The sequence below is a fragment of the Hymenobacter tenuis genome (assembly GCF_054780495.1).
The window spans coordinates 1,143,366-1,604,738 of sequence record NZ_BAAGWF010000001.1; the positions used below are offsets into that span (position 1 = coordinate 1,143,366).

Below are 461,373 nucleotides of genomic sequence, written 5' to 3' on the forward strand. Positions count from 1 at the left end.
TAACGTAATCACGGGCCACTCTCAGCCTGATGATTATGAGTACCTGATTACAGCGCCCAAAGACATGCGGCAGCAGCTGATTTCCTTAATCCGGGAGGAGGTGCGCAACGCTAAAAAAGGCCTGCCCAGCGGGATTGTAATGAAGATGAACTCCTTGGAAGACAAGGAGATGATTGACGAGTTCTACAAGGCTAGTAAGGCCGGCGTGCCTATCCGGTTTATTGTGCGGGGCATTTGCTGCCTGCGGCCGGGCCGCGTAGGACTTAGTGAAAACATTGAGGTGCGCAGCATCGTGGGCGACTATCTGGAGCACGCGCGTATGTTCTATTTCCATCAGGCCGGACACCCGAAAGTATATGCCGGCTCCGCCGACCTGATGGTGCGTTCCTTCGACCGCCGCATTGAGGCCCTGTTCCTGATTGCGAATCCGCAGCTGGCCCTGGAGGCCATCAATATTCTGTATTTCAACCTTAAAGACAACCAGAATACCTACGTGATGCGTGAAGACGGCGCGTATATCCGGCGCCAGCCCGCGCCTGACGAGCCGATATTCAACGTGCATAAGGAGTTCTACCGCAAGAGCTTCGCGCAGGTGGCCGAAACGCAGCTGTTCGATGAGTGGCTGTCCTGCTCAACCATTCGTACATCGTCGGCCGAGGACAACAGCCAACCTTCTGACCCCGCTGGTGAGGAAGTAATGGCGCCAAACGAAGTAGTAGCCGCCACTACCCTGGAGCAGGAGCCCGACTCAGAAGCAGCGCTGGAGTAGGGTTTGCCCTGCTTCGATACCTAGTACGTTCCAACTCAAAACGCCCATCTTCTGCGCCTGCATGGCAAGCAGAAGATGGGCGTTTCAAATCAAGAATAAGGCTAGTAAACGACTGGCCCCTATTCTACTTCCGTGGGGCGGCTTTGCATGGCTGGTTTCGGGCAACCGGGCGTGTGGTCGTCGGAGGCGCGGATTTCGTCGAAGTGCTCTTCGAATAGCGTCTGCAGCATGCCATCCTTTAGGCCAATATCCGGCACAATCATCTCCTGAATTTTCGCCCATTCCATGGCCGACAGATAAATGTGGCCGGCAGGCACAATCACATCGGCGCGGTCGGGGTTCAGCAGCGCTACATTCACGCGCTCATCCATCGTCATACTAGTCAGCTGCTCGAGTATGGTGGCGATGCGCTTGCGGGTTACGGGCTTATCAAGCTGGGGCTGGGCCAGGCTGTAGAGCTTGTTGATGTTGCCGCCAGTGCCAATGGCGCGCGACACATGGTAGCGGCGGCCATTCTCGGTTACCCACTCCTCCATACGCTGCCAGGTTTCGCGCATGGCCTCGGTGCTGAGGCCGGCTTCTTCCTGTTGCATGCGCCGGATGCTGCCCACCTCAAACGACTGCGACGCGACTTTGCGCCGGTTGTGGTAGATGTTAAACTCGGTGCTGCCCCCGCCCACATCAATGTGCAGGTAGTGCTTTTTGTCTTCGAGCAGGTTCTCAATGACGCGGTTAATGTACGCCGCTTCGTCCTGACCGTCGATAATGCGGATGTCGATGCCTAGCTCCGCACGAATGCGGGCGGCTACTTCGGGGCCGTTTTCGGCGGTGCGCATGGCGGAGGTGGCGCATACCAGATAGTGGTTAGGCGCTACGTCGTGCACTTCCATCAGCAGCTTAAGGGCGTGCAGAAACTTGATGAACTTGTCTTGCTTTTTGGGCGAAATACGGCCCGAGGCAAATACATCTTCACCGAGCCGCAAGGGGTAGCGCACATACTCCACTCGCTTCAGCCGGTACCGGTCGCCGTAGTGGAGTACTGCCGAAATCTGGCACCTTACAGCGTTGGATCCGATATCAATGGCGGCCAGTTTCAGGAGCGGGTAGTCCATGCAGGAAAGGGGTGTAGCGGAAAGATGACGGCGTAAATATAGCCGTTCAGGTCAGGTAGGCCACCTGGTTGGGGTAGTAACCGGAAGTTTGATTTCGCCTTGCGGCAAACTGCTACCTAGCAAGACGTCGGCAACTTGCTAATTATCAATTCGAAAACCTAGCCCAAACTGAATCAGGCCATTTTCCGGGGACTTCTGGTACGATACCGACAGGGCCAGCTGATCGGACACCGGCGCCACGTAGAAGCCCGCGCCGTAGCCGTCGTGCCAGCCATCCGGCGAGGAGCCTTTGTAGTACACGCGGCCTTTATCATAGAAGCCAAACACGCCGTAAGAAAACGGCAGGAAAGAGGTTTGAACGCGACCGAGGGCTAGGCGCAGCTCTGTGTTCAGGTATAGGCTGGCGTCGCCGGTGAAGCGCGTGCGGTAGTAGCCGCGCAGGTTTTCGCGCTGGCCTAGGCTAGTGAACTTGTAGAACGGAATATCGTCGTCGTTGCCGTAGTTGCGGCCGCCACCGCCCTTCACTACTAGGGTCACGGGAATGCCAAGCCGCGCCGTGCCGTAGTATTCCGCGAAGCCCTGCGTGAGGCCGAAGTTGCCCTTGTTGCCATTCAGCTGGTGATACGTGTCGTGCTGCACGAGTAGGCGCACGCCGCGGCGGGCAAAGTTCTGCCGGTCTCGCAAGTCTACATCCAACAGGGCGTTCACTCCAATCAGCCGCTGAAAATCGACGTTGGGAATGCGGTCGTCTGGTACGGGCAGCTGGCCGCGCTCCAACTGGCCCAGATAGCTGCTGCCGGCGTAGCTGGCCGTATACTGCTCGTAGCTCGGGCCAATGCGGAACAGGCTGCGCTGCCAGAACTGGCGCTCCGTAAAGGCATTCAGTGTGAAGCCTTTGTAGCGGGCCTTGTAGAATTTATCGTCGTAAAGGTCTTGGTCTTTTTGCGTGTCGTTGCCTAGGCCGAAGAAGTTGTAGAACGGAAAGAAATTGCCGTACTCAGTGCGGGCGCCCACATCCCACTTCTTGAAGGCGTAGCGGTGGCGCGTAGCCAACGAAACCTGAAAGTTGCCGCCGCTTGATCCGCGAATGTCGAAGGAATACAGGTTTTTGAAACCAGGTTTGCGGAAGCCTTGGCGCACAAAATCGGCCCCGGCACCCACTCCAATACCATCGTTGGCATTCACAATTACAGTTGCGCGGGGCTTGTAGCTATTGTACTCAAACGCCTCCCGGTCGTAGCCGTTTACGTCGGGCCGCGTGGAGGTTCGGTTGTCGCTTTCGGAGCCTAGCTTCAAGTCGGTGTCTGGCACATCGTACACCTTCGTGAGCGTGCGAAGGCCGCTTACCTGGGAGTTATCCGTAATCTGGTCCTTGCCCTTGCCACCCACAATCCTAACCAGCACGCTCTGGCGGGCAGAGCCAGTTACAGTAAACACATCCTTACCATCCAAGCCGTACAGGCTGATTTCCTGGGTTTCTTGGGGCTTGAAGGTGCGGTCGAAGAGTGCGTCGCCTGCCGGCTCGTTGCCTTCTTTGGCTTTATCGAACATCTGCACCCGCACCTGGCCATCGGGCTGGCGCTCTACCCGAAATACTTCGGCTTTGTTAGAGCCTACTACATCCACGCGCTTTGCCAGCAACAGGTAGTAGGTATCCAGCGCCTTTGGTAACTGCTGGGCGCGGGCTTTGAGCTTGCGGTTGAGCTCGTCGGTAGAGAGAAGCTTTAGCTCGGGCGGAAGGGTAGCAGTTGCTTCATCAATGGCGGCTGGCGTGATGCGCTCCTGCATGTAACGGGCTATGTCCTGCCATTGCTCGCGGCTCAGGCTCTGCAGCAGAAACCGGTCGAGGTGGCGGGCCGGCCAGTTTAGGCTTTTCATATCATGGAACTCGCCCTGGAAATCCTCAATGCTGGGTACGGCCCACTCGCGGTTGGCCAGGTACGTCAGCACGCCGTTCCATTTCGTGAACGACTGGTCCCGGTCGCGGGGAATGGGCTTGTACACCGTCTGTTTGCCTTGTTTGTAGCCAGCCCATTTCCAGTTGTCTTCGTGCTTGCCAAAATCGGCCACCAGCATATCGAAGGCGCGGGCGCGGCCCAGGGCTACGGCATCAATACGGTTGTCATTGTCTTTGTAGAGCTGGCGGAAAAAGCTGAACGAGCGGCGTACGTCATCGGCGCCGCCAAAGCCCGGCAGGTTGGGCTTGGGGTCAACGGGGCGGTCTTCCAATGTGCCCAACAGGCCGGCATATTCGGCGCGGTAAGGCCCTAGCTGATTGTTATCGGGCAGCACAAACAGGCGCGGCCGCGCATGCAAAATATCCGTCTTATCGAGCAGGGAACCGGTTACTAGTGCCGAATACGGATGAGCAGTAGGGGTAATATCACGCAGGACATCAGCCGCAAAAGAGTTGCGCAGTTCCGGGGGCAGAATGCGCGTCACGTCTTTGTCTACCGAGCGAAAAACATATTCTGAGGAGTCGGCCGCAATTAGTTTAAGCGAAGTTGTCTGGCGCCCACCCCCGCGGCCAAACGGGCGCAGGCCGCCTTTTTCACTAGCTAGGTTCAGGGTCTGAACCTGCACGGGCTGCGTCCAGGAGGTACGATAGAGGTCACCAAGCCAGAAGCGGGAAGAGCCCGTACCAGCGTATTGTTTGCCCGCTGCTAGCGTTTGCGTAGGCTGAAAGGGGGCGTCGGGTTTGGTGGCCGCGACACCTTTCGGCGCCGAAGGGCACTCCGGGATAAAGCTGTTCACTGGCACATTCGACAGCCGGGGCTGCTGGCACGCCGACTGGAACAGCGTGGCCGAGTAGGCTTCGCGCGCCGTAGTTCCTTCGCCTGTGAACGTATAAAAGGTGGTTTTTACCGTGCCGTCCTCGTAATACTCAAGTTGGGAAAAGCCTTCGGCTGATGCATTGAACTGGGAATTGTGGTTGGTCCCGACGTGCTGTTTCTCAGCAAAGGACCCCGACACCAGATGGTAGCTGCCCTCGGCCTCCGTTAGCTGCAGGCTGCAATCATGGGCGGCTGCATACACCGCACCAGGGTGTTCTTTCAGCGTATTGAGTATCTCTTTCTGGAACTGCTGATAGGCGGGGTAGGCCATGTCGCGCGGCGAGCCTACATTTTGGCGGTAAGCAGCATAGAGCGTACCTGCCACTGGCGGCAGCAAGTGCCGACTCAGCGGCATGCGGCCACCATACACGCCGTTGCTGAGTACAGGCTGATGACCAATCAACAGCACATTGCGGCCTTTGGTATCATCGAGCACATCTTGTAGCTGCTCCCGGAACTCCTCCTGAGTCAGGGTTTTGCAGTCGGTATCGGGAGCTTCGGGCCGATCGAAGGGGTGCGTCCACCAGGGGGTGTTAATGGCTACTAGGCGCACCAGGGGCGCGACATCTATAATTTCGGGGCCGGGGCAGCCGCCGGTAGGCACGAAGGCATTCTGGCCGGGTAGCTTTTCCTCAATGTACTTTTCTAGGCGACGTACGCGCTTCAACCCATCGGGGCCGGAGTTAGCCCAATCTTTATCACCGGGCACAAAGTAGAGCTTGCCGTTAGGCAGATTCTGCACTAGCGCAAGTAGGGCATCAATGCGCGCCGTCTGACTGGTTTGGGTTGAGTCTTTGGGGCTGCCTAGGCCTTCATTGCCAGCAATGTCGCCCAAATGAACTACCGTAAACGGAGTAGTTTGGCGGACCAGGGTCTCGCGCAGGGTCTGTAACCGGGCAGGAGAGAGGGTAGAAGTGGCGGTGTTGCCAAGTAGAAATACGGTGTGGGCCGGCGCCGTTACCTGGGCTGCAGCCGTAAGGGAGGCTGTTAGGGCTAGGCTGGTCAGCAGGGTATGCGGGTAGCGTAGAGGCATAGGAGGGGAGTAGTAGAGCTTGTTCTACGGATAAGCTTGCTTTCAGATTTAATCCGGCTTTAATTTCTGAAACCGGCACCGTAGAGCTTACTGACAGCCTCAGTTTCGCCGCTCCGTCAGCCTAGTAAGCAGGCCACTACAACGGCCTCTTACCGTTGCAGGCCTGCCTTATGCGCGTAGTAAGGTGTTTGCTACTTTCGGAACGCCTGTGGTAGCCGGCTCGGAAATAAAGTGCAGATTAGGGCGAGACGTTACCGGCGGACGACTGGGGTCGATGATATAAATTGGGGTAGCGGGATGTACGTAATCTACTAGGCCCGCCGCCGGATATACCTGCAGGGAAGTGCCCACCACCAGAAATACATCGGCCCTGGCGGCTTCCTCAATGGCCTGCTCCATCAGCGGAACGGCCTCGCCAAACCACACAATATTGGGCCGGAGCTGATGACCTTTTTCGCAGTGCTCGCCCAGGTCAATCCGGTCGGTTTCCATCGGATAAATCAACTGGTCGAAATAGGAGCTGCGGGATTCGAAGAGTTTGCCGTGTAAGTGCAGTACCCTTGTTGAGCCGGCGCGCTCATGCAGGTCATCTACATTTTGCGTTATAATTACTACCTCGAATTCGTCCTCCAAGTGGGCCAAAGCCAGGTGTCCGGCATTGGGCTGAGCGGCCCGGGCGGCAGCACGGCGCTGGTTGTAAAACTCCAGCACTAGGCCCGGGTTTTTGGCCCATCCTTCCGGAGTGGCTACGTCTTCTATGTGGTGCCCTTCCCAAAGCCCATCAGAGCCTCGAAACGTAGCCAACCCGCTTTCTGCTGAAATTCCGGCCCCGGTCAGGGCTACTAGTTTCCTTTTCATAGCTGCCTAGTGAAGTACAAGTTGAAAGGACGATACTCAGGCCCCGAGGGTTTTTGTTTCACGAAGGGCTAGGGTGCTGCGTTATTCAAACCGGCCCAGTTCCTGCCGTCGAAACGTCCATTCCGGGGTGCTGACTTGGCTGGCTGTAGGGTCGAGCAGAAACCAGGCGCCGAGGCCAGTGGTATCCCATGGGTTCTGCAATACGTGCATCTGTTGGGCGGGCATGTAGCTTTGAGCCAGCAGCGCAATGCGGCGGCCCGTGCCAGCTTGCGTAGCCACATCCAGCACCAGCACTGCATGGCCCGGCGAGCCGCCCCGAATCAGCACGTCGCCGGGCTGTACCGCGGCCAGTGGTACCGGCGTCAGCTCCCGGCTCAGCGACAAGGTGCCAGCATACGTGAAAATCTGGTCGAGGTAGCGCCGGAACGTGGGGTGTGTGGGCGCTTCTTTTTGCCGTACCGCAGGCAGTACTTTTTCGCCCTTCACCTGGAAGCCTGTGCCCTGGTACCAATCCTGAAACCGAATGTCGTGGCCGCTGGTGAGGTGGAAATGTACTAGGTCGGGGTTCTGGCTAAAGAGGTACTCCGCCCGCAGTCGGATGACGGCATCGGCGCACTGCTGTAAGTCGCGGGTACCTACATCCAGGTTCACTACAGCCGCATGCACATCCTGGCGGTCTTTGGGCTGCCCATTGTAGAGCGAAACCGGCGTGCCAGCGGGCAGCAATGGCAGGAAACGGAGCCAGTGCCCGAAGGAGCCGGGCAATACCGCTACCCGCTGGTAGCCGTTGGGCACAGTAAAACGAGCCACCACCGTCTGGCGCGAGTTGTATTTTCCGGCCGGCAGCCAGCGGTAAACGGGCGTACTGGGTGGAGTAGGAGCAAGCGGAAATGAAACGGCTGCATCACCCCCAAGTACTAGGCCGCAAACGGCACCAAACCTGCCTAATACACTTCTCAATTTCATACAGAAAATACAGTATAGTAATCAGCTAATGAAACGTAGCAATCAGCTGGTTAGTACGTGGTAATCTATCATAAAAAAACGCCTCTACTTGCACAGTAGAGGCGTTTGCACTAAATATAGTAAGAAATCTATTTAACCTTGCCAGTTGCCTTCTTGGCCGTAGTTCCAGTAGCCTTTTTGGCGGCTGGTTTCTTAGCAGCGGGCTTCTTGGCGGCAGCAGCTTTTTTCGCCGGCGTATCTGCTTTCTCGCTGGCTTCCGGAGCGGCTTTTTTAGCGAATCGTCCGCCCTTAGCAGGTTTGTCGGGGGTAGCGGCAGCGAGTTCCAAGCAACGCTCTAACGTCAGATCAGCCGGCTCTTCGCCTTTCGGAATCTTCACGTTTTTCTTGCCCGCCACGATGTACGGCCCAAACCTGCCATTGAGTACCTGTATCTCAGGGTTTTCCGGGAATTCCTTGATGAGCCGCTCGGCGTCTGCCTTGCGCTTGGCCTCAATCAGGTCAACTGCTTCCTGGGCCGTGATGGTGTGCGGGTCCTGCTCTTTGGTGAGCGAGTAGAACTTGCTGTCGTGGCGGATATAGGGCCCGAACCGACCTAGGGCAGCCGTCATGTCCTTGTCCTCAAACTGGCCTACTATGCGGGGCAGCTTAAACAATTCCAGGGCCTCTTCCACCGTGATGCTTTCGATGAACTGGCCTTTCCGCAGGCTGGCGTACACGGCCTTTTCCTCTGAGCCTTCCTTTGGTTCAATCTGAACATACGGTCCAAAACGACCTAAGCGCGCCGTGATTTTCTGGCCCGTTTCCGGGTGCGTCCCGATTTCGCGGTTGCTGCCCAGCGTGCTCCGCTCAATATCCTGGCCACGCTCCACCGTTTCGTGGAATGTGCCGTAGAAGCCCGCCAACATATCAGTCCAGAGCTCCTGCCCATCAGCAATGCGGTCAAATTCGTCCTCAACCTTTGCCGTGAACTGATAGTCGACAATCACGGGGAAGTGCTCAACCAAGAAGTCGTTCACAACCATGGCCGTGTCCGTTGGGAACAGCTTGGCTTTATCAGCACCGTAAGTCTCGGTTTTCACTTCGGTTTTCACCGCGTCGCCTTCCAGCGTCAAGACGTGAAACTTGCGTTCCTTGCCTTCTCGCGTATCTTTTTCTACGTAGCCACGCTTCTGAATCGTGCTGATAGTGGGAGCGTAAGTAGAAGGACGACCAATGCCCATTTCCTCCATTTTCTTCACCAGAGAAGCTTCCGTGTAACGCGCCGCCGGCGCCGCAAAGCGCTCCGTAGCTCGCAGTTGCTGCAGCGGCAGCTCCTGGCCCACGCTCAACGGCGGCAGCCCCCGCGAAAACGATGATTCGCCGTCCTGCTCATCCTCGTCTTTCGACTCAGCATACGCTTTCAGGAAGCCTTCAAACGTGATAACCTCGCCGGTTGCCGTGAGGGTAACGCCCGGCTGCGTACTGATGCCAATAGTAGCCACGGTGCGCTCAATCACAGCATCAGCCATCTGCGAGCCGAGGGCCCGCTTCCGGATCAAATCATACAGACGCTGTTCCTGCGAATCGGAGCCCGCTTTCACCAAAGCAAAGTCGGTGGGGCGAATGGCTTCGTGCGCTTCCTGGGCTGAGGCTGACTTGGTTTTGAACTGTCGGGTGTGGGCGTACTCAGCACCGTAGGCGTCCGTAATGGCGTCTTTTGCCGCCGCCAGCGCGTCCTGCGACAAGTTCACGGAGTCAGTCCGCATATAGCTGATCTTGCCCGCCTCGTACAGCTTCTGCGCTACACTCATGGTTTGAGCTACCGAGAAGCCTAGCTTCCGGGACGCTTCCTGCTGTAGAGTAGAGGTAGTAAATGGCGGAGCTGGGCTACGTTTGCCGGGTTTTTTCTCCAGGTTCTCAATGCGGTAGGCAGCGCCAACGCACCGAGCCAAGAAGGCTTCGGCTTCTTCGCGGGTTTTGTAGCGGGTAGGCAGTTCGGCCTCCAGCACTGCGCCCCGCCCGGCGTCAAACTTAGCCACCACGCGGTAAGCCGAAGACGTTTTAAAGTGGCTGATTTCCCGCTCACGCTCTACAACCAGCCGCACCGCCACCGATTGTACCCGGCCGGCCGAAAGGCCCGTCTTTACTTTTTTCCAGAGTACTGGGCTCAATTCGAAACCCACTAGGCGGTCAAGCACGCGGCGTGCCTGTTGTGCATTCACTAAATTCAGGTCTATTTCCCGGGGCGAGGCAATAGCGTTGAGAATAGCATTTTTGGTGATTTCGCGGAAGACAATCCGCCGCGTTTTGCTATCATTTAGATTCAGAGTTTCCGATAAGTGCCAGGAAATGGCTTCGCCTTCACGGTCATCGTCACTTGCTAACCATACGGTGTCTGCTTCTTTGGCCAGTTTTTTCAACTGGCTGATTATCTCGCGTTTATCGGCCGAAACTACATACGTGGGCTTAAAGCCATTGGCAATGTCGATGGCATTGTTATCCTTGGGCAGGTCGCGCACGTGGCCAAAGCTAGACTTGACAATGAAGTCCTTGCCCAGGTAGCCTTCTATAGTTTTGGCTTTGGCCGGAGATTCGACGATGACTAAATTTTTGACCATAGGGGTGGGATACGCTAGGCTTGTTTCGATAGGAAACGGTCAGGGCAGCGCAAAAGTTGAATTTTGCCGCAAAGATGCTGGAATAATCCGGCGTACCATGAGTTGCTCAGCAATATGCACTTTCTACACCTTATAATAAGGTAGCAGGTTTGGCCTGCCAGAGCAGCAACCACTTCAGATTCCGCGGGTTAGTGATTTTGACGAAGTTTTCAGGAAGTATGGCGTCAAAATGCCTCTATCTGCTACCTTTGCTTATTCTGGAACCATGCCTTTCAAGGTTCCGTTTGTGCATCGCCTCGCTTTCGGGGTTTCGCCACCACTCTGCAGTTTATGGCATCAGCTAAGACGCCCAAAACCACCCGCCCGGCAAACGCCACGGATGATACTCTTGAATCGGCTGTTGACGCAGCTATCAACGGCAATGGAACGCCTACGCGTTCCAACGACAACCTGACGCGCAAGCGGGGGGCCGCTGATTCTATGCATTACGCCCAGGACTCTGATTATGTAAATGATCAGCTTAACCGCGTATTGTATGCGCTCGACGCCTTTAAAAAAGGCGACGTCTCGGTTCGCTTAACCAAACAGAACGACGACATCTTCGCTGAAATAGCCGAAGCCTACAACTCCATGGTGGAGATGATTGGTGGAGTAGGCGGCGAGGTGTCGCGCATTTCGAAGGTGGCTGGGGTAGAGGGTAACCTCAAAGCCCGTGCTTCCGCTGATAATGCCGCCGGTTTCTGGCGCGACATGATCAACAATATCAACGGCCTCGTTGACAGCATTGCCGTTCCGGTATTGGAAGTAGGCAAAGTACTGAAGAACATCAGCAAAGGAAACCTGGATGAAACCTTCCAGATTCCGGTGTCCGGTGACTTCAAAGTCATGGCCGAAACCATCAACAAAACTATCGATAACCTGAACCTGTTCGCCGGCGAAGTAACCCGCGTGGCGCAGGAAGTAGGTACGGAGGGTAAGCTCGGCGGTCAGGCTAGTGTACCAAACGTGGGTGGTATCTGGAAGGAACTAACGGACAACGTAAACTACATGGCCTCAAACCTGACCTCTCAGGTACGAGACATTGCCAACGTAGCCACCGCCGTAGCCCGCGGCGACTTGAGTCAGAAGATTACGGTAGATGTAAAGGGCGAGCTGCTGCAGTTGAAGCAGAACCTGAACCAGATGGTGGACTCGCTCAACCTGTTTGCTGGCGAGGTAACCCGCGTGGCGCAGGAAGTAGGTACCGAGGGTAAGCTCGGCGGTCAGGCTAGTGTACCAAACGTGGGTGGCGTATGGAAGCAGCTAACGGACAACGTAAACACGATGGCCTCGAACCTGACGCTTCAGGTGCGAGACATTGCCAACGTAGCCACCGCCGTAGCAAAAGGTGACCTGACCCAAAAAATCACCGTGGACGTGAAAGGTGAGCTGCTCCAGCTGAAGCAGAACCTGAACCAGATGGTGGACTCGCTCAACCTGTTTGCTGGCGAAGTAACCCGCGTGGCGCAGGAAGTAGGTACCGAAGGCCGCCTAGGTGGTCAGGCTTCAGTACCAAACGTGGCCGGCGTGTGGAAAGAACTGACCGACAACGTAAACTACATGGCCTCGAACCTGACCCTACAGGTACGAGACATTGCTAACGTGGCCACGGCCGTAGCAAAAGGCGACTTGAGCCAGAAGATTACGGTAGATGTAAAGGGCGAGCTGCTGCAGTTGAAGCAGAACCTGAACCAGATGGTGGACTCGCTCAACCTGTTCGCGGGCGAAGTAACCCGTGTAGCATTGGAAGTAGGTACCGAAGGTAAACTAGGTGGCCAAGCGAGTGTGCCAAACGTGGCGGGCGTATGGAAAGAACTGACCGACAACGTAAACTATATGGCCTCAAACCTGACCCTTCAGGTGCGAGACATTGCTAACGTGGCCACGGCCGTAGCCCGCGGCGACTTGAGCCAGAAAATGACCGTGGATGTGAAAGGAGAAATCCTGGAGCTGAAGAACATCCTCAACCAGATGGTGGACTCGCTCAACATCTTCGGTGACGAAGTAACCCGCGTGGCGCGTGAAGTAGGTACCGAAGGCCGCCTAGGTGGCCAGGCCAGCGTGCCTCGTGTAGGTGGTACCTGGAAGGAACTGACCGACAACGTAAATACAATGGCCTCAAACCTGACCTCTCAGGTGCGGGACATTGCCAACGTGGCCACGGCCGTAGCAAAAGGTGACCTGACCCAGAAGATGACAGTGGATGTAAAAGGCGAGATTCTCGACCTCAAAAACATCCTGAATCAGATGGTGGACTCGCTCAACATCTTTGCTGGCGAAGTAACCCGCGTGGCGCGTGAAGTAGGTACGGAAGGTATTCTGGGTGGTCAGGCCAATGTGCCAAGCGTTTCGGGTACTTGGAAAGACCTTACCGACAACGTAAACACGATGGCCTCGAACCTGACCTCTCAGGTACGAGACATTGCCAACGTAGCAACGGCAGTAGCCCGCGGCGACTTGAGCCAGAAGGTGACGGTAAACGTACGCGGCGAGCTGTTGCAGCTGAAAGAAAACCTCAACCAGATGGTGGACTCGCTGAACACGTTCGGCGACGAAGTAACCCGCGTGGCGCGTGAGGTAGGAACGGAAGGCCGTCTTGGTGGCCAAGCCGTAGTACCCAACGTACGCGGTACCTGGAAAGACCTAACCGACAACGTAAATACCATGGCGGCCTCGCTGACCTCTCAGGTGCGAGACATTGCTAATGTAACCTCCGCCGTAGCCCGCGGTGACTTGAGCCAGAAGGTATCGGTAGACGTTAAAGGCGAACTGCTGGATTTGAAGGACAACATCAACGTGATGGTGGACTCACTGAACGTGTTTGCTGGCGAGGTAACCCGCGTGGCGCAGGAAGTAGGTACCGAAGGCCGCCTAGGTGGTCAGGCCAATGTGCCGAACGTATCGGGCGTGTGGAAAGACCTGACCGACAACGTAAACACAATGGCTGCAAACCTGACAACGCAGGTACGAGGCATTGTGAAGGTAGTAACGGCGGTATCGCAGGGTGACTTGACCCAGAAACTGACCCTAGACGCCAAAGGCGAGGTAGCAGAACTGGCCGAAACCATTAACCGAATGGTGGACGACCTGAACCGACTGGCCGTGGAAGTTAGCCGCGTAGCCAAGGTTGCAGGGGTAGAAGGCAAACTGACCGAGCGGGCCACGGTAACCGACGTATCGGGCTCCTGGAAGGAACTGGTTGACACGCTGAACGGTCTTATCGAATCCATTGCCTCGCCGGTACTGGAGGTAAGCCGCGTGGTACGTGCCATTTCGGAAGGTGACTTGACGCAACAGGTAGAGATTCAGACCACCGGTGACATTCGTGCCATGGCTGACGCTCTGAACCTTGCCGTAGATAACCTCAACGAACTGCTCGGCGAAATCAACGAGTCGTCGCAGATTGTAGGTGAGTCGTCGGAGGAAATGGTGGTGAAGGGGCAGGAGATGAGCCGAGTAACGGTTGACGTGGCCTTGGCCATGCAACAGATGGCGGAAGGTGCTCAAAACCAAGCTCTCAAGACCGACCAAGCCTTTAAACTGATTGAAGAAATCATGCAGGCCACTAAGGAAACTGCAGGTAAAGCCGATGTCGGTATTAAAGCAGCAATCCTGGGTGAGCAAACCTCACAGCTTGGTCTGAAGACGGTAGCGGAAGTGGTGAAGAACATGGAGGAAATCAGCTCAGCTGCCGCCCAGACCTCTAAAACCATCGAAGTACTTAGCACCCGTTCGCAAGAAATCAGCAAATCGCTGGGCGTAATCACCGATATCGCTTCACAAACTAACCTGCTGGCACTAAACGCAGCTATTGAAGCAGCCCGCGCCGGGGAAGCTGGTCGTGGTTTCGCAGTAGTAGCCGAAGAGATTCGCAAGCTGGCAGAAGGCTCGCGCAAATCAGCGAACGAAATTGCTACCCTGGTAGAAGACGTAAAGAAGGATACAACCTCTGCAGCATCGGCTATCAGCACCATGGAAGGCCGAGTGTTAAAAGGGAAGAACGCTACGTTCGAAGCCAGCTCGGCCTTTAAGAACATTGCTACCAGCTCTGGTGAAACGCTACGCACTTCTCGCGACATTCTGACGGCTACCGAGGTACAAAAGACCTCGATTGGCGACGTAGTAAAGTACGTAGAAGAAGTAGTAGCTATTGCTGAGCAAACAGCATCGGGTACGCAACAGGTAGCAGGCACAGCCAAGCAGCTCTCCACGAGCATGCAGGAACTGACCACCAGCAGCCAGAACCTGACGGACATTGCCGATGACCTGCAACTTGGTTTGTCTGCATTCCAGCTGATGGAAGACGTAGAGCCGGAGCCAGAGCCGGAGCCAATTCGTCGTCGGGTACTAGCCCGCCGCGGGGTTCCAACCCCTCCGGCACCAGTAACGGCAGCTACTACCCGCCAAAATCGGCGAGCTACTGCTGCAGCTGAAGCTGCGGTGGCTCCCGCCCGCAAATCTGCCCGACGGGCTAAGCAAGCAGGTACTCCGGAGGGTACCACTCAGGAGCAAGCGCCAGTTGCGGAAGTCCGGAAGGGTAGTGTCCGTCGGGCCGCTGCCAAAAAGGCGGCTACTGAATCAGATGCTGCCACTGCTGCCAAGGAAGCGCCCAAGGCTCGGCGCACGAAAAGCAAAGCTCAATAAGTCTTGTATCTGAGCCCAGGGCCACAAACATAGAGTTGTGGCCTTGGTGCTTGCGTTATCATATCAGGCATGCCTGAGTCAGAAAAGAACGTCAAACAGGATCCGATTATCCAGCTCATTGTTTTCCGGCTGGGTGGAGAGGAGTACGGCATCCGCATCGAGCAAGTAAAGGAGGTAACTATTACTCCCGAAATTGCCCGTATGCCTAAAACGCCGTCATTCGTGAAGGGAATTGCTAACCTGCGCGGTGATATTATTGCTGTCATCGACTTAGAAGAGCGGTTCCAGCTACGGCCCGGAGGTGAGGAAATGCCTTCTACTTCCTACACTATGGCTATTGAGGCCAAGGATTATACCATCGGTATTATGGTGCGGGAGGTACCGCAACCCCTTTCCATTCCGATGTCTATTATTGAGAAGGCCCCGGAATTTATCCAGGACATGAATATTCATGACAAGTATATCGAAGGCATTGCCAAGGTTGAGAGCCGTATTATTGTTGTTCTAGATATGCTGAAGCTGCTCTCGCCGTCTGAAATCATGCTATTACAGGCCAAAGCGGAATCTTCTACTACCAGCACCCGTACAAAAGCGTAGTTCAGACGTACTGTTCAGCTCCTTTTTCCTCATTCTGCATTCCGCTTTCTTCATGAAAAACCGCATCCTCATCGTCGACGATTCCTTCTACATGCGTACGATGCTTAAGAATATGCTTACCGACGCCGGTTACGAGGTGGTAGGAGAAGCAGCCAATGGGCAGCAGGCTATGGAAATGGCTTTGGCTACTAAGCCCGACCTGATTACGCTTGATGTTATTTTGCCCGATAACACGGGCCTTGATGTACTGAAAGGCATCCGCCAAGAGCAGCCCGACGTGAAAGTGGTAATGTGCTCAGCTGTTGGGCAGGAGGTAATTGTAAACGAAGCGTTGGAAAGTGGTGCTACTGCCTACATCGTCAAGCCTTTCTCTGAAGAGAAAGTATTGGAGATTGTAACCAGCGCCCTGCAGGAGTCTGACTCCGAGCCTTCCTAGTACCACTGCTTTGCTTACGCCCCGTTGCCCCATTAGGTGGCGCGAGGTTTTTCAATACGCGTTTTCACTCTAGTGTCCGTTTTAGCCCCTCCTTTTACGTTACTGCTTGGCACCCTGCCCACCTTCGTGCGGGCAGAGCTGATGCGGCTGTTAAGCCCGGACCCAGACCTGTCTGTGGCTGGCATTGCTGCGTCAGTGAAGGAGTTGCCGGCGTTAGCGCGTAAGGTACGGCCGGGAGTAGTGCTAGTGGGAGAAGATTCTCTGCTAAGCCTGGAGTTATTGCAGCGTCAGTTTCCGGTTCCTGTACTACTATACAGCACTAGGCCTCCGCTACCGGCCATGCTCCGCGAAGCAGCCCGCCTAGGGGTGTATGACTACATAACCGCCGCTCCCGTAGCCGGAACCGAGCTGGCTGAATGGCGTCGCTTGCTAAAGCGAAAACTGCTGGCGGTCCGGCCTAAACTGGTCGCCCCAAAAGCCCATATACCCACAATCCGTCAAACGATTCTTCCTCTGCAGCCTAAAGGCGTAGTGGTATTGGGTGGCTCAACCGGAGGGGCTCCGGCCGTAGCGGCTATTCTGCGCGGCTTGCCTGCTACCTTTCCATGGGCGGTGCTGGTGGCGGTGCATCTACCCGAGCATTTCACGGAGTCATTAGTTGAGCGCTTGCGCCGGGCTAGTGCCCTGCCCGTAGTAGCTGCTACCAACGGAACCCGGTTACAGGCCGGCCAAGTAATAGTAGCACGCGGTGGGCAGAATATGGTGATGAGTGCAGTGACAGACAGTCCGTGGCCGGGTTGGCAAACGCTATTTGCCAACGAAACGACCCTCGATGTACCCTCAATCGACTTACTCATGCACTCAGCAGCCCGCACAGTAGGCCGTAATGTACTGGGTGTGGTGCTAACAGGTCTCGGCCAAGACGGTACAAAAGGAGCCGGTACTATTCGTCAGCACGGCGGGGTGGTAGTGGCACAAGACGAAGCCTCATCAGCCGTTTTTGGCATGCCCAAAGCGGTTGTTGCTGCAGGCAATACAGATGCCGTGTTGCCACTTTCTGATATTGCCGGGTACATTGTGCGCCACGCGCAACCGCACAAGGTGGGGCTGTTGGGTCGCTTTTCTTCGCTTTCTCAATCGGTAACCGCACGATGAAATCGAGAGAGCAAGAGTACCGCGAAATCTTCATGGCTGAGGCGCTCGAGTATTACGACGCCATGAGCCGCCACATTAGTGAGCTGGAGCGGAACCCCGCGGATGAGCCTGCCCTGAATGAGTTGTTCCGACTCATGCACAACCTCAAGTCCAACTCCCGGGCCATGGGCTACAACCCTATTGGCGAGCTGGCCCATCACATGGAAACTATCTTCGGGCTTATTCGCAGCAAGGAGAAAGCCTTTACCGGCTCCGTTGTACCAGTGCTCTTCAATGGCATTGATACAATTGGGGAAATGATTCGGGCCGTTGGTGCTAACGAGGAACTACCTCAGGTAAACCGGCTGATGGAAAACCTCGACCTTCTGGTACGGGGAGAAGAACCAAACCTGGAGGCGGAGGAAGAAGAGGAAGACGCCACGCGTAAAATTGAGCTTTCCGACCTGGTGTACATCCAGATTCGCAAGCTTGACCATTTGCTTAACCTAGTAGGAGAGCTGATCATTGACCGTGACCGGGTCCTGACCCTGGCCCAGGAAATCGGCAACCCGTCCCTGATGACGGCTGCAACCCATCTTTCGCGTATTGCCGACGAGCTGCAGTACAGCGTGATGGATGCGCGACTGGTAGGGGTGGGCTCTCTGTTTAATAAATTTCCGAGGGTAGTACGAGACGTTGCGAATACCGAGAAGAAGGATGTAGAGCTGACGGTGGTTGGTGAAGACATTCAGATTGACCGGAATATTCTGCAGATCATTACCGATGCATTGCTGCACTTGGTGCGTAACGCTATTGGCCACGGACTTGAAACACCCGAAGAACGAAAAGCAGCCGGCAAACCAGAACAAGGTCACCTCACGCTTTCGGCCCAAGCCGAGCGCGACGATGTACTTATTCAAGTGCGCGACGATGGCCGGGGCATTGACGTAGCCAGTGTGCGCCGCAAAGCAATTGAGCGGGGCTTGGTGTCGGCGGAAGTTGCCCGTACCCTGAACAACGAGGCCGTGCATGCTTTCTTGTTTGAGCCGGGTTTCTCCATGGCCAGCGAGGTAACTGAAATTTCGGGCCGGGGCGTTGGCCTTGATGTGGTGAAGATTGCCATTGACTCACTAGGCGGTCAGCTGCGAGTAGAGTCCGTATTAGGGCAAGGCACAACCTTCTCGTTGGTGCTGCCTACCTCTATTGCGGTTAAAGGCGCGCTGCTGTTTGAGCTTGACCAGCGCAGCTACGCTATTCCGCTTATGCACACCGATTCGGTGGTTTCTCTGATGCCACGGGATTTTAACGTGGTTGGCGGGGTGCTGCTGACGCGGGTGCAGGATGAAAATGTGCCGGTGGTTTCGCTGCGCCGTTTGCTCCACAATGGCGACGGGCAATTAGCGCCTGCCACCAAAGAAGACCTTACCGGTCGTCAGGATATCATCATTGTCAACTACAGTAACCGCCGGCTGGGCCTGATCGTTGATCGGTTCCTGCGGCAGCAGGATATTGTGGTGAAGCCAATGAGTAAACCGCTGGATACCATTGACTTGTTTGGCGGCGTTACGCTGTTGGGTAGCGGGCAAGTGTGCCTGGTGCTCGATGTGCCCGCGTTAACTCGACTGTTTCTAGCCAAACGACCGTAATTCACGTATTGCAGACCTGTAGCGGCCGGCTTCGGCTTGCTGCTCTTTCAAATAACTCCTATGGATTTGCACATGACGGAACTGGAGCGGGATATAATCCGCGAAATCCTGAATATCGGACTGGCTCGCGCCGCCGATTCATTCGCGGTTATCGCCCAGGAGAAGGTGTTGCTGGAAGTGCCCAATCTGGATATTGTTTCCGGTAAAACTATCCTAGAAAAGGTGCGCGACCTGCAGTCAGGCCACGTCATCATCCAATCCGATATTCGTGGCGACTTCAACGGCACGACCCTCATGTTTTTCTCGGGGCAACACGTGCAGCGGCTTTCGCGCGTGTGTCTGCGCATGAATACTTCCGATTCCACGCAAATCGATGAGATGCAGGAATCGTTGCTGCTAGAAATTAGCAATATCATAACCGGAGCGCTGGTAACACAGTTGGCCAATATTCTGAAGGCCAGCATTTATGGCGCGCCACCTAAGCATCCGCGCGGCGATATGGCCGAGGCCCTGAACAGCCTGCTCCTGAATCGCCCCATGGTGCAACCGCTTATTTTCTCGGTAGTTACGCAGTTCTCGGATAAAGAAAATTCTGTAGAACTGCCCCTGATGATCTTCTTCGACCGCGACACGTTCGACAAGATTTTGGACATTATCCGTACCTACGATTTTATGGGCGGGCAGCAGGCCGGTTCGTAAATTTGTCAACGCCACGGTTCCGGGCACTTTGTAGTGGCTCCTGACGCCAGGTAGTACGCCAGAATGGCGCTACTTCCTGAGGTGCGGGGGCCACTGCCGTTTCTGGGCCATTCATTCCTTCTCCTCTCACTTCATTTGTATGGCTACTTCAGCTTCTTCCCTAGAAGAAAAACTCGCCAATTTTGACCCAAACGCCCTCGGCGACACTGCCGGTGGCGTGTTTGGGCTGCCATTTACGCCTGCTGAAGCGCAGGTAATTATTGTACCTGTACCATGGGAAGTAACGGTATCGTATCGGGCTGGTACGGCTGCAGGCCCGGAAGCTATCCGGACGGCATCGTTGCAGGTTGATTTGTATGACCCGGATTTGCCAGACGCTTGGAAAATGGGTCTGGCCATGGAAGAACCGGATGCCAAAATAGCCGCCGAAAGCCTGGAGCTACGCCCCATGGCGGAAGAGTACATTGGGTGGCTGGAAGAGGGAGAGCCCGAAGAAACCCACGCTACCTACTCGGTGGTACCCAACCGCCTTAACCAGCGCGGTGAGGCCTTGCTAGGGTGGCTCAAGAAAAAAACCGGAGCTCTGCTTGATGCCGGTAAGGGGGTAGTAGTATTGGGCGGCGACCATAGCACGCCGCTTGGCTATCTGCACGCGCTGGCGGAACGCCATGAAGAGTTCGGTATTCTGCAGATTGATGCCCACTGCGACCTGCGCCCCGCGTACGAGGGCTTCGAGTTTTCGCATGCTTCTATTATGTACAATGCCCTGAAGCTACCGCAAGTGAAGAAGCTAGTGCAGGTGGGCATCCGCGACTATTGCCAGCAGGAAGCAGAGTTCATTCAGCAGAGCAACGGCCGCGTGGCCCTGTTCGCCGACCGGTTTCTGAAGGCGGAAATGCTTGGCGGTAAGTCGTGGAAGAAGGAGTGCAAAAAGATTATTGCCCAGCTTCCGCAGAAGGTATACCTCAGCTTTGACATTGACGGGCTGGACCCCAAGCTTTGCCCCGGCACGGGTACGCCCGTTCCCGGCGGCCTGGAGTTTGAGCAAGCTCTATACCTGATCCGGATGGTGGTACGCTCGGGCCGCACTATTATCGGTAGCGACCTGAACGAAGTAGCCCCCGGTGATACAGAGTGGAATGCCATTGTAGGAGCCCGCTTGTTGTACCACATGGCCAACTGGATGGGGGTTTCGCAAGGCCGCACGAAGGCCATTGAAGTAGAGAAATAAGGCGCTACGCTCGCACAAGGTGGGAGGCCGCCGAAGAAGAGAGAAATTCGCTCTTTTTCGGCCGCCTCCCACTTTTTTCTGCTTATTACGTACAATATTCAACTCCCTGAATTCTGTACTTCTCTCACCTAACCTCGTCTGTGCCTTATGGGCTTCATTCTCAAGTTTATCCTGTCGGCCATTATCACGTATGTGCTGGCCAAATTTCTGCCGGGCTCCCATATTGATGGGTTCACGGATGCCATCATTCTAGTGATTGTGCTGGCCATTTTGAATGCGGTGGTCAAGCCGATTCTGAAGATTATTGGCTTGCCTATTACCATCCTGACGTTGGGACTTTTCCTGTTTGTAATCAACGCCCTTATCGTGATGCTGGCTAGCTACCTGCTTTCCGGCTTTGAGGTGGATGGCTTCTTCTCGGCCCTCATTTTTAGCATTGTGCTGTCACTGGTAACCTCGGTTATTGATATGGTGACGGACCGCGGATAGTACTAGGTCCTGATAAACGACAAACCCCGACTAGTTTAGCGCTAGCCGGGGTTTGTCGTTTATCGAGGCCTAGTAAATTGCTTGTTACACAAGTTGTTGCGGCGCCTGGGCGGCCCGTCTGCGGCGCAGCATACGTACAACCAGCAGCAACATGATACCCAGCAACAGGAGGGGCCACGCCGTGACGAGAGCGAGGACCAATCCTGTCATCAGTTCCCAGCCGTTGTAAAACGATTCGGCCAACCGGCTTCGGAAGGAAAGTACCGGTGCCTCTGGGGCGGGCAACGTCAGGATTTGGAAATAGGAGAGCGTGATGGTGGAATAGGCTACTTCATCATTGAGCGTTTTCAGGCGACTTTCTGTTGACTCAATGTCTTCCCTAGTTTCCCCAATCTTGGCCTCGATTTCCAGGATATCAGTTATTTTCTTGGCTTGGCTAAGTAGCGCAATATAGCGCTGCTCTACGGCGCGCTTGGTACGCAACCTAGCCGACACATCTGCATGCTCAGCCGTAACATCATCGGTGCTGAGGGTTTTGGACTCCAGCGTGCCTAGCCCGTTAAGGCGCGCCAGCAGGGTTTGAAAGCGCGACGGAGCCACCCGAATTTCCATCTGATGATTCCACCGCCCATTCTCCCGGACTTCCGAGGCTTGCTCTACAAAGGCACCTAGGGCCTGTGTGAGGCTGTCCATGCGCGCATTGGCACGGGGCAAATCTTCCACCCGAATGCGTACATCGGCATGGTACACCAGCTTCCGATTGGCTGCCGGCACAGCCGATGGTTGGGCAGCGCCGCTGGCAATGCTCTCTTGCGAGGGCGGCCCGGGAGCTTCCGGGGCAGCAGGAGCAAGAGGAGGAGCTTCAAGTGCCATCACCTGAATGTTCCGGTCTTCTTGTGGGGCTTGGGCTCCATCTTTGTTTTCTTGCTGGCCGCTGCAGGCTGTTAAAGCCGCGCCGGCCAGCGCTGCCAGTAACCTCGTTCGAATACCCATAAAACTATCTGAAATAGAAAACAAGAACCCCCACTAGCTGCCATCAGGTGGGTAACGGCACTAGATTCTGCTTTAGTATCTGGTTTTTAGGATGCACGGGCGGTAACGGGGTAGGTCGATGCCGCTGAGCTACGCCGGTGCCAGCGGTAAGCAGCCCACCCAGCAAAGCCTAACAGCAGAGGCCAGCAATACGCCCCAATTACCAGCACCGAGCTCAACAGGTGCCAGCCAACGCTCCAGCCTTCCTGCAAGCGCATAAAAAGCGGTGTGGCCGTCGAAAGGTCAGCAGCGCTACGAGGCTGGTAATACGTGAGCTGAAGTGTTGCTAGGGCCGCTTGCTGCGCCAGCAGTTGGGCTTCGGCGGGAGGGTAGTACGAGGTAGTAGTGTCGGTTAAGTTAGTAGCACTGGCACGGGACTTCGCTAGCTCGGCCGCAATGTCCCGGGAACTGAGGTCCTTGCTTCGGACGGTGCCAAGCTGGGTTAGAGCGGCTGTGAGGGTCAGGAACTGCGCAGATGGAACCCGGACGGTGAGCTTCTGCTGATGGCGTCCTGCATCTGTGGTTTCATGGGCATCGGTGAGGTAGGCGCCAAAATGGGTTAGGGTGCTGTCGAGGCCGAATGTAGCTTGTTTGAAATCGGCCACTTCTAGCTCCATTTCACCCTGGTATATTACCAGGTGCCCGGCCGCTCGCCACAAGCGGGCCAGCGGTACATCAGTGGCAGATGGGCTTGCAGTGGAGGTCGGAACTTGTGCAGCTGTGGCCGCATCTGGAGCGGGAACGGAAAAATCAGAATCTGCGGACGCGCACTGCGTCAGCATCAGCCCCAACAGTGGGAGCAGATACACATACTTTTTCATCGGATAGGAGGGAAGAAGAATGGGATGAAAAAAGCTGCGCAGCTTCTGGCGGTTTATACCCGGGAGCTGATAACGTAACCCAGCGGTACGTCCTGAAAAGGGCGAAAGTGTTTCCCGGCCGCTGGCCATAACCTAAAACCGCCCGACCCTTTCAGAAAAGGCCGGGCGGTTTAGGAGAAAGTAAGGGGTAGTAACTAATAGGCTAGATGCGCCGAATGTGGGCCCCCAGCGCCGTGAGGCGCTTATCAATGTTTTGGTACCCGCGGTCAATCTGCTCCACATTTTCAATCACGCTGCGGCCATCGGCCGAAAGCGCAGCAATAAGCAACGCTACCCCGGCGCGAATATCGGGCGAGGTCATGGTGATACCGTGCAGTTGGTTGCGCTTGTCGAGGCCGATAACGGTGGCGCGGTGCGGGTCGCAGAGAATGATTTGCGCGCCCATGTCGATGAGCTTGTCCACGAAAAACAACCGTGACTCAAACATTTTCTGGTGAATAAGCACCGTGCCTTTGGCCTGAGTAGCCACCACCAGCAGCACGCTCAGCAGGTCGGGCGTGAGGCCAGGCCACGTATGGTCGGAAATGGTCAAGATACTGCCGTCGAGGTAGGTAGCAATTTCGTAGTTGTCCTTTGCCGGTACATAAATGTCGTCGCCGCGGAATTCGAGCTGAATGCCCAGCTTGCGGAACGTGTCCGGAATTAAGCCCAACTCCTGAATCTGGCAATCCTTGATGGTGATTTCCGAACCCGTCATGGCCGCCAAGCCTATAAACGAGCCGATTTCAATCATATCGGGCAGCATGCGATGCTCCGTGCCACCTAGGCGCTCCACGCCTTCAATGGTGAGCAGGTTCGAGCCGATGCCGTTGATTTTAGCGCCCATCCGCACCAACATTTTGCACAGCTGCTGCAAATACGGCTCGCAGGCGGCATTGTAGATGGTGGTTATTCCCTCGGCCAGTACGGAGCCCATCACGATGTTGGCGGTACCCGTTACGGAAGCCTCATCGAGGAGCATGTAATTGCCCTTCAGGCGGCCTTCGGTGCTGATGCGGTAGAAGTCTTTGCCTTCCAGCGTGAGCTTGCCGCCTAGCTTCTCTAAGCCAACGAAGTGCGTATCGAGGGGGCGGCGTCCGATTTTGTCGCCGCCGGGCTTGGGTAGCTGGCACTTGCCGAAGCGAGCCAGCATGGGCCCCAGAATCATCACGGAGCCGCGTAAGGAGCGGCCCTGCGCCACAAACTCCTGCGTATCCAGGTAATCCAGGTGCACGTCATCGGCCTGGAAGCGGTAGGTATCGTTGGCGAGCTTGCCCACCTTTACGCCCATATCCCGCAGAAGCTCAATGAGTTTGTTTACGTCGCGGATGTCCGGGATATTGGAAATCGTAACGGGCTCATCTGTGAGCAGCACGGCACACAGAATTTGGAGAGCTTCGTTTTTGGCGCCCTGAGGCACGATTTCACCTTTCAGCGGCTGACCGCCGATAACTTCAAAAGAGGCCATGAAAAAGGGAGCTGGTAGCGGTAAGCTAGTAGCTGTTGGCTAGTGTAAAAGAAAAAATACGCCGGACTGTGCTCTGCTGCTTTCAGGATGTACCTAAAAACAGCGCGGCTCCTTATTGCGGTGGTTGTTGTGGTTCTTGGCGGCCTTTTTTGCCACCACGCCGCTGTTTGTCGCGGCGGTTATTGTTGTTGCCACCTCCGCGGCGTACGTCTCGGTCCTGCTGTTGGCGGGGCTGAGGCACCACAAACGGCGCGGGCCGGCTGCCAACGGCGGGGATAGAAAATTCAAACAGATTCTGGGCTTCTACCTGGTCGGCATCTAACACCAACTGTCCGCCTGAAAGCTCTTTCAGGTGCTTCAGAATAGTGACATCCTTGGCGTTTTCCTTGTTGTGCGAGCGGTACAGGAACTTCATGGTGCGGCCAATGACGATGGTTGCCTGCTCACGTTCCGCTGGGTCTTCAATGGTCAGGGCTTTCTCGATGAGCTGGTCAACGGCGCGGCCATAGGCGCGAAGCTTGGGGCCTTTGCTAGGGTAGGCTACCCGCTTAGGGGCTGGCAAATTGGCCTGGGCTACCAGCGGAAATGGCGCATCTACGTCCAGCTCGCCATCAGCCATTTCAAAAATATGATTCCATACTTTTTGCTGGGAATCAGGTTGGTCGCGGAGGGCGGGCTGAATGCGGAAAATAAGCTGCACAATTTGCTGTGCCCGGCGCGTACGCTCGGCACGGTCTTCCACGTCGCGCAGTTGCTGCACAAGCTGGAAGGTGCTCTGGCCGTACTCACGCTGGAGCAGCTCGTGCTTATGAAGAGAAGGTAAGGTCATGAAAATGGTATTCGGAGGGCCAAATATACGCCAAACCTTGCCCCTTTGGCATCCTATTTTGCACAGGAAGGCCAGCGGCAAGGTCAGGCAAGAAGGAACGACGGGCTACAGCCGTGCTACAAGTATCTAAAGTAACGCGAATATGGCAATTTGGGTACACCTCCAGGATAATCCGCCGGCCCACGGAGTACTTGAGTTCCTTACAAACAGCAACTCAGATATACCATGGGCCGGCGGTTTCAGCTCTAATTTTGTGCTAGTGTACCCGCAGCTTGGCAAAGCTCAGCAGTAGGGTTTTTTCGCCTACTTCCTCAAACAGGATAATGGCCTTGGTAGAGCCTGATACAGTTTCAAGCTTAGAAACGGTGCCAAACCCAAACTTGGGGTGTTCCACGCGCTGCCCGGTTTGCAAGTTGCTCGTGTCGGAGGGCTTGAAGTCAGCGGGAGGAGAGTACTTGGTAGCTACAGTTTTGCGTGGCGCCGGCGGTACTAGGTTGCTGCGCCGCTCAAACACGTGTCCAAACGGCGACTCACCCGGGCCAGTACTGCCAACAGGGCCCGCCGAGAATTTGAAGTCGACGTATTGTGGGTCAATTTCATCCAGAAAGCGGCTTTTCTCGCAGCTGCGCAGGTTGCCCCACTGGTAGCGCGATGTGGCATAGCTCAGGGTCAGCTTCTTCTCTGCTCTGGTAATGGCCACGTAAAACAGGCGACGCTCTTCTTCCAGGTCAGCCCGCGAGGTAATCATCATCTGCGACGGGAAGAGGTTTTCCTCCATACCCACGATGTACACGTTCCTAAACTCTAGGCCTTTGGCCGAGTGAATCGTCATCATGGTCACCTGCTCACCCTCGCTCTGGGCATCCTTCGTGTCGGCATCGGTTACTAGGGCAATATCCTGCAGGAAGGAGCCTAGCGTTTTATCCTCGCGCTCCGGATCTTCCACGAAGGCCTTGATGCCGTTGAGCAGTTCCTGAATGTTTTCGTAGCGCGAAAGGCCCTCGATGCTTTTATCGGCATAGAGTTCCTCAATCATGCCCGAGTTTTTGGCAATGAACTTGGCTGCCTCAAACGCGTCGTCCTTCGCGGCTACCGCGGTGTAGGCCTTAATCTTCTCGGCAAAATCAACAATGGGGTTGGCGGCGCGCGTTGGCAAGAACTGATCGGCGTTAGCTACCACTTCCCAGATGGTGTGGTTTGATTCCTCAGCCGCGTTGATGAGCTTGGCAATGGTCGTATCCCCGATGCCGCGCTTGGGGTAGTTGATAACCCGGCGCAACGCCTGCTCATCATTGGGGTTTACCGTCAGGCGCAGGTAGGCTACTAGGTCCTTGATTTCCTTGCGCTGGTAAAAGCTCAAGCCGCCCACAATCTTGTACTTGATGTTGAGCTTGCGCAAGGATTCCTCCATGGCCCGGCTCTGGGCGTTGGTGCGGTACAGGATGGCAAAATCATCGTACGACAAGTGATGGTTCATCTTGTCCTCGTAGATGCTGTTGGCCACCAGCTTGCCTTCCTCGTTATCCGAAGCGGCCTTCAAGACCTCAATCAGGGGGCCTTCCTCGTTATCCGAGAATACATCTTTGCGCAGCTGGGCCTGGTTGTTTTTGATAACCGAGTTAGCGGCCCGCACAATGTTCTTGGTAGAGCGGTAGTTCTGCTCCAGCTTGAACACCTGCAGCTCCGGATAGTCCTTCTCGAAGTTCAGAATATTCTGAATATCAGCGCCCCGAAAAGCGTAAATGCTTTGGGCATCGTCGCCTACCACGCAAATATTCCGCTCTTTAGCCGCCAGCTTGCGCGCAATTAGGTACTGCGAGTAGTTGGTGTCCTGATACTCGTCGACCATCACGTACCGGAACATGTTCTGGTACTTGTTGAGCACATCCGTGTGGTCCTTGAACAGTACGTTGGTTTGATACAGCAGGTCGTCGAAGTCCATGGCGCCGGCCTTGAAGCACCGGTTGGCGTACTGCTGGTAAATCACGCCGAGCTTAGGGCGCAGTGCGGCCTCATCGTCCTGGCGGATAACTGGGTCGTTGAGGTACTGCTGCACCGAAATCAGCTTGTTTTTCGCTGCTGATATCCGCCCCAGTACCATGTTTGGCTTGTAGAGCTTGTCGTCTAGCTCCAGCTCTTTCAGAATCTGCCCAATCAGCGTTTTGCTGTCCTGGGTGTCGTAGATGGTAAAGGAGCGAGGGTAGCCGATTTTATCGGCCTCGGAACGCAGGATGCGGGCAAAAATGCTGTGGAAGGTGCCCATCCAGAGGTTTTTGGCGTTCGGGCCTACCACCTTCTCAATACGGGCGCGCATCTCTTTGGCCGCCTTGTTGGTAAAAGTCAGGGCCAGGATATTGAACGGGTCAACGCCCTGTTCGAGCAGGTTGGCAATGCGGTACGTGAGCACCCGGGTTTTGCCGGAACCAGCGCCTGCTATAATCATGCAGGGGCCGTCAATTTGCATCACGGCAGCTGCCTGCGAGGGGTTCAATAACGAATGATAATCAAGTGCCATGCGTGTCAGTCAGATCGGAAACTAAGCTTTTTGGCTTGTTAGCAAAGGTAGGGCTTTCGGGTGGGGTATTGAAACGCCGAAGAGGTAGTACTTCGCCTCCACTGCGGCTCGGCGCAAAGAACAGCGCGGTTCAGCCGCAAAAGGCCCCTAGTCCTAACCAAAGCGCCGACAGATTCGTTGCCAGCGGTTCTGATTCTGATGCTACTGCCGGCCCAAACGCCAGACAACCAAACAGCACAGCATAAGACGCTCTTGTATCTTCGTGCGGTGAATGCTGTTGCTACCCCCGCTAATCTGGTCAAGTTCCCGATTTCCTTGCTCTGCCTTTCTAAAAGCTGGGGCGGATTAGAGCTCAATACCGTGCGTTTCGCGGACTGGATGCAGCGCCGCGGTTGGCCCGTGCAGATTATCACGCTAGAAGCTTCGCCTATTGCCGCCCGGGCCCAAGAGGTAGGCGTGCCGGTTGTGTTCCTGCGCAATCCATGGAAAGCGGCCGACGTTCCGGCCGCCGGGCGCCTAGCCGGCATCCTGCGGGCTTTCGGCACCCAGGTGCTGGTGGTCACCCGCAACGGCGACCTGGGTTTGGCAGTGCTGTGCAAAACACTGCGGTTGCCTGCGCTGCGGGTGGTGTACCAGCAGCACATGCAGCTGGGCCTGCCGAAGCGCGGACTGCTGCACACGCTACGCTACCGCGCCCTCGATGCCTGGCTTTCTCCGCTGCCCGGCCTAGCACGGCAGGTGCTGGAAAAAACGCGCCTCGCGGCCAGTAAGCTGCATGTGGTGCCGCTGGGCATCGAGCTAGAAAAGTTTGCCGATCCGGCTCTAACCCAAGCCCAAGCTCGAGCGCAGCTCAACCTAACGTTGCCCGATGATGTTGTGCTACTAGGCCTCATTGGCCGCTTTGATGAAGGGAAAGGGCAGGATTTTGTGGTAGAAGCGCTGGCAGGGCTGCGCCAGCAGTATCCGCAGCTGCACTTGCTGCTGGTTGGCGAATCGACCCGCAACGAGGGCAATGCGTACCGCCAAGCTGTGCTGGCAAGGGTTGAGGCGTTAGGGCTAGCTAGCGTGGTGCATGTGCGGGAGTTCACGCCCCATCCGGAGGTAGCGTATCGCGCCATGGATATTTCTATCACAGCTTCCGTTAACGAAACCTACGGCATGGTCACGATAGAGGCCATGGCCACAGGGCTACCTGTAGTGGCGTCTGCCACCGGGGGCACGCTGGAGATAGTAGAAGAAAACAAAACCGGCCTGCTATTTCCGCTGCGCGATGCTGCTGCTTTCGCGCAAGCTATCCGACGGTTGGTGCAGGATAAAGACCTAGCAACACGGCTTGGTCAGCAGGCCCAGAGGCAGGCGCTGGCTACGTATTCGCACCAGCGGCAGTGCGAGCTGACGGAGAAAGTGCTGTGGGCGCTGCGGTAATTCAGGTATCTTTGTGCCTTGTTTGCTCGCCCGGGAAGGCACCAGCAGCTGGCAGTAGGTGTTAGCACCCATTGGGCTAGGAAACCCGAGCAAACAGTAGCACATGATTCAGATTCAGAATACCCTGATTTCCGACGACGTTCGGGATAATTTTTTCGTTTGCAACCTCGAAGCCTGCAAAGGTGCCTGCTGTGTAGAAGGTGACCTGGGCGCGCCCTTGGAAGACAACGAGCTGCAGATTCTGCAGAACGAGTACGAAGCCATCAAGCCGTTCCTTACCGAGGCTGGCCGTCAGGCTATCGAGGAGCAGGGCCTCTACATCAAAGATTGGGAAGGCGACTACAGCACTACCACCATCAACGACCGGGAATGCGCCTATGCATTATATGATGAGCGTGGCATTCTGAAGTGCGGCATCGAGCAGGCCTACCTGGCGGGCGCTACTAGCTTCAAAAAGCCCATCAGCTGCCACTTGTACCCCATCCGGATTACCAAGTACGAAGGATTTGAGGCCCTCAATTACGACCGGTGGACGATTTGCTCACCCGCCTGTTCCTTTGGCGCCAGCCTAGGGGTGCGCGTGTATCAGTTCCTGAAAGAGCCGCTTATCCGCAAATACGGCGAAGAATGGTACGGCGAACTAGTGCACGAAATCGAGCATACGGTTCCTGAAGTGTAACACACCAATACTACAACAAAAAGGCCGGCGCACATGCGTCGACCTTTTTTGTTGTGTTGCCGATAGCCGGCAGCCAGTATGAACCCAGGGTAGAGTGGTTTGGCTGCTGGTAGGGGCTAGTGGTTGGAAAGAACTTGGGTGCAAAAAAGGGCTAACCACTTGGCTAGCCCCTTTCTGGGAATCACTCACATGTGAAGCTTTTAGCAGTTATTGCCACGTATCGGTACGCGTTTGCGTAGTGCCCGATGGGGTGAAGGTGCGGTTGGAGCCGCCTTCATAGAGCACATTGCCGGCGCCATCTTTACGGATGTATTTGTACTGCACTGAAACGCCACTGGTCAGGTTCACGGTGCCGCTCCACTTCGGATAGGCCGCGCCGCTGAGCTTGATGGCATTTGCCGTGTTCCAGCTGCCTAGCTGAGCCGTGCTGCCCACCACGTACACATCCTGGCCCGATACTGTGTTGCTATAGGTCACGTTAAACGTCACGGCCGTGGTGCCTGTGGTAGGAGGAGGCGTAGTGCCGCCTACCGTGCCGGGTACCCATACGGAGTAGCTGCGCGCATTTACCGGAAATACGCCGTAGCCGTTGGCATCAGTCGTAATGGTGCTGGTGCTGTTGCCGGTTTTGTCGGTGAGGGTTGCGCTCTTGAAGGGGGTAGTAATACCCTTGGTGCGCGCTGAGCCACCATCGTTCAGTAGCACGAGCAGGCCGGCGTGCGTGGCATCGCCCGAGCGGGAGTAGGCATACACATCGGCGTCGTTCACGCTCGTGTACTCAAAGCCGGTGCCGTAGGCGTTAGCCCGACGAATTTCCGTGAGCTTCTTGATCTGGGCGCCGAGGCCGTAGTTGTAGTAGTCTTTGTAGAAAACGCAGGGGTAGCCTTTCTCGCGAGTCAGGATGTAGGCGTAGGCCAGCATCTTGAGATTGGTAACCGGCGAGTAAAGCGCGCCAGGGTGGTCGGTGTCGTGGTTATCTACAAAGGAAACCGACAGCGGGCCATTGGCTTCGGTGAAGCCGGCAAACTGCAGGCCGCGCATATCCCAGCTGCCATTACCGTTGCTCATGTCGGCAAACGTGTAGTGCAGCGGTACATCGAAGAGGCTGGTGCGGCCACCGGTAGCGGCGGCATAGTTTTTCAGCTCGTTCAGGTCGCGGAACCAAGCTTCGCTCACGGCAAAGCGGGTGCCCTTCACGTTATCCAACCACCGGTTTATGTAGCTGGTCTGAATGTGCTTGGTAGCGTCTAGGCGGTATCCATCTAGGCCGAGCTTGTTGGTAATCCAGTTACCCCACGTAATGGTTTCGTTGGCGTTGTTTACGTCGGCATACCGGATTTCGGAGCCTAGCAGGTTATCGTACGCGTCGCCGTTGGCGTAAGGTTGGAAATCGTAGGAGTACCACTGATACCAGCCATTATTAGGAGCCTGCTGGGTAGCGCTGAAGTTGTACCAGTGCCACTTGTACGAGCTGTAGGTGTTGTTGCGGCCCGGGTACGTGAAGCTGGTGTACACGTTGTACTGGTTGTTCGCTAGCTCCTGGTTATCAGCAAAGGTCAGGTGGTTCATCACCATATCCTCGTACACCTGAATGCCCTGGTTGTGCAGCGCCGTTACCGCCGACTGCAGCTGCCCGATGGTGCCGTAACGCGTAGGGATGGTGCCTTTCTGGTTGAATTCGCCGAGGTCGTACCGGTCGTACACGCCGTAGCCTACGTCATTCACGCTGCCACCTTTGTAAGCCGGTGGTATCCAGAGTGCCGTGATACCGGCTGCCTTTAACTCAGCTGCCTTCGAGCCCAGATTCTGCCACCATGAGCCAGCGGGGTTGCTGATGGGTACATCCCAATAAAAACCTTGCATCATTACGCCATTTGCAACAACGGCATTGCTGCTGGTGCTGGCTGTAATTGGGGCCGGGGGAGCCGGCGTGGCTACCTCTTTGTTGCAGGCCGAAAATAGCGTGCCCGCAGTCAGCAGCCCCCATAGGGCCACCACTGATTTTGTTTTCATTCGAGTGGGTGTTTTGGTTGGTAGTAGAAGAACAGTGCAAGTATAGAGGAGCTCAATATTAAATATGTAATACTATTTTGGCTATTCGAAAATTAATAGTGAGTGGTTACTAACCTGAATTTGACCGGTTTTTTAACCGGATTGATGCTTTGTTATCCTGTTTTAGTCAATTATTGGTGCAACTTTCAAGCGGTAATGTTCTGTTTACAATTAATGGTGTTGTGTTGATTTAGTGCAATTTATGCTTGGCAACAAAAAAGGGTCTGACCCCTACGGATCAGACCCTTTTTAGCTTCTTAAGGAAGTGCCTCTTACAGCTCCGAAAAGTCGAAGGAAGTTTCCAGGAATTTGGTGGTGAAGTCTCCGGCCTTGAACTGCTCGTTATCCATGAGCTTAAGGTGGAACGGAATGGTTGTCTTAACGCCTTCTACCACGAACTCCGACAAGGCGCGTTTCATCTTCACGATACACTCCTCGCGGGTTTGTGCTACCGTAATGAGTTTGGCAATCATCGAGTCGTAGTTTGGCGGAATCTGGTAGCCAGCATATACGTGCGTATCTACGCGTACACCATGGCCTCCGGGGATGTGCAGCACCGTGATTTTGCCGGGTGAGGGGCGGAAGTTGTTCGCCGGATCTTCAGCGTTGATGCGGCATTCCATGGCGTGCATCTTGGGCGTATAATTCTTGCCCGTAATCGGAATGCCTGCTGCTACCTTGATTTGCTCTTTAATCAGGTCGTAGTTGATAACTTCTTCCGTCACGGGGTGCTCCACCTGAATGCGGGTGTTCATCTCCATGAAGTAAAAGTCGCGGTTAGCATCCACCAGGAACTCGATGGTGCCCACGCCTTCGTAGCCGATAGCGGAAGCTCCGGCAATGGCTGCGGCACCCATCCGCTCACGCAAATCATCCGTCATGAAAGGAGAGGGGGCCTCTTCTACCAGCTTCTGATGGCGGCGCTGAATGGAGCAGTCGCGCTCCGAAAGGTGGCACACATGGCCGTACTGGTCGCCGCACACCTGAATCTCAATGTGACGGGGCTCCACCACGAACTTCTCCAGGTACATGCCATCGTTGCCGAAAGCTGCTTTGGATTCGGTACGGGCGTCGTTCCAGGCCTTCTCAAACTCGTCTTCGGAGTTGATAATGCGCATACCGCGTCCGCCGCCGCCGGCTGTGGCCTTCAGGATAACGGGGTACTTAATTTCGCTGGCTATTTTCTTGCCTTGCTCCACGGAATCAAGCAGACCAACCGAGCCTGGAATGCAGGGCACCCCAGCTTTGATCATGGTGGCTTTAGCCGAGGCTTTATCACCCATCTGATTAATCATCTCGGGCGTGGCCCCGATGAACTTGATGCCGTTTTCCTGGCAAACCCGCGAGAACTCTGCGTTTTCCGACAGGAAGCCATAGCCTGGGTGAATGGCGTCGGCGTTGGTGATTTCAGCCGCCGCAATCAGGGTAGGGATGCTCAGGTAACTTTGGGCGGAGCTAGGAGGCCCAATGCACACGGCTTCATCCGCAAACCGAACGTGCAGGCTTTCCTTATCGGCCGTCGAATACACGGCCACCGTTTTGATGCCCATTTCCTTGCAGGTCCGAATTACGCGCAGCGCAATTTCGCCCCGGTTGGCAATCAGTATTTTTTTGAACATGAGTGGGGTCTGGGGGCTAGGGAGCGTGGGGTCTTGAGGAAAAAGGGAAGGGCCTTGCGGAGTTAGGGCTAGCCTTGTAACAAGCGTAAACCCTACTTCCCCAAGACCCCAAGACCCCAATCAATTACATTGGCTCAATCAGGAACAGTGGCTGATCGTACTCCACGGGCGAAGCATTTTCTACCATTGCTTTAACCACACGGCCAGCCTGCTCTGCTTCAATTTCATTGAACAGCTTCATGGCTTCAATAATGCAGATCACCTGACCTTTTTCTACTAGGTCGCCTACTTGCACAAACGCCGGCGAGTCGGGGCTGTTGCTGCGGTAGAAGGTGCCAATCATCGGGGCTTTCAAGGGCACATAGTTACCACCGGCAGCTTCTGCAGCCGGAGCCGCAGGAGTTGCTGCCGGAGCAGCTGCGGGTGCCGGAGCTGCTGCCGCGGCCGGAGCCGCTGGGGCTGCGGCAGCAGCCGGCTGAGACATCATCCCGCCGCTTACCACTTTCGTGTTGGGCTCGCGCTGAACCGAGATTTTAAATTCGTCGGTTTCGATGTTGACTTTGTTCAGACCCGACTTGGCAATGAAGTCGATGAGTTCCTGGAGTTCTTTGGCTTTCATGGGGGCGACAGTGGGCTTATTGGGCTGCTTACTTGACTCTTTCGACATAGGAGTAGTCGCTCGTCTTGATGCGAATTTTGGTGTCGGTATCAATAAACAGCGGCACCTGAATGCGGGCCCCCGTTTCTACAATGGCGGGCTTGAGCGTGTTCGTGGCGGTATCGCCCTTTAGGCCGGGCTCCGTGTACGTTACCATTAGCTCCACCGTGGTGGGCAATTCGGCCGTAAGCGGCTGCTCTGTTTCGGCGTGGAACAGGATGGTAACTACTTGGCCTTCTTTCATCAGGTCGGCGAAGGGGACCATAGCTTCGGGCAACACTACCTGCTCAAACGATTCATTGTCCATGAACGTGTAGCCGTAGTCGTCCTTGTACAGGTACTGGTGCGGGCGCTGCTCTACGCGGGCAGTTTCCACTTTCACCCCAGCGTTGAAGGTGTTATCAAGTACGCGGCCGGTTTTAATGTTGCGGAGCTTGGTGCGCACAAAAGCCGGGCCTTTGCCGGGTTTTACGTGCTGAAATTCGGTGATGACGTGCAACTCGCCGTTGTAGTTCAAAACGAGCCCGTTGCGAAAGTCTGCGGTCGTGGCCATGGTGGGAAAGAGAAATTAAAAGAAGAAAATCCAAAGAAAAGTCTGGCGGAAACGACCGGCTCAGCTCTGCATCTTCAACATTCAGAAAGAGAGTTACTAGGGTGGAAACGCAACGTGCCGTCCCGAAAAGTTGGCGGGGCGGCACGTCGGGAGTGCAAGTATAGAGGTTTTCTGGTTTCGCGCCGCCGGAATTAGGCAGCCGCAGGTCCAGGCTTCGGATCATACGCCCATTTCAGGTACAGCGCACCCCAGGTAAAGCCGCCCCCAAAGGCCGCAATAATGAGGTTGTCGCCTTTGCGCAGCTTCGACTCGTAGTCGGAGAGGCACAGCGGAATGGTACCGTTGGTGGTGTTGCCGTACTTATGAATGTTGAGCATCACCTTTTCCGGGCCAATGCCCACGCGGTTTGCCGTAGCATCTATAATGCGCTTGTTGGCCTGGTGTGGCACCAGCCAATCAATAGTTTCAGGGTTCAAACCATTGCGGTCCGCTACCTGTGCGGCCACATCGGCCATGTTTTTTACAGCAAACTTGAAAACAGCTGCGCCTTCTTGGTGTACGTAATGCTCCCGGTTTGCTACTGTCTCCGCTGAGGGCGGGCGGCGGGAGCCACCAGCTTTCTGGTGCAGATACTGTTCGCCATTGCCATCAGAATGCAATTCCTGGTCGAGCAGACCTAGTCCATCCTGGTTGGGCTCCAGCAACACCGCGCCGGCGCCATCACCAAAAATGATGCAGGTAGAGCGGTCGGTGTAGTCGATGATGCTCGACATTTTGTCGGCGCCCACCACAATTACCTTTTTGTAAGTGCCGGTGGCAATAAACTGTGAGCCCGTTGCCAGTGCGTACATAAAGCCTGAGCAAGCCGCCTGCATATCAAAACTGAAGGCTTTAGTAGCCCCCACCGCGGCCGAGATGATGTTGGCAGTAGCCGGAAACACCAAGTCGGGAGTGGTAGTAGCGCAAATAATCAGGTCAATGTCGGCGGCCGAGGTGCCGGTTTTAGCCAGCAGCTGCTCTACCGCTTTTATGCCCATTACGGAGGTTCCCTGGTTTTCGCCCTTCAGAATGTGCCGCTCCTGAATTCCGGTTCGGCTCATAATCCACTCGTCAGTTGTCTCGACCATTGTTTCGAGCTCCTGATTAGTAAGCACGTAGTCGGGCACGTAAGAGCCGACTCCGGTGATGGCAGCGGTAATCTTCATTAGAGAGGGAACGGAAAACGCGGCAAAAGGAAAAGTCCGGCTCAGCTGCCGGACTTGTGTCGCTCTTAAGATTTAAAGGTGGCTTTTATCTGGTCGGCGATGCCAGAGCTAGCCATTTGGTACCCTTGCAACAGCATATTGCAGATAGCTTGAGGTGTGCTTACTCCGTGCCCGATGATGGCATTATCGTTAATGCCCAGGATAGGAGAGCCCCCAACAGCTTCGTAGTTGAACTGGTCAAGGAAGGGGTCGTGGATGTTCTTTTCGGCGAGGATGTCGTACACCGACTCTGCCATTTTGAGTACCACGTTGCCGGTAAATCCGTCGCAGACAATAACGTCCGCTTTGTCATTAAACAAGTCGCGACCCTCGATATTTCCGATGAAGTGAATGTGCGGATTCACTTTCAGCAGCTGGTAGGCGGCCTGCGTATTGGCGGTGCCTTTGCCTTCTTCTTCCCCCAGGTTCATCAAGCCAACTTTAGGCTTTTCGATGCCTAGTACATGCTGGGCATAGAGGGAGCCTAACTCACCAAACTGCTCCAGCATTTCGGGCTTGCATTCGGCGTTGGCACCTACATCCAGCATGATGCCTAAGCCACCGTGCGTCTTGGGAACAAAGTTAGCAATGGCCGGGCGCATAACCCCCGATACCGCCTTCACGCTGAACATAGCTCCCACCAGCATAGCGCCGGTATTGCCCGCTGAGCAGAACGCTTCTACTTCGCCGGTGGCCAGCATACGGTAGCCTACGGCAATGCTGGAATCTTGCTTTTGCTGGTAGGCTTTTGCCGGGTGCTCGCCCATCTCAATGATTTGCGAAGCAGGTACTAGTAAAAGGTCGGTAGCGGCAGCACCATGTTGGGCTAGCAGGGGGCGTACGGCGTCTTCCTGGCCGATGAGCACTATCTGAGCCTTACCGGCTAGCGCTTGAGCGGCCAGTACGGCTCCATCGACGGCGGCCTGAGGAGCAAAATCGCCCCCCATTGCGTCCAGGGCTATCTTCATGAACGGAGAATCAAAGAGGTCCGGGAGAGAAGCTATGCGGGGCACCAAAGCTCCGGATTACTACCTGCTGAAGCAGCTAGGCAATAATCCGGAGGCCAATGGCTTTACCGCCGCATAGGTAAGAAAGCGGCTAACGAACGACTATTCTTCGTCGTTGTCGGTAGCGACCGGAGCAGCTACGGGAGCGTAGTCTTTGATGGCTACTTTACCGTTCAGGTACAGGTCACCGTCAACTACGTACGCTTTGTGACGCAAGTGCAGTTCGCCGGTCGTCGAGCACATAGTTACGGCTTTCGGAGTCAGTTTGTAGTGGCTACGACGTTTGTTACGGGTAGCGGAGGAGGTCCGGCGCTTAGGATGTGCCATGGTTGAAAAGGGGAATTAAAAGCAAAGAGAAAATTTACAAACGGAAGTCAGCAGGGCGCGCGCCTAGTTGAGGTTGCGCAGCGCATTCCAGCGCGGGTCGTTGTCGTCATCCTCGTCATCTTCGCCTTCCTTACGGGTAGTGAAAATGAGTTTGGCGTCGGCATCGGGGTTTTCATCGGGCTCATTCTGGAAGCGCGGGTGCAGCTTCTTCATGGGCAAGGCCAAGCCGATGTAATCAAAGAGGTGTTGGGCCAGGGGCAGCGTCTGGGTATCGGGCGTGATTTGCAGCACGTTGTCATCCAGTTCTAGGTTCTGGTCGCCGAAGCGCACCAGCAGCTGCTCGTGCGCTTCCACCTTCTGGTCAAACTCATCCAGGCTACGGTCGCAGATCTGGCGCACGGTGCCGTGCAGGTCAAAATCCACGGTGATGAGGCGCTCGGTTTTGGTGAGCGTCACATCAGCCTGAACGTTGCCATCCGGAATGAGCTCCTGGTCAAACTGCTCAAAAAAAGCCTTGTCCAACGTAAACGCGAAGTGATGCGTTTTGTCGGCCAGACGGGCAATGTTGATATCGAATTTAGGATCCTTCTTCACGGCTAATTTGTAGCAGGGGGCAAAAGTAGAAAGTTTTCCCCGTTTTGTAAAAGCAGAAGCGCTGTAGAGAGGCTGGCTAGGCGTTTTTAAGAATGAAATCTGGCGGAATGCCCAGTCGCTCATACAGCCGCTTGGCCAGATCCAGGGTTACACGGCGCTTCCCGCTAAGAATTTGCGAAAGGCGACCCGCTGGTACTTCCAGCAACTCAGCCAGCTCCTTTTGCTTGAGCCGCATCTGTTGTCGTTTCAGCTCAATCATTTCGGCCAAGGAGGTTGGAAGGTTGGGGATGGGTAGTAAGCCCAACTGGCCTTCGTACATATCAAGGGCCGCAATCAGCTCTCTAAACTCTGCCTCCAGTGTTGCATTCCCCTCAAAACCAGCCGCCACCAATGCATCCAGGCGGCGCAGGGCAGTTCGGTAGTCAGCGGGAGTGTGAAGCGTCATGTAAACAGAAGAAAGAACAGCAACCGCTGCTGTACCCAGGATTTGTGGCTGCAAACTTACCAGCATTATTCCAAAACCACAAACAATATTTCGATTTTGGAAAGAATCTTTCCGAAAGCGTTAGAATGTGTGGTGAAGTTGCTACGGTGCCAATTACAAAAAACCGCTCCGGCTGCTGTTCAGAGCCGAAGCGGTTTGTATGCTTTGGAGGGCTAGTGCTGGCTACTCCTGTCGGCCACCACGTGGGGCAGGCCCAGGTATTAGGGGCTTAATTTCGGCCAAGGCTTTGCGTTGGCGCACTAGGTCGCAGGCCATATACAGGGCTTCCCGGAAAGACGTTTCGTCGGCCTTGAACTGGCCCGCCAAGCCATAGGCAGTGCCGTGGTCGGGAGAGGTGCGGATGACGGGCAAGCCAGCCGTGAAGTTGACGCCGCGTTCAAAGGCTAGGGTCTTAAACGGTATCAACCCCTGGTCGTGGTAGAGGGAAAGTGTGGCATCAAACTGCCGGAACTGGCCGGTGCCGAAGTAGCCATCGGCCGGGAAGGGGCCGTAGGTAAGGTGGCCTTCCTGCTGAAACTGCTGCAATACCGGTGTAACGGTTTCGGCTTCTTCGGTGCCTAGTAAACCGTTTTCGCCAGCGTGCGGGTTTAGCCCGAGCACCGCAATGCGCGGCTTCTCGATACCGAAATCCTGCTTAAGGGAGTTCAGCAAAATGCGCAGTTTGGTAGTGAGCAGTTCCTTGGTAATACGGCCCGGTACATCCTTTAGCGGTATATGACCCGTGACAGTGGCTACTCGCAGGTCTTCGCTGGCCAGCAGCATTAGGCTTTCTTTGGCTTCAAAGAATGAGGTCAGAAACTCGGTGTGGCCGGGGAAGCGGAAGTCATCGGCCTGGGTGTTTTCCTTGCTGATGGGGGCCGTAACCAGGGCATCGAGCAAGCCGGCTTTTAGGTCGCGGGCAGCGGCCAGCAGGCTCTGGCGGGCTGCGGCACCGCTGGCCGCGCTGGGTTGGCCGGGCGTGAGCGTGTAGTCTTCGTCCCAGCAGGTAACAGCGTTGTGCTTGCCGGGCGCAATATCCGCGGCTTCGCGCACCTGCCGGAACGTGAGCGGGTCGTGGTTTGCGTCGGCCGGAAAGTCGTCGAAGAGTACAGTGGCCGTGCCGTACACAACGGGCGTGCAGTACTTCAGCAGCCGTTGATCAAGAAAGGTCTTATATATGATTTCCGGTCCGATTCCGGCCAGGTCGCCGACGGAAATGCCAATGCGTGGAAGCATGGGAGGTAATTAGAATGGAGGGAACAGGTGAGAGCCGGTTACTAGGCCCGCTTTTTCAGGAACTCATACGTGAGGCGCACGGCCGTGCCGGTTCCACCTTTACCACGGTACGAGTCGGGGGCAGTAAGGAAGGCCGGCGCGGCAATATCGAAGTGAACCCACGGGTAGCCCTCCGTGAAGCGCTCCAAAAACTTACCGGCTGAAATGGCGCCGGCTTCGGCTTTGCCCATGTTGCTGAGGTCGGCAATGCTGCTCTTGATGTGGTCGGCGTATTCATCCCACAGCGGAAACTCCACGAGGCGCTCGTGGGTGGTGTTGCCGGCTTGCTTTAGGTCCTGCATCACGTTTTCCTCGGCGGTGCCCATAAACACAATGCCTTCCTGGCCAATGGCACGAGCGGCCGATCCGGTAAGCGTTGCATAATCGAGCACCAACTCGGGGTTGTATTTTTTGGCAAACGCCAGGGCATCGGCCAGGATCAGGCGGCCTTCGGCATCGGTGTTCATTACCTCTACCGTCAGGCCGTTGTACATGGTAATCACGTCGCCGGGGGCCAGGGCGGGGCCGCCGGGGCGGTTGTCGGTGGCCGGTACCAACCCGATAACGTGCAGTGGAATCTGGTTTTTAGCAAGCGCCGTGAGTACACCTACTACCACCGCCGAGCCGGCCATGTCGCACTTCATCAGGTCCATGCTGTTGGGCGTGGGCTTTAGGCTAAGTCCGCCCGTGTCGTACACTACGCCTTTACCCACCAGCACAATCGGCTTGGCATTGGTGGCGCCGGCGGGCTTGTACTCCATAATGGTGAAGGTAGGCGGCTCGGGGGAGCCCTGGTTTACTGCCAACAGGCCACCCATGCGCAGGGACTCAATGCGGACAAAGTCCAGCACCTCTACCTGAAAACCGGCCGCTTCGCCGGCTTCCTCGAAGCGCTGGGCTAGCTGCGTAGCATTGAGGTGGCTGTAGGGCATGTTTACTAGGTCGCGGGCCAGATATACCCCTTGCAAGATGTTGTCTAGCTCCTGCACTTTTTCGGTGCTCAGGTGCGGGCCCACCAGCGTAATCAGCTGGAGGTCGGGAGTTTTTTTCGATTTCTCGTCGGTTTTGTAGCCTTCGAACTGATACGCGGTCAGGGCGATGCCTTCGGCCAGGGCTAGGGCCCCGTTGGCGGTCAAGTCGTTAATAAATAGCTCCGGGACTTTATCGGCTTTCAGGCGGGCGTGCAACTGGTGCCCGGCTTTGCGCAGGGCTTCGCAGGTTAGTGCTTCCGTCTTTTTCTCTTCTGCCACCACGTAATAATGGCGGTGCGTGTACTGGTTCACGCTGATTAGCTTCTCGTCGGCCGTGAGCTGGGTTGCCACGTAGGTGCGGGCTGCCTCGGGCAAATCGGCGGCGGCGCTGATGGGCAGTTCTTTGGTACCGGCTGGCAGAATGAATACGGTATCCGCGAAGGAGGGAAAATCGGCGGCGTATGCGAGGGATAAAGGCATGATTCTAAGTCCGTAAAGCCAGCTGCTACCCCCGTTTGCAGCGCAAAGCGCTGAGAAACGGCCGCTGCCGGCGTATCTTTGGGCGTGAAGGTAGGCCACTTTGGGCATATCCGCTACCTGCTCTCACAAGCTGCGCGGTTGCCTTCTGCAAGCACCCTAGCAAAATCGTTGGGGAACAGCGTATACGCGAGAACGTCTTCCTCCAGCACCCGCTGACGGCCACGTTGTCGGTCGGGCCACCCATTTAATTTTACGCGCATGGATTCCGTCAGAGCCAAAAAGCACCTCGGGCAGCACTTTCTCAACGACCCCAACATTGCCCGCAACATTGTGGAAGCCCTGCGCCTGCCCGATGACGTGAAAGAGGTGCTGGAAATTGGCCCCGGTATGGGCGTGCTCACCCAAACCCTGCTCCAACACCCCGAGTACGAAACGGCGGTGGTGGAAATTGACCGGGATTCAGTGGAGTACCTGGGCAAGCATTTTCCGGCGCTGGCGGGGCGGATTTACTCCCAGGATTTTCTGAAGATGGACTTGGGTAAGCTCTATGACGGGCGACCCATCAGCATCATTGGTAACTTTCCCTACAACATCAGCTCCCAGATTTACTTTCAGGTGCTAACTCACCGCCACCAGGTACGTGAGTGTGTGGGCATGATTCAGAAGGAGGTAGCCGACCGCCTCGCCGAAGGGCCCGGCTCCAAAACCTACGGTATTCTGAGCGTGCTGCTGCAGGCGTTTTACGACATCGATTACCTGTTTACGGTGCCGCCGCATGTATTTAGCCCGCCGCCCAAGGTGCAGTCGGCCGTCATTCGCCTCACCCGCAACCAAACCCAACAGCTGGCCTGCGACGAAAAGCTATTTTTCCAGGTAGTAAAGCAAGCCTTCCAGACCCGCCGTAAAACGCTGCGCAACGCTCTTAAGCCGTTCGGTATGCTTCCAGAAACTACTACTGACCCCATTTTTGATAAGCGCGCTGAGCAATTGAGCGTGCAAGATTTTGTGGGCCTTACGAAACACGTTCAGGAGCACAAGGCAGTTTAACCATGCGCCCCAAAGCTAGGGTTGGACTTGCGCTGGCAGCTAGTGTGGTTGCCGTACTGAGTTGGAATTTCTGGAAGGCAATCCAGACAATGGATCAAGGAACTTGGGAGCCGCTAAGGCAAGCTCCCGGTTACCATGTTAGAAACGACTATGAAGGCCGCACGTCATTAGGGTATCAAAACCACTGGTGGCAAGAGCCTCAAACTATTGTGGGTGGGTTTTATGATTTTCGTCGGGTAAGGCAACAAGTAGTAGGGTACGATGCTGAACTTAAACTACACGTGTCAGTTGATGCGGCAGCCCGAAGTAGCGAAGAATCGGAAGAATCTTTGACCTATTCCCAGGCTTCGGTAAGTGCCGAAAACGAAGAAGCTACTCGTCATTTCTAATTCATATTTTTCACACGAAAAATGTCCCTCTGCCTCGTCATCGACGAAATGCACCCGAGCTTGCCCGATTTGCTGCAGGAATTGGATGTGGAACTTCATTACCGCCCCGACCTGCGCCCCACGGAAGTAGCGGCGGCGCTGGCGGCGCATCCGTACGATGGATTGATTGTGCGCTCCAAAGTGCGCGTAAAGGCCGCGCTGCTAGCCAACGGGCCGCACTTACGCTACGTATGCCGGGCTGGCGCTGGGGTGGATAACATTGACGAAGAGGCCCTGGCTGCGGCCGGTGTAACGCTACTCAACGCACCTGAAGGCAACCGCGACGCCGTGGGGGAGTATGCTGTGGGTCTGTTGCTGGCTCTGTTCCGAAACATTGTACGCGCCGACCGCGAAGTGCGGGCCGGAGAGTGGCGCCGCGAGGCCAACCGAGGCGAGGAAATAGGCGGCAAAACCATCGGGTTGCTGGGCTACGGCCATATGGGCAAAGCCTTTGCCCGCCGCCTGCAGGCCTTCGACTGCACCGTGCTAGCCTACGACCACGACCCCAACGTGGAGCTTAACCACCATGCCACCCTAGTAAGCTTAACGGAGCTGCAGGAGCGGGCCGAGGTGCTGAGCCTGCACATTCCGTATTCGGAAGCCAACCATCATGTGGTAAACGAAGAATTTCTGGCGGGCTTCCGCAACCCGTTGTGGTTGCTGAATACGGCCCGCGGCGAAGTGCTGGACCACGCGGCCTTGGTGCAGCGGCTACGAACCGGGCAGGTGCGGGGCGCGGCCCTCGATGTGCTCGACAATGAAAAGCTTGCAACCCTCACGCCAGCGCAACAGGCGCGCTTTGAGTACCTGCGTACAGCTCCAAACGTAGTGCTGTCGCCGCACGTGGGCGGCTGGAGCTTCCAGAGCTACGAGCGAATCAACCAGGTGCTGGCGCGGAAGCTACGCGAATTTCTGCGAGCCTAGGGGAGTTGCGCCGGGTAAGAGTGCTTAGCAGGGCACGCGCATTATTTGTCCGGTTTTCGTATATTTGCCTAAACCTGTTCGGGGAGAACGGCCAGCCACGCTGGCCGTTCTCCTTGTTTTTTGAGCTTACATCACCCCACCATGTCTACTATCAACTACTACACTCCGGAAGGTCTTCAGAAGCTGAAGGATGAGCTTCAGGACCTCAAAATCCGCGGCCGGGCCAAAGCAGCAGACGACCTGCGCGAAGCCCGTGACAAAGGCGACCTGAGCGAAAATGCTGAGTACGACGCGGCCAAGGAAGCTCAGGGCCTGCTCGAACTTAAAATCTCCAAGCTGGAAGAAATCGTGGGCAACGCCCGCGTACTCGACGAAACCAACCTCGACCTCACCAAGGTGCTCATTATGAGCAAAGTGAAGCTCAAGAACCTGAAGAACAACATGGTTCTCGACTACACTTTGGTGGCGGAAGAAGAAGCGAATCTGGCGGCTGGTAAAATCTCCGTGAAGTCGCCCATCGGCAAAGGCCTGCTAGGCAAGTCGGCCGGCGATACCGCCGAAATTACCGTGCCCGCTGGCAAGCTGCAGTTTCAGATTCTGGAAATCAGCCGGTAGCGGCGAAATTGTGAAGTTGTGAAATGGTGAGTTACCTGTTTCACCGCACAGAATACACAAAAAAGGGCGAGGCTACGGCTTCGCCCTTTTTGCGTTTTGCCTCGTACTTTGGCTGAGCTGAAAGGCGGTTGCTGCTGTAGCTGCTTGCCTACATTCCTGTTCCACCTCTACTTCACCTTCCTTCATGCCTTCTATTTTCTCACGTATCGTGTCGGGTGAGCTGCCTGCCTACAAAGTAGCGGAGGACGACCACCACCTAGCGTTTCTGGATATTACGCCCCTAGTAGAAGGCCACACGCTGGTAATCCCGAAAAAGGAAACCGACTATATCTTCGACTTAGCCCCGGCTGAGCTGGCCGCTTTACACCTGTTTGCGCAACGCGTAGCCAAGGGTGTGCGCGCTGCCGTGCCGTGCAAGCGCATTGGGGTGGCAGTTATCGGGCTTGAAGTTCCGCATGCGCATATACATCTCATTCCGATGCATAACGTGTCGGATATGAACTTCGCCAACCCCAAAATCAAGGTAGCCGAGGCCCGCATGAAGGAGCTGGCAGCGGCTATTGCCGCGAAGGTTCCGGCCGCAGAGCATGGCCATGAGGCAGCTTCTTTGGCGCCTCTGGATACCAAAGGCGGCCGCGAAACCACCGAAGTAAATGAAGCTGCTACCCCTACCAAGGCTGGCAACGATGCCACACTGGAGCAGCTGCAGCACCTCACCAAGGGCCTGGTATTCATGAGCGAATCGGATGCGCCGCTGGAGCCCGTTAGCTTTGATGCGCCCGCCGGCGGAATTACGGACGCCGCCCTGGCCAAGCTGGCCGGCGCACCTGCTGATGCTAAAGTGGAAAAGCAGGAGCTTACTTATTTTCTGCGCAACCACACCGCCGATAACGGTGTGCTAGGCAACCCCGAGCAAGCCAACCGCTTCAAGGGCCTGCAGATGTACCTGAAGCAGGAACTCAACAACGTGCAGGTGTACCGCTTGGGCAGTGGCCCGCAGGTGCCCGTGCTGGTGCTGGGCGAAGCCGAAGGGGGCAAGCTGGCCGGATTCAAAACCGTACTGACGGAGACCTGATACGACCCATCAATCCCTAGGTCAACAAAACGCCCAAACCTCTCAGAAGGGGTTTGGGCGTTTTGCTGACCTAGCGATTCAAATTATGTGAAGTAGCTAGTTGCCGTGCCCACTCTACTAGGCCGGCGGGGGCAGTAAACCAGGTTCTGGTTTTTTGCGCTTATCCTGCCTTCGGATGCGGTTTTCCTGCTCGAACACCTTGGTAAGCACCATGAAGTAGGAGAGGAGCAGCGGCCCCAGCACCAGGCCCAGAATGCCAAAGATTTCCACGCCAAGCACTACCCCCGCCAGCGTCACCAACGGGTGAATATCGCCCATGCGGCGGGCCAGCACAATGCGCAGCAGGTTGTCGATGTTCATGATGACCACTACGCCCACAATGAGGATGCCCACGCCCTGGCCCGTGTGCCCCTGCGTAAGCTTGATGATGGCTGCCGGCCCCCATACCAGCGGCGTGCCCAGCACCGGTATAAACGCCATAAAAAAGGCCACCACGCCCCAGAACAGCGCATCGGCAACGCCGAAGATTTGCAGCGTGATGCTGGTAAGCAGCGCCTGCACCAGCGCAATAATTGCCTGCCCCAGCACATTAGCATTCACGTTGTTTTTCAGCGAGTCGCCGAGCTCGTGCATGGTGCTGGGCCGAAACGGTAGGTAGCGCCTGAGGCCCCGCAAAAATCCTGCTTCCTGCACAAACATGAAGTACAGCGTGAACAGCATCAGCCCGATAATGACGGTGAAGTGCAGCAACCCGCTGGCCAAGGACGGAATCCGTTGGCTGAGCCAGCTGACGCTCTGCTGTAATAAGGTGCGCACGCCTTGCTCGTTGGTGAAGGTGTAGCCGGTTTTCTCCTCAATTTTGTGCAGCACGGCCATAATCTGGCTGGTGTCTTGGCCGTAGGTTTTGATGCGGTCAATCAGCATCAGGCTCAGAGCCATGAATGGCAGAATTATGACGACAAAGGAAAACACCAAGATGCCGATGGTGACTACCTGCCGGTTCCAGTGGCGCCGGTGCACCAGCCCCACAAACCATGGTCGAAACACCACGAACAGAATACCCGCGCCCAGAAAGGCCGTGATGTAGCTGCCCAGCCCAACCAAAATCAGCACGGCTAGACCCACCAAGCACAAAATCAGTAAAATGTATTGCTGACGGGCGGTGTAAATGTTTTCGGAGGAGGGAGGCATGAATCGGCGCTAAACGCGAAGGGTGAACTAGGCGGTAAAATACGGATTCATGCGGCCATCAACACACAAAAACGCCCCTTCCTAGTGGGGAAGAGGCACTGTATATCGTATTTCTGTTGTATTTACTTTAATCTTCTACCCCAGAGCGCCGGGCCAAGGCCGCTACGGCTAGTCCCATCAGGGCAATAAGGGCAAAAGAAACCCGCAAATTAGTGGCTCCGGCCACCAAACCAATAACGGGCGGCCCGAGCAGAAATCCGGCAAACCCCACCGTGGTAACCGCCGCCAGCGCCACCCCCGGCGACATGGTTTTCGAGCGGCCCGCGGCCCCATATACCAGTGGCACCACCGAAGAAACCCCAATACCTACGAGCATAAATCCGATAGTGGCCGGTATAAAGCTAGGAAATAGCACGGCTATCAGCAGCCCGGTGGCTTCCAGCAACCCGCTCAGTACTAGGGTGCGTTGGCGGCCAAACCGGTCAGCAAACCAGTCAGCTACAAAGCGGCCGCCGGCCATGGTACTCATGAAGGCGGCAAAGCCCACGCCTTCCAGCGAGCTATCGGCCTGAATGACTTTGCGGAAATACACGCCGCTCCAGTCGAACATAGTACCCTCACAGAGCAACGAGCAAAACGCCAGCACCCCCAGCAGCAGCAATGACTTGTCGGGCAGTACGAAAATGGGAGCATCAGCATCGCGCGGAGCATCGGCGGGCAACAGGTACGGCCGGGCCAGCACCACGCCCGCCACTACTAGGGCGGTTACAAGCAGAAAGTGGGGTAGTGGGGCTACATTATTGGCAATGAACAACGTAGCCAGCGCCGCACCAGCAAAGCCCGCTAGGCTCCACAGGCCATGAAAGCTGGCCATAATGGACTTGCTGTAAAGCGCCTCCACACCCACGGCCTGGGTATTGATGCTGATGTTGGCCATGTTGCTGGCCAGCCCGAAAAACGCCAGTGCTACCATAAGCAGGGGCGTAGTACTTGCCAGCCCCAGCAACGGCAGAAAAGCGGCGTAGAGCAGCAAGCCCACAATGGTCAGCGGGCGGCTGCCAAAGCGTGCTACCAGCCAGCCCGTGAGCGGCAACGAGGCGATAGAGCCCACCGGAACCGCCAGCAGCACCCCGCCCAGCTCCGTATCGGAAAGGCCTAGCTCTTGCTGCACCGTTGGGATGCGGGCCGCCCACGTCGAGAAGCACAGGCCCTGCAACAGAAATGCGACGCTAACCGCCAAGCGGTGCGTGCGCCGGGGGCGTAGTTCAGGTATCGGAAGAGTTTGAGTAAGCATGGGTAGAAAGGGCGAAGCACTGCCGGCTGGTCAAAAAAACACCCATCTAGCCCCTGTGCAGGAGCAAGATGGGTGGGAGATAGGTCAGAGAAGTGCAGGAACGACGCAGTGGGAGGCGTCGGCTGCAAAGGTCGGGAAAATGTGCGGCTTACTTGGTATCCGCAACGGCCCTAGTGTACGCGCGGCCCACAGGTTGTGTTGCTGAGGAGCTGTGTCTGAGGTTATTGTTGAAAGATTAGCGCACTGCGCCAGCATCCACTTGGGCTTCCAGCTTTTCTTGTACCGCCAGCGGTAGTTTGCTGAGCAAGTCAAGGCCTGAGGCGGCTTCAATAGCATCTACGCTCACGCGGTATTGGCTCCAGTCGGGGCTCACAGATTGGTCGTTGGGGGTGTCAACGGCCAATATGCGGGCCTGGCCGGTAGCAATTCGCTGCAAATCGTTGGAGCCTTCGGGTAAAATTACGAGCACCTTCCAGACGCGAGCCGGCACCGTTACCCGGCCCTGGTCGATGGTCGTCATGCGGCCGTTCTGGCCGGTGCCGCCTTTGCCATAGCTACCCATGATGATGTACACTTCCTTGCCCTGCTTTACTTGGCCCCGGGTCCATTCTTCCAAGTCGCTCCAGGTGCGCTGGTTGTTGTTGCCGGCCTGCGGAATCATGTTGGTCATCAGGAAGGTAGCCGAGTTGTCGTCGAGCTCCGTGGTGCGGTCGGCAGAGGGGCAATTATGGCCTTTATCGAAGCCCGAGCCCGTGTAAGAGTTGCGCGAAACCTGATAGAACTGGCGGGGCAAAGCTGGGTCGGGGCGGAAATCATCCTGGCGCGGGGCCGAGCCCATCCAGGCGCGGTTCAGGTGCCAGCTTACCCAGGTAGGCGTGCCACGCTGGGCATTGTAGCCAATGGCGAACTGGGGCTTGACCAGCAAATAGTTGGTAGGCATGTTCACATCGGCGGTTGCGCCGCTGGGGTTGCCTAGGGCCATGTTGTCGTCGCGGCTGGTTACCACGGCTTCAGCCTGGGCCGTGGTGGCGGAGGGCAGGCTGGAGGATGTAGTAGGCTTTGGGCTGGGCGCGGGGCTAGTAGTTCCTGTAGCCACCGAGCCGCCGGCTACTGCCGCGCCGTTGGCGGCTTCCAGGGCAATGTCATCAATGTTCAGGCGGCCCTTGCCCGTATCCGTTTTCCTGATTTCCAGCCGCAGCGCACTAGCTGCGCTCCCCTGAAAGGTTGTTACAATGAGTTTGGGGCCACGCGCCTGCACAGGCTGGCCAATGCGGCGGAAGGTGCGGCCGCCATCTACGCTCCCCCACAGCTCCCAGGTGCTAGCGGGGTCAGAGCCGTAGGCGGCGCTTTTAATCCGGATGGTTTGCACGCCCTGAGGCGCATCGAAGTTCATGCGCAACCGGCCCTGGCCGCGCAGGCGGGCTGCGTGCTGACCGTTCTTGTGGTCCTGGTCAGAGGAGCCAATCAGCGCATCCTCGAAATGCCAGGAGCCAGAAGCCAAGTTCTCATCCCCAGCAGAATAGGCGCCTTTCTCCGCGCTTTCAAATGTTTCCGGAAAGCGGCCCCCGCCTTGGGTAACAGCACTACCTCCCGACTCCACCGGAATAGCGGGCGGCCCGTCGTTGGCAGCGGCGGAGGGGCGGGAAGTAGTTTCAGAGGAGTTGGAGGAGCAGCCTAGGGTAGTAAGGCTAAGCAGCAAGCCAGAAAGCAGGAGCGAGGAGAGGCGGCGCATGTGCGAAGTAAATTAACGAGGCGAATGTAGCGGAAGCCGCGGGTTTTGACGAACAGTTGAGGCGGGTTCCGGCTCGTCATCCGGCTGGGTGCGGCCTTCAGCTGGGGTTTTTCGCCCCAGGTTAGGGAAAGATTCCTATCCTTGCGGGTGCTGGCTGCGTAGGCACTAGCTGCCTCCAACCCTGAAACTGGCCCGGCTGCTACCCCTTTGACGGGCCGCAACCGTCTGGCTTCTCATTCCATCGGTATGACCAAAACCGTTTTTATTGCTTCTGCCGAGCCCTACAGCGGGAAGTCGCTCGTGGCATTGGGTCTCGTGAATTTGCTGCTCGGGCAGGCCCAGAAGGTAGCGTACTTCAAGCCCATCATTGCCGCCGCCGAACCTCAGGACCCGCATATTGCTACCATCCTCAGCTACTTTAAGCTCCCGCAGGCCTACGCCGATACCTATGCCTTCACGCGGCCCGAGGCGCTGCGCCTTATGGAAGATGATGCCCAGGGCGAGCTGATTGATACCATCATTCACAAATACAAGCAGATGGAGGAGCAGTACGATTTCACGGTAGTAGAAGGCAGCGACTTCCTGGGTCCTGGCACGGCGTTCGAGTTCGACGCCAATGTGTCTATTGCCAAAAACCTGGGCGTGCCAGTCATCATGATTATTTCCGGTGATGGCAAAACCACCGCCCAAATCGTTAGCTCCGTCCTGACGGTGCTGCGCAGCTTTGAGGCCCGGGAGGTGCAGGTGCTGGCGGCTGTGGCCAATCGGGTGCCTGCTGCCCAGGTAAACGACGTGCGCGAACTGCTCCGGAACCAGCTGCCCGCCGAGTTGCTGCTGGCCGTAATTCCGGAAGATATCAACCTGCTGCACCCCACCATGCGCGAGATCCAGCAGGGCCTGCAAGGGAAGTTGCTCTTTGGCGAGGCCGAGCTCAGCAACCAGGTAGATAACTACGTGATTGGGGCCATGCAGCTGCCCAATTTCCTGAACTACCTCAAGGAAAACGTGCTTATTGTAACCCCCGGCGACCGGGGCGACATCATTATTGGGGCGCTGCAAGCCAACTCCTCGGCCAGCTACCCAAGGGTGGCGGGCCTGGTGCTTACGGCAGGCTCCGTGCCCGAAGAACCGATTCAGCGGCTGATTGAGGGCTTGCCGGCGGTAGTGCCTATTCTGGCCGTCACTACGGGTACGTTCGAGACCAGCACCCAGATAGCGGCCATCAAGTCCCGCATCAGCTCCGAGAACCCCCAGAAAATTCAGCTGGCCATCCAAACCTTTGAGCGGCACATGGATGTCCGAGCCCTGCAAGAGCGTATGGCCCGTTACCAGCCTGAGGGAATTACGCCGCACATGTTCCAGTACCGGCTGCTGCAATGGGCCAAAAGAAAACGCCAGCACATTGTACTACCCGAAGGCAATGACGACCGGATTCTGCGCGCAGCGGCGCTGCTGCTGCACCAGAATATCGTCGACTTAACCATATTGGGTAATCCGCAAGAGGTAGCGGCTTCTGCCAAACGACTAGGCCTCAACCTGCCGCAAAACGAGCATTTGCAGGTGCTCGACCCCGTGCATTCTGCCTATTACCCCGGCTACGTGCAGGCGTTTTATGAGCTGCGCAAAAGCAAAGGCGTGAACGAGGATATGGCCCGCGACCTGATGCGCGACGTCTCATACTTCGGGAGCATGATGGTGCAGCAAGGCCACGCCGATGGCATGGTGTCGGGGGCGGTGCACACTACGCAGCATACCATTCGGCCGGCCCTGCAATTCATCAAAACCAAGCCAGGGGTTTCGGTGGTATCGTCGGTGTTTTTCATGTGCCTGCCCGACCGCGTAGCAGTGTTCGGCGACTGCGCCGTGAACCCCAACCCAACCGCCGAGCAGCTCGCCGAAATTGCCATTTCATCGGCTGAAAGCAGCCAGGCTTTTGGCATTGAGCCGCGCATTGCCATGCTCTCGTACTCCTCGGGCACCTCAGGGGCCGGCGCCGATGTAGAGAAGGTGCGCCAGGCCACAGAGCTGGTTCGCCAGCTGCGGCCCGACCTGAAAGTAGATGGCCCCATTCAGTACGATGCCGCCGTGGACCCCATCGTGGGTCGTCAGAAACTGCCCGACTCCGAAGTAGCCGGCCAGGCCAGCGTGCTCATTTTCCCTGATCTGAACACGGGCAACAACACCTACAAAGCTGTGCAGCGCGAAACCGGCGCTTTAGCCATTGGCCCCGTATTGCAAGGCCTCAACAAGCCCGTCAATGACCTCAGCCGTGGCTGCACTGTTGATGATGTGTTTAATACCGTGGTCATTACCGCCATTCAGAGCCAGCAGGGGTAGCAAGCAAGGCGCAGGGGCCGGGGCGGCGGATACGAGCTATCCAGCGTACTTTCCTTTAGCTTGCTGCCCAAATTACCCTAGTACCCCATTTTTGCAACCCAAACAGAGCACTCAACACACCCTATGCCTTCAGGACTTTTTGCTTTACTAGATGATATTTCGGCGTTGGTGAAAGTCAGCGCGGCCAGCCTCGACGATGTGCCGGCGCAGGTAGCCAAAACCACCGGGAAGGTTTCCGGCATTGTAATAGATGACACGGCCGTTACGCCCAAATACGTAGTGGGCCTTGACCCTTCCCGGGAGCTCTCCATCATCTTCCAGATTGCCAAAAAATCACTCATCAATAAGCTGCTTATTCTAAGTCCGGCGGCCTTGGTGCTGGGGTATTTCGCTCCTTGGGCTATTACGCCCATTCTGATGCTGGGCGGGGCGTATTTGTGCTATGAGGGGTATGAAAAGGTGCATTCCATGTTCAGCAAGCACCACGAGGTAGATCCTGAAAGTGAAAATGTAAAAACGATTACCCCGGAAGAGCTAGAGCAAGAGCGGGTGGCCGGCGCCGTCAGAACTGACATTATCCTGTCGGCCGAAATTATGGCCATTGCCTACAGTCAGGTAACCGGCCAGCCGATTGTGAACCAGATTGTGGTGATGGCGGCCGTGGCTGTATTTATAACGGTGGCCGTGTATGGCTTTGTGGGTTTGATTGTGAAGGCCGATGATTTTGGTGTGCATCTGGCCAAGGATAAGCACGGCCCCGCCACCCAGAAATTTGGCCGGGGCTTAGTAAAGTTTATGCCGCATTTCCTGCAGATTCTGAGCTACGTAGGCACTGCCGCCATGCTGTGGGTGGGTGCCGAAATTATTGCCCACGGCATTCCGTTTACCGCCCACTTACTGCACGACCTGGAAGAAGCCCTAGCCGATATGCCGGCAGTAGCCTGGCTGGCCAAGGCCCTAGCCTGTGGTATTGGCGGACTTATCCTGGGTTTCTTTATTGACCAAGTGGTTCGGCTGGTGAAAAAGGTACTGCCCAGCAAAAGCTAAGGGCACTTACACTGCCGCGCGAAACCGGCTCTCACGTTACTTTCCGCATGAACATATTTGTTGTTAACTCCGGTAGCAGCTCCATTAAATATCAACTGTTTCGGTGGCCCACGCAGCAGCCGGTGTGCAGCGGGCTGGTGGAACGCATTGGGTATGCCAATGCCGTCATCACGCACAAAGTGTTTAGCTCCGTTGCCACTCCCGATGCGCCTCAGGAAGTCCGTAGAACGCTGGAGTTGCCCGACCATGAGGCCGGCCTGCGCGAAGTAGTGGCCCTGCTCACCGACCGGGAGCAAGGCGTACTGCGCGACCCCGCCGATATACACGTGGTGGGGCACCGCGTAGTACACGGCGGGGAAAGCTTCGCGGCTACTACCATCATTACCGATGATGTGAAGGCGGAAATCCGGCGCTTGTTTGCCCTGGCCCCGTTGCACAACCCCGCCAACCTAGTGGGCATTGAGGTAGCGGAACGCATTTTCAAGCAGGCCCGGCAGGTAGCCGTGTTTGATACGGCGTTTCACCAGACCTTGCCCGAACCGGCTTTCCGCTACGCCCTGCCCGAAAAGCTGTACACCGAAGAGCGCATCCGGGTGTACGGCTTCCATGGCACCAGCCACCAGTACGTGGCAGCTCAGGCTACTAGCTACTTAGGCAAGCCCGATGCCCGCCTGGTTACGCTGCACCTCGGTAACGGCTGCAGCGCCGCCGCCGTGCGCGCCAACCGCTGTCTCGATACCAGCATGGGGTTTGGGCCCCTCAGCGGCCTAGTAATGGGCACCCGCACCGGCGACCTGGACCCTTCTATTGTACTTCACCTGATGGGGCAGCTTGGTTACACTGCCGAGCAAATCAGCACCCTTCTTAACAAGGAAAGCGGTATGCTCGGCCTCACAGGCTTTAGCGATATGCGCGACATCACGAAGGCCCGCCAGCAAGGCGATGCCCGCGCCGCCCTAGCCTACGACCTGTATGCGTACCGCATTCGCAAATACATTGGCGCCTATGCTGCCGTGCTGGGCGGGCTCGATGCCTTGGTGTTTACGGCCGGGGTAGGAGAGAACGACGCGTTGGTACGGCAACTGGCCTGCGAAGGGTTGGAGTTTCTCGGGATTGAACTCAATGAGCAGGAAAACCAGCAGCGCCGCCCCGGTCTCCGCGAAATCAGCCCCGCAGGTGCCCGCGTGAAGGTGCTGGTAGTGCCTACCAACGAGGAACTGGAAATTGCCCGGCAGTGTGCGGAGCTGCTGGCAGGGTAGCGGTCCTTACCCCCGCAGAAAGTCAGGGTACACCTGCAGGCACACGGGCGCCTTCAGCTCCACGCTGGCGCCAGTGGGGGTGAGGCGGCCGGTTTGGGCATCAGCAAAATACGTCACGATGGTATCGGACTGCTGGTGCGCTACTAGCACAATGAGGCCGCTGGGGTCGAAGGCAAAGCTGCGGGGCGTTTTGCCGGGCAGCATTACGTGCTCTACCAGGCGCATGCGGCCGCTACCCTCCTCCAGGCTGTAAACCGCCAGGCTGTTGTGGCCGCGGTTAGAGCCGTACACAAACTTGCCGTTCGGCGAGACGTGCACATCGGCGCAGGCATTCCACCCCGAAAAGCCCTCAGGCAGCGTCGAAATGGTCTGGATTTCAGTGAAAGTGCCCTCAGCGGCGTTGTACGCCAGAGCCGTCAGGGTGCCGTTCAGCTCATTAATGAGGTAAGCGCGGGGCTGGGTAGGATGGAAGGTAAGAATGCGCGGCCCCGCGCCGGGATTGGCCTGAAAAGCCGGCGTGGGCTGGATCTGCCAGGTGCCACGGGCGGCATCCAGGGCGTAGGCGTACACGGTATCGGTGCCTAAGTCCACGGCAAACACAAACCGTCCGGCGGGGTCGGGCAGCAGGCAGTGGGCGCGGGCATGGGGCTGGTCTTTATGAGGGCCGCTGCCGGTGTGCTGGCCCGTAGCCGAGGCTGGTTGCAGGCGGCCATCGGGCCCAATGGGCAGGGCGCCAACCGAGCCGGTACCGTAGTTGGCCACCAGCGCGTTGCGGCCTGAGGCATCCAGGCTGATGTAGCACGGAATGGTGCCTGCCGAGGCCTGCTGGTTTAGCAGCGTCAGGCTGCCGCTCTGCTTATCAATGGCAAACGCACTCACGCCCCCGTTAGGCGTGCCCTGAAAATTATCAACTTCATTCACGGCGTAGAGGTAGCGGTGCTGGGCATCTACGGTCAGAAACGAGGGACTGGCTCCGCCCTTGGCGCCCATAACGCGGGCTAGCACTCCGGTATCGGGGCTGAGGCGGTAGAGCACAATATTTTCCTGGTCGGCGGGGCCATAGGTGCCCACATATACTAAGCTAGACTGCCGCGTGGCACTAGTCCCCGTGCGGGCGCAAGCCGCCAGCAGGGCACTGCCCGCTAGCCCAAACCCAAGGGTGTACAAGAAATTGCGGCGGCTAGGATTGGATACGGACATAACAAGTAGGGAAGGTGAGCACAGGAAGTAGGATCAGTAGCGTAAAAATGAGGATATAAATGCAACAATGCCTAGTCTGCCGCAACGCCTGGTAGCAATCTGTGTCGTTGGGCGCTACCTTGCTACTTAGCGTTTTCCCCCTTTGCTGCCTTTATGATAAAACTATTACCCTCCCGGCTGGTGCTGGCCGCTGCCTTGGCGGGCGCATCGGTGCTTACCGCCTGCAACTCCTCCGACAAGCCTACTTCCGGCACGCCCGAAACCGTTGATGCGGACTTCGACCGGTACAAGCAGCGCTTCATTGACTCCCTGTGGTATTATAACCCCGAGTGGGCCTCCTCGGCCGGCTACCACCGCTACGATTCTCTGCTGGTGATACCCACGGCCGGGCGCCGCCAAACGGAAGCGGCGGCGTTGACGCGGCGGCGCCAGGAAATGGAAATCTTCCAGGTCGAAAAGCTTTCTATCAACAACCAAACCGACTTCCGCCTGCTGGAAAACTACCTGCAGTCGGCCCGCTTTTACGCCGATACGCTCCGCGACTGGCAGTGGAACCCGGCGGGCTATAACCTGGGCTCCTCGGTAGCCGAAATCCTCAATGGCCGCTACCACCCACTGGAGCGCCGGCTACTGGCCATCAGCAACAAAATCAGCCGCTCGGCCGATTACTATGAGGCCGCCAAGCAAAACATCCGGACGCCTACCCGCGAGCACACCAACCTAGCTATTCGGCAAACCAAAGGCGGGCTGGAAGTATTTGGGAAAGCGCTGCAAGACTCGGTAGCGAAATCGGGCCTGACGGCGGTAGAAAAGAAAGACCTGACCGACCGCATTGCTACTACCAGAATGGTGATGGATGGCTACCTGCGCTTTCTGCAGCAGGAGGTGCTGCCGGCCGGTAAATTCCGCAGCTTCCGCATTGGCAAGTCGCTCTTCGACCGCAAGTTTGCCCTGGATATTCAGTCCAGCTACTCCGCCGATGAGGTGTACCGCAAAGCCCAGCAGCACCGCCAAGAACTGCTCCACGACATGGGCAAGCGCGCCGCACGGCTCTGGCCTAAGTACTTCCCTGGCCAGCCCGCACCTGCTGACTCACTGGCTCTTATCAAGCAGGTTATCGGAAAGCTTTCTGAGCAGCACGCTACCCCCGCTGGCTTTGTGCAGGCCGTACAGGACCAAATGCCGACGCTGGTAAAGTGGGTGGATGACCATAAGCTGCTCACCCAGGACCCTACCAAGCCGTTGGTTGTTCGCGAGACGCCGCTGTATATGCGCGGCAGCGGTGCTGGTGCCAGCATCTCGGCGCCTGGCCCCTACGATAAAGCAGCCAACACCTACTACAACGTAGAGCCCCTCACGGGCTGGCCCGCCGCCCAGGCCCAAAGCTACCTGCGCGAGTACAACCAGTATACGCTCCAGATTCTTAACATCCACGAAGCCATTCCGGGGCACTACACTCAACTGGTGTACGCCAACCGCAGCCCCTCGCTGGTGAAGTCGATTTTTGGCAACGGCGCCATGATTGAGGGCTGGGCCGTGTACACCGAGCGCATGATGCTGGAAAGCGGCTACGGCGGCAACACCGACGAAATGTGGCTCATGTGGGACAAGTGGAACATGCGCGTGACCCTGAACGCCATCCTCGACCATGAGGTCCACGTCAACAATATCTCGGAGCAGGCCGCCGTGGCTATGCTGCAGCGCGATGGTTTTCAGGAAGAAGCCGAGGCCCGCAACAAGTGGCTGCGCGCTACCCTAAGCCAAGTGCAGCTCAGCAGCTACTTCACGGGCTCCACTGAAATCTATAATTTGCGCGAAGAGCTCAAGAAACAACAGGCCGCCGAGTTCGACCTTAAGCGCTTTCATGAGCAGTTTCTGAGCTACGGCAGCGCCCCGGTGAAGTACATCCGGCAGATGATGCAGAACAATAACTAGTGCGCCTGCCTTCTCGTTAAAAAACCAAAACCAGCCCTGGAAAGGAATTTTCTGGGGCTGGCTTTTTGTCTGCAGGAGAAACCTCCACGTCGGCTTTTTTACGCAGCTGATCCTATGATTCTCCACCACTACCTGTTGCATGAAAGTTATTGACACCAACGATGAGGGCCTGCGCACCCTCGTCCACGATTTCCCCCGCGTACTAGCCAAGTTCACGTCGAAGAACTGTCCGATTTGTGACCTGCTGACTCCGCCCTTCGAGAAGATGTCCGTTGACCCTCGCTATGGCAATACCACTTTTCTGCGCCTGAATTCCGACGAAAACCCGGTGGCCCGCAAAATGATGGCTACGAAAGTGGCTCCGTTTTTTGTGGCCTACTGCCGCGGCCGCCTCACGGAGTGCGACACGCTGCAAACCGAAGAAGAAGTACAGCTGATGCTCACGAAGCTGCAAAACTGCTCTGATACCACTTTATAACGCCGCCGCACCTAGTGTTTACTAGGGTGCACTGGGCCGCGAAGCCACATTGGGAAACCCGATGTAGTTTCGCGGCCATGTTTTTTATCTTATCTAAAGTTCTAGATTTTTTGCTGTCGCCGGCGGTGTGGCTGGTGGCACTACTGGTGCTGGCAGCCCTGTTGCGGACTTCGCGCTGGGGCAAAGGCTTGCTGCTGGCGGCGCTTGGGCTGGCCCTGGTTTTCACAAATAGTGCGCTTTTAAACGAGGCAATGCTGGCCTGGGAAGTGCCGCCGGTGCGCCTCTCGAAGCTGGGCCACCACGATGCTGCTGTGCTGCTTACGGGCATTACCGGCGGGCGCAAAGCCCCCCACGACCGGGTGTACGTAACCCAAGGCGCCGACCGGCTGCTACACACCCTGTGGCTCTACCGGGCTGGGCGCGTGCGCAACATCATAGTTTCGGGTGGCTCCGGGGCTTTATCTGGGGTGAAAACGCGCTCCGAGGCCGAGGAACTCCGGATTCTGTTGCGGCTGGCTGGAGTGCCGCCCCAGGATATTCTGCTGGAAACGGAAAGCCGCAATACCCGTGAAAACGCCCTAAATACCAAGGTCCTGTTGTCCCGTCATCCTGAAATCAAGTCCATCGTGCTGGTTACCTCCGCCTTTCATGAGCGGCGTGCCCTAGGGTGCTTCCGGAAGGTAGGCCTGCGCCCGGTGGCTTTCCCGGCCTCGTACTACTCCACTGACCGCCAGCCGACACTTTCCTACTGGTTGGTGCCTAGTGAAGAGGCTTTCCGGCTGTGGAGCATACTGCTACACGAACTATCGGGGTATGTTGTGTACCGCCTGCTAGGGTACGCCACGTAGCTAACTACTGCTCCTGGTTCTGGCCTTATACCGGGCTAGTGGGTTGGGCGTGGTGCTGCAGCCACTGCTCAAACTCTGTGGCCACAATGCGTTGCCCCGTGATGCCGGTGCTGGCATCAGAAGCCAGGAACATAATGGGCCGCGCCAGTACGGTGGGTGTCAACAAGGTGCCGCGCTGCTCAAAGCTCTCGGGAATCATGCCGGTTTCGGTGGCGCCGCCGGGTAGCAGCATGTTCACATCAATGTGAAAGTCGCGCAGGTCTTCGGCCATAATCAAGGAAAGCGACTCGGCACCGGCGCGGGAAGGCCCGTAGGGGATAAAGCCTTTGCGCTTCATGGTGTCGTGATTCATTGAGATGTTCACAATTTTCCCCCGGCCCTGGGCTACCAGCAGCGGCGCAAAGCCTTTCGCCACCAGAAAATACCCCGTTAGGTTGGTGTCGAGCAGGTCGCGGAAACCGGCGGCGCTAACTTCATAAAACGGCTGCGGGGTCGTGAGAAAATTAGGGTTGACGGTGCGCATCCCAATGCCCGCATTGTTCACCAACATATCCAGCCCGTCCCAATTAGCGCGCACCCACTCCACGGTAGCTGCAATAGAGTCTTCGTCGCGTACATCTAGCACGCGGGCCGATACAGGGCCGGGCAGGTGCTCCAGCCGAGAAATAGCCTCATCGAGGGAGTGGCGGCTGCGGGCGGTAATCAGGACGGTGGCCCCGGCGCCGGCTAGGGCCTGCGCCATGGCAAACCCTAGGCCGCTAGAGGCACCGGTAATAACAACTTTCTTTCCAGTAAGTGAAGTAGGCTCCATGCGGTAAACTTGGGTAGAAAGGAGAAGGCTCGGTATCCGTACGATAGAGAGGTGAGCGGAAGATGTACCAGGCCATAAACTTTTCCGGCCCGCCCCAGGTTTTACCAGCTTCCGCCGCACATCAGAAGCACGCGTTGGCCCTTGCTGACTAGGGTATGTTACGGCATCAACCCTAGCACGCCCAACTGGCCCAACGCTGTACCCGGCATTCTACCTTGATTTACACCCATGACTACATCTCAGCTAGCCAATCTGCCACTTTCTGTGCTCGATCTGGCGGCCATTTTACAGGGCCAGACGCCCGCCGATACCTTCCGACACAGCGCGCAGCTGACCCAGCACGCCGAACAGTGGGGCTACACCCGCTACTGGCTGGCCGAGCACCACAATATGGCCAGCATTGCCAGCTCCGCCACCGCCATCCTGATTGGGCACATTGCTGGTGCAACCTCTACTATCCGGGTGGGCTCGGGTGGGATTATGCTACCCAACCACGCCCCGCTGGTGGTAGCTGAGCAGTTCGGGACCCTGGCCTCGCTATACCCAGGCCGTATTGACCTGGGGCTGGGCCGCGCCCCGGGCACCGACCAGGTAACGATGCAGGCCCTGCGCCGCGACGCCCGCAACTCGGTCAACGACTTCCCCGAAAACGTGCAGGAGCTGCGCACATATTTGTCGGCGGAAAACCGGACGGCCAAGGTGCGTGCCGTGCCCGGCGAGGGGCTGGATATTCCGGTGTGGCTGCTGGGCTCCAGCACCTATAGCGCGCAGCTGGCGGCTATACTGGGCTTGCCGTTTGCCTTCGCCAGCCACTTTGCGCCTACCTACTTAGAAGAAGCCCTGCGCCTGTACCGCAGCAACTTCCGGCCTTCAGCCCAGCAGGCCACGCCGTATGCCATGGCTTGCATTAATGTTATTGCCGCCGACACCGATGCGGAAGCCGAACGCCTGGCTACTTCTTTCTATATGTTTGCGCTAGGTATCATTCGGGGCACAACCCACCCATTGCAGCCACCCATCGAGACCATGGAAGGCTACTGGACCGACTACGAGGAAGCCGCCGTGCGCCAGATGATGACCTACGTGTTCGTGGGCGGCCCCGAAACCATAGCCCGCAAGCTCGACGCCTTTATCACCAAAACCAAGGTGAATGAGCTGATGGTGGTGTCGCACATTTTCGACCCTGCCGCGCGCTTACGCTCCTATGAAATTCTGGCAGAGCTAAAAGGGCAGGTGGCGGCGCCGTTAGCTGCTGCTGCGCAGCCAGTGGGCGCCTAGGCTTCAGGAAGCCGCAAACCGGCTTTGCGCTAGCATGCTACTACACCAAAACACCCGGCTCTACAGTCGGGTGTTTTTTGTTGGGGCCGAGGCGTGGGGTTTGACTTGCTCCGGAGGCTAGTGGTAGGCGGGGCGTGCTGGTTTCGGCGTAGGAAGTTTATCCAGCGCCAGAATCTGGTCGCGGTAAGATGGGGGCAGCAGCAGGGTTTTCACCCATTGGCTGAGGGCTAGGTGCTGGGTGTGGCGGTACAGCGGCACAATGGGCTGTAGCCAGGAGCGGGAACCTAGCTGGAGCAACTCCCGCACTAGTTTGGGCGCCACCAGGCGCTGGCCTTGCAGCAACAAATGGTAGCGCAACGGGCCCAGATGTTTTCGGTATTGCTGGTACAGGTCGGTGGTGAAGCGGCTGGGCGCTAGGTCCTGGGTGAGGTGCAACTCTCGGTCAGTGAGCCAGGCAGAGTAGGTAGTGGGCAAGTCCGGAATGCCCATGCGCTGGCCAACCCGCCCAAATACCTCAAACACTTCTGCCCGTTCGGCCACCGTCATGGGCCGTTCCAGCAGCTCAAAGGCCCGGATAGAATAGTCGATGAGCATGTACAGCACGTCGCGGTAGGCCCAGTCCGGAATGCGCTGGCCCCGCTGCGCTTCTACAGCCCCATGAATGGCCGCAATGGTGTCAATAGCCCGCTCGGCGCCGGCTCGGTTGGCAAACACAATCTGGCGGGCGTACTCTACGGTAGAGAACAGTCGGGCCAAGGGGTCGGCGGGAAGGCGGCCCGTGAAGTACAGCCAGTCAACGGCCTTGTTCACGGCAAACTCGGCGGCGGCGCCCGCAAACACAAACAACACAATATCGGCCTTGCCCCAAATAGCGCGCACCACCGAATCTTTCGCAACGAAATACTCCATATTCTTCTACCTACTTCTGAAATCACCAACACCAACCCAACGCAGTAGGTGCTTATTCTGAACGGGATGAGTGAGTTGTCTAGCTATAACCGAAGTAAGCTCATGGTGCAGAGCCGGCGGTCGGCATGGCATTCCTGAGGTTAAGTGTTCAACTTGTTTCGGTTATTTGTTGAATTGCAAATAACTTTGAATTGCAAAGTAAACATAATATTGCCAGTTATCTATCCGCTTATCATGGTTAGTAGAAATAGGGTTGGGTATGGGCTGCTCCTGGCCCTGACGATGGTGCTGGGCCTGGCATCTCGCCGGTTCGGGGCATCACTTCCTGCCTGGGTAGCTGCCTACGCCGGCGATACGCTATGGGCGCTGCTGGTTTTCTGGCTGGTGGGGGTTTGCTGGCCTCGTTGGCCTAGTAAACGGGTTGCGGTGCTTGCTGCTGGGTTTGCCGTAGCCATTGAGCTAAGCCAGCTTTGCCAAGCGCCGTGGCTACGTGCGCTGCGGCACACAACGCTGGGCAGCCTAGTGCTAGGCCATGGCTTTTTGTGGAGCGACCTGTTGTGCTACGCAGTGGGAGTACTCGTTGGGCTAGGAGCAGAGCGGTTGTGGCTGCCCGAAAATGCAAGCCAAACTTCGTCATAATCAGGCAGCCGTACGCCAATGGTGTGCAAGTGGCCTAGCGACTGGCCTACTAAAAACAGAACGTCATTCCGAGCGCAGTCGAGGAATCTCGCGTGCTGACGTTGTACTGGTAACTCAACATCAGCACGCGAGATTCCTCGACTGCGCTCGGAATGACAGTTACTTTGGTAACGTCAGTTAAGCGAGATGCTTCGGTCCTTGGCTGGATGCGCCGCTGCTCAACAGGACAATACTACTGCACGCGTGATAAAGCAGATGAAGCTAAGGATGGCCAGCGGTTTCTCATGTGTCACTACCCCCGCCTGAGCCGCCAAGTCGCTTCAGCTGGGAGCAAGGGGTTTGCGCAACTGCGGGGGCTAGTACTTACTCCACTTTTTTCTTGGCTTCAGGAGCACTTTCCCTGGCTATCCAAATCGACTTCTGGTTGACGAACTCCCGAATTCCCAGGTGAGAAAGCTCCCGGCCATAGCCCGACTTTTTCACGCCGCCAAACGGCATTTCCGGCGCCGACTTCACCATGCTATTCACGAACACCGCGCCGGCCTCTACGCGCCGCGCCAGCTCTTGGCCGCGTTGCACATTGCGGGTCCAGATGGAGCCACCCAGGCCAAAGCGTGAGTCGTTGGCCAAGCGAATGGCATCATCGGCGTCTTTAGCTTCCAGAATAATGGCCACGGGCCCGAAGAACTCCTCTTCGTAGGCGCGCTGGCCGGGCTTCACGTGGCTGAGCATCATGGGCCGGAACAAGGCCGTGCCAGGCTTGCTCTGGCCGCCGTACAACTCCACTTTAGCGCCCTGTTTCACGGAGTCTTCTACCTGCTTAGTGAGCTCATCGGCCAGGTCGGGGCGGGCCAGCGGGCCGTATTGCGTGCTTTCCTCGAGCGGGTCGCCGGTGCGGAACGCGAGTAGGTGCGTTTTCATCTGGGTCACAAACTCCTTCACTACCTTCTTTTCCACGATAAACCGCTTGGCTGCAATGCAGCTTTGGCCGGCGTTAATCATGCGGGCCTGGGCCGCAGTTTTGGCAGCCAGCTCCAGGTCGGCATCGGCCAGTACAATAAAGGCATCGGAGCCGCCCAGCTCCAGCACCGTTTTCTTGATTTCGCGGCCGGCAGTAGCGGCCACTTGTGCACCAGCCGGCTCCGAGCCGGTGAGCGTTACGGCCCGTACCCGGTCGTCTTCAATCAGCTTACTTACTAGGTCAGAGCCGATGAGCAAGGTGCGGAAGGCGGCAGGAGGGAAGCCGGCATCGTGGAAAATCTGCTCCAGGGCTAGGGCGCACTGCGGCACGTTGGAGGCATGCTTGAGCAGACCCACGTTGCCGGCCATCAGGGCGGGCGCGGCAAAGCGCACCACCTGCCAGAATGGGAAGTTCCAGGGCATTACGGCCAGCACCACGCCAATGGGCTCGTGTGCAATAAAGCTGAGCTGGGCTTCGGTCTTGATTTCTTCGTCGGCCAGAAACTGCTCGGCGTGGTCGGCATAATAGTCGCAGGTGAGGGCGCATTTCAGTACCTCAGCCCGGCCATCTACAATAGGTTTGCCCATTTCAATGGCCATCAGGCGGGCCAGCTCGTCCTGCCGCTCGCGTAGCAGGTCGGCGGCGCGGTGCATCAGGCGGCTGCGGTACGAGAAGGGGGTAGTGCGCCACTGGCTGAAGGCACGGTGGGCCTGGCCCAGAATGCGCTCTGTTTTAACCCAGCTAAAGGCACGAAAGCGGCGCTCTACGCGGCCGGTGTAGGGGTTGAAAGATTCAATGGCCATAGGAAAAGGAAAGGAATAGGAACTTAAGTGAAAGAGTAGCAACCGGTAAGCCAGCCCTGCTAAACAAGCCTGCTAGGCCAATGGTTAAGCTCAACCGCGGCAACTTCGGCCCGGCAAGGGGCGTAGCAGCAGAACGATAGCGCTTACTATATACTTTGTTCTGTAGCAGCGCGCCGAAATTTAGCTTTATCCTGTACTTTCGTTCCATCTGTGGGGCGGCTACCTGCCGCCTTGCCTCCCTTAGCTGCTGCCCGTGTCTGTTCCTACTCCTGAGTCGGCTGCCCTTGAAACTGAAGTTCTGCTTGTGCAACGTTTGCGCGACCGGGACGAGGGCGCTATGACCATCTTCTACGACAAGTACTCCGCAGCCCTTTACGGCGTGATACTGCGCATTGTAAAGAAAGAAGAAATTGCCGAGGACGTGTTGCAGGAAGCCATGGTTAAAATCTGGCACTCCTTTCCCTCCTACGACGCCAGCAAAGGCCGTTTGTTTACCTGGGTGATGAACGTGTGTCGAAATTTAGCCATCGACAAAATCCGCTCGCGAGAGTACCGCGTAGGTAGTCGTACGCAGCCCATCGAAGAAAGTGCAGCGCTGCGCCAGGCCGCCGAACCTTCGTTCCGGCCTGAGCACATTGGTTTGCAGGAAATGACGCGCCAGCTGAATCCGGAGCAGCGGCAAATCGTGGACCTGCTTTATTTCGGCGGATTTACGCAAAGTGAAGTGGCAGAAGAACTCAGTCTTCCGCTGGGCACCGTGAAAACCCGGGCCCGGGCGGCTATCAAAGTACTCTCTAAACTGATTCGGTAATCGTGAACATACAGGAGTATATCGAATCTGGTATCCTTGAGGAGTACGCCCTGGGCGTGCTTAGCGAGGCCGAGCGCGCTGACGTAGAGCGCGTCGTGCGGGAACACCCGGAAGTTTCTCAGGAACTCAGCAACATTACCCTTACTCTTGACGCCTACGCTGAAGCGCATGCCGTAACGCCGCCGGCTGGTATGCGGGAGCGGGTGCTACAAGGCTGGCAGCAGGCCATTCAGGCAGCGCCGGTGCCCGTAGCGGCAACGCCCCGCATGGTTGCCTCGGCTCCCGAGCCTAGTGCCCCAGTAGCGCCGGCTCCCGGTGAGGCTGTAGTACGCCAGATGCCTGTGGAAGACGCCGGCCGCTCTCGTACCCGCTGGATGATTGCTGCCTCGGTAGCCTTGCTGGTGCTGAGCGCCCTAGGCAACTACTTGCTCTATAACCGCCTGAAACAAACCGAAGCCAGCCTCGAAGTTGCCCAAACGCAACAGTCGCGCTACGCGGCTACCCAGCAGGCGGCCCTCAACGAACGTGACCAGCAACTAGCAGTACTGCGCAGCGCAGCTTTCCGGGCGGTAGAGCTGAAAGGCACACCCAAAGCCCCCGAGGCCTTGGCCCGCGTGTACTACAACGCCAAGACGAAAGCCGTGTACGTGGATGTCCGCAACTTGCCTGCGCTGCCCTCCGGCAAGCAGTATCAGCTGTGGGCTCTTGATAATGGCAAGCCCGTAGATGCCGGGGTGCTGGCCTCTACTACCGCCGCCGGCGACAGTATTCAGCAGATGAAAGACATTGCCAGCGCTCAGGCCTTTGCCATGACGGTAGAGGATGAAGGTGGGGTAGCATCGCCCACGCTGAGCACCATGACGGTTATCGGCAACATATAGCCTAGTGGCTGATTAGCACTACAGCGAGGAGCAGGTTGCCTAGGCGGCCTGCTCCTTGTTTGGCATAAGGAGTGCGGTTTTGGTGTATCTTCCGGCCTACTTTACCCTCATTCCCGTGCACGGAACCATCTTCACGCTCTTAAAACGCTATGTTCAGACGCAGTATGACCATAGCACTTGGCTGCGGCTACTAGAGGCTTCCGGGCTGTCGGCTACCGACTTCGACCACAAGGAGGTGTACCCCGATGAGCACATGTACCGGCTGGTAGGAGAGGCCGCCGTCATGACGGGCCTTTCAGCCGACGAGCTCCACGAGAAGTTTGGCGAATACCTAGTGCCAGACCTGATGTACATGTACCAGAAGCTGGTGAAGCCGGAATGGACCACTCTGGATATGCTGGAACACACAGAAGGAACTATGCACAAGCAGGTGCGCAGTGAGCACGTGCAGAATGCGCCGCCCGTACTGAACGTAACCCGAGTTTCGCCCGATGAACTGTTTATCGACTACGTGTCGGCGCGGCGTATGGGCGCGCTGGCCGTGGGCATTGTGCGCGGCATAGCGGCGCACTACGATGAAGCCGATGCAATACTGGTAGAACCCACCACCAGCGAAAATGGCGAAAAAGTCCGGATTCGGGTGCGGCGCATAAAACCATAGTGCGGAGTTTGCGCTTTGCAGTGGGGTAGTAGCTTACGCTGCACCGGGCCTGAAAATCCAGTTGCTGCAGTCCTTCCGTTTATCTTCTAAAGCACACGTTTTATGAGCACGTATTATAACCCGGCCGACTTGGCCAAATTTGGCAACATCACGGAGTGGCAGCCTGAAATGGGCAACAAGTTCTTTGCCTACTACGCCGAAGTATTCAAGGACGGCGCCCTCACGGAGCGCGAAAAATCCCTGATTGCCCTGGCCGTGGCGCATGCTGTGCAGTGCCCCTACTGCATTGATGCCTACACCACCGACTCCTTGCAAAAGGGTGCCGATGAAGCCCAAATGATGGAAGCCGTGCACGTAGCCGCGGCCATTAAGGGCGGCGCGGCGCTGGTACACGGCGTGCAGATGATGAACAAAGCCAAAGAGCTGAGTATGTAATAACAACCGGCGAAGAAGCCCGCGCTGGCAAGAATACCGAACCGGCTCCCTCGCCAAGTAGTTAGTAATTCATGACCAAGTCTCTTCAGGCCCGGCACGCCCCGCTCTCCGATACGGCCTACCAGCTCACCGTGCTCACCCAGGCCGATGTGGAAGGTGCGTATCTGCCTTCCTTTGCCAGCAAGCTGCGCGAAAGCGGCCTGCTGCCGTTGCGCGCTACGGGCCTGAGCGTGATGCAGCTGAACGTGGGCAAAATGTGCAACCAAACCTGCCGCCACTGCCATGTAGATGCCGGGCCCGACCGCACTGAAATCATGACCCGCGACACCATGCAGCTGTGCCTGGATGCGTTGGCCCAAACAGAGATTGAGGTAGTAGACCTGACGGGTGGCGCGCCCGAAATGAACCCCGATTTCCGGTGGCTGGTGGAGCAGATATCGGCGTTGGGGCGCGAAACCATTGTGCGCTGCAACCTCACCATCATTGTGGCCAACCCCAAGTACCACGATTTGCCGGAGTTTTTTGCACGGCACCGGGTGCGGGTGGTTTCATCGTTGCCACACTTCTCGGCCGGCCGCACCGATGCCCAGCGCGGTGACGGGGTGTTTGAGCGTTCCATTCGGGCCCTGAAAATGCTGAACGCCGTGGGCTATGGCGTAGAAGGGTCGGGCCTGAGTCTGGACCTAGTGTATAACCCGTCGGGGGCGTTTATGCCCGGCAGCCAAGCAGGTCTGGAGCGCGAGTTTAAGCAGCGGCTGGGGCGGGAGCATGGCATCGTGTTCAACAATCTGCTCACGATTACCAACCTGCCGGTCAGCCGGTTTCTGGAATATCTGCTGGAAAGCGGCAACTACGAAAGCTACATGGCCAAGCTAGTAGATGCCTACAACCCCGTAGCGGCCGCCAACGTCATGTGCCGCACTACCCTCAGCATTGGGTGGGATGGGCAGCTCTATGACTGTGACTTCAACCAGCAGCTAGACCTAGTAGTGGAAGCCAGCGCCCCGCAGCACATCCGCGACTTTGCCTATGCGCCTCTTGCTGAGCGTGCCATTGTCATCAATCAGCACTGCTACGGCTGCACGGCCGGCGCCGGCTCCAGTTGCGGCGGCGCTACCACCTAGTAGCAATGCCCTATTGTGCTTACCCATCTTCGGTGGCTACCTATATGAAGCGAAGCACCAGCCTGCTGCTGGGGTTGCTGCTGACTACGGCCCTTACGGCCTGTGGTCAACAGAAAACCGACGCACCCCAAACTCCTGCCATGTCGGCGTACGACCAGATGCTACGCGTGCTTTACAAGCAAACAGTGCCGGTGGTGCAGCCCGCCGCCCTAGCCCATGATTTGCAACAAAGCCCCCAACAAGTGCTGCTACTAGATACGCGCAGCCGCGCCGAGTTTGGCGTAAGCCACCTGCGCGGCGCCCGCTTCATCGACTACGACCATTTTCGGGACACCGACCTGCGCCAGATTTCGCGCACCCAACCAATTGTGGTGTATTGCACCGTAGGAGCGCGCAGCGAGCAGGTGGGAACTTGGTTGCAGGAGCAGGGCTTTCGGAATGTGCGCAATTTGTACGGGGGTATTTTTCAGTGGGTGAACGACGGGCTAGGGGTTGTGAATGCGCAAGGCCCTACCACCAAGGTGCACCCGTATTCTGTGCTGTGGCGCCCTTGGCTGAAGCAGGGCGTCGCGAGCTACGAGTAAGACGTATCCGGTTTACTAGGTACTTCTCGTCATTAAACCTGTTCATCTTCAGCTCCTGTTACCGCTTCCTTGCTACAACGTGCTCACCTTATCTTGTTTGCCCGGTACCCGGAGCTGGGGCGCGTAAAAACCCGGTTGGCCGCCGATATTGGCGCGGAAGCAGCTTTGGCCGTGTATAAGGGGCTAGTAGCGCACACGCGGGCCCAGGTAGCTCCGCTGGATGTGCACAAAACTGTATGGCTGGCTGAGGCCGGCCCTTTGGCTGACTGCACCGAGCCCTGGCCTGACTACGAGCAGCAACCTCAGCCGCCCGGCGACCTGGGAGCCAAAATGCAGGCCGCTTTCACCCACGACTTCGCCCGCCAGGCTACGGCAGTAGTTATCATCGGTACTGATTGTCCGGGCCTGACCACGGCTCATGTAGCGGAAGCATTTGCGGCCTTGCAAACCCACGATGTGGTGCTGGGCCCGGCCCTGGATGGCGGCTATTACCTGCTCGGAATGAAGCACCTGTGGCCGGAGCTGTTTCAGCAAAAGGCCTGGAGCACCGATACGGTACTCGCCGATACCTTGGCCGATGCCGCCCGCCTGGGGCTGCGGCCCTACCTGCTGCCCGAACTACAGGATATCGACACCGGTGCCGACCTGCTCGCCTGGCAGCAGCAAACTAAGCAGAACATTTAGGGCCGGTTTGCGCGTATTGTAGCCCACTCACTCGTACGCCGATCCTCTGCTTCATGCGCCACGCCTTCCTCGTATCTGTTACTTTCCTGACTGCCTCCGGGCTGCTTTCCTGCCGCTCGGAGCCGGAGCAGAAAGCGGTAGTACAGCCCGCGTCGGCACCTTTAGCAAGCCCGCTAACGCAGCGGGGTGGGCCGTTTCAGCAGCAGTGGGCGATGGATAAGCTCTGGGAAGATGGCAAAGCCGAGGTAGCCACCTATGCCGCTGAGCGTATGATATATGGTGAGGCCCGCCAGTTTGAGTACACCCTGATTACGGTAAAGGAAGAGTTTAATCAGGAATTCAACGTCAAGACGGATGATTACACGCGCAAAGACAAATTCCCGGTAATCAAGGTCAACCAGTTTTGCAGCATTCCTACCGATAAGTACCCGTATCACTTCCTGACCTCGTTGTTCTTTCGGCGCGACCAGCCCATTCAGCTGCACAAGCTGACCAGCTCCTCGCAGGAGTGGTGCGGCAACACGTTCAAGGCCGTATCTGACAACGGGTTGCAGTATCAGCAGAGCTATTCTTCGTACTGGGATGGGCAGGGCACCGGCCAGCGCCAGCTGCGCCGCGATGCCTTGTTTGAGGATGCCTTGCCGTACACCTTGCGTACCCTTCGCTTTGCGCAGAAGCCTACATTCACTACCCACATCTACGAGCTGCAGCAAACCAACCAGGCCGCCGTGCCCCGGCTCTACAAGGCCCAAATTCGCACCGAAGATGCCCAGACGGCTGATACGCCGCAGCCCGCTTGGCGTGTGGTAGTAGTGCTTGATGAGAAAAAGCAGAACACGTACTGGTTTGCCAAAGAGTACCCCAACCTGCTGCTGCGGCAGGCCACCTGGGATGGGCGCTCATTGCTCCTGAAGCAGGTAAGCCGGTACGCCTACTGGCCCCAAACTCCACCCGCCATCGCTCCTCCGGACACAGCTACGGTACCTGATCGGGCCTCCTGAGGCTAAACCGGCCTTGGCGCCAATCGAGGGCTAGTACGCCCAGCACTACTGCATACTCCAGCCCCACCAACCACAGGTTCTCGGTGTAGGTGCTGGTTTGATACGCAGCATACGACAGCCCCACCACTCCCGACCATACCAGCGCGTAGCGCAGCCGGGTAAATACGCTCAGCATCACCAGCGGCGCGATGTACCACGGATGTACAGTTGTGGCCAGCAGAAAATACAGCGTGAGCAGCAACAGTAAGGCCCGCGGCAACGTGGCCCAGCTGGGGCGCCGCTCCAGGAACGCTATGGCCAGTCCGCCTGCTGCCGTGGCCAGGCCTAGTGCCGGCCCTAGGCTTGCTATTGTGTTGTACCCTTTCAGCCACTGCCCCACGGCCCGGAGCAAGTAGTAAACACTGGCGTTGAACTCAAACGAGCGGAAGTACAGGCCCAAGCTGTTGCCGAGGTTGCGGCCCAGCTCCGCGGAAAGCAAGGGCGCAAATAATACCACCAGCCCAGCTCCCAAGGCTACTACAAACAACGCCAGCCCGCGCCTGCTCAGGCGGCGCAGCAGTAACGGAAGTAGCAATAACGGGAGCAGCTTGGTGGCAACCGCCAGCGCCAGTGCGCCGCCCGCTACCGCCCGTTGCCCCCGCGCCAGCAGCCAAAACACCAGCAGCAGAAAGCAGATGACCAGTGCCTCGAAGTGCACATTACCAGTCAGCTCTAGTATCACCAGCGGATTAAGCAGGTACCACAACGCCTGTTGCTGAGGCAATCCGAACCGCTTTAGCAGAGCTAGTAACAAGGCTGTAGTGGCAATTTCAGCCAGCAGAATTACTAGCCGTAACACCGCTACAAAGCCCTGCTCAGAAGTTGGGAAAAGCGTGGCTGCCACGCCAAAAACCGCTTGGCACACCGGCGGATATACGGAATAGTAATGTGGCGAATTCAGGCGCGGATACCAGTTGCGCAACTGCTCCAGAACGGCAGGTGGCACGGCCCCTGTACTAGGTGTCGTCTGGGGTTCAACTGCTTTATCAATTAATTCATCGGGCCGAAACTGGAAGGGATTCAGGCCATGCGCCACGAGAGTGCCATCCCAGCGGAAGCGGTGATAATCGTCGGAGAGATGGGGCAGGGCCGGGAGCCAGAGCAGGCGAAGGAGCAAGGCCAGTACTAGGCCTTGGCGGAGCGGCAACTCGCTTTTTACTAGCCCGATATACGTGGCAAAGGCCACGGCCACTAACCCTAGCAGCAAGCCAAAACTGGTGCGCGGAGTGGCATACGCCAGCAAGCTGTAAGCGCCCGCACTCAACACAATCAGTAGGCTGCGACTAGCAAAGCTCACGGGCGAGGCAATAGAAGGAAGTGGAAAATCAGAAAGAAACCCTGCCGAGAGGCATCAGGCCGCGTGGCGCCAGGAGTAGTAAAATACCAGACCGTAACCCGTGGCCAGCAGCAGATGCGTAGGCAAAAGTCCGTACTCCTGTAGGTAAATGCCCGCCCCGATGCCCCCCACAAAGTACAAAAACAGCAGCCCCTCTAGCAGCGTGAGGCCACTGCGCAGCCGGCTGGTGCGGTACCGGGTTTGCCAAGCACTTTGCCCCTGAAGCAGGCCTAGCTTCGGGGTGCGGATAAAGGCTGTGCGCTGACCCAGAAACCCCAGCACCACGGCCCGTGCGTTGTGTAGCCCCAGGCCCATGGAGAAAGCCAAAAACAACAGCAGGTGCGCCACAAACCCCGGCCCCGAGCGAAGTTGCCGGTCGATGGCGGCGCGCTGCCAGGCGGTGCGGAAGTAAAACACCAGCGGCACCAACGTAACCAGAAACAAGGAGGCCATATAGAACGCCGGCCGCAGCTCCGGCACCCGGGCCCGCACCACCACCAGCGGCACGCTCAGCACCGATAGTAGCAGAATGGCCACGAATACTGAGCTGTTCAGCAAATGGAACGTGGCCTGCAAACGGGTGCGCCACGGGAAAGCAGAGCGCCACACTGCGCCCAGGTGCTTGCGGGCGGTTTCAGCGCCGCCCTTGGTCCAGCGGAACTGCTGCGACTTAAGGGCATCCATGGCGGCCGGCAGCTCGGCGGGGGCCGCTAGGTGCGGTAGGTAGCGGAAGTGCCAGCCCCGCAGCTGGGCACGGTAGCTCAGATCCAGGTCTTCGGTGAGGGTATCGGCGTGCCAGTTGCCGGCATCCTCAATGCAGGCGCGGCGCCAGATGCCGCCCGTGCCGTTAAAGTTCAGAAAATGTCCGCCGGTTTCGCGGCCCACCTGCTCCACGTAGAAATGCGCATTTAGCCCAAACGCCTGCAGCCGAGTGAGCAGGGAGTCCTCTTCGTTCAAGTGGCCCCACCGCGTCTGGACCACGCCGGTGCGCGTGTGTTCCGCGTCATCCAGAAAGAAGTGCGGCACTGCCTGGCTCAGAAAATCGGGCGGGGGCACAAAGTCCGCATCGAAAATGGCAATTAGCTCCCCATCGGTTAAGGCCAGGCCATGGGCTAGGGCACCGGCCTTAAAGCCCGTCCGGTTGGGGCGCCGCACGTGGTCGATGCACAGGCCCTGGGCCCGGTAGTGCGCCACACGGGCCGCGGCCAGCGCCACGGTTTCGTCAGTAGAGTCATCGAGCACCTGAATATGCAGCCGGCCGGGTGGGTATCTCAGGGCCGCGCAGGCGTCAATGAGGCGTTCCACCACGTACAGCTCATTGTAAATAGGGAGCTGAACCGTCAGGCGGGGCCAGGTGGCCGGTGGGCCCGGGGTGGGGCGGGGAGGAGCTGCATACGCTTGGCGGGCCAGTCGCGTAAGCTGCCACTGTACCACGCTAAATCCCAGCAGCAACAGCAGGCACAGGCCATAGAGCACTACCAGCAACAGGGACAACACAAGCATTACGCGAAGAGAAGTAGAACTAAAGAAGCGGGTTACAGCCTGGGCAAGGGCTAGTGAAGCAGAAAGGCACAGGCTATAAATACCGGAAAATCGTCCAGAGGATTTTGTAGCCGGCCCCCAGCGTCCCCTTCACCGTCCCCGACACCTTGCTAACCCCAATGCGGCGGCGGTAGCGTACGGGCACCTCCGTGCAGCGTAACCCCAGCTTCGCGGCTTTCAGCTGCATTTCTACCGTCCAGCCGTATGTGGTATCCTGCATGCCAATACGCTGCAACGCCTCCCGCCGGATTGCCCGAAACGGCCCCAAGTCCGTGAACCTAGCCCGGTACAGCAGGTGCAGCAGGCTAGTGGCCAGCCAGTTTCCGAAGATTTGCTGGGGCAGCATCGAGCCAGATTCCCGCTCACCCAGGGCCCGCGAGCCGATAACCAAGTCGGCTTCCTGGCGCAGCAGCGGTGCTACCAGTTGCGTCATGTCGGCGGGGTAGTCGGAATAGTCGCCATCCAGAAACACCACAATATCAGGCTGCTCCGGAGCCGGCCGGTTAAAGCAGCGGGCCATGCCGGCCAGGCAGGCGTGGCCGTAGCCGGGCCGCGGCTCGTGCACTACCGTAGCGCCGGCCGCCGCCGCCACGGGGCCCGTCTGGTCTGAGGAGTTGTTATCCACCACAATCACCTCCCGCACGAGCCCGGCCGGAATTTCAGCCAGCACCCGGGCAATGGATTTCTCCTCATTATATGCCGGAATGATGACGTCGATGACGGGAGGAAGCGGCGCAGAAGAGACGGTCATGAAATTACAGCTTGAGCCCGCAAAGATGCGCAACTGTGCTGCTTTCCTCTTCACGACGCGCCCACAAACCTACTGGGCTCGTCAAATGAACTGCGTCGTAATGAAACAAGGCAACATTTTCTAGAGTTAGTATTATTGAACCTTGCGCATACGGCGCACTCTGAACCTCGCTATTGAGTGTTCGGGCTTACCATTTGTACGTTTGTGGCTGTTGCAGAGCCCTTGCTCTTGTAAGGCTACCAACTGGTACCCCACGAGTTTACTGCCTTGCCATTACCTGTTGTTATGAACACATTGCCTGATTCCCTTATTCCGCCCGACGACCAGGAGCGGCTCCAAAGCCTGCACTACTACCAGATAACCAACACTACCCCCGAGCGCATTTTCAACGAGTACGTGGAGCTGGCTGCGCAGGTGTTTAACCTGCCAATTTCTTTGATTTCACTGATTGATGAGCACAAGGTCTTTTTCAAGGCCAACCTGGGTTTGCCTGGCCTGGAGCAGTTGCCCCGCACTGATAGCCTGTGCTCGGCGGCCATTCTGCAGAATCAGGTGCTGTCCTATAAGGATCTGAACGAGAATAGCTGCCGCCTGATCAACCCCGATACAGCTCAGGAAGCGGGGTTGCGCTTTTATGCCGGCGCTCCACTGCACATGCCCGATGGCAGCAACATTGGCACCATGTGCATCATTGGCCGGGAGCCACGTGAAATTACCCCCGGAGAGGAAAAGCTGCTGATGGCCCTAGCGGAGTTGGTTAGCCTCACCATCTCGCTGCGCCAATACTTTCTCTCCAGCAACCGGGAATCAGACTGGCTCGTGACGCAGGCCGAGATTCAGGAACTGCTGCACGACCAGGCCGCCATGGTCCGCTACCTCACTGCCCGCCTCGGAACCCTCACTTACAATGCGGCGGAGTTGGAAGCGGCTCAGAACCGGCTGACCCCGTTGCGCAACCTGCTCACGAAGCGGCTAGCGGAATTTGCCAGCGTCCTGACCGAATAATCTGATTATCCCTCGTATTTCCGATTCATGTCCGGTTTGTTTCAGAGCGTATTGGAGCGCGCCCGCCAGGAAAAAAAGCTGCTGAGCCTGCGCACCAGTCATACTGAACCTGGCCGCTTTGCCATAGGCTACGTGTTGAGCTTCTCGGAGGAGGTAGTGATGCTGCGCGTCATCAACCGCGACGGGATGCCCACGGCCATCCAATCGTTCAATATGATGGATGTGTTTCAGCTGACCTTTAACGACCAGTACACCCGGCACGTAGAGTTCAAGGCCGATAACCTGGATAAAGTGTACGGCGGCATGAAGTCGCCGGCATTCCTCGACGAGCCCGACCTAACGATGCAGCTGATGCTGGAGCGGGCCCTCCAGGCCGGGCAGCTGGTGAATGTGTACACTCACCTGGGCCTGAATTACTACGGCTACGTGCGCCAGTTGAGCCCGGAACAAGTCTTGATGGAGTGCTTCAGCGAATACGGCACTCCTGATGGGCTAACCGTATTTCGCCTCGAAGACATCCGCAATTTTATCTGGAGCAACGAGGATACCCGCGTGCTGGAACTACGCCTGAAACAGAGCGGCGCAGCCCAAGGCTAGCCCCTCCGCAGCTTCAAACCCCTGGGTACTGAGCGCAGGCCTACCAACTCTTTCCCTATGTCCAAATTCTTGTTCGGCCTAGTAATCACCCTGGTGCTACTGGCTTCCACTGCACAGGCTCAAACCGCAGTGCCCGCTTCCTTGAACGCTACTCTCGAGGGCTACGAGTACCCGTATCCGGTAAAGTATTTGTCGCTTTCTCTGGAAAGCCAGCCGGTGCGCATGGCGTATATGGAGGTAGCGGCCGGCCGCAACGCCAACGGCCGCACCGTGGTGTTACTGCACGGCAAAAACTTCTTCGGGGCTTACTGGCGCGAAACCATCAAGGCCCTGGCGGCAGCCGGATTTCGGGTTGTAGTACCCGACCAGATTGGCTTTGGCAAGTCAGATAAGCCAGTAATTCAGTATTCGTTTCACCAGCTGGCCCACAACACCAAACGCCTGCTAGATACGCTGGGCGTAAAAAAGGCCGTGATTGTAGGCCACAGCATGGGCGGCATGCTGGCCACGCGGTTCGCCTTGCTGTACCCAGAAATCACAGAAAAGCTGGTGCTCGAAAACCCCATTGGGCTGGAAGATTACCGCCTGGGTGTGCCCTTCCAAACGGTTGCCCAAACCGAAGCCGCCGAGCTGAAAAGCTCTGAAGAAAGCATCCGGAAGTACCACGCCACATACTACCCCCACGGCTACCCCAAAGCCCACGACGAGTGGCTGCTGCCCCTGGCCGCCCAAACCCGCCACCCCGACTTTCCGAAGGTTGCCCGCGCCAACGCCCTCACGTTTCATATGATTTACCAGCAGCCAGTGAGCTACGAGTTTAGCCGAGTGGCAGTACCCACGCTGCTCATCATCGGGCAGGACGACCGCACCGTGGTGGGCAAAGGACTGATTAAGGACCCTGCGGTGCTCGCTAAAATGGGCCAGTACCCGGAGCTGGGCCGCCGCACCGCCGCGCAAATAAAAGGTGCTAAACTGGTTCCACTAGCCGGTGTAGGCCACATTCCGCACCTGGAGGCACCCGCCAAGTTTCAGGCGGCGCTGCTGGCGTTCCTGAAGTAAGAGCTACTTCCGATTGGGGTATGCTACTTCACTCACGCACCGAAAGCCAATAGTAGGCGCTGGGCCGCTGTAAGTGCCGCGCGCTTTAATGGTACAGGCTTCCAGCGAATCAAGGTAGCTGCCGCCTTTTGTGACTCCGGGCTCTTGCACCATTTCCGCAGCGTTGCCAAGTTGATGAAAGAGGCCAAACAGAGAGGCCGCATAGGAATAAACATAAACGGGAGTGGGCGCTGCAAGGAAGTAAGGAGCGGTTAAGTCTCGGTGCTGAATAGTAGGAAGTAGCGGTTTTCTACGATTAAATACCTGAATATCCTTTTTAATCTGCTGCACCGACTCAGGGCTCCGAGACCGGGTTTTTAAGTATAAGGCCGCGTTAGGATTCACCTGAACATTCTGTTCCAAGCATGTAGTGCCAAAGGGCTGTCCCGAAACCGCACCGGCTGCATATTCCCATTCGGCCTCAGTAGGAAGCCGGTAAGTCACGCGCACATAATCGGTGGCCAAGGTATCTGGTAATGTATTGGCGCGGTTGGGCTGGCCTTGCCAATAGGCAGTAGTAACTTGGTTGCTTCGCCACTTGCAGTATGCCTGCACCTGCTCGTAGCTGATGCCAACCACCGGGTAAAAATGATAGAAGGGATTAAGGAAGTAGTCCGGTACTGGTAAGGCCGATTTGCTGGGCCACATTTGTGCTGCTAGCGCTGCTTTTCCCTCAAATTCTAACCGACGAATGAACTGTTGCCAGGCTAGGTTGCTTACTTCTGCCTCATCTGGCCGAAACGCCACGCCTGCCAGCAGTACATTGCCTGGGGCGAGCAACGTATTACTAGGCAAGGCTTTAGCGCTAGCCTGTAAACGGGCTAGGGTATCCTTGGTAGTAAACCGACATGCAGCCATTTTAACTACCTGAAAGTCAGGTAGACCTTTGTAGGCGCGCTGGAGAGGGCCTTCTATATCAATGGGGCCCGGTGGAAGGGGTTGCAACTCTTCATCGGGCCAAGCGGTAAGTCCTTGGCCAATAATAGCTAAGCCCGTGTCGGGGCTATAGCGGCCTGGCATGTTACTGGAGGGCGACACTGCTACGCAGCTCACTACTAACCCAGTGATCAGCAATGAGAAGGTATAGGAAAGCAAAATTCGCATAAGCGAAAACTACGGGTTTAACTTAAAATCCGTAGGCTTTCGGCCGAAATAAGCTGCGAGCCTTGGTAGCGGCCGTCCTGCGGGCCGTTTTCGAGGTTGAGTACGCCCCGGGGGCAGACGGTGCTGCACACGCCGCAGCCCACGCACGCCGCCCGAATGATGGGCTCGCCGCGCTGCGCATATTGCTTTACATCAATACCCATTTCGCAGGCGTTAGAGCAGTTACCACAGGAAATGCACTGGCCGCCATTGGTAGTAATCCGGAAGCGAGAAAAGTGCTTTTGCAGCAGGCCTAGGTAGGCTGCCATGGGGCACCCAAAGCGGCACCACACCCGGTTACCTAGCAGGGGGTAGAAGCCCACGCCAATCACTCCCGAAAAAACGGAGCCAATAGCAAAGCCATAAAAGCGCGAAAGGGGCTCGGTAATGGGTTGCAGAAACGGCGCCGCACCCGAAGCTCCCAGCCACAGCAGCGCCGTGAGCAGCACAATAAACACCAAAATGGGGTAGATAAGCCGAACTTCCCAGCGCCAAGCGTTGCGGCTTTTATCGGAAAGATGCCGGTAAGGGTCGCCGGCAGTTTCGGCCAGGCCGCCGCAGCCGCACACCCACGAGCAGTACCAGCGCTTGCCGTAGAAGTAAGTGAGTATCGGCGTGGCCACAAACGACATGACCGCGCCCCAGAACACCATGAACACGCCCAGCCCAGGTCCGCCATCTTTCAGCAAATAGCTGACGGTGCCCGGAAACAGATAATCGTATTTCAGGGGCCAGAAGTAGCTGAAGTAGTATTCGGGTTTTTGCAGGGCTAGTAGTAAGCCGGGCAGCAGAAAGGCAAACCCCAGCTGGAAAAACATCACCGATACCGTTCGGATGCGGTGGTAAGGGGAGTGGCGGTATTTCCAGAGGGCGCGGCCGCCCATTACTAGCACAGCCAGCGTGTAGAAGGTGCCGTAGAGAAACCACTGGTCGGAGGGGCGGTGGCGCAGGGCGTGGCTGGCGGGGTCGAGGGCGTGTACTAGCTGGTTGAGTGGGCCGAAGTTGCCCTGGCCATCGTCGGAGCTAAACCAGTACAGCACCACATAAAACCCCGTGAGTACTACCGCCGTCAGCCAGGCCAGCGCGCCACGGCCGGTGCTGGAGCGTAGCCACAGGTTATCCTGGCGCACTCCGGCGGGCTGTCGGCCAAACTTGAACGCGGCCCAGCCCAGGGTTCCGGCACTGAGCAACCCTAGGGCCGCGTAAAAGCACAACCGGGCCCGCACGGCATCGGCATCAAACGCCACAGGTAGCAACAGCAGCAACCCCAGGCCCACCAGGGTCAGGAGCAGCTTTTCAGCGGCTGATACCGGAGTAAGCGGCGCCGCTTCCGATGGAGCAAGAGTACGAGTCAGCATACAGTAGCGAGAGCAGGAAAGGGCAGAGAGGTAAGCCAAGCAGAACGAATTCCGGCAATAGCCTACGGCGGTTGGGCAGGTTGAGAAGCCTAGTGATGGTGGTGCTGGTGCGGATCCTGGGGCTTGCCAAACAGGTTCAGCAACGAGCCGAAAATGTAGAGGCCCAGCCAGCACAGGTACAGCCAGTTGTAGCCCTCGGGCTGAGGCTGTTTCAGCAGACTGATAATTAGTTGCGCGGCCCCACTCATGACAGCGCCCACTAGGGCTATGTACTGAAAGCTGTTGAGGGCGCTGGGCCGATAAAGTTTAGAAAAATCCATGCGGAGCAAGAAATAGAAAAGCCTAGGCCGAAAGATACACCAAACCCAACGGGCGGTCAGGAGTTCAGGGCGCGGAAAGAAAACAACCCTTTGCGGCGACGCAACACTACCTGGTGCTGCGGAAACTGCTGGTTGAAGGCTACCACAATAGCCGCTTCGTAGGTTCGGAAAAACTCGGGGTCGAAGTTGGCGGCGCCCAGCTGAGCCAGCACGGTGGTTACGGGTGTTTGGGCGCGCAACCACTGGTCCCATACGTCGTGGCGCTGACGCAGGCCCAAGGCATTCATGCCCGTTACGGCCAGGCTAGCATCGGCCTTAAAATTCAGGCGCAATAGGTGCTGGCCGTTGGGGTGTTGCCAGCAGAATGTGTGTTCACCCGTAGGCAGTTGCGGCGGCACGCGGCCATAGGTCTGGAATTCGAGGTCGAAAAACTTAGCCGAGTTGTACCAGGGGCCGCGCTGGTAGGGGGTAGGCTGCCCGCAGATGGTGTGTGCCACCGTTTCGCCTTGGTGGCGGCCGGTGTACCAGAGCTGCTCCACGGCTGCTTCGCCTGCCGGCAGAAAGCGGTGCTGGGCACAGTCGCCGGCGGCGAACACATCCGGCTGGTTGGTTTGCAGCAACTCATCTACCAGAATGCCCCGGTCGGTTTCCACGCCGCCCGTGCGCGCTAGGGTCACATTCGGCTCAACCCCCACGGAAAGCCCCACCCACTGACACGCCATTTCCTGGCCCGCAGTGGTACGTATGGCCCGCACGCGGCCGGCCGCATCCGGCAGTATTTCAGCTAGCTCAGTAGTATAGTGCACCTGGATATGATGCGCCCGCAACTGCCGATGCACGAGCGCGGCTTCCTCGGGCGGCAGCACCGAGCCCCAGTAATGCGTGTCGCGCACCAGTAGCGTAACTTCTATGCCTTTGGCGCTCAGCATCTCGGCCAGCTCCACACCAATCAGGCCACCACCTACTACCACCGCCTGCCGCACGCCATGGGTTTCGCGCGTCATCCGTTCCAGATCAGGCAGCGTTACTAGGCCCTGCACCCCGGCCAAGTCCTGCCCTGGCCAAGCGGCACGCCGACCCACGGAGCCCGTAGCCAGCAGCAGCTTGTCGTACAGGATACTAGCCCCCGTACTGAGCTGAACCGTCTTTTGCTCCGGCACAAAGCTAGTGGCCGTGGCGTGCACCAGCTCCAGGCGGTTTTCTTGCCAGAACCAGTCTTCGTAGGGCTTGATATCCTGGAGGCGCATGTGGCCTAGGTACACGTACATCAGGGCGGGCCGGGAGATATGGTGCGGGCTTTCCTCCGATACCAGCGTAATGCGGGCTTCGGGGTGCAGACGCCGGGCCGTGAGGGCGCACGTAACGCCCGTGATGCCGTTGCCGATGATGACCAGATGCATGAAAGCAGAATTATAAAAAGCGGGTAGCTCGCCAAAGCTACGCCGTAAGTCCGGAAGTGGTTCTGGCTGGCTCAGAACTCCAACCTCGGGTAGCAGCAGCCGTACAGGTATAGTATCCACCACTTAAACTGACCCTTGCATGATAACGCCGCAAAACGAAGTCGATAACGATAATGAAAACCAGAACCTGGCGGAAAATACCGCGAACGTAACTCCTTATAACGAAGAGCAGGAAAAGGAGAAAGAGTTTAAAAAGATGATGAGCAACGGCAAGGAAGCCAACGACCCGACGGCGTTTCGCCACACTGGGGCCCGCGGCTACACCCAGCGCTCCGACCAGAAAGATCAGCTCGAGAACCTGCACATTAATGGAGCCGAAGGCGTGCCGCAGGGCGGCAACGAGCACCACGAAGCAGGCGAGCAGGCCAGCGGCCCCGGCTTTGAAACCGAAGGAAGCTATGAACTGGATTACAAGCTCCGGACCCGTGACCAGGAGTTCGGCGAATCGGCCCCTAGCGGGCCGGCTACCCCAGTGCAGGAGTAAGCCCCGACCAGCCAGTAGTATACCCCAGCTTACCGCAAACGCCCGTCAGGTTCCAGTAATGGGAACCTGACGGGCGTTTGGTTGCAGAATGTACCTGAAAAAGTGCATTAGAATGCCTAATTGGCAAGAAAACAAATTCCAGAAAGAAGAAATTGAAATTAGGTTAGTGGCAGATTTTGCTTTTATCTTTAAGGGCCGATGCTGTTTTTGTGGCCTTTTGAACTCCGGTTGAAGGTGCTTTGGCAGGTTTCGGTGGTGCAATTCCCACTCTGCTCTTTTTTTAATCAAACCCGGTATGGATGCCAACACTACTACCCCTATTGAAGACCAAGATCAAGCAGCTCAGGAGCTAATCAGCGAGGAAGAAGAGCTTTCCTCCGGCAACAGCCGCCTGGCCCTTATTGTCGGCGCTATTTTGGCGTTGGTTATCCTGGGCTACGTGCTGCTGCCCGCCCAAACTACTCGCCGTATTGCTAACGCTATGCCCATTATGGAGCTGGGCGAAGCTACCGTAACGGGCACCCGCATTAAAGAGGAAGCGCCGAAAGAAGCGGCCGCTGACCAGGAGGAAGACGAGGACAAAACCACCCAAGACGACAAAGAGAAGCTCTCGGCAGCTGCCAAGGCCGCAGCGGCTAAGGCGGCAGCGGCTAAGAGCCCAACCGGTGGGCCCGCTGCTCCTGCCAATGAGCAGCAGGAAGCCGTGGCTGCGCCCGTGGCCGTAGAGGCAGTACCCGAGGCTCCGGCCGCCGTGGAAGCCGCGCCCGCCAACGTAACCGTTTCGGGCCGCATCCTAGACGAAAACGGCCGTCCGCTGGCCGGCGCTACGGTTATGCTGAAAGGCTCGCGCAAAGCAACCGGCACCGATGCCAACGGCAACTACAGCCTCGAGCTACCCGCCGGCGACAACACGCTGGTGTATGGCTACGGCGGCTACGAAGACCAGGAACTGCGCACCCGCAACGTGCATACGCAAAACGTAACGCTGGTTCCGCGCGAAGGCGCCAAGCGTCGTCGTCGCTAGGGCTGGTTAAGTCGCCAGGTTTGGTTAAGCCGTAAACCCAAAAAAGCCCCGCTGAAATAGTTTCAGCGGGGCTTTTTTGGGTTTGTGCTGTTTTATGCCCTAGTCGGGAGCATTATCAGCGAAACGCTTGCGAAACAGGAAGTACACCGGTAAGCCCAGGGCCACGAGCAGCAGCCCGCCCCGCGAGTACTTGGCGGTATCGGGCGCTACCAGCAGAATAACGCAGAACGTTAGGGCCAGCACTACATAAATGCCTGGCAGCACGGGGTAGCCCCAGGCCCGGTACGGGCGAGGCGCCTCGGGGCGCGTGCGGCGCAGCACAAAAATGCCGATGATGGTGATGACGTAAAACAGGATTACCGAGAACATAACGTAGTTCAGCAACTCTCCATATGAGCCCGAAAGGCACAGCAGGCTAGCCCAGAGGCACTGCGCCCACAGCGCCCGGCTGGGTACACCAGCGGCATTTAGGCGCGCAAGTCCCCGGAAAAACAACCCGTCCTTCGCCATAGCATAATAAGCGCGGGCACCGGAAAGAATGATGCCGTTATTCGCCCCAAAGGTGCTCAGCATAATCAGCACGGCCAGCACAATGGCGCCAGCGGGCCCGAGCACATGCTCGGCCACGGCGGTTGCTACCCGGTCATCGGTGGCATACATGATGCCCCGGCCCGCTAGGGTAGTAGCATCGGGTGAGCCAGCGAGCGGCAGCACCAGCAGGTACACGATGTTGGAGAGGATGTACAGGGCCGTTACGATGGCCGTGCCTAGGGCCATACTGCGCACCAAGGTCCGCTCGGGGTTTACAATTTCTTCTCCGGCAAAGCCAATGTTGTTCCAGGAGTCAGAGGAAAACAAGGAGCCCGTCATGGCCATCCCAATGGCTACTACCAGCCCCGACATGCTCAGGGGCATCGGAGAAAAGGACATGCCAGGTGCCGGGTGGCGCACCGCCGTCCACATATCCTGGAAGTTGGCCTGCACCGCCTCGGCATTCAGGCCCAGGGTAAGGCCGCCCAGAATAAGCAAGGCCAGCGCCACCAGCTTCGTGGAGCCCAGCACGTTCTGAATCAGCTTACCGGCCCGCACGCCCCTGGCGTTGATGGCCGTGATGCCGATGATGAGGATAATGGCTAGCAGCTGCACGCTGCTGAACTCAAAGGTGTAGCTGCCGATGCCGGGCAAGGAGATAGGCTCTGCCTTGAAGAGCACGTTCTTCACGCTGAACCACGGCATGAGTACACCGGTAAACTTGGCAAACGCTACGGCTACGGCAGCAATAACCCCCGTCTGGATGACCAGAAACAACGACCAGCCATAGAGGAAGGCCACGAGTTTGTTATAGGCCTCGCGCAGATACACGTACTGGCCGCCTACTTTCGGGAACATGGAAGCTAGCTCGCCGTAACTGATGGCCCCCGCCATGGTAATTACGCCGGTCAGCAGCCACACCACCAGCAGCCAGCCACTGGAGCCAACCTGCCGCGCAATGTCGGCGGAAACGATAAAAATGCCGGAGCCAATCATGCTCCCCGTCACAATCATGACGGCATCAAACAGCGTAATGGCCCGCTGAAATTGGCCTTGTTTCTCAGACATACAGGAAGAGTAGGAAGTGTTTCAGGCCGGAAGATAGAAAACTGGCTTCCAAACCTGGGCTTTACCGTACAGCTACTTCGTCTACTCCCGCCCGAATCCCTATTTTTGCCCGCCCACCTTTGGTTTCTGCATGTCGCAACGAGTACTGGTATTTTTAACGGGTCTGTTGCTGCTAACTGCCCTGGGCTCGTATGTGTACTACCGCCGCACCGTGGCGCGCGTGCCCGTTGACCCCTGGTCGTTGGTTCCGGATAATGCCGTGCTGGTGGCCGTCACGCGCGACCATACCACGCTGGTGCGGCATCTGAAGGAAACCCAGCTCTGGGACAACCTCACGGCCGTGCGCTACTTCCAGCAAGTTGAGGACAACCTCGTCATGGCCGATAGCCTCACGGGCGGGCGCAACGTGGTGCTGCGTTTCCTAGGCCGAAAGCGGGTCTTAACCTCCCTGCACGTGATGGGGCCGGGTCGGTTTGATGTACTGTTTCAGGTGCCTATTGGCAGTGTGCGCGAATACCGGCAAGTGCGCAGCCTGCTGGAAGGGCTGGGCCGAAGCGGCAGCTTTCAGGTAACCACCCGCGAGTTTCTGGACCAGGTACTTACCGAGGTACGGCCCCGGGAAGGCGGTGAAGGCGTTACCATCCTCAACTACCGCAATCATTTGCTGCTGAGCGCCAGCCCCACGTTGGTCGAGGCCGTAGTTAGGCGCCTGCAAACTCCCGACGCGCCCACCGTGGCCGCTGAGTTTCAGAACACCGACTACTTTAAGCTGCGCGATGTAGATGCCACGTTGCTGCTGAACCAGCGCCGGCTACCTCACCTGCTAGGGGTGTTTTTCCGGCAAGAGCTAGGTTCCGAAATGACCGCCATTGCCAGCTTGGCCCGCAACGAAATGACGGAAATGCGGCTGGCTGGCAACAAAGTAGCCTTCACGGGCTTCGCTAACCCCGAAACCACCCGCGACGGCCTGCACCAACGCCTGGTTGGGCAGCCCGCCCAACGCCTGCACATGGCCGAGGTGTTGCCCCTGCGTACCGCCCTAGTGGTGCACCTGGGCCTTGGCAAAGCAGCCGTACTGCGCGGCCCCCGGCCCACACCCACCCCTGCCGACTCGCTAGCGCCGGCTGTGCAGCCACTGCTCGATAGCCTCACGGCACAGCTCAGCCAGGAGGTAGCATTATGCTATCTGGCTACGTCCTCGGCGCGGGTGCGCCCCGGCAAGCTGGCCATTGCCTACACCGCTACCCCGGCCAGACTGAGCATTCTGTTGGGGCAGCTGCGGCGCCTAGTAGGAGAGAGCCCATCGTTTGTGCGGGTGGGGCCTTACCAGATATACAAAGCCGGTGTGCAAGAGCTGCCGCAGCAACTGCTGGGGCCTATGTTTAAAGGGTTTGCCCAGCCCGTGGTAGCGCAGGTAGGAAACTACGTGGCCTTTGGCGATGACGAAGCTGCGCTGCGTCAGTGGCTGACCGATGTCGCCGCCGGCGAAGTCTGGACCCGCTCCCCAACGCAGGTAGCCTTTCTGCAGGAAACCCAGCCGCTGGCCCGCCTGAGCGTGCTCATGGACACCCGCAACTGCTGGAACCTGCTGTTGCGTGGCTTACAGGAAGAGCGCCGGGCCGGGCTGCTGCGCAATGAATCCTTGTTTAAGCGCTTTCCTCAGATCTCTTTGCAGTGGGTACCCGCCGCCAACGAGCAGGAGCCCGATGCGCAGTACTTCACGCAGTTTGTGCTGCGGCATCCGGCGGTAGGGCCCGCCGTAGCCCGCCCCCAGAATCCGAACGGTACGGGCAGCGTGCTGGATTTCAAACTGCCTCTCAACAGCTCGCCGGAGCTGGTAACGGTAGCGGGCGCTAAGCTGCCCGGCGTACTGGTGCAGGATACGGCCCAGGTGCTGCACTACGTAACCCCCGACAACGTAGTAGCCTGGTCTGATACGCTACCCGGGCCGGTGGTAAGCTCTCCGTACCGCATGCCGGGCGCAACAGGCTTTCTGCTGGCTACCCCCAACCAACTATTTCAATACAACAACAGCGGGCAGGTGCAGCCAAATTTCCCACTGAACCTGCCAGATACGGTGCGGGCTACGTCCTTGAGCGTATCGCCGGCCAGCGGCAAAAGTCCGCAGCGGCTGTTGGTGGCGGGCGCTAGCGGCAACCTGTTTCTTTACGATACGCGGGGGCGGGCATACCCCGGCTGGCAGCCCAAGCAAATGGAGTTCCGGCTGGCCTCGCCGCCCCAGTACCTTACCATCGATGGCCGCGACGTGGTAGTGGTGTTGCTTGAAAACGGCTACATCTACGCCCTCGACCAAAGCGGCAGTACCTACCCCGGCTTCCCGATTAGTGTGGGGGCGCGGCTAGCAGGTGGGGTGCTGGTAGAGGCCGGTTCTACCTTGCGCCGCACGCGCCTCACGGTGGTCAGTCAGCACGGCGAGCGGGTGAGCTTTACCCTGAGCGGCGATATTGTAGCCCGCAGCCGGGTAGCCACCTGGAGCCGTACTTCGGTATTTCGGCTTATTCCGGATCAGCAGCAGCGCAGCTACGTAGTGGTGCGCGAAGAAGGCGGGCGACTAGCCCTGTTTAGCGCCTCAGGTCGGCAAGTGCTCAGCCAGACGTTCGTGACCTCAGCGCCGCGGTCGGTGCAGTTTTTCAGCTTTGGCGCCGTGCGGGAGGTATATGCTCTCACCGAAATTGGGCCGGGCAAGGCGTACCTCTACGATGCCCGCGCACGACTTATTGGGGGCCAGCCCTTCGATAGTACCGTGCCCCAGGTTGGGCTCACCCACGACCCTAGTACGAATGTGTATCACCTTTTCCGGGTTGTGGCCAACGAGCTGCGCCGCACCGATGTACGCTTGGAGCAGTAGCTGAAAAGCCCGAGGCGGTTCGCGGAGTTTACTACCCTAGTAAAACCTGCAAACCGCCTCGGGCTTTTGTCTTTTTAACGCCTGGAGAGCCAGCCTTTTCGGTAAAAGTACGTGAGCTGCACTATCACAATAAGTGTCAGGACGCCCAGCAGAACCGGATAACCCCATGGACTATACAGCTCCGGCATGTTGAGGGGGTTGATGCGTCCGTCGGGGGTTTCACGCTGGAAGTTCATGCCATAGAGGCCTACCACAAAGCTGAGCGGAATAAAAATGCTGCTGATAATGGTCAAGACTTTCATGACCTCGTTGGCGCGGTTGCTCTGGTCCGACATGTAGAGGTCGACGAGGCTGCTCACGGTTTCCCGGTAGCTTTCGGCCAGATCGAGGGCCTGAATGGCGTGGTCGTAGCAGTCCTGAAAAAACACCTTGATTTCCTCGGGCACTTCCTCCTCCGACATCCGAAGCAGCTCGGCAATCTTTTCCCGCTCCGGATACACGAGCCGCCGAAAACGGACAATATCCTTCTTGATGCGCAGAATCTGGCTGAGCACGCGTCGGTCGGGGCGGCCATGAAAGATGCTTTCCTCCAGCGTTTCCAAGTAGTCGCCGATGGCGGCCATGGTGGGGTAATAGTGGTCGAGTACCACGTCGGTGAGGGCGTAGGCCAGGTACAGCGGCACTCGCCGCCGAATGGAGCTGCGGCCTGAGCGCAACCGGGCCCGCACCGATTCCAGACAGTCTTCGTAGTCGTCCTGAAAGGTGAGCACGTAGTTGTCGCCGGTGAAAATAGACAGCTGGTCGTCGTCAATATCGAGGCGAGGGGTAAACTCGGTCATGCGCGACACCAGAAACAGGCCGTGCGTGGTTTCCTCCACCTTGGCCCGCTGGTAATCACCCAGCACGTCTTCCATCTGCAGCGGATGAATTTCAAAGTCATCCTGAATGCGCTGCATCATGGCCAAGTCGTCGTAGCCGCGGATGTCAATCCAGTGTTTCAGCTCCGGGTGTTGGCGGAAAAAGGCTAGCAGCTCATCGTAGCTGGCATATTGGCGCTCTTCAAAAAACGTCTCGCTATAGGAAATTAGAACCAAACGAGGCGGAAGCGAGTCCTCCCGGATAACCAAGGTACCGGGGCGCTGACCTACCTGCTGTTCCCGGGCCTGGCGCGTGGCGTCATGGTCAGCAACGCCGCGCCCATGCAGCGGCCCTTCCTCGTCATCGTCAGGAGGGAAGGGTACGAAGGGCGCCTGGGGCGGAGCAGAAGAGGTGGAAGGGGGAGTCATGGGTAGAAAGCGGTAACCAAACAGATGAGGCAGTTTACGGGATTCAGCTTAAAAAGCGTTGTGCCGGGCCTGGTAAATTACGAGGGTAGCCTGTAGTGCCTGGGGTGGGTGCCCTTCCGGCACCTGCCTGCCTAGGGCGTTCGGGGCCGTAAACCTAGCCGGCCACGCTGGAAATCGTTGTACTTTCGTGCCCCTCTTCGCCTAATTGCCCTGCTGTTGTTACCTTCCGCTGATGCTGCTGCCGCTGTTGTGCCGCTACCAGGCCCGAACCCAGCCCACCTCTACGGAGTACGGCTCCTGATGGGTCTGGCGCCGCTGCCCGTCCGGCCCCTAGCGTATACGCCTTGGCTATACCTCACGCCGGCTCATTTGGCCCGGCAGCAGAGCCCCGGTGAGCGGCTGCATTTCTTTCTGGAAGACGCCGCAGCCAACCTTACGCTGGCGCAAGTGCACGTATTTCTGAGTGCCGATGGCCAGCTTGGCCGAAGCCCTTGGCAAGCACCGTTCGGGGCCGTTCAGGCGGCTTCGCAGGTATCGGCTGAGCTGTTGACGAGCTTTCTGCAGGAAGTTGAACGGCAGCTCACCGAGCGGGGCGTTCGCCGCCTCACGCTACGGCCTCACGCGTTTGCTTACGATACGCCCGCCAGTGCCAGGCTTACGCAGGTGCTGCAGCGGTTGGGCTACGAAGTGGTATTGGCCGAAATAAACAATCACCTGCCGTTGCAACGCGAGTTTGCACAGCACCTGCACCCCTCAGAACGGCGGCGGCTTAAAAAGTGCGAACGGCATGGCCTGCGGTTTGAGCAGGAGCCACCCCTGATTCTGCCGCTGGCCTACGAGTTTTTGCAGCGGTGCCGGGCTGAAAAAGGGCAGGGCCTTTCGCTGCCCCTGGAGCGGCTACAAGAGCAGTTTCAGGAGTTTCCTGATAACCATTTCCTGTTTTCGGTGCGCGATGCACAGGGCGAGTGGGCTGCCCTCACGGTGGCCATTCGGGTGAACGAGGAAGTGCTGTATAACTTCTATCCGGCTAGTCCGCTGGCTTACAACATGTTTAGTCCAATGGTTCTGCTGAATGCCGGGCTTCATGCCTTCGGGCAGGCTAGCAACATGCGCCTGCTCGACCTAGGAACCTCCACGCTGCCCGAGGGCCTCAACCAGCCGCTGCTGCAGTTTAAGCGCCATTTAGGTGGGGTACCCAGCCTGAAGCTCACGTTTGAAAAGCAGCTGCGATAATATGCACTCGGTTTGAGCCTTTGTACGGCCTAGAGTGGAGGTAGCTGATTGAAGCAGGAGAGGTTTGAGCTGGCAGAAGGGCTAGTGCGGTCAGCGCGGCGTTGGTGCCTGTGCTATCTTGCAGCTCATGGCCGTTCCTGTTGCTCCATCTACTTCTCAGCCTGAAACCCGCGCGGCCGTACTAGGGCGCTTCCTGCGCGGATCGGTAGGCTCCGGAGTGGCAGTAGGAGCGCGCGCGGCCGGTGCGCTACTACTTAACAAGCTGCTGGCCGTGTACGGCGGCCCGGGCGGACTCACGCTGCTGGCGCACTTCCAGAACCTGATGGCCCTTTTCACCACGCTGCCCAACGACGGGATTCATGTGGGCGTGGTGAAATACCTGGCGCCGCTACGGCCGGGCTCGGGCCGTTACCGTGCCTGGTTGGGGGCGGGGTTGGTGCTGAATACTGGGGCTTTGCTGCTAGGAGCCATGGCCCTGGTGCTTCTGCCAGGCCCATTGGTAGGCGTATTCCAAATGAATTTCGCGTGGACCTTGGGCCTCTTGCTGGGGCTAGTGCTGCTTACCGGGCATGCGTTTGTGGTATCGGTGTTGCTGGCGGCTGGGCGGCTGCAGGCGTATGTAGGCCTTACAGTACTGCTAAGTTTGCTGGGGCCGGCTGCAGTAGCGCTGGTACTGGCCGGCAAGGCCTCTATCCCGATGGCATTGCTAGCCTACCTATTGGCCCAAGGTCTTACGCTGGGGCCGGCCCTGGTGGTGGCGGGTCGGGCCAAACTGCTGCCCCCTTTGCGGGGCCGCGTAAGCCGTCAGGCTGTGCGCACGCTCGGCCGGTTTCTGGTAATGGCTTTGAGCGTACTGCTTTTCGGAAAAAGCATTGACTTCAGCTTGCGCGAAGTGCTTATTCGGCAACTCGGACTGGCGCAAACCGACCTCTGGCAGGCCGTGGCCAAGCTTTCTGATAACTACACCATGGTGTTTTCGGCAGTAATGGGCAGCGTGTACTACCCCCGGTTAGCCGCGCTAAGCACCCAACCGGCCTTGCAGCGCCAGCTGGTGCGCACCGTGCTGAGTGCCCTAGCAGCTATCCTGGCCGTGGGGCTGGGCACGCTGTGGCTGGTGCGGGGCTGGCTGCTGCCACTACTGTTTGATGAGCGCTTCGCCAAAGCCGGCTTCCTGCTGGCGCCCCAGTTACTCGGCGACTGGGCCAAATTCCTGACCTGGACGCTGCTGTTTCTGATGATGGCGCAGGCTAAGGTGGGCCGGTATGTAGCAGTGCAAGCGGGCTCGGCGGTGCTGTATGCTGCGCTGCTGGCGGTGTTGCTGCCCCACTACGGCTTGCTAGGTGCGCCCCTGGCGCATGCGGCCCGGTTTGGGGTGCTGCTGGTAGCTAGCGCTGTTTATTTTCGCGGATATCTGCGCCCCTGATGCATGGCTAGTTTCCCCGCTGCTTCTGAGCTTTCTGCCAATTCGCCGCTGCCGCTGGTTAGCATTGTGGCTACCTGCTACAACCACGCGCCCTTCCTGCGCACTGCCCTCGACTCCATTCTGGACCAAACTTACCCAAACATCGAAGTAGTGCTCCTGGATAATGCCAGCACCGATGGCAGCTCGGCCATTTTGCAGGAATACGCAGCGCGCTACCCCCACTGGCAATTCCAACTGCTACCCGAAAATATAGGCCTGTGCCGGGCTTTCAACCTGGGCTACCGGCGTTCTAAGGGGGAGTTTGTCGTTGATTTTGCTACCGATGATGTGCTGCTTCCTGAGCGCCTCACCCAGCAGGTGGCCTTGTTCCAACAGTTGCCGCCGCACGTTGGGGTAGTGTACTCCGATGCCGAGCTGATTGATGAGCAGGGTCGGCACTTGCGCTACCACATTCGCCGCGAGAACGGCCGCCTGTTCCCGCAGCCGGCTTCCGGGGAGGTGTTTGCCGAAGTGCTGCGGCGCTATTTCATCAGCACGCCCACCATGCTGATGCGCCGCGCTACCCTCGATGCGCTCGGTGGTTTCGATGAGTCATTGTATTATGAAGACTTTGATTTCTGGGTGCGCGCCGCCCGCGACTGGCATTTTCAGTTTCTGGATGCCGTAACTACCCAAAAGCGGAAGCACCCGCAGGCCATGTCGGGCACGGCCTACCGCCCCAACGACCCGCACCTGGATTCTACGGTAGCTACCTGCCGCAAAGCCTTCGCGTTGTGCCACACTGCCGCCGAGCGGGAGGCGCTGGCCGTGCGGGCACGCTGGGAAATGCGCCAGTGCGTGCGCCACGGCAGCCATGCACACGCGCTGCAGTTTGCGGAGGTGTTGCGCCAAACCGGCTACTTCACCTTGCTTGATCGGCTAGTAACCGCCTGGAGCCGCTGGCGTAGCTAACAGAGCAACGCTTACTGGATCCGGTACAACGCCACGCGCCCATCCTGGGCTACCAGACGCCGGGTTGGGAACTTCGCCAGCACCTCATCCGCCGTATAGCGAATCACGTTGGGCACCAAATCATCATTGCTGAGAATAGCGCGGTTGAGCAGGAGCCAGGTAGGGCGGCCAGCTACCGGCCGAAGCGTGTCATAGGCAGCGTAGGGCAGAAACCGCAGCCCGGAAGGCACCTGAAAGCCGTAGGAAAAATCGTAGTTGCGCAGCAGAAAGTCATCGGCCAGCACAATGCCACCCGCTGCACCGCGCAGCTCGCGCTGCAAGAGCCGGTGCTGGGCAAAGTACTCCGAGCGGCTGGGTTTGGTAATGAAATACGCGGGCCGGATGCTCAAACTCAACGCCAGTACTAGCAGGAAAAGTCCGGCAAACCCGGTAGTGCCCGTCCGCAGCCAGGGAAACCGCAGCGCGTATCGGCCACCAAGCAGCGCCACCGCCACCAAGTACAGCCCCGGCAGCCCATACAGTACCGAAAGGCTATTGTGCAGCCAGGCTGCCGCCGCCAGCAGCCCCAGCGCCAGCCAGCCGGCCCCGCGCCCCGTCCGGACGAATTGCTCCGCTCCGAAGCCAGCGGCCAGGCACAGCGGTGGCAGAATGGGCGTGAGCATGCGCGGCAGCAATGAATTGGGGTTGTAGTAGGTGAGGGAGGTGCTGCCTACCCAGTACAGGGCCAGCGAAGTGCCCGCCAGCGCCACCCAAAACCGCACCTCACTGCCCTGACTTTGACGCCATTGGCTGGCGGCTCGTACCGCCAATAACACCGCAATGCCCAGCCCTATGCCCAACAGCATAGCCGGCGGCTGCCAGGTGATGCGAGCCCACAAGTCGGAGCGGCCGAGGGAGTAGTTATGGTGCTTGAGCTTTTCATTGGTGTGCTCTACCACGTGCAGCGGGTATAGCGCGTCGTGGGCTACCAGATGATAGAAAGCAAAGTATAAGGTCAATAATACAACGCCCGCTAGCAGACTGGCACTCCAGAACTGGAGGTGGCGGCGGTACCATACGTCGCGCACCAGCACCAGCGTATAGAAGGGGAGGTAGTAAGCAATGGTTTCCTTGCTGAGCAGGGCTAGGAAGCTGAGGAGGGCAAAGCCAATACCCCAGCCCACCGGAAAATTCTGCTCACGGCGCCGGCCTACTACTAAGGCTGTTGCGCTGGATAAAGCAAAGAATAAGAGAATGTTATCAGGGTACAGGTAATTTGCTAGATTAAGCGCAAAATAGTGGAGGCCAAGCAGAAGTATAGCCACGCTGGCAGCCACAGGAGCGTGACGCCGGTACGCAAACCAGATAAGCCCGAGGGCCCCGAGCGTGCACAGCAGCGGCCAAAGCGTGGTGGAAATTATGCCAACGCCAAAGAGGGAATAGAGCAAGGCTACCGGCCCAAAAACCAGGAAGCGGTTGTGCAGCGGATTATGGTCATCGTGGCCGGGAGGCGGTGCCACCTGAAAGGTGTCGCTTACCAGCTGATGGGCGTAGCGGGCGTAGGCGTGGTCGTCGAAATCATAAATGCCCTCGTGGGTAAACCAAAAATACGCGAGCGTGAAAAGCCCGACGAAAACCAACGTAAGCGTAGGCAGATGGGTGCGTTGCAAGAAACCAGACTACAGATGATACAAAACCCAAGGCGCCGTTACCTGCTCAGCAGCCGCCAACCCAGGCCGCAGCAAGTTCCGAAAGAAATTGGGCTGACCGGCAGTGTATTTTGGCCTTATCGGTTTTGGCTACCTTGCGGCTTCTTCCTTAGCTAGTATATGTTTCGATATGAAAGCCAGAATTAATGAGCGTGAGGTGCAGTATTCAATTGAAGGAGACACGCACGCTCCCGACGATCGGGTGCTGCTGGCCCACAGCATTGACCTCTCGGCAGGGACTACGTGGGCGGCTGAGGGCTATGTAGTAGCGCCCTTCTTGGCGCCTGAGCAGCAGGAACAGTTGCGGGCCGGGCTGGAAGAACTGGTGCGGGAAGCAGTGCAAGCTACCGGCCTGGAGGTGCCCTCACACATGCCCATGACCCTGTACCATCAGTTGATTGGCCATGATCAGGCTCGGCACTTAGAGGTGGTGCGGCAGCTCAAGGAAATTCAACAGACGAAATTGCCGGTACCCGCCTCGGTGCTCGAGGCCCGCGTAAGTGAGCTTTGCGGCCGACCAGTGCAGGCCCACAACCCCTTTGAAGAACTAGAGGTGTTTCATATGCGCCTGGTGCGGCCCGGCCGCTCCGATAATAACCCCCTGCACCGCGACGTATGGCTGCCCGACTACGATGACTGCATCAACATTTACGTGCCCGTTTGCGGCAGTACGCCACAGTCCTCGCTGAGTCTGGTGCCCGGCAGTCATTGGTGGCCCGAAAGCCGCACCAGCCGCACGCAGGGCGGGGCCGTGTATAACGGCGCTACCTATACGGTGCCCGCCGTAACCAGCGCCCCCACCGAGCTGCACCTAATTCGGCCCAACCCAGGGCTACAGGAAGTGCTGCTGTTTTCGCCCTACTTGCTGCATGGCGGGGCCGTAAACCTGAATGAGGACGAAACCCGCGTTTCGCTGGAAATGCGCTTCTGGCAGAAATAGTGCTGCCAGTTCGAGGTTCAGAATAGCCTAGTAACCTATTACTTGGCAATAGAAGCTCCTTCCGTAGTAAGCTGGTACAGCTCTACACGTCCATCCTGAGCTACCAAGCGCCGGTGCGGAAACCAGCTTAGTACTGAGTCGGGAGAGTAGCGAATAAGCTTGCGCGTAAGCTCGTCGTTAGAAAGGGTAGCTCGGTTCAGAAGCAGCCATGCCTGTTGCTGCGGGCCTAGCTGCACCGAGTCGCGCGACCAGTACCGGCGGTATTGTAGGCCCGGGGGTACTCGAAAGCCATAATAGAAGTCATAGTTGCCAATCAGATAGTCATCGACAAACACTACCCCTTTGGCCGGCCCCAAGAGGTGCTGACGGATGATGCGGTTCTGGGCAAAGTGCTCCGATACAGATGGCTTCTGCATAAAGTACACCGGGCGGATGGCCAAGGTGCCGGCCAGCACGGCCATGGTTGCCGCCGCCAAACCGGCCGAGCCTGGGGCCAGCAGAACCGGCCAGCGCCGCCAGCCCACGGCCAGCCCAACCACCAGCAAATACAGGCCCGGCAGCGCATACACCACCGAAAGACTGTTGCGCAGCCAGGCCGCCATGCCCAACAGCACTATTCCAGCCAGCAGCAGGGGCCAGCGCTGGTGCTGCCGCAGCAAGTAGCTGAGCCCAAAGCCAGCCGCTAAAGCCAGCGGCGGCAGCAGCGGCGTGGTCATGCGCGGCAGCAGCGTGATGGGGTTGTACTGGCTGAGCGAGGTGCTACCAACCCAGTACAGCAGCAAGGTGCTGCCCGCCAGCGCCAGCCAGTATAGCCGGTCAGAGGAGCTAGCAGGCGGGCGCGGGGTTTCGTGGCGGGTTGGCAGCGCGAAGCAGGCTAGCAGCAGCATGAGGCCCAGGCCTGTGCCTACCAGAAAAGCAGCTGGCTGCCAGGTGATGCGGGCAAGCAGTGCGGCCCGGTTGCCAACCAGATAGTTGCCTTCTTTCAGAAAGTTGTTGGTGTTTTCGATGAGGTGAACCCGGTAAAGCGCATCGTGGGTGTAGTACTGATAGAAGCCCAGATAAGCCGCCAATAGCATAGCGCCCACCGCCATTGCCACCCCCCAAAACCGTCCGTTCCGCCGGTGCCAAACATCGAGTAGCAGCACGCCGCCATAGAACGGCAGGTAGTATACAATCGTCTCTTTGCTGAGCAGCGCCAGGAAGTTGAGGCTGGCAAAACCGGCTCCCCAACGCGCGCTGGTTTGCGAGTTCTTTCGACCTAGTAATAGCGTTGATGCGGTGCATAAGCACCAAAACATCAGTATGTTATCCGGGTAGAGATAATTGGTTAAGTTAAGTGTGAAGTAGTGTAAGTTTAAGAGAAGAATAGCGGTAGCGGCCACTACCGGTTCCTGCCTGCCATACAAACGCCAGATAACAATAGCGCACCCCAATGTGGCCAGCAAGGGCCATAGCGTCGCGCTGAAAATGTTGAGCCCGAACAGCGCAAAGAACACGGCCACCGGCCCGAAAATAAGCGGGCGTTCTTTCAGCGGGTCGTGGAGCAAGCCCAGCGGGTCGGGCTCTACGCGGAAGGTGCCGGAGAGCAGTTGGTGCGCGTAGCGGGCATAGAAATAATCGTCGAGGGCATATAGGCCTTCATGAGTCAGCAGGAAGTAGGCTACCGTGAGCAGCACCACCAGCAAGAGCGCTAGCGTGGGAAGGCGGGTGAGGATTCGGTTCACGCTGCCAAGATAGGAGGTGAAGTCGCCTCAACGGGCATAATGAGTGAGGTCAGCAGGTCGCCGCACCCACTAGGGCATCGGCCGACCCGCCCCAACTACTTATCTTGCGGGCCATGATGCTGCGCCGCTTCTCTCTGCTCCTGCTACTACTGCTGTTACTACTGCTGAGCGGATTGGGACTGGGCGTGTACTCCGAAACCAACGACGACCTGGCCATTGTGGCCCTGCTCCGGGGCAATACGGCCGCAGCGCCCGTTGAGGATCTGCAGCTCTACTTTCATGGCTATGCTGCCGTGTGGAGCCGCTTGTACCAGGCCTTTCCTGCTGTGCCGTGGTATGCGCTTACCTTGTACGCACTGCTTTATGCCGCTACTGTACTGCTTTTTGCGGTGCTCCATCGGCTGCTAAGCCCTAAAATCGGTACATGGCCAACGTGGGGCTTGCTGGTGCTTTTCTTTGGGGTGGCGTGGCTGGAGCATGGCTTCTGGTTTAACTATATGCGGGTGCCGTTGCTGCTGGCGGGTACCGGCATTTTGTTTGCCGCGCAGCGCGCGCCGGCCCGGTGGGCTTTGGCGGTAGGGCTGGTTGCTTTTGCGCTTGCCTGGCTGATCAGGCCTAGTGCGGCGGTGTTCGGGGCGCTGGTGGCCGTGCCTGGCGCTTGGTGGCTGGCGCGGCTCCGGGCTGCGCCAGTTCTGGTTTTGGCCGCTGCGTGGGCCCTAGGGGGCGCACTGTGGTTGAACCTCACCTGGAGCCCCGCAGCCGCTACCTTCCGGCGCCTCGATGTGCTCAAGTCTAACCTCCAGGATTTTCAGCTGAAGGCTCCGCCACGCCATCAACTTACCGCTTCCGATAGCCTGGCCTTGGCCGCGACCCAACACTGGATGATGGCTGACTCTAGCCTCGTGAATGAAGCGGTGCTGGCGCGCGTAGCACCTTTGCCCAGCCCCAGCTATTTTCTGCAGCACATTGCGCCCAGCAAGTGTAGGGCTGTGCTAAGGCAAGTGCCCCGCGACTATTTTCCGATGCTACTGTTGCTAACCGTTTCAGCAGGCCTGGCCCTACGGCTGCCGGGGCAGCACCGCATATTTGGGTTGGTGCAGCTGGGGTACCTAGGGCTGCTGCTCGGGCTGGGTACAATCTTGAAGCTGCCCCCCCGACTTGCTCTGCCTTTGCTGGATTTCTGGGCACTCAGCAACCTGGCGTATCTGTTTCAATCAATAGAAAAAAAGACTGCGCTAACTTCTGCAGGGTGGGTGCTGCTAATGGTGCTGGGCGTAGCGGCGGTGCCGTATGGCTACAAAACGTGGCATCGGAAAGCAATATTAAGCCAGGAGCGGGAGCAAAACATGCAATTGCGGCAGGAGCTAGGTGCTGGCCTTACCGCAACGTCAATAGTGGTTTCTGATGCATTTGAGCAGTGCTACAAGGCCCAGTCGCCGTTTGCAGAAGCGGTTTTGCCGCCTGGCAAACTGCTATCGGTGGCAGGCTGGCCCACATTGCATCCTTCGCAACCGGCCCTGCGGCAGCACCTCACTGGCATCCGCGACTTTACGGGGGCTTTGCGGCGCCTAAGCACGCGGCCCACCTTAATTTGGCTCCTGACGCCAACCGGGGCTGCCATTCTTAACCGCCAACTGGCGTTGCGTGCCCAACCAAACACGCCTAGGGTGTGGCTGGAGCCAAAGCCCCGCAACGAAATAGGACGTTTCGGCGATGCCCAGCTGTACCAAATGCGTACAGAATTCCCGCTGTAGCAAACCAAGGCCAAAATTTTATAGGGGGCAAAATGACTTATTCTGCTTTGAGCGGGGTATGGAAAATATACCTTTGAGCTCCTATATTACTCTCTTCACCACCCTTTGCCATGATTACTGCCTCCGTAACCTCTCGTGGGGAAGTGCTTCAGCATATTGAGCCCTTCCTGAAAGAAAACCTGGGTACGTTCCTGAAGAGCGTAGAAAACAGCTGGCAGCCCTCCGATTATTTGCCCGACCCCCGCGACGAAAACTTTTTCTCGGAGGTAAAACTGCTGCGCGAGCGGGCCAAAGAACTAAGCTACGATTTACTGGCTGTGCTCATCGGTGACACCATTACCGAAGAAGCCCTGCCAAACTACGAAGCCTGGTTTCATCAGCTCGACGACCTAGGGCGCGACCCCAACAACGGCTGGGCCCAGTGGATCCGGGGCTGGACCGCCGAGGAAAACCGCCACGGTGATTTGCTGAACCGCTACCTGTACCTCTGCGGCCGCGTAAACATGCGCGAGTTTGAGGTGAGCACCCAGTATCTCATTGCCGATGGCTTTGACTTAGGCACGGCTCACGACCCCTATCGGGCGTTTGTGTACACCAGCTACCAGGAAGCGGCTACCAACCTCTCGCACCGCCGCGTAGGTACCTTGGCTCGCAAAGCCGGCGACGCGCAACTGTCAAAAATCTGCGGCATGATTGCCGGCGACGAAACCCGCCACGCCCGCGTGTACCAGACGTTTGTGGAGAAGATCTTTGAAGTAGACCCATCAGAAATGATGCTGGCTTTCGAGGACATGATGCGCAAGAAAATTGTGATGCCCGCTCACTACATGCGCGAGATGGGCGTGGAGATGGGCAAAACCTTCGGCCACTTCACCGATGCTGCGCAGCGCCTAGGCGTGTACACCAGCCAGGACTACACCGATATCCTGGAAGGCCTGATTACTACCTGGAAAGTTGACCAGATTACGGGTCTGAACGCCGCTGCTGAAAAAGCACGCGACTACGTGATGGCCCTGCCCAACCGCCTGCGCCGCGTAGCCGACCGTATGCCCGTTCCGAAATTAGAATACAAGTTTAAGTGGATTGAGTAGCAGCTAATTTCTGTTACGTGAGCATAAAAAAAGCCCCGGCCAAGTAGTGGCCGGGGCTTTTTTTATGGTAGTAAGCAAACCAATTAGGGCTTCGCGTCCATTAACTGGCCCATTACTAGCTTGCCCGTGTTGTCGAGGGTGTACTCAACGGTGCGGGTGCTGGGGGTAGCGGGCTGCGTAGCGCTGGCATCAGCGGTGCTAGTGCTGGTTACCGGGAATGTGCGCACCAGTTTATTGCCACTGATTTGGTAGGTGTCTTGGCCCGTGTAGCCAATGCCCGCCGTGCCGGCTGGCGTGCCCGGGAACGAAATGGGGGTGTAACCCCGCTCGGCAAACTCAAAAATATAGAGGCCACCGTTGGCGCGCTTGTTATCGGTCATGATGAACAGCTCGGGCTTGCCGTTGCCGTTCAGGTCGCCGGAAGCAATGTTGGTTACAGCGCCGCTCACTTCTAGGCGAAGTGGGTCAATGGTTTGAGCTGTGCCGCGGTACGAGCGTACGCTCACTACACGGGGCTCCTGCGAGCCGAACGTTTTCACCACAAAGCGGTGGTCGCCCTGCGTTATTTCACGGTTAAAAGTTACGTCGCTGTCATCAACAGTAGGCGTTGTAACAACCGTGTCAGAAGAAGCTTCGCTTGTCACCTGGCGCGTTGAGTCGCAGGAGGAAAGCGTGGCGGCTACTGCAGTTGTAGCCAGCAACAGGCGTGAGATAGAAGAAGTAGACATGACGGAAAGAGAATTAGGGAATATGCTGAGTAAGCCTATGGCTTTATTTCAACGGGAGAGAAAGCAGTCATTTTAAACGCAATGTAGATACATTGAGTTGTATTTTTTCTATTGCAATTTCATTAAATGGTTACTGATCAGTAATATATTAACATATCAATGTATAGACAAATATTAGGCCCGTCAAAGTGCTAAAACGGCTATTTTTCTAGCCTACGCCTCAACTCGAACCCCTTTCCAGAAGGCTACTCGGCCCTTGATTTTGGCAGCGGCTTCTTTGGGCTCAGGATAGTACCAGGCCGCGTCCTTGTTAAGCTCCCCGTTCACGCGTAGGGAGTAGTAGCTGGCGCGGCCTTTCCAGGGGCAAGTGGTGCCGGCAATGCTATCCTCAAAGAATTCGCGCTTGATAGAATCGGCCGGGAAATAGTGGTTGTTTTCCACTACTACAGTATCATTGCTTTCCGCAATTACAGTGTTGTTCCAGATGGCTTTCATGGGGTTAATGTAAAGTGATGAGGAGAAAAAGGGAGGTAGCTAGAGCCGGGTTTAAGCCGTACGCAGGCATAGTAAACCGCTAGGCATCAGGCACGGCTAAACCGTTCTGACCGCCTCGGGGCGAACCAACGCTTGGTGCCGAGGCTTGGCCAGTTGCCACTACACTGAACATTGCTACCCCGGCGGTTGTTCTCAAAGCTCATTCTCCTATAGTTATGTCCGCAGGCTTTCGTTTTCGGGATTACGTGCCCGAGGAGTCGACTGAAAAAGGTTTCGACTCCCTCTTCAAGATATTCATGCAGCTTATCACCATCACTAGCGGCGACGTAGGTGAGGCCCTCTCATGGTTAAATGAGCTGGATAAGCAGTACGGCCTCACCGATGATGGCTACGGCATGGGCGACTTCATCGAGGACCTGAAGAAAAAGGGCTACATCGATGAAAACGAGCAGGAGCCAGGTTCCTTCAACATCACGGCCAAAAGCGAGCAAACCATCCGCAAGTCGGCCTTGGAAGAAATCTTTGGCAAGCTCAAGAAGTCGGGGCAGGGCAACCACCGCACGCCCCACACCGGCCAGGGCGACGAGCAAAGCACCGATATGCGGGAGTTCCGCTTCGGCGACTCCTTGGACCAGATTTCCATGACGGAGTCCATTCGCAATGCCCAGCTCAACCACGGCCTTGGCACTGGCGAGTTTATGCTCACGGAAGGCGACCTGGAAGTGCGCGAAAATGAGCATAAGAGCCAGACCAGCACGGTGCTCATGATCGACATTTCGCACTCCATGATTCTGTACGGCGAGGACCGCATTACGCCCGCCAAAAAGGTGGCTATGGCCCTGGCCGAGCTGGTAAAGCAGAAGTACCCCAAGGATTTCCTCGACGTCATTGTGTTCGGTAACGACGCCTGGCAGATTGAGGTGAAGGAGTTGCCGTACCTGCAAGTAGGGCCGTACCACACCAACACGGTGGCGGGCTTGGAGCTGGCCTTGGATCTGTTGCGTAAGCGCAAAACGCCCAACAAGCAGATTTTCATGATTACCGACGGCAAGCCTACTTGCCTGAAGGAAGGCAACGGCTACTACAAAAACAGCTTTGGCCTCGATCGGAAGGTAGTAAACAAGACGCTGAACCTGGCCGCTGCTGCGCGCCGCCTGAAGGTGCCCATCACGACGTTTATGATTGCCTCCGACCCGTATCTGCAGCAGTTTGTGGAGGAGTTTACGCAGGTAAACCAGGGCAAAGCCTACTACAGCGGCCTGAAAGGGCTCGGCCACCTCATCTTTGAAGACTACAAGCGCAACCGCCGCAAGTCGGTGTAAGCTGGTGCTCTTTACAAACACAAAAGCGTCCGGAGCTGAAAGGTCCGAACGCTTTTGTGTTTTAACTCAATCGGTTTGCAGCTAGCGAGAGGCTAGGGCGCCGCCATCTTCCGGGGTAGCATTTTTGATTTTGGGCACCGACTGCAGGTACGCGAAAATGGCATGCACTTCGTCGTCGCTGAGGGTTGAATACTTGGGCATGGGGTAGGCGAGCGGTCCTTTCGGCGACATTCCAAACTTCACACTCCTGGCAAACTGCTCCTCGGTCCAGTTGCCGATGCCGGTTTCCGGGTCGCCGGTGATGTTGCGCGTTACCACTTCCTGCTTCTCCAGATTCAGCATGCGGTTGCCGCCGCCCAAGTAGCCCTCCGATTTTTCGGGTTCCATCGGATTGTTGGTTTTGAAATCCTTGCTGTGGCAGTCGTAGCACTTGTAGCGGCCCACCACAAGGTAGCGCCCGTAGGTCACAGCGTTTTCCGCTGTGGGAGCCTTTACTTCGGCCGCCGGCATAGGCGTGGGCTTCATCACGCTATTGGTAAGCGCTTTCAGCAGAAACGACGGTTCCTGCTCCTTAGAGGGGGTAGCGTTGGGCTTTACAAGGGCATTGTCAGAGCGCAGAAAGGCAATAAGGCTGTTCACGTCTTCATCCGACATCAGGGCAAAGCTGGGCATCACGACGCGGTAACGCCCATCGGGCCCAATGCCTGTGCGCAGCAGCGTGACTAGTTGGGCATCCGTCCAGCGTCCAATGCCGTGGTTGGGGTCTTGGGTGATATTGGCTGCATACACGCGGCCAAACTCCGGCGGAATATCCAGCAGCTCATGCCCGGAAAGGGATTGGGTTTCGCGGTTGAGGTGGCAGTCGGCGCAGGTAGAAAGCACCAGCTTCTCGCCCAACTCTACCCGGCTGGGGGTGCTGGCCACGGTGCGCGGCGTCAGGGCCGGAACGTCATAATGCGGAATACCCCGTGTTTGAATAAACAATGCTACCCCGGCGGCCAGCAGCAGTAGCACGGCCACTACCAAGCCCACAATTTTTAGTCCTCGTTTCATAATAGTATTGGTTAGTAGCTACTTAAATAAACATATAGTTTGATTAATATACAAGCAAAATGAGTTTGAAATACCCCAAAACGGAATTGCTATTACCTCCCTAATTTCTTGGTCGAACCAACGGCCCTACTTGGTAGTTGTACTACAAGCAAAGCGCCATCCCAAGCTGTACTATCTAGTAGAGCTTTCGTATACAGAGCGCTACTTACTCCCCTGTATGACTCAACCCGACATCCGCACCCTCGGTGCCCTGAAGAAATCCGGCTATAAGCCCCGCTCCGTAAAGCAGGAGCTTCGCGACAATCTGATTCAAAAGCTCCAGAGTAAGGAAGATGTGTTTCCTGGTATTTATGGCTACGAGGAAACCGTAATTCCGGAATTGCAGCGCGCCATTCTGGCTGGCCACCATATCAACCTGCTGGGCTTGCGCGGCCAGGCCAAAACCCGCATTGCGCGCCTATTGGTGGGCTTGCTCGATGAATTTATTCCGGTCGTGGAAGGCTCGGAACTCAACGACGACCCGTTGCAGCCGCTGTCGGTGTTTGCCAAAAATCTGATTGCAGAGCACGGCGACAACACACCCGTAAGCTGGCTGCACCGCGACGAGCGCTACACTGAGAAGTTGGCCACGCCCGACGTATCGGTAGCCGACTTGATTGGCGACGCCGACCCCATTAAAGCCGCTACGCTTAAGCTGCCGTACTCTGATGAGCGAGTGATTCACTTTGGTTTGATACCGCGTGCGCACCGCGGCATTTTTGTGATTAACGAGCTGCCCGACTTGCAGGCCCGCATTCAGGTGTCGCTGTTCAACATTTTGCAGGAAGGCGACATCCAGATTCGTGGTTTCAAGGTGCGCTTGCCCTTGGATATCCAGTTTGTGTTTACGGCCAACCCCGAGGACTACACCAACCGCGGCTCCATTGTAACGCCGCTCAAAGACCGCATCGACGCTCAGATTATCACGCACTATCCCAAGAGCATTGAAATCGGGAAGCGCATTACCAAGCAGGAAGCTCGCATTAAAGAAGAGCAGAAAGGCATGGTAACCAGCAACGAAATCGTGCACGACTTGGTAGAGCAGGTGGCCGTAGAGGCGCGCGCCTCGGAGTTTGTAGATGCCAAGTCGGGTGTTTCGGCTCGCCTCACCATCTCTGCCTATGAGCAGGTAGTGGCAGGGGCCGAGCGGCGGGCTCTTATCAATGGCGAGAAGAACACTTATGTGCGCGTCGGCGACTTTATTTCGGCGGTACCCGCCATTACGGGCAAGGTAGAGCTGGTGTATGAAGGCGAGCAGGAGGGAGCTGGCATTGTGGCCGAGAAGCTGATGGGCAAAGCCGTCCGGACGCTATTCCTGACCTACTTCCCTGATCCCGACAAAGCCAAAAAGCTGAAAGGCCGCCCCAGCCCCTACAAAACGGTGCAGGAGTGGTTTGGTAGCGGCCACACCGTGGATATGCTGCATGATGCTTCCACGAAAGACTACCGCACCGCCCTCGACCAAGTGCCCGGCCTGCGCGACATCGTGACGGAGCTGCACCCTAATGAGGACGCGGAAACCACCTACTTCCTGATGGAGTTCCTGCTGCACGGCCTGGCCGAATACAGCTTGATTTCCCGCAACCGCCTCACGGCCGGCGCGCAGTTCAAAGACTTGCTTTCCTCGATGTTCACTATGCCTAGCTTCGGCGAAGATGACGATGACGAGGAAGACGAAAAGCCCCAGCGCGGCCGTCGTCGCTAGGCCCAAGCCATCGTACTAGGCCTAGAAAAGAAGCCAACCTCCGTATGAGGTTGGCTTCTTTTGTTTGTAGGGGTTGGAAGGTAACTTAGAGGCTAGCGCCCGGGAATTGATGGCAGCCTCCGCTACACACTGCAGCTAGTGAATTTTCCAGGTTGCCGTGCAGGGCGCTGCCGCTTTTCTTTTGGCAGAAGGGGCAGGCGTGCAGGTCGCCGTCGGTATCTACATAGGCAAACCGGTCGGCGGAGCCGCTGCACCCCATGCGCCGCTGGTGGTAGCCGTAGTAATGCACGATGGGCCAGCTGAGGTACTCGTCATCCTGGTTAAGCTTGAGGTAGAAGTCTTCCAGCAACTGCAGCTGCGCAGCTGAAAGGGCCACGTCTTGCCCGGCATAATGCCCCGCCTCCTGTGGCTCCAGTACATGAATGAATGACACGCCTAACTGTCGGGCTAGGCGGGCATAGGCCATTAGGTTGGCTTCGGTGGTGAAGGCCCGGGTTGCGCAAACCGTCAGGCACACCACCAAGCCTGCTTCCTGGGCATGCACCACGGCCTGGATGGCAGCTGAATAAGCATCTGCTGACCCCCGGAACGCATTGTGCTGGGCGGCTTCGTGATGGTCGAGGCTGATGGAAAGACCTGTCAGGCCTGCCTGGCGGAGCTGTCGGGCGTTTTGCTGCGTGACGTGAAAGCCGGAGGTGAACACCCAAAAATCGGTGCCCGACTTGGCGGCACGGAGTACAGCCAGCAAATCATGAATGCGCAGCATCGGCTCGCCACCACTAAAGAAAATCTGGGTTACCTGCCGCTCCTGAAAGGCCGCAACCATAGCGTGCAAATCGCTGAGCGAAAGGGTCTCGCGCTGATTGAGGGCATCCCATTCAAAGCAATGCTCACAGGCCAGCGGACACTTCTTGGTGATGGCCAGAAACACCATTTGCAGGCGGTGCGCATCGGGCCGGAACGGAACCAGGCGGTGCAGCGTGGTATCAAGATAGGTGGAGTACGCCGCCGAGGGCCAGCCCGGCACCTGAAACTCACGGTAGGAGCGGCCGGCTACCTGGGCTACCTTGCGGCGCTGCAGCGGGCCATAATACTGCTGCCGCAACTCTAGTAGCTGGAGTAGTAGCCGCCGGAGTTTGCCAGGTGAGGTAAGGTAGCAGCGTAGGGTAGCTACAGTAGCTAGGCCCAGTTGCAGCCGAACCAGGGCCCGTTTCCAGCGCGAGGCTACTATGGTTGGCGGCAGGGTTGGAAGTGGAGTAGCCAGCACGGTTTCGGCGGGCGCGCTATCCAGAAAAGTGAGGTCGGAGATGAGGACGGGTTCCATACAAACTAGCGGCTAGCAACTACTGGGTTCGACTGCTCTTGCACCTGCTGATACCTTTCCTTAGAGAACTCAATGAAGCGGCCCGGCCGCCGAAACGAGTACAGCTCCGCCAGATTCGGAAGGCCCTCGTAGTTGCGGATGGGTTCGTAGTAGCCTTTGGTGTGCAGGAAGGAGGTAGTGCGCGTGGCGGCCGAAGCAGTGGGTAGCTGCCCCTGATAGGTGAGCCGGACCTCGGTGCCGGGGTGCAGCTGCTGCAGGTACTGGCCATCGTCGTGCAGTAGGGCAGGCCGTTGGTCGCGGCCTTGTTCGTCGCGGGCGGTGTGGGGTTGGTAGCGGGCCACCTGCACGGGCTGGTCGGGGCTAAGGTCGAGGGCGGCATAATCCAGCTCCCAGAACATAAAGCCCGTTTCCAGCTTCACGCGTACGGGTTTGCCCGGCTCCGTAGCCGGTAGGTTCAGCGGTACTACCAGGTCGCGATAGGCTAGGGGCCCTACGGGCGGAATGGTTTCAACGGGTTGCCACCCTTGGGGCGTTTCCACGGACACGTTTAGGTGAATTCCCTGGTCAAGGGCCCATTGGCGCAGTTCCTGGGGCGGCACATCGTGCTGAGTGCGGGCCCAGGTGGCATACTGGCCCCCGAATTTCTTAGTGAACTCGCCATAGAGATAATCCAGCCACAGCGAGTTCTGGGCGCGCAGCACCAGCTTACCTTGCCGGGCGCTGCTAGGGTTGTCAAAGGTCAAAATCAGGCTATTGCGGCTGGTTCCGGGCGTGGGGTCATTGAAGAGCACCACATTTTTGTCGGGGGCTGCTAACTGCGTGGTGTACGGCATGCCCCTGTCCGAAACAGCATGGGTTGGAGCCTGGGGGACACCTAGCGTATGCACACCACCTCGCTGATCTAGCAATACTTGCATGGTACTAGGGTGCTCCACCACCCAAAGCTCGGCCAAGTTGGTGTACTGCCGCTCGCGCAGCTCATTCGTGATTTTCAGCTGGTACTGCTGGCCCTGGGATTTCAAATTGGGTAGCGGCATATAATCGTCGCGCTCTGAAGGGGCGAAAATGGCGCCGCCGTAGGTTTCGCCCACAAACTGGTAGCTCTGGCCATCATAGGTATACACAAACGGGCAGGAGCTTTTGGTTAGGGCAATGATGATGGTCACGACCGTTAGGGCGCCCACAATAACTCCTAGGGTCCCGAACACATACGAAACCGTGGTTTTGCCGCTGTCCTTCTCCACCACATCAAGCTGCTGCACGGCTGAGAGTGGAATGCTGACTTGTTGCCCTTCGCCGGTTTTGTGGCTGCTGATGTAGATGTGTACCAGGTTGAGCACGGCGGCTTTATCGCGCAGCTTGAAGCGGGGCGAGGCTTGGATGGGCTTCGAGTACTTAACGAGTGTAGAATCAACGGCGCCTCTCAGGCCTTCCAGTTGCTCATTGACGACGCGCGGGGCAGTTAGCTGCCAGGTTTCAGTGCCTTCATGAATGATGAAATACTTGGAGCTGGCCAGTTGGGAAAGCTCCTCGGGCTTGGTTTCCTGCTTTTGCTTGCGGTAGTAATTGCAGCCGCCCAGCAGCGGTACCAATGCCAGCAGGAGCACCCAACTTAGCACAGTACTAACCTGCCGGCCCCGGCATACTGCCAGCCACGTGCGGCCCGAAATAGGAGTAAAGACTACCATAGAATAATAAGGAAAAAGGAACCTGAGGTAACACGTAAACTTCAGTGGGCTTGGTGGGCTAGAGTGGGCTGGTAACACTAGGCCTCAGCGAGCTACTAACCTACTTCCGGGCAAGCCGCTGCACCAAACCAAAGTACTTGCATGTAAGACTTTAGCAGACTAGCAGAGCAGGAGGTATCTGGCTGTAATGTAATTGTTTGCATGCTATATTAAAGACTTTATATGTAGTTGGCTGCTAGCAGTGCATACACGGTAGAGCGCTGAGGTTGGCGCAAAAAAAAACGCCCGCCAGAAATCTGGCAGGCGCTGTAACATGTGGTTTGCTGCGAAGAGAAGCCTAGGCTTCGTTCACCACAATTTTCTGGATTTCATCGTTGGCTTTAATCTGGTCGATAACGTCCAGGCCTTCCACTACTTTGCCAAATACGGTGTGGTTACGGTCGAGGTGAGCCGTGTTTTGGCGGTCGTGTACAATGAAGAACTGCGAGCCACCCGTGTTGCGGCCGGCGTGGGCCATGCTGAGGGCGCCGCGCTCATGGTACTGGTTTTCGCCGTTCAGCTCGCAATCAATCTTGTAGCCAGGGCCACCGGTGCCGGGCGTGCCTTTAGCACCATCGCGCGAGTTCGGGCAGCCGCCCTGAATCACGAAATTGGGGATTACGCGGTGAAACTTCAGGCCGTCGTAGAAGCCTTTCTGCGCCAGGTCGGTGAAGTTTTTAACGGTGTTCGGAGCGTCTTTCTCGTAGAACTCCACTTTCATCACGCCCTTACTGGTGTGAATTTCGGCAGTTTTCATCGTTGATAAGTAAATAGGGTGGAACGGGCACGTATACGTGCAGGACCGGCCGGCGGGTATCGCCGAGGGGCAAAGGTAGTTATTTAGCCAGCCCCGGAACATCCGCGCACTGTTCTGGTTCGTAAGCATACTACCCCTAGCGCGCCCAGCGCCACGTGGCATTTCCAGAACCCAACTTCACCACCACCTTTCACTTTTTATGAAACAAGATCTGCGCCTGATTACGCTTTCCCTGCTGTCGGCTGGTATTGTGAGCTTTAGCCTCAGCAGCTGCGGCGACAACACAGCTACTACCGAGACAGCCACTACCACCCAAACCGATGCTACGACCGCGGCTGCCGATACGGCCGGCATGTTGTCGGACTCAGCCCGGATGGGCAAGAAAGAAGGCGTGATGGTGGATGGCGTGGCCATGACGCCCGACCGCACCATTGTGCAGAATGCCGTAATGGCTTCCAGCGTTACTACCCTCGTGAAAGCTGTGAAGGCCGCCGGCCTCGATGGCACGCTCAGCGGGGCAGGTCCGTTCACGGTGTTTGCGCCCACCAACGCCGCCTTCGATAAGCTCCCGAACGGGGCACTGGCTGGCCTGCTCAAGCCTGAAAGCAAAGAAAACCTGAAAGGCGTGCTTACTTACCACGTTATCCAGGGTCGCCTGCTGGCCCAGGATCTGCGCGATGGCCAGGAACTGACCACCGTGAATGGTGAAAAAATAAAGGTTTCGGTGCAAGGCGGCAAGGTGATGATCAGCAACGGCAAAGACGCCCCTGTAACCGTGCAAACCGCCGACGTTATTTCCAGCAACGGCGTTACGCACATCATTGATGGCGTGCTGCTGCCCCTGCCTCCTGCTAGCTAATTACTTGCCTCAGTAGTACTGAAAAGGCCCCGCTGCTACAGCGGGGCCTTTTTGTTGATAGCATTGAATGAGGTTTGGCCGTAGTCGAGACCTAGTAGCTAGGTGTACTACTTAAGTCTAGAGCCCGGCGCCTTCCGCAACGCGCTCGGCAAAGCCGGCCCAGTCATTGGTTTCCTGCTTGGCTACGCTGGTAGAAAGATGGTCGTGGATAATATTGGCAAAGGGCATGGGCACGATGTGGGTGCGGGCCTCATCCAGCACCAGGCGCAGGTCTTTGCGGATGATGGCCGGTGGGGCTCCGACAGGCTGGTAATTGCGCTCGGCAATGAGCTTGCCGTAACTCTTATAGATGGGCACGTTAAATAGGGTAGAGGTGAAAAACTCATACACCTGCTGTCGGTCGAGGCCGCTTTTCTGGGCCAAGGTGAAAGCCTCTGCCATGGCCTCGATGGCCGCGCCCAGCATAAAATTGCCGCACAGTTTTACCACGTTTGCCGCGCCAGGGTCGTCGCCGAATTCATGCACGCCTTGGCCTAAAGCACCCAGAATGGGTGTAAGCTTTTCGCGGGCGCTGGCCTCACCGGATGCGGCCAGCCACAATTTGCCGGCTGCTGCAACATCAGGCTTGCCAAATACGGGCGTGGCTACCAAACTGCTGCCATGGCGGGCGTGTTCCTCGGCCAGCCGGCGGTTGGTATCGGGGGCTACGGTGCTGCACGAAGCATGCACGGTTCCGGGGCGCAGGGCACCTAGCAACCCGTCAGGGCCCAGGCACAAGGCATCTAGCGCTTTCTCATCGGTAACCATTGTGAACACGAAGTCGGCGCTTTGCACTGCTTCGGCGGGGGTTGCGGCTACGGTGGCACCTAGCGCCTGCAGCGGCTCGGCTTTGCTGGCGGTGCGGTTATACACAGTGAGATGGTGTCCGGCTTTCAGCAGGTTTTCGGCCATAGCTCGGCCCATGCTTCCTAGGCCCAGAAAGGCAATAGAGTGCGTCATCAGAATGATTGAGAAGTCGACGGAGAATAAAATCAGGGCGCGTTACTAGGTGCGCCAGCTGTGCAAACCGCCAACTCTGGCCTCAGGTTACGTCTGCCTAAATATTACTTTCGGTTGTCGTCGCCTTGGAGCATGCTCACGTAGCTGTCGTAGCGGGGCAACGCAATTTTGCCTTTGTCCACGGCTTCCCGCACGGCGCAGCCTGGCTCGTGCAGGTGCTGGCAGTTGTGGTAACGGCACTGGTTGAGCAAGGCGCGCATCTCGGGGAAATAATGCGCCAGCTCGCCGGCCTTCATATCCACTAAGCCTAGCTCCTTAATACCAGGCGTATCAATGAGGTAGGTGCCGGGCCGCACTTCCAGCATTTCAGCGAAGGTGGTGGTGTGCACACCTTTATCAGAGAACTGGCTGATTTCAGCAGTTTTTAGGTCGAGGTCGGGCACTAGGGCATTGATTAGCGTACTTTTCCCCACGCCCGAATGGCCCGATAGCAACGACACTTTTCCTTCCAGCAAGGCATCAATTTCCGCAACGCCTTCGCCGGTGTAGGCGGAGCAGCGCAGGCCGGGGTAGCCCACGCGGGCGTACATTTTCAGAATCTGGTCCTGATAATCGGCCAGGTCTTCGTCGTATAGGTCCGTCTTGTTGAACAGCAGCGTAACCGGAATCCGATACGCCTCGGCCGTAACCAAAAACCGGTCGATGAAACCAAAGGAGGTAGCGGGCGAGGCCAGCGTTACTACCAACAGGCCTTGGTCGAGGTTGGCGGCTACAATGTGGGCATGTTCCGCTTTGTGCACCGAGCGGCGAATGATGTAGTTGCGGCGCGGCTCAATATGGTGAATTACGCCGGCGCCCTCGGTTTGCTCTTCCACCGTGAAGTCAACCTGGTCGCCAACGGCCAGCGGATTGCTCACTTTCAGGCCCTGGTTTTTGAACTTACCCCGCAGCCGACACCGATGCAACTGGTTGTTGCCCGTCTCGCGCACGATGTACCACGAGCCTGTGGATTTAACAATAGTTCCGGTCATATACTGATGACGTTGTGACGGTTGGAAAAGCAAGCCTACGGGAAAAAGCGCAGGGTAAAGTACTAGGGCAACAAGCGGGGGCAACCCACTGGCTCTCCAATTCAGGGCTGCACTTTTCCTTCCAGCCAGTTCATGATTTTGCCGGTTGCGCCGCTGTGGTCGTGCACGTAGTCTAGGCTCAGGTCCTGCACCGTCAGACGGGCTTCCTCGCGGTGGTACAGCGGTCCGAAGGCCGTCAGGAGCTCATCAGCGGTAGAAATTGGGAAGGCACAGCCCATTTCTACTAGGTCTTGCGCCTCCTGAAACTTGTAGTACGTAGGCCCAAAGAAGAGGGGCAACCCAAATGCTGCCGCTTCCAGCGTGTTGTGCAGGCCTTTGCCAAATGCCCCCCCGATGTAAGCAAAATGCCCAAAGCGGTAGAGCTGGCTCAGCAGCCCCACGTTGTCCATCAGCAGTACCCGTGCCTCCGACACGGTATCGGCGTTGGCCTGCGAGTAGCGCACTACCCGACCGGGCAGCGTCTGCTCTACCAGCCGCAGATTAGTTTCATTGATTTCGTGGGGAGCTACAATAAACCGCAGACTATCAGCATACTGCTGCAGGAGCGGAGTAAGCGCCGGCAGGTCTTCGGGCCAGCTGCTCCCAATGATAAACACGGGTGCCCAGTCGTCGGTAAAGGCATCCACGAGGGGTAGGGGCCGAGACGCTTCTGAGGCTGTGTGCACTACCGTATCAAAGCGGGTGTCGCCGGCCACGCTGGCGTGCGTAATGCCCGCTGTGCGTAGCAATGCTACGGACGCTTCATTCTGGGTGAAGATGTGCGTAAAGCGCCCCAAGATGCGCCGAAAAAAGCCGCCCCACGGTCGGAAAAAAGCTTGCTCGGGGCGGAAAATTGCCGATACGCACACGGTAGGCACGTTGCGGCGCTGCAACTCGGTTAGGAAGTAGTACCAGAATTCGTACTTCACGAATACAGCCAGCCTAGGCTGCACCAGCTCCAGAAAGATGCGTGCGTTTTCAGCCGTATCGAGGGGCAGGTAGAACACGTAAGCAGCGCCCGGCCAGTTCTTGCGCACTTCGTAGCCCGAGGGCGAAAAGAAAGTGAGTACAAGCTTGTGCTGAGGATAGCGCGCCAGGTACGCTTCCATCAGGGGGCGGCCCTGTTCGAACTCACCCAGCGACGCGCAATGAAACCACACCAGCGGCGCGGTTTCCTGCTGCAGGGCTTCCCGAATGTGTGCCAGCAACCCGCGCCGCCCCTGTACCCACTGCGCCGCTTTCGGCACAAAGGGCGCTACCAGCCGGAGCAGCAGGGCATACAGCGGGAGAACTAAAGAATATAGAAAACGCAACGTTGAAAACTAGGAAGAAGCCAGAGGGAGAAGTGCATCTGACCCACGGGCGGTTTACCGGCAAAGGTAACCTAGGAAAAATGCACGGCGCAAAAGTACGCGGTTCTGAGGCTTCCGCACGCTTACACAAAAAAAGGCTCCGGCCGTGAAGCCGGAGCCTTTTAAGCAGTTGAATGCCAAAAGCTAAGTGAGGAAGCTTAGTGAGCCGCCTGCTTGCCGAGGTAGTTAGCTACACCCTCGCGGGTAGCATGCATAGCCTCTTTGCCTTCTTCCCAGTTAGCGGGGCATACTTCGCCTTTCTCTTCAAAGTACTGCAGCGCGTCCACCATTCGCATGGCTTCGTCGATGCTGCGGCCTAGGGGGCCGTCGTTTACCACTTGGTGGCGCACGATGCCGTCTTTGTCGATCAGGAACAGGCCACGATACGCCAGGGGCGAGCCTACGAAGGTCATTTCGCCGGCTTCGTTGTAGTCGTAATGACCGCCGAGCACGTCGAAGTTAGCGGCAATCGTTTTGGTAGCGTCAGCCACCAGCGGATACGTTACGCCCTCAATGCCACCGTTGTCGCGGGGAGTTTGCAGCCAGGCAAAGTGCGAGAAGTGCGTGTCAGTAGAGCAACCGATAACGGCCACGCCTTTTGCTTCGAAATCGGCCAGACGATCCTGGAACGCAATGATTTCGGTGGGGCAAACGAACGTGAAGTCAGCGGGGTAAAAGTAGAAGATAACGTGCTTCTTGCCCAGGTAACGGTCGAGGGAGAAATCCTCCTCGAATTCGCCGTCGATAACGGCGGTAGCTTTGAACGAAGGAGCGCGCTTACCTACGAGAACTGCCATGTGTTTGGTAATGAAGTGAAAAAAGTGTGTTAAAAGAGAGAGGATATGAAAAGCGCGAAGCCGGTAGTATGGAAGAAAGCCAGCTGTAATGCCACAGCATTCTGGTGGTTTTCACTACGAGTTACTTCGTCACTTTACTACCCGTGATGTGCAGGGAAAAGGAGTGAGGCTGAAAGTCTAGCAGGCCTTTTGCCGCAAAAAACTCCCGAATCAGGGCATCGAGTTGCGGGTCGCAGTAATCGATGATTTCCTGCGTGTTGGTGCAGAACAAGTGATGATGCTCGGTGCAGTCGGCATCATAGCGGCGGGAAGCGCCTTCGGCCGAGGCCACGCGGCGCGTGAGTCCTGCGGCCACAAATGAGTCGAGGGCCTTGTACACCGTGCCCAGCGAAATAGTCGGCTCCTGGCTGATTGCCTGCCGATGCACCTGCTCAGCCGTGGGGTGGCCCGGCAGGGTAAGTAAACTTTCCAGGATAACAACCCGCTGACGAGTAGCGCGCAAACCTGCCCCTGAGAGGCGGGTTCGGACGTATCCGGCATCCGGAGCAGGCTGAAAAGGGTCAGAAATGTGATTCACCAGACAAGAATAATTCTCCGCAAAGATACGTCTGTAAGGCGGAGTAGGGCAAAATTGTTTCTTTTTTGCCCGTTGTTCTGCTAACTCACTTGCAGTTAGGAGGGAAGGTTGACCAGCTCGCAGCACCTAGTACTGCCCGCTTTCCGATACTTCTGCTAGGCTACCTCGGCACACAAACTGAAACGTCTGGCGAGTACGCTGCTCTACCAGTAAGTCTCGGCCAGTAGTTAGGCGCTGCACGCTGGCGGTATCGTAATTCTTGATGGTGTACAGCTCCAGGTCAGTATTGTAGTGGATGGTGAATTGCTCCCGCAACAGCCCTAGCAGCTTTTCCAGCCGGTACGCCGAAAAATCAGTGCACACCGAGAAGCTAATGGCGGAATTCTGCATCAGATGAATTTTGAGTCGCACTTGAGCCAGAGCGCCAAAAATCACCTCCAGGTTTTCCTCCGAGATAAACGTAAGGTCCTTCGACTCAAAAGAGATAAGGCACTGGCTGGTTTTGCGGATGAAAGCAGGAACCAGCAGGCCATGGCGGCAGTCATGAATGCGCGTGCCCTCGGCTGTAGGGTCAAGGAAAGACTTGACCAGCAGCGGAATGCCCCGTACGGCCAGTGGCTTAATGGTTTTGGGGTGAATGACCGACGCCCCGTAATAGGCCATTTCAATGGTCTCCTGGTAGCTGATTTCGGGGTAGCGCACCGTGTCAGAGAATATTTTGGGGTCGGCGTTGAGCAGGCCCGCCACGTCTTTCCAAATCGTCACGGACTCGGCTCCCAGGCAATAGGCCAGAATGGCCGCGGTGTAGTCGGAGCCTTCTCGGCCTAGGGTGGTGGTGTGGCCGCTAGCGGTGCCGCCCAAGAAACCCTGCGTCACGACGGGGCCATGCAGTAGCTGATCGGGGAGGGTAGCGCGCAGGTTGCGCTCGGTAGTGGGCCAGTCGATGCGGCCTTCGCGCCACGTGTGGTCTGTCCGGATAAGCGGGCGGCAGTCCAGCCACTGCGCCTGCAGGGCCTCGGCTACGATGCGCGTGGCCAACAGCTCACCAAAGCTTACCACCTGATCATACTGCTTATCGAACTCGCCGGGCACGAGAGTAGCCAGTCGGTCCTGCAGCTGCTCCAGCAACTGCTTTAGGGTTGGTACTTCAGAGGAGGAGGTTGCGGCAGCAGTAAGTCCTAGTTCATGGGCAACTCCCAGGTGGAATTCGCGCAGCGAAGTTAGCGGTTCACTATAGTCTTGCCCGGCATGGGCCAACTGAAAGAGCGCTTCCAGAGCATTGGTGGTCTTGCCCATGGCCGACACCACAATGAGCAATTGACCGCTTCCTCCATGATTTTGGACGATGCTGGCCAGATTGCGAATAGCCGCGACATCTTTCACGGAGGCGCCGCCAAATTTGTAAACTCTGAGTTGATGCGGTTCTTGCATGGCCCAAATGTAGGGCGTCGCGGTGCTTTTTGCCTAGCCCCCTAGTGCAACCCAACCGATACCCGAGCAATTCATATTAAACGAACACTTACTGAGCCTACTTCGTCAAATTGGTTAATTTTGACCTTTCCCACCCCGTTTTTTTCCACCCTATGAACAATCACGACAAGCTGGCGCTGCCCGTTGGCACCACCCTGGACCGCTTTATCATGCGAAAACAGGAGGATTTTCCGTATGCCACCGGAGAGCTTTCGCAATTGCTGCGCGACATTGCCCTAGCTGCTAAAATCGTTAACCGTGAAATTAACCGCTCGGGACTGATTGATATTGCTGGCGCCTACGGCAACCGTAACGTGCAGGGCGAGGATCAGCAGAAGCTGGATGTGATTGCCAACATCCGGTTTATTCGGGCACTGCGCAACGGCGGCGAAGTATGTACCATCATTTCGGAGGAAGACGAGGAAATGATTCAGACCGGTAATACCCAGGGCAAGTACGTGGTAGCCATCGACCCCCTGGACGGCTCTTCGAACATTGATGTGAACGTGTCTATCGGCACTATTTTCAGCATCTACCGCCGCGTTTCGCCCACGGGCAGTGAAGGCAATTCCCAAGACTGCCTCCAGACGGGCACTCACCAGGTAGCGGCTGGCTACGTGATTTACGGCTCCAGCACCATGATGGTGTACACCACTGGCAACGGCGTGAATGGCTTCACCTACGAACCTTCCCTAGGCGAATTTTTTCTCTCACACCCTAACATTCATACCCCCAAGTCGGGCACTATCTACTCTATAAACGAGGGCGTGTCTGAGTCGTTTTCGGAAGGTATGAAGGGCTTTGTAGCGTATTGCAAAGAGCAGAATTACTCGGCCCGCTACATTGGCTCGTTGGTGGCTGATTTCCACCGTAACCTGCTGAAGGGCGGCATCTATATGTATCCGACCTCCAAAAAAGCGCCCAATGGCAAGCTGCGCCTCATGTACGAGTGCAACCCGCTAGCCTTTATTGTGGAGCAAGCCGGTGGCAAATCCAGCAACGGCCGCCGCCGTACGCTGGAGCTGGAGCCGCACGACCTGCATGAGCGGTGCCCCTTATTCATTGGCTCCACCGAAATGGTAGACAAGGTAGAAGAGTTTCTGGCGGCCGAGTTTGCGCACGACGCCGTATTGAAAGGCTAGGTTGCCAAAAGCATTAAAGCCAAAAGGCCGCCCGGTTGTCCGGGCGGCCTTTTTAGTTGATAAAGGAGTAATACACCTACTCCGATTTCTTTTTAGAGGCTTTCTTGGCGGGCTTGGCGTCGCCAGCTTCGGGGTTCTCCGCCGCATTGGTTTCCTCAGCTGCCGGAATGATGCCGGCCGTGCTCAGGGCTTCGTCAGCGGCCGGCTCGTCCTTCTTGCTAGCCTTCTTTTTGCTGGCAACCGGCTTTTCTTCCGTCGCAGCAGATTCAGCTACGGGTGCTTCCTCTTCTTCCTGAGCTGGGGCCTGATACTCAAGGCGCTTGCTCACGGTGTTGTACCACTGCACCAGCTTCTTGATGTCCGACATGTACACCCGCTCTCGGTCGTAGTCGGGCATAATTTCGCCCATGAACGCTGTTAGGTCCCGGTCATCCGACTTGTGGGTAACGGCCAGCTCAGCACCGTGCTTCTGGTAAATCCGGTCAAACACTTCCGACAGCGGAACCGTCTGGTCGTAATCTTGGGTGTAGATGGAAATTTCCTGGAGCAAGGACACCTTGTTGCGGGCCGAGGCTACGGAGCGGCTGCCTTTTCCGTCAAGGGCTTCAATGATAACGCCAGCGCGGGTAGGCTTCAGGAGGCGGTATAGACCGGGCATTCCGCTGATGGCGGCAATTTCCTTCAGGTCGTAGGGCATAAGAAAAGGATGCGTTGTTGAAAGTGCGAAGTTACTCAGTTGTGGCGGCTTGGCCCGGGGCCGGCAGCTTAAACGTCACGGGGAGGCTAGTAAGAATGGCGTAATCAGGCTTATTAAACTTGAGCAGACGCACTACGCGCAGGGCTTCCTCACCGCAGCCGCCGCCAATTTGCTTTACCAGTTTAATGCCCGACATCGTGCCATCGGTATTCAGCGTGAAGCTCACAATGCACTGACCCTGAATACGGTTCCGGCGGGCCAGAATAGGATATTTCAGTTCCTTCTCAATGAAGGCATACATGGCCTCCTGTCCGCCGGGGTAATACTCGGCCACCGGAATAGCTTTGGGGCCACGAGCAGGCTCGGCTTGGGCCGGAGCATCGGCAGCGGCGGCCTCCGGAACCGGGCCGTCGGTTTTAACTTTTATTTTGGTTTTCTGGGCCAGCGCCGGGGCGGAGCAGGCCAGCAGGCCGAGGCCCAGGAAAAGGATGGTTTTTTTCATGAGAGAAACGCAGAGAAAACAAGTAAAGCTATGGCCTGATAAGGCGGTTCGAGGCAGGCAATTACAGGGCCAATTTACGTATTATCGGCCTCTTGCGCGAGTTGCTGGTTTACTTCTTCAATGAACCCTAGTATTTCGTCGCGGCCTGTTTTTTCCTCTGCCGATGTCACGAAGTGCCTCGGCACTTCATCCCAGGTTTCCCCCATCTTGGCTAGGTAGGCCGTTACGTTCTGGTGGGTACGGCTGCCCGACTGCTTATCGGCTTTTGTGAAGGCCATTACGAACGGAACTCCGGCCTCGCCGAGCTGCTCCATAAACTCCAGGTCAACGGCCTGTGGGGTGTGGCGTGAGTCCAGGAGTACAAACACGCACGCCAGGTTTTCGCGGTTGCGCAAATAATAATTAATCATGCGGCCCCATTTAACCCGCGAGTCTTTACTAACCCGAGCGTATCCATAGCCCGGCAAATCAACCAAATACCAATTATTATTAATTATGAAATGGTTGATTAGCTGTGTTTTTCCGGGTAGGGCAGAAGTTTTCGCTAGCCCCTTCTGACCCGTAAGCATATTTATAAGAGAGGACTTGCCCACGTTGGAGCGGCCAATAAAAGCGTACTCTGGGAGCGTGGGGGCGGGGCAATCCTCTACACGAGTATTGCTCATCAGAAATTTTGCTTCCTGGATATTCATAGTCAAAACCGAAAACTGGAATGCAAAGGTAGATAATCAATACCCGTTCAAGTGAATCATAATTTTTTTGGGAAAAACCTTGTAGTTTAAGCAGTCAGACTATATTTGTGCGGTCAGCCATGGATTAAAGAAGGATTTTGCATAAAAAATGTAACTCCTTTACTTATCTGCTGCTTACAAACGCAACAAATTGGATGCGACTAAGTCCGTATTATAAAATTTCTATCTTTGCCCGCCAATTACACTGGTCTGGGCAGTGTTTTTGGTGAGTTAGATAAGCGAAAATGCCTCTTTTTTGGCATTTAGCTACTCTTTTTGCCAACCCGTGCTCAACCCTGAGACGGGTTTTCAGTATAAGAGGCAACTCTTGAAAAACGGCTTCCACATACGGTGTAAGACGCTTCTCATTTCCTCCTTCGCAACTCCATATTTCCCTAACCCCTCCACCAATGGACAATTTAGTCAGAAGGTTACTGCAAGTCTCGTGCACCTTCGCGCTGACGGCTGCTGTGGCCCAGCCTGCCTTGGCTCAAAGCACGCGCAAGCAACTGAAGACTGCTAACAAGTTTTTCAACCAGGAAAACTATCGGGCCTCCATTCCCTACTACGAGCAGGTGTTGGCCAAAGACCCTAACAATGCGCAGGCATTGTTCCGGGCCGGCATTTCTTACATGTCATTCGACAAGGAAAAAGCCAGCGACTATATCTACAAAGCGCAGCGTCTGAAAAAGAACGTTTCCAAGGACGTAGAATACTGGCTCGGTCGGGTTGACCACCTGAACTATAACTTCGACGAGGCAATTGCGCACTTCCAAGCGTATAATACCACGCTCAAGTCCAAGGACACCCGTAAGAAGGAATTGGCTCAGTTGATTCAGCACAGCAAAAACGCAAAAGTGCAGTTCAACAGCCCCAAGGATATCTTCGTGAATAACTTGGGCCCCACTATCAACACCCAGTTCTCGGAGCATAGCCCCGTAATCTCGGCCGATGATAAGCTGCTGCTATTCACCTCGCGCGGCGAAAACGTAACCGGAGCGGGCAACGCGGAAGGCAAAAAAGGAGGAAACCTAGCTTCTGACGGCGAGTACTACGAAGACATCTTCGAAGCCAAGCGCATTGACGACCAGAACTGGGAAAAGCCCCGCTCGTTGAGCGGTGTGCTGAACGGCAAAGGCCACGATGCTTCCATTCAGGTGTTCGATAACGACACCAAGATGCTGATGTATCGCCAGGATGAGAATGGCGACATTTTCTACACTGAGAAAGCAGGTGGTGATTGGACAGCTCCTAAGAAGCTGAATAACAACATCAACTCGAAGTCTTTTGAGTCAGACGCTTACATTACTCCCGATGGCCTAACCATTTACTTCTCAACCAGCAAGTTCTCGGAAGAAGGTACGCTGGATATCTATTATTCCAAGCGCCAGCCTGGCGGTGATTGGGGACCAGCTAAAACAATTGGTGGGGCAATTAACACGCCTTATGATGATGACAGCCCATTCCTGAGCCCTGATGGCAAGACGTTGTATTTCGCTTCCCGTGGCCATAACACAATGGGCGGATACGATATCTTCAAGTCAGACTGGGATTCAATTGGCAACAAGTGGAGCCGCCCCGAGAACATGGGTTACCCCGTGAACACGCCGGACGACGACACGTACTACCGCCTGAGCCCTGATGGCAGCTACGCCTACCTTTCTTCGTACCGCATCGGTGGTTACGGTGAAAAGGACATCTATACCATCAACTACATCAAGAACGCCACCATCCGGGGCCGTGTGCTTTCCATGCGTGATAGCACCATTATCCCAGGCGTAGAGCTGGTGTTCAGCGGAACGCAGGCCGATAAAACGGCGCTCAGCTACCGTGATGTAACCAAGCCCGAAACCGGTGCTTATCAGGTAAGTGTGCTTTCGGGTCGTACCTACCAGGTAGCTGTGTCAAAGGATGGCAAGAACATCGAGACGCAGGAATTTGCCGTGCCTAACTCGTTCAACGACTCTACCGTTGTTGAAAAGGATTTCTACGTGAACTACGTAGATACCACTCAGAGCCTGTACGCACAGTTCAAGAAGATTTACTTCGATACGGACAAGTACAAGCTGCGCCCGGAGTCTATCAAGGAGTTGACGAACATCAGCAACATCTTGAAGGCTAACCCCGGCGTTAACATCTCGATTGAAGGCCACTGCGACTCGCGCAACACGGATGAGTACAACATTGTACTGGGTCAGAACCGCTCGGACGCTGCGTACAACTACCTGAAGAAGTCGGGTATTGCTGAGACACGCATGGTGACCGTAAGCTACGGTGAGCGTCGTCCTGCTGCTCCGAACGATTCGCCTGAGAACATGCAGCTGAACCGCCGCGTTGAGTTCCGCGTGATTGTGAAGGAAGGTGATGCAGCTCCTCAGCTGACGAACCCTGCTTCCGGTGCTAACTCTACCAACTCAACTGGTACTACGGCTCCTGCTTCTTCGAACACGGTAACTACTACCCCCTTGGTACCTGGCAAGAGCAAGGCCAAGCTGCCCGACGGCACGAAGGTGAAAACCAAAGTGGACGAAGACAGCGACAAGGTGAAAGTGAAAACCAAAGGCGCCAACGACGAGAAAAGCAAGACCGTAACCAAAGACGGTACCATTGACTCGAAGGCCAAAGAAGCTGACGGTTCGAAAACTAAAGTGAAGACCGACAACGACTAATCAGTTGTTTGGAACCTAGGAAACGGGTCGGGCCAAAAGCCCGGCCCGTTTTTTTTCAACATAATGCTGGGTGAGCCGTTGTTATTGGGCAATTTTGCCTGAGTTACCCCGTTCTCTGCCCTAAGAAGTATGTCCGTAGTACCGTATAAAGATGATGCCGCCGGCAAAAAGTCACAGGTGGCCCAGATGTTTAACAGCATTGCTGGCAAGTATGACTTCCTGAACCACTTTCTGAGTGCGGGCACGGATATCTACTGGCGGCGTAAGGCTGTAAACGAGCTCAAGCAGCTACGGCCGGCTCGCGTGCTCGATATTGCTACCGGTACCGCTGATTTCGCCATCGAAACGCTACGGGCGGCAACTCCCGACGCGCAGATTACAGGCGTTGACATTTCCGAAGGCATGCTGGACGTTGGCCGCCGCAAGCTGCAGCAGAAGGGGTTGGGCCATCGTATTAAGCTAGAGCTGGGCGACTCTGAAAACCTGCCGTTTCCAGATAACCACTTCGATGCCGTGACGGCCTCATTCGGGGTGCGCAACTTCGAGAATCTGGAGAAAGGGCTGGCAGAAATGTACCGGGTACTACGGCCGGGCGGAAAGATGGTAGTGCTGGAATTTTCCAAGCCTACGGCATTCCCTATGAAGCAAGCGTATAACTTCTACTTCAAGAATATTTTGCCGGTGTTCGGCAAACTGATTTCCAAAGACCGCGCCGCGTACACTTACCTGCCCGAATCGGTGCAGGCCTTTCCGGATGGTCAGGACTTTCTGGCGATTCTACGTAAAGTCGGCTTTACCTCTCCCGCATGGCAACCACTCACCTTCGGCATCAGCTCCATTTACACCGCTCAAAAATAACCCGCCTAGCCCTCGTTGCCCTAGCAACCGCCGCTCTTCCTTTCAGCGCCGAAGCCCAACGCAAAAGCCAAACCTCTGCCAACCGCAGTAAAAGCGGCCAAGTAAAATCGGTAACTACCAACAACCTGCCCGGCTACGATGAGCGCGGGCTGCACTTGGGTATGTACGTAGCGCCCAACTTTTCGCGCTACAAGATTGAACAGGCACCCAGCTTTCAAACTCAAGGAGTGTCATCCAACTCCATCATTAGCCCGGGGTTTTCAGTGGGCTTTCTGGGCGACCTCCGGATTACTGATTATGTGGCCCTGAACTTTGGACCGGGTGTGAGTTTTCTAACCCGGCGCGTAGAGTTTAAGGACCAAGGGTATTCACCAAAATCCGACAACGACCCGGAGGAAATTGAAACCCAGGAAATAGCCAGTACCCAGCTTGATTTGCCGGTGATGCTGAAACTGAAGTCGCAGCGGCGTCGCAACTCACGGGTGTATATCATCGGCGGTGTGAAGCCGAGCTTTAATATTGGCAACCGCCGCAAAGAGCCGGAAAGAAACCTGCTGCAGGCCCAGAGCAGCGACATTGCCATCGAGTATGGAGTAGGGATGGACCTGTTTTATCCCTTCTTCAAATTCTCGCCTGAGCTACGCTTTTCGCACGGCCTGATGAACCTGCACACTAACGGAACCGATGTGTACAGCCGCAGCCTGCAAAGCATGAAAAGCAATACCGTGACCCTGTACCTGAATATCTGGTCGGGCCGCTAACACTTTCCCTCTGGAGATGACAAAAACTGCATTTATCACCGGCGCTTCGTCGGGTATTGGTCGGGCTACGGCCGTGGCATTAGGCAAGGCTGGGTTCCGGCTGGTATTGGCTGGCCGGCGCTTGGAGCGGCTGCAGGAGCTAGCACAGGAGCTAGCCGGTGTGCCAACCCATTTGCTCACCTTCGATGTTCGGGACCGGGCCGCGGTGGATGCTGCCGTGCAAAGCCTGCCCGCCGAGTTTCAGGACATTGATGTGCTGATTAACAACGCCGGCAACGCCCACGGACTAGCCCCCATTCAGGACGGAAACCCCCAGGACTGGGACGATATGATGGATGGCAACGTGAAGGGGCTGCTATACGTGAGCCGGGCCGTGCTGCCCTCCATGACGCGCCGCAACACCGGCCACATCATCAACATCGGCTCCATTGCTGGCCACGAGACATATGCGAACGGTAACGTGTACTGCGCCTCAAAAGCAGCCGTAGCGGCCCTCACCAAGGGTATGCGCCTGGATTTGCTACCCCATCACATTCGGGTGGCGGAGGTAAACCCCGGTGCCGTGGAAACAGAGTTTTCGGAGGTGCGCTTCAAAGGAGATACGGAGCGCGCGGCTACCGTGTACAAAGGCTATGAGCCGCTTCGAGCCGAAGACGTAGCCGATGTGATTCAGTTTATGGTAACGCGCCCGGCGCACGTTAACATTGCGGAGGTACTGCTTCTGCCTGCCGCCCAAGCCGCCGCCACTACCATTCGGAAAGAAGCCTAGCGTGCTAGGGTAATACAATGCAGAAAGCTGCTCCATCTGGGGCGGCTTTCTGCGTTTTCGCTTGGCACAGTGAGCGAGCCTAGTAACTCGGGGTTGAAGCAGCCAGCTGGGCTAGTACGGCTGCGTTCAGCGTATGCTTGCCATCGAAGGAAAGCACAGTGGGCTCCACACCGAGCTGCTGCAGGAAAGCGCGTTGCTGCTGCATGGCTTCTTCAGAAACAAACTCGTCTTCGGTTCCACAGACCAGCGTTACGGGCAGGTTTTTCAGCAGGTGAGTCGCAACGCCAAAGTCCATATCGGGCGGAAAGGCGCCGGCCCATAACACCAAGTGCGCTGGTCGGAACCGGGCGTGGGCCAGCCAGCGGCTTACCGTAGCAGCCCCCTGCGAAAAACCTAGTACCGTTACGGCCGCATCGGGCGCAGCTTGCTGCAAAATGGTTTCCGAAAGCTGGTTGAGGTAGGCTACGTAATCTTCAATTTCGGTGAGGCGGTCTTCCTTCGTCATCCAGGTAGCCCCAACACGACCCCCGGTGCCCTGCAGATAAAAGCGCGAAAGCCCTTCCGGCGCAATAATCACTAGGCCCGAATCAGCTGCCGTAAGGTGCTGAAAGTGCCGGATGAAATAGGCGGCCAGCTGCCCGTAGCCGTGGGCCACAAACCAAACCTGCCGGGTTGCCGCCGAAAGCTCGCCGAGCTGAAAATAGCGGGCTGTGCGCGTAACGGGCAGATGATGCGCTTGTACAGACATGCGAATGTGCAGGATGGAGGACCAAACAGGTTGCTGGTTCAGAAGACCCTAGGCCCAGTAGAACCGTAAACCCCCTTGGGCGCTACGCTTTATTGGGCGGTAGGCAAATCATCAGAAGTAAAGCCGAAAGGCAGCAAATCGGAGAGGGAGGCGAAGCGGTAGATGCTCCCGTTGGGGCCGGGCAGCAGCAGCGGAATGGGCTGTTTCTGCCGGTGCTCATACTCGGCCATCACCTGGCGGCACGCGCCGCAGGAAGTCACGGGCACAAAGTCGCCGTTGGCGGGGCGGGCCGCTACGGCCATACCTACAATGCGGCGCTCGGGGTGAGCAGCGGCCAAGCCAAACAAGGCGGTACGCTCAGCGCAAAGGCCTGATGGAAACGCCGCGTTTTCCTGGTTGGTGCCGCGAAAGATGGAGCCATCATCGAGCAACAACGCGGTGCCCACATGAAAGTGGGAATACGGGGCATACGCGTAGTCGGTGGCGGCGCGGGCCGCTTGCCAGGTGGTAACTTCGGCGGGTGAGAGGTCGGCTTCGGAGGCCATCACATCAACGGTGATGGTAAGGTGGAGCGGTTGGGCCATCGGGGCGGGAAAGGAACGGCCCGGTTCCGACTGGCGGCCCCGGGTAGTGAAAATGGGGCGGTGAATGTACGATTTTTTCGTGGCGAAAGAAGGAACCAGTAAATCATACCGAAAAACTAAACCGCTACCTCCTAATCAAACTCGAACCCGGTTGCCGCCGCCCCCTTACCTAGTGTTGAGTGTAGTGGCCATATCCAGCAGCTGCCAACAATTACTGAGGGCTAACTGGACCGACGCACGAGCCACCCACGCAAAATTCTGATATTGGCGGCTCGTTCTGCATCTTGCTTCCACCCACCGCTTCTCTATGACTCGCATACTGCTTCTTGGCGCCGGCCGCTCGGCTTCTTCTCTGCTGCACTACCTGTTGCACCACGCACCTACAGAGGGTTGGTACCTCACGGTAGCCGATGTGCAAACTGCGCACCTGCTGCCCGTGCTGGCCGGCCACACTGCCTTCGCGCAGGCCGTCACGTTTTCGATTCAGAACGAAGAGCAGCTGGAAGAGCTGGTGCTGGGCGCCGATATTGTTATTTCGATGCTGCCGGCCTTGTTTCATGCTTCAGTAGCACGGGCCTGCGTACAGCATGCGCGCCACCTCGTAACGGCCAGCTACGTGAGCGAAGAAATCAGGGCGCTGGATGCCGAGGCGCAAGCCGCTGGAATCACCATCCTGATGGAGTGCGGCCTCGACCCTGGCCTTGATCATATGTCGGCAATGCGCGTGATTGAGGATGTGCGGCAGCGAGGCGGACAGCTAACGTCGTTTAAATCGTACTGCGGGGGCCTGATGGCGCCAGACTCCGAAGGCGACAATCCGTGGAAGTACAAATTCACCTGGAATCCGCGCAACGTGGTGCTGGCCGGCCAAAGCACTGCCAAGTATCTGGAAGAAGGCCGCCTGCGCTTTATTCCGTATCAGCATTTGTTTGCGCGCACCGAAGAGCTGGAGGTACCGGGCTTCGGCAAGTTTGAGGGCTATGCCAACCGCGACTCCCTGAGCTACCGCGCCCCCTACGGCCTGGAAACCATCCCGACTATTCTGCGCGGAACCTTGCGTCGCCCTGGCTATTGCGCCGCGTGGCACGCGCTGGTCCGGCTGGGCCTCACCGATGATACGGTACACCTGGGCAATGAGGCCGATATGAGCTGGCAGCAGCTGCTGGAGGCGTACCTACCCCTCGCCTCGTCGGAGGGCAAATCGGTAGCTGACCGCACGGCTGAGTACCTGCAACTAGCCTCTGCAGGAGACGAAATGCAGCGCCTCACGTGGCTCGGACTTTTCTCTGATTCGCCAGTAGGCCAGGCCAACGCTACGCCCGCTCAACTGCTGGAAAAGCTCCTGACCTCCAAATGGGCCCTGGAACCCTACGACCACGACATGATCGTGATGCAGCATCGGTTTGAGTACAACCTGAACGATACGGCCTACACGCACACTTCCTCACTGGTAGTAACGGGAGATGATGCCATTCATACGGCCATGGCGAAAACCGTGGGACTGCCCGTGGCCATTGCTGTGCGCCGGCTGGCCCAAGGCAAGCTGCAGCACCGGGGCGTCGTCATTCCTACGTTGCCGGAGGTGTACGAGCCCATTCTGGCGGAGCTGGAGCAGGAATATGGTATCCGGTTCGTGGAGGAAGAGCGCCCGGTGGAAAGCCCGGTTTTAACTAGCTAGCATTTCTTGCCCAACCGGTACTGTGCAGGTAAAATACGTGTGCAGTTGCGGCGTTGAGAAGCCTATGCGAAATTATTTGCGGCTGCGAAGCCGGGTGCTGGGTCGTCAGGTGCTGGAAATGGGGTGGTGGCGCCTACTGGTGCTTGGGCTCTTATTGGGGCTAGCGGTGCTGCGGGCAGGTGTCATAGCTGCTGCCAGCCCGGTAGGTGCGTGGCTGATTCCGCTGGCCGTTGCTGGCCTAACGCTCAGCCTGCACCGCCAGCGCTCCGACCTTCAGTTTCTGCAACTCACCGCCCCGCAGTTCCGCCGCTGGATGCTGCTGGAGTATGCGTTGCTGAGCGTACCGGCAGCTGTGCTCTTGCTAGGTTGGGGGCGCTTGGGTCCGGCCCTACTTACGACGGCATTAACTGCCTTAGTGGCCTTTATGCCACCAGCCATAGCCCGTGCCAGTCGGCAGCGGTTGCCCAGCGTGTTCCGGAGCAGTGCGTTTGAATGGGTAGCCGGCGGGCGGCGGCCGTGGTTGGGCCTTAGTTGGCTAGCGCTGCTGGCGGTGGCTTGCAGTTCCCGGGGCACGGCAACCGGTCCGGCAGTGGCCATTGTAGTCTGGCTAGGGCTTCTGCTGGAAGTCTACGGCCCCGCGGAGCCCTGGACGTGGCTGCTGCCGGTGCTGCGTACGCCCAGCCAGTGGCTGCGCCGCCGCATAGGGTGGGGGATGCTCTACTTTGGGCTTACGGTGGCGCCGCTAGCCCTCATAATGGCTCAAAGCCCCGCTCGCGTGGGTGGTACGCTAGCTTTGCTGCTCTGGTGTGCCGTGGTGCTGAGCATGGTGGTGATGGCTAAGTATGCCTTTTATCCGCACGCCACTTTGGCCCGAACAACCCAAGCCGGTGCCATGGTGGTAGGGCTATCTATCCTGGGAAGCAACCCGGCGTATATGGCTCTGCTGATGGCTTGCTTTGGAGGACTACTACTGAAAAGCCACCGGCAGCTGGCCGTGTACTGTCATGATTGAGATACGAGGCCTCCGCAAACATTTCGGGTCAGCGCCCGTCCTGCAGCACATCGACCTGACCCTGCGGCCGGGCACGCTGCATGGGCTGGTAGGAGCAAATGGGGCTGGCAAAACCACCCTGCTGCACTGCCTTTACGGGCTCTATACTGACTACGAGGGCACTGTGCAGGAATCAACTGGGCTGCCCATCCGGCAGCATACCGGCTTGCTACCCTATGAGCCGTACTTCTACCCGCGCATCACTGGCCGCGAGTACGTAGAGTTTTGCCTGCAGGCGCGGGGGCGGCCCGTGCCCGACTTGGCCGGGTGGAATTATCTGCTCGAATTGCCCTTAGATCAGTACGCCGAAGAATACTCCGCGGGCATGAAGAAAAAGCTGGCGTTGTTGGCTCTGCTTGTGCAAAACTTCCGCTACCTCATTCTCGATGAGCCGTTCAACGGGCTTGATTTAAGCACGAATCTGTTGGTAATGGAAATACTGCGCCGGCTAAGTGAGCAAGGCGTGGGCATTCTGCTGACCTCGCATCTGCTAGGCTCCTTAACGGAGCTATGCCACGAAATAACCGTGCTGGCCGATGGCCGCGTGCTGCGCCACTACGCCGCCCACGAGTTCGCCAGCCTACCAACCGACTTGCTCGATGCACTGCACCAACAAAAGCTTCAGCATTTGAGAGAGCTGTTGCCCAGCTCTCTTGCTCAGAAGTAATGGAAGCTGTTCATGAAGGTACATGAACGTCATGCTGAGTCCAGTCTAAGCATCTTTACCTCTAGCTAATCAACTGGCCTCTTGTTAAAAGGTAGAGTTGCTTCGGCTGGGCTCAGCATGACCGATTTATAGAACTGCCGTAACTTCCTAAACAGCCTGATGGCTTCTCGTTGGGCTACAATGCCAGATAGAAGGGCCCCAACAACTCCTGAAATTGGCGCGTGTAGGCTTCGGTTTCCTTTTCGTGAAGGGCTAGTAGTTCCTCGGTTACTAGGTCAGCCTGCCGCCCCAAGGTGGTAATGTGCCGCAGCGGCTTGCTGCCCGGCCGGTGTTGCATAACACGGCGCACGCTCGGGTAGAGACCTGTGGCCGCGGCATCCTGCTCGAAATGCTGCATTTCTGGGGGGGGCAGCAACACCGTCAGCTGGCCCGCGGGCGCGAGAAAATCAGCCGCGAACTTGGCCAGCTCCGCAAACGTGAGGCTATCTGTGGCGGTGTGGCGAGCCGTGGTGCGCGGGCCATCGGGGGAGCGGAGCGAGTTGCGGAAAAACGGCGGATTGCAGAGAATGTGGTCGAAGGGAGCAGGGGTTGAGGCCGCCAACTGGGCTAGGGGCATGGCCCGTAGCTCCAGCCGCTCCGCCCACGGGCTAACCCTAAAGTTGGCGGCTGCCTGCGCGGCGGCGGCTTCATCCAGCTCCACGGCTATCAGCTGGGCAGTGGGGTTGCGCTGGGCAGCCATCAACGCCAGCAAGCCAGTGCCGGTGCCAATGTCCAGTATGCGCGCCGCACCCTGCACGGGCGCTACTGCGCCCAGTACGCACGCATCGGTGCACACCTTCATGGCGCATTGGCCCTGCTCAATACGAAACTGCTTGAACTGGAAGTAAGTATTGGCCACCTTGGAATAGGAGAAATTACTAGGGTTAGGTTCGGTTCAAACCCCATTTACTAGGGTCAGAAGAGCCACAAGGTGTTAGGCGCGTTTGGCTTCAATCAGCTCGTAGCCTTCATCAATAAGCAGAGGACCACGGGTGGCACTGCCCACGGCCAGTTGGTCGCACCGCTCGTTTTCGGGGTGGCCGTTGTGGCCGCGCACCCACTTAAAGTGCACGGTGCGCTGCTTATACACTTTCAGAAAGCGCCGCCACAAATCCTCGTTGGCTTTCTTGCCGAAATCGGCCTTGGCGGCCCAGCCAAATACCCAGCGCTTTTCTACGGCGTCTACCACGTAGCGTGAGTCCGTAACAACGGTAATGGGCAGCTCAGGGCGGTTGATGGCTTCCAAGCCCACAATCACGGCCAGGAGCTCCATGCGGTTGTTGGTGGTCAGGCGGAAGCCTTGCGTCAGCTCTTTTTCATGTTGGCCGAAACGCAGAATGGCGCCGTAGCCGCCGGGCCCCGGGTTGCCCCGTGATGAGCCATCGGTATACAAATGAATCATACTACAGTGGGTTTGAAGCCCTCAGGAGCCTAGTAGCCGGTGCTTGGTTTGTGTAAACACATGTCGAAGCGCAGGCGCAGGTACTAGGCTCCTGAGGAGCGCAAACCCTAAAAATTACTCTTGAACAATTTAATGGCAATGGCCAGCAGAATCACGCCAAACACGCGGCGCAGAATGTCTTCGCCGGCTTTTCCCAGCTTGCGCTCAATCCAGGCCGAGCTTTTGAGCACTAGGTACACAAACACCAAGTTCACGAGCACGCCAGCCAGCACGTTGGGCAGCTGATAGGCCGCCCGCAGTGAAAGCAGCGTCGTCATGGTGCCGGCACCCACAATCAGCGGAAACGCCAGTGGCACAATAGAGCCGGTGGAGGTAAGCGGGTTATGCTTGAAAAGCTCCACGCCCAGAATCATTTCCATACCAATGAGGAAAATGATAATGGCGCCTGCCAGTGCAAACGACTGGAAGTCAACCCCAAACAACGACAGAATGCTCTGGCCCAGGAACAAGAAGGCTACCATCAGCACGCCGGCAACCAGCGTAGCTTTTTCAGACTGGATTTTCCCCTCGCGCTGCCGAATCTGGATGATAATGGGAATAGAGCCCAGAATATCAATGATGGCAAACAGCGTGAGCGTGACGGAGGCTATTTCCTTAAGCGAAAACATGAATCGCGGGGGTTATGCAGAGGGTGGCGCGGCGGGCGCTGGGTTTAAGCGAATTCGCGGGCAAAAAACTGAACCAGCTGCTCAAAAGCAGCATCTGGAATAGCGGGGAAGTTGGCAATGCGCAGGCTCGTTGATTTGAGGTTGCCGTAGCCGCTGCCCAGTTGCAGGCCCTGCGACAGGGCCCGGCGCTTCACTTCCTCAATCAGCGGGGGCGGACCCTGCAAACCAATAACCGTGGTGGAGCGCGCCTCCGGGTTCTGGATAAGTGGTGAGAGCTGCGTGGCTTGGTCAAAGTAGTCGTAGAGCTTGGTGGCCCGGTCGACGAGGTGGTGGTGCGTGGTTTTAATGGCCGTGCGGTCGTGGAGAGAGCGGCTCATCAGGTAGATTCCCAGCACGTTGGGCGTGAGGTTGGTCTGGAAGTTGAGCATCTTCTCGTACTGTGCCATCAGCGAGTTGTAGTGGCTGCGCTCATTGATGCGGCGGATGCGTTCCACTGCTCGTGGCGAGAGTAGCATTACGGAAAGGCCTGCCGGCAACCCAAAGCACTTCTGCACCGAGGCAAACCAGATATCGGCCCGGATGTACTTGAGCTGAATGCCCGCTAATGAGGAGGTCGCATCTACGGCCAGCAAGGCGTTGGACGGCAGGCGGTTGTAGATGTTCAAGATAACCCCATCGCGCAGCTGGGTGGCGTTGCTGGTCTCGTTCTGCGTGATGCACACCAAGTCAGTTTGGTCGTCCATAGCCGGGAGGCTTTTGGCATCCGGTACTTCATCGAGGCCAAACTGAATGCCTACGCTACCTGGGCGCAGGGCCTTGGCATACTCAAACCATTTCTCCCCGAAAGCGCCATTGTACAGGTGGAAGCTTTTGTTGGGCGTCAGGCTTTGGGCCAGCACTTCCCAGCACTCCGTGGCCGAGCTCATGAAGAACACGGTGTAGTCTTGCGGAATGTTGAGCTTATTTTTTAGCTCCTGCACGGTTTGGCGCATGAGCTGCACAAACCGCTCGCCGCGGTGTGGCGCCGAAAGCCAGCCCTCGTCGAAGGCGTCCTGAAGATACTGGCGTACCTGCGGATACACCTGCGAAGGGCCAGGATTGAATGTATACATATTAAAGGAAGTCTGAGGGAAAGGAAGCGCAAAGGTAGGAACCTCGCGAAGTGGAGTGCTAGGTAAACAGGGAAATGCGCATTGTTATTCGGCTATTTCCGGAGGCATAACGCAGCTGCTGTGTGGTTTCCTATGTTACTAGCCCTAATTAAACCCGAAACCCTACCCGTTTGGGCCGCTGGCCGTCAAAGTAATGTAGGGCCAGCTTGTAGCTATCTAGTTTAAAGCCGCTGATGCTGCCCACGCAATGGCGCCCTAGCAGGCTTTTCTGCCGGAACTCCTCACGGGCGTGCAGGTTGCTCAGGTGCACCTCCACTACGGGCGTATGAATGGCGGCCACGGCATCGGCTAGGGCAATGCTGGTATGCGTGTAGGCGCCGGCGTTGAGCACAATGCCGTGGTAGCTGAAGCCTACTTCGTGCAGCTTATCCAGTAGTTCGCCCTCGTGGTTGCTTTGGAAGTGCTCCAGTGTAAACTGCGGAAAGGCTTCGCGTAGCTCGGGCAGGTAGTCTTCAAACGAGCGGGTACCATAGATGCCGGGCTCGCGCCGACCTAGCAGGTTAAGGTTGGGGCCATTCAGAAGCAGGATTTGCATAGGATAGGGGGTAAGGGGCAGAGGGGCTGGTACCCGAGTTAGGTAAAGGTAGCGGAGAACCGGAGCGCAAGGAAAGACCTTCTGCCGTTAGAACCAATCTGAGAGCACTCTGAACCGACAATCCCCACTATTTTGCTGCCCCACCCGAATCACAGCTACCTTTACCGGCCTAGATTCCCACTTTTCCTTCCTGAGTTTCCGCCCCGCATGTCAACTTGGTCCATCGCTCTCAAGCAGTTTGAAGGCTATCTTCAGCTAGAAAAATCGTTGTCGCGGAATTCGGTGGAAGCTTATGTGCACGATGTGCAGAAGCTGCGCCAGTACCTGGAGCTGGAAAAGCTACCCGCCTCGCCCCAGCAAGTGACCACCCGCATTCTGCGCGACTTTCTGGGCTGGCTCGGGGGGCTGGGCATGTCGGCTACCTCGCAGGCGCGCATTTTGTCGGGCATCAAGGCCTTCTACCGCTTCCTGATTATGGAAGACATGCTTTCCCTAGACCCCACGGATACGCTGGACGCGCCCAAAACCGGCCGCAAACTGCCCGATACGCTTAGCTACCCCGAAATAGAGCAACTGCTGGCCGCTGTTGATTTGAGTACGGCCGAAGGCACACGCAACCGCGCCATTCTGGAGGTGCTCTACAGCTCCGGCCTGCGCGTAAGCGAGCTAACCACGCTACGCCTTTCCAACCTCTACGCCGACCAAGGCTTCGTGCGCGTAACGGGCAAGGGCAGCAAAGAGCGCCTGGTACCCATTGGCCGCGACGCGCTCAAGCACCTGGGGTTTTACCTGCAAGGCATCCGGGCCCACCTCGAAATCAAGCCCGGCCACGAAGACACGGTGTTTCTGAACCGGCGCGGCAGCGGCCTTTCCCGCATTATGGTGTTCAACATCATCAAAGAATCGGCGGTGAAGGCCGGTATTCAGAAAAGCATTAGCCCGCACACCTTTCGGCACAGCTTTGCTACGCACCTCATTGAAGGCGGTGCCGACCTGCGGGCCGTGCAGGAAATGCTCGGGCACGAAAGCATCACCACCACCGAAATCTACACCCACCTCGACCGAGACTACCTGCGGCAGGTTATCACCGAGTTTCATCCGCGCAGCTAGGCACCTTCGCGCCACCCAGCTAGCCCGCCCGCCTTTCAGCTGATACTGCATGCCCAATACCCCCGCGAAAGCCGCCCGAGCCAGCTTCCGCCTGCCCCCGTTAGGCTGGGCGGTGCTGGCGCTGCTGCTGCTGAGCATGGTCTACGTGAGCAAGTCGGGCAATACCTACATCCTGATTGATGACTGCCTGGACGGGGAGTTGCCGGTGGCATATGCCCTAGTAAAAGAAGGCAAAGCGCTGGCCTATGGCCCTACCGATACCATTGAGCGGCTGCTGCATGGTGTGCCCCGTAACGCGCTGCGGCCCGGCTTGCAGCCTCTCGTCGGGCTGATGCAGGTGTTGCCGCCGCTGAGTGCTTACTTGTGCCATGAGCTACTGGTGCGGCTGGCGGGCTTGTTGGCCATGTATGCGCTGTTGCGCCGTTACGGCTTTCCCGAGGCAGCCCAACGCGGGCTGTGCGCGGCGCTAGCCTTGGCTTGGGCGGTACTGCCAACCTACACCGTATATGGGGTTTCAATGCTGGGGCAACCAGCCGTAGTGCTGGCCCTCCTACACCTGCGCCAGGGCCCGGGCCGCTGGACCGACTGGCTGCTGCTCGTTGGGTTTGCGGCGTGGTCGGGGCTAGTGATGGCCGGCCTGTTTGTATTGGTCGGGGCTGGACTGGCCCTAGCCTGGGATGCCGCCCAGAACCGCCGGGTTGCTTGGCGGCCTGTATTGGGTGTAGTGGTACTGGCGGTAAGCTATGCCGTGGTAGAGTATCCGTTGGTGTATTCTCTGCTCATTGAGCGGCAGTACGTGCCGCATCGGGTAGAATTCGATTTTGACCGGTTGGTCCCGAACGCCGGGGTAGGGGTGGGGCTGGCATGGGCGCGGCGCTACTTTCTGCTGGGGCACTACCACTCGGGGCAGTTTTGGCGGTACGTGCCCCTAGCGGCCGCAGCCCTAGCCCTGTTGCTGGCCCCAACCCGGTTTGCTCGCCAGAAGTTGCTGAGTCGGCTTGGCGTGCTGCTGCTGTTACTTGTAACCCTGGCGCTGATCTGCGGCTTCTATCCGTACCTAGCGCGGGCGCTTTCAGACTCAATGCCAGTTATCCGCATCTTCAACTTGTCGCGCTTTCATTTCCTAACGCCGCTCTTGTGGTTTGGCGTGCTTGCTTTGAGCTTGCGCTACTTGCCAGCCGGCTGGCTGCGAGGTGGCGTAGTAGCCTTACAAGTGGTGCTGGGGCTGGCCCTGAATACGGAGTGGACCAACAATGTACGGCGCCTACTTGGCAACTTGCCCGCCTCGGAGCCCACCTACGCCGCCTTTGTTGCTTCCCAGCTTTTTACCCGAATTCAGCAGGATATTCGTGCCCAGACCACCTTGGCGCCAGCCCAGTATCGGGTTGCTTGCCTAGGATTTCCGCCGGCGGTGGCTTCCCTGAATGATTTTTATACCCTCGATGCGTACCAGAACAACTATCCGCTCACGTACAAGCGCACTTTCCGTCCGCTCATAGCTGCGGAGCTGGCCCGGAGCCCCGCGTTGCAAACGTATTTTGATGCCTGGGGCAACCGCTGCTACTTATTTTCGGCCGAGCTGGGCAAGAATTTCCGGGTGGCAGCGTTGCCGGAGCGGGTGGTGCAGCACTGGTACTTCAATTCTAGGGCCTTCCAGCAGTTGGGCGGACGCTACGTGCTATCGGCTGCTAAACTGGCCCGCCCCGAGGAAAGTGGGCTGTGCCTTGCCGGCGACTACACCTCTTCGGGTGCTTACTGGCACATTTGGCTGTATGAAACGCAGTAGCTGATGTGCTGAGCAGCTGAGAAATAAAGGATAAACTAGAGGTTTACCTCTAAATTGCTTAGCCGCCGGGCTACTCAGTTACTCACCGCAATTGCCTAGATTTGGTCTTTGGCGTGTCTCAATGGCTAAAAATACCTACAAGCAACAACCTGTCGCGGCCCAAGGCCGCACCAACGAACCTCGTCCGGCGCCCGCCGAGCCGCGCTCAGCCCGCAACCAGCCTAAGCCGGTTGCGGCGCCCGAGCCTGTGCGCGAAACCCGCCGCAACGAACCCAAAGCTGCTGCCGCGCCCAGAGCGCCGCGCAAGCCCCTAAAGCTTCCGGCGGTAAACCTCAGCGGGCTTTTTGGCTTTCTGCGCGACCGGCGGTTCCAGCTTTTTCTGGGCTTTTTCTTCCTGATTGGCTCCATTTACCTCACCATTGCCTTCATTTCCTTCCTGTTCACGGGCCAAGCCGACCAAAGCGTGACGGAAGCCGTGGACCGGACTCCGCTTAAGGAAGCGGGACAGGAAACCGGCAATTGGCTGGGGCTGGTGGGTGCTTTGCTAGCACAGTTCCTTATCCAGAAAGGCTTTGGTGTGGCGGCTTTCGCGGCCATCCCCATCGTTTTTTTCCTGGGCTATAAAATCGTGTTTCGGCGGGCGGGCGTCTCGTTTACCTATGTGCTGGCCTTATGCCTGTTCATCATGCTCTGGCTCAGCGTCTTGCTTGGGTATGTGGTACTCACCGTCCAGAGCCCCGAGGTTGACCCCAGTCTAGCGCACAGCCTTGACTTCCTGTGCGGCGGCGTCGGCTATGAAACCGCGTTCTGGCTGGATAGCCTGATAGGGTGGGGGACGGTGCTGTTGCTGGCTTTCCTGCTGATATCGTTCGTGGTTTTCTTTTTCAACGTAACCAGCCTCAACCTAAACCTGCGCCGCAGTGCCGGCGATGACGAGGAAGAGTCGTTCGAAACGGAGCGTGCCGCATTTAGTTCAGCCGCTAGGGGTAACCACGTTTCCAATTCATCTGTGTTTGAAGCGGAGGAAGAGCCAGAAGAGGATAATGCGCTGGGCATCACGCTTAAACGCGTAGGTCCGCTAGCTCCGCAAGCTGCTGCGCCTGAAGTAGATACAGATGAGCTTGAGGAAGATGATGATGAGCCGGCGGTAGCGCCACAGCGGACAGGTCCGGTGGTAGCTTCGGCTCCGGCGCTTGGCATTTCAACCAATGGCACGTCATCGGCGGGGGCTGCGGCTACAGTGGCAGCCGGCGGTTTGGGCACGGCTGCCTCGGTGCCACTCAGCGTAGCGCCTGCTGCTGGCGCCGCACTGGCCGCTGCCAGCCTTGCCACGCCTGCAGTGCCTAGTGGCCCTAGCTTCTCCTTTGAGGTGTCGGAGGCGGAGTCAGCAGCCAAAGCTGCGGCCACCCAACCAAGCGTCCCAACTCCTTTGTCCTTGGCTGATTTGGTGGATGATGGTACGCCACTACCCCCTCCAACTGCTCCAACCCCTCCGGTGGCAGTTGCGCCTGCGTCACGGGCCGGGTTGTCGTTTGAGGTAGAGGATGCTACCACTACGCCCGAGCTCGATCCGTCTGCGGGGGCTGATATGGCTGTTATTGCCGTGGAAGATGAGGAAGAGGAAGTGATGCCCACCGGCGAATACGACCCTACCCTTGATCTGCCGCGCTACCAGTACCCTACCCTGGAGTTGCTCAACGATTACGGGGTAGCGAAAGCCCAAGTATCGAAGGAAGAGCTAGAAGCCAACAAAGACCGCATCGTCGAGACACTAGGGCACTACGGCATTAATATCGCCAGCATCAAGGCCACTATCGGCCCTACGGTTACGCTGTATGAAATTGTGCCCGATGCCGGGGTGCGTATCTCCAAAATCAAGAGCCTAGAAGATGATATTGCCCTAAGCCTAGCCGCTTTGGGCATCCGTATTATCGCCCCGATTCCGGGCAAGGGTACTATTGGTATTGAGGTGCCGAACGCCAAAAAGGAGATGGTGAGCATCCGGTCGGTGTTTAACACCGAGAAGTTCATCCATACCGAAATGGATTTGCCCATTGCCTTCGGCCGCACCATCACCAACGAGGTATTTGTGGTTGATCTGGCCAAAATGCCCCACTTGCTGATGGCCGGTGCCACGGGCCAGGGTAAATCGGTGGGCCTAAACGTGATTCTGGCTTCCCTGATTTACAAGCGGCACCCCTCGCAGCTTAAGTTTGTGCTCGTCGACCCGAAGAAGGTGGAACTGAGCATCTTCAACAAAATTGAGCGCCACTTCCTGGCCAAACTGCCCGATACGGAGGAGCCCATCATCACCGATACCAAGAAGGTAGTGAACACGCTTAATTCGCTCTGCATGGAGATGGATAAGCGCTACGACCTGCTCAAAGATGCCGGCTGCCGCAACCTGAAGGAATACAACCGCAAGTTTGTGGAGCGCCGCCTCAACCCCAAGAAGGGCCACCGCTACATGCCCTTTATTGTACTGGTAATCGACGAGCTGGCTGACCTGATGATGACTGCCGGCAAGGAGGTAGAAACCCCGATTGCCCGCTTGGCCCAGCTGGCCCGCGCCATTGGTATTCACCTGATTGTGGCTACCCAGCGCCCGTCGGTGAACGTAATTACGGGTATCATCAAGGCCAACTTCCCCTGCCGGATTTCCTTTAAAGTGACCAGCAAAATTGACTCGCGCACCATTCTGGATGCCGGGGGAGCTGATCAGCTCATAGGTCAAGGCGACATGCTGATTTCTCAGGGTTCCGACATCATCCGGGTACAGTGCGCCTTCATCGATACGCCCGAGGTGGACCGCCTTTGCGACTTCGTGGGCGAGCAGCAGGGCTACCCTGATGCGTACCATCTGCCGGAAGTAGTAGGAGAAAGCGGCGGTGGCAACGGCGACCTGGAAGATATGGACCCCGCCCAGCGCGACTCCATGTTTGAAGAGGCTGCCCGCGTTATTGTCACGCACCAGCAGGGCAGTACCTCACTCCTGCAGCGCCGCCTGAAGCTTGGCTATAACCGTGCTGGCCGATTAATTGACCAGCTGGAGCACGCCGGCATTGTGGGTCCGTTTGAGGGTAGTAAGGCCCGGGAGGTTTTAATTCCGGATGAATATAGTTTGGAACAGTTGTTGAATAGCTTACCTAAGTAAGAGCTCAACGGCTAGAACTTCGCGCCCAGATTTTGTTCTTCACTTTTACAGCTGGCGCTGACACTTTATCCGAGTTCTACGTTCTTACGCTAAGCTCTCCAATAACACCTCTCTTTTTGCAATGAAAAAATACCTCGCCCTGCTCGCCCTCTCCGTGTCGCTGACCTCCGTGGCCACGGCGCAGCAGGATCCCAAAGCCGGGAAGATTCTGGATCAGATGAGTGCCAAATATCAGGCAATGAAGGCCTTTAAAGCCTCTTTCACCCAAACCCTCGAGAACGACGCGGCGAAAGTGAAGGAGAATTTGAGCGGCGATATTACCGTGAGCGGCCAGAAGTTTCGCCTGAAAATGAGCGGCCAGGAGGTCATCAATAACGGCCAGACCATGTGGACATACATGAAGTCGGAGAATGAAGTGAATATCTCTGATTACGAGCCCGAAGACCAGGAAATTTCGCCTTCCCAAATTTTTACCCTCTACAAAAAAGGCTACAAGTACGCCTATGTGCAGGAAGCTAAGGACGGTGGTGAGCTAGTGGATGTTATCGAGCTTTCTCCCGAGGACCGCAACAACCCGGTGTACAAAGTGCGCCTGAAGGTGAGCAAGAAAGATAAGTCGGTGAAAAGCTGGCAGATGTTCAAGAAGAACGGCAACCGCTACACCTACCGCATCAGCAAATTCCAGCCCAACGTGCCCACGGATGCAACAACTTTCACCTTCGACAAAGCCCGTTACAAAGGCGTAAAGGTGATTGACCTCCGCTAACAAGCTAGTGGCTCTGCCATCCTGACCGGCCCGCTTCTGCAAAGTGCAGGAGCGGGCCGTTTTGCGTTGTCAAGCTTCTTTAAGAACTTTCAGTCTTTTGTTAAGCTGCGTCAAATGCGCTAAACTGCTACTGTTCTGCTTTATACATTATGCAGGAAGATTTCCTACACTATATCTGGCAACACCAGTATTTTGATAAAACCAACCTACGCACCGAAGATGGCCAACTGATTTCGGTGCTGCGGCCTGGCCAGCGCAACCCCGATGCTGGCCCCGATTTTCTGAATGCCCGCCTGCAACTTGGAGAAGTAGAGTGGAATGGGGCCGTAGAGATTCATGTGCGGGCTTCTGACTGGCACCGCCACCAGCACCAATATGACCCGAAGTACGACCAGGTGGTGCTGCACGTGGTGTATACTGCTGATGCGGAGGTAGCGCGCCTCGACGGCTCTCTGATTCCGGCGCTGGCGCTGGCCCTACGCATTGAGAGCGGTCAGTTAGCCTCCTACGAGCAGCTGAAAAACCAACCTCCGGAGGCTATACTGCCTTGTGCGGCCCTGCTACCTCAAGTATCGGAGCTTACGCGCACCATGATGCTGGACCGGACGTTGCTGGAGCGGGTAGAGCAGAAGGCAGCGGCCATCCTAGATTTGCACCGGCAGCAGGAGCAGGATTGGGAAGCTACCACCTGGCACGTGCTGGCAGCAGCCTTTGGGTTTAAGAAAAATGCGGAACCCATGGCGCGGTTGGCCAAGGCGTTGCCCCTAACCATTGTGCGGCGGCATCGGCATGATGAGCGCCAGTTGGCGGCCCTAGTGTTCGGGCAGGCAGGTTTTCTGGAGGCGCCCGAACTGCTGACTGATGCTTATATACAAGACCTAAGCCGCGAATACAGCTTTCTGCAGCATAAGTATAACCTGCGCGGTACCGCCCTGGCGCCCCACGACTGGAACTTCCTGCGCATGCGGCCGGCCAATTTCCCAACTGTGCGCCTGGCCCAGTTGGTTGGGCTACTGCATGCCCGGCATGCTCTGTTTGATGCCTTGCTAACGGCCAAGAGCCTAGCGGCGCTGGAGCAGTTTTTTACTGCCTCCTTGCCCGAGTATTGGCAAACGCACTACCGCCCCGGCAAATCTGGAAAGGTAGCGTTACTAGGCCGGGCTAGCATTCACCTGCTACTGATCAACCTGGTTGTGCCCTTGCGGGTAGCCTACGCCCAGCATGTAGGCAATACCAGCCTGATTGAGGAGGCGGTGAATTTACTGGAGCAGCTGCCGCCTGAGCATAACCACCTTACTGATGCGTATGCCGATGCCGGCTTCCGCCATCGGTCCGCTGCCGACTCGCAGGGGCTGTTGGCCTTGCACAAAGGCTACTGTACGCCACGGCGCTGTGTGGCGTGTGCCATCGGGGCTAGTATCTTGCGGCGTGGTTAGGCTGCGGAAGGAGCAGCTGGGTTTGTATTTTTACGCTCTGTACCGTTGCTGCTGAAGCTCCTTGTTGCCTTTACGCTAAATCTGACCCTAGCAGGGCTGTTGCTGCGGTGGCTGCCCAGGGTGCGTAGCCTGCCCGGACTAGGGCGGTGGGTGTTGCCAACCCTGCTGCTAAAGCTGATCGCCACGGCCATTTCCGTAGGTGCGCTAACTGAAGACGCCAAGTATTTTCAGGACTGGGCCAACCGCATGACGGAGCAACTCTGGCATAACCCAGGCGTGTGGCTCCGGATGCTACCTACCGACGAGTTTTACTGGCAAGGCGAGGAACTGGTGTTCCATGGAATGTCGAATACGCTGTTTCTAATAAAGCTGCTTTCGGTATTCAATCTGGCCAGCCTAGGAAATGCCGCCTTGAGCAGTGTGTACCTTACCCTGTGCAGCTTTATTGGGAGTTGGGAGCTAGTGCGGCAAGTACAATTCCGGTGGCCGAATGCCGTGCCGGGTGCCGGGGTAGTGGCCTTTCTGCTCTGGCCCACTGTGGTGTACTGGACTTCGGGCCTGACAAAAGAGAGCCTGCTAGTAGCCAGCGGCGCGCTGGTACTAGCCCTCGTAATTCGGCAAACTTACGGCCGCGTCGGTCACGGATGGCGCGCGTGGCTGCTATTGCTGGTGGCAGCGGTACTTCATTTCAAAATGCGGTATTTCTTCGCGGTAGTGCTGTTTGGGGCGCTGGCAGGCCTAGGGGTAATATGGGTAGTGCAGCAGTTGGGTGGGGCCCGCTCTCGCCTTGTGCAACTGTTGCTGGTGCTAAGCCTGTTGAGTGCTGGGGCGTGGGCTGCCAGTGAAGTAAGCCCTGCCTTTCGGGCCAACAAATTCACCTCCCAGCTACAGCGTAACTACACCGCGCTGCTGCTTACCTCCCGCGGCAAACCGCACATTACGTACAACGATCTGCGCCCCACCACCGAAAGCGTGCTCCTGAACACACCTGCTGCCATCGGAAATGCGCTGGCGCGGCCGTGGGTGTGGGAAGGTTCTTCACCCTTGTACCTGCTGGCCGGGCTGGAAAACCTAGTGCTGCTGTTGGCTATAGGAGTGGCGGTACTAGCCTGCCTGCGGGGGCAAGCCGGTCAGCTACCCTTCGCGCTGGTATTGGCCCTAGTAGTGTATTGCTGCCTGATAGCTGCTTTGCTGGGGCTCACTACCCCCAACCTGGGAACCTTGAACCGGTACCGGGTTACCTTCTTGCCGTTTTTGCTGATGCTGCTTTTTCAGAACGAGTATACTAGGCGGCTCCTGCAGCGGTTCAAGCTGTAACAGGCGCTGCACATTGGGTTACTGGTATGGGATAGGTCCCCGGCAGATCTTGTATCTTTGTCGTCCAAAAAATAAACGCATCGGCCCGCTGTGGCCGTTTTCAATAGTATGGAAAATCCTGTAATTATTCTGGGCGCGCAAGCTGTTGGTACGGCCGCGCTTGATGCGTTCCAAAGCAACGACGTGGTAGTGTACTGCCTGCTCGATGATAACGCGGCGCTGCAGAATACCGAGCTCAATGATGTGCCCGTAATGGGTAACACCGACGACAAAGAGCTCCTCAAGCTGCTGGGCAAGAAGTGTGAAGTATTTGTGGCTACTGAAGATACGGCCAGCCGCCGCAGCCTTACCAGCATGCTGCGCGAGGAATACGAGGTGGCTCCCGTAAACGCTATTCATGAGCGCGCCAGCGTATCACAGCACGCGTGGCTGGGGCACGGCATTCTGGTAGGAGCCAATGCCGTGGTAACTGGCACGGCCAAGCTCGGCGACGGCTGCATTCTGGGGCCCAACGCAGTAGTTGACGTGAAGGTAGAGCTAGGAGACTACGCCCAACTAGGTGCCGGCGCCATTCTGAACGCTGAAGTGCAGGTAGGCGAGTTGGCCTTCATCGGGGCCGGAGCCGTGGTAGTAGCCGGCGTGAAAATCGGGGCGAAAGCCCGCGTAGGTGCTGGCTCCGTGGTAGTGGCCGATGTGCCGGCCGGCCAGACCGTTTTCGGCAACCCTGCCCAAAAAGTATAAATTTTAGCGTTCAGAAGAATCCGCTTGAAACAGAATAGGAAGCATCTGATTTGCTGTTTCAAGCCTTGACAGTACACTTCTATAGAAAGATGGACTACCTCGTTCTACTGTATTACTGCTACACGCCCATCGAGAACCCCGATCAGTTTCGGGAAGAGCATCATCGGTTGTGTTTGAGCCTGCATTTGCTGGGGCGCATTATTGTGGCGCCGGAAGGCTTGAATGGCACCGTTTCGGGCCGGCGGGCCGATTGTGAGGAGTATATGCGCCTAGTGAAAGCCGACCCCCGCTTTGAGGCGCTGGAGTTTAAGGTGGAGGAAGCACCAGCGCACACCTTCCAGAAGCTGCACGTGCGTGTGAAGCCGGAAATTGTGCACGTCGGTTTGCCTAACATTAAACCCTACGAGCGCACGGGCATTCACCTCTCGCCCACCGAGTTCCGGGATATGAAGGACCAGGACGACGTGGTAGTGCTGGATGTGCGTTCCGATTACGAGCACAACCTCGGCCGTTTCAAAAATGCCATCACCCTCGACATCGAGAACTTCCGGGAATTTCCGGAGAAGGTGCAGGAACTGGAGCAGTACAAAGGCAAGAAAGTACTGACGTATTGCACCGGCGGCATTAAGTGTGAAAAGGCCAGCGCCTTTTTGCTGGAGCAGGGCTTCGAGAATGTGTACCAGCTCCACGGCGGCATTATCAAGTACGGGCTGGAAGCCGGCGGTGAAGATTTTGAGGGCAAATGCTACGTGTTTGATGGCCGCGTGGCCGTGGACGTGAACAGTGTGAACCCCAGCATCATCAGCCAGTGCCACCATTGCCACACGCCCTCCGACCGGATGGTGAACTGCGCCAACCCACACTGTAACGCCCACGTGCCCCTCTGCGAAGCCTGCGCTCAGCAGCTAGAAGGAGCCTGCTCCACTACTTGCCAGGAGCACCCCGAAAAGCGCCCCTACGATGGTACCGGCACGTACCCCAAAAACAGCAACAACTACAATCCCGAGCAAGGGCTGCTATCGTACCGGGCACCAGTGCGTTAAGGTTTTACTAGCCCCGGCCATAGCCCAAACCCAGTAAAGGATCTTTTCTCAGTTGTACGACCATCGTCTCATGGACTCGTATTACTGGGAAAAGATCCTTCGTTTTTTCTTTTTGACCTCCGGCATTCCTGCCTAGGTATCGAAAACGCACAAACCCAAACTGCGGTTTTTGCCGTACCATTGCACCTTCCTTTCCCAAAAATCCCCCTGTTATGCCCATCGCCGAATCGGAGCTGATCCTCAACAAGGATGGCAGCGTCTATCACCTGAACCTGCTACCCGACCATATTTCGGAAACCATCATTACGGTCGGCGACCCGGAGCGCGTACCCACGGTAAGCCAGCATTTCGACTCCATCGAGACCATCATTCAGAAGCGTGAGTTTGTGACGCACGTGGGCTACTACCGCGGCAAGCGCCTCACGGTTATCAGCACCGGCATGGGCACGGATAACATCGATATCCTGATGAACGAGCTGGATGCGCTGGTCAACATCGACTTCGTGACGCGGGAGCCGCGCCCGCTGGAGGAGCGCATCAACCTGCGCATTGTGCGCGTGGGCACTAGCGGCTCGCTGCAGGCCGATATTCCGGTAGGCTCACTGCTGGTATCGGAGCACGCCGTGGGGCTTGATTCGTTGATGCAGTTTTACCCGCTGGTAGAAACCGGGCTGGAAGTAGAAGTAGCTCGCGGCATTCAGCAGCGGTTGCAGCTCGACTACCGCCCGTACTGCGTGCGCGGCTCCGACTTGCTGCGTGAGCAGCTGGGCGCGGGCATGATACCGGGCAATACGCTCACCTGCCCCGGTTTCTACGGCCCGCAGGGTCGCGTGCTGCGCCTTGATTTGCGCCTAACCAATCTGATTCAGGAGTTCCAGCAGTTCCGCTACCAGAGTGCCGAGGGTGAGTTCCGCCTCACCAACTTCGAGATGGAAACAGCGGGCTATTATGCGCTGGGCCGCATGCTGGGCCACGAGGTGACGTCGTTGAACGCCATTGTGGCCAACCGCGCCACCGGCGAATTTGCTACTAACTCCGAGGAAGTGATAAACAAACTCATTGCCACCACCCTGGAGCGCATCTAATCACGAATTGAAACGGATGTATCAGATTGCACGGATTCTCTGTGTACTCCTGTAACTACAAAAAGCCCGCTTGATGACTTGTCAGGCGGGCTTTTTTGTAGTCATAGAACGTCGAGCACTGGGCTACTAGGTCGCGTTATTACGCAAACTACCCAACAACGCAGATGGGCTAGTCAGCGGAAACTCCGTGTAATCCGACATATCCGTTTCAATCCGTGATTAATAGAAGTCGAAGCTTAGCACGGCCTTCAGGGGTAGTGATATTCCTGATTTAAGTGTCAGGTACTCTTCGTGCGTGGCCCAAACGGTGGTATACACGCGCTTAATAGAACCATCCGCGGTCTGAAAATAAATATCAAGCTTGCCATGGTAGGCGTTGCCCAGGGTGGCGGCCCGCTCCGCATCGTGGCGCCGCCGCTGGATTGCAGCCTTATCGGTCAGCACGTCCTCAGCGGCAAAGCGCATGCTGGGAATAGCTTCTTTCTCAATGGTTTCTATGGCCGGATCGGTAGTTTTTAGTTCGGGAATCATGGTCGTAGGGAAATAGGTGATACTCGCAGAACAGGGAAAGGCCAGGAAAGTGCCGCATTCCAAATGAAGAACGAATGAACAGCGGGCTACCCATATGCTGCCGCTCTACTGTTCCGCTTAGTTTACGCCAATTCCGCCAAAAAGGCCATCGTATCTACGCCGTCGGCGTAATCTGATACGCCCGGCTCCTGCGCCCGACCGAAAGAGAAACTGCCCGGATACAAGCCGCCCGCCGATACAATGCACTGAGTTTGAGTGGCTACTTCCGTCAGGCGCAGCGCCAGGTCCACCTCGTGGCTGTAGGCATCGTGGTGCAGTACCGAAATAGGGGAAACCAGTTGGGCGCTAGGGGTGAGGAGCAGGAAACCAGAGTCGAGGTGCGGGACGCGGTTCACGAGCATGATGCTCTTGTTGTAGTCGTAGTTGTTCTGGTAGCGGTTGTGCTCCAGCACGCGGTGCCACGGCTGTAACGAGTCGAGCAAGGGCGTGAAATCGTAGTGTTCGGGCACGTAGAGCTTGCTCACGTTGCGGCAGCCTAGCCCGTAATAGCGGAAAATATCCTCTCCCAGCATCCCCAGGTCGTGGTCCGTCTCGCGGCCCGTAAGCACGGCCAGGCTGGTGCGGTTGCGGCGGATGATGTTGGGCTTCTTGCCGAAGTAATACTCAAAGTAGCGGGCTGTGTTGTCGGAGCCAGTAGCAATGAAGGCATCGGCGGCGTTGAGCCGGTCGGCTAGGGTAATAAACTCCGCAAAGCGGGGTTCTAACTTGGTCAGCTCATCTAGAATCCAGCGCATGAGCACGGTATCATCGGAACTAAGTTTGGCTAGCAGAATATGGCCTGAGAGCAGCACGCACAGCGCATCATGGAAGCCTACTAGCGGAATATTACCGGCCATTACCACACCCACTTGGCGGGGTTGCGCGGGCTCAGAGGGGTAGCGGCCGGCCCAATGGCGCAGGGGCTGCTCGTCCAGCATTTTGGCAATGCCGCGCAGCGCTGAGGTGACGTTAGGCAAATCAAACCAGTTATTTTGGTTGCGGGCGCGAGCCGCCAATGACTCCAGCTCATCGGCGTGGGCTGGGGAGGAGGTAAGCTCCGTAAGGCGCTGGCCTAGGGCCACGAAAGCGGCCAGGCGGTCGGCGTGGGTCATATGGGTAGGAAATGAAGACGGATGGGGAAAATGGATTGCGTAGCTTCGGTCAGTAAACCTTTTGGCTATCCAACAGGATTCCATAGGAGAATACGGAATTCACGCTCAAAATTCTTGTTGAGTACGGCTAATTCCTAATTTTGCCTGTCTGCATCCGGCCGTTGGTTGGTTGCGTATTAGTTAACAGTACTGTTTCCCTACCTTTTAAGACACTACCAGGCTATGGCCATCATGATAACCGACGAGTGCATCAACTGTGGTGCCTGCGAACCGGAATGCCCGAACACCGCTATTTACGAGGGCGGTGCCCAGTGGCGCTGGGCCGATGGCACCAGCTTGAAAGAAGTGCAAGTTGATGGCGGAGCAACCGTTTCGGGCGTTGCGCCCCAAACGCCCATTTCCGACGAGTATTACTACATCGTGTCGGATAAGTGCACCGAGTGCGTAGGCTTCCACGAAGAGCCCCAGTGCGCCGCCGTGTGCCCCGTGGACTGCTGTGTAGACGACCCCGACTACCGCGAATCGCAGGAGAAGCTCCTAACCAAAAAGCAGTGGCTACACCAGGAGGCGTAAGTTCTTCTGACCACTGTCGCTGAAGAGAAGAGCCGCTGCCGTAGCGGCTCTTCGTTTTTTAAGGGGGTAGTAACTGGTTTTGTGACGTTGGTTGTCTGCCAGCGCGCTAGGCCACTGGTTTCCTGAAACCCGCTGCATTTCCCGGCCCCGCCCGAATTGCCTACTTTTGCCCGTATTCTGAACTGATTCCCTCCGACGATGTCTATCGCCAAAACCTATACCCCCGCCGACGTTGAAGCCAAATGGTATCAGCGCTGGCAGGAGCAGGGCTTCTTCAAAGCCAAAGCCAACCCGCGCAAACAGCCCTATTCGGTAGTGATTCCGCCACCCAACGTGACGGGCGTGCTGCACATGGGCCATATGCTGAACAATACCATTCAGGATGTACTGGTGCGCCGGGCGCGCATGCAGGGCAAGGAAGCGTGCTGGGTGCCCGGCACCGACCATGCCTCTATTGCCACAGAAGCCAAGGTAGTAGCCTTGCTCAAAGAGCAGGGAATCGAGAAGAAGGACCTAACCCGCGAGCAGTTCCTGGAGCACGCTTTTGCCTGGAAAGAGAAGTACGGCGGCATCATTCTGGAGCAGCTCAAGCAGCTCGGCGCCTCCTGCGACTGGGACCGCACGCGCTTTACCATGGAGCCCGAGCTGACCGATGCCGTGCTGCGCGTATTCGTGGATCTGCACCAGAAGGGCCTGATTTACCGCGGCGTACGCATGGTAAACTGGGATCCGCTGGGCCAGACAGCCCTGAGCGACGAGGAAGTAATTCCGAAGGACGTAATGGCCAAAATGTACCACTTGCGCTACGAAGTAGTAGGGCAGGAGGGCCAGTTCCTGACGGTGGCCACTTCGCGCCCCGAAACCATTATGGCCGACGTGGCCGTGGCCGTAAACCCCAACGACCCGCGCTACACGCACCTGCACGGCGGGAGCGTGCGCATTCCGCTGCTTGGCCGCGAAATTCCGGTAATTCTGGACGAGTACGTAAGCATTGACTTTGGTACGGGCGCGCTGAAAGTAACGCCCGCCCACGACCTGAACGACTACGAGCTGGGCGTAAAGCACAACCTGCCCGTTATCGACATCCTCAACAACGACGGCACGCTGAATGAAAAGGCGGTGCTGTACGTAGGCCAGGACCGCTTTGCCGCGCGCCGCAATATTGTGAAGGACTTGGAGGAAGCCAGCCACCTAGTAAAGGTGGAGGAGTACGCCAGCATCGTCCAGACCTCGGAGCGCACCAAGGCCGTTATCGAGCCCCGCCTGAGCATGCAGTGGTTCCTGAAAATGGAGCACCTAGCAAAACCAGCGCTGGAAGTAGTAGAAAACGACACCGTAAAGCTGCACCCGGCCAAGTTCAAGAACACCTACCGGGTGTGGATGGAAAACGTGCGCGACTGGTGCATTTCGCGGCAGCTGTGGTGGGGCCAGCAGATTCCGGCCTACTACTTGCCCGATGGCAGCTTCGTGGTGGCACTCAACCCGGAAGAGGCGCTGAAGCTTGCCCGAGTTCAAAGCGGCAACGACGACCTACAACTCACGGACCTGCGCCAGGATGAAGACGTACTCGATACGTGGTTTTCGTCGTGGTTATGGCCGATTTCGGTATTTGATGGATTTAAGGATCCTGATAACGCCGACGTCAACTACTTCTACCCCACCAACGACCTAGTAACCGGCCCGGACATTCTGTTCTTCTGGGTGGCCCGCATGATTATGGCCGGGTTGGAGTACCGCCGCGAAATTCCGTTTCGCAACGTGTACCTCACGGGCATTGTGCGCGATGCGCAGGGCCGCAAGATGAGCAAGCAGCTCGGCAACTCGCCCGACCCCTTGGACCTCATCAAGCAGTTCGGCGCCGACGGTGTTCGGACGGGCATGTTGTTCTCGGCCCCGGCCGGCAACGACCTGCTCTACGATGAGAAGCTAGTGGAACAGGGCCGCAACTTCTGCAACAAGCTCTGGAATGCCTTCCGCCTCACCCAAGGCTGGGAAGTAGACGCTGCGCTACCCTTCGCCAATGATAAAGCGGTGGAGTGGTTCTCGGCCAAGCTGCAAACCACGCTCACGGACCTTGATGAGCACTTCGAGAAGTTCCGGATCAGTGATGCCCTCATGACGGTGTACAAGCTGGTGTGGGACGACTTCTGCTCGGTGTACCTGGAGATGATCAAGCCTGCGTACCAGGCCCCCATCGACCCCGAGACGCTGCGCCTGACCACTGGCTTCCTGGAAACCCTGCTCAAGCTGCTGCACCCGTTCATGCCCTTCATCACGGAAGAAATTTGGCATGAGCTGGCCGAGCGTGGCCCCAAGGACTACGTGTGCGTAGCGGCCTGGCCTAAAGCCCCGCTGGTACCCAACAGCACCGAGCTACTGGCCCGCATGGACCGCGCCCTCGACATTGTGGCCGGGGTGCGCAACATCCGGAACCAGAAAGGACTAGGCCCTAATAAGCCCTTAACCCTCGCCGCTAAAACAGACGACGTGCCTCTGCTACAGGATTACGACGGTATCATTCGGAAGCTGGCGGCCCTCACCGAAATCAGTGTGGTAGAAACTGCGCCGGCGGCTTCGGTAGGGTTCGTGTCGGGCGGAGCCGAGTTCTTTGTGCCCTTGGAAGGCCAAATCGACCTAGGAGCTGAGAAGGAGCGCCTGACCAAAGAGCTGGAATACGCCCAAGGCTTCCGCGACTCCGTGCTGAAAAAGCTGAGTAACGAGAAATTCGTGCAAAATGCCAAGGCCGACCTGGTAGAGCGCGAGCGGCAAAAGCTAGCCGATGCGGAATCTAAAATTACGGCTCTGGAGCAGAGTTTGGCCGCCATGTAAGCCTAGTAACAGTCTGCCAAAAAGGCCGCCGCGGTAACGTGGCGGCCTTTTTGTTTGCTAGCCTATTCAGTGAGCTAAACCGTCCTGCTGAGCGGAGCCGAAGCATCTCTACCGCTTCGTTGCTGGAGGCACTAGTCCAGGTAAGTAGCCAGCGGTAGAGATGCTTCGACTCCACTCAGCAGGACGTTCTGAAGTTCACTGTGTTGGTAGAAACCTCAGCAGTAGGAAGTAACAATACCAACATTCCACTTTTTCTCTTTCCTTTAGTGTAGTCGTTCACCTTAACTTCTGCGCTATGAACCGAATCTATATCTGGCTGACGGGCCTGGGCGTGCTGCTAAGCGGCACGGCTGCGGCTCAGTCGGCCCCCGCAACTGCCATGCTCAAACCACCCGTAGCGGCTATTAAGCCCAAGCAGCTCACCTCGCCTTTCGGTACCCGCACCGATAATTACTATTGGCTAAATGAGCGCGAAAACTCGGAGGTTATCAGCTACCTCAACGCCGAAAATGCCTACACGGAACAGCAACTGGCACCCGTGAAAGGCCTGCAGGAAAAGCTGTTTCAGGAAATTAAAGGCCGCATCAAGGAGCAAGACGAATCGGTGCCTTACCGCGACAATGGGTACTACTACTATACCCGCTTCGAGGCCGGGGCCGAGTACCCGATTTACTGCCGCAAGAAGGGTAGCCTGACGGCACCCGAAGAAATCCTGCTCAACGCCAACGAACTCGGTAAGGGCAAGGCCTACTACCAGATTGGCGGCTTCGAGGTCAGCGACGACAACCAGGTGCTGGCTTACTCCGAGGACGTGGTGAGCCGCCGCTTGTACACACTGCGCTTCCGCAACCTGAAAACCGGTCAGCTGTATCCGGAGCAGATTATTAACACCAGCGGCAACGCCGCCTGGGCCGCCGACAACAAAACGGTTTTCTATACCCGCAAAGACCCCACCACGCTCCTCGATTACCAGCTGTACCGCCACACGCTGGGCACCGACCCCAAGCAGGACGCGCTGGTGTATGAGGAAAAGGACAATACCTACCGCATTCAGGTGGGGCGCTCTAAATCGCGCAAGTACATTTTCTTGCAGGCCGGCAGCACCATGTCGTCGGAGACTAGGTATCTGGAAGCCGCAAACCCCACGGCTCCATTGAAGGTGTTCCTAGCCCGCGAAGCCGACCATTTGTATGATGTAGAGCATTTCGGCGACCAATTTTATGTGCGTTCCAACGCCGGTGCTCCTAACTACCGCCTCCTGAAAACGCCTGTTACCAACACCGCCAAAACCGCGTGGCAGGAGGTGATTCCACACCGTAAGGACGTGTTTCTGGAGAACATGGAGCTGTTCAAGGACTACCTCGTGCTCGGTGAGCGGAAGGAAGGGCTGCTGCAGCTGCGCTTAATTCGGTGGAAGGACAAGCAGGAGCATTACCTCAACTTTGGAGAGCCCACCTACACGGCCGCCATCAGCATCAACCCCGAGTTTGATACGCCGGTGCTGCGCTACAGCTACTCCTCCCTCACCACGCCGGCCTCTACCTACGACTATGACATGAACGCCCGCTCGCGCAAACTCATGAAGGAGCAGGCCGTGCTAGGGGGCTTCAAGAAGGAAGACTACGTGACGGAACGCGTGTACGCCACCGCTACCGACGGTACGAAGATTCCGATGTCTATCGTGTACAAAAAGGGTTTCCAGAAGAACGGTAGCGCGCCCATGCTGCAGTATGCGTATGGCTCGTATGGCATTACCATGAACCCCACGTTCAGCGCCGCGCGGCTGAGCCTGCTGGATCGGGGATTTGCCTACGTGGTGTGCCACATCCGGGGCGGGCAGGAAATGGGCCGGCAGTGGTACGAAGACGGCAAGAAGCTCAAGAAGAAAAACACTTTCACTGACTTCACCGACTGCTCCAAATTCCTGATTGACCAGAAGTACACCTCAGCCCAGAAGCTGTTTGCCATGGGCGGCTCGGCGGGTGGCTTGCTGATGGGCGCCGTAGTAAACCTGCACCCTGAGTACTACAAAGGGGTAGTGGCCGCCGTACCATTTGTGGATGTGGTAACGACCATGATGGATGAAAGCATTCCGCTGACTACCGGCGAGTACGACGAATGGGGCAACCCGAATAAGAAGGAGTTCTACGAGTACATGCTCAGCTACTCGCCCTACGACCAGGTGAAAGCCCAGGCCTACCCCAATATGCTCGTAACTACCGGCCTCCACGACTCGCAGGTGCAGTACTTTGAGCCGGCCAAGTGGGTAGCGAAATTGCGCACCATGAAAACCGACAACAACCTGCTCTTGTTGCACACCGATATGGCTGCCGGCCACGGTGGGGCCTCCGGCCGCTTTAAATCCATTAACGATACGGCCCGGCAGTTTGCCTTCATGCTCATGCTGCTAGGGGTGAAAGCGTAGCCAAGGCTCCTGAACTTAGTACTGTCGCACAAATAAAATAGAAAGCCGCTCCGCCAAGGGAGCGGCTTTTTTGTTTACCCCAACCAAACCCGCCTTAAATATTTCAGGGTCACGTGCCACCCCCGCGGCAAAACTGCGTCTGTGGCTGCGGTTGCCTGGCATTCGTGCGTGCTTTCTAAGGTGTTTGAGGCGGAAATCGGCCGTTTGGTCGGGTTCGTTTCGGCCGCTTTGCCCGAAGGGCTAGGTTTGCGAATACACTATAGCGGCAGATGTTGCTGCTGGTTGGTTGGGTGCTGTTTTCCTCTCAATACATGAAAAAGTTTTTCCTTCTCATTTTACTCACCAGCGGCGGGCATGCGGTGCTAGCCCAAATGCCCGGTGGCGGCGAGCGGCCGGCCGGCGCCACCCGGCCCGCGGGCGCACCGGCTGGTGCGGCCCCCATGGCGCAGCCTCAGGCCGGTAGCGGCCGCATTACGGGCACCGTAACCGATGCCGTTACCAAGCAGCCAGTGCCGTATGCCACGGTAGCCCTACTCAACCCCGCCACCGGCAAGCCCGTGGATGGTACCGCCGCGGATGATAACGGCAAGTTTAACCTGCCACGCATTGCCGCAGGCACTTACACCGTCCAGATCAGCTTTATCGGCTACAAGTTGGTGGAGAAGCCGGGGGTAGTGATTACTGATGCCGGTAACACCATTGCCCTGGGCAACGTGACGCTGGAATCAACGGCGCAGGCGCTCGGTGAGGTGCGCGTAGAAGGCCAGCGTAGCCTAGTGGAGGAGAAGGTAGACCGTACGGTGTACAATGCCGAAAAGGACGAAACCACCCGCGGCGGCGACGCTACCGACGTGCTCAAGCGCGTGCCCAACCTCTCCGTTGACCTCGATGGCAACGTGAGTTTGCGCGGTAGCTCCAACATCCGGGTTCTGATCAACAACCGCCCTAGTACCATCTCGGCCAACAGCATTGCCGACGCGCTCAAGCAAATCCCGGCCGACCAGATCAAGACCGTGGAGGTCATTACCTCACCCTCGGCGAAGTACGATGCCGAAGGCTCCGGTGGTATCATCAACATCGTCACCAAGCAGAACAACCTGCAGGGCTTCACCCTCGATTTGCGCTCCAGCGCCGGTTTGCGTGGTTCAGATTTGGGGTTGAACGCTACGTATCGGGTAGGGAAGATGGGCTTCTCGCTGGGCGGGGGTGGCCGGGCGCAGTACAACACGCCGGGTAGCTTCTCCAATGACCAGAAAACCTACGCCGTGCAGGGCAGCGACTTAAGCACCCGTACGCTGCTGAGCCAGACCATTCAGAACGCTGATACCCGCAACCAAAACCTGTTCGGGCGCTACTCCTTCGGCTGGGACTACGACATCAACAAATACAACTTCCTGTCGGCCTCGGTGCAGCTGGGCCTGCGCAACGGCACCAACTACCAGGATGGACTGGCTACCAATACCGTCTTCTTTGATGGGCGGGACCCGTTGAGCAGCCTGCGCGACGTGCGGGTAAAAGACAATTCGAACACGCTGGATGCTACCGTCAACTACACCCGTACCTTCGAGACGCCTCAGCGCGAATTAAGCTTGCTAGGGCAGTACAGCCGCAATACCCGCAACAACGACTTCACCAACTACATCCTGACGGGCGAAGGGGCCGGCAATGACCTCCAGAACCAAAACGAAAGCTACAACCAGGAGGTAACCATTCAGGCCGACTACCAAACACCGCTGAGCAAAACGCAGCTGCTGGAATTCGGGGTGAAGGACATCATGCGGCAGGTAAACAGCGACTATACCACGCTGCTCAACGGCCAAGAGCAAACGGGCACCAACCTCTCCAACGTTTTCGACTACAACCAGAACGTAGCCTCGGCCTACGCTTCGTACACGCTGAGCTTCCTGAAAAGCTACACGCTCAAGGCAGGTACCCGCTACGAGTACACCACCATTGACGCCAGCTTCCTAACCGAGAATGCGCCCACGATTCCGTCGTATGGCGTGCTGGTGCCGAGCGTTAACATTTCGCGCAAGCTCACCAACGGCAACGTGCTGAAGGCCGCCTACAACCGCCGGATTCAGCGCCCCTCGCTGCAGTTCCTGAATCCGAATACGCAGTCGGCGAACCCGCTGAACATTACAGTAGGTAACCCGCTGCTGCGCCCTGAGTACACCAACAACTTTGAGCTAGGCTACAACACGTTCATTAAGCAGACCTCGCTGAACTTCAACCTGTTTGCGCGCAACACCGATGGCTCTATTCAGCCCATCCGGACGCCCTTGGAGGGCGGTGTGGTGCAAACCAGCTATGCCAACATCGGTACGGAGAATGCCTATGGCGGCAGCTTAAATGCCAACGTCAACATTAACAACAAACTGACCTTAGGCGGTGGCGCCGACGTGTACTACGCCACCCTCGATAACAACATTTCTGATCCGCTGTTCGCAGCCAGTAACCAGGGTTGGGTTGCTAGCGGCCGCCTGATGGGGGGCTACAACTTCACCAAGGGTTGGGGCCTGCAGGCGTTCAGCTTCTACCGCGGTCGGCAAGTGCAGCTGCAAGGATACCAGGGCGGCTTCGGGGTATATAGCCTAAGCGTGAAGAAAGACTTTGCCGAGAAGAAGGGTACCATTGGCTTCGGCGCCGATAACTTCTTCACGCCTTCTAACCGTATCCGCAACGAAATTAGCACGGCCACACTGGACCAAAACAGCGTGAACGTGTTTCACCGCACCAGCCTGCGCGTGAACCTGAGCTACCGCATCGGCAAGATGAGCATGGCCCAGCCCAAGCGCCGGCGTTCCGTCAGCAACGACGACCTGAAAGACGGCGGCGATGGTGGCAACGGTGCCGGCGCTACTCCTGCCCAGGGCACCAGTGGCGGCCGCCCCTAGCAGGCTGCTGAGCATTTCAAAAAAAGCCTCGTTCCATTCGGAGCGAGGCTTTTTTTGTGTGAGCCCCAACTGTTGTGCCTGCCTGCACTAGGTGCCAAACCACCGGAAAGTGTTTTGCTACAAGCAGCTCGGCGTATCCTGGCGGGCTGCTTCTGCGTTCAGGTAGGCTAGTACACTCTTTCCTCAACCATTATATGGCAAACACTTCCTTTTTTCTTTCTCCCTGGTCGGCCAGGCTGCTGAGCGTGCTGCGCATAGTGGCGGGCCTGCTGTTCCTGTTTCATGGCACGCAGAAGCTGTTCAACTGGCCTCCCTCCGATAACGGCGGTGGTGCTACCGGCCTGATGCTGGTAGCCGGCATCTTGGAGTTTGGCGGCGGCTTGCTACTGCTGATCGGGCTCTTTACCCGGCCTGTAGCCTTTATCCTTTCGGGCCTGATGGCCGTGGCTTACTTTATGGCCCATGCGCCGCAGGGTGCGCTTCCCATTGTAAATCAAGGAGAACTAGCCGTGCTATACTGCTTTGTGTTCCTGTACTTGGCAGCGGCTGGTCCGGGGCCTTGGAGCGTAGATGCCGCTCGAAACCGCAGCGTGGTAGATCCGGTGGTGTAATACTCCTGGTTACAACACGCAAATTGGGCTTTGAGACGCAGCAGAATCACTAGGTTCCGCTGCGTTTCAAAGCCCGATTCGGTTTAGAGGAAACAGGAGGCTAGTCGCGTACTTTCAGGCTATCGGGCACAGTGCCGCGCGTGGCCTGCACCAATTGGTTCTGCAACTGAAAGTTGACTTGTTCGCAGTCGTTGAAGCGCTTCTGGGCTGTTTCTAGGGCTGTTTCAGCAATTCGCAGGCGCTGGTACAGAAACAGAATCAGGCCCAAGGCAATCAACAGGGCTACGAGCGGCAAGGTTTTATTCATGGCAGGCAAGGGCTGAAAAAGCGGGAGGGTTGGTTGGTAAGGCGAGCCAGCGCCTCATCAACCAACCCTCCACTGCTTATATGCTGTACTTAAATAGTCGTGTTCGGGTCAAACTGCTCCAGGTAGTCGGCCACACGGCGCACGAACATGCCACCCAGCGAGCCATCCACCACGCGGTGGTCGTAGCTATGCGAGAGGAACATGAAGTGACGCACGCCAATCAAATCACCCTGCGGCGTCTCGATGACAGCGGGCTTCTTCTTGATAGCGCCCACGGCCATAATAGCTACCTGCGGCTGCATGATGATGGGCGTACCCATCACGTTGCCGAAGGAGCCTACGTTCGATACCGTGTACGTGCCGCCTTCCAGGTCCTCGGGCTTCAGCTTGTTGGCACGGGCCCGGTTGGCCAGGTCGTTTACCTTTTTGCTGAGGCCATTCAAGTTGAGCTGGTCGGCGTTATGAATGACCGGCACGATAAGGTTGCCGGAGGGCAGGGCCACGGCCACGCCCACGTTGATGTCGCGCTTCTTGATGATGTAGTCGCCTTCAATCGAGACGTTGATCATCGGGAAGTCCTGGATGGCTCGCGCAATGGCCTGAATGAAGATGGGCGTGAAGGTCAGGTTCTCACCTTCGCGCTTCTTGTAGGCATCCTTGTGCTTGTTGCGCCAATGCACGAGCTCGGTCACGTCGGCCTCCACAAACGAGGTAACGTGGGGCGAAATCTTCTTGGAGTCCACCATGCGCTGGGCAATCATTTTGCGCATGCGATCCATCTCAATCAGCTCTTGATTTCCGCTAATGGAAGGAACTGCTTTAGAAGGAGTTATGGCTGCTGCTGAAGCCTGGGGTGCTGAAACCGGAGCGGGCTGGGCAGTGGGCTGTGAAGCCGGCGCTTGCGGTGCCGGAGCCACGGCCTGAGGCTGAGCAGCCGGGGTTGCGGACGCTGCCTGACCTAGGGGTTTCTTGCCAGCTGCTACGTAATCCAGAATGTCTTTTTTGGTAACGCGGCCCTCGCTGCCAGTACCGGGCAGGTACTCCAGGTCAGCCATGGAGATGCCTTCTTCGCGGGCAATGCTGAGCACCAGCGGCGAGTAGAAACGGCCCGTCTGGGGCTGGGCTGCTACGGCTTGCGCAGGATTGGCCTGCGGGTCGCCAGACTCGGGGAGGTAAGGAACCTCAGCGGTTGCTTTGTCGGCGCCATTGGCTGAGGGTGCTGGAATTTCGGCGGCTGCCGTGGGAGCAGCGGAGCCGGCGCTGGCGGCATCGGTTTCAATAATGGCGATGGGAGCGCCAACGGCCACTACCTGGCCTTCCTGAACCAGAATTTCCTGGAGGATGCCGGCGTGCAGGGCCGGAACTTCGGTATCTACCTTATCGGTGGCTACTTCCAGCACCGATTCATCCTGGTCGATGGAGTCGCCTACTTGTTTGAGCCATTTCAGGACGGTGCCTTCCATGATGGATTCGCCCATCTTGGGCATCGTCATTTCCACTCGTGCCATGCGGTTGGGGGTAGGGTTGGGTTATGGGGTGGGAGGGTTTTGCTATGCGGACTGGGGAGTTGCGGACTCAAAGGTAACAGAAAGCCTCAACGCCTCGCAAAGCCCGGCCGTGTATCCGAAAATGGGTGTAGCTACGGCCGGGGGCTAGTGAGGTTGGCATAGGGGCCTTTCGCCGCCAAAATTGCGTGAGAAAAATTGGGTTGTATATTTGCCCCGCGCCCCTTTCACGGGGCACTTATCAAGAAAGGCGGAGGGACAGGCCCTGTGATGCCTTAGCAACCAGTAGCAATACCAGGTGCTAAATCCTGTCTCGGAACAGCTTCGGCTACCCGAGAAAAGATAAGTTACAAGATGTTCCCCGTCTGCAGCGGGTGTAGCTCTTCTGACTTATCGGAAGGGCTTTTTTTGTGCCTTTTCGGTGAGAGTTCTTGACTAAGTGCCGAGTGAAATGAGGGCGTTGAGTGCATCAACATCCATTCATAGTCGTCGGTAGGGGGTAGTGCTTGCATGCACCCTAGCGGGCTGACATTCACACAATTGGTATGAGTCGCAAAGATATTCGCATTGGCCTGTTTGGGTTTGGAGTAGTAGGTCAGGGCCTGCACACCGTGCTGGAGCGTACGCCGGGGCTGCGGGCCAGCATCGGGCGTATTGGGGTTAAAAACCGGGAGAAAGTCCGCCCACTTCCGGCTGCCCTGTTCACCTTCGACCGGCAGGAGTTGCTCCAAGATTCTTCACTCGACGTAATTGTAGAGCTGATTGATGACGCCGACGAGGCCTATTTGATTGTGACGGAAGCCCTGCGCCGCGGCAAAGCGGTAGTTACGGCCAATAAAAAAATGCTGGCCGAGCACCTGCCCGAGCTGATTCGGTTGCAGCGCGAAACGGGCACGCCCCTGCTCTACGAGGCCGCTGCCTGCGCTAGCCTGCCCGTCATCCGCAACCTAGAGGAATATTACGACAACGACCTGCTAGAGTCAGTGGAGGGCATCATCAATGGCTCCACCAATTACATTCTCACGGCCATGCACCGCGACACGCTGTCGTTTGCAGAGGCCTTGGGGCAGGCCCAGGCGCTTGGTTTCGCGGAAAGCAACCCGGCTCTGGATGTAGAAGGCCTTGACGCCCGCAACAAGCTCGTATTGCTCCTGACGCACGCCTTCGGGCTAGTAGTTGCGCCTGAGCAGCTCCTGACCCTGGGCATTGACCGTCTGAGCCCTCTAGCAACCGCTTACGCCAAAGAGAAGGGCTACGCGCTGAAACTGGTGGCGGAAGGCCGGCGCCTACCCGATGGCACTATTGCAGCAGCTGTACTGCCTACGCTGGTAACGCCTGAGCACGAGCTGGCACGTGTGCACGACGAGTACAATGGCCTTATCACGCAAAGCAGCTTCGCCGACCGACAGTTTTTTCTGGGCCGGGGCGCGGGCGCATTCCCCACCGCCTCCGCCGTGCTCAGCGACCTTTCGGCCCTGACCTACGGCTACCGCTACGAGTACAAGAAACTGCATCAGCAGAACGCCCTGGCCTTAGCCACTGCCGCCGAGTTGGATGTGCTGGTGACTTTCACGGATAAAGCTATTCCTGAGCTAGCCGATTTCAGCCACGTGCACGAGCAGTTCCGGTCCAGTACGCGCGGCCACTACCTTACGGGTACCATTGGACTGACCCAGCTAGCGCAGGCCGCATGGCTGCGGGCACCCGGGGTTTGCGTGGTGCGGTTGCCTAGTCCGTTACGCGCCGCAAGCGAGGCACTGGTAGTGCCGGATGTAGTGCCCACCCGAGCCCTAACAGAGGCTGAGTAAGCATGAAGAAGCCGAGGAACAGATACCCTAGTGCTACCTAAGTGGATCTGTGCCTCGGCTTCTTTCTAGAACTACACACGCTAGTCCTTGGGTAAGCTCAGTCGCAGCAGGTTCAGGGCCATGGTGGTGGTGTATTCCAGATTTAACTGCCGACCACGGTCAAAGCTGATTTGCTTCGTGACGGTGCGGTGCGCATCGGCGTAGGCAATGCATACCGTGCCAACGGGCTTTTCCGGGGTGCCACCATCGGGGCCGGCAATGCCGCTGGTTGCTAGGGCCACATCAACGCCCAACTGCTGGCGCAAGCCTTCGGCCATTTCGGCTACGGTGGCTTCGCTTACGGCCCCGTGGGCAGCTAGTGTTTCGGGCTTTACGCCCAGCTGGCGCTGCTTTATATCGTTGGAATACGCAATAATGCTGCCCTGAAAATAGCGGGAGCTGCCCGGAATGCTGGTAAGCCGATGCGCCAGCAAGCCACCGGTGCAACTCTCGGCGGTGCCTACAGTAAGGCCACGCGCTTGCAACTGTTGGCCCACAGCTTTTTCCAGCTTGATTTCTCCTACGGCAAAAATATGGTCGCCGAGCAAGGTGCGCAGTTCGGGTAGCAGGGCTTCCATGCGGGCCCGCAGGTCGGGCTGGCCATCGTCGTGGCCGGTGAGGCGCAGGCGCACGCCGCCGAGGTACGGCAGGTATGCTAGCTTCACGTTGGGTGGTAAGGCCGTTTCCCACGCTTCTATCTGCTGCGCCAGAAACGACTCGCCCAGGCCCACCGTCTGTACTACTACGTGCTCAATGGCGGGCGTTTGGAAGTGTTGCTGCAGGCGAGGGAGTACCTCATGGGTCATCAGGTACTTCATTTCGTGCGGCACGCCAGGCATGCTCACAAACACGGTTCCCTGGTTCTCAAACCACATGCCCGGCGCCGTACCCACGGCATTGAACAGCACCTCGCAGGCAGCAGGTACCAAGGCCTGTTGGCGGTTTACTTCCAACATGGGGCGGTTGAAGCGCCGAAAAAAGCCTTCGACGTGCTCCAGGGTAGGCTGGTGCATCACTAGCTCGGAGCTGAAATAGCGGGCCAGCACGTGTTTGGTCAGGTCATCTTTGGTAGGACCGAGGCCGCCCGTCATTAGTACCACCTGGGCACGCTGCCGGGCTAGGTCGAGGGCAGCCACAATCTCATCGGCCCGATCAGAAACGCTGGTAATCTGGCGGACGCGTAGCCCTAGCTTGCCCAGCTCCTGGCCCATAAAAGCCGAATTGGTGTCGATGACCTGCCCGTAGAGCAGTTCGTCGCCGATAGTCATGATTTCAACGTCGGGAATGATAGGCATAGAAGGGGGAGTTAGGAGGAGTGCCGGATTTGGCGCAATATTGGCAACTCGTCGGCTAACAACGCCATACTGGCTTTCTGGTTTACCTTTTTTGTTTTATGACCCCGCTCCGTACCCTGGCCCTCGGCCTCACGCTCACCTTGGCCACCGCGCAACTTGCCGCCGCCCAAACGAAAACCACGACGAAAAAGACGACCACAACTAAAAACACTACGGCCGCCAAAAAGAAAGCGCCCGTTAAAAAAACAACAACTGCCACCAAGGCCACTGCTACAAAAGTGGTTACTACCCCCGTTGTAGTAGCTAAAGCCCCACTTACGGCTGAGGAAGCCAGCGGCGGCCTGCGCGAAGCCCTCAGCCAGGGCGTAAGCCGGGCCGTAGCGCAAGCCGGGGAAACCGACGGCTTCAATGCCAACGCCGATATCCGGATTCCTTTTCCGCCCGAAGCAGAGCTAGTAGCCGCTACGCTGCGCAAGGTGCGGGCCGGGGGCTTGGTCGATAATTTTGAGGTAGCGCTGAACCGGGCTGCCGAAACGGCTTCCGCCCAAGCCAAGCCGATCTTCCTGAACGCGGTGCAAAACCTAACGCTGCAAGACGCCCTCACGCTGGCCACCAGCAAGGAAAATGATGCCGCTACCACCCTGCTGTACGAAAAAACGGCTGCTAACCTCCGCACCGCTTTTCAGCCCACTGTTCAGCAGTCCCTGGAGCAAACGGGCGCCATCCGGCTGTATGCTGAGATGGTGGCGCGCTACAACAAGATACCGCTCGTGACGCCGCTGAACCCGCAACTGGTGCCGTATGCCACTGAAAAAACTGTGGATGGTTTGTTTTCTCTGATTGCCGCTGAAGAAGTGCGTATTCGTCAGAATCCGGCGGCCCAGGGCAGCGCCCTACTCAAGCGAGTGTTTGGCAAGTAAACGAGGCCGGTGTAGCAACGCCTCGGAGCTAGGAAATCAGCGGCCGGGCCGAGAGCAAAGTTGGTCCGGTTTCTGCCAAGTATAGCTCAACATCTGTTTTGCACTTCTGTCGCCATGACGTACCGCCACTTCCTTGCATTGCCCGTAATTTTGCTGGGATTAAACTTCAGCGCTTCGGCCCAATTCAGCTTGTCCAAGCTGGGTGATATTCTGCGGAATTCGAAACCTACCACTTCTTCCAGGACCACCCAAACGGGTAGCACCGGCAGCATAACGCAAGATGAAGCGGCTCGGGGCTTAAAGGAGGCCCTTACCCTAGGCATTAGCAAAGGCGCAGACCAGGCCTCCCAGCAGGACGGTTTTTACCTCAACAAGCTCATCCGAATTCCGTTTCCTCCTGATGCCCAGCGGGTGGCTACTACGCTACGTTCCATTGGCCTGGGTAGCCAGGTTGATAAGTTTGAGCTGAGTTTGAACCGTGGTGCCGAGCAGGCGGCCAAAAGCGCTAAGCCCATCTTCCTGACGGCTATCAAAAGCCTCACGTTTAAGGATGTATGGGGAATTCTGACGGGTGAGAAGAACGCCGCCACCAACTACCTCAAGCGCACTACTACGGAGCAGCTCACGGTGGCCTTCAAGCCCATTGTGCAGCAAAGCCTCAACCAAGTGGGCGCCACCCGTTACTATACTGACCTGACCACACGTTACAACCGCATTCCGCTGGTAAAGCCCGTGCAAACCGACCTGAACCAGTACGCGACAGGCAAGGCTATTGATGGCCTCTTCACGCTGATTGCGCAGGAGGAAGCCAACATCCGAGAAAACCCCATGGCACGCACCACAGAGCTGCTGAAGCGGGTTTTCGGGAAGAAGCAGGGCTAGGAACGTTTCAGTGATAAAAGCAAAAAGCCCGTCCCTTAACAGGGACGGGCTTTTTTGTTGGTACAGGAGTCGAGCGTACTAGGTCCTAGTAATCGTCGTAGTCGGAGTTGCGGCTGCTGTTGCGTGAGCTGCCGGAGCGACCGTACTCGTCGGTGTCATCGTCGGAGAAGTCATCGTCATCCAGGTCGTCGAGCGAGCTGAAGCTGGTGCTGCCATCGGGGTCTTCAGTCGCTTCGGCCGTGGCAAACTCGTCTTCCGTCATGCTGGCCAGGTCCAGGGCCTCGTCGTGCGAGGAGCCCGTGTCGCGCCACATCAGGTAGTCGGCGTATTTGGCAGAAAGTTGGTCTTCGGAGTTGCCGCGAGTTTTGCTGCCGCCGGTTTTGGCGAAGTTATCTATCTCGTCATCGTCGAAGAGGTCATCGTCGAGGTCGTCGTCGTATTGTCTCATGGCCTTGCTAGGGGCGGTAAGGGTGAAAAAACGGGATGAAGGCGCCGCGGCGTTTCAGATGCGAAGATACGCGCGGATTACTTGTCAGGGTTACGAAGTGAGGTTCTGGTTCAGCTAAAAAAGCAGGTCAAATCAACTGTTCAGGCACATGCAGCGCTGGAATTTATTTTTGAACGGGAGCAGTTCACTTCCCAAAGCAGAGCTTCCTTCCACCTAAAATAAGCGGTTGTTGCCACATTTGGGGCTAGCGAGCAGCTTGCGCGCCAAAATCAGTAATCAGCAGCTGAGCTTGGCAGAAGTCATATTCCTCCGGCACATTGCTTGAAACCAGCACTGTGCGGCCCGGAAGCGTAGCGTGCACGTGCTCCAGATACCATTCCACGCCGGTGCGGTCAAGGTTCGTTGTCGGCTCGTCGAGCAGGAGCAAGGGGGTAGCTGCATACAGGGCGAGGGCCAGCTTTAAGCGCTGCTTCATGCCGGAGGAAAAATCGCGCACCAGCTTATGCCGCGACTTTTCCAGATACATCAGGCTGATGAGCTGAGTAGCCGTGATGCCCGCCTGTAGTGGCTTAAAGCGGGTATGAAACTGAATGTGCTCCGCTAGGGTAAGCTCCTCAATCAGCTCCAGGTAAGGCGCCGCATACGCCAGCAGCCTAGGTACTTCCTCCACCTCAACCGTCTGGTCTTGCAGCGTATAGGCCACCGTGCCAGCCGTAGGCAAAATCTGCCCCGACAAGGTGTTAAGCAGCGTGCTTTTGCCGGCTCCGTTAGGCCCCAGAATGGCTGTGGCGGTGCCGGGCTCAAAGGTGTGCGTCAGGTTCCGGAAAATCCAGTCGCGGGCAAAGCGCTTGCCGAGCCCGGTCGCGGTAATCTGCATAAGTGAGGGAAGAAGGAGTTACGCAAAAGCGGTGACCTAGTACGCCGGAGCCAAGGGCGCCTAGCTACCAGCTCACCGCTCGTGTCTGCTGCTAAAGAAAGACTATTCGCCCGAGCCGTTGCTGCTGCGGCCGTAGCCCTTGATAACGCCCCGACCAGAGTTGCGAATAAAGTTTACTACCTCGTCGCGCTCCGGAGAAGGCGCCAGCTCCAACTCAATCTGCTCTAGGGCGGTGGCATTGTTCAGGCCGCTCATAAACAGCAAGCGGTACAGCTGCTGAATCTCGGAAATCTTCTGATCAGAGAAGCCCCGGCGGCGTAGCCCAATGCTATTGATGCCTGCGTAGCTAAGCGGCTCCCGCCCGGCTTTCACGAAGGGCGGTACATCTTTCCGAATCAAGGAGCCGCCCGAAATCATGGCATGGGCGCCCACCCGCACAAACTGGTGAATGGCCGACGAGCCGCCGATGATGGCATAGTCGCCAATTTCAACGTGCCCGGCCACCTGCACCGTGTTGGCCAGAATGCAGTTGTCGCCGATAACACAGTCATGCGCAACGTGCACGTAAGCCATCAGCAGGCAGTTGGCGCCCACTATGGTCTTGAGCTTATCCACGGTGCCGCGGTTAATCGTCACGCACTCCCGAATCACGGTATTGTCACCGATATGCACGGTGGTTTTTTCGCCGGCAAACTTCAGGTCCTGGGGTTGCGCAGCAATAACAGCGCCCGGGAAAATCTTGCAGTTTTTGCCAATGCGGGCCCCGGCCATAATCGTGACGTTGGGTCCAATCCAGGTGCCATCCCCAATTTCCACGTCCTTATCAATGGTAGTGAACGGCTCCACTACCACGTTTTGGGCAATCCGGGCTTCGGGGTGAATATAGGCGAGCGGCTGGTTCATTCTTGATTGGTTATGAATTACAAGCTAGTCAGCTGAAGGCTAGCGCAGTATGGCAAGGAGCAGCTTAGTAGTTGTAACTCCACAGGTTATGCGGTTTTGCGGACGATGCTAGCGGACATTTCGGCTTCCATAACCACCTTCCCGTTCACGAAGGCCTTGCCGCTCATCTTAGCAATGCCGCGCTTGATGGGGGCCGTGAGGTCGCACTTGAAAATGATGGTGTCGCCGGGCTTTACCATGCGGCGGAACCGACAGTTCTCAATGCCCAGGAAGTAGGTCCAGTAGTTTTCGGGGTCGGGCACGGTGTTCAGCACCAGAATGCCGCCCGTTTGGGCCATGGCCTCGATCTGGAGTACGCCTGGCATCACGGGATTGCCAGGGAAGTGGCCCGGAAAGAAGGGCTCGTTCATCGTCACGTTCTTCACGCCCGTTACCGTGTTGGCATCAAGGTGAATGATTTTGTCGATGAGCAGGAACGGATAGCGGTGGGGCAGGATGGCGGCAATCTTGTTGATGTCCATCACCGGCTCCCGCGAGGGGTCATATGATGGAATAGGGCTCGTATGCGCCTCCATCATTTTCTTCTTGATGCGCTTGGCAAACGCAACGTTAGCCGCGTGGCCGGGGCGCGCCGCCAGAATCTGGCCTTTAAGCGGGCGGCCTACTAGGGCCAAATCACCCACCAAGTCCAGCAGCTTGTGGCGGGCGGGCTCGTTTTTGTAGCGCAGGTCTACGTTGTTGAGGATGCCTTCCTTCTTGACAGCCACTTTGGGCTTGCCAAGCATGGTAGCCAGGTCGCTGAGCTCATCGTCGCTTACCACGCGGTCTACTACCACAATGGCATTGCTCAGGTCGCCGCCTTTAATGAGGTTTTGCTTGTAGAGAGCCTCTAACTCGTGCAGAAAGCAGAAGGTGCGCGACGAGGCAATTTCCGTTGCGAACTGATCAATGTGCGTGAGCGAGGCATGCTGCGAGCCTAGTACCGGCGAGTTGTAGTCCACCATCACCGTGAGGCGGTAGCTGTTCAGCGGCAGGCCAGCAATTTCCACGGCACGGGCGTTATCTACGTAGCGGATTTCGTCGGGAATCTCGAAGTAGTTGCGCAGAGCGTTTTGCTCTTCTAGGCCTACTTCCTGCAGCGGCTTAATGAACTCAAAGCTGGAGCCATCCATGATGGGCGGCTCGGGGCCATCCAGCTGAATCAGGACGTTATCAATCTGAAGGCCAACCAGGGCAGCCAGCGTGTGCTCCACCGTGTTTACGCGGGCGCCGTTCTGCTCAATGGTGGTGCCGCGCGAAAGGTCCACTACGTTGTCTACGTCGGCATCCACGATGGGCTGGCCGGGCAAATCGATGCGCTGAAACTTGTAGCCGTGGTTGATAGGAGCGGGGCAGAACGTCATGGTGGCCTGCACGCCCGTATGAAGGCCAATGCCACGCACGGTGACGGGGGCCTTGATCGTATGTTGCTTGTCGTTCATTGGTTGAGTTGTCCGTTGCGAGTTGCCGGTTTCCAGCGCAGTCGGAATACGACTTGGCAACCGGCAACTGGCAACTCACAACTCTGAGGGGTGCAAAGCTAGGGCTTTTCCGCTTCGGATTGGTTGCGCTCCAGCTGAGTTAGGCGGCGTTCCAGCTCAGGCAGGTGCCGGAACACGGCGTTGGACCGCAAACTGTCGCGGAGGCTGAAGGCCGGGGAGCCCTGCAGAAACACGCCTTCTTCCTTAATGGACTTGCCTACGCCCGATTGAGCCGTAACGGTGGTGCGGTTTGCTAGGGTCAGATGACCGGCCAACCCCACCTGGCCCGCCAGCACGCAGAAGTCGCCGATTTTAGTTGAGCCCGAAATGCCAGCTTGGGCCGCTACCACGGTGTGGCGGCCTATTTCGACGTTGTGGGCAATCTGGACGAGGTTATCGATTTTGGCGCCCTCACGGATAATAGTGGAGCCCATAGTGGCGCAGTCGATGGTGGCGTTGGCGCCCACGCTCACGTTGTCTTCGAGTACCACGTTGCCAATTTGCGGAATGGTGCGGTAAGAGCCATCGGGCTGGGGCGCAAAGCCAAAGCCATCGGAGCCGAGCACCGCGCCGGCATGAATGGTGCAGCGCGCCCCAATAACGGTTTCGGCGTATACTTTGGCCCCGGCATAGAGAATGGTGCCATCCCCAATTTTGCACCGGTCGCCGATGTACACGTGGGGGAAAATCACCACGTCATTCCCAATTTCACAGTTCTCGCCAATATAGGAGAAGGCCCCGCGGTAGTGGTTGTCGCCGATGCGGGAGCTAGCGCCCATATAGGTGGGCTCCTCCACGCCGCGTTTGCCGGTGCGGGTGGCCTGCTGATAAAACTCCAGCAGGGTCGTAAAGCTGGTATAGGGGTCGTCGACGCGAATGAGGGCAGCGTTGGTGGGCTGCTTAAGCTCCAGCGTACGACTCACGATGACGGCTGAGGCGCCCGTTGTGTACAGATGATGCTCGTATTTGAGGTTGGCCAGAAAGGAGAGGGCACCTGCCTGGGCTTCTTCAATTTTTGCCAGTCGATCAATGCGCTGCGTGGCGTCACCTTCCACTGCTCCGCGCAGTACTTCTGCTATCTGACCTACGGTAAATTCCATCAGGCAAAAGTAGAGAAATATCTATTTCCTGACGTTGGGTGCCGCTGCACTTGTTCGGGGCGCTAGGCCCGCTGCCGCTGCAGTCGGTTCCCAAATCGTTACCCAGCCGTCAGAATAAGCGGAACGGTAAGCTCCGGCAGCTATCCAGCTGGGCAATGGTCGCTGTCCTCTGGCCACTACCAAATAGTCGTAGTGGGCAGGGGGGCTAGCCAAGGCCTCAAATAAGTGCAGCGGGTAACCTGAAACCGTGGCGTAATGATGAAAATAGAGCTTGTGGAACGGCGCTTCAAAGAGAACTTTATGCGGCTTGCGTTGCTCCAGCCACGCATACGCTTGTTTGAGTTGTTGCTCTTGAGCGCGGGCATTGCGCAGGTAGTGGCGGTACAAAACTGTTTGGTAGCTGCCGTACCCTAGTAGCATGAATCCAAGCAGCGGCAGCACCTGCCGGGTTGCCAGCCGTTTGGTGCCTAGTAGCCAATCGGCGGCCAAGGCAGCAGCCAGGAAAAAAAAGAACGTGGCGTACATCAGCACCCGGGCCGAGGCATACACCCGCTGCAAAGGCATAAATAAAAAGGGAAGCAGCACCACAACCAGGGCTGGCACAGCTACACGCCGGTGCGCGGCAGGCAATAGGGGCAATACTCCGAATGATAGGAGCATTACGCCCAGAAAAGCTGCCACACTCAGCCGCTCATGACCAAATAACTCGCGGGCTGGCTGCTGCAAATAGGAGAAATAGTTGGGCCAGAACAAGGAAAGCGGCTGCTGAGCTACGTACTCATTGCCAGTTAGTGCTTGCAAGCCAGAAATGCAGATAATCGGTCCGTACAGTACCAGGGTGCCCAGCACAATACACCCGCCCGCTCCGAGCACATGGCCCAGCGCCGCGTAGTCGCGCCGACGCAAAAACACCACCGTCAGCCAAAAGCCTAAGGAAGCCAGCGGGTAGGCATAGGTTGGGATGGTGTACATACCTAGTACCCCCGTTATCACGAATACCGCCCAGCCCAGCCGCTGATAGTGCTTGGAATACAGAATGGACAGCATCGCCAAAAACTGCAGGATGGCCAGCGTAATCAGCAGAAAATAACCGCGCCCCACCACGGCGTAATACACACTCAGCGGGGAAAAGCAAAAAAGGCCCACCGCCAGCGTTGCCACCCGGAAGTTAGTAAGGCGCAGCAGCAGCGCATACGTAACCAGCGTGCCAAACAGGCTCACCACCAGCGTAGGAACCCGCAGAATCAGGACATCATGGTGAGTAAACCAACTCACTACCCAGCAGCTAAGGCTAAACAGGATGTGGTTGTTGGGAATAGGGTAGAAGCTGGTAATAGCTACCGGCCCGCCGCGCACAAAGTAGTCATGGGTTGCTACCTCATCGGTGCCTAGCGGATACACTAGGAAATAATAGATCCGCAGCGCTAGCACTCCTACTAGCACCAAGCCCCCCAGCCACCGTTCCGCCTTCGACAACCGCGCCAGCGCTTCGCCTACACTCGCCAGTGCATGCTGAAGTTCCTGCTGGCACACGCGTAGCTCAGGCGCTAGCCTTCGTTTCCATAATAAGTAGGCTATTATTAGGCTTGCCCCTACAACGCAGGCTAGTAAACCAAACCGCAGCTGGGCAAAACGCGCGGCGGTTACCTGTAATACAAACTCAGGTAAGGCGTTGCGCTCATAAATAGCGTGGCGCAAGGCCTGCAAATCAGGAATCGAGACGGAGCTGTACAGCAGACTTAGGCTGCCACTGATACCTAGTAAAAACAGTGCCAGCAACCCCACCGGCAGCGAAGTGCTGCCTGACTTAATACGTTGGTTTACAACAGACATACAAGAATACAAGGCCCCAGCCTCGTGACCAGCGCCGCACTAGGTCGCCTCAAGGCTAGAGCCTAAGGCAGCAGGCCAAACTATAGTAGAGGTTAGAGTATTTCCTTGGGGTAGCAGATGTAGTGTTTCTCTACCCGCTGACTAATTGCCCGGATGTTGGGCAGGTCGGAGGCCTCCGCTACGTTTACTACTTTGCCGCGTTTCGTGAGTACATCAATTGGGTCCTGGCCGTCGGCATCGTAGGCATTGTTGCTGATGCGGCCCGTGAGCATGAGCTGGGCGGCATCTTTGGCCGGCAGGTGAAAGTGCTCGGAAATCAGCTCCACAATGCCCAGCTGGAAATCATCGTCAAATGGCTCGCTCTGGAGCGTGATTTTAAACAGGTGCCGGTCGAGGAGGCTTTGGGCAAGGTAGTTGAGTACTTTATCGGGGTGGTCGGCCCAGAGCTTCACGGCGCCCCACACATCCGTATCATCAAGGCGGGTAAAGCGGCGCAGAATCTCATCGTCCTGCTCAAACTCCTGCTGCGTTACGTTGCGCGACAGAAAGTAGTGCAGGTTAGGCGAGGAGGGCACCTCTATACCGGCCAGCACCAAATCACGCGCCCGCTGCATAATCCGGATTACCATTTGCTCAGCGGAGGTTACCGTTTTGTGCAGATACACTTGCCAGTACATCAGGCGGCGGCTCACCAGAAAATTTTCGATGCTGTACACCGCTTTTTCCTCCAGCACTAGGCGCTCATCTACCACCGTCAGCATTTTAATCAGGCGGTCGGCGCCGGGGCGGCCTTCCTGCACGCCAGTATAAAACGAGTCGCGGTTTAGGTAATCCAGCCGGTCCATGTCGAGCTGGCTGCTCACGAGCTGGTGGAAGAAGGGCCGGGAATACGTTCCTTCAAAAATCTCAATGGCTAGGTCCAAAGAGCCGTCAAACTGGCTATTTAGCTTGCGCATGAGGTGCAAACTCAGCTCCTCGTGGTGCACATCATGAAAGATGCTACGCTCCAAGGCATGCGACAATGGGCCATGCCCTACGTCGTGCAGCAGGATGGCCGCCATGGCCGCTTCGCCTTCCTTGGCTGAAATTTTTACACCTTTGTCTTTCAGCGTCCGCAGGGCCAGCGTCATCAGGTGCATGGCCCCGAGGGCATGGTGGAAGCGGGTATGCAGGGCGCCGGGGTACACAAAACTGGTAAGGCCCAACTGCTGAATCCGGCGCAGGCGCTGAAAATACGTATGCTCAATCAGGTCAAATAGCAACTCCGTTGGGATGGTGACAAAGCCATACACCGGGTCGTTAAAGATTTTCTTTTTGTTCATAAAGGGGTGCGCCACGCTTCAGCTGTGCGCATCGGTAAACGTAAGCAGTACGGCACGGTTTAGCTAGTAACACGAGGCCGCGCTCGGCTGAGTGATGCCGCCAATTCAGCATTTTTCGGCTTCTTTACGGCCGAGTTGATGCGTGAAGTATAGCAGAACCAAAATTTTTAGAATCAAAAAACAGGGATTGGGAGTAAAGCTACTTACGAAACTTCAGTTGCAACCCATAACCGCTATTTCGGCTCTGTAGAGCCTAATAGTGGCAGGCAGTGCTGAGCAGGCTCGTTCCACCATTCCGGGCGCAAGGGCGCCGGGGTACATTCTACATTCCCTTTCCATGCAACAATACAGCATCCTCTGGGCCGATGACGAAATCGACCTCCTGAAACCCCACATTCTCTTCCTCAAGGAAAAAGGCTACGACGTAACCGGCGTGAACTCCGGCGCCGACGCCTTGGAGCAAATTCAGGAGCAGACCTATGACATCGTGTTTCTGGATGAAAACATGCCCGGTCTCTCGGGCTTGCAAACTCTCACCGAAATCAAGGCGGTGCGCCCCACGGTGCCCGTGGTCATGATTACCAAAAGTGAGGAAGAACACATCATGGAGGAGGCTATTGGCTCCAAAATTGCCGACTACCTCATCAAACCCGTGAACCCCAACCAGATTCTGCTGGCCGTGAAAAAGGTGCTCGACAACAAGCGCCTTGTTTCGGAGAAAACCAACAGCGGTTACCAGCGCGACTTCCGCCAGCTGGGCATGCAGCTTTCTGACCGCCTGACCCCTAGTGAATGGGCCGAGGTATATAAGAAGCTGGTGTACTGGGAGCTGGAAATCAACGAGACGGAAGGCAAAAGCATGGCCGAAGTCTTCAACATGCAGAAGGACGAAGCCAACACCTACTTCGGCCGCTTTATCACGGAGAATTACGAAGACTGGGTAAACGGCGACGACAAAGACGCCCCGCTCATGTCGCACCAGCTCTTTAAGGAGCGCGTGTTCCCGATGCTCAAGGAAACCGGCGATACCCCCGTGTATTTCCTGCTGATTGATAACCTGCGCTACGACCAGTGGAAGGTGCTGGAGCCCATCATCGCCGAGCTGTTCACCGTCGATTCGGAGGAGACGTACTACAGCATTCTGCCCACTACCACGGCGTATGCACGGAACGCCATCTTCTCGGGCATGATGCCCGGCGAAATTCAGAAGAAATACCCCAACCTGTGGGTATGGGACGATGACGACGAAGGCAAGAACATGCACGAGGCCGAGTTCATGGAAATCATGTTCCAGAAAGCCGGCCAGAAGCATAAGTTCAGCTACCACAAGGTAACCAACCTGCAAGCTGGCAAAGACCTGCTGGGCAAAATGGCCAACCTGCACAACAACTATAAGCTGAACGCCATCGTCTACAACTTCGTGGATATGCTCTCGCACGCCCGCACCGACATGGCCATGATTCGGGAGCTGGCAGCCGATGAGTCGGCGTACCGCAGCATCACCAAGTCGTGGTTCCTGCACTCGCCGCTGTACGAAATGCTGCAGGTGATTTCGGAGAAGAAGGGCAAACTCATCATCACCACTGACCACGGTACTATTCGGGTGAAGCGCCCCTACAAGATTGTGGGCGACCGGAACACGAACACCAACCTGCGCTACAAGCACGGCAAAAACTTAGGCTTCGATGACTCGCGCGACGTGTACACGGTACGCAAGCCGGAGAACATCTTCCTGCCCCGCGAAAACGTGAGCACGGCCTACGTGTTCACAGTAGGAGACTACTTCTTTGCCTACCCCAACAACTACAATTATTACGTGAACTACTACAAGGACACGTTCCAGCATGGCGGCATATCTCTGGAGGAATGCATTATTCCTTACGTGGTGCTTAGCCCGAAAGGGTAGCTAGTAAACCACCAAAGGCTAGGTACTAGCTGGCCTTTGGTGTAAAAGGCAACTGCCTTATCAACTAAAAAGGGCACTCCTTGGAGTGCCCTTTTTTTGTAGACATAGCCTGTGATTGCTACTTATTTAGCTCATACAACACCACGGTATGCGGATAGGTATTGTATGGCTTTTCATATAGCTCATCTACCTGGCGGCCCATTTGGCTGAAGATATTCTGCACCTCCGTGGTAGGCGAGAAGTAGTTGGTGTGGTACCACACGGGCAGATGCACGTACTCGCCAATGGCGTTGCGGTTCAGGTAATCGAACACAAACCAGACCCGTTTCTTGCCTTTGAATTGCTGCAGCTCCGGTTGCAGGTTGCGCAAGAATTCCTCGGGGCTGTTAGAAATAGCTTTTGGGTTGCTGCCTTGCACGGCATTGAACTTGAGCTTATACGCGTCTTTGTAGTACTCATAGGCGTGGCTCATGTTCCAGAAGATGTACACGGCATCGCCCGGCCGATAGTGCTCATTGATGTAGAGCAGCGGCTCGCGGTTGTTTTCCCGATTCACAAACAAATCGGGGTTAGCCAGCTGGCGCCCGGTGTTAATGCACAAGGGCAGAAACAGCAGCCCCACCAGAACATAAAACAGGAGCTTTTGGCGCGTAAACAGCTCCCGGAGCGCATCAATGCCAAACCCAATAAACAACAGCAGTACCGGGACCAGAAACAGTACAAACCGATTATGAAACGGGTACAGCCGTAACCCCGAGGCTAGCAGCGCAAACAGGATGGGCAGCAATAAGCAAAAGAAGAGAGTCCGCTTCTGGCGGAACATTACCGCCATACCGCCAAGAATCAAACCGACGGGTAGCCAGCCCATCTTAAAGAGGTAGCGCCAGCTGTTAGCCTTCCACTCCTCTAGGCCGCCATCCAGGTTCAGGAGCAGGCCCAGTGGGTGCACCAGCAGCGTATAAGGCTTTTGGAAATACCACTTCACGTCAGCCAGAGAGCTAGGGGGCAGCGGCATGAAGCCGTCGTATATCTTATCAAAGAAATCGATCAGCCAGCCTGATTGCGGATACTTGCCGATGAACAACACGTACTGCACCCCAAAGCTGATCAGCCAGAGCGTGAACGGAATCAGGTAGCGGAAAAACTTTTTCCACTGGGCTGTGAGCACCCAATGCGCCGACATAGCAATGGCGATGCTGGCAAATACGAAGATGGCCGAAAACGAAAACCACAACGCCACGGCCCCAAGCACGCCCCAGGTCAGGAGCGCGGCGGTGGACATGTCCTTATGGTACCGGACATACCACCACAACGCCAGCGCAGCTACAAACAGCTCGGTGCTATACTGTTTGGCTTCTACGGAGTGGTAGATGCAAGGAGAAGAAAGGGCCAGGATGCCTACGGCTGCCAGCGCGCCCCACTTTTTTAGGAAGTGCTGCGCAACACTGGCAAAAACAAACAACGTACCCAGGCCACACAGCAGCGGAAACAGCCGCAATGACATTTCCTGCTTGCCAAAAAGCAACACACACAGGCGCGTCATCCAGAGGTAGCCGATGGGGGCCTTCTGCTCGTAGTCGAAGGGTTGGGTGGCCAGCGCCCAGAACCCCATTTTAATGGTATTAACGTTTAGATAGAGCTCGTCAATAAAGAAGGAACGGTTGTTAAAGAAGTGGAACAGCCGGATGCCCACGCCCAGCGCCAGCAGGATGCCCATTAGTAGGCGAGCGTAGTCTGTCTGGTCGCGGCTTTTGCTGTCTGCCGTGGCTGGGGCCTCGGCGCGCCAGGTGGGCATGGTGGAAGTGGTATAAAGCTTAAACAGGGCCTGCATAAAACGGGGCTACAAGGTTGGGGCTACGAGTACTAGGGCAGGCTAGTCGTTCAACCGGAAGTGGTCGTGCAGGAAGTTGTGCAGCCAGGGAATATCAATGAACATTAGGGCCGTGAGTAGCAGGCAGAAGAGCACCACGTATAGCATAAACCACTTGCGGGTATATAGCTTTTCGGAGCCTTGCACCGGCGAGTCTTTCAGCAGCCCGATGCGCAGGTACCACGAAAACAGCAAGGCAAAGAAAGGAAAGCTGATGAGCAGCTCAACCCGGTTCTTAATCAGGAAGATACCCAGAAAGAATGCCGACGTGATGGCATAAAAGAACATGGAAATAAGCAGGCTGTGCTCGGTGTAAAACTTAAACGAGCGACGATACAGGCCCGCTAGCTCCGGATTATCAATCAACCGGTACTCAGCAAAACGCTTGGTAGCCATCAGGTAAGCGCCACCCATCCAGTACGCAATGATGATGCTGGTGGGCGGGAAGCTGTTGAAGAGCTGCACCACATCAAAATTGGCAAAAGCCAGCGCCGGAGCCACCGTAAACCAGCCCAGCGCAAACCGGATGGGGTTGTTCACCGATTCTGACAGCACATCAATATAGGGCCGCTCCTTGGTGCGGAAAGGCCGCACATTATACATCAGGCCCATAAACAGCAAAAACGCGGACACTAGCAGAAACTGCATGCTGATGGCGTAGGCCAGCGTAAGCCCAACAACAGCCAGCAAAAACCACTCAGTGTATACCAGCGTGGGGCTTACTACCCGCACCACTGAGGTGCGTTTTTTCTTGAGCGGATGAAACTTGTCGAACTCCGCGTCGAGGTACTCATTGATGACGTAGTTGGCCGAGGCTACCAGGCAGGTGCTCACTACGCCCAGCATCATATTCAACACCAGCGAGCCAGTGAGTGGCGTGCCATACACTACCAGGGCAAACAGCATACCCGGCCCCATAAACACATTTTTGGCCCAGTTATCGGGGCGCGCAATGGCTATGTAGTCCTTTAGGGTAGCGGGCAGCAGTACCTGAGCGTGGTCCTGGTTTTCGGGCTCAAGCAGAATGGAGGTCTGATTCATATGCTACGGAGTGATGGTTGCTGGTAAGATGATGGAGTAGGGTATGATAAAAGGTAAAGTCGGCGAGCGGCTGCTTATCCACGATGAGATAGGGCATGCCGGCTGCTTCAGCACAGGCACCGTCCAGCTCCGGCCGGTCCCCGATGAACAGGCATTGTTCGGGAGCCAGGCCAAGCTGTTGGGTAATATGGAGCAGCCCTGCGGGGTGAGGTTTCAGCCGGTTAATGGCCGCGTCCGTGGAGCTGATGACTACATCAGCCTGTAGGCCAAGAGCCGCGAGCTTATCCTGGGCCGGATAATCGGAGTAAATGGCAATGGTAATTCCGCGGGCCCGCAGCGCGTCAAAAAACTCCTGCACGCCAGGGAAACGGCACGCCTTCAGATACGGGGTCGGGTTTTGAAACATCCAGCGGTTTACCACCTCCCGTACCCTAGTAACAGGGTAGCGGCCTGCTTGCGCAACCCACCCATACTGGTCCGATTCAAGGTTTTCGCCAGCATAGCCCGCATGTTTTTCCCGCTCCTTCCGAAAGCGACTCAGAATCAGTAGATCCTGAAATTTCCAGGGCCGGCGGCTGTAGTGAGCCAGCAGCGCCCGTAGCATTCGCTTGCGCAGTTTGCCCTGCGCATACAGTGTCCCATCAACGTCAAAGATGACGCATGAAAGACTATTCCATTGAATGTGCACAGGTTGATTCATATCGATAATATTAAATTTAATGATCTGAGAATGCAAATAAAACTTTTGTTAATCTGGCTGTCAACTCTTGGGTTTGGACAGATAATTAGAGTTAATCATCTGTTAATCAATATTTTAATAACATACAATTTATTATAAAATATATTATATAAACACGGTATGTTATCGATATGTGTAAAGGCAAGCTCCGCTGTAAGAGGTACATACGAAGCCCATAAGCCCACGAAGCTCCTCAGGTAGATCAACTCAACCTCAGCTGTAGCCATAGGGACAAGGCCCAAAAGCCCGCACGGCTTCTGGCTTGAAATGGACTTTTGGGATTAGCCTCAGGCAGCTAGTAAAGCAGCAGCTGGGGCCATTACGCTCAGTCCAACTCCTGCTTCGCTGAAGTACTAGGCATGGTTCAGGCGCAAACCAAAGGCCCGGTTTCTTCTGAGAAGAAACCGGGCCTTTGGTTTACCGGAGGGGCTAGGCAGTTACTGTCCGCCGGCACGGCGCTTTTCCTCTTCGGCACCGCCAGTACGGCGGCGGGCTGCTGCTACTTTCTCATTGCCGAAGCGGTAGGAGAAGGAAAGAGTAGCCTGCCGGGAATCCTGGCGCTGGTAGAAGCGCTCCACGTAGGTAGCATAGGAGGAGGTAGCGCGCACGGGGCTGGTGAAAAATAGGTCGCCGACGCTGAACTTCAGGTTAGCTTTCTTATCCCAGAGGCTTTTTTGAACGCCGGCAGTTATTTCTGCATTTGGGCGCACATCCAGAAAGCCATATTGCTCGCGCGCTTGGTAATTTCCGTTGAGCTCTGCGCTCCAGCCTTTGCCTAGCACAAAGTTGTGGTTGCTAGTAAGCGTAAACGTAACCCGACCGGCATTTAGGTTGGTACCCGCCAAGTTGCCCTTAAACCGGCTGTAGTAAAACACGCCGTTGTTATATATGCTCCACCACTTGGCTACTTCAACGGGGGCCGTGAGGGTGAGGGCGTAGTAGAGTTGCTTGTCCAGGTTCTGGGTGGTGGAAATAACCTGGGTGCTGTTGGCCGACTCTGGCTGGACAGTGCCAATGAGTGGGTTATCGGTTATGCTGTAAGTTAGGCCTAGGGTGTATTTCTGCTTAAAGGTGTGGTTGAGCTCTATATTGTAGCTTGTTTGAGGCAGCAGATAGGGGTTGCCTACGCCGGCCGTATTGGCATCAATAATTACCCGGAACGGATTGAGCTGCCCATATGAAGGGCGGTCGATGCGGCGGCTCAAGGAAAGCGACGTTTCGTGCTTGTCGTTGAGGGTGCGCTTAAGGGCGGCACTCGGGAACAGCTGTCCGTAGCGGCGCGCAATGGCGGGCAGGTTGCCAGCTTCCTGCTTTAGCAGGGCGTTGGTTTGCTCTGCCCGCAGACCCGCCTGCAGCGTGAGCTTGGGCAGCGAGTAGTTGAAGTTGAAGTAACCGGCCAGAATCCGTTCGTCATACCGAAAGTGGTTGGTGCGGCCCAAGTCTACGTTGCCTTCACCATCCGTAAAAACCACGTTGTTATCAGAGTTGACTTTGCTGATTTTGCTGCCGGCTTCCAAACGGAGCTGCTTGGAAAGCGGCTGTACGTAGTCTGCCTTCGCCGATTGGATAACCAGGCGCCCGTCCTGGTCGCCCAGAATTTGGTCGGTGGGTAGGTTGTCGCGGAAGGTAGTGAGCTGCTGAAATCGATTGGTGGTATAGGTGGCGTAATCGGCGTCGGCGGTAAGCTCCCGGTTGCCCAGGCTATCCTTGAAGGTATGCTTGAAGTTTAGGTTAGCCGCCGTATTGGGACTTTTGCCGATGCGCCGGTTGGTAGAGTTAAAGGCATCCGTGAGCGTGCGGTCCTGGTCGAAGATGCGCACGTCATTGGTGCCGTTCTGCTCTACACGGTTCGCAAGCCCGCTCACCATGCCCCCAACTACCGTGTTTTCACCCAAGTTGTAGTCGAGGCCGGCCTTCCAGCTCTGGGAGCGAAAATGCACCGGGCTCCGGTTTTCTTGCTGCGTGATGCGGTAGGGCAGTGCATTGGGGGTATCACGCTCGCCTTCCCGGTAAAAATTGCGGTCGATGGTAAGTTTGGCAATGCCTTCGCGGTTGGAGTAGTTATAGGAGCCAAATAGGTTCAGGCCCTTGCGGCGGTGGTTCAGCGACAGGCCGGAGGTGTACTTATTGTACTGGCTGCGGCCGTAGCTGCCGTTCACGGTGCCATTGGTGCCTAGGCGCTGGTCTTTTTTGAGGTTAATGCTGATAATACCCGCACTGCCGGCCGCCTCATACTTTGCCGGCGGGTTAGTAATCAGCTCAATGTTCTTGACTTGGTCGGCGGGCAAGGCGCGCAGGTAGTCGGCCAGTTCCTGGCCGGTCATGGGCATGCGGCGGCCATCAATGAGTACCATCACGCCCTGGCGGCCCCGCAACCCCAGGTTATCGTTGTTATCGACGGTGACATTGGGAGAGCGGCGCAGTACATCTAGGGCCGTATTGCCGGCGGCCAGCGTGCTGCCTTCTACATTCACAATGGTGCGGTCGGCTTCCCGCTCAAAGGTGGGGCGCTGGCCCGTAACCGTCACTTCCTTTAGGGCAGTGGCCGTACTAGGCTGTAAGGTTAGGCTAAGGGCTCCCACACTGCCGCTCCTGGTAACCTCCAGCGGCCCGGCCCAGGCCCGCACAAAACCCACCTGCGACGCCGAAATGAGGTAGCGCCCGGTCGTTGGCAGATCAAACTGAAAGGTGCCTTTCTCGGTACTAAACTCCGTTTTAACCACGGCCGAATCGGCGGCGCGGTGCAGCACAACCGTTGCAAATTCCACGGGGCTACCACTGGCCGCCCGTATCTGGCCGGTTAGGCCTTGCGCGGCTGCCTTACGGCTGCCACTTAGCTGCAGCAACACTACCAGCAAAAGCAGGAGCAACCTATGCTGCTGCCCACGGAGTAACGTTTCCATGTGTCTCTAATAGAATAAGGTGAGAAAGAGGGGAAGGGAAGTCGGGCTACCGTTGCTTGAGAGGGTAGCGCGTGGTACTAGGGAAGGCGGCCGGCCTAAGCGTATTCTCTTGTACGAACTATTTCGTAGTAAACATACGAAATAGTTCGTATATCAAAACAATAGCATCTTGTTTTCTGAATTTTTACTGATCCGGAAGCAGGGATGTAGCTCTTACGGGGCGGTGCAGTTAGTGGAAATCTGCTCCAGCAGGTAGCGCAAGGTGTTTAAGTCGTTTTCGCTGAGGCCTTGCAACGCAACGGCCCGGTTATGCAGTACCACCGGCTCCACCGCTTCTAGGGTGCGGTGTCCGGCTTCAGAAACCCGCAACTGGGTGCGGCGCCCATCGTGGGGGAGAGGCTCGGAGGTAAGCAAGCCACGCTCTAGTAGCAGGCGTATCATGCGGGCTACGGAAGCTTGGTCTTTGAAAACACGCTCGGCAATATCAGTTTGGGTTAGGTCATCGGTTTCCTGAATTACCCGCAATACCAGCCACTGGTCAATGGTAATATCAAGGCCGGCTTTATCAAGGTTGGTTTGGGCCATACGCCGGTACTGGCGGATGGCTTTATCCAGGGAATAGAAGATGATACTGGAGAGCATGAGTAGTTGTATGATATATCATATAGATGTATGATGTATCATAAACGTTGCCTGGATAGTCATCTTTTTTCTGAAATCTTAACTCACCATAGTTTTTTAGCTGCATTCGGCCTTGAGGTGTTAGGTTTGCGCTGGTTCAGCATGGCAGGCACCTCCCAAGAGGAAGGGACGGTTGCCGGCTCCCGAAGGGCTAGTAAAACACCGTTGGGGCTGCGCAATTTCCTTCCTCTTGCACGACCGCGGAAAGCTTATGCAGTACACTATTCCCTTCAATAAACCGTATTTCTCTGGTAACGAAACGCGTTATATAGAGGAAGCGGTGCGGTCGGGCAAGATTTCCGGCGACGGGATGTTTACGAAGCGGGTGCACACCTTCTATGAGCAGCAACTGGGCTTTGAGAAAGTGCTGCTGACCACCTCCTGCACCGATGCCCTGGAAATAGCCGCGCTGCTGCTCAACATCCAGCCCGGCGACGAGGTGATTATGCCGTCTTACACATTTGTGAGCACTGCCAATGCCTTTGTGCTGCGCGGCGCGCGCATCGTGTTTGCCGACAGTACTTCCTACAGCCCGCACCTAGATGTGGCCGCGCTGGAAAGCCTGGTTACCCCGCGCACCCGCGCTATTGTGCCGGTGCACTATGCCGGCCTGGCCTGCGACATGGACGCTATTCAAACGGTAGCTGACGCGCACGGCCTGGTGGTGGTAGAAGATGCGGCGCAGGCTATTGCAGGTTTTTACAAGGGCAGGGCCTTGGGCAGCCTGGGGGCCCTAGCAGCATTTTCCTTTCACGAAACCAAGAACATCATTTCGGGAGAAGGCGGTATGCTGGCCGTTAATGATTTGCAGTATGCGCGCCAGGCCGAAATCATTCGGGAGAAAGGCACCAACCGGTCGTCGTTTTTCCGGGGTGAGGTAGCCAAGTACAATTGGGTAGCAGCGGGCTCTAGCTTCCTGCCTTCCGATATTATTGCTGCCTACCTCTGGGCGCAGCTGGAAAATCTGGATGATATTCAGCAGCGCCGGGTGGCTATCTGGCAGCGCTACTACCAGGCCCTAGCCCCCCTGCAGGCGCACGGCGTGGGCCTGCCCTTTGTGCCTGAGTACGCTACCAACAATGGGCATATGTTTTACCTGGTGTGCCGCAGCCTACCCGAGCGCACCGCTCTGATTGAGCACTTGCGCCAGCAGCAGATTTTGGCCGTATTTCACTATCTGCCGCTGCATAACAGCCCCTTTTACGTCGATAAGCACGATGGCCGCCCGCTGCCGTGGGCCGAGCACTACGCCGATTGCTTGGTGCGGCTGCCGCTGTATTATGAGCTGGATGAAGCCGCCCAGGATACCGTAATAGCCAGCATCCTGAAGTTTTACGCTGCCTACTAGGTGCTACCGCCGGCCCAACCCAACGCGCAGGTAACGCCAGATGCCAGGCCCCGATTCGGCTGCCGAAGACGGTTTAAGTGGATTATTGGCCTAGTAAGGCGCGGCGCTTTTCCTCTTCGGCCGCGGTGGTGCGCTTGCGAGCTGCGGTTACCTTCTCATTGCCAAAGCGGTACGCTACCGACGCCGTGACCACCCGCGAGTCTTGGGCCATGCGGAAGGTTTCTTCCAGCACTTGGTAGCGGGAGGTAACGCGCAGGGGAGTAGTATAAAAGATATCGGCGGCATTCAGGCGGAAGGTGGCGGCCCCTAGCGTTTTCTGGATGCCCGCGCCGGCCTGCCCATACGCCCGCAAATCCTGGAAGGCATAGCGCTCCGGCGAGTTGTAGCTGCTATTGAGCTCAGCGCTCCAGCCATGCCCCAGTGTAAACGAGTTGTTCAGGCTAACAATGGCCCCGGGTCGGCTTTTGGGAGCTGGCGAGCCACCCAATTCGCCCTGAAACTGGATGTAAAATACCTCCGCGTTGGCATACAGCTTCCACCAGGGCTTAGGGGCTAGCGGGGCCGTGAGGGAAAGGGCATAGTATTCTTGGGTCCGCAGGTTCACGTCGGTGGCAGCTACCAGGTTATCGGCATCGATCAGGTACACACTCACGATGGGGCGGTTGGTGCGCGTGTAGCTCAGGGCCGTGCTGAATTTCTGGCGGAAGGTATGCGTCAGCTCGGCGTGGGTGTTGGTTTCAGCGTAAAGCGTGGGGTTGCCGGTCCGGTAGGAGGTAGCGTCTACGTACGAGCGAAATGGGTTCAGCTGATTGTACGTCGGGCGGTTGAGGCGCCGGCTTAGGGAAAAGGCCAGATCATGCTGGGGCGTAAGGGGCCGGCGCACACTCAGGTTCGGAAACAGCTGAAAATAGTGGCGCTCAAACGATACGTCGCCTATTTCCTGGCGGCCTTTAGCATTGGTTTGCTCGGCGCGCAGGCCCACCGTAACGGTGAGTTGAGGCCGGCTGCGGGTTACGCTGGCATACGCAGCGTTGATGTTCTCCTTGTAACGAAACCGGTTGGTGAGGCCTGCTACCTGTTGGGTAGAGCCATTATAAGTGCTTTCAAACACCACGTCGTTATCCGAGGATACCTCGCTGGCCTTCAGGCCCGCCTCCAGGCGTAACCCGCCTTGCAGCGGGCGCACGTAGTCGGTTTTGGCGCTCCAAATGGTGAGCGTGCCGTTTTGGTCGCCCGTGAGTAGCAGCGGATTCAGGGCGGGCATCTCAAATCGGGTATCGAGGTGCAGGGTCCGGGTAATACCGTAGCGGGCCACGTCGGCGTCGGCGGTTAGCTCGGCGGTGCCTAAGGAATCTTTGGGAAACAGATGACGCAGCGTGAGGTTGGCGGCGGCGCTAGGCAACAGCAGGTTACGCTGGTTTATGGAGGTGTAGCGCGCTACCAGCTGTTGCTGGGCATCTAGTACGGTGGCTTCGTTCAGGCCTTCGGAAGGCAGGCGGCTGTTCAGCCCACTCACCATAGCGCCTAGCGTGGTGCGCTCAGAAAGCGAGTAGTCGGCGCCGGCGCGCCACGTATGCGACTGTAGGTGGCTTTTGGGGGTGTTGAGCTGGGCGCTGAACTGCTGCGGCAGGTCGTTGAGCAGGTAGGTCCGGCTAAACTCCAGCTCCTGAAAATTTTGCCGATCAGTGTAAGCATATGAGCCGTACAGGTTCAGCTTCTTGGTTCGGTGGTTCAGGTTCAGCCCCGTCGTGAACTTGCCATAGCGGCCCCTACCGTAGGCGGCATTCACGGTGCCATTGGTACCCAGGCGCTGGTCTTTCTTGAGGTTGATGCTGATGATGCCGGCGCCCCCCTGGGCATCGTACTTGGCCGGCGGGTTGGTAATCAGCTCAATGTTTTTGACTTGCTCAGCCGGCAATGTGCGCAGCAGGTTGGCCAGCTCCGGGCCCGTCATCGGGATGCGTTTTCCATCTAGCAGCACCAATAGGCCCGATTGGCCACGCAGAGCCAGGTTATCGTTGGCATCGAGGGAAACGCCGGGGGCGCGGCCCAGCACATCCAGCGTAGTGCCGCCCGAGCTCAGGGGGCTGCCTTCTACGTGAACGATGGTGCGGTCGGGGAGGCGTTCGAAGGTGGGGCGCTGGCCCGTTACGGTTACGCCCTGCAATTGAGCGGCCGGGCTAGCTGGTAGCACCAGTTGCAGCGGAGCACCGGGAGCCACAGCTGCTTCCAGCGGGCCAACCCACAGCCGGCTGTAGCCTACTTGCGCCGCCGAAACAAGGTAGCGCCCCGCTAGGGGCGGATTCAGTTGAAATCGGCCTTCTGCATCACTGAACTCCGATTTTACGGCCACAGAATCAGTGGCGCGGTGGAGCGTAAGCGTAGCGTATTGGATGGGCGCGCCCGAAGAGGTACGCACTGTGCCCGACAAGGGTGCCAGCGGCACCTGGGCCAACACAGCCAACGGGGCCGCCAGCAGCCCGACACTGAGAAAGGAAAGCCAACCCGCGGGGCGGGAAGTAGGGAAAAGCATAAGACACGTTCCGTTGGCTGTGGAAAAGCGGAAAGTGCAATAGGAAGCAGGAGCACCGGCCGGTGAGGAGAGCCCAGTTACTACCCCTAATTCGTGTTGAAACCAGGGTAACTCGGCCGGTAAACAGAGCAGTTTGCCCGCTGGTAGTCAGGGTTTGAACTAGCCTACGGGTGGCGGAAGATAGCAAATAACCACCGATGTAGGCACAACAATACGCACAAGCTACGCACCTGATACCAGAAAAGGCCCTTCCCAGCGGAAAAAACTACTTTGACCCGATGAAATGCACGCGTACCATACACTCAGGCAACCGACTCTGCATGGCTGGCTTGGTACCTAGCGCTACTAGGTGCCTATAGAAAGCAAACGGCCCTGCTCTTGCCTTCCGAAAAGACACGAACAGGGCCGAAATTCAGTTGCCGCTGTGGTTACTTCAGCGCATCCAGTGCTGCGCGCAAGCGGGGTAGCGAGGCTTCAATCGACTCCAGGGAAGCACCGCCCACCGACATCCGGAACCACGGCGACGAGCCATCGGTACCAAAGGCGGAGAAGGGCACCAAGGCCAGTTTGGCCTCGCTGATGAGGTAGGAGGTCAGCTCCTGGGTAGTGGTAAGCACTTGGCCGCCGGGCGTGGTTTTGCCCAGCACATCCAGCTTAGCTGTGAGGTAAATGGCACCCATCGGTACCATCGAGTCAACGGGGTAGCCATCGGCTTTCAGGGCCTGGAGGCCCTGGTGCAGCGCCTCCAGGCTGTGCTGTACTTTCTGCTTGAAGTGGCTCAGAAACCCATCTACTTCCTGGGTTTGGGGCAGGTATTTGGCGGTGGCTACCTGCTCGGCTTTGGGCGCCCAAGCCCCTACGTGGCCCAGTATCGCCTTCATTTTGTCAATCACCACGCTAGGCCCGAAGGCGTAGCCAACCCGCACGCCGGTAGCGGCCAGACACTTCGAGATACCATCAATATAAATGGTGTACTCGCGCAGCTCAGGGCGCAGATTTACCGGGTCGTAGTGCTCGGTAGCGCCAAAGGTCAGCAGCCAGTAAATCTGGTCGTAGAGCAGGTATAGGGGCTTTTCGCCGGGCTGGCGGCGCTTGTTTTCCGCCAGTACTAGGTCGCATATGGCCTCCAGGTCTTCTTTGCTGAACACCGTGCCCGTGGGGTTTAGCGGCGAGCAGAGGGCTAGAAGCGTAGCACCTTCCAGGTGTGGCGCCAGTTCGGCGGCCGTGGGCATAAAGTTGTTTTCGGGGCGCGTGGGCACCATCACGGCCTGCGCCGACGAAAGGTGGCAGTAGTGGTTGTTGTTCCAGCTGGGCACCGGAAACACCACTTTGTCGCCAGGGTCCACTACGGCCAGGTAGGTAGCGTAAATCAGGGGGCGCGAGCCGCCGGCCACCAGGTAATCATTGGCCGAGTAGTCGAGGCCTAGGCGGGTTTTGGTAAAGGCAGCGGCTGCTTCGCGCAGTACCGCCATGCCGTTGGCCGGCGGGTAGTTGGTGTGGCCGCTTTCGTAGGCGCGGGTTATTTCCGTTTGGAGCTCAGCCGGAATCGGAAAGATGGCCGGATCAAAGTCGCCGATGGTGAGGTTGCAAATCTGCTCCCCCTTCCGGATCATATCGTTTACTTCGTTGCCGATTTTGATGATTTCGGAGCCAATCAGGCTGCCGGCCATTCGGGAAACTTGCATGGTTGGTGTTGGGTTTGGTCGGCCAAATGTATGAAAGTGAGCGGGGATTGAAGCCACAAAATGCCAGAAGCCCTTGCTACTAGGCCCCCAAGAAGCGAAAACCGCTCTGTTCGCTGCCAACCAGTTAAGCAATAGCACAGCGTGCCTGAATCGGCGGTTCATGCGCTACCTTTGCGGCCTATGCTCACCATCGATATTCCAAGCGTACAGGCGCTGCCAGCGGCCGCCGAGCAGGTCCGGGAGGCTATAGCGGGCCATTCTATCATTTGCTTTGAAGGCGAAATGGGCGCCGGCAAAACCACCTTCATCAAGGCTTTGTGCCAGTGCATGGGGGTAGCCGACGACGTCAGCAGCCCTACGTTCTCGCTCGTAAATGAGTACCGCGACGCCCACAATCAGCCGATATATCACTTCGACTTTTACCGCCTCGATAATCCGCGCGAAGCCGAAGGAATTGGCGCGCTAGAGTACTTCGATTCTGGCTATCTTTGCCTGATTGAGTGGCCTAGCCGCATCGAGGTCCTGTTGCCTCCGGACCGGCTGCTCGTCACTATTTCCGTCACCGGACCCGAAACTCGGCAATTAACAATTAGTAAGGAATAATGAATACTTTGTCCGTTAGTGTGTTGACTTTCTGCGGAAGGGCTCACATGCCAAGCGGCCACAGGCTCATTCTACCTGCTTAGTTGTTAATTTTTACTACCTAAGAGAATGCCCGAAGCAGTACCCCCCGGATTTGAGTCGCTGGCCACGAGCCGCGCCTACTTCACGCAGGAATCCATGCTGGCCGTGGAAACGCGGAAGCGGAAGCTGTTTATCGGGCTGCCCCGGGAGACATCGTTACAGGAAAACCGCATTTGCCTGACGCCGGAAGCGGTAAAGCACTTGGTAGAAAGCGGCCACGAAATTCTGCTGGAAAGCGGCGCCGGCGAGCCCAGCAAATACTCCGACCACGATTACTCGGAGGCCGGGGCTAGGGTAGCCTACTCCCCCAAGGAGGTATACGAGGCCGACATTGTGCTGAAAGTAGCGCCACCCACCTACGATGAGATGGAGTACCTGCGGGCTGGCCAGACGCTGATTTCGGCCCTGCAATTCGGCTCGCTCACTAGCGAGTACATCACGGCTCTGTTGCGCAAAAAGGTAAATGCCATCAGCTTTGAGCTGATTAAGGACCCCTCGGGTACGCGCCCCGTAGTGCGCGCCATGTCAGAAATTGCAGGCTCCACTGTCATGCTGATTGCGGCCGAATACCTGGCGCGTTCTAACGAGGGGAAAGGCGTTATTCTGGGCGGTATTACGGGCGTGCCACCGTCGCAGGTAGTTATTCTGGGCGCTGGCACCGTGGCCGAATACGCTGCGCGGGCTGCCTCCGGGCTGGGTGCCGAAGTAAAGGTGTTCGATAACCACCTTTACAAACTGCGCCGCCTGAAGCAGAACTTAGGGCAGCCGCAGCTCTACACCAGCACCCTCGATACGTTTGCCCTTAACCAGCAAATCCGCCGCGCCGATGTGGTGATTGGGGCCCTGAATGCTGAGGAAGGCCGCATTCCGTTCATGGTGGCCGAAGATGCCGTGTCGCAGATGGCGCCGGGCTCCGTGATTATCGACGTGAGCATTGACCAGGGCGGCTGCTTTGAAACCAGCGAGATGACCAGCCACAGCAAGCCCGTGTACCGCAAGTATGATGTGATTCATTACTGCGTGCCCAACATTGCCTCCCGCGTGCCGCGCACCGCTACCAATGCCCTGAGCAACATCTTCACGCCCATTCTGCAGGAAATCAGCCAGCACGGCGGTGTAAACGAAGTGCTGTTCACCAACGAGCATTTCCGCTCCGGCGTGTACGTGTACAAAGGCTCGCTCACTAATGCTAGCATTGCCCGCAAATTTAACATGCGCTACAAAGAGCTAGCCCTAATGATTGCGGTGCGGAACTAAGGCTGCGATGCAACTGGTGGACTAGGATATCAGTGATTAAACCCTAATTATTGCTGACACACTGCATAGGGAGTCCTACGACTTCTATCTATCCTCTACTTCGGTTGAATATTATCTACCTCTAGCTTATAGCCAAACATGGTCCTTAATTCAGGTAAGGTGGTCAATCCATAACAGCTTTTTTTACGGCCAGTGAGCAGAACTCGTAACCCTACTACTTGATATTGGGACGGTAGAGGGAAGACAGGTACCAAATAATTGTCAAGGGTGTATTGCCCGCTAGCAAGGTCATTTTCATCAACGATAAGGCAATAAGTATTCGGTTCTGTCCTCGTGACAACCGCTTCTTTGTTTTGATAAGTAGCCAAAACATACTCATCATCGCAGCTTTGATTGGGATGAACGCTTGTGTCTTTTTTGCACCCTGCTGTAAGCAGCACAGCGGTTAGTAAGAAAAGTATAGCCAAGTATCTCATAAAAGTTAGTTAAGTGATGTTAACAGGGTGCTGGTATATCATCGGTGTATTCAAGATCCTATGATCGACTGTTTGGTTGCATAGGCTAATGCATGCTTAGGAAATATCTAAGATATAAATCGCAAAGGCCTGGCCCTAGCATCGCCTTGCGGAACTAAGAAAAGCTCGTTCTACCGCAAATGCCCGCCAAGCCTGTACGTATGTGCAGGCTTTTTCTTTTGTTTGAATTCCTATCTGAAAACGCGAGGAAACAGCCTTCGTTTCTCTGTGCCAACGAAAATGCCTGATGCCTGACTACTCTAATGCTAGACTCACTGCCCGCTCTGTTTTGGAATTCGCCTCGGCCGAGGTAGCCGAGGCCATGACCCGTTCGTTTCAGGGGTATTTCGTGCCCATGGAGTTCGATGCGGCCTCGTTTGAGCGGCGCTTCCGGGGCGAGCACCTGGACCCCAGCGCCAGCCGGTTATGGTTTCAGGGCGAGGAGTTAGTCGGGGTAGTGTTCATCGCACGGCGCGGCTGGCAAAGCCGGGTAGCCGCCATGGGCCTTGTACCGGAGTTTCGGAACCAAGGCTTGGGTAAAACCATGCTGAGTACGGCTCTCGAAGAAGCCCGCCTGCGCGACGACCAGAGCATGCTGCTGGAAGTTTTTACCGTAAACGCGCCCGCCATTCGGCTGTATGAGCGGTTGGGGTTCCGGACTACGCGGCAGCTACTAGGGTTTCGGCGAGAAGCAGGCCTAGTACCGGTGGCCGTCGATACGCTAACAGAAATGGACCCGCTGGAGCTAACCCGTGTGGTACTGCGTGAAACGACCGAGGCCATGCCCTGGATGAGCAGCGGCGAAACCCTGCTGCGCGTAACCAAGCCCGCCCACGCCTTTCGATTGCAGGAGCACGCCTACGCACTGGTGCGGCCCGATGCTACTAGCCAACGGGTTATGGCGCTGCTCGTACCTAGGGAAAGCAGGCGCAAAGGCTGGGGCACGCGGCTGGTACGTGCTTTAGAAGCCCAATTCCCCGATCAGCCCCTGGTGGTGCCATCCCTGGTTCCGGAGGGTAGCGGCACCGACTTTCTGCGCGCCTGTGGCTGGCAGCAAACGGAGTTATCATTGTATGAAATGATGTGCCTGTTGGCTGGATAGGAGTTGGCAGCATATAGCTTCAGATAGCTCCACTGAATGCGGGAGGCGGCTTTTTCGGTAGCTAGACATATCTTGTACGCTCATGCCCTTTGCATGAATTAAACTGCCTATCTGTGCGTGTTGCAATAGTAATTCTCTCCGGCCTGTTGCTAGGAGTATTCTCCGGCTGCCACTTCGATTCAGAACAGCAAGCATTGCGGCTGAAGCTGGTTGATGATATGCTAGTTCATAGTAATGAAGCAGCAGTGAAAGAAAATGCGCGTGGTCTCATTGGTGCCGAAGAGTTAGTTTTAAGGAGCCAGCGCCAAAAAGATGTGGTACTTCTTTACGAGAAGTGTGCTGATATTCAGCGGAAGCTGGCAACTAGAATTAGCTTACTCCGATACGTTCGGGAGCGGCTGCTTAGGGCTTCGGAGGGAGAAAGCCACGCAAGAAAGCTACTGGACAGCGATGCTCCTACCAACATGCTGGAGCAGCCCACTAACGCTTTAATTGACAGTGTGTACACGCAATTACTTCTTTTCACGCAAGAATTACATCCATATTTGCCAGCGAAATATCAGCATCTGCTAAAGAACAAGACGACACCCGAAGCGTGGCCTTTTGTTTTGGGTGCTACTAGCAGTGAATACAAAGCCATCTATTGGCAGGACACTTCTACGGCAGAAGCGTTAGCTGCGTTAGCGCAGCAGGAAGCGCAAATAATAGCTTTAGCCAGAGATGCCTTGAATGTGCAGCACGCTAACCTAAAATCTAGTCATCACAGATTTCGCGGCTTCGGAAATATAATAGCCCACGCAGTACCTGAGACGAATCTGGTAACTGAAGGTGATATCTACAAGGCTAAGCTGTTTTTAGCAGCTCCTGCCTACGGAGAAGCCATCAGAATGATGGCGAACGGTAAGCCTTTGGAAATTGATGCGGATGGGTACGGATACGTGGAGTTCACGGCATCCGCACCCAAAGCAAACAGAAGCAAGGAAGTCACCATGCATTGGAATGGCTCCGTTGTCAGGTCATATCAAGGATATATAACCACTTACCCCATCCGTGTACCCTACACCGTTCGGCGTAAATAGCTACTCGCCAGCGCACATCAGTCCTGCCAAAGGACGTTTTCCAGTAATTTCTGGCATAGTAGCAGCAGTGCGGAAAGGTTCTTGCCAAACGGGAAGAGCGAACAGCTCATTCCGGCCTAGTTATACTACCTGTTAAAGCTTCTCCTCAGTAAGAGCCAGTGACACAGTAGGCCATACACGCATCCGCTCAGACCAAATGTAGCAACGTACAAAACCGAGTGATACCAGGTACCTGGTCCGCTAAAATTACTGATCAATACTAAAAAGCTGGTTCCTGTACCGAGTGTTGCACCAATCCTCATGCTTATGTAAGGGCTCTTTGATAAGGATTTCTCCATTATCCCCTGATAAACCGGGTAAGCTAGAAGATACACCCAGCCGCCAAAAATTAGTATGAAGAAATAGAGGTAGACATACCCCTCTCTTAGTGCATCAGAGTAATGCTTAGCTAATACCCACAACAAACCTAGGGCCGCAACGGCAATGCTTATTAGAGTGATGACCAGTAGTAATAGCAGTGTGCGCATGGTATACTTCCTCGTCGTAGTAAGCCAGCTATACCCAGAGGCAAGAGCAATTCTTGTGTAAGCAGTTGCACAAGCTACTCGCCAGCCAGCAACAGCACCTTCCAGGCATCCAGCAACCGGCTCTCTTCCAGCAATTTCTGGCCTAGTAACATCAGCTCCTGGCGCTGCTGCGCGGGCTCGTGGCGGTGCTTGTTGAGGGTGTAGCTCACGATGGGCTCTTGGCGGAACGCGGTTACCTCTTCAGAAGTGGGTAGCGCGTGCTGCTCGATGTTGGCCAGGCGGCCCAGATTGTTGCCCGTCAGAAGTTCGGAGGTGCGGATGTGCTCAGGGAGCTGATCGAAGCCGATGCCGAGGTTACGGTTGGGCTTGGGCACCTCGAAGAGGCTAGCGCCCGAGGCCCGGCTGTACCAGTCGCCGCCAAGGCGAGCAATGGCGTCAAGCTTTTCGGGGTCGATGCCAATGCCGGAGGGCAGGATGATGTCTTCGCGGAAATGGGCCAGCACCACGCGGCAGATGACCAGATTGCCGGCGCCGTTGTTGGTGCCCAGGGGCACTACTTGCTCTACCACGCACTCGAAGGCGGCCGGCGCTTCCAGCACCCGCGGGGGGCGCACCTGCTGGCTGGCTACCTCCGTGAAGCCGGCTTTTACAAATTCGTTTACGCCCTTGGCGTACTCGGTGCTGGCCAATGACATCTGCTCTACCATGGCGTAGTCGCAGATATGGATGACGCATTCAGCCACTTCGCGCACGTTTTCCAGGGTGTGCTTCTGGGAGTTGTCGCGCACCCGGTTGGCGGGCGAAAACACCAGAATGGGTGGGTTCGAGCCGAAGCAGTTAAAGAAGCTGAACGGGCTCAGGTTCACGTTGCCTTCGGCATCCTGGGTGCTCACAAACGCCACCGGGCGCGGGGCCACGGCACCCACCATGAAGGGGTGCCAGTCGCTGGGTTTGAGGTCGGTAGGAACGATGCTGCGGAACGGGGTGGGAGTGGGCATGGGTGGGAGCTAGGTTTACGGCCCGAAATTGCGGCTTTCTCCGCAATTAGTCTTCACTTTCCCACTGCTTGGTCTCACTCCAGTACGAGGCATCTACTGCGGCCCCGGCATAATAGCTCAGCCGGAAACCGGGCGCAGACGTAGCCCCCGGTTTCCGGCTGCTGGCTAACTGGTACCGAAACGGGCGCTTAAACAACAGCCCCTGCCCCGTGCTGGGCAGGTGCGGTAGGTAAGCAGGAACCAGTTGCGCTGCCTGGTGGGGGTAGCTACCATGCGCTTGATAATATTGCTCCAGGTGGTGTACATAAGCCACGGCGTGCCGCTGGGTTTGGTCGCGCTGCCAGGCATAAATCGGCGGCATGCCCAACAGGCTAGCCAGGCTGGCTACCCCAACCGCGGCCGCAACGGGCCATAGCCGGCGGGCAGTGGCAGGAGAATATATGCGGGCCCACCCGTACACCAGGCCTAGGGCACCCGCTAGGGGGAGTTGCACCATAAACAGCAGCGGCTCACTGCACTCAGTGTGCAGGTAAAGAAGCGCCACCGTCAGCAACAAGCTCAGCTGCCACCACGAATACCCTTTTTTGTTTTGCATAAGTATCGGTATCAACTAACTGAGCATAGAGCACAAGAATACAAACTTCCTTGAAAAGCAGGGCGTAAGATGTTCTAATCCTGGTAAGACCACTTTTCACTCTGGCTGGAATACGTAGCCTGAAACAGCAAGCCTTGGGCATAGCTTAACTCGAAAGCAGAGCCCCCGAGAGCAGTATCGGCAGGTAGCAGCTGATAGAAGAAAGGGGCGGGGTACAACAGCCCAAAGCCGGTTCTGGGTAGCTCCGGTGCATACTGTGGCAGAAGTTGCGCCAGGGAATCAGGGTAGGCTCCGTGCTCGGTGCGGTAGCGCTTCAGCTGCCTGATTACAACCTGGGCCCGCCGTTGCATGGCTTTATCTTGCAGGGAATGGAACAGAGGAAAAGCCGGAATTTGCAAAAGCAGAAGCCCTGCCGTCAGCAACGCATATGCTCTCAGAGCGTGTCTTTTCCACCACCCAATCACAAAGCAACCTACCAGCCCGGGCAACACCAGCAGCAGTGGCAGCGGAAAAGCCAGGTACTGGTTTCGAGCTGCAATAGCAGTAACACGGCCAGCACACTGCTTCCGTAAAGCCACAGGTTGCGAGCAGGAGCGGGGCTAGGCGAGGTTGGCACGGAAGAAGCGGATAGGAACCCAAGATAAAGGCACAGACAACCAAAAGTAACCGACCAGCATCTAGCTGCTACACTTAGTAAAGGGAATACGCTATGCTGCTACGAACTATGGTTGTGAAGACGTGCTTGCTGCTGAGCTCGGTTTGTGGCGTGGCGGCACCTAGTCCGGCCGATACGGCCCGTTTGCGCCGCCACCTCGTGGCCCTCACTACCACGCCTGAACCGCGCAACTACCTGCACGAAGCCAGTCTCAACCAAGCCGCCGACTACATTACAGCCCAACTGCTTGCTGCCGGCGCTAGGCCTAGTGAACAGCCCTACGCGGTTCAGGGCCGCACCTACCGCAACGTGCTAGGTAGTTTCGGACCCGAAACCGGTCCGCGCCTGATTGTGGGGGCGCACTATGATGTGTGCGGTGAGCAGCCCGGAGCCGATGACAACGGGACGGGCGTGGCGGCGCTGCTGGAGCTGGCCCGCCTGCTGGGCCAGCAGCCACAGTTGCCCTACCGCATCGACCTAGTAGCCTACACGCTGGAAGAGCCACCGTATTTCCGGACCAAGCAGATGGGCAGCTACATGCACGCCAAGAGCCTGCACGATGCTGGCGTGCCCGTGCGCGGCATGGTGGCGCTGGAAATGCTAGGCTACTTCAACGACCAAACCGGCAGCCAGGACTACCCGGTGGGGGCGCTGAAATGGGTGTATGGTAGCCGCGGTAATTACGTAACGGTAGCGCAGAAATTCGGCAACGGCCGGTTTGGACGTCAGTTTGCGCGCCGTTACAAAGCCAGCGCTACGTTGCCGGTGAAGCGTTTTAAGGCGCCCGCCTGGCTGCCCGGCATCGACTTCTCGGACCACCTCAATTATTGGCACTTCGGCTATCCGGCCGTCTTGCTCACGGATACGGCCTTCTACCGCAACAAGCATTATCACGAGCCTACCGACACCCTAAACCGCCTGGATATGCGCCGCTTGGGGTTGGCCGTCGATGCCGTGCTGGCTACCATCCTGAGTATGTAATCGAGAAGGGCCGCCAACTCCGAGGGCCCGGCGGCGTACGCAGCAGTACCTGTCTGCCCGTGGCAGCCCTCTTCATGAAAAAACTTTTGCTTCTGCTAGGGTGCAGCGCCCTGGCAACCGCCAGCTACGGCCAAGCCCAGCGCCTGCTCGACCGCAACACCCTCGGCTGGCTGGTGTACGCCGGCGACCACCAGCTCTCAGAAAAATGGGCGCTTCACACCGAGTATCAATGGCGCCGCGTGAACTGGCTACGCGCCCCACAACAGCAATTGGCGCGGCTCGGGCTGGTGCGGGAGCTGTCGGAACGGGTAAGCGTCTCGGGTGGCTACACATACTTCCAGGCGCACCGCTACGGCAGTTACCCCACCGTACCTAACCGGCCGGAGCCCGAGCAGCGCCTGTATGAGGATATTTCCCTGCTGGACGCGCTAGGCCGACTCACGCTTACGCACCGCTTGCGCCTGGAGCAGCGCTGGCTAGGCTCCCGCAATGAGCAAGGCCGTGGCCCGGTGCAAGACTGGGAGTACCAAAACCGCATCCGCTACCAGCTCTCGGTGCAGTTTCCGCTGCAAGGCCCCACGGTTGAAGATGGCGAATACTACCTCAATGCCTTCGATGAAGTGTTCCTCGGCTTCGGCCGCAACGTCGGCGACAACGTGTTCAACCAAAACCGGCTTTCCGGTGGATTAGGCTACCAGTTCAGCGAAAACACGAAGGTAGAATTGAATTACCTCTACCAAATTAGCCAGCACGCCTTACCGGAGCCTGTTTTGGGTCGGCCGGTATTTGAAATCAACCACGGTTTCCGGCTAAATGTGCTGTATAACCTGGATTTTACGGGAGACTAGTTAGGGCAGCTGACCTACCCACATCCAGCCGGTCTGCACCACCAGATAGCGGGCCCCATCCGGGTATTCGTATTCATAATGGGGGCGGCGGAGGAAGTCGTCGGGCCAGCCGTCGGGGTAGTCGTTCGCTTCGTGCCATACTTCATAGGGCTGCGTGCGCCATATCAATTTATCTGCGCCGGGCAAGTCAGCATACTCTATCGGTAAGGGAGGTCCGGCCGGATCGGGCTCATGGTCGCTTTCCAGGTATTGGCGCCTATTCTCCCGGATACTCACAACCACCTCTGAGCTGTGCGCAAACTCAGGCCCTACCAACCAGATAGTGGACACATTAGGTTCTCCTAATGAAACTAAAACCGGTTGCCAGGCAAAAAAGGTGGTGAGCAGATGCTGCGCAGCTAGCTGCCGTACTAACTTAGGTGGTGTCCGGTGGTGCCAGTGCCACGGGTGCAACCCAAGCAACTCGTGGAAATAATGGCGTTTTAAAAGTGCATCAATAGAAAGGATAGCTGGCTTAATACTGCCAGCCTGTAGCCGCATCAAGTGGCGCTTGCCTCCTCTCACTTTGCTATATGGTCGGTATCTTCCCATTCTGTTGCTTAGTTATGTCTGTATACAATCTTTGCTAAAATAGTATATCTTTACTAAAATGCTATAGCTTTAGTACAGTAACCACTTACTTACCTGCTGATGTCAGTTCCTGTCTGCCCGAAATGTGATGCCGCTGATGCAACCAAAAGTGGGATTGTGGGCGGCCGGCAACGATTTAAGTGCAAGAACTGCGGCTACCACTTTTCGGTGGCAAAGGCCGGAAAGGAAATCAACTCGTACTACGTCATCAAGGCGCTGCAACTCTATGTGGAGGGGGTGAGCTACCGCGAAATTGAGCGGCTGCTGGGCGTGAGCCACGTTTCGGTGATGAACTGGGTGAAAAAATACGGGGTGAAAGCGCCCCGCCAGACCGAGTATCATCCCACGTATAAAATTCTGAATCAGAAAGAGCTGGCAGAGTTTTTTCAGAAGCCCGAGAACCTGAAAGGAGCAGGGCTGGTCGTCACAGAACTCGGCGATAAGTACATGATGATTCGATGGGAGCGGTTTCGGCAAGGGTAGAGCTATAGGGTTAGCAGAACTATAACGTGGGCGTGACTTCTGCGCGGGGAATCCTCTACTTAGGGACACCAGTTCGGTGGCGTATGGCTGCTAGCTGCTCATCCTGATCCATCCCAACCCCAAATCCCCCAAAACCCATGCGAACCACTCGTTACGCGCTGGCCGTGAGTGCCTTGCTTACAGCTGCCGGTGCTACGGCTCAAATACAGCCTCCGCCCGCCGGCGGGCAGCCTGCTCCGCCGCCTGCTGAGCCCGCCAATCCGCCTGTGCCACAGGTTCCTACTGAGTCGGCCCCGTATGGCGCGGGTATGAAGTTCAACCTCTCGCCCGATGGCAGCAAGTACGTGCGTTTCATCACTTGGCACCAAGTATGGTCGCGTTACACTAAGAACAACACCGGCACGCTGCGTGCTCCCGGTAAACCCCAGGACGACCAGCTGGACTTTGCCCTTAGGCGTTCCCGTCTGATTATTCTTTCGCAGCTGAACCCTCGGTTTCTGGTGTACAGCCACATCGGAATTAACAACCAAACGGCTGTAAGTGGTGGCTTTAACCCAACGGTTGATGGCAAGAAGCCGCAGATTTTTGTGCACGAGGCAGTGGTGGAGTACAAAGTGAACCAGTACCTGAACCTGGGTGCCGGCATGCACTACCAGAACGGCCTTTCGCGCATGACGCGCTCCAGCACCATTAACTTCCTTACGCTGGATGCGCCACTCACCAACTGGCCCACCATTGAAGCCATTGACCAGTTTGTGCGGGGCATTGGCGTATACGGCAAGGGCCGCGTAGGTAAGCTCGATTACGCGTTGTCGGTGAATGAGTCGATGCTGACCAACCAGACGGGCGCTTTCAGCACGCCGCTAGGCCTGGGCACCACCGTAACCACTGGTGCCGCTCCTGACCAGATTACCACCAGCACTGGCAACAACACCGCCCAGTACAACCCCCAGGGCACCAACCACATCTACCAGGGCTACTTCAGCTACGAGTTCCTGGATCAGGAAGCCAACCTGCTGCCCTTTAACGTGGGAACGTACCTAGGCGCCAAGCGGGTATTCAACATTGGGGCGGGCTTCTTCTACAACAAGGATGGCATGGTGTCGAGGCCCACGAACAGCATCGTGAGCGTGCCCGGCACTGCCTTCACGCCCGCGCAAACCGCCGCCATTGGCACCGAAAAGCATGATATTGCTCTGTTTTCGGCCGATGTGTTTTTTGATACGCCCATTAACAAGGATGCCGGCACGGCCCTTACAGTGTACGGCGTGTATTACAACTACAACATGGGCCCCAACCATGTGCGCTTTATTGGAGCCGCTAACCCCGGCTACGGTGCCGATGCCCGCCGCGGCAACGCCGTGCCGCACTCCGGCACCGGCAACGTAGGCTACGTGCAGGCCGGCTACCTGCTCCCCAAAAACCTGTTTGGCCCCAAGCTCCGGATGCAGCCGTATGCATCGCACCTGCTAGCCGGTTACGAAGGCCTGCGCACCAGCAATGGCGAGCAGAAAAACGTGAACATCTTCGATGCGGGCGCCAACTTCTACATCGATGGGCACAACGCCAAATTCACGCTCAACTACCGCGCCCGGCCCGATTTCACGAACGTGAACGACGTGAAATATCGTCCGGAAATCACGCTCCAGACCCAGGTTTCGCTGTAAGTGCGCTAGGCCCGGAAGGGGGGCAAAGCGTTGGGGAATGCCCTGCGTTGCTCTGCGCCTGCCCGGCTTATTTCTGACTTCTGGCATCTTCTTTCACCACCACAACTCCCACCACGCATGCACCAGAATTTACCGCAGCGCGACGCCTACGCCGGCGCCGCGCCCCTGGGCGGCGCGTCCTCTGCCGACGATGCCATTGCCCACGACAACAACACCGTCTCGACCAGCAAAATCTGGCAGGTGATTACCGCTTCCTCGGTGGGCACCGTTATCGAGTGGTACGACTTCTACATCTTCGGGTCGCTGGCCGCTATCATTGGGCCGGTGCTGTTCGGGTCCACGGGTAAAATCGAGGATACGATTCTGGGCACGCTGGCTGTGTTTGGGGCGGGCTTCGTGGTGCGACCGTTTGGCGCGCTGTTCTTTGGTCGCATCGGCGACATGATCGGGCGCAAGTACACGTTCCTGCTCACGCTGCTGATTATGGGCGGCGCTACCTTCGTGACGGGCCTTATCCCGAGCTACGATAAAATTGGCATTGCGGCACCCATTATCGTGACGCTGCTTCGGTTGCTGCAAGGCCTGGCCCTAGGCGGCGAATACGGCGGCGCTACCACGTATGTAGCCGAGCACTCGCCGGACAACCGCCGCGGCTACTACACCAGCTTCATCCAGATTACGGCTACGGCCGGCCTGCTGCTGAGCATTCTGGTAATTATCATCACGCGCAAAACCATGGGTGAAGAGGCCTTCAAGGAGTGGGGCTGGCGCATTCCGTTCCTGCTTTCGGGTCTGCTGGTAATTGCCTCGTACTACATCCGCCGGAAGCTGCATGAGTCGCCATTGTTTGCCAAAGCCAAGTCGGAAGGCAAGACGAGCACCAACCCGCTGCGCGAGTCGTTCGTGAACCCCGTAAACCGTCGTTTAGTCCTGATTTCGCTGTTCGGCGCTACCATGGGCCAGGGCGTGGTGTGGTACACGGGGCAGTTCTACGCGTACTCGTTCATGCAGAACACGCTGAAACTTGACCTGGTAGATGCCAGCTTGGTGCTGTGCAGCGCCCTGATTCTGGCCACGCCGTTCTTTGTGTATTTCGGTTCGCTTTCTGACCGTATTGGCCGCAAGAAGATCATCATGATGGGCTTGCTCTGCGGAGCCTTGTTCACGTTCCCCATCTTCTACGGCCTCAAGCAGTTTGCCGGCCCGCTCTCGGAGGTAACCGCTGCCACCGTTGATGCCACTGGCAAAGCCGTTCCGGCCGTGATGAAGGCCCTCTCGCCGAACCTGCTGGCCATGACGGCGCTAACGTTCTGCCTGGTGTTGTTCGTGACAATGGCTTATGGCCCCATTGCCGCCTACCTCGTAGAGCTGTTCCCGACCAAAGTCCGCTACACCTCGCTTTCCTTGCCGTACCACATCGGCAACGGCGTTTTCGGAGGCTTTGTGCCCTTGATTGCCACGGCCCTCACGCTGCGCGCCGCCGCCTCCGATACGCCCTTTATTAAGGAGCACAGCACGCTGGCCGGCCTGATTTATCCGGTAGGTATTGCCCTAATCTGCTGGTTTATCGGTCAAGCCCTGATGAAGGACGTGCGCAACGTGAAGCTCATGGACGAAGAAACCGCGGCCTAGCCCTTCGTTGACTTTGTACTGACATTCCGGTCAGCTCATGAGTTGAGTTGCGGAAGAAAAGTCCGTCGGGCCGGTGGTTCGGCGGACTTTTTTACAACTTACCATTCCCACCGTCTAGGACCCAGAAAAAGACTAGGCCTCGACCTTGTAGCAACCCTGCCATGGCCAGCCCTTCTTTACAAGAGCGCCCTGAGCAACGCCGCGGCCAGCGCCTGCTGTTTGTAGCGGTGCTGTTTGCGGTGCTGTTTACGTTTCCCTTCCTGGGCGTTGTTGACCAGGAAAGGCTGGTGGCCGGCATTCCGGTGCTGTACCTATACGTGTTTGTGGTATGGGTGCTGCTGGTGCTGCTCACGGGCTGGCTGGTGCGCCGCAAAGAATAAGCCGCTGCGCTACTAGTTGCCCTCAGGCCTCAAACCTGTTCTACCTACCTTCTGCGCTACCACCTGGCGGTCCGTTTGCCCCTCGTTCTGGTTCTGTTCACCCACTCGCTTCCCACCCTTGAATACGCTGCTCGTCATTGGCTTTTCCTTCGGCTACCTCGCCTTGTTGTTTGGGGTAGCCTATGCGGCTGAGCGACGCTCGGCGGCCCGACGGAGCCTCGTGAGCAACCCCTACGTGTACGCCCTGAGCATGGCCGTGTACTGCACCGCCTGGACGTATTATGGTTCGGTGGGGCGGGCGGCGCACTTTGGCCTCGAGTTCATCGGGATATACCTGGGACCCACCCTGATGGCCCCGGCGGCCTGGCTGGTGCTGCGCAAAATCATCCGTATCTGCCGGTTGCAGCGCCTTACGTCCATTGCCGATTTTATCTCGGCGCGTTATGGGAAAAGTGCTTGGCTGGGCGCCCTCGTAACGGTAGTGTGCGTGCTGGGCGTGGTGCCGTACATCTCGCTGCAAATCAAGGCAATTGCCGCTTCCTTTGATATTTTGACTGGCGGCGACGGCAACATGCTGGCGACCAGCGGTGTGGCGGTTTCCTCGGCCTTTATCACCACGGTAGCCCTAGCGTTTTTTACCATCATCTTCGGGGTACGCTCCATCGAGACCACTGAGCGCCACGAGGGTATGGTGCTGGCCGTGGCTTTGGAAAGCCTTGTGAAGCTAGTAGCCTTTCTGGCCGCCGGCCTATTTGTGACCTATGGCCTGTTCGATGGCTTTACCGATGTATTTGAGCGGGCCGCGGCCTTGCCCGATTTGCGCCGCCTGTTCACGCTGCACGGGGCCGGTACCAGTGGCGCCCAGTGGTTTACGCTGCTGCTGCTGAGCATGGCGGCTATTCTATTGCTTCCGAGGCAGTTTCAGGTGTCGGTGGTAGAGAACGTGAACGAGGACCACCTGCGCAAAGCCATGTGGCTGTTCCCGTTGTACCTCATTGTTATCAACCTGTTTGTGATGCCGCTGGCCTTTGGCGGGCGCTTGCTTGATGGGGCCGGGCAGCTAGACGCCGATACGTTTGTGCTGGCGTTGCCCTTGCAAGCGGGGCAGCCCTGGTTGGCGCTGCTGATCTACCTAGGCGGTTTGTCGGCGGCTTCCTCCATGATTATCGTGGAAACCATTGCCCTGAGCGTGATGATGAGCAACCACCTGCTTATGCCTTTGCTGGTGCGCATTCCGGCGGCCCGCGCCGAGGGGCCGCGCTGGTTTGCCTACCTCGGCCAGATAGCCCTGCACAGCCGCCGCTTGGCGGTGGTGCTGGTGCTACTGCTGGCCTACGGCTACTATGCCGAGGTGGGCCATTTGCTGCCGCTCGTCAATATTGGGTTGGTGTCGTTTGCGGCGGTAGCGCAGTTTGTGCCGGTGGTGCTCGGGGGGCTGTACTGGAAAGGCGGCACGCGGCAGGGCGCCACGGCCGGTATTCTGGCGGGCTTTGTGGTGTGGTTTTTCACGCTGGTATTTCCCACGATGATCGGTCCCGACCTGCTGCCCGATGCCATTCTAACCGAAGGGCTGTTTGGACTGCACATACTCCGCCCGTTTGCGCTGTTCGGGCTGGAAGGGCTGGATTATTTGTCGCATGGGCTGTTCTGGAGCTGGTTTTTCAACTTAGGGTGCTACGTGGGCGTGTCGTTGATGCGGGCACCAACGGCCCTTGAGCAGCACCAGGCCAGCGTATTCGTGGATGTGTTTCGGTATGGCAACGCATTCGAGGGACCGGCCGGCTGGCAGGGCGTGGCGCCGCTGCCCGATGTGCGCGTGTTGCTCACGGGCTTCCTGGGTAAAAAGCGCACCAACCAGGCCCTACATGCCTTTCAGGAGCGGTTTCCGGATGCGCATCTTACCGAAGGCGTAACCCCGCCCCAGGCCGACCCCAGGCTGCTGGCTTATGTGGAGAAGCTGCTGGCCGGTTCCATTGGTCCGGCTTCGGCGCGGCTGCTGCTCAGCTCCTCGGTAGGGGTAGAGGACATCAGTTTTGACAATGTAGTGGGCATTCTGAAGGAAAGCCAGCAACTGCTGGAAGCCAACCGCCAGCTCCAGAAACAGCAGCGCCAATTGCAGCGCCTCACCAGTGAGCTGCAAGCCGCTTACGACCAGCTGCAGGAGCTGGATCAGCATAAAGACGAGTTCTTGTACACCGTTACGCACGAGCTGCGCACGCCGCTCACCAGCATCCGGGCCCTGTCGGAAATCCTCACTGATAACCCCGATCTGGAGGAAGACGAGCGCCATCGGTTTCTGCTGATTATCACCAAAGAATCAGAACGGTTGAGCCGGCTGATTACCCTAGTGCTTGACCTGGAGAAGTACGAATCGGGGAAGGCCACGCTGGAAAAAAGCCCCGTGGATGTGGCCGATGTCATTACCGATGCGCTGGAAGCCGTTGGCCAGCTCCTGCGCGACAAGCACCTGCACCTCGACCTCTCGGTGCCGCCGGGTTTGCCTCCCTTGTTCGGCGACCGAGACCGGCTGATGCAGGTGCTTATGAATCTGCTCAGCAACGCCATCAAATCGTGCCGGCCCGATGGTACGGGCCGCATTGCGGTGGTGGTGGAAACACCCGGCGACGCCCTGCGCATCACGGTGCAGGACAACGGCAAAGGCATCGACCCGGAGTTTCACCAGCTCATCTTCGACAAGTTTTTTCAGGCCCGCAACCAAACCATGCGCAAGCCCGAGGGCTCGGGGCTGGGGCTGGCCATCACCAAAAAGATTGTGGAGCTGCACGCCGGTCGCATTTGGGTGGAAAGTGCGCCGGAACAAGGCGCGCGGTTTTCCTTTGAGCTGCCCCTAGTAGCTGCCCCCGACCCGGGGCCGCCTGGTACGGCGCCCTAGGCACTTATCGGCCGCAAACCCTCGCCTCACCTACTCAGAGCCCGCCGCCAGCTTCCCTCGTTTTGCTCTGATTTCAGCCCCTGTTCCTTTCGAAAACAACCTTGATTTCCTTCGTCATGCCGACGCCTCCCCATATTCTAATTGTTGACGATGAGCCCAACATCGTGATGTCGTTGGAGTTTCTGATGCGCAAAAATGGCTACCGCGTCAGTATTGCCCGCAACGGCACCGAGGCGCTGGAGGCCGTGGACCACACGCCGTTTGATGTGGTGCTACTGGATGTGATGATGCCCGACGTGGATGGCTACCATGTGTGCCGGCACCTGCGCCAGCGCCCCGACCGCGCCGCTACCCGCGTCGTGTTCCTGTCGGCTAAAAGCAAGGAAGCCGATATCCAGAAGGGCTACGACGCCGGCGCCGACCTCTACATTCCGAAGCCCTTCAGTACCCGCCAGCTGATGGAAAAAGTGAAAGAACTGATTAAGGCACCGGTGTAACTGGCTGCGCCTAGGTTCCCGTCTGCCCTCAACCCCTCCCGCCCATGAATGCCTCATCTTACCCCGCCGCCCATGCCGCCAGCCTGGCTTCTCCCGCCGAGTTTTGGGCGGAGCAGGCTCGCCAGCTGCACTGGTTTCAGGAGCCGCCCCAACCGGTGCTCAGCCAGGCCCCCGATACGGGTTTCTACCGGTGGTTTAAAGGCGGCCAGCTCAACACAGCCTACCTCTGCCTCGATTACCATGTGGAAAACGGCCGCGCCGACCAAGTGGCCCTGGTGTACGACTCGCCGGTAACCAGCACCGTGCGCCGCCTCACGTACCGCGAGCTGCTGAACCTCACGGCCCGGTTTGCGGGCGGCCTGCGCCAGCTTGGGGTCGAGAAAGGAGATAGGGTGATACTTTATATGCCCAACCTGCCCGAGGCCGTGGTAGCCATGCTGGCCTGTGCCCGCCTGGGGGCCGTGCACTCGGTGGTATTTGGGGGCTTTGCACCGCATGAACTGGCCATCCGGATTGATGATGCCCGGCCCCGTGCCATCATCTGTGCGTCGGGTGGGCTGGAGGTGGATAAAATCGTTCCGTACAAGCCCCTCGTGGATGCCGCTATCAAGCTGGCGCACCACCAGCCGGAACACGTGGTGGTGCATCAGCGCGCGTTTGTAACTGCTGATATGCAGCCCGGGCGCGACATAGACTACCAGGAGTTACTAGGTGCCGAGCCTGTGGAAGCAGTGCCGCTCGATGCCACCGACCCATTGTATATTCTGTACACCTCCGGCACCACCGGCAAGCCTAAAGGCGTGCTCCGCGACAACGGTGGCCACGCCGTAGCGCTGAAGTACAGCATGAGTGCCATTTACGGGGTAGCACCCGGCGAAACGTTCTGGGCCGCTTCTGATATCGGCTGGGCCGTAGGCCATAGCTACATTGTGTACGGCCCTTTGCTGCACGGCTGCACAAGCGTCTTGTTCGAAGGCAAGCCCGTGCGCACCCCCGATGCCGGCACGTTCTGGCGCGTGGTGCACGACCACAAGGTGAGCGTGCTGTTCACCGCGCCTACTGCCATCCGGGCCATCAAGAAAGAAGACCCCGAAGGTGCACTGGCCCACCGCTACGACCTGAGCAGCCTGCGCTACCTCTTTTTGGCCGGCGAGCGGTGTGACCCTGCCACCTATGAGTGGGCTGCCCACACGCTGCAGGTGCCGGTAGTAGACCACTGGTGGCAAACAGAATCGGGGTGGCCCATGCTGGCCACGATGGTGGGCCTTCAAGATATGCCGCCGCCCCGCGCCGGCTCGGCCGGCTACGCTGTGCCCGGCTACGATGTGCAGATTCTGGACGAAGGGGGCCACCCAGTACCGCCCGGCACTACGGGCCTGGTAGCCGTGAAGCTGCCCTTGCCGCCCGGCTGCCTGCCCACGCTCTGGCACGACGACGTCCGGTTTCAGCGCGGCTACCTGGATGCGTTTCCGGGTTACTACCTCTCCGGCGATGGTGGGTACCAGGACGCCGAAGGCTACCTCTACATTATGGGCCGCGTAGATGACGTAATAAACGTGGCGGGCCACCGCCTGAGCACCGGCGAGATTGAAGAGCTGCTGGCCGCCCACCCGGCCGTGGCTGAGTGCGCTGTGATGGGCATTGCCTGCGCCCTGCGCGGCCAGGTACCGGCGGGCCTGGTGGTACTAAAAGACGGCCAGAGCATTGCAGAACCTCAACTGGAACAGGAGCTGGTGCAGCTGATTCGGGAGCAAATTGGGGCGGTGGCCTGCTTCCGCCACGCGGCCGTGGTGAAGCGCTTGCCCAAAACCCGCTCGGGCAAAATCCTGCGCAAAACCCTGCGGCAGTTGGCCGACGGCGACGACCTAGTGATTCCCTCCACCATCGACGACCCCGCCATCCTCGACGAAATCCGGCAGGTGCTGGTGCGGCGCGGCATCGGGCAGGCATTTGAAAACCCGCCGCGCGCCAGCGCCTGATGCCGAGTTTACTAGGCCTTGCTCTAGCCTAAACCCTGGCTACTAGCCTTCTTCTGACGCAAAACCATTCACTATACACTCCCTAAACTCCTTATTCCCATGCCTGAAACTCCCTCCAAACACGCCCGTATCCGCACCCTGGAAGAATACCACGAGGCCTACCGCCGCAGCACCGAAAACCCCGAGCAGTTCTGGGCCGATGTGGCAGCTCCTTTCACGTGGCGCCGCAAGTGGGATACCGTCCTGACCTCGGATATGGCGGGTGGCCACAACGAGTGGTTTAAGGGCGCGCGCCTCAACATCACTGAGAATTGCCTCGACCGCCACCTAGCAACCCGCAGCAACAAGCTGGCCATCATCTACGAGCCCAACGACACCAAAACCCGCCACCTGCGCCTAACCTACCGCGAGCTGCACCAGGAGGTCTGCAAGTTTGCCAACGTGCTGCATAACAACGGGGTAGAAAAAGGCGACCGGGTGTGCATCTACATGCCCATGATTCCGCAGCTGGCCATTGCGGTGCTAGCCTGCGCCCGCATTGGGGCGGTGCACTCCGTGATTTTCGCAGGGTTCTCGGCCACGGCAATTGCTGACCGCGTGAACGACGCCCAGGCTACCGTGGTGCTCACTGCCGACGGCCTGAACCGCGGCGCCAAGCAAATTCCGGTAAAGCGTGTGGTAGATGAAGCCCTGGAACACTGCCCCAGCGTGCGCCGCGTGATTGTGGTGGAGCACCTGGGCTGGCCCGTGCACATGCATGAGGGCCGCGACGTGTGGTATCATGAGGAAGCCGAAGGCGTGGCCAAAACCTGCCCCGCTGAGGAAATGGATGCTGAAGACCCGCTATTCATTCTGTACACCAGCGGCAGCACCGGCAAGCCCAAAGGCGTGGTGCACAGCACGGCCGGCTACATGGTGTGGGCTGATTACACCTTCCGCAACGTGTTTCAGGTAGAGGAAAACGACATTTACTGGTGCACCGCCGATATTGGCTGGGTAACGGGCCACACGTATCTGCTCTACGGGCCACTGCTCTCAGGAGCTACCTCCTTAATGTTTGAGGGCATCCCGACGTACCCCGATGCGGGCCGGTTCTGGGAAGTAATCGACAAGCACTCGGTCAGCATTTTCTACACTGCGCCCACCGCCATTCGCAGCCTGATGGCCGCGCCCCTAGATAACGTGCTCAGCTACTCTCTGGACTCCTTGCGGGTGCTCGGATCAGTAGGAGAGCCCATCAACGAAGAAGCCTGGTACTGGTACTATCAGCACGTGGGCAAGGAGCGGTGCCCCATTGTGGATACGTGGTGGCAAACGGAAACCGGCGGCATCATGATTTCGGCGTTGGCAGGCATCACGCCCAGCAAACCCACCCATGCGGGGCTGCCACTACCCGGCGTGCAGCCGGTTCTGCTCACGCAGGAAGGCAAAGAAATTGAGGGCAACGACGAAGAAGGCTACTTGGCCATTAAGCACAGCTGGCCCGGCATCATCCGGACTACCTACGGTGACCATGAGCGGGCTGTTCAGACGTATTTCGCGCCGTACAAGGGCTACTACTTCACCGGCGATGGAGCCCGCCGCGACGCCGATGGGCTCTACCGCATTATTGGCCGCGTAGATGACGTGATTAACGTTTCGGGCCACCGCTTTGGCACGGCGGAAATTGAGAATGCCATCAACCAGAACGCCAATGTGGTGGAGTCGGCGGTGGTAGCCTTCCCGCATGATGTAAAAGGCCAGGGCATCTATGCCTACGTGATTTGCCGCGCAGGTGCCTGCGACAAGGATTCAGATAAAATCCACATCGAGGCCAGCATCATCGAAACTATCGTGGCCGAAATAGGCAAAATTGCCAAGCCTGATAAAATTCAGATTGTATCGGGCCTGCCCAAAACCCGGTCCGGCAAAATCATGCGCCGCATCCTGCGCAAGGTAGCGGAAGGCGAAATCAGCAACCTCGGCGATACCACCACATTGCTTGACCCTTTGGTGGTAGACGAAATTATTAGTGGCCGCAAGTAGACTATCTTCTACTAGCCCCTACTACGCATCAAAGCCCGACTTACCTAGGTAGGCCGGGCTTTGATGCGTAGTAGGGGCTAGTACGTTAAATCAGATTAGCTGGCAATACAGTGCCGGTTACTTCGCCAAAACCAATGCGCAGACCGTCCCGCTCGCAGTAACCACGCATGGTTACAGTGTCGCCATCCTGCAGAAACTTACGCTCCGTGCCATCGGCCAGGGGTACGGGGCGGGTGCCGCGCCATGAGAGTTCTAGCATAGAGCCGAGTGAATCCGGGGTAGGGCCGCTAATGGTGCCGGACGCATATAGGTCGCCAACTTCCATGTTGCAGCCGTTGGAGGCGTGGTGGGCCAGCTGCTGAGCCATGCTCCAGTACATCAGCCCAAAGTTAGAGCGGGATATAGTGGTTTCAGGGCCACCTTCGGGCTGAAGGGCTACCTCCAGGTTGATGTCGAAATTGTGCTCGTCGAGTTGGCGCAGGTAGAGCAACGGCTCGGGTTCTTGTACCGGACCGGCCACGCGAAACGGCTCCAGCGCGTCCAGCGTTACCACCCACGGCGACACGCTGCTGCCGAAGCTTTTGCCCAGAAACGGACCTAGCGGCACGTATTCCCAGCTTTGAATGTCGCGCGCGCTCCAGTCGTTAAATAGCAACATGCCGAAGATGTAGTCCTCGGCATGTTGCACCGGAATGGTGTCGCCGAGGTGCGTACTGCGTCCTACAACGAAGGCCATTTCCAGCTCGAAGTCCAGCTGCTGCGAAGGACCGAAAGTTGGCGCCGGGGCATCAGGGGCTTTGCGCTGCCCGTTTGGCCGCCGGATATTGGTGCCGCTTACTACAATGCTGCTCGCCCGGCCGTGGTAGCCAATCGGGATGTGGCGCCAGTTGGGCAGCAGGGCATTGGCCGGGTCGCGGAACATGATGCCCACGTTGGTGGCATGCTCAATGCTGCTGTAGAAGTCGGTGTAGTTGTGGGGCTTTACGGGGCGCAGCATCCGTACCTCGCTCTGCCGAACTAGGCACTCGCGCATGATTTCATCAGAGCGCAGCGAGGCGTTGTCGTGGCGCAGCAGTTCCGATACGCGCTGGCGCACGGCCCGCCATACTGGCCGACCTAGGGCAATAAACTGATTCAGGGAGCGGCGCCGGAACACCTTTGGCATTTTCGGTCCTAGGTCCAAATCCTGAAAGAAGCCGAACTGCGACACGGCATACAAATCCAGCACATATTCACCAATAGCCACGCCCAGCCGCGGTCCGCGCTCCTCTGTTTCAAACACGCCAAAGGGCAGATTCTGAATCGGGAAGTCGCTGCCGGGGGCAATATCAATCCAGGAATGCAGGGAAGGGTCGTTCGGGTTTGCCATCAGGGGTAGGGTAGTGGAAGGAGCCGTAAAGGTAGCGGCGCGGCGGGAATGATGAGGTAGGCGAGGTACCTTGGTGTCTGTCGAAGCTAGTACCTTACAGCTCAGTTAAGCATTCCCATTGCTACCAGTTGCTAAAGAATAGCAAACATCCATTAAATAGAATAATGAAAAGCTCCAGAATTAGAACACTGCTTATTGGGCTGACAGCAGGAGTAGTGTATGCTTTTCTGATGATGCTTGTGGTAAACTCTCAGCATCGAAATGTTTCAGTGGCATATATTTTCGTTTTACCACTTGTGCTGGGGGCAATTCCTGTTTTGTTTTCTACAAAAGAGCAATTGCAACTCTACAAAACAGATTTGCTCACTCCCTGGGCTATAACCATTACATTTTTCTTTTTATCTCTCATAAATGGATTCGAAGGCATGATATGCCTCGTGATAATTATCGGTCCATTTGTGTTGCTTGGTTCGCTGGGGGCGTTTATTTATCGATTACTAAAGCTTAAGCGTAAAAGCAGTAATAATTTGCTGTATATGTCTTTGCTGATGCCGTTAGCAGTACTGCTGCTGGAAAGCAATATGGAGCTTGTGAATCAGGTAGATACTGTTGAAACTAAGGTGGTAATACACGCTAGCCAAGAAAGCATCTGGGAAAACGTCAAAAATGTAAGAAATATCAAGCCTAGTGAAATCGAGCCTCACTTTGTACACCTGATTGGCGTTCCTAAACCATTGGATGGACAACTTAGCCAAGAAGGTGTTGGCGGAGTGAGAAGCATCACGTGGGAAAAGGGTATCAAATTCAGAGAGATTATAAAGACATGGGACAATGGAAATGGCTTTTCATATGATATTGATGTTGATCCTCTATCAATACCACCTAAAACGCTCGATGAGCATGTAATGATAGGAGGAAAGTACTTTGACGTAATAGCAGGTAGCTATAAAATTGAAAACTTAAGCCAGGATAAAAGTGTAGTCACTCTAACGTGTACGTATCGGGTTACCACGAATTTAAATTTCTACAGTCGACTATGGGCTAACTTTATTCTGGATGATTTTAACCAAATGATTTTAGAAGTAATTAAAAAACGCAGCGAAGCTTCAGGTCTTAGTTCCAATCAGATATGATATGTAAATAAAAAAGCCGGCCTCTCGCAAGAAGGGCCGGCTTTTTTATTTTATAGTTATTTCTAAAACTGCGGTGTAGGCACCGGAGTAGGGGGTACAGGATGACCGGCCTGACCGGCGGGCTGCGCCGACATAGGGGTGAGGTTAATAGCCTCCACAGCGCGGATTTCGGGTACGGCTTTTTTTACCGATTCCTCCACGCCGGCTTTCAACGTCATTGGCGACATGGGGCAGGTGCCACAAGCGCCCAGTAACTCTAGTTGCAGCACCATATCGGCGGTGATATCCAGCACGCGCACGTTGCCTCCGTCGGCAGCCAGGTAGGGCCGAATGGTGTCCAGGGCCTGCTCAATGCGGGGGAGAAGCGGATGATTTTCTACGGCAGCCGAATGGGTCATGAATCACGGTTTTTGCTGTTTGCTTCAGGGCATTGGCCCTTGGCAGGCAGCGGAGTACTTCTTCAAAGGTAACGCTTTTGGAGCGTTTGGAAACAACACCAAGCCTAGTAACAAAAGTTGCGCTAGGGTAGTGTTGAGCTTACCCCAACCCTCCCTCTAGCTCTACTTATGACTGCATCTGCACCGGTTTGGTGCGCGGCGCCACGGCATTCCGGATGGATACCTGGCGGGCCAGTTCTTCGGCCAGCTGCTCGAAAACGGCGGCCGCAGGCGTACCATCTTGCAAAATAGCGGGCGTGCCTTGGTCGCCATTTTCGCGGATGCTTTGTACCAGCGGAATGTGACCTAGCAGTGGCACCTGGTGCTTATCAGCCAGTTGCTGTCCGCCGCCTTCCCCGAAGATGAAGTACTTGTTATTGGGCAGCTCCGCGGGCGTAAACCAGGCCATGTTCTCCACAATGCCTAGTACGGGTACATTAATCTGGGGCAGGCGGAACATTTGTAGGCCTTTTTCGGCATCGGCCAGCGCCACTTTCTGGGGCGTGGTTACGATGAGGGACCCGGTTACGGGCACCGTCTGCACCATAGTCAGGTGGATGTCGGAGGTTCCAGGAGGCATGTCGAGGAGTAGGTAATCCAGCTCGCCCCAATCAACTTCCGTGATAAACTGCTTAAGAGCTGAGGAAGCCATAGGACCCCGCCACACAATGGCGCTTTCGGCCGGAGCCAGGAAGCCAATGCTCATCAGTTTCACGCCATGCGCCACCACGGGCTGAATCAGGTTGCGGCCATCCTGACCCTGGTACACGTGCGGGCGGGCATCTTCCACACCAAACATTAAGGGCATGCTAGGGCCCGAAATGTCGGCATCTACCAGGCCTACTTTAGCGCCGGTTTTGGCCAGCGCAATGGCCAGGTTAGCTGTTACAGTGCTTTTACCCACACCACCTTTGCCTGAGGCAATGGCAATAATGTTCTTCACGCCGGGCAGCAAGTCGCGGTTTTCGCGCATGCTGGTCACGCGCGAGGTCATGACGATAACCACTTCCGCATCCTTATCCACCATCGTATGGATGGCTCGCTCGCAGGCATCGTGAATGAGCTGCTTGAGGGGACACGCCGGGGTAGTGAGGACCACCGTAAAGGACACGCGGTTGCCGTCAATTGCTACGTCCTCAATCATATTCAGCGTCACGAGGTCTTTGCCCAAGTCGGGCTCTTCCACGTAGCTCAGCGCCTTCAGAACGTCTTCTTTAGTTATGGTTGCCATGATAGTCAGTCGGGAAATTGCGGATGCAAAGCGCAAAGATAACCCGGAAAAGCGGGTGGAAGTTGTGCGGCTACCTATCAGTCCGGCGCTGCAAGAAGGATTTTTATTCGGGCTATACAACCAGTCTGTGGGTATTCCCCTCTATCTGGCAGCTCGCCCTGTAATTCGGCGGAAAGCCAGTATTCTTGCCCGTTGTATTTCTACACTTCATTTTCCTTATGCTTGTTACTTCCCGTTTCCGTCGCTGCTTCACTCGCGGAGCCGCCTTAATAATGGCAGTTGCCATCAACTCTGCTGCCGCTCAAGCTCCCACCGATACCACTTTCCAGCGCCTGTTGCGCCAAAACCAGTTCAGCCTCACCCAAACGGGCGCTCAGTTCAGCGGGCCAGGGTGGGAAAAGTTGCAGCAGGATATTCGCAAAAGCGCCTTGGTATTGGTAGGCGAAGACCACGGCATGGCCCAGATTCCGGCCTTCACACAAGCAGTGGCGCAAGTGTTGAAACCCAAACTATATGTAGCCGAAATCGACAAATATCAGGCCCGCAACCTGAGCCAGTTTGCCGCTAAACCAGGGCTACCCACTGCTTTCGAGCATAAGTACCCCATGGCGTTATCCTTCTATAGCTGGGCCGAGGAATTTGAACTGGCCCGGGCACTGCGAGCCCAAAACACGGCTTTCGTAGGCATTGAGCAAGTTGGGGCCGCCACGGCCGGTCTGACGCTGGATGTCATGGCCGATCATGTGAAAAACAAAGCGGCGAAGAGCTACCTGCGCCGCCTGGCAGCTATTTCGCAGGCCCGCGACCGGGCTGATATGGTGATGGGTAAGTATGACCACAGCACCGTGAATGTCTTGCAGCCAGTCACCATCGACAGCTTGCGCACAATAGCGCGGCAGGAAAGCCCGGCGGTGCAGGATATGCTGGAAAACTTTCTGGCCAGCGTAGCCATTTACCAGACCAATGCGGCTGGCAAGCCCGGCGCCCACCAGGCCCGGCTGAACCTGATGAAACGTAATCTTCTGACGGAACTACAGCCCTATCAGAAAGCGGGGGAGCCATTGCCCACGATGCTCTTTAAGTTTGGAGCGGCACATATGGGTCGGGGCCGCAGTATCTCGGGAAACTTCTACGACGTAGGGAATCTGGCCGTGAACCTAGCCGACATGCACGACCAGAAAACCCTCCACATTTTTGTCATTGGCAAAATGGGCGAGCAAGTTGGTGGGTCCAATCCCGACGATTTTACGAAGAATGTCGCAACGTATTCGTACGACAACGAGAACATGGTCAAGCCCTTTACTACCAGTACCGCAGCTGCTGGCCCGTGGCAAGTATTTGACGTGCGCCCCTTGCGCCGGGCCTTACTCCAGGACAAACTCAAGGTGAGCAGCCAAGAGCTACAGGCTACTATTCTGGGCTATGATTACGTAGTCATCATCCCCAAAACCACTGCCAGCCGGAATTACTAACGCAGGTGCCAAACTAATTCCCAGCACAAACCCAGCGAAGGGGTAGGGATGCTTACATGTTCGGCATATCGGGTTGCCTGCTGGGAGGTTGTCGGCCTTGTAATAAAGGGGAGAAAGTTCGCGCCCATTCCTGCCTACCTTTGCCGGTAGTATGGCGCGCATCCCGAAAGAAACCGTAGATCAGATCATTCACCACGCCGATATCGTGGAGGTAGTAGGCGACTTTGTGTCGTTGAAGCGCAAGGGCCAGAATATGTGGGCCTGCTGCCCATTCCACCACGAAAAGTCGCCGAGCTTCTCGGTGGCGCCGGCCAAAGGACTGTACAAGTGCTTTGGCTGCGGCAAGGCCGGTGGGGTAGTGCAGTTCATCATGGATGTGGAGGGCACTAGCTACGTAGAGGCCCTGAAGTACTTGGCCAAAAAGTACGGCATCGATGTTCAGGAAGAGGAAAAAACGCCCGAGCAGCAGCTGGCCCAGAATGAAAAAGACTCCCAGTTTATTGTATCGGACTGGGCCAAAGACCACTACCATCACCTGCTGCTCAACACCGAGGAGGGCCAGGGCATCGGGCTGAGCTACCTGCGCCAGCGCGGCCTCAACCAAACCACTATCAAAACCTTCGAGCTCGGCTACTCGCTGGACCAATGGGATGACCTGTTGAAAGCGGCCGAGAAAAAGGGTTTTGAGCGGAAGTACCTGGAGAAAACAGGCCTAGTCATTACCCGCGAAGACGAGCAGGGCAAAGACACCGGCCGCCGCTACGACCGGTTCCGGGGCCGCGTGATGTTCCCGATTCATAACGTGTCGGGCCGCGTGATTGGCTTTGGGGCGCGCACGCTCAAACCCAACGACAAAACGGCGAAGTACCTGAACTCGCCGGAGTCGGAGATTTACCATAAGTCGGATGTACTGTATGGCCTGTACCAAGGCCGGCAGGCCATCCGGACGGAGGAGCTGTGCTACCTAGTAGAAGGCTACCTCGATGTACTAAGCTTGCACCAGGGTGGCATTAAAAACGTGGTGGCCACCTCAGGTACCTCGCTCACCGATGGGCAGATTCGGCTGGTGAAGCGCTATACCGACAACGTAACGGTGCTCTACGACGGCGACGCGGCCGGCATTCGGGCCTCGTTGCGCGGGATTGATATGCTGCTGGAAGGTGGCCTGAACGTGCGCGTGGTGCTGTTCCCCGACGGCGACGACCCCGATAGCTACATCCGCAAAGTAGGCGACCAGCGCTTCAAAGACCACCTGGAGCAGGCCAGCCAGGATTTCATTCAGTTTAAAACCAACCTAGTAGCACGCGAGGCCGCTCAGGATCCGGTAAAGAAAGCCGAAGCCATCCGCGACGTGCTGCAAAGCATTGGCAAAGTACCCGACCCAATTAAGCGGCAGGTGTTTTTGCAGCAAACGTCGCAGGCCTTCGGTATTGATGAGCAGGTGCTTATCACGGAGTATAACAAGCTGGTGCGCAACGCCAACGGCAAGGCGGCGGGTGGCACAACCAGCGGCGGAAGCAGCGGAAATACTAGCCCCAGCGGCACCTCAAACCCCGCTCAATCGCGCCCCGCCCCGCGGCCCATGAGCCCCGAGGAGGAAGCCGAAGCTCTGATGTACGGTGCCTCACCCGACGACCTGATGGGCGGGGGCGGTGACCTGCTGACTACGACTAAGGATGAGCTGGAGCCCGTACCCGATGTGCTGGAGCAGTGCGAGCGGGAGGTGGTGCGCCTGTTGCTGCTGTACTCGCCCCAGCCCTTGGCTCCCGAAGTTAGTGTGGCGCAGTACCTGCTGGAACAGCTCGAAGACACCAACTTCAAAACCGGCGTGTACGCCGATTTGCTGCACCTGTGCCGCGAGGAGCTGAACCAGGGCCGCTGGCCCGAGGTTCGCACCCTGATTCAGCACGGCCGCAGTGATATCCGGAGCCTGGTGGCAGAGCTGGCCACGGAGAAATACGAGCTGAGCCCTAACTGGACGACGCACCAGATTTACGTGCCCCGAGAGCTGGACTTGCTGCAAACTGCCTGCGACAACGCCATTCTGCGCCTTAACAAGATTAACGTGGAGCGCGCCCTTTCTGAGCACATGGAGGCCCTGCGGCGCCCCATGGACGAGGCCACGCTAGATGAACACCTGACCACCATCCGGCTGCTCAAGCAAATGGACAATCAGCTAGCTGGCATGCTAGGTACCGTTATTCCCCGAACCGGCATGTGAGGCGCGGCGGCTGCCCGTAAAACGGTATCTTACTGGCGGGCCAGCCGCCCCGTACTAGGCCCCCGAAGCCGGTAAACCCAGCCGCGGAGGTGGGTTTAAGGCTGCATTATCGTCGCGTTATCTGAATATGCCTCACCAGTACCCCAATCAATCGTCACTGCGGCATTACCTGCACCACATGTGGTACCGTTTCAACCTGACGCGGTTTGTGGGTGCCGTGATCCTATCGGTACTGAGCGTGATGGTGGGCACAGTCGGCTTCATGTGGATTGAAAAATTCACGCTGGTGGAAGCCTTCTACATGACCATGATAACCGTTTCGACGGTGGGCTTCGGGGAGGTGCACCCGTTGTCATCAAGCGGGCAGCTGTTCGTGTCCGTGTATATCTTCCTCAACCTTATCATGTTCGCTTACCTGTTGTCGGTGCTAACCACCTACATCTTCGACGGGGGCCTACGGAAAATGTTTACTATGCTCCGCAACGACCAGGAAATTCACGCCCTTAGCAACCACATTATCGTGTGCGGCTTTGGTCGAAACGGCCGCAAGGCCTACCACGATCTGCGCGCCAGCGGAGCCGATGTGGTGGTGGTAGAGCAAAACGAGGAACTTCTGAAAGAGGCCGTTGAAGCCACCGGGGAAAGGATTCCGGTGGTGTTCGGCGATGCCACACTAGATGAAACGCTACGCGCCGCCGGCGTAGAGCGTGCCAGTGCCCTGATTACGGCTTTGCCAAAGGATGCCGATAACGTGTTTGTGACCCTCACTGCCCGGGAGCTTTGCCCCAAGATTACCATAATTGCCCGCGCCAGCCTGAAAAGCTCTGAGCCTAAGCTGTTGCGGGCCGGGGCCAACTCCGTAGTAATGCCCGATGAAATTGGGGGCTCGCACATGGCCAACCTCATCACCCGCCCCGAGGTCATCCGGTTTCTGGATATGATTTCGGGCCTAGGTCCCAATAAACTGCGGCTAGAGGAACTCAGCTCCAGAGAACTGCGCCCGGAATGGCGGAAACGAAGCCTGCGGGAGCTGGATATCCGCACTCGGACTGGCGCTACCGTTATTGGCATGAAGCACGCTACTGGCAACTTCACCGTAAACCCCACCGAAGACACGGTGCCTGCTCCGGGTGATATACTCCTGTTTCTGGGCACCGATGCGCAGATTACAAGTCTGCTGGCACAGTTTCAGCTGCCGGGGTAATACTGAAAGCCGCTCTTGGCATTGCCTCCAGGCTACTTTCGTAGCTTTACGCGCTTCTATCTGCTGAAATACCCATTATACTAGCTTCTCGTGCATATCCTGCAGCTTTGCCCGCGCGTTCCGTACCCGCCTCATGATGGAGGCGCCATTGCTATGTACGACGTGACGGCGGGCCTAAGCCGGGCCGGACACCAGGTTACGGTGCTGGCCCTGAACACGCCCAAACACCGCCAGCCCGCCGATGTGCTCGACCACTTGGGAGCGAATGTGCGCCTAGTAACGGTAGATGTAGATACTAGCCTGTCGCCGGTGAAAGCGCTGCAAAACCTAGTGCTTGGGAATCTGCCCTATAATGTGGAGCGCTTTGTAAGCCCGACAGTGGAAGCCAAGCTAACAGAGCTGCTGCGCACTGAAACGTTTGATGTGGTGCAGATGGAGGGTAGTCTGGTGGCCTGGTACGTGCGCGTATGCAAACAGTTGGCGCCCGGTTTGCCGGTAGTGCTGCGCGCGCACAACGTAGAGTACACCATCTGGCAAATGCTGGCCGAGCGCGAGAAAACCGTGCTCAAGCGTATGTATCTGCATCATCTGGCCCGCCGCCTCAAGCGTTTCGAGAAAAACTACCTACCGCTGTTTGATGCCGTTGCTGCCATAACCGAGCCCGACCAGCGCCGCCTGCGGCTGCTGGGCTGCCAGGAGCCCGTAGTGTTTGTGCCCGCAGGCGTTGATTTGAGGCGGTTTCAGCCTGACCGCACCATAAAAGCCAAGCCGCGCACCCTGTTCATGATTGGCTCTCTAAACTGGCAGCCAAATCTGGAAGGCCTCGACTGGTTCCTCGCTGAAATATGGCCGAAAGTGCATGCCCTCTACCCAGAGCTGGAGCTGCATATTGCGGGTAAAGACACACCGGCGCATATCCTGAACCTCAAGCTGCCCGGCGTAACGGTGCACGGATTTGTGGAGTCGGCGGCGCGGTTTATGCAGGAATATGAGCTGATGCTGGTGCCGCTGCTGAGTGGGGGCGGCATGCGCATCAAAATCATTGAGGGCATGGCCCTAGGCAAGTGCGTGATTAGTACGGGCCTGGGCTCCGAGGGCATTCATGTGCGCGACAACTTCAATATTGTGCTCTGTGACGAGGCCTCGGAATGGGTAGAGCGCCTGGGCCGCTACTACCGCGGCGAGCTGGGGCACCAGCTCATCGGGGAGGAAGCGGCGCGCACCATCACGCGCCTGTACGATAACCGCCGGGTAGTGGAAAGCTTCCTCGATCTGTACACCATTCTCACGCCACCGCGCCGTGCCGCCACTAGCTGATGCGCTGCTGGCCGGCGTGCTGTGGGGTAGCCTGCTGCTGGTAGCGCACTCCTATGTGTTGTTTCCGCTGCTGCTGGCCCGCCTGGCCCGCGGCCGGCGCCAGAACCCGCATGTGTACGCCCCCGATAGCCCTGAGCTGCCCGCCGTGGATATTTTGCTGGCGGTGTACAATGAGGAGCAGGTGCTGGAGCAGAAAATCCGCTCCACCTTCGCTACCACGTACCCACTGGAAAAGCTCACTTTTTACATCGGCTCCGATAACTCTACCGACCGCACCAATGCCCTGATTGCAGACCTGGCGGCCGAGTTTTCGGGAATCAGGCTGCGGGCGTTTTCTGAGCGTACGGGTAAGCCCGGTATCATCGAGGCGCTGTCCGGGGAGTCATCGGCGCCGGTACTGGTCCTGACCGATGCCAACGTTTTCTTCCAGCCCGATACGCTATATCATTTGGTGAAGCATTTTCGCAACCCTGCTATAGGGCAGGTGGGTGGCAATATCCTCAACCTCGACCACCGAGCAGACGGTATTTCTGGCCAGGAAAAAGCCTATCTGGAGCGCGAAAACCTGATCAAGTACCAGGAAGGGGTAGTGTGGGGCGCCATGATTGGGGCCTTCGGCGGTTGCTTTGCCATTCGTCGGGCGTGCTACCAGCCGGCGCCGGCCTCCTTTATCGTCGATGACTTTTTTGTGTCGATGGCTGTGCTGCAGGATGGCTACCAAGCCATTAACGAGCTGGAAGCGGTGTGCCAAGAAGATGTGTCGGACAAGCTACCCGAGGAGTTTCGGCGCAAAGCCCGCATTTCAGCCGGCAATTTCCAGAATCTGGTGGCGTTTCGGAGGTTGCTGTGGCCGCCTTGGCGTGGGCTCAGCTTTGCCTATTGGTCGCACAAGGTGTTGCGCTGGCTCACGCCGTTGTTGCTGGTGCTCATGCTGCTCAGTAACCTAGTGCTAGTGGTGCGCGGCGCGGGTTGGCTGTATCAGGTGCTGCTGCTGGGCCAGGTAGGCGTACCACTGCTGCTGCTGCTCGATGGTACCCTGCACCGCCTAGGGGTACACTCGCGCCTGCTGCGTTTTATAACTCACTTCTATAGCATGAATGCGGCTCTGCTACTAGGGTTCTGGCGCTACCTAACTGGCGTGAAAACTACCGTGTGGGAACCTACCCAACGGTTTCAGCACAAACGGTAGCTAGTACTACATGCAAAAAGGGGAGCTCACCTGAGCTCCCCTTTTCTGTTTACATCTCAGCCAGCTTCTCTAGGTTTATTTGCTTGGCCACTGATTCCACTAGCGCTAAGTCGTTCTGTTTGTCGGCGGAGACTTTCACCAGAAAGCGCCCCCCAACGGCCAGCAGTATTTCCGCCTCCCTTTCCTTTTTGCGGTAGGTTTCCATGCCGGAGGCGCCTTTAATGCCAAGGGAAGAGGATTTGGTAATCTGGTCGTCGTCTTCGCTTTCCAGGCCCAAGCCTAACATGGCCGAGGCGCCCTGGTACATCTGGTTGGCTCCGTTGTAATCAATAAGCTCGGTTTTCACCGTTACGCTGTCTTTCGTGAAGTCGCGGCCCGCGGTGGAGAAGGCAATACCACTCATTTTCATCGACTGGCCGGTGGGGTTGGCCGCAGTAAAGCCGCTCACCTCCGTTGGCAGATATGCCTGCAGGTCTTTGTATGGCAACGACAGGGTGTCGCCGCGCTTTTCGCGTTCTTCGCGCTGGGTTTTGGCTTCATCCATGGATGTTTCTAATCTCTCGCCAGCATCTTTTAGCTTCGAGATGGCCGTGTACGATTCTTTCGCTTGTTGAGCCTGTTCGCAGGCCGTAGTCAGGAGCGAGGTGCCCAGCAGCAGAGTTGCCAGTTTTTTCATAGCAATTAGAAGAGAAAATATATGAGGGTGGAAATATATAGGGAAAACATGATTAACTCATCGGTACAGCATTTATAGTCGGTTGTGCTAGGAATCATTTCAGCCAATAAAAGACTCTTCTAACTCCGAGTTTCTCATTATTCCTGCTTATGTTGAGCCAAAGGCCCTAGTAGAGCCCCTTATCTTCCCTCTATGAAACCACTGCGCATTGCTATTCTGGGGTGCGGCAATATGGGCATGGCCTTCGCCAAGTCCTTTCTGCACTACAACCTAGTGGCCCGCCCCGATTTGTTGCTGCTGGGCCGCCACCTCGACCATTGCCAGCGCCTGGCGGCCGCGCACCCGGGCTTGCCAACCGCCGAGCTCACTCCGGCCGTGGGCACGTATGATGTGGTGATGGTGGCAGTAAAACCACAGGATTTCAGTAAGATAGCCGAAGGCTTACGCCAGGTAGTGCAGCCTGAACAGGTAGTGGTATCCATCATGGCCGGCATCCCGATTGCTAGGCTCCAGCGCGAGCTACACCACCAGCAGGTGCTGCGCGCCATGCCCAACACCCCGGCGCTGCTGGGCATGGGCATTACCGGGTTTTCGGCCGCGCCGGAGGTAGAGCGCAGCCGCCTGCACCAGGTAGAAAACTTGCTGAATGCCACCGGGCGCTCTATTTTCTTGGAAGATGAAAGCTTGCTAGACGCCGTAACGGCCGTGAGCGGCAGCGGCCCGGCGTACTTCTACTACATCGTGCAGGCCATGATGCGGGCGGGGCAGGAGCTAGGCTTCTCAGAGTCAGTGGCTAGCTTGCTGGTGAAGCAAACCATGCTCGGTGCCTATCATCTGCTGAATACCTCTGATAAATCGCCGGATGAGCTGATTGCTGCCGTTGCCTCCAAGGGCGGCACCACGGAAGCGGCCCTGCGTGAATTTACTGCCGGCGGCCTGGCCGAAACGCTAACGGTGGGTATAAAAGCGGCCCAGCACCGGGCCACAGAGTTGGCGCGGGAATAGGGGGTAGCGGCAAAAAGGGGGTGAGCAGAACAGTGAATTTGCGTTCTAGGGCTTTGCACCCGTTCACATTCGTAACTTCGCGGCACTGTTGCTGGTTGTAGCGGCAGCTTCGTGCGAGTTCCCGCCGGAACAAAATCCACGAAAACCCTTTAATCCGTTTAAATCCGCGATTCATGCTGGATTCCATAGAAGACGCCATTGCCGATATCCGCGCCGGCAAGGTAGTGGTGGTAGTGGACGACGAAGACCGTGAAAACGAAGGCGACTTTATCTGCGCTGCCCGTTGTGCCACCCCCGAAGTCATCAACTTCATGGCCACCCACGGCCGGGGCCTGGTATGTGCTCCCCTGATTGAGCAGCGCTGCGAAGAGCTGGGCCTGGAGCTGATGGTAGGCCGCAACACGGCCCTGCACGCTACTCCGTTTACCGTGAGCATTGACTTGCTGAAGAACGGCGTGACCACCGGCATTTCGGCCTCCGACCGCAGCAAGACCATTCTGGCCCTCATCGACCCCGATACCAAGCCGGAAGAACTAGGCAAGCCCGGCCATATTTTCCCGCTCAAAGCACGTAAGGAAGGCGTATTGCGCCGTGCTGGCCACACCGAAGCCGCCATTGACCTGGCCCGCCTGGCTGGGTTTGAGCCCGCCGGGGTGCTAGTAGAAATTCTGCGCGAAGACGGTGAAATGGCCCGGTTGCCCGAGCTGCGCGAGGTAGCCACGAAGTGGGGCCTCAAGCTGATTTCGGTGCAGGACCTGATTAAGTATCGCCTCGAAAAGGAAAGCCTGATCGTGCGGGAAATAACCGTGAAGCTGCCCACCGATTACGGCGACTTCGACCTGATTGCCTACACCCAGCGCAGCACTAATGCGCAGCACTTGGCTTTGGTGAAAGGCGATATTTCAGGCCCTGAGCCGGTGTTGGTACGCGTGCATAGCTCCTGCGTAACCGGCGATATTTTTGGCTCCTGCCGCTGCGACTGTGGCCCCCAGCTACACCGCGCCATGCAGCACATCGAGCGCGAAGGCCGTGGCGTGGTGGTGTACATGAACCAGGAGGGCCGCGGCATTGGCCTGCTCAACAAGCTGCGAGCCTACAAGCTGCAGGAGCAGGGCCGCGACACCGTAGAGGCTAACATCGAGCTGGGCTTCGGCATGGATGAGCGCGACTACGGCGTTGGTGCCCAGATCATCCGCGACCTGGGTATTTCCAAGATGCGTTTGCTTTCCAACAACCCCCGCAAGCGCACCGGCCTGATGGGCTATGGCCTTGAGATTGTAGAGTCAGTAGCCATTGAGGTGGAGCCAAACGCCCATAACGAGCGGTACCTGACCACCAAGCGCGACAAACTCGGCCACACCATTCTGCACAAAGACCGCTCTCCGCACCCCGATGTGGACGCCACCCTAACCGGCCTGTAGGTAGAACCACACGCCATCCCAATACTAGCCCCGACTTGCTTTATGCCAAGTCGGGGCTTTGTTATTCAGTGCAATTGTCTCTTATTACCTTTCTAAAGACAATTACTTATTAGATCAAAATATGAAAAGGGTATTGCTAGGCGTATTGCTAGGTAGTTCTTGCGTGCCAAGCATGGCACAAACGCTGAGCCGAAGCTTTGCTGGATCAGTCGTAATTCTGCACTCAGGTGATACGTTACGAGGGCCGCTCACCTACTTCCCTGAGCGTGAAACCGCTATTGTTACCTTACCTGATTTATCTCGGCGCACATTTACGCCGGCCAACATTCGTGCCTTTGTTGTAAAGGGTGAAATTGGCAACTCCCTCACTGCTAATCCTGTTCCGGATAAATATTTCTTAAAAGGCGAGTTAACCGGGCTGGCAGCGGTGTATAGCAATCCGGCAAGTCCCTTCTTACAGCAGTATCTCGAGAAAGGTACAAACCGCTTATTCTTAACGTATCAATGGCCAGCCGAGCAAATCAGAAGTCGTAAAGCCACCTTAGGTTTTTTCGAAGTGTTAACTACCGGTACTATAATGCTGCTGCAAAGAGAGCGAGAAGCGGTAAACATCAAAAAAGAAACTCAATATGGATATCAGAGCGGATTGCTAAATTATTATGGAAGCAAGCTAACCCGAAAAGACCCTGTTCTTGTTAAAACTCAAACCGTAGAAACCAGCCGATCTTTTAAGGCACAGTTCTATCTGTCAATACCCAACCTCGAGTTGGTTTATCTAGAGAATCCACGAAGAGATATTTTGGCTCACTTTCCAAACCGAGCCCAGCAACTGGATGCCTACGCTCAGCAACAAAGTTTGTCTTGGACGGTACCTTCCCAGTTGGCTCAGATAATTACCTATCTTGATACGCTAGAGGCAGCGCTCTAATCTGCTTATTTGCCTGATGTGCGCTGTTGGGAACAAGCTAGTGGTTTATGCCGTTGCAAAAGTGTATATCAACGGTATGAACTCCCGCTACTTCTCCCAGACCCACCAACGGATGCGCTTATGGCGGCGTTGGCTACCCGTGTTGCTACTACTCTCGTCGTCGGTCGTTGCCCAGGCGCAGCGCGGCGGGCAGGGCTTTACGCAGCAGTTCAACCAGGCTACGGTGCTGCTGAGCACCGGCGACACCATTGCCGGCCCGCTGGCGCTGCACACCTCCGAGGACATCCTGACCATGACCATGGCCGACAACACGGTGCGCACCTTGCCGGCCGTGAACGTGCAAAGCTTTGCAGTGCAAGGCGAGCGGTACAACCGCAGCCGGGAGCGGTTCTACTACGATGACTTTTACTCCATGCGGCAGGGCTACTACTATGGCAACCCGTTCTTTAACATGATGCCGCCGCCGCGCCGCCGTGAACTGCCCGATACGGCATTGGTGCGCGTGTTCCGGACCTACCGCTGGAACCGCGACAACGACTACAGTGACTTCCGGGCCCCCGGCTTTTTCGAGCAGCTCAGTGGTGGCCCCATTATCCTGTTGCGGCGTGAAGGGCTGATTGAGCGCCCCGTAACCTACAACGGCCCCTATGGCTACGGCGGATACGGCTATGGCGGCATGCCGGGCCGCACCGTAGGGTACTACACGGATATAAAAGACAACTTTTACCTGGGTTTGCCCAATGGCAACGTGCTAGCACTGCGCAACCCCAAAAAAGACCTGCTGGCGTACTTTCGCACCCATTCGCGCCAGATTGAGCAGTACGCCAAGCAAAACAAGCTCAGCTTTACGGAAGCTCGCGAGCTGGCGTTCCTAGTAAATTATGCCAATTCACTAGGTCAGAACAAGCCGTAAACTGCTTAAGTGGTACACTAAAAAAGGCCCTTCTTACTCGTAAGAAGGGCCTTTTTGCTATCAATGGGCCTAGTAATAGGGTAGTGCCTACAGCACGCGCAGCACCGGGTAGCGCAAATGTGAGGCCTCGTAGTGGTCCGACTGGCGGTACACCCAGTCGAGTTGGGCGGCGGCGCTGGCGGCAAAGGCGGGTTCGGCTTTCTTTTTGGCTTCCAGCTGCGCCCGCAGCTCGGGTTTTTGGCGCACCAGCTCGGCAGCTACATCTTCAAATACATAGTCAGAGAAGTATTCCTTCTGCTGCAGAATGCTGTCGAAAAAGCCCCAAGCAAAAAACGAATCGGTGGCTTGGGGTTCAAGCGTTTCGATGAGGTAGCGGGCCGCCGGCTGGGCCAGGCTAACCACGTAGTCGCCGCGCAGGAAGGGGCGGGCCTGGCGTACGGTGCGCACTTGCACCTGCGTGTGCAGGTAGTGACCTTCGTATGGGCGCGGGCCGGTTTTGTAATCCTGAATGTAGTACACCTCGCCCGTGATGGTAGTATCGCTAGGTAGCTGGCGTAGCTGAACCCCCGACAGGCGCAGGCGCTCTACTACCTCGCCCCACGCTTGCGGAATAACGTAGGCCTGCGGCCGCTGCACCGTAGTAGTCGGCCGGAACGTGTTGTAGTACGGTATGGATTTGGTGAAGGACGCTTTGCGGTCGTAGTAGAGGCGGGGCAGGCCGCTTACTTCACTAGGCTTGGTTTTGCCTGCAAACCCTCGGAACTTAAACTGCTCCGCCGCGGTGGTGTCGAGCTTCCAGCCCAAGGCAAACTGCTGCTGGGTTTGGGTTTGCTGGGCAGCGGTGGCGCGGGCTTGTGCAATAGCGGCTCCATCTTGGTGCACTGTCCTGATCAGCAAATCCAGGAAGTCATACGTCACCTTCACGCGGGGCGAGTAGGCTTTCAGCATGTGGGTTTCCGTCACAAACCCGATGGTGTTGAACAGGGTGGTGTAGCCAGTGGAGTAGCGCGGCGTTTCCAGAAAACCTACTAGGCCCCGGGCATCGGGTGTGCGGCCTTCAAAGTCGACGTAGGGCGTGAGGTACCACTTTTTCTTGTCCATGCCGCCGTACAGAGCCGGCAACAGCTTTTGCTGCATGTACTGGCTCAGGGCCGGGTGCAGCTTGTCTTTCTGCGTGGCAATGAGCGTCATGGTGTACTGGTAGTCGGCGCCGTTGGAGGTGTGCGTATCCACGTAGATATCGGGCTGCCAGCGCTGAAATAGCTGCGCAAACGCCCGAGCATTGCGCGAGTCCTGCTTGATGTAGTCGCGGTTCAGGTCGAGGTTGCGGGCGTTGCCGCGGAAGCCGTAGCTCTCAGGGCCGTTCTGGTTGGTGCGCGTGGTAGAATTGCGGTTCAAGGAGCCATCCACGTTATATATCGGGATGATGACCAGCACTACATCTTCCAACTGGCGGCGCAGCTCTTCTTTCTGTACGTAGTCGCGGGCCAGGGCCATGCTGGCATCAATGCCCTCAGGCTCGCCGGGGTGAATGCCGTTCTGGATAAACACAATGCGCCTACCCTTGCTCTGGACCGAAGCCGGCTCGAAATCACCATCCAAGGATACCACCACCTCGTGCAAGGGCCGGCCGCTGTCGGTGCTGCCTACTTCGCGAAGCTGAATTTCCGGATAAGCCGCATCTAGCTGCTGGTAGTAGCTAATGCACTCGGCGTGGGTAGTAGTGGTGTTTCCGTTACCTTTTTCAAACGGCGTACGCCAATCGGGGGCCGCCAGGGCAGGTGCCGCCAGCAGAAGGGAGGAGAGAAGAAATGAGAACATGCAGGAAAGGAATAATGACCCGCCAAGGACGCGGCGCGCGGGCAGAAGGTGGCTTGAAAAAAGCACATCCTGAGCATGTGCGCCGCAAAAAAGCGCCGACTGCTCAGGATGAAATAGCAAAGCCGGCTGTTACCGGCAGCGGTTAGTACAGGCGGCGCGGGGCCGGAAACAGCATTTGGTCGAGGCTGTAGCGGCCGGGGCCGGCAAAAGCTAGGCCCAGGAACAGGAAAGCGGCTTCCAGCGCGTGCGAGTACGCATTGAAATTGTCGCCGCTGTGCAGATGCATGATGGTGGCCATAATCATGGTGGCCAGCAGCAAACCGCAAGCAAACCGGAAAAACAGCCCTACGGCAATTAACTGCCCGCCCACGGCCTCCGCCGCGGCCGCCAGAAACCCCCAGAATGCTGGCGCGAAGTTGATGCCTACTATTTTCATGGCCCCGCCTACTTGGGTCCAGGCTTCCGGCCCGCCAATGAGCTTGGGGTAGCCATGAATGGTAAACATAATGCCGATTCCCACGCGGAGAAGCAGTAGCCCTAAATCGTGGGTTCGGTAACGGTTTTCAAACAGGGCCATAGGCGGGAGCGGGCCGGGGCATGTAGGTTCAACAATATGGATGTATCTGAATACATCCGGCGTTGCCAAAGTACAATATTTGTGGCGCAATGCAACATCCCCTCACCAGCAGCTACCGGTAAAGTAATACCCCCGTGATACGAGCCGCGGGCGGAATGTCGGCGGAGCTCATCTCCTCGGGGTGCTTGGCCGGCAACGACTTGGGGTCGACTACCCAGGCCATTTGCACCTCGCCGGACACTGCGGCAAAGCCCGCCGGCGTGTTGCGTACCTTCGTTAGGCCCAGATTCTGGCGGGCGGCCCCGAACGGCGAGCCCACACCAATGCCTTCCGCCGTGCGGTATTGCGGGTCATAGATGCGGATGCGGCGCAGGACAAAACCGTTTACAGAGTCGCCGATAAGATGCAGGATGGTGGGCGGCGCGTCGGGCTTCTGAGCGTCGCGCATCTCGTAGGCGGGCAGCGTCTGGCCTTTGTCCTGATAGGTAGTGGCGCGTAATAGCTGCGCCGGCACTACTTGCTTGATTTTGGCTTCGCGCATGCCTAGGCGCAACCGCCCGGCGCGCCCTGGGCTCAGCAGGTGCAAGGAGTCGGGGGTAGGCGCTCCGGTCGGGCTGTTGGGGAGGCTGGCGCTTTGCGTTATCGGGGAGGCGGTGGGTGCCGTTTTGCCGGCCTGCGGCACAAAAGGAGGCGTTTCGGTGCCCGCGCCTGCACCGGTGGTTTTGGTGTCGCAGCCAGTGAGCGAGCCCACCACGGTGCTAGCCATCAGGAACGTGTAAACGGGTAGAAAACGCTGTAGCATGGCCTCTATACGAAGCACAACAGGGAGTAGTTGAAAACCCGGCCGGGGGCAGCGGCGTTACCTACCTGAGCTGCGCCCGTGCTCGCCCCAATGTGGTGCTTACTTTTGCGGCGTTGTTTACTTCACTCAACTTTACTGCCTGTGTCTGCTGAAGCTTCCAAACCGCTTATTCTTATTTCCAACGACGACGGCATTACCGCTCCCGGCATTGCTACCCTGGTGCGCGTCATGCGCCGCATTGGCGAAGTAGTGGTGGTAGCACCTAACTCGCCGCAGTCGGGAATGGGGCATGCCATTACCATTGGTACTTCCCTGCGCCTCGACCCTAGTACACTCTTTGAAGGCATTGAAGCCTATGAATGCAGCGGCACCCCCGCCGACTGCGTGAAGCTGGCCAAGCACCACGTGCTTAAAGACCGCCGCCCCGATCTGGTGGTTTCTGGCATCAATCATGGCTCCAATTCCTCCGTGAATGTGCTGTATTCCGGTACCATGTCGGCGGCTATTGAGGCAGCTATTGAAGGCCTTCCCGCCATCGGCTTTTCCCTCTGCGACTACGGCCACGGCGCCGATTTTTCGCACGTAGAAGAGTGGGTGGAGCACCTCTGCCGGCAAGCATTGGCGCATGGAATTCCGGAAGGCGTGGCGCTCAACATTAACATTCCCAAGAAATCGGCGCAGCCCATAGCAGGTGCACGCTTGTGCCGCCAGGCCCGCGCCAAGTGGCAGGAAGAGTTTGACTTGCGCCATGACCCCTACAACCGGCCTTATTACTGGCTGATTGGCAACTTTGTGAACCAGGACCAGGGCCAGGATACCGATGAGTATGCGTTGTCGCAGAACTATATTTCCATTGTGCCCTGCCAGTATGATCTGACGGCGCTGTATGGCCTGCGCGAAATGAACGCCTCCTGGGACCTGAGCCCTACCAAGGCCGGCCACGCCCCAGATGCGCCACACCTGGGCAGCGCCCAACCAGGCCCCGGCGAGTCGGCAGAGGGACTAGGCTAACCAAAGCGCTAAACCGCCCCAAGGCCCGACTACACTCACTGCGTAGTCGGGCCTTTTGGTGTGAAGCCCTGCCGCATCTGGCCCTGAAAAAAGGGTAGGATTACCCGCCGGAAAGCTACCTGACCACCAGCTACTGAGGTGAGAGGCTGGCTTGAAATTAGAAAATAATGGTTCTTGCAGCTTCATCTGCCGTTTCTGCTTTGGCTTCCGGTTCTCCATTTCTCAGCATCATCATTCCTACCTACCAGGAAGCGGCGGGCATCACCGGCTTGCTCCAACAGTTGCGCAGGGAGGCAGACGATACGGTGGAACTGCTTGTGGCGGATGCTACTAGCCCCGACGGAACCGCCAACCTGGCTCGGGCTGCCGGCGCTAGGGTGGTAGAGTGTCCCAACCGGGGACGGGCAGTTCAGCTCAATCAGGGGGCTAGGGCCGCACGGGGGCAGGTGTTATATTTTCTGCACGCCGATACGGTGCCGCCGGCTGGGTTTCTGGCTCACATTCAAGCGGCGCTGGAAACAGGCGCTTGTAGCGGCTGCTTTCGATTGCGCTTTGATCATGGACATTGGTTTTTGCGCCTGAACGCATGGTTTACCCGCTTCGATGTGGATGTCATTCGGTTCGGCGACCAAAGCCTGTTCGTGAAGCGCGAGGTATTTGAACAAGCCGGCGGCTACCGCGAGGATCTGGTCGTGATGGAAGACCAGGAAATTGTGCGTCGCCTGCGCCGGGCCGGCGAGTTCCGGGTGGTGCCGCATGCCGTAACTACCTCGGCCCGCAAGTACCTAGAAAACGGCGTGTTTAGGCTGCAGGCAGTGTTTACACTTATTGCCCTGCTGCATTGGGCGGGCGTATCGCAACCCAAGCTGGTGAGCATCTACAGGCGCCTCATCCACCAAGACAAAATCTGACAGCAGGGAAGCTGCGCGCTCACAGCGTGTGCCACTAAGCCAGCAGCCTTATTTCAGTAAGGCGCTGAGTTCCGATACGGTGGCAATGCCGAGCTGCCTGGCCTGCTGGCGGCGCATCAGCAAAGCATAGGTGTTGTTGAAGCCCAGCGGGGCCAGCCACTCTAGGTGGTAGCGGCGCCGGTACTCCTGCCGCACATACCGCAGCACCGCCTCTGGGTTGGGCCCCAGGGAATCGAGGGTGGCGGGTGAGGGCTGCAACACCACCAGCAGGCCGGTGCCGGTGTATTCCGGATACATATCGATGGAGCCCGTACGCAATGCCTCCGCGCAAATTACGGTGCCGCCCAATCCGGTTTTAGCTTCTACGCCTAGCGCAGTATACCCCCGAATCAAGGCCGTGTACAATTCAATAAGTATGTACTGCTCACCAAATATCTTGGAGCCGAGCCGAATAGTGGCGCCGGTAGCGGGCTGGGGCTCGTGCCACAACCCGCGCTGCCGCAGAAAATCCTGGGCCACGGCGCGGGGCGTTTCGTGGCGAAAGTCAACCCGGTAATTTAGCTCCGTCATCACCGAGTCAGAAAGCTGCCCGGCGAGCCGGCTAAGTGCCGCTCCTAGCTCCGGGTGCTGGCTCAGCACCTGCTCCCGAATAACAGGCGCCGCCTGGTAGGGCGGGAAAGCGTGGCGGTCGTCGCGCAGTACTTGCAGGTCGTAGGCCTTGATCCGGCCATCGGTGGAGTAGCCGTCAATCAGATCAACGTCGCCGTGGCGGGCCGCTTCGTATACCAGCGCGGGGGCCAGCACCACGGAGGCGGGCTGCAACCCATAGATGCGGCGCAGGCCCGGCAGCCCATCGGAGCGCCCCACAAACTCGGGGCTGAACCCGGCCAGCAGCTTACTAGAGGCGCGGGGCAGCAGGTACAGGCCCGTGAGCAGGGGTAGAGCCACCGCTAGGGCCCGGCCGGCCCGCATCAGCTTGCGGCCCGAAAGCCGTTGGATGGCGGCCAGGCCAGCGTCAAACCCCAATGCCAGCAGCGCCGCCGGAATGGCGCCGGCCAGAATCATGGCGGAATTATTAAGGGCAATGCCGCCGAAAATAAATTCGCCTAGTCCCCCGGCGGCAATGTAAGCGGCCAGCGTAGCCACTCCCACATTGATAACCGCCGCCGTCCGGATTCCGGCCAGCAGCACCGGCAACGCAAGGGGCAATTCTACACGCCGCAACACCTGTCCGTCCGTCAGGCCCAGCCCCCGAGCTGCATCCACTACCGCCGCATCTACACCCCTGATTCCGGTGAGGGTATTGCGGATAATAGGAAGCAAAGAGTAGAGAAACAACGCCAGAATAGCGGGTCCCGGTCCGATGCCCAGGGCCGGAATCAGGAAGCCCAGCAGCGCAATGCTTGGAATAGTTTGCAGAATACCGGCTCCGCCCAGCACCCACGGCGCCAGCCGCGGCCTCCGCGAAAGCACCAGCCCGAGCGGCACGCCTACCAGCACCCCCAGCACCAAGGAGGCGGCCGTCAGGCCGATGTGCTGGAGCGTTTGCTGCCCTAGTTTATCGGCTTGGGCGTACCAGAAAGCAAGAAGCTCCGACCACATTGTCATGCTACAGAAAGGCGTTGGACGGCTCGTCCGAAGGCAGCCATCAGGGAAGAATAAGTAAGCCCAATCGAGAGGATTTGGCCGTCAGAGGAGGCTAGTCGGATTCCCAGTTGCGGCTCCGGCGGTGTACCATTTTCAGGAGGTGCTGCCGGAGCTAATGAGGAGGTTACTGAGTTAAGCAGCTCCAGTAGTGTATGAACTGATACAGTAGGTTTTACCGGTCTGTAGTCTGATAAAGAGTCTCTTATAAAAGAAACGTCAGTCCCATTTACTAGATCTGTCAATACGTCAGAGAGCCGGATGGTGTGCAGCTGCAGGGTAAGTCGCTCGGCTTCAAAGAAGCGCCGCACGAAGTTATTGGCGGGCCGGAACAGCAGTTCCCTAGGGGTGCCCAATTGCTGAACCCGTCCCGCATCGAGCAGCAGAATCTGGTCGGCTAACTCGAAGGCTTCCTGTACATCGTGGGTAACCAGCACCACGGTTTTTTGCTGAAGCTCCGGCAGCTCCCGGAACTCCCTTCGGATGCCCGTGCGGGTGATAGGATCAAGGGCCCCAAAAGGCTCATCGAGCAGCACAATGGGCGGGTCGGCGGCCAAGGCCCGGGCCAGCCCCACGCGTTGCTGCTGCCCGCCGGAAAGCTGATGCGGATACTGACCGGCAAAGCGCGCCGGTGGCAATTGCAGGCGAGTAAGAAGCTCCTCAGTGCGGGCTTCAATCTGAGCCGCATCCTGGCCCAGCAGACGAGGCACCACCCCTATGTTTTCGGCCACGGTGTAGTGTGGCAACAAACCCACTTGCTGAATGACGTAGCCCATGCCGCGCCGCAGCTCCTCGGGGCGCATGCTGCGTACGTCGTGGCCGTTCACGTGCACTGTACCGCTATCCGGCTCCACCAAGCGGTTTAGCATGCGCAGCAGGGTAGTCTTGCCGCAGCCGCTGGGGCCCAGCAACACCAGCGTTTCGCTGGCCTGGAGCTCAAACGATACCTCGTGTACCACGCGGTGGGAGCCGTATTGCTTGCTGAGGCGGCGGGCCAGAATTCGGGGAGGCGCATGGGTCATGGGGGCAAGGTAACGCCGAAGCGCTAACTTCTGCCGGCCTACGGCTAGCTTGCCATGCAGCCTCAACCCCGAACCCGTGTAACTTGCCATTCCAACCACCCCTTTGCCTGATGAAACGAATCCTGCTCTTCCTGACCGTGGCCTTCTCGGGCCTGACCTATTCTGCCGCCGCTCAGGTGTACACCACCTCTGACCCACTGGCGCATACCTACAGCATTGTGGCCCGCGACCCGCAAACCGGCGACCTGGCCGTGGCCGTACAAAGCCATTGGTTTTCAGTAGGAACCAGTGTAAGCTGGGCCGAGGCCGGGGTAGGCGCCGTGGCTACTCAGTCTTTCACCAACAAATCCTTTGGCCCTAGGGGGCTGGCCTTGCTGAAAAGCGGCAAGTCGGCGCAGCAAGCCCTCGATGAGCTGATCAGCACCGACGAGGGGCGCGACGTGCGGCAGGTGGCCATCATTGATAACCAGGGCCGCGTGGCTACGCACACCGGCAGTAAGTGCATTGATATGGCCGGGCATCAGCAGGGCAACCAGTTTTCGGTGCAGGCCAACATGATGCTTAAAAACACGGTGCCGGCTGCCATGGCCAAAGCCTATGAGCAAAACGCGAAGCTACCTTTCGCCGAGCGAGTAGTGTCGGCGCTGGATGCTGCGCAGGCGCAGGGCGGTGATATCCGGGGGCGGCAGTCGGCGGCGCTGCTTATTGTGCGGGCCAAGCCCGGCGCCGGCATCTGGGAAGACCGCCTCATTGACTTGCGGGTAGATGATGCCGCCGAGCCACTGAAGGAGCTGGCCCGCCTGCTGCGCCTGCACCGCGCCTACGAGCACATGAATGCCGGCGACCTGGCCGTGGAGAAAAACGACGTGCCGGGCGCCATCCGAGAGTATGACGCGGCCGAAAAGCTGTTCCCGCAGAACCTCGAAATGAAGTACTGGCACGCTATCAGTCTGGCCAATAAGCAGCAGGTGCCGCAGGCCATCAAGTTACTCGGTCCGGTTTTCCGCCAAGACCCCAACTGGCGCACGCTCACGGAGCGGCTTCCCAAAGTGGGCCTGCTCACGGTGTCATCGGCTGAACTGAAGCAAATTCTGGCGGCCAAATAAGCCCCACTCGTCCGTTACTTTTCGTTTTTCCCTAGCTGCGCTGGTTGTATGAACTCTGATTTTTTGGTTTGTCGTCTGAAGGTTTTGCGTCAGGTGCGGTGGTTGCTGCCGGTGCTGCTGTTGCTGGTAGGAGGTGCGTGTGCCGCCTGGCAGCAGAAGGCTAAACCCAAGGCCTATACCACCGTCTATATTGTGCGTCACGGCGAAAAAGACCTCACGCCCGGCCTGGCTGATCCGCTCCTGACAGCGGCCGGCCAGCAGCGCGCCGTGGCCCTGCAGCAGGTGCTGCGCAAGCGCCCGGTTAGTGCCGTCTTCTCTACTGAAACCTCCCGCACCCGCGGTACCGTTGAGTCCCTGGCCACGGCCCGCAAGCTCACTATTTTGCCCTACAATGCGCGCCAGCTGCCAGAACTGGCGGCCCGCATCCGGCAGGAGTATTCTGGCCAAACGGTGGTGGTGGTAGGCCATTCCAACACCATTCTGGAAACAGCCGAAGCCCTGGGTGCTACTAGGCCCGTGCCCACGGTAAAGGACAATGAGTATGATTACCTGCTGGAAGTAAAAATTCCGCGCGACGCAACCAAGCTTCCTACCGCCACGGCCCGTCGGTTCGGGGCGGCCTCGCGCTAGGCATACAGGGTGGGGCAAACCCGCCGGTTACACGCTAGTATCCGATTAGCTGTGCCGATGACGGTTTGGCGTCCGCACCACCCTAGTAAGGGTAGCCTGTTTTGTTTGCAACCCCGAAGCGCTTTTTGGTTCTATTCACCTCTATTATCAGCACTCCTCTTTCCCCTTTCTTTTATGCGTATTGCTCATTTCCGCCGGGCATTCTGGCTGGCGGCCACTTTGCTGCCCGCGGTTCCGCTGGCGGCCTCGGCCCAAACCGCTGCCTCCTCCAAAATCGACTCCGTAGTTATTCGCAAAATCTATGACGAGGCTCTGGCCCGTGGCGAAAGCTACGAGAATTTGCGCCACCTCACGGGCCGTATTGGCGCCCGCCTGAGCGGCTCGCCCCAGGCGGAGCAGGCTGTGCAGTGGGGCAAATCGGTGATGGAAAAAATGGGCCTCGATAGAGTATACCTGCAGGAAGTGATGGTGCCGCACTGGGAGCGAGGCGCCAAGGAAAAAGCACAGGCCAGAGGCTCAAAAGGCAAAGGTGTAGCCCTGAACGTGTGCGCGCTGGGCGGCTCCATTGGTACCAATGGCAAGCTGAAAGCCCAGGTAGTGGAAGTGCAGAGCATGCAAGAGCTGGCCGCGCTGCCCGCCGAAAAAGTGAAAGGCAAGCTCGTGTTCTTCAACCGCCCCATGAACCCGCTGTACATAGAAACCGGCCGGGCCTACGGCGAAGCCGGTGACCAGCGTCGCAGCGGCGCTGTGGAGGCTGCTAAGCGAGGTGCAGTAGGTGCCCTCGTGCGTAGCCTTACCCTGGCCCACGACGACTTCCCGCACACCGGCATGATGAGCTACAGCGACCAAGTAACCAAAGTGCCCGCCGCCGCCCTCAGCACCAACAGCGCCGATGAGCTAAGCCAACTACTCAAAGCCGATAACAACCTGACGGTGGAGCTGGAAATGAGCTGCCAGACGTTGCCGGAAGTGAAAAGCTACAATGTGGTGGGCGAAATCAAGGGCTCGAAATACCCCGATGAGATTATAGCCATTGGCGGCCACCTCGATTCCTGGGACTTGGGCCAAGGCGCCCACGACGACGGCACGGGCTGCACCCAGAGCATGGAAGTATTGCGCTTGCTGAAAGCCTCGGGCCTGCGGCCGGAGCGCACCATTCGGGCCGTACTGTTTATGAACGAAGAAAACGGCGTGCGCGGCGGCAACAAATACGCTGAGCTGGCTAAAGCCGCCGGCGAAAAGCATTTGGCTGCCATTGAATCGGATGGGGGAGGCTTCACGCCCCGCGGCTTTAACATTGAGGCCGACCCCGCCACCGTGCGCAAAGTGCAGCAGTGGCAGCCGCTGCTCCAGCCTTACGGCAGCACCGAATTCGGCCCCGGCCACGCGGGCACCGATATCGGCCCGTTGAAGGGGCAAGCCAAAGCCCTCATTGGCTTTGAGTGTGACTCGCAGCGATACTTCGATATTCACCACACCGCCGCCGATACTTTTGACAAAGTGAACCGCCGCGAGCTGGAACTAGGCGGCGCGAGCATGGCCGCCTTGGTGTATCTGCTCAGCAAGTACGGTCTCTAAACCTCCCAACGGCCGCATAGCCTGTTTGCAACTAACGCGCGAATCGGGCAGTATACAGAAAGAGCTCCGTTTTACTGAACGTCTTGGCGCAAGCCAGCAGACTCAGTAAAACGGAGCTCTTTCTGTATACTATCACCAAATGGGCCCCCGATGCCCCGGCAGTATGGAGCTGTATCTGGTAGCGTTGCTAGCCCCCGAACCCATCAAAAGCGAGGTTTGGGAACTGAAGCAGGAGGTGCAGCGGCGTACCGGCAGCCGCAATGCTACGCGGTTGCCTCCGCATATTACCCTAGTGCCACCCTTGCGCCAACCGCCCGAGTTTGAGGCGCAGGCCGCAGCCGCCTTACGCACCTTTGCTGCCACGCAGGCCGCCTGCCCGCTTCATCTGCATGATTTCGCTTGGTTTCAGAACCGTACCCTGTACGTGCGGGTAATAGAGCAGGAGCCATTGCAGCAGCTGCACGCGGCGCTTTACCGGTGGTGCGCGGTGCATCTGCCCACGGTGCCTAAAGAAACTCGCCCATTCGTACCCCACATGACCCTGGCCACCCGCGACTTGCCGCCCAACATGGTTCCGGAGCTGCGTCAAGATTTTGCAAGCCGCACGTACCGAGCCAGCGCGGAGCTGCGTGAACTGGTGCTGTACCGGCACGATGGCCGGGTGTGGCAGGAGCGTGAACTTGTGCGTTTAGGCGAGCCAACGCCACCTGCCTAGGTGCTCCTGTTGCTTTACCCCATGCAGAGTACTAGGAGCTTTTCTACCGGAAACCGCGCACTAAAAAGCCTGGCGCTCCTTGCGGGGTGCCAGGCTTTTTTAATACAACTGAACGCAGAATTACTCAGCGCTTACGTTTTTCTTTGGGCGGCCTGGGCGCTTGCCGGTGGCGCTCACGGCGCGGGGCTTACGCTCTTTCTTTTCAATCCGATAGCCGGGCTCTAGCATCGCATTCAGCTCCGTAATCATCTCAGTAACTTTTACTACTTGCTTCCGAATTTGAGTTAGAACTGCATCATTCTCCTCGGCATTCGCCAGAATTTGTTGCAGCTTATTTAGGTCAGCAGTTGCCATGATTTAGTATTTTAATTTATTAGTAAATGAAATTCTGGTCAAAGATGCAGGAATATTTCAGTACACCAAGCAGTAATGCTTGTTGATAGAAAATTATTTGTTTTCTATCTAGTTTTCGTAAACTACTTAGGTACCCAATACTGATTTTATTTCCAACAACTATGTATTTTTTATTTCTGGTACGAAGTAATGCCATATTTGTTGAAGAATAAATGAAAATAAGTACAACAAAATGAATTAAGGTAAGAACCCGCCTATGATATGCAGTGATAATACCTGTTAATAACGGCTTTAATTAAAGGATTTATCGAGAGGTTTACTAATTGCCAATCAGCATATTATAATGCTGCACAAAACAAGAGCGGCCTTCTGAAAACCAGAAAGCCGCTCGTTTTGCTACCAAATAAGAATCAGATCAGTTCTGTTCCAAAATTTGGAAAAGTTCATCCAATTTTGGGGTCAGAATAATTTCTGTGCGGCGATTCAGCGCTTTATTGGTTTGCGAATCGTTTTGTGCAACCGGAACATATTCAGCCCGGCCGGAAGGCGTTACCTGGGAAGCTGGCAACCCACCCTGCGTCAGAATACGCGTGATTTCAGTGGCTCGCAACACGCTCAGGTCCCAGTTGTCGCGCATGCCGGCGGTGCCTTTCGCAATGGGCACATTATCAGTATGGCCCTCTACCAGCACATTTACATCTTGGTTGCCTTTAAGCGCGGTAGCTAATTTGCTAAGCGCTTCCTGGCCCTTGGGATCTACTTTCGTCGAGCCAGATTTAAATAGCAATTGCTCGGAAAGCGATACATACACTTTTCCGTTTTTTACATTAACCTGCAGGTCCTGTGCATTAAATCCTAGAAGTGCATCGCCCACTTTTTTACGCAGCGCTTTTACTGCGGCATCTTTCTGGTCGAGGATGCGCTGCATATCGGCAATGCGCTGTTCTTTGCCGCGCAAATCAGCCGATAGTTGCGAGTTCTCCTGCTGCGCTCCGCTCAGACTGGCATTTAATTGACTTACCTGCTGGTTTTTGGTAAGCAAACTGGTGCGCAGTGTTTCTTCGTTGCGCGCCTTTTCCTCTTGCAAAGCATTTTTTTCGGCCTGCAGTTGGTCCCGGGAGCGGGAAGTATCCGTCAGTTGAGTTTGCAAGGCTGTGTACTTTTTCTGCGATACGCACCCCGTGGTACTTAGCAAAAAACTTACACCGCACACCGAAGCAAGTACGGGCGAAAATCGAAAATATTTCATGTGAAAAATAGTAAGCAAAAGGTAAAGTACCCGTACAACGAAGCCCATCCGTTGCGAGTTACGGTACTAGCTGGCAAACCCGCATAGGCAGAAACAAGCAGCCAGGTAATCGGCAGTTTCTTGTACCTTCGATACGCAAGATTTTTCTTTTTATAGCTCGGTCGGGTTTGCGTTTGATTTTTACATTACTGGTCGTGGCACTAGGCTACGGCGGGCTCGGAAGCGGTGACGCGGTGGCAGGTACTAGCCCCGCAGAGCCGCCAAGCCGATACTGGGTTACCTTCCGGGATAAAGCGGGCCAGCAGTTGCAGCCGGCAACCTACTTCAGCGCCCCAGCCCAGGCCCGGCGCCGGCGTCAGCACCTGCCCGCCTCTGATAGCACCGACTTTCCGGTGCGCCCCGACTACGTCGCCCGCGTGCAGGCCCTGTCGGATACCATTACTTTGGTTAGCCGGTGGTTTAACGCTGTTTCCTGCCGGGCCACACCTGCTCAGGCAGCTGCTTTGCGGCTGGTGCCCGGCATCCGGAGCGTGACGGCTTGGCCGCAAGCAGACCTAGTGATGGCGGCGCGGCCCCGCTCTTCATCTGATAAAATCAAGCCGCTGACTGCGTCCGACCGTTCGTTGGCCCGGCGGCAAACGGCCAGCTTAGGCGCTAGCTCGTTTCAACAGGCTGGCCTGGATGGGCGCGGGCTGCGCATTGCCATTTTCGATGTGGGTTTTACTGGCACCGACCGCCACGCTGCTTTTGCGCACTTGCGGCAGCGCAATGCCATTGTCGCTACCTATGATTTTCTGCACTACCGGCCAGATGTGTACCGCGGTGGAAGCCACGGCACCGAGGTTCTGTCCTGCATAGCGGGTCGCCTGCCTGATAGTACCCACTTGGGCCTGGCCACCGGAGCCGAGTTTCTGCTGGCCCGTACTGAGCAGATGTACCGGGAAAAGTACGCCGAGGAAGAAGCCTGGCTAGCCGCTGCCGAGTGGGCCGACCGCAACGGCGCCGACATCATCAACTCCTCCTTGGGCTACACCGCCCGGCGCTATTTTCCGGAGCAGATGAATGGGCACACCAGCTTGGTGGCGCGGGCCGCTGAGCTGGCCGTGCGCAAAGGCATGCTGGTGGTAAATGCGGCCGGCAACGATGGGGAAGACCCGCAGTGGCGCATTGTGGGCACGCCTGCTGATGGCGACTCTGTGCTGGCCGTGGGCGGGGTTGATCCGGATACCTATCTGCACCTCGATTTCAGTAGCTACGGGCCTGCTTCCGGCAAGCGACTAAAGCCCAACGTGGCCGCGTTTGGGATAGTAATAGCGGCTACACCCGGCGGCGGTTACGAGCGCACCGAAGGGACCTCATTTGCCAGTCCGTTAGTGGCGGGTTTTGCGGCCTGTGCCTGGCAGCAGCAGCGCGAGCTTACGGCCATGCAGCTATTCGAGAAGCTTCAGAAATCGGCGCGGCTTTATCCGTATTATGACTACGCCCACGGCTACGGTATACCACGCGCTTCCTTTTTTACTACGCCGCTGGCTGCCGCGCCGGTTTCCTTTGATATGGTGAAGCAGGATACAATGCTGGCTGTTATCATTCGGCCAGAGGCGGCGCACATACCGGCCCGCACGCTGCCTTTAGTTGCTGATTCAACTCAGGCTACCAAAGCCCTCAGAGCGGTGGCTGCCGTAGGGCAGGAGCCGACCCGGCCCGTCATCGCCCTGCAACCCGAGGCTGAAACCAGCACTTCCCCCACACAGTATCTGTACTGGCAGTTACTTGACAAAAACGGAGTGCTGCGTCAGTATGAGGTGCTGGAGGTGCAGCAGCGCGCGGTGTTGCAGGTCCCGTTGCGCCGCTTGCTTCCGGGCTACGCCGTTCGGGTGCATTACCGCGGGTACACGCATACTTATTTAGCCCCATGAGGCAGTCTTTTATACCCTCGGCGCTGCTGCTAGCCCTGGTAGCGGCTGCAACCCCCTCGGCCCAAGCCCAGCGGGTGGTGCTCCGCGAAGTTCCGGCTACCGATTCCGCACAAGTGAAGTACGGGCCTAACCGCGCCTTTTTCCGGCATGTATATGTAGGCTATACCCCCGTGGTGGGCAGGGCCAGCGGCCCCGGCGCCGATTTGCACTACCTGCAGTCGGCGGAGTTTGTGCTGGGGGTGCGCCACAAGTACCGGCTAACCCGGGGGCTGGCTGCGGGCTTTGATCTGCGCCTGGCCCGGCTAGGGTATCATTTGCAGCAAACCGATACGAAACTGCTGCCAACACCCGCACAACATCATTCCGAGTCGTTGAACTTTACGCAGCTGCACCTGGAGCCGTACGTGCGCTTTGGCTACGGCCGGCGCGGCAACGTAATCGGGCACTACCTCGACCTGAGCGCGTGGGGCGGCTATGCCCTGGGCGCGTCGCATCACTATGAAGACCGGCCCGGCACCGGCGGGGGTAAGCGCACCATCGTAACGGAGAAAAGCCTCGACTACGTGCGCCGCTGGCCGTATGGGCTGGGCGCGCGCCTTGGTGCCGGCCGCTACGCCGCCACTGCCCGCTACCGGCTTTCTGATACTTTTACCTCTGGTGCCAATCCAACTTTCCCGGAGCTGCCCCGGTGGCTGGTGGGGTTTGAGCTAGGCCTGTTCTAACGCCAAAGCATTCTCCATTAACACTACGTAGTATTTTGCCTTTGCCATAGCTGCCGTGGGCAGGGCGCGAAGGCTTGGTATTCAGGTTTAATTTCCTTTATTACTGCACAACCTGCAGCGCGTTTTTGCGGTACACGACATCACTACCGCATTTTGGTAGGAAATCACCGGAATAAGATGCCTTACTCCGGGGCGTCGGTAGGTTTTGTATTTTGCCGAACTCAATTGATGATGGCTGACTCCTCTTACATGAAAAAGTTTTTACTCCCCGCCTTCGGGGCTTGTTTCCTACTTCAGCTTTCGGGCTGTATTACCACCGAGCGCGAGGTAGGAACCTCCAAAAATTCGGACCGCGTGTTTACGCCTACCCCTGAAGCCAACCGTGGCCGCGTAACCTCGCGCACAGTACTGCGGACGGTGAATGCTACCCGTAACTTCTCCAATACCAAGTCAAAAGACAACTTTGTGTTGCAGCTGCGCGGTACCAAAATAGCAACTTCGCAGGCCTATTTCATGATCATCAGTAGCGCCGGCGACACGCTGCGCAAAGAGATTATTCCGGCTACCGCACTTATTAATGAGCGCGACCTGCAGGACCCACAGACGGCTACCGTGCGGGATAAGGAAATTGCCATTCTGCAGGGTATGAACAGTTTCTTCCGCGAAGACCGGTTTGTGCAGCCCGCCGTGCCCCGTTCGGCTACCCAGCCTGAGAATGTCGATGCGGAGTCTTGGAACTCAGTGCGCGAAGACAACCGCGCCGTGGGCTTCGACTACACTTCCACTGATGGGCGGGAGCGGCGGTTGGCCTATTCTAAGAAGCTAGGCCGGGCCGTAGTAATTGCGGAATAAGCCTTCCGTTTCAAGCCATCTTATAAAGAAAGAGCCGACTACTATGTAGCAGTCGGCTCTTTTTCTATTTCCAAAGAGTGCAAAAGAGGGGAGTGCGCTTTGAGGCGGTGTGGGTAGGGTAAGTACAGTTGCGTGTAGTTAGCTATGGTGAACATAAGAAAAGGAGCAGGGTCTCCGAGCCTGCTCCTTTTCCTGTATTCCAATCACCGGGGCAAACCTACGAGGTGGTACATGAGCAAAGTATGAAGAACAGCCATGCTTGCTGCAGCCCCTTTTGTTTGCTAGGCACGCTCGGCTTAGGAAGCCACTACCGGCAGCCAACCAGTGCGGCCATTGGGCTGGCGTACCAGCCGGAAACCACCAAACTCACCCAGCACGGCCACGTTGGTTTGTGCGGGTAGGGCTGCAATGGTTAGGGAATTAGCAAAGGGGCGGGCTCGCAAATCGGCAGGTGCCAGGAGGTTTTCGCTACGCAAGGGGGTAGCAGTAAGCACCGCTTTGGCGGGCACGAAGCCTGTGCCACCGGCCGGCAGCTGTACCCGCAGCCACTCGGCAGTGGCGCCCAGCACCAGCAGCGGGGTTGGGCGGGTGGTGGTAGCGGCCGCTACGCCAGCCGCGGCCGGGGTGCGGCGCAGCGTCAGGCGGGTTTCTTTAGCCCGTACCCACTGGCCCAGGCGCGTAGGCAATACCTTAGGGGCAGGCAACAACGCATCAGGGCGGCGCACAAACGGGAAGGGGTCCACGGCGCCGTTGCGGTACACACCAAAATGCAAATGCGGCGCGGTGGTGCGGGCGTTGCCGGTATTGCCTACCAGGCCCAGCGTATCGCCGGGCTTCACGCGCTGGCCGGGTTGCACTAGTTGCTTATCGAGGTGGGCATAGTACAGATGCTGGCCGTGGTCGGTATCGGCCAGCCATACCACGCGGCCACCCAGCGGAGTTTCATTTACCCGCGTGATGTAGCCGTTAGCTGCTGCAATGGCGGGCGTTCCTCGCTGGGCAAAAATATCAATGCCTTCGTGCCGGCGGGCGCCACCGTCGCGCGCCATTCCCCAGAAGGAGCCTACCGCCACGTCGTTTTTGCCTTTCACCGGAAAGCCCAGGCTAGGCTCCCTCCGGATGCGAAGGGTGTAGCGGCCACCGCGCAAGAGCTCGGGCTGCACCCGTAGTATATGCTGGCGGTCAGCTTCGGCAACATAGCGGAAGGAGAGCGCCGCGGTATCGGCGGCAGCCAGGTGGCGAGGGGCTGCGCGGTCGGGACTTAGCTCGTAGGCATCAATAAAAACCTTCGGCGCTTGCGTGCCGGGAGCCAGCACCAGACTGATATGAATGGTTTCGCCGGTCCGGACGGGGTAGCGCAGGCCCGTGGCTACGGCTCGGTCAGCGGGAAAAAAGCCGCTTTCCTGAAATGGAAGCTTTACCACCAACGAGTCGCGCAGGGCCTGGTCGGCGGCCCGGAGCCAGTCGCGGCCCAGCGCGGTTTCGGCTAGGCCGGCTTGTTTCAGCTTGCGGGCGTAGGCCTCATGTGGGGTGGATTTCTGAAAAACGGCCTGTAGCGTCTGGCTTTGACTACAAGCAGTAAGAAATAGGACGAAAAAAACGGCCGGCAGAGCGCGGAAGCGGAGCAGCATGGATGGGGGCTAGGGTATCAGGAAGTCGTAATAGGATAAACCCCAGTTAGAGGCTAGTAGTTCGATGTAAGTACAGCTACTAAACTGCAGCGCTGGCCTAGGCATCGGGTATAGCCAAAGTGGCGCGGTGGTTCCAGCGTGCCTTCTAGCTAACCGAATTGCCCTAGGCCAACGCATGGCCTCAACCTGCCTTCGGTTACCTTTACACGCTCCTACCCAACTTTACTACCTCCCATGCTGCACCTAACCGAATGCCCGCGTGATGCCATGCAAGGCTGGCCTACGTTTATTCCTACCGAGCAGAAAGTTGCCTACCTCAACCAACTACTGCAAGTCGGCTTCAATACGCTTGATTTCGGCTCCTTCGTCTCGCCCAAAGCCATTCCGCAACTGGCCGACACAGCCGAGGTGCTGGCAGGGTTGGATGTATCGCAAACGAAAACCAAGCTGCTGGCTATTGTAGCCAATCTGCGCGGCGCGGAAACCGCCGCCCAGTATGCCCAGATTCAATATATCGGCTTCCCGCTGTCGGTTTCCGAAACTTTCCAGCAGCGCAATACCAACAAAAGCATTGCTCAGGCCCTCGATGATGTGGCCCGCATGCAGGAGCTATGTGCCCGCAGCGGGCAACAGCAGGTGGTGTACCTGAGCATGGGCTTCGGCAACCCCTACGGCGACGCCTGGAGCCCAGCCGTGCTCGGCGAGTTCACCCAGAAGCTTGCTGACCTCGGCGTAAGTATTGTGGCCCTGTCTGATACCATTGGGGTTTCCACGCCGGCAACCATTGGCCCGGCCTTTCGGGAGCTGACGGCTGCTTTTCCCACTATTCGCTTCGGGGCTCACCTGCACACTACCCCGGCTACCTGGCGCGAGAAGGTGCAGGCGGCCTACGAGGCCGGCTGCCGACACTTTGATGGCGCTTTGGGCGGCTACGGCGGCTGTCCCATGGCGGCCGATGAGCTGACCGGCAACATGCCCACTGAGCGCCTCCTGGAGTTTGCCGCGGAGCAGGGGGTAGGGCTGGCCCTGAATCAGGAGGCACTTGCTGAGGCCATGAGGCTAAACCAGCGCATTTTTATGGGCCATTAGGCTTACTTTGTAATGACGCGCTCGGGAAAGTATTTGTGAAGTGCTAGGCTTCACTACACGGCGCGCCCCGACTTTTACTTCTGCTTACTATGCCAGCCCCTCAAGTCGACTTGTTTATTCCTTGCTTTGTAGACCAACTCTTCCCGCGTACGGCCATGAATATGGTGAAAGTGCTGGAGTCGGTGGGCTGCGAGGTGCATTACAATGCCAACCAAACCTGCTGCGGCCAGCCAGCCTACAATGCCGGTTATAAAGAGCAGAGCTGTGAGGTAGCCCGCAAATTTCTCGACGATTTTCCGACCGAGCAGGAGCGCTACATTGTAAGCCCTTCTGCTTCCTGCGTTGGCATGGTACGCAACACCTACGCCGATTTATTTGAAGGTACCCCCGATTCGGGTCGTTACCACGGCGTGCAGCGCCGCGCCTTTGAGCTCACCGAGTTTCTGGTGGATGTGCTAGGTATTACGTCCATCCCAAAGGCCAACCTCACCGGCAAATACACCTACCACGATTCCTGTTCGGCCTTGCGTGAGTGCGGCATTCGGGAAGCTCCGCGCCAACTGCTTGATGCTATCAGCGGCCTAGAGCGCCTTGAAATGGCCGAAACCGAAACCTGCTGCGGCTTCGGTGGTACCTTCGCCGTGAAGTTCGAAGCCATTTCCGTGGCCATGGCCGAGCAAAAAGTGGAGCATGCCCTGGCCACCGGTGCCGACTACCTCATCAGCACCGACACGAGCTGCCTCATGCACCTAGATGCGTACATCCGCCGCGAGAAGAAACCTATTAAAACCCTGCACGTAGCCGATGTGCTAGCTAGTGGGTGGTAACGTGCCCAGCAGCTGTGTTTCTTGGGTGAAAGCGCCGTATTGGGTTGGGGGATCCCTAGCCCTACTTTCCTGCCAAACCGAAGCAAATCCAGGGAGTCAGGTGGTTGGAAATGCTGAGGCGCCATTAACTGCGAAACAGGAAATATTTGCCCGGAACAAGCAGTTCGTGTATCAGGTAAGCCATTTCGAAGGCTCTCGTTCGGTCGTGGATGATACGGTTACGCTATTTTCAAGGGGTATCGCTTGGGAAAGTGATTCCACACAAAAAGCAATTGACTGGCTGGGTAAAAGTGGCGGCGCGAAGAATGGTACGGGCGTAAAAGAAAATGCCGATGGCGTCTGGATTCACCCTCCGCGCTTTGAGCACTATGCTATACTGGAGCTGAGTCCTTTTCCTGAAATAAGACAACCGTACAAACCTGGGCAAGAGTGGGATTGGGAGTTAGCCGTTGGCTCGCACTACTCAAATCCTGACTGGGCAGTATGGGAAGGTGAAATGGTGGTGAAAGCTCATTATAAAGCTGTTGGCGACCAAATTAGCGCTACCCCTCTTGGGCAGCTGAAGTGTAAGAAGGTAACGGCCATTTCCCGTTGCCGGGCGGGTACGGCTAGTCTGACTTTGCTGTTCCATCCGCAGTACGGTTTCGTTGAGCTTGATTACGTGAATATTGATGCCCGACGGATGAGGTTCCAGTTGCTGTCAGTGGGTATCCAAAATGAGTTTAATGGAGGCGCTTACTTTGGCCGACAATAAACCTGAATTAAATACAAAAGCACCGGCCGGCCCCACATAGGGCCGGCCGGTGCTTTTAGATAATGCTTACTTAAGTTACAGCAGCTGTCCGATGCGCTCTTTTAAGCTCTCGGAGCCTTCTACTAACGGTAAGCGCACGGCATCGGTGCACAGGCCTTGGGCGGCTAGGGCAGCTTTTACGCCAACGGGGTTGCTTTCCTCATACATCAGCGGGTTCAGATCCGAGAAGCCAAAAAGCAGCTTGCTGGCCGCCTTGAAGTCGCCGTTGAGGGCGTGGCGGGTCATGTCGGAGAAGCGGCGCGGGAAGGCATTGGCCAGCACCGAGATGATGCCTACGCTGCCGAAGCTGATAAGCGAAGTCGTCATCATATCATCTCCTGAAATCAGCAGGAAATCATCGGGTTTGGCGGCAGCAATGGCAATGCACTGCTCCAGGTTGCCGCTGGCTTCCTTGATACCAATGATGTTGGGGTACTTGGCCAGCTCCAGCGTGGTAGCGGCCGTGAGGTTGGAGGCCGTGCGGCCGGGCACGTTGTACAAAATAACTGGCACCGGCGAGGCATCCGCAATCAGGCGGTAGTGGGCAATGATGCCGCGCTGGCTGGGCTTGTTGTAGTAAGGGCTGGCCGAAAGCAGCGCATCAACGCCGTTGAGGTCGGTTTGCTGAATGGTGCGCACTACGGCCGCCGTGTCGTTGCCCCCGATGCCGTATACCAGCGGCACGCGGCCGGCTGTGTGCTCCTTGGCAACGCACAGAATTTCTGCTTTCTCTTCGGTGGTAAGGGTAGGCGACTCGGCAGTAGTGCCGTTGATGACGAGGTATTCTACCCCACCTTCCAGGGTAAAGTCGATGAGGCGGCGCAGGGCCGGGTAGTCTACGGCGCGGTCGGGGGTAGGAGTAAAAGGAGTAACGAGAGCTACGCCAGTGCCACGGAGTTTGTCCATGCGGGAAATTAGCGGTTGATTTGTAGGAGGGAAGACCCGCAGCGAAGGTACAATGCCCGCGGCGAAGGTCAGCCCGTTTCTTTCAAAAGTACGGCATACCCTAGCCGGCCGCGTTATCTCCGTTCATGAAGCTTACCCATTACCCGTTGCTAGCGGCTGCCACCCTAGTAACTCTCGGCGCGCTGCCTGCCTGCAACGACGCCAAAAACGCTACTGCCGCCGAAACGGCCGCCAGCTCCACTGCCATTGCCGCTGACTCGGCCTCTACGGCTACTATCACCACGGCGGGTACGGCTACGGCTGCCAACACGGGCAACACCGGTAGCCCCGCCACCATACCGGCCGGCAAACGCGCGGATGCCGCCGCTATTCTGGCCCGGCCGCAGGTGCCCATCCTGTGCTACCACCAAATTCGGGACTGGCGCGCCAAGGACTCGAAAGGGGCCAAAGATTACATTGTGCCCGTTGAGAAATTCAAGGAGCAGATCAAAATGCTGGCCGACTCGGGGTACCACACCATCCTGCCCGATCAGCTATATGCTTACCTGACTACCGGCGCGCCCCTGCCCAGCAAGCCCGTTATGCTGACCTTCGACGACACCGACCTCGACCAGTTTACGGTAGCCCGGCCTACGCTCGATAAGTATGGCTTCAAGGCCGTGTACTTTATCATGACGGTGAGCCTAGGCCGCCCGAACTACATGAGCAAGGCGCAGGTAAAGCAGCTTTCAGATGAAGGCAACGTTATCGGCTCGCACACCTGGGACCATCACAACGTGAAAAAGTACCAGGGCAATGATTGGGTAACGCAGATTGAGAAGCCCACTAAGCAGCTGGAAGAAATTACGGGTAAGAAAATCAACTACTTCGCTTACCCCTTTGGCCTCTGGAACCCCGAGGCAATTCCGGAGCTGAAGAAGCGCGGCATGGACGCGGCCTTTGTGCTGGCCGAAAAGCGCGACCAGCAGGATCCGCTCTTCACTATCCGGCGCATTATTGCCAGCGGCTACTGGACTCCCCGCACCTTGCACAACAACATGGTGCAGAGCTTCTAGCCTCGTTTTCTTCTTAAACCAAGCGGCCCCACCCGATACTATATCGGGTGGGGCCGCTTGGTTTATACTGGACGTTGCGCACAAAAAAGCTGCTAGGCTAATGGGCAGGGGTAACCGAAACTACTTCGTTGTTGGTGGAAGCCAGGCCGAAAATCAGGGCCTTAATTTCGGGGTAAGTGTGGGTCAGATACTGCGCTTGTATTTGGAGAGCCTGCTTCGGTTTAGAAGGGGCCATCAGGATAATAGGCTTGCTATTGAACTCCGCCCGCTCGGCCAGCTGCATGCGCAGTGTTTTGTATTTCTGGATGGCCTGATCAGCAGGGCCTGCTCCCGAGCTCAAATAGTCGGCGGCAATCCACTCGGTGTAGGCTGCGCCGGGGAAATAGGCGGCTACGGAATCGGGGCGGGGCGGCGTCCAGACCCATACGGCGCTGGTATCGCCGGAAGCCCGGAAGTTGCTTACCAGCTGTTGCCAGGCAGTGCGGTAAGCCGTGGGGGTACTAGCCTGAAGAATCGGCCGAAGTAGTATGGGCCGGTTACGCTCCCGAAGTTTAGCTATGCTTTGCTGCCAGACTGCCCGCGCATCTTTGCCGTTTTGTACCTCCCAGCTCAGCATCGGTAAGCTGCCCTGCGCATCAAGTTTCTCTAGCGTTGCCAGATCTACTTGCGGCGGACTACTTGGTGCGAGCCGAACTTCTACTACTTCAGGAGCGGTGCTGGCCGTTGACTGGGCTGGTGGGGCTAGGGAGGCAGGCCACATAGTAGAAGCCGGCGAGGCAGCCATACCCACACGCACCTTGCCAACTCCCGTCCGAACCCAGATAAGGGCATCGGAGGGTGAGGTTTGACGTAGCCAGAAGCCTAGTCCGAGGCTAATGAGGGAGTGGGTAGTGAATAGAAAAAAGGCAATGAAAACGGCTGCCGTCCGGAGGCGGGGTAGTAATTGGTTTGCCCGCTCCGTAACCAGTTGCTCGGCCTTCAGCAAAAGCCAGCGCCAACGGCGGCGGGAGGTAGCCAAATCAACGAGGCGTTGCAGCAGATCATGCTGCGCCATAAGCACCGAGGCCAGCAGAATGCCCGCATTCGACATGGCAATGGCCATCATCAGCAGGGCGTAGGGCGTTTGGGTAACGTAGTGTGCGTAGCGCGCAGCCGCCACGGATAAGCCCGCCAGCAACAGATTGGGTAAGCTCAGCTGCCACTCATTGCCAGTGCGGCCTTCCTTAGGCGTTGGGATGTAGGGCACGCGCACCCGCAGCAGCGTGTACACCAGGCCCAGACAATAAATCCACCACGTGCCAATGCGCAGGAACCCGCCGGCCAGATGCAGACCGGCTTCGTGGGGCTCGCGCAGCCAGCGTTGGGCATTGTAGCGAATCAGCAACGAAATCATCAGCACCGGTGTGAGGTGCAGCGCAAACTGGGGCAATGATAAGTGCCAGGGAAACTCTATCAGCACCAACGAGGCAATGGGCACCCCAATATCAATCAGGGTAACCACTCCGGAAAAGAAGTACAGCGGCAGTGTGAGGTAGTGCAGCTTCTGGCGCCAGGTAAAGCGCGTAAACAGGCGCGGGTACACATGCAGCAGCAGCTCAAAGCTGCCGCGGGCCCATTTTAGCTGTTGGGCAAAGTAGGCAGCTAGGGAGGATGGTACCAGGCCCCGGCTCACAATCTCCGGCACGTACACTGATTTCCAGCCTTGGGCATGCAGGCGCATGGCCGTATGCATATCTTCGGTCAGGCCGGCGGCGTGGCCCCCAATGGAGTCGAGAGCAGTGCGGCGGAAGGTACAGTTTGCCCCAATGGCCTGGGCGGTGTTGTAGCTGTTCATCCCCATCATCAGGGGGCCATAGAAATGGTAGGTCTGCTCGGCCGCACCCAACGCAACCAGGCTTTCGTGCTGGTTGCCGTAGGCCTGCACTACCTGAGCGTACCCCACTTCCGGATCAGCGAAGTACGGCACTACCTTGTCTAGGAAATCGGGGGTAGGAACGTGGTCGGGGTCGAGGACTACGCACAGCTCACCAGTGGCTTGCCGCAGAGCATTATTAATGTTGCCGGCTTTGGCATCTACCTTCACCTGGCGCGTAACGTGCACCACGCCCAGCGTAGCACACACCTCACGCAGATACGGGTCGTTGCCTTCGTCGCAGAGGTAACTGGTGTGCGGGTACGTGATGGCCTGCATGGCCGTGAGCGTGCGCACAATCATTTCGCGCGGCTCGCCGGGGCAGGCGGTGGTCAGTATATCAACGGTGTACACATGATCCGGCTGGGCCGGCGCCACGGGCTCGCTTACCTGCACGTAGTGGTACCACTCATGCAGCATGCGCAGCAGCTTGAAGCCCAACGAAACCGTCAGGAGCCAGAACAGGGGCGGATACCCAATGTGGTCGGAATCGGCAAACCACCACACAAAATGAATAGTCAGCAGTAATCCAATAACTACCAATACCCGCATCTGTGGTACCCGGCCAGCTAGGGTGTACCCAACGGTTTTTGAAAGCAGTGCGTCGGCTTTCTGTCGCTTGGCTGGTGCTTCTGCGTCTGCGGCAATAGGTAGTTCAGGCGGCATCATAGCGTGTGTGGACTATGAACAAGGGAGGGGCGTAGGCAAAAACAGATGCGTAATCAAAGGCGACTAAGTAGAACTTAGATTACGATGGTAATGCACGTTAAGGCAATCATATCACACCAATGGTACAACAAATTTATAGAAAATCTTAACTTTTTTATTTTTATTATGCAATTTGATTCGAGGCCTTACTTACCTTATCAATGCTTTTTCGCTACTCTTCTATCCTCTTCTGGCTTCTCAGTAGTGGCTTGCTTTCGTCCTGCCGAGAAACTGCCACCAACAGCTCTGCCAAGGCAGCGGCAACACCGCCGCCGGGCGTGGTGCCGGTCAAGATTGTGCAAACCAGTAAGGGCTACCAATTGCTGAGGGGCGGCAAGCCCTACATAATAAAAGGCGCCGCCGGGCTGCAGCAGATTGAGCGCATCAAGGAGCTAGGGGGCAACTCTTTGCGCCTGTACACCACTAATTACGCCGATGCCATTTTGGACAAAGCCCAGCAGCAGGGCCTGACGGTTATGTTGGGGGTGTGGATGAAGCCCGAGTATGAGGACTTCGATTACTTTGACCGAAAAGCCGTTCAGCAGCAGCAGCAGGAAATTCGGGAGCAGGTGCTGCGTTACCGCAACCACCCGGCCCTGCTGATGTGGAACGTAGGCAATGAGCTAGACAACCACACCAGCAACCCTCGTGCGTTTCAGGCGCTGAATGAGGTAGCGCGCATGATTCATGAGCTGGACCCCTACCATCCCGTCACAACTACCCTGACCAGCAACTTCAACATGGTGTCGGCGGTAGTAAACTTCTGCCCCGATCTGGATGTGCTGACCGTGAATATATTTGGGGGGCTGGATAAGTTAAAGGAGAAGCTGCGCAAGGATAACTGGACGGGCCCTTATATAGTAGGTGAGTTTGGGGCGAGGGGCTGGTGGGAAGCGCCCAAAACCGCCTGGAAAGCGCCCCTCGACCAAAGCAGCCAAGTTAAAGCCGAGTACATGCGCACCCGCTTCGAGAAAAGCGTGAGGGGGGAGCCCGACTACTGCCTGGGGGCCTACATTCTGTACTGGGGGCAGCGCTTCGAGCAGACGGATATGTGGTTCAGCCTGTTCAATACCAACGGCGAGAAAACAGCTATGGTGGACATGGTGCACTATTTATGGACCGGCAAATCTATGCCCAACCAAGCGCCCCGCCTGACAATGCTGCGGTTGGCTGGCCTAGCGCCCCGGCTTAGCACCTCTGTACGGCCCGGCGCCAGCTACCTGGCCACCGTGCGGGCCCACGATCCGGAGGGCGACCCGCTGCGGCTGGAGTGGCAGGTGGTACCCGATGTAGACGAAAACTTCGTGCTGCCCCAGAACCGCACCGGCACCGAGCCTCTGAAAGGCGCCATTCTATCGGCCAAGGGCGAGCAGGCCCTCATTAAGGCGCCCGCGAAAAAAGGCCCTTACCGCTTGCTGGTGACGGCCTATGATGGCCGGGGCAGCATTGCCACGCACAGCTACCCGTTCTATGTGGGCACGTTCACGAAGGAAGATTTAGAAATGCTGAAGGAAGGCAGCTTCAAGAAAAAATCCGCCCTAGTACATACTAGCGCGGCTTTGTAAGCAAACGGTTGGGCCAGGCTTATTCGGTTTTAAGCCCGCCTTCTTTCAAAGCCTGAAAAGCACCGGCATTCACAACTTTCTGGAAGCCTTTCTCTTGCATGAGCACGGCGGCTTTACCGCTGCGGTTACCCGAGGCGCAATACAACACATAGGTCTGCTTGGGGTCGAGCAGGGCCACTTGCTGCGCGAAATCAGGCGCCCGGAAGTCGAGGTTGCGGGCGCCGGCTACGTGGCCGCTGGCAAACTCTTCGGGTGTGCGTACATCCAGCAGTACGGTGCCAGGCTGAGCTAGCTGCTGTTGCACTGCCGCCGGGGCCGTTACCGGAACTGCTTGCGCCGGAGGGAGCAGCGCCCTGGACTGGGGTGCCGGCACCGGTTTGGCAGGACTAGGGGTAGTTTGGGCTGAAACCGTCAGCGAAGCAGTCAGCAGGCTTCCGAGAAAAAACAGACGTAGTAGCATAGCAGGGAGAAGTAGGTGACAGTCAATCGGTTTCAGGCGGAACAAGCGCCGCCCGAAAGTAGTTGCCCTGTGCGCTTAGAACAAGGAGCCTTGCTGGCCGGGCTTGGGTACTCCAGTGGGGGTAGGGGCCGAGGGGGTTGTGGCCGCTGTGGGGCTAGTAGTAAGGGCCGGTTCCTGGGTGGCTGCTTCAGCCGAAGCATCAAAAGGTGTGGGGAGCATGGCCATCAGTTCATTTTCGCTGATGATGGGCACTTTCAGCTCCGTGGCTTTTTCGCGTTTGGCGGGCCCCATTTTGTCGCCGGCCACCAGGTAGCTGAGCTTCTTGCTGATGCTGCCGGTAATTTTGCCGCCGTTCTGCTGAATCAGGTGTTGGAGCTCGTCGCGGCTGTGCTGCTCAAATACGCCCGAAAGCACAAACGTGAGGCCAGCCAGCCGGTCGCTTTGGGGCTGCGGGGCTACGCCGGTGAGGGCGAGCTGCACGCCAGCCGCTCGCAGACCTTCAATCAACTGCTGATTCTGTGGCTCCTGAAACCACGCCGCCACCGATTCGGCAATAACGCCACCTACCTCGGGCACGGCTGCCAGCTCCGTGGCAGTAGCTGCCCCTATGGCCTCAATGGTACGGTAGTGCGCCGCCAGCTTCTCCGCCACCGTTTCGCCCACGTAGCGAATGCCCAGGCCAAACAGCACCCGATCAAAGGGAACCTGCCGGCTTTGCTCCAGACCCGCTACTAGGCGCTGCACCGATTTTTCGCCCATCCTATCCAGCTGGGCTAGCTCCGCAGCTTTGGCTGGCAAGCTGTACAGGCTGGCCGCGTCGGTTACGAGGCCCAGGCCGAAAAAGCGCCCCACTGTTTCGGCTCCTAAGCCGTCAATGTTCATGGCCTTGCGCGACACGAAGTGCTCTAGCTTGGCTTTGCGTTGCGGCGGGCAGCCCCGGTCGTTGGGGCAGCGGAAGTGCGCCTCGCCCTCAGGCCGAATAAGTGGGGTGCCGCAGGCTGGGCAAGCTGTGGGGTACACTATGGGCCGGCTGTCGGCGGGGCGGCTGGCTACATCAACACCGGTAATCTTCGGAATGATCTCACCGCCTTTTTCCACAAACACCAGGTCGCCGAGGCGTAGGTCGAGGACCGCAATTTGGTTGGCGTTGTGCACGGAGGCGCGTTTTACCACGGTGCCGGCCAGCGGAACCGGGTCGAGGAGGGCGACGGGCGTCACGGCGCCGGTGCGGCCCACTTGGTACTGAATGGCGTTGAGACGGGTGCGGGCGGCCTCTGCGGGGTACTTATAGGCAATGGCCCAACGCGGACTTTTAGCCGTGAAGCCCAGCAGCTCCTGCTGCCGAAAATCATCGACCTTAATTACAATGCCATCCGTTGCCACGGGCAGCGTAAAGCGCTTTTTATCCCATTCGTGCACGAAATCCAGCACCTCTTCAATGGTGTTGCACAGCCGCCACGTATCTGAAACGGGTAAGCCCCACGTGCTAAGCGCGGCCAAGGAGGCGCTGTGGGTCGGGAACATGCTGCGGCCCGGCATCAGGAAAGAGTAGGCGTAGAAGCGCAGCCGGCGCGCCGAAACCAAAGCCGAATCCTGGAGCTTAAGAGCGCCGCTGGCCGCGTTGCGGGGGTTGGCCAGCAGGGCTTCGCCGTTGGCTTCGCGCTCTTGGTTTAGCTCCGCAAATACCGGCAGGGGCATAAATATCTCGCCGCGTACTTCAAATTCAGCGGGCTGCTTGGGGCCATCGGGGCGCAGGTGCAGGGGCAGGTTCCGGATGGTGCGCACATTGCTGGTTACCACGTCGCCGCGGGTGCCGTCGCCGCGTGTCACGCCTTGGGTCAGCTGGCCATCCTGGTAGGTTAGGCTCATGGCCACGCCGTCAAACTTGAGCTCGCACACATAGGAAACGCCGGAGCCTTCGAGGCCGCGCCGCACGCGTTCATCAAACTCGCGCAGGTCAGCCTCGGAGTAGGTATTGCCCAGGCTCAGCATGGGGTAGCGGTGCTCCGCCGTGGGGAACTGTTTGGTGATGGTGCCGCCCACGCGCTGGGTGGGGGAGTTTGGGTGCGCAAATTCAGGATACTGCTTTTCCAGGGCACTGAGCTGGGCCAGCATGTGGTCGAACTCCTGGTCCGACACCTCCGAAATATCGCGCTGGTAGTATTGGTAGTTCAGATGATGAAGCCGCTCGGTGAGGGCCGTAATCTGCTGCTGAATATCGGACATGAGAGAAACGCTAGGGCCCGCTGGGCCGGAAGGCACCGACGGGCAATGGTTCTGCAAGCTACGAATTGAAGCGGGGCCGAAGTTGCGCTTTGCCGCATTTTACTAGGTCCTGTTCTGCTCCAAACCTCAACGTAAGCGGAAGGGAAGCGCAAAAAAAAGCCCAGCCACTTGGGCCAGGCTTTTCCTAGGTATTATTAAGATGCTGAACCGACCTGAACCTTAGTTGTCGGCTACCAGCACGCCATCGGCCTCAAAATTAAGCTGCTGCTCGGGCTGGGTAATGGCAGCTATTTCCTGCTTGGTTTTGCCGGCATCCTGGGCGTAGTGGCGCAAGTCCTCTACGGGCACGGTTTCGCGGTGGGCCCAGCCGTTGATGACGATGGTTTTGCCGCTAATGTCTTTCGGAACGAAGAACGCATATTCCTTAAACCGCACGCGTATCTCCTTTCCCTCCGGAGTTTTCATGGTCAGCCAGCAGCCCTTGGCCTGGCACACGGCGTCGGCTTTCCCAACTAGCTTTACCTGCGCCGAGTCTTGCGTGCCGAGCACCGTATTGAGTGCCGAAAGCGGCTGGGCCCCTTCGGCCGTGATGGCGGCACCGTAGGTTTTGCCGGTCAGCTGGACCGGGGCAGCGGTTTCAGAAGCAGTGGCGGCTGGGGCAGAAGCCGTGGTTTCAGCAGTTTGCTGGCAGGCCGTGAACGACAGCAACAGGCTGGCCAGTGCCAGGGTTGGAAAGGATGACATAACAGGAAAGGCAAAAGGCAACGAAGGATTTACCTGCTCAACTTACGATTTTTTGCTTTTCTCTTTGGTGGGCATGGTTGGGCTGGCGGCCCCAGCGGCATTAATAGCCGTCAGCAGACGCACCTGCGCCAGTTTGCCCTTCTTGTCATAGATTTCCGTTTTCACTAGGCCCACCGCCGGCGAGTAGTAATCTACCACCTTCACCACGCTGCGCATCACCATATCGGCGCGGGCGGCCGTGGAGCTTTCGCGCTCAGCTTCTACTTTGTAGCACTGGAAGGTGCCGGCCGGGGTCGTAATGGTTTCGGTGCCCGTTACGCGGCGCTTGCGCACCATGGCGTGCACTTTGGCAATATCAACCGCCGTGCTGCTAACCTGTACGGAAACTCCTCCGCTGGGCAGCTCGCTCCCCACGGTCGGTTGGTTGGGCCAGGCCAGCGGCACTGGCTCAAAAACAAAGCGCCGGTCGCGGAAGGAGCGGAGGCTTTCCGGGTTCAGCTCCGAGAGGCCATCGGTAAAGCTAGTGTCCTGGCGGCACCGAAACGTGAGGTCCTGCAGGTGCAGCAGCTTTTGTTTAGTATCGTAGGTGCCGCTTTTCAGCAGCACGGTGGTAGTGGTAACGGTTTGCTTCTTGTTCTGCTCGGAGCCCAGACTGACCACGTGGTTGCGCAGGGTGCCTGCCGCTTTGCCATCGGCGTTCTGGAGTTGGTAAACCAGCTCCATTTTATCATAGAGGCCAAACGGGTGACCGCAGTCAATAACGGGGGCGGGAGTTTGGGCCAGGAGAGCCGGAGCGCTCAAGGCCAGCAGCAGGGTAGCCGGAATGGTAGGTGAAAACCGCATGCGGAAGGAAGTAAAAAACAGATCAGCCGTTGGTGGCTGCATACGCAAACTGTTGTGTTTAGATACTAGCCTGGCAGCTGAAACGAGCCCATATGGGCTGCTACGGTGTTCTTGCCAGCAGCTTGCTGTAACTTGCCCCGGGGTTGGCCGTTTGCAGCAGGGTAGTGGCCGGGCTTGGTAGCTAAGCATGAGCTAGCAACTACCGGGCCCATTCCCTGCTTTCGGGCCAGCCGCTACATAAGGTTATTATTCACTACTAGCATACTCTCCTGATGCCAGAACAACCTACTTCTTGGGCCGATACGGCCGCTTCCTTGCTATCCAAACTTTCCGGCGGCGTAGAGCTAGCCCTCAATTTCGAGCAGATGGAGCTGCAAGTGCCCAACCCGCAGCATCCGAACACGCCCACCACGTGGCGCCTGAATGGCTCACTGCGCATTCGTACCCGGGGCGAAAACCCGCCGTCAGGTACTTTGCCTCCCGCAACGCCTGGCAACCTTGGCTAAGGGCCTGGATATAGAGGCCCGGCTGGTTATTACGTTTGATGGCGACGACATTCAGGTAGCGGGGGCCGGAGGGTATCTCATCATCAACATGCCCAGCCAGCGCGTGCTCGATAAGCTAACCAGCGGCCCGCCCAAAGACCCCAATGCTCCGCCCAAACCGAAAAACCCCAACGCCCTCGATCCGCTGCAACAGCTCAACGACCTGGCCAACCAACTGGGCCTAGTCCTCGACTTGCGCGTAGCGGGCAAAACCCACGTCACCTTTGGAGCCGGCCGCACCCCCAAAATCACTATGAATGCGGTGCTGGGCAAAATAGGCTCGTTCTTCAGGGGCATTTGACCGCTATACAGAAAGCAGCCTGAAAAAAGGTGTTGAGCTCCTGCCGGATACGCACGTTTTGGCCCGAAAAACGCACGTATCTGGCAGGAGTTTTTGCGTACATTGCTGGAAGGCCCTAGTGCTTTGCCAACCTTGCGGGGCGGAACTTATGGGCTTCGGATTGGTTTGCTTTATCGCACGCAGCCTTTGCTAGCCCACCCATGAATTCCGACCCAGAACGCACGAATAAAATCGGGGCCAATCGGCCTGCTTCTCCCTTCCAGCGCATGGAGCGCATGCCGCTTTTGCTGATGATGCTGTACCTGGGCATGGCCGGGGTTACGGTGCTATTCATTATGCTGCTGGTGGCCTATGCCTACACCCGCTACCACAGCAATGCTGCGCCAGGTATTTACCCGCTGCCGCGCTTTTTTTCGCTGAGCACCATTGTACTCCTGATCAGCAGCTATACCATCAACCAGGCCAGCCGCCTCTATTCCCAAGACGATTTGCGCAGCCTGGGCCGTTGCCTCGGCGCCACGTTGCTGCTCAGTAGTGTATTTGCGGGCCTGCAGCTACTAGGGTGGCGGGAGCTGATGAACCAGGGCGTGTTTCTTGATGGAGTAGCCAGCGGCACGTTTATCTACCTTATTTCGGCGTTGCACGTGGCCCACTTGCTGGGCGGCATGCTGTTTTTGCTGGCACTGCTGCTTCGTACCCAGCACGCCGCCCGCGACGCCGTCCGGACACTGGTGTTTATTCGCAACCCCTACCGCCGCCTGCAGTTGCGCATGGTTACCATCTACTGGCACTTCATTGATGTGCTGTGGGTAGTACTGTTTGCGGCGTTTCTGTTCTTGTATTAAGCTTCTTTCACTCGTAAAAAAAGCCCGGCTCAGGCCGGGCTTTTTTGTTTTATGGGGCTAGTAACTCAGACTCCGGTTGCTAGGTATGTAACCGATTATCCAGCAGGAGGAAATTCACTAGGTGCTGTTTAGTTGGCAATCGTGATGGTGCCTTTGTAGCGTTTTTTATCGGTGAAGGTGATGAGGTAATAGTATACGCCGGCTGGCATGCCGCTGCCGTCCCAGCGGAAGCTGCGGTTGGCGGTGCGGTAGATGCGGTTGCCCCAGCGGCTGTAAATTTCCAGGTCAGCAAAGCGGGAATTGCAGAAGTCGGGCGGCAGGTTGTTCTGCACATTGTCCAGCTCAAAGAAGTCGTTTTTGTTGTCGCGCTGATAGGGCGTGATAATGTTGGGCGGCAGGAAGGCCAGGGTATCGGGGCTGCTGATTTCAAACCGAACTACCCGCGTTTGGGGCTCCGGGCGGCAGGTGCTTTCCTGCAGGGTAAACGTAACCTCCAGGCCTTCGGGCCGAAACGCGTCGCAGGTGGCTTCCCACCGAAACAGACCTAGTGCTTGCCCCGTCCCGTTGCGCGGCGTAAACGTCATGCCCGCCGCGGAGAGATCAAACCCAGTCCCCGCCGCGGCCATCGAAAGTGCGTCGTTATCCAGGTCCAGGCCCGTAAGGGTAGATTCAAATACGCCACCGAGGGGCAGCTTTATGACAATAGGAGAGGTAGTACCAGCCGGCTGATCAGGGAAGGTGCTAGTAAGCGCCGGCGGCCGGTTGTCGTAGTCAATTTGAATAGGCACTACCAGGGAAGTGGTTTGCGCGTCATCGCAAGGAGAAGCTGATGCTGTGAATACGAACTCATACAGGGGCTTATCAACGGCCCGGCAATCTACGCGCCAGGTAAAGCGGCCATTTAGCTGGGTATTGGTTTGCAGCTGGGTTAGCTCAGCCCCCAAGGCTGCCGGTGTGAAGCCGCGGCCCGTCATCACCATTTTTATGGGGTCCTTATCAGGGTCGGTGGCTATTACATCGAACGTAATAAGGTCGCCGGGACGGGCCCTCAGGGGCTGCACGGCGGTAGTGCGCAGCAGCGGCAGCGCATTAGGGTCGGGCAGGGAGGTAAAGGCCACCCGAATGGTGTCGCGCTTGGGCAGGCTGCAGCCGTTGTCAGCCACTATTACATCCAGCAGATAGACCTTGCCTTGGGTGTTTAGGCACGCCGGAAAGCATAGGTTAGAGGTTAGCGTGTCAGGAGCATTAGGGGCCTTTACGGTGCCTTGCAGCACGCTTAGCGTAGGAATGGGGGTAGTAAAGTTAACCGGCCGCAACGAAAGCGTGAGGGCTGAGGAGAGGTCAACATCCGTGAACTTAAGCGTGAAGCAGCGGCTCTTATCGGGTGTTAGGCGCAGCGTATCAATGCCCACGCGGTACGGCTGGCTGCGGTTGGGTACCTGCATCAGGATTTTGGGCCGCGCGTTGGTGGGGCAGCTGATAACCTTGAGCTGAAAGTCGCGGCGGGTTTCGCCTAGCCTCACGCCCTTACGGTACTCGGTGCAGCGCACGCCAAATACAAATAGGCCCAGCTGCGTCGGGAGCACTTCCAGGCGGCCCGTCTGCCGGTCAATGGAGAGGGTAGGGTTGCCCGGAATCTGACGGCTAGTAGACAGGCCGGCATTCCACTGCACCGGCTCGTAGGGGGCGGGTTGGGCTACCAGGGGTTTGGGCAGGAAGGTAGTGGAGTGGCCGTTCAGGGGCGTTACCAAGTCATATATCAGCGAGTCGCCATCGGCATCCTCACCACCAAAGTTGTAGTAGAACAGCTCCCCGCGGCAGGCATAATCACTCAGAGGAGGAAAAATCTGGGGTGTGGAGTTGCGGAATTCTTTCCCATTGCGCGTTACGGCCGGAAACTCCAGATAGAACGCCTGCCCCGCGTTGCCTGGCCCCACAATGTTGCTGATGCCATTGTTGCGGCAGCAACGCTCTACGGCCACATAATAGCCGGCTGCCGAGGCATAATTCTGGCTGGTAAGTGTAATTACCCGAGTGTACACCAGCCGCCGCGTAACCAGAGAAGGAGTAGTACAGGCTGGGTTGGTATAGCTAACGAGCGTGTTGTTGGTGAGAGGCAGATTTACGTCCAGCATCCGGCCGTTGCTGGCCTTATCAAATATGCTGGCCGTTAGCTCTGAGTCAAGGGCGCCGGGCTGGCCATTCACGGCATCGAAATACAGGTTGAGCGTGAGCTGGTAGCTGTTGCCACTCAGGTATTGCAAATCAAGCTCTCCTCCCACAATGTGCGTGGCCCGGGCCGCAGGGGCCAGCAGCCATAGCACAAGCACCAGTAGGCTGCAACGAAGAGAATAAGGCAGAGTAGCAGTAGGCATGCACCAAGGTGGAATAGGACGTTACGAATAGCTAAATATACAAAGCACGACTACGGATCGGGTAGCTGCCGGCTATTTTATGTTGAGCATGTGCGTACCTTTCATGGCCTACTATAGCAGGCTGATCTATCCCATCCTTTCCCTCTTTTCAAGCTATGCGCTTTATTGTTTACTCATTTCTGTTGGCGCTGCTGCTAGCGGGGCTTTCCACTGCCGCGCAGGTGCCTGGGCCTGCGGTTTCGGTGTCCGATTTAAACGCTTCTATGGCCGAAGCCCGGGCCCACATCAAACAGGCCAAAGCGGCCCGCACGGCGTACGCCAGCCTCTCGCACCGCCAGAAAATGGCCCGCTACGATGTGAGCTTTTATAAGCTCGACCTGAACCTGTCGAACACTTCCCGAGGCATCAGCGGCATGGCTCGCATGAAGGCCCGCACCCTAGCACAAGGCATAGACTCGTTTGCCTTCGAGTTGCACTCGGCCTTTACCATTGACTCAGTGGTAGTGAATGGGAAGCGTAGCCCGGGCTGGCGCCGGAAGGGACTCGGCGACATTACGGCGGGTCTTAAGCAGAGTGTAGGCCCCAACATGTGGTTTGATGCGTTGGTGTATTACCGGGGCATAGCGCCCGGAAGCACAGTTACGGCCAACGGCGCCGCCTTCAACTCGATGCCCGACCCTACCTACGGGGTGCGCACTATTTGGAGCCTCTCTGAGCCCTACAACGCCTATGAATGGTGGCCATGCAAGCAGGTGCTCACCGACAAAGCCGATTCCTCGGAAGTGTGGGTATCTACTTCCTCCACCAACAAAGTTGGCTCGAATGGAGTGCTGGAGCGCGTTACTACCCTCCCGGATGGCCGCAAGCGCCACGAATGGAAGTCGCGCTACCCCATTGATTACTACCTTATTTCGGTGGCCATAGCGCCGTATGTGGAGTACGTGAACTATGCACAGCCGGCAGGTGGGCCCCGTATTCCCATCGTGAACTACGTGTACAGCCAAGCGGCCCTGAATTTCTTTAAAGCCGAAATAGACCGCACGCCGCCACTTATTGAGTACTTCTCAGAGCTAGTAGGCCTATACCCGTTTGCCAAGGAAAAGTACGGCCATAGCATGGCGCCAATTGGCGGCGGCATGGAGCACCAGACAATGACAACCCAAACGAGCTTCAGCCTGACGCTCACGGCGCACGAGCTGTTTCACCAATGGTTTGGCGACAACGTAACCTGCGGGGCCTGGGAGGACATTTGGTTAAATGAAGGCTTTGCTTCCTACGCCGAGTATCTGGCCCTGGACAAGCTGACGGCTCACGAAACCGCCCAAGGGTGGATGAAGACCGCGCATTACTACGCCATGAACCGGTACGAAAACTCCCAGTGGAAGCCCATGACCGGAGGCAGCGTATGGGTGCCGGATACCACTAACCCCGACCGTATTTTCGACTATTACCTCACGTATAAAAAGGCTGCTTCTGTGGTGCACATGCTGCGGTATGAGCTGAACGATGATGCCAAGTTCTTCCGCGCCCTGCGTACTTACCAGGATACCTATCGCGGCAAAACGGCCCGCACCCGCGACATGCAGCGGATTCTGGAGGCCGAAGCCGGCCGCTCGTTGCAGTACTTTTTTGATCAGTGGATTCGGGGCCAGGGCTACCCCATTTTTGCCACCCGCTGGAATCAGGTCGGCTCCACGCTGTACATCAGCACCACCGAAACGGCCTCTATGCCCACGATTACGCCCTTCTTCGAGACGGATATTGATTATCAGCTGCAGTTTATTGACGGCAGCACCCGCACCGTTCGGGTGCGGCAGGGGAAGCCGGTTACCTCGTTCTCGCTTCCTGAAGCGCGCATCATTGCCCGGGTTACCCGCGACCCGGAAGAGTGGCTGTTGAGCGGAGCAGCCAGCTCCATCATGCACGATGTGGCCTTGGTTACTAGCTCCCAAGCCGGTGCCAAGTTGCCGGTGCTTACCGTGTACCCCAATCCTTGCCGCGAGCAACTCCGGGTAGTTGACTTCAGCGGAACACGCGCCGAGGCCGAGGTGACGGATGCTACTGGTCGGGTAGTGCTGCGCCAAACCGTGCTGGCTTCGTCTCCGGTGCTTGCCACCAGCGCCCTGGCTCCGGGCCTGTACCACTTGCGGCTCACAGAAAGTACCGGCAGAGTAGCAATGGCTCGTTTCGTGCGGGCTGAAGAGTAAACACTAGCCCTAGTATACAACGAAACCCCCTCTCCAAAGCAGAAAGGGGGTTTCGTTGTATACTAGGGCTAGTAAAAGCGGCTAGCCGCGTGCGTATTTTCCAATCAGCTGCTCCACTTCTGGGGGGGCGCCGGGCAAATGAAAGACCGCTTCCATGAGCTCATCGAAAGTATGAGCCGGCGTGAAGATGGAATCATCAAACGGGTTGCTGAACACGCGGATAAAGCCCGGCTGGTCATTTATTTTGACCAAATCAATGGTGATGTTGCCGTAGGCCTGGTTGCAGCGTCCGGTGCTGGTACAGTCCTTGGGCTGGGGCTTCAGGAAGTGCTTCAGCGTAGTTTCCGAGTATTCGTCGTGCTGTACGGTTCGCTGGTCGGAGGCTCCTAGGTGGTAGCCTAAGGCCAGCACCCGGTCGCGGATGAAATCAAATAAATGGCGGAAGTTACCTGGCCCAATGCTGGGGTCGTAGAGAAACACGGCCCCTTGCCGGCGCGGATCGCGAAGGAGCTGCACCCGGAAACGGGCGCCTGGCAGCCCAGCTTTCTGATAGTGATACGCCTTAAAGTAAGGACCCATCCAGTTCAGATACACCTGCTGCGCCAGCCACTGCTGGCGCACCTGCTCCTCGGCGGCGCTGCGCTGCAACGGATGCCAGTCGGACGAAGGGGAGGGGCGGCCGGTAAAAATATGTTTGAACCGATTAAGCAAAATAGTCTGAATGTTTCAGGGGTAACACAGGCCCCGGCAAATGGTTTGAACGGCAGCGCCGCCCCGACCCAGTAACAAGGGGCCTAGCAACGCATTTGCCGCTAACCAAAATGCAGGCCAGCTTTGTTCACTAGCCCCGAGGTAGCACCCAAGCAAAGCTCCATAAGCGCGTAGGCACCTGCGCACGGAGCAGCCCACCACGCATAAAAAAACGACGCCCTCTACACAAAGGCGTCGTTTCTAGTAAAGCGAAAGCTAGTACAGCTATTTCACGCGCGTCCAGATTTGCGACTTGCCAATCAGAGAGAAGCCGATGTAGCCTTTCACTTCCATGGAGTTGGCATTTTCCATCTTCATGTAGCAAGAATACGTTTTGCCGGTCTCGGGGTCGTAGATTTTGCCATCGTCCCACTTGTTGTCCTCGTCGTATTCGAAGCCTTGCATAAACACCAAGCCTAGGCGCGGGCGTGTGCGCAACTTGGGGTCGGGGTTCATGGAGTCGGTTTTGGGTTTGCCGGTTTTGGGGTCGTTGGGCACGGTCAGCGTCACGATTTTGCCGCAAAGCTTATTGCCACACTTGTAGATTTCAAACGTAGCCTTCTTCTCAGCATTCGTCCAAACGCCCAGGGGCGAAAGCGACTGCGCGGAAGTTACCCCAACCAGGCCTAGGAGCATGCCAAGACAGAGGAACAAAAGTTTTTTCATGGTGTGTGATGTAAAAGTGGGTTTTCTGGGAAAAAGATAGGGGAAACTGCGGAAGAAATACAATTCTGCCTTTATTTGAACTGCCCGATATATGGCAACTATGGGGCCAACCTCTGGATTTATTGTCGAGCTGGAAAAATTTTCATTTTAAAGCGCTTGAAATTCAGGTAGATGAGAAATATGTGCGCCTGGGGCTATAAATAATAGGTTTTTTATTTTGAACCATTCCCAGGGCTTTTAACTTTACCTACCGTAGCGAGTGCTACAGCCCCCGCCAAGCAGCCCTAAGGTGCTGGGAAGCAAAGCCCGGGTTATGTCGGATCTAAAGAAAGGAGGTACAAAATGTCTAGTAGTCCCAAACAAATCCTGCCAAGCCTGTCGAATGTAGTCCGCTTCACCGCCGGACGCGCTTAACAACAGCTTTCGCGCGGAACTCGCTTTTAAATAGCTTTTCCCGCATTCTGGCAAGGTCTTACGTGTTAAGTAGATGATGGGGCTGTACCCCAGACTCATCGCTTGGTAAGATTTGAAGGATTAGATGCCCGGTTCGCCCAGCAGCCCGTAGTGGTTTGCATAGGCGTACCGGGCATCGTTCTTTTAAGGCCCTTCATAAAACAAGTAAGAAGCCAGTTTGAACCGGTAGCAGGCCTAGTACAGAAGAAAGCCTCTTTTACAGCACGCGCCGCACCTGCATAAACCGCCGCTCGTAATCGGTACCTTCAACCTGACTGATTTTTACGCCCGACTCGCGGCGCGCAGACGAGGAGTGCACAAAGCGCATGGGCTCACCGGGCTTACTGATGATGATGCCGGCGTGACCGGGGGTAGTAGCGGTTTGAGCTGTGCCCGTAAACACCACAATATCGCCGGGACGCGCCTGGTTGCGCTCCACGGGGCGGCCTACATCAATAAGCATAGCCGTGGAATGCGGCACCGGAATTTTATAGCGGGCAAAAACATAGTTCACGAAGCCTGAGCAGTCGAAGCCGGTTTCGGGAGTGCTGCCGGCGTAGCAGTAATTGGTACCTAGCTGGCGCAGGGCAAACGTCACGACACTATCGGCACGGGGCGTGGGCTTGTTGCTGATAACATACGCGATGGCCCGTGGCGTAGTAGGCTTGGAGGCCGACTTTACCCTAGGCGAAGAGGTAGTGGCGGGCCTTTGTGGTTGGGCGGAAGCAGGAGTGTAGGTTGCGGGCAATGCCGGCGCCGCGTTAAGCGAGTCGGCAAGCGCCGGGGCTGAGGCCGGATCAGGGCCGCGCCGGGACCAGAGGGCGCTACCTACCACTGCGGCCACAAGCAGCACAAATACAAGCCAGACGTAACGCATACTACAAACTGAAAATAGAGGAGAACAGGAGTAGTTCTGTAACGGGGTGCCCGGGGCCTGGGTTCCAAACGGTTGAGTTTGCGGTGGCAGAGCTAGCTCCTTATTTCCGCCGAAGCTTGCAGCCTGATCCGGATTTCGCCGTTCTTTGGCCCGAGCTTCGGCTCGTATTCCACTTCATCACGTTTATTCTAATGCTCCTGACTCGTTCCTGCCGGCTGGCTGCAGTGGCCCTGGGCCTTGTGCTTGGCTCTGCTGGCTCTGCTGCGGCTGCCCCTGCGCTGCGCTACACCCTTTCCATGCCTGCGCCCCAAACCCACTACTTTGAGGTGGAAATGAAGCTCGATGGCTTCAACAAGGCCTTTACCGATGTGAAAATGCCGGTGTGGGCGCCCGGCTCGTACTTGGTGCGCGAGTTTGCCAAAAACGTGGAAGGCTTCTCGGCCAACGCGGGTAGCGAAAACCTGCGCGTAGAGAAGGTTACTAAGAATACCTGGCGTGTGTACCATCCGAAGGCCAAGGATTTTACGGTGCGCTACAAAGTGTATGCGTTTGAGCTAAGCGTGCGTACCAGCTTTATTGATGCGGCCCACGGCTACGTAAACGGCACCAGCGTTTTCATGTACCCGGCTGAGGGCAAGCAGATGCCTAGTATTTTGGAAGTAAAGCCTGCGCAGGGCTGGAGCCAGGTGAGCACCAGCCTGAAGCCCGCAGGCGGCACCTTCACGTTCCGCTCTTCTAACTACGATGAGCTGGCCGACTCGCCCATTGAAATCGGCAACCAGAAGCTATACACGTTCACGGCCAACGGCACGCCCCACACCATTGCTATGTTTGGCGACGTGAAGGTAGATGAGGCCCGCCTGACCCGCGACATGCAGCGCGTGTGCGAAGAGGCCCACAAAGTGGTAGGCCAGAACCCGCTGGACCGCTACCTGTTCATCGTGCACAACATTGACCGCGGCACGGGCGGCCTAGAGCACTTGTTTTCTACTACCCTCTCGGTATCGCGCAACGCGTATTCCTCGGAGGCCGGCTGGAAAGGCTTCCTGGGGCTGGTGGCGCACGAATACTTCCACCTCTGGAACGTAAAGCGCATCCGGCCGGTGGCGCTTGGGCCGTTTAACTACGATGAAGAAAACTACACCCGCATGTTGTGGGTAAGTGAAGGCGGCACGGAGTACTTCTCGAACCTGATTGTGCAGCGCGCCGGCTTCCTGACGCCCGACCAGTATTTGGGCGACCTGAGCAACGGCATCAACCGCGTAGAGAACACGCCCGGCAACAAGCAGCAGTCGGCCGCTGAGTCGAGCTTTGATGCCTGGATCAAGTACTACCGTCCCAATGAAAACTCCTCGAACACGGGCATCAGTTACTACGATAAAGGCGAAGTAATTGGAGCCGTGCTGGATTTGATGATCATCAACGAAACCAAGGGCCAGAAAAACCTCGACGACGTGATGCGCCTGCTCTACGACCAGTATTACAAGAAACTGGGCCGCGGTTTCACGGATGCCGAGTACCAAGATGCCGTAGCGAAAGTAGCCGGTCGTCGCTTCGATGATTTCTTCCGCCGCCATGTGTACGGTGTAGAAACGTTGCCGTATGGGCAGGCGCTGGGCTACGCTGGTCTGAAGCTGAGCGTAACGCCGGCCGCCGCCACCGAGTTCAGCCTGGGTGCCAGCATTAGCTCGGCGGGTGGCAAGCTAACCGTAGCAAGCGTAGTGCGTGAAGGCAGCGCTTGGCAAGGTGGCCTGAGCGTAGGCGACGAGATTCTGAGCGTAGATGGCATCCGCGTGACCGACGATGTAAACAAGCTGCTGGCTGGCCGCGCCGTGGGCTCGGAAGTAAAGCTGCTGGTAAACCGCGACGGGCAAATCAAGGAGCTGACGTTCCCGTTGCTGGCTAGTTCGCTGAGCCGCTACCGCATTGAGCGCGAGGCCAACCCCACCGCCGCGCAGCAAGCCGTGCTGGCTAAGTGGCTGCCCGTCCGGTAAACACTTGTGAACTCCCTAAAAAAAGCCCCGCCTGAATTCAGGTGGGGCTTTTTTATGTCTTTCGATGCAGGAGGAAAACTGCTTGCCACAGGATCAGGTTTGCTGAGCCCGGGAAGCAGTTCTAAAGCCAAATCACTAGGTGGGTTAAGCGGCCAAAGCGTGGTTAAGCTTCGGATTAAAATGGCCGAGGGGTTTACCTACTAACGGCACCTAGTAAACGGGGCATCAGAGCGGTACGGCGCCCACGGCGGTAGCCAGGTTTACGCGGCCCCACCCTAGGGTGCTGCTGCGGCCAAACCGGTTGCTGCTGGCGGCCACCAATCGGCTCATAATTTGGGCCCGAGTTTCGAAAGGATACTTAGCCCAGAGCACCGCCGTCATGCCAGCCATACTGGCCGTGGCTACCGATGAGCCGCCAATGGTGCTGGGCGCGTCGCCGCTCATGGCCAGCGTGAGGGGCCGCCGGTTGGTATCGGTGCGTTGCATTACCACCGTAAACTCTACGTCGGCGCCCACGTGGCAGTCGTCGCAACGGGAGGTGAGGTTGTCTTTTACGCCTGTAATGGCCACGGCTTCGGCCAGCGAGGCTGGGTACACCACGCCTGTCCAGCCGGAGGTCCAGTCGAAGGAAGTGCCCGCCGCGCAGAAGATAAGCTTGCCTTTGCCATAGGCATAGCGAATGGCATCCGTCATCTGCGACGACGAGGTCAGGCGGCCCATGCTCATGCTGATGATGCGAACATCGGAGCGGTTGCCGGCCAGCAGGTAGGCATTGGTGACGCCCTGCACTTCGCGGCTGGCATCTAGGAATACATCCTCAGCGGCCCGTACGGTAATCAGGTTGGCGTTGTAGGCAATGCCCACGCTGGCCCCATCAGTGCCGCGCGGAGCCGCGCAGGCCCCAGCCATGCCCGTGCCGTGGCCGCAGCCATCATTCGGCGTTTCGGTGGCGCCGTACGGAATCCCGAAGATGGTACTGCGGGGCAGCGTGACAAGTCGCTCAATGGTACGCCCGGAGCTCAAGCCCTGGTTGAAAGCGGAACCTAAGTTTTCCTGCGCATCAGAAGCGCCCGTGTCAATAATCAGCACTTTCATGCCCTGCCCGGTGCTCTGGCTCCAGGCCGACCGAATGCCGTGGTACTGATCTTGTTGGTTCCAGGAAGACAGACTCCCATTGCTGAGTACCGCGTAATCGGAGCCGGCAACCAGGCCGGAAGCGGCCGTGTTGCTGCCGCAGCCGCTGCTGCTGAGTACGGCGGCGGTTTTGTTGGCTGTCTGGTTTTGGTGGATGGGCTCGTAGCCGATGGGCTCCGCATAGCGCACCAGCTCCGACTGGCGCAGCGCCTGAATGGTGCTCAGTTGCCGGACCGTTACGGTAAGCACCGGCAGGCTGTTTTCCTCGAACACGCTCAATTGCTCCGCGGTCAGCTCGGGATGCGTTTTGCGCTCTTCAGCCAGAATAAGGGCTAGTACCTGGCCCCGGGCTTGCTGCCAGCTCGGCTCCTGGTGGGCATCATCGGGGAGCGGGGTAGTAGCCGCCACACCGGCGGGCCGGTACCCTACGGATAGCACCTGATCAGACTGCTGCAAGGCGCTCCAGACGGTGTAAGCTGAGGCCTCGTTCCAATTGAAAGTGCCCTTCTGGCGCAGAGTATTTAAAATCTGCTCATCGAGTTGCTGCGTGGTAAGGGCCACGTGTAACTCAGCGGCGGGGGAAGGAGCTGGGTCGGCGGTTTCCTGCTGGCAGGACCCTAGGGCCAACACCAGCAGCGCGGCCGGATATAGGTAGTGCAGATGCATAAAATGGTGGGGTTTGGTTGTGGATAGATTGGTGTATTGAATTAAGCATAATATGGGATAAGTGCAAGTAGTGGCTTGGTATTTAAGCACTTAACCTTCGTTGCTGAATCTGGAACGCAACAAAAAAGCCCTCCTGCGTAGCAAGAGGGCTTTTGTAGCTACTGAAGCTAACCAATGAAGAACACTCGTCAGAACTAACGGATGCGCTTCAGGGCCACATCGCGGACGGGAGTGATTACTAGGGGCACCTTTTCCACTTTCACCGAGCTAGTGTCAAGGCCGAAGTATTTGTCTTCGGAGGCAATGAATTGCTTGATGTAGAAGTACGCCTGCATCACTAGCTTCTCAACCACCGGAAACTCGTTTTCTACCGACAGGAATTTCTCTAGCACCACAAAGCGGAAGTCGCCGGTAACGTGCTGGCGGCTCAGGGATTCGTAGCGCGAGGTAATATCCACTTCCTGATTGCGCACCAGGTCTTCCACCACTTTGCGGAAATACAGGTTGATGCGCTGCTCCACCCGGAAACCCAGCCGGAACGTAATGCGGTAGGCATCGTCGTTGGCTAGTTCCGTAACCTTGTACTCCATAGTATACGGCTCATCAGTGGTATCTACGTGCACAAACCAATAGATATCAGCTCGTTTGGGGCGCTTCTGAAAAATGGAGTAGATAATTTTCGACTCAATTTCCGTCTGGCGTTCCGCCGAGGTCATGAACACGAGGTGCGTAGAGTATTTCGGCACCGACTCGTCGGCGCTAAGCTCCTTGAGCGCATCCATGTAGGGATCAATCTTCACGAATTCCGTCAGGCGGCGCTTAATGTAGTAGGCCCGCAGCCAGACGTACATCACCGAAACCAGAATGAAGCTAATGGCCACCGATACCCAGCCGCCGTGCGGAAACTTGATGAGGTTGGCTATCAGGAAGGAGCCTTCAATCAGGCCGTAAATCAGCACAAACAGCGCAATCAAAGGCAGCGGCACGCGCTTGGCCCGCAACCACATCGAGAGCAGCAAGGTGGTCATCATCATGGTGATGGTGATGGCCAGACCGTAGGCGGCTTCCATGTTCTCTGACTTCTGGAAATACAGTACAATGCCAATGCAGCCCAGCAGCAATAGCCGGTTCATGCTCGGTACGTACAGCTGGCCCTTCACATCGGTAGGGTAGTTGAGCTTTACTTTGGGCCACATGTTCAGGCGGATGGCCTCAGAAACCAGCGTAAACGAACCGGTAATAAGCGCCTGCGAGGCAATAATGGCCGCCATGGTAGCCACCCCAATGCCAATCAGCAAAAACCAGCTGGGCATCAGCTCAAAGAACGGGTTGCGGCCCGCCAGCGGCTGGCCTTCGTTGGCTACTAGCCAGCCGCCCTGCCCAAAGTAGTTGAGCAGTAAGCAGGTTTTTACAAAAATCCAACTGATGCGGATGTTGCCTTTGCCGCAGTGGCCCAGGTCGGAGTATAAGGCCTCAGCCCCGGTAGTACACAGAAACACCGCCCCTAGCAGCCAAAAGCCGCCGGGCGTGTTCACCAGCAGGTTGTAGGCGTAGTAGGGGTTGATGGCCTTCAGAATTTCGGGATGCTGAATAATGCCCTTCACGCCCAGCACGGCCAGCATGCTGAACCACAAAAACATAATCGGGCCGAAAGCTTTGCCCACAATCTGGGTGCCGAAGCTCTGCAGCAGGAACAAGCCCACAATGATGGCAATGACGATGGGCACCGTCTGGATGCCCGGGTTTACGCGCTCCAGCCCCTCAATGGCCGAGGAAACCGAAATGGGTGGCGTAATCACGCCATCGGCTAGCAGCGCCGCACCCCCGATAATGGCCACGGCCGAAAGCCAGCCGCCGCGCCGCCGCACCAGGGCAAACAGCGAGAAAATGCCGCCTTCGCCGTTGTTATCGGCATTTAGTGTGAGCAGCACGTACTTGATGGTGGTCTGCAGGGTAAGCGTCCAGAGCACGCAGCTGATACCACCGTACACCAAATCTGCCGTGATAACGCCGGGTACAATGGCTTTCATTACGTAGAGGGGCGAAGTGCCGATGTCGCCGTAAATGATGCCTAGGGCAATGAGCAAGCCCGCCGTAGAAATGGCGGTATGCTGGTGTTTGGCGTCCATGTGAACAGGAATAGAATGAGGATAGCCGTTTTTGGCAAGCGGCGCCAAAGGTAGGTGTTGCGCGCGAACTGCCCACGCAGCTGCGCTTTCGGCAACTACCTCGGCAATGTTAGAAGTGAACGTGAGGGTTAGGGCGCGCTAGGCAGGCCAGAAGGAGTGGGCCCGGGAAAGGAAGTTGCGTGGAGCCAGTAGGCAGCGTCAGCGGCGGCCTCGTTATGGCGTTGCTGAATGCGGCGGTTCGCTTCCTGCGCCAATTGCTGCCACGTGCGGGCACCGCCGGAAAAGGCAAAGTGGCGCGGCTCCCGGCCGGGCCGGTGCAGGCGCCAGCGGTTGGTGCCGCGCGCTCCCCAGGCTAGCAGCATAATACCCACGCCCATGCCCAACGCCGCCGGCAGGCTGCGCAGCCAATACTGCAGAAAACCCAGCAAAAACCCGCACAACACAAAAGCACCCAGCAGTACCCCCAGCAGCCAGCGCACCGGGCGCACATCCACGCCTTCCAACTCCCGCCAGCCAAACAGCTCGCCGTTTAGCTCCAGGGCATCGTTGGTAAGGGCCACGCGGCCATCTTCGCTGCGGATAGTAGGAAATTGTTCGGGAGGGGGCGGCGGAAGCGGCCGAAATCCGGTATCGGTTTCAGAGGAGTTGGGCTCCGGGAAAGGGGTAGCGGCCGGGGCCGGCGGGGTAGGCTCCGGGGTTTCGGGCGCCGAGCCGGGTAGTAAGGGAGTTTGGTCGTCTGTCATAGCCGAAAAAGCCCCGCTGCTCGTGGTAGTTCGCACCCACAGAGGCGGAACGACAGGCACGGGGCGCAGCGGGGCTTGCATTCGGAAGGATTGCCTAGTTGTTTACTTTCAGCAGCTCTACATCAAAGATGAGGGCGGAATCGGGGCCGATGTCGCGGCCGGCACCACGCTTGCCGTAGGCCAGATCTGAAGGGATGTACAGGCGCCACTTCGAGCCCTCGGGCATCAGCTGCAGGGCTTCTGTCCAGCCAGCAATTACCTGGTTTACGCCAAAGGTAGCGGGCTGGCCACGCTGGTACGAGCTGTCGAATACGGTGCCGTTGGTGAGTGTGCCGTGGTAGTGCGTGGTTACCGAAGCGCTGGGGCCGGGCTTGGGGCCGTTGCCTTCTTTCAACACTTCATACTGCAGGCCGCTAGGCAGGGTAGTGATGCCGGGCTTGGCGGAGTTCTCTTTCAGGAAGGCTTCGCCTTCGGCTTTGTTGTTGCTCATGGTACCAGAGTCTTGCGTGGAGGAGGATTCTTCGTGGGCTTCCATCTGCTGCTGCAGTTGCTGCATGGCGCTTTGCATTTGCTCGGGCGTCAGGCGGCTGGGCTCACCGCCCAGGGCTTCCTTCATGCTTTGGGCAAATACATCAATGTCCAGGTCGAGGCCTTGCTGGGCGAAGTTGCGGGCCATGTCGCGCCCAATGATGTAGCTGATTTGCTCTTTCAAGCCGGTCAGGTTCATAAACTGCTGAGTTGAGCTGGACAGTGAGTTCCGAACAACGTATTCGGGAGCCAACAGGCCAGCGCGTGAGAGAATGGAAGCGGCCCACCGCGGGCCGCCGTAGCTGTGAAGTACCGAAAACAGGCGGGAATGGATGTGGTTTTTTTTGCCTCCACCGCTTAACCCCCTGAAAATGACCTCCGGTTTGTTCCTGCCTAAACGCAGCAAACCCCGCTTAGGGCGGGGTTTGGTAGAATTAAGGCCACTTTTTGCCTAGCAGAAGTGAAGCTCTTCTTCATCCTGAAGATCAAAAAAAAGGTTCAGGTTGCGTACCTGGGCCGCCAGGAAGCCCAATGAACCGATACCTCCCAGAACCAGCAGCGAAGAAATGGCAGCAGTGCTCTTTTTCATATGATTTGTTGTATGTAGATGCAAGTCAGCTTCTTGACTGCAAAGATACTACGCAAATTTTGTAAAATTGTTATGCAAGCATCATTTATTTGCCAGCCGCCTCGCTTCTCGGTGGGGCACAAAGTGCCGCGGTACTTGCCCACTTTCTGCGTTTTTGTAGCCTAGGTTGCTGTTCTCTTCAAAGTGCCCCAACCCCAGTGCGCGCCCCGAAGTTGGGTTGGCCGCAAAGTAAGGGCTAGGGCAGGAGAGCGTACCGAAATGCCTGGCGCTACCACTTGGCCACATGTACTCAGAAAGCTGAAGCCGTTGTCGGACGGTGCCGCTGCTCCAGTTCCAGCAGCCACTGCTTACGCCAGAGCCCGCCCGCGTAACCCGTTAGGTGCCCATCGGCCCCAATGACGCGGTGGCAGGGAATGATGATGGCCACGCGGTTCATGCCGTTGGCTGTAGCCACTGCCCGCACGGCACCAGGCCGGCCCAGCGCCACGGCCTGCTGCCCATAGGAGCGGGTAGTGCCATACGGAATGCGGCCCAGTTCCTGCCACACGGACTGCTGAAACTCGGTGCCAGGCGTAACCAGGGGCACGGTAAACTCGTGGCGGGTGCCGGCAAAGTACTCGGCCAGCTGCGCACGGAGTAAGGCAAAATGGGGGTTGTCGCTTTGCACGAGGGTAGCGTTGAGCCGCTTGGTTAGGTCTTTGAGTTCGGTTTCCAGCATGCGCCGGTCCGTGAACTCTAGCAGGCAAATTCCCTGTTCTGTGCCGCAGGCCAGCATGGTGCCTAGGGGCGTTTCGAGGCGCGTGAGGTTCAGGATCTGCTGCTGCCTGCTCCGGGTGGGAGCTACGCCAAATACAGCTTTAAACGACTCCTGAAACCCGCTCAACGACTCAAAGCCACTATCGAAGGCCGCCGCCGTAACCGTGTCGCCGTTCTGAATTTTCTTGAATGCCAGGTTGATGCGGTTCAGGCGCTGGTAGGCCTGGAAGGTGATGCCGTGCTGGCGCAAAAACCACCGCCGTACGGTGGCGGGCTCCAGCCCCTGCTGGCGCAGGCTATAGTCAGTGATTTTGACGCTGGGCTGCGCACTGAGCTGCTGCAGCAAGTGGTGAATAAACGGAGGGGTAGCGTCTCGGGCCGTAAGTGGCGTGCACACTTTGCAGGAGCGGTAGCCATGCAGCAGCGCTTCCTTGGTGGTGGCAAAGAACTCCACGTTTTCGGGTTTGGGCTTGCGGGCCGTGCAGGTCGGGCGGCAGAAAATGCCCGTGGTTTTTACGGCCGCAATAAAGCGCCCTTCATACGAGGCATCTTTGGCTACCAGCGCCTGGTAGCACTCAGCAGCGGTGGTTTCTAGAGTCGGGAGCATACAGCAGGGCAGGAAGTAGATGGAAGGCGCTTGGGTAATGATTGCAAAACTCGCCCACCTACCGCCGGCCCGCAACCGAAAAATAGACAAGCATTTTTCTAGTTGCTATAGCTTCGGTTGTCCCTGTCTTCTGCCCACTTTAAACCACTCCGATGCCCAGTAAATTGGCGGGTGCATACCAAACTCTAGCTGGTGTCCAGTTCAGCAACCTACCGTAGGCGCTTTCCAGTTGACCCCAAAAGCATCTGCCGCTGAAATACCTATCCACTGCAGTTTAGTTTGAATAGTTCTGTATGTCAGTGTGTTACCGCTAGCCGTTGCCGCGCTACAACCGCATTGTTCATGATGAGGCAGTAGAGGTAAAAGCCGCCGGGCAAATCGGTTACGTCCATGGAAAGCTCCTGCTTGGGTAGCACCGCGCGCACATCCATCCGGCGTACTAGGGTGCCGCGCACATCAAACACCTGAATCGATTTCGGCGAAGAGCCCAATTCTTCTTTTAGCTGCACCGTTACCTGCTCGCGGGCCGGATTGGGGTAGCAGCGAAATGCTTCCGCGGCCAAATCAGCAGCGCGCACGGGGGTAACGGTGGCTACCGTAATTCGGCCGTACATGCCCACGCCTGGCCCCCCATGGAAGGTGCAGTGATACGGGAATGAGCCGGCCGTAGAAAATGTGATGGATTTGGTTGGCGTGGCCGTGTTGATGGTGAACGTGGGCCACGCAGCATTATCGGAGGCGGTTGGGTGAGTGGCGCTTCCGCCCTCGTATTGCCACGTAACTACGTCACCGGGCTGAATAGTTACCAGAATGGGGTCGTAAAAATTGTCCCCAACCTTGATAATTACAGTGGCGGCTTGTGCCGAAACGCCCATAAAGAGCAGCGCCAGCCCAATCAGAATGAGCGTAAAAGTCTTCATCTTCTTGCGGTAGTAAAGTGAAACAGTACCTCGACATCGATTCCCGCTCATGCAGGTGAGTGTAACGCAGCAGGAGAGTCTGCCGCACCGAATACATAGTTCCGCTTGCAGGGGCTAGTCCTTAGCCGTATGAAAGGCCAAGCCACATGCAGATGCTTTGGTGTACTACTCGGAGCAAGCAGCTGATTGGTTGCCTAGTGAAAATGAATACTATGTTCTCGTCCGGAAAAGGAGGTGGCCTACTGTTATATATCAATGAAATGTGGCCAACCAGTTGACAGAACGCGTGCAGGGTGCTGGGTAGAGCGTTACCAGGCATCTGCCGACTAGCCCCGCCAAAAACCTAAAGTGTTCATTAAGGCCGAGACCAGACATACCGAAAACGGCGGCCTGTAGTACAGACCGCCGCGGACTAGGCTAGTAAAAAATCAAACTGCTACTCAACCTGCGCTACTTCCACGCGTCGGTTGCGGGCATCGGGCGAGGGGTGAAGCGGGCGCGAATCGCCGTAGCCGATGGTACTGAGGCGTTCGGCTGCAATACCGGCTTTTACGAGGTAGGCTTTCACGGCTTCCGCGCGTTGCTCCGAGAGCAGTTGGTTTTTCTCAGGCTCCCCAATCTTATCGGTATGGCCGGCGATGCGCAGTTTCAGCGTAGGGCGCGCTTTCAGCTCCGCAGCAAGCTGGTCAAGAGCCGGAATGCCTTCGGGCAACAGTTCAGGCGTTCCGAGCTTAAACAAGACGGTGGGCAGTACGACCGGTGTAGGAGCCAGAATGGGCGCTGGTGCTTGCTGCCGTGCTGTATCGGGCTGGGACGGGGCGGGAGCCGGTCTGGCCGGTTTGGGCTTGGGAGGAGAGGCCCCGGTAACCTTAATGGTAATGGGCACCGCTGAGCTCTGACTGGTAGGGTAGAAGCTTTGCGTCAGATAGAAGGTAGTGGTTTTGCTGAGCTTGGTCCGGAACGTGTTGCCTGTGTTCACGGGCTGTTTCAACTCCGCGTCAGCAAACCACAGCACGTTGCGGCCCGATACCCGAATGGTGCTTTCGGTGCCCGCAGGTACCGTAGCTGCCGATTTCAGCTTGATGCGGTAAAACGTAAAGGTGCCTTTGTCGCAGTCGCCGATGGGTTGGTACGTAGCGCGGCCAGTCAGCTTCTCCAGGGCTGGATCATAGGTGAACGTAATGAATCCTTCGCACCAATAAGAGCCGGGAGTGCGCCCGGTTTCGCTGAGCTTCTGCTGATGCTCGAGCCGCAGGCTGGTAGCCGTTTGGGTGCCCTTCACCTGAAACGTGACCGTAACGGCCGGCTGTCCGCCCACTTCCTGATACAGCACTCCAAACAAGCCCGCGCCGCCACTTTTCTGCAACCGGAGCACGGCCGGCCACGTCTCACCCGGTTCGCCGGTGTCGGTTTCTACGCCTTGCCAGATGCCTGCCAGAGATTGTGCCCGCACTGGCCCCGCCATTAGCAAGGCCACCATACTAATCCATAGGATGCGTTTCATGTGGCTACGTAAGGATAGGTTACTGGCTGAAATCCAGGTCGACATAGCAAAACAGGCCGGTAATTTAATGGACGCTTTCATCGGTTTCAAACCAAAACGAAGCTGAAGGACAGTTGTTGCAGTGCAAAAAAGGCTAGGTCCGTAACCGTCGCAAACCGGCTGTAGCTACTATCCTACCCTACAAAACAAGCCGGTGGATAAGCGGCGAATTGTTGCCATAGCCAGGGTGTAGACTGTAAAGCTCTCCTGAAGTTAAAAAGAACGTCCTGCTGAAAAGCACGTCATGCTGCACTAGCTGAAGCGTCTTGCTTGCGAATAGCGGCCTAGCAACGGTCATGCTGAGCGGAGTCGAAGCATCTTGCTTGAATTGTTGAAATGATACCTCACCATCAGCACGCGAGATGCTTCAGTTAGCGCAGCATGACGTGCTTTTCAGCAGGACCATTTTCGTTTGCTGTCCGCACAGCCCAGGAAAGTGAAAGGGCTTTATCCCAAGTCCGCCATATCCTCGGTGCTCAGCCGGATATTGGCGGCCTGCAGGTTTTCCCGCAGGTGCGCCAACGAAGAAGTGCCCGGAATGGGCAATATCCAGGGGGAGCGGTGCAGCAGCCAGGCAATATTAAGTTGGGCTTCTGTGGCGTTGTGCTTCCGGGCTATTTCCGCCAGCTTATTGCCCGCCTTGGGCAGGCCGTGAATGAGGGAGAAAAACGGAATAAGCGGTATGCCGCGCTGCTCGCAGATGTCCAGCACTTCCTCGCCGCCGGGGTTGGCCCCGTGCGGCAGTTGCACTGTGGTGCGCTGGGCGTAGCTGTACATGTTTTCTACGCTGGCAATTTCGCCTAGCTGCAGTCCGGCCTCCAACTCCTGGCGGGTTACGTTGCTCAGGCCTACGTGTTGAATCAGGCCCTGCTGTTGCATCTCGAACATGGCGCCCAGCTGCTCGGCCAGCGGCACCGGGCCGTGGCCCATCAGGCGCAGGTGCACCAGCTGAATTTGTTCTAACTTCAGGGTGCGCAGGTTGTTTTCAATGCTGGCCCGCAGGTTTTCGGGCCGGTTATAGGGCACCCAGCTTTTATCGGGGCGGCGGGTGGCGCCTACCTTCGTGCAAATCACCAGGTCCTGGGAGTACGGGTGCAGGGCTTCTACAATCAGCCGGTTCGTGACGTCCTCGCCGTAGTAGTCGGCGGTATCCAGGAAGTTCACGCCCAGCTCAACCGCCGTTCGCAGAATTTGTAGCGCTTCGGAGCGGTTGGCCGGTTCGCCCCAAATATCCGGGCCCGTCAGGCGCATGGTGCCATAACCCAACCGATTGACGGTGAGAGGCTGAGCAGAGTTGGGGGCAATAGTGAGGGTAGTAACCATGAGGGAAGGAATAAGGATAGGGTAACGAGCGAGAAGCTGCTAGGTATTACTGTTAACCAAACCGCCGCCAAGTCTTCTTCAGCCAGCGCTAATGAAAAAGAAGCAATACCGTATGCACACGTCTTCAATGCTCCTGAAAACACACGGGCTACTTCTTTCGGAATTGACTGTAGGCTAGGAGTATGCCCCCGATGAAAAGGAGAACTAACACTGAAAGCATGAGCGCACTCGCTCCTAACAATGCATTTATAAGAAATGCAACTCCTGCAGAAACAGCCACAATAAGCCCCAAGGCTGCTAGTACTGATGAGCTAGGCGAGGAGACACGTTGAGTAGCTGTTATATTGGTGGGCTGGGGCCGTAACGGACGTAGCGCTAGTTGTCGCAGTGGAGCTGCCAAACGAGCAAAGGCCTTCACTTTGGGCAGAACCGGTTGGCGTAGCCGATGGCTAGCAGCAGGACGGGTGGTCGTCTTGGCCCTCTCAGGAGCAGCTGTTGGGCTAGTAGTAGCGGAGAGCCCTGAAATTGAAGTAGGAGCAACAGGAGTGGCAACTGTAGCTACGGGTTGGTGGACGGCCGAAGTAGCAGGCAACACAGCGTATGGTGCACGGCTACAAGCCGCTAGGCTGCCTAGCAGGGCAAACCCAACAACAAAGGAAAAACGCATACGAGCAAGTAGTGGTAGGGTCAATAGAAAAGCTTCTTAGAGAAGCTGAAATATAGGTCATATATCCACTCCAGCAGGTAAGCGCAGGCTTAGGTCAATGTCAAGATAGAGTGGGGTACCCCAGTGCTAGCTACGGGAGAGTGCAAAGGCCATCGAATGAATAGGGTATACATACCACGGCCCGCTCCTAGGTAAGAAGCGGGCCGTGGCCGCAAGGGCATGAGACGTATGTGCTAGTCTTCGTCGGTTGCCGCTTCCGACTGCTGCATACCGCCGCCGCCCAGCATAATGGCCAACGACTTCATCCCGATTTGCATTTCGTCTTTGGCGTAGTCGAGGATGGGGGTTGTGGCTTTGATCTGGAGGTCTTGTGGGGTCACGGGTTTGAGCTGCACGCTGGCAAACTCATATAGCATCCGCTGCTTGCGCTCCTTATCGAAATACACAATCAGCTTTGTAATGCCATGCTTTTCCTTGACATACACGGGGTGGGCAAAATTCAGCATTTGCGGAATCTGGGCCGAGGTCCAGACGTCCAGAGCAACCGGCTTTTGGCTCGTAGCCCCCGGCTTATTTGTTGCCGAAGTGGCGGCTCCAGGTTTCAGGGTGTAGGTGGTTTTCAGGCTGGGGTAGCCGGCTACCAGGCTGGTTTCGGTGGTGGTTTTCAGGGTGTAATCTTCTTCCGTTACCACAATGGTTTGCCAGCTTTTTTTCAGAGTAGCAGCATTGTAGCTATACGCCACCTGCTCCGGGCTGGCCTGAGCTGCCAGAAGCAGTATTCCGCTATTTTTGGCCCCGTCGAAGTAGTTTTCCAGATGGTACGACAAGCCATCGGTACTGACGCGTGCTTCCTGGCCCCGCAGGTAAATAGTGCCTTTGCGGGGTAACATCATGGCCCCCATTGCCATGGCCGGGTCAAGCTTTGCGGCCTCGGCCTGAAACTGCTGCTGTTCAGCCGGCGTCATGCGCATAGCTAGTTGCTGCATTTGCGCCTGCACATTGCCCTTAGCTGGGTCAATCTGACTGAGTAGCTTATCAAAGGGGTTGCCCGGCAATGATACCCTAGTGGTAATGATGCCTTGGGTAAAAGTGGCAGGCAGCGCGCCCACAGGGGCCGGAGAGGAGGCAGCCGCCAGTAGCAAGGCAGCCGCTGGCATCACAAGGAAGGCAAGACGATGTCTGATTTGCATAGTGTGGTAATAAGTGTAGAAAGAATAGGAGGAAACTTGCGGCAAGCTATATAGATAATTTGTAATAGAGATGGTAAGCACAAATTGATAGATGTGATTCCCCCTTAGGCTTAGCGCAGTGCCTTCTTGTGAGTAGCTTGCCGCTTCATCACCATACTTTTTTTATATGAAATACATTTTTACCCTTTTTCTCCTTGTTGCAGGTGTTAAAGCCCAGGCCCAGATGGGCTTTATTTATGGGGCCCGGGCTGCTAGTGCTGCCGTTACCTTAGCCGCCAGGCACAAGAAAAAGCCTGCTAAAGCTGCTGCCCTTGACAAGAAAGCGCCCACCGAGGCTACCGCAACTCCCGCACTAGGTCGCGGAGTAACTGCCTTGTCTTACCGTGGCCAGACGATTCCATACAAGCGCACGGATGCAACCACGTTTAAAGGTGCTGGCGGGGCCGAGATACAGGCCTTGGAAACCTTGCTGGAGGAGCGCCGCTCAGCATTGCTGGCAGATTCAACTACCTCATTTCTCACAGTGGAGCAGACTGCAGCTATTATAGCAGCTGAGCATACTGCCGTAGCGGCGCGGCGAGAGTGGAATTATGCCCCTTACCGCAAGGAACTAGCCCTTTATCAGCAGGAGGAAGCCCGCCGGCAGAAAGCCACCACCGCCCAGGTAAAGTAAACAGCTTTTTTTACCTGACAACGCCCGCTTCTCTGTTCGCAGAAAGCGGGCGTTGTTTTATACCGTAAGCCTACAAACTATGGGTGGGCACTTCACTGCTCACGTCGGGCGCGGTTCTGGATGCGCTTTTCCCACCGTTTGCGCTTGGGCGCGATGCTGCCGCGCAGGTACTTTTCCATCACCATTACGGCGCAGGGTGCAGCGGCAGTGGCCCCAAAGCCTGCATTTTCGATGTACACTGCTACCGCTATTTTAGGGTTACTGGCTGGGGCAAAGCCCACGAAGGCAGCGTGGTCATCACCTTCATCGTTTTCCACGGTGCCGGTTTTGCCCGCCACTGTAATGCCCACATCGGCGAGGCTGGAGGCATCAGCGGTGCCGCCCTTCTGCATTACAGCTACCATGCCGGGTACCAGGGCCGCAAAATGAGCGCTATCAATAAGGGTGTACCGTTTTTCGGTAAAGCGCGGCAGTGGCCCGCCGTCCCCGACGCTGCGCACCAGGTGGGGGGTATAGTACCAGCCCCGGTTGGCAATAATGGCGGCCATATTAGCCATTTGCAGGCCCGTCAGGTTGATTTCGCCCTGTCCGATGCTGAGCGAGTAGATGGAGCGGTACGTCCAGCGAGTGGTGCTGCGGGCCTTGTCGTAATACGCCGGGGTAGGCAAGAAGCCCGGAGCCTCGCGCGGCACATCTACGCCCAGCACTGAGTCCAGCCCAAACGAGCGGGCGTAGCGCCGCCACTGGGCCAGGTTGGCGTGGCGAGCGGCTACCGTATCTACCACCGCCACGCTGTCGGGCATGCGGTTAATAAAGCTTTGCATCACTTGGTAGAAGTACGGATTGCAGCTGTATTTGAGGCCTGCCGTCAGGTTTTTGCCCGGGCGGTGGTCATGCACACAACTCACCAAGGACTGGTCGCAGCGAAAGGCGGATTCAGGCGTAATGGTACCTAGCTGCAAGGCCACGGCGGCATTCACCAGCTTAAACACGGAGCCCGGCGGATTGGCCAGCATGGCCGGGCGGTTCAGCAGCGGCATATCCTCGTGTTCCAGCAATTTAGCCCGCACACCAGCCTGGTCGGGCGCTATAATGGTGGCCGGATCGTACACCGGTGCCGATACGTAGGCCAGGATTTCGCCGGTGCGCGGGTCCAGGGCTATCAGGTAGCCCTTGCGGCCGCCCAGCAGCTTTTCGGCGTAAGCCTGTAGCTTGACATCCAGAGTCAGGTGCAGGTCCTGGCCTTGCTGAAAGGTAGTATCCTTGGCCCACGTGCCGTGCTGTATGCCTTTGGCATCTACCAACGGATGCAGGTAGCCGTGCCGACCGTTGAGCAGACCGTTGTAGTAGGTTTCCACTCCGCCGTTGCGCAGCCTATAGAAGCGGCCGCGTCGGTAGCGTTTGGCCTGGCGGTAGAATGCCTGTGCCTCGCTGTTTCTGTACCCCAACACCGGCGCCCCCGCGGCAGCAGTATACACGCGCTGGCGGCGCTCTGTTACTAGAAGCATAGGCCAATCGGCGCTGTCGCGGCGCACGCGCTTAGCTTCGGCCGCAGTTACACGGAGCTGAACGGGGTATCCGGCCGGTGCTTCCTCATAGGGCAACGCATCTGCAATACGCTGCCGAACCGTTGTGGAATCCCAGCCCAGCAACAGGCCTAGGGCCAGAGTATCGAGCGGTGGACGGCGTGGCAGCTTTAGCAGAAATACAGAGCGGGTATCTACCAACACGGAGTCGTAGCGGTCGAGGATGCGGCCCCGGATAAGCGAATCATCCACAACAACGCGTTGCCGCGAGTATACCTCACCCGTTTTAGGATCTTTGGTGGGTACGTCAGGTTGTTGGGTAGGAGAGGAGCAGGCGGCTAGGCCTACGAGCAGGGCAAGTGAACATTTTCCCCACAAATTGAAAGCCAAGCGCATGGGGTAAAGCTAAACAATTGCCAGAAGTTGGCGGCGCTCATAACAGTGCACGAATGCAAGGCAGCTACGTTTATACCCTTGCAACAGGAACTGACACAAGCTGCTGCGAGGCTGATGTTTGGCTTCTCTGTAGGTAAAATGCCATGCCCCAGCCAGTCGATTGAGTTTCTTTTAGCTTCTTAATACCCATGCCGGGCCCGGCTCAGAATGCGCGCTTCCCATCGTTTGCGCTTGGGCGCAATGCTGCCGCGTAGATGTTTCTCTATTACCAAGGCAGCACAAGGTGCAGCAGCGTCAGCTCCAAATCCGCCATTCTCGATATATACCGCCACGGCAATTTGAGGATTATCGGCCGGCGCAAAGCCCACAAAGGCGGCATGGTCATCACCTTCGTCATTTTCTACGGTGCCGGTTTTGCCAGCCACCGTAATGCCCACGTCTTCCAGACTAGAAGCATCAGCGGTTCCGCCTTTCTGCATCACAGCTACCATGCCGGGTATGAGGGCCGCGAAATGAGTGCTATCAATAAGGGTGTACCGTTTTTCGGTAAAGCGAGGCAGTGGCCCGCCGTACCCAACGTTTCGCACCAGGTGGGGGGTGTAATACCAGCCCCGGTTGGCAATGATGGCCACCATATTAGCCATTTGCAGGCCCGTAAGGTTGATTTCGCCCTGTCCAATGCTGAGCGAGTAAATGGAGCGGTACGTCCAGCGAGTGGTGCCTCGGGCCTTGTCGTAATACTCAGGAGTGGGGAGGAAGCCCGGAGCCTCGCGCGGCACATCTACACCCAGCACTGAGTCTAGCCCAAATGAGCGAACATAGCGCCGCCACCGGGCCAGGTTGGCATGGCGGGCGCTTACCGTATCCTGCACTAGACTATCTGGCACGTGGTTGATGAGTCTCCCCATTACCTGATAAAAGTAGGGGTTGCAGCTGTACTTCAGCCCGGCGGTTAGGTTACTAGGTGCGGGGTGGCGATGCACACAGCTGACAAGCTTCTGGTCGCAGCGGAAACCGGTAGTGGGGCTGATAGAGCCTAGTTGCAAGGCCACGGCGGCATTCACCAGCTTAAACACCGAGCCGGGTGGGTTGGCGCGCATGGCCGGACGGTTAATCAACGGCATGCCTTCCTGTTGCAGGAGCTTGGCGCGCACCCCAGCTAAATCGGGCGCCGTAATGGTGGCGGGCTTGTATAGGGGCGCCGATACGTAGGCCAGGATTTCGCCGGTGCGCGGGTCGAGGGCTACCAGGTAGCCTTTGCGTCGACCTAGTAGTTGTTCGGCATAGGCCTGTAGCTTCACGTCAAGGGTTAGGTATATATCCTGACCTTGCTGAAAAGCAGTGTCAGGGGCCCAATTGCCCTGCGTTTGGCCCTGTTCATCTACTAGGGGGTGTAGTACCCCTCGGCGCCCATTGAGTATGCCATTATAGTACCCCTCAATGCCTCCATTGCGCAGCTGGTAGAAACGACCCCGACGGTAGCGCTTTGCCTGGGAATAGAAAGCCTCGGCCTCGGCACTTGAGTAGCCCAGCACGTGGGCGCCCACGCTGGTGGTATAGGCACGCTGGCGGCTTTCCGTGAGGGTGAGGGTAGGCCATTCGCGGCTCTTGCGGCGTACACGCGCCGCTTCAGCGGCTGTAAGCCGTAGCTGTACCGGATAGCCAGCCGGTGCTTCCTCATACGGCAGGGCATCGGCAATGCGCTTGCTCATGGTAGTGGGGCCCCAACCCAGCAACTGGCCTAGCGCGAGGGTATCGAGCGGCGGACGGCGTGGCAGTTTGAGGAGGTACTGTGGGCGAGTGGCTACTAATACTGAGTCGCGGCGGTCGAGAATACGGCCGCGCTGGGGCACCTCAGGCAGTACTATGCGTCGCTTGGTATAGAGGGTTGTCGAGTCGGGAGCCTGAGCCGGTATTTCAGTTTGCTCTTGAGGTGATGAAAAGGTGACCAGCACCAAAAGGATTGTTAGTAGACTCATTCTCCAAAGTGCAAACAGGTAAAGCCACGCGTATTCGGGGGGCTTTACGCAATTGCCTACTTGCTAGATGTGTTGGCCCAAAAAGTCATTCCACACATTATGCCCTCAACAAAAAGGCAAAAGGGTGCTACCCCAGCGAGGTAGCACCCTTTTGCACTAGCATAAGCCAGCCAATTACATATTCCGGCGGTACTGGCCGCCTACCTCAAACAGTGCATTGGTAACCTGGCCTAGGGAGCAGAACTTCACGGTTTCCATCAGCTCCTCGAAGAGGTTGCCGTTGGCAATGGCTACTTGTTGCAACTGCTTCAGGCGCTGCTCGGCGGTGCCTTGGTTGCGGGCATGCAGGTTCTGGAGCATCGTGATTTGGAACTGCTTTTCCTCCTCTGTGGCCCGGATGACCTCAGCCGGAATGACCGTGGGCGAGCCTTTTGAGGAAAGGAAGGTGTTTACCCCAATGATGGGATACTCGCCCGTGTGCTTGAGCATCTCGTAGTGCATGCTTTCCTCCTGAATCTTGCCGCGCTGGTACATGGTTTCCATGGCCCCGAGCACGCCGCCGCGCTCCGTGATGCGGTCAAACTCCAATAGTACGGCTTCCTCTACTAGGTCCGTCAGCTCTTCGATGATGAAGGAGCCTTGCAGCGGATTTTCGTTCTTGGCCAAGCCAAGCTCGCGGTTGATGATAAGCTGGATGGCCATGGCCCGGCGCACCGATTCCTCGGTGGGCGTGGTAATGGCTTCATCGTAGGCATTGGTGTGCAGGGAGTTGCAGTTGTCGTAGATGGCGTACAAGGCCTGCAGCGTAGTGCGGATATCGTTGAAGTCGATTTCCTGGGCGTGCAGGCTCCGGCCGCTGGTCTGGATGTGGTATTTCAACATCTGCGAGCGGGCGTTGGCGCCGTACTTCAGCTTCATAGCCTTGGCCCAGATGCGGCGCGCCACGCGGCCAATTACGGCGTACTCCGGGTCGATGCCGTTGGAGAAGAAGAACGATAGGTTAGGAGCGAAGTCGTTCACGTCCATGCCCCGGCTCACGTAGTACTCCACAAAGGTGAAGCCATTGCTGAGCGTAAGGGCCAGCTGGGTAATGGGGTTGGCGCCGGCCTCGGCAATGTGGTAGCCGGAAATAGACACCGAGTAGAAGTTGCGAACCTTCTCCTTGATGAAGTATTCCTGCACGTCGCCCATGAGGCGCAGGGCAAACTCCGTAGAGAAGATGCAAGTGTTCTGGGCCTGATCTTCCTTCAGGATATCGGCCTGCACGGTGCCACGCACCTGGCTGAGCGTGCGTACCTTGATGGTTTGATACACATCGGGGGGTAGTACCTGGTCGCCGGTTACGCCGAGCAGCATCAGGCCTAGGCCATCGTTGCCGGCGGGCAGCTCGCCCTGGTAGCTGGGGCGCGTCACGCCTTTGTCCTTATAGATAGCCTCGATTTTCTGGTTTACTTCTTCCTCCAGGCCATTCTCCTTGATGTAGAGCTCGCACTGCTGATCGATGGCCGCGTTCATGAAAAAGGCAGCCAGTGTAGCGGCCGGACCGTTAATGGTCATCGACACCGAAGTGGTCGGGTTGGCCAGATTGAAGCCGGAGTACAGCTTCTTGGCGTCATCGAGGCAAGCGATGCTCACGCCGGCGTTACCGATTTTGCCGTAAATGTCGGGCCGGTGGTCGGGGTCTTCGCCGTAGAGCGTTACGGAGTCGAAGGCCGTGCTCAGGCGCTTGGCCGGTAGGCCTGCCGATACGTAGTGGAAGCGGCGGTTCGTGCGCTCGGGTCCGCCTTCGCCCGCGAACATGCGAGTCGGGTCTTCGCCTTCGCGCTTGAACGGGAATACGCCCGCAGTGTAAGGGAACTCACCGGGCACGTTTTCCTGCAGCTGCCAACGCAATAAGTCGCCCCACGCAGTGTAGCGGGGGAGGCTTACTTTGGGAATCTGCTGGTTAGAAAGACTGGTGGTGTGCGTCTGGATGCGGATTTCCTTGTCGCGCACCTTAAAGATGAACTCGGGGGCTTTGTAGGCGGCTACCTTTTGCGGCCAGGTTTCCAGGAGTTTCCAGTTTTGGCCGTCCAGCCGGAGCTTGATCTCCTCGAAGGTGCTCTCCAGGCCGGCCACGAGCCCTCCTGATTCGGATCCGTGGCTGCCGTTCCCGGTGCCATGTCCTCCAGCGGCGTTGTTCCCGAGACTATGGACGGCTCCGATGGCTTGCTGGATGCCGTAGAGTTGCTGCGCTGTGTCAGACTGTTTTTGGACCCACTGATCATATTGGCGGTTGGTTTCGGCTATTTCAGAAAGGTAACGCGTGCGGTGGGGCGGAATGATATAAATCTTCTCCGAGTCCTCGGTGGTCGTTTCTAGGTGCGAGGCAAAAGGTACGCCGGTTTTCGCTTCTACGGTAGCTAGTACGGCCCGGTAGAGGCGGTTCATGCCAGGGTCGTTGAACTGCGAGGCGATGGTGCCAAACACAGGCATTTCATCCAGAGGCTTTTCCCAGAGCTGATGGTTGCGCTGGTACTGCTTGCGCACGTCGCGCAGGGCATCAAGAGCGCCGCGCTTATCAAACTTGTTGAGGGCAATGACGTCGGCGAAATCGAGCATGTCGATTTTCTCCAGCTGGGTGGCGGCGCCGTACTCGGGCGTCATCACATACAGGCTGGCATCAGAGTGCTCAATGATTTCAGTGTCAGACTGGCCGATGCCCGAGGTTTCGAGGATGATCAGGTCGAAGTCGGCGGCGCGTACTACATCCACGGCATCCTGCACGTAGCGGCTCAGGGCGAGGTTGCTCTGGCGCGTAGCAAGGCTGCGCATGTACACGCGCGGCGAGTTGATGGAGTTCATCCGAATCCGGTCGCCGAGCAAGGCGCCACCAGTTTTGCGCTTGCTGGGGTCAACGGATATGATGGCAATGGTCTTCTCCGGGAAGTCGAGCAGGAAGCGGCGCACTAGCTCATCTACCAGGCTCGACTTACCCGCACCACCCGTACCCGTGATACCCAGAATAGGCGCTTTCCGCGGCTCCGAAGATGCGGCATTGATGCGCTGGTCAGAGCCAAACTCCGATTTCTGAAAGTCGGCAATCAGCTGGCCTTTCACGCGCTCAAACTCCTGGGGGAAGTTCTCGGCGGCAGAAATCAGGCGGCCAATGCTGCGGGCATCTTTTTCCTTCACATGTCCGGCCTCACCGTTGAGGTTCTGGCCCGTAGGGAAGTCCGATTTCTGGAGCAAGTCATTAATCATACCCTGCAGGCCCATGGCGCGGCCGTGGTCGGGGGAGTAGATGCGGGTGATGCCGTAGGCCTCCAAGTCCTCAATTTCGGTGGGCAGAATTACGCCACCGCCGCCGCCAAAGATTTTCACGTGCCCCGCGCCGCGCTCCTTCAGCAGGTCGTGCATGTACTTGAAGTACTCGTTGTGGCCGCCTTGGTAGGAGGTAATGGCAATGGCCTGGGCGTCTTCTTGAATGGCGCAGTCCACGATTTCCTGCACCGAGCGGTTGTGGCCTAGGTGAATTACCTCGGCGCCGCTGCTCTGGATGATGCGGCGCATAATGTTAATGGCAGCGTCATGCCCATCAAACAGGGCAGCCGCCGTCACTATGCGGATATGGTTCTGGGGCTTATACGGAGCTACAGGAGCTACTGACATAGCGCGGGGTTTTGGGTGGAATTTGGGGTAGCGAAGGTACGAAAAAAGCCCCGGCGCAGTAGTCCGGGGCTTTTAGCTGATGACCTGTCGTAGAAAAGGCAAAGGTTGCCTATATATTCGGCCAACCTTAGATCTGCTATTAGTTATGAATCTACGAACGGGATTATTTGGTTTCGCACTTCTAGGCGCCGCTATATGGTTATACGCAAGCCAGATGCCGGTTTATAAAAACGGTAAAACCATACAGGAGGTGTTCTCGCACTATCACCAGCTTGGTTCATATCAGGAAATGAAGGCCGCTTTTTATAAGAATGAGAATGCGCTACGCACCAATCGAAATGAGCTATTAGATGTCGGATCGGGCATTGCTGTAGCTAGCCTCACTCTACTAGCATTTGTTATTGGTAAACGTTTACGAACCGTTACGCAACTGCGGCAGCTGGGCGTTCCAAGCAAGCGGCAATTCTTTATATGGCTCAACGCTGGATGGGTTGTTCTTTTTGCGGACCTGCTTTGGTACTACCACTACCGAGCTGTCCGGGGAGACTTTCCACCCTTTGCCGATTCCATTGCCATTCCGGTCATGTATGGCACGGTAGGCTTGCTTGCATGCTGGCCGGTGCTCAACCTCGTATTGCTGCTGGTTTTACGACCGGCTAAGCTGAGTGGGCAGTTGTTTGAAGTACCATCCGTTTACACTGGGCGAGCTATTTTGACCGAAGTCCTTTGTGGTATTGGGTTGGTATTGGTGGGTTGGTACGCCATAATAGTTGTCCTTGACGGCGACCATCTGACCATCCCCGTAGTTTTGCTGTTTCTGTATCTAGTGCTGGTAGTGCGGGCAGGTTATATGTGGGCCTTAAACCAGAAGTATAATAGTCATAGCAGCTTTAGCGAGATAACTGAAGCGAGTTGAATAGTAGCCTAGCGCCAAGGCTATTCAGTCATCACCGTAAAATACAGGCTGGGCTGCATGGCGTGGATGGTCCAGGCGGCTTCGCTGTTTTCGCGCTCTACTACCACTTGCTTGGGTTGGCGCGTGACGGGGATGGAGAAGTACTTGTCTTCGGGGTTGGTTTTTTCGCTTTGCAGCCACTGAATGGTAGCAATTACCGGCTGCGCCTCTAGCTGCAGCTCATAGGGGCGTAAGTCGAGGGTAAGCCAGCCGCGCTGCTTGTTGGTGCACAGGAGCTGGATATCCTGCGAAACCAGCAGGCGGCCCGGGCGGCCCTGCTCGACGGCATAGAGGTTCAGGCGGAAGCGGAGCTGTTCGTAGGTATTTGCCGATAGAAATACGTGGAATTCTTCGAGGTACGTGCGCTTGGTGGGTTTGAGCAGCGTGCCGAATTCCCAGCCCCATTCGTCATCTACAGTCTCCTTGCCGCTGGAGCCGCCCATCCAGAAAATGTCGCCTTTAGCCTTGTTGCGGCCTAGTAACCCTGGGTGCACGCGGCGGTGCTGTACGGTTACCTCGCGCAACGCTTGCTCCAGTGGAGTAAGTCGGAACTCGCGCTTGCCGGAAGCCAATGCTGCCGGCAGCACCACCTCCCGCGTAAAGCCAACGCTGGATACAATCAGGGTATCGGTTAGGCTAGTAAGACGCAGTAGGTAGCGGCCCTGCTCATCGGCAACGGTGCCGATGCTGCGGCCGGGCACGCCCAGGGTGGCAAATGGTACTGGCTCGCCGGTGCTGGAGTTTAGAACGCGGCCCTCAATAATGAGCGTTTGGGCGTGCAGGCTGTTGCTCGCCAGGCAGAGGACGAGCAGGAAAAGGAGGAGGGTAAGACGCATTCAGGAAGGAAAGCACAGCGCAACGCCAGCGGGGTAGGTTGCTGCTACCTCAACTAGCGCGGTACTAGGCATGGAATAGAACGGAAGCTACAAACACAAGAAAAACACCCGGGCTGCTTGCCAGCGGCCCAGGTGTCAGGGTATTTTACGTCAGAAGTAATTACTTGGCCGCCTTTTGCTCCAGCGCTTGCAATAGCTCATCGGCGGCTTTTTCAATATCGGAGTAGCCTTGCTGGGCGGCGCGTTCTTTGGCCGCAATCAGACCGTCGCGGTGTACGGTTTTGAAGTCGCCGTAGGGAAAGTGGTAGCGGCCTTTGGTGTCTTCGCCTTTGCTTTTATCGAGGCCCAGGTGCCACTGGCCGTACTCGGCTATTTCGTGCTTTTCCAGAAACTTGTTTTCCTGGCTGGTATCGGGGTTGTGCTGGCCCCAGTGGCCTTGGTCGTTTTTGAGTTTGCCATCCTGGATTAGTTGTTTGGCAAACTTCGCGGCTTCGGGATTCAGTTGCAGGCTCATGAGGGGAGGGTTTGGGTAGATGGAAGGGCTAGTGCAAATCAGCCACCCAGGAGTTTACGCTCCTGCTCGCGTTCCGTTAAGGTTCAGCTTTTTTACTAGGTCTCTCCCAAGCGTAAACCGTGGCCACACCTTTCTAGTCTGTGTAGGCCTGCACGCGCAGCTGCATGCTGGGGTTTACAGGAAATGATTGCCACGTTGCCTCGCTTTTGTCGCGGGTGTAGGTGCGGTGCAAGGGCGCTGGAAATGCAGCGGGTATACTCAGGTACTTGCCTGGCCCCATGGGTTCATCGTTGTCGAGCCATTGGAGGGCAAGGGCAATCTTCTGGTGTTTTTTCAGGTGCAGATTAAAAGGACGCAGGTCTACATTCACCCAGCCCGTCACTTGGTCGCCTACCACAAACTGCATGTCTTGGTTGGAGAGCAGGGTAGTGGGACGTCCATCTTTTACGTCGTACAGCATCAGCCGAAAGCGTACGAAGCGGAAGGTATTATGTGCCACGTACAGGGCAAACTCATCAACAAAGCAGTTATCCGACGGGGTTAAAAAGGTGCCGACTTCCCGGCCTCGTTTATTACGGGATACACTATCCTTCACTGCTCCCGTGCTGAGGTAGGCCATACCTCCGGTAGCCTCGCGGCCTAGTACTTTGGGATGCAGCTTACCGTGCCGGATGGCTACTTCGGCAAGTTGGGTTGCCAGCGGTGTAAGCTGAATGTCGGGGAACTGGCTTAGTTGCCCCGCCAGCAGCTTCCGGGGCTGGTACCCCACACAGCTTACCACCAGTGTATCGGTGGGAGCCGCGGCGGCTAGCACTTCAGCTGAAAAATGACCTAGGGCATCGGCTATGGTACCAATGGACTTGTGCTGAATACCAACGGAGGCATAGGGCACGGGGCCCTTAGTAGTGGCATCGAGCACGGTAATAGGAGCTTGCTGGGGCGTGGCGGAAAGCAGCGGCAGCAACAGGACGGGCACTAACCCCCAGGATAGAAAACGCATAAGTGAAGTAGGGAAGAGGAATTCGGCTAACTGCCCACAAGAGCACACGCCCTTTCCCTACGGTTGCACTACCTCTGTTTTAGACGCAAACTGCCCCCGCCTCACAACCAAGTTGGCGTGGAGCGGGGGCAGGTTTAAGCAGTAGGGTTGCCTAGGCAGTTTCCTTTTGGCGGGCCTTCGGCTTTACGTCCGGAATCATGTTGTGCGGGTTGATGACAAACTTCTTGGCCACACCGCTGTCAAACTCCTCATAGCCGCGCGGAGCATCGTCCAGGCTGATGACCTCCACGTTCACGGCTTTGGCAATCTGCACTTTGTCGTAGAGAATAGCCTGCATCAGCTGGCGGTTGTAGCTGAGCACAGGCGTCTGGCCAGTATAGAAGGAGTGGCTCTTGGCCCAGCCCAAGCCAAACCGAATAGAAAGGCTGCCTTTTTGGGCGGCTGTGTCTTTAGAGCCGGGGTCTTCGGTCACGTATAGGCCCGGAATACCAATGGAGCCGCCGGCCCGGGCTATTTCCATGAGGGAGTTGAGTACGGCGGCCGGCACTTCTTCCTTAGAAGTTTTGCCTTCGCCGTGCGCTTCAAAGCCTACGCAGTCAACGGCACAATCTACCTCCGGCACGCCCAAAATCTGCGCTATCTGTTCGGCTAGGGTGGCGTTTTCGGTTAAGTCCACGGTTTCGCAGCCAAAGGAGCGGGCATGCGCCAAACGTGCTTTGTTTAAGTCGCCAACAATCACCACCGCCGCGCCCAGCAATTGCGCCGATGCCGCCGCCGCCAGGCCTACCGGACCTGCCCCGGCAATGTACACCGTAGCGCCCGGGCCCACACCGGCCTTTACGGCGCCGTGGAAACCCGTCGGGAAAATGTCGCTGAGCATCGTCAGATCCCGTATTTTTTCCATTGCCTGGTCCTTGTCGGGAAAGCGCAGCAGGTTGAAATCGGCGTAGGGCACCATCACGTATTCGGCCTGGCCGCCTACCCAGCCACCCATGTCCACGTAGCCATAAGCTCCGCCAGCACGGCCCTCGTTTACGGTAAGGCAAATGCCGGTTTGTTGCTCCTTGCAGTTGCGGCAGCGTCCGCAGGCCACATTAAATGGCACCGACACTAGGTCGCCTTTCTTCAGAAACTCTACATCAGTGCCGGCCTCCACTACCTCGCCGGTAATTTCATGGCCCAGCACCAGCCCTGCAGGTGCGGTAGTGCGGCCGCGCACCATGTGCTGGTCAGAGCCGCAGATGTTCGTGGATACTACCTTAAGAATAACGCCATGGGTGATTTTTCGGCCCTTCGGGTTTTTCAGTACAGGAAAGTCAATGTTCTGGACTTCTACCTTGCCCGGCCCCAGATATACTACGCCTCGGTTGCTCGCCATAGAATTACAAGTTGAGATGATGGAACACAGCTGAGTGCTGCCGCTTATTCTCCCTGCAGGGCCCGTACGCCGGCTTCCGCTACGGCATGGTCGTCTTCCACGGTGCTGCCCGACACGCCAATAGCGCCGAATATGTTGCCTTCGTGGTTCTTGAGGGGGATGCCGCCAGGGAAAGTGATAAGGCCGCCGTTGGAGTGCTCAATGTTATACAAGGAGCCCCCAGGCTGCGAAAGGCCCCCAATGGCCCCCGTGGGCATATCAAAGAAACGGGCCGTCTTGGCCTTTTTAATCGAAATGTCGAGGGAGCCCAGCCACGCATCGTCCATGCGGATGAAGGCCACGAGGTTCGCGCCGGAGTCGACCACGGCAATATTCATTTTGACTCCCATTTCGAGTGCTTTCTCGTGGGCTGCCTGCACGGCCTGCTGGGCTTGTTTAAGAGTAATTCCCATGGTGTTTTGGAATGGAGATGAAGTGAAAACGGTTGCACTCTACAACGGCGCTATACTGCTTTCGTCTAACCCCAACCAAGTAGTTGCGACGATACATACCCTCTTTGCGACGATTGTATAGTTGAGCCGCCTGCTTTGCCACTTTGGTTAGCCAGCGGGGCTAGTAAAATCATCTGTAACATACTTCCTTGGGGTGGTAGCGTGGTAGTGCTTTTGCGGTTCAGGCTGCCCGCAAGGCTAGAACTGAAGCATGCGGCCGTAGCAGGCCCAAGGTGCCAGTTAGCTTTTCCATGCCATTCTTCGTACCTTCGCCTTCGGAAAAAACCGCCTCTAGTGAAGAACATCCGCAATTTCTGCATCATCGCCCACATTGACCACGGTAAAAGCACGCTGGCCGACCGCCTGTTGGAATTTACCAGCACCGTCTCGAAGCGCGATATGCAAGCTCAGCTTCTCGACAACATGGACCTGGAGCGGGAGCGGGGCATTACCATCAAGAGCCACGCCATTCAGATGCAGTATCCCTACAAAGGGGAGATGTACACGCTGAACCTGATTGACACGCCCGGCCACGTTGACTTTAGCTACGAAGTATCCCGCTCCATTGCGGCCTGCGAAGGCGCTTTGCTGATTGTGGACTCCTCGCAAGGTATTGAGGCCCAAACCATTTCGAACCTATACCTGGCCATCGGTTCTGACCTAACCATTATCCCGGTTCTCAATAAAATCGACCTGCCGCACGCAATGCCGGAGGAAGTGTCGGATGAAATTGTGGACCTGATTGGCTGCGACCGGGATGAGATTATTCCGGCGTCGGGTAAGTCGGGTATTGGTATTGAAGCCATTCTGAACGCCATCTGTGAGCGGATTCCGGCCCCGGCCGGCGACCCGGATGCACCCCTGCAGGCTCTGATTTTTGACTCGGTATTCAATTCGTACCGTGGCATCGAAGTACTGTTCCGCATCAAGAACGGCACCATGCGCAAGGGCGACAAGCTCCGGTTCATGGCTACGGGCAAAGAATACGGCGCCGATGAAATCGGTATCCTGGGCCTGAACCAGGAGCCACGCCTCGAAATAGGCGCCGGCAACGTAGGCTACCTCATTTCGGGCATCAAAGAAGCCCGCGAGGTAAAAGTAGGTGACACCATTACACATGTGGCCCGGCCGACTGCTGAAGCTATTCAAGGCTTTGCTGATGTGAAGCCCATGGTATTTGCCGGTATATACCCCGTTGATACGACGGAGTACGAGGAGCTGCGTTCCTGCATGGAAAAGCTCCAGCTCAACGATGCCTCGCTGGTGTGGGAGCCGGAAACGTCGGTAGCCCTGGGCTTCGGCTTCCGGTGCGGTTTCCTAGGCATGCTGCACATGGAAATCGTGCAGGAGCGTCTGGAGCGCGAGTTCAACATGACGGTAATTACCACCGTGCCCTCGGTGCAGTTCCACGCCACTGGCACCAAGGATCAGCTCCTGACCATCAACGCTCCGTCGGAAATGCCGGAGCCAAACATGATCAAGCGCATCGAGGAGCCCTACATCAAGGCCCAAATCATCACGGCAGCCGACTACGTAGGGCCCATCATCACGCTCTGTATGGAGAAGCGCGGCATTATTAAAGGCCAAAGCTACCTGACGTCTGAGCGGGTGGAGCTGTCGTTTGAGCTGCCGCTGTCGGAAATCGTATTTGACTTCTTCGACAAGCTGAAGACCATTTCTCGCGGCTATGCCTCGCTTGATTATGAGCTGATTGGTTTCCGCGAGTCGGATATGGTGAAGCTGGACATTATGCTGAACGGGGAAAAGGTTGATGCCTTGTCGGCCATTGTGCACCGCTCCAAGAGCTACGAATGGGGCCGCCGCCTCTGCGAAAAGCTCCGGGAGTTGCTACCCCGTCAGCAGTTCGAAATTGCCATTCAGGCAAGCATCGGGCAAAAAATCATTTCACGAGAAACCGTGAAGGCCCTGCGCAAAAACGTAATCGCCAAGTGCTACGGCGGCGACATCAGCCGGAAGCGCAAGCTGCTCGAAAAGCAGAAAGAAGGCAAAAAGCGGATGCGCCAAGTAGGCTCCGTTGAAATACCCCAAGAGGCCTTCTTGGCCGTCCTTAAAATCGATTAAATAGTGGAACGCGCCCCATTGGGGCGCGTTTTTTTTGTATCTGTTTCCAAATTTTTCACTTCATACACTTCTTGACACGGCGTGGTATGATTAATACATCCAACACATGTCTAACAACCTCACCAAGAACTGTACGAGCCAGGAACAACTGGAAAAGATAATCAAAGGACAGGAGCGTAAATTCCGGTGGAGAGACGACTGGCCCGTAATGGAGAAAGCGCTTCAAACTTCGGGTGCTGCTGCCATTGCCGCCCACCAAGAAAAAAGTCAGCAGGATAAAGCCTAACCATAGAAACCCAATATGACCACAGCCCCCGACGCCACTACCTACCGCCTCATCGACGGCAAGCAAACCGCCGAGGCCATTAAAGAGGAAATTGCTGCCGAGGTTGCCCAGCTAAAGGCGAACGGCGAGAAGGTGCCCCATTTGGCTGCCATACTGGTGGGCCACGATGGCGGCTCTGAAACCTACGTGCGCAACAAAGTACTGGCCTGCGAGCGGGTTGGCTTTGAGAGCACGCTCCTACGCTACGAAGACGACATCACCGAAGCCGAACTACTGGCCAAGGTGGAGGAGTTGAACCAGGATGCCCGCATCGACGGCTTCATTGTGCAGCTGCCGTTGCCGCGCCACATTTCCTCTGAGAAGGTGATCGAGGCAATTCGGCCGGAAAAGGATGTGGATGGATTTCACCCGATGAACATCGGGCGGATGGTGGCGGGCCTACCGGCTCTGCTGCCGGCTACCCCCTCTGGCATTGTGGAGTTGCTGCGCCGCTACGAGCTAGTGACGGACGGCAAGCATTGCGTGGTCATTGGGCGCTCTAATATTGTAGGTACGCCAGTTAGTATCTTGCTAGCTAAGAACTTAGAGCCTGGTAACTGTACGGTTACTTTATGTCACTCGCGCACTCAGAATCTGCCGGAAATCACCCGCACGGCTGATATTCTGGTGGCGGCCCTAGGTCGTCCGGAGTTCGTAACCGCCGATATGGTGAAGCCGGGCGCAGTGGTAATTGACGTAGGAACGACCCGCGTAGAAGACGCCACTAAAAAGTCGGGGTGGGCACTGAAGGGTGATGTGAAGTTTGATGAGGTAGCTCCTCTGACCTCCTACATTACCCCGGTGCCCGGTGGGGTTGGCCCCATGACCATTGCCATGCTGTTGCTCAACACGTTGCGTGCGGCCAAAGGCGAGGTTTACCCGAAGTAAGAGCCTAGTGTGGCCCGCAGCTGCTTCATGCCGCTGCGGGCTTCAACCAGCACTTCGTCCTTTAAAATCCAATTAATACCGCCTCAGGCTTTTAGAATTAGGGGCGGTGTACTACTTTTAATGTCGGACCGTTGGTTTGGGGCCAGATGCACATGCGTCTGACCTGTTCCGGCGGCCCGGCTTATTTTTTACCGACTACCCTGTTTTGCTGCACGAACTTCCCGTTACGTCGGCTGCCCCGGCACAAGGGGGAGCACCTTCACTGCCCGTCATGGAGCAGTTTTACACTATTCAGGGCGAAGGCTATAACACAGGCCGGGCTGCTTACTTTATCCGCTTAGGCGGCTGCGACGTAGGCTGCGTGTGGTGCGATGTGAAGGAATCCTGGCCCCTGGATGCCCATCCGCGTCATGCCATTACTGAGTTGGTAGCAGCCGTAACGGCTCACCCGGGCCGCAACGTAGTCATTACCGGCGGTGAGCCGCTGATGCATGAGTTGGGGCCGCTTACCTCTGCGTTGCAGAATGCCGGTTGCCGCACCTGGATTGAAACTAGTGGCGCCTATCCGCTCAGTGGCCAGTGGGACTGGATTTGCGTATCGCCCAAGAAATTCAAAGCCCCGCTGCCGTCGGTGCTGGCGGCGGCACATGAGTTGAAAATCATTGTATTTAATAAGAGCGATTTCGCCTGGGCAGAGCAACACGCTGCCCAAGTGGGACCCGATTGCCGGCTTTATTTGCAGCCCGAGTGGAGCAAATCAACCGACATGATGCCCCTTATTGTAGATTACGTAAAAGCCCATCCGCAGTGGCAAGTCTCCCTGCAAACTCATAAGTTCCTCGACATCCCGTAGCGTTTTACCGCTTATGCGCCGTTTGCTTTCTGTCTCGTTTGTGGTGTTGCTATCAGTTGGTGGGGTGATGCCCACTAGGTCAGTAGCGCAAACCAAGCTCGCCACTACCAATACAAAGGCCCGCAACTTGTGGGAAAAGGCCCAGGGGCAGGCCAAAGACCGGGACTTCGCCAAAGCCATTGAAACGCTTAATCAGCTCAATGAGAAATTTCCCTCATTGGGCGAGCCGTATCTGTTGAAAGGCTCCCTATACAAGTCCATGGGCGAAAATAGGTCGGCTTTTGAGGCCTACCGGGATGGTATTGCCAAGATTCCGCTCAGCCCTACCAGGGCCACTGATTACTACACGCTGGGCGAGTTGGCCATGACGTTTGGGGAATACCCCATTGCGGCAGACAGCTACAAAAAATACCTGAAAACAGCCGCCAAAGGGCAACGCAATATTCCCCGCGCCCAACGGCAGCTGCTGAACTGCGAGTTTGCGCAGAAGTCTATGGCGGCTCCTAATGGCATTCAGCCGGAGCGCATGGCTGAGCCCCTCAACACGTTTCGCTTTCAGTACTTTCCGGCCCTAACAGCCGATAGCCGGTTCCTTCTCTTCACCGGACGGCCAACGCTGGAAAGCGGCGAGGACTTGTTTGTGAGCCGCCAAAACCCCGATGGTACCATGGGCGCCCCAGCCTCCATTTCGCCAGCTATTAACACGAGCTTCAATGAAGGCGCCGGTACTATTTCCGGCGACGGAAAAACACTGGTTTTTGCTTCCTGCGACCGACCCAACTCAGTAGGCAACTGCGACCTGTATATTTCTCGGCGGACGGGCAATGCGTGGAGCAAACCTCAAAACTTGGGTCGCAACGTTAACTCGTCGGAGTGGGATTCGCAGCCCACGCTTTCCGCCGACGGCCGGACCCTGTACTTCACCAGCATGCGCCGCGGCGGGAAAGGTCAGGAAGATATTTACGTTACTACCCTCGGCGCCGACGGCAACTGGACGCCGGCCCGCAACCTGGGTGAGCCTGTGAACACGCCAGGCAAGGATATGGCTCCATTTATCCATGCCAGCGGCACTACCCTCTATTATGTCACGGATGGGCTGGTAGGCATGGGCGGGCTTGATATTTACCGCTGTGAGCAACTGGGAGGAACCAAATGGAGTGTGCCGCAAAATCTGGGTTACCCCCTCAACACCTTCGAGAACGAAGCATCCCTTTTCATTAGCTCCGATAACCGCAGAGGCTTTTGTTCCCGCTCTCGCGCTACGGAACCCGGCGTGAAGCAGGAGCGCGACCGGCCGGTGGAGTTGTTTGGCTTTGCCGTACCCAAGGAGATGCGCGCCCGCGAAACCAGCACCTATACGCAGGGTCGGGTATTCGACGCTTTCACGAAAAAGCCCATTCAGGCCGATGTGCAGCTGTATGACCTGAACACAGATGAACTGGTGCAATATGTGTCGTCGGATAGTGAAAACGGGGAATACACCGTGGTCCTGAACGAAGGCCGGCAATACGCCATGTATGCCGCCGCCGACAAGTACCTGATGAAAAGCCTGAGCTTTGACTTCAGCGATAAGCGGAATTTCGATCCGCTGACGCTGGATATTTACCTGGAGCCGGTGCGCTCGGGCCGCAGCATTGTGCTTAACAACCTGTTCTTCGATACCAACAAGTTTGAGCTCAAATCTAAGTCGCGCACAGAGCTGAACCGGTTAGTGGGCTTTATGAAGCAATACCCGGAAATACAGGTGGAAATATCGGGCCACACCGATGACGTAGGCTCAGATGAAGACAACTTCCTTTTGTCCCAAAGCCGAGCAAAATCAGTATACACGTATCTCATTAGCCAAGGTGTGAAAGCTGAGCGGTTACGCTTTAAAGGCTACGGCGAGACCAAGCCCTTGATGGCAAACGATTCGGAGGAACATCGGCAGCAAAACCGCCGCATAGAGCTTCGGATTCTGTAAAACCCCTGAGAGTTGTACTATTTGAAACCCAACTGCGTAAGCGGTTGGGTTTTTTTCATTTGTAGTATCCCTTTTTGATTATACTATTACAAGGCTGATTATGAGATGAATAGTACTTTTTGGTGTAAGTTGTAGAGTATAATAGTTATAAAAATTCTTTTTTTTATTTAATATCAAGCTGTATATTTGGACATGCCCTAATCTGGGTCTAGCAACTCTGAAGCTGTATTGCCTCAAGTAAGCTTACTCTAGTATTAGGCTCTTGATTTTGTTAATTCTTTCTTCCTAACCCTTTTACAAACGCTTACCATGAAAAAGACTACTCTTTTTGCATGTTTACTGTTCGGGTTGCAGAGTGCTGCTATGGCTGGCACCGAGCCTGATGGTTCCGGCAGCATTACCTCCCGCGCCACTGCTCTGACCCGCTCCATCTCTGAAAAGGCCCGCCTTGATGAAGGGCAGTACTTGCGGGTGAAGCAACTGAACATCCGGATGCTGACGGAATTGGAAGATCTGAAGACGCGTTTCGCTGCCGACCAGTCGGTGCTGGACCAGCGCCTAGCGGATGCCCAGTCGCGTTACGAAACCGACCTGACTGCTTTGCTTCGTCCGGCCCAGCTTTCCATCTTCCAGCAGAGCCGCACCAGCATGACGGCACTAGGTGCCACGCCTAAGTAAACAGTTTAAGCAGCCCGCCCACAAAGCGGGCTGCTGCTTTAATAAGCTAGGTTAGCGCTATTGTGCCCAAGTAATAAACTAGAAATATTACATATCATATTGATAATATGATAGATATATAGTATATTCAAATATCAATCACTGAATGCCTTCCTTTTTCCTGTCCACCAACCTGACACCTTTATGAAGAACGTATTCGCTTGCCTGACCTTCCTTTTATTGGTTTCCTTGGGAAACATGGCGCAAGCCACCACCGCTGATGAGGGCACCAAGCTAGCAGCGCGTGCTACTGAGCTGACTAAACGCATGGCTGAGCGCACCAAGCTTAGCGAAGGCCAGTACGTGAAAGTACGCCAGCTCAACTACCGCCTGTTAAGCGAAATAGCTGATGCCAAAAAGCAGTTTTCCGGCGACAGCGAAAACCTCGACAAAGCAATGGCCGACGTGCAGATGCGCTATGAGTGGGACCTGGCCGCCATTCTTTGGCCCAAGCAGCTTGCAGCCTACGAAGACGTAAAGCTGAACTTCACGGCAACCAACGTGCGCTAAGCGTAGAGTTGCTCCCGGCGCTGCCGGAAGCAAAAAATACCCAACAAAAAAGCCCGCTACAGCAGCGGGCTTTTTTGTTGGGTAGGAGGGCAGTAAGCTACTACGAACGCTGCTCAATGCCTACGTAGTCACGCTCGGTCTCGCCAGTATAGATCTGACGCGGACGACCGATAGGCTCTTTGTTTTCGCGCATCTCTTTCCACTGGGCAATCCAGCCGGGTAGGCGGCCTAGGGCAAACATAACCGTGAACATCTCGGTAGGAATGCCCAGGGCTTTATAGATGATGCCTGAGTAGAAGTCTACGTTCGGATACAGCTTGCGCTGGATGAAGTACTCATCGGTGAGGGCAGCCTGTTCCAGCTCCTTCGCAATTTTCAGCAGAGGGCTATCCTGCAGGCCTAGTGCCGTCAGCACTTCATCGGCAGCCTTCTTGATGATCGTAGCGCGCGGGTCGAAGTTCTTATACACGCGGTGGCCAAAGCCCATGAGGCGGAACGAGTCGTCCTTGTCCTTGGCTTTCGCAATGAACTTGCTGGTGTCGCCACCATCACGCTCAATAGCCTCCAGCATTTCTACCACTTCCTGGTTGGCACCGCCGTGCAGGGGGCCCCACAAAGCGTTGATACCAGCCGATACCGAGCCATACAGCGAGGCATTGGCCGAGCCTACTAGGCGTACCGTGGAGGTGGAGCAGTTCTGCTCGTGGTCGGCGTGCAGAATGAGGAGCTTGTTGAGGGCGCTAACCACTACTGGGTTCAGCTCATACTTCTCCGTAGGGAAGCTGAACATCATGTGCAGGAAGTTAGAGCAGTAGTCCATGTCGTTCCGCGGATAGTTCAACGGATGACCCATCTGATTTTTGTAGGTCCAGGCGGCTATAGTGGGCAGCTTGGCCATCAGGCGGATTACGTTCAGGTCGATTTCCTCCTTGCTCAGATCGGGGGCTACGCTTTCGGGGTAGAAGGCGGTCAGGGCACAGATCAGCGACGAGAGAATCGCCATGGGATGCGCAGCGGAGGGGAAGCCGTCGAAAATCTTCCGAACATCTTCGTGTACCAGCGTGTGCTTGGTAATCTGGTTGCTGAAGTCCTGCAGCTCGGCCTGGGTGGGCAGCTTGCCATAAATCAGCAGGTAGGCAACTTCAATAAAGCTCGATTTCTCGGCCAGTTGCTCAATCGGGTAGCCCCGGTAGCGCAGTATGCCTTCCTCACCATCGAGGAAAGTGATGGCGCTTTTGGTAGCACCGGTGTTTTTGTAGCCGGAATCAAGGGTAACGTACCCCGTCTGGTCGCGCAGCTTTCCAATATCGAAAGCCTTTTCGTGCTCAGTACCTTCGATAACAGGGAGAGAGAAGGATTTCCCGTCGAGGATCAGTTCAGCAGATTCTGCCATAAGCGTGGGTTGAAGGGTGGGTTGCGAGGCGAAACTAAAGAATTACCGGCAAGCAGTAAAACCCAGTGAGAGTTTGGCACCTATACTACAACTCGGCCCAGGTTGTTGTTTGAGTTGGGGTAAAACGCAAAGAAAGGCTCCAACTATGATAAGTGTGGCATGCCGAGCAATTTTTTACCCGTAATCCGCATAATATTTCAACCCCTGCAGCCAGATTGGGTAGCCATGCCCAAAACCACACCTAGTAACTGACCTGAACAAGTATGGAACGGTAAGCCGGCCTAGTTAGTGTCGAGCTCATGAGGCGCTATGCTACTTGCCGATGCAGAACTGGGTGAAGATGCTGGTGAGCAGGTCGTCGTTGCTTATCTCGCCCGTTATTTCGCCCAGCGCTGCCAGCGCATGGCGCAGGTCGGCGGCCAGCAGCTCGGTGCCAGCGCCGGCAGCCAGCCCGTGCACTACGGCATCCAGATGCAAGGTTGCCTGCTCCAGGCTGCGGGCGTGGCGCACGTTGGTGACTATCGTGCTGGCACCAGTGTAATCGAGGCCTTCGCCCCGTACCCGGCCTAGTAGTAGCTCGCGCAACTCATCTAGCCCGTCGCCTCTGGATGCGGCAATCAGCACCGTATCAGGGCGCCCACGGAAGGCTTCCTGCTCGGGGTCAGTGGCTACATCTAGCTTATTGCCGACGGCTAGTACCGAGGTACCCATGGGTGCCTTCAACGCTTCAATTTCTGCTTCAAGCTGCGCAGGAGTAGTACTCGTAATATCAAATAGATATACCACAATAGAAGCTTGCTGAACCCGCTTCATGGTGCGCTCTACACCCATGGCTTCTACCACATCAGAGGTGTCGCGTAGGCCAGCTGTATCCACAAACCGAAACCGGATGCCATCTACGTTTACCTCGTCTTCAATCAGGTCGCGGGTGGTGCCGGCAATGTCTGACACGATGGCGCGCTCCTCGTTCAGCAGAGCATTGAGCAAAGTGCTTTTGCCGGCGTTGGGTCGGCCGGCTATGACGGTGGTAACGCCGTGCTTGATGACATTGCCCAGCTCAAAGGAGCGGAGCAGTCGGCGGACCAGCGTTTGAACTTCCTGTAGCAGGGTTACTAGCCCCGTGCGGTCGGCAAACTCTACGTCTTCTTCGCCAAAGTCGAGCTCCAGTTCCAGCAAGGCGGCAAACTGCACCAAACGCCCGCGTAGGTCTTTCAGCTCCTGCGAAAAGCCGCCGCGCATCTGGCGCATGGCTACCTGGTGCGATAAGGCGGAGTCGGAGGCAATCAGGTCGGCCACGGCTTCTGCCTGGGCCAGGTCGAAGGCACCGTTGAGAAAGGCCCGCTTTGTGAACTCGCCGGCTTCTGCTAGGCGGGCACCTCGGCGGGTAAAGAGGGCTAGTAGCTCCCGCACAATGTAGTCGGAGCCGTGGGCGCTGATTTCCACTACGTCCTCGCGGGTGTAGGAGTGCGGCGTGCGGAATAGCGAAACCACCACCTCGTCAATGATTCGCTCACCATCCCGGATAGTACCAAAATGAAGCGTGTGGCTGGCCTGGTCGCGGAGGCGCTTACCGGCAAAGGCTTCATCGGTGAGGCGGATAGCATCGGGGCCGGAGAGACGAACCAGCGCAATGGCACCCGAGCCGGGTGGTGTGGACAGGGCCACAATGGTATCTGAAAGCGAAAAAGGAAGGGCAGCGGCCACGGCGAACGAAATGGTTTCGTTTGCAAAGGTAGGCGTTCAGCCGCGGTATGTATTGCTAGAAACCAGCAAAGGCGCGCCAGCAAGCAGTGGTAAATTTCAGGCGGTTCAAGCAAGCCAAGTACCTAGCAAACTACCTAGCCCGTCACGAATAAATTACGACTTACTTCCGATGAAATAAGGTATTTGTTGGCCTGGTTTATTCTGATTTCAAGTGAGTTATCAAACGTTATCTTATCCAGTACTTCAATATGCGTGCCTAGGTTCAGCCCTACCTTGTCCAGGTACTGCAGAAAGGGAACTGACGTGTTTTTGACGGCTACCACCACGCCCTGGTCACCGGGGCGAAGGTCGGCGAGGAGGCGGTGCTGGGGGCGATGCAGGATGCCTTCGGCCGTGGGGATAGGGTCGCCGTGGGGATCAAACTGCGGGCAGCCCAAGAACTCATCGAGGCGTTGCACGAGCAAGTCCGAATCAATGTGTTCCATCTGCTCGGCTACGTCGTGCACTTCATCCCAGGTAAAGCCCAGCTGCTGCACCAAGAATACTTCCCAGAGGCGATGCTTGCGGATGGTGAGCAGGGCTAGGCGCTTGCCTTCGGCCGTGAGCGTAACGCCCCGGTAGCGGGTGTAATGTAGCAGGCCTTTTTCGCCGAGGCGGCGCAACATATCCGTTACGGAAGCGGCCCGCGTTTGCAGGGCTTCCGCCACGCTGTTGGTGCTAACCTCGGTGCCGGGTTGGGCCTCCGCTAGCTTATAAATGGCTTTCAGGTAGTTTTCCTCGGTGTAGCTGGGCACGCAGGTAGGGCTTCGGGGCAAAGGTGTTGAAGGAGCGAAGATGCACGATTTTGCAAAAAGCGCGGCCGGTACATATTACCGGCCGCGCTTCTTACAGGTTGGAGCGTAGGAACACCCTAGTAAAGGGACGCCGCTGCTACCACTTAATCAGGGCCGAAGCCCAGGTAAAGCCGGAGCCGAACGCAGCCAGACACACCAGGTCGCCGCGCTTGATGCGGCCTTCTTGCACGGCTTCGCTTAAGGCAATCGGAACCGAAGCGGCCGTGGTGTTGCCGTAGCGCTGAATGTTGCTGAAGATCTTATCGTCGGAGAGGCCCATCTTCTGCTGCACGTACTGCGTGATGCGTAAGTTGGCCTGGTGCGGAATCAGCATATCCAGGTCCTGAGGCTGGTATCCGTTCTTATCGAGGGCTTCCTTGATAACCTGCGGGAACCGCACCACTGCGTGCTTAAACACGTTCTGGCCGTTCATGTACGGGTACATTTCCAGTTCATTGGCCACCACATAGTCCACGCGGTTGTTGCGGTTCGAGCCGGGCTCTTTCACGATGAGTTCCTCGGCGTGCTCGCCCTGGGAATGCAGGTGCGTGCTCAGGATACCGTGGTCCGGGCGTGTGCTGGGCCGCAGAACTACGGCGCCGGCACCATCGCCAAAAATCACCGAAACGCCCCGGCCGCGGGTGCTGATGTCGAGGCCGGATGAGTGGATTTCGGAGCCCACTACCAGCACGGTATCGTACATGCCCGTCTTGATGAACTGATCGGCCATGGACAGTGCGTACACGAAGCCCGAACACTGGTTGCGCACATCAAACGCCGGAATTGGGTCTTTGATGCCTAGTTCGCGCTGCAACAGTACGCCAGAGCCGGGAAAGAAGTAGTCAGGCGACAACGTAGCAAACACAATCATTTGCACATCGTCAGGCGTGAGGCCAGCCATTTCTAGGGCCTTGCGCGAGGCGTTGGCGCCCATATTGGCCGTGGTGTCTTTGCCTTCCTCAAACCAGCGACGCTCCCGGATGCCGGTGCGTTCCTGAATCCACTCGTCGGTGGTTTCCATGAGGGTAGTGAGGTCGGCATTGGTGACCACGCGGGCAGGCACATAGTGGCCTACACCCGCAATTTCAGACATTCGGAGAGTAGAGTTCATCAATGGGGGAATTTGCGGAGCAAGTAGGTCAGAGAATCTGAGCCCAAGGTAGAAAAAAACAGACCCAGCCCCGTAAACGGCCTGCAAAGGTCGGCAGTTACTTAATAGAATCTAGTAGCTGGTGCAATTTTTCGGCTTCAGTAGCCCAAAGCGCTTCCGGCGGAGTGCCTTGCGGGTAATACGGGCGCTCCGCCAGCATGGCTGCCAGCGTGCCAGCGGGCGGGTACTCGGGCTGCTGAAAGTCAAGGACAATGCCGGCCTGGTGGAGTTGCACGAGCGGTTGCCACAAGGGGTTTGGCGGTAGCACTATGGGTAAGCCGTTGGCTAGGTACTCAAACAGCTTGGTTGGAATACAGCGGGCGGTGCTCGGGTGCGGCTGATACGGCAGCAACCCCAAATGGCTACGGTGCATTTCCGCCACTACCCGTGCATGCGGCACCAACTGTTGGCCCCCCATCAGGGTTACAAGGGTTGGCATATCGGCTACGGTAGCCTCCAGGCGCGGGAACAACCCCGGCTGCTGGCAGGCTCCAATGATGGTCAGGTGTACCAAGGGCCAGGCTTCTTGCAGGTGCCGGGCAAACCGAATAGCTTCCCACACGCCGTTCAGCTCCGAGATGGTGCCGGAATACAGCAGCCGAAGGGGCTCTGAGGTACTAGGTAGCTGCCGCGGCCAAACCGGTGTCGCCTCCTCCCGAGTAGTTGGCTGGTATTTGTTCTCGAGTATCAACGTGCGGTTGGGCTCGGCGAAGGGCAATTCCTCGGCGTAGCTGCGCTCGGCCAGTACAATGGCCGTAGCGCGCCGGGCCGCCAGGGTTTCCAGTCCGCGCACCAGCCTCGCCAGCACGTTGCGTGCCCACCCCGGGTAGACCTGCTGCGTCTGGATGTTGAGGGCATAATTCTCCCGCACATCATATACAAAGCGCCTGTTAGGTCCCAGTACACTCCAAAGCGCCGTAAGGGGTAGCAGCTCGGGCGCATGTACAAACACTAGGTTGGGCCTCAGCTTACGCAGCAATTGCCAGTACGTCCATTGTGCCTTCACGCGGGCAAAGCTTAGGCGGGAGCCAGCCAGTAGGGCATGCGTCCGCAAATTGTCTGGTAGGCCTGACGGCGTAGGAGCAAGGCGGCCCGCCACGTGTACTTGGGTGCCTGCCCGGCTGGCCAGCGTGCGCCCGAACTTGCCCAGCATGCGGGTGTCATCGAGCGGTTTGAGCACGGAGGCCAGTAAAATGGTCAGCGAAGGCGGCATATTGCCTGCGAAGATGGTAAGTTTGCTTGTTAGTTGTCGGCGGAGAAGCTCTGAATGATGCCTTACGTATCCGGTTCACGGACTTCCGGTGCGGGCAACCAACCTAACATCACCTGACACCCAGATTGAAATGTCTGAACTCCAAACCCTGATTGAGGCTGCCTGGAACGACCGGAGCCTGTTGCAGCAAGCCGCCACTACGGAGGCTATCCAGCACGTAATTGAAGAACTAGATAAAGGCCGCCTGCGTGTGGCTCAGCCCGGCGCCGAGGGTGCCGAATGGCAGGTGAATGACTGGGTAAAGAAAGCCGTTATCCTGTATTTTCCCATCCGCCAGATGGAAACCATTGAGGTAGGCCCCTTTGAGTTCCGCGACAAAATGCGCCTCAAAACCAACTACGAGCAGCAGGGCGTGCGCGTAGTTCCGCCCGCCGTAGCGCGCTATGGCGCGTATCTGGCTCCCGGCGTTATCATGATGCCCAGCTACGTGAACATTGGCGCCTGGGTAGGCGAGGGGACCATGGTAGATACCTGGGCTACCGTAGGCTCGTGCGCGCAAATTGGGGCCGGTGTGCACCTGAGCGGCGGCGTAGGCATTGGCGGCGTGCTGGAGCCCGTACAGGCAGCACCCGTAATTGTGGAAGACGGCGCCTTTGTGGGCTCGCGCAGCATTTTGGTAGAAGGCTGCTTTGTGGGCAAGGAAGCCGTTATCGGGGCGGGCGTAACCATCACGGGCAGCACGCGCATTATCGACGTGACGGGCCCAGAGCCGAAGGAGTACCGGGGCTACGTACCGGCGCGCTCCGTCGTTATTCCGGGCAGTCTGCCCAAGCAGTTTCCGGCCGGCGAATACCACGTGCCCTGCGCCCTGATTATCGGTCAGCGCAAGCCCAGCACCGACCTGAAAACGTCGCTCAACGACGCGCTGCGCGAGCACAACGTGGCCGTGTAATAAAACGGTGGCATAACGCGCTGAAAAGCCTGTAGTTACTGCTGGCTCTGGAAGAACCCTGCGCCCTTTACGCCAGGGTTCTTTTTTTCCACGGCCAGATGCAGGATATTGCACTGCGGTGCGTAATTCACTCACCCAAGTTCCCCCGATTCTTTTCTTGATGAGTACCTTCAGAACAGTAGTGTCCGCGGCCCAGGCCCGCGACGAAGTGCGCGACTTTGTAGCCCAGGAATTAGGCATTGAACCCGAGGTGGTGCAAACGCGCGTAGCCTTTAACCGCGAGCTGCCTTGGGTGGACGGCCAAAAGCGCCCCTGCTTTCTGGTGGAGTGGGCCGAGCCCAACGGCCGCGACGGGGTAGCCATTGCCGGCCCGTATACCCATAATTTCTTTGAGTTTACCCGGGAGCAGGCCTACCAGCTAGGCGCCCAGAATGCCTGGCGCCAGCAGCTGCTGAACTTGTATGCCGGTTGTGAGCTAGTGGTGCACGCCAGCCTCACCCAGTCCTTCACGGATGTTCCGGACCCTACGCGCCTGGCCATCATCAAGCAAACGCTGGAGGAGCGCTCCAACTGGCGCGTAGGCGTAAACGTTTCGTTGCGTGATTTCCTGCGCCTGGGCACCGATGAGTACTATGTATTTAACGGCAGCTGGGTCTGGAACCCTAACTTCCGCTACTCACACCTGAAAGGCTTCGTTCCATACGGCGAGAAAACCCTTATGGAGCTGCCCAAAGGCGAATTTATCCCGGTGAAGTCGCACTCCCCGTTTGAGGCAATTCCACCCGTAGGCGAAGACGGCGCTTATCCTGGCGAGCTGGTCAGCTTTATCATTGTGAAGAACAACCAGATTCTGGAAACCCGCGGCCTCGACCTGCACGCCCGTACCCTGATGAACCAAGTGGCCATGTTCTATGCTCTCGGCCGCGACCATGGTCCGTTCCAGATTGATTTGGTAGAGCAGCAGTAAGGTTTTCCGCTTCGGCGACCCTAGTAAAAGAAAAGCCCGCCCCGACACTGTCGGGGCGGGCTTTTACATAGTAGTTGGCCTAGTGAACTTTGGCCTCAGCTTTCAGCTTGTCGGCAAAAACCTGCCGCACCTTATCTACTTTGGGCTTCACCACAAATTGGCAGTAAGGCTGCTGGCTGTTCAGGTTGTAATAGTTCTGGTGATAGTTCTCGGCGGCATAGAACGTGCCTAGGGGCGAGATTTCCGTCACGATGGGGTTCGAAAAAGCATGCGCTTCATTAAGCTTCTTCTTGTACTCCTCCGAAAGGCGCTTCTGCTCGTCGTTGTGGTAGTAGATGGCCGAGCGGTATTGCGTGCCGGTATCAGCGCCCTGGCGGTTGAGGGTAGTAGGGTCGTGGGTTTTCCAGAACACCTCCAGCAATTCCTCAAAGCTGATTTTGCTAGGGTCGTACGTTATCTGAGCCACCTCCGCGTGGCCCGTCAGGCCGCTGCATACTTCCTTATAGGTAGGGTTAGCGATGCGTCCGCCGGTGTAGCCGGATACAACTTTCTCGACGCCGTTCAGGTCCTGAAAAACAGCCTCGACGCACCAGAAGCAGCCGGCTCCAAATGTTGCCTGTTCCATTCGTTGGGTTTTCGTAGTAGATGGTGTGGTAGTAGCCCGTTGTGCGGTTGCGGCATTCAACAGGCCTAGCAACAACAGAGCGGTAAATACTGCTCGTATCATACGTCTAAAAGGAATTTCAGGCCTGAAAAGTTTAGCAAATACGGCCGAGCTGCTATAAAAACAACCGACCTTCCCGCCCGGGGGCAGAAAGGTCGGGTAAGTTGTTTGCTAGGGTGCTGTTTACGCGGAACCCCTACGAAAAGGCTACTTCCGGAAACGCTCAGCCAGCACCAGCTCTTTGGTGCCGTGGGTCCAAGAGTAGAAACCTTCGCCTGATTTTACCCCTAGGCGGCCGGCCGTTACCATGTTTACCAGCAGGGGGCAAGGTGCATATTTCGGGTTGCCCAAGCCGTCGTGCAGTACCCGCAGAATGGCCAGGCACACATCCAGCCCAATAAAGTCGGCCAGCTGCAGCGGGCCCATCGGGTGCGCCATGCCGAGCTTCATCACGGTATCAATTTCCTCTACGCCCGCTACCCCCTCAAACAGGCTGTAAATGGCCTCATTGATCATGGGCATCAGAATGCGGTTGGCCACGAAACCAGGGTAGTCGTTTACCTCCGTAGGCGTTTTGCCAAGCTCCCGCGACAGCTCCATCACGCGCTGGGTCACCTCATCAGATGTAGCGTAGCCCCGGATAACCTCTACCAGTTTCATTACGGGCACCGGATTCATAAAGTGCATGCCTATCACCTGCGCTGGGCGCTTCGTAACGGCAGCAATCTTCGTGATAGAGATAGAGGAGGTGTTGGAAGCCAAAATGGCTTGCGCGGGCGCGTGCTGGTCCAGCTCCCGGAAGATGTTCAGCTTCAGGTCGACGTTCTCTGTAGCGGCTTCCACCACCAAGTCGGCATTCTGTACACCTTCGGCAATGCTGGTATAGGTAGTCAGCCGACCTAGCGTGGCGGTTTTATCATCCTCCGTGAGCGAGCCTTTTGCTACCTGGCGGTCTAGGTTTTTGCCAATGGTGGCCAAGCCTTTGTCAAGGGCAGGTTGGTTAATATCGATGAGAGCAACGGAGAAACCGTGCTGGGCAAATACGTGAGCAATGCCATTGCCCATCGTGCCCGAGCCAATAACGGCGACGTTCAGCATGAAAAAAACAGAAAAGTGGGTGGGAAGAAATAGGAGCAGGCAAGGCTGCCGTGCAAAGCTAAGCTGAAACAACGGGCCACCCAATGGAAGATTTTAAGGATTAGAGTATTGCTATACAAGATTTTTTTTAGAAAGTAAAAATGGATTTGCAGTGCGCTAGGGCATTTTTTAGGCTAAAGCTTCTTGCAGAATTAAAAAAATGTGAACAGGCTATAAACCTTTTGGGGGAAGCCCCGCGTACAAAACCGCAGATTGGCTGCTCAACTACTCTTCACCCACTAGCTACAGCAGCCACAAAAAAACTCTCCCTAACCATTCACCAACTCTCTCCTCCTTACTTCTTACAACCATGGGAAATCTGCTGTATATCATCGCTGTCATTCTGATCATCATTTGGGCACTTGGCTTCTTTGGTGTTTTGGGCACCGGCCTCGCTAACAATGGTCTGATTCACATCTTGCTGGTTATTGCTATCATCGCCATTCTGCTGCGTGTTATTCGCGGCGGTCGGGTAGTCTAGCTAGCCCCGCATTCCACACAGATAGTGGAATAATTGAGTCCAAAAAACACAAAAAAACCGGCTCCGAAAGGGCCGGTTTTTTTGTGTTCTGTCCGTAAGCTTATTTCAAATCAAACAGGAAGCTGAACCGAATTACCGGCTGCCCATAGATGTCTTCGAAGCCGTCGTTGAAATTATACAGTACCACAATGTCAGCGGCGGCCCGATCCCCGATTGGTTGCCGGTAGCCAACTCCAGCCAGCGGGGTGCGCACCGTAATTTTGCCGGGAAACAAGGTGCCTGTGCTCGGGTCCTGGTACAGCACTTCGGCCTTGGTTACTTCGTACTCGCCGTGCAGGAAGAACTGGTTAAACACGATAAACTGCGCAAAGGCTTTCAGCCCAATGCTATTGGTGTTTACGCTACTGGAGCCGCGCAACGAGTAGTTGTTGTAGGCGTACGAAATGCCCGGACCAATGGCAAACCGCTTGCTTACCCGATAACCGATGGCCGGCGCAATACTGGCGCTGAACTGGCTGTACCCATACAGGCTACTGAAGCCTAAACCAAAATTGCTGTACAAGAAGTACCGCCGCAACGGAGGTTCCGGGGCCGCCACGCCGGGGCGCTGGGGTAGCTCCAAGCCCGATGGCCGGTTGGGGTCGTAAGGCTCCCTAGAGGCCGGCGTTTGCTCGGGGGTAGTTGGTGCCGGCTGATAGACTGGCGGCGGAGCCGGAGCCGTTGGGGCTGGTGCGGAGCCTGGGGGCGCCGTGTTCAGCTGCGGTTTTACGGTGCGCGTGGTGTCCGTTACCTGGCCCAAAACGGTAGGGGCCAACCCAAGGCTGGCCCCACTGAAAAGCGTTAAGAACAGAAGTCGTTTCATATCTCCGCTTGAACGTGATTATGAGACCAACTGATACATGCGTTGGCGCTGAGCCTTAATGTTTTCGTCAGCCAGATACTCTTCGTAGCTCATGCGGCGGTCAATAATACCGTCGGGCGTAAGCTCGATAATGCGGTTGGCTACGGTTTCCACTACCTGTAAGTCGTGGGAGGCAAACAGCAGCGTGCCATTGAATTCCTGCAGGGAGTTGTTCAGGGCCGTGATGCTTTCCAAATCAAGGTGGTTAGTGGGGTCATTCAGCACGAGCACGTTGCCACCTTCCATCATCATCTTCGAGAGCATGCAGCGCACTTTCTCACCTCCGCTCAGTACGTTCGACTTCTTCTGCGACTCCTCGCCCGAGAACAACATACGGCCCAAGAAACCCCGAATAAACGACTCATCTTTTTCGGTGCTATACTGCCGGAGCCAATCCACTAGGTTCAGGTCCGTGTCAAAGAACTCGGTGTTTTCCTTCGGGAAGTAGCTAGGCGTGATGGTCGTGCCCCACTTGAAATCACCGGTATCTGCCTTCGTCTCGTTGAACAGAATATCAAATAGGAGGGAGGCAGCCCGGTCGTCGCGGCTGATGATGGCTACCTTATCCTTCTTATCGAGGGCAAAGGAAACGTTGCGGAATACCGTGTGCCCATCTACTGATTTGCTCAGGTTCTCGACTGTCAGGAGCTGGTTGCCTGCCTCGCGCTCTGGCTTGAAGGCGATGTAGGGGTACTTGCGCGAGCTTGGCTTGATTTCTTCCAGCGTGAGTTTCTGGAGCAGCTTTTGGCGCGACGTAGCCTGTTTGGATTTGGAGGCGTTAGCCGAGAAGCGGCGAACAAATTCTTCCAGTTCTTTGCGCTTGTCCTCGGTCTTCTTGTTCACCTCCTGGCGCTGACGCAAAGCCAGCTGCGACGACTCGTACCAGAACGAGTAGTTGCCAGGATACATCGTGATTTTCGAGAAGTCGAGGTCAGCCATGTAGTTACACACCGCATCCAGGAAGTGACGGTCGTGGCTTACCACAATAACCGTGTTCTGGAATGAGTCGAGGAAATTCTCAAGCCACAGTACCGTTTCGGCGTCGAGGCCGTTGGTTGGTTCGTCCAGCAGCAGTACATCGGGGTTACCGAACAGTGCCTGAGCGAGCAGCACCCGTACTTTGTCGGAGGTGCCCAGGTCGCCCATCAGGGTGTTGTGCTTGTCCTCGGCAATGCCCAGGCCAGAGAGCAGTTCAGCAGCTTCGTACTCGGCGTTCCAGCCTTCCAGATCAGCAAACTCACCCTCCAGCGCCGCGGCCCGCTCGCCATCTTCATCCGAGAAATCGGCTTTGGCGTAAAGCGCGTCTTTTTCCTCCATTACCTTCCAGAGGCGCGTATGGCCCATAATTACGGTCTGAAGTACCGGGAAGGCATCAGCCGCAAATTGGTCCTGCTTCAGCACGGAAAGGCGGGCGCCTTTGGGCATATCCACCGAGCCGGTATTGGGCTCAATCTCACCCGAAAGGATCTTCAAGAAGGTGGACTTGCCTGCCCCGTTGGCCCCAATGAGGCCATACACGTTGCCGGGCATGAATTTGATGGTAACGTCTTCAAACAAAATGCGCTTGCCGTAGCGCAGGCTTACGTTGGAGGTGCTGATCATATCAAAAAAGTGCGGAGAAACTCAGAAATGGCCCTAACAGAAGGCTGTGGCGCACAAAAATAGGCAAAATGCCTCGGCCTGCCGGAATATCCGGAGCCGGATGTGCCCGTTGTTGAAAAAAAGCTTCGCAAAACCACAACAACCTGCCCGACAATACGGTATAAAAAACACAGGTTACGGTTGGGCATAAGGCAGTAGCGCACCTGAAACAGATGCCACTCCCTACGTAGTTCCCGGCTAACGATGGCCTGTTGGTTTTCTCCCTCACATTTAAGCAGAGTCTTTATTTATGGCTGCATCACGGATTACGCCTGAAACAAATGGTATTCGATATGGTCTGTTCACGGCCGTAGGAATGATAGTATACTTCATAGTAGCTTCCCTTTTCGGGTTAGCTGAGCGCATTGAGTTCAGCTTCCTGAATGCAGTTATACTGGCCGTGGGTGTCTGCATGGCCATCGTAAATTATAAGCGTTACCGCAACGACCGTATGCCATATTTACATGGGTTTGGTACGGGTATTATCACGGCCATTGTGGCATCTGTTGTATTTGCCTTCTTCTTTATTTTATATGCTGGCGTCATAAACCGACACATTATGGATGGCATCCGGGCCGCTGACCTGTTTGGGTTTGATCTGTCCGTTACTATTGCCTTTTTGGCCATCATCCTGCAAGGCGCTATGTCCGGCGTTATCATTTCGCTGATAGCCATGCAGTACTACAAGAGTCCCGACCACAAGCCCATGACGGGAGTGGAATAACAATAGCATCCTTCCTTCTGAAAAAGCCGGCCTTTCCAGCCGGTTTTTTTTGTAGCCTATCTACTGGAATAGTTATAAGAAATATACATAACTATTTCTATATAAAATTTAACAAATAAAATTAAACCCTATTGCATCTATGATTCTTGCCATATATATTTGTACAAATAGTAGTGGAGTTTAAAGGAATTATTTGCCTTCCATAAAGGTTTAGTCCCTACTAGCTCCTAACACTTAGGACAAGTACGCCTTTGGTTTTTTTGTATGAAAACGTTGATTTTTACCCTCTTACTGTTGGCCGGCTTCAGCTCTTCTGTGCTTGCCCAAATGAAGGATCGGTACTCAGAGCGTCCGGGTAACGGAGACCTTACCCATGCGCGGGTGGAGGAAGTGACTCGGATGATGAACAAGCAGCTACGGCTGAACGAGGCGCAATACATTCAGCTGCGGGCCGTCAATAAAATTAAAATTGCCCGCGCTGATGAGATTCAGTGGGAATTTTATGACAACCCAAGCCTGCGTAGCGCTAAACTGGCCGAACTGGAAGCACAATATGAGCAGGAGTGCAGCCGCATCCTGACCCCTTCGCAGCTAAGTTTGCTGCGAGATGAGCAAAAGCGCGAGGTGGTACCCGTGCCCACTGATGGCAATGAGGGAGGGCTAGGGTAGTACCCAAGACCCAACCTAGTAAAAAGGCCGACCCAGCTACTGGGTCGGCCTTTTTTATTGTCAAGCAGGTACATCTGCCGGCAAAATGTGGCCTAAGCCCGAAGCGCCGACAAGTAATTGCTGTATTAAACAATAGATAAATTCTATTTATCTATCACAGGCAAAATTACCTCCGTGACTGTACCCGTTGCGCCACTGCGCAGGGTTACCCGGTAGCGGGCTGACCTCGGATGCCCTGCTACGCACTGCATGCCGGAGGCCACATAGTAGATATACACCTTATCGCTCTGCTCACCCAGTTCTTCCTCATCCGGGTGTCCCATTAGCTTCGTAATATCATTGATACGGGCTCCGTACAGCTCTTGGCGGTGTTTTTCCAGAATGGGTAACAAGGTTAAGCGTCGGTTCTGGCAGCCATACGGGTCAGAGCGCCACACCTCAGAGTCAAAGCCGGGTAGGGAAGTAAGCGAGTGGCCGCAGCCTCCCAAAGCCAAGGCCAGGCTAGCACAAAGCGAGAATTTCAGGAAGGAGAGAGGAACGGTTTGCAAGGACGAAAAGTTAAGTACCCCAAGAGTAGTTGAAGCAAAAGTACTATTTTTGACTGGCCTTGGCAGAGTTATTGCCACCAGTACTACCCTAAATCGCCCCGACTTGTTTAGCTGATGACGAACGTAACGACTCTCGCAGCCGCGTTGCTTTTTAGCGTGTTTACAGGATTTCTTCCTGCTGAGGCTGCCGCCGGCTCCCCTCCGGCCCCTGTGTTGCTAAGCCTTACGGAACGCGCTCTGTATACAGCCGCTTTCGAGCAGCACGTAGCCCTGACCTATGCGCAGGCTGGTCTCACAGCCTCGGGTTTGCCGCTGCAGGTGTATCGTAAGGCGTTGCTGGGCTTCTACAGCCTGCAGCAGCGTGGCAGAGTGAACAGCCAAACCCAGACGCTTACTATCATCGATTTCAGCCGATCCAGCACCCAAAAGCGGCTTTGGGTACTTAATGTAGCTAGTGGCCGCCTGCTGCACCACACATTGGTAGCCCACGGCAAAAACACCGGCAATGAATTCGCTACCTCGTTTTCCAACCGGGAGGGGTCGGAGATGAGCAGCTTGGGATTTTACGTGACCGGGGCTACCTACCAGGGGAAGCATGGCCTTTCGCTGAAACTGCACGGGGTAGATGCCGGCTATAACACCAACGCCTTAAGCCGGGCCGTGGTGGTACACGGCGCCGACTACGTAAGCCAGAGCTTTATTCAGCAGCATGGCCGGCTGGGTCGCAGCCAGGGTTGCCCTGCACTACCCCTCGCGCAAAGCTCAACCATCATTCGGGCTATAAAAGGCGGAACCGTGCTGTTTGCCAATGGGCCAGCTACTGTTGCCTATCAATCAGAGTTACTTAGCCGCGACCCAGCTTTGCTGGCCTTTGCCCAAAGTAAAGGGCTAGTACGGAGCAGCTAAGCCAGTATCACTACCAAAAAAGCCACGCCCACCCCGAGCAGCTCGGTTGGTGGGCGTGGCGTTTACTAGGGAGCTGAAGGGCGTTAAGCCCGGTCGCTGGTGGTTTTTACCAGGTTGATGCCGGCAAAGAAGAAGATCAGGCCAACGAAGAAGGGCACTAGTGAATTCATCTTGCTGAGGCCAAGTCCGCCAATCTGCAGGAAGCCCAGAGCACCAGCTATGATGCCAATGATGCCCAGAATGGTTAGGATGCTTCCGAATGTGCGTTTCTGATTCATGACAATGGAAAATTACGGTTGAGGAGAGAGTCCGGGCCTGGGGCTCGGTTGGGATTGGGCTTGATACGTGCACCAAGCGAATTTGGGTTCCGCGGAGGCAGGCAACCCTGGTTGAGTCTTCGCGTTACAAGCGCTAGAGCCACTGAGGCCACATTTTGCCCTTTTCATCTCCCTTTCCCTACCCCAGTCATGCGAGGAAACCTCCGATACATCATTGCCTTGGTGATGGCGGCCTTTGCCTTCATTCCATACTACTGCAATACCCAGAAAAACGAAGTAACCGGCGAAGTTCAGCACGTAGATATGTCGGCTGACCAAGAAATAGCGCTGGGCTTGCAGGCCGCCCCCGAAATGGCCCAGCAATACGGCGGCATCCATCCGGATAAGCAGGCCGGAGCAGCCGTGGAGCGCATTGGTCAGCAGATTGTGCGCAGTACCAAAGTAAGCCAGTCACCTTATAAATTTCAGTTTCACTTGCTGGCCGATGAAAACACCATCAACGCCTTTGCTCTGCCCGGCGGCCAGGTATTTATTACGGCTGGCTTGCTGAAAAACCTGAAAACGGAAGGCCAGGTGGCCGGCGTACTGGCCCACGAAATCGGCCACGTGGTAGGCCGCCACTCCGCTGAGCAAATTGCCAAGTCGCGCCTGACGCAGGGCCTGACGGGCGCTGCTGCCATTGGCCTCTACGACCCGGATCGGCCGGCTACGATGGCTAGCGCTGCCGCCGCCGCCATGGTAGGCAAGCTCCTCACGCTGCGCTATGGCCGCGAAGATGAGCTGGAAGCCGACCGCCTGGCAGTAGACTTCACGCCTGCAGCCGGCTACGACCCTCGCTCCATGATTCAGGTTATGGAGATTCTGGACCGGGAAAATACCGGCAGCAAACCTCCAGAATTCCTGAGCACGCACCCCAACCCCGGCAACCGGATTGAGGAGTTGCAGCGCGACATTGCCGAAGACTTTCCGCAAGGGCTGCCCGCCAACCTCAAGCCCTAGGTGGCCTGATCTGATACATCTTCGTATAGCCGACTTTAAGTCGGCTATATTTTTTTGTCTGGGTTGCCGTTGCAGCACGCCGGCAACCTAGTACTTCGCACATTCAACAGCAATCTGCCCATGACGTCTGTACTGCTCCGGCAGCTTTTGTTTGTACTGAACCCTATTTCCGGTGACATCGACAAGAGCGAGCTGGAAACTTCCATTACCCGCTACTGCCAGGAGAGGGGCCGGACGGCTGCTTTCTTCCATACCGATGGCACCGACGACCTAGCTAAGCTGCGCGCCCACCTCAACGATACTGCCTACGACGCGGTATTTGCGGCCGGCGGCGATGGAACCGTGAGCTTGGTAGCGGAAGCGTTAGTCGGCAGCGAAGTGCCCCTAGGAATTCTGCCGCTAGGCTCGGGCAACGGCCTCTCCAAGGACCTAGGGATTCCGCAGGATGTTCCGGAAGCACTGCGCCTAACCTGGGAACACACCCTGCGTACCGTAGATACCCTACAGATTGGAGGAAAATTCTCGGCGCACTTAGCTGATTTGGGTTTCAATGCTCTGATTGTGGAGCGCTTTAACGAAGGCGACATACGAGGGCCGGGAGCGTACATCCGGATTGCCACCCAGGAGTATGCCAACTATAAGCCAGCCAGCTACCGCATTGAAACTGACCAAGAAGCGTGGGAAGGCCAAGCGTTTATGCTCACTATAGCCAATGCCAGCACTTTCGGCAGCAACGTCATCATCAACCCCGACAGCCAACTGGACGATGGTCAGTTTGAAATCTGTCTGATTGAGCCTTTCCCCAATGCAGCAGCCCCAGGCTTGTTGTACCGGCTGTATACTAGTGGCTTTGATGCTTCTGACTACACCCGACGCCTAAGCTGCCGCAGGGCCCGCATCAGCGTGCATGGGCAGGAGCAGGTACTGGTGCAGATTGACGGTGAACCACACTATCTGCCTTCTCCAGTGGAAGTATCCATCATGCCGGCCAGCCTGCGCTTACTAGCCCCCAAAACCATCCAAACCTCCTAAACAGGTTTTACGCTTTGGGCTATTTGCTCGAGCGGCACTGGCACAAGTGGCGGCGATACCACTGGTGCGGGCGTCAGGCGAAGCCGAAAAACCTCACTAGTTTGGTCGGGCTCCAGGGTGCGCAGCCAAGTTTCATGGAGGGCATAAAAGTCAAGGCTAAAGAAGCCCTTATGCTCGTGCACGAAAGTGGCTTGGCCGCCTTTCTGCACAAAAGCCGTTTTACTGCCCGAGCCGCTCACTAGGTAATGCCCGCCGTGCTGCTGAAAATACTGCAGATTGTGGTCGTGGCCGGCGGCGTAAATAACGTTGGGAAACTGATGCAGCACCCGCAGTAGCCGCCGGCGCATTTTGCGGTAGCGCGGATGGGCCATATCCTCGGCCGCGCCCACTAGCTTGCGGTACAGCGGCAGCAATGAGCCAATGAGCGGCAGCGGCACGTAGGCTTGCTTGTATACAGTGGTGAGGGGGAATACGTGCTGCTTGGCCGTGAACTTGCCACCATGTAAGGCATTAGAATACAACGGGTGGTGCCCAGCCACAATAACCTGCTGGTGCTGGTTGGCCGCTAGAATCTGCTGGAGCTGGCGGAATGGCTCCTTGGTATCGGAGGCGGGCCGTGGGCCCTGCTGCACCCACCATTGCGTATTGAGCACCACCAGCACTAGGCCTTCGGTGAGCTGCAACACAACGGGTCCGGGTTGGCCGTCGGGGGGAAGGTAGTGCGTAGCTGGCAGGTGCTGGTGCACATACGCTTCCTGGCGGCGCAGGTATTCCCAGCCATCGGGGCGTCCTTTATTCCAGTCGTGGTTGCCGCTAAGCATGACCACCCGGCCCCGGAACGGTCGCAGGCTATCCAGCAGCGCCGACAGCCGGGCTTCGGCTGCGGCCCGGCCTAGGTGGTCGGGGGCGGGCAACCCGGTCGGGTACACGTTGTCACCGAGGATAACGATAGTGCCATCGGGTCCGGTTTCCTGCTGCCAGTCTTCCAGTAAGCGCAGGATGGGGTCGGTGCCGTCAGTGGCCACCGAGCCGGGGTCGCCGAGGAGCGCCACCCGGTGTGTCGGACGGCCGGATGGTGGCAGGTGCCTTTCCCAATCGTTGTGCGCTGGAGCCACGTATGGAAGCCGCCGATACTGCCGCTCGAGGTAATACCTACGCAGCAGCCAGGCCGTCATCAACCCAACAAGGATCCAAAACGCATAGTACAGAGTAGTTGAATCGGGCACAGCAATACGGAAAGTGTAGGCAGGTATACGTGGAAATGGCTTCCGTTGCCGAAAACAGCGAGAGCGTGCAACGTTAAATGCTTGCCTACCGTGGTGGGGCGCTTAAAAGGCGGGCGGCGTAAGGTTTTTGAAATGGCCGTTCAGGCGCACTCGTTCTTTCAGCTTCTCAGTTTCCTGCAGCACCGGCAACACGTGCAGCAGGTGGTCCAGAATCAGCTGCTGCCGTTCCTGCTCCGTAGCAGCTTCCAATAACTGAAACTCCTGTTCCGTGCTCATGCCCAGGTGATGGGCAATGTCATATACCCGAAAATCAGGCGCTAACTCTAGCAGCAACCGTCGCAACCCCAGCAACTCGTATAGCTCCTGAACCAGCGCGTGAATACGCGTGCGTAGTGCTGGGTCGGGGGTGTTGTCATCAGCCACGCTTTCCACTTCGGCGCCCGCATACAGCTTGCCCGGGGCCTCCCGGTAAAACTCTTCAATGCGGAACAACCCCACGGCTCGCGTCTTGATGTCCATTTCCCCGTTGGGGTAGTTATTGACCACACTTATCAGCCGCATTTCGGTGCCCAACGTGCTTACGCCGTTATTGATGTAGGGTGGAATGCCGAAGGAAATATTTTCCTGCAGACAGTCGTGAACGAGTTGGCGGTAGCGCGGCTCAAAGATGTGCAGATTCAGCTTTTCGCCAGGAAAAACCACGAGGTTGAGCGGAAACAGGGCCAGCATTCGAGTCATACCTACTTAACCACGTTTACCGGAAAATGTATTCTTATTGCAACGCAAAATCGGGCCTGTGCCTTAAAATGCGCTACTTTCGCCCGGAAGCTGTGGGCTTTCGCATCTGATTCAAGCTTTGTTTTTTGGTTTCGTGAAGGATTACAGGCAAACAGCCCGGCGGGTAGGCCGGGTGGCCCTGCAAGTGGTGGCCGCATTATTCCTGACGTCAGTAGCCTGGGTGCTAGTGTACCGTTGGGTAAGTCCGCCTGCTACCTGGCTGATGCTGGACCGGCGCGCACATGCTCCGGTAGGCAAAGGCTATCATGGCATTCGGGAAGAAGACCGCCAGATTAACTACAGCTTCAAAACGCTCGAAGAAGTATCACCGCACTTGCCCCTGGCCCTGGTGGCTGCCGAAGACCAGCGCTTCCTGACGCACCACGGCTTTGATGGCGATGCGCTGCTACAAGCGGCTAAATCCAACATGAGTGGGGGCAAGCAACTGCGCGGTGGCAGCACTATTACGCAGCAGGTAGCCAAAAACGTGTTTCTGTGGCACGGCCGCAGCTACGTGCGCAAAGCCGCCGAAGCTTACTTTACGCTGCTTATTGAGTTGCTCTGGGATAAGCGCCGCATCATGGAAATGTACCTGAACGTGGCCGAAATGGGCGACTGTATTTTCGGGGCCGAGGCAGCGTCTCAGCAGTACTTTCATAAGTCAGCCCGGAAGCTGACGCCCCCGGAGGCTGCTCTGCTGGCAGGCGTACTTCCAAATCCATTGCGGTTTCGGGCGGCAAACCCGGGCCCGCAGGCCCGGGCCAAGCAGCAGCGCGTGTTGCGCAACATGCGGCGGCTAGGCGGCACAGCCTATGTGAAAGCACTGATGGAGCACTAACGCCGACGGCATTCCACTGATGTTCTATCTTCCTGCCATGAAACGTTCTATTCTGCTGCTTGCGGCCCCACTGTTGCTGGCTGCCTGCGCACCTACTAGTTCGGTTAGTACCGCCAAGGGTGCCACCGCCCGGCGCGATATTGCCCAAGTGCTCCAAACCCAGACTGCCGCCTGGAACCGGGGCGATGTAGCCGGCTTCATGCAAGGCTACTGGCAAAACGATTCCTTGGTATTTATTGGGAAAAGCGGCCTTACCTATGGCTGGCAGCGCACCCTTGATAATTACCGGAAAAGTTACCCGAGCCCCGAGGCTATGGGCCAGCTCGATTTCTCGGGCCTCCGCATTCAACCCCTCAGCCCCGATGCCGCGCAGGTGGTAGGTCGCTGGCACCTGGCCCGCCCTGCGCAAGGCGACTTACAAGGACATTTTCTGTTGGTGTTCCGCCGCATCAATGGGCAGTGGGTGGTAGTAGCCGACCATTCGAGCTAAACTCAGCTACTACAACCACACCATCCGGCGCTGGCGGCAGGTTTACGGGCTTTTCATACCTAGTCGGTACTAGGCCTTGAGAGCAGCTAAACCCGCTACCGGCGCCGCATGGTGTGGTTGGGGGTTACTTCATAACAGGCTCGCCGCTGCCTTCGCCATCCAGCTCAGAGTCATCGGCGGCAGCTTCGTCTTTTTGCTTTTCTTGCTCTACTGCCTGCAAGGCTTCCTGGAAAATGAGGCCCGTACCTATGGCATGCTCGGCGGCCTGTACCGTGTCCTGTACCAATACCATTTCCACCTTGTGCTCGCGCAATTCCTCCGAAACCTTTTCTACCAGCGCTGCGCGGTCAGGAAGGTTCACGTCGCGGATGTAGATGGCTAGCACGCGGCCTGGGTGTTTGCGCACGACCTCCCGATAAATGTTGGCATCTTCCTGGCCTGAATCGCCGATGAGCACGAACGGGAGCGTAGGGTAAGTCAGCAGCAGGTTATCGATTTCCTTCAGCTTGTGGCCGTGGTGCTCCGATATGTCGGTACTTTGCTTGCGCTTAAGGGCCATATCGCGCAGCAGCAGCGGGCCAGGCGGAATATCATTCAGCTGCAAAAAGTCCTCGAGCAAATCGTAGAGGTTCCAGGGTGAGCTGCTGACGTAAAAGAAAGGGTTGTTGCGCTTGCCATTGCGGCCTAGCTGCAGCTGGCGGTAAAACTCGGCCACGCCCTTAAAGGGCAAACGGGAGCGGGCATTGCGCAGCAATACGGTGCGCGCCATGCGCAGCAAGTCAGTAGCCGAGGTCTGGATAACCGTGTCGTCGAGGTCGGAGATGATGCCATATTCTGCATCGGCGGGCGGAATGAGCACCATTGACCGGGTGTTCAGGCCATTTGTGGGGGTAGGGAAAGGCTCGGGAGCTTTGCGCAGCAGCACTTCCACGGGGTACCACAGATAATCAACCGGCTCGGGCAGGGCCTTGGGTTCCAGGTTCAGCGTGAAGTAGCCTTCCTCATCGGTTACTACCGTGTGGTCGGTGCCATCGGCTGGAAGCACACTCAGCTGCGCGCCACTGATTTCGTTGCTATCAAAGCGGCGGTACATATTCAGCAGATTGTTCCAGCGGGAGTCGGCCGGATCTGGCTCACTGATGCCCTTATCTGTGAGCAAGCGCCCTTTTACATACAGGCGGCTTGGGGTGCCATAGCTGCGGTACGAAATGATTTGGATAGGATGGAGCATGCCCAGCCGGGCGCGGGTTTTGGTGAACGCCTCATCGGCGCGTTCGGCCCAGCCGCTTAGGGTATCGAGTAGGGAAGCCATGAAGAAAAAGAAGGAGGAAAAGCAGAGTGGCAGAATAGACGCTTACGCGCGCCACTAGGGCTAGTGTTGCGTTTCGTCATCCGGAGAAGCGGTGGTAGGTACAAAAAAAAGCTCCCGACCAACGTCAGGAGCTTTCACTAGAAACCAAAGCTAGTAAGATTACAAAGCGCTTTTCAGCTCGTTGAAATCAGTAGAGGAAGCCGAGCGGTTGCGGCACTTCAGCTCATCGGCTTTGGTTTGGATGTTCTGGATGCGTGAACCAGGGTCGGGGTGGGTGCTCAGGAATTCCGGCGTGCCGCTCTGGCCTTCGGCTTGGGCTTTAATGAAGAAACCCGCGGCGCCATCACAGGCGTAGAGGTTGGTACCGTTGAGGTACTCTACTGAATACGCATCGGCCTCCGTTTCGTAGTCGCGGCTGAATTTCAGCTGGCCCAGGCTAGAGGCTACATCTACCAGCGTGTTCTGGTTTTCGCCCAGCAGCAAGCTCAGGAGCACACTAATGCCATACTGGTTCTGGAGCTGGCGAGACGTGTGGCGGCGGTCGGCATGGGCAATTTCGTGGCCTAGCACACCGGCCAGCTGGGTTTCATTGTCGAGGTACTTAATCAGGCCCGAATACACGTAAATGTGGCCGCCGGGGGTGGCAAACGCATTCTGGGTCTGGTCGTCTTTGATGATTTTTACATCCCACGGAAACTCATTGCGGTATTGCAGCTTGCCGTTGTTAAGCACGCGGGTAACAATGCGGCCCAGGGCGGCATAGGCCCGCGGGTTGCTGCCGGGCTCTACTAGTTGGCCTTTGGCGCGGAACGTGGAGTCGGTTTGGTCGGCTACTTTTTCGCCGAGGGCCTTATCATCTTCAACGGAGAAAAGCAGCACCCCGTCGCCATCTTTCGAGCAGGAAGAAGCCGTGCCCAAGGAAACTACAAGGCCGAACAACAGCCAGGGTTTGAGAAACAAACGACGCATAAAACGCGGAAATAAAGTGGTAAGGAAGGAAGAGCAATGCCAGCCTGCTAGAAAAAACGGTGCCAGAACTAGCAGCCTCCTAACGAAAGCCTTCCGGTTCGTGTTGCTGACCAGCCTAGGGTTTGGAGTTGAAGCAGGGCTAGGTAGCAGAGCGTCAATCGGAAAAAAGCTGGCGCCCGTATGCCGCCGCACATTATATTGGCTGATGGCTGCCCGAGCATCTGCGGCGGCTTTGCGCCAAAAAAGCCCCTAGGGTCTTGAGGGAGCTAAACTGCGCCAAGGGTAGCGGTAGCACAAGGCTGAGGCGGGCTGGTGGTTGAGGCGGCATCGGTCAGTAGTGGCGGGTTACTATCTAATTGTTGGGTTTTGCGTAGAGAGTAGCCCGCGTGTCACTTCCGACGGGCGGGCTTTTTTGCTTTCCACCTGATGTCGACTTCCGAAACCGCCGCCCGCCCCAAAACCCGCAAAAAGAAGCTGGAGCCCCTGGAAGAGGCGCATCTGCTCTACAAAGACCCTGCCCGCCAGGCCGAACTGGCCGGCTTGCGCTACCTCTCCGATACCAAGCCCGGCATAACCCGCGAGGCAACCGCCACCGGCGAATTTCGCTACCTCACGCCGAAGGGCGAACCGGTGGATGAAAAAACGCTGGCCCGCATTCAGGGCTTCGTGATTCCGCCGGCCTGGACTGAGGTCTGGATTTCCCCGTCGCCAAACTCGCACCTGCAGGTTACGGGCCGCGACACTAAGGGTCGCAAGCAGTACCTCTACCACGCTGCTTGGGACGAAGCGCGCGCGCTTACCAAATTCAGTCGACTGCTGGCGTTCGGGGAGCAGTTGGCCACTCTGCGGCAGCAGATGTACACCGACCTGGCTCGCCCCAAGCTAGACAAGCGTAAGGTTATTGCCCTGGTGTTGGTGCTCATGGACCAGTCGTTTATGCGGGTTGGTAACAAGGAGTACGCTCGCAAAAACAAAACTTACGGCCTTACCACCCTCCGCGACAAGCACGTGCAAGTAAGCGGTGCTGAGGTACGGTTTAGCTTTGTGGGCAAAAAGGGGGTAGCGCACGACCTGACCATTCAGGGCCGCAAACTGGCCCGCTTAGTGCAGAAGTGCAAAGAAATTCCGGGGCAACACCTGTTCCAGTACTATGCCCCCGATGGCCACCGCGAAGAGCTGGAGTCCGGCGACGTGAATGAGTACCTGCAGGAAGTAACAGGCATTAAGCTCTCGGCCAAAGATTTCAGAACCTGGGGTGGCACCGTAAAAATGGTGGAAGCCCTAGAGCGGGTGCTGGACGAGGACACCGAGTTCCCCAAGCCCAAAAGCCTGAAACGGGCGCTGAAAGATGTAGCCGAAAACCTGGGCAACACGCCTTCGGTCTGCTCGAAATACTACGTCCATCCGCAGGTGGTGGAGCTGTTTAATTCCGATCAGCTAATCAACTACCTGCGGCGTCACGATGCCGACCCAAACGAAAACGACCTGCTCACACCCACTGAGCACATGGTGCTGGAAATGCTGCAGGAACTAGAAGCCAAGAAGTAGCTCGTTGGCTAGAAGCAAATAGTAAAAAAGCGAGGGTGCTGCCTTTTCCACACTATCTAGTTAGGGAAAAGCAGCACCCTCGCTTCTATTTAGCGGCCGGATCCGTCACGGTCGAAGGCGTGAGACTTTACGCTGTGGTCGGTGCGGTTTTTAGTTTCGGGGCCAGGTTCTAGCACGTTGTTGCGGCGCGAGTCAAAGAAGCGGGTTCGTTTGCTCAGCCCGGCCACGCGAGAGGATTCGCGCACCACATCCTCACCAGGGCCGCCATAGATATCAATAAATGGTGAGTGACTCACGTTTCCGGATACGGAAAACGTATCCTTACCCCGGAGGCCATGCAGCACCACCGTGCGGGTATCCTTGGGGTGGAACGTGCGCTGATAAAGCAGGCGTCGCGGTTTGTTTTCTGATTGAGAATAGACGGAGACAACGGTAGCCGTGTCGTTGAGGCGCTGCACTTCAAATTCTTCGTCCTGGTCAGTGCCGGCTACTACTACCTGGCGGGAGCGGAGGGCATAAAATTTGGCGGCGGCTTTGGGCAGTGCTGCCCGTCTGGCTTTCAGGCTGGCAATCATGCGCGGGCCTTCTAGCCGAAACACTTCCGACGGCAGCCCTTTTCGCACTGCTTGTTCAATTACGGCATCAGTAAGACGCGTTTGCAGCTCCTGAGCGGTGCGCAAATACGATGTGCGAGGCACTGCAGCCAAGGCCCGCTCATCGATAAACGCGGCGTTGCGCGTGTAACCCTCTATGCTTTCAAACTCGGGGCCAAAGGTGCGGAACTTGCTCACTAGCTTGCTCACCAGCCACGACAGCGCCCCATCGCCGAACCGGAAAAATACCTGGTCGCGGTCTTGCGGAACGGGTTTCCAGAGCACCCGGCCATCGGGCTGCGGGTAGGAAGCCCAACTCCACTGGCCTTCGTGCCGGTCCCAGTCGCCCAGCCAGATATCAAGTAAGCGGGCGCGCAAAAAGGCCTCCCCATCGAGTTGGTGCGTGGGCGTAGTGTACAGCTGCTCCAACACGTCATCCGATTCTTCTAAGTCTTGGGCGCCAGCCACCGGACCGGCAATGTTTTCCTTGCCCTCAAACTTCTCTTCCAACATCACCACTTTGCCTTGAAACGAGGCTGAGGCAGGTCCTAGCCCGTTCTCATCGGACCGGACGTAGAAGGGGCGAGGCGTGGTGTGCGGTATGCCGGCTGCTTCCGCTAACCCAGGCACTACAAACGCCCCATAGGGCATGCCCGCCGAGGTAGCATCTCGCACCGTTGTCAGCACAAAGCCTTGGCGCAGCACCTTGGGCAGGGTTTTGTACGGATCCTTATCAATGCTACGCAACGCGTAGCTGCGCCCATTGGGGGCATCCATGGTAATGCTGGTGGTTTGAAACCCGCCGCCTACTTTCCCAAATTTCAACCCGCCTGCTATAGCTTTCCGGGCATCAAAAACCGGCAAAGTCACGGGCTCGGCCCAGGTTCGGCGGTAATGTGGACCTAGTATGGCCCGGCCAAGCGGCCCCCGACGGTAATGGCGGCCCGCCGTTACGCGCGCACTGTCGGCGGAAGGGGCCAAAGGTGTGGCGTAATCAACCCGGGCATCGGGCTGAAAATAGGTTTCGCGGCCACAGGCACTAGCCGTCAGTAGGCAAAAAACGAAGGGGTAGCGTGGGTTCATACTAGAGCAAATAAGCGCAGCTTGGCTCCTTCAACGCAATTGAGAAGGAAAAGTCGATACTCGACTGTACAACCGCCGGGCCCTGGTTTGCGCTATAAGGTCGGCTGCCCGATGTCGGTTGGCATTCTGGCTTGTAACCTATCTATATCTGTGCTGCTGTTTCCCCGCGTAATATCGCCTGCTGGTGTGGCAGTTAGTGTAGCGGCTGGCCTGCTGTGCGTTTCCTGCTCGGCCCCGGCCCAACCAGCTACTTCGGCTCGGCAGACCACCATGCGTCCCGATTCAACGGTGCTGGTTGCTGCTGGCCCTCAATACGATAAGGGCCAAGTGTACCGTTTTTTTTGGGGAACTCATTACCGCAGTCTGTGGAAAGTACCCGTTACGGCGCCGGTGTTCAACCTCCGGACGGCTGTGCCCGGGGGCCTGACGCCCATCCGGGAGGGAGGCTCCTTTCAAACCAAGAATTTGCGGCTCATTGACCGCCAAGGCGTGCAGTACGTGCTGCGCTCCGTGGATAAGGACCCCACCAAGGCCCTGCCCGAAGGGTTGCAGCAAGGCCCGATTGGCAAGCTGATGAAAGACCAAACGAGCGTTATTCATCCGTATGGCGCCTACATTGTGCCTCCGTTAGCAAAGGCGGCGGGCGTGTACCACACCAATCCGCGCCTGGTTTTTTTGCCTGATGATCCGGCGCTGGGCGAGTTCCGGGAAAGCTTTGGCAATGCCCTGTATCTGTTTGAAGAGCGGCCCGAAGGCGACCAAAGTCAGGTCAGCAGCTTCGGCCGCTCAGCCCACGTAGAAAGCTCCCGCCGCGTATTTACCAACCTGGTTACTAGCTCTCAGTTTCAGGTAAACGCCCGCCAGTACCTGCGCAGCCGCCTGTTTGATATGTGGCTGGGCGACTGGAGCCGGCGCGAAGACCAGTGGCGGTGGGCCGGCTTTCCAACCGCGGGCGGTACCGTCTATCAGGCCATTCCGCGCGACCGGGACCATGCTTTTTTCAAGTTCGATGACGGCGTGCTAACGCGCATGATTAGCTGGGTTAAAACCAACTACCAGAGCTTTCATGAGAAAATTCGGCTGCAGGATGTGGAGGGGCTGAACCGCGCCGCTCGGCCCATGGACAAGATACTGCTGGCTTACCTTACCCGCGCCGACTTCCAGCAGATTGCAGACTCCATGCGTACATCGCTATCCAACGAAACCATTGACCGCGCCCTAAAGGTGTGGCCCAAGGAAGTGCAGGAGTTGGGGGCCGCTGATTTTAGCCGCAAGCTGCGCGCTCGGCGGGAACAGCTGCCGGCCGTTGCGGCCAAGTTCTATGAGTTGCTGGCCCGTGACATGGAGCTGCCGGGCACCGATGAGGCAGAACGGTTTGTGGTAGAGGCGACAGGCCCGGAACAAGTGCGTGTGCAGGTATATCACCTTACTCCGCAAGGCAGCCAGTTGCTACACGAGCGCACGTTTTTCGCCCGCGAAACCCGGTCAGTGAAGCTGTTTGGGCTAGGAGGAAACGATGCCTTTGAGCTTCGCGGAAACCACAATCCACGCTTTCAGATTTCCGTATTCGATGGAGCGGGGCAGGACCTGATTGAAGTACAGCCACTGCCACCTAACTCCCGCAGCCGCATCACCATTTACGACAGCGGCGACGGAAACACGCTGCGGGTAGGCAAAACCCAGGTTGAGAAATACAAGCCCCGCGCTGAGGAGTTTGATGGTGCCGGATGGTTGCTGCGGCATCGGTTGTACTAGGTGCGTGCAGCGCCTGAACTCACAATAAGCCAGCTTTACTAGCTACTGATGCGCCTTCAACCACTTAATGGCAGCTCCTTCATCGCCGAATAGCTGAACTACAAAGCCTCGGCCGGCTGAGGGGCTAGTGCGCCGCGCCAGCTCTGCCAATGGAGTAGCGGGAGTGCCGGCTGGCTGCCAAGAGCTGGCAGTCAGGCATGCTAGGTGAGCGGTTTGCTTAAGCTGCTGGGAGGAAGCGGGCAGAAACTCCTGGTCTAGCCATTCCACCATACTGGCATTGGATTGATTGCGCCGGCGGGAATCAACCAGCCAATGAGAAACGTGGTGCTCTTGGGCGGCAGCTAATACAGCTTGATAGCCTTGCTGAAGTTCAGGGGTAGAAACCTCCCGCAGCCACCGAACAATCAGAACGTGAAGGTCGGCGCGAAAGGCAATGGTAAGCGGAGCTGTTGACGCAATCATAGGTGGAGCCTGCTACGGCCCTGCAGTCAGTTTGTTGCATCTCGGTGGCGCTTTCTTCGCCGATTGCAAATAAACGGCTGGTGTTCAGTTGGGTTAATTCCAGCTGCGTACGCTACCATTTGCATGCTACGAACCGGTTCTGAACTGCGGAGAATGAAGTTCTTTCAGAGCCTATGCAATCCACTAGCCCTCGTTATGATCTGAACCGGTTTACCGCCTAAGAAGGGGTAGTAAACTGCCGATGGTGACAAGCGCTACTTAAAGATTTTTACCTTGTCTTTGTGCTCGGTGCGCAGATATTGCCTGATAATTTGCTGCACATCTTTGTTATCGTTGTAACGGGTAATTACATCCTGAAAATCGGTCAGTCGACGAGCCGTGAAAGTACCATCAACGTAGCCGAAGCCTAAGTAGCGGCCATTTTCTACCACCACAATGCTCTTCTCGTCGGAGCGTCGGCCTTGGCCCATCACTACAAAGGAGCCGTGCTCGTAGGTGAACGACTCAATGGCTTCCTCTACGCGCTGGTTGTATTCCTCGGCAGGTTCTAGCCCAATGCAGGCTCCTTTGCACCGATGCACCTGGTAGTCAAAGCACGGACCCTGGGTTTTATATAGGTCGCAGAGCTTCTGGCACAGGTTGAACTTAGCTACTTTATGAAACAGGAAGCCTTTGGCCTTGTATTGGTTACCTAGCGCAATAAGCGGGTGCGATTCGGCGTGGTCATCGGCGCGGCCGTAGTATAGGTGCTTGTAGCCGTTCTCATCGGTGCGCAGGAAGATACCGGCCGGAAATACCGAACGGCGCTGTTGCCGGTTGTAGAGCGGTTTCAGGCGCTTTATCTCGTGCGACTCATACAGCAACGCCACCAGCTCGGAGCCCGTCAGCTCCCAGGTAATATCTGAAATCGAGTTCTTGAACTCTATGCTTTTGCGCGACTTGTAATCAACGGCGAAGTGCTGCTGAATACGCTTGTAGATGTTGATGCTCTTGCCAACGTAGATTACCTCGCCCTGCTCATTGTGAAAATAGTACACGCCAGCTTCCTGGGGCAAACTAGCTACTTTTTCGGGCGTAATGTTGGGTGGCAGCAGCGCGGTTTTGATGGCGTCCTGCACTGCCTTTATTTTCCGGGGCGACGGTTGCTTACCAGCCGCCACCGGCCGCTGCCCGGCGGGCGCGTTAGCATCCACAGCTGCTAGAGTCTCGGCGGGGCTCAACCCCGGCGAGGTCAGCGCCTCCTGCTGCTGGCTGATTTTCAGCAAGCGCCCAAACAAAATGGCCGTAGCGGCGGCGTCGCCGGTAGCGCGGTGGCGGTCCTGCAGCGGAATACCAATGTTCTGGCACAGCTTGCCTAAGCTGTAGCTCGGCTGCCCTGGCATTAGGGAGCGACTCAGGCGCACCGTGCACAGCGTTTTGCGTGAGTAGTTATAGCCCAGGTCGCCAAACTCCTTCTTAAGAAAGGAGTAATCGAAACGCACGTTGTGCGCCACAAATACGCAGCCTTCGGTTATTTCAACAATCTGGCGGGCTACCTCATGAAACTTGGGCGCGTCGCGCACCATATCATCGGTAATGCCCGTGAGTTGCGTGATAAAGAAGGGGATAGGCCGGCCCGGGTTCAGCAAGGTGCTGAACTCGTCTACTACCTTTTCGCCATCGTGAATGTAAATGGCAATTTCGGTGATGCGGTCCTGCGCGGGCTGGCCCCCGGTGGTTTCAAGGTCGATGATGGCGTACAAAAGCGGCAGTAACTTCGTGACAGCAGTCTTGCTAAGATGATTGGTAACAAAGATACCCCACCGGAAGGTTGCAATTGCTTTGGACTCCTATAATACCTGGTAGGGTAGCACGGATATACAACAAAAAAGCCCACCACAAAGGGCGGGCTTTTTTCAAGTTGCGGATTTAAGAAAGCCTAGCGGTTTCCTTTTTGCTGAGTTACCCAGTTTTTAGCCGACAGTACTTCGCCGTGCTGCTTCTGGATTACGTTGCGGGCTTCAGCGGGCAGCTCATTTGACTTCAGCGCCGTTTCGTAGGCTGTCAAAGCTACTGCATCGCCGGTTTCGCACTCGCCCAGAATGGCCGAGTCGCTCTGGCCCGTAATGGCCGATTTGATGTTAATCCAGCCACGGTGTACGGCGGCGGCAGCATCTGCTACCACGCCTTCTACTGTGTTGCCTTGCTCGGGGTTAATGCCGAACTGCTTGGCGTGCTGCGTGAGCTCCGAAGCAAACTGGGCCCGCTGCTGGCTGAGCTCGCTGAACTTAGATTTCAGGTCGCCGCTGCTGGCGCCTTCGGCGGCTTCTTGGTAGCCTTTTGCAGCGGTTTTATTAATTTCTACTAGGTCGTTGTAAACGCGGGCGGCATCGCCTGAGATAGTTGCCATGTTGGAAGGAATTAGGTGGTTAAGGTCAGTAAAGGCTGCCTGTAAAAAGCGGCAACCTGTGCTGTATACCTGAGCTAGCGAGTTGAGGTTGCTCAGGAATAGTGTAAAATTTAGCTTCCCGGCTCGATTTGGGTATTGCATTCCTGCCTGGCAGCCCTAATTCAGTGCGCATTTCTGCACCCTTACGCCGCCTTCCCAATAGCGCGTTGCCAGAGACCCTTAAGGCCTCCCGGTGGCTTATTATCAGGCTTGGTAGAGTCTTCGCCCTCGGCCGTGTCACCGAGCAGGAACCCCCAGGGTTCGGTAATCTTGTTCGCGTCCAGAATTACTTTGGCCACGGCCATAATCGGGATGCTCAGAATCATGCCGGGCGTGCCCCATAGTTCATTGCCCAGGATAAGGGCCAGAATGGCGGCCAGCGGGTTGATGCTAACCTGTGAGCCGGTAATCATGGGCGTAATGAAGTTGCCTTCCAGAAACTGCACTACCACAAACACGCCAATTACGAGGGCTGCCTGCACCACTGAGCCGGTTTCTACCAGCGTAATGATGGCCGGCACGGTAGCGCCAATCATGATGCCGATATAGGGTATAACAGCCAGCACCGAGGCGAAAATGGCGAAGAAAACGGCAAATTTTACTCCCAATGCCAGCAGGCCAATGGCATTCAATACGGCCACAATGATGATAACTTTGAACAGGCCGGAGATGTAAGCCTGTACTACCGTCTGGATATTGTCAACGGTATGCAACACGGCTGTACGCCGATCAGGCGCCACAAAGCGGAACATAAACTGCCGCAGATGGTCGCGGTACAGCAGCAAGCAGAAAATATAAATCAGAACCTGTACTAGGTTGCTTAGTACTGCTGTGGTGGTGTTGAGGGTAGTACCCAGATACGTTCCGCCCGATTTCTTAATGGCCTTCACGGTGGAGTCCTTCAAATCGTCGATGCTCATGGGCTTGTAGCCGAACTTCTGGTGGGCCCATTCCTGCACCTCCACAAACGACTGCATCATTTTGTCCTGCAGCTTCGGAATTTCATTTTTAAACTGAGACAGTTGCGAGCCGAACCCCAGAATGATACCGGCAAAAAACAGCAGCAGCAGCAACAAGCACAGAATAATGGCCAGAATGCGCGGTACGCCGCGCAGCTCTAGCCATCGGCATATGGGCAGCAGCAGTAGGGTAAACACAGCCGAAAAAATCAGCGGAAGCAGAATATCATCGAGTTCCTTCAGTGAATACACTAAAAGCACGGCGCCCACCATGAAGAAAGCAAACTGAATAATAGGAGTTTGCTTTACAATTTGGTTGGGTTTGTGCCCGGAAGGAGGTAAGTGATGTTGAGAAGCAGGAGGAAACATTTGCTAATAGTATTGGGAATTTGAGAGGGAGAGGAAAGACACTAGGTAAGGTTTTTAGCCTTTTTTACGGGAACAAAGCGCGAGTTCTACGAGTTAGGTGAAGAAAAATTGCTAACTTAGCTAGCGAAAGTAAAACGCGGAAAAGGCCAATTTTCTGTGTTATTTTACCTCAACATTTGATTACCGGATTTCATGGCTGACGAATTAATACCTGCTGCAACCCCTGACCACGGCTACAACGAAGACAGTATCCGCTCCCTGGACTGGCGCGAGCACATTCGCCTGCGGCCCGGCATGTACATTGGTAAGCTTGGCGATGGCTCCAGCTACGACGATGGCATTTATGTGTTGGTCAAGGAAGTTATTGATAACTCCATTGACGAGCACGTCATGGGTCACGGCCGCACCATTGATATCAAGATATCCGACCACCGGGTACAAGTGCGCGACTATGGCCGGGGTATTCCGTTGGGGAAAGTAGTGGAGGTAGTAAGCAAGATTAACACAGGCGGCAAATACGACTCCAAGGTATTTCAGAAGTCTGTGGGGTTAAACGGGGTAGGTACCAAAGCGGTTAACGCGCTCAGCAATTACTTTTTAGTGCAGAGCGTGCGCGAAGGCCTGATGAAGGCCGCCGAGTTTTCGCAGGGTATTCTGACCAGTGATGCTAAGCCCGTGAAAACCAGCCAGCGCAACGGCACGCTCATGACGTTCCAGCCCGATGATACGATTTTCCGCAACTACCGCTTTATCCCGGAGTATCTGGAAAATCAGATCTGGAACTATGTGTACCTGAATGCCGGCCTGACCATCAACTTCAACGGCCAGAAGTACTACTCGGAGAACGGCCTGCTGGATTTGTTGGCCCGCAAAGCCGATCCGGAGAGCATTCGCTACCCCATTATCCACCTCAAAGGCCCCGACATTGAGCTGGCCCTCACCCACGGCAACGACTACGGCGAGGAGTACTACAGCTTTGTAAACGGCCAGTACACTACCCAGGGCGGTACTCACCTGGCAGCTTTCCGCGAGGCAGTGGTGAAGACGGTGCAGGAATTCCTTGCTAAAACCAACAAAAACAAAAAGTACGAAGCCTCCGATATTCGTGCCTCTATTATCGCCGCTATTTCGGTGCGGGTGCAGGAGCCGGTGTTCGAGTCGCAGACCAAAACCAAGCTAGGCTCCATCAACATGGGTCCCGATGGGCCAACGGTGCGCGGCTTTGTGCTGGACTTTGTAAAGGAGCAACTCGACAACTACCTGCACAAAAACCCGCAGGTAGCCGAGGCCCTGAAAAAGCGAATCGAACAAAGCGAGCGGGAGCGTACGGACATGGCGGGCGTGAAAAAGCTGGCCAACCAGCGCGCCAAAAAAGCTAACCTACACAACCGCAAGCTCCGCGACTGCCGCTTCCATTTCGGCGAGGGCAAGCAGGAAGCCGAAGCCCTAACCACGCTCTTCATCACGGAGGGGGACTCTGCCTCGGGCTCCATCACGAAAAGCCGCAACGTGGAAACCGAAGCCGTTTTCTCGCTGCGCGGCAAGCCTCTGAACTGCTTCGGTCTCAAGAAGAAGATTGTGTATGAAAACGAGGAGTTTAACCTGCTTCAGCACGCGCTTAATATTGAGGAAGGCATTGAAGGCCTACGCTACAACCGCGTAGTAATTGCCACCGACGCCGACGTGGATGGCATGCACATCCGGCTGCTGTTGCTCACCTTCTTCTTGCAGTTCTTCCCGGATCTGATCCGCAACGGTCACGTCTTTATCTTGGAAACGCCGCTGTTTCGCGTCCGCAACAAGAAGACCACTATTTACTGCTACAACGAGCAGGAAAAGCAGGATGCCATGCGCCAGCTTGGCCGCAACCCCGAGATTACGCGCTTTAAAGGCCTAGGCGAAATTTCACCCGATGAATTTGGTAAATTCATCGGCGACAATATCAAACTCGAGCCCGTAATTCTGCAGTCCGACCGCTCCATTCAGCAGGTGCTTACCTACTACATGGGCAAGAATACACCTGCCCGTCAGGAGTTTATTATCGACAATCTGCGTTTAGAAAAGGATCTGATTACTTCCGATGTGTTGCCCGTGGAGGAAGTAGCTGAAGCCGACTTGGCGTAATTTTTTAACCTTCTGCTTTGAGTTTGCTCTTGGTAAAGGCCTAGTACATCAGTGTTTCTGAAACTTGGAAATAGCTTGAAGTACTAGGTGCCAACAGCCGACAAAGGCAGGAGAGAGGTACAAGAACAATAACCGTGGCAAGCGCCACACCCTACTGTGTCAGAAGAAACGAACCCCCACGACCTGAACCCGGAAGAGGAGCCCAACCTGTTTGGCGCCGGCGACTCCTTTGAGTTCGGGGCCGAGCCGGCAACCCCGGCCGATGCGGATGCTCCGGCCGAGGATGCCGTCCAGTCTGTTGTAAGTGAAGCCGGCGAGTTGCTGCTGGCCGAGTCGTCGGCTGATGTAGAAACGAAGACGGAACCGGAGCCCGTTACGGAGGAGACGGAAGAGGAACCCAAGTTTGCGCCCGGCGAAACCATTCATGATGTAGCCACCGTGAATGGCATGTACCAGAACTGGTTTCTGGACTATGCTAGCTACGTAATTCTGGAGCGTGCTGTACCGGCTATTGAGGATGGCCTGAAGCCGGTACAACGCCGGATTCTGCATGCCATGAAGGAAATGGACGATGGCCGCTTTAACAAAGTGGCTAACGTCATCGGGCAAACCATGCAGTACCACCCCCACGGCGACGCTTCCATTGGCGACGCCATGGTGAACCTGGGCCAGAAAGATCTGCTAATTGAAACGCAAGGTAACTGGGGCGATATCCGGACCGGCGACGGGGCGGCTGCGCCGCGCTACATTGAAGCGCGCCTGAGCAAGTTTGCTCTTGATGTGGTGTTCAACCCCGACATTACGGAGTGGCAAATGAGCTACGACGGCCGCAAGCGCGAGCCGACCACCTTGCCCGTAAAGTTTCCGCTGTTGTTGGCACAAGGCGTAGAGGGTATTGCCGTAGGCCTGAGCACCAAGATCATGCCGCACAACTTCCGTGAGTTGTGCAAGGCTAGCATCGACGTGCTCCGCGGCCGCGAGATTCAGCTGTTTCCTGACTTTCCAACGGGTGGCCTCTGCGACATTACGCACTATAATGGCGGCCTGCGCGGCTCCAAAATCCGGCTGCGCGCTACCATCGAGAAGGCCGATAAGACCATGCTCGTGATTCGCGACATTCCGTACGGCACCACCACCACGGCGCTGATGGAAAGCATCGTGAAGGCCTCGGAAGCGAATAAAATCAAGATCAAGAAGGTAGTTGATAACACGGCTGCGGAAGTGGAAATTCAGGTACACTTGCCCACTGGGGTAAGCCCCGACCTGACCATGGATGCGCTATACGCCTTTACGGATTGCGAAATCAGCATCTCGCCTAACACCTGCGTCATTATTGAGGACAAGCCGCGCTTTGTGGGCGTAGAGGATATGTTGCGCCTCAGCACCCAGAAAACGCTGCGCTTGCTGGAGCGGGAGCTGGAAATCCGGCAGGATGAGCTCCAGGAAAAGTGGCACTCGGCTTCGCTGGAGAAGATCTTTATCGAGAACCGCATTTACCGCAAAATTGAGGAGTGCGAAACCTGGGAAGATATTCTGCACACGATTGACGCCGGCCTGCGGAAGTTTGTGCGCATCGAAGGCGAAAAGCCGAAAGCCAACGACACGCGTATTGTGCTCCGCCGCGCCATTACCGAGGATGACCTGACGCGCCTGACGGAAATCCGGATTAAGCGCATCAGTAAGTTCGATGGCTTTAAGGCCGAGGAGTTCATTCAGCGCCTGGAAACCGAGCTGGCTGAAGTAGCCGACCACCTGCTGCACCTCACGCGCTACGCCATCAATTACTTTGAAGGCCTGCTGAAAAAGTATGGTGCCAGCCGGGACCGGAAAACGCAGTTGCGCACGTTTGACGTGGTTACAGCCCAGAAAGTAGCGGTAGCCAACCAGAAGCTGTACGTGAATTACGCCGATGGTTTTGTGGGCTACGGCCTGAAAAAGGACGAAAAAGCCGTAACGGTTTGCGACTGCTCCGACCTGGACGACATCATTGCTATCCGGCGCGACGGCACGTTCATGGTGAGCCGGATTGCTGAGAAAACGTTTGTGGGCAAGGACATCTTGCACGTGGGCGTGTACAACAAGAACGATGACCGCCTGGTGTACAACATGGTGTACCAGGATGGCGCCTCGGGCATCAGCTTCGCCAAGCGTTTCCTGGTAACGGGCATCACCCGCGACAAGGTGTACGACCTGACCAAAGGCACCAAGGGCACTAAAACCCTGTATCTGACGGCCAATCCGAACTCAGAGTCTGAGATTGTGAGCGTGCAGCTGTCAGATAAGGCGCCGGCCCGGGTAAAGCAGTTTGACTTTGACTTTGCGGAGCTGGCTATCAAAGGCAAAGGCTCCATGGGCAACATCGTCACGAAGCAGCCCATCAAGAAGATTACCCAAAAGAGCCTGGGCGACTCCACGCTGGGCGGCCGGGAAATGTTCTTCGACAGCGTGGTGGGCCGCCTCAATACGGCCGGCCACGGCCGCTACCTTGGCACCTTCGATACAGAGGATACCTTGCTGCGAGTGTACAAAGACGGCAGCTACGAGGTAGTTCCGCCGGAGATGTCGTTGCAATTCGACATGGCGAATATGCTGCTCTTGCGCAAGCAGGAGCCCGGCACGGTACTCACGGCGGTGTACTATGAAGGCGAGTCGAAACTGTACTACGTGAAGCGGTTTACCATCGAGACAGCAACGCTCAAAAAGCGCTTCACCTTTATCAGTGAAACGCCTGGCTCCAAGCTTATTGCGGTAACGGCTAACCCCGAGCCGCAAGTAGAAGTGAAGCTGCAGCGCGACAAAAAGGCCGATAAGGAAACCGAGAAGATTTTGCTCCACGAGTTCATTGACGTGAAAGGGTGGAAGGCCATGGGCAACAAGCTGAATTACTTCAAGGTGCACGGAGTGACGCTGCTCACGGATGAAGGCCCCGAGCCCGAACGCCGGGTAGTAGCCAAGAAGCGCGGGCCTGCTACCCTCCCACGGACTGATACCCCCGAAACGGCCGCCGAGCCGGAGCCGCTGCCCGAGCTGGCTGGCCACGTTGATATTTCGGAAGCAGATATTGCCCAGGCTCAGGCCGTATTGAAAACGCCTAAGTCGCAACTGAAGCTTTTCTAACCGCTTGTAGCCCTTACTTAAAACCGAAAAAGACTGGCCTGCCTAAGGTCAGTCTTTTTATTTTGAGCTCCAGCCAGGTACTATGGCTGTCATACCCGGCGCATCAAGCCAAAATGTACCTTTGTCGTTCATGCAGCGCTTGTTTCGTTTGATTAGAGTTGTGCTTTTACTAGGTCTCCTGCTGATGGGAACCGCCCGGACTGTAGCCCAGCCCACTACCCCGGCGTCGGCGGTTAAAGCCACTCAGGAACCTAGTGTGACGCAGCTTTTGGCCGAAGCCCACGTGCTTCAGACGAAATACCAGGAGTCGGAGGCGCTGGCGAAGTACGAGCAGGCGCTGGGCAAAGCCCCGGCCACTTACGAGGCGCTGTGGCAGGCTGCCGTACTCAGCGTCCGGATTGGGGCCCGCTACACCGATGAAACCCGAAAGTCGGCGTACTTTGGCGCGGCCCGGTTGTATGCCAGTAGGGCCCTAGTAGTGCAGCCTGATGGCGCCGAAGGGCACTTTGCCGAAGCCCTGACCCTAGCAAACCAAGCCACCTTACTAACGGCCCGCGGGCGTTTGCTTGCCTACCGCGAAATGCGGCCGCACGTATTCCGGACAACAGAGCTTCGGCCCAACTGGGCCGAAGCCTGGCAACTGCTCGGGCGCTGGCACTACCGAGTCGATCATTACAACCTGCTGGAGCGGATTTATAGCCGCTTGGTTTTGGGTGGGATGCCGGCCGGGGCTAGTACGATTCAGGCAATCAATGCCCTGCGCCGGGCTCACGAGTTAGAGCCCAAGCGCATTCAGTTTGCCTATGACCTGGCCCGAGTGTACATCAACCGGGGGCAGAATACCCGCGCTAGCTCGGTACTGCAGGAGGCCGTGGCACTTACGCCAGTGACTGCCGATGAGCTGGAAATCAGCCGCCGCTGCCGCCGTCTGTTGCAGCAGCTCAACCGCAAGCTGCAACGCACAGTGCATCGGCATGTAAAGAAGATGTAGTGCCGCGCAAGCATTCTGTTCCTGCTGTATCTTTGCCTTTCTCTTCCGCTTTCTTTGGTCGCCATGTTTCGCTCTCTTCGCTTCCTTTTGCTTCCGACCAGTGTACTGCTGGTAGGGGCCTGCGCCGATGCGCCGGAGGAGCTACCAGAAACCATGGTGAACTTGCGCACAGTGCAGAGCGGCCCAAAAGTGCAGGCCGAGGAGCTGGATGGTGCCATTGCCCGCAAACCCAAAAATGCTTCTCTTTATGCCCGGCGGGCTGCTTTCCGGTTGGATGCCGGCCAAGTAGGCCCCGCACTGCTCGATATCAATCGGGCTCTGGAGCTGGATGATGCTCCCGGTGAGTTCTACTTCACGAAAGCGCGGGCGCTGCGGGCCGAAGGCCGTATTAAGGCGGCCCTGGATGCAACCACCGAAGCTGCCCGGCGTGGGTTTGCTTCACCTGATCTGAACCTGCTGGTAGGGGAGATGCACCTAGCTTCCCGCCGCTATCAGGATGCTCTCGACCAACTCGACCGCGCCCTGCAGCAGGAGCCCGACCACGCGGCGGCGCTGTTTTACAAAGGCGTAGCCTACATTGGGCTACAGGATACGCTCCAGGCCCTGGACTACCTGCGGGCCAGTCTCGCCCGTGACCCGCGCCAACCCGAAACCCTGCACCAGCTGGCTTTCCTTTCCAATGCCTTCCGGCAGCCCGAGCAGGCCGCCGTATATGCCGCCCGCGGCTTGAAGCTGGCGCCAAGCTATGGGCCCCTGCTTTACGACTACGGTCGGCAGTTTGAGTTGCGCAACCAGCCCGATAGCGCCCTGCGAATTTATGCTCGCACCGTGCAGCTGGATACTACCTTCTACCGGGCCGATTACCGGTTGGCGCTGGCCGACTTCAAGGCGCGAAAGTATGCCGATGCTGTGCCGAAGCTGCAGCGGGCCTTGCGCCGGGCTCCACGGTTGGCCGGCGCACGCCAGATGCTGGCTGAGAGCTTCGAGAGCCTGGGTCGTTATGCGGAAGCCGCCGATCAGTACCGCCTTTTGGTAGCTGAAAACCCCGGCAACCGCCACTGGACCTACAAAGCGTGGAAGGTTAGCAACCGCGCCAAAGGCATCCTAGTAGACGAAAGACCACGGCAGGCCGTCGAGCCAATCGAGGCCATTGAGCCTATCCGGACGACTCGCCCCGGCCTGTAAGGTGGATCTTTGATACTAGGCCCAGGCACGCTTGCTACGGTTGAAGGTCGTAGTTGGCCTAGGTCGCTGGCACAGCAAAGGGGGGATTTAGCCGCCAGAAACTTCTAACTTGCGGCTTCACGGCTGTTTGTATAGCCATTATCCCTTTTTTCATGATTGACATCACCCTCCCCGACGGCTCGGTGCGCCAGTTTGTAGATGGCGCTACTGGCTACGACATCGCCTCCAGCATTAGCGAAGGCCTGGCTCGCAATGCCCTCGGCGTGCGCGTAAATGGTGAAGTGCGCGACCTGCACCGCCCGGTTACCCAAAACGCCAACGTTGAGATTCTGACTTGGAACGACCAGGATGGCAAATCAACTTTCTGGCATTCCTCGGCTCACCTGATGGCGGAAGCGCTGGAGGCATTGTACCCCGGCGTGAAGCTGGGCATCGGCCCTAGCATCGAAAACGGGTTTTACTACGATATCGACCTAGGCGAAGGCCGCACCATCTCGACTGACGATTTTCCGGAAATTGAGAAGAAGATGCTGGAGCTGGCTAAAAAGAAAAGCCAGTACGAGCGCCGCGACGTGAGCAAGGCTGATGCCATTGCGTACTTCACGGAGAAGAACGACCCGTATAAGCTGGACTTGCTGGAGCGCCTCGAAGACGGCTCCATCACGTTCTACACCCAAGGCGACTTCACGGATTTGTGCCGCGGTCCGCACATTCCCGATACTAGCCCTATCAAGGCCATCAAGCTGCTCAATGTAGCTGGTGCGTATTGGCGTGGTGATGAGAAAAACAAGCAGCTCACGCGCATCTACGGCATTACGTTCCCGAAGGCCAAGGAGCTGACCGAGTACCTGGAAAAGCTTGAAGAAGCCAAGCGCCGCGACCACCGCAAGCTGGGCAAAGAGTTGGAGCTGTTTGCTTTCTCGGAGAAGGTAGGAGCAGGGCTACCCTTGTGGCTGCCCAAAGGCACCGCGCTGCGTGAGCGGCTAGAGCAATTCCTGCGCCGTGCCCAGATGAAAGCCGGCTACCAGCCCGTTGTGACCCCGCACATTGGTTCGAAGGAACTATATGTGACGTCGGGCCACTACGAAAAGTATGGCGCCGACTCGTTCCAACCCATCAAGACGCCAAACCCGGGCGAGGAGTTTTTCCTTAAGCCCATGAACTGCCCGCATCACTGCGAGATATACAAAACCAAGCCCCGCTCGTACCGCGACCTGCCGGTGCGCCTGGCCGAGTTTGGTACGGTGTACCGCTATGAGCAGAGCGGTGAGCTGCACGGCCTGACGCGTGTGCGGGGCTTCACTCAGGACGACGCCCACATCTTCTGCCGTCCCGATCAGGTGAAAGAAGAGTTCCTGAAGGTAATCGACATTGTGCTCTACGTGTTGAAAGCGCTGGACTTCCCGGACTTCACGGCTCAGATTTCCCTGCGCGACCCCGAAAACAAAACCAAGTACATCGGCTCCGATGAAAACTGGGCCCGTGCTGAAGCTGCTATCCAAGAAGCAGCGGCCGAGAAAGGGTTGAACACGGTAACTGAGTTAGGTGAAGCAGCCTTCTACGGCCCTAAGCTGGACTTTATGGTGCGCGATGCCCTAGGCCGCAAGTGGCAGCTGGGCACCATTCAGGTAGACTACAACCTGCCTGAGCGGTTCGACTTGGAATACGTGGCCTCCGACAACTCCCGTCAGCGCCCCGTGATGATTCACCGGGCTCCATTTGGCTCGTTGGAGCGTTTTGTGGCGGTTCTGATTGAACATTGCGGCGGTAATTTCCCGTTGTGGCTCTCGCCAGAGCAGTTTGCCGTGCTTCCCATCTCGGAGAAGTATCACGACTACGCCCAGCAGGTATACGACCGTTTGCAGGCAGCTGAACTGCGCGGCACCGTAGACCACCGGGACGAGAAGATTGGCCGCAAAATCCGCGACGCGGAAGTTTCCAAAGTGCCGTACATGCTTATTGTAGGCGAGAAGGAGCAGGCCGAAGGCATCGTTTCTATCCGCAAGCACGGTGAAGGCGACCTGGGCTCACTCCCGATTGACACCTTCATCCAGAACTTCCAGACGCAGATAAATGCCATGATGGATGGCACGGCCCTATAAGGCTAGCGCTGCACAGAAGAAGTAAGCAGGCCCTTTCCTGACCAGTACGCTCCTTTTCAACAAGAGCTTGCCGGTCGGGGAAGGGCCTGCTGTGGTGGGTAGCCCCATACTTTTACGAAGTGATAGGGTAATTTTATATAGCCTTTCTTGAGCGTTTGGAAAAAATGGCGGATATTTGCCCGCTGATTGAACCCATTGGGCGCCCTGCGTGTCCTTCAATCTTAAGCAGAAAACCGATTTTCACCTTAAGGAGAAACCGCCATAGCTACCCCCAACCGCCGTTATATCCCTCGCGCCCAGGTCGAGGAGCCGTTTAAAATCAATCAAAAGATTACGGCCCGTGAAGTTCGCCTAGTTGGCGAAAATATCGAACAAGGTATCTATCCTATTGAGCAAGCCCGGCGCTTTGCTCAGGAGCAGAACCTCGACCTCGTGGAAATTTCGCCCACTGCTGTTCCGCCAGTGTGTCGCGTTATTGACTACTCGAAATTTAAGTACGAGCAGAAAAAGAAAACCCGCGAGCTGAAGGCTAAGCAAACCAAAGTTGTCATCAAGGAAATCCGCTTCGGACCCAACACCGATGACCACGACTTTGCCTTTAAACTAAAGCATGCCCAGGAATTCCTGCGCGAAGGCGCTAAGATCAAGGCCTACGTGCACTTCGTGGGTCGAAGCATCGTGTTTAAAGAGCGTGGTGAGATTCTGCTGCTCAAGTTTGCTCAGGCCCTCGAGGACCTAGGTAAAGTAGAGCAACTGCCCAAGCTGGAAGGCAAGCGGATGTTCCTGTATCTGGCTCCAAAAGCAGCTTTGCCGGCCAAACCCGCCACTAAGCCTGCCGCGCCTGCTGGCAAAGAAGCCCCGAAAGAGGCCAAGCCTGCTGCTGAAAAGGCTCCTGTAGCCGCTCCAGCTGATAAGGCCGCTGAATAAGTTTTTCCCAGGGCTTCGGCCTTGTTTTTACGCTGGCGCACCGGCCCTAGGCAGCCGACCGCCGCAGTTTTTCACCTTTTTTCACCACCACAATGCCGAAAATGAAAACCAAGTCCGGCGCCAAAAAGCGTTTTACGCTGACCGGCACGGGCAAAGTGAAGCGTAAGCACGCTTTCAAAAGCCACATTCTGACCAAGAAAACCACGAAGCAGAAGCGTAACTTGACGCATTCTGGCCTGGTTAGCTCGGCTGATATGAACCGCGTGAAGGACATGCTTGCCATCTAATTAAGAATTGCGAATGGAAGACGGAGGAGACATAGCTTTTGGGCCGCTGCTTCTCGGGTTTTCAATTCATAGTTTTTAATTTTTAATTATCCCAAACCAGGCGTCCGGCTGAAACGAAAGCTGCGGCAATTGTCCGCCGCCGGCCGCCAAAAAAAACTGGTTATGCCAAGAAGTGTAAACCACGCGGCCTCGCGCCACCGTCGGAAAAAAATCATGCGTTTGGCGAAAGGCTATTATGGCCGTCGCAAAAACGTATGGACCGTTGCTAAAAACGCGGTTGAGAAAGGTCTGCTGTATGCTTATCGCGACCGTAAAGTTAAGAAGCGTGAGTTCCGCGCCCTCTGGATTCAGCGTATCAACGCTGGTGCCCGTGAGCATGGCCTCTCGTATTCGCAGTTCATGGGTGGCCTGAAAAAGGCTGGGATCGAGCTGAACCGCAAGGTTCTGGCTGACCTCGCCCTGAACCACCCCGAAGCCTTCAAAGGCATCGTGGAGAAAATCAAGTAGGCTACCCCTCAGGTAGTCCTTACGCAAAGCGCCTGACCACATGTGGTCAGGCGCTTTTGTGTTGTAGCAACTTACGCAACGGTTCTGGCAAAGCTATACCCAGAAATGAGGTTTGGCTTGATCAGAGGGCTAGTTACACCAGCACGCTTTCTTCAATGGCCTCCGCAATGCTGATTTCCTCATAAGGGGGCACTGGCGCAAAGCGTGACTCGTGAAAGTTGGCCTCTGGATATCCGGGGGCTACTTCCGCGTTGTTGATTTCTGCCAAAGTAATTCCGTAGCCCCGGTGGGTGGCGTACATCCCTCGCACCGTGTAGATGGGGCCGCGCTTAGGCGTCTGGATATTGGGGTTTTGCACCAGAAGCAGCATAAAGTCGTCGTTGGTGCAAATCACTTCTTGCCCGATGTGAAAGAGGGGAGGCTTCATACAGTTGACAGGAAAAGTGAGGCTAGTAAGCGCCCGGAGAAGTAAAGGGAAACTATAAACAAACCGGAACGCTACATGGGCTAGTTCTCAAAATACCAGCTGTATAGCAGCCACAGCAACGTTAGCAGGCCAATAATATACCAGATCCAACTGCCCGACTCAGGCGACATATGGCCTCCGGAACGGGGGCGTTGTTTCAGAAAGGGAGGACGCATAGCCTACTGTTGCAAAGGTAGAAGATACTCCTCTGCCATACGCAAGCGGTGTCCCGACGTTTTCCCGAAGCCGTACGTGCCAACGCATCGGTTAGGCTTATGAGAGTACCTAGTAGCTTACGCCCCGTGCCGGTGGCTGAGCTTGGCTACGGAAACCAACCAGTTCTCTGAAGATTTATTACCACTTAGAATGAGAAGCCAAGTGAAGTTGCCTTACCGCTTTACTTAGTAAATTGACCTAGTGATTCTTGCTTATGCTAAAAAGCAAAAAGGCCTTCCTATTTCAGGAAGGCCTTTTTCGTGTAGCGGGGACGAGAGTTGAACTCGTGACCTCAGGGTTATGAATCCTGTGCTCTAACCAACTGAGCTACCCCGCCCTGTTTTGGTGGTGCAAAGGTAGGAACAAGTTTTAACGCTATGCAAGTATTGCGCAAAAAAAAACCCGCGTATATTGCCTCCTGTGGTACTTCGTTCGATGCGTTAGGGCCGCTAAATTCTTTACACTGTTCTGCTTATGCCGCTTTCTGCTACTCGTCTCAAACACCGTTTTACGGTTGAATACCCCATTAACGCGTCGCCTAAAATTCTGTACCCCTATCTGGCCACGGCTTCGGGCCTTTCGCACTGGTTTTGCCAAGATGTGCGCATTGAAGGAGGGCACAGCTACAATTTCATCTGGGACAATCAGCCTCATTACGCCGAAATGGCGTCGCACCGAACCAACCGCTCCGTACGGTTCGTGTTTCTAGACGAAAACCGGCGGCACACCCCTGATGCCAACTACCTTGATTTTCTGCTGGAAGAGTCGCAGCTAACGCAGGAAGTGTACCTGCGGGTTGTCGATTATTCGGAGGAGAATGATACAATTGAGCTGCAAGAAATGTGGGACAGCCTCATCCTGAAGCTTCGGGAACAGGTAGGGGGCTAGGGCTGTTTTACCTCGCAACGGGGAGCAGACGCGAAACGAGCCGTATCTTCGTTTCACGTTTGCTCCCTTTTGTTTTGATACAGGCTAGCTGCCGGAGCCACCCTAGCCGTGCTGTTATGAAGAAACTCGATAAGCTTATTCTGCGGGCATTTGCCGGCCCCTTTCTGCTCACCTTCGCGGTGGTGCAGTTTATCTTCCTGATGCAGTTCATGATGAAATACATGGATGACATTGTGGGAAAGGATTTGGGGGTGGGAGTATTGGCGCAGTTGCTCTTTTACTTCAGTGTGCTTATCGTGCCTATCTCGCTGCCGCTGGCCGTGCTGCTTTCCTCTTTGATGACGTTTGGCACCCTAGGCGAGCACCACGAGCTAACGGCCATCAAGACGGCAGGTATTTCCCTGACGCGGATTTTGCGCCCCGTCATGATTGTAAGCCTGATGCTGGCTGGCGGGGCATTCTGGTTTAACAACACCATCGTGCCCCTGGCTAACCTGGAAGCTTATAGCCTGCTCTGGGATGTACGCCAACTGAAACTAGCCCTCGATATCCGGGAAGGAGTATTCTACACAGGTATTCCGGGTTACACTATCAAGGTAAATGAGAAAATGGGGGAGAACGGCGACCTGCTCAAAGGCGTCATGATTTACGACCACACCCAGAGTTCCGGCAATATGCGCGTGATTCTGGCCGACTCGGGCCGCATGTTTACGCGGTTTAATGGCCAGTACTTGGGGCTGGAGCTGTTTCGGGGCCGCACCTATGTAGAGCAACCCAGCGCCGATAATCGGGCCGGCGCCAACTTTATCCGCCAGAACTTCGACCGCAACCTCATTACGTTTTCCCTAGCCTCATTTGGATTAGACCGCACCAAAAAGGAGCTGTTCAACCAGAATAAGATGATGCTGAACCTGAAGCAGCTCGACTACTTCACCGATTCCTTACATCAGAAAGTGGTGCTGGAGCGCAAGCAGCTGGTTCGGCAGCTCAACCCGTACTACAGCTACCTGCGGCTTGATTCCACCGGGCAGGCCGCAGTGAAGAAAGTGGAAACGTGGCAGGTGCCAGCTCGGGAGCTTCATGCTGTCAGCTACCCCATTGCCCAGCAGGCGGCAAACCGGGCCCGGAACGTACATTCGTACTTGGGTACCTCAGCCGAGCGCCTAGCTAACCTTACGCGGGAAACCGCTAATTACCGGATAGAGATATTCCGCAAGTTTACCCAGTCGACGGCCATTTTGCTGATGTTTCTGATCGGAGCGCCCCTAGGAGCCATTATCAAGAAAGGCGGGTTGGGAGTGCCCATTCTGGTTTCCATTGTGTTCTTTATCGTGTACTACGTCATCTCCATTATGGGGGAGAAGTATGGGCGGGAAGTGGTAATGCCCGTGGGAGTAGGAATGTGGATGGCTACGGCAACGCTGCTGCCGGTAGGGCTGTTCTTTCTCTACCAGGCCCGCCACGACTCCGGACTGCTGGATTTGGACTGGTCGCGTTTGGTGCCGGCTTGGCTACGGTGGCCCTTCCGAGGGTACAAGAAGTCGGCGTAAACGGAATCCCGCTCGAGTAGTAAGCATTCGCCCGAAGAAGAAGACTAGGTGCTTTTTGAGCCTAAAGCCGAATAAAACGCGGGTTTTAGCGTGAGAATGTATACCTTTGCGGCCACCTCGAAATGCGGGGTGGCTTTTCTTTTCATTTTTAATCTAAGACGGGGAAACCTATCTGCCGATGCAACTTACCACTGAAGCAAAACAGGCTATTTTCGAGAAAAACAGCCTGCAAAAGTCCGCAAACGACACCGGTTCGGCCGAGTCGCAGATTGCGCTGTTCACGCACCGCATCACGCACCTGACGGAGCACCTGAAGGTAAACAAGAAAGACTACTCTACCCGTCTGGGTCTGTTGAAGCTTGTTGGTAAGCGTCGTCGCCTGTTGGATTACCTCCAGCACCGCGAAATCAACCGCTACCGCGCCATCATCAAGGAGCTGGGTATCCGCAAGTAACCCACCTCGCTGGAGCAGGGAGCCTTTCTATCCGGAAGGTTCCCTGCTCTTTTTTTATCCGGACTGTACGCAGCAGATACCATCCGAAACAGTATCTTCTCCGCAGAAAGAACTTTTAGAGTAAAATAGACCTTTCCTAGGTCTGTTTTTTTGGCTGCTCGCCCGCTGTCGCTTTTTCAAGCAAACCATAAGATGCCCAACTACACCGCGGTTACCAAACACATTACGCTGCCCGACGGGCGGCAGATTTCCATTGAAACCGGCAAACTGGCCAAATTCGCCGACGGCGCCGTCGTGGTTCGCCTCGGCGACGCGATGCTGCTCGCTACCGTCGTGTCGCAGCCCAGCGCGCGCGGCGACGTGGATTTCCTGCCCCTGTCGGTTGATTACCAGGAGAAATTTGGTGGTGCCGGGAACATTCCCGGCTCGTTTCAGCGCCGCGAAGGCCGCCTATCGGATTATGAAATCCTGGTGTGCCGTATCGTAGACCGCATTCTGCGCCCGATGTTCCCTAAGGACTATCACTATGAGGTGCAGGTCATGATTACCCTGATTTCGGCTGACAAAACCGTGCAGCCCGACGCCCTGGCGGCCCTGGCTGCTTCAGCCGCGCTATCTATTTCCGATATTCCCTTCGCTGGTCCGATTTCGGAAGTACGCGTTGCCCGTATCGACGGCAAACTGCAAATCAACCCTCTGACCGCCGACATCGCCCGCGCCGACATCGACCTGATTGTAGGTGCCACCGCTGATTCAGTAGCTATGGTGGAAGGTGAGATGAACGAAGTAAGCGAAGAGGAAATGGTAGAAGCCATTGCCTATGCGCACGAAGCTATTAAGGAGCAAGTACGCGTGCAGATGGAGCTGGCGGCTGAAGTGGAGAAATCTCACGTGAAGCGCGAGTACCCCAAGTACGAGGAGAACGACGACCTGAAAAAGCGCATCCACGAAGGTGTGTATGAGCATGCCTACAAGATTGCGCAGTCAGGCAACACCAGCAAAGCCGGCCGTAAGGAAGGCTTCGGCGCCATCAAAAAGTCCCTGACGGAGAAACTGCTGGAAGAGCAGCCTGAGCTGGACATGAAAATGTTCGGTCGTTACTACTCTTCAGCTGAGAAGAAAGCCATCCGCGATATGATGATCAAGGAGCGCACCCGCCTCGACGGTCGCGCCCTGACTCAGATCCGTCCGATCTGGAGCGAGGTGAACTACCTGCCCGGTGCCCACGGCTCAGCCCTGTTTACCCGCGGCGAAACTCAGTCGCTTACTACTGTTGCCCTGGGCACCAAGCTTGATGAGCAGATCATCGACACGGCCATGACCTCGGGGTACAGCAAGTTTATGCTGCACTACAACTTCCCGGCCTTCTCAACCGGTGAGGTGAAGCCCAACCGCGGCCCGGGCCGTCGGGAAATTGGCCACGGCAACTTGGCGCAGCGCTCATTGAAGAAGGTAATGCCTTCCGACGATGAGAACCCTTACACCGTTCGTATCGTGTCAGACATCTTGGAGTCGAACGGCTCTAGCTCGATGGCAACGGTATGTGCTGGTTCGATGGCCCTGATGGACGCTGGTATTCCAATCCGCGCTGCCGTTTCAGGTATTGCCATGGGTCTCGTGCAGGACAAAGAAACCGGCGAGTACGCTGTGCTTTCTGATATCCTGGGCGACGAGGACCACCTCGGCGATATGGACTTCAAAGTAACCGGCACCGAAAAAGGTATCGTGGCTTGCCAGATGGACATCAAAATCCAGGGCTTGAGCGCCGAAATCATGACGGCGGCCCTGCACCAGGCTCGTGAGGGTCGTCTGCATATCCTGCGCGAAATGGCCAAGACCATTAGCCAGCCGGCTGCCGAGCTGAAGCCTCATACGCCCCGCTCGCACAAGATGCTCATCGATAAAGAGTTTATTGGTGCGGTAATCGGGCCAGGTGGCAAGGTGATTCAGCAGATCCAGAAGGATACCAACGCTACGGTTATCATTGAGGAGAAAGACGAGAAAGGCCACGTAAGCATCTACGCTTCCAACCAGGAAGACATGCAGGCAGCCATCAGCCGGATTCAGGCCATTGCAGCCGTGCCGGAAGTGGGCGCTACGTACAAAGGCAAGGTGCGCAGCATCCAGCCCTACGGCGCTTTCGTAGAGATTATGCCGGGCAAAGATGGACTGCTGCACATCTCGGAAGTTTCGCACGAGCGTCTGGCCGCCTTGGAAGGCGTGTTGGAAGTAGGTCAGGAAATTGACGTGAAACTGCTGGATATCGATAAGAAAACCGGCAAGTATCGCCTATCCCGGAAAGTGCTACTGCCAAAACCGGAGCGCGCTGCCGACTCAAACGGCGCCGCTCAGTAAGGAGCAACCGAACTTTCGCGGGTATCGGGGTGTTGCTCAGAACTGACCCCGGTACCCGCGTTTGGGTATCTTTCGTATACCGGATCAACACGACGTTTCCTAGCATCAACATTTCAACTCTCTCGCGCCCGCAATGAGACAGCTAAAAATCAGCAAGCAGATTACCAACCGCGAAAGCCAGTCGCTGGATAAATACCTCCAGGAAATTGGCAAGGTCGATCTGCTAACCCCCGACGAGGAGGTAACGCTGGCGCAACGCATCAAAGAAGGTGACCAGCAAGCGCTGGAAAAACTCACCAAGGCTAACCTGCGCTTCGTGGTGTCGGTGGCCAAGCAGTACCAGAACCAAGGCCTCTCACTAGGTGACCTGATCAACGAGGGCAACCTCGGTCTGATTAAAGCCGCCAAGCGTTTCGACGAAACCCGAGGCTTTAAGTTTATCTCCTACGCCGTATGGTGGATTCGCCAGTCGATTCTGCAGGCCTTGGCCGAGCAGTCTCGTATTGTGCGTCTGCCCCTGAACCGGGTAGGCTCACTAAACAAAATTTCGAAGTCCTTCTCTGAACTGGAGCAGAAATTCGAGCGGGAGCCCTCGCCCGAAGAAATTGCCGAAGTACTGGAGCTGACTACTTCGGAAGTAGTAGACACGCTAAAGATTTCGGGTCGTCACGTATCGGTAGATGCTCCTTTTGTACAGGGAGAAGAAAACCGCCTCCTGGACGTACTCGAAAACGAAGACGAGGAGTCGCCGGATACGGGCCTGATGAACGACTCGCTTCGCAAGGAGGTGCAGCGCGCACTGAGCACGCTCACCAAGCGCGAAGCCGATGTTATTACCCTTTACTTCGGCCTGAACGGGGAACACTCGCTCACGCTGGAAGAAATCGGGGAGAAGTTCAACCTTACCCGTGAGCGGGTTCGCCAGATCAAGGAAAAGGCAATTCGCCGTTTGCGCCATACCTCGCGCTCAAAAGCCCTCAAGCCATACCTGGGGTAGTTATTTCTACCCTTTTGCAGAAAACCCTGACCTTTGGTTGGGGTTTTTTGTTGTATTTCTACGCCGTATGCGAAAGGCAAAAAATCCGAAAATGGGTTGAAGCGGCGTGCTCCTATTACCTTTGCAGCCCAACTATAACTTCTCATGATGCCGGCTACCAGTTGGCATCTCGCAACGCACATGGAAAATACTTCCACGGAACACCACAAGTGTCTGATTATTGGTTCCGGTCCGGCCGGCTACACGGCGGCAATTTATGCGGCCCGCGCTAACCTTAAGCCTGTAATGTACCAGGGGCTACAGCCCGGCGGACAGCTTACCATTACCAACGACGTAGAGAACTTTCCGGGCTACCCCGATGGGATTATGGGTCCGGAAATGATGGAAGACCTGAAAAAGCAGGCAGCACGCTTCGGCACGGATATTCGGTATGGCATTGCTACCTCCGTGGACTTCTCAGGACATCCGCACCGCATTACCATTGACGAAAAGCGGGAGATGACGGCCGACACGGTTATCATTGCCACAGGTGCTTCGGCAAAGTGGCTTGGTATTCCGTCGGAGCAGCGCCTGAACGGCTCGGGAGTTTCGGCTTGCGCCGTGTGCGACGGGTTTTTCTACCGGGGCAAAGATGTGGCCATTGTAGGGGCCGGCGACACGGCCGCTGAAGAGGCAACCTATCTGGCTAATCTGTGCAATAAGGTGTACATGATTGTGCGGAAAGGGGAGATGCGCGCTTCCAAGATTATGCAGAAGCGCGTGCTGGACAACCCTAAAATTGAGGTGCTCTGGAACACCGTTACGGATGAAATTCTGGGCGAGCACGCGGTGGAAGGCGCACGCTTTAAAAACGTGCTAACCCACGAGACGCGGGATATTGCCATTGAAGGCTTCTTTGTAGCCATCGGCCACGAGCCTAACTCCAAAATTTTCCAGCCCTATCTGCACCACGATGAGCAGGGCTATCTGAAAACTATTCCGGGTACGTCGAAAACGAACGTGGATGGTGTATTTGCCTGCGGTGATGTGCAGGACTTTACGTACCGTCAGGCCGTTACGGCGGCGGGCTCGGGCTGCATGGCGGCCCTTGACGCAGAACGCTACCTAGCAGCCCTCGGCGACCATTAAGGGAAGTAAGCGAGTTCGTGACATCGGGTGTTTAGCGTGCCACACTACAATGGTAGTTGGTGCGTTGAACGCCCGACGTAACACATTCGCTTCTTCACCATTTCACTATCTCATTTTTTTGCTCTTGCTGCATTTTGTGAAACACTGGCTGCTGCCGCTGCTACTGATCGGGCTGTTTCTTGGCTTGCCCGGCCAGCTGATGGCCCAGCGCCGTAAAACACCTACCCCCAAAGCCAAGGCGGGCTCAGCGGGAAAGCAGAAGGATTTCTTCCGCATCAAATCCCCTTCCATCCGCTACGTGCGGCCCGATACGACTATTTTGATTGAAACGGAAGAGCTGCCCGACGAAAGCTCTGACGCCGCTAAATCCATCTTCTTTAATCCGGCCAAAAAGCTGTCAATTGTGAGTGAGGACACGTCCAAACTTAATGAAGGCGATCAGCATATTGTGGAGGTGAAGGAAGAGGTGCAGATTGACTCTTCTTGGATTCAGGTGGCGGGCTACTATGCCATCTGGGATACGCACAACATCAACCCGTACCGCGTAGATGGCCGGCGGATAAAGGACACGCTGAACCTGAAGCTGACAGAACCAGAACGGCAGCGTTACGCCAAGATGCCGCTGAACAAGACGCCGCTTACCTCGGACTTCGGCTTTCGGGGCTACCGTTGGCACTACGGCGTGGACCTGGATTTGGAAACTGGCGACTCGGTGAAAGCCGCGTTTGACGGCGTGGTGCGCATTACCAAGTGGGATGGCTCGGGCTACGGCAACTACATTCTAGTGCGCCACTACAACGGCATTGAAACGCTGTACGGGCACTTGCAGAAGTCATTGGTAACGCCGGGTACGTTTGTGAAGGCGGGGCAGCTGATTGGGTACGGCGGCAGCACGGGCCGTAGCACCGGCTCGCACCTGCACTATGAAGTGCGCTATGAAGGAAACCCCATCGACCCGGAGAAGATGTACGACTTTCCCGATTACCGCCTGGTGAAGGACAACTTTCAGATTACCTCCGGCCTGTTTGCCTACTATAGCAAATCGTTGCGGTACCGGGGCGGCAGCGTGCCGGGTGCGGGCAGCGGCGCAAGTAGCAGCCGTAGCACCAGCAGCCGTCCAACGCAGGCGCGTCGGATTGTTTCGCACAAAATCAGGAGTGGCGATACGCTCTCGGAAATTGCCGACAAATACGGCGTTTCGCAGGCCCAGATTCGGCGCCTGAACGGCGGTACAGCGGTACTTCGGGTGGGCCGCACGCTTCGGATTAAGTAACGAGGCTGACTTTTTACTAGGTTGCCTGCGCCTTGCAACCTACACTCATACATGCCACAGCGGCCCGGTTCCTCTCGTTATACTCGAAGGAACCGGGCCGCTGTGGCATGTATGAGTGTAGGATAGGGAAGCAGCTCGTTGATCAAGCCGGTGTTGGCTGCGCTGCGTTGGTGCCGGTTTGAGCGGCGGCAGGGGCTAGGGGTGCCAGTTGGCCAACGTGGCGTTGGAAGCTGCAGGTACCGCTGCTGGCCGCCGTAGTAGTTGGTACAGACTGGCTACGTGGCTAAACAAAACCGCCGGCACAATAAACGCGGGCAGCCAAACAAACGGAAAGCGCATCACGGCCACATTGGGCTGCTCAAAGGCCAGCTTTTGGGCCGGTGTGGGCGCCGACAGCAAGGCGAGCAGGATAATGTTTAGCAGCAGTACCAGCGCGCCTACATGCCACGCTACTAACCAGCCTCGGCTTAGCTTCTGTTTCTGGATCAGGAGAGCTACTACGGGTGCCGTGAGGCCGGCCACTATATCGAAGTTGCGCCCGGCGAAGGTCATCAGCTCTGGCACCAGGTGAGGAGCTACCAGCCCATACAAGCCAATTTCTACGCCCACGCGCACCACACTCAGGCGTACCAGTTCTGGCAGGCCTAGTCGTGCCATCCATCTTCGGCCCGGTCCCGATACTAGCAACCCCACTAGTAGCACAAGAGTAGGCAGGATAGCACCAAGCACCAGCCGGGGCGGCACATCCAGGTTAGTTTGATAGAAGCCAGTCAGTGCCAGGCCTGCCTGCACCGCCAGCCACCCGCTGGTTAGGAGCCAGTAGGTGCGGGGAGAGCTGCCGGTTCGTTGGATGGTAAGGCCTAGTAGCCAAGCGGCCAGAAATGTACACACTACAAACAGTGCACTTACCCACAGCGGGGCAGGCGCATGCAGGAACTGCAGATTGGCAGTTATCATCATACGAATAACAGGAAATTGCTAGGCTATCGGGAGGCGCAGACCGCGCATATATAGGCAGATATGCGCCAAGATATCTGATTTGCCAGATACTTAGCAAGCCAATAGTCCTCAATTCTGGAAGGCTGTGCTTTTGTGCTGGCTGTTGGTTGGCTGCTTTAGTGAACCTTTAGCGGTTGGCGTAGTCTGGCAACCTAGTACTTTTGCCGGCGTTGTAGCTGCAGCGTAGGTGCTGTTCCAGCCATCCATTCTAGTTGACTTTCTCTGCTCTGTATGAAGCTTGATATCCTGGCCCTCGGTGCCCACCCCGATGATGTAGAAATGTGCTGTGCCGGCACGCTGCTGGCTGCCGCTGCGGCTGGTAAGAAAATTGGCATCGTTGATTTCACCCGGGGCGAGCTGGGTACCCGCGGCACCCCGGCCACCCGGGCGCAGGAGGCAGAAGCAGCCAGCCGCATTCTGGGCCTGAGCGCCCGCGAAAACCTGGGCCTGCCCGATGGCTTTTTCCGCAACGACCGGGAACACCAGTTACCCGTTATTGCTGCCATCCGCCGCTACCAGCCCGATGTGGTACTCTGCAACGCCATCCATGACCGGCACCCCGACCACGGCCGTGGTGCCCAGCTGGCCTCGGAAGCGTGCTTTCTGAGCGGGTTACGCATGATTGAGACCCTAGGCGACGACGGCCAGCCGCAGGAAGCCTGGCGCCCACGCTTAGTGTACCATTACATCCAGGACCGCCAGATTGCGCCAGATTTCGTCGTGGATATTTCCGCACACTGGACCCGCAAGTGGGAATCTATCCAGGCTTACCGCACCCAGTTCTACGACCCCGAAAGCACCGAGCCCACTACCTACCTTTCCACGCCCGTATTTAGCCAATTTCTGGAGGCCCGCGCCCGAGAGTTTGGGCATATCATCGGGGTAGAGTTTGGGGAAGGCTTCACCCGCGAGCGGCCCCTAGGCGTGCGCGAAATAACGGAGCTTATATAGTTAATTCTATTGGTTTGTATTTGGGAAGCCCAAGTACAATCGCTTTAATATATGTTATTTAATTCGTTAAAATTATCTGTCAATTACTTTCAAACAATAAGAAGGAATGCTGTTCTAACTTGCTTTTTTTATGGCCCATTTGTTTTCATTTTATCAACGATAGCAACATGGGCAAAAGTAGGAGACTCACCGAATGCTCGTTATTTTTACATTTTCAATTTTATCCTTGTTGGCTGGGGATACTACTACACCGGGGTTATTAGGGCCGGAATACATATAAACAGATATGTTAAAAATGCAGAAGTGAACGAGGCTACCGTGTGGCTCGAAACGTATTCTTGGCTTTATTTACAGCCGAAGTCAGTGTGCGTTCAGATAAGTGAAATAGATATTGCCGAGAATACGATTCTAAATGTTGAGTTGTATAAAATAGTAACGCGGGGAATGACCTTCTATATAAAAAAAGGTTCGTTGCAGAACGAATCAGAACTGATTAGTTTATTAAAAGGTGGATGATATCTAAAAGGTGAAATCACAAAAAGCCCGGCTAACCAGCCGGGCTTTTTAGTAAATCAGGAAGTACATCTAATTTCTATCGTGTACCCAACCGGTTGCGCTTCCAAGCAGAGCCAGTGGCCGCTGGTGTTTCCAATGCAACTGCAGCAGCCCCTGGCTTCTTCTCGGTTAGGAGCATGGCTGTGAGGACGGCAGCGAGCTGGGCTGTGGCTTCATCGGGGGCGGCGGGCTTGAGGGCATCGGCCGGGAAATGGTCGCGGATGAAGTTAGTGTCGAAGTTGCCGCTCACGAAGGCGGGGTGTTGCAGCACGTAGCGCCCGAAGCCAAGGGTGGTTTCAATGCCGGTAATCTGGTACTCATCAATGGCGCGCAGCATTCGGGCAATGGCTTCCTCGCGCGTGGCCCCGAACGTGACGAGTTTGGCAATCATGGGGTCGTAGTAAATCGGGATGTCCATGCCTTGCTCAAAGCCATCATCCACGCGTACGCCGGGGCCTTGCGGGCGCACATAGGTTGTTAGGGTTCCGATGTCTGGCAGGAAGTTGTTCTGCGGGTCTTCAGCGTACACGCGCAGCTCCAGGGCGTGGCCTTGTATCTTGAGGTCGGTTTGCTGGAAGGCGAGGGGTAGTCCTTGTGCCACCTTAATCTGCTCCTTCACCAGATCAAGGCCCGTGATTTGCTCCGTTACGGGGTGCTCTACCTGCAAGCGCGTGTTCATCTCCAGGAAGTAGAAGTTGTGGTTCTCATCGAGCAGAAACTCCACCGTGCCGGCGCCGGTGTAGTTGCAGGCGCGGGCCACATCTACGGCGCAGCGGCCCATTTCGGCGCGCAGCTCGGGCGTGAGCACCGCGGAAGGCGCCTCCTCAATTACTTTCTGGTGGCGGCGCTGGATGGAGCACTCCCGCTCAAACAAATGCACAATGTTGCCGTGCTCATCGCCGAGCACCTGAATTTCGATGTGGCGTGGCCCGGTTACAAATTTCTCAATGAACACGGCCCCGTCGCCGAAGGCTGATACCGCCTCGTTAATGGCCAACTGCATCTGCTCCTCAAAGTCGGCCGCAGAATTAACGATGCGCATGCCCTTGCCACCACCGCCGGCAGAGGCCTTAATCAGGATGGGGAAGCCCACCGTAGCTGCAATGCGTTTAGCTTCTTCCACGTCGCTGATGGCCTCAGCAGTACCGGGCACCAAGGGAATATTGTAGGCCTGCACGGCCTGCTTGGCCGAGAGCTTGTCGCCCATGATGTTCATGGCTTCCGGCGAAGGGCCCACGAAAATCAGCCCGGCTTCTTTCACCATTCGGGCAAATTCAGCGTTTTCTGAGAGGAAGCCGTAGCCGGGGTGAATGGCATCAACGCCCAATTGCCGGCACACTTCCAGAATCTTGTCGCCGCGCAGGTAGCTGTCTTTGCTGGCGGGCGGACCCACGCACACGGCCTCGTCGGCGTAGCGTACGTGCAAGGCGTTGCGGTCGGCTTCACTATAGATAGCCACAGTTTGCAAGCCCATTTCTTTTGCCGAGCGCAGCACGCGCAACGCAATTTCGCCCCGGTTGGCAACGAGCAGCTTAGTGATTTTTTTCATGCGAAGAACAGTAGCGGGTGGGAGTGAGGCAGGGAAAAGTAGCGTGGGGCAGAAACACTAGGCCCTTACTGGGCCGAAACCGCCAACAGGGTGCTGGTAGGGTTCAGCTTGTGTACGGGGTGTTTTTGCCGGTAACCAGATGCAGTATGGGGTGTTTGTGTCATCAAAGAAACGCCATTCCGGCGGCTCCATAAAACGCGGCGGCGTATTTTTGCCGGGCAATCTCGGGGTTGGATGCCGGCTGAAACGCCGTTACCTTCGTGTATTGCCATAACTTTGTACATTACTCGAGAGTTAAGCCCTTTAGCATAACCCCTCGTTTTCGTTTCACATTCAACCTGTTCCCTCGTGGATCTATTTGAGAAGATTGCCGCCAACCGCGGCCCGCTAGGTGTCCACTCGCACTATGCGCATGGCTATTTTGCATTTCCCAAGCTGGAAGGTGAGATTAAGCCTCGAATGATTTTCCGCGGCAAGGAAGTTCTCACCTGGAGTCTGAATAACTACCTGGGCCTAGCGAACCACCCTGAGGTACGCAAAGCCGACGCGGAGGCGGCCGCTGAATACGGTATGGCCCTGCCCATGGGCGCCCGCATGATGTCAGGCAACTCCAACCTGCACGAGCAGCTGGAAAATGAGCTGGCAGAGTTTGTTCAGAAGCCTGACTGCATGCTCCTGAACTTCGGTTACCAGGGCGTAGTATCGATTATCGACGCGATGGTAGGCCGCCACGACGTGATTGTGTACGACGCAGAGTCGCATGCCTGCATTATTGATGGCGTGCGCCTGCACGCGGGCAAGCGCTTCGTGTACACGCACAACAACATGGCCAGCCTGGAAAAGCAGCTGGAGCGCGCCAAGCGCATCACTGACGAAACCGGCGGCGGCATTCTGGTTATTACCGAGGGTGTATTCGGCATGTCGGGCAACCAAGGCGACCTGCGCGGGGTGGTAGCTCTGAAGGAGAAATACCAGTTCCGCTTGTTCGTTGACGACGCACACGGCTTCGGTACCATGGGCACTACCGGTGCCGGAACTGGCGAAGAACAGGGCATACAAGACGGTATCGACCTTTATTTTTCGACGTTTGCGAAGTCTATGGCAAGCATCGGTGCCTTCGTGGCTGGCCCCGAGAACGTAATTGAATATTTGCGCTACAACATGCGCAGCCAGATTTTCGCCAAATCATTGCCCATGCCGCTTGTAGTGGGTGCTTTGAAGCGTTTGGAGCTGCTGCGTACCCAGCCTGAACTGAAGGATAACCTCTGGACTATTGTGCGGGCGCTGCAAAGCGGCTTGCGCGAGAAAGGCTTCAATATTGGCACTACCTCTTCACCCGTAACGCCGGTGCTACTGGAAGGCCAAATCTCCGACGCAACCCAGGTAACCTTCGATCTACGTGAGAATCACGGCATTTTCTGCTCTATCGTGGTGTATCCGGTGGTTCCGAAGGGCGTGATTATGCTCCGTATCATTCCTACGGCCGTGCATACCCTCGATGACGTGACCATGACCATCAAGGCCTTTGAGGCAGTGAACGAGAAGTTGAGCAAAGGGCTTTATTCCAAAGCTGAAGTACCTGCTGGCTTACAGAGCTAGTCTGAGCTTAGCTAAATACAAAAGCCGGCTGCCCCTGGGTAGCCGGCTTTTGTATTTAGTACTATTCCGAGTACGCCCTGATGAGCTACTAGCTGGAAACGCAGCTTTCAAATGGTAAAAAGTGCCTTACTAGCCTGTAAATGGGGATTAATAAAAAAACTTGAAAAATTGCTTGTATTTGAAATCCCTGTATATTAGGGCCGGTTAAACATATTTTTCCACACCAAACAACCCCCTCCCCAATGAGCAATTTTAGCCAACTGAAGGACCTCGTGATGTCGCTGGAAGCTGACTTCGAGAAGTTCTACGACAAGAACAACTCTGCTGCTGGTACCCGCGTGCGCAAAGGCATGCAGGAGCTGAAAAACATGGCCCAGACTATCCGTACGGAAGTTCAGAACAAGAAGAACGACGGTGGCGAAGCTGCTACCAAGGCTGCTCCAGCTGCTAAGAAAGCTGCTCCAGCTGCCAAGAAAGCTGCTCCAGCTAAAAAGAAGTAATTGGCCGCCGCAGTTGCTGCGGCGTTCAATACTTTCCCTAAGGCCCTGCCGACTTATCGGTGGGGCCTTTTTGTGTGTACGACCTGCTCCGTATGACGCGTGCTATTTACTAGGGTGTGTGGACAGTAACGTAAGGCTATAGTTTTGCGCTCTTCTAAAAGTCATGCTGAGCTTGTCGAAGCATCCCTACCGCTTCGTTGCAGAGGCCTAATCAGTAATTGGCCAGAGGGAGAGATGCTTCGACAAGCTCAGCAGGACGTGCTTTTGGTTTACTGTCCACACCCTAGGTCGACATACTGCCCCAACCGAAGTATGTCCGCTGTAGTAGAACGCTGCGGGGTGTTGGCATGACGGGCTCGGCGTACTTATTCTACCCAGTAGCACTTGGTTCCTAGCCCTCCAAACACACCAAACCCCTGATGCTGCCAGTAGCATCAGGGGTTTGGTGGTAAAGCGCGGCGCTTAGATGGAGCAGTTACACCACTTTAATGAGGTAGTAATTCTTCTTGCCTTTCTGGGCCACAATGTACTGATCCAGCAGCAGCGGAACGTCGGTGGCTTGCTGCTCCAAGGTAGCTTTGGCGCGGTTCAGGCTCACGCCCCCGGCCTGAATCATCTTCTTGGCTTCGCCCTTGGAAGGGAAAATGACGCTACCGGTGGCCTCACTGAGCAGGCCAATTACATTTTGCTCGGCAAGTGCAGCGCGCGATACTTCTACGTGCGGTACTCCAGCAAACACGTCCAGCAAGGTTGCCTCGTTCAGGCTGCCTAGGTCGCCACCTCCGAAGAGCACCTGAGAAGCCGCCAGGGCTGCCTCAAAGGCTTCCTCGGAATGCACCCGAATGGTGACATCTTTGGCCAGGGCTTTCTGCAACGTGCGCAGGTGTGGAGCTTGGGCGTGCTCGGCCTCTAGGGCCTCAATTTCGGTTTGATCTAGCAAGGTAAACACCCGAATCAGGCGCGGTACGTCGGCGTCGGCGGCGTTGAGGAAGAACTGGTAGAACTGGTAGGGCGAGGTCATGGTGGGATCGAGCCACACAGTGCCGGTTTCGCTCTTGCCGTACTTGGTACCATCGGCCTTCGTGATAAGCTGGCCGGTGAGAGCATAGGCCTTGCCCTCGCCGCCACTCATGCGCCGAATGAGTTCGGTGCCCGTCGTGATGTTGCCCCACTGGTCAGAGGCGCCCATTTGCAGGGTAGTGCCCAGTTCCTTATAGAGATGAAAGAAGTCGTAGCCCTGCAGCAGTTGGTAGCTGAACTCGGTGTAGCTCAGTCCTTCAGCGCCTGACTCCTCATTGCCACTGATACGGCGCTTTACCGAGTCTTTGGCCATCATGTAGTTCACGGTAAGGTGCTTGCCTACCTCACGCAGGAATTGCAGGAACCCGAAGTTCTTAAACCAGTCATAGTTATTTACCACTTTGGCACCGGTGGGTCCTTCGCTAAAGTCCAGGAACTTCTCGAGCTGGGCCTGGATACCGGCCTGGTTGCGCCGCAGTGCTTCTTCATCGAGCAGGTTACGCTCCGCTGATTTGCCCGAGGGGTCACCAATCATGCCGGTTGCGCCCCCTACCAGGGCTAGGGGGCGGTGGCCAGCGCGCTGCAAGTGCACCAGCAGCATGATGGTGGCCAGGTTGCCGATGTGCAGGGAAGGCGCCGTGGGGTCGAAGCCGATGTAGCCGGTAATGGGCGCGTTCTGGCGTAGGTGCTCGTCGGTACCGGGCATCATGTCGTGAAACATGCCCCGCCAGCGCAATTCTTCTATTAGGTCCAAAGGTGAAGTGGTGAAATGGTGAAGTGGTGAGCATACCGGAAACCAGCTTACTCACAGAAGAGAGGTGCAAAGGTAAACGGGCGGTGGTACATTTGCAGGTAGAGTTGTGAGCCGCGCTGAAACGCTTTTTCACATCTTCCTCTTCACTCTCTCATTACTTCCCTCTCTTGACACTTACCGCCGACGAGATACTTAAGCAGCTCCAGCAGCGGCAGTTTGCGCCCGTGTATTTTTTGCAAGGAGAGGAGCCTTATTACATTGATCTGGTAGCCGACTTACTAGAGAAAAATGTGCTCCAAGAGCATGAAAAGGGCTTTAACCAGGTGGTGCTCTATGGCAAAGACACCGACGTAGCCGGCATTCTGGGGCAGGCCAAGCGCTTCCCAATGATGGCCGAGCGCTCCGTAGTTATCGTGAAAGAGGCCCAGGCCATTGCTGATCTGGAAGCGGAGAAGTCGTGGCCGTTTCTGGAAGCCTACCTCAAAAATCCATTGCACAGCACCGTGCTGGTGTTCTGCTACAAGCACAAGACGCTGGACGCCCGCAAGAAGCTGGGCAAGCTCCTCACCGGCGACAAAGCGCATCCGGCCCCGGCCGGCACCGTGCTGCTCACCAGCAAAAAGCTCTACGACAACCAAGTAGCGCCCTGGCTAACCAGCTACGTGCGCAGCAAAGGCCAGCAGATTACGCCCCAGGCCACCAATATGCTGGCCGAGTACATAGGAGCGGAGCTGGGCCGACTGACCAATGAGGTGGATAAAATGCTCATCAACCTGCTGCCCGGCCACGCTATTGATGAGGACCTGGTGCAGCGTATGGTGGGCATCAGCAAGGAGTACAACATCTTCGAACTGCAGAGTGCCCTGATTCGCCGCGACGTGCTGAAGGCCAACCGCATTCTGATGTACTTCGAGGCTAACCCCAAAAACAACCCGCTCATCCCGAACCTGACGCTGCTGTTCAACTACTTCTCGCGGTTGCTAGCCCTGCACCAGCTGCCCAACCCCTCAGAAGCCGACTGGACCAAGCTCGGCCTGAAAAGCTCTTTTGCCCGCCGCGACTACCAAACCGGCCTGAAAGTATTTGACTTCCAGCGCACCCGCGATATTGTGCACCTCATCCGTCGGGCCGACGCCCAAAGCAAAGGCATTGACAGCGGCTCTATGACCGATGGCGAGATTCTGCGCGAATTGGTGTGGCTGATTCTGCACCCCGTGCCCCTGCATGCGGTGGTGGGTATGTAGCAGCCTGTTAGTAGGAATGATTGAATTAGAACCAAAGGAAAAATTTCCTCGTTAATCAGAAAAATTTCCCTAAGTTCGACTTGTCAAACCTGAACTGCTATGGCCGCTACTGCACATCACCCCAAACCCACCGCTACCACGCCGGCTGCGCTCCGGAAGAAATGGGCGGCTTGGGGCCAAGCCGGGCAGGATGCGTTTGCCTTGGTGATGGAAGCGCGCAAAGGTGTGCCCGCCGCCACGGCGTTTGAGGTAGCCGAGGCGTTTCATTTGCAGGCGAATGAGCTGGAGGCCATTTATGAGCTCTCGACGAAAACTTTGCGCACGTATTCGCAGGAAAAGAAGCCCTTGAGCGCAGCCAGCAGCGAAAAAACCCTCAAAATCATCAGCCTCTACAACCTGGGGTTGGAAGTATTTGGGGAGGCCGCCGCATTCCTGCGGTGGCTGGATAAGCCTGCCCACGGCCTCGACCAGGAAGTGCCGCTACGACTGCTGGAAACCAGCGGAGGTATTGATCTGGTAGCCGAGGAACTCACCCGCATTGCTTACGGCGACTTGTCGTAGCGTGTATGCTGGTGTATCGGATATGTTTGGCGAAGTACGCCGAGGATTTGTTTGCTTCCGGTTATCGAGCCCGTTGGAACTACAAGGATCAGTTTGTGATTTACACGGCTTCCTCGCGGGCACTGGCGTGCCTAGAAAACGTGGTGCACCGGAGCGGCGAAGGCCTTAATGACCAGTTTCGGGTGTTAGTGATTGAGGTGCCCGATGAGCTGGTAATTGAAGAAATCAACCTGAGGCAACTGCCCCCGAATTGGGAAAAAGCCAGCCGCTACGCCGTGTGCCAGCCGCTGGGGGCAGCGTGGTACACCCGGCGTAACTCGGCGGTGCTGCGAGTGCCCTCCTCCATTATCCCGCAGGAAAGCAACTTTGTGCTGCATAGCCGCCACCCCGATTTCAAGCGCATCCAGATTGTAGGCCGCGAAGCGTTCCGCTTCGATTCCCGAATAAAAGCCGCCGATACCGCACAGTAGAGGCCCGAACTCAGCTCTGTACCCCGGCCGCATGCCCCAGCCCGACAACACGACTCACCCAACACCGGCCAGCGGCTTCGGGCACCAGTATACCCTAGTGGCCCTGACGGGTGCCGACCTGACCAGCACAATAGTAGAGCAGCACTGCGCGGCGGGCGTAGCACCGGAACTGCGCTCAGCTGGGGCCATCGTACCCGAAAGCTTGACCATTGGGCAAGGGCGGTTTACTGGTTTCAATGACCTAGGCGGCGGGCAGCCCAGACCTTCTGTGCTAGTAGCGCAGCAAGGAGACGACTTGGTGGTTTCGTGCAGTTGCGGGGCAACACCAGGCGGGCTCTGCGAGTACCAGGCGCAGGTGCTACTAGCCCTAGTGCAGCGCCCCGACCTCCGGATTTTCTTTGATGCACCCTTACGCCGGCTGCGCCTGCGAGCCGTGGCCAAAGAGTATGGCATGGAGCAGGCCCCCAATCTGGAGGATTATTTTCAGCTGACCTACGCGGAGCGCGAGCTGACTATTACGCCCATCCAGCCCGAAATGCTGCCCGTTACGGACGCAACCAAAGAAGAGCTTGTTCGCTACCTGCTGCCCGCCAAACGGCCGCCAGTTCCCGAGGAAACGACCAGCCAGCGTCTGCTCGTGCTGGGCCGCCACCGCTATTATGGGCACCTGACTGTCCAGTTGGTAGAAGCCGAAACCACGGTGTTGGGAAAACTGAAAAACCCGCTCACGATGCTGAACCCATTGGATGGCATCTGGCAGCTCACTGACCCCGATCGGTTGAAGTTCTATACCGGCCTAGCGCGGTTTCAGCACAATTATGACGAGGCTCGCACAGGCGCTGCACTAGAGGCTCTGCGAGCTGTGGTCCGAAACCCTGAACAGCTGCCGGTGTATGCCCATCAGGCAAGCCTCGGGGAGAAGGTAACGGCACAGTCGGTGCTGCCGGTGCGGGTTCACGGGTTGCCACTAGAGCTGCGCTTGTCGGTGGCGGAACAGGACGAGTTTTACCGGGTGGAGGGCAAGCTCTGGGTAGCGGATCAGGTGCTGGATCTGAAAGACCTGATTATTCGCTACGAGTACTTTTTGGCCGTGCATGATGAGCTGTATCTGCTCGATGACTTGGACGTGTGGCGCGTGGTGGAGTTTTTCAAAAAGCGGAACAACGCCCTGTTGATTCACCAACGCAAGTTCGACGAGTTTCGGGAAGAGGTGCTGACCAACCTCGAAGATAAGGTGCACATCACGTACACCTACCTGCGGCCGGCCACGCCCGAACAGCTAGAGTCCGGAGGGTTTGCCGAGGAACCTAAAATGCTGCTGTACCTCTCGGAGGCGGGGCCGCACGTGGAAGTGCTGCCCGTGATGCGCTACGGCGAGCGGGAGGTGTCGGTATTGTCGCGCAAACAACTGTATGCGCTGGATACGCTCGGGCGCCCGTTTGTGGTAGCGCGTGATGTTGCCGCCGAAGAACGGTTTCTGAAAGCGCTGCTACGCCACTACCCTCACTTTCAGGAGCAAGTGCAGCAAGACTCGTTGTACGTGCCGAAAAGCCAGTTTCTGGACGAAGAGTGGTTTTTGGAGGCGTTTGAGGACTGGCGCACCCAGCACATTGCCATTCTTGGCTTCAACAAGCTCAAGGATAATACCCTCAACCCACACAAAGCCCAGATTTCGATACAAGTAAGCCGCGAAACCAACTGGTTTGATACGGAGCTGCGGGTGCGCTTCGGCAAGCAGCAAGCCAGTATGCGGCAACTGCACCAGGCCATTCGGAACCGCCGCCACTATGTGACCCTTGATGATGGTACGCGCGGCATTTTGCCCCGGCAGTGGATGGAGAAGTTTGCCCGCTACTTTGCCGCCGGTGAGGTAATAGCGGAGCGGTTGCGCACTCCGAGCATCAATTTTTCAGCAGTAGAAGAGCTGTACACGCCCGAGGAACTAACTTCGGACGCGCGCGCGCAGCTAGCTGCCTACCGCACTGCGCTTAGCCGGTTTACGGGCATTGAAGACCTAGTGCCGCCCAGCGGCTTGCAGGCCACCTTGCGCAACTACCAGCAGCAGGGGCTGAACTGGCTAAACTTTCTGGATACCTTCACCTTTGGGGGGTGCCTAGCCGATGACATGGGCCTAGGCAAAACGCTACAGGTACTGGCGTTCATACTGTTGCAGCGCGAGAAGGGCCACGTAGGAGCTAATTTAGTGGTGGTACCTACCTCCTTGGTGTTTAATTGGCAGGCCGAGGTAGCCAAGTTTGCGCCCTCGCTGCGGGTACTGGTGGTGCACGGTGCCAACCGACCGAAGGAGGCGCAAGGCTTCGGGGAGCACGATATTGTGCTGACCACCTACGGAACACTAGTGGCTGATATTCGGATGTTGCGCGCGTATCGGTTCAACTATGTGTTTCTGGACGAAGCCCAGGCCATCAAAAACCCCGATTCGCAACGTTACAAAGCAGCTTGCCGGTTGCAGGCCCGCAATAGGGTAGTACTCACGGGCACGCCGCTAGAAAACAATACCTACGATATCTACGGGCTGCTGTCGTTTGCCTGCCCTGGGTTGCTGGGAAGCCGGGCGCATTTCAAGGCGCATTTCGCTACCCGCATCGACAAGTTCAAAGATGAAGGACAGGCCCAGGCGTTGCAGCAGAAAATCAGGCCCTTTGTGCTGCGCCGCACCAAGGCCCAGGTGGCGCCTGAGCTACCCGAAAAAACCGAGATGGTGCTTTACTGCGAAATGGGCACCGAGCAACGCCGCGTGTATGAGGCCTGCAAGCAGGATTACCGCAACCTGATGCTAGGCAAGCGCGAAGATGTAACCAGCAAAGACCGCCTTCACCTGCTGCAAGGCCTCACTAAGCTGCGCCAGATATGTAACTCGCCCGCGCTATTACCTGATGGGGAATACTTCGGCGCAGCCTCGGCGAAACTGCACGTGCTGCTCGAGGAAATCCAGAACCACGCCCCGCAGCACAAAATTCTGATTTTCTCGCAGTTTGTGAGCATGCTCGATCTTATCCGGCCCATGCTGGAGGTGCACGATATTCCGTATCAGTATCTTACGGGCCAAACCCGTCAGCGCGAGGCCGTCGTGACGGCGTTTCAGCAGCAGGAGCAGGTGCGCGTGTTTCTTATCAGCCTAAAAGCCGGCGGCACGGGCCTCAACCTCACCGAAGCCGACTATGTGTACATCGTGGACCCGTGGTGGAACCCGGCCGTTGAAAACCAGGCCATTGACCGCAGCTACCGCATCGGGCAAACTAAGCACGTAGTGGCCGTGCGCCTGATTTGCCCCAACACGGTGGAAGAGAAAATCATGCAACTGCAGGAAACGAAACGCGAGCTGGCCCAGGACCTTATTCGGACGGATACAGCCCTGCTAAAAACCCTTTCGAAACAAGATCTGCTGGAGCTGTTCAGCTAGCAAACATGCTTCTTTGCGGGTACTTGGTTGTTACAACAGGCCTAGTGGTCCGGCATTAGGTGGCAAACAAATTCTGTTACATTCGGGCCGCAGGATACACTGGTTTCCGGTTTGGGCGCACCCTCATCCTCGTATTTATATTGTAGTTACTACCCTTTCTCATGGCCGAAACCCCCACCATGCACGTGCTCGATATCGTGCAGATGTCGCCGAAAGAAGTGTTTATCGTCGGGCACCTACAGGGCACTATTGCGCCCGGCCCGTGGGAGTTGCGTCTAAACGGAGAGGTAGTAACCACGCTGGAAGTAAGTGGCGAGGCCCAGATAGAAGCCAGCCGCAAAGGCAAATTGCAGCCGCCCCGCGTAGCCGTGTGCAAAGGCCAGGCAGAGAAAAGCCGCTTCGATTTCACCCGCGACGAGGTGACGCTGGTGCGCGTGTAGGGCGCCCTCAATCAGGAATGCGGCTTACCATATTTTTGTAGCAAACGCAAGCCGCTTAGTACCGCTCCTCGTTTCGTACTGAGCTCAGTTCAATAAGATATTCACATGCTGAGCGGAAGCCGTCTTCGTTCTCAGGGCTTCGGCGAAGCACCATATGGTAGCTATCAGCCTGATGAGATTCCAGAAGCCATTCTGATCCATCCAACATGCCCGGACGAGGCTGGCAAGAGGACATTGTTGGAAATTGGGTTTGAGCTAATAAAACTTGCAAATGGTACCATTGCTCTGGCCTAACCGCAACAGTCGTTTCTTCACTATTAACTTGTTTTGCCCGGCGTTTACCTTTTGCCACTTGTTTTTGAAATGTAGGATCAGCCATCATTTCACGATAAAATCTCCAGGCTTCTTCACGTTCTTCTGCCGAAGAAGTGGAGGGTAAGCTATCAGGGTGATGAATGGTATAAGTAGTGAAGCCTGGATGCTTATCTAAGAGCTGTGTTTGAAGCGTACTACCGCCTTTGGTATGGCGTAACGTAAGTAGCACGGGACGGTGGAAAGAACGTAACCAGAGGAAACGGATAATTTCAGCATCTAAATAATAGTTAGAGAGTACAGGTGCCTCAAAGTAAGTAAGTGCATAGGAGGCATGCTCTAGTGCATAGGTGCAATTGGAAAATCGAATGTCACTTATATAAAACATCCTTGGCCGCTTGTGCTTTGGGATATAAGTGGGATGTAGTGAATCAGCGGCCGGAAAGTAGAATGTCGTTGAATCGCGCGGCCGCCCCTGCGCATCAGAAATGGCGGGGTTTTGCGAATAAACAGGGCTAGTGTGTGTTGGAGCGGAACAACCAGCTAGGGAGAGGCTAGCAAGCCCACCGAACAAGGCAAAATAGAAGTGTGGCATACAGCTAGAGGACAAATACCCGCTATAAGCACGGTAGATTTCCTCAACTTTCTGCATTAATCAGGCATTAGTGCTAATTAATGGCGAAAGTATTTGCTGATTTATACAGGAGGAAAGCGTGTTATTGAGTATCGTACAGCCCACTTTTGGTGTCACAGTTGTAAGGGCATTTCATGGGCGTTCCTAACATCTTATAAAAATCTGCTATTGCTCCTGTCTTTGTGCTAGGCTTAGGACCGAATAAATCATTCCCTTGCTTATCAACGGCCACTATGATAATATCTTCCTTAAACCTGTTTCCGGTATTTTTGGCCAGGTAAACTCGGAAACCTACTGCATTATCTTGGTCTAATACCTTTTTTATAGAGTCCTCATTGAAATAGAAGGCATAAGCTTTGTTACAATTTGTTTTGTCAGAATTATCATTTCGGTGTGCTCTTGTTAAGCCTCTGGCAATTGCTGTATCCGAAAACAGTCTGCCTGCATCAGCTTCGAAAGGTGGCGCTGTTTCATTGCAAGGGGCTAGAAGATCAGTGCTATCAGCTGCCGCGACGCTACTCGCTGAATTGTTAGCCGCCGCTTGCTCCTTGTCGGTTGAGGTACCGCAGCTGCCTAGGAAACCGGAAAGCCCAACCCAAAGGCAGGCGTGAGTAAGATTGATTTTCATACCAGCAGCCAGATATAAAGGTGAAAAATTGAAAGGCTAGGGTGAAATTTCTCACCAAAGGAGTGTGGCATACCCCAAAAGGAGAATTGTGATTAATGATACAATTAAATATTGTATATATTATATAAACGACAGAAAGATTGTTGAAAGAAAGCTAACTGGCAAAGGAGCCGAAGGGGGAAATAGCATCGGTGGAAACCTTATGCACCCAGGGTTCAACACAAGCGCATATAGGCTCGATAAAGACAGTTAGGTTGAAAAAACTGTATGAAACGCGTGCAGTGAAGCGTTTTGCCGCGTAAAAAGGCCTATTTCGGGGCAACCTCGGCCGAACTTTTCGCTACTTTTGGCTGACACCCGGAGCCCTGGCGGCCTCGGCCTCTCTCTGCGTAACGCTTTCTGATGAAACTATTCCCCCGCCTGGCGCTGGCCGCCACCCTCACAGCTGCCGCACCCGCGGCCGCGTTGGCCCAGCAAACACAGGTGTTCACCAACGATGAACGCCATTTCCAGGAAGGCCTCGAACTCTTCGACCGCGGCAAGTACGGCGCGGCCCAGCAAGCCTTCCAGCACTACCTCGACCTTACCCAACGCCGCAACGGCGAGCTGGCTCCCGGCCGCACCGTTGATGCCGAGTATTACTACGCCGTTTCGGGCCTGTACCTGTTTCACCCCGATGCCGAGGACCGCATTCTGGCCTTTGCCACCAACAACCCGGCCCACCCTAAAGCCTCGCAGGCGTATTTTGAGCTCGGTAAATTCTACTTTGATAAGAAGGTTTATACCAAGTCTATCGATTACCTGCAGAAGGTAGGGCCGGATAACCTCTCCGACGACCAGCGGGCCGAATCGGAGTTTAAGCTCGGCTACAGCTACTTCGCTCAGAAGGAGTTTGACAAGGCCAAGCTGCAATTTGATCGGAACAAAGTAGGCAGCAGCCAATACCGCTACGCCAGCTCGTATTACGCCGGCTACCTGGCCTACCGTGCCGGCGACTACGCCGGAGCCCGCAAAGACCTGGCGGTGGCCGAGCAGAACGACGCCTACAAGCCCGTGGTGCCGGCCGTCATGTCGCAGATTTACTACAAGGAAGGCGACTACGATGGGCTGATTGCCTACGGCTCGCAGGCCTTGCAGCAAACCCCGCCGCCCCAGAGTGCTGATGAAATTCAGTTGCTAGTAGGGGATGCCTACTACCAGAAGCAGGATTTCAAGCAGGCGGCCGAGTACTTTGATAAGTATGCCGCCGGCCGTAAGAAGATTGAGCCCGAAGTGCAGTACAAAGTGGGCTATGCCAACTTCAAGCAAGGCGATTTCAAGGGCGCAATTGGCAGCCTAAAGGGGGTAGCAGCCCGCCGCGACTCGTTGGGGCAGAATGCTGCGTATCACCTGGGCTTGAGCTACCTGCAAACCAACCAGAAGCAGCTGGCCTTAAACTCGTTCGATGCAGCACGCAAGCTCACCTTCGACAAGGTTATCACCGAAAACGCGACGCTCAAGTATGCGCAGGTAAACTACGAGCTTGGCAACACGCAAGAAGTAATTGCCGCCCTGCGCGACTTTCCGAAGCGCTTCCCACGGTCAAAAAACCAGGCAGCTGCCGACGATATCCTGAGCGAGAGTTTTCTGAACTCCAACGACTACGCTCAGGCGCTGAACTACCTCGATAACCTGGATGACCGGAGCACCAAGCTAAACGCTACCTATCAGCGCGTGGCGTATCTGCAGGCCGCTACCCTTTACAACAACAACCGCTACCAGGATGCGCTGCCGGTACTGGAGAAAAGCCTCAAATACCCCCAGGACGACGCCCTGCGCGCCGCTGCTCAGGTTTTGAAAGGCGAAATCTACAGCTACGGACAGCAGTACCAGCCCGCCATTACGGCTTATACAGCTGCAGCTCGCACCGCTCGCACCGGCTCTGCCGCAGAAACTGACTTCGACCAGAAAGCACGCTACGGGCTGGGCTATGCCTACTACAACACCAAGCAGTATGACCGCGCCCGTCAGCAGTTTCAGGCCTGGCTGCAAGACCCGGTAGCCAAGCCCGCTGACCCAAACTATTACGACGTGACCCTTCGCCTCGGCGACACTTATTACATTGCCAAGCAGTACCAACAGGCCCTCGATCAGTACAACAAAGTGATTCAGGCCAACGCGGCTGATAAGGATTACGCCTACTACCAGAAAAGCGTCGTGCTGGGCCTGATGGGCAAGCGTGAAGAGGCCTCCAGCACCTTAAGCACACTGCTGAAAACGTCGCCCAGCTCGCGCTACGCCGATGATGCCGTGTATCAGCAGGCTCAGCTTGATTTTGAAGCGGGCGCGTTTCAGCCCGCCGTTGATGGGTTCTCGCGCCTGATTTCGGCCCGGCCCAACTCGCCCCTGATACCACAGGCGTTGCAGAAGCGGGGAGTAGCCTACCAGAACTTGGAAGAGCATGCCAAGGCCGCCGAGGACTTCAAGCGCGTGCTAAGCCAGTATCCGCGTACGAAGTCGGCGGCCAGCGCCATCTACAGCTTGCAGGAAAGCCTATCGGCCCAGGGCAAAACCGAAGAGTTCGACCAGTATCTGGCGCAGTTCAAGCAGCAAAATCCCGATAGCAAAGCCTCGGAAAGTGTAGAGTTTGAAGCGGCCAAATCATTGTACCTAAGCGAAAAGTACGCCCAGGCCATTCCGCGTCTGGAAGGCTACCTCAAGCAATACCCCAATACGGTGCTGGCTGCCGATGGCCGCTATTTCCTGGCCGACTCTTACCTGCGCACCGACCGCAAAGCCGACGCTTTGCCCCGCCTGAAAGCAGTGGTGGAAGAAGGCAAAAGCGAGTTTGTAAACCGTGCCGTTGGCCGCGTGGCGGATTTGGAGTTTGAAAACAAGAACTACGCTGAGGCTGCCAAATACTACGCGCGGCTACGAGAAGTATCGCCTAACAAGCGGGAGGTGGCTAACGCTGGCATCGGGCTGATGAAAAGCTATTATGAGGCTGGCGACCTGGAAGGCACCCGCCGGGTTGCCCAAGAACTTCAGGCCCAAGGTGGCGCGGCGCTGAATGCTACCAATCTGGCGCTGCTCTACTTGGGCAAAGCCAGCTACAAAGCCGGCAACCTCGATCAGGCGATTACCGAATTAACCACGGCGGCCAATACAGCCAAGGATGAAAGCGGCGCCGAGGCCCAGTACCTGCTGGCCCAGACCCTATACCAGCAAAAGAAATACCCCGAAGCCCTGGATGCTGCCTACAAGAGCAACTCCGACTTCTCAGCCTATGATGTGTGGCTGGGCCGGGCCTTCCTGCTGATTGCCGATGTGTATAAGGAGCAGAATGAAATCTTCCAGGCACGAGCCACGCTCAACTCCATCATCGACAACAAATTCCCGGTAGCAGAAATTGTGGAAGGAGCCAAGCAGCGCCTTGCCGCTCTGCCCGCCGATGCTACTACGCCTGCACCCGCTCCGGCAACCGGCACGCCCAAAGCGCAGCCCGGAAAAGCAGCTCCTGCTAGCCCCAAAACAACGCCCAAGACCTCGACAACCACTAAGCCAACTGGCAAGGCCTCAACTAGCGGTAAGACGCCGGTTCGAAGCTCCTTGATGCCTAGTGATGTGCAGCCTACTGACTCCACAGCCAACCCGTCGGCAGCTCCGCAGGCGGACGAGGAGTAGAAACCAGTTGGTTGAAGCGCAGTCGAATTTAGTTTAAGCTGTGGTATAGTTGCCCAGATTAAGCAGCCTAGTAATCATGATTTAATGGGAGGAAAGTAGGAGAGTATACATGCCAGCAACGCCAGCATGTGTACTCTGCTTACTGCCCTCCCAAGACCCCATACCCGAATGCTACACCCGTCGAAACTGTTGGCCGCCGCGGCCCTGCTGACTACCACCGTTCCGGCCACCAGCGCCTGGGCGCAGAAGACGCGCGGCAAGATTGAAGACGCCGAAATTGAGATTGTAAAGGAGCGGGTGAATGAACTGCCCGAGGCCACCCGAAATTTTGAAAAAGTGAAGGTGGAAGCCCCCACCAAAACGGCGGGCGGCGTCGCTTACACATACCCCGACTTCCGCTTACCCGCCGATAAGCTTAACCCTTCGGTGCGGGTGCTAACTATCCGGCAGGAAGAGCTGGCGCCACTCACGGGCAACTATCTGAAAGGGGCTATTGGCAACTACGGCACGGTGTATGGCCGGGCTTACTTGCACAATACCCGCTCAGAAACGGCCAGCTACGGTCTCGATTTTCGGCACCTATCTTCTTCCCGGGGCGCTGTGGATAAAGAAAACTCCAGCCAAGCCCAAACCAGCCTGGGCCTGAATGGCGAAACATATAGCGGCCCCTTGGTGCTAGGTGCCAAAATAGACCTAGGCCGGGAACGGTACAATTTTTATGGCTACAATCGCAACGTGCCGCTGTTGCCCGAGCAGGATAGCCTCAAGCAGGTGTTCAAACGGGCGGGGGTGAAAGTATATGCCCGCAACCGCGCCCAAGACGCCGCCTTCCAGTACGATTTGGGCCTAGGCTTCAATTACTGGAGTGACTTCTTCCAGGCCCGCGAAAGCAACCTCTACGCCACACTGCGCTCTGGCTACCGCTTGGGCGAAAGCAGCCGCGTGAGTGTAAATGGCGACGTGTCCTTTATTTCGCACAAGGACTCCTTAACGGTTAGCCGGCCATTTGTGCAGGTAACGCCAGCCTATGAGCTTACTCTCAACCGCCTAGCCCTGTCTGTGGGCGCAACCCTCGGCTACACCGGCGACACCATCCTGAATGCGCCAAAATTCAACGTGTTTCCGGCAGTGCGTGCCGCTTACACCGTTACCGAAGACAAGTTTGTGCTCTTCGCGGGCCTAGGCGGTGCCATCCAGCGGGTCACGATGTATGATCTGACCACCGAAAATCCTTGGCTGGCGCCCAACGTGCGGGTAGCTGATACGCGCCGCGGCCCCACGGTGTATTTTGGCTTTAATGCTACCCCCGCTCGCGCCCTGCAAGTGAACACCCGCATCACGCTGGCCAGCGACCGGAATCTGTACTTCTATAACAACTCCCGCCGCGACTCCAGCAAGTTTGATTTGGTGTACGACCCCAAGGCTACCCAGCTGATTAACGTACATGGCGAAATCATTTACAACGCCTCGGAGCAGTTCCGGCTGGGCCTGAAGGCCGATTACAACGGTTATAATGTCAAAACCCTGGCTAAAGCGTTTCACCGTCCGGCGTTCCAATCGGTGGTATTTGGCACGTATAACCTCTACGACAAGCTGCTGCTGGGGGCGGAGTTTTATACGTACAGCTCAAGCTTTGGAGTTGGCTACACGCCCGGCTCGTTTGATCCCGCGTACATTCCCGGGGCCCAAATCATCCGGCCAACCGATACAATTATCGACCTGAATCTGCGCGGAGATTACCGCATTATGGAAAATCTGTCCATATTTGTTCTGGGCAACAACCTGCTTGGCCGCAAGTATGAGCGATTCCTGAACTATCCAGTGAAAGGAATTAACGTACTGGCCGGCGTTACCTACGACTTTTAACTTGACCGGAATTTACCTCTAGACCCGACGGCTAACCGCTTGTCATCCTGAGCATAAGAAAGGACCTTATCACGCTGTTGCACCCCTGGCACAGTAGGAGTAAGGTCCTTTGCCGTGCTGAGAATAACAGGAGTCTTTACCCTGGTAGCTTTCCTCGTCTTTCCACCCTAGTATCCGCAACTGAATGCTTTCTGACCACATCCGCACCTTGCTCCGGGACCATGACTGCGTCATTATTCCTGATTTTGGCGGCCTGATTGCCGACTACGCGCCCGCCCAGATTCATCCGGTGCGGCACACACTGGCCCCGCCAGCCAAACGCGTAGCTTTCAACCAGTCCTTGACCCGCAACGACGGTCTGTTGGTAGATGCACTAAGCCATAAGCTGAACATCAGCACCGTGCAGGCGCGCCAACTGGTGCGCGAGGCTGTGCTCCGGATGGAAAGCGAACTGGAGTCCGGTCTGCGGACGGAGCTTCCTGGAGTGGGCATATTCCGGCAGGCACCGGGCCGCGGCCTTGAGTTTGAATACACAGGCGGTCAGAACCTGCTCAATGCCAGCTTTGGGCTGCCTGAACTGATATCGCGGCCCGTGCGCGCCACCGATGCCTTGCTGGCCCGGGAGCGGCCCACGCCTGCGCCGCTGCTGGCTTCGGCCCGTTCGAGCCGGGCGGTTCGGGCGTTCCGTACCATTGGCACCGTCGCTATTGCGGGGCTGGTGCTATCGGCCAACTACTTCTTTGCTGACATGTTTGGGTATCTGCCCAGCAGCCTGCGCATGTCTTCCCTAGGCCTATCTACGGCTGAAGCCCCGGCACACAACCGCAGCGTGGCCCAGTCGGCCATGACGCATCAGCAAGCGGCACTGGCCAGCACTTCCTCTTCGGAACTGGATGCGGCTCCCGCCCCGGAAATAACCACTGCCGCCGCGGAGGCTGAGTGGAATGAAGCGGCTACCCCCGTTGCAAGCGCCAAGCCGGCAGTTGCAAAACCGGTTGTGAAGCCAGCCGTGAAAGCAGTTGTACCAGCGTCGGCTATCAAGCCAGCCGTTACCATCGTTGCCAAGCCAGTACAAGCTGCCAAGGGCAAGCCGGTTGCGAAAGTAACGAAGCCGAATGCTCCCGGTTGGGAAAAAGCGGCAGCAACCAATGCAACCCCCGGCGCCGAAACCTCGACCATTAAAAGTCGTACGGGCCGTTACTATGTAGTTGCTGGTTCGTACAAGACGCTGGCAAACGCGGAGAAAGGCCGTCAGGCGCTGGTACGCCTGGGGCACCCGGCACGCGTAATTCTGCCAGCGCCCGGCAGCCGCCAGTACATGCTCTCCGTGGCAGATTATCCTGACCGGGCTTCGGCCGACCGTCAGGCCAGCATCCTGCGCAAGCGTATGGGCGACCTGTGGATCAAAAATTACTAATCACTGACCTTGACTTGTTAGTACGAAATTAAGGCTAGCTAAAGCACTCAGGCAAAGTAATTTACGGCCTGCGTGTTTTAGCTATTCTTTTGCTTCTTACCCTTACTCCCCGCATGACGCACCTGCTCTCTTTGCTGCTTCAACTCCAGGTGGGGGATGCTGCTCCCGCCGCTTCTCCTGCCGCCGCTGACTCTGCTGCTACCGCCGCCAATGCGGCCGCTAATGCAGCTCCTGGTCTTTCCATGATTGATCTGGTGCTGGCCGGGGGCTGGATTATGGTACCGCTGTTTTTGCTGCTCTTCCTCTCGGTCTACATTATTCTAGAGCGTTACCTGACCATCCGCAAGGCCGGCGCCGTTTCCGAAACCTTCATGCCCGGCATCCGGGGCCTGATGGTGAAGGGCGATTTGCAGGGCGCTAAAATGCTGTGCGCGCAGAACCCGACGCCACTAGCCCGCATGATTGAGAAAGGTATCCGGCGGATTGGACTACCCCTCAGCGAGATTGAAACCAGCGTGGAGAACGTAGGAAAAATCGAAATTGCGCGTCTCGAGAAGAACATCAACGTGCTGGGTATTGTGGCCGGTATTGCCCCTATGCTTGGTTTCGTGGGTACCATTATCGGGGTAATCAAGATTTTCTACGCCATTAGCTCAACCGGCGACTTCGGCATTGCCCAGATTTCGGGTGGTTTGTACACTAAAATGGTGACCTCCGCGGCGGGTCTTATTGTGGGTATTGTGGCCCACATCGGCTACCACTGGCTTAGCATTATGGTGGAGCGCATGGTGTTTCGCATGGAAAACTCGGCCATCGAGTTCATGGATATTCTGCAGGATAACTAGAAGTGAAATGGTGAACGGTGAAGTTGTGAAATAGACTTAATACTTCACAGTTCACCATTTTGCTTTTTACAAACACACCGCATGGACCTCAGCCGGCGTCGTAAGCTTTCTTCCCACGTCGAGACCAGCTCGATGAACGACATCATGTTCTTCCTGATGCTGTTCTTCCTAATTGTTTCGACGATGGTGAATCCGAACGTTATCAAGCTCATGCTGCCCAATGCCCGCTCGGGCAAGCAAGCCATGAAGCAGCCCATCACGGTTTCCGTAGATGCGGCCGGAAAATACTTTATCGACCGTCAGAACATCACGCCTGAACAGCTGGAGCCTGAACTAGCCCGCCGGATACAGGGCCTCGAAAGCCCAACAGCCGTGCTCCGGGTTGATGCTTCCCTGAACGTGCAGAAGCTGGTTGATATTCTGGAAATTGGCAACCGGCTTAAAATTAAGATGGTGATGGCCACCCAGGCCCAGCAAGGAAAATAGCGCCCCAAATCACTAGGTGCCTGTGGGCACCAAGCCGCCCGGACTAGCGTTTTCTCTCTGCCAGAGGCTAGGCCATTCGGTTGGTTTGGCCTGACAAGACTCGACTTCATAACAGACAACTCACATGGAGTACCGCGAAGAACATCGGCGCGAAGCCCTGATTGGAACCGTGGTTCTGCACGCGGCCCTGGTGGCCCTGTTCGTTTTCACGGTATTCAAAGGCCCTGATCCACCTTTGGAAACCTTGGGCGGCGACGGGGTAGAGCTCAACTACGGCGTAGATGAAGTAGGTTCCGGCGACATTCAAAGCCAGGCCCCGGCCAATGAGTCAAAAAACCGCGAGGACAGCCGCCCGCCCGCCTCGCAGCCTGATCCCACGCCGCCCCGCGCGGTAGCCCAGCCCGACCCCACACCGCCCACTGAGCAGCGGGTGGTAACCAGTGAGGCCGAGGAAAGTCCCGTAACGGTGCCCCCAGCTCCCAAGCCAGCCCCCGTTCGGGAAGAAGCGCCCCCAGAGCCGCCGCGCCCCAAAGTAGACCAGCGGGCCGTGTTTACACCCAAGGCCAACCGCGCTGACGGCGGCGGTAACGGCGTAAACGGCACCAGCAACGCACCTACCGGCAACAACAACGGCGACAACCCCGGCACCGTGGGCGACAAAGGCGACCCGCGCGGCACCTACGGCGGTACGGCCTATTCCGGCGAGCCCGGCAGCGGCGGCCGCGGCACCAGCCCCGGCAGCGGTGGCCTCGAAATGGCAGGGTGGGCCATTGTAAGCAAACCCAGCGTGCCGGCTCTAGACAATAACTCGGGTACGGTACGCTTCAAAATCCGGATTAATGCCGAGGGAGAGGTGGAATCAGTCACTAAAGTGTCCGGAACCGTTTCGGCTGCCCAGGAGAAAGTGTGTCGGGATGAGCTGCTGAAACTGGAATTCCGCCGCACCAGCTCGGCTGAGGGAGGCGCTACCGGCTTCTATACCTTCCGCTTTACGGTGAGGTAGTTTCGGTAGGTTCCGGCGCATGCTCTGCAGGAGTACGAGGTATCAAGAAAGGCAAAACCGCCGCTCCGCTAGTTTGGGGCGGCGGTTTTGTCTGTACAGAGGGCCTAAGGTTGAGGCCAGGTACGCTACCTTTGCCCTCCCGCATTGCCTTTACTTCCCATGACCTACCAGCAAACCCTCGACTACTTGTACCAGCAGTTGCCCATGTTTCAGCGGGTAGGAGAAGCGGGGTACAAGCCAGGGTTGGGCAACACCGAGACCCTAGCCGTTGCTATGGGCAACCCGGAGCGCAAGTTCCGGAGCGTGCACGTGGCGGGTACCAATGGCAAAGGCAGCTCCAGCAATTTGCTGGCGGCGATTTTGCAGGCGGCGGGCTATAAAGTCGGGCTCTACACCTCGCCGCATTTAAAGGAGTTTACGGAGCGCATCAAGGTAAACGGCCACGACCTCGAACCCGATTATTTGGTAGCGTGGGTAGCACGCTGGCGCGGCTTATTTGAGCAGGTGCAGCCCTCGTTTTTTGAAATGTGCGTGGCGCTGGCCTTCGATTACTTTGCCGAGCAGCAAGTAGATATTGCCATTGTAGAAGTGGGGCTGGGCGGGCGGCTCGACTCTACCAACATTATTCGGCCGCTGGTTTCGCTGATAACCAATATCAGCTATGACCATCAGAATTTGCTAGGCACCACCTTGCCCCAAATTGCCCGCGAGAAGGCCGGCATCATCAAGCGCGGTATTCCGGCTATCATCAGCCAGACCCAGCCTGAAGTGGCTAATGTTTTTCAAGACAAAGCCCGAGAGGAAGGCGCACCCCTGCTTTTTGCCGATGCCCACTATCACGCCGAGCTGCTAGCTCCGCCGGCCCCGGAAACCGGCCTGCAGCAGCTACGCATTATGCAGGAGGGCAAGCCGTATCTGGAGGATGTAACCTTGAGTTTGGCCGGTGACTACCAGCGCCTGAATCTGCCCGGTGTACTGGCCGTGCTGGCCGAGTTGCGTACGCAGGGCTTCTTGATTCCGGAAGCAGCCGTGCGCGAAGGGCTGCGGGATGTGCGCCGCCTAACTGGCTTTGTGGGCCGATGGACCATTCTAAGCCAAAAGCCGCTGGTGGTGTGTGATACGGGCCATAACGAGGCCGGCATCCGGTTTATCACGCAGCAGCTGGCGCGGCTGCCGTACCATCAGTTGCACATCGTGCTGGGGGTAGTAAACGACAAAGACGTGAGCAAAATGCTGGCCTTGCTGCCGCAAGAGGCTACCTATTATTTCTGCCAAGCCAACATTCCAAGGGCTATGCCAGCTGCTGATTTGGCGAAGCAAGCTGCCTTGCTGGGCTTGCAGGGCCAAGTGCTTGGCCCCGTACCGGCCGCCGTTGCTGCTGCTCGCGCCGCCGCCGCCCCAGATGATGTGGTCTTCATTGGGGGTAGTACTTTTGTGGTAGCTGAAATTGAAGAGCTGTAAGAAATAGAGCAGAGCTTTGCGGAAAGAAAGACTAGGGTCAGTTCTCTCTTAAACCGCTGCCTGCCGGAAATACCAATCAAAAAACTACTACTGTGAGTCGCGTAAAACTGAAACGCTTCGCCGATAACGCCGAACGGCCCGATGTGGTCGAACCTGGCAAAGCCAATTATCAGCAACTAGGCGGACGCTGGAATGAGGAGTTCTTTAAGACCCCAAACCCGATTACCCTGGAAGTAGGGTGCGGCAAGGGCGAATACACGGTAGGCTTGGCTGAGCGCTATCCTGAGCGGAATTTCCTGGGCCTCGATATCAAGGGAGAGCGAATTTGGCGAGGCAGCACCCGCGCCGAGGCGCTAGGCCTCACGAATGTAGGATTCATCCGGATGCGGGCCCACGACCTGCTCGCGCACTTTGCGCCTGGTGAGCTGCACGAAATCTGGATTACGTTCCCCGATCCGCGCCCCCGCGACCGGGACATCAAGCGCCGCCTTACCGCCCCGCGCTTCCTCGACCTGTATCAGCAGATTTTGCGGCCCGGCGGCCTCGTGCACCTCAAAACCGATAACGAGGCGCTCTTCGATTTCACGCTGGAAACCCTGCAGCAGCGCCCCGGCACTACTATCCTGGCGCACACCAAAGACCTGTACGCGACGCCCGAACTGCTCCCGCACGCCGAAGACATCCAAACCACCTTCGAGCGCAAATACCGCACCTTGGGCGTACCCATCAAGTACCTGCAGTTTCAAGTAAGTTAGGCATAAGCGGCTGCCTACAACAGTGGGGTGGCAAATTCACTAGGTACTTTACTCGATGAAACCGGCACAACTGCCCACTACGCTGCCCTTGTTTGCTGAACTCGACCGGCAGCTGCTGGAAGTGCTACGTAGCCTAAGCCCTGCTGCATGGCAGACGCCAACACTAGCTCCTGGTTGGTGCGTGCACGATGTGGCCCTACACTTACTAGATGGCAGCCTGCGTAGCCTGTCAGCGCTCCGGGATGGGCACTTTAGTGGCCCTGGGCCAGCTAGTGGAGCGTATGCTGATGTGGTGAGGTACCTCAATGAGCTGAACAACTCCTGGGTGAGTGTTGGGCGGCGGCTAAGCCCTAGTGTTGTGCTATGGCTGCTGGAAATGGTTGGGCCAGCGTATAATTCGTTCCTGGCAACGTTGGACCCAGCAGCTCCCGCCACGTTTGCGGTGGCCTGGGCCGGAGAAGCCGAATCCACCAACACGTTTCATATTGCCCGGGAGTACACAGAAAAGTGGCATCATCAGCAGCAAATAAGGCAGGCGGTAGGGCAGGAGCCCGCGCTGCTCACGCCGGAGCTGTACGGCCCCTTCCTAAGCACCTGCGTACGGGCATTGCCTCACCATTACCAGCAGGTGGAAGCGGCTCCGGGCACAGTGGTTCGGCTGCACATTACGGGTAGCGCGGGCGGAACCTGGTTTCTGCAGCGTAGTGCCACGGGCTGGGAGTTAGGTGTAGCGCATGAAGGGCCGGTGGCTGCTGACATTGAACTAAGTGGCACCGCAGCCTGGCGACTCTTCACCAAAAGCTTACCCCGCCCGGAAGCGGAACCTCACATCATACGGCAAGGCCCCGAACACTTCACCACACCCATCTACAGTTTACTGACGGTGATGGCCTAGGCACTTAACAAAACACTGCAGGCCCGCTCCAGGAAAACTTCCGGGAAAGGCCTGCGGTGTTTTAAGAGGACTAGGGTGCTCGTGCGCTTGAACCCCTCTTTGGCTTTAGCAGCAGTTAATCCTCGAGCTGCTCAAACACAGCTTCCATTTCATCGAAGTCGCGCAGGCCGGGCTTGATTTCGTCGCCACCCTGGAGCACGATGCCGGCCGGACGCATGGCTTCCACGTAGCTGCGCAAGTTGGCAGGAGCGAAACCGGCGCCCAGCCACAGGGGATACGTGCGGGCTTGTTCCGTGAGGCGGGTGGTTTCGGCCGGGTTCGGCAGCGGGTTGGGCGGGGTTGCCAGCACGAAGCCCAGATAATGCGGCGCCTGCTCGCGGAAACGCAGCTCCACATCCTCGGGCAGCATATCATAAATCCAGCGCGTGAGGCGCAGTGCGGGCACCGCCAGCTGGGCCAGTTCATCGGCGGGGCGGCGGCGGTGCAGCAGCACGGCGTGCAGGCCGCATTGAGCGGCCAGCTGGTTAATCTGCTCCACGGGCAACGTATCAAACTCCCCAATGAGCTGCACCCCTGACACCCAGCCACTCAGCTCTTGCATGGCTTCGGGCGTGATATGGTCGGGGAAAGCAGGGTCGAGGCGGAAGGTAAGTGAGTCGGCACCCATTCCGGCACAATAGCGTGCGTCGGAGAGGTTATTGATGCCGCGCACCATTACAGGAACAATCAAAGGCATTTCAATAGAGTTAGGCGTGGCAAAAAGTACGCCGTGCGAAAAAGCGGCGGACAGCAGATGGTTTGCGGCTGCAATATTCGGTGAATTTACTGGGCCCAACATGAATTCGCCGGACTTAATCCCACCACGTGTGTGATATGCCTCCTAGAAGAATGCCACACGAGCAATGCTACAGCTGGTTTTACTAGGGTAATGGCGAGCATAAACCGCATTAGGCGGGCAAACTTAGCCGGAGCTTACTTCCAAAACTTGCAATCCGTGTACCTTTGTGCATTCGGCCGGAACCTTTCACGCTTCGGGCGCAATTTGATTCACGTATGAATACAACGAAAGGACGGGTGCTCGTCGCCATGAGCGGCGGCATCGACAGCTCCGTGGCAGCCGTGATGCTCCACGAGCAAGGCTATGAAGTGGTCGGGATGACCATGAAAACCTGGGATTACGCCTCGGCAGGAGGGAGTAAAAAAGAAACCGGCTGCTGCTCTCTCGACAGCATCAACGATGCCCGGCAGATTGCCGTGGAGCTGGGCTTTCCGCATTACATCATCGATATCCGCGACGAGTTCGGGGACTTCGTGATCAGCAACTTCACTGAGGAATACTTGGCGGGCCGCACGCCCAATCCGTGCGTGCTGTGCAACACCCACATTAAGTGGGATGCCTTGCTGCGCCGCGCCGATCAGCTAGGGTGCGAGTTTATCGCAACCGGCCACTACGCGCAGGTGCGCCACGAAAACGGCCGCTATGTCATCAGCAAGGGCATTGACGACAACAAAGATCAAAGCTATGCTTTGTGGGGTGTTACGCAGGAAAGCCTGAGCCGCACGCTGTTCCCGCTGGGCCAGCTGCGCAAAACGGCCATCTATGACTTTGCCCGCGAGCGGGGCTTCACGGAGCTGGTGAACAAGCCCGAGAGCTACGAAATCTGCTTTATCCCTGATAACGACTACCGCAGCTTCCTGCGTCGGCGCGTGCCAGGCCTGGAGGAGCGCGTAGCCGGTGGTGAGTTTGTACTACGCGACGGCACGGTGGTAGGCAAGCACGAAGGCTATCCGTTCTACACCATCGGGCAGCGCAAAGGCCTGGGCGTGGCCCTAGGCTTCCCCGCCTACGTAACCGCCATCGACCCCGAAACCAACCGCGTGGTACTCGGCAACTTTGATGATCTGGCCAGCACCCGTACCGTGGTCAGCAAGCTGAACATGGGCAAATACGCTTCCCTAGAAGGCCGCGGACTGGTGCCTAGCATCACGAAAATCCGGTACAACCATGATGGCTCGCCGGCTTTCCTGGAGCAGAAAGGCGAGAAAATCTACATCTACTTCGAGGAAGCCGTGCATGCGGTAACGCCGGGACAGGCGGCCGTTTTCTACGAGGGCCAGGACGTGCTGGGCGGCGGCTGGATTGAGCGCCACACGATTGGCGAGATTCCGGAGCCTTCGATGGCCATTGCGGGCGGCGCTGAATAAACGCTACCGAGCCAACTGTTTTTCACAAGGTACAGGCCGAGGCGCGGACGAAAGTTCGCGCCTCGTGCGTGTGAAATACATAGGTCCTCCTAATCTGAGCCAAGGTAAAATCCGGAACCAGATGAGTTGCCCATGAGTTTCGGCAGTTACTGGCTGGCGTTGTCAAAATCTGTGTTACTTTTCGGTGTAAACGAAGCTGTATGAGAAAGAGATATTCATCTATTGTGGGGGCTACTATCCGAAGAGTGGCAGCCTGGGCTCTGGCAGGGTTTGCAGCATTGGGCGGCCTAGTCGCCTGCGAAAACGAAACGGAGCTGGTGCCCAACCAAAGCGCGGAATACTATCCGCTGGAGGTGGGCTCGTACCGGGTGTACGATGTGGTGGACACCGCCTACCGTTCCAATGTGGCCACGGTTACGCGCTTCCAGTTTAAAGAGCAGGTTGATTCAGCCCTGGAGCCCGACGCGACCGGGCAACCCGCCTACCGGGTGGTGCGCTCCCGCCGGGCCAATGCTTCGGAAGCCTGGAGCATCGATTCCGTTATTACCGTTACCTCCAGCACGCGCTCCGTGCAGGAGCAGCGCAACAACCGCCGCACGGTGGAGTTAATTTTTCCGCTCCGGGATGGAAAGGCCTGGAATGCCAATGCCTTTAATACCCTGGATACCATTGAGGCGGTAAACCGCTCCTATGAGTGGGTAGATGAACCCTTCACCATCAGCAGCAACGGCAAAAGCTATTCGTACCCCTCTACCACCGCTACCATCAACGACCTTACCAACGCCGACACCGGCATCAACCTGTTCTACTATACAGTGTTGCGCTCGGTGTATGCCAAAGGGGTAGGGCCCGTGTACCGGGCTAGGCGCCGCTTTATTTACTGCCCGGCCGGCAATTGTACGCCCAATCCGGCGTACATCTACCTTGGGCAGTCGCGCAGCGAGGTACTGGTAGAATCAGGGAAATAGCTTCTACTTGTTTCACCATCAGGTTACTACAATGGCCGGCACTTACCATGCCGGCCATTTGTGTGTATTATGAACATAATTAGGCGGGGAAAGTGGGGTAGGAGGCCCTCATAGCCCATTCCTTCGTATCTTGAGGCAGGTCTGTTCCTGATCCGAATGATTTTATCTAGACTACTACTTTTAATTGGGTTAAGTGTGCCAGCCGGGGTAGTACTGGCGGCCACGGGTGTTCCTGAAGGTACTCCGCAGGGGGGAGCCAAGCCCAATGCCACGGTCCGTAAGCACCTCATCTATTTCAAGGATAAAGCCGGTACGCCCTATACCGTAAATCAGCCCCTGGCCTTTCTGTCGGCGAGGGCTGTGGAGCGGCGGCAGCGCCAAAACATCAGCATATTGCCCCGCGACCTGCCGGTGAGCCCTGCCTACGTGCAGCAGCTCAAGGCCGTGCCCGGCGCCAAACTCTGGTATACTTCGCGCTGGTTTAATGCCGCCGTGGTGGCCTGCGACTCCGCTACGCTGGCCTTGGTACAGGCGTTACCCTGCGTGAAGTCAGCCCGAACCCTCAACCGCGACCTGCCCGGCACGCGCAAACCCGCCGAGGATGACCCCCAGTCCAACACGCTGGAACGAGGCACGCGCAGCCAATATGGCAAGGCCTTCACCCAAGCCCAAATGATTGGCGCCGTACAAATGCATGATGCCAACTACCGCGGCGAAGGCATGCAGATTGCGGTGTTCGACGGCGGCTTTCCGGGCGTAAACACGGCATCGGCTTTTGCCCCACTTTTTCAGGAGAAGCGCATTGCCAGCACCTTCAATTTCGTGGATAAAACCACCGCGGTGTACCTGCGCAACGACCACGGCACGCATTGTCTGTCTACCATGGCCGCCAATGAAGCTGGGGTATACATCGGGACGGCCCCCAAAGCTACGTACCGGCTCTTCATTACCGAGGACGTGGCCTCTGAGCACCCCGTAGAAGAAGCTAACTGGCTAATTGCCGCCGAGCACGCCGATTCTGCCGGCGTTGATATTATCAGCTCCTCGCTGGGGTACAGCACCTTCGACTTTCCCTCCATTGATTACACCTACGCCAACATGAATGGCCGAACGGCTATTTCCAGCCGGGCAGCGGCGGTGGCGGCGCGGGTTGGCATGGTGGTGGTAGCTAGTGCCGGCAACGAAGGCAACAACTCCTGGCGCTACATCACGGCCCCCGCAGATGCCGACTCTATCATGACTGTAGGCGCTGTGGATTCGCTTTTAGCCCGGGCATCCTTTAGCTCCCGCGGCCCCACGGCCGATGCACGTATTAAGCCGAATCTGGCGGCTATGGGCGTGCAAACGGCCATTGTTTCCTCGTCGGGCAGCGTCATTCGGGGCAATGGTACCTCGTATTCGTGTCCGGTGCTGGCGGGCATGGTGGCAGGCTTCTGGCAGGCCAACCCCCGGCTCACGGCCCAGCAGGTTATTAGCTTGTTGCAACGTTCGGGCAGTCGGGCCACTACCCCCAATGACGAGATAGGCTACGGCATTCCGAATTTTGTGCAGGCCTATAACTTGGCCAATCCGGGCACGCCCTTATCAGCAACTGAGGCCGCACCCCGGCAGGAACTGTTCATCTATCCTAACCCCACCAAAGACAATGAGCTGTATATGCAGCTGACGGTAGGCTTCCAGCAAACTCCGTTGCAGGTGCGTATTTACGATGCCCGAGGCGCTTTAGTAGCGGAACAACAGATTGCACCCACCAGCGCAACATCGGTGCGGTTGCAGCCCGGCACCCTAGGCAAAGGCGTATATACCTGCACCATTAGCTCGGCGCGGGAACAGCGCACGGTGCGGTTTGTCAAGCTGTAAGGCGCTACTTGGTTAAGCAGCACTAGGGTTTACTTATATGGGCAACCTAGTGTGATAAAGTACAGCGGTTTTGCTTGCTATTATAAATAGTATTGTACAATTTTAATTAGCTAAACGGGCACTCATTAGGTGCCTGTTTTGTTGTAAAACAAGGCCGTAATGCCTGAAAAACCTATTTAACTCTCTCCAAGTATGTTACAAATGATGGTCTCAAAGCGCCTGGGGCGCCGGCAATTTCACTTCACGGTGCAAGGCGCTAATTTTCATGAGGTAGTAGCTGAGTATGACCGCCTCAGCTTCCCGGATGTTGCCAAATGTGGCCTATGCGGCTCCGATAACCTGGACCTTACCTCGCGGGTAGCCCAGGATAAGTTTAAGTACACCAGCCTGAAGTGCATGGACTGTCGCGGCGATGTTACGTTTGGCAAGCGCCAGGATGATGACCAAACCGTGTTCCTGCGCAAAACTGAAGACGGCAAGCTCGATTGGCGTGCCTGGGAAAAAGGCAGCTAAACTATACTTCTCTTCTTTCAAAAGCCTTCCTGCCGGAGGGCAGTTGCCACGTCAAAACGGGCTAGTACTTCCCGATACAGGCGTGGCAACTGCCCTCCGGCAGGAAGGCTGTTTTGTGGGACTAAAGCTTACTATTGCCTTTGAGAAGAATTACTACCTAGTAAAATGTGGTCGCGTAGCAACTCCTGGTAAATACTGTGCTGGTTTGAGATACGCAACTTCGCAGTTCCGCTTACCTTCGTGATATGAACCCAACCCGTCGTATTGCGCCGCTGCTGGCGCCCTCGCTTCTTGCCGCCGATTTTGGTAATCTGCAATCTGAAACCGAGCGCCTGGCCGGCTCCGCCGCCGATTGGCTGCATTTTGATGTGATGGACGGGCGGTTCGTGCCCAATATCTCCTTTGGCATTCCGGTGCTGCAGGCCGTACACCGGCACGCCCAGCAGCCCATTGATGTGCACCTGATGATTGAGGAGCCTCAGCACTTTCTGAGCGCGTTCCGCGACGCGGGAGCGGCTAACATCACGGTGCATTATGAGGCGTGCACGCACCTGCACCGCGTTATTCAACAAATAAAACAGTTGGGCTGCCGGGCAGGGGTAGCGCTGAATCCGCATACGCCGGTGTGGGTGCTAGAAGACATTGCCGCTGACCTCGACCTGGTGTGCGTCATGTCAGTAAACCCCGGTTTCGGTGGCCAATCGTTTATCCCAAATACGCTCAAGAAAGTAACGGCACTAAAGGAATTGCTGATTGACAGCGGCTCCTCAGCTCTCATTGAAATCGATGGCGGCGTTACCCTCGACAATGCGGCGGCACTGGTAGAAGCCGGTGCCGACGTATTGGTGGCGGGCTCCTTCGTGTTTAACTCGCCCGATCCGGTAGCTACCCTCGCCGAGATGCGGCAGCAGCTTTCGGCCTCGGCCGCCGCTGAAGACTACAACTAAGCGCTGCGGATGCCGAACCTTTTCCGCTCTTTTCCGGTCCTATTGCTCCTGGTGCGTCCGTTGCCGGCTGCTGTGGGGGTAGTGGCCGGCTGCACCATATCAGCTGCGTACGGCCAGCAGGCGGGGCGCGTGCTAGTAACCGGCACCGTGCGCGACGCGGCCGGGCAGCCGCTGGAGCAGGTGGCTATTGGAGTAGAAGGCATGCCCGGCGGCACCAATACCGACGACCGGGGCCGCTTTGCCCTGAATGTAGTGCGGCCCCTAAGTGGCAAAGCGCCTGTGCTGGTGTTGCGCCGCCTGGGCTACCAAACGCTGCGGGTGCCACTCATTTTGGATGAGCAGCGTGAACTGGAGCTAACCTTGGCCGAAGACAGCCGGGCCCTGGGCAACGTAACCGTGCGGGGCCGCGCCGAAACCGCCGATACACGCGAGCAGGTGAGCATCATCCAGCTGGAGCCGCGCATCGCTAAGGAAATGCCGTCGCCTTTTGGCGACTTTAATGCCGTACTGAAAACGCTGCCCGGTGTAGCCAGCACCAACGAGCTATCCAGCACGTACTCCGTGCGGGGCGGCAACTACGAGGAAAACCTCGTGTATGTGAACGGCTTTGAGGTGTATCGGCCGTTTCTGGTGACGGCGGCCGCCCAGGAAGGACTCAGCTTTATCAATCCGGACTTGGTAAACCGGGTGGAGTTTTCAACCGGCGGCTGGCAGCCCAAGTACGGCGACAAGCTTTCCTCGGTGCTCAATATTGAGTACAAGCAACCCGTGAAGTTTGGGGCCTCGGCCACGGCCAGCCTGGTTGGTGGCACGGCCCACGTAGAAGCCACTTCGCCTAACAAGCGCGTGAGTTACCTGGCCGGAGTGCGCTACAAGAATGCCACGTACGTGCTCAACTCCTTGCAGCAGCAGCAAGGCGGCTACAACCCGACCTTTTACGATGGCCAAAGCCTGATTACCGTGGCGCTGGGCCCTCAAGGCAACACCGACCGCACGTCGTTGGGCATCTTTAACACTTTTGCCCACAACGATTTTCAGTTCAACCCCGTCAGTGGCGAAAGCACATTCAGCACCTCTACTAACCAGCTTTCGCGCTTGTACATTGGGTATGTGGGGAGGGAGCGGATGCAGTACGATACCTACCAGGGCGGGCTGAGTTTGCGCCATGATGTGCTGCAAAACCTGCGGCTGGAAGTGCTCGGTGGCCTGTTGTACTCGCGGGAGTTTGAGTACCGCGATGTGGAAGCGGCCTACAACATTGCCGAAATCAACCGCGACCCCAACTCGCCCGATTTCGGCACCGACCTGAACCGCCGCGGCATCGGCTCGCGCTTCGACCACTCGCGCAATACGCTTTCCGCCCGAATTGCTACCCTTGAAACGCGCGGCACCTGGACTCCGGGCGAACGGAGCTCGGTGCGGTGGGGTTTGAAGGTGGGCCAAGAGCAAATTGCCGATGAACTCAATGAGTACAGCTTCACGGACTCGGCCGACTACGTACCCGAAGCCCGCCGTACCCGGTTGCGCTCCGATCTGGACCTAGGCAGCACCCGCACCCAGGGCTATGTGCAGCACACCATCCGGTTTGACTCTTTGCGGACGCTGACCTACGGCGGCCGACTGAATTACTGGACGGTAAACCGCCAGACTACTTTCAGCCCCCGGGTGCAGTATGCCTTCACCAGTGCACGCAATCCGCGGCTGGCCTGGAAAGCGGCGGTAGGGGTGTATTATCAGCCGCCGTTTTACCGGGAGCTGCGCTCCCAAACTGGCGCTCCGCAGGCCCAGCAAGGCTTCCTGAACCTGGATTTGCGCGCCCAGCGCTCTGTGCATGCCATTGTGGGCAATGAGTTGCGCTTCACGAGCTGGGGACGCCCGTTCCGCTTCACCGGCGAGGCCTATTTTAAGTACCTAACCTATGTAGTGCCCTACGATATTGATAATGTGCGGCTGCGCTACTTCGCCCAGAATAACGCCAAAGCCTACGCCGCCGGCATCGACGCCCGCGTAAGCGGTGAGTTTATCCCAGGCACTGAGTCGTGGTTTAGCCTGGGTGTGCTCACTACCCGCGAAAACCTGGACGGTGATTCTATCAATGTCTTCGAAGAAGGTCAGGTAATCGGGCGTGAAGCCAAAGGCTACATCCGGCGTCCTTCGGATCAGCGCCTGAACCTGGGCGTATTTCTGCAGGATAACTTGCCGGGCAACCCCTCCGTGAAAGGCTACGTGAACTTGGTGTTTGGTACCGGTCTTCCCTTTAGCCCACCCGATGCGCCCGATTTGCGCGGCACCAGTGAGCTAACCCGTGCCTACCGGCGCGCCGACCTGGGCTTCACCAAAGTGCTGAGTTTGCGCACCGCCGCCGAGCAAGCCAGCGGTAACGCCGTTCAACTGCAAATGCTTTGGGTAAGCCTGGAAATCCTGAATGTGCTGGGGGCCGATAACCTGGCGGGCTACAACTACATTCAGGACTTGAATGGCCGCATTTACGGCGTTCCCAATTTCTTGTCGCGCCGCTTGGTCAATCTGCGCGTGATTGCGCGGTTTTAATGCTTTAACAAGCTAGGGTGGCGGAAAGCAGGAGCTACTAGGCTCTGCTTTCCGCCACCCTAGTTTACTTTTTGTGTACGTCGCGGAAGCGCAGCATCTGGCCCAGCTGTTCTTCTTTCTCGGCATCGAAACCACAGGTGTCTTCGAATTTAGCCGGGTTGCGGTAGGTGCCGAACAGCCAGTCCCAGATGACCAGGTCGCCGTAATTGTGGCTGTGCTGCTGGTATTGGTGATGAACACGGTGCATTTCGGGGCGCTGAAAGAAGTAGCCCACCCACTGCGGCGTGCGGACGTTGGTATGATAGAAAAACTCACCTAGGGCCGTGCATAGCGTGTAAACGGCGCCGGCACCCGGACTCAAGCCCAACAAGGTATACACCAGCAAGCCACCTAGCAGAGAGTTTACAGTCATTTCCAAGGGGTGTTTGTAAAAGGAAGTGATAACCTCAATGCGCCGGGGGCTGTGATGAATCTGGTGAAAGTGCAGCCACAAAAAATCCTGGGTATGGCGCCAGCGGTGCCACCAGTAAAAGATAAAGGTTGCCAGCACGTAGGCCAGCAAGCCACCCGCTACCGGCCCTAGGTGCTTTGAAACGTGCAACACGGAGTACGCCGAAAACCACTTTTCCCAGGTGAGTCCGGCAACTACTACCACCAGCAACTGAGCTAGGTTTATGGCCAGCACCCGCAGCGGCCAGGTAGGAATGCGGGGCAGGGCCCAACCCGGAATCAGGCGCTCCAGAACAAAGCACCCGGCAAAGGCCGCGAAAATGAGGAGGAGCAGAGGCGGTACATTCCAATGGGGCAGCGCCAGGCGCCAGGAAGTACTTTCGCTCAGGAGCAGAGCAAATAAGGAGGCTGTCATAAGAAGCAGGAAAGGGGGTTAAACCATGCTTCAAAAGTCCGCCTTCGTTTAGCTAAAGCACTTGATATATATCAAGAACGGCGGGCGCGCAGCCGGCTCAGGGTTTCGGGGGTTAGGCCCAGATGGGAGGCTAGTAATTTCAGGGGCACGCGCCGGAATATATCCGGGAACTGCGCCAGCAGCAGGTCATAGCGTTCCGCAGCTGTATACATGCGCAGGTGTAGGGCGCGCTGCTCACTGAGCACGTAATACTTTTCCGTGAGCACCCGGCCCACTAGGTTGAACTCCGGAAACCGCTGGTACAGGTCCTGTAGCTGCGTATAGCTCACCGACCAGAGCGTGCAATCAGTAAGCGTTTGTAGGTACTCGTGTGAGGGCTGCCGGGAAAAGAAGCTCAAAATAGAAATAACCATATCGCCTTCCTGCATAAACCAGGCGGTTACTTCTTTGCCTTCTTTCAGGTGATAGCCGCGCACGAGGCCCTGCTCCAGAAAGTAGAGCCGCTGGGCAACCTGTCCGGGCTGCAGTAGCAGGTGGCGCGCGGGCACGTGCTGCTGCTGCACCAGCTGGCGCAGCGCCGTTTCCAGCGGCTCAGAAAGCGGCTGTATGCTATGGCACAGGGCCAGAAAGGAATCCACGTAAGGAAGGTACGCAGCAAAAAGGAGCCACCCCAATGCAGGGGTGGCTCCTTGTTAAGTAAACCCGGGGCGGTTTGCCGGTAGCTGGGGCCTAGTAGGCCTTTGCTTGCCATTCGGTGAGGGCAATGCGCATGGAAGGAAGCTGGTTTTTAAATGCAGAATCTTCCTTGTCGCCGAGCTTGATGGCCTTGCGAGCGTACACAATGGCAGTGCCGAAATCCTGCTGCTGCGCCAGCAGGCGCGCTTTTATCCAGTTGTTGGTGGCCACATCCTGGAGCTTTATCGACTCATTGATGTAGGTAAGGGCGCGCTCCGGCTGGATGTTGTTTTGCACCAGGTAGTCGGCGGCCTGGGCCAGCAGTTGCCAGTCGTTGGGCTTCTGCTGCAGTACCTGTTCAATTCCGCTGATCACCTGCTTGTGCACCTCGGCCTCAATAGGCAACGAAAGCGTGCGCTTTTCCCAGGTCAGGTTCAGGTGGGCGCCGGTGGGCTTGATATCCGAAAACCAGTAAAACAGGCCTTCCTGAAACGGGGAAGTATCCGGAATGGCAGGCACGCGCACCACATCGTCCTTGGGGTCGTAGCCTTCGGCGCCCCAGTGGGTGGTTACGCGGTTGAGCACAATTTCCCAGTCTCGGTCTTGGTGCGGTATCACATATAAGGAGTACTGCCCAGCCGGAACCAGTTGGTTGCGCAGCAGCACCGGGGTAGAAAACGTGATAACCGTGTTTTCATTGGCCCCGGCCCGCCAAACCTGGTCGTAGGGTACCAGGCCGCCCCATACCGCCCGCCCACGCACCGCCGGCGAATGATAGTCGACGGTAACGGTGGTGAGGCCAAAGGTTTGGGAAACCAGCGCATGCGGGCTGGCCTGTGGTAAAGGCAGTTGCACCGGCCGCTCGCCGTTGGCGGGGGTAGCCGGGCTAGTACTTGGATCAGGGGTAGTAACAGCAGGAGCAGCAGCAGGAGTGGAAGCTGCCTCAGCCGACGGGGTCGACTGGGCACGTACCAGCGTAGAGCAACAAAACAGGCTAAGGCCGAGCCCCAGACGAAAAGTGGCTAACCGGATACGAGACATAAGTAAGAGCAAAAGGTGAGAGGAAAGCCAGCGCGGCACCGTATTTCAACGGAAAGGCTATTGAAACAATAGTGCCAAAACGGTGGTTGCACAGGAACAGAAAACGTAAAAGTCAGCTTTTGCTGTAAAATATTCGTGGAAATGTTTTCATCCTCCACGGCAGCCCGTACATTTGTCCAGCTTCAACAAGCCCCGTATGCCCTTCTCCGCGTTATTTCTGAGCCCCCTAAGCCTTCTGGCCGCCCCTGCAGCGGGCCGCCTGGCCGGGCCGCGCGCGAGCCAGCATCACCATCATCACGGGCACCATTCCTCTTTCTAGAGGAATGAACGCATCATATTGACCCCGTTGGGCGAACCGCACTAGGTTCCCCGGCCCCCGCAACCCGGTGGCCTTGCCAGTACATGGCCTTATCCAACGCCTGGGTCCTGCCCCCGATATCCTTTGAACTCATCCCGGATTACGAGCAAGTACGCTGGCCATCAACCACCACTCGCCTCCTGATTCTTACTTTTTTACCTCACGAATATGCTCCGTCTGGCCATCCAGAAGTCGGGCCGCTTAAGCGAAGATTCCCTGAACCTGATTCGGGAATGCGGCATTAGCTTCCTTACCTCCTCCTACAAGCTCAAAACCGAAGCCACCAACTTCCCGCTCGAAATCCTGTACCTGCGCGACGATGACATTCCGGGCTACGTGCAGGATGGTGTGGCGGACCTGGGCATTGTAGGGCAGAATGTGCTGGTGGAAGCTGGCCTGCCCCAACTGGAAATCGAAGGCCTTGGTTTCAGCAAATGCCGCCTGAGCCTAGCCGTGCCGCGTGCCGCCGCTTATAGCTCCGTAGCGGATCTGCAGGGCAAAAGCATTGCCACTTCCTACCCCCAGATTTTGGGCGACTACCTCTCGGAGCGCGGCGTACAGGCCCACCTGCACACCATCAGCGGTTCTGTGGAAATTGCTCCTAGCATTGGCCTTGCCGAAGCCATTTGTGATATTGTGAGCAGCGGCTCTACGCTGCTGGGCAATGGGCTGCGCGAGGTAGAAACGGTGTTTCGCTCAGAGGCCGTGCTGATTGCCAACCAAAATTTGTCGGCGGAGAAGAAAGAGCTGCTCGAGCAGCTCCAGTTCCGGATGCAGGCTGTGCGCCGGGCCCGCCGCAATAAGTACATTATTCTGAACGCGCCGGTAGCGGCCCTCGATGCCGTGAAAGCCCTGCTGCCTGGTATTAAGTCGCCCACCATTACGCCGCTTGCCGAAGAAGGCTGGGTGTCGGTGCAGTCTGTGGTGAACGAAGACGACTTCTGGCACATCACGGGCCAGCTGAAGGCCGTTGGGGCGGAAGGCATCCTGGTGCTGCCCATCGAGAAAATGATTTCATAGCATCGGAAGTCGTGGCCTGGCCGGCACCTTATATATAAGGAGTCGCCAGGCATACCTCGGATACTTTGTCTCCCTTTGATGTGCCAGGTTTACTAGCCCCACATCACTCATCAACCTAACGACTATGCAACTCTTTCAATATCCTGTTCAGTCGGAGTGGCCGGCCCTGCAGCAGCGCGCCGCCGCCCAGCAGGCCCACGATGTAGAGCAACGAGTTGAGCAGATTTTCGCGGATGTGCGGGCGCGCGGCGATGAAGCGCTGGTGGAATATGCCCAGCGCTTCGACGGGGCCGACCTGACATCCGGCTTGCGCGTAAGCCCCGAAGAGCTGGCGGCCGCTGCGGCGCAGGTTCCGGCCGCGTTGCAAACCGCTATTCGGCAGGCCCACGCCAATATTTTGCGTTTCCACAAAGCGCAGGTGCCCCAGGAAGAACGCGTAGAAACCATGCCGGGCGTCATGTGTTGGCGCCGGGCCGTGCCAGTGCAGCGCGTTGGATTGTACATTCCGGGTGGCAGCGCACCGTTGTTCAGCACCTTGCTGATGTTGGGAGTGCCGGCGCGCTTAGCGGGTTGTCCCGAAATTGTGTTGTGCACGCCGCCGCAGAAAGATGGCTCCGTTAATCCTATCATCCTGTTTACGGCCCAGCTACTAGGTATCTTTACCATCATAAAGGCCGGCGGGGCACAAGCCGTAGCCGCGCTGACGGGTGGAACTGCCTCTGTGCCCGGCGTTGATAAGATTTTTGGCCCCGGTAACCGCTACGTAACAGCTGCCAAGCAACTGGCCACGCGCTATGGAGTAGCCATTGACATGCCGGCTGGCCCCTCGGAAGTCTTGGTCATTGCCGATGACTCCGCTAACCCAGCGTTTGTGGCGGCCGATCTCCTGAGCCAGGCCGAGCACGGACCCGATTCGCAAGTGATTTTGCTGTCTGACTCTCCTGCAATGCTGGAGGCCACGCAGGCCGAGGTGGCGCGTCAGCTCCGGGAGTTGCCCCGGGCCGACGTGGCGGCGCAGGCGTTGCAGGAAAGCCGCGCTATTCTGCTGCGCACGCCCGAGGAAATGCTGTACTTCTCGAACTTGTACGCGCCAGAACACCTCATTCTGGCCGTGCGAAACCCGGAGCAGCTGGCCGAAGGCGTAACCAGTGCGGGCTCGGTGTTCCTAGGGCATCTGACTCCGGAAGCCGCCGGCGATTATGCTTCCGGCACCAACCACACGCTGCCCACCAATGGCTACGCCCGCAACTACAGCGGCGTCTCGCTCGATTCGTTTCTCAAGAAAATCACGTTCCAGCGTCTGACCGCCGAGGGACTGCTACAGGTAGGCCCCGTGGTGGAAACTATGGCCGAAGCGGAAGGCCTCCAAGCCCACGCCCGCGCCGTAACGCTCCGACTGGAGTCGTTGGCCGGCCCAGAGTAGGTAGTACCAAATGCTAACAGCCGTCATCCAATGCTCTGGCCGTGGTTGACCTAAGACATACCATCATGTTCAATTTAGAAAGCTTGGTTCGGCCCAATATCCGGACCATGAAGCCCTACTCCTCAGCCCGCGACGAATTTCAGGGCGAGGCGCACATCATGATCGACGCCAACGAAAACAGCTTGGGCAGCGCCGGCCCCGAGCGTTTCAACCGCTACCCCGACCCCTTGCAGCGGGCCGTGAAAGCGGAGTTGGCACCGTTGAAGGGGGTAGCCCCGGCTCAGATTTTCCTAGGCAACGGATCCGACGAGGCCATTGACCTGCTCGTGCGTCTTACCTGCACGCCCGGCCAAGACAGCATCCTGATTTTGCCGCCCACGTATGGCATGTATGAAGTGGCCGCCAACCTGAATGATGTGCGTATTGAGCGGTTACCACTCACTCCAGACTTTCAGCTCTCGTCAGAAATCGTAGCCGGCGTGGTGGCATCTGATGCTAAGCTCGTATTTCTGTGCTCGCCCAACAACCCGACCGGCAACCTGCTGCACCAGTCGGCCATCGAGGAAATTCTGCGCGGCTTCCGCGGTTTGGTGGTGGTAGATGAAGCCTATGCTGACTTTGCAGCGGCTCCTAGCTGGACGACCAGGTTGGCGGAGTTTCCGAACCTAGTGGTTCTCCAAACGTTTTCCAAAGCCTGGGGCCTGGCCGCGCTGCGCTTAGGCATGGCCTTCGCCTCGCCCGAGCTGATTGGCTACCTCAACAAGATCAAGCCGCCCTACAATATTTCAGATGCTACGCAGCGCCATGCGCTGGATGCCCTGCGCGATGCGCCCCGGTTTGAGCAGATGCGACAAGAGCTGCTGGCTAGCCGCGACGAGCTGGCCCGGCAACTGCCCACCCTGGCTATCGTAGCAGAGGTGTTTCCTTCCGATGCCAACTTTCTGCTGGTTCGGTTCCGTCCCGATGCTACGGCCGTGTATGAGTATCTGCTGGGCAAAGGAATTGTGGTTCGGAACCGAAACACTCAACCTGGTTGCGCTGGTACGCTCCGCCTGACGGTGGGTACTGCTTCCGAAAACGAGCAACTGCTCCAGGCGCTCTGGGAGTTTAAGTAGCCAGCCGGCCTAGCGTGCCGGACTACGGACGCTGGATTAGCTGACCATATTAATTCATTCGACTTTCAGGCGCCTCGTAACGGGGGCGCTCTTACCTTATGAAAAAAGTTCTCTTCATTGACCGCGACGGGACTATCCTGATTGAGCCGCCCACGGATTTTCAGGTGGATGCTCTCACGCGCGAAAAATTTCAGTTTGTCCCCGGCGCCATTACGGGCCTGGCCCGCATTGCCCGCGAGCTAGACTATGAGCTGGTCTTGGTCAGTAACCAGGATGGCCTGGGCACCGACAGTTTTCCGGAAGACACCTTCTGGCCCGCCCACACCATGATGCTGGACATCTTGCGCTCAGAAGGAGTGGAGTTTGTTCGCGAGCATATTGACCGGAGTTTCCCGCACGAGAACCTGCCCACCCGCAAGCCCGGCATCGGGATGCTGCAGCAGTACCTGGGCGACGGCAGCGGCTATGACTTGGCCAACTCCTTTGTTATCGGCGACCGATTGACCGATGTGGAGCTGGCGCAAAATTTGGGCTGCCAGTCTATCCTGATCCGGCCGGAAGGGGAGGATGAAGAACGGGCAGCGCTCATTACTACTAGCTGGGAAAAGATATACCAGTTTCTGCGGTTGCCCGCCCGCACGGCCCTAGTACAACGCGACACCAACGAAACCAAGATCAGCATTGAGTTGAACCTTGATGGCAATGGCCGCCCAAACATGCATACCGGCTTAGGCTTTTTCGACCACATGCTCGATCAGCTCAGCAAGCATTCCGGCGTCGATATGAAAATCACGGTGCAAGGTGATCTGCATATTGACGAGCATCACACCATCGAGGACACAGCCATTGCCCTGGGCGAAGCCTTCACGCAGGCTCTCGGCGACAAGCGTGGCCTAGCTCGATACGGCTTCTTGCTGCCCATGGACGACGTGCTGGCCCAAGCCGCCATCGACTTTTCCGGCCGCCCCTGGATGGTGTGGGAGGCAGAGTTTAAGCGCGAGAGAATAGGGGATATGCCTACTGAAATGTTTTACCATTTCTTTAAAAGCTTCTCCGATGCGGCCCGCTGTAACCTCAACATTAAGGCGGAGGGGCAGAACGAACATCATAAGATTGAGGCCATCTTTAAAGCAGTCGCCAAGTCAATCAAAATGGCTTTGGTGCGGGATGCCGGCCGGATGGAGATACCAAGCACGAAGGGTATTTTGTAGGTTATCCATTTGTTTAAACAAATGGATAACCTACTGATCTAGCTCACATTGTCTTTTAAAACAGTGAGTAGTTGCGCCTAAACCTTTACTAGGCCTAGCACTACCTCCAACAGTCGATAAGGGGCGGTAAAGTGCTTATTCATTTGGTTAAAACAATTGGATATATCAAAACTTAACCTCTGAATTCTCAAATGGAAATAGCCATTATTGATTACAAAGGCGGCAATGTACAGTCGGTGCTGTTTGCGCTGGAGCGCCTGGGGGTGCAGGCCACGCTGACCTCTGACCCCGAGGTGATCAAGCGTTCTGATAAGGTACTGTTCCCCGGTGAAGGGGAGGCTGCCTCGGCTATGCGGGAGCTACGGGCCCAAAACCTGGACCAACTCCTGCCAACCCTCACGCAACCCTTCCTGGGCATTTGCCTGGGCATGCAATTACTAGGTCGGCATACCGAAGAAGGTGGCGGCACCGACCTGCTCGGGATTCTGCCCTTTGATGTGGTACGTTTCCCGAAGGCGCCGGAGTACAAAGTGCCGCACATGGGCTGGAACAATTTGCAAACGCTACGCTCGCCGCTGTTCGAAGGGCTCCAGCCCGCCCAGGACTATGTGTACTTCGTGCACAGCTACTATGCACCGGTTGGGGAATATACCATTGCCCAGGCCGAATACCCGGCGCCCTTCAGCGCCGCCGTTCAGCACCAGAACTTTTATGCCGTTCAATTCCACACCGAGAAAAGCGGCCCAGTTGGAACCCGTATTCTGGAAAACTTTCTGAAGCTCTAGGCTTCTGAAGCAGCTCTGAGCTAGTCAGGCTTGGCGTGTGCCTTGTCTGGTTTCATCAACGTATCGTCAGCATTTCTCCAAATGGAAATTATTCCCGCCATTGACCTGATTAATGGCCAGTGCGTGCGCCTCACGGAAGGCGACTTTGCCCAGCAAACTACTTATGACGCCGACCCGCTGGCCGTAGCGCAGCGCTTCGAGCAGCACGGCGTAAAGCGGCTGCACCTCGTGGACCTGGATGGGGCTAGGGCCAAGCAACCCGTGAACCTGCCGGTGCTCGAGCGCATTGCCCGCCATACCAACTTGGTCATTGACTTTGGGGGCGGCCTGCAAAGTGAAGAAGCCGTGCGGCAGGCCTTTGATGCGGGAGCGCGCCAGATTACGGCCGGCAGCATTGCCGTGCGCGAGCCGGAACGGGTGGCGGGCTGGCTGCAGGCCTTCGGGGCCGAGCGCATCATTTTGGGCGCTGATTACCGCGATAACCACATCTCTATTAATGCCTGGGCGGAGCAGAGCGAGCGAACCTTGCAGGAGTTTGTGGAGGGCTACCTGGCCACTGGGGCCACCACGTTCATCTGCACCGATGTCAGCAAAGATGGCAAGCTGCAGGGGCCTTCCTTGGCTACGTATCAGCAGCTGCGAGAGCAGGTGCCGGCTGCGCTGCTGATTGCCAGTGGCGGCGTAACCACCATTGCCGATGTGGAAGCACTGGCGGCCATTGGCATGCACGGCGCCATCATCGGGAAGGCCATCTACGAAGGCACCATCACCCTCGAACAACTACAACCCTGGCTGTAGCCTAACTGCACTGCACTCTATGCTGACCAAACGAATTATTCCCTGCCTTGATGTAAAGGATGGGCGCACCGTAAAGGGCGTACGGTTTGAGGGCCTGCGCGACGCCGGCGACCCGGTAGCGCTAGCCGCCCGCTACGCCCGCGAAGGAGCCGATGAACTGGTGTTTCTCGATATTACTGCCACCAACCAAAAGCGCGCAACGCTGGTAGCCTTGGTGCGCGACGTGGCCCGGGAGCTGGACATCCCATTCACGGTGGGTGGCGGCATCGGGACGGTGGCCGATGTGGAAGCCCTGCTGCTGAACGGCGCCGATAAAGTAAGCATCAACTCGGCGGCGTTGGCCCGGCCCGAACTTATTGATGAATTGGCCGCCCGCTTCGGAAGCCAGTGCATTGTTGTAGCTGCGGATGCTCGTTACCACGATGCTGATGGTTGGCAGGTGTATACTCGCGCCGGTACCAACAACACCGGCCGCGACGCCGTGCAGTGGTGCCGGGAGGCCGCCGACCGCGGCGCCGGCGAGATCTTGCTGACCAGCATGAGCAACGACGGCACCAAGGATGGGTTTGCCCTGGATATTACCGGAGCCGTGAGCCGGGCTGTTTCCATTCCGGTGGTGGCTTCCGGGGGCGCCGGTTCCAAGCAGGACTTCACCAACGTGTTTCAGCTAGCCCACGCCGATGCGGGTTTGGCTGCCAGTATCTTTCACTTCGGTGAAATTGGCATCCGGGAATTGAAAGAACATTTGCGGGCCGATGGTATTCCGGTACGCTTGTAATCAGGTCTGCTATCAGGCTTGCCTGCGTACCTTCTATCGACACCACTTTACCTCCTTTTGAGCCCTAGTGAGTATCTGCTAGCTGCTACCAACTGACCGACCATCCTATGGATTTCAATAAAATGCCCGATGGGCTCATTCCGGTTATTGTGCAGGACGCACAGACGGGACAGGTGCTGATGCTAGGGTATCAGAATGAGGAAGCCCTGCAGGTAACCCGCCAAACGGGTCGCGTGACGTTTTTCTCCCGCTCCAAGCAGCGTCTCTGGACCAAGGGCGAGTCGAGCGGCAATTTCCTGACGGTGGTGAGCATTCACCCAGATTGTGACCAGGACGCGCTGCTGATTCGGGCGACTCCGGCCGGGCCTACCTGCCACCGCGGCACTACCAGCTGCTTTGAGCAAGCCAACCAGACGGCGTATCCGGCCGCGCCAGTAAGCTTTATTGCGGAGCTGGAACGCCTCGTGCAGCGCCGCCAGCAGTTCCCGGATGAAGACCCGAAATCTTATACCGTCTCGCTGTTCCGGAAAGGCATGCCTAAAATTGCCCAGAAAGTGGGAGAGGAGGCCGTAGAAACCGTGATTGATGCTGTAGCGGGCAATGCGGAAGGTCTGAAAGGCGAAGCAGCTGATTTGCTCTACCATTTGCTCGTACTCCTGACCGCGTCGGGCCTGACGCTGGAAGACGTGGTGCAAGTGCTGAAGCAGCGCCACACTACCATCGCGGGCGGTGTGCGGCGTGAGTAGCAGGCTGCTGCTCTCATGTGGTTTATAATTTTAAGTAGTTGAGCCTTGTGCAGTGACTAGTAGTTGTGGTTGTTGAATAGGCAATTAGTCCTATCAATTGCAGGCTTGCAACTGTTTGTAGGCCTAGTGTACGGGCTTTATAATATTTATAAAATAACTGTTCAGCTACACTAGGATATGGACTTTATGAGTATATTAGCTAAAGCGGTGGGGTAGAGGCCCACCCGGTTTTGCCGGCTTTTGGTTAGTACACGCGTATGATTCCTTCTCCTGTTGCACATGCTACCCGGCTCTGGCAAGACATGCTGGGCCAAGAACACGAAACGCTTCGCTCTTTTCTCTGGCAGAATGTAGAAGATATGGAACCGGACGAGGCCGGACCTATCGCCTGGAAAAATCAGCAAGTAAAAACCCGCATCTACTTTAAAGGAGATAAGGTGATTTGTGTATTGGGCGAGTACAAGTACTGGCGCCGTAAATGGCTGGCCTTTACTATGTGGCAGGCAACACCGTTGCAGCAACTAGGTCTGAATTAAATAAAAGCGCCCCGCCCACTCCGGCGGGGCGCTTTTGCGTAAAGGGGCACACGCAGAATCCTGCTTACTTTGCACTTCCTTCTTATTCTATTGTATGCCCTCCAGCAGTCCTTACCTCGCGCAGCAAAGCCTGACCGTTCTGGTACCCGTTTATAACGAAGAAGAAAGCCTGGGGCAGTTTGTGGTGGAGATGGATAAGTTTCTGGCCGAAACGCCGGTGCCCACTACCGTACTGTTTGTTAATGATGGCTCCACCGATGGTTCCGTAGCCATTCTGCGGGAGGTGTGCCGCCAAAAGCCGCAGTATGAGTTTATCAGCCTAAGCCAGAATCGGGGCCTGAGCACGGCCATCAAAGCCGGTATCGACCATGTGCGCACTACCCTTATCGGGTATATCGACTCTGACATCCAGACCACGCCGCTCGACTTTCTGCAGTTCTTCCAGTACTTCCCGGAGTATGATATGGTGAACGGTATTCGGGCCAAGCGCCAGGATACGTTTGTGAAAAAGATGTCTTCCAAGATTGCCAACGGGGTGCGGCGCACGCTCATCAACGACGGCATTCAGGATACGGGCTGCCCCCTGAAGATTGTTAAAACGGAGTATGCCCGCCGGATTCCGCTGTTTCATGGCATGCACCGGTTTCTGGGGGCCCTGGTGCAACTGCAGGGCGGCCGGGTCAAGCAAATTCCGGTGCGACACTTTCCGCGCTTTGCCGGTACGGCCAAGTACAACCTCTGGAACCGGGCCTGGAAGCCGCTGGTCGATACCTTCGGGTTTCGCTGGATCCGGAGCCGCTGGAAAAACTACGAAATCGGGGAGCATCATCGCCAGGAGGTCTCGGCCTCGGAGAGTGGTAAGTAACGGATTGTGCTTATGACCACGCAAAACGTGGCGCTGGGCATCGGATTGGTGTCGCAGCTGCTGTTTTCCAGCCGGATTGTGCTGCAATGGATTCAAAGCGAGCGGGCCAAGCGCGTGCTGGTGCCCACCTTGTTCTGGCAGATCAGCCTGGTGTCGTCGTTTCTGATGATTGTGTACGGCATTCTGCGCCACGACCCCGTGATTCTGGCCGCGCAGCTCATCAGCTACGGCATCTACATCCGGAACCTGCAGTTACTAGGGGAGTGGAGCAAGCTCAACCCCCTGTTTCGGGCGGGGGCGTATTTGTTTCCGCTCGTCATGCTGGGTTGGTTTGTGGCCGGCAATCAGCACTTCAGCTTGCGCGGCATGCTTGATAACCGCATTCCAAGCGGCGTTTTGCTGCTGGGCGCCTTCGGCCAAACCATCTTTCTGCTGCGCTTCGTGTACCAGTGGATTTATTCCGAGCGCAAGGGTGAGTCGTCGTTGCCGTTGAGCTTCTGGCTGATCAGCTTTATTGGCTCCATCCTGATTCTGGTGTATGCCATGTTGCGCCAGGATGTGGTCCTGATTATTGGGAACGTGTTCGGGACGGTGGTGTATGCGCGTAACATCGTGCTGCTGCGGCGCGAACGAGCGCGGGTACAGCCCACCCAAACCGTATAACCAGGGTTTGTACCGTTTACTGACCTAGTACTTTCACCAAGCAAAAAAGGCCCGAGGAAAACTCCTCGGGCCTTTTTTGCTTTCAACAAGTACAGTGGCCTAGCGCGCTGCTGGCAGCAGTACCGCTTCTGTGTCCATCCAGTGCACAAACTGCTGGAGCCCTTCGGCCAGAGTTGTGCTGGGCGAATACCCTAGCAACTGCTGGGCCTTCGAGATGTCGGCGTACGTAATATCCACGTCGCCGGCCTGCATGGGTTGAAACGCCAGTTGCGGCTCAACTCCCACGGCAGTACCAACAGCGGCTATAAGCTCTAGCAGATTTACCGGGCGGTTGTTGCCGAGGTTAATGGTTTCAAACACCCTAGTGTGGCCCAGCAGGTATTGTACTCCCCGGGCTATTCCATCCACGGTATCGAGCACATAGGTATAGTCGCGGGCCGTAGAGCCGTCGCCGAATACCGGAATGGGCTTGCCAGCACGCAGCAGCGTGACGAACTTATGAATGGCCAGGTCAGGGCGCTGGCGCGGCCCGTATACGGTAAAGAAACGGGCATTCAGTACATCTAGCCCGTAGAGGTGATGATAGGTGTAGGTGAGCTGCTCGCCGCTAAGCTTGGAAGACGCATATGGCGAAATACACGAGGCTAGCAGGTTCATATCTTCCCGGAACGGTTGCTCAGGCGTATTGCCGTACACGGAGGAGGAAGAAGCAAAGAACAGCTTCTGAATATCCCGGTGCCGCATCCACTCCAGCAGATAGGTTGTGCCCAGCACGTTGTTTTCCAGGTACGGAATCGGTTCCCGCACCGAGGGCCCCACGCCGGCTTTGGCGGCCAGGTGTACCACCAGGTCAATGGGGTCGGCGGGCAAGGCATCCACTAAGGCATCCAAACCATGACGTAAATCCGCTTCGTGAAAGCTGAAGCGGGGGTGATGCAGGCAGGCGGCCAGGTTATGCTGCTTGCGCGAACGGTTGTAGAACGGGTCGAAGTTGTCCAGGCCCACCACGCGGTGCCCGTCGTGGAGCAGCCGCTCGGCGAGATGCGAGCCAATAAAGCCCGCGCAGCCGGTTACCAGAATGGATGCCATGCGTGAGATGGGGGAGAGAAGGAAGAGGAGCGAGGCTCCGTAAGAAGCGTAAAGGGCAAATGTAACCGGAAATGCCCATCTACGGTTATGCTATGTACAGCAGCCAATCTTCTTACGCACGGATAATCGCGTGCGATTGGCTTGCGCTCTTTTACACCCTAGTGTGGTGCTATGAACCTGCTTACTCAAACGCTGGCCTGCTGCTGTATTCTTTCTGGCTTTGAATGGCCCGGAGCTGTGGCCACTAGTCATACGTCAGGGGTAGTACACTCCGCGTATCAGGCGAGAACTACAGAGCCGACGGCTTCACGGGCGCCCTTATTACTAGGCCATGCGGGTTCGGGGTTTATCCATCCTTTCAACATTCTGCCCCCTAGCAGTATGCGCAGCATCCGGCGGGCGTTGGACCGGGGGGCAGATGGCGTGGAGGTGGATGTGCGCTTAAGCCAAGACAGTATCCCGATCTTGTACCATGATCCTTCCCTTGAATCTATGACTGATGGCCAGGGTTGCGTCAGCCAAACCCCCGCCGCCATGCTTACCCAAGCGCAGTACCGGGTGGGGTGGCCCGCCGACTGGCTACAGCACGAGCAGCCAGTTACGCTTGAAACCTTATTAACCGAGCTACGCCACCTTCCTACGTTTCCGTATCTGCATCTTGATTTGCACGAGGAAGATGCTTGCTCCGTCAAGGAGGTGGCTCGCCGTAAAGCCCTAGCTCGCCGTCTGGCGGCGCTAGTATCGCAGTACCACGTTCCTGTCAGTCGACTGGTACTCATCTCCAATCAGCCCGCTACCCTTCAGTACCTAAGAAACCTGCTGCCTACTGTTCCTCTAGCTTTTGAAATGACGGAAGGCATGGAGGCAGGTTTTGCGGAGTTACAGCACCTGCCGCAGGTGCTGGCTGTCGTACTCCGCAAAGATGCTATAACACCAGAACGAGTGGCCCAGCTGCATGCGCTGGGATACCAGGTCATTGCATTTGGAGGCCGTTCGGCCCGGGCTGTCAAAAGGGTAGTAGCGGCAGCCCCGGATGCGTATCAAGTCGATAATGTACGTCGGTTACAAGCCGTGCTGCGTCGTCGGCAGCAGTAGTGTGTCTAGTCTGTCTTCTGTTCACCCAATATAAAAGAACCTGTTATATCCTTTTATGCGCATTTCGGCATTAAGTGAAACCCGTTGGGGGCGTGTGCTGTCGGTGATGGTGGTGTGTGTGTGTAGTTTCTTTGTCCATAGCAGCGCCCCGGAAGTAAGTTTGATGGAGGCCCGCAACTTTGTAGCGGCTCGGGAAATGGTAGCGGGGGGCTCCTGGCTTATTCCCACACTCAACGGGGAGCTACGGCTGGCTAAACCGCCGTTGCCTACCTGGACGGTGGCGGCACTACAGCGCCTAACCGGCCCCACTGAAAATCTGGGGTTGCTACGGGTTCCGGCGGCGTTGGCCGCAAGTCTGCTGGTATTCTTCTTTTGGGGCCTGGCCCGGGAGCTTACCCGTAATCGGCCTGAGGAGGCGGAAAGCCCTGGCCGAACCGCCTGGTTTGGGGCCCTGGTGCTAGCTAGTAGTCTTTTGGTAATTACGGTGGGCCGGGAAGGGCAGTGGGATATTTTTGCCACCAGTTTTATGGTGGGGGCTCTATGGCTCTTGGTTAAAGGCTGGCAGCAACCTGTAAATGGCCTGTTGCCGATGCTAGGGGCCGGCGTGCTGGCTGGGCTTTCTATTCTGAGCAAAGGCCCGGTGGCCGTGTATGCGGTGTTGTTTCCATTTCTGCTAGGCTATCTGATTGGGCAGCCTGAGCACCGTCGGTTAGTTGCCCACCAACGCAGAAACACTGCTCTGGCGGTGGCTGTAGCTTTGGTGGTGGGGTTTGCCTGGCCGTTCTACATTTGGCTGCACGTGGCTCCGGCCGCTTTGCACGTGGCCCAAACCGAAATTAATTCCTGGAGCGAACGGCACGTCAAGCCGCTCTGGTATTACTGGTCTTTTTTTGCCTTTACCGGGTTGTGGACCTTAGTGTGCCTAGCGTCGCTGGTGGTGCCTTATGCTCGCCGCCGAGCCAGCCGTTTTATTCCGTATTGGGTGGCGCTGGGGTGGTTGGTAGCTGGGTTGGTACTGCTGAGTCTGGTTCCTGAAAAGAAAGAGCGGTACATGCTTCCCCTGATGCCGGCCTTGGCTTTTCTCATTAGTGGCTTGCTTCGGTACTGGGAAAACCACCCGCTTTCTCCCAACGACCGGCGGATTGTTCTGGCCTGGGGGAGCTTAATGGTGGTATTATTGGTGGGGCTGCCGATGGCGTTGGCTATGGTGCATCTGCCGGGGTTTGAAGCCGGTTCTGTTCGTTTTGCACTAGCCGTCGGTGTGTTCGGTCTCTTGGCCATCTGGGTAGTAGGGCGGGGGCTTCGCCGTCAGCAGCCGGTTGCGCTTATGGCGGCTACATTAAGCGCAACTGCCGCTATAGTCTTGCTATTAATGCCCATATATCCTATCTGGGAGGCTCGTAAAGATTATCCTGGCCTCCGCCACATGCGGGACGTTCGGAACCAACCAGTCCCTGCGCGCTTAGAATGGCGTAGTCTCGATGACTTACACGTTAAGCAGATATGGCTGGCTGGTCGTCCTATTCCTAGGTGGAAACCTGATTTGGCAGCCCTTGCTTCCCTGAGTGCTCCAGTGGTAGTATTTTCTCCGGGGCCCATTCAACAACGGTTTCCACTAGGGTGGCAGCAGGTTGCAACCTTCACCCCGCTTGATACTTTCTATTTAGGTCGAGAAAAGGATTCGGGTTCTTGGTTCGTGTCACGGATAGATCCAATTAGAGGCAAATCCACAAAGCAATTAATCGTCAGGTAGTTAGAGAGTTTTTAGCTATAATCATATTTAACATAATAAGTAAACAGCGGTGCATGTGGTGTTATCATACAATAGCCCCTGCCAATGAGACTCCGATTGCACGAGGCTCGCTGGCAGGGGCTAACTGTATTTTATCTGAACGGTAAATAGGTGTTTACCTACTGAGTTGGCGTTTTATCTTCTCCAATAAGATGTTCACAATAGCCAAGTCATCTAGGTCCTGAACTAACAGCTGCGTATCTATGCCAGGCCCATTAATCTGGATACTGTAGCTGGCTGTAGTAGCGGTAGCTGCAGGCGCACTATTGTAGACAGGGGAAGCAGCTACCGGTGGTGCCACGGCCGCGGCGTTTGGAGTTTCCTTAGTGGGAAGGGGTGGTACAAGTGGAGCCGGTTCGCTAGGACTGGAGTGTGACGGTACAAAGACAGCCTCAGGGCCTGCCTTAGATGGTAGCACAGTAGCAGCATGGGTAGGCTCTGTCTCTTCCAGATCGTCCGTATCGAGGCCGAATAAGCTTGATACAGCATCTGCTGCCCGCCCGCCGGGTACAAGAGGTGTTGTAGAACTTATACTCTCATTAGGGCGCGTAGGTAGGGGCATAGGAGCAACGCCAGCAGATGCTATAGAGGCACTACTGGCACCTGCAGAAGCTACCGCACCTGGCTGAAACATATTCAGGGGCATATCTGTGCTGGCTAGCTCACGCCGGGGTGTCTGGGCCGCTAGTTGGTCAATATCAGCTATCACGTTGCGTTCATCAATGATGTCCGCCATACGGGCCCCATCCACGAAAGCCTTGGCAACACTCTGCGCATTGATTTCCTCCACACCAAACTCCCGAATCAGCATCACGTCGAACATGTGAACTGGGAGCTCACGGTTGCGAAACTTTCTGCATATCTGAGTAAACAAGGGGGGATGAAGAAATGCCTCGCGATGGTAGATCTTCTCTTCCTGTTTATCATAGGCATGTTTAATGCGTCTGAACAAGTTTGTGGTGGTCAGGAACTCCCGCTTACTAGTAAGCAGCCCGAACTTGACGGCAGATCCAATAATAGCTTTGAAAGAACCACTAACCTTACGATTAAGCTTGCGAGCAGCTGTTTCAATAGCACACTTGCCTCCAGTGTCATCTACCACTTCAGCTACTTCCCAAGCGCTTAGGTAAGAAGTACGGGGGTAATCAATTGTCTTTGGCATAAAAGGAATTGAAGTATATGGTATACAAAGATAGTAAGGGTATTACAAAAATCAGCAGTATAAAGTATATATAAGTAGTACAAAGTATAAACAGTATTGCTATTTATTACTTTTTGTGCTTTTATTTACTTATATAACCTTATTATCCATACTATTATCTATTCATCTATCACCTATTTATTAATAATACCTTCTACCATAGGGGGCGGCGGGCGGTGGCAGGGGACTATAATGCAGTCTAAATCCCCCAATTGACTCGTGCTAGCACACTTCTTAGCCTTTCTTGTTAAGGAAGGCCTCGTGTCCATTGATTGTCTTATACAGGCTTATATCTAACATATAGCCCTGGCTTATCAGCAGATTATATTTTGATTCACCTGATCAGTTACCTGCAATTGCACAACGGGCCAAAAGGAGGGAAGCAACCCTTGCTATAACCTCACACTACAAAAGATCAAGCTAGCTCAAGGGGCGGCAAACATACCAGTTCAATTATACTCTCAATCAATAAACCAGTGCTAGGCTAAGGGTACATAGGCAGAAGCCGTTTGTAATATAAGCAGCCATAGACACTTCAGCTATAACAATAATCTAGTGGTGCATACTAGTTGCATCAGACCCTTGGTTTATGGGACAGTTCTGTTCACACACATCTAATATCTTTTTACATCAACTCTTGCAAGCTTCAAGGAAAAATCAATCAGAGGAGGAGTCAACTGACGCAACACCCTGACGTTTCTGGAACTGGAGAAACAGAAAGCGCTTACCTGATATTTATTGATTACGTGGTGCGATTTAGCGAGCCGCCTGATTTTAGCCCGAGCGTTGTGGTGGGTAGCCGAAGAAGCTTTGGTTGCCTGAACGTTTGACAAAGTCTATTGAATGCTCTTTGCCCGTTCAGGACGACAGGATTCTTTAACTTCCTAGATACCCCACAACACGACATGTTACTTTACTTAGACTCGACAGACACCGAACTATACTATAGGTCCGTGTGCGGCCTTCCATTTCTATTATCCCTTTGTCTTATAATTTATATTATGTTAAGTAGAGTTTTGTAAACATAGCCCAGACCTTTATTGTGCCTGGGCTATGCTATTATCTTACTCCCCTTCTTTAAATAAGGAAGCTAGTTCTACTACTTTTTCAGTGACTCAAGCTTTGCTGACATCTTTTCTGAATCCGCGGTGCGGCCAACTCGCAAGTACACCTTCTGCAAAGACGAGATAGTTGCCCGATCATCTGGCTGGGCTTGTAGTGCTTTCTCGAAGTATGGCAACGCCTCCTGGAAATACTTCTTGCCATCAGCCTCGAACTTCTTGCCCGACTTCTGGTATTCGGCCAGGCTCATCTTGCTAGCCCGTGTGTACAAGTCAGCTGCCTTGTTGTAGTTGTATACGCCTAGGTTGAAGTTGGCATCAAAGTTCGCCGGATCTACTTCTACGGCTTTCTTGTACGCCTCAAGCGCCTTGGCTGGCTGCTTGTCCTGGTCCAGAATCGAACCTTTCACAGCGTACAGGTTTGAGTTGGTAGGATCAGCGGCAATGGCACGATCGATCTTTTCCAGTGCTTCTTTGCCACGACCTGAGCTGATATACATGTTCAGCTCTTCCAGCATAAAGCCTTTGTTGTTCGGATATGCGGCCAGCGCATCCTGCAACACTTTCATAGCCGCAGCATCGTCTTTTTCCTGACGAGCCATTTGCAGCAGACGGCCATAAATCTGGGGCGACTTATAGCCTATGCCCTGAAGCTTGCTGTACATCTCCTTGGCACCGGCGAAATCCTGCTTGGCCTCAGCAGCATACGCCGCGTACAGATACGCCGTGGTGTCCTGTGGACGAATCTGCTGAGCCATTTTGTATGACTCAATGGCTTTGTCAAAGTCCTTACCGTTGTAGTTTTCCACGCCGGCGTTCAGGGCTAGGCCATACAAGCCGTCCAACTTCTGGGTAGCCAACTTGCCATACTCGCCGTCTTTGCCGTCCAGTGACAACGCTTTAGAGTACGACTCGAAGGCTGTCTTGGTGCCTTCACCAGCCGACAGGCTCTTGCCATAAATGGGGCTAGCAACCATGCCCTCATAGATTTCGCCGCGGGTATACCAGGTCTTGGCTTTGCCCTGCGTTTTCTCGTGCACGATGGCCTTGTCGATTTCCGTGCGGGCCTTATCCAGCGTTCCTTGCTTTTGAAACAGAATGGCGTTGGTTACGGCTGAGTTCTGAGCCGACGCAGTGTGGAGCGCGGCAGCAGCTACTAGTGTCAAAATGGTCTTCTTCATGGGAGTTTTGCTGAAGATCATGCGTAAAGTGAAAGGAATTGCAACGCAAACGGCAGAACTCCCAGTTGAGTTCTGCCGTCGCAAGTTAATTAGCGCTGATGGAATCCGGTGCCGTTAGGTCGCTTACGTCTGCATCTACTGCAGCGGCGCCTTCCACATCCGGGCTTCCGGTGGTCTCTAGGCCGTCTACCGGCTCAAGCTCCGAATCGATTACTTTTTCTTCCGCAGCCACCTTCGCTACCGATGAAATTTCGTCGCCGTTGCTGATTTTCAGCAGCCGAACACCCTGAGTAGCCCGGCCGATGCTGCGCAGATCACTCATGCGCAGCCGGATGGTGATACCCGACTTATTGATAATCATCAGGTCGTCGGAATCATTCACTGCCTTGATGCTTACCAGCTGTCCGGTTTTTTCGGTCAGCTTCATGGCCCGAACACCTTTACCACCACGGTTGGTGATGCGGTATTCTTCCAAGGGGCTGCGCTTGCCGTAGCCATTCTCCGACACTACCAGCAATTCGTCCTGGCTATCCTTATCAATGCAGACCATACCCACTACCCGGTCGTTGCCTTCCTCGGCTAGCGTGATACCACGTACCCCGGCGGCCGTGCGGCCCATGGAACGCACTTTCTCTTCGGGAAAACGAACGGCTCGGCCCGAACGCAGGGCTAGTACTACCTCCGAGTTGCCGTTCAGCAGCTGCACGTCCAGCAGACGGTCGCCCTCATTGATGGTAATAGCGTTGATGCCAGCGGTACGAGGACGCGAATACGCTTCGAGCGGCGTTTTCTTCACCGTGCCCTGCTCGGTGCAGAACATCAGGAACGTATTGTCGAGGTAGTCCGGGTCGCGCAGGCCGCGCACGTTGAGTACGGAGCGAACCTTGTCTTCGCGCGGAATCTCGATCAGGTTCTGGATCGGACGGCCTTTGGTCGCCTTCCCTCCTTCCGGCACTTCGTACACTTTCAGCCAGAACACGCGCCCTAGCTCCGTAAAGAACAGCAAGTATTCGTGGGTGGTGGCTACGAACAGGTGCTCCGTGAAGTCATCCTGCTTAGAGGTAGCACCGCGGGCACCAACTCCTCCCCGACCTTGTGCCCGGTATTCGTCGAGGGCCGTACGCTTGATGTAGCCTTCGCGGGAGATGGTAATCACCATGCTCTCATCGGCAATCATGTCCTCCATCGAGAAGTCGCCACCGGCGTACTCAATGGCGGTGCGGCGGGCATCGCCGTAGCGCTCCTTGATTTCGAGCAACTCGTTGCGAATAATGTCGCGCTGCATCTCATCCGAAGCCAGAACAGCCTTCAGGTGGTCGATGAGGGCCATCAGCTCGTTGTATTCGGCCACAATCTTGTCGCGCTCCAGGCCGGTGAGGCGCTGCAGACGCATATCCAGGATAGCACGGGCCTGTACCTCACTCAGCGAGAAACGCTCGATGAGCTGTTGACGGGCTACCTCACCATCGCGCGAGCCGCGAATCAGGGCAATTACCTCATCCAGGTGGTCCAGTGCAATCAGCAGACCCTCCAGGATGTGAGCACGCTTCTGGGCTTCCGCCAGCTCGTAGCGGGTCCGACGGATTACTACGTCGGCGCGGTGGTCTACAAAGTGATGAATGAGGTCCTTCAGGTTCAGGGTCATCGGACGACCTTTCACCAAGGCCACATTGTTCACCCCGAAGGAAGACTGCAGCTGGGTATACTTATACAGGTTGTTGAGAACAACCGTCGGCATGGCATCCCGCTTCAGGTCATATACCACGCGCATACCGTCGCGGTCCGACTCGTCGCGCAAGTCGGCAATACCTTCAATCTTCTTTTCGTTGATGAGGGCCGCCGTCTTCTCAATCATGTTCGCCTTATTCACCATATAGGGAATTTCGGTTATCACGATTTGCTCCTTGCCGGTGGGCGTGGTTTCGAAGTGGGCTTTAGCGCGCATTACTACGCGGCCACGGCCGGTTTCAAAAGCTTGCTTTACTCCTTCGTAGCCATAGATGATACCTCCCGTGGGGAAGTCAGGAGCGGTTACGTGCTCCATTAGCTCGGCAATGGTAATGTCGGGGTTGGCCAGGTAGGCAATGATGCCATCTACTACCTCTGTGAGGTTGTGCGGCGCCATGTTGGTAGCCATACCCACAGCAATACCGGTGGTTCCGTTCACCAGCAGGTTAGGGAACTTGGCCGGCATGACCGATGGCTCCTCCAGGGAGTCATCGAAGTTAGGCTGGAAGTCAACGGTGTCCTTGTCCAGGTCGCCGAGCATTTCGTCGGCCAGGCGCTTGAGGCGAGCCTCGGTGTAACGCATAGCTGCCGGCGAGTCGCCGTCGATGCTACCGAAGTTACCTTGACCGTCGACGAGGGGGTAGCGCAGGCTCCAGTCCTGGGCCATACGCACCATGGTATCGTATACCGAGGAGTCGCCGTGGGGGTGATACTTACCAAGCACCTCCCCCACAATACGGGCGCTCTTTTTATAGGATTTGTTGTAGGATACGCCCAGCTCCGACATGCCGTAGAGCACGCGCCGGTGCACGGGTTTCAAACCGTCGCGCACATCGGGCAGAGCCCGGGAGATGATAACCGACATCGAATAGTCGATGTAGGCCCCACGCATCTCATCTTCAATGTTTATCGGAATGATCTTTTCGCCTTCCGCCATAGGGAGAATGTAGTCGGTCCGAAAGGTTCTATTAGAGGAGCTTTCGGACCCGTGAGAGTGAACTTGTTTAAGCTTGCAAGATACGCAAAAAATGCCGTTTTACCTAGCCAGAAACCCGATTCAAGGGTTACTTCAGGGTCTTGCTCCTGTCGTTCTGATGCTTGCCTGAACCCTGCTTGTGCACCTTGATTTTTTCGCCGATGGCGGGGTTCTGTTTCTTAAACCAGGGCTGGCCGCGGTACTTGGTACCATTGTGCAGATGCACCTTACGCGTGTGGCAGGAAGCCATCGGGCAGGTACGACAGGAAGCGGCTAGCACGAGCACCAGCAATGGCACCAGAAAGCGGGAAAACGGGAGGAGAAAACGCATGGGGTAAAGATAGGAATAGGAATTACTCCTGGGGCACATCCTGCCCATCCCACTCCCGCAAAAACTGCGTCAGGAACAGCTCCATAAAGGCATGGCGCTCCTCCGCCACCCGCAGCGCGGCGGGCGTATTCAGCCGCTCGCGCAGGTGCAGCAGCTTCTCATAGAAGTGGTTGATGGTGGGCGCCGTGTTCTGCTTATAACTCTCAAAGGAAGCGTGCTGCAGGGGCGGCACAGTGGGGTCGTGCAGGGGGCGGCCCTTGTGCCCGCCGTAAGCAAAGGCTCGGGCTACCCCAATGGCGCCAATGGCATCGAGCCGGTCGGCGTCCTGCACCAGCTCGCCTTCCAGGGTACTCATGGGAGTAGCTACGCCCAGGCCCTTAAAGCTGATTTCGCGGATGATGGCCTCCACGCGCTGGATAACCTTTTCCGGCGCTTGCTGGCTCTCCAGCCACTGCCGGGCGGCGCGCGGCCCGGCTTCTTCATCGCCCCCGTGAAATTTCCAGTCGGCTACGTCATGCAGCAAGGCGCCCAGCTCCGTCACGAGCAAGTCGGCTTGCGGGGTTTGCAGGGCTAGGGAACGAGCCACCTGCCACACCCGGCGGATATGCTCCCAATCGTGGCCGGAGCCCTCGTGCAGGAATTTTTTGCGGATAAACTCCGCCGTAGCGGTAATAAGCAGGTCGGCAGCAACAGCAGTGGACATAGAAAAGCAGCTAAATACAGCCCCAAAAGTAAGTTGAAAATACAGGCCTACTAGGCCTTCGGCGGGCTTAACCCTCCAGCGGCCGCAGAAACTCGGGTGGCACTTGGTCCGTCAGCCACACGCCGTTGCCTGACTTATAGAACACGGCCCCGGTGGCGTGTAGCCCCGCCGCATCTAGTACCAGCACTACGGGTGCTCCTCGCCTACTGCCTACCCGCTGGGCCGTGGCTACATCCGGAGATAAATGCACATGGTGGCGCTTCATTTTCAGCAGGCCTTGGGCCCATATGGCAGGTAGCGCCGAGGCCACAGTACCGTGGTAGAGCACCCCCGGCGGCTCCTGCGGCTGCAACTCCAGATCAATCTCCTGGCTGTGGCCTTGTTGGGCCCGAATGCGGGTACCGGTTTCGTCAAAAGCAAACCGTTGCTTGTCGTTGGTGCGTACCACTTCCTCTAGTAGTTCCTGCGTTAGGAGCGGTCCAGTTCTTCTGTTGCTGTTGGCGCCGGCCAGCAAATCAGCTACAGCCACCCATCCGCCGGAGTCTAATGTGAGGCCCAGCGCCTCGGGCGTATGCCGCAGGTGCAGGCTCAGGAATTTGCTTAGCTGTACTCGTTCTTTATCGGTCATGTGAAACCTACTTATGGCCTGCTAAGGCAGGGTTTGGGGGAAATAAGAGGCTAGTAAGATAGGGCTCTGCTCTTACCTCACTGAATCATTTCATCGGGTTGTGTAGTTACTACGTATATTGCCTTCAAATGACGAGTAAAAAACACGCAAATGACAGTCGTTCGTAAAACTTCGGTGGCCAACATGGTGGACCTGATGGGTGGGCCGGCCGTAATTCCGCAGCTGGTGCGCAATGAAATGGATTTGCTGGCCGTCGCCATCAAGGGCATTTCGGTGCAGGCGGTGCGGGCGTTGCAACGACATTTGGGCTTCTCCAATAAGGAAATGAGCGCCGTGCTGGGTGTTTCAGAAAGCACCCTGGCTCGGCGCGAGCAAACCCAAAAGCCCCTAACTCTGGATGAGGGCGAAAAAGCCATTCAGCTCTCGGCGGTGCTGGTGAAGGGCATGGAGGTGTTTGAAGACGAAGAAGACCTGCATTTCTGGCTGAACTCGCCTATTCCGGCCCTAGGGGGGCAAAAACCCAAAAACCTGCTGCACTCCGTTATTGGCCGCGACCAAGTGCAGGATGTGCTGGGCCGCATTCAGCACGGTCATTTTTCGTAAGCTTTCCTGAGTGCCGCCCGCGCCCAATCCGCTACGCCAGATTGGGCGCGGGCAGTGTATTTATCTTGATCTGATGCTCGTATATCGGCTCGGCAAAGCGCCCTACATTTCCGATACCTCCGGCCAGGGCGGACTCTACTACGGCGGGCGCTGGCACAACATTGGCTCCCAGATTCTCTACACCGCCGAACATCTATCGTTAGCCAAGCTGGAGGTGCTGGCCAACTCGCCGGTGCTGCCCCGCAACTACTTTGCCCTCACCCTGGAGCTGCCCGACGCTACCCCGTATCTGCAGATAAACCCCTCTGATCTGCCCGTTAACTGGCAGCAGGTTCCCTACCCTTCGGAGCTGGCCGAAATCGGGCGGGCCTGGCTGGAAGAAGGCCGGTACTGGCTGATGCGCGTGCCCTCGGCCCATGCTCCCTCCGAGTGGAATTACCTGTTCAACCCGCTCCACCCCGACCACGCCCAGCTCCGAACGGTAAGCCTAGAGCCCCATCCATTTGATGCCCGTTTGAAACAAGCGGGACTCTAGGCCGCACACTTTACAGCAGTTAATTGCCTAGTAATCATAATTTTTGCGTAAATTATTCTACGCTTATTCATCGTCTGTCTTCGCGTTTTTTCTATGCCGTAACCCATACTATCCGCTTTCCCGTCACTTCTTACCCCCACTCCCCCGATGGCCAGGTTAAGAAGCACCGTGCGGTCTGCCATTTTTGCTTTGCTGCTCCTCGCTGGCTGCGCCTTGTCGTTGGATGGGTATTCCAACAACAAGGGCGAGGACTCGTCGACGTCTCCAAGTAAGCCGACAGGCCCTCCTGCACTGGCCCAGGCATCTTTGCGTGCCTTGCTCGCCCCGGCCCGGTATCAGCCCGAAGCTACCTACCAGCAACTAGGTCTTCGGTATGGGCAAGCCGTGCACGTGTTTTATGCCGAGCACGATTTCACTGCCCGCTGGATTCAGGAAGCGGGCTGGAACCAAGAGGCCGTGCGGGCACTGGCCCTGCTGGGGCGAGCCGCCGAAGTAGGCCTTCCGCGCAGCCGCTACGCCTGGGACCAGCTCCTCACCTTGCCCGACTCCTTGCGGCTGGCGCCCTCGGCTAAGCTGCGCAACCAGCAACTAGCCCGTTTTGAGCTGCGGCTAACCGATGCGCTGCTGCGCTATAGCAGCCACCTGCGGCAAGGCTACCTCCAGCCCCATTCGCTTACCCCCGCAGTTCAGCCCGATTCCCTGGTGGCTCGGCAGGCCGCCAACGCGCTGCACGAGGCGCTGCTCACTCCCGATTTTGAAGCTATGCTGCTGCGCGCTCAGCCCGCGTCTCGCCGCTACCGGCTGCTGCAAACAAGCTGGACTAAAGCCTTGCGTACTTCTCCCACCGACTCAGCTCGCCTGATGCAGGATACCGTGGCGGGATTCCGGCAAGTGGCGCTTAACCTGGAACGCCTGCGCTGGGAAGCGCCCACCGACTCGGAATACATTATAGTAAATATTCCGGCCTACCGCCTCCAGGTAATGCGCCACGAGCAGGTAGTGCAAACGCATAAGGTAATTGTGGGGGAGCCTGAGTGGCCCACACCGCTGGTTAGCAGCCGCTTGCTGGTGTTTGTGACGGCACCGGAATGGCGCGTGCCCTACAGCATTGCGGTGCGGGAGTTTCTGCCGGAGCTCCAGCGTGACCCCAGCTACCTCTACGACAACCACTACCGCCTCTACGATGGCCGCAACCGCCTTATCAATCCGTGGCGGGTAAACTGGCAGAAAATAACGCCGGAGAAGTTCTCCTACGCCATCCGCCAGCGGGCGGGCTCGTTTAATGCCTTGGGCAACGTGGTATTCTATTTTCCCAACGAACATTCTGTATTCCTGCACGACACGCCGGCGCGCACAGCATTTACTAGGGCCGACAGGGCGCTAAGCCACGGCTGCGTGCGAGTAGAAAACCCCGTAAAGCTGGCCGAGTACCTGTTGCGCCGCGAAGGCCGCCTTCCCGACCTGGCCACCATGCACGCCAGCATCCGAAACCGCGAGAAGCACCGGTTTGATCTGCAACGCCCGCTACGCATTTACCTCCGCTACTACACCTGTGAAACCGACAACGGCCGCCTGAACTTCCTGCCCGATATTTATCACCTTGATGCCCCCCTGGCCGCGGCCCTGTTCGAGCAATAAAATATAGGCGGATACCCTCTGATAAACCACTACTTAATTTAATTTTCAGCTAGCTATTTATAAAATAAGCATACGACCATCTAACCCGCTTTTGATTATCAGCCAGCGAATTAATTGATTTTAGTTCCTGAGTAAGTAAAAATAATTGAACTACCCTAAATCCGATGAGGAGTTAGGGGGCGTAAGTGCCGGCAAATAGTTTCATTGCTCACCTAGCCTCCCTTACTTCATCCATGAAAAAGTCCCTGCTTTCCCTCGCCTTCGTTGCCGTACTCGGCGCGGCTTCTGCTACTTCTGCTTCGGCCCAGGCCATGCTTACGGCTGGTACGGTGTCCGTTGGCGGCGAGGCAATGTACCCCAACAAAAACATTGTTGAAAACGCGGTTAAGTCGAAAGACCACACGACCCTGGTAGCCGCCGTAAAGGCCGCTGGTCTGGTAGAAACGCTGCAAGGCAAAGGCCCGTTCACCGTGTTTGCCCCTACCAATGCCGCCTTTAACGCACTACCTGCCGGTACGGTAGAAACCCTGGTGAAGCCCGAGAACAAAGCCACGCTCACCAAAATCCTGACCTACCACGTGGTAGCCGGCAACATGACCGCCGAGAAGATTATGGCCGCCATTAAGGCCGGCAAAGGCACCGCTACCCTGAAGACGGTGAGCGGCGGCACGCTGAAGGCAATGATGAACGGCCCGAAAAACGTAGTGCTGCAAGATGAGAAAGGTGGTATTTCTACTATCTCAACGTATGATGTAACGCAAAGCAATGGCGTAATTCACGTAATTGACAGCGTATTGATGCCTTAATAGGCTAGCATAATTCACCCATTAACATAAAAAGCACCGTTAGCTTATTTAGCTAACGGTGCTTTTTATGTTAATGGGTGAATTATTTTTTTTGATTTACATAATTAGTTGACATACATTTTGCCGGGTTACTGGTTGTAGCATTTCACTAGCCCCAACAAGTCCTGCAATGCCCCACTTTACTGCCGCCGATGTAGCCAACCTGGAAAAGGTATACCGCCTGAATTTGATTAACGCCGTCACGGGCTTTAAGTCGGCAAATCTGCTAGGCACCTGCAATGCGGAAGGGCAAACCAATCTGGCTATTATTAGCTCGGTGGTGCACCTGGGGTCGAATCCGGCGCTACTCGGGCTGGTGATGCGGCCGCCATCGGTACCGCGCCACTCCTACGACAACATTCGAGCGACTGGTTACTACACCCTCAACCATGTGCACGCGGGCATCATGAAGGAGGCCCACCTGACCTCGGCCAATTTTGCGCGTGAGGTATCAGAGTTTGAGGCTTGCGGCCTTACCCCGGCCTACCACGATGGATTTCTGGCTCCGTACGTGCAGGAAAGCAAGCTACGGCTGGGTCTGAAGCTGGTACAGGAAGTACCCATTGAAGTGAACGGGACGGTGTTGTTTATCGGCAGTGTAGAGCACTTGTACCTGCCCGAAGGGGTAGTGCGCACCGATGGCTCCCTGGATCTGGTCGGGGCCGAAACTGTTTGTCTTAGCGGCCTCGATACGTATTATACCGCCACGCCAGTGGGGCGCTACGGTTATGCCCGGCCCAATCAGCCCTTGCCGGAGCTGCCCCTAACCGAGTAGTTTTCAGCTTTGCAGATACAAGTGAAAGGTGGTACCGGTGTTGGTTTCGCTTTCCACCTCAATGCGGCCGCCCTGCGCCTGCACCAGCCGATTCACCAGAAACAAGCCCACGCCCGTACCTTCGCCGGCCTGCGGATGAAACCGCCGAAACAGCTGGAATAGCTCTTTACCGTATCGCTCTAGGTCAAGCCCCAAACCATTATCCTGAATGCTTAGCACAGGCTGCCCATGTATTAGGCCCGAGCACACCTGAAGCCGCAATGCCCGCTCCGGATGCCGGTATTTCAGAGCGTTGCTGATCAGATTGAGCAGAATGGTGCGCAGGTTGCTCCGGATATACGATACCTCGGGCAACGCCTCAAAATGGGTGGTTACGTTGGCTTGGGCAGCTAGCAACTCAGGGCGCAATGACTGCAGCACCTCGGTGGTAAGGCTAGCCAGTTCTACCCGCTCGGTATGCTGGTCGCTGGGCAGGCGGCCTTCCTGCACAACGGCGGCCAAATCGGTGATGGTGGTGGTGATGCTGCGCAAGGAGTCATCTACCAGCCGTAGCAGCAGCTCTTCTTCGGGGTCATCAAACCTAGCCGAGCGGCGCAGCTCCTCAAACAACCCACGCAGGTTATGAATGGGCTGGCGCAAATCATGCGAGGCCGCGTACACAAAGTTATCCAGGTCGGCGTTGGTGCGAGCTAATTGCTGGTTGGTGGTATCCAGCTTCTGGTTATGCGCTTGTATTTCCTCATTAGCCGCCTGTAGCTGCCCATTGGCGTGCTGAATCTGCTGGCGGGTTTCGGTTAGGGCCGCCAACGATTCGCGCAGCTGCTGATTTACCTGCTGCAGCTGCTGGTGGTGCTGGGCTACGTGCTGGCGCCACTCATTTTTTTCAATGGCATGAATTACCGTTTTGTACAGTAGCTCCCGATCAAACTGCTGCTTTACCAGGTAATCAAGCGCCCCCCCATTAAGTACGCGCACAGCCAGGGTTTCGCTACCCCCGCCGGTAATCATAACCACACACAGCGTATCAGGCGGGGTAAGCTTTTGCAGCTCCGCCAGTACGGCCAGGCCATCGGTATCCAGCAGGTTGTAATCCAGCAACACACAATCAGGCCGCACTGACTGAAACATGGCTAGCCCTTCTTCGCCGGAAGTGGCTTCCTGAATGATAAACTGCTCGGAGCTGCCTGGTTGACGCTTCAGAAAGCGTTTGTACAGTTCTCGGTCCTGCTCATTATCATCGATGAGTAAGATCTTTTTCACGCCTGAAACCTTCTATCGAGTAATGGGCAATTCAACTGTTTCCAGCCAGTACCGAATAACCAACCGCACTTTTTCCTCCAGCATGGCATACTCTACCGGTTTGGTTAAGTAACTGTTAGCCCCTAACCGGTAGCACTCGTCAATATCGTTCGCATTGGAGGAAGTGCTGAAGATAATGACAGGGATGGAATGCAACCGCGGGTCGTGCTTGAGGATTCCGAGCACGGTGCGTCCATCGGTGCCCGGCATGTTCAGATCCAGCAGAATAATGGCGGGCAACACCTGGGGCCACGATGGGTGCTTGCCATACCCCTGCAGGTATTCCAGAGCCTGGTCGCCGTCTTCGCAGCGCAGCACCGGATTCTGCAGCGCATTTTTCCGGAAGGCCCGGCCTAGGGCCGTAAAGTCCTCCAGGCTATCTTCCACCACAAGAATGGGCGTTAAGGGGGCAGCAATCATAGGTGTTTGGAAATCGAAAAGTAGAAGGTAGCGCCTTGGCCTGGTACGGACTCTACCCAGATTTCACCAAAGTGCTTTTCAATCATTTTTTTGGCAATTGCCAGGCCAGCTCCGGTCCCGCCCCCGAATTTTTCTTGGCTGTGCAGGCGTTTGAATATTTTAAAGATGGTTTCGTGGTGCTTGGCGTCGATGCCAATACCTTGGTCGCGCACGAAAAACACAACATACTCTTCCGGAGCGCCTGTTCCCTGAGGCCCCCGAGCCGTAGGTGGGGCCACGCCCACCGTTACTTGTTTGCTAGCCTGCGTGCTGTAGCGCATGGCATTGGTGAGCAGGTTGTTGAGCACCTCCCGCAGGCGCGTTCCATCGCCCCGAATAATGGGGAGTGGCTGCAGCACTTCCACTTTCGTTTCGGTCTGCTCTAGCCGGGGCGAGAGTAGGTCCAGCACTTCGCTGACCAACAGGTTCATATCAACTTCCTCTACCTGCAAATCTTGCCGGCCTAGGCGCGAGAGCTGGAGCAACGACTCAATCAGGGCTTCCATGCGCTGGCTGAGCCGCACCAGAGTCTGGAGCTTCTGGACCCCATCGGCATCCAACTGGTCGGCATAATCTTCCAGCAGAAAGATGGAATAATTGTGAATGCCGCGCAGGGGCTCTTTCAGATCGTGCGAGGCCACGTAGGCAAAGGAATCGAGCTCATCGTTGCTGCGCTCCAGCTCCGCATTCAGGCGGCTCAGGCTTAGGGCGCGTGCTTGTAGCTCATTAAATACCTTTAGGCGGATATCGGAAATGTGCAGGCGGATTTCCTTGGCCGCTTCAATTTCCATGGGTTTCCAGGCTGCCGCCGTGCTTTCTACTAGCTCCTTCCACGACTCAAACGACTGGCGGGGCGAAAGAAATAATTGCCCATCGGCCAACTTCTGCAGCTTGTCGTTTTTGCCCGCCCACGTCACGGTCTGAATCATCTCGGGCCGAAACCAGAAAATATAGTCACCTGGGGCTTCCTGGGAAAGCGTAATGGCCAGAATGCCGCTGGCCGACGCCCGAATTTCAAGGCCGGCCGGGTTGTGGCGCACGTAGGAATTGGTGTAAAACACCTCTTGCTGCACGTGTTGCTGCAGCCACTGCGTCAGCTCCTGAATCTGGGCCTTGGTAGGAGTTGTGCCCAGCGTGATGATGTCCTGCTCAAAGCAAATAGCCGCTCCGCCACAATCAAACACGTCCAGCAGCGTAGGACTGTGCTGGTACAGGCCTTCGATGAAATTGGCGTGGGTAGTTACTTGCTCCAGCAACCGCACCTGGGTTTCGCGGATGTGGAGTTGGTAGGCCTGCTCATCGTGCTGCTCTTTGGAGCCAAGCAGCGCCGAGAAGGTTTTGCCCACAAACTGGCATAAGTCGCGCAGTTCGTAGCTCACCAGCATCGGCGACTGGTGGTGGCAGGTAATCATGCCCCACAGCTTGCCGCCCTGAATCAGGGAAATCGTCATGGTGGCCGCTGAGCCCATGTTGTGCAGGTACTCCAAGTGAATGGGCGACACGCTGCGCAGCACGGCATAGGTCATGTCGGGTGGGCGGTTTTTGGTCGGGTTTAGCGTTGGCACCAGCTTAGCTGGCACGTAGGAGGCATCCGGAATAAAGCGCAGCCAGTTTTTCAAGTACATGGCCCGGGCCTGCTGCGGAATATCGGTGGCAGGGTAATGCAGCCCTAGCCAGGGGTCCAGGTCGTCGCGCTTGGCTTCGGCAATAATTTCTCCGCTTTCATCGGCCGCAAACCGATAAATCGCCACCCGATCAAAGCCGGTAATCCCGCGTATTTCTTCTACCGCATGCTGGCAGAATTCGAGCACGGTGGTTGCGGCCAGCATCTGCCCTAGGGCGGCATTCAGAAACGGTAGATCCAGAGCGGGCGGGCTGTTTTCTGCTACGGGCTCAAACTCGGCCCACAGCAGCCCGTCGTAGCGGTGCAAAATCAGCTTATAGAAAGGCTGGCCCGGCACTGCTTCCAGGCGGGTACCGAGCAACTTGGCGGCTTCGGTAAGGGTAGGAAGTACCTGCTCTACCTCAGCTAGCCGGGTTGGCCCTAGCAACCGGTCGAGGCCGGTGCCAATCAGCTCTTCTGCTGATATTCCGATGAGCGCCTGCGTGTTTTCGCTGGCCTGCACCACGCGCTGGGTTTGCTCATCCAGGCACAGCAAAAAGCCATAGGGCTGAACGGAACCCGGAATGTGTATGGGCTCCCGGTCGCAGTTAGTCAGCGTGATGGGCGCACCCAACAGGCTTTCATCGGTAATAGCTAAGCCTGGTTTATCCACGCGTGTAGTTTTTGAAAAGTAAGTCGGGCGGAGGCGACGATTTCGTCTTCATTCTCCGGACCGGCAGCTTGCTCCAATAAGAGGCAGAAGGATTTCCATAGCAAACCGGTTCGCTCTGCCCGGCCGGTAAAATACGTACGATACGGAATGTGGGCCTTGGCCAGCTGCCGCGCAATCACCTGCCCACCGAGCGAGGAGCCTTCCATTACGTACATGGCGCCTAACAGTTGAGCTTGCGTGTGCAAAGGCGGCATATCTGGGCAAAGCGGCAATGAACCCGGCGCACCATCCGGCGCCAAATCCTGGAGTAGCCACTGCACCCGGTAGCGGTCGGCTAGCTGCCACTCCGCTGGTAACCCATGCTGGCGCAATGCCGCCTCGTAGGGCGCCAGAAACCCGTAGAGCTTGGTGAGGAAATGCAGGGTAGCCGCCTCCGTAACAGTGTGAGCGGCTAGAGCCTGGTTGAATTCATTTTGTTCCAGCGCCTCGTGGTAAGGCCGGGTTTCATGGCGCAACCGCTGCAATACGGTTGGTACGTCGGGGGCAATGGGCATGTTCCTTAACTCCGTTTTGGGCATCAGAACTACGAAATACGTTAATATCAGTGGTAGCAACACGGAAACCACCCGTTTATTGCTGCTCAGCTGCTGGGGAAAAGGACGCTTGGCCCCTGCACCAACCAGTAACTCTGGTAAGGCACCTATCTTTGGGCTACTCCTGATGTGACAAGATATGGCAACGAATAGCTTGCAGAATTTAGACCTCGACGACGCAGCCGATTTTCTCGCTGAGTTTGAGGATGACCCGAGTGAAGTGCTTCTGCTGGAAGCGCTGGTATCGGCAGCCGAAGAAGATGGCTATCTGGAAATCGATACGGCGGCACCGGCTCTGGCTGCTGCAGAAGTAGTGGCGGCCTACCTAGGTGCGCCCGCTCCCGGCTTTCCACCGGCGCTGCTCGCCCTCACCGATGAGCTGGATGTAAGCGACGAAGACGAGCTGATTGACCTGGCACAACGCGCGGTTCAAGCAGTAGCCAAAAAATCGGAACTGCTGGAGCTGTACCAGCAGGCCGGACAAGAAGCCGAGTGGCAGGCCGTGCAGCAGGATTTGCTGAAGCGACTAGCATAACAACGGTTCAGCGAACTAAACACCCTAGTACAAGCGCGCCGGGCGCCCCACCCTCCTCTATGGGCGGCGCCCGGCGCGCTTGTACTAGGGTGCCTGTGGGTTTAAACCCCTACGGCACCTAGCTTTTCCAGCTCTTCCCATACGCGGTGCACAGGCAGGCCCATTACATTGAAGTACGAGCCTTCCAGCCGCGTGACGGCTACCATGCCAATCCAATCCTGAGCGCCATACGCCCCGGCTTTGTCAAGGGGGCTATAATGGGCTACGTAGTGCTCAATTTCCGCAGAGCTTAATGCGCGAAAATGCACCCGCGTTTGGTCGGAGAACACCACGCGGCGGCCGTCGCCGTGCAGCAGGCACACGCCCGTGAACACGTCGTGGGCGCGGCCCTGCAAGCGGGTCAGCATCTGTACTGCTTCGGCCGCATCGGCGGGTTTATTGAGCACATCATCTTCCAGGCACACAATGGTATCGGCTGTAATAACCAACTCATCGGGGGCCAGGTCGGGAGCGTAAGCAGCGGCTTTATGGGCGGCCAGGTATTCGGCCACTTCGGCGCGGACCAAATGCGGTGGGAAGCTTTCATTTACCTCGCGCAGCCGCACCTCATAGCGCAACCCCAAATCCAGCAACAGTTGGCGGCGGCGCGGCGAGTTGGAGGCCAGCACCAGCCTAGGGGCGCCGGCAGCAGGATTAGGAGCGGAATGCAGCATAAAAAGGCGAAAGGTTTTCTTCGTCGCGGATACTGCTGAACAGGAAGCCGCCGATGGTTTTGGGGTAGAAAAAGGTGGATTTTGGCGGCATCACGGCGCCGGAGTGGCACACACGCTCTACTTCCTCCATGGTTACTTCATTAGTTATCAGAGCGGCCCGGGCTTCTCCGCGGTCAACTCTAGACAGGCACTCCGGAAAGTTGCGCACATAGGCCACTCCGGGCCACTGCCGCTGCTCTTCAGGCCCCACAATACCCAGGGCTTTTTCGAGCACAAAGTAGTGTAGCACCGTTAAGTCCAGGTTTTTAACCTCCGGAGTGGTGGGCCAGTCTAGCAGGGCGTGGGCTTCAGGCCGCAGCCGAATTTTATACACTTGTCCTTCGCCCAAATACAGCCCAAACGCCCACGGCTTGCCGGCAATACGCTCCGGCAGGTCATACGGGTCGTCGAGGGGTAGCAAGGTGAAGTAGGGTTCCAGACGCGCTAGCAGCTCCTCGGAGGTAAGCCCATTGGGCAGCTCCAGCACCAGCCGGTGCGTGGGCAAAATCCGCAAATCATCGGCGGCGGCATTCGTGAGGTACATCAGATGGAAGTTCCAGATTTCTTGGCCCGTGTACGCCGCTCCGGCGGCCATACGCCGCGCCTTCCGGTACGCCAAAGAGCCCTCGTAGCGGTGGTGCCCATCGGCCAGAATCACCTGCCTAGCCCCTACCAGCTCCTGAAACCGCCGGATAATGTGTACATCCTGAATTACGGCCAGCACGTCGCGGGCGCCCTGATAGTCCTCTTCCGTCTGGTAGAGCGGGTCCTGCATGGCCTCATCCATGTAGCGCTCCAGCTCAAACTCCTCGTCGCGGTACAGGCCGTGGGTGGCGCTGGTTTGAAACTCGGTGCGGGCTAGTAGCTCGGCGCGGTCATTTACGGAAGAGGGTAGCGTGTTTTCGTGGCGCAGCACCTGGTTTTCGGTCCAGTCGGTGGCCCGGATGTGGCACATGAACCCTTTGCGGCAGTATTCGCGGGTGCTGCCCGGCAGCCGGAAATACTGGTAGTACACGTAAATGCCGGGTAGCTCATCCTGCACCAGCACGCCCTGCTGCTGCCACTCCTGCAACCGCACTAACGCCTCGCCGGCTGGATCCCCACCCCGCGGCACCGACAAATGAATGCTGTTGAGCGGATTCCGGTATAGCGCTTCCCGCTGCTTCTGCGACACGACATCAAACAAAGGCGACACGTACGCATCAATCTGCCGGCTTAATTCGGCGTTATAGCGCCAGCCGCGCACGGGTTGAATTTCAGCCAACTTTTTCTTGGGTGAGGGGATGATACATGCAATATAGGGTTGGCGCCGAGCAAGCACCTAGTAGCCGCTTGCCTCGCTTGGGTTTGCGGCCGGGTTAGCGAGCCTCAGGGGGCTAGGCGGCTCAGGCGCCACTGCTGGCCTACGCGCTCATACACAATCCGGTCGTGGAGGCGCGAGGGACGGCCCTGCCAAAACTCCACCCGCTGCGGCAGCAGCACATAGCCGCCCCAGTGTGCCGGGCGCGGCAGCACCTCTTGGCCTGCAAAGCGCTGCTCCAGTTCCTGCTCGCGCTGTTCCAGCTCCTCCCGGCTCCGGATGGGCTGGCTCTGCGGCGAGGCCCAGGCCCCAATCTGGCTGGCCCGGGGCCGGCTCTGGAAGTACTCTGTCGATACCGATTCCGGCGCCTTTTCCACTCTGCCTTCTACGCGCACCTGCCGCTCCAGCCCAGGCCAAAAAAAGGTTAGCGCGGCCAATGGGCTAGTAGCCAACTCCTGCCCTTTGCGAGAATCATAGTTGGTGTAAAATAGAAAGCCTTCGTCATTGGGCAGCCCTTTCAGCAGCACTATGCGGGCGGCGGGCTGGCCGGCCTCGTTTACGGTAGCCAGCGTCATGGCCGTAGGCTCGTCCAGCTGCGCGCCAATGGCCTCATCGAGCCAGGCCCGAAACTGGCGTACGGCATCCGGAAGCACGAGATCTTCCGTGAGAGTGCGCTGGGAATACGTCTGGCGCAGGGCCGCCAGTTGCGGATCAGTCATAAGTCGAGTAATAAAGAGCTGGGAAAGCAGCAACCTGCATGCAACAACTACCAAAGTCAGGCGGTTTTCAGGCCGGCCCACGGGCTTGTGCATCATAATTCCGATGCAAGGTAGCACAATGCAGGCGGCTCGCGGAACCTCTGGCCCCCTTACCAGCGTACTCTTAGCACCAAGCCCAGGCTGCAACAGTCGGAATCTTTTCCGTACTTACTAATAGTGCGCCTGGCCTCCTCCCATTTGTCTTCACCCATCAACCCCCGCTCCCGATGCCCCGTCTTCGTCCCGGTAGCCTATTGATTTCTCAGCCATTTCTGGGTGATCCTAATTTTGAGCGCACTGTCGTGTTGTTATGTAGCCATTCTGATGAGGAAGGCTCGTTCGGCCTGGTTCTCAACCGCCAGGCTTCCCTGCAGCTCGGCGATGTGTTAGAGCTGCCCGGGGGCCAAACCCTGCCCGCCGCGCATGTTCCGCTCGGCATTGGCGGCCCCGTGCAGGCCGATACCCTGCACTACCTCCACATGCAGCCTGATCTGCCTCAGGCCGTAGACCTCGGCCACGATGTGTACTGGGGCGGCGACTTCCGGCAGTTGCTGGAGCAGCTCATTTCCGGCCGCACCGAGCCGGATGCCATCCGTTTGTACGTGGGCTATTCTGGCTGGACTGCTGGGCAACTGGCGGAGGAGGTGCGGGAAAATGTCTGGATTGTGCACCCCAATGCTGCCGATAAAGTATTTACTTTGGATACTGATGCCTTTTGGCAGTCTATCCTGCGGGAAAAAGGCGGCCGCTACCGTGTGCTGTCCAATTATCCCACCGACCCCCGCCTAAATTAAGCGCCTATCACCCACCCCACCGTTTGTGGGGGTTTCCTGCTGACTCGTATGCTACCCGAACAAAATACCAACGCCCCCGCTCCTTCCGATGCCAATTCGGAGTCGCCACAGAGTATTCTGGAACGTCGGCTGGCTGAAATAGAATCACGACAAAATCCTGATGCCGAGGATATAACGGAGCGCCCCGCACAGGGCCCACCGCCCACGGCACCCGAGCCAGCTGGCGCCGGCACTGCGGAGCCAGAAGCCGACGCAACGGCTACACCAGCTGCTATTCAGCCAGAAGCGGCTGCCACAGCGGAATCTATCACCCATTTGCCCGATGACAGCCCGGAAGTGAGCTCAGCCGGTGCTGCCCGCGCCGTAGCGCATTACGGCACCACCACGCCCGCCGACTCCGCAGCTACTAGCCCTACTCCCGCCCCAAACCCTGCGGAAACTTCCGAAGCTGAAACTGCGCCCAGTGCTGCTACTGAGGCACAGTCAACGGCTTCAGACATATCCTCAGTTTCAGAACAGCCCGCCGCCTCCAATGCAGCAACCCCGTCGGAAGAAGCTGAAGAATACGTGCCCGAAGTAGCCGGCCCTGACTTTAGCACTCTTGATCTGGCTGGCCAGGCGGCCCATTTGCTGGCACTACTACGCCGCCCCGATGCTGCCCAGAACCGCAAGCAGATTGCGGACCTGTATCGGCAGTATGATGCCACCGTTCAGACCGACCGTACCTCGGCTCGGCAGCGCTTCACGGAGGCAGGTGGCCACGCCGATGAGTTTTCCTACGCCGGTCCGGCCGGCCATGAGGAGCTAGTAAAAGCCATGCAGGAGTTTCGCGACAACCGTGCGCGTGACGCCAAAGCCGAAGACGAACAGCGCGCCAAAAACCTCTCGCACAAACAATACCTGTTGTCGCAGTTGCGGCAGCTAGTGGAGTCAGCCGAAACCAAGGATAGCTCGGCGCGCATCAAAGCGCTCCAGAATGATTGGAAAGCAACCGGACCGGTTCCTCAGAAAGAGGCGCAGGAGCTCTGGAACAGCTACCACGCCCTGCTGGATATCTACTACAACAACCGCGGCCTGTTCTTTGAAATGAAGGAGCTGGACCGCCGCCGCAACCTAGAGGCCAAGGAAGTGCTGATTACGCGCGCCGAGGCTCTGCAGCAGCAACCCAGCATTAACAAAGCCTTGCAGGAGCTGCGCCAGCTGCATGAGGAATGGAAGCATATTGGCCCCGTTCCGAATGAGCAGCGCGAAACCCTGTGGCAACGCTTCTTGCAGGCCTCGGAGCAGATTCATGATCGCAAAAAAGAATTTCTCACGGCCCGCCAGACGCAGGAAAACGCCAATCTGGAGCGCAAATCTGCCTTGCTGGCGCAGTTACTACCCTACGGCGACTTCCAAACCGAACGGGTAAACGAGTGGCGTTCCAAAACCGATGAGCTGCAAAAGCTAAAGGAAGAATGGGATGCCGCTGGGCTAGTACCCCGGGAGAAAGCCGAATCCTTGAACAAGCAGTTCTGGGGAGCCTACAAAGGGTTTTTCCAGCGTAAAAATCAGTTTTTCAAAGCGCTGGATGAGGAGAAAAACGCCAACCTGAAGCGCAAGCTCGAGCTCTGTGAGCAGGCCGAAGCCGCCCTTCAAAATCCTAACTGGGAAGAAGCCCGCGAAACAGTTATTCGTCTGCAGAAGGATTGGAAGCTGATTGGCCGGGTACCTGAGAAGCAGTCGGATAAAGTCTGGAACCGCTTCCGCACTGCCTGCGACTCCTTCTTTGACCGGAAGAAAGAAGAAACTCGCCAGCGCGAACATCATGCCCATCAGCTAAGCCAGGAGCAAACTCAGCACCTGCAACAAATAGCCGAAACAGTTGCTGCTTTGTCGGCCGATCAGCCGGGCACTCTGGAAGGCTTCCAGGAGCAGGTGCAGGCCTGGCGCTCGTTTGATGGTGCAGCTCGCAACGCCGAACGCGCGGAGGAGAAGTTCCAGGCCCTGATGGGCAAATACCTCGACACTGTTCCGGGTCTTTCCTACGCCGAGCGCGCCGACCTGCTGTTCAACCTGCAGGTAGAGCGCCTCAAGGCCGCCCCCGACGCGCAGCAGCTTCTCTACAAAAAAGAGCAGGCCCTGCGCCGTGAAATCAACGAGCTGGAAAACGACATTTCCACGCTGCGCACCAACCTCGAGTTCTTTGCCCGCTCGAAGAACGCCGGCCAGCTGCGGGAAGAATACCAAGGCCGAATCGACGAGGCACAGGCCCGAATTGATGGGCTCAAACGCCAGCTTAAACTGGTCAGAAGCTAACCAAAGGCTTCCGCTAGCTACCAAAACGCTCCTGTTCTTTGAATGGGAGCGTTTTTTATTATTCGGAAGTTCAGGCACTTACTGTAATTGCGCTAAAAAAACACAGTTTTTTTTTGCGTCGGACCGTGTAAACACTACTTTTGTGCTACTTCAACGCCTCCTTAGCTCAGCTGGTAGAGCAACTGACTTGTAATCAGTAGGTCGCTGGTTCGATCCCGGCAGGAGGCTCATAGAGTGTGAAAACGCCTTGTAAATCAATGATTTGCAAGGCGTTTTTTGTTAATAGGCCGCTTAGCAGTGCGCTCTTTGGGCAATAGGTACCACGGGCGCAGACTAAGGGATTCTTGGCTGCCTTCAAATCACTGCTTGTCAGCCCTACCTTAGCTAGGGCTGTGAAGTGGGCGCGTCGCGCAGGGCGCATACATCCAGCCAGCTTAACTCCCCCAGCACATAGCGCCGATATAGCTGGGCGGCATAGCCCGTTGCTTTCTTAAACATAGTAGGGTGCGCGGCCTGCATTTGCGCCAGCACATACGCCCGCTGCTGCGGCGTTTGGGCAGCCGGGCCATATTTGGGGTCGTACGTCATCTGGTGATTTCTAATTTCCTGATTCCTGTTTTCAACTTCAGAGCCTGATCGTGACACTAGCATGGAAAGCTCTTCTTGCACGTTGTTGCGCGTGCATGCCGTGCGGTTGGCAGCCTTCCAGCGCGGGCAACAACGGCTGTTCAGAAGGTTTCACTTACAACACACCACAGGTTTCGGTACACCTTGCAGGCCGCCCAGATGGTTTCTTGAGCGAGTCAGGCAGTGAAAAATGGCCGGCACATGACCAGGTAGGAACTAGAGGAAGAATCGGTAGTAGTAATTTCATAGAGGCGTCCTAATAGCAGTTTGAATACTCTAAGATGCCTGCTAAACAGAACTATAAAAAGGCCACGTTTGGGTCTTTTGTGACATTGACAGCGCGGCTGGGCCTTCACGGCAAGCAGAGCCCTAGGAAACTAATTGCAGCCCCCCTACCAGATATGGGTTGCTGAAAACCGAGCGCTGCATCAGAAAAAAAGGCATCTGAGGGAGAGAGGAATACAGAAAACAGCCGCCCGCACCAGGCCTATTTTGCCGGATGCACGCAACGCTCTGGTTCAGCTAAACCTCTTTCTGCCATGAAAAAGCTTCTTACCTTCCTTTTCCTGCTGCTGCAAACCTGCTTACTAGCCTCCGCACAAACGGCAACCCCGGACATAGCAACCCTTGATGAACGCTATGGCTTTCGGGGTGCACGCTTCGAATCGACAGTTAACAAATACAAGGACCTGGTACTGGCAGAAAATGGCGGCGACACGAAGTTCTACCGGCGGACGAGTGATGTAAAAACGCTGGGAGAAGGCGAGCTTTCCTCAATCCGCTATGGCTTCTATAAGGGTCGGCTGGCCGTCGTGATTCTGGAAACCAAAGGCAGCCGCAACAGCCACCACGTGCTCGAGGCCATTCGCGGGGCATATGGCCCCGGCGTGCAGCGCAACCCCTATCAGTCGCGCTATGGCTGGAACGGCAAAACAGTGACGTTGAGCTACGACGAAAATGCGGCCAGTAACGACGCTACCATTTTCATCTACAGCAAAAAGCTACGGGCGCTGCAGCTAGAAGAGCAGAACAAAGCCGGCAAAAACCTCGGAATTCCGCAGTAAGTGCTTGCCGCTTCCCGTTGATTTTCAACCTAGCCTTTTGGGCTTCAAACCTCCGCTGGCAGGGCTAACATGGCCTCGGTGTGACAACACTGCTCCAAAACTATGGCGGCAAAACCTACTGCTGGAAATACGACAAAGCGGACACCAACGACCAGTGGCGCACCCGCGTCCGGCGAGCGGGGCGGGGTTGGCGCAACACCGGTTTACTAGGTAGCTGAGCCCACCGAAGCCGCCCTGTTACCTCGGCCTTCACGGGCTGCAGCCGCGGCCGCGGCAATCCGCCGAAGGCAGTTTCTGTAAAGAGAGCGGGTTGTCCGTCCCGGTCATAAATCCAGCCCAGCTCAGCCCACCCCAAATACCGGCCCGTGGTGGCATACAACAACTCCTGATCAAACCAGGCCAGCACTTTGCCCTGCGCATCAAAAATAGCCTGGCAGTTGTCGTCGGCGAAGGCAATAGCAACGCCAGCCTTGTTGAAAAGGGGTATCATAACAGTAGCAATAAGCCTAGCTACTGTATAAACGAACACCGGTATCGGGCCGGATTGGGTGGCCTCCTGCGTTTACCTATTGCTTCCTGGAAAGCTGCGACGAACTTACTAGGCCTGCTACTGCTGTAAACGGGCGTTGCTGCTATAGGGCGCCCGTATCTACCTGCTGTTCTACCTCTGCCTGCACCGCGGGTGCTACGTTTGAAAATAGGTCGTACCCCGTCGCCGCTTCGATGGCGTCGACGCTGGTGCGGTAGCTGCCCCAGTCGGCGCTGAGGGTTTGGTTATTGGGCATATCAACGGCAATAACGCGGGTAGCAGTCGTCACGCGGGTGGCGTCGCGGGTGCCAGTAGGCAATATCACAATCACCTTCCAGGTGCGGGCAGGCACCGTAATGCGGCCCTGGTCCAGGGTGGTTTTGTAGCCGTTGGAGCCGGTGCCGCCGCGGCCGTAGCTACCACAGATAATGTAGAGCTCGGTGGTTCCGGCATTTACCTGCCGGCGGCAAAAATCCTCGAGCGTGGCCCACGTCTGTTGGTTGTTGCGCGGCGCCTGCGGCATCATATTCGTCATCAGAAAGGTGGCCGAATTGCTGGATGCCGTAGCCGTACGGTCGGCGGAGGGGCAATTGTGGCCCCGGTCAAAGCCGGACCCGGTGTAGCTGCTGGCTTGCACTTGGTACCAGCCGGCGGGCAGGCTGGCATCGGCCCGGAAGTCATCCTGCCGGGTGCTGTTTCCTAGCCAACTGGCCGCAAGGTGCCAGCTTACCCAATTGGGCTTGCCTTGGTCGCGGTGATAGGAAAGGGCGTATTCGGGCTTCAGAAGCAGATAATTCTGGGGCGAATTGGTGTCGGGGGTTGCGCCGCTGGGGTTGCCTAGGGCCAGATGATCGGCCTGTGCTTCGGGTGTCGGATCATCGGAAGCGGAGGAACAGGCAGAGGCCCACAGGCCGGCCAGCAGCAGCGCCAGGCAGGTTCCTGGCCGCAACCGGGGTAGTGCGTACAACATTGCCTAAAGGTAGGCAGCTGAACTATAAGAATGGTTTAGCTTGTTAAGCGCCCTAACAGGAAACCCACGCCCCTGTTTAGAGGTAGTATTCCTACGTATTTATCAGGCTTGCCCGTATGCATCATCTCATTTATAGCAGTACTGCCACGCATCCATTCACCGATAACGAGCTCCAGGAACTGCTGACGTATGCCCGCCTGCACAATGCGCAACAGAATATCACTGGCTTGCTCCTGTATCATAACCGGGAGTTTATGCAGCTGCTGGAAGGCAATGAGGCGGATATAAAGGCCCTGTACGATAGAATCAGCGAGGATTCGCGCCATGCCAGTGTTGTAAAAATTGCCGATAAGCACGTTGAACATCGCAGTTTTCCTGATTGGTCGATGGCCTTTGTACCCTTAGAAGCCGAGCAATTTGCCCAATTGGCTGGGTACCTATCCCCTGCCAATCTGCAACTTACCCGCGACGGCCTAAGCGCGGCCGATTCCCTGCTGCTAAACCTGATGCAAACCTACATGCTAGGTTCAAGCAAGTAAGCAACCGGATACATGTGCTGGCTACCCTTGGTCGGCACGTTTGTAAACAGCCATATACGCCGGACAAGTATTGCTCCGTGGAGCGGCCAGATTTTTCACGGCCGATTCACTTGCGTACCTTCCCTCATGATTCAACGCTATTTGGGAGGAGTACTGCTGGCTATACTCCTATCTGTGCAGGTTGCACGGGCCCAAAGCCCCCAGTCTCGCCCCCTGCAACGAGCCCTGGCCCGTGCTACTTCCGATACGGCACGGGTACTGCTGCTGGCTGATCTGGCCGCCACGTACCGCTACTCTCACTTCGACTCGGTGCAGTGGTATGCCCGCCAGGGTCTGGCCTTGGCGCGCCGCATTGGCTACGCGAAGGGCGAAGGCCGCTGCCTTTCCCGGATTGCTATTTTGATGGGCGAGCGGGGTAATCTGCCGCAGGCGCTGCGTATAGACTTGCAGGCCCTGCGGCTAAATGAGCTCAGCCACGATCTGGAAGGAACCGCCCGGACGCTCAATCAAACCGGCCTGCTTTATTTCGCGCTCGATGATTTTCGGCCTGCGCTCAGCTACTTTTTCCGGGCCCAGAACTTATATGACCAGATTCAGACTCAGGACACGTCGCAGATAATCAGCGTTCTGACCAATATTGGGGCTAGCTACGGCGGGCTCGGAAAGTTTGACTCGGCTGCCTTCTACCTCAACCAGGCCTGGCACCATACTGCCCACTCCCAGAGCGTGCACCACAGCTGCTGGGGCAATCCGGCCCCTTATGTGTTGCGGGAACTCGGGCGGCTGCAGGCGGAGCAAAAGCACGGAGAAGCCGCCAAAGCCTATTACCGGCGTAGCGTAGGTGCCTCCATTCCTGAAAACGACCGCCGCAGCGCCAGCCGGGCCTATCAGTACATGGCGGAGCTGTATCAGGATGAGCATCAGACCGACTCCTGCATTTATTACGCCCGAAAAGCGCTGGCACTGGGCCAGGAACTGCCCTTTGTGGTGGGCATCGCGCGGACCAGCGCCATGCTCACGCAGTCTTTTGAGGAGCGTCGCCAGCCCGATAGCACCCTGAAATATATGCGGGTAATGCAAATGGCGCAAGATAGCCTATACAATCCGCGCCGCATTAAACAACTCGATGCCATTGGGTTTGCCGAGCAGCAGCGCCTGCGGAAATTAGAAGCGGAACAGGCGGAATTCAGCCAGCAGGTGCGCATGGCCACCCTACTGGCTGGGGTTGGGGTCCTGCTCCTGATATCGGTGCTGCTTTGGCGCAACAACCGCCAGCAGCAGTATGCCAACCGGCGCCTATCAGATCTGAATGAGAAGGTAACGCAGCAAACCTGGGAGCTGACCACCCAGCGCGACAGCCTGGCGCGTACGCTGCAGGAGCTGAAAATCACACAAGGCCAACTGGTGTTGCGCGAAAAAATGGCCTCGTTGGGGGCCTTGATGGCGGGCGTGGCGCACGAAATACAAAACCCCGTGAGCTGCGTGCGCAAGTTTGCCGCTATCAGCGCGGAACTTTGTGAAGAAGTGCGGCAGGAATTACTCCGCTCCGGCGTCAGGACCTACGACCGGGAAATTCTGGACGAGATGCTCCAGAACCTAAGACAAAATCAAACCAAAATCATGCATCATGGGCAGCGGGCTGAGTCCATTGTGCGCGGCATGTTGGAGTACTCGCAGGAAGGCGGCGGCCCTCGCCAGCCGACCGACCTCAACGTTCTGGCCGAAGAATACCTGCGACTGGCATACCATGACCTGCGCGCTAAAAACCGCTACTTCAATGCCGCTCTGCTTCCCCGCCTAGATCCGGCAGTGGCTACCGTAGAGGTAGTGCGCCAGGATGTGGGGAGGGCGCTGGTAGGCATATTCAGCGCGGCATTGCTCGCGGTGCAGCAGCGCTTGGGCGCCGCCGAGGAAGACTACATCCCGCAGGTGGAGCTCATCACCAAACGCCACGAAAACACTGTGGAAGTGCGGGTCCGGGACAATGGGCCAGGCCTCCCGCCGCATGCGTTGGCTACTGCCTTCAACCGGTTTCCCGGCACGGAGGCAGCGGCAGAAACCGGGTTGGGCTTGCCGCTGAGCTATGACATCATCACGAAAGGACATGGCGGCTCGCTTACTATCAACAGCCAGCTGGGCGAAGGCACCGAGTACGTTATTACCTTGCCCGCTCCGGTTGCCGTGCTCAGCTAGCCTAGCAGCTAGCTAACTGATTACCACCGGAGTTGGTGCTTCCCCTAGGCGAAGCGCAGTTTCTCCGGCAGTAAAACCTTACGAGTACCGACTGCGTGGCGACAAGCAAGGGCTACTGCTTTTCCGCGCCCTAGCGAATGCAGAAACCTGTAAGCACTACAAATTCGCCATGTCACAGTTTGCAGGTATTTTCTGTTTACAATAGCATACAAAAAGGCGTATTTTGACCAATTTATGCAGCTTGCTTCTCATTCTGCAGCAATCTGCTTCCGGATTCTTCTGTCACAAATAGCGGGTAGTTTACCTTGGCTTGTGGCCGCTAGCACCGCACTTTTGTATATCCCTCCGGTAGTAGGAGCGCATTGCTTCTGCTGCCTCACTCGTCCCCGTTCCCCTTTTCCACAACCAAGCTACCTGAAGGCCGGTGCGTACAGCACTGGCCTTTGCGGTTTTATGAGTTTTGCGCCGGTTTCAGCTGAGTATAAACCTAGGGCGGCAACAAGGCAGCATCGCAAAATACAAGTAAACTTGTAGCCAGATAGCGGGCTAGTAGTTATGCTAGCAAAGCGCGCCCTCGTTGCTTTCACCTCCAGGTTTTCGTATAATGTTTGTTTCTATCCGCAGGGCTACGGTGAGCGTGCTGCTGAGTGCTGCTAGTATGGCGCCGCTGGCCGCTCAGGTACTGCCATCCCCCGCTACCCAACCCGCCGACACAACCCGTAAGTATGAAAACCCAGGCGGCATTCCGGCGGAAGCGAAGCGCCCTTGGTACCAGGGCAAGCTAGTACGGGCCACTATTGTGCCCGCGCTTCTTATCGGCTACGGGGCATCTACCATCAATAACAACGGCTTCTACAGCAGCTTCGATGCGCGCCGCGACATTCAAAAGCAGTTTCCTGGCTTTCATACCCGCGTAGATGATGCCCTGATTTTTGTGCCGTACCTGGAGTTGGCTGCCGCCACGCTGGCGGGCGTGGAGTCGCGCAACGACCGGCTTAACACAGTCCTGGTTATCGTAAAGTCGGAGGTAATCATGGGGGCCCTGGTGTTGGGCCTGAAAAACACCACCAATGTGCTTCGGCCTGATGGCAGCACCCGCAACTCCTTTCCTTCGGGCCACACTGCGCAGGCGTTTCTGGCGGCTAGCATTGTGCACACCGAGTTTCGGCACAAAAGCCAATGGTACGGCGTAGGGGCCTACACCGTAGCAACTAGCGTGGCGGCACTACGCATGCTCAATAACCGGCATTGGCAGTCTGATGTGGTGGCCGGCGCCGGCATTGGCATCTTATCGGCCCACCTGGGGTACCTGACGCACCGCAACCGCTGGGGCCGCAAGCCGCGCCTAGCCGGACTACACGCCAGCCCCATGACCTGGCCGGGCGGCACCACCGGTTTCTCCCTCACGTGGCGGCCACAATAACCGGTTGCCAGCATTAACCGACCTAGCGGCTCTGCTGGTTTGAAGCGGCACTTAGTGCCCGCGGGCCAGCAGTGCTATGCCCACCACTATGCTCACCAGCCCCAGGGCCTGCGACCAGGATAAGGCTTCGCGCAGCACCACCAGGCCCAATACCGCCGTCAGGAGCACCGAGCCGCCCACAATAACCGGCGTACCTACCGAGGATGGTACGCCGCGGCCAAACACAACAAACGTCAGGATTTCGGCCAAGCCTACGCCTAGCCCTGCCAAGGCCGCCAACCCTACGCCCGTGCTACTGATATCCAGCGGCTGGCCCTTCAGGCGCAACCACAGTAGCCATATCCCGCCTAGTGCCGCCGCTACCAACTGCAAAATCACAGCGCCAGCAGCAGCAGAAATATGGCCCGAAGCCAGCTTGATAAAAAAGTTGTATCCGGCCAGGCACAGGGCCGTGAGCAGGGCTAGTAAAAGCCAGGGCATACGTAATAACTAAGTTGGCTGAGCGACTTACTTCAGCCGTTCGAGAAGTTCTTTCTGCAGGTGCTGCCAATTTTTGGCGTCATCGGTACCAGTCCAGAAGGCCTGCAATTCCGAGTTGCGCAGGATGCTGCTGACAGCCTGCTGGGCCAACTCGCGCATATATTCCCCCCGTCGGCCATCTATCTTCCCGATTACTAGCAGCAAGTCGGCCGGAAAGTCGCGGGAAGGTTTGCCCAGAATAGCGGCCACAATTTCGGCGGCAGCTAGTGCTTCGCTGGTGTCATCGGCCAGAGTCGAGCCATCCTCGGCCGCTACCAATTCCAGAGCCTGGCGTAGTGCACTATCGTCGGGGTTGTCCCGAAAGCTGCCGGCGAAATCCGCAGCGACATCATTGTCGAAGTTAAAGTAGCCCCAGGTGCTCATAGATGGATGGGTTAGAAGTGAAGCAGTATTTAGCAGACGTGAGAACTACCAATTTGTTCCGCAGTGGCGGTTCGTGGGCAAATGCTACCTAGGCATTTTTCAAGATGCAATTCACTTGTTATGGAGTAGTTAGCTCGCCATTTCTGAATCGTTACTTAAACTTTTCCTTTAGCAGCTCCAGCTCAATAGCCGGTGAAATTTTCTCATAGAGAATATGATACGCCGCCATGGTAATGGGCATGTTCACCTGCAGCTTCCGGTTGATTTCGTAAATACTTTTGACGGCATAATACCCCTCGGCCACCATGTTCATTTCCATCTGCGCCGACTTGACGCTATAGCCGCGCCCAATCATGTTGCCGAAGGTGCGGTTACGCGAAAACTGGGAGTAGGCCGTTACCAGCAAGTCGCCTAGGTAGGCGGAGGCCGACAAGTCACGCGGCTGCGGGTTGAGGGCGTGCACAAAGCGGCGGATTTCCTGCACGGCGTTGCTCACCAGCACTGCCTGAAAGTTGTCGCCGTAGCCCAGGCCGTGGGCAATGCCACAGGTGAGGGCAATGATGTTTTTCATTACGGCGCAGTACTCAATGCCATCCAAGTCTTGGGCCGGGTTGGCTTTTACGTAGCGGTTGCGCAGCAGGCGGCAGAAGTCCTCGGCCAGCTCCATGTCCGGGGAGCCTATGGTGAGGTAGCTTTGCTTTTCCAGCGCCACTTCCTCGGCATGGCACGGCCCAGCCACTACCCCCACGCGGCTATGCGAGAGCCGAAAGCGCTCGGCCACATAATCCGTCACGAGCACATTTTTGCCCGGAATCATGCCCTTAATGGCCGAAATCACGCGCTTGTTTTTCAGCGTGTCACGGTCCAGCTTATCGAGGGTGCTTTGCACAAAGGCGGCCGGCACCGCCAGCACCAGCCAATCAGCATCCCGCACAGCCTCTTCCAGGTCGGTGGTGGGGTGTACACGGTCTAGGTCAACAGCTACAGAGGAGAGGTAGCGCGGATTGTGGCGGGTGCGCAACAGGTGCTGCACGTCGTCCTTGCTGCGCATCCACCAGTGAATGCGGCTGCCATTTTCAGAGAGAATTTTGGTCAGCGCGGTGGCCCAGGAGCCGCCGCCAAGCATGGCTATTTTTTCCAAGGGTGGGAATTGGTAAAGTACGGAATAAGGGGAAATGAGGCGGATAACTTAGGGTAGCGCCCAGGGCGCAGGCCGCGCGGTGGGCACACGCACTCCCCTTTCGCTAGCCGCAGCATTTCACCGACAGGTCAATCTTAGCCAAAAAAAACGAGAGGCCGCCCCTGCGTGCTGCAGCGGCGGCCCCTGGTTATACGTTACGGGCTCAATCTGAACGAGAAGCCGGCGCTTACTTATTTGTCGCCTTCGTCGGAAGCATCTTCTTTTAGGGCGGCTTTGTCCAAGGTCTTGGCATCCTTGATAACCACCAGCGCGCCGTCTTTCAGCGTTTTGGACACGGCCCGGAACGGTCCGCTCACAATCTGGTCGCCGGCCTGAATGCCACTGATGATTTCCATGTTCTGGAAGTCGCTGATACCAGTTTTTACCGGCGTCATTACGGCCTTGCCGTTACGAATCAGGAAAACTACCTCCTGCACCTCGGCTTTTGGAGCGCCAGCCGCGGCAGCCGGAGCGGCCCCTCCCCGATTCACCTGCACGGCGGGCGTACCAGGTTTGGCAGCCGTGGTAGTGCTGTCGGAGCGCGTGGTTACGGCGGCCAGGGGCACGCTTAGCACGTTGGCCTTGCGGTTGGTAATGATATCCACGGAAGCCGTCATGCCGGGGCGGAACGGTACGATGGTGCGGCCTTTTACGGAGCGCTGCAGCTGGCGGTACGACTCAGGCAGCAACCGGATGCGCACTTCAAATTCGGTTACGGCTTCGGCCGTTAGGGCATCTTTAGCCGTGTTGGCAATGCTGGTTACTAGGCCGCGGAATTTCTGATCCTGGCTGGCGTAGGAGTCCACCTCGACATCCACGGAGTCGCCGAGGTCCACGTTGATGATGTCGTTTTCATTCACGCTCACCCGCACCTCCATGTTGTTGAGGTTGGCAATGCGCATAATTTCGGTACCGGCCATCTGGGAGGTGCCCACTACCCGCTCGCCCTTTTTCACATTGAGCTTGCTTACGGTGCCGCTTACCGGCGAGTAAATAGTGGTTTTATCGAGGTTGCGGCGGGCTTCATCGAGGCTGGCCTGGGCGCTGCGCACCGTGCTCTGGGCCGCCCGAATGCTCTGGCGGGCCGAGTTTACTTCTTCCTGCGAGGCATCGTAGGCAGCCTTGCTGGCCTCATAATCGGCCTGCGAAATTACCTTCTGCTTGAACAGCGAGGCATTCCGACGATACACCAACTCGGTTTGCTTGGCGTTAGCCAGCAGCTGCTGCAAGCGGGCCTGGGTCTGGCCTACGTTGGCGCGCTGCGTGTTTACCGTAGCTGACTGCATGTTCACCATGGCCTGGTAGTTATCGGGCCGAATGCGGAGCAGCAGCTGGCCTTTTTTCACAGAATCGCCTTCCTCCACGTACAGCTCCGTGATTTCGCCCGATACGTCGGGGGAAATTTTCACTTCTGTTTCGGGCTGAATTTTGCCCGAGGCGCTGACCTTCTCCACAATAGTGGCGGTAGCGGCCTTCGCCGCCAACACCTCCGTGCCAGGTGGCTTGCCAATCCAACCTTTCTTCTTCGCTACCAAGACGCCGCCAACCACTACCAGCAACACTGCCAGCAAGATGTATATAGTGCGGTTATTTTTCATTTAAACAGACTTAGAAACGTAAAACGTAAGAGCTGATAAAGCAACTTCTGGAAGCCAGGTTACTTCAGGAGCCCGACCACGAAAGTACTAGGTCTTCCGACCGGTGAAACCTACTTACAAGCTAAGCGGCCGGCCCTGGTAGAAGTCAAGCACCTTGCTGCGGAAGATAAACTCATACTTGGCCTGAATCATCGTCGACTCGGCTGCCGTCAGGTTATTTTTGGCAATGTTGAATTCCGTGCCGTTCAGCAGCCCGTTGTTGAAGCGGATTTCTGAGTTGCGGTAGGCTGTGGTGAGGGCCTCCACTTGGCGCCGCGCCGAGAGGTAGCGGCGCTGGGCGGCAATGGCATCGGCGTACGCCTGCTGAATGCTCTGGCGCAGCTGCAGGCGGGTTTGTTCGGCTCGTAGCTCCTGCTGCTGAATGGTAATCTGGGCGCGCTGCACGCCGGTGCGCGTTTGCAGGCCGTTGAGAATAGGGATTTGCAGCGAGAACTGTAGGCTTTTACCCAAGTTGTCCTTTATCTGATCTGAGAACTTGGAGGGCAGAAAGTCAGGAATAGCCTGGCTGGGCTGCAGCAGGAAATACTGGCTAGGGGCCGGCAATCCGTTAAGCCCCGGCTGAAACACCGGCACCTGCACCGCATCCGTGGAGTCGCCGTTAAACACGCGTGCCAGTCGCGACGAGGAGAAACCCGTGAAAATGCCGGCTCCGAAGGCTAATCGGGGGTAGTAGGCTCCGCGGGCAATGTCGAGGTTGCGCTCGGCGGAGCGTACGCGTAAGTCGGCGGCTTTGATTTCGGGCAACAGGCTTTGCGCCGTTTGGTAGGTTCCGTCGGGGTCAGCCGCCAGCAGCGGTTGGTCGTCGGGGTCAGCCAGCGGCGGCACCTCAATCTGGAAGCCCGTCGGCGACGGCAGGTTGAGTAGCTGCGTAAGCGAGAGGCGGGCCAGGTCGCGCTGGTTTTGGGCCGTAATCACGTTAAGCTCGTCGGAGGCTTGCTGAGCCTGAATATCCAGCAGGTTGCTTTCCGGAACCGAGCCGGCCTTCAGCAGCTTCTGGGTGCGCTCCACCTGGCTTTTGGTGCTACTCAGGCGCACTTCGTTGGTGCGTACTAGCTCCTCAGCCAGCACCAACTGCAGAAAGGCCGACGCTACGTTCAACGACAAATCATTGCGCGCCTTCTCAATATCCAGCACCGTTGCTTCCGACTCCAGCGCGTTGCGTTTCACCGTATTGCGCAGCTGAAACCCCGAAAACAGCGTTAGCTGGGTGTTGGCTGAGAAGTTGTTGGAGCGGATGGTCTGGCTGACGAAGTCGTTGGTAAGCGGGTCAAGGCTGGTACCGTAGTTCCAGGCTTGCGTGCCCGAAAGGTTGGCCGTGGGCAGCAAAGAGGCCCGGCTCTGGCGCAGCGTGGCGTTCTGCAGCTCCGAGGTTAGCTGCTGCTGGCGCACCGTCAGGTTGTTTTGCAGGGCATAATTAATAGCACGCTGCAGGCTCCAGGGGCCGCTCGGGACGGCCGCGGCTAACGCTCCTGCCGGGGGCTGATTCGGAGCGGTGGGGGTCTGAGCCAGCACCAACGTTGGCAGCAGGCTCGCTGAGGCACTCAGCAACAGCCAATAAAAACGCTTCATAAGGAGAGGTAGTTGGCGTTAGGATACGGGGCCTTTCAGATGCTGGCGGCGGGTGGCCTAGGCCACCAAAGGTATCTGACTGCTAGCTCCAATGTTGCTGCAAATCAACCAACCAGCCAAAAAACGCCGTTAACCGGATAGATTCCGCCGCTAGTCGATGGTAGGGATATAGGTTACGCGGTGCACCCAGCGTAGCTGGCGCAGATACTCCAGGGTAATATCGCGCAGGCCGGAGTCAATTTCGATAAACTGCCGGGCCGCGTCGTGCTTGCCTTTCCTCGACACGAACATGGTGGCAATGTTGCACTCATCGTGGGCAATGACCGAGGCAATAAAGGCAATAGAGCCGGGCACGTCGTCGGCATCAATAATGAGTGTGTGCAGAGAAGCAGAGAAGTCAGACGGAAACCCATCCACCTCCACAATTCGGATAACGCCCCCACCCCGGCTCTGGCCAATAACCTCCACGGCCTGGCCCGTACGCTCGTCGCGCAGCTGCAGCCGGATGGTGTTGGGGTGCATGGTTGAGGCGTTGCCAACTCCTTGAAAGGTGTACTGCAGGCCGGCTTCCTGGGCGTGGTCGAAGGCCTCGCGGATGCGCACGTCATCGGTATTCATGCCCAACAGCCCGGCCACAATGGCGCGGTCGGAGCCGTGGCCCTCGTAGGTGCGGGCAAAGGAATTATAGAAGGTGATGGTAGCATGCGTGGGCGTGCTGCCCAAAATGCGGATTGCCGCCCGCGCAATCCGCACTACCCCGGCCGTGTGCGAAGAGCTGGGTCCAATCATCACGGGCCCAATCATGTCGAAAATACTGGATTTCTCTGCCATATACGCGGTAAAGGTATAGGAAATGATGAGATGGTGTAATATAGATAAGAAAAGCGTGCTGACTTCCGGGGCGGCCTCTGGCCGGGAGGTTGGGCTCAGACAAATACCTAGGGGGAGAAAGCAGCGTAAGGCAAAGCACACCGGCGGCAGCCAGCAAGCCCGGTCCGAGACAATGTTTTACTACCCCCTCGCAGCCGCTCAACCCATCGTTGGTATTTTGCCATCTTTGCAACGTAGCACCCACTACTCTCTACCCTCCGCCCTTTCCCTATGACCTCTTTGGAAGAAGAATTTTCGCCAGCCGTTGTGGCCCAGCTTCGGCGCCTGCAGGAGCGCTATTCCGCCGATGACCAGGATCTGGCCGGCTACCTCGAAGGCCTCTACCACACCCGCTACCTGGGCTACTGGGACTATATTCAGCTGGATACGCTGCTAAGCCTGCAGCGCCCTCTGACCACCATCCCCGACGAGCGGATTTTTATCATCTACCACCAGATTACGGAGCTGTATTTCCAGCTGTGCTTGTGCGAGTACGAGCAGCTAGGCAACCTGCAGCAGCCAACCGTGGAGGAAATTGTGCTGCGCGTGGGCCGCATTAACCGCTACTTCGAAAACCTGATCGACTCGTTTGATGTGATGGTGGACGGCATGGACAAGCAGCAGTTTCTGCAGTTCCGGATGGCCCTGATGCCGGCTTCCGGCTTTCAGAGCGTGCAGTACCGCATGATTGAGCTAGCCAGCACCAGCCTCAGCAACCTTGTACCCGAGGAGCGCCGCCGCCTGCTAGGCGAAGCCGCCGCCCACGATGAGCTAATGGGCTGCATCTACTGGAAATCGGGCGCGACGGTGGTGGAAACCGGAGCCAAAGCGCTAACCCTCGTAGAGTTCGAGAAGAAATACGGCGAAAAGCTACTGGAGCACGCCCGCCACTTTGAAGGCCGCAACGTGTGGGCCGTGGTGCAGCGCCTGCCGCCCGGGCCCGAGGGCCAGCAGCACCCGCGCCTGCTGCGCCAGCTTAAGCAGCTGGATGTGTGCGTAAACGTAAACTGGCCCCTGATGCATTACAAGTCGGCGGTGCGCTACCTCGAGCGCCGCCCCGATGCCATTGCTGCTACCGGTGGCACTAACTGGAAGCAGTATCTGCCTCCCAAGTTCCAGCGCCGCATTTTCTATCCTCAGCTCTGGACCCAAGAAGACCTTGCTGACTGGGGCAAAGCATGGGTGGAAAGCGTGCTGGGCGGCTAATAGTTCTTTGCTATTACACTACATACACTTTACTCGATATACGTACCTAGTATGAAAATACCCGGCTTGCTTGCCTCCTTGGTCCTGGTTGCCACTGCGGGAGCTGCCCAAGAAACCAAAAAAGTGGAAACCCAGCTGGGGCGCTACGAAAAGGAAACATACTACGTATTGCGCAGCAAGCCCAGCGTAAAACACGGGCCTTTCACCCGTATGCGGGGAGCTCAACCTAGCCTTACCGGGTTTTATAAGCTAGGGCTCCCCGACAGCACCTGGACTGAATACAACCGGGATGGTACGCGGGCGGCAAAGGGCACATTTTCGAGGGGCCAGAAAGTAGGCGCCTGGGACTATTACTCGCGCGGTGATACCCTTATCCAGACCTACGACTACACCAGCCAGCAACTGCGCTATGCCCTCGTAACTCCCAAAGAGCGCGCCACCTTGTACACAGTAGTAAGCGGCTCTGAAACCAAACAGTCGTTGTTGGATCGGCCGGCTATGTACGTGGGCGGGCAGGCGGCCATGCATGCCGCCATGGGCTCCCAGATGAGGTATCCGGTGCAGGCTATGCGCAAGAGAACCCAAGGTGAGGTTCGTATTGAGTTTATTGTGGATGCGCAAGGTCATGCGTCTGGCCATCGGATAAAGTCCGGCATCAGCCCGGAATGCGACCAAGAGGCACTACGCGTGGTAAAGCTCATTCCAGACGCGTGGCTTCCGGCGCTGCTTCAGCAGCAGCCAGTGGCAACGGTAGTTGAGGTTCCTATCAACTTCAGGATGATGTAAAACACTTCGGGCCGCTACCATTTCACCTTACGGAGAGGGGTAGCGGCCCGAAGTGCGTTGCGCCGGATTGTTATCTACTTCACTGTGAAGCTAACCTGAGAGTTTTCCCAGGCCATAGTTACCACTCCAGCTTTGTCGGTGGAGATGGTGAACTGCTCCACGGGCTGCAGGGTATTTGTGGGCTTCACCTTCAGCCGAAGGGCGTCTTGTTTGGCATCGTACTTATAGGAGCCCCACTGTTCAGCTGTTTTGTTGAAGATGATGGTCCACTCCTTTTCCGTAGGGATGGTAAATAAGGCATATTTGCCAGCAGGCAATGCTTGGCCATTGATGGTAACGGCCTTTTTAGCTTCAAACGTAGTAGCCTCGTTGGCTCCGGTGCGCCACACCTGGCTGAAAGGCACCAGCTCCCCGAAGATTTTCCGGCCTTTCATGGAAGGGCGGCTGTACTCTATAGTAAAGTCGGCTCCCGTCACCGTAGCAGCCGGGCTCGGGCGCTTCGACTTGTCTTCGGCGGGATTCTGAGCAAAAGCCGGTGCCATCAGCAACATCAGGCACAGCCAGCTCAGCGTGAAAATAATACGGGCAGGTAGCGTTTTCATGGGCAGTAAGGCTTGATGGATGAACACTTGAGAGTCAAGAGCTAGCTAGTAAAAATTCCGACGCAACGCAATGATTAATACCTAACGCAAAGCTGATTAGCGCTTTATAACCAACCAATTACCCAAAGCGGCTACTGCGGGGCCTCACGTACCACAAAGCTGACTTGAGTATTCTCCCAGGCCAGGGTTACCTCACCGGCTTGGTTGGCCGTTATCAGAAACTGCTCTACCAGGCCAGTGGTAGGCGCCGGTTTGGCTTGCACACGCAGGATATCTTGCTCCGGCTGGTACTCGTAGGCGCCCCACTGATTGGGGGTCTGGTTGAAAATAATTGTCCAGGATTTTTCCGTCGGGATGGTGAACAGGGCGTAGGTGCCGGCTGGCAAGGGCTGGCCCTGCACCAGCACGTTTTCGGTTACGGTGAAGGTAGTAGCCTCATTAGCCCCGGTGCGCCACACTTGGCCATACGGAACTAGGCCCCCAAATATCTTGCGCTCCTTAGCTGAGGGACGGCTGTAGCGAATGGTGAAGGTAGCATTGGTTACGCCGCCAGTTACCGTGGCCTGGGGACTGGGGCGAGTGGGCTTTTCTTCTGGATTTTTTTCTTGAGTACAAGCCGCAACTCCTACCAGTAGCAGAAGCGTCAGCAGATTAAAATACCGCGTGAGCGGGTGCATATAGGACATGAGAGTCATGTAAGAATGAACCGGGAACCTGAATTACAGTCCCGTACCGAGTGTGGATAAGAAGGAGGGAACCTTAGAGCAAGAATTATACCTTAACTACGTTGAGCAGGTTGCTTTCTTTGCCAATGTTGCGTTAAAACGCCCCGAAAAATGCAACCTTTCCGCTAGCATACTCACTCTTACTACGTAATCGCTTTTCATTTACTTACACCGTATGTCCTTTCAGTTTCCTAAAAAAATACAGTTTTTGACACTCCTTGCGCTTCCTACCCTGCTGGGTGCCTGCCAGTCCCTGGAGCAGAAGGAAGACTCCTGCGTCACGAACGTGCTAGCGCCTGTAAGCGCGCTTTCCAGCGTAAAAACCGGCACTACCAGCACCCCGCTGGAAGTATACTACACCATCCCGATTGTGAACAGCTGCGGCCAGTTTGTAAAGCTGGAGGAAAACCGCCAGGGCAACAATATCTACCTGAGCCCGCTGGTTCGGTACGAGGGCTGCGTGTGTGCGCAAACGAAAACCGACTATAAGGGCACGTATACCTTCACGGCGGCGCAACCCGGCAAATACGTGGTCCACTTTCTCAAAGCTGATAATGCCGTGCTCACAGACACCCTCACCGTGAAGTAATTCGCGGCGCTACTCGGCCTCTATGCGGGAGGTAGTGCGGGTGTCGGGCATGCGTAGGTACACAACCAGGGAAGCGGCAGCGCAGGCCGTCACGTACCAGTAAAACCACTGCTCTACCCCGCGCTCCTTGGCCAGGAGGGCAATGTACTCGGCAGTACCTCCAAAGATGGCCACCGTAAGCGCATACGGCAACCCTACTCCCAAGGCTCTGATTTCAGTCGGAAATAGCTCGGCTTTTACCACTGCATTGATGGATGTATAGCCGCTGACTACTACCAGTGCCACCACAAGCAACCCAAACGCCGCGCCGGGCCCGGAAGCATGCTCCAGGGCCTTCAGCAGCGGCACGGTTAGCAATGTGGCACCTACCCCGAAAAACAGGAGCACCGGCCGCCGCCCAATTCGGTCGGAAATGGCACCTAGCAATGGCTGCAGCAGCATCGCTACCCCTAGGGCACCAAAGGAAACCAGCGTCGCCTGCCCCTTCGTGAAGCCCGTGGTATTCACCAGAAACTTCTGGATATAGGTAGTAAAGGTGTAGAACACAACCGTGCCGCCCAAGGTAAGCCCCACCACCGTCAGAACTTCGCGCGGGTGGCGGAGCAGCAAGGTTAGCTGGCTGGGCTTGTTTGCTTGCGCTTCGTCGGTGGTGGCGTGGCGGGTGAAGGCATCGGTTTCTTCCATGGCGCGCCGCAGATACAACGCTACTAGGGCCGCGGCCGCTCCAATACCGAAAGGCACCCGCCAACCCCAGGCGTACATTTGGTCGGAGGTTAAGGCCTGTTGCAGACCTAGCTGCACAAACAGGGCCAGCAGTTGCCCAGCAATCAGGGTGACGTACTGAAAGCTGGAAAAGAAGCCCCGGTTGCGCTGGTCGGCCATTTCGCTCAGGTAGGTAGCCGAGGTGCCGTACTCGCCGCCCACACTCAGGCCCTGCAGCAGGCGCGCCAGCACCAGCAGCACCGGCGCCGCTACCCCAATCTGCTGGTAAGAAGGCGTGAGGGCAATGAGTAAGGAGCCGCCACACATCAACAGCACCGAGGCCAGCAGCGCCGCCTTGCGTCCGGCGCGGTCGGCGTACACGCCCATCAGCCAACCGCCCAGCGGCCGCATCAGAAAGCCCACTGCAAAAATGGCCGCCGAGTTAAGGAGTTGCGCCGTAAGGTCGCCCTTCGGAAAGAAGGCCGGCGCGAAATACAAGGCAAACGCCGAGTACACGTACCAGTCGTACCACTCCACTAGGTTGCCCACGGAACCGCTAAAAATGGAGCGGATGCGCGAGGCCATGGTGCGCGGCGCCTGAGAAACAGAATGAGCCATAAGAAGGATGCTAGGAAAGCCAGCGGCCGAAAATAGCGGAATACCAGTAAGCGCCGGCAGTGGTCCGCGCACCTGTGCCAGGTTCTGCTACCTTTGGCGAATCGTTCTTTGTCTGTTATTCCAGTCAGACGAGCGGCAGGTTGCTGGCCCTAGGCCAACACAAAAAGGGAACCGGGTGCAACTCCCGGACAGACGCGCTACTGTAAGTACCGGCGGCCTACGGGCCGCGGCTGCTTTCCGGTTAGCCCATTGCCCGGCATGTACCCGGGTGAGAAGGGCGGAAAGCAGGGTACAAGTCAGGAGACCTGCCTGCCGCTGTTGATGAGAAGGTTCCTTCGCGACTTGAGGGCCTTGTCGGGTGCTGCTATGGAGCTCGTTGAAGTATCCCTCTACCACTACTAGGTATCTGCGGGGGTGAAAGGCACGAACGCACCTAGCACCTCGGTAAGCGCATTTTAGGCTAGCAACAGGACCCCACGGAGGCAGACCAAAGCACTAGCTGTGGTTTCACTTTTCACCTTTCCTGCTCTAATGTCAACGCTTGCCGAAAAAATCAGCCGGGCCGAAACGCGCATTTTTAAAGCCGTTTTTCCCAACACCACCAACCACTACGATACCCTGTTTGGGGGCACTACCCTGCACCTCATGGACGAAGTGGCCTTCATAACTGCTACCCGCTTTAGCCGCCTCAAAATGGTCACGGTGTCATCTGATAAAGTTGACTTTACCCACCCTATTCCTGGGGGCACCTTAGTTGAGCTGATTGGGCGCGTAGAGCACGTGGGCAACACTAGCCTCAAGGTGCGGGTAGAGCTGTTTGTGGAGCAAATGTATTCCGAGGAACGACACCGGGCTGTGTCGGGCTTATTCACGTTTGTGGCCATAGATGAGCACAAGCGTCCGGTCCGGATTCTGAGCCCCGATGTGGCTGCCGTATAGGAAACGGGCCATTACTACTTGCCGAGATGCTACGAGGTGAGTGCTTCGAAACAAGCGTGTTACGGGTGAGTTACAGGATTATTTTTATAGGAGACTGAACCTTTATTGTCGTGTTTCACGTTTGAAATGCCGTTCCCTTGTCCTATAGTATGGCAACTGAAAAGAATTACTCGCCTGAAATGAATGCCCGTTTGGAACAGTCATTTCGGGAAGCGGATGTAGCCCGCGAAGAACTAACCGACTCTATGGCAAATTCAGTGGCCGCTAACTGCGACCTACTTCACCACGGCCTTGTAAGCGCCAAAGGGTTAGAAGTTACAACCGAAATGTACCGGCATCTGCTGGGCAATCTGCTACGCCATCCCTCCGGCGAAGTCCGGACGCAGGCGCTAACGCTCTTCAACGAATCGATGGAGAAATTCTGGCCCCGTTTGCAGTCTTCCTCCGTAGGAACGCCATCCGACGGGCACTACTAGCCCCACGCCCTTTTCACTGGTTCCGCACCCGTATATAAGCCTCGGAAAGCTCGTTGCAGCTTTCCGGGGCTTTTTGCTGCTTTAGAGCTGCGTATCTTTGCACTTCCGTTACAGTCCTTACGGTTCAAAGGCTAACTCCCTTTCACCTTTAGTATGCCTACTACCCAAGAAATTGAACTACTGCTACCGCCGGAGGTAGCTTTCGATGAGCTAGCCCGCTACCGGGCCTTGCTCGATGCCGCCGGCCTAGTGCCTGGTCAGGCCGATTTTGTGCATTTGCGTAAACGCTCCATTGATGCTCGGGGCCGCCAACCGCTCGTACGCCTACGCGCCGACATCTACCAGACCCCACCGCCGGCTGAGCTGTTTGGCCCCTGGTTTACGTATCCTGATGTCAGCCAGGCCCGTCGCTCTGTCCTTATAGTAGGTGCCGGGCCAGCTGGACTTTTTGCGGCGTTGCGAGCTATTGAGCTGGGCATAAAGCCTATTGTGGTGGAGCGCGGCAAAGATGTACGTACCCGCCGCCGCGACCTAGCGGCGCTCAACAAAGAGCACCTGGTCAACCCTGACTCCAACTATTGTTTTGGAGAAGGCGGCGCCGGCACGTATTCCGATGGCAAGCTCTATACCCGCTCCACCAAGCGCGGCGACATCCAGCGGATTCTGCGCCTGCTGGTGCAGCACGGCGCTACCCCCGATATCCTCGTCGATGCGCATCCGCACATTGGCACCAACAAGCTGCCCTATGTGGTGGCCGCCCTGCGTGATAGTGTGCTGCAAGCTGGGGGCGAAGTGCACTTCGAAACCCGCGTGGATGACCTGATTCTGGAGCACAACCACTTACGCGGCGTGGTAACGGCTAGTGGCCAAGCGCTGGAAGCCGATGCCGTGATTCTGGCTACTGGCCACTCCGCCCGCGACATTTATGAACTGCTGCACCGCCGAGGTGTGCTGATTGAGGCCAAGCCGTTTGCCTTGGGTGTGCGCGTAGAGCACCCGCAACAGCTCATCGACCAAGCCCAGTACCGCCGCCAAGACCGGGGTGTATTGCCGGCTGCTTCGTACTCTTTGGTGCATCAAACCCAGTGGAAAAGCCAGCAGCGGGGCGTATTTTCCTTTTGCATGTGTCCCGGCGGCTTTATTGTGCCGGCAGCCACCGCTCCGGGTGAGGTAGTGGTGAATGGCATGAGCCCTAGCCGCCGCGATTCACGCTTTGCTAATTCCGGTATAGTAGCGGCCGTGGAGCTAGAGGATATGGATGTGCGCCAGTACGGGGCCTTGGCGGGCCTGCGGTTTCAGCAGCAGATTGAGCAGCGTGCCTGCCAGTTGGCCGGCAACACGCAGCTAGCACCTGCCCAGCGCCTCGGCGACTTTTTGAAAAACAAAGTTTCGCCGGAGCTGCTGGAAACCAGCTACCAGCCCGGTCTCGTGTCGGTGCCGATGGACAAAGTGCTGGGTGCAGGACTGGCGGAGCGGCTGCGCCAGGGCTTCCAGAACTTTGGGCGTAAAATTCCGGGGTATGCCACCAACTTGGCTCAGATTGTGGGGGTTGAAAGCCGCACCTCCTCGCCCGTCCGGATTCCGCGCGACCGGGACACGCTGCAACACCCCGTGGTATGCGGCCTGTTTCCGTGCGGAGAAGGTGCTGGGTACGCTGGCGGTATTGTGTCGGCGGCTATGGATGGGGAGCGGTGCGCCGAGGCCGTTTTGGCTTCTATTAGGGCCTAGTATATGGCTGCTAGCCCGCTTTTGCTCGTATAACCTCAGCACTACGTTTTACTTTCTCACTACAAACAGCCGACGGCCTCAGGCTGAACGCTCGCAGCATATGAAAAAGACCCTTGTTCTCGGGGCTAGTGATAACCCCTCACGCTACGCCTACCGGGCGGTGCATCAGCTTAAAAACCACGGCCACGAAGTGGTGCCCGTTGGTATTCGTAAAGGCCAGGTGGCGGGCCTTGATATCCGGACGGACCGCCCCACGGCTACCGATGTGGATACGGTAACGCTGTACGTGGGCCCGCAAAACCAGCCCGGCTGGTACGATTATATTCTGGACCTGAACCCGAAGCGTATCATTTTCAACCCCGGCACCGAAAATCCGGAGCTAGAGGAGCTGGCTCAGCAGCGCGGCATCCGCACCGAAGAAGCCTGCACCTTAGTTATGCTTTCGGTAGGCCAGTACTAGCCTTTAAAGTATCAGTAACCCTGCCCGCAGCGCCCTACTCTCTGAACCACGTTCAGGCGGTAAGGCGCTGCTTTATTTTATCCAGGCTATTTACGTTACTAGGCCCGTCTGTTAATTCAACTCGGCACAAATATTGTTCAATTCAAGAAGTCAGATTTTTGCTGCCTTTTTACTTATCCTTTTCTACTACCTATATGAAAAAAGCTCTCCTCTTGCTTATTCCGGGTGTATTTGCGGCAGCCAGCTGCGTTACGCAAACCGGGGATGTGGCTCCCTCCCATATCGTTCAGATTAATATCCGGGCCACCAACATGACGAGCGGTTATGCCGCCGATATGCGGGTGCTGATGGATGCGGGAAAAAGCACAACCACGGTATATTCTAAAAACGCTTTTCAGGGCAATGAAACGTTCATGCATGAGGAGAAACCGGTAGCAGCCGGTACTACCTTTACTGCGGAGGTTGGTTTTCAACCCGTTTCAGGCCAGGCTGGCGCCGTCCCGATAAACACGACACTGACGGCTACTATTTTAGTAGATGGCGTGGTAAAAAACACGGTTACGCTTACGGGCTCTACCCCCGTAAATACGGCAGGCGCCCGAGCGGCTACTATTTCGGCAACGTTGTAAGCAGCTACTATCCTTCTTATAAACCGAGTAAGCCAGACCCACCTGTGGATCTGGCTTACTCGGTTTCAGGCACCTAGGCTAACGGGCAATTTCAAACCAGCCTTTATACGAGCTACCGTTATCCAGCGTGAAAAGGTAGAAGTACATGCCCGGCGCACAGCCCTCACCACCAAAAGTATTCTGGTAGTTGCGGGTGTGGTACACCTGCTTGCCATAGCGGTTGTAAATGGCCAGCGTATTGCTAGGATAAAGCCGGACATTATCAATGGTAAGCACGTCGTTTTTCCGATCGCCATTGGGGGTAATGATATTGTAGAAGCCCAGCTTATTCTCAAACGAAACGCAGGCATCGTTGGAGCGGGAGGTTCGCGGGGTAGCATCCGTACTCACTGCCTCTACCCGAAAGCACTGCCCGAAGCCAGCCGGACCGCTAGGTAATACCGCCGAAAGCGTAGTTCCGCTGACGGTAGCTACAATTTCCGGCGGGCCAGTATCGGCTACACGGCTGATGCGGTACTGCTGCACCACAAAGCCTTCGTAGGCACTCCAGCTTACCTGCACCGTGCCGGGCACGCGCGTATCAGGAGCTTCGGTGGCGGTAGCCTTGGTTAGGATGGTAGTGTGTTGTTGGCTGCTCAGCACGGTTCCGCAGGCGTTCAGCAACTCCAGTCGATAATGGTAGGCACTGGCATCGGCGTCTAGGCCCGTATCAAGGAAAGTAGTGGCCGTATTGGCCGCGGTGCCTACGGTGGCAAACGGACCAGTGCTGCCGGCTGCACGCCGCAGTACGCGCACCTGGCTCACATTAACGGCATTGTTCGGTACAGCTAAGCTCAAGGTAATGCTACGGTCAGACGTGTCAACGGAGGCGACCTGTAGCTGCACCTGGGCATTATCGGGTTGCAGGGTAAAGCTGGCCGAGCACCCGCCGGTCTGTGCTACGCTCAGCACCGTGTTACTAGCCCCCGGCGGCAGGCTAACCTGCACGGTATTGGTGCCCTGCCCCTGCACTATCGTTCCCGCAGCCACCGACCATTGGTACGCTTCACCAGGCGGGCCGTTCACGGTGTAGAGCAGGGCACTAGCCCCTTCCGGGCAGTAAAAGGGCGAGCCGGTGATAGTGAGCGGCACCACAGTTATGCGGAAGACGGTAGCTCCGGTTTTCTTATTGCAGTTTTCGTCGGTGCCAGTTATTAGCACATCATACGGAACGGGGCGGGCATCACCACAACGGGCGTCAAAGCGAAACTGTGCCGTTACTAGGGCAGTACCGCTTACGCTAACTACCCCCACGCCACTGCCCACGGGCACTACTCCTGGGTTGTTATTGCAGGTGGCAGCGTAGCGCCCGGGGCCATCAAGCAGCACGCTGCTAGCCCGTAGCGTAAGAGGCAATCCTTCTGGGTCAGTGGCTGATACTCCAAATTCGAGACGCTGTCCTTCCACTACTGTTAGGTTGCGCACATTGCCGGTGGTAGCGGTCAGGGTTGGGGCGCCGTTGGGCTCACACACCCGCGTCAGGAGCTGCACATCGCGCCGGGTGGTGCCCAGCAGAACCTCTTGGCCATTCACGGTTCGATATTCTTTTACATCAACGGCCACCACAAACGCCCCACTCAGCGGCGAGTAGTACCGGCTAACGCCCGTGGCGGGGTCAATTTGGGCGCGGCCGCCGACGCCAAACGGCTGCAATACGCTGTAGCCGTTGGTGTAGGGCAATGCAGTGAACGGGTAGCTGTCATCGTCAGGCGCGCTTCCCTGCACCCCGTATGGCGTACTGAAGGAATAGCTAAGCCGGTCGCCATCGGCATCGTAGGCGTTGTTCAAGATCAGGCTGGTATCGCCCCGGCAAATAAACACAACGGCCGTATCCGGAAAAACCGGCGAGGTATTGGGCAGCGCCGTCGGGGCCATCTCCGAAAACAACGTCATGGAGTAGCGGCTCGAAGAAAAAATGTTGGTGATGCCGGCATTCCGCGCCGTAATGTTGCAAACGGCAAAAAAGCCGGCCGCCGATGCAGGCAGGCTTACCACCGTCCGGTACTTGGCCAAGGCCACAAAAACCGCACTGCTGTTCGGTAGTGCGCATCCACTACCAATGGCCGGATTCACATCTACCAGACTGATGCGTGGGGCTGTTTCCGTGGCAATAGCGCTACTATTGATTGCTTTATCATAAAAGTTGATCAGTACGCTCGCGCTGCCATTGGGAATTGCCGAGTTCTTATTAATGTAGTGCACCACCGTCACCTCATAGCGAAATGGCGTGCGGCCCGCCCCGTTGTTATCGAGGTAGCGGTAGGTTATTTCGCCGCCCATCAGGTGAGAGGCCGCAGCCGGCAAAGCAGCAAGCAAACCCAGCAACAGGCAAAACCAGAGTAGAAATTTCATAAGCAAATAGGCGTAGGATAACTCCGCGTAGCAGCTGACTGAAAAATACTAGGCCACCAATACGGTTTGGGCCCGGATGATACCTAGCAAGCCGCCAAGCCACTGATCTTACTAAAGTACTCTGTAAATCAACGACGCGACTATATAGTTACTATAGCAAACCGCGCCGGGGTCAGAAAGCGAAAGGAAAACAAGAACTTTGCTTTTGACACTAGCCGGCTGAGCCCTCCATGTAGCGTTTAAAAAAAATGGTTGTAGGCTGTGTTGCTACTTTTTTTTACTTCCAGGCAACCCCCCCCTGCTAGGCTGCATCTAGCCCCTCAAACAAGCTGCTATTGCCCGAACTTTACTCCTGCTTCCCGTGACTGATGCTGACCTCATAGCCGCCTGCCGCCAGGGTAGCAGCCGGGCCCAAAAACTGCTCTATGAGCGTTTTGCTGGCCTGATGCTCTCGGTGTGCCTGCGTTACCTGCGGCGGCGCGAAGATGCCGAAGAAGCCCTTATCGTAGGGTTTACCAAAGTGTTTCGGGCCCTTGATCAATACCGGCACGAAGGCTCGTTTGAAGGCTGGATCCGGCGCATTGTGGTGAATGAGGCCCTCGGGATGCTCCGCCGCAAAGAGCCCATCCACATGGCCATCGACGATTTGACCTACGACACGCCCGCTACCCCCGCCGAAGCCGAAAGCCAGCTCAACGCCGACGATATGCTGGCCCTGCTGGCAGAACTGCCCGCCGGCTACCGCACCGTGTTCAACCTCTACGCCCTGGAAGGCTACACCCACCCCGAAATCGGCGAGCTGCTCGGTATTTCGGAAGGCACCAGCAAGTCGCAGCTCAGTAAGGCCCGGGCCATGCTCCAGCGCCGCCTCGCGGTAGCCAGCACCCAGGCCCGCCCCACCTCCTCAACGAAAGAAGTATATGCAACCGGAAGATATTGATAAGCTGTTCCGCGACCGGCTCCAGGGGCACGCTCCTACGCCGCCCGCGTTTATCTGGGCTGAAATAGAAGCCGAAATTCAGCCTCGCCGCAAGCGCCCCGCTATGTGGCTGGCGGCCGCGGCCGTGGCCCTGCTCACACTGCTCGGTGGCGCTTGGTGGGTGCTTACGGGTGCCAATCCCGGTGGCCTGGGGCAGCCCGAGCTGGCAGCTACCACGCCCCGGGCTTCGGTCCCCGCTACTACCCCTGAAATAATTTCAAATCCTCAGGCAACCACCCCTAGCGCTTCTCCATCTAGCCCCATAGAAGCCCCGGCCGACGAGCCGGCATCCGTAGTGGCCACTACGGAACCCTCCCTGGAAACCCGGTCTCGGGGTGTACAACCAGACCCCGCTCCAGTGAGTCGCCCCCTCGCCCGGCCCCGCGCTTCGGCGCCGCGCCACCTGGCTTTGGCCAGCTCAGCCGCACCACAGGCCCCGAGCGTAGCTTCGGCTACTCCTACCCGGCCCGCGCTTACGGCCCAGCCCCAAGATCCGGAACTGGAGCGCCCTACTGCATTGCCCACGGCCACGGTGGCTTCCACCGGCCCCATTGAGGTAGAAGTTCGCTCGGCTGCTGAAACGCCCGTTATGGCCGACGCCAATACCGCCCGGCGCCCTCGCCTGACTTCCCTGATTCGGCAGGCCCGTAACGCTGTGAAAGGCGAGCGGGTGAGCCTCACGGACGCTGGCCTGCCGGAATCGGTAACGGTGCAGGCCCGGGTAGCTGGGCACACGCTTACCAAAGTCATTCAACTGTAACTCTCCCCGCTTTTTGCGCCTTTTTTATGAAACGCTACTTCACTTTCCTCGCCTTCCTGCTGCTGAGCCTGGCCACCACTGGCACCTCCCAGGCGGCCTCTGGCACCCCCAACGATGACACCATCCTGGTGAAGCTCCCTAACCAGGCCACCATGACACTGTACGTCAAAGACAAGGCCCAGCTGCGCCAGATGCGCCAGTATAAGCTCGACTCCCTCATCGTACTGCTCGATGCCTACATCACGCAGGCCGAAGCCGCCGGCAAAAACTCGAAGTCGGAGCAGGTGACCATGGAGTTTTATCCGGCCAAGGAGCAGCCCGGCAAGCAGGTACCCGAGCAAATCCGGATAACGGTGCGCAACCAGGGCCCCGGCAGCAAAACCAAATCGGCTGACCATGTAGACGTAACGCTAGGTCGGGTATTTGGGGTAACCGTAGATGAAAGCACCGACGGCGGCAACGACCACGTTTCGGTTCGGGTGGGCACCTCGGCCAAGTCTGACTCCATCCGTGATGTGGAGCGGAAAGCCAAGCAAGAAGAAAAAGCGAACCGCGCCGTACATAGCAACTTTAATGTTGACCTAGGCCTGAACACGCTGGTAAACCGCGAAACGCTGGTGGGTGGCGAAGATTTTGAGCTGCGTCCCGTGGGTTCCCGCTACCTGAGCCTGAACTGGCACTACGATATCCGGGTTGGTCAGAAAGGCTCGCCCCTCCACTTGGTTACCGGCCCGGAACTGGCCTTCAATAACTATATGCTCGATAAAAACTACCGCTTCAGCGACGTGAATGGCACCACAGTGGTAGTGAAAGATCTGGACCGCGACCTGGAAAAAAGCAAACTGGCCGTGACCACCATCAACCTGCCTCTTATGGCCGTGCTGGCCTTCCAGGATAAGAAAGGCCGCGACGCCTTCCGCATTGGGGCCGGCGGATTCATTGGCTACCGCCTGGGCTCACACACCAAGCTGAAGTACGAAGACGAAGGCCGCACCCGCAAAGACAAAGACCGCGGCAGCTACAACCTCGAGGACTTCCAGTACGGCGTGCAGGGCACCATCGGCATCCGCAACATCGATTTGTTCGCCAAGTACAACCTCAACGATACCTTCAAGAGCAACCGCGGGCCCCAGGCTCAGACGCTCAGCTTCGGCATCTCGCTGATCAACTAACGCAGGCTACGGCCCCGCACACTACCAGAAGAGGCCCGGCATCAGTTGCCGGGCCTCTTCTGTCTTTACTAGGTCATCTACCAGCGCAAACCGTGTCAACCGTATCAAACACTAGCCTCCTGACATGCACAAACCGCTATGGACTGCGCGCTATAATGCCAGCGGCTTACTGATTCCGATAAAAGTTATCCAGCAGGATAGCGGCTGAAACGGCCACGTTGAGGCTTTCGGCCTGGCCGCGGCCCGGAATGTGCAGGCGCTGGGTGAGGCAGGCTTCTACTTCGGGCGTGAGGCCGTGGCTTTCGCTGCCCATCACCAGCACACCGGTGGGCTGCAACGTCAGGCGGTGCACGTTGTCGCCGTGCAGGTCGGCGCCATATACGGGCAGCGCTGCGGGCAGGGCACTTAGCCAAGCGGGCAATTCGCGTTGCCACACGGGCACGCGGGTAAAGGAGCCCATAGTGGCGGCCACGGTTTTTGGAGCCCAGGGGTCGGCGCACGTTTCAGAGCACACCACCCCGCCTAGGCCATACCAGTCGGCCAACCGGATGAGCGTGCCTACATTACCGGGGTCGCGCACCTGGTCGAGGGCTAGTAGAAGCTGGCCGGGCGCCGGTTTCAGTGGCGTTTCTTCGGGCAGCTTCGCAATGGCCAGGGCCGTTGTATTGGTGCTGAGCGTACTCAAACGGGTTAGTTCTTCCTCCGAAACTATATCCACCGGAACTCCAATAGGCAGCTCCTTGCGGATTTTCTCATGGAAATCAGCCGTAAGGATGAGTCGTTCCGTTAGAATCCCGGAACTTAGCAGCTCCCGCACGCTTTTGCCGCCCTCCACCAGGAAAGCGCCGTGCCGGAGACGGTACTTCTTCAGGTGCAGCGCGTGCACGTATTTCGCTACTGCTTTTGAAACCATATACGCAGATTAACGGCCGGCCCGCTAACGGGCTGTTTTTAGGAAAATTACCACTCCGGCTGGCGCTCGGCAGTTTGCTGCTGACCAGTGGGCTGAATAGTTGTTCGCCAACCCGCCTGCTGCAGCCGGGGCAGCGCCTGCTGAGCCGGGTAAAGATTGAAGGCGCGGAAAAGGCCGATGCTGAGCGCCTGCAAACCTTGGTGCAGCAGAAGCCCAATAGCACGTTTCCGCTGCCAAAGGTAGCCATCTACCAGCTAGGTCGGTCATTTTATAACCCTGAGCGCATTCAGAAGAAGCTGGAAGAAGAGCGCACCCACTACAACCAGCTTATCCGGGAAGCCGGCACCGACTCGGCTAAAGCCGGCAAGCTCCTGACCAAGCGGGAGCGGCACGTGCGGCGCCACCAGCTAGCCTTGGATAAAGGCAACGCCATTATGCGCCTGGGCGAGCCGCCCGTTATCTACGATTCGTCGCTGACGGCTACGTCTACGGAGCAGCTCGGTACGTTCCTGAAGTCAAAGGGCTTTTTCCGCAACTCCGTTACGGCCACCGATACAGTCCCAACGAAGCTGTTCTCGCCGTTTCGGGTCCTGACGTTCCGCTCACCCTTCCACTCCGATTCGCAGCGCGTTACGGTGGTGTACCGCATTCACGAGGGCCCGGCGTTCAAGTATTCGCAGCTCGACTACGATGTGCAGGACACAGCCGTGGCGCGCCGGGTGCTCGGCAGCCAGCCTCAGAGCCTGCTGCACGTAGGTGACCAGTACGATGAAGAAGTCATTGGCAATGAGCGCAGCCGGCTGGAGCTGATGCTTAAAAACGAGGGCTTCTATGATTTTCGGCAGCAGTACATTACCCTAGAAGCCGATACCAGCTTTGCCCCTACCACTGTGCGCCTGCGCACCATCGTGAGCAAACCTACCCGCGGCGAGCAGCATCGGCTCTACACCGTTCGGCACGTCAACTTCATTACCGATGCAGGCCTAGTGCGGTTTGGCCAGCAGCGCGACACGCTTGTCCGCGACTCGGTTTTCTACTTAGCCTATAAGCACCGCTTTTCCACCAAAGCCCTAGACCGCAAGCTGGCCGTGCGCCCCGGCGATAGATACAGCCTAGAGAACACCCAGGTAACCCAGCGCCAGCTGGCAGGCCTTGATATGTTCCGGTTCAGCAACGTAACGTACCGGCGCGACCGGGAGGCGGCCCGCGACTCGGCTAGCGGCGTGCTCGATGCTACTATCAATGCCTCACCGGCCAAGAAGTTTCAGGAAACTGTTGAGCTAGGCGGCACTTACATTGCCCGACTTGCCGGGCCGTTCAGCAACGTACGCTTCAAAATCCGGAATGTATTTGGAGGCGCGGAGCTGTTGGAATTTGGTCTACGAGCCGGCTTTGAAGGGCAGTTTAACGCCATTACCGGCAATCCGCAGTTGACCACGCAGTTGGGCGCCAACGTGAACCTAGTGCTGCCGCAGTTCCTGGTGCCGTGGCGCAGCAGCCGCTGGCTTGCGCGCTACAACCCACGCACCCGCCTCAACGGCAGCTATACTTACGTCGACCGGCCCGAATACACTCGCACGAACATTGAGGCCACGTACGACTACATCTGGCAACGCTCCGTGTACCATCAGTTCGTGCTTACGCCGATTGATGTGAGCGTTATCCGGACGCCGTTTATCACCGACTCTTACTACGAGGAGTTGCGGCGGCTGGCGCTTACGCAGAACACGCCCCTGCTGCGCAGCTTCGATAACCTGTTCATGCCCAGCATTAGCGCTACCTCGCTCTACAACTCCAACGATTTCAACCAAACCCGCGACGGGCGCTACTTCCGCCTTTTTGGCGAGGTAGGCGGTATTACGCGCGGCTTCTATCAGTCGCAACCCCTGGTGGTAAATGCCAAGCCCGGCCAAAACGACCGGCTGAAAATCTACGACTTCGCCAAGCTCACGGCCGATTACCGTCGCTACCACAAACTTTCGCCCGAAACCTACTTTGTGTACCGGCTCTCGGGCGGGGCCGTGCGCGCCCTCACGTCTACCACCACTCAAACCCGTGGCGAGGATGGCGTCATTATTCCCGGCAGCGACAATACCCAGCTGCTGGTGCCGTATGATAAATACCTATTTGCGGGCGGTAGCTCCAGCGTGCGGGCCTGGAAACCACGCCGCTTGGGCACTGGTAGCGCTACCCAATATGAGCTCGATGAATTAGGTAACCCGGTTATCGGGGAAGATGGGCAACGAGTGCGCAACTACGACTTGGAGCAACCCGGCGAACTGCTGCTGGAGGGCAACGTAGAGTACCGCTTCCCGATTTACAGCTTTATTAAAGGCGCTGTATTTACTGATTTTGGCAACGTCTGGACGCTTCGGGCCGACCCGTTGCGGCCGGGCGCTCAGTTTAAGCTCAACCAGTTTTACCGGGAGTTTGCCGTGGGCTCGGGGTTTGGCCTTCGGCTAGATTTCAGCTTCTTGATTCTGCGCCTCGATATTGCCACCAAGGTGTACGACCCCACCG

The 461,373-nt window shown here is 56.8% G+C and carries 395 protein-coding genes, 2 tRNA genes, 2 pseudogenes and 2 riboswitches (2 of these 401 running past the window's edge); of the genes and pseudogenes, 214 read left to right on the forward strand and 185 right to left on the reverse strand.

Going from position 1 to position 461,373, the window contains the following annotated elements:
- Positions 1–769: the end of a polyphosphate kinase gene (ppk1, locus tag ACYVGU_RS04920; protein ID WP_460621148.1), read on the forward strand. It extends 1,511 nt beyond the left edge of the window; 769 of the gene's 2,280 nt are visible here — the last part of the coding sequence; its start codon lies beyond the left edge, outside the window; it ends in the stop codon at positions 767–769.
- A gap of 119 nt (positions 770–888) precedes the next feature.
- Here ppk1 and ACYVGU_RS04925 read toward each other — a convergent pair whose 3' ends face one another.
- From ACYVGU_RS04925 to topA, 5 genes are all read right to left on the reverse strand, one after another.
- Entirely contained in the window at positions 889–1,881 is a 993-nt protein-coding gene (locus ACYVGU_RS04925; RefSeq protein ID WP_460612175.1) for a Ppx/GppA phosphatase family protein, read from the reverse strand.
- 138 nt (positions 1,882–2,019) lie between these two features.
- A complete protein-coding gene (locus ACYVGU_RS04930) occupies positions 2,020–5,748 on the reverse strand; it encodes a BamA/TamA family outer membrane protein (protein WP_460621149.1) in 3,729 nt (1,242 codons plus the stop codon).
- A gap of 168 nt (positions 5,749–5,916) precedes the next feature.
- Positions 5,917–6,606, reverse strand: coding sequence for an SIR2 family NAD-dependent protein deacylase (locus ACYVGU_RS04935; protein ID WP_460621150.1), 690 nt, complete (start codon positions 6,604–6,606; stop codon positions 5,917–5,919).
- Positions 6,607–6,687: 81 nt separating this feature from the next.
- The gene (locus ACYVGU_RS04940) at positions 6,688–7,572 is read right to left on the reverse strand and encodes a DUF4846 domain-containing protein (RefSeq protein ID WP_460621151.1); all 885 of its coding nucleotides are present in this window, start codon (positions 7,570–7,572) and stop codon (positions 6,688–6,690) included.
- A gap of 128 nt (positions 7,573–7,700) precedes the next feature.
- Positions 7,701–10,169, reverse strand: a complete 2,469-nt coding sequence (gene topA / locus ACYVGU_RS04945) for a type I DNA topoisomerase (RefSeq protein WP_460621152.1) — start codon at positions 10,167–10,169, stop codon at positions 7,701–7,703.
- Positions 10,170–10,499: 330 nt separating this feature from the next.
- Between topA and ACYVGU_RS04950 the strand changes: the two genes are divergently transcribed.
- From ACYVGU_RS04950 to ACYVGU_RS04985, 8 genes are all read left to right on the forward strand, one after another.
- The gene (locus ACYVGU_RS04950) at positions 10,500–14,852 is read left to right on the forward strand and encodes a HAMP domain-containing protein (protein WP_460621153.1); all 4,353 of its coding nucleotides are present in this window, start codon (positions 10,500–10,502) and stop codon (positions 14,850–14,852) included.
- A 69-nt stretch (positions 14,853–14,921) separates the two neighbouring features.
- Complete coding sequence (locus ACYVGU_RS04955) at positions 14,922–15,449, forward strand: chemotaxis protein CheW (protein ID WP_460612168.1); 528 nt, start codon at positions 14,922–14,924, stop codon at positions 15,447–15,449.
- Positions 15,450–15,501: 52 nt separating this feature from the next.
- The gene (locus tag ACYVGU_RS04960; RefSeq protein ID WP_460612167.1) at positions 15,502–15,885 is read left to right on the forward strand and encodes a response regulator; all 384 of its coding nucleotides are present in this window, start codon (positions 15,502–15,504) and stop codon (positions 15,883–15,885) included.
- A 72-nt stretch (positions 15,886–15,957) separates the two neighbouring features.
- Positions 15,958–17,040: a CheB methylesterase domain-containing protein gene (locus ACYVGU_RS04965; RefSeq protein ID WP_460621154.1), complete on the forward strand. Its 1,083-nt coding sequence runs from the start codon at positions 15,958–15,960 to the stop codon at positions 17,038–17,040.
- Positions 17,037–18,665 carry a chemotaxis protein CheA gene (locus ACYVGU_RS04970; RefSeq protein WP_460621155.1) on the forward strand — a complete coding sequence of 543 codons (1,629 nt, stop codon included), beginning with the start codon at positions 17,037–17,039 and terminating at the stop codon, positions 18,663–18,665. Before ACYVGU_RS04965 ends, ACYVGU_RS04970 begins: the two co-directional genes overlap by 4 nt.
- A 60-nt stretch (positions 18,666–18,725) precedes the next feature.
- Positions 18,726–19,364 carry a chemotaxis protein CheC gene (locus tag ACYVGU_RS04975; RefSeq protein WP_460612164.1) on the forward strand — a complete coding sequence of 213 codons (639 nt, stop codon included), beginning with the start codon at positions 18,726–18,728 and terminating at the stop codon, positions 19,362–19,364.
- A gap of 139 nt (positions 19,365–19,503) precedes the next feature.
- Positions 19,504–20,595, forward strand: a complete 1,092-nt coding sequence (locus ACYVGU_RS04980) for an agmatinase family protein (RefSeq protein ID WP_460621156.1) — start codon at positions 19,504–19,506, stop codon at positions 20,593–20,595.
- A gap of 147 nt (positions 20,596–20,742) precedes the next feature.
- Positions 20,743–21,084: a phage holin family protein gene (locus tag ACYVGU_RS04985; protein ID WP_460612162.1), complete on the forward strand. Its 342-nt coding sequence runs from the start codon at positions 20,743–20,745 to the stop codon at positions 21,082–21,084.
- An 84-nt stretch (positions 21,085–21,168) separates the two neighbouring features.
- Here the strand turns inward: ACYVGU_RS04985 and ACYVGU_RS04990 are convergent, their stop codons facing one another.
- From ACYVGU_RS04990 to ACYVGU_RS05010, 5 genes are all read right to left on the reverse strand, one after another.
- A complete protein-coding gene (locus tag ACYVGU_RS04990; protein WP_460621157.1) occupies positions 21,169–22,077 on the reverse strand; it encodes a DUF4349 domain-containing protein in 909 nt (302 codons plus the stop codon).
- An 86-nt stretch (positions 22,078–22,163) separates the two neighbouring features.
- Positions 22,164–22,937: a DUF4349 domain-containing protein gene (locus tag ACYVGU_RS04995; protein WP_460621158.1), complete on the reverse strand. Its 774-nt coding sequence runs from the start codon at positions 22,935–22,937 to the stop codon at positions 22,164–22,166.
- 202 nt (positions 22,938–23,139) lie between these two features.
- The gene (gene murA, locus ACYVGU_RS05000; protein WP_460621159.1) at positions 23,140–24,444 is read right to left on the reverse strand and encodes a UDP-N-acetylglucosamine 1-carboxyvinyltransferase; all 1,305 of its coding nucleotides are present in this window, start codon (positions 24,442–24,444) and stop codon (positions 23,140–23,142) included.
- A gap of 112 nt (positions 24,445–24,556) precedes the next feature.
- A complete protein-coding gene (locus ACYVGU_RS05005; protein WP_460621160.1) occupies positions 24,557–25,273 on the reverse strand; it encodes a DUF4290 domain-containing protein in 717 nt (238 codons plus the stop codon).
- Positions 25,274–25,529: 256 nt separating this feature from the next.
- A complete protein-coding gene (locus ACYVGU_RS05010; protein ID WP_460621161.1) occupies positions 25,530–27,788 on the reverse strand; it encodes an ATP-dependent helicase in 2,259 nt (752 codons plus the stop codon).
- A gap of 252 nt (positions 27,789–28,040) precedes the next feature.
- Here ACYVGU_RS05010 and ACYVGU_RS05015 point away from each other — a divergent pair, with 252 nt between their 5' ends.
- Together ACYVGU_RS05015 and ACYVGU_RS05020 are read left to right on the forward strand one after the other, a co-directional pair.
- Positions 28,041–29,213 (forward strand): glycosyltransferase family 4 protein, encoded by a 1,173-nt coding sequence (locus ACYVGU_RS05015; RefSeq protein ID WP_460621162.1) that lies wholly within the window; start codon positions 28,041–28,043, stop codon positions 29,211–29,213.
- 103 nt (positions 29,214–29,316) lie between these two features.
- Entirely contained in the window at positions 29,317–29,892 is a 576-nt protein-coding gene (locus ACYVGU_RS05020) for a DUF3109 family protein (protein WP_460621163.1), read from the forward strand.
- A 207-nt stretch (positions 29,893–30,099) separates the two neighbouring features.
- On the opposite strand, the gene ACYVGU_RS05025 is transcribed toward ACYVGU_RS05020, so the two are convergent.
- The 11 genes from ACYVGU_RS05025 to ACYVGU_RS05075 form a co-directional block, all read right to left on the reverse strand.
- Entirely contained in the window at positions 30,100–31,905 is a 1,806-nt protein-coding gene (locus tag ACYVGU_RS05025; RefSeq protein ID WP_460621164.1) for an alpha-amylase, read from the reverse strand.
- A 311-nt stretch (positions 31,906–32,216) separates the two neighbouring features.
- The gene (accC, locus tag ACYVGU_RS05030) at positions 32,217–33,563 is read right to left on the reverse strand and encodes an acetyl-CoA carboxylase biotin carboxylase subunit (RefSeq protein WP_460612152.1); all 1,347 of its coding nucleotides are present in this window, start codon (positions 33,561–33,563) and stop codon (positions 32,217–32,219) included.
- Between the two features lie 124 nt (positions 33,564–33,687).
- On the reverse strand, positions 33,688–34,182 hold the full coding sequence (gene accB, locus ACYVGU_RS05035) for an acetyl-CoA carboxylase biotin carboxyl carrier protein (protein WP_460621165.1): 495 nt from the start codon (positions 34,180–34,182) through the stop codon (positions 33,688–33,690).
- A gap of 28 nt (positions 34,183–34,210) precedes the next feature.
- Positions 34,211–34,774, reverse strand: coding sequence for an elongation factor P (gene efp, locus ACYVGU_RS05040; RefSeq protein ID WP_460612150.1), 564 nt, complete (start codon positions 34,772–34,774; stop codon positions 34,211–34,213).
- A gap of 191 nt (positions 34,775–34,965) precedes the next feature.
- The gene (locus ACYVGU_RS05045) at positions 34,966–35,979 is read right to left on the reverse strand and encodes a beta-ketoacyl-ACP synthase III (RefSeq protein ID WP_460621166.1); all 1,014 of its coding nucleotides are present in this window, start codon (positions 35,977–35,979) and stop codon (positions 34,966–34,968) included.
- Positions 35,980–36,044: 65 nt separating this feature from the next.
- Positions 36,045–36,986, reverse strand: coding sequence for a phosphate acyltransferase (gene plsX / locus ACYVGU_RS05050; RefSeq protein WP_460612148.1), 942 nt, complete (start codon positions 36,984–36,986; stop codon positions 36,045–36,047).
- Positions 36,987–37,127: 141 nt separating this feature from the next.
- A complete protein-coding gene (gene rpmF, locus ACYVGU_RS05055; protein WP_460612147.1) occupies positions 37,128–37,352 on the reverse strand; it encodes a large ribosomal subunit protein bL32 in 225 nt (74 codons plus the stop codon).
- Positions 37,353–37,415: 63 nt separating this feature from the next.
- Positions 37,416–37,946 carry a YceD family protein gene (locus tag ACYVGU_RS05060; protein ID WP_460612146.1) on the reverse strand — a complete coding sequence of 177 codons (531 nt, stop codon included), beginning with the start codon at positions 37,944–37,946 and terminating at the stop codon, positions 37,416–37,418.
- A 76-nt stretch (positions 37,947–38,022) separates the two neighbouring features.
- Complete coding sequence (locus ACYVGU_RS05065) at positions 38,023–38,391, reverse strand: helix-turn-helix domain-containing protein (RefSeq protein ID WP_460612145.1); 369 nt, start codon at positions 38,389–38,391, stop codon at positions 38,023–38,025.
- A 222-nt stretch (positions 38,392–38,613) separates the two neighbouring features.
- Positions 38,614–39,666, reverse strand: a complete 1,053-nt coding sequence (gene pdxA / locus ACYVGU_RS05070) for a PdxA family dehydrogenase (RefSeq protein WP_460621167.1) — start codon at positions 39,664–39,666, stop codon at positions 38,614–38,616.
- Positions 39,667–39,707: 41 nt separating this feature from the next.
- Positions 39,708–41,156, reverse strand: a complete 1,449-nt coding sequence (locus ACYVGU_RS05075; protein ID WP_460621168.1) for a leucyl aminopeptidase family protein — start codon at positions 41,154–41,156, stop codon at positions 39,708–39,710.
- Positions 41,157–41,414: 258 nt separating this feature from the next.
- Between ACYVGU_RS05075 and rsmA the strand changes: the two genes are divergently transcribed.
- From rsmA to ACYVGU_RS05100, 5 genes are all read left to right on the forward strand, one after another.
- Positions 41,415–42,203, forward strand: coding sequence for a ribosomal RNA small subunit methyltransferase A (gene rsmA / locus ACYVGU_RS05080; RefSeq protein ID WP_460621169.1), 789 nt, complete (start codon positions 41,415–41,417; stop codon positions 42,201–42,203).
- Positions 42,204–42,205: 2 nt separating this feature from the next.
- Positions 42,206–42,592 (forward strand): hypothetical protein, encoded by a 387-nt coding sequence (locus tag ACYVGU_RS05085; protein ID WP_460621170.1) that lies wholly within the window; start codon positions 42,206–42,208, stop codon positions 42,590–42,592.
- Positions 42,593–42,613: 21 nt separating this feature from the next.
- On the forward strand, positions 42,614–43,555 hold the full coding sequence (locus ACYVGU_RS05090; RefSeq protein WP_460621171.1) for a Rossmann-fold NAD(P)-binding domain-containing protein: 942 nt from the start codon (positions 42,614–42,616) through the stop codon (positions 43,553–43,555).
- 141 nt (positions 43,556–43,696) lie between these two features.
- The gene (gene greA, locus ACYVGU_RS05095; RefSeq protein ID WP_460612139.1) at positions 43,697–44,170 is read left to right on the forward strand and encodes a transcription elongation factor GreA; all 474 of its coding nucleotides are present in this window, start codon (positions 43,697–43,699) and stop codon (positions 44,168–44,170) included.
- A gap of 184 nt (positions 44,171–44,354) precedes the next feature.
- Entirely contained in the window at positions 44,355–45,245 is an 891-nt protein-coding gene (locus ACYVGU_RS05100) for a nuclease A inhibitor family protein (RefSeq protein ID WP_460621172.1), read from the forward strand.
- A gap of 117 nt (positions 45,246–45,362) precedes the next feature.
- On the opposite strand, the gene ACYVGU_RS05105 is transcribed toward ACYVGU_RS05100, so the two are convergent.
- From ACYVGU_RS05105 to ACYVGU_RS05115, 3 genes are all read right to left on the reverse strand, one after another.
- A complete protein-coding gene (locus ACYVGU_RS05105; protein ID WP_460612137.1) occupies positions 45,363–46,436 on the reverse strand; it encodes an AI-2E family transporter in 1,074 nt (357 codons plus the stop codon).
- A gap of 127 nt (positions 46,437–46,563) precedes the next feature.
- Positions 46,564–47,730 carry an MFS transporter gene (locus tag ACYVGU_RS05110; RefSeq protein ID WP_460621173.1) on the reverse strand — a complete coding sequence of 389 codons (1,167 nt, stop codon included), beginning with the start codon at positions 47,728–47,730 and terminating at the stop codon, positions 46,564–46,566.
- Between the two features lie 235 nt (positions 47,731–47,965).
- On the reverse strand, positions 47,966–49,462 hold the full coding sequence (locus ACYVGU_RS05115) for a DNA/RNA non-specific endonuclease (RefSeq protein ID WP_460621174.1): 1,497 nt from the start codon (positions 49,460–49,462) through the stop codon (positions 47,966–47,968).
- Between the two features lie 246 nt (positions 49,463–49,708).
- On the opposite strand from ACYVGU_RS05115, the gene pta reads away from it, so the two are divergent.
- The 3 genes from pta to ACYVGU_RS05130 all read left to right on the forward strand — a co-directional run bounded on the left by pta (position 49,709) and on the right by ACYVGU_RS05130 (position 54,105).
- Entirely contained in the window at positions 49,709–51,799 is a 2,091-nt protein-coding gene (pta, locus tag ACYVGU_RS05120; RefSeq protein ID WP_460621175.1) for a phosphate acetyltransferase, read from the forward strand.
- Positions 51,800–51,922: 123 nt separating this feature from the next.
- Positions 51,923–52,846, forward strand: coding sequence for a DUF808 domain-containing protein (locus ACYVGU_RS05125; RefSeq protein ID WP_460621176.1), 924 nt, complete (start codon positions 51,923–51,925; stop codon positions 52,844–52,846).
- Positions 52,847–52,893: 47 nt separating this feature from the next.
- Positions 52,894–54,105 (forward strand): acetate/propionate family kinase, encoded by a 1,212-nt coding sequence (locus tag ACYVGU_RS05130; protein ID WP_460621177.1) that lies wholly within the window; start codon positions 52,894–52,896, stop codon positions 54,103–54,105.
- A gap of 6 nt (positions 54,106–54,111) precedes the next feature.
- On the opposite strand, the gene ACYVGU_RS05135 is transcribed toward ACYVGU_RS05130, so the two are convergent.
- Positions 54,112–55,305: a lactonase family protein gene (locus ACYVGU_RS05135; RefSeq protein ID WP_460621178.1), complete on the reverse strand. Its 1,194-nt coding sequence runs from the start codon at positions 55,303–55,305 to the stop codon at positions 54,112–54,114.
- Positions 55,306–55,458: 153 nt separating this feature from the next.
- Between ACYVGU_RS05135 and ACYVGU_RS05140 the strand changes: the two genes are divergently transcribed.
- The 3 genes from ACYVGU_RS05140 to ACYVGU_RS05150 all read left to right on the forward strand — a co-directional run bounded on the left by ACYVGU_RS05140 (position 55,459) and on the right by ACYVGU_RS05150 (position 58,566).
- Positions 55,459–57,240 carry a DUF885 domain-containing protein gene (locus ACYVGU_RS05140; protein ID WP_460621179.1) on the forward strand — a complete coding sequence of 594 codons (1,782 nt, stop codon included), beginning with the start codon at positions 55,459–55,461 and terminating at the stop codon, positions 57,238–57,240.
- A gap of 139 nt (positions 57,241–57,379) precedes the next feature.
- The gene (locus tag ACYVGU_RS05145) at positions 57,380–57,718 is read left to right on the forward strand and encodes a thioredoxin family protein (protein ID WP_460612129.1); all 339 of its coding nucleotides are present in this window, start codon (positions 57,380–57,382) and stop codon (positions 57,716–57,718) included.
- A gap of 77 nt (positions 57,719–57,795) precedes the next feature.
- Positions 57,796–58,566 (forward strand): YdcF family protein, encoded by a 771-nt coding sequence (locus tag ACYVGU_RS05150; RefSeq protein ID WP_460621180.1) that lies wholly within the window; start codon positions 57,796–57,798, stop codon positions 58,564–58,566.
- A 25-nt stretch (positions 58,567–58,591) separates the two neighbouring features.
- Here ACYVGU_RS05150 and ACYVGU_RS05155 read toward each other — a convergent pair whose 3' ends face one another.
- Positions 58,592–59,377 (reverse strand): SDR family NAD(P)-dependent oxidoreductase, encoded by a 786-nt coding sequence (locus tag ACYVGU_RS05155; protein ID WP_460621181.1) that lies wholly within the window; start codon positions 59,375–59,377, stop codon positions 58,592–58,594.
- 228 nt (positions 59,378–59,605) lie between these two features.
- Between ACYVGU_RS05155 and ACYVGU_RS05160 the strand changes: the two genes are divergently transcribed.
- Entirely contained in the window at positions 59,606–60,655 is a 1,050-nt protein-coding gene (locus ACYVGU_RS05160; RefSeq protein WP_460621182.1) for an LLM class flavin-dependent oxidoreductase, read from the forward strand.
- Between the two features lie 117 nt (positions 60,656–60,772).
- Here ACYVGU_RS05160 and ACYVGU_RS05165 read toward each other — a convergent pair whose 3' ends face one another.
- Positions 60,773–61,564, reverse strand: coding sequence for an oxygenase MpaB family protein (locus ACYVGU_RS05165; RefSeq protein WP_460621183.1), 792 nt, complete (start codon positions 61,562–61,564; stop codon positions 60,773–60,775).
- Between the two features lie 234 nt (positions 61,565–61,798).
- Here ACYVGU_RS05165 and ACYVGU_RS05170 point away from each other — a divergent pair, with 234 nt between their 5' ends.
- The gene (locus ACYVGU_RS05170; RefSeq protein WP_460621184.1) at positions 61,799–62,203 is read left to right on the forward strand and encodes a ribosomal maturation YjgA family protein; all 405 of its coding nucleotides are present in this window, start codon (positions 61,799–61,801) and stop codon (positions 62,201–62,203) included.
- A gap of 363 nt (positions 62,204–62,566) precedes the next feature.
- Here ACYVGU_RS05170 and ACYVGU_RS05175 read toward each other — a convergent pair whose 3' ends face one another.
- A complete protein-coding gene (locus ACYVGU_RS05175) occupies positions 62,567–63,967 on the reverse strand; it encodes an NAD-dependent succinate-semialdehyde dehydrogenase (RefSeq protein WP_460621185.1) in 1,401 nt (466 codons plus the stop codon).
- Positions 63,968–64,220: 253 nt separating this feature from the next.
- Between ACYVGU_RS05175 and ACYVGU_RS05180 the strand changes: the two genes are divergently transcribed.
- The 8 genes from ACYVGU_RS05180 (at position 64,221) to ACYVGU_RS05215 (ending at position 70,148) form a co-directional block, all read left to right on the forward strand.
- The gene (locus ACYVGU_RS05180; protein ID WP_460621186.1) at positions 64,221–64,778 is read left to right on the forward strand and encodes an RNA polymerase sigma factor; all 558 of its coding nucleotides are present in this window, start codon (positions 64,221–64,223) and stop codon (positions 64,776–64,778) included.
- A gap of 2 nt (positions 64,779–64,780) precedes the next feature.
- Positions 64,781–65,659 (forward strand): anti-sigma factor, encoded by an 879-nt coding sequence (locus ACYVGU_RS05185; RefSeq protein ID WP_460621187.1) that lies wholly within the window; start codon positions 64,781–64,783, stop codon positions 65,657–65,659.
- 115 nt (positions 65,660–65,774) lie between these two features.
- A complete protein-coding gene (locus ACYVGU_RS05190) occupies positions 65,775–66,320 on the forward strand; it encodes a heme NO-binding domain-containing protein (protein ID WP_460612120.1) in 546 nt (181 codons plus the stop codon).
- Between the two features lie 102 nt (positions 66,321–66,422).
- On the forward strand, positions 66,423–66,755 hold the full coding sequence (locus tag ACYVGU_RS05195; protein WP_460612119.1) for a carboxymuconolactone decarboxylase family protein: 333 nt from the start codon (positions 66,423–66,425) through the stop codon (positions 66,753–66,755).
- A 71-nt stretch (positions 66,756–66,826) separates the two neighbouring features.
- Positions 66,827–67,879, forward strand: coding sequence for a radical SAM/Cys-rich domain protein (gene arsS / locus ACYVGU_RS05200; protein WP_460621188.1), 1,053 nt, complete (start codon positions 66,827–66,829; stop codon positions 67,877–67,879).
- Positions 67,880–67,923: 44 nt separating this feature from the next.
- On the forward strand, positions 67,924–68,463 hold the full coding sequence (locus ACYVGU_RS05205; protein ID WP_460621189.1) for a rhodanese-like domain-containing protein: 540 nt from the start codon (positions 67,924–67,926) through the stop codon (positions 68,461–68,463).
- A 69-nt stretch (positions 68,464–68,532) separates the two neighbouring features.
- On the forward strand, positions 68,533–69,147 hold the full coding sequence (locus tag ACYVGU_RS05210) for a TIGR04282 family arsenosugar biosynthesis glycosyltransferase (protein ID WP_460612116.1): 615 nt from the start codon (positions 68,533–68,535) through the stop codon (positions 69,145–69,147).
- Between the two features lie 53 nt (positions 69,148–69,200).
- On the forward strand, positions 69,201–70,148 hold the full coding sequence (locus ACYVGU_RS05215) for a hypothetical protein (protein ID WP_460621190.1): 948 nt from the start codon (positions 69,201–69,203) through the stop codon (positions 70,146–70,148).
- Here ACYVGU_RS05215 and ACYVGU_RS05220 read toward each other — a convergent pair.
- From ACYVGU_RS05220 to ACYVGU_RS05230, 3 genes are all read right to left on the reverse strand, one after another.
- A complete protein-coding gene (locus tag ACYVGU_RS05220; protein WP_460621191.1) occupies positions 70,123–71,484 on the reverse strand; it encodes a glycosyltransferase 87 family protein in 1,362 nt (453 codons plus the stop codon). The two genes, ACYVGU_RS05215 and ACYVGU_RS05220, sit on opposite strands and share 26 nt — an antisense overlap.
- A 54-nt stretch (positions 71,485–71,538) precedes the next feature.
- The gene (locus ACYVGU_RS05225) at positions 71,539–73,026 is read right to left on the reverse strand and encodes a glycosyltransferase family protein (RefSeq protein WP_460621192.1); all 1,488 of its coding nucleotides are present in this window, start codon (positions 73,024–73,026) and stop codon (positions 71,539–71,541) included.
- A gap of 73 nt (positions 73,027–73,099) precedes the next feature.
- Positions 73,100–73,816, reverse strand: a complete 717-nt coding sequence (locus tag ACYVGU_RS05230) for a glycosyltransferase family 2 protein (RefSeq protein WP_460621193.1) — start codon at positions 73,814–73,816, stop codon at positions 73,100–73,102.
- A gap of 285 nt (positions 73,817–74,101) precedes the next feature.
- On the opposite strand from ACYVGU_RS05230, the gene ACYVGU_RS05235 reads away from it, so the two are divergent.
- Genes ACYVGU_RS05235 through ACYVGU_RS05245 form a run of 3 tightly spaced genes read left to right on the forward strand, consistent with a single transcriptional unit; the run spans position 74,102 to position 76,477 of the window.
- Positions 74,102–74,821 carry a GAF domain-containing protein gene (locus ACYVGU_RS05235; RefSeq protein WP_460621194.1) on the forward strand — a complete coding sequence of 240 codons (720 nt, stop codon included), beginning with the start codon at positions 74,102–74,104 and terminating at the stop codon, positions 74,819–74,821.
- A 27-nt stretch (positions 74,822–74,848) separates the two neighbouring features.
- Positions 74,849–75,418, forward strand: coding sequence for a hypothetical protein (locus ACYVGU_RS05240; protein WP_460621195.1), 570 nt, complete (start codon positions 74,849–74,851; stop codon positions 75,416–75,418).
- 57 nt (positions 75,419–75,475) lie between these two features.
- Complete coding sequence (locus ACYVGU_RS05245; protein WP_460621196.1) at positions 75,476–76,477, forward strand: alpha/beta fold hydrolase; 1,002 nt, start codon at positions 75,476–75,478, stop codon at positions 76,475–76,477.
- A gap of 3 nt (positions 76,478–76,480) precedes the next feature.
- On the opposite strand, the gene ACYVGU_RS05250 is transcribed toward ACYVGU_RS05245, so the two are convergent.
- From ACYVGU_RS05250 to ACYVGU_RS05265, 4 genes are all read right to left on the reverse strand, one after another.
- A complete protein-coding gene (locus tag ACYVGU_RS05250; protein ID WP_460621197.1) occupies positions 76,481–77,620 on the reverse strand; it encodes a formylglycine-generating enzyme family protein in 1,140 nt (379 codons plus the stop codon).
- A gap of 17 nt (positions 77,621–77,637) precedes the next feature.
- Positions 77,638–79,017, reverse strand: coding sequence for a 4Fe-4S binding protein (locus tag ACYVGU_RS05255; protein ID WP_460612106.1), 1,380 nt, complete (start codon positions 79,015–79,017; stop codon positions 77,638–77,640).
- Positions 79,018–79,106: 89 nt separating this feature from the next.
- The gene (locus ACYVGU_RS05260) at positions 79,107–79,337 is read right to left on the reverse strand and encodes a hypothetical protein (RefSeq protein WP_460612105.1); all 231 of its coding nucleotides are present in this window, start codon (positions 79,335–79,337) and stop codon (positions 79,107–79,109) included.
- Between the two features lie 56 nt (positions 79,338–79,393).
- Positions 79,394–80,737, reverse strand: a complete 1,344-nt coding sequence (locus tag ACYVGU_RS05265) for an NAD(P)/FAD-dependent oxidoreductase (protein ID WP_460612104.1) — start codon at positions 80,735–80,737, stop codon at positions 79,394–79,396.
- 139 nt (positions 80,738–80,876) lie between these two features.
- Between ACYVGU_RS05265 and ACYVGU_RS05270 the strand changes: the two genes are divergently transcribed.
- Both ACYVGU_RS05270 and ACYVGU_RS05275 read left to right on the forward strand, forming a co-directional pair.
- The gene (locus tag ACYVGU_RS05270) at positions 80,877–81,281 is read left to right on the forward strand and encodes a hypothetical protein (protein WP_460621198.1); all 405 of its coding nucleotides are present in this window, start codon (positions 80,877–80,879) and stop codon (positions 81,279–81,281) included.
- A gap of 295 nt (positions 81,282–81,576) precedes the next feature.
- Positions 81,577–82,305: a carboxypeptidase-like regulatory domain-containing protein gene (locus ACYVGU_RS05275; RefSeq protein WP_460621199.1), complete on the forward strand. Its 729-nt coding sequence runs from the start codon at positions 81,577–81,579 to the stop codon at positions 82,303–82,305.
- A gap of 99 nt (positions 82,306–82,404) precedes the next feature.
- Here ACYVGU_RS05275 and ACYVGU_RS05280 read toward each other — a convergent pair whose 3' ends face one another.
- Positions 82,405–83,904, reverse strand: a complete 1,500-nt coding sequence (locus tag ACYVGU_RS05280) for an APC family permease (protein ID WP_460621200.1) — start codon at positions 83,902–83,904, stop codon at positions 82,405–82,407.
- Between the two features lie 130 nt (positions 83,905–84,034).
- On the opposite strand from ACYVGU_RS05280, the gene ACYVGU_RS05285 reads away from it, so the two are divergent.
- Positions 84,035–86,773 (forward strand): hypothetical protein, encoded by a 2,739-nt coding sequence (locus tag ACYVGU_RS05285; protein WP_460621201.1) that lies wholly within the window; start codon positions 84,035–84,037, stop codon positions 86,771–86,773.
- Between the two features lie 74 nt (positions 86,774–86,847).
- On the opposite strand, the gene corA is transcribed toward ACYVGU_RS05285, so the two are convergent.
- On the reverse strand, positions 86,848–88,059 hold the full coding sequence (gene corA / locus ACYVGU_RS05290) for a magnesium and cobalt transport protein CorA (RefSeq protein WP_460612099.1): 1,212 nt from the start codon (positions 88,057–88,059) through the stop codon (positions 86,848–86,850).
- Positions 88,060–88,275: 216 nt separating this feature from the next.
- On the opposite strand from corA, the gene ACYVGU_RS05295 reads away from it, so the two are divergent.
- The 3 genes from ACYVGU_RS05295 (at position 88,276) to ACYVGU_RS05305 (ending at position 91,666) form a co-directional block, all read left to right on the forward strand.
- Entirely contained in the window at positions 88,276–89,292 is a 1,017-nt protein-coding gene (locus ACYVGU_RS05295; RefSeq protein ID WP_460621202.1) for a hypothetical protein, read from the forward strand.
- A gap of 127 nt (positions 89,293–89,419) precedes the next feature.
- On the forward strand, positions 89,420–90,715 hold the full coding sequence (locus tag ACYVGU_RS05300; RefSeq protein ID WP_460621203.1) for an MATE family efflux transporter: 1,296 nt from the start codon (positions 89,420–89,422) through the stop codon (positions 90,713–90,715).
- A 3-nt stretch (positions 90,716–90,718) separates the two neighbouring features.
- Positions 90,719–91,666 (forward strand): glycosyltransferase family protein, encoded by a 948-nt coding sequence (locus tag ACYVGU_RS05305; RefSeq protein WP_460621204.1) that lies wholly within the window; start codon positions 90,719–90,721, stop codon positions 91,664–91,666.
- A gap of 11 nt (positions 91,667–91,677) precedes the next feature.
- Here ACYVGU_RS05305 and ACYVGU_RS05310 read toward each other — a convergent pair whose 3' ends face one another.
- Positions 91,678–93,315, reverse strand: coding sequence for a glycosyltransferase family protein (locus ACYVGU_RS05310; protein ID WP_460621205.1), 1,638 nt, complete (start codon positions 93,313–93,315; stop codon positions 91,678–91,680).
- Positions 93,316–93,484: 169 nt separating this feature from the next.
- Here ACYVGU_RS05310 and ACYVGU_RS05315 point away from each other — a divergent pair, with 169 nt between their 5' ends.
- Positions 93,485–94,294: a phytanoyl-CoA dioxygenase family protein gene (locus tag ACYVGU_RS05315; RefSeq protein WP_460621206.1), complete on the forward strand. Its 810-nt coding sequence runs from the start codon at positions 93,485–93,487 to the stop codon at positions 94,292–94,294.
- A gap of 38 nt (positions 94,295–94,332) precedes the next feature.
- On the opposite strand, the gene ACYVGU_RS05320 is transcribed toward ACYVGU_RS05315, so the two are convergent.
- A complete protein-coding gene (locus tag ACYVGU_RS05320) occupies positions 94,333–96,018 on the reverse strand; it encodes an ArnT family glycosyltransferase (protein WP_460621207.1) in 1,686 nt (561 codons plus the stop codon).
- Between the two features lie 113 nt (positions 96,019–96,131).
- Here ACYVGU_RS05320 and ACYVGU_RS05325 point away from each other — a divergent pair, with 113 nt between their 5' ends.
- Positions 96,132–97,772, forward strand: a complete 1,641-nt coding sequence (locus ACYVGU_RS05325) for a hypothetical protein (RefSeq protein WP_460621208.1) — start codon at positions 96,132–96,134, stop codon at positions 97,770–97,772.
- A 110-nt stretch (positions 97,773–97,882) separates the two neighbouring features.
- Positions 97,883–98,863 (forward strand): acyl-ACP desaturase, encoded by a 981-nt coding sequence (locus tag ACYVGU_RS05330; RefSeq protein ID WP_460612091.1) that lies wholly within the window; start codon positions 97,883–97,885, stop codon positions 98,861–98,863.
- Positions 98,864–98,946: 83 nt separating this feature from the next.
- On the opposite strand, the gene ACYVGU_RS05335 is transcribed toward ACYVGU_RS05330, so the two are convergent.
- Both ACYVGU_RS05335 and ACYVGU_RS05340 read right to left on the reverse strand, forming a co-directional pair.
- Positions 98,947–99,591: a hypothetical protein gene (locus ACYVGU_RS05335; protein ID WP_460621209.1), complete on the reverse strand. Its 645-nt coding sequence runs from the start codon at positions 99,589–99,591 to the stop codon at positions 98,947–98,949.
- Positions 99,592–99,804: 213 nt separating this feature from the next.
- Positions 99,805–100,086, reverse strand: a complete 282-nt coding sequence (locus ACYVGU_RS05340) for a DUF427 domain-containing protein (protein ID WP_460621210.1) — start codon at positions 100,084–100,086, stop codon at positions 99,805–99,807.
- A 215-nt stretch (positions 100,087–100,301) separates the two neighbouring features.
- Here ACYVGU_RS05340 and ACYVGU_RS05345 point away from each other — a divergent pair, with 215 nt between their 5' ends.
- Positions 100,302–101,408 carry a vWA domain-containing protein gene (locus ACYVGU_RS05345; protein WP_460612088.1) on the forward strand — a complete coding sequence of 369 codons (1,107 nt, stop codon included), beginning with the start codon at positions 100,302–100,304 and terminating at the stop codon, positions 101,406–101,408.
- Positions 101,409–101,489: 81 nt separating this feature from the next.
- On the opposite strand, the gene ACYVGU_RS05350 is transcribed toward ACYVGU_RS05345, so the two are convergent.
- Positions 101,490–102,461, reverse strand: a complete 972-nt coding sequence (locus ACYVGU_RS05350; RefSeq protein ID WP_460621211.1) for a c-type cytochrome — start codon at positions 102,459–102,461, stop codon at positions 101,490–101,492.
- Positions 102,462–102,678: 217 nt separating this feature from the next.
- Here ACYVGU_RS05350 and ACYVGU_RS05355 point away from each other — a divergent pair, with 217 nt between their 5' ends.
- A complete protein-coding gene (locus ACYVGU_RS05355) occupies positions 102,679–104,205 on the forward strand; it encodes a P-loop NTPase family protein (protein ID WP_460621212.1) in 1,527 nt (508 codons plus the stop codon).
- Positions 104,206–104,290: 85 nt separating this feature from the next.
- Here ACYVGU_RS05355 and ACYVGU_RS05360 read toward each other — a convergent pair whose 3' ends face one another.
- From ACYVGU_RS05360 to ACYVGU_RS05370, 3 genes are all read right to left on the reverse strand, one after another.
- Entirely contained in the window at positions 104,291–105,529 is a 1,239-nt protein-coding gene (locus ACYVGU_RS05360) for a radical SAM protein (RefSeq protein WP_460621213.1), read from the reverse strand.
- Positions 105,530–105,534: 5 nt separating this feature from the next.
- Positions 105,535–107,217, reverse strand: coding sequence for a hypothetical protein (locus tag ACYVGU_RS05365; RefSeq protein ID WP_460621214.1), 1,683 nt, complete (start codon positions 107,215–107,217; stop codon positions 105,535–105,537).
- 337 nt (positions 107,218–107,554) lie between these two features.
- The gene (locus tag ACYVGU_RS05370) at positions 107,555–108,013 is read right to left on the reverse strand and encodes a peptidylprolyl isomerase (RefSeq protein ID WP_460612083.1); all 459 of its coding nucleotides are present in this window, start codon (positions 108,011–108,013) and stop codon (positions 107,555–107,557) included.
- Positions 108,014–108,212: 199 nt separating this feature from the next.
- On the opposite strand from ACYVGU_RS05370, the gene ACYVGU_RS05375 reads away from it, so the two are divergent.
- Complete coding sequence (locus tag ACYVGU_RS05375) at positions 108,213–108,872, forward strand: fasciclin domain-containing protein (RefSeq protein ID WP_460612082.1); 660 nt, start codon at positions 108,213–108,215, stop codon at positions 108,870–108,872.
- A gap of 117 nt (positions 108,873–108,989) precedes the next feature.
- On the opposite strand, the gene ACYVGU_RS05380 is transcribed toward ACYVGU_RS05375, so the two are convergent.
- The 6 genes from ACYVGU_RS05380 to ACYVGU_RS05405 form a co-directional block, all read right to left on the reverse strand.
- Positions 108,990–109,871: an NAD(P)-dependent oxidoreductase gene (locus tag ACYVGU_RS05380; RefSeq protein ID WP_460621215.1), complete on the reverse strand. Its 882-nt coding sequence runs from the start codon at positions 109,869–109,871 to the stop codon at positions 108,990–108,992.
- Positions 109,872–109,975: 104 nt separating this feature from the next.
- Positions 109,976–110,902 (reverse strand): ribosome small subunit-dependent GTPase A, encoded by a 927-nt coding sequence (gene rsgA / locus ACYVGU_RS05385; protein WP_460612080.1) that lies wholly within the window; start codon positions 110,900–110,902, stop codon positions 109,976–109,978.
- A gap of 101 nt (positions 110,903–111,003) precedes the next feature.
- Positions 111,004–112,254 carry a 3-deoxy-D-manno-octulosonic acid transferase gene (locus ACYVGU_RS05390; protein ID WP_460621216.1) on the reverse strand — a complete coding sequence of 417 codons (1,251 nt, stop codon included), beginning with the start codon at positions 112,252–112,254 and terminating at the stop codon, positions 111,004–111,006.
- A gap of 197 nt (positions 112,255–112,451) precedes the next feature.
- Positions 112,452–113,090, reverse strand: coding sequence for a peroxiredoxin (locus ACYVGU_RS05395; RefSeq protein WP_460612078.1), 639 nt, complete (start codon positions 113,088–113,090; stop codon positions 112,452–112,454).
- 121 nt (positions 113,091–113,211) lie between these two features.
- Positions 113,212–113,667 (reverse strand): Fur family transcriptional regulator, encoded by a 456-nt coding sequence (locus ACYVGU_RS05400; protein ID WP_460621217.1) that lies wholly within the window; start codon positions 113,665–113,667, stop codon positions 113,212–113,214.
- 126 nt (positions 113,668–113,793) lie between these two features.
- Positions 113,794–115,098, reverse strand: coding sequence for an aspartate kinase (locus ACYVGU_RS05405; protein WP_460621218.1), 1,305 nt, complete (start codon positions 115,096–115,098; stop codon positions 113,794–113,796).
- A 152-nt stretch (positions 115,099–115,250) separates the two neighbouring features.
- Here ACYVGU_RS05405 and fbp point away from each other — a divergent pair, with 152 nt between their 5' ends.
- Positions 115,251–116,279 carry a class 1 fructose-bisphosphatase gene (fbp, locus tag ACYVGU_RS05410; RefSeq protein ID WP_460621219.1) on the forward strand — a complete coding sequence of 343 codons (1,029 nt, stop codon included), beginning with the start codon at positions 115,251–115,253 and terminating at the stop codon, positions 116,277–116,279.
- Between the two features lie 76 nt (positions 116,280–116,355).
- On the opposite strand, the gene ACYVGU_RS05415 is transcribed toward fbp, so the two are convergent.
- The 3 genes from ACYVGU_RS05415 to yihA all read right to left on the reverse strand — a co-directional run bounded on the left by ACYVGU_RS05415 (position 116,356) and on the right by yihA (position 118,170).
- Positions 116,356–116,976, reverse strand: coding sequence for a DUF5606 family protein (locus ACYVGU_RS05415; RefSeq protein WP_460621220.1), 621 nt, complete (start codon positions 116,974–116,976; stop codon positions 116,356–116,358).
- A gap of 31 nt (positions 116,977–117,007) precedes the next feature.
- On the reverse strand, positions 117,008–117,478 hold the full coding sequence (locus ACYVGU_RS05420) for an energy transducer TonB (RefSeq protein WP_460612073.1): 471 nt from the start codon (positions 117,476–117,478) through the stop codon (positions 117,008–117,010).
- 74 nt (positions 117,479–117,552) lie between these two features.
- Positions 117,553–118,170, reverse strand: a complete 618-nt coding sequence (gene yihA, locus ACYVGU_RS05425; RefSeq protein WP_460612072.1) for a GTP-binding protein — start codon at positions 118,168–118,170, stop codon at positions 117,553–117,555.
- Between the two features lie 449 nt (positions 118,171–118,619).
- Between yihA and ACYVGU_RS05430 the strand changes: the two genes are divergently transcribed.
- The 4 genes from ACYVGU_RS05430 (at position 118,620) to ACYVGU_RS05445 (ending at position 123,266) form a co-directional block, all read left to right on the forward strand.
- Positions 118,620–120,878 carry an OmpA family protein gene (locus ACYVGU_RS05430; protein WP_460621221.1) on the forward strand — a complete coding sequence of 753 codons (2,259 nt, stop codon included), beginning with the start codon at positions 118,620–118,622 and terminating at the stop codon, positions 120,876–120,878.
- Positions 120,879–121,007: 129 nt separating this feature from the next.
- A complete protein-coding gene (gene ubiE, locus ACYVGU_RS05435) occupies positions 121,008–121,736 on the forward strand; it encodes a class I SAM-dependent methyltransferase (protein WP_460621222.1) in 729 nt (242 codons plus the stop codon).
- The gene (gene porT, locus ACYVGU_RS05440) at positions 121,685–122,497 is read left to right on the forward strand and encodes a porin family protein (protein WP_460621223.1); all 813 of its coding nucleotides are present in this window, start codon (positions 121,685–121,687) and stop codon (positions 122,495–122,497) included. The genes ubiE and porT overlap by 52 nt, the downstream gene beginning before the upstream one ends.
- A 16-nt stretch (positions 122,498–122,513) precedes the next feature.
- Positions 122,514–123,266 carry a Rossmann-fold NAD(P)-binding domain-containing protein gene (locus ACYVGU_RS05445; RefSeq protein ID WP_460621224.1) on the forward strand — a complete coding sequence of 251 codons (753 nt, stop codon included), beginning with the start codon at positions 122,514–122,516 and terminating at the stop codon, positions 123,264–123,266.
- 79 nt (positions 123,267–123,345) lie between these two features.
- Here ACYVGU_RS05445 and ACYVGU_RS05450 read toward each other — a convergent pair whose 3' ends face one another.
- Positions 123,346–124,014 (reverse strand): alpha/beta hydrolase, encoded by a 669-nt coding sequence (locus ACYVGU_RS05450; RefSeq protein ID WP_460621225.1) that lies wholly within the window; start codon positions 124,012–124,014, stop codon positions 123,346–123,348.
- 89 nt (positions 124,015–124,103) lie between these two features.
- On the reverse strand, positions 124,104–124,598 hold the full coding sequence (locus ACYVGU_RS05455) for a cytidine deaminase family protein (RefSeq protein ID WP_460612066.1): 495 nt from the start codon (positions 124,596–124,598) through the stop codon (positions 124,104–124,106).
- 307 nt (positions 124,599–124,905) lie between these two features.
- Here ACYVGU_RS05455 and ACYVGU_RS05460 point away from each other — a divergent pair, with 307 nt between their 5' ends.
- The 3 genes from ACYVGU_RS05460 (at position 124,906) to ACYVGU_RS05470 (ending at position 127,994) form a co-directional block, all read left to right on the forward strand.
- Positions 124,906–126,276 carry a saccharopine dehydrogenase family gene (locus tag ACYVGU_RS05460; RefSeq protein WP_460621226.1) on the forward strand — a complete coding sequence of 457 codons (1,371 nt, stop codon included), beginning with the start codon at positions 124,906–124,908 and terminating at the stop codon, positions 126,274–126,276.
- Between the two features lie 64 nt (positions 126,277–126,340).
- Positions 126,341–127,288 carry a hypothetical protein gene (locus ACYVGU_RS05465; RefSeq protein WP_460621227.1) on the forward strand — a complete coding sequence of 316 codons (948 nt, stop codon included), beginning with the start codon at positions 126,341–126,343 and terminating at the stop codon, positions 127,286–127,288.
- Positions 127,281–127,994: an ATP-binding cassette domain-containing protein gene (locus ACYVGU_RS05470; protein ID WP_460621228.1), complete on the forward strand. Its 714-nt coding sequence runs from the start codon at positions 127,281–127,283 to the stop codon at positions 127,992–127,994. Before ACYVGU_RS05465 ends, ACYVGU_RS05470 begins: the two co-directional genes overlap by 8 nt.
- Positions 127,995–128,169: 175 nt before the next feature.
- On the opposite strand, the gene ACYVGU_RS05475 is transcribed toward ACYVGU_RS05470, so the two are convergent.
- The 5 genes from ACYVGU_RS05475 to aroQ form a co-directional block, all read right to left on the reverse strand.
- Positions 128,170–128,892 (reverse strand): tRNA1(Val) (adenine(37)-N6)-methyltransferase, encoded by a 723-nt coding sequence (locus tag ACYVGU_RS05475; protein ID WP_460621229.1) that lies wholly within the window; start codon positions 128,890–128,892, stop codon positions 128,170–128,172.
- A 75-nt stretch (positions 128,893–128,967) separates the two neighbouring features.
- Positions 128,968–129,435, reverse strand: a complete 468-nt coding sequence (gene rnhA / locus ACYVGU_RS05480) for a ribonuclease H family protein (protein WP_460612061.1) — start codon at positions 129,433–129,435, stop codon at positions 128,968–128,970.
- A 107-nt stretch (positions 129,436–129,542) separates the two neighbouring features.
- On the reverse strand, positions 129,543–130,103 hold the full coding sequence (locus ACYVGU_RS05485) for a MarC family protein (RefSeq protein WP_460612060.1): 561 nt from the start codon (positions 130,101–130,103) through the stop codon (positions 129,543–129,545).
- A 44-nt stretch (positions 130,104–130,147) separates the two neighbouring features.
- A complete protein-coding gene (locus tag ACYVGU_RS05490) occupies positions 130,148–131,215 on the reverse strand; it encodes an aminotransferase class V-fold PLP-dependent enzyme (protein WP_460621230.1) in 1,068 nt (355 codons plus the stop codon).
- A gap of 148 nt (positions 131,216–131,363) precedes the next feature.
- Positions 131,364–131,810, reverse strand: a complete 447-nt coding sequence (gene aroQ / locus ACYVGU_RS05495) for a type II 3-dehydroquinate dehydratase (RefSeq protein ID WP_460612058.1) — start codon at positions 131,808–131,810, stop codon at positions 131,364–131,366.
- A 207-nt stretch (positions 131,811–132,017) separates the two neighbouring features.
- Here aroQ and xerD point away from each other — a divergent pair, with 207 nt between their 5' ends.
- From xerD to ACYVGU_RS05540, 9 genes are all read left to right on the forward strand, one after another.
- Positions 132,018–132,920: a site-specific tyrosine recombinase gene (gene xerD, locus ACYVGU_RS05500; protein WP_460621231.1), complete on the forward strand. Its 903-nt coding sequence runs from the start codon at positions 132,018–132,020 to the stop codon at positions 132,918–132,920.
- A 49-nt stretch (positions 132,921–132,969) separates the two neighbouring features.
- Complete coding sequence (locus ACYVGU_RS05505) at positions 132,970–134,706, forward strand: DUF6044 family protein (RefSeq protein ID WP_460621232.1); 1,737 nt, start codon at positions 132,970–132,972, stop codon at positions 134,704–134,706.
- A gap of 121 nt (positions 134,707–134,827) precedes the next feature.
- Positions 134,828–137,860 carry an FtsK/SpoIIIE family DNA translocase gene (locus tag ACYVGU_RS05510; RefSeq protein ID WP_460621233.1) on the forward strand — a complete coding sequence of 1,011 codons (3,033 nt, stop codon included), beginning with the start codon at positions 134,828–134,830 and terminating at the stop codon, positions 137,858–137,860.
- A 121-nt stretch (positions 137,861–137,981) separates the two neighbouring features.
- Positions 137,982–138,626: a LolA family protein gene (locus ACYVGU_RS05515; RefSeq protein ID WP_460612054.1), complete on the forward strand. Its 645-nt coding sequence runs from the start codon at positions 137,982–137,984 to the stop codon at positions 138,624–138,626.
- 149 nt (positions 138,627–138,775) lie between these two features.
- On the forward strand, positions 138,776–140,062 hold the full coding sequence (locus ACYVGU_RS05520; RefSeq protein WP_460621234.1) for a DUF2851 family protein: 1,287 nt from the start codon (positions 138,776–138,778) through the stop codon (positions 140,060–140,062).
- Positions 140,063–140,107: 45 nt separating this feature from the next.
- On the forward strand, positions 140,108–141,379 hold the full coding sequence (locus ACYVGU_RS05525) for a hypothetical protein (protein ID WP_460621235.1): 1,272 nt from the start codon (positions 140,108–140,110) through the stop codon (positions 141,377–141,379).
- A gap of 108 nt (positions 141,380–141,487) precedes the next feature.
- Positions 141,488–142,120, forward strand: coding sequence for an LbetaH domain-containing protein (locus ACYVGU_RS05530; protein ID WP_460621236.1), 633 nt, complete (start codon positions 141,488–141,490; stop codon positions 142,118–142,120).
- Positions 142,121–142,209: 89 nt separating this feature from the next.
- Positions 142,210–143,163, forward strand: a complete 954-nt coding sequence (gene trhO, locus ACYVGU_RS05535; RefSeq protein ID WP_460621237.1) for a rhodanese-related sulfurtransferase — start codon at positions 142,210–142,212, stop codon at positions 143,161–143,163.
- Between the two features lie 212 nt (positions 143,164–143,375).
- Complete coding sequence (locus tag ACYVGU_RS05540; RefSeq protein WP_460612049.1) at positions 143,376–144,248, forward strand: nucleoside phosphorylase; 873 nt, start codon at positions 143,376–143,378, stop codon at positions 144,246–144,248.
- A 219-nt stretch (positions 144,249–144,467) separates the two neighbouring features.
- On the opposite strand, the gene ACYVGU_RS05545 is transcribed toward ACYVGU_RS05540, so the two are convergent.
- Both ACYVGU_RS05545 and ACYVGU_RS05550 read right to left on the reverse strand, forming a co-directional pair.
- A complete protein-coding gene (locus ACYVGU_RS05545; RefSeq protein ID WP_460612048.1) occupies positions 144,468–144,779 on the reverse strand; it encodes a hypothetical protein in 312 nt (103 codons plus the stop codon).
- Positions 144,780–144,901: 122 nt separating this feature from the next.
- Positions 144,902–145,930, reverse strand: a complete 1,029-nt coding sequence (locus ACYVGU_RS05550; protein ID WP_460621238.1) for an aldehyde dehydrogenase family protein — start codon at positions 145,928–145,930, stop codon at positions 144,902–144,904.
- Positions 145,931–146,152: 222 nt separating this feature from the next.
- On the opposite strand from ACYVGU_RS05550, the gene ACYVGU_RS05555 reads away from it, so the two are divergent.
- The 5 genes from ACYVGU_RS05555 to ACYVGU_RS05575 all read left to right on the forward strand — a co-directional run bounded on the left by ACYVGU_RS05555 (position 146,153) and on the right by ACYVGU_RS05575 (position 155,265).
- A complete protein-coding gene (locus tag ACYVGU_RS05555) occupies positions 146,153–146,503 on the forward strand; it encodes a 4Fe-4S dicluster domain-containing protein (RefSeq protein WP_460612046.1) in 351 nt (116 codons plus the stop codon).
- A 198-nt stretch (positions 146,504–146,701) separates the two neighbouring features.
- Positions 146,702–149,332, forward strand: coding sequence for a valine--tRNA ligase (locus ACYVGU_RS05560; protein ID WP_460621239.1), 2,631 nt, complete (start codon positions 146,702–146,704; stop codon positions 149,330–149,332).
- A 379-nt stretch (positions 149,333–149,711) separates the two neighbouring features.
- A complete protein-coding gene (locus tag ACYVGU_RS05565; RefSeq protein WP_460621995.1) occupies positions 149,712–151,757 on the forward strand; it encodes a S9 family peptidase in 2,046 nt (681 codons plus the stop codon).
- Between the two features lie 311 nt (positions 151,758–152,068).
- On the forward strand, positions 152,069–154,654 hold the full coding sequence (locus tag ACYVGU_RS05570; protein ID WP_460621240.1) for a TonB-dependent receptor: 2,586 nt from the start codon (positions 152,069–152,071) through the stop codon (positions 154,652–154,654).
- Between the two features lie 194 nt (positions 154,655–154,848).
- Positions 154,849–155,265 carry a DoxX family protein gene (locus tag ACYVGU_RS05575; RefSeq protein WP_460612043.1) on the forward strand — a complete coding sequence of 139 codons (417 nt, stop codon included), beginning with the start codon at positions 154,849–154,851 and terminating at the stop codon, positions 155,263–155,265.
- Positions 155,266–155,365: 100 nt separating this feature from the next.
- Here the strand turns inward: ACYVGU_RS05575 and ACYVGU_RS05580 are convergent, their stop codons facing one another.
- Both ACYVGU_RS05580 and ACYVGU_RS05585 read right to left on the reverse strand, forming a co-directional pair.
- Positions 155,366–155,572, reverse strand: a complete 207-nt coding sequence (locus ACYVGU_RS05580) for a hypothetical protein (RefSeq protein WP_460612042.1) — start codon at positions 155,570–155,572, stop codon at positions 155,366–155,368.
- A gap of 89 nt (positions 155,573–155,661) precedes the next feature.
- Positions 155,662–157,080: a dihydrolipoamide acetyltransferase family protein gene (locus ACYVGU_RS05585; protein ID WP_460621241.1), complete on the reverse strand. Its 1,419-nt coding sequence runs from the start codon at positions 157,078–157,080 to the stop codon at positions 155,662–155,664.
- A gap of 232 nt (positions 157,081–157,312) precedes the next feature.
- A riboswitch (SAM riboswitch) is annotated at positions 157,313–157,426 on the forward strand.
- A gap of 196 nt (positions 157,427–157,622) precedes the next feature.
- On the opposite strand from ACYVGU_RS05585, the gene ACYVGU_RS05590 reads away from it, so the two are divergent.
- The gene (locus tag ACYVGU_RS05590) at positions 157,623–158,885 is read left to right on the forward strand and encodes a homoserine dehydrogenase (RefSeq protein ID WP_460621242.1); all 1,263 of its coding nucleotides are present in this window, start codon (positions 157,623–157,625) and stop codon (positions 158,883–158,885) included.
- Between the two features lie 80 nt (positions 158,886–158,965).
- On the opposite strand, the gene ACYVGU_RS05595 is transcribed toward ACYVGU_RS05590, so the two are convergent.
- Positions 158,966–160,219 (reverse strand): competence/damage-inducible protein A, encoded by a 1,254-nt coding sequence (locus ACYVGU_RS05595; protein WP_460621243.1) that lies wholly within the window; start codon positions 160,217–160,219, stop codon positions 158,966–158,968.
- A gap of 98 nt (positions 160,220–160,317) precedes the next feature.
- On the opposite strand from ACYVGU_RS05595, the gene ACYVGU_RS05600 reads away from it, so the two are divergent.
- Together ACYVGU_RS05600 and ACYVGU_RS05605 are read left to right on the forward strand one after the other, a co-directional pair.
- Positions 160,318–161,139 (forward strand): DUF4197 domain-containing protein, encoded by an 822-nt coding sequence (locus tag ACYVGU_RS05600; protein WP_460621244.1) that lies wholly within the window; start codon positions 160,318–160,320, stop codon positions 161,137–161,139.
- Positions 161,140–161,253: 114 nt separating this feature from the next.
- The gene (locus ACYVGU_RS05605) at positions 161,254–162,021 is read left to right on the forward strand and encodes a DUF4197 domain-containing protein (RefSeq protein ID WP_460621245.1); all 768 of its coding nucleotides are present in this window, start codon (positions 161,254–161,256) and stop codon (positions 162,019–162,021) included.
- 85 nt (positions 162,022–162,106) lie between these two features.
- Here ACYVGU_RS05605 and ACYVGU_RS05610 read toward each other — a convergent pair whose 3' ends face one another.
- The 7 genes from ACYVGU_RS05610 to ACYVGU_RS05640 all read right to left on the reverse strand — a co-directional run bounded on the left by ACYVGU_RS05610 (position 162,107) and on the right by ACYVGU_RS05640 (position 170,024).
- On the reverse strand, positions 162,107–162,469 hold the full coding sequence (locus tag ACYVGU_RS05610) for a hypothetical protein (RefSeq protein ID WP_460612036.1): 363 nt from the start codon (positions 162,467–162,469) through the stop codon (positions 162,107–162,109).
- A 244-nt stretch (positions 162,470–162,713) separates the two neighbouring features.
- Complete coding sequence (locus tag ACYVGU_RS05615; protein WP_460621246.1) at positions 162,714–163,346, reverse strand: ABC transporter ATP-binding protein; 633 nt, start codon at positions 163,344–163,346, stop codon at positions 162,714–162,716.
- A 102-nt stretch (positions 163,347–163,448) separates the two neighbouring features.
- Positions 163,449–164,249 (reverse strand): acyl-ACP--UDP-N-acetylglucosamine O-acyltransferase, encoded by an 801-nt coding sequence (lpxA, locus tag ACYVGU_RS05620; protein WP_460612034.1) that lies wholly within the window; start codon positions 164,247–164,249, stop codon positions 163,449–163,451.
- Positions 164,250–164,335: 86 nt separating this feature from the next.
- Complete coding sequence (locus ACYVGU_RS05625) at positions 164,336–165,730, reverse strand: bifunctional UDP-3-O-[3-hydroxymyristoyl] N-acetylglucosamine deacetylase/3-hydroxyacyl-ACP dehydratase (protein WP_460612033.1); 1,395 nt, start codon at positions 165,728–165,730, stop codon at positions 164,336–164,338.
- Positions 165,731–165,828: 98 nt separating this feature from the next.
- A complete protein-coding gene (gene lpxD / locus ACYVGU_RS05630) occupies positions 165,829–166,869 on the reverse strand; it encodes a UDP-3-O-(3-hydroxymyristoyl)glucosamine N-acyltransferase (RefSeq protein WP_460621247.1) in 1,041 nt (346 codons plus the stop codon).
- A 21-nt stretch (positions 166,870–166,890) separates the two neighbouring features.
- Positions 166,891–168,702, reverse strand: a complete 1,812-nt coding sequence (locus ACYVGU_RS05635) for a hypothetical protein (protein WP_460621248.1) — start codon at positions 168,700–168,702, stop codon at positions 166,891–166,893.
- Positions 168,703–168,794: 92 nt separating this feature from the next.
- Positions 168,795–170,024, reverse strand: a complete 1,230-nt coding sequence (locus ACYVGU_RS05640; RefSeq protein ID WP_460612030.1) for an HD domain-containing protein — start codon at positions 170,022–170,024, stop codon at positions 168,795–168,797.
- Positions 170,025–170,361: 337 nt separating this feature from the next.
- Here ACYVGU_RS05640 and porX point away from each other — a divergent pair, with 337 nt between their 5' ends.
- Entirely contained in the window at positions 170,362–171,930 is a 1,569-nt protein-coding gene (gene porX, locus ACYVGU_RS05645; RefSeq protein ID WP_460612029.1) for a T9SS response regulator signal transducer PorX, read from the forward strand.
- Positions 171,931–172,048: 118 nt separating this feature from the next.
- Here porX and ACYVGU_RS05650 read toward each other — a convergent pair whose 3' ends face one another.
- From ACYVGU_RS05650 to ACYVGU_RS05670, 5 genes are all read right to left on the reverse strand, one after another.
- The gene (locus ACYVGU_RS05650) at positions 172,049–173,761 is read right to left on the reverse strand and encodes an ArnT family glycosyltransferase (RefSeq protein WP_460621249.1); all 1,713 of its coding nucleotides are present in this window, start codon (positions 173,759–173,761) and stop codon (positions 172,049–172,051) included.
- 42 nt (positions 173,762–173,803) lie between these two features.
- Complete coding sequence (locus ACYVGU_RS05655) at positions 173,804–174,841, reverse strand: UbiA prenyltransferase family protein (protein ID WP_460612027.1); 1,038 nt, start codon at positions 174,839–174,841, stop codon at positions 173,804–173,806.
- On the reverse strand, positions 174,816–175,541 hold the full coding sequence (locus ACYVGU_RS05660; protein ID WP_460621250.1) for an HAD family hydrolase: 726 nt from the start codon (positions 175,539–175,541) through the stop codon (positions 174,816–174,818). Before ACYVGU_RS05660 ends, ACYVGU_RS05655 begins: the two co-directional genes overlap by 26 nt.
- A 476-nt stretch (positions 175,542–176,017) precedes the next feature.
- Positions 176,018–178,483 carry a TonB-dependent receptor domain-containing protein gene (locus tag ACYVGU_RS05665; RefSeq protein WP_460621251.1) on the reverse strand — a complete coding sequence of 822 codons (2,466 nt, stop codon included), beginning with the start codon at positions 178,481–178,483 and terminating at the stop codon, positions 176,018–176,020.
- A 213-nt stretch (positions 178,484–178,696) separates the two neighbouring features.
- Positions 178,697–179,125: a MarR family winged helix-turn-helix transcriptional regulator gene (locus ACYVGU_RS05670; protein ID WP_460621252.1), complete on the reverse strand. Its 429-nt coding sequence runs from the start codon at positions 179,123–179,125 to the stop codon at positions 178,697–178,699.
- A 250-nt stretch (positions 179,126–179,375) separates the two neighbouring features.
- Between ACYVGU_RS05670 and rffA the strand changes: the two genes are divergently transcribed.
- On the forward strand, positions 179,376–180,512 hold the full coding sequence (rffA, locus tag ACYVGU_RS05675) for a dTDP-4-amino-4,6-dideoxygalactose transaminase (RefSeq protein ID WP_460621253.1): 1,137 nt from the start codon (positions 179,376–179,378) through the stop codon (positions 180,510–180,512).
- Between the two features lie 82 nt (positions 180,513–180,594).
- Here rffA and ACYVGU_RS05680 read toward each other — a convergent pair whose 3' ends face one another.
- Both ACYVGU_RS05680 and ACYVGU_RS05685 read right to left on the reverse strand, forming a co-directional pair.
- Positions 180,595–183,045, reverse strand: coding sequence for an outer membrane beta-barrel protein (locus ACYVGU_RS05680; RefSeq protein ID WP_460621254.1), 2,451 nt, complete (start codon positions 183,043–183,045; stop codon positions 180,595–180,597).
- A gap of 428 nt (positions 183,046–183,473) precedes the next feature.
- Positions 183,474–184,730 carry a pyridoxal phosphate-dependent aminotransferase gene (locus tag ACYVGU_RS05685; RefSeq protein WP_460621255.1) on the reverse strand — a complete coding sequence of 419 codons (1,257 nt, stop codon included), beginning with the start codon at positions 184,728–184,730 and terminating at the stop codon, positions 183,474–183,476.
- Between the two features lie 180 nt (positions 184,731–184,910).
- On the opposite strand from ACYVGU_RS05685, the gene tsaE reads away from it, so the two are divergent.
- Together tsaE and ACYVGU_RS05695 are read left to right on the forward strand one after the other, a co-directional pair.
- Positions 184,911–185,333: a tRNA (adenosine(37)-N6)-threonylcarbamoyltransferase complex ATPase subunit type 1 TsaE gene (tsaE, locus tag ACYVGU_RS05690; protein WP_460621256.1), complete on the forward strand. Its 423-nt coding sequence runs from the start codon at positions 184,911–184,913 to the stop codon at positions 185,331–185,333.
- Positions 185,334–185,441: 108 nt separating this feature from the next.
- Complete coding sequence (locus ACYVGU_RS05695) at positions 185,442–186,671, forward strand: alanine dehydrogenase (RefSeq protein WP_460612019.1); 1,230 nt, start codon at positions 185,442–185,444, stop codon at positions 186,669–186,671.
- A 95-nt stretch (positions 186,672–186,766) separates the two neighbouring features.
- Here the strand turns inward: ACYVGU_RS05695 and ACYVGU_RS05700 are convergent, their stop codons facing one another.
- Positions 186,767–187,138, reverse strand: a complete 372-nt coding sequence (locus tag ACYVGU_RS05700) for a hypothetical protein (protein WP_460621257.1) — start codon at positions 187,136–187,138, stop codon at positions 186,767–186,769.
- 337 nt (positions 187,139–187,475) lie between these two features.
- Between ACYVGU_RS05700 and ACYVGU_RS05705 the strand changes: the two genes are divergently transcribed.
- Together ACYVGU_RS05705 and ACYVGU_RS05710 are read left to right on the forward strand one after the other, a co-directional pair.
- A complete protein-coding gene (locus ACYVGU_RS05705) occupies positions 187,476–188,288 on the forward strand; it encodes a GNAT family N-acetyltransferase (protein WP_460621258.1) in 813 nt (270 codons plus the stop codon).
- Positions 188,289–188,401: 113 nt separating this feature from the next.
- Positions 188,402–189,367 carry a hypothetical protein gene (locus ACYVGU_RS05710; RefSeq protein WP_460621259.1) on the forward strand — a complete coding sequence of 322 codons (966 nt, stop codon included), beginning with the start codon at positions 188,402–188,404 and terminating at the stop codon, positions 189,365–189,367.
- Positions 189,368–189,968: 601 nt separating this feature from the next.
- On the opposite strand, the gene ACYVGU_RS05715 is transcribed toward ACYVGU_RS05710, so the two are convergent.
- From ACYVGU_RS05715 to ACYVGU_RS05725, 3 genes are all read right to left on the reverse strand, one after another.
- Complete coding sequence (locus tag ACYVGU_RS05715; protein ID WP_460621260.1) at positions 189,969–190,892, reverse strand: flavin reductase family protein; 924 nt, start codon at positions 190,890–190,892, stop codon at positions 189,969–189,971.
- 46 nt (positions 190,893–190,938) lie between these two features.
- On the reverse strand, positions 190,939–191,487 hold the full coding sequence (locus ACYVGU_RS05720; protein ID WP_460621261.1) for a hypothetical protein: 549 nt from the start codon (positions 191,485–191,487) through the stop codon (positions 190,939–190,941).
- A 74-nt stretch (positions 191,488–191,561) separates the two neighbouring features.
- Positions 191,562–191,885: a hypothetical protein gene (locus ACYVGU_RS05725; protein ID WP_460621262.1), complete on the reverse strand. Its 324-nt coding sequence runs from the start codon at positions 191,883–191,885 to the stop codon at positions 191,562–191,564.
- A 311-nt stretch (positions 191,886–192,196) separates the two neighbouring features.
- Here ACYVGU_RS05725 and ACYVGU_RS05730 point away from each other — a divergent pair, with 311 nt between their 5' ends.
- Positions 192,197–193,123 (forward strand): M28 family peptidase, encoded by a 927-nt coding sequence (locus ACYVGU_RS05730; protein WP_460621263.1) that lies wholly within the window; start codon positions 192,197–192,199, stop codon positions 193,121–193,123.
- 74 nt (positions 193,124–193,197) lie between these two features.
- A complete protein-coding gene (locus ACYVGU_RS05735; protein WP_460621264.1) occupies positions 193,198–193,971 on the forward strand; it encodes a DUF2490 domain-containing protein in 774 nt (257 codons plus the stop codon).
- Here ACYVGU_RS05735 and ACYVGU_RS05740 read toward each other — a convergent pair whose 3' ends face one another.
- A complete protein-coding gene (locus tag ACYVGU_RS05740; RefSeq protein WP_460621265.1) occupies positions 193,972–194,301 on the reverse strand; it encodes a hypothetical protein in 330 nt (109 codons plus the stop codon). It abuts the gene before it with no gap.
- A gap of 360 nt (positions 194,302–194,661) precedes the next feature.
- Between ACYVGU_RS05740 and ACYVGU_RS05745 the strand changes: the two genes are divergently transcribed.
- The 8 genes from ACYVGU_RS05745 to acs all read left to right on the forward strand — a co-directional run bounded on the left by ACYVGU_RS05745 (position 194,662) and on the right by acs (position 206,157).
- Positions 194,662–195,084 (forward strand): transposase, encoded by a 423-nt coding sequence (locus tag ACYVGU_RS05745; protein WP_460612010.1) that lies wholly within the window; start codon positions 194,662–194,664, stop codon positions 195,082–195,084.
- Between the two features lie 137 nt (positions 195,085–195,221).
- Entirely contained in the window at positions 195,222–196,751 is a 1,530-nt protein-coding gene (locus ACYVGU_RS05750) for a hypothetical protein (RefSeq protein WP_460621266.1), read from the forward strand.
- A 117-nt stretch (positions 196,752–196,868) separates the two neighbouring features.
- Complete coding sequence (locus ACYVGU_RS05755) at positions 196,869–198,383, forward strand: MFS transporter (protein ID WP_460621267.1); 1,515 nt, start codon at positions 196,869–196,871, stop codon at positions 198,381–198,383.
- Positions 198,384–198,544: 161 nt separating this feature from the next.
- Complete coding sequence (locus ACYVGU_RS05760; RefSeq protein WP_460612007.1) at positions 198,545–198,763, forward strand: hypothetical protein; 219 nt, start codon at positions 198,545–198,547, stop codon at positions 198,761–198,763.
- Positions 198,764–198,881: 118 nt separating this feature from the next.
- Positions 198,882–201,656, forward strand: a complete 2,775-nt coding sequence (locus ACYVGU_RS05765; protein ID WP_460621268.1) for an ATP-binding protein — start codon at positions 198,882–198,884, stop codon at positions 201,654–201,656.
- Positions 201,657–201,772: 116 nt separating this feature from the next.
- The gene (locus ACYVGU_RS05770) at positions 201,773–202,153 is read left to right on the forward strand and encodes a response regulator transcription factor (protein WP_460612005.1); all 381 of its coding nucleotides are present in this window, start codon (positions 201,773–201,775) and stop codon (positions 202,151–202,153) included.
- Positions 202,154–202,197: 44 nt separating this feature from the next.
- The gene (locus tag ACYVGU_RS05775; protein ID WP_460621269.1) at positions 202,198–204,132 is read left to right on the forward strand and encodes a propionyl-CoA synthetase; all 1,935 of its coding nucleotides are present in this window, start codon (positions 202,198–202,200) and stop codon (positions 204,130–204,132) included.
- A gap of 99 nt (positions 204,133–204,231) precedes the next feature.
- Entirely contained in the window at positions 204,232–206,157 is a 1,926-nt protein-coding gene (gene acs / locus ACYVGU_RS05780) for an acetate--CoA ligase (protein ID WP_460612003.1), read from the forward strand.
- 85 nt (positions 206,158–206,242) lie between these two features.
- Here the strand turns inward: acs and fahA are convergent, their stop codons facing one another.
- A complete protein-coding gene (fahA, locus tag ACYVGU_RS05785) occupies positions 206,243–207,526 on the reverse strand; it encodes a fumarylacetoacetase (RefSeq protein ID WP_460621270.1) in 1,284 nt (427 codons plus the stop codon).
- Between the two features lie 164 nt (positions 207,527–207,690).
- Here fahA and ACYVGU_RS05790 point away from each other — a divergent pair, with 164 nt between their 5' ends.
- Entirely contained in the window at positions 207,691–208,659 is a 969-nt protein-coding gene (locus tag ACYVGU_RS05790; RefSeq protein WP_460621271.1) for an SRPBCC family protein, read from the forward strand.
- 62 nt (positions 208,660–208,721) lie between these two features.
- Here the strand turns inward: ACYVGU_RS05790 and ACYVGU_RS05795 are convergent, their stop codons facing one another.
- Together ACYVGU_RS05795 and ACYVGU_RS05800 are read right to left on the reverse strand one after the other, a co-directional pair.
- The gene (locus ACYVGU_RS05795; RefSeq protein ID WP_460611994.1) at positions 208,722–209,057 is read right to left on the reverse strand and encodes a NifU family protein; all 336 of its coding nucleotides are present in this window, start codon (positions 209,055–209,057) and stop codon (positions 208,722–208,724) included.
- A gap of 166 nt (positions 209,058–209,223) precedes the next feature.
- Positions 209,224–210,327 (reverse strand): Mrp/NBP35 family ATP-binding protein, encoded by a 1,104-nt coding sequence (locus tag ACYVGU_RS05800; RefSeq protein WP_460621272.1) that lies wholly within the window; start codon positions 210,325–210,327, stop codon positions 209,224–209,226.
- A gap of 272 nt (positions 210,328–210,599) precedes the next feature.
- Here ACYVGU_RS05800 and ACYVGU_RS05805 point away from each other — a divergent pair, with 272 nt between their 5' ends.
- The 5 genes from ACYVGU_RS05805 to ACYVGU_RS05825 all read left to right on the forward strand — a co-directional run bounded on the left by ACYVGU_RS05805 (position 210,600) and on the right by ACYVGU_RS05825 (position 217,730).
- Positions 210,600–211,799 carry a hotdog family protein gene (locus tag ACYVGU_RS05805; RefSeq protein ID WP_460621273.1) on the forward strand — a complete coding sequence of 400 codons (1,200 nt, stop codon included), beginning with the start codon at positions 210,600–210,602 and terminating at the stop codon, positions 211,797–211,799.
- A gap of 151 nt (positions 211,800–211,950) precedes the next feature.
- Positions 211,951–214,020 carry a DNA primase gene (dnaG, locus tag ACYVGU_RS05810; RefSeq protein WP_460621274.1) on the forward strand — a complete coding sequence of 690 codons (2,070 nt, stop codon included), beginning with the start codon at positions 211,951–211,953 and terminating at the stop codon, positions 214,018–214,020.
- Positions 214,021–214,198: 178 nt separating this feature from the next.
- Entirely contained in the window at positions 214,199–215,224 is a 1,026-nt protein-coding gene (locus ACYVGU_RS05815; protein WP_460621275.1) for a potassium channel family protein, read from the forward strand.
- Between the two features lie 90 nt (positions 215,225–215,314).
- A complete protein-coding gene (locus tag ACYVGU_RS05820; protein WP_460621276.1) occupies positions 215,315–216,541 on the forward strand; it encodes a glycosyltransferase family 4 protein in 1,227 nt (408 codons plus the stop codon).
- Positions 216,525–217,730 carry a glycosyltransferase family protein gene (locus ACYVGU_RS05825; protein WP_460621277.1) on the forward strand — a complete coding sequence of 402 codons (1,206 nt, stop codon included), beginning with the start codon at positions 216,525–216,527 and terminating at the stop codon, positions 217,728–217,730. Before ACYVGU_RS05820 ends, ACYVGU_RS05825 begins: the two co-directional genes overlap by 17 nt.
- A 49-nt stretch (positions 217,731–217,779) precedes the next feature.
- Here ACYVGU_RS05825 and ACYVGU_RS05830 read toward each other — a convergent pair whose 3' ends face one another.
- Positions 217,780–218,406 carry a hypothetical protein gene (locus ACYVGU_RS05830; RefSeq protein ID WP_460621278.1) on the reverse strand — a complete coding sequence of 209 codons (627 nt, stop codon included), beginning with the start codon at positions 218,404–218,406 and terminating at the stop codon, positions 217,780–217,782.
- A gap of 201 nt (positions 218,407–218,607) precedes the next feature.
- Here ACYVGU_RS05830 and proC point away from each other — a divergent pair, with 201 nt between their 5' ends.
- The 4 genes from proC to ACYVGU_RS05850 all read left to right on the forward strand — a co-directional run bounded on the left by proC (position 218,608) and on the right by ACYVGU_RS05850 (position 222,673).
- The gene (proC, locus tag ACYVGU_RS05835) at positions 218,608–219,411 is read left to right on the forward strand and encodes a pyrroline-5-carboxylate reductase (RefSeq protein ID WP_460621996.1); all 804 of its coding nucleotides are present in this window, start codon (positions 218,608–218,610) and stop codon (positions 219,409–219,411) included.
- Between the two features lie 173 nt (positions 219,412–219,584).
- Entirely contained in the window at positions 219,585–220,832 is a 1,248-nt protein-coding gene (locus tag ACYVGU_RS05840) for a bifunctional 3,4-dihydroxy-2-butanone-4-phosphate synthase/GTP cyclohydrolase II (protein WP_460611986.1), read from the forward strand.
- A 172-nt stretch (positions 220,833–221,004) separates the two neighbouring features.
- Complete coding sequence (locus ACYVGU_RS05845) at positions 221,005–221,760, forward strand: hypothetical protein (RefSeq protein ID WP_460621279.1); 756 nt, start codon at positions 221,005–221,007, stop codon at positions 221,758–221,760.
- Between the two features lie 76 nt (positions 221,761–221,836).
- The gene (locus tag ACYVGU_RS05850; RefSeq protein ID WP_460621280.1) at positions 221,837–222,673 is read left to right on the forward strand and encodes a hypothetical protein; all 837 of its coding nucleotides are present in this window, start codon (positions 221,837–221,839) and stop codon (positions 222,671–222,673) included.
- An 87-nt stretch (positions 222,674–222,760) separates the two neighbouring features.
- On the opposite strand, the gene ACYVGU_RS05855 is transcribed toward ACYVGU_RS05850, so the two are convergent.
- The 3 genes from ACYVGU_RS05855 to ACYVGU_RS05865 all read right to left on the reverse strand — a co-directional run bounded on the left by ACYVGU_RS05855 (position 222,761) and on the right by ACYVGU_RS05865 (position 225,873).
- Positions 222,761–224,494, reverse strand: a complete 1,734-nt coding sequence (locus ACYVGU_RS05855; protein ID WP_460621281.1) for a M14 family metallopeptidase — start codon at positions 224,492–224,494, stop codon at positions 222,761–222,763.
- A 142-nt stretch (positions 224,495–224,636) separates the two neighbouring features.
- Positions 224,637–225,071, reverse strand: coding sequence for a DoxX family protein (locus tag ACYVGU_RS05860; RefSeq protein WP_460611982.1), 435 nt, complete (start codon positions 225,069–225,071; stop codon positions 224,637–224,639).
- Positions 225,072–225,183: 112 nt separating this feature from the next.
- On the reverse strand, positions 225,184–225,873 hold the full coding sequence (locus tag ACYVGU_RS05865) for a hypothetical protein (protein WP_460621282.1): 690 nt from the start codon (positions 225,871–225,873) through the stop codon (positions 225,184–225,186).
- Positions 225,874–226,008: 135 nt separating this feature from the next.
- Here ACYVGU_RS05865 and surE point away from each other — a divergent pair, with 135 nt between their 5' ends.
- On the forward strand, positions 226,009–226,884 hold the full coding sequence (gene surE, locus ACYVGU_RS05870; protein ID WP_460621997.1) for a 5'/3'-nucleotidase SurE: 876 nt from the start codon (positions 226,009–226,011) through the stop codon (positions 226,882–226,884).
- A gap of 200 nt (positions 226,885–227,084) precedes the next feature.
- Entirely contained in the window at positions 227,085–227,795 is a 711-nt protein-coding gene (locus ACYVGU_RS05875) for a TIGR04283 family arsenosugar biosynthesis glycosyltransferase (RefSeq protein WP_460621283.1), read from the forward strand.
- Positions 227,796–227,843: 48 nt separating this feature from the next.
- On the opposite strand, the gene ACYVGU_RS05880 is transcribed toward ACYVGU_RS05875, so the two are convergent.
- Positions 227,844–229,403, reverse strand: a complete 1,560-nt coding sequence (locus ACYVGU_RS05880) for an ABC transporter permease/substrate-binding protein (protein WP_460621284.1) — start codon at positions 229,401–229,403, stop codon at positions 227,844–227,846.
- Positions 229,400–230,461 (reverse strand): ABC transporter ATP-binding protein, encoded by a 1,062-nt coding sequence (locus ACYVGU_RS05885; protein WP_460621285.1) that lies wholly within the window; start codon positions 230,459–230,461, stop codon positions 229,400–229,402. The genes ACYVGU_RS05880 and ACYVGU_RS05885 overlap by 4 nt, the downstream gene beginning before the upstream one ends.
- Before the next feature lie 110 nt (positions 230,462–230,571).
- Between ACYVGU_RS05885 and ACYVGU_RS05890 the strand changes: the two genes are divergently transcribed.
- The 4 genes from ACYVGU_RS05890 to ACYVGU_RS05905 all read left to right on the forward strand — a co-directional run bounded on the left by ACYVGU_RS05890 (position 230,572) and on the right by ACYVGU_RS05905 (position 234,490).
- On the forward strand, positions 230,572–231,567 hold the full coding sequence (locus ACYVGU_RS05890) for a DUF1028 domain-containing protein (protein WP_460621286.1): 996 nt from the start codon (positions 230,572–230,574) through the stop codon (positions 231,565–231,567).
- 48 nt (positions 231,568–231,615) lie between these two features.
- Positions 231,616–232,197: a histidine phosphatase family protein gene (locus ACYVGU_RS05895; RefSeq protein WP_460621287.1), complete on the forward strand. Its 582-nt coding sequence runs from the start codon at positions 231,616–231,618 to the stop codon at positions 232,195–232,197.
- A 174-nt stretch (positions 232,198–232,371) separates the two neighbouring features.
- Positions 232,372–233,775, forward strand: coding sequence for a zinc-binding metallopeptidase family protein (locus tag ACYVGU_RS05900; RefSeq protein WP_460621288.1), 1,404 nt, complete (start codon positions 232,372–232,374; stop codon positions 233,773–233,775).
- Positions 233,776–233,938: 163 nt separating this feature from the next.
- On the forward strand, positions 233,939–234,490 hold the full coding sequence (locus ACYVGU_RS05905) for a 2'-5' RNA ligase family protein (RefSeq protein ID WP_460621289.1): 552 nt from the start codon (positions 233,939–233,941) through the stop codon (positions 234,488–234,490).
- 120 nt (positions 234,491–234,610) lie between these two features.
- On the opposite strand, the gene ACYVGU_RS05910 is transcribed toward ACYVGU_RS05905, so the two are convergent.
- Both ACYVGU_RS05910 and ACYVGU_RS05915 read right to left on the reverse strand, forming a co-directional pair.
- The gene (locus ACYVGU_RS05910; protein WP_460611973.1) at positions 234,611–234,844 is read right to left on the reverse strand and encodes a hypothetical protein; all 234 of its coding nucleotides are present in this window, start codon (positions 234,842–234,844) and stop codon (positions 234,611–234,613) included.
- A 415-nt stretch (positions 234,845–235,259) separates the two neighbouring features.
- Positions 235,260–236,093, reverse strand: a complete 834-nt coding sequence (locus tag ACYVGU_RS05915; protein ID WP_460621290.1) for an OmpA family protein — start codon at positions 236,091–236,093, stop codon at positions 235,260–235,262.
- Positions 236,094–236,266: 173 nt separating this feature from the next.
- On the opposite strand from ACYVGU_RS05915, the gene ACYVGU_RS05920 reads away from it, so the two are divergent.
- The 3 genes from ACYVGU_RS05920 to ACYVGU_RS05930 all read left to right on the forward strand — a co-directional run bounded on the left by ACYVGU_RS05920 (position 236,267) and on the right by ACYVGU_RS05930 (position 239,583).
- Positions 236,267–238,009 (forward strand): S8 family serine peptidase, encoded by a 1,743-nt coding sequence (locus tag ACYVGU_RS05920; protein WP_460621291.1) that lies wholly within the window; start codon positions 236,267–236,269, stop codon positions 238,007–238,009.
- Positions 238,006–238,731 (forward strand): hypothetical protein, encoded by a 726-nt coding sequence (locus ACYVGU_RS05925; RefSeq protein ID WP_460621292.1) that lies wholly within the window; start codon positions 238,006–238,008, stop codon positions 238,729–238,731. Before ACYVGU_RS05920 ends, ACYVGU_RS05925 begins: the two co-directional genes overlap by 4 nt.
- 249 nt (positions 238,732–238,980) lie before the next feature.
- Positions 238,981–239,583: a hypothetical protein gene (locus ACYVGU_RS05930; protein ID WP_460621293.1), complete on the forward strand. Its 603-nt coding sequence runs from the start codon at positions 238,981–238,983 to the stop codon at positions 239,581–239,583.
- A gap of 296 nt (positions 239,584–239,879) precedes the next feature.
- On the opposite strand, the gene ACYVGU_RS05935 is transcribed toward ACYVGU_RS05930, so the two are convergent.
- Positions 239,880–241,214: a peptidoglycan DD-metalloendopeptidase family protein gene (locus ACYVGU_RS05935; RefSeq protein WP_460621294.1), complete on the reverse strand. Its 1,335-nt coding sequence runs from the start codon at positions 241,212–241,214 to the stop codon at positions 239,880–239,882.
- A 234-nt stretch (positions 241,215–241,448) separates the two neighbouring features.
- Between ACYVGU_RS05935 and ACYVGU_RS05940 the strand changes: the two genes are divergently transcribed.
- The 3 genes from ACYVGU_RS05940 to ACYVGU_RS05950 all read left to right on the forward strand — a co-directional run bounded on the left by ACYVGU_RS05940 (position 241,449) and on the right by ACYVGU_RS05950 (position 243,884).
- Entirely contained in the window at positions 241,449–242,303 is an 855-nt protein-coding gene (locus tag ACYVGU_RS05940; RefSeq protein ID WP_460621295.1) for a hydroxymethylglutaryl-CoA lyase, read from the forward strand.
- Positions 242,304–242,392: 89 nt separating this feature from the next.
- A complete protein-coding gene (locus ACYVGU_RS05945; RefSeq protein ID WP_460621296.1) occupies positions 242,393–243,130 on the forward strand; it encodes a (Fe-S)-binding protein in 738 nt (245 codons plus the stop codon).
- Positions 243,131–243,155: 25 nt separating this feature from the next.
- Positions 243,156–243,884, forward strand: coding sequence for a hypothetical protein (locus ACYVGU_RS05950; RefSeq protein ID WP_460621297.1), 729 nt, complete (start codon positions 243,156–243,158; stop codon positions 243,882–243,884).
- Positions 243,885–243,959: 75 nt separating this feature from the next.
- On the opposite strand, the gene dapA is transcribed toward ACYVGU_RS05950, so the two are convergent.
- On the reverse strand, positions 243,960–244,829 hold the full coding sequence (dapA, locus tag ACYVGU_RS05955) for a 4-hydroxy-tetrahydrodipicolinate synthase family protein (RefSeq protein ID WP_460621298.1): 870 nt from the start codon (positions 244,827–244,829) through the stop codon (positions 243,960–243,962).
- Between the two features lie 125 nt (positions 244,830–244,954).
- On the opposite strand from dapA, the gene ACYVGU_RS05960 reads away from it, so the two are divergent.
- Complete coding sequence (locus ACYVGU_RS05960; RefSeq protein WP_460621299.1) at positions 244,955–245,884, forward strand: polysaccharide deacetylase family protein; 930 nt, start codon at positions 244,955–244,957, stop codon at positions 245,882–245,884.
- Between the two features lie 97 nt (positions 245,885–245,981).
- Here ACYVGU_RS05960 and ACYVGU_RS05965 read toward each other — a convergent pair whose 3' ends face one another.
- Positions 245,982–248,465, reverse strand: a complete 2,484-nt coding sequence (locus ACYVGU_RS05965; RefSeq protein ID WP_460621300.1) for a glycosyltransferase family 2 protein — start codon at positions 248,463–248,465, stop codon at positions 245,982–245,984.
- Positions 248,466–248,665: 200 nt separating this feature from the next.
- On the opposite strand from ACYVGU_RS05965, the gene ACYVGU_RS05970 reads away from it, so the two are divergent.
- Positions 248,666–250,069 (forward strand): glycoside hydrolase family 2 TIM barrel-domain containing protein, encoded by a 1,404-nt coding sequence (locus ACYVGU_RS05970; RefSeq protein WP_460621301.1) that lies wholly within the window; start codon positions 248,666–248,668, stop codon positions 250,067–250,069.
- 19 nt (positions 250,070–250,088) lie between these two features.
- Here ACYVGU_RS05970 and ACYVGU_RS05975 read toward each other — a convergent pair whose 3' ends face one another.
- From ACYVGU_RS05975 to ACYVGU_RS05990, 4 genes are all read right to left on the reverse strand, one after another.
- Positions 250,089–250,529, reverse strand: a complete 441-nt coding sequence (locus ACYVGU_RS05975; RefSeq protein WP_460621302.1) for a rhodanese-like domain-containing protein — start codon at positions 250,527–250,529, stop codon at positions 250,089–250,091.
- Positions 250,530–250,604: 75 nt separating this feature from the next.
- Entirely contained in the window at positions 250,605–252,755 is a 2,151-nt protein-coding gene (gene ligA, locus ACYVGU_RS05980; protein ID WP_460621303.1) for an NAD-dependent DNA ligase LigA, read from the reverse strand.
- A 219-nt stretch (positions 252,756–252,974) separates the two neighbouring features.
- Entirely contained in the window at positions 252,975–253,499 is a 525-nt protein-coding gene (locus tag ACYVGU_RS05985) for a DUF4920 domain-containing protein (RefSeq protein ID WP_460621304.1), read from the reverse strand.
- A 42-nt stretch (positions 253,500–253,541) separates the two neighbouring features.
- Complete coding sequence (locus ACYVGU_RS05990) at positions 253,542–254,342, reverse strand: TapB family protein (RefSeq protein ID WP_460611957.1); 801 nt, start codon at positions 254,340–254,342, stop codon at positions 253,542–253,544.
- A 272-nt stretch (positions 254,343–254,614) separates the two neighbouring features.
- Between ACYVGU_RS05990 and ACYVGU_RS05995 the strand changes: the two genes are divergently transcribed.
- The 3 genes from ACYVGU_RS05995 to ACYVGU_RS06005 all read left to right on the forward strand — a co-directional run bounded on the left by ACYVGU_RS05995 (position 254,615) and on the right by ACYVGU_RS06005 (position 256,033).
- Positions 254,615–254,848 carry a hypothetical protein gene (locus ACYVGU_RS05995; protein ID WP_460611956.1) on the forward strand — a complete coding sequence of 78 codons (234 nt, stop codon included), beginning with the start codon at positions 254,615–254,617 and terminating at the stop codon, positions 254,846–254,848.
- Positions 254,841–255,188 carry a hypothetical protein gene (locus ACYVGU_RS06000; RefSeq protein WP_460611955.1) on the forward strand — a complete coding sequence of 116 codons (348 nt, stop codon included), beginning with the start codon at positions 254,841–254,843 and terminating at the stop codon, positions 255,186–255,188. Before ACYVGU_RS05995 ends, ACYVGU_RS06000 begins: the two co-directional genes overlap by 8 nt.
- Before the next feature lie 200 nt (positions 255,189–255,388).
- The gene (locus ACYVGU_RS06005) at positions 255,389–256,033 is read left to right on the forward strand and encodes a cytochrome c oxidase subunit 3 (RefSeq protein WP_460621305.1); all 645 of its coding nucleotides are present in this window, start codon (positions 255,389–255,391) and stop codon (positions 256,031–256,033) included.
- Positions 256,034–256,161: 128 nt separating this feature from the next.
- Here ACYVGU_RS06005 and ACYVGU_RS06010 read toward each other — a convergent pair whose 3' ends face one another.
- Positions 256,162–258,408 carry a gliding motility-associated C-terminal domain-containing protein gene (locus ACYVGU_RS06010; protein ID WP_460621306.1) on the reverse strand — a complete coding sequence of 749 codons (2,247 nt, stop codon included), beginning with the start codon at positions 258,406–258,408 and terminating at the stop codon, positions 256,162–256,164.
- A gap of 155 nt (positions 258,409–258,563) precedes the next feature.
- On the opposite strand from ACYVGU_RS06010, the gene ACYVGU_RS06015 reads away from it, so the two are divergent.
- Positions 258,564–260,615: a M1 family aminopeptidase gene (locus ACYVGU_RS06015; RefSeq protein WP_460621307.1), complete on the forward strand. Its 2,052-nt coding sequence runs from the start codon at positions 258,564–258,566 to the stop codon at positions 260,613–260,615.
- A gap of 81 nt (positions 260,616–260,696) precedes the next feature.
- Here the strand turns inward: ACYVGU_RS06015 and ACYVGU_RS06020 are convergent, their stop codons facing one another.
- From ACYVGU_RS06020 to ACYVGU_RS06030, 3 genes are all read right to left on the reverse strand, one after another.
- On the reverse strand, positions 260,697–261,326 hold the full coding sequence (locus ACYVGU_RS06020; protein WP_460611951.1) for a hypothetical protein: 630 nt from the start codon (positions 261,324–261,326) through the stop codon (positions 260,697–260,699).
- 264 nt (positions 261,327–261,590) lie between these two features.
- Positions 261,591–262,031: a DUF2147 domain-containing protein gene (locus tag ACYVGU_RS06025; protein ID WP_460611950.1), complete on the reverse strand. Its 441-nt coding sequence runs from the start codon at positions 262,029–262,031 to the stop codon at positions 261,591–261,593.
- A 670-nt stretch (positions 262,032–262,701) separates the two neighbouring features.
- A complete protein-coding gene (locus ACYVGU_RS06030; RefSeq protein WP_460621308.1) occupies positions 262,702–263,361 on the reverse strand; it encodes a C40 family peptidase in 660 nt (219 codons plus the stop codon).
- Positions 263,362–263,552: 191 nt separating this feature from the next.
- On the opposite strand from ACYVGU_RS06030, the gene ACYVGU_RS06035 reads away from it, so the two are divergent.
- Positions 263,553–265,355 (forward strand): M61 family metallopeptidase, encoded by a 1,803-nt coding sequence (locus ACYVGU_RS06035; protein ID WP_460621309.1) that lies wholly within the window; start codon positions 263,553–263,555, stop codon positions 265,353–265,355.
- Between the two features lie 225 nt (positions 265,356–265,580).
- Here the strand turns inward: ACYVGU_RS06035 and ACYVGU_RS06040 are convergent, their stop codons facing one another.
- From ACYVGU_RS06040 to ACYVGU_RS06085, 10 genes are all read right to left on the reverse strand, one after another.
- Positions 265,581–267,155 carry a S8/S53 family peptidase gene (locus tag ACYVGU_RS06040; protein ID WP_460611947.1) on the reverse strand — a complete coding sequence of 525 codons (1,575 nt, stop codon included), beginning with the start codon at positions 267,153–267,155 and terminating at the stop codon, positions 265,581–265,583.
- 194 nt (positions 267,156–267,349) lie between these two features.
- The gene (locus ACYVGU_RS06045; protein ID WP_460611946.1) at positions 267,350–269,284 is read right to left on the reverse strand and encodes a KUP/HAK/KT family potassium transporter; all 1,935 of its coding nucleotides are present in this window, start codon (positions 269,282–269,284) and stop codon (positions 267,350–267,352) included.
- Between the two features lie 128 nt (positions 269,285–269,412).
- On the reverse strand, positions 269,413–270,027 hold the full coding sequence (locus ACYVGU_RS06050) for a hypothetical protein (RefSeq protein ID WP_460621310.1): 615 nt from the start codon (positions 270,025–270,027) through the stop codon (positions 269,413–269,415).
- Positions 270,028–270,121: 94 nt separating this feature from the next.
- The gene (locus tag ACYVGU_RS06055; RefSeq protein ID WP_460611944.1) at positions 270,122–270,754 is read right to left on the reverse strand and encodes an FKBP-type peptidyl-prolyl cis-trans isomerase; all 633 of its coding nucleotides are present in this window, start codon (positions 270,752–270,754) and stop codon (positions 270,122–270,124) included.
- A gap of 252 nt (positions 270,755–271,006) precedes the next feature.
- Entirely contained in the window at positions 271,007–271,144 is a 138-nt protein-coding gene (locus ACYVGU_RS06060; RefSeq protein ID WP_460611943.1) for a hypothetical protein, read from the reverse strand.
- A gap of 289 nt (positions 271,145–271,433) precedes the next feature.
- Positions 271,434–272,507, reverse strand: coding sequence for a bifunctional transcriptional activator/DNA repair enzyme AdaA (locus ACYVGU_RS06065; RefSeq protein WP_460621311.1), 1,074 nt, complete (start codon positions 272,505–272,507; stop codon positions 271,434–271,436).
- Between the two features lie 296 nt (positions 272,508–272,803).
- Entirely contained in the window at positions 272,804–273,427 is a 624-nt protein-coding gene (locus tag ACYVGU_RS06070) for a T9SS type A sorting domain-containing protein (protein ID WP_460621312.1), read from the reverse strand.
- A 436-nt stretch (positions 273,428–273,863) separates the two neighbouring features.
- The gene (locus tag ACYVGU_RS06075; protein WP_460621313.1) at positions 273,864–274,931 is read right to left on the reverse strand and encodes an OmpA family protein; all 1,068 of its coding nucleotides are present in this window, start codon (positions 274,929–274,931) and stop codon (positions 273,864–273,866) included.
- Between the two features lie 486 nt (positions 274,932–275,417).
- Complete coding sequence (locus tag ACYVGU_RS06080; RefSeq protein WP_460621314.1) at positions 275,418–276,293, reverse strand: aldo/keto reductase; 876 nt, start codon at positions 276,291–276,293, stop codon at positions 275,418–275,420.
- Positions 276,294–277,193: 900 nt separating this feature from the next.
- Entirely contained in the window at positions 277,194–278,150 is a 957-nt protein-coding gene (locus ACYVGU_RS06085) for a hypothetical protein (protein WP_460621315.1), read from the reverse strand.
- A gap of 166 nt (positions 278,151–278,316) precedes the next feature.
- Here ACYVGU_RS06085 and ACYVGU_RS06090 point away from each other — a divergent pair, with 166 nt between their 5' ends.
- The gene (locus ACYVGU_RS06090; protein WP_460621316.1) at positions 278,317–278,823 is read left to right on the forward strand and encodes a hypothetical protein; all 507 of its coding nucleotides are present in this window, start codon (positions 278,317–278,319) and stop codon (positions 278,821–278,823) included.
- A gap of 92 nt (positions 278,824–278,915) precedes the next feature.
- Here ACYVGU_RS06090 and ACYVGU_RS06095 read toward each other — a convergent pair whose 3' ends face one another.
- The 3 genes from ACYVGU_RS06095 to ACYVGU_RS06105 all read right to left on the reverse strand — a co-directional run bounded on the left by ACYVGU_RS06095 (position 278,916) and on the right by ACYVGU_RS06105 (position 286,375).
- Complete coding sequence (locus ACYVGU_RS06095; protein ID WP_460621317.1) at positions 278,916–280,745, reverse strand: peptidoglycan D,D-transpeptidase FtsI family protein; 1,830 nt, start codon at positions 280,743–280,745, stop codon at positions 278,916–278,918.
- Positions 280,746–280,924: 179 nt separating this feature from the next.
- Positions 280,925–282,724 (reverse strand): peptidoglycan D,D-transpeptidase FtsI family protein, encoded by a 1,800-nt coding sequence (locus ACYVGU_RS06100; protein ID WP_460621318.1) that lies wholly within the window; start codon positions 282,722–282,724, stop codon positions 280,925–280,927.
- Positions 282,725–282,898: 174 nt separating this feature from the next.
- Positions 282,899–286,375, reverse strand: coding sequence for a methylmalonyl-CoA mutase family protein (locus ACYVGU_RS06105; RefSeq protein WP_460621319.1), 3,477 nt, complete (start codon positions 286,373–286,375; stop codon positions 282,899–282,901).
- Between the two features lie 145 nt (positions 286,376–286,520).
- Between ACYVGU_RS06105 and ACYVGU_RS06110 the strand changes: the two genes are divergently transcribed.
- Positions 286,521–287,291 (forward strand): hypothetical protein, encoded by a 771-nt coding sequence (locus tag ACYVGU_RS06110; RefSeq protein ID WP_460621320.1) that lies wholly within the window; start codon positions 286,521–286,523, stop codon positions 287,289–287,291.
- Between the two features lie 20 nt (positions 287,292–287,311).
- Here the strand turns inward: ACYVGU_RS06110 and ACYVGU_RS06115 are convergent, their stop codons facing one another.
- The 5 genes from ACYVGU_RS06115 to ACYVGU_RS06135 form a co-directional block, all read right to left on the reverse strand.
- Positions 287,312–288,166 carry a carboxypeptidase-like regulatory domain-containing protein gene (locus ACYVGU_RS06115; RefSeq protein WP_460621321.1) on the reverse strand — a complete coding sequence of 285 codons (855 nt, stop codon included), beginning with the start codon at positions 288,164–288,166 and terminating at the stop codon, positions 287,312–287,314.
- A 160-nt stretch (positions 288,167–288,326) separates the two neighbouring features.
- Positions 288,327–288,680, reverse strand: a complete 354-nt coding sequence (locus ACYVGU_RS06120; protein WP_460621322.1) for a hypothetical protein — start codon at positions 288,678–288,680, stop codon at positions 288,327–288,329.
- A 133-nt stretch (positions 288,681–288,813) separates the two neighbouring features.
- On the reverse strand, positions 288,814–289,680 hold the full coding sequence (locus ACYVGU_RS06125) for a carboxypeptidase-like regulatory domain-containing protein (protein ID WP_460621323.1): 867 nt from the start codon (positions 289,678–289,680) through the stop codon (positions 288,814–288,816).
- Positions 289,681–289,831: 151 nt separating this feature from the next.
- The gene (gene fdhA / locus ACYVGU_RS06130; protein ID WP_460621324.1) at positions 289,832–291,058 is read right to left on the reverse strand and encodes a formaldehyde dehydrogenase, glutathione-independent; all 1,227 of its coding nucleotides are present in this window, start codon (positions 291,056–291,058) and stop codon (positions 289,832–289,834) included.
- 44 nt (positions 291,059–291,102) lie between these two features.
- Positions 291,103–291,510, reverse strand: coding sequence for a GlcG/HbpS family heme-binding protein (locus tag ACYVGU_RS06135; RefSeq protein WP_460611928.1), 408 nt, complete (start codon positions 291,508–291,510; stop codon positions 291,103–291,105).
- A 333-nt stretch (positions 291,511–291,843) separates the two neighbouring features.
- On the opposite strand from ACYVGU_RS06135, the gene lepA reads away from it, so the two are divergent.
- The 7 genes from lepA to ACYVGU_RS06170 all read left to right on the forward strand — a co-directional run bounded on the left by lepA (position 291,844) and on the right by ACYVGU_RS06170 (position 298,887).
- The gene (gene lepA, locus ACYVGU_RS06140) at positions 291,844–293,631 is read left to right on the forward strand and encodes an elongation factor 4 (protein WP_460611927.1); all 1,788 of its coding nucleotides are present in this window, start codon (positions 291,844–291,846) and stop codon (positions 293,629–293,631) included.
- Between the two features lie 106 nt (positions 293,632–293,737).
- The gene (locus tag ACYVGU_RS06145) at positions 293,738–293,917 is read left to right on the forward strand and encodes a hypothetical protein (RefSeq protein WP_460611926.1); all 180 of its coding nucleotides are present in this window, start codon (positions 293,738–293,740) and stop codon (positions 293,915–293,917) included.
- A 15-nt stretch (positions 293,918–293,932) separates the two neighbouring features.
- Positions 293,933–294,844: a bifunctional 5,10-methylenetetrahydrofolate dehydrogenase/5,10-methenyltetrahydrofolate cyclohydrolase gene (locus tag ACYVGU_RS06150; protein WP_460621325.1), complete on the forward strand. Its 912-nt coding sequence runs from the start codon at positions 293,933–293,935 to the stop codon at positions 294,842–294,844.
- A 205-nt stretch (positions 294,845–295,049) separates the two neighbouring features.
- Positions 295,050–295,697, forward strand: coding sequence for a 7-carboxy-7-deazaguanine synthase QueE (locus ACYVGU_RS06155; protein WP_460621326.1), 648 nt, complete (start codon positions 295,050–295,052; stop codon positions 295,695–295,697).
- 13 nt (positions 295,698–295,710) lie between these two features.
- Complete coding sequence (locus tag ACYVGU_RS06160; protein ID WP_460621327.1) at positions 295,711–297,660, forward strand: OmpA family protein; 1,950 nt, start codon at positions 295,711–295,713, stop codon at positions 297,658–297,660.
- Positions 297,661–297,969: 309 nt separating this feature from the next.
- A complete protein-coding gene (locus tag ACYVGU_RS06165) occupies positions 297,970–298,338 on the forward strand; it encodes a hypothetical protein (RefSeq protein WP_460621328.1) in 369 nt (122 codons plus the stop codon).
- Between the two features lie 183 nt (positions 298,339–298,521).
- Positions 298,522–298,887 carry a hypothetical protein gene (locus tag ACYVGU_RS06170; RefSeq protein WP_460611921.1) on the forward strand — a complete coding sequence of 122 codons (366 nt, stop codon included), beginning with the start codon at positions 298,522–298,524 and terminating at the stop codon, positions 298,885–298,887.
- 100 nt (positions 298,888–298,987) lie between these two features.
- On the opposite strand, the gene ACYVGU_RS06175 is transcribed toward ACYVGU_RS06170, so the two are convergent.
- The 5 genes from ACYVGU_RS06175 to ACYVGU_RS06195 form a co-directional block, all read right to left on the reverse strand.
- Complete coding sequence (locus ACYVGU_RS06175) at positions 298,988–300,280, reverse strand: type II citrate synthase (protein ID WP_460611920.1); 1,293 nt, start codon at positions 300,278–300,280, stop codon at positions 298,988–298,990.
- 312 nt (positions 300,281–300,592) lie between these two features.
- Positions 300,593–301,984 carry a tRNA modification GTPase gene (mnmE, locus tag ACYVGU_RS06180; RefSeq protein ID WP_460621329.1) on the reverse strand — a complete coding sequence of 464 codons (1,392 nt, stop codon included), beginning with the start codon at positions 301,982–301,984 and terminating at the stop codon, positions 300,593–300,595.
- Positions 301,985–302,118: 134 nt separating this feature from the next.
- Positions 302,119–302,778 carry a metal-dependent transcriptional regulator gene (locus tag ACYVGU_RS06185; protein ID WP_460621998.1) on the reverse strand — a complete coding sequence of 220 codons (660 nt, stop codon included), beginning with the start codon at positions 302,776–302,778 and terminating at the stop codon, positions 302,119–302,121.
- A 136-nt stretch (positions 302,779–302,914) separates the two neighbouring features.
- Complete coding sequence (locus ACYVGU_RS06190; RefSeq protein WP_460611917.1) at positions 302,915–303,910, reverse strand: 3-oxoacyl-ACP synthase III family protein; 996 nt, start codon at positions 303,908–303,910, stop codon at positions 302,915–302,917.
- 115 nt (positions 303,911–304,025) lie between these two features.
- Positions 304,026–305,180 carry a glycosyltransferase family protein gene (locus tag ACYVGU_RS06195; protein ID WP_460621330.1) on the reverse strand — a complete coding sequence of 385 codons (1,155 nt, stop codon included), beginning with the start codon at positions 305,178–305,180 and terminating at the stop codon, positions 304,026–304,028.
- A 130-nt stretch (positions 305,181–305,310) separates the two neighbouring features.
- On the opposite strand from ACYVGU_RS06195, the gene ACYVGU_RS06200 reads away from it, so the two are divergent.
- Both ACYVGU_RS06200 and ACYVGU_RS06205 read left to right on the forward strand, forming a co-directional pair.
- Positions 305,311–306,132, forward strand: coding sequence for a 2,3,4,5-tetrahydropyridine-2,6-dicarboxylate N-succinyltransferase (locus ACYVGU_RS06200; protein ID WP_460621331.1), 822 nt, complete (start codon positions 305,311–305,313; stop codon positions 306,130–306,132).
- 160 nt (positions 306,133–306,292) lie between these two features.
- The gene (locus tag ACYVGU_RS06205) at positions 306,293–307,099 is read left to right on the forward strand and encodes a hypothetical protein (RefSeq protein ID WP_460621332.1); all 807 of its coding nucleotides are present in this window, start codon (positions 306,293–306,295) and stop codon (positions 307,097–307,099) included.
- A gap of 79 nt (positions 307,100–307,178) precedes the next feature.
- On the opposite strand, the gene msrA is transcribed toward ACYVGU_RS06205, so the two are convergent.
- Both msrA and ACYVGU_RS06215 read right to left on the reverse strand, forming a co-directional pair.
- Positions 307,179–307,724, reverse strand: coding sequence for a peptide-methionine (S)-S-oxide reductase (msrA, locus tag ACYVGU_RS06210; protein WP_460621999.1), 546 nt, complete (start codon positions 307,722–307,724; stop codon positions 307,179–307,181).
- Between the two features lie 246 nt (positions 307,725–307,970).
- A complete protein-coding gene (locus ACYVGU_RS06215) occupies positions 307,971–308,861 on the reverse strand; it encodes a 3-hydroxyacyl-CoA dehydrogenase family protein (protein ID WP_460611913.1) in 891 nt (296 codons plus the stop codon).
- 349 nt (positions 308,862–309,210) lie between these two features.
- Between ACYVGU_RS06215 and ACYVGU_RS06220 the strand changes: the two genes are divergently transcribed.
- Complete coding sequence (locus tag ACYVGU_RS06220) at positions 309,211–309,381, forward strand: lmo0937 family membrane protein (protein ID WP_460611912.1); 171 nt, start codon at positions 309,211–309,213, stop codon at positions 309,379–309,381.
- Positions 309,382–309,481: 100 nt separating this feature from the next.
- Here ACYVGU_RS06220 and ACYVGU_RS06225 read toward each other — a convergent pair whose 3' ends face one another.
- Both ACYVGU_RS06225 and ACYVGU_RS06230 read right to left on the reverse strand, forming a co-directional pair.
- Positions 309,482–310,243, reverse strand: a complete 762-nt coding sequence (locus ACYVGU_RS06225) for a hypothetical protein (RefSeq protein ID WP_460621333.1) — start codon at positions 310,241–310,243, stop codon at positions 309,482–309,484.
- A gap of 18 nt (positions 310,244–310,261) precedes the next feature.
- The gene (locus tag ACYVGU_RS06230; protein ID WP_460611910.1) at positions 310,262–311,884 is read right to left on the reverse strand and encodes an ABC-F family ATP-binding cassette domain-containing protein; all 1,623 of its coding nucleotides are present in this window, start codon (positions 311,882–311,884) and stop codon (positions 310,262–310,264) included.
- Between the two features lie 289 nt (positions 311,885–312,173).
- On the opposite strand from ACYVGU_RS06230, the gene ACYVGU_RS06235 reads away from it, so the two are divergent.
- Together ACYVGU_RS06235 and ACYVGU_RS06240 are read left to right on the forward strand one after the other, a co-directional pair.
- Positions 312,174–312,647, forward strand: a complete 474-nt coding sequence (locus ACYVGU_RS06235; protein ID WP_460611909.1) for a DUF4199 domain-containing protein — start codon at positions 312,174–312,176, stop codon at positions 312,645–312,647.
- Positions 312,648–312,911: 264 nt separating this feature from the next.
- Positions 312,912–313,316, forward strand: coding sequence for a hypothetical protein (locus ACYVGU_RS06240; protein WP_460621334.1), 405 nt, complete (start codon positions 312,912–312,914; stop codon positions 313,314–313,316).
- A 143-nt stretch (positions 313,317–313,459) separates the two neighbouring features.
- Here ACYVGU_RS06240 and ACYVGU_RS06245 read toward each other — a convergent pair whose 3' ends face one another.
- Positions 313,460–313,864 carry a hypothetical protein gene (locus ACYVGU_RS06245; RefSeq protein ID WP_460621335.1) on the reverse strand — a complete coding sequence of 135 codons (405 nt, stop codon included), beginning with the start codon at positions 313,862–313,864 and terminating at the stop codon, positions 313,460–313,462.
- A gap of 156 nt (positions 313,865–314,020) precedes the next feature.
- Between ACYVGU_RS06245 and ACYVGU_RS06250 the strand changes: the two genes are divergently transcribed.
- Entirely contained in the window at positions 314,021–314,770 is a 750-nt protein-coding gene (locus tag ACYVGU_RS06250) for a murein L,D-transpeptidase catalytic domain family protein (RefSeq protein WP_460621336.1), read from the forward strand.
- Positions 314,771–314,853: 83 nt separating this feature from the next.
- On the opposite strand, the gene ACYVGU_RS06255 is transcribed toward ACYVGU_RS06250, so the two are convergent.
- Positions 314,854–315,048 carry a hypothetical protein gene (locus ACYVGU_RS06255; protein WP_188558592.1) on the reverse strand — a complete coding sequence of 65 codons (195 nt, stop codon included), beginning with the start codon at positions 315,046–315,048 and terminating at the stop codon, positions 314,854–314,856.
- A gap of 189 nt (positions 315,049–315,237) precedes the next feature.
- On the opposite strand from ACYVGU_RS06255, the gene ACYVGU_RS06260 reads away from it, so the two are divergent.
- Both ACYVGU_RS06260 and ACYVGU_RS06265 read left to right on the forward strand, forming a co-directional pair.
- Entirely contained in the window at positions 315,238–316,047 is an 810-nt protein-coding gene (locus ACYVGU_RS06260) for a M48 family metalloprotease (RefSeq protein ID WP_460611905.1), read from the forward strand.
- Between the two features lie 120 nt (positions 316,048–316,167).
- A complete protein-coding gene (locus ACYVGU_RS06265; RefSeq protein WP_460621337.1) occupies positions 316,168–317,079 on the forward strand; it encodes a diacylglycerol/lipid kinase family protein in 912 nt (303 codons plus the stop codon).
- On the opposite strand, the gene ACYVGU_RS06270 is transcribed toward ACYVGU_RS06265, so the two are convergent.
- Complete coding sequence (locus ACYVGU_RS06270) at positions 317,076–318,305, reverse strand: metallophosphoesterase (protein WP_460621338.1); 1,230 nt, start codon at positions 318,303–318,305, stop codon at positions 317,076–317,078. The two genes, ACYVGU_RS06265 and ACYVGU_RS06270, sit on opposite strands and share 4 nt — an antisense overlap.
- A gap of 102 nt (positions 318,306–318,407) precedes the next feature.
- Positions 318,408–319,043 carry an LON peptidase substrate-binding domain-containing protein gene (locus tag ACYVGU_RS06275; protein WP_460621339.1) on the reverse strand — a complete coding sequence of 212 codons (636 nt, stop codon included), beginning with the start codon at positions 319,041–319,043 and terminating at the stop codon, positions 318,408–318,410.
- Between the two features lie 133 nt (positions 319,044–319,176).
- Between ACYVGU_RS06275 and mtgA the strand changes: the two genes are divergently transcribed.
- On the forward strand, positions 319,177–319,920 hold the full coding sequence (gene mtgA / locus ACYVGU_RS06280; RefSeq protein ID WP_460621340.1) for a monofunctional biosynthetic peptidoglycan transglycosylase: 744 nt from the start codon (positions 319,177–319,179) through the stop codon (positions 319,918–319,920).
- Positions 319,921–319,957: 37 nt separating this feature from the next.
- Positions 319,958–320,410, forward strand: a complete 453-nt coding sequence (locus tag ACYVGU_RS06285; protein WP_460621341.1) for a YybH family protein — start codon at positions 319,958–319,960, stop codon at positions 320,408–320,410.
- Positions 320,411–320,534: 124 nt separating this feature from the next.
- Here the strand turns inward: ACYVGU_RS06285 and ACYVGU_RS06290 are convergent, their stop codons facing one another.
- Both ACYVGU_RS06290 and ACYVGU_RS06295 read right to left on the reverse strand, forming a co-directional pair.
- The gene (locus ACYVGU_RS06290) at positions 320,535–321,722 is read right to left on the reverse strand and encodes an App1 family protein (RefSeq protein WP_460611899.1); all 1,188 of its coding nucleotides are present in this window, start codon (positions 321,720–321,722) and stop codon (positions 320,535–320,537) included.
- Positions 321,723–321,881: 159 nt separating this feature from the next.
- Positions 321,882–322,691: a M48 family metalloprotease gene (locus ACYVGU_RS06295; protein ID WP_460611898.1), complete on the reverse strand. Its 810-nt coding sequence runs from the start codon at positions 322,689–322,691 to the stop codon at positions 321,882–321,884.
- Between the two features lie 426 nt (positions 322,692–323,117).
- On the opposite strand from ACYVGU_RS06295, the gene ACYVGU_RS06300 reads away from it, so the two are divergent.
- Positions 323,118–324,239, forward strand: coding sequence for a DNA topoisomerase IB (locus tag ACYVGU_RS06300; RefSeq protein ID WP_460621342.1), 1,122 nt, complete (start codon positions 323,118–323,120; stop codon positions 324,237–324,239).
- An 89-nt stretch (positions 324,240–324,328) separates the two neighbouring features.
- Here ACYVGU_RS06300 and ACYVGU_RS06305 read toward each other — a convergent pair whose 3' ends face one another.
- A complete protein-coding gene (locus ACYVGU_RS06305) occupies positions 324,329–325,915 on the reverse strand; it encodes a hypothetical protein (protein WP_460621343.1) in 1,587 nt (528 codons plus the stop codon).
- A gap of 150 nt (positions 325,916–326,065) precedes the next feature.
- Here ACYVGU_RS06305 and ACYVGU_RS06310 point away from each other — a divergent pair, with 150 nt between their 5' ends.
- Positions 326,066–327,670, forward strand: a complete 1,605-nt coding sequence (locus tag ACYVGU_RS06310) for a hypothetical protein (protein WP_460621344.1) — start codon at positions 326,066–326,068, stop codon at positions 327,668–327,670.
- 42 nt (positions 327,671–327,712) lie between these two features.
- Here ACYVGU_RS06310 and ACYVGU_RS06315 read toward each other — a convergent pair whose 3' ends face one another.
- From ACYVGU_RS06315 to ACYVGU_RS06330, 4 genes are all read right to left on the reverse strand, one after another.
- Positions 327,713–328,132, reverse strand: a complete 420-nt coding sequence (locus ACYVGU_RS06315) for an STAS/SEC14 domain-containing protein (RefSeq protein WP_460621345.1) — start codon at positions 328,130–328,132, stop codon at positions 327,713–327,715.
- Positions 328,133–328,386: 254 nt separating this feature from the next.
- Positions 328,387–329,874: an exonuclease domain-containing protein gene (locus tag ACYVGU_RS06320; protein ID WP_460621346.1), complete on the reverse strand. Its 1,488-nt coding sequence runs from the start codon at positions 329,872–329,874 to the stop codon at positions 328,387–328,389.
- A gap of 176 nt (positions 329,875–330,050) precedes the next feature.
- A complete protein-coding gene (locus ACYVGU_RS06325; RefSeq protein ID WP_460611892.1) occupies positions 330,051–330,521 on the reverse strand; it encodes a ferritin family protein in 471 nt (156 codons plus the stop codon).
- 182 nt (positions 330,522–330,703) lie between these two features.
- Complete coding sequence (locus ACYVGU_RS06330) at positions 330,704–331,888, reverse strand: AI-2E family transporter (RefSeq protein WP_460611891.1); 1,185 nt, start codon at positions 331,886–331,888, stop codon at positions 330,704–330,706.
- Between the two features lie 192 nt (positions 331,889–332,080).
- Between ACYVGU_RS06330 and ACYVGU_RS06335 the strand changes: the two genes are divergently transcribed.
- The 8 genes and pseudogenes from ACYVGU_RS06335 to rplT all read left to right on the forward strand — a co-directional run bounded on the left by ACYVGU_RS06335 (position 332,081) and on the right by rplT (position 343,128).
- Positions 332,081–334,012: a DNA topoisomerase IV subunit B gene (locus ACYVGU_RS06335; protein WP_460621347.1), complete on the forward strand. Its 1,932-nt coding sequence runs from the start codon at positions 332,081–332,083 to the stop codon at positions 334,010–334,012.
- A 318-nt stretch (positions 334,013–334,330) separates the two neighbouring features.
- Positions 334,331–337,129, forward strand: a complete 2,799-nt coding sequence (locus tag ACYVGU_RS06340) for a DNA gyrase/topoisomerase IV subunit A (RefSeq protein WP_460622000.1) — start codon at positions 334,331–334,333, stop codon at positions 337,127–337,129.
- A gap of 130 nt (positions 337,130–337,259) precedes the next feature.
- Complete coding sequence (locus ACYVGU_RS06345; protein ID WP_460611889.1) at positions 337,260–338,120, forward strand: tetratricopeptide repeat protein; 861 nt, start codon at positions 337,260–337,262, stop codon at positions 338,118–338,120.
- 63 nt (positions 338,121–338,183) lie between these two features.
- Positions 338,184–339,305: a tetratricopeptide repeat protein gene (locus ACYVGU_RS06350; protein ID WP_460611888.1), complete on the forward strand. Its 1,122-nt coding sequence runs from the start codon at positions 338,184–338,186 to the stop codon at positions 339,303–339,305.
- A gap of 152 nt (positions 339,306–339,457) precedes the next feature.
- The gene (thrS, locus tag ACYVGU_RS06355; protein ID WP_460621348.1) at positions 339,458–341,407 is read left to right on the forward strand and encodes a threonine--tRNA ligase; all 1,950 of its coding nucleotides are present in this window, start codon (positions 339,458–339,460) and stop codon (positions 341,405–341,407) included.
- Positions 341,408–341,668: 261 nt separating this feature from the next.
- A pseudogene (gene infC / locus ACYVGU_RS06360) lies at positions 341,669–342,226 on the forward strand (translation initiation factor IF-3); the annotation flags it as partial.
- Positions 342,227–342,426: 200 nt separating this feature from the next.
- Entirely contained in the window at positions 342,427–342,621 is a 195-nt protein-coding gene (rpmI, locus tag ACYVGU_RS06365; RefSeq protein WP_460611886.1) for a large ribosomal subunit protein bL35, read from the forward strand.
- Positions 342,622–342,783: 162 nt separating this feature from the next.
- Positions 342,784–343,128, forward strand: coding sequence for a 50S ribosomal protein L20 (gene rplT, locus ACYVGU_RS06370; protein WP_119654080.1), 345 nt, complete (start codon positions 342,784–342,786; stop codon positions 343,126–343,128).
- A 133-nt stretch (positions 343,129–343,261) separates the two neighbouring features.
- Here the strand turns inward: rplT and ACYVGU_RS06375 are convergent, their stop codons facing one another.
- The 3 genes from ACYVGU_RS06375 to ACYVGU_RS06385 form a co-directional block, all read right to left on the reverse strand.
- Complete coding sequence (locus ACYVGU_RS06375; RefSeq protein WP_460611885.1) at positions 343,262–343,555, reverse strand: hypothetical protein; 294 nt, start codon at positions 343,553–343,555, stop codon at positions 343,262–343,264.
- 80 nt (positions 343,556–343,635) lie between these two features.
- Positions 343,636–343,770 (reverse strand): hypothetical protein, encoded by a 135-nt coding sequence (locus tag ACYVGU_RS06380; RefSeq protein ID WP_460611884.1) that lies wholly within the window; start codon positions 343,768–343,770, stop codon positions 343,636–343,638.
- 303 nt (positions 343,771–344,073) lie between these two features.
- Positions 344,074–344,147 (reverse strand) — tRNA-Met (locus tag ACYVGU_RS06385).
- A gap of 137 nt (positions 344,148–344,284) precedes the next feature.
- On the opposite strand from ACYVGU_RS06385, the gene ACYVGU_RS06390 reads away from it, so the two are divergent.
- The 7 genes from ACYVGU_RS06390 (at position 344,285) to ACYVGU_RS06420 (ending at position 352,455) form a co-directional block, all read left to right on the forward strand.
- Positions 344,285–344,698 carry an START-like domain-containing protein gene (locus ACYVGU_RS06390; protein ID WP_460611873.1) on the forward strand — a complete coding sequence of 138 codons (414 nt, stop codon included), beginning with the start codon at positions 344,285–344,287 and terminating at the stop codon, positions 344,696–344,698.
- Positions 344,699–344,814: 116 nt separating this feature from the next.
- On the forward strand, positions 344,815–346,248 hold the full coding sequence (locus ACYVGU_RS06395; protein ID WP_460621349.1) for an LptF/LptG family permease: 1,434 nt from the start codon (positions 344,815–344,817) through the stop codon (positions 346,246–346,248).
- A gap of 178 nt (positions 346,249–346,426) precedes the next feature.
- Positions 346,427–346,702 carry a 30S ribosomal protein S15 gene (rpsO, locus tag ACYVGU_RS06400; RefSeq protein ID WP_460611871.1) on the forward strand — a complete coding sequence of 92 codons (276 nt, stop codon included), beginning with the start codon at positions 346,427–346,429 and terminating at the stop codon, positions 346,700–346,702.
- Positions 346,703–346,894: 192 nt separating this feature from the next.
- Complete coding sequence (gene pnp / locus ACYVGU_RS06405) at positions 346,895–349,057, forward strand: polyribonucleotide nucleotidyltransferase (protein ID WP_460621350.1); 2,163 nt, start codon at positions 346,895–346,897, stop codon at positions 349,055–349,057.
- Positions 349,058–349,190: 133 nt separating this feature from the next.
- The gene (locus ACYVGU_RS06410; protein WP_022823752.1) at positions 349,191–350,054 is read left to right on the forward strand and encodes a sigma-70 family RNA polymerase sigma factor; all 864 of its coding nucleotides are present in this window, start codon (positions 349,191–349,193) and stop codon (positions 350,052–350,054) included.
- A 180-nt stretch (positions 350,055–350,234) separates the two neighbouring features.
- On the forward strand, positions 350,235–351,182 hold the full coding sequence (trxB, locus tag ACYVGU_RS06415) for an NAD(P)/FAD-dependent oxidoreductase (protein WP_460621351.1): 948 nt from the start codon (positions 350,235–350,237) through the stop codon (positions 351,180–351,182).
- 136 nt (positions 351,183–351,318) lie between these two features.
- The gene (locus ACYVGU_RS06420; RefSeq protein ID WP_460611868.1) at positions 351,319–352,455 is read left to right on the forward strand and encodes a peptidoglycan DD-metalloendopeptidase family protein; all 1,137 of its coding nucleotides are present in this window, start codon (positions 351,319–351,321) and stop codon (positions 352,453–352,455) included.
- A 195-nt stretch (positions 352,456–352,650) separates the two neighbouring features.
- Here ACYVGU_RS06420 and ACYVGU_RS06425 read toward each other — a convergent pair whose 3' ends face one another.
- The gene (locus ACYVGU_RS06425) at positions 352,651–353,415 is read right to left on the reverse strand and encodes a hypothetical protein (protein WP_460621352.1); all 765 of its coding nucleotides are present in this window, start codon (positions 353,413–353,415) and stop codon (positions 352,651–352,653) included.
- Between the two features lie 270 nt (positions 353,416–353,685).
- On the opposite strand from ACYVGU_RS06425, the gene bshB1 reads away from it, so the two are divergent.
- On the forward strand, positions 353,686–354,405 hold the full coding sequence (gene bshB1, locus ACYVGU_RS06430; protein ID WP_460611866.1) for a bacillithiol biosynthesis deacetylase BshB1: 720 nt from the start codon (positions 353,686–353,688) through the stop codon (positions 354,403–354,405).
- A 592-nt stretch (positions 354,406–354,997) separates the two neighbouring features.
- Here bshB1 and accC (ACYVGU_RS06435) read toward each other — a convergent pair.
- Positions 354,998–356,509 carry an acetyl-CoA carboxylase biotin carboxylase subunit gene (accC, locus tag ACYVGU_RS06435; protein ID WP_460621353.1) on the reverse strand — a complete coding sequence of 504 codons (1,512 nt, stop codon included), beginning with the start codon at positions 356,507–356,509 and terminating at the stop codon, positions 354,998–355,000.
- A 348-nt stretch (positions 356,510–356,857) separates the two neighbouring features.
- Here accC (ACYVGU_RS06435) and ACYVGU_RS06440 point away from each other — a divergent pair, with 348 nt between their 5' ends.
- Together ACYVGU_RS06440 and ACYVGU_RS06445 are read left to right on the forward strand one after the other, a co-directional pair.
- The gene (locus tag ACYVGU_RS06440; RefSeq protein WP_460621354.1) at positions 356,858–358,108 is read left to right on the forward strand and encodes an aminotransferase class I/II-fold pyridoxal phosphate-dependent enzyme; all 1,251 of its coding nucleotides are present in this window, start codon (positions 356,858–356,860) and stop codon (positions 358,106–358,108) included.
- 242 nt (positions 358,109–358,350) lie between these two features.
- Positions 358,351–358,524, forward strand: a pseudogene (locus tag ACYVGU_RS06445) (histone H1); the annotation flags it as partial.
- A 559-nt stretch (positions 358,525–359,083) separates the two neighbouring features.
- Here ACYVGU_RS06445 and tyrS read toward each other — a convergent pair.
- Positions 359,084–360,382 (reverse strand): tyrosine--tRNA ligase, encoded by a 1,299-nt coding sequence (gene tyrS, locus ACYVGU_RS06450; protein WP_460611862.1) that lies wholly within the window; start codon positions 360,380–360,382, stop codon positions 359,084–359,086.
- A 167-nt stretch (positions 360,383–360,549) separates the two neighbouring features.
- Here tyrS and holA point away from each other — a divergent pair, with 167 nt between their 5' ends.
- The 5 genes from holA to ACYVGU_RS06475 all read left to right on the forward strand — a co-directional run bounded on the left by holA (position 360,550) and on the right by ACYVGU_RS06475 (position 366,521).
- The gene (gene holA, locus ACYVGU_RS06455) at positions 360,550–361,626 is read left to right on the forward strand and encodes a DNA polymerase III subunit delta (protein ID WP_460621355.1); all 1,077 of its coding nucleotides are present in this window, start codon (positions 360,550–360,552) and stop codon (positions 361,624–361,626) included.
- A 99-nt stretch (positions 361,627–361,725) separates the two neighbouring features.
- Positions 361,726–362,187 (forward strand): type II RES/Xre toxin-antitoxin system antitoxin, encoded by a 462-nt coding sequence (gene parS, locus ACYVGU_RS06460; protein ID WP_460611860.1) that lies wholly within the window; start codon positions 361,726–361,728, stop codon positions 362,185–362,187.
- Positions 362,188–362,192: 5 nt separating this feature from the next.
- Positions 362,193–362,657: an RES family NAD+ phosphorylase gene (locus tag ACYVGU_RS06465; protein WP_460621356.1), complete on the forward strand. Its 465-nt coding sequence runs from the start codon at positions 362,193–362,195 to the stop codon at positions 362,655–362,657.
- A 31-nt stretch (positions 362,658–362,688) separates the two neighbouring features.
- Positions 362,689–366,081 (forward strand): DEAD/DEAH box helicase, encoded by a 3,393-nt coding sequence (locus tag ACYVGU_RS06470; protein WP_460621357.1) that lies wholly within the window; start codon positions 362,689–362,691, stop codon positions 366,079–366,081.
- Between the two features lie 161 nt (positions 366,082–366,242).
- Positions 366,243–366,521: a hypothetical protein gene (locus ACYVGU_RS06475; RefSeq protein ID WP_460611857.1), complete on the forward strand. Its 279-nt coding sequence runs from the start codon at positions 366,243–366,245 to the stop codon at positions 366,519–366,521.
- A gap of 55 nt (positions 366,522–366,576) precedes the next feature.
- On the opposite strand, the gene ACYVGU_RS06480 is transcribed toward ACYVGU_RS06475, so the two are convergent.
- Both ACYVGU_RS06480 and ACYVGU_RS06485 read right to left on the reverse strand, forming a co-directional pair.
- Positions 366,577–367,428 (reverse strand): hypothetical protein, encoded by an 852-nt coding sequence (locus ACYVGU_RS06480; RefSeq protein ID WP_460621358.1) that lies wholly within the window; start codon positions 367,426–367,428, stop codon positions 366,577–366,579.
- A gap of 121 nt (positions 367,429–367,549) precedes the next feature.
- Positions 367,550–368,095: a hypothetical protein gene (locus ACYVGU_RS06485; protein ID WP_460621359.1), complete on the reverse strand. Its 546-nt coding sequence runs from the start codon at positions 368,093–368,095 to the stop codon at positions 367,550–367,552.
- A 402-nt stretch (positions 368,096–368,497) separates the two neighbouring features.
- On the opposite strand from ACYVGU_RS06485, the gene ACYVGU_RS06490 reads away from it, so the two are divergent.
- The 9 genes from ACYVGU_RS06490 (at position 368,498) to ACYVGU_RS06530 (ending at position 380,486) form a co-directional block, all read left to right on the forward strand.
- Entirely contained in the window at positions 368,498–371,758 is a 3,261-nt protein-coding gene (locus ACYVGU_RS06490; protein WP_460621360.1) for a tetratricopeptide repeat protein, read from the forward strand.
- A gap of 168 nt (positions 371,759–371,926) precedes the next feature.
- A complete protein-coding gene (locus ACYVGU_RS06495; RefSeq protein WP_460621361.1) occupies positions 371,927–373,624 on the forward strand; it encodes a TonB-dependent receptor in 1,698 nt (565 codons plus the stop codon).
- 184 nt (positions 373,625–373,808) lie between these two features.
- Positions 373,809–375,041, forward strand: coding sequence for an HU domain-containing protein (locus ACYVGU_RS06500; protein WP_460621362.1), 1,233 nt, complete (start codon positions 373,809–373,811; stop codon positions 375,039–375,041).
- Between the two features lie 113 nt (positions 375,042–375,154).
- The gene (locus tag ACYVGU_RS06505) at positions 375,155–375,886 is read left to right on the forward strand and encodes a MotA/TolQ/ExbB proton channel family protein (protein ID WP_460611851.1); all 732 of its coding nucleotides are present in this window, start codon (positions 375,155–375,157) and stop codon (positions 375,884–375,886) included.
- 81 nt (positions 375,887–375,967) lie between these two features.
- A complete protein-coding gene (locus tag ACYVGU_RS06510) occupies positions 375,968–376,372 on the forward strand; it encodes an ExbD/TolR family protein (RefSeq protein WP_460611850.1) in 405 nt (134 codons plus the stop codon).
- Between the two features lie 124 nt (positions 376,373–376,496).
- On the forward strand, positions 376,497–377,375 hold the full coding sequence (locus ACYVGU_RS06515) for a Sec-independent protein translocase family protein (RefSeq protein ID WP_460621363.1): 879 nt from the start codon (positions 376,497–376,499) through the stop codon (positions 377,373–377,375).
- A 159-nt stretch (positions 377,376–377,534) separates the two neighbouring features.
- Entirely contained in the window at positions 377,535–378,836 is a 1,302-nt protein-coding gene (locus tag ACYVGU_RS06520; protein ID WP_460611848.1) for a bifunctional folylpolyglutamate synthase/dihydrofolate synthase, read from the forward strand.
- 92 nt (positions 378,837–378,928) lie between these two features.
- Positions 378,929–379,591 carry a tRNA (guanine(46)-N(7))-methyltransferase TrmB gene (gene trmB / locus ACYVGU_RS06525; RefSeq protein WP_460611847.1) on the forward strand — a complete coding sequence of 221 codons (663 nt, stop codon included), beginning with the start codon at positions 378,929–378,931 and terminating at the stop codon, positions 379,589–379,591.
- A 55-nt stretch (positions 379,592–379,646) separates the two neighbouring features.
- Positions 379,647–380,486, forward strand: coding sequence for a maleylpyruvate isomerase N-terminal domain-containing protein (locus ACYVGU_RS06530; protein WP_460611846.1), 840 nt, complete (start codon positions 379,647–379,649; stop codon positions 380,484–380,486).
- Between the two features lie 115 nt (positions 380,487–380,601).
- Here ACYVGU_RS06530 and trpF read toward each other — a convergent pair whose 3' ends face one another.
- Positions 380,602–381,222 (reverse strand): phosphoribosylanthranilate isomerase, encoded by a 621-nt coding sequence (gene trpF / locus ACYVGU_RS06535; protein ID WP_460611845.1) that lies wholly within the window; start codon positions 381,220–381,222, stop codon positions 380,602–380,604.
- Between the two features lie 317 nt (positions 381,223–381,539).
- Here trpF and mnmA point away from each other — a divergent pair, with 317 nt between their 5' ends.
- From mnmA to ACYVGU_RS06565, 6 genes are all read left to right on the forward strand, one after another.
- Complete coding sequence (gene mnmA, locus ACYVGU_RS06540) at positions 381,540–382,691, forward strand: tRNA 2-thiouridine(34) synthase MnmA (protein WP_460621364.1); 1,152 nt, start codon at positions 381,540–381,542, stop codon at positions 382,689–382,691.
- A 200-nt stretch (positions 382,692–382,891) separates the two neighbouring features.
- Positions 382,892–383,659, forward strand: coding sequence for a hypothetical protein (locus ACYVGU_RS06545; RefSeq protein ID WP_460621365.1), 768 nt, complete (start codon positions 382,892–382,894; stop codon positions 383,657–383,659).
- Between the two features lie 156 nt (positions 383,660–383,815).
- Entirely contained in the window at positions 383,816–385,519 is a 1,704-nt protein-coding gene (locus tag ACYVGU_RS06550) for a S8 family peptidase (RefSeq protein WP_460621366.1), read from the forward strand.
- Between the two features lie 201 nt (positions 385,520–385,720).
- Positions 385,721–386,032 carry a hypothetical protein gene (locus tag ACYVGU_RS06555; RefSeq protein WP_460611841.1) on the forward strand — a complete coding sequence of 104 codons (312 nt, stop codon included), beginning with the start codon at positions 385,721–385,723 and terminating at the stop codon, positions 386,030–386,032.
- A gap of 245 nt (positions 386,033–386,277) precedes the next feature.
- A complete protein-coding gene (gene rpe, locus ACYVGU_RS06560) occupies positions 386,278–386,979 on the forward strand; it encodes a ribulose-phosphate 3-epimerase (protein WP_460611840.1) in 702 nt (233 codons plus the stop codon).
- 9 nt (positions 386,980–386,988) lie between these two features.
- On the forward strand, positions 386,989–389,529 hold the full coding sequence (locus ACYVGU_RS06565) for a TonB-dependent receptor (protein WP_460621367.1): 2,541 nt from the start codon (positions 386,989–386,991) through the stop codon (positions 389,527–389,529).
- Positions 389,530–389,593: 64 nt separating this feature from the next.
- On the opposite strand, the gene ACYVGU_RS06570 is transcribed toward ACYVGU_RS06565, so the two are convergent.
- From ACYVGU_RS06570 to ACYVGU_RS06580, 3 genes are all read right to left on the reverse strand, one after another.
- On the reverse strand, positions 389,594–390,394 hold the full coding sequence (locus ACYVGU_RS06570) for a sterol desaturase family protein (protein WP_460621368.1): 801 nt from the start codon (positions 390,392–390,394) through the stop codon (positions 389,594–389,596).
- Positions 390,395–390,465: 71 nt separating this feature from the next.
- Positions 390,466–391,032: a Crp/Fnr family transcriptional regulator gene (locus ACYVGU_RS06575; RefSeq protein ID WP_460611837.1), complete on the reverse strand. Its 567-nt coding sequence runs from the start codon at positions 391,030–391,032 to the stop codon at positions 390,466–390,468.
- Positions 391,033–391,123: 91 nt separating this feature from the next.
- Positions 391,124–392,110, reverse strand: coding sequence for a DUF2911 domain-containing protein (locus ACYVGU_RS06580; protein WP_460621369.1), 987 nt, complete (start codon positions 392,108–392,110; stop codon positions 391,124–391,126).
- A gap of 526 nt (positions 392,111–392,636) precedes the next feature.
- On the opposite strand from ACYVGU_RS06580, the gene hisG reads away from it, so the two are divergent.
- From hisG to ACYVGU_RS06635, 11 genes are all read left to right on the forward strand, one after another.
- A complete protein-coding gene (gene hisG, locus ACYVGU_RS06585; RefSeq protein WP_460621370.1) occupies positions 392,637–393,488 on the forward strand; it encodes an ATP phosphoribosyltransferase in 852 nt (283 codons plus the stop codon).
- A gap of 124 nt (positions 393,489–393,612) precedes the next feature.
- On the forward strand, positions 393,613–394,911 hold the full coding sequence (gene hisD / locus ACYVGU_RS06590) for a histidinol dehydrogenase (protein WP_460621371.1): 1,299 nt from the start codon (positions 393,613–393,615) through the stop codon (positions 394,909–394,911).
- Positions 394,912–394,976: 65 nt separating this feature from the next.
- The gene (hisC, locus tag ACYVGU_RS06595; RefSeq protein WP_460621372.1) at positions 394,977–396,026 is read left to right on the forward strand and encodes a histidinol-phosphate transaminase; all 1,050 of its coding nucleotides are present in this window, start codon (positions 394,977–394,979) and stop codon (positions 396,024–396,026) included.
- 98 nt (positions 396,027–396,124) lie between these two features.
- Positions 396,125–397,237 (forward strand): bifunctional histidinol-phosphatase/imidazoleglycerol-phosphate dehydratase HisB, encoded by a 1,113-nt coding sequence (gene hisB / locus ACYVGU_RS06600; RefSeq protein ID WP_460621373.1) that lies wholly within the window; start codon positions 396,125–396,127, stop codon positions 397,235–397,237.
- A gap of 191 nt (positions 397,238–397,428) precedes the next feature.
- On the forward strand, positions 397,429–398,022 hold the full coding sequence (gene hisH, locus ACYVGU_RS06605; RefSeq protein ID WP_460621374.1) for an imidazole glycerol phosphate synthase subunit HisH: 594 nt from the start codon (positions 397,429–397,431) through the stop codon (positions 398,020–398,022).
- Between the two features lie 81 nt (positions 398,023–398,103).
- On the forward strand, positions 398,104–398,820 hold the full coding sequence (gene hisA / locus ACYVGU_RS06610) for a 1-(5-phosphoribosyl)-5-[(5-phosphoribosylamino)methylideneamino]imidazole-4-carboxamide isomerase (protein WP_460621375.1): 717 nt from the start codon (positions 398,104–398,106) through the stop codon (positions 398,818–398,820).
- A 19-nt stretch (positions 398,821–398,839) separates the two neighbouring features.
- On the forward strand, positions 398,840–399,598 hold the full coding sequence (hisF, locus tag ACYVGU_RS06615; RefSeq protein ID WP_460621376.1) for an imidazole glycerol phosphate synthase subunit HisF: 759 nt from the start codon (positions 398,840–398,842) through the stop codon (positions 399,596–399,598).
- A gap of 107 nt (positions 399,599–399,705) precedes the next feature.
- On the forward strand, positions 399,706–400,344 hold the full coding sequence (gene hisIE / locus ACYVGU_RS06620; protein WP_460621377.1) for a bifunctional phosphoribosyl-AMP cyclohydrolase/phosphoribosyl-ATP diphosphatase: 639 nt from the start codon (positions 399,706–399,708) through the stop codon (positions 400,342–400,344).
- 257 nt (positions 400,345–400,601) lie between these two features.
- A complete protein-coding gene (locus tag ACYVGU_RS06625; protein WP_460621378.1) occupies positions 400,602–400,880 on the forward strand; it encodes a hypothetical protein in 279 nt (92 codons plus the stop codon).
- A gap of 94 nt (positions 400,881–400,974) precedes the next feature.
- Positions 400,975–401,745 (forward strand): glycosyltransferase family protein, encoded by a 771-nt coding sequence (locus tag ACYVGU_RS06630; protein WP_460621379.1) that lies wholly within the window; start codon positions 400,975–400,977, stop codon positions 401,743–401,745.
- A gap of 12 nt (positions 401,746–401,757) precedes the next feature.
- Entirely contained in the window at positions 401,758–402,408 is a 651-nt protein-coding gene (locus ACYVGU_RS06635) for a lipid-A-disaccharide synthase N-terminal domain-containing protein (protein WP_460621380.1), read from the forward strand.
- A gap of 99 nt (positions 402,409–402,507) precedes the next feature.
- Here the strand turns inward: ACYVGU_RS06635 and ACYVGU_RS06640 are convergent, their stop codons facing one another.
- Complete coding sequence (locus ACYVGU_RS06640) at positions 402,508–403,497, reverse strand: Rossmann-fold NAD(P)-binding domain-containing protein (RefSeq protein WP_460621381.1); 990 nt, start codon at positions 403,495–403,497, stop codon at positions 402,508–402,510.
- A 381-nt stretch (positions 403,498–403,878) separates the two neighbouring features.
- On the opposite strand from ACYVGU_RS06640, the gene ACYVGU_RS06645 reads away from it, so the two are divergent.
- Together ACYVGU_RS06645 and ACYVGU_RS06650 are read left to right on the forward strand one after the other, a co-directional pair.
- Positions 403,879–404,592 carry a glycerophosphodiester phosphodiesterase gene (locus ACYVGU_RS06645; protein WP_460621382.1) on the forward strand — a complete coding sequence of 238 codons (714 nt, stop codon included), beginning with the start codon at positions 403,879–403,881 and terminating at the stop codon, positions 404,590–404,592.
- A 55-nt stretch (positions 404,593–404,647) separates the two neighbouring features.
- Positions 404,648–406,345 (forward strand): ArnT family glycosyltransferase, encoded by a 1,698-nt coding sequence (locus ACYVGU_RS06650; protein ID WP_460621383.1) that lies wholly within the window; start codon positions 404,648–404,650, stop codon positions 406,343–406,345.
- A 154-nt stretch (positions 406,346–406,499) separates the two neighbouring features.
- Here the strand turns inward: ACYVGU_RS06650 and ACYVGU_RS06655 are convergent, their stop codons facing one another.
- The 6 genes from ACYVGU_RS06655 to ACYVGU_RS06680 all read right to left on the reverse strand — a co-directional run bounded on the left by ACYVGU_RS06655 (position 406,500) and on the right by ACYVGU_RS06680 (position 414,193).
- Positions 406,500–407,546, reverse strand: coding sequence for a hypothetical protein (locus ACYVGU_RS06655; protein WP_460621384.1), 1,047 nt, complete (start codon positions 407,544–407,546; stop codon positions 406,500–406,502).
- A gap of 1,138 nt (positions 407,547–408,684) precedes the next feature.
- Positions 408,685–409,827: a tetratricopeptide repeat protein gene (locus tag ACYVGU_RS06660; protein ID WP_460611827.1), complete on the reverse strand. Its 1,143-nt coding sequence runs from the start codon at positions 409,825–409,827 to the stop codon at positions 408,685–408,687.
- Positions 409,828–409,912: 85 nt separating this feature from the next.
- Entirely contained in the window at positions 409,913–412,492 is a 2,580-nt protein-coding gene (gene gyrA / locus ACYVGU_RS06665; protein WP_460611826.1) for a DNA gyrase subunit A, read from the reverse strand.
- A 127-nt stretch (positions 412,493–412,619) separates the two neighbouring features.
- Complete coding sequence (locus ACYVGU_RS06670) at positions 412,620–412,862, reverse strand: hypothetical protein (RefSeq protein WP_460621385.1); 243 nt, start codon at positions 412,860–412,862, stop codon at positions 412,620–412,622.
- Between the two features lie 22 nt (positions 412,863–412,884).
- Positions 412,885–413,565: an HD domain-containing protein gene (locus ACYVGU_RS06675; RefSeq protein ID WP_460621386.1), complete on the reverse strand. Its 681-nt coding sequence runs from the start codon at positions 413,563–413,565 to the stop codon at positions 412,885–412,887.
- A 67-nt stretch (positions 413,566–413,632) separates the two neighbouring features.
- Positions 413,633–414,193 (reverse strand): RNA 2'-phosphotransferase, encoded by a 561-nt coding sequence (locus ACYVGU_RS06680; protein ID WP_460621387.1) that lies wholly within the window; start codon positions 414,191–414,193, stop codon positions 413,633–413,635.
- A gap of 150 nt (positions 414,194–414,343) precedes the next feature.
- Here ACYVGU_RS06680 and parS (ACYVGU_RS06685) point away from each other — a divergent pair, with 150 nt between their 5' ends.
- The 5 genes from parS (ACYVGU_RS06685) to ACYVGU_RS06705 all read left to right on the forward strand — a co-directional run bounded on the left by parS (ACYVGU_RS06685) (position 414,344) and on the right by ACYVGU_RS06705 (position 418,589).
- On the forward strand, positions 414,344–414,796 hold the full coding sequence (gene parS / locus ACYVGU_RS06685; protein WP_460621388.1) for a type II RES/Xre toxin-antitoxin system antitoxin: 453 nt from the start codon (positions 414,344–414,346) through the stop codon (positions 414,794–414,796).
- Between the two features lie 73 nt (positions 414,797–414,869).
- The gene (locus ACYVGU_RS06690) at positions 414,870–415,331 is read left to right on the forward strand and encodes an RES family NAD+ phosphorylase (RefSeq protein ID WP_460621389.1); all 462 of its coding nucleotides are present in this window, start codon (positions 414,870–414,872) and stop codon (positions 415,329–415,331) included.
- 189 nt (positions 415,332–415,520) lie between these two features.
- Complete coding sequence (locus tag ACYVGU_RS06695) at positions 415,521–416,969, forward strand: L,D-transpeptidase family protein (protein WP_460621390.1); 1,449 nt, start codon at positions 415,521–415,523, stop codon at positions 416,967–416,969.
- A gap of 233 nt (positions 416,970–417,202) precedes the next feature.
- Positions 417,203–417,775, forward strand: coding sequence for a fasciclin domain-containing protein (locus ACYVGU_RS06700; protein WP_460621391.1), 573 nt, complete (start codon positions 417,203–417,205; stop codon positions 417,773–417,775).
- Positions 417,776–417,944: 169 nt separating this feature from the next.
- The gene (locus tag ACYVGU_RS06705) at positions 417,945–418,589 is read left to right on the forward strand and encodes a flavin reductase family protein (protein WP_460621393.1); all 645 of its coding nucleotides are present in this window, start codon (positions 417,945–417,947) and stop codon (positions 418,587–418,589) included.
- 3 nt (positions 418,590–418,592) lie between these two features.
- Here the strand turns inward: ACYVGU_RS06705 and ACYVGU_RS06710 are convergent, their stop codons facing one another.
- Genes ACYVGU_RS06710 through ACYVGU_RS06725 form a run of 4 tightly spaced genes read right to left on the reverse strand, consistent with a single transcriptional unit; the run spans position 418,593 to position 423,177 of the window.
- Complete coding sequence (locus ACYVGU_RS06710) at positions 418,593–419,849, reverse strand: sensor histidine kinase (protein ID WP_460621394.1); 1,257 nt, start codon at positions 419,847–419,849, stop codon at positions 418,593–418,595.
- A gap of 12 nt (positions 419,850–419,861) precedes the next feature.
- Positions 419,862–420,308: a response regulator gene (locus ACYVGU_RS06715; protein WP_460611816.1), complete on the reverse strand. Its 447-nt coding sequence runs from the start codon at positions 420,306–420,308 to the stop codon at positions 419,862–419,864.
- Positions 420,305–422,623, reverse strand: coding sequence for an ATP-binding protein (locus ACYVGU_RS06720; RefSeq protein ID WP_460621395.1), 2,319 nt, complete (start codon positions 422,621–422,623; stop codon positions 420,305–420,307). Before ACYVGU_RS06720 ends, ACYVGU_RS06715 begins: the two co-directional genes overlap by 4 nt.
- The gene (locus ACYVGU_RS06725) at positions 422,605–423,177 is read right to left on the reverse strand and encodes a biliverdin-producing heme oxygenase (protein WP_460621396.1); all 573 of its coding nucleotides are present in this window, start codon (positions 423,175–423,177) and stop codon (positions 422,605–422,607) included. Before ACYVGU_RS06725 ends, ACYVGU_RS06720 begins: the two co-directional genes overlap by 19 nt.
- Before the next feature lie 178 nt (positions 423,178–423,355).
- On the opposite strand from ACYVGU_RS06725, the gene ACYVGU_RS06730 reads away from it, so the two are divergent.
- The gene (locus ACYVGU_RS06730; protein ID WP_460621397.1) at positions 423,356–423,751 is read left to right on the forward strand and encodes a DUF4259 domain-containing protein; all 396 of its coding nucleotides are present in this window, start codon (positions 423,356–423,358) and stop codon (positions 423,749–423,751) included.
- A 101-nt stretch (positions 423,752–423,852) separates the two neighbouring features.
- On the opposite strand, the gene ACYVGU_RS06735 is transcribed toward ACYVGU_RS06730, so the two are convergent.
- The 3 genes from ACYVGU_RS06735 to pdxH all read right to left on the reverse strand — a co-directional run bounded on the left by ACYVGU_RS06735 (position 423,853) and on the right by pdxH (position 426,522).
- Complete coding sequence (locus tag ACYVGU_RS06735; protein ID WP_460621398.1) at positions 423,853–424,464, reverse strand: Maf family protein; 612 nt, start codon at positions 424,462–424,464, stop codon at positions 423,853–423,855.
- Positions 424,445–425,767 (reverse strand): DUF1015 domain-containing protein, encoded by a 1,323-nt coding sequence (locus ACYVGU_RS06740; RefSeq protein ID WP_460621399.1) that lies wholly within the window; start codon positions 425,765–425,767, stop codon positions 424,445–424,447. The genes ACYVGU_RS06735 and ACYVGU_RS06740 overlap by 20 nt, the downstream gene beginning before the upstream one ends.
- A gap of 104 nt (positions 425,768–425,871) precedes the next feature.
- Positions 425,872–426,522 carry a pyridoxine/pyridoxamine 5'-phosphate oxidase gene (gene pdxH, locus ACYVGU_RS06745; RefSeq protein ID WP_460621400.1) on the reverse strand — a complete coding sequence of 217 codons (651 nt, stop codon included), beginning with the start codon at positions 426,520–426,522 and terminating at the stop codon, positions 425,872–425,874.
- Between the two features lie 266 nt (positions 426,523–426,788).
- Between pdxH and ACYVGU_RS06750 the strand changes: the two genes are divergently transcribed.
- From ACYVGU_RS06750 to ACYVGU_RS06760, 3 genes are all read left to right on the forward strand, one after another.
- Entirely contained in the window at positions 426,789–427,355 is a 567-nt protein-coding gene (locus tag ACYVGU_RS06750) for a YqgE/AlgH family protein (protein WP_460621401.1), read from the forward strand.
- Positions 427,356–427,403: 48 nt separating this feature from the next.
- Positions 427,404–429,653 (forward strand): DUF349 domain-containing protein, encoded by a 2,250-nt coding sequence (locus ACYVGU_RS06755; RefSeq protein WP_460621402.1) that lies wholly within the window; start codon positions 427,404–427,406, stop codon positions 429,651–429,653.
- Positions 429,654–429,808: 155 nt separating this feature from the next.
- Positions 429,809–429,881, forward strand: a tRNA-Thr gene (locus ACYVGU_RS06760).
- 156 nt (positions 429,882–430,037) lie between these two features.
- On the opposite strand, the gene ACYVGU_RS06765 is transcribed toward ACYVGU_RS06760, so the two are convergent.
- Complete coding sequence (locus ACYVGU_RS06765; RefSeq protein WP_460611807.1) at positions 430,038–430,241, reverse strand: hypothetical protein; 204 nt, start codon at positions 430,239–430,241, stop codon at positions 430,038–430,040.
- A gap of 578 nt (positions 430,242–430,819) precedes the next feature.
- Here ACYVGU_RS06765 and ACYVGU_RS06770 point away from each other — a divergent pair.
- Positions 430,820–431,344: a hypothetical protein gene (locus tag ACYVGU_RS06770; RefSeq protein ID WP_460621403.1), complete on the forward strand. Its 525-nt coding sequence runs from the start codon at positions 430,820–430,822 to the stop codon at positions 431,342–431,344.
- A gap of 115 nt (positions 431,345–431,459) precedes the next feature.
- Here ACYVGU_RS06770 and ACYVGU_RS06775 read toward each other — a convergent pair whose 3' ends face one another.
- Positions 431,460–431,834, reverse strand: coding sequence for a 4-fold beta flower protein (locus ACYVGU_RS06775; protein ID WP_460621404.1), 375 nt, complete (start codon positions 431,832–431,834; stop codon positions 431,460–431,462).
- Positions 431,835–431,976: 142 nt separating this feature from the next.
- Positions 431,977–432,843: a DNA/RNA non-specific endonuclease gene (locus tag ACYVGU_RS06780; RefSeq protein WP_460621405.1), complete on the reverse strand. Its 867-nt coding sequence runs from the start codon at positions 432,841–432,843 to the stop codon at positions 431,977–431,979.
- 116 nt (positions 432,844–432,959) lie between these two features.
- On the opposite strand from ACYVGU_RS06780, the gene ACYVGU_RS06785 reads away from it, so the two are divergent.
- The 3 genes from ACYVGU_RS06785 to ACYVGU_RS06795 all read left to right on the forward strand — a co-directional run bounded on the left by ACYVGU_RS06785 (position 432,960) and on the right by ACYVGU_RS06795 (position 436,998).
- On the forward strand, positions 432,960–433,382 hold the full coding sequence (locus ACYVGU_RS06785; protein ID WP_460621406.1) for a BLUF domain-containing protein: 423 nt from the start codon (positions 432,960–432,962) through the stop codon (positions 433,380–433,382).
- Between the two features lie 126 nt (positions 433,383–433,508).
- Complete coding sequence (locus ACYVGU_RS06790; RefSeq protein WP_460621407.1) at positions 433,509–435,575, forward strand: ATP-binding protein; 2,067 nt, start codon at positions 433,509–433,511, stop codon at positions 435,573–435,575.
- Between the two features lie 604 nt (positions 435,576–436,179).
- Positions 436,180–436,998 (forward strand): phosphatase PAP2 family protein, encoded by an 819-nt coding sequence (locus ACYVGU_RS06795; protein ID WP_460621408.1) that lies wholly within the window; start codon positions 436,180–436,182, stop codon positions 436,996–436,998.
- A 51-nt stretch (positions 436,999–437,049) separates the two neighbouring features.
- Here ACYVGU_RS06795 and ACYVGU_RS06800 read toward each other — a convergent pair whose 3' ends face one another.
- From ACYVGU_RS06800 to sdaAB, 6 genes are all read right to left on the reverse strand, one after another.
- On the reverse strand, positions 437,050–437,478 hold the full coding sequence (locus ACYVGU_RS06800; RefSeq protein ID WP_460621409.1) for an EamA family transporter: 429 nt from the start codon (positions 437,476–437,478) through the stop codon (positions 437,050–437,052).
- Between the two features lie 27 nt (positions 437,479–437,505).
- On the reverse strand, positions 437,506–437,901 hold the full coding sequence (locus tag ACYVGU_RS06805; protein ID WP_460621410.1) for a DUF4259 domain-containing protein: 396 nt from the start codon (positions 437,899–437,901) through the stop codon (positions 437,506–437,508).
- A 151-nt stretch (positions 437,902–438,052) separates the two neighbouring features.
- Positions 438,053–439,042, reverse strand: a complete 990-nt coding sequence (locus tag ACYVGU_RS06810) for an NAD(P)H-dependent glycerol-3-phosphate dehydrogenase (protein WP_460621411.1) — start codon at positions 439,040–439,042, stop codon at positions 438,053–438,055.
- Positions 439,043–439,272: 230 nt separating this feature from the next.
- Positions 439,273–440,679, reverse strand: a complete 1,407-nt coding sequence (locus ACYVGU_RS06815; protein WP_460611797.1) for an efflux RND transporter periplasmic adaptor subunit — start codon at positions 440,677–440,679, stop codon at positions 439,273–439,275.
- A 114-nt stretch (positions 440,680–440,793) separates the two neighbouring features.
- Entirely contained in the window at positions 440,794–442,308 is a 1,515-nt protein-coding gene (locus ACYVGU_RS06820; protein WP_460621412.1) for a TolC family protein, read from the reverse strand.
- 150 nt (positions 442,309–442,458) lie between these two features.
- Positions 442,459–443,139, reverse strand: coding sequence for an L-serine ammonia-lyase, iron-sulfur-dependent subunit beta (gene sdaAB, locus ACYVGU_RS06825; RefSeq protein WP_460611795.1), 681 nt, complete (start codon positions 443,137–443,139; stop codon positions 442,459–442,461).
- Positions 443,140–443,409: 270 nt separating this feature from the next.
- Here sdaAB and ACYVGU_RS06830 point away from each other — a divergent pair, with 270 nt between their 5' ends.
- Positions 443,410–444,384, forward strand: a complete 975-nt coding sequence (locus ACYVGU_RS06830) for a tryptophan 2,3-dioxygenase (protein WP_460621413.1) — start codon at positions 443,410–443,412, stop codon at positions 444,382–444,384.
- A gap of 51 nt (positions 444,385–444,435) precedes the next feature.
- A complete protein-coding gene (locus tag ACYVGU_RS06835; RefSeq protein ID WP_460621414.1) occupies positions 444,436–445,170 on the forward strand; it encodes a TonB family protein in 735 nt (244 codons plus the stop codon).
- Between the two features lie 74 nt (positions 445,171–445,244).
- On the opposite strand, the gene ACYVGU_RS06840 is transcribed toward ACYVGU_RS06835, so the two are convergent.
- Together ACYVGU_RS06840 and ACYVGU_RS06845 are read right to left on the reverse strand one after the other, a co-directional pair.
- Positions 445,245–445,772, reverse strand: coding sequence for a DUF2911 domain-containing protein (locus ACYVGU_RS06840; protein WP_460621415.1), 528 nt, complete (start codon positions 445,770–445,772; stop codon positions 445,245–445,247).
- A gap of 131 nt (positions 445,773–445,903) precedes the next feature.
- Positions 445,904–446,458, reverse strand: a complete 555-nt coding sequence (locus tag ACYVGU_RS06845; RefSeq protein WP_460621416.1) for a DUF2911 domain-containing protein — start codon at positions 446,456–446,458, stop codon at positions 445,904–445,906.
- A 214-nt stretch (positions 446,459–446,672) separates the two neighbouring features.
- Here ACYVGU_RS06845 and ACYVGU_RS06850 point away from each other — a divergent pair, with 214 nt between their 5' ends.
- Complete coding sequence (locus ACYVGU_RS06850) at positions 446,673–447,086, forward strand: hypothetical protein (protein WP_460621417.1); 414 nt, start codon at positions 446,673–446,675, stop codon at positions 447,084–447,086.
- Positions 447,087–447,095: 9 nt separating this feature from the next.
- Here the strand turns inward: ACYVGU_RS06850 and ACYVGU_RS06855 are convergent, their stop codons facing one another.
- Positions 447,096–448,406, reverse strand: a complete 1,311-nt coding sequence (locus tag ACYVGU_RS06855) for an MFS transporter (RefSeq protein WP_460621418.1) — start codon at positions 448,404–448,406, stop codon at positions 447,096–447,098.
- 120 nt (positions 448,407–448,526) lie between these two features.
- A riboswitch (cobalamin riboswitch) is annotated at positions 448,527–448,733 on the forward strand.
- A 204-nt stretch (positions 448,734–448,937) separates the two neighbouring features.
- On the opposite strand from ACYVGU_RS06855, the gene ACYVGU_RS06860 reads away from it, so the two are divergent.
- The 5 genes from ACYVGU_RS06860 (at position 448,938) to ACYVGU_RS06880 (ending at position 452,638) form a co-directional block, all read left to right on the forward strand.
- Positions 448,938–449,345 (forward strand): acyl-CoA thioesterase, encoded by a 408-nt coding sequence (locus tag ACYVGU_RS06860; protein WP_460611788.1) that lies wholly within the window; start codon positions 448,938–448,940, stop codon positions 449,343–449,345.
- 149 nt (positions 449,346–449,494) lie between these two features.
- Complete coding sequence (locus tag ACYVGU_RS06865) at positions 449,495–449,821, forward strand: hypothetical protein (RefSeq protein WP_460621419.1); 327 nt, start codon at positions 449,495–449,497, stop codon at positions 449,819–449,821.
- Positions 449,822–449,974: 153 nt separating this feature from the next.
- Complete coding sequence (locus ACYVGU_RS06870; RefSeq protein ID WP_460621420.1) at positions 449,975–451,549, forward strand: NAD(P)/FAD-dependent oxidoreductase; 1,575 nt, start codon at positions 449,975–449,977, stop codon at positions 451,547–451,549.
- 100 nt (positions 451,550–451,649) lie between these two features.
- Positions 451,650–452,009: a CoA-binding protein gene (locus ACYVGU_RS06875; RefSeq protein WP_460611785.1), complete on the forward strand. Its 360-nt coding sequence runs from the start codon at positions 451,650–451,652 to the stop codon at positions 452,007–452,009.
- 194 nt (positions 452,010–452,203) lie between these two features.
- Positions 452,204–452,638 carry a hypothetical protein gene (locus tag ACYVGU_RS06880; protein WP_460621421.1) on the forward strand — a complete coding sequence of 145 codons (435 nt, stop codon included), beginning with the start codon at positions 452,204–452,206 and terminating at the stop codon, positions 452,636–452,638.
- 78 nt (positions 452,639–452,716) lie between these two features.
- Here the strand turns inward: ACYVGU_RS06880 and ACYVGU_RS06885 are convergent, their stop codons facing one another.
- The gene (locus ACYVGU_RS06885) at positions 452,717–455,029 is read right to left on the reverse strand and encodes a T9SS type B sorting domain-containing protein (protein WP_460621422.1); all 2,313 of its coding nucleotides are present in this window, start codon (positions 455,027–455,029) and stop codon (positions 452,717–452,719) included.
- Between the two features lie 361 nt (positions 455,030–455,390).
- On the opposite strand from ACYVGU_RS06885, the gene ACYVGU_RS06890 reads away from it, so the two are divergent.
- The 3 genes from ACYVGU_RS06890 to ACYVGU_RS06900 are packed head-to-tail and all read left to right on the forward strand — an operon-like array spanning position 455,391 to position 457,940.
- Positions 455,391–455,969, forward strand: coding sequence for an RNA polymerase sigma factor (locus tag ACYVGU_RS06890; protein WP_460611782.1), 579 nt, complete (start codon positions 455,391–455,393; stop codon positions 455,967–455,969).
- A complete protein-coding gene (locus tag ACYVGU_RS06895) occupies positions 455,950–456,768 on the forward strand; it encodes a hypothetical protein (protein WP_460621423.1) in 819 nt (272 codons plus the stop codon). Before ACYVGU_RS06890 ends, ACYVGU_RS06895 begins: the two co-directional genes overlap by 20 nt.
- Positions 456,769–456,794: 26 nt before the next feature.
- Positions 456,795–457,940 carry a porin family protein gene (locus ACYVGU_RS06900; RefSeq protein WP_460621424.1) on the forward strand — a complete coding sequence of 382 codons (1,146 nt, stop codon included), beginning with the start codon at positions 456,795–456,797 and terminating at the stop codon, positions 457,938–457,940.
- 166 nt (positions 457,941–458,106) lie between these two features.
- Here ACYVGU_RS06900 and ACYVGU_RS06905 read toward each other — a convergent pair whose 3' ends face one another.
- Entirely contained in the window at positions 458,107–458,853 is a 747-nt protein-coding gene (locus ACYVGU_RS06905; protein ID WP_460621425.1) for a TrmH family RNA methyltransferase, read from the reverse strand.
- Here ACYVGU_RS06905 and tamL point away from each other — a divergent pair.
- On the forward strand, positions 458,844–461,373 hold the 5' portion of the coding sequence (gene tamL / locus ACYVGU_RS06910; protein WP_460621426.1) for a translocation and assembly module lipoprotein TamL. 86 nt of this gene lie beyond the right edge of the window; only the first 2,530 of its 2,616 coding nucleotides appear in the window; its start codon is at positions 458,844–458,846; the stop codon falls past the right edge of the window. The genes ACYVGU_RS06905 and tamL overlap by 10 nt on opposite strands.

Coding starts and splice junctions, on each gene's coding strand:
- ACYVGU_RS04925 (WP_460612175.1), bottom strand. CDS start 1,881: ATGGACTACCCGCTCCTGAAACTGGCCGCCATTGATATCGGATCCAAC.
- ACYVGU_RS04930 (WP_460621149.1), bottom strand. CDS start 5,748: ATGCCTCTACGCTACCCGCATACCCTGCTGACCAGCCTAGCCCTAACA.
- ACYVGU_RS04935 (WP_460621150.1), bottom strand. CDS start 6,606: ATGAAAAGGAAACTAGTAGCCCTGACCGGGGCCGGAATTTCAGCAGAA.
- ACYVGU_RS04940 (WP_460621151.1), bottom strand. CDS start 7,572: ATGAAATTGAGAAGTGTATTAGGCAGGTTTGGTGCCGTTTGCGGCCTA.
- topA (WP_460621152.1), bottom strand. CDS start 10,169: ATGGTCAAAAATTTAGTCATCGTCGAATCTCCGGCCAAAGCCAAAACT.
- ACYVGU_RS04950 (WP_460621153.1), top strand. CDS start 10,500: ATGGCATCAGCTAAGACGCCCAAAACCACCCGCCCGGCAAACGCCACG.
- ACYVGU_RS04955 (WP_460612168.1), top strand. CDS start 14,922: ATGCCTGAGTCAGAAAAGAACGTCAAACAGGATCCGATTATCCAGCTC.
- ACYVGU_RS04960 (WP_460612167.1), top strand. CDS start 15,502: ATGAAAAACCGCATCCTCATCGTCGACGATTCCTTCTACATGCGTACG.
- ACYVGU_RS04970 (WP_460621155.1), top strand. CDS start 17,037: ATGAAATCGAGAGAGCAAGAGTACCGCGAAATCTTCATGGCTGAGGCG.
- ACYVGU_RS04975 (WP_460612164.1), top strand. CDS start 18,726: ATGGATTTGCACATGACGGAACTGGAGCGGGATATAATCCGCGAAATC.
- ACYVGU_RS04980 (WP_460621156.1), top strand. CDS start 19,504: ATGGCTACTTCAGCTTCTTCCCTAGAAGAAAAACTCGCCAATTTTGAC.
- ACYVGU_RS04985 (WP_460612162.1), top strand. CDS start 20,743: ATGGGCTTCATTCTCAAGTTTATCCTGTCGGCCATTATCACGTATGTG.
- ACYVGU_RS04990 (WP_460621157.1), bottom strand. CDS start 22,077: ATGGGTATTCGAACGAGGTTACTGGCAGCGCTGGCCGGCGCGGCTTTA.
- ACYVGU_RS04995 (WP_460621158.1), bottom strand. CDS start 22,937: ATGAAAAAGTATGTGTATCTGCTCCCACTGTTGGGGCTGATGCTGACG.
- murA (WP_460621159.1), bottom strand. CDS start 24,444: ATGGCCTCTTTTGAAGTTATCGGCGGTCAGCCGCTGAAAGGTGAAATC.
- ACYVGU_RS05005 (WP_460621160.1), bottom strand. CDS start 25,273: ATGACCTTACCTTCTCTTCATAAGCACGAGCTGCTCCAGCGTGAGTAC.
- ACYVGU_RS05010 (WP_460621161.1), bottom strand. CDS start 27,788: ATGGCACTTGATTATCATTCGTTATTGAACCCCTCGCAGGCAGCTGCC.
- ACYVGU_RS05020 (WP_460621163.1), top strand. CDS start 29,317: ATGATTCAGATTCAGAATACCCTGATTTCCGACGACGTTCGGGATAAT.
- ACYVGU_RS05025 (WP_460621164.1), bottom strand. CDS start 31,905: ATGAAAACAAAATCAGTGGTGGCCCTATGGGGGCTGCTGACTGCGGGC.
- accC (WP_460612152.1), bottom strand. CDS start 33,563: ATGTTCAAAAAAATACTGATTGCCAACCGGGGCGAAATTGCGCTGCGC.
- accB (WP_460621165.1), bottom strand. CDS start 34,182: ATGAAAGCCAAAGAACTCCAGGAACTCATCGACTTCATTGCCAAGTCG.
- efp (WP_460612150.1), bottom strand. CDS start 34,774: ATGGCCACGACCGCAGACTTTCGCAACGGGCTCGTTTTGAACTACAAC.
- ACYVGU_RS05045 (WP_460621166.1), bottom strand. CDS start 35,979: ATGAAGATTACCGCTGCCATCACCGGAGTCGGCTCTTACGTGCCCGAC.
- plsX (WP_460612148.1), bottom strand. CDS start 36,986: ATGAAGATAGCCCTGGACGCAATGGGGGGCGATTTTGCTCCTCAGGCC.
- rpmF (WP_460612147.1), bottom strand. CDS start 37,352: ATGGCACATCCTAAGCGCCGGACCTCCTCCGCTACCCGTAACAAACGT.
- ACYVGU_RS05065 (WP_460612145.1), bottom strand. CDS start 38,391: ATGACGCTTCACACTCCCGCTGACTACCGAACTGCCCTGCGCCGCCTG.
- pdxA (WP_460621167.1), bottom strand. CDS start 39,666: ATGCTTCCACGCATTGGCATTTCCGTCGGCGACCTGGCCGGAATCGGA.
- ACYVGU_RS05075 (WP_460621168.1), bottom strand. CDS start 41,156: ATGCCTTTATCCCTCGCATACGCCGCCGATTTTCCCTCCTTCGCGGAT.
- rsmA (WP_460621169.1), top strand. CDS start 41,415: ATGGATTCCGTCAGAGCCAAAAAGCACCTCGGGCAGCACTTTCTCAAC.
- ACYVGU_RS05085 (WP_460621170.1), top strand. CDS start 42,206: ATGCGCCCCAAAGCTAGGGTTGGACTTGCGCTGGCAGCTAGTGTGGTT.
- ACYVGU_RS05090 (WP_460621171.1), top strand. CDS start 42,614: ATGTCCCTCTGCCTCGTCATCGACGAAATGCACCCGAGCTTGCCCGAT.
- greA (WP_460612139.1), top strand. CDS start 43,697: ATGTCTACTATCAACTACTACACTCCGGAAGGTCTTCAGAAGCTGAAG.
- ACYVGU_RS05100 (WP_460621172.1), top strand. CDS start 44,355: ATGCCTTCTATTTTCTCACGTATCGTGTCGGGTGAGCTGCCTGCCTAC.
- ACYVGU_RS05105 (WP_460612137.1), bottom strand. CDS start 46,436: ATGCCTCCCTCCTCCGAAAACATTTACACCGCCCGTCAGCAATACATT.
- ACYVGU_RS05110 (WP_460621173.1), bottom strand. CDS start 47,730: ATGCTTACTCAAACTCTTCCGATACCTGAACTACGCCCCCGGCGCACG.
- ACYVGU_RS05115 (WP_460621174.1), bottom strand. CDS start 49,462: ATGCGCCGCCTCTCCTCGCTCCTGCTTTCTGGCTTGCTGCTTAGCCTT.
- pta (WP_460621175.1), top strand. CDS start 49,709: ATGACCAAAACCGTTTTTATTGCTTCTGCCGAGCCCTACAGCGGGAAG.
- ACYVGU_RS05125 (WP_460621176.1), top strand. CDS start 51,923: ATGCCTTCAGGACTTTTTGCTTTACTAGATGATATTTCGGCGTTGGTG.
- ACYVGU_RS05130 (WP_460621177.1), top strand. CDS start 52,894: ATGAACATATTTGTTGTTAACTCCGGTAGCAGCTCCATTAAATATCAA.
- ACYVGU_RS05135 (WP_460621178.1), bottom strand. CDS start 55,305: ATGTCCGTATCCAATCCTAGCCGCCGCAATTTCTTGTACACCCTTGGG.
- ACYVGU_RS05140 (WP_460621179.1), top strand. CDS start 55,459: ATGATAAAACTATTACCCTCCCGGCTGGTGCTGGCCGCTGCCTTGGCG.
- ACYVGU_RS05145 (WP_460612129.1), top strand. CDS start 57,380: ATGAAAGTTATTGACACCAACGATGAGGGCCTGCGCACCCTCGTCCAC.
- ACYVGU_RS05150 (WP_460621180.1), top strand. CDS start 57,796: ATGTTTTTTATCTTATCTAAAGTTCTAGATTTTTTGCTGTCGCCGGCG.
- ACYVGU_RS05155 (WP_460621181.1), bottom strand. CDS start 59,377: ATGGAGCCTACTTCACTTACTGGAAAGAAAGTTGTTATTACCGGTGCC.
- ACYVGU_RS05160 (WP_460621182.1), top strand. CDS start 59,606: ATGACTACATCTCAGCTAGCCAATCTGCCACTTTCTGTGCTCGATCTG.
- ACYVGU_RS05165 (WP_460621183.1), bottom strand. CDS start 61,564: ATGGAGTATTTCGTTGCGAAAGATTCGGTGGTGCGCGCTATTTGGGGC.
- ACYVGU_RS05170 (WP_460621184.1), top strand. CDS start 61,799: ATGGTTAGTAGAAATAGGGTTGGGTATGGGCTGCTCCTGGCCCTGACG.
- ACYVGU_RS05175 (WP_460621185.1), bottom strand. CDS start 63,967: ATGGCCATTGAATCTTTCAACCCCTACACCGGCCGCGTAGAGCGCCGC.
- ACYVGU_RS05195 (WP_460612119.1), top strand. CDS start 66,423: ATGAGCACGTATTATAACCCGGCCGACTTGGCCAAATTTGGCAACATC.
- arsS (WP_460621188.1), top strand. CDS start 66,827: ATGACCAAGTCTCTTCAGGCCCGGCACGCCCCGCTCTCCGATACGGCC.
- ACYVGU_RS05205 (WP_460621189.1), top strand. CDS start 67,924: ATGAAGCGAAGCACCAGCCTGCTGCTGGGGTTGCTGCTGACTACGGCC.
- ACYVGU_RS05215 (WP_460621190.1), top strand. CDS start 69,201: ATGCGCCACGCCTTCCTCGTATCTGTTACTTTCCTGACTGCCTCCGGG.
- ACYVGU_RS05225 (WP_460621192.1), bottom strand. CDS start 73,026: ATGCTTGTGTTGTCCCTGTTGCTGGTAGTGCTCTATGGCCTGTGCCTG.
- ACYVGU_RS05230 (WP_460621193.1), bottom strand. CDS start 73,816: ATGACCGTCTCTTCTGCGCCGCTTCCTCCCGTCATCGACGTCATCATT.
- ACYVGU_RS05235 (WP_460621194.1), top strand. CDS start 74,102: ATGAACACATTGCCTGATTCCCTTATTCCGCCCGACGACCAGGAGCGG.
- ACYVGU_RS05240 (WP_460621195.1), top strand. CDS start 74,849: ATGTCCGGTTTGTTTCAGAGCGTATTGGAGCGCGCCCGCCAGGAAAAA.
- ACYVGU_RS05245 (WP_460621196.1), top strand. CDS start 75,476: ATGTCCAAATTCTTGTTCGGCCTAGTAATCACCCTGGTGCTACTGGCT.
- ACYVGU_RS05250 (WP_460621197.1), bottom strand. CDS start 77,620: ATGCGAATTTTGCTTTCCTATACCTTCTCATTGCTGATCACTGGGTTA.
- ACYVGU_RS05255 (WP_460612106.1), bottom strand. CDS start 79,017: ATGCTGACTCGTACTCTTGCTCCATCGGAAGCGGCGCCGCTTACTCCG.
- ACYVGU_RS05260 (WP_460612105.1), bottom strand. CDS start 79,337: ATGGATTTTTCTAAACTTTATCGGCCCAGCGCCCTCAACAGCTTTCAG.
- ACYVGU_RS05265 (WP_460612104.1), bottom strand. CDS start 80,737: ATGCATCTGGTCATCATCGGCAACGGCATCACGGGCGTTACGTGCGCC.
- ACYVGU_RS05270 (WP_460621198.1), top strand. CDS start 80,877: ATGATAACGCCGCAAAACGAAGTCGATAACGATAATGAAAACCAGAAC.
- ACYVGU_RS05275 (WP_460621199.1), top strand. CDS start 81,577: ATGGATGCCAACACTACTACCCCTATTGAAGACCAAGATCAAGCAGCT.
- ACYVGU_RS05280 (WP_460621200.1), bottom strand. CDS start 83,904: ATGTCTGAGAAACAAGGCCAATTTCAGCGGGCCATTACGCTGTTTGAT.
- ACYVGU_RS05285 (WP_460621201.1), top strand. CDS start 84,035: ATGTCGCAACGAGTACTGGTATTTTTAACGGGTCTGTTGCTGCTAACT.
- corA (WP_460612099.1), bottom strand. CDS start 88,059: ATGACTCCCCCTTCCACCTCTTCTGCTCCGCCCCAGGCGCCCTTCGTA.
- ACYVGU_RS05300 (WP_460621203.1), top strand. CDS start 89,420: ATGGCCGTTCCTGTTGCTCCATCTACTTCTCAGCCTGAAACCCGCGCG.
- ACYVGU_RS05305 (WP_460621204.1), top strand. CDS start 90,719: ATGGCTAGTTTCCCCGCTGCTTCTGAGCTTTCTGCCAATTCGCCGCTG.
- ACYVGU_RS05315 (WP_460621206.1), top strand. CDS start 93,485: ATGAAAGCCAGAATTAATGAGCGTGAGGTGCAGTATTCAATTGAAGGA.
- ACYVGU_RS05325 (WP_460621208.1), top strand. CDS start 96,132: ATGATGCTGCGCCGCTTCTCTCTGCTCCTGCTACTACTGCTGTTACTA.
- ACYVGU_RS05330 (WP_460612091.1), top strand. CDS start 97,883: ATGATTACTGCCTCCGTAACCTCTCGTGGGGAAGTGCTTCAGCATATT.
- ACYVGU_RS05335 (WP_460621209.1), bottom strand. CDS start 99,591: ATGTCTACTTCTTCTATCTCACGCCTGTTGCTGGCTACAACTGCAGTA.
- ACYVGU_RS05340 (WP_460621210.1), bottom strand. CDS start 100,086: ATGAAAGCCATCTGGAACAACACTGTAATTGCGGAAAGCAATGATACT.
- ACYVGU_RS05345 (WP_460612088.1), top strand. CDS start 100,302: ATGTCCGCAGGCTTTCGTTTTCGGGATTACGTGCCCGAGGAGTCGACT.
- ACYVGU_RS05350 (WP_460621211.1), bottom strand. CDS start 102,461: ATGAAACGAGGACTAAAAATTGTGGGCTTGGTAGTGGCCGTGCTACTG.
- ACYVGU_RS05355 (WP_460621212.1), top strand. CDS start 102,679: ATGACTCAACCCGACATCCGCACCCTCGGTGCCCTGAAGAAATCCGGC.
- ACYVGU_RS05360 (WP_460621213.1), bottom strand. CDS start 105,529: ATGGAACCCGTCCTCATCTCCGACCTCACTTTTCTGGATAGCGCGCCC.
- ACYVGU_RS05365 (WP_460621214.1), bottom strand. CDS start 107,217: ATGGTAGTCTTTACTCCTATTTCGGGCCGCACGTGGCTGGCAGTATGC.
- ACYVGU_RS05370 (WP_460612083.1), bottom strand. CDS start 108,013: ATGAAAACTGCCGAAATTCACACCAGTAAGGGCGTGATGAAAGTGGAG.
- ACYVGU_RS05375 (WP_460612082.1), top strand. CDS start 108,213: ATGAAACAAGATCTGCGCCTGATTACGCTTTCCCTGCTGTCGGCTGGT.
- ACYVGU_RS05380 (WP_460621215.1), bottom strand. CDS start 109,871: ATGACGCACTCTATTGCCTTTCTGGGCCTAGGAAGCATGGGCCGAGCT.
- rsgA (WP_460612080.1), bottom strand. CDS start 110,902: ATGACCGGAACTATTGTTAAATCCACAGGCTCGTGGTACATCGTGCGC.
- ACYVGU_RS05395 (WP_460612078.1), bottom strand. CDS start 113,090: ATGGCAGTTCTCGTAGGTAAGCGCGCTCCTTCGTTCAAAGCTACCGCC.
- ACYVGU_RS05405 (WP_460621218.1), bottom strand. CDS start 115,098: ATGCAAGAACCGCATCAACTCAGAGTTTACAAATTTGGCGGCGCCTCC.
- fbp (WP_460621219.1), top strand. CDS start 115,251: ATGAACAATCACGACAAGCTGGCGCTGCCCGTTGGCACCACCCTGGAC.
- ACYVGU_RS05415 (WP_460621220.1), bottom strand. CDS start 116,976: ATGCCCTACGACCTGAAGGAAATTGCCGCCATCAGCGGAATGCCCGGT.
- ACYVGU_RS05420 (WP_460612073.1), bottom strand. CDS start 117,478: ATGAAAAAAACCATCCTTTTCCTGGGCCTCGGCCTGCTGGCCTGCTCC.
- yihA (WP_460612072.1), bottom strand. CDS start 118,170: ATGAATATCCAGGAAGCAAAATTTCTGATGAGCAATACTCGTGTAGAG.
- ACYVGU_RS05430 (WP_460621221.1), top strand. CDS start 118,620: ATGGACAATTTAGTCAGAAGGTTACTGCAAGTCTCGTGCACCTTCGCG.
- ubiE (WP_460621222.1), top strand. CDS start 121,008: ATGTCCGTAGTACCGTATAAAGATGATGCCGCCGGCAAAAAGTCACAG.
- porT (WP_460621223.1), top strand. CDS start 121,685: ATGGCAACCACTCACCTTCGGCATCAGCTCCATTTACACCGCTCAAAA.
- ACYVGU_RS05445 (WP_460621224.1), top strand. CDS start 122,514: ATGACAAAAACTGCATTTATCACCGGCGCTTCGTCGGGTATTGGTCGG.
- ACYVGU_RS05450 (WP_460621225.1), bottom strand. CDS start 124,014: ATGTCTGTACAAGCGCATCATCTGCCCGTTACGCGCACAGCCCGCTAT.
- ACYVGU_RS05455 (WP_460612066.1), bottom strand. CDS start 124,598: ATGGCCCAACCGCTCCACCTTACCATCACCGTTGATGTGATGGCCTCC.
- ACYVGU_RS05460 (WP_460621226.1), top strand. CDS start 124,906: ATGACTCGCATACTGCTTCTTGGCGCCGGCCGCTCGGCTTCTTCTCTG.
- ACYVGU_RS05465 (WP_460621227.1), top strand. CDS start 126,341: ATGCGAAATTATTTGCGGCTGCGAAGCCGGGTGCTGGGTCGTCAGGTG.
- ACYVGU_RS05470 (WP_460621228.1), top strand. CDS start 127,281: ATGATTGAGATACGAGGCCTCCGCAAACATTTCGGGTCAGCGCCCGTC.
- rnhA (WP_460612061.1), bottom strand. CDS start 129,435: ATGATTCATTTGTATACCGATGGCTCATCACGGGGCAACCCGGGGCCC.
- ACYVGU_RS05485 (WP_460612060.1), bottom strand. CDS start 130,103: ATGTTTTCGCTTAAGGAAATAGCCTCCGTCACGCTCACGCTGTTTGCC.
- ACYVGU_RS05490 (WP_460621230.1), bottom strand. CDS start 131,215: ATGTATACATTCAATCCTGGCCCTTCGCAGGTGTATCCGCAGGTACGC.
- aroQ (WP_460612058.1), bottom strand. CDS start 131,810: ATGCAAATCCTGCTTCTGAATGGCCCCAACCTTAACCTGCTAGGTCGG.
- xerD (WP_460621231.1), top strand. CDS start 132,018: ATGTCAACTTGGTCCATCGCTCTCAAGCAGTTTGAAGGCTATCTTCAG.
- ACYVGU_RS05505 (WP_460621232.1), top strand. CDS start 132,970: ATGCCCAATACCCCCGCGAAAGCCGCCCGAGCCAGCTTCCGCCTGCCC.
- ACYVGU_RS05510 (WP_460621233.1), top strand. CDS start 134,828: ATGGCTAAAAATACCTACAAGCAACAACCTGTCGCGGCCCAAGGCCGC.
- ACYVGU_RS05515 (WP_460612054.1), top strand. CDS start 137,982: ATGAAAAAATACCTCGCCCTGCTCGCCCTCTCCGTGTCGCTGACCTCC.
- ACYVGU_RS05520 (WP_460621234.1), top strand. CDS start 138,776: ATGCAGGAAGATTTCCTACACTATATCTGGCAACACCAGTATTTTGAT.
- ACYVGU_RS05530 (WP_460621236.1), top strand. CDS start 141,488: ATGGAAAATCCTGTAATTATTCTGGGCGCGCAAGCTGTTGGTACGGCC.
- trhO (WP_460621237.1), top strand. CDS start 142,210: ATGGACTACCTCGTTCTACTGTATTACTGCTACACGCCCATCGAGAAC.
- ACYVGU_RS05540 (WP_460612049.1), top strand. CDS start 143,376: ATGCCCATCGCCGAATCGGAGCTGATCCTCAACAAGGATGGCAGCGTC.
- ACYVGU_RS05545 (WP_460612048.1), bottom strand. CDS start 144,779: ATGATTCCCGAACTAAAAACTACCGATCCGGCCATAGAAACCATTGAG.
- ACYVGU_RS05550 (WP_460621238.1), bottom strand. CDS start 145,930: ATGACCCACGCCGACCGCCTGGCCGCTTTCGTGGCCCTAGGCCAGCGC.
- ACYVGU_RS05555 (WP_460612046.1), top strand. CDS start 146,153: ATGGCCATCATGATAACCGACGAGTGCATCAACTGTGGTGCCTGCGAA.
- ACYVGU_RS05560 (WP_460621239.1), top strand. CDS start 146,702: ATGTCTATCGCCAAAACCTATACCCCCGCCGACGTTGAAGCCAAATGG.
- ACYVGU_RS05565 (WP_460621995.1), top strand. CDS start 149,712: ATGCTCAAACCACCCGTAGCGGCTATTAAGCCCAAGCAGCTCACCTCG.
- ACYVGU_RS05570 (WP_460621240.1), top strand. CDS start 152,069: ATGAAAAAGTTTTTCCTTCTCATTTTACTCACCAGCGGCGGGCATGCG.
- ACYVGU_RS05575 (WP_460612043.1), top strand. CDS start 154,849: ATGGCAAACACTTCCTTTTTTCTTTCTCCCTGGTCGGCCAGGCTGCTG.
- ACYVGU_RS05580 (WP_460612042.1), bottom strand. CDS start 155,572: ATGAATAAAACCTTGCCGCTCGTAGCCCTGTTGATTGCCTTGGGCCTG.
- ACYVGU_RS05585 (WP_460621241.1), bottom strand. CDS start 157,080: ATGGCACGAGTGGAAATGACGATGCCCAAGATGGGCGAATCCATCATG.
- ACYVGU_RS05590 (WP_460621242.1), top strand. CDS start 157,623: ATGAGTCGCAAAGATATTCGCATTGGCCTGTTTGGGTTTGGAGTAGTA.
- ACYVGU_RS05595 (WP_460621243.1), bottom strand. CDS start 160,219: ATGCCTATCATTCCCGACGTTGAAATCATGACTATCGGCGACGAACTG.
- ACYVGU_RS05600 (WP_460621244.1), top strand. CDS start 160,318: ATGACCCCGCTCCGTACCCTGGCCCTCGGCCTCACGCTCACCTTGGCC.
- ACYVGU_RS05605 (WP_460621245.1), top strand. CDS start 161,254: ATGACGTACCGCCACTTCCTTGCATTGCCCGTAATTTTGCTGGGATTA.
- ACYVGU_RS05610 (WP_460612036.1), bottom strand. CDS start 162,469: ATGAGACAATACGACGACGACCTCGACGATGACCTCTTCGACGATGAC.
- ACYVGU_RS05615 (WP_460621246.1), bottom strand. CDS start 163,346: ATGCAGATTACCGCGACCGGGCTCGGCAAGCGCTTTGCCCGCGACTGG.
- lpxA (WP_460612034.1), bottom strand. CDS start 164,249: ATGAACCAGCCGCTCGCCTATATTCACCCCGAAGCCCGGATTGCCCAA.
- ACYVGU_RS05625 (WP_460612033.1), bottom strand. CDS start 165,730: ATGAACGACAAGCAACATACGATCAAGGCCCCCGTCACCGTGCGTGGC.
- lpxD (WP_460621247.1), bottom strand. CDS start 166,869: ATGGAATTTACCGTAGGTCAGATAGCAGAAGTACTGCGCGGAGCAGTG.
- ACYVGU_RS05635 (WP_460621248.1), bottom strand. CDS start 168,702: ATGTCTGTTGTAAACCAACGTATTAAGTCAGGCAGCACTTCGCTGCCG.
- ACYVGU_RS05640 (WP_460612030.1), bottom strand. CDS start 170,024: ATGAACAAAAAGAAAATCTTTAACGACCCGGTGTATGGCTTTGTCACC.
- porX (WP_460612029.1), top strand. CDS start 170,362: ATGCAACAATACAGCATCCTCTGGGCCGATGACGAAATCGACCTCCTG.
- ACYVGU_RS05650 (WP_460621249.1), bottom strand. CDS start 173,761: ATGCAGGCCCTGTTTAAGCTTTATACCACTTCCACCATGCCCACCTGG.
- ACYVGU_RS05655 (WP_460612027.1), bottom strand. CDS start 174,841: ATGAATCAGACCTCCATTCTGCTTGAGCCCGAAAACCAGGACCACGCT.
- ACYVGU_RS05660 (WP_460621250.1), bottom strand. CDS start 175,541: ATGAATCAACCTGTGCACATTCAATGGAATAGTCTTTCATGCGTCATC.
- ACYVGU_RS05665 (WP_460621251.1), bottom strand. CDS start 178,483: ATGGAAACGTTACTCCGTGGGCAGCAGCATAGGTTGCTCCTGCTTTTG.
- ACYVGU_RS05670 (WP_460621252.1), bottom strand. CDS start 179,125: ATGCTCTCCAGTATCATCTTCTATTCCCTGGATAAAGCCATCCGCCAG.
- rffA (WP_460621253.1), top strand. CDS start 179,376: ATGCAGTACACTATTCCCTTCAATAAACCGTATTTCTCTGGTAACGAA.
- ACYVGU_RS05680 (WP_460621254.1), bottom strand. CDS start 183,045: ATGCTTTTCCCTACTTCCCGCCCCGCGGGTTGGCTTTCCTTTCTCAGT.
- ACYVGU_RS05685 (WP_460621255.1), bottom strand. CDS start 184,730: ATGCAAGTTTCCCGAATGGCCGGCAGCCTGATTGGCTCCGAAATCATC.
- tsaE (WP_460621256.1), top strand. CDS start 184,911: ATGCTCACCATCGATATTCCAAGCGTACAGGCGCTGCCAGCGGCCGCC.
- ACYVGU_RS05695 (WP_460612019.1), top strand. CDS start 185,442: ATGCCCGAAGCAGTACCCCCCGGATTTGAGTCGCTGGCCACGAGCCGC.
- ACYVGU_RS05715 (WP_460621260.1), bottom strand. CDS start 190,892: ATGCCCACTCCCACCCCGTTCCGCAGCATCGTTCCTACCGACCTCAAA.
- ACYVGU_RS05720 (WP_460621261.1), bottom strand. CDS start 191,487: ATGCAAAACAAAAAAGGGTATTCGTGGTGGCAGCTGAGCTTGTTGCTG.
- ACYVGU_RS05730 (WP_460621263.1), top strand. CDS start 192,197: ATGCTGCTACGAACTATGGTTGTGAAGACGTGCTTGCTGCTGAGCTCG.
- ACYVGU_RS05735 (WP_460621264.1), top strand. CDS start 193,198: ATGAAAAAACTTTTGCTTCTGCTAGGGTGCAGCGCCCTGGCAACCGCC.
- ACYVGU_RS05745 (WP_460612010.1), top strand. CDS start 194,662: ATGTCAGTTCCTGTCTGCCCGAAATGTGATGCCGCTGATGCAACCAAA.
- ACYVGU_RS05750 (WP_460621266.1), top strand. CDS start 195,222: ATGCGAACCACTCGTTACGCGCTGGCCGTGAGTGCCTTGCTTACAGCT.
- ACYVGU_RS05755 (WP_460621267.1), top strand. CDS start 196,869: ATGCACCAGAATTTACCGCAGCGCGACGCCTACGCCGGCGCCGCGCCC.
- ACYVGU_RS05760 (WP_460612007.1), top strand. CDS start 198,545: ATGGCCAGCCCTTCTTTACAAGAGCGCCCTGAGCAACGCCGCGGCCAG.
- ACYVGU_RS05770 (WP_460612005.1), top strand. CDS start 201,773: ATGCCGACGCCTCCCCATATTCTAATTGTTGACGATGAGCCCAACATC.
- ACYVGU_RS05775 (WP_460621269.1), top strand. CDS start 202,198: ATGAATGCCTCATCTTACCCCGCCGCCCATGCCGCCAGCCTGGCTTCT.
- acs (WP_460612003.1), top strand. CDS start 204,232: ATGCCTGAAACTCCCTCCAAACACGCCCGTATCCGCACCCTGGAAGAA.
- fahA (WP_460621270.1), bottom strand. CDS start 207,526: ATGGCAAACCCGAACGACCCTTCCCTGCATTCCTGGATTGATATTGCC.
- ACYVGU_RS05790 (WP_460621271.1), top strand. CDS start 207,691: ATGAAAAGCTCCAGAATTAGAACACTGCTTATTGGGCTGACAGCAGGA.
- ACYVGU_RS05795 (WP_460611994.1), bottom strand. CDS start 209,057: ATGACCCATTCGGCTGCCGTAGAAAATCATCCGCTTCTCCCCCGCATT.
- ACYVGU_RS05800 (WP_460621272.1), bottom strand. CDS start 210,327: ATGGCAACCATAACTAAAGAAGACGTTCTGAAGGCGCTGAGCTACGTG.
- ACYVGU_RS05805 (WP_460621273.1), top strand. CDS start 210,600: ATGGCAGTTGCCATCAACTCTGCTGCCGCTCAAGCTCCCACCGATACC.
- dnaG (WP_460621274.1), top strand. CDS start 211,951: ATGGCGCGCATCCCGAAAGAAACCGTAGATCAGATCATTCACCACGCC.
- ACYVGU_RS05815 (WP_460621275.1), top strand. CDS start 214,199: ATGTGGTACCGTTTCAACCTGACGCGGTTTGTGGGTGCCGTGATCCTA.
- ACYVGU_RS05830 (WP_460621278.1), bottom strand. CDS start 218,406: ATGAAAAAACTGGCAACTCTGCTGCTGGGCACCTCGCTCCTGACTACG.
- ACYVGU_RS05840 (WP_460611986.1), top strand. CDS start 219,585: ATGCTGGATTCCATAGAAGACGCCATTGCCGATATCCGCGCCGGCAAG.
- ACYVGU_RS05845 (WP_460621279.1), top strand. CDS start 221,005: ATGGCACAAACGCTGAGCCGAAGCTTTGCTGGATCAGTCGTAATTCTG.
- ACYVGU_RS05850 (WP_460621280.1), top strand. CDS start 221,837: ATGAACTCCCGCTACTTCTCCCAGACCCACCAACGGATGCGCTTATGG.
- ACYVGU_RS05855 (WP_460621281.1), bottom strand. CDS start 224,494: ATGTTCTCATTTCTTCTCTCCTCCCTTCTGCTGGCGGCACCTGCCCTG.
- ACYVGU_RS05860 (WP_460611982.1), bottom strand. CDS start 225,071: ATGGCCCTGTTTGAAAACCGTTACCGAACCCACGATTTAGGGCTACTG.
- ACYVGU_RS05865 (WP_460621282.1), bottom strand. CDS start 225,873: ATGCTACAGCGTTTTCTACCCGTTTACACGTTCCTGATGGCTAGCACC.
- ACYVGU_RS05880 (WP_460621284.1), bottom strand. CDS start 229,403: ATGACAATGTGGTCGGAGCTTCTTGCTTTCTGGTACGCCCAAGCCGAT.
- ACYVGU_RS05885 (WP_460621285.1), bottom strand. CDS start 230,461: ATGACCCATGCGCCTCCCCGAATTCTGGCCCGCCGCCTCAGCAAGCAA.
- ACYVGU_RS05890 (WP_460621286.1), top strand. CDS start 230,572: ATGAAACGAATCCTGCTCTTCCTGACCGTGGCCTTCTCGGGCCTGACC.
- ACYVGU_RS05895 (WP_460621287.1), top strand. CDS start 231,616: ATGAACTCTGATTTTTTGGTTTGTCGTCTGAAGGTTTTGCGTCAGGTG.
- ACYVGU_RS05900 (WP_460621288.1), top strand. CDS start 232,372: ATGCGTATTGCTCATTTCCGCCGGGCATTCTGGCTGGCGGCCACTTTG.
- ACYVGU_RS05905 (WP_460621289.1), top strand. CDS start 233,939: ATGGAGCTGTATCTGGTAGCGTTGCTAGCCCCCGAACCCATCAAAAGC.
- ACYVGU_RS05910 (WP_460611973.1), bottom strand. CDS start 234,844: ATGGCAACTGCTGACCTAAATAAGCTGCAACAAATTCTGGCGAATGCC.
- ACYVGU_RS05915 (WP_460621290.1), bottom strand. CDS start 236,093: ATGAAATATTTTCGATTTTCGCCCGTACTTGCTTCGGTGTGCGGTGTA.
- ACYVGU_RS05925 (WP_460621292.1), top strand. CDS start 238,006: ATGAGGCAGTCTTTTATACCCTCGGCGCTGCTGCTAGCCCTGGTAGCG.
- ACYVGU_RS05930 (WP_460621293.1), top strand. CDS start 238,981: ATGAAAAAGTTTTTACTCCCCGCCTTCGGGGCTTGTTTCCTACTTCAG.
- ACYVGU_RS05935 (WP_460621294.1), bottom strand. CDS start 241,214: ATGCTGCTCCGCTTCCGCGCTCTGCCGGCCGTTTTTTTCGTCCTATTT.
- ACYVGU_RS05940 (WP_460621295.1), top strand. CDS start 241,449: ATGCTGCACCTAACCGAATGCCCGCGTGATGCCATGCAAGGCTGGCCT.
- ACYVGU_RS05945 (WP_460621296.1), top strand. CDS start 242,393: ATGCCAGCCCCTCAAGTCGACTTGTTTATTCCTTGCTTTGTAGACCAA.
- dapA (WP_460621298.1), bottom strand. CDS start 244,829: ATGGACAAACTCCGTGGCACTGGCGTAGCTCTCGTTACTCCTTTTACT.
- ACYVGU_RS05960 (WP_460621299.1), top strand. CDS start 244,955: ATGAAGCTTACCCATTACCCGTTGCTAGCGGCTGCCACCCTAGTAACT.
- ACYVGU_RS05965 (WP_460621300.1), bottom strand. CDS start 248,465: ATGATGCCGCCTGAACTACCTATTGCCGCAGACGCAGAAGCACCAGCC.
- ACYVGU_RS05970 (WP_460621301.1), top strand. CDS start 248,666: ATGCTTTTTCGCTACTCTTCTATCCTCTTCTGGCTTCTCAGTAGTGGC.
- ACYVGU_RS05975 (WP_460621302.1), bottom strand. CDS start 250,529: ATGCTACTACGTCTGTTTTTTCTCGGAAGCCTGCTGACTGCTTCGCTG.
- ligA (WP_460621303.1), bottom strand. CDS start 252,755: ATGTCCGATATTCAGCAGCAGATTACGGCCCTCACCGAGCGGCTTCAT.
- ACYVGU_RS05985 (WP_460621304.1), bottom strand. CDS start 253,499: ATGTCATCCTTTCCAACCCTGGCACTGGCCAGCCTGTTGCTGTCGTTC.
- ACYVGU_RS05990 (WP_460611957.1), bottom strand. CDS start 254,342: ATGCGGTTTTCACCTACCATTCCGGCTACCCTGCTGCTGGCCTTGAGC.
- ACYVGU_RS05995 (WP_460611956.1), top strand. CDS start 254,615: ATGCCAGAACAACCTACTTCTTGGGCCGATACGGCCGCTTCCTTGCTA.
- ACYVGU_RS06005 (WP_460621305.1), top strand. CDS start 255,389: ATGAATTCCGACCCAGAACGCACGAATAAAATCGGGGCCAATCGGCCT.
- ACYVGU_RS06010 (WP_460621306.1), bottom strand. CDS start 258,408: ATGCCTACTGCTACTCTGCCTTATTCTCTTCGTTGCAGCCTACTGGTG.
- ACYVGU_RS06015 (WP_460621307.1), top strand. CDS start 258,564: ATGCGCTTTATTGTTTACTCATTTCTGTTGGCGCTGCTGCTAGCGGGG.
- ACYVGU_RS06025 (WP_460611950.1), bottom strand. CDS start 262,031: ATGAAAAAACTTTTGTTCCTCTGTCTTGGCATGCTCCTAGGCCTGGTT.
- ACYVGU_RS06030 (WP_460621308.1), bottom strand. CDS start 263,361: ATGCGTTACGTCTGGCTTGTATTTGTGCTGCTTGTGGCCGCAGTGGTA.
- ACYVGU_RS06035 (WP_460621309.1), top strand. CDS start 263,553: ATGCTCCTGACTCGTTCCTGCCGGCTGGCTGCAGTGGCCCTGGGCCTT.
- ACYVGU_RS06040 (WP_460611947.1), bottom strand. CDS start 267,155: ATGCATCTGCACTACCTATATCCGGCCGCGCTGCTGGTGTTGGCCCTA.
- ACYVGU_RS06045 (WP_460611946.1), bottom strand. CDS start 269,284: ATGGACGCCAAACACCAGCATACCGCCATTTCTACGGCGGGCTTGCTC.
- ACYVGU_RS06050 (WP_460621310.1), bottom strand. CDS start 270,027: ATGACAGACGACCAAACTCCCTTACTACCCGGCTCGGCGCCCGAAACC.
- ACYVGU_RS06055 (WP_460611944.1), bottom strand. CDS start 270,754: ATGAACCTGACCGGCTTGAAAGAGCAAATCAGCTACATCATTGGGCGC.
- ACYVGU_RS06060 (WP_460611943.1), bottom strand. CDS start 271,144: ATGAAAAAGAGCACTGCTGCCATTTCTTCGCTGCTGGTTCTGGGAGGT.
- ACYVGU_RS06065 (WP_460621311.1), bottom strand. CDS start 272,507: ATGCTCCCGACTCTAGAAACCACCGCTGCTGAGTGCTACCAGGCGCTG.
- ACYVGU_RS06070 (WP_460621312.1), bottom strand. CDS start 273,427: ATGAAGACTTTTACGCTCATTCTGATTGGGCTGGCGCTGCTCTTTATG.
- ACYVGU_RS06075 (WP_460621313.1), bottom strand. CDS start 274,931: ATGAAACGCATCCTATGGATTAGTATGGTGGCCTTGCTAATGGCGGGG.
- ACYVGU_RS06080 (WP_460621314.1), bottom strand. CDS start 276,293: ATGGTTACTACCCTCACTATTGCCCCCAACTCTGCTCAGCCTCTCACC.
- ACYVGU_RS06085 (WP_460621315.1), bottom strand. CDS start 278,150: ATGCAAATCAGACATCGTCTTGCCTTCCTTGTGATGCCAGCGGCTGCC.
- ACYVGU_RS06090 (WP_460621316.1), top strand. CDS start 278,317: ATGAAATACATTTTTACCCTTTTTCTCCTTGTTGCAGGTGTTAAAGCC.
- ACYVGU_RS06095 (WP_460621317.1), bottom strand. CDS start 280,745: ATGCGCTTGGCTTTCAATTTGTGGGGAAAATGTTCACTTGCCCTGCTC.
- ACYVGU_RS06100 (WP_460621318.1), bottom strand. CDS start 282,724: ATGAGTCTACTAACAATCCTTTTGGTGCTGGTCACCTTTTCATCACCT.
- ACYVGU_RS06105 (WP_460621319.1), bottom strand. CDS start 286,375: ATGTCAGTAGCTCCTGTAGCTCCGTATAAGCCCCAGAACCATATCCGC.
- ACYVGU_RS06110 (WP_460621320.1), top strand. CDS start 286,521: ATGAATCTACGAACGGGATTATTTGGTTTCGCACTTCTAGGCGCCGCT.
- ACYVGU_RS06115 (WP_460621321.1), bottom strand. CDS start 288,166: ATGCGTCTTACCCTCCTCCTTTTCCTGCTCGTCCTCTGCCTGGCGAGC.
- ACYVGU_RS06120 (WP_460621322.1), bottom strand. CDS start 288,680: ATGAGCCTGCAACTGAATCCCGAAGCCGCGAAGTTTGCCAAACAACTA.
- ACYVGU_RS06125 (WP_460621323.1), bottom strand. CDS start 289,680: ATGCGTTTTCTATCCTGGGGGTTAGTGCCCGTCCTGTTGCTGCCGCTG.
- fdhA (WP_460621324.1), bottom strand. CDS start 291,058: ATGGCGAGCAACCGAGGCGTAGTATATCTGGGGCCGGGCAAGGTAGAA.
- ACYVGU_RS06135 (WP_460611928.1), bottom strand. CDS start 291,510: ATGGGAATTACTCTTAAACAAGCCCAGCAGGCCGTGCAGGCAGCCCAC.
- ACYVGU_RS06145 (WP_460611926.1), top strand. CDS start 293,738: ATGTCTAACAACCTCACCAAGAACTGTACGAGCCAGGAACAACTGGAA.
- ACYVGU_RS06150 (WP_460621325.1), top strand. CDS start 293,933: ATGACCACAGCCCCCGACGCCACTACCTACCGCCTCATCGACGGCAAG.
- ACYVGU_RS06160 (WP_460621327.1), top strand. CDS start 295,711: ATGCGCCGTTTGCTTTCTGTCTCGTTTGTGGTGTTGCTATCAGTTGGT.
- ACYVGU_RS06165 (WP_460621328.1), top strand. CDS start 297,970: ATGAAAAAGACTACTCTTTTTGCATGTTTACTGTTCGGGTTGCAGAGT.
- ACYVGU_RS06170 (WP_460611921.1), top strand. CDS start 298,522: ATGAAGAACGTATTCGCTTGCCTGACCTTCCTTTTATTGGTTTCCTTG.
- ACYVGU_RS06175 (WP_460611920.1), bottom strand. CDS start 300,280: ATGGCAGAATCTGCTGAACTGATCCTCGACGGGAAATCCTTCTCTCTC.
- ACYVGU_RS06190 (WP_460611917.1), bottom strand. CDS start 303,910: ATGTCTGAAATTGCGGGTGTAGGCCACTATGTGCCTGCCCGCGTGGTC.
- ACYVGU_RS06195 (WP_460621330.1), bottom strand. CDS start 305,180: ATGCCGCCTTCGCTGACCATTTTACTGGCCTCCGTGCTCAAACCGCTC.
- ACYVGU_RS06200 (WP_460621331.1), top strand. CDS start 305,311: ATGTCTGAACTCCAAACCCTGATTGAGGCTGCCTGGAACGACCGGAGC.
- ACYVGU_RS06205 (WP_460621332.1), top strand. CDS start 306,293: ATGAGTACCTTCAGAACAGTAGTGTCCGCGGCCCAGGCCCGCGACGAA.
- msrA (WP_460621999.1), bottom strand. CDS start 307,724: ATGGAACAGGCAACATTTGGAGCCGGCTGCTTCTGGTGCGTCGAGGCT.
- ACYVGU_RS06215 (WP_460611913.1), bottom strand. CDS start 308,861: ATGCTGAACGTCGCCGTTATTGGCTCGGGCACGATGGGCAATGGCATT.
- ACYVGU_RS06220 (WP_460611912.1), top strand. CDS start 309,211: ATGGGAAATCTGCTGTATATCATCGCTGTCATTCTGATCATCATTTGG.
- ACYVGU_RS06225 (WP_460621333.1), bottom strand. CDS start 310,243: ATGAAACGACTTCTGTTCTTAACGCTTTTCAGTGGGGCCAGCCTTGGG.
- ACYVGU_RS06230 (WP_460611910.1), bottom strand. CDS start 311,884: ATGATCAGCACCTCCAACGTAAGCCTGCGCTACGGCAAGCGCATTTTG.
- ACYVGU_RS06235 (WP_460611909.1), top strand. CDS start 312,174: ATGGCTGCATCACGGATTACGCCTGAAACAAATGGTATTCGATATGGT.
- ACYVGU_RS06240 (WP_460621334.1), top strand. CDS start 312,912: ATGAAAACGTTGATTTTTACCCTCTTACTGTTGGCCGGCTTCAGCTCT.
- ACYVGU_RS06255 (WP_188558592.1), bottom strand. CDS start 315,048: ATGAATCAGAAACGCACATTCGGAAGCATCCTAACCATTCTGGGCATC.
- ACYVGU_RS06260 (WP_460611905.1), top strand. CDS start 315,238: ATGCGAGGAAACCTCCGATACATCATTGCCTTGGTGATGGCGGCCTTT.
- ACYVGU_RS06265 (WP_460621337.1), top strand. CDS start 316,168: ATGACGTCTGTACTGCTCCGGCAGCTTTTGTTTGTACTGAACCCTATT.
- ACYVGU_RS06275 (WP_460621339.1), bottom strand. CDS start 319,043: ATGACTCGAATGCTGGCCCTGTTTCCGCTCAACCTCGTGGTTTTTCCT.
- ACYVGU_RS06285 (WP_460621341.1), top strand. CDS start 319,958: ATGAAACGTTCTATTCTGCTGCTTGCGGCCCCACTGTTGCTGGCTGCC.
- ACYVGU_RS06290 (WP_460611899.1), bottom strand. CDS start 321,722: ATGGCTTCCCTACTCGATACCCTAAGCGGCTGGGCCGAACGCGCCGAT.
- ACYVGU_RS06295 (WP_460611898.1), bottom strand. CDS start 322,691: ATGCGTCGTTTGTTTCTCAAACCCTGGCTGTTGTTCGGCCTTGTAGTT.
- ACYVGU_RS06300 (WP_460621342.1), top strand. CDS start 323,118: ATGTCGACTTCCGAAACCGCCGCCCGCCCCAAAACCCGCAAAAAGAAG.
- ACYVGU_RS06305 (WP_460621343.1), bottom strand. CDS start 325,915: ATGAACCCACGCTACCCCTTCGTTTTTTGCCTACTGACGGCTAGTGCC.
- ACYVGU_RS06315 (WP_460621345.1), bottom strand. CDS start 328,132: ATGATTGCGTCAACAGCTCCGCTTACCATTGCCTTTCGCGCCGACCTT.
- ACYVGU_RS06325 (WP_460611892.1), bottom strand. CDS start 330,521: ATGGCAACTATCTCAGGCGATGCCGCCCGCGTTTACAACGACCTAGTA.
- ACYVGU_RS06330 (WP_460611891.1), bottom strand. CDS start 331,888: ATGTTTCCTCCTGCTTCTCAACATCACTTACCTCCTTCCGGGCACAAA.
- ACYVGU_RS06335 (WP_460621347.1), top strand. CDS start 332,081: ATGGCTGACGAATTAATACCTGCTGCAACCCCTGACCACGGCTACAAC.
- ACYVGU_RS06345 (WP_460611889.1), top strand. CDS start 337,260: ATGCAGCGCTTGTTTCGTTTGATTAGAGTTGTGCTTTTACTAGGTCTC.
- ACYVGU_RS06350 (WP_460611888.1), top strand. CDS start 338,184: ATGTTTCGCTCTCTTCGCTTCCTTTTGCTTCCGACCAGTGTACTGCTG.
- thrS (WP_460621348.1), top strand. CDS start 339,458: ATGATTGACATCACCCTCCCCGACGGCTCGGTGCGCCAGTTTGTAGAT.
- rpmI (WP_460611886.1), top strand. CDS start 342,427: ATGCCGAAAATGAAAACCAAGTCCGGCGCCAAAAAGCGTTTTACGCTG.
- rplT (WP_119654080.1), top strand. CDS start 342,784: ATGCCAAGAAGTGTAAACCACGCGGCCTCGCGCCACCGTCGGAAAAAA.
- ACYVGU_RS06375 (WP_460611885.1), bottom strand. CDS start 343,555: ATGAAGCCTCCCCTCTTTCACATCGGGCAAGAAGTGATTTGCACCAAC.
- ACYVGU_RS06380 (WP_460611884.1), bottom strand. CDS start 343,770: ATGCGTCCTCCCTTTCTGAAACAACGCCCCCGTTCCGGAGGCCATATG.
- ACYVGU_RS06390 (WP_460611873.1), top strand. CDS start 344,285: ATGCCGCTTTCTGCTACTCGTCTCAAACACCGTTTTACGGTTGAATAC.
- ACYVGU_RS06395 (WP_460621349.1), top strand. CDS start 344,815: ATGAAGAAACTCGATAAGCTTATTCTGCGGGCATTTGCCGGCCCCTTT.
- rpsO (WP_460611871.1), top strand. CDS start 346,427: ATGCAACTTACCACTGAAGCAAAACAGGCTATTTTCGAGAAAAACAGC.
- pnp (WP_460621350.1), top strand. CDS start 346,895: ATGCCCAACTACACCGCGGTTACCAAACACATTACGCTGCCCGACGGG.
- ACYVGU_RS06410 (WP_022823752.1), top strand. CDS start 349,191: ATGAGACAGCTAAAAATCAGCAAGCAGATTACCAACCGCGAAAGCCAG.
- trxB (WP_460621351.1), top strand. CDS start 350,235: ATGGAAAATACTTCCACGGAACACCACAAGTGTCTGATTATTGGTTCC.
- ACYVGU_RS06425 (WP_460621352.1), bottom strand. CDS start 353,415: ATGATGATAACTGCCAATCTGCAGTTCCTGCATGCGCCTGCCCCGCTG.
- bshB1 (WP_460611866.1), top strand. CDS start 353,686: ATGAAGCTTGATATCCTGGCCCTCGGTGCCCACCCCGATGATGTAGAA.
- accC (WP_460621353.1), bottom strand. CDS start 356,509: ATGAAAAAAATCACTAAGCTGCTCGTTGCCAACCGGGGCGAAATTGCG.
- parS (WP_460611860.1), top strand. CDS start 361,726: ATGGCCGCTACTGCACATCACCCCAAACCCACCGCTACCACGCCGGCT.
- ACYVGU_RS06465 (WP_460621356.1), top strand. CDS start 362,193: ATGCTGGTGTATCGGATATGTTTGGCGAAGTACGCCGAGGATTTGTTT.
- ACYVGU_RS06470 (WP_460621357.1), top strand. CDS start 362,689: ATGCCCCAGCCCGACAACACGACTCACCCAACACCGGCCAGCGGCTTC.
- ACYVGU_RS06475 (WP_460611857.1), top strand. CDS start 366,243: ATGGCCGAAACCCCCACCATGCACGTGCTCGATATCGTGCAGATGTCG.
- ACYVGU_RS06480 (WP_460621358.1), bottom strand. CDS start 367,428: ATGCCACACTTCTATTTTGCCTTGTTCGGTGGGCTTGCTAGCCTCTCC.
- ACYVGU_RS06485 (WP_460621359.1), bottom strand. CDS start 368,095: ATGAAAATCAATCTTACTCACGCCTGCCTTTGGGTTGGGCTTTCCGGT.
- ACYVGU_RS06490 (WP_460621360.1), top strand. CDS start 368,498: ATGAAACTATTCCCCCGCCTGGCGCTGGCCGCCACCCTCACAGCTGCC.
- ACYVGU_RS06495 (WP_460621361.1), top strand. CDS start 371,927: ATGCTACACCCGTCGAAACTGTTGGCCGCCGCGGCCCTGCTGACTACC.
- ACYVGU_RS06500 (WP_460621362.1), top strand. CDS start 373,809: ATGCTTTCTGACCACATCCGCACCTTGCTCCGGGACCATGACTGCGTC.
- ACYVGU_RS06505 (WP_460611851.1), top strand. CDS start 375,155: ATGACGCACCTGCTCTCTTTGCTGCTTCAACTCCAGGTGGGGGATGCT.
- ACYVGU_RS06510 (WP_460611850.1), top strand. CDS start 375,968: ATGGACCTCAGCCGGCGTCGTAAGCTTTCTTCCCACGTCGAGACCAGC.
- ACYVGU_RS06515 (WP_460621363.1), top strand. CDS start 376,497: ATGGAGTACCGCGAAGAACATCGGCGCGAAGCCCTGATTGGAACCGTG.
- ACYVGU_RS06520 (WP_460611848.1), top strand. CDS start 377,535: ATGACCTACCAGCAAACCCTCGACTACTTGTACCAGCAGTTGCCCATG.
- ACYVGU_RS06530 (WP_460611846.1), top strand. CDS start 379,647: ATGAAACCGGCACAACTGCCCACTACGCTGCCCTTGTTTGCTGAACTC.
- trpF (WP_460611845.1), bottom strand. CDS start 381,222: ATGCCTTTGATTGTTCCTGTAATGGTGCGCGGCATCAATAACCTCTCC.
- mnmA (WP_460621364.1), top strand. CDS start 381,540: ATGAATACAACGAAAGGACGGGTGCTCGTCGCCATGAGCGGCGGCATC.
- ACYVGU_RS06545 (WP_460621365.1), top strand. CDS start 382,892: ATGAGAAAGAGATATTCATCTATTGTGGGGGCTACTATCCGAAGAGTG.
- ACYVGU_RS06550 (WP_460621366.1), top strand. CDS start 383,816: ATGATTTTATCTAGACTACTACTTTTAATTGGGTTAAGTGTGCCAGCC.
- ACYVGU_RS06555 (WP_460611841.1), top strand. CDS start 385,721: ATGATGGTCTCAAAGCGCCTGGGGCGCCGGCAATTTCACTTCACGGTG.
- rpe (WP_460611840.1), top strand. CDS start 386,278: ATGAACCCAACCCGTCGTATTGCGCCGCTGCTGGCGCCCTCGCTTCTT.
- ACYVGU_RS06565 (WP_460621367.1), top strand. CDS start 386,989: ATGCCGAACCTTTTCCGCTCTTTTCCGGTCCTATTGCTCCTGGTGCGT.
- ACYVGU_RS06570 (WP_460621368.1), bottom strand. CDS start 390,394: ATGACAGCCTCCTTATTTGCTCTGCTCCTGAGCGAAAGTACTTCCTGG.
- ACYVGU_RS06580 (WP_460621369.1), bottom strand. CDS start 392,110: ATGTCTCGTATCCGGTTAGCCACTTTTCGTCTGGGGCTCGGCCTTAGC.
- hisG (WP_460621370.1), top strand. CDS start 392,637: ATGCTCCGTCTGGCCATCCAGAAGTCGGGCCGCTTAAGCGAAGATTCC.
- hisD (WP_460621371.1), top strand. CDS start 393,613: ATGCAACTCTTTCAATATCCTGTTCAGTCGGAGTGGCCGGCCCTGCAG.
- hisC (WP_460621372.1), top strand. CDS start 394,977: ATGTTCAATTTAGAAAGCTTGGTTCGGCCCAATATCCGGACCATGAAG.
- hisB (WP_460621373.1), top strand. CDS start 396,125: ATGAAAAAAGTTCTCTTCATTGACCGCGACGGGACTATCCTGATTGAG.
- hisH (WP_460621374.1), top strand. CDS start 397,429: ATGGAAATAGCCATTATTGATTACAAAGGCGGCAATGTACAGTCGGTG.
- hisA (WP_460621375.1), top strand. CDS start 398,104: ATGGAAATTATTCCCGCCATTGACCTGATTAATGGCCAGTGCGTGCGC.
- hisF (WP_460621376.1), top strand. CDS start 398,840: ATGCTGACCAAACGAATTATTCCCTGCCTTGATGTAAAGGATGGGCGC.
- hisIE (WP_460621377.1), top strand. CDS start 399,706: ATGGATTTCAATAAAATGCCCGATGGGCTCATTCCGGTTATTGTGCAG.
- ACYVGU_RS06625 (WP_460621378.1), top strand. CDS start 400,602: ATGATTCCTTCTCCTGTTGCACATGCTACCCGGCTCTGGCAAGACATG.
- ACYVGU_RS06630 (WP_460621379.1), top strand. CDS start 400,975: ATGCCCTCCAGCAGTCCTTACCTCGCGCAGCAAAGCCTGACCGTTCTG.
- ACYVGU_RS06635 (WP_460621380.1), top strand. CDS start 401,758: ATGACCACGCAAAACGTGGCGCTGGGCATCGGATTGGTGTCGCAGCTG.
- ACYVGU_RS06640 (WP_460621381.1), bottom strand. CDS start 403,497: ATGGCATCCATTCTGGTAACCGGCTGCGCGGGCTTTATTGGCTCGCAT.
- ACYVGU_RS06645 (WP_460621382.1), top strand. CDS start 403,879: ATGCGCAGCATCCGGCGGGCGTTGGACCGGGGGGCAGATGGCGTGGAG.
- ACYVGU_RS06650 (WP_460621383.1), top strand. CDS start 404,648: ATGCGCATTTCGGCATTAAGTGAAACCCGTTGGGGGCGTGTGCTGTCG.
- ACYVGU_RS06655 (WP_460621384.1), bottom strand. CDS start 407,546: ATGCCAAAGACAATTGATTACCCCCGTACTTCTTACCTAAGCGCTTGG.
- ACYVGU_RS06660 (WP_460611827.1), bottom strand. CDS start 409,827: ATGAAGAAGACCATTTTGACACTAGTAGCTGCTGCCGCGCTCCACACT.
- gyrA (WP_460611826.1), bottom strand. CDS start 412,492: ATGGCGGAAGGCGAAAAGATCATTCCGATAAACATTGAAGATGAGATG.
- ACYVGU_RS06670 (WP_460621385.1), bottom strand. CDS start 412,862: ATGCGTTTTCTCCTCCCGTTTTCCCGCTTTCTGGTGCCATTGCTGGTG.
- ACYVGU_RS06675 (WP_460621386.1), bottom strand. CDS start 413,565: ATGTCCACTGCTGTTGCTGCCGACCTGCTTATTACCGCTACGGCGGAG.
- ACYVGU_RS06680 (WP_460621387.1), bottom strand. CDS start 414,193: ATGACCGATAAAGAACGAGTACAGCTAAGCAAATTCCTGAGCCTGCAC.
- parS (WP_460621388.1), top strand. CDS start 414,344: ATGACAGTCGTTCGTAAAACTTCGGTGGCCAACATGGTGGACCTGATG.
- ACYVGU_RS06690 (WP_460621389.1), top strand. CDS start 414,870: ATGCTCGTATATCGGCTCGGCAAAGCGCCCTACATTTCCGATACCTCC.
- ACYVGU_RS06700 (WP_460621391.1), top strand. CDS start 417,203: ATGAAAAAGTCCCTGCTTTCCCTCGCCTTCGTTGCCGTACTCGGCGCG.
- ACYVGU_RS06705 (WP_460621393.1), top strand. CDS start 417,945: ATGCCCCACTTTACTGCCGCCGATGTAGCCAACCTGGAAAAGGTATAC.
- ACYVGU_RS06715 (WP_460611816.1), bottom strand. CDS start 420,308: ATGATTGCTGCCCCCTTAACGCCCATTCTTGTGGTGGAAGATAGCCTG.
- ACYVGU_RS06725 (WP_460621396.1), bottom strand. CDS start 423,177: ATGCCCATTGCCCCCGACGTACCAACCGTATTGCAGCGGTTGCGCCAT.
- ACYVGU_RS06730 (WP_460621397.1), top strand. CDS start 423,356: ATGGCAACGAATAGCTTGCAGAATTTAGACCTCGACGACGCAGCCGAT.
- ACYVGU_RS06735 (WP_460621398.1), bottom strand. CDS start 424,464: ATGCTGCATTCCGCTCCTAATCCTGCTGCCGGCGCCCCTAGGCTGGTG.
- pdxH (WP_460621400.1), bottom strand. CDS start 426,522: ATGACTGATCCGCAACTGGCGGCCCTGCGCCAGACGTATTCCCAGCGC.
- ACYVGU_RS06750 (WP_460621401.1), top strand. CDS start 426,789: ATGCCCCGTCTTCGTCCCGGTAGCCTATTGATTTCTCAGCCATTTCTG.
- ACYVGU_RS06755 (WP_460621402.1), top strand. CDS start 427,404: ATGCTACCCGAACAAAATACCAACGCCCCCGCTCCTTCCGATGCCAAT.
- ACYVGU_RS06765 (WP_460611807.1), bottom strand. CDS start 430,241: ATGACGTACGACCCCAAATATGGCCCGGCTGCCCAAACGCCGCAGCAG.
- ACYVGU_RS06770 (WP_460621403.1), top strand. CDS start 430,820: ATGAAAAAGCTTCTTACCTTCCTTTTCCTGCTGCTGCAAACCTGCTTA.
- ACYVGU_RS06775 (WP_460621404.1), bottom strand. CDS start 431,834: ATGATACCCCTTTTCAACAAGGCTGGCGTTGCTATTGCCTTCGCCGAC.
- ACYVGU_RS06780 (WP_460621405.1), bottom strand. CDS start 432,843: ATGTTGTACGCACTACCCCGGTTGCGGCCAGGAACCTGCCTGGCGCTG.
- ACYVGU_RS06785 (WP_460621406.1), top strand. CDS start 432,960: ATGCATCATCTCATTTATAGCAGTACTGCCACGCATCCATTCACCGAT.
- ACYVGU_RS06790 (WP_460621407.1), top strand. CDS start 433,509: ATGATTCAACGCTATTTGGGAGGAGTACTGCTGGCTATACTCCTATCT.
- ACYVGU_RS06795 (WP_460621408.1), top strand. CDS start 436,180: ATGTTTGTTTCTATCCGCAGGGCTACGGTGAGCGTGCTGCTGAGTGCT.
- ACYVGU_RS06800 (WP_460621409.1), bottom strand. CDS start 437,478: ATGCCCTGGCTTTTACTAGCCCTGCTCACGGCCCTGTGCCTGGCCGGA.
- ACYVGU_RS06805 (WP_460621410.1), bottom strand. CDS start 437,901: ATGAGCACCTGGGGCTACTTTAACTTCGACAATGATGTCGCTGCGGAT.
- ACYVGU_RS06815 (WP_460611797.1), bottom strand. CDS start 440,679: ATGAAAAATAACCGCACTATATACATCTTGCTGGCAGTGTTGCTGGTA.
- ACYVGU_RS06820 (WP_460621412.1), bottom strand. CDS start 442,308: ATGAAGCGTTTTTATTGGCTGTTGCTGAGTGCCTCAGCGAGCCTGCTG.
- sdaAB (WP_460611795.1), bottom strand. CDS start 443,139: ATGGCAGAGAAATCCAGTATTTTCGACATGATTGGGCCCGTGATGATT.
- ACYVGU_RS06830 (WP_460621413.1), top strand. CDS start 443,410: ATGACCTCTTTGGAAGAAGAATTTTCGCCAGCCGTTGTGGCCCAGCTT.
- ACYVGU_RS06835 (WP_460621414.1), top strand. CDS start 444,436: ATGAAAATACCCGGCTTGCTTGCCTCCTTGGTCCTGGTTGCCACTGCG.
- ACYVGU_RS06840 (WP_460621415.1), bottom strand. CDS start 445,772: ATGAAAACGCTACCTGCCCGTATTATTTTCACGCTGAGCTGGCTGTGC.
- ACYVGU_RS06845 (WP_460621416.1), bottom strand. CDS start 446,458: ATGTCCTATATGCACCCGCTCACGCGGTATTTTAATCTGCTGACGCTT.
- ACYVGU_RS06850 (WP_460621417.1), top strand. CDS start 446,673: ATGTCCTTTCAGTTTCCTAAAAAAATACAGTTTTTGACACTCCTTGCG.
- ACYVGU_RS06855 (WP_460621418.1), bottom strand. CDS start 448,406: ATGGCTCATTCTGTTTCTCAGGCGCCGCGCACCATGGCCTCGCGCATC.
- ACYVGU_RS06860 (WP_460611788.1), top strand. CDS start 448,938: ATGTCAACGCTTGCCGAAAAAATCAGCCGGGCCGAAACGCGCATTTTT.
- ACYVGU_RS06865 (WP_460621419.1), top strand. CDS start 449,495: ATGGCAACTGAAAAGAATTACTCGCCTGAAATGAATGCCCGTTTGGAA.
- ACYVGU_RS06870 (WP_460621420.1), top strand. CDS start 449,975: ATGCCTACTACCCAAGAAATTGAACTACTGCTACCGCCGGAGGTAGCT.
- ACYVGU_RS06875 (WP_460611785.1), top strand. CDS start 451,650: ATGAAAAAGACCCTTGTTCTCGGGGCTAGTGATAACCCCTCACGCTAC.
- ACYVGU_RS06880 (WP_460621421.1), top strand. CDS start 452,204: ATGAAAAAAGCTCTCCTCTTGCTTATTCCGGGTGTATTTGCGGCAGCC.
- ACYVGU_RS06885 (WP_460621422.1), bottom strand. CDS start 455,029: ATGAAATTTCTACTCTGGTTTTGCCTGTTGCTGGGTTTGCTTGCTGCT.
- ACYVGU_RS06895 (WP_460621423.1), top strand. CDS start 455,950: ATGCAACCGGAAGATATTGATAAGCTGTTCCGCGACCGGCTCCAGGGG.
- ACYVGU_RS06900 (WP_460621424.1), top strand. CDS start 456,795: ATGAAACGCTACTTCACTTTCCTCGCCTTCCTGCTGCTGAGCCTGGCC.
- ACYVGU_RS06905 (WP_460621425.1), bottom strand. CDS start 458,853: ATGGTTTCAAAAGCAGTAGCGAAATACGTGCACGCGCTGCACCTGAAG.